A 461,373-nucleotide genomic window follows, 5' to 3' on the forward strand; every position below is an offset into this window, starting at 1 on the left:
TAGAGCAGCCTACTGGGTTGATCACTGGACACCAACAAATACTAACGCGGCATATCCAAACCCATTCTTTAGAACAAATTTTGAAACAACAACTGATTTTTGGTTGGTAAGAGCAACAAGTTTCAACGTTACCAGCTTGAATTTAAGCTATAACATTCCAGCTAAATTTGCAAATAAGATAGGTATGGCTAGTGCAAGGATTTATACTGTTGCTACTAATCCAATTCAATTTATTAATCCGTTCCCTGGTCAATACAGAGATCTTCAAACAGCTTTATATGCTTATCCAACACTAAAAACTTGGTCGTTTGGTTTAAATATTGGCTTTTAATACGTATAAAAATGAAAAAGATATTCGTTATAACTGCACTTAGCTTAGCTGTATTATCGCTAACCAATTGCAAAAAAGTTTTAGAAAAATCGGATGTAGGAAATTTTACTGCTGAGCAGATCTTTAATGATTCTACAACTGTTAAATTAAATGTGGATTACATCTATAGTCAAAATCAGCCTGGCTGGTTTGGTACAACAGGTGGTTCAATTCACTCGGCAGGTACATATAACTTAACTGAAGAAAGTCAGGGCAGTAACGTATTTGTTTTGGGTACGGCAACAATAGAAAGCGTAACCGATTTAGGCGTTGCAAATGCTGCCAATAATAGCTATGGTAAAATCAGAATAATTAACACTTTCCTAAGAGATTTAAATGCTGGTACATTAGATATTGCTGTAAAACGTAGATTCGCTGCACAGGCTTATTTTTGGAGAGCCTATAGATATTTCGAATTAGCGAAATTATATGGTGGCGTACCATTAATCTTAGTACCACTTAATGCTGTTGGTGATGAAGCAAAGCAATTGGCTTTAACACCACGTGCTAAAACCAGCGAAGTTTTTGCTCAGGTAAAAAGAGATTTAGATTCCTGTGTGAAATATTTACCAGCAAAATGGCCTAAACAAGCTGATTATGGTCGGATTACCTCGGGAGCAGCAGCTGCATTTATGGGTAGAGTATTATTAACTTATGCAAGCCCTGAATTTAATCCTAGTAACGATATAGCAAGATGGCAAGCGGCTTACGATGCGAGCAAAACGGCAGTTACACTTTTATCTGCTAACGGTTTCGGACTTTATTCTAAGTTTGATTATACCATGTGGACAACTGAAGGTGGAACATCAACAGGTGCGCCTTTAAATCCAGAAGCTGTTTTAGTAACAGGTTACAACAATTCTACTGTTGATATTAATATGAATAACAATACTTTCGATAATGGAGCAAGACCAAGGTCGGTTTCTGGAAGTGGCTCATATACGCCGAGTTACGAAATGAGTTTAGCCTTCCCAATGTTAGATGGTAAACCTGCTACAGGTACAGGAGCATCAACAAAATATCCATATACATTGGCTACGTTTTACAAAAATAGAGATCCAAGATTTAATGCGACAATTGCCTATAATGGGGCAACTTGGGGCAGTGTTATGAATGGTTCTCGTGTATGGACTTATTATTACTATAGTGCATCAAGTGGTACAACCAATAAAACAACAGAAGCAACTGCGGCAAGTAACACAGGATTTTACTTACGTAAGGGCGTAGATGAAACAAAAGCATCTCCAAGTACCTTTATTGGAACCGATTGGATTGAAATTCGTTATGCGGAAGTACTTTTAAATTTAGCAGAAAGTGCCGCAGAGCTGAATAAATTAGGATTATCTGACGAGCCTTATGCAAATTTAATTGCAATAAGAAAAAGAGCTGGCATAGAAGCAGGTACAGATGGTTTATACGGCTTAACTGCAGGCATGTCGCGTGTAGATCTTGTTGCTGCAATTATGAAAGAAAGACAAATTGAATTTGCTTTCGAGGGTAAAAGATTTTTTGATCTACGCAGAAGAAAATTGTTAGAATCTACACTAAACGGTACTAAAAGAAATGCACTTGTAATTCAATTAAACAGAAGTGGAACTTTAGCAACTGATTATATTGCATCAACAAGAGAAGCCTCTGCAATAACATCCTTAGATGCGCTATATGCATCTAGTTTTACGCTAAGTTTAAAAGCTTTGGATACACAGAATATTAATTTCCAAGCCGGTAATTATTTCTATGGAATTCCGACAGCTGCAATAAACAACAACATTAATCTTCAGCAAAACAATACTTGGGGCGGTCCTTTCGATCCACTTCAATAGTATTAAAGAACTTAATTAAGGCATTAGCTCATTTGCCTTGTTAATTTTATATTTGGTTTTAGAGGAAGCGAGAAATCGCTTCCTTTTTTATTTAAGAATGTTACATTTATATATGAATTTTATTTCTATCTTGTAACGTGGCTGTGATAATGAATTTACAATGTTACAGCTTATTTTTTGAATTGATAATATTGTATAATAGGTAGAGAAAATTCTATAGTAAATAGCTTTTTTTAGCCATTAAATTTGAAAGATAATATACTTTCTAACCAAAATTAATAACCAGGAATATCAAAAGAAATGAGCCAAAATCTTTTATTTTTATATGTAGATTTATATCTGATAAAAATATTCGCTTAAAATCTTTGCCTTTCCCAACGAGCAAAACAAATGAAAAGAACTACATTAAATCTGTTGTTAACAACAGTGTTAGCATTCTCAGCAAATTATTCTTTTGCACAGTATCCAAATATTCCTGCAGATGTAAAAAAATCTTCTGATTCAATGATGAAAGAAGCTTACCATCAATCTGATATTGCATGGGAAAAAGCCAAGCCAATTATAAAAAGAGAAGCCGAACAGGGTAAGCCTTACATTCCATGGGCAGGTAGACCAAATGATTTGCCACAGTCTGAATTATTGGCGTTTCCCGGAGCTGAAGGCGGAGGCGCTTACAGTTTTGGTGGGCATGGCGGAAGAGTAATTGTAGTTAAAAATTTAAATGACAGTGGCCCGGGTTCTTTACGCGATGCTTGTGAGCAGGGCGGTGCAAGAATAGTGGTTTTTAACGTTTCTGGAATTATCAGATTAAAAACACCATTAATGATTCGTGCGCCATACATTACCATTGCCGGTCAGACGGCCCCTGGTGATGGTGTTTGTGTAGCTGGCGAATCTGTTTGGTTAAATACGCATGATGTGATTGTTCGTTTTATGCGTTTTAGAAGGGGAGAAACTTTTGTTGGCCGCCGTGATGATGCCATTGGTGGTAACCCGGTTGGAAACATCATGATAGATCACGTTTCTGCAAGTTGGGGTTTAGATGAAAACATGTCGATGTATCGCCACATGTATAATGATAGCACTGGCAAAACCGAAGAAAAATTGGGAACAGTGAATATTACCATTCAAAACTCAATTTTCTCTGAAGCGCTTGACTATTGGAATCATGCTTTTGGTTCTACACTGGGTGGCGAGAATTGTGCATTTGTTCGGAATCTTTGGGCAGATAATGGTGCTCGTAATCCATCAATAGGCTGGAACGGTATTTTCAATTTCGCAAATAACGTAGTATTCAACTGGAATAATCGTTCTACAGATGGTGGTGATTACACCGCTCAGTACAACATTATCAATAACTTCTATAAACCAGGTCCGGTTACCGATTTAAAAGATGCCATTTCCTTCCGTATTTTAAAACCAGAATCCGGTAGAAGTAAATTGCCTTATGTAGTTTTTGGAAGGGCTTATGTTGCCGGAAATATAATTGATGGTAATGAAAAAGTAACCAAAAACAATTGGGATGGTGGCGTTCAGGTAGAGGATAAAAAAGGCAACCTTATGTCTTACGAACAAGCGTCGCCTTACTTTGCTGCGATGAAGGCCAGCAAACCTTTCCCAATGCCCAAGCTTACTATAATTCCAACTTTACAGGCTAAAGATTTCGTTCTTGCAAACGCAGGTGCAACTTTACCAAAAAGAGATCCTGTAGATACTCGTATAGTAAAACAGGTAACTACTGGTAAAATAGAGGTTCACCCAGATGCAAAACCTTCAGCATTTCAATTTGAACACCGCAGATTACCGGGCGATTCTTATAAACAAGGAATCATTACAGAGGTTTCTCAAGTTGGTGGTTATCCAGTTTACAAAGGAACACCGTATAAGGATTCTGACGACGATGGCATGCCTGATGCATACGAATTGAAAAATGGTTTAAATCCAAAGGATGCATCCGATGCAATGAAAATTACCAAAAGTGGTTATTCAAACATCGAAGTGTATTTAAACAGCGTTGTTCCAGTATCAACAGTTAAGCCAAATTAAGATGAAAAAATATTTTTCTTTTGCACTACTCATGGCCATTTTGGGTACTGCAAACTTGGCTTTCTCTCAATACCCGGTGATTCCAGAGGCGATGGAAAAGAAAGCCGATTCGCTTTTAAAAAGTATTGAAGAGAAATCAGAACTTCAATTTTTAAAGGTAAAACCGATTGTTGATGAAGAAGCCAAGCATGGCAAACCCTATATTCCATGGGCTGCAAAACCGAGCGATTTACCACAGTCCAAAATGGTTGCCTTTCCTGGCGCCGAAGGTGGGGGAGCTTATTCTTTTGGTGGTCGTGGTGGTAAGGTTTATGTGGTTACCTGCTTGGAAGATTCAGGCAAAGGAACTTTACGTGAAGCTTGCGAACAAGGCGGAGCACGTATTATAGTTTTCAATGTTTCAGGGATTATTAAACTAAAAACCCCGCTGATTATTCGAGCGCCTTACATTACAATTGCAGGTCAAAGTGCGCCTGGTGATGGCGTTTGTGTAGCCGGCGAATCAGTATGGATTAATACGCATGATGTGGTGATTCGTTACATGCGTTTCCGTCGTGGCGCTACTGATGTTACCCGTAGGGATGATGCAATCGGCGGTAATCCTGTCGGAAATATAATGATTGACCACGTTTCAGCGAGTTGGGGTTTGGATGAAAATATGTCTATTTACCGGCATGTTTACGACCCGAAAGATGGCTCGAAACCTGAAAAATTGCCTACTGTAAATGTTACCATTCAAAATTCGATTTTTTCTGAAGCTTTGGATACCTATAATCACGCTTTTGGTAGTACAATTGGAGGATTAAACTCCACTTTCATGCGTAATCTGTGGGCATCAAATATCAGTCGTAACCCATCTGTAGGTATGTATGGCGATTTTGGTTTTGCCAATAATGTAATTTTCAACTGGTGGAACAGAAGTGCTGATGGTGGCGACAACGCATCGTTTTATAGTTTCATTAACAACTATTACAAACCAGGACCTATCACACCGGCTGGAGAACCGATTTCTTATAGAATATTGAAACCAGAATCTGGTCGAGATAAAAAATTTGCCAACGAATTTGGAAGAGCATACGTTACCGGAAATATTATTGAAGGAAATGAAAAAGTAACCAAAAATAATTGGGATGGAGGCGTTCAACCAGAAAGTAAACGCGATAAGCAAAAATTGCTAGATTCGATTCGTGTAGACAAACCTTTGCCAATGGCGAAAATTTCCATCATCGATACAAAAAAAGCTTACGATTATGTTTTGGCGAATGCCGGTGCAAGCTTACCCGTTCGCGATGCTGTTGACCAACGTATTGTTAAACAAGTTACAACGGGCAAAATAGAGCATGTTGAAGATGGAAAATTGCCCGCAAAGCAAAGTTACGTAAAGCGCCGTTTACCAGCTGATTCTTATAAACAGGGTATTATTTCTGATATCGCTCAAGTTGGCGGTTATCCGGAATACAAAGGAAAACCTTATTTGGATTCGGATAATGATGGAATTCCTGATGCTTGGGAAACAAAACATGGTTTAAATCCGAAGGATGGAAAAGATGCAAGTAAGATTTCGAAATCGGGATATTCCAATATCGAAGTTTATTTGAATAGCTTGGTAGATGTGAATAAAGTGAGGCCTTGAGAGAGAGTTGAAAGTTTAAAGGGAAAAGCTGAAAGACTAAAGCGAAATACTAAGCGCACCGCTTAGTCAGTTCGTCATTGCGAGGCACGAAGCAATCTTAAAGCGATAGTTTTAACCTGCAAATTGTAGTAAGATTGCTTCGTACCTCGCAATGACGGAGAGCATAAAAAGAAAAATTAATACCAATGCCAAAAACTAACCACATATATAAAACTAGCGTACTGCCTCTTTTGGCTTTACTTTTTCTGGTTACAAATTTTTCTTTCGCCCAAAAAACAAAGCCTGTTGAACCACCAAAACCTATTTTTAAAGGTAAGGACGGCAAAATGGCTTATACGCCTGATGAGCAGGGAAATCGTATTCCCGATTTTTCTTATGCAGGTTACATGGCGGGCGAAAAAGCAATTCCAAGTGCTTCAGTTAAAGTTGTTGTTCCCGTTTCAAAAGGTGATGCCACTTTAAGAATTCAGTCGGCCATTAACTACGTTTCAAAATTACCCGTTGGAAAAGATGGTTTGCGTGGTGCGGTTTTATTAGAAAAAGGAACATACGAAGTTGTAGGTACCTTAAAGTTATCAGCATCTGGTGTTGTACTCCGTGGAAGTGGCTTTGGTGAAAACGGAACTAAAATCTTTGCAACAGGTTTGGATAGAATCGGTGTAATCAGAATTTTAGGTAAAAAAAATAAAGTAGAAGAAACGCCAATTTCCATCACTGATAGTTACGTTCCCGTAAATTCAAATAAAGTAACGGTTTCAAATATCAAAGGCTTTAAAGTCGGCGATAAAATCATCATAAACCGTCCTTCAACAAAAGAGTGGATTGAGACTTTGAAAACGGTTGAATTTGGTGGTGGTGAAAGCGCTTTAGGTTGGAAACCCGGAACAAGAGATATTCGTTGGGATAGAAAAATCATCGCAATAAATGGTTCTGTAATCACTTTCGATGCGCCGATTACAACCGCTTTGGATTCTAAGTTCGGTGGAGGAACAGTTTCAAAATACCAATGGGACGGAAGAATAGCGCAATCGGGCGTTGAAAATTTAAAACTCGAATCAGATTATCACAAAGACAATATCAAAGATGAATACCATCGCTGGACAGCCATTTGTTTAGAAAATGTGGAAGATGCCTGGGTTCGTCAGGTAGTTTTTGAACATTTTGCAGGCTCTTCCGTAAATGTTCTGGAAACCGTAAAAAGAATTACGGTTGAAGATTGTAAATCGCTTGCACCAATTTCAGAGATTGGAGGCGAACGTCGCTACACTTTTTTAACCACGGGTCAGCAAACACTTTTTCAAAGGCTATATTCTGAATATGCTTACCACGACTTTGCAGTTGGTTTCTGTGCGCCAGGACCGAATGTTTTTGTTCAATGCCAGTCGTATCTGCCATTCAGTTTTAGTGGTGCAATTGATAGTTGGGCATCAGGTGTTTTGTTTGATATCGTAAATATCGATGGGCAAGCATTAAGTTATTTGAACCGAGGTCAGGATGGACAAGGCGCAGGCTGGAGCGCCGCCAATAGTGTTTTTTGGCAATGCAGTGCCGCAAGAGTAGATAATTTTCAACCGCCAACCGCTCAGAACTGGGCATTTGGAACTTGGTCTCAATTTGCTGGGAACGGCTATTGGGACATGTCGAACGAACAAATTCAGCCAAGAAGTCTGTATTATGCGCAATTAAAAGATAGGTTAGGAAATGAGGTTGATGCAAGAGCCTTTGTGCTTCCTATGGAAACCGAGGCATCCAGCAGTCCTCCTGTAGATGTAGCTCTAAAATTGACCAAACTAGCTTACAAACCAGCCTTAACGGTTTCAGAATATATAGATTCTGCATCAATAAGAAATAAAATTTCTATAGAAAGCAATCAAGCTAAAAGTATCGATAAAATTGGCGTTGATAAAATTGTTCAACCTGCACTTGCCCCGGTAATGAACATTAAAAATGGTTGGTTGGTTCGTGGTAATGAGGTTGTTGTTGGCAATCGTCAGGAAGTTCCTTGGTGGAACGGAAGCGCTCGTCCTTATGGGTTAAAAAACACCAAATTCCATGTTACGCGTTTTGTTCCTGGTCGTGAGGGTAATGGCTTAACCGATGATTTGGATGAAATTACCGATTCGATGAAAAATGGTTCAGTTAAAATTTTAGAACATAACTATGGTCTTTGGTACGATAGAAGGAGAGATGACCACGAGCGTATCCGTCGTATGGACGGAGAAGTTTGGCCACCTTTTTACGAATTGCCTTATGCCCGTAGCGGTCAAGATAAGGCGTGGGATGGTTTGAGCAAATACGACATTACAAAGTACAACCTTTGGTATTGGGACCGATTAAAAACTTTTGCCAACTTGGCCGACCAAAAAGGTTTGGTTTTAATCCACGAAAATTATTTTCAGCACAATATTATCGAGGCAGGAGCACATTATGCCGATTTCCCATGGCGTACTGCAAACAACATTAACAATACCGGCTTCCCTGAACCCGTGCCTTATGCGGGCGATAAACGTATTTTCATGGCCGAACAATATTATGATGTCACAAACGAACATCGCAGAGCGATACATAAAGCCTACATCAGAAAATGTTTAGAAAATTTTGACGGAAATTCAGGTGTAATTCAACTAATCGGCGCTGAATTTACAGGCCCTTTGCATTTCGTTCAGTTTTGGATTGATACCATTGAAGAATGGGAAAAGGAAACCGGCAAACACCCGATTATTGGTTTAAGTGTTACTAAAGATGTTCAGGATGCTATCTTAGCCGACCCGACTCGTGCAAATGTTGTCGATTTAATTGATATCAGATATTGGAATTATCAAGCCGATGGAACTGCTTATGCACCACAAGGTGGTTTAAGTTTGGCTCCACGTCAACATGCCCGTTTGCTAAAGCCAAAAAAGACATCTTTCGAAGAAGTTTATCACGCAGTATCAGAATACAAAACTAAGTTTCCTGAAAAAGCGGTGATTTATTCCGGAGACAGCTTTGATAGTTTCGGTTGGGCAATTCTAATGGCAGGTGGTTCACTATCAAATGTTGATGAGCTTGATGCATCAGTTTTAAATCTTGCATCAACCATGAAACCGTTTCTTCCGGCAGGTAAAACTGCAAAACAGTACGGATTGGAAAATGCAGGTAAAGCTTACATTTTATATAATGCATCTTCTGAAGCCATCAATCTCGACTTAAGTAAATCAACGGGAAAATTCAATGTAAAGGTATTGAATGCTAAAACAGGAAAATCAATTAAGGAAGAAAAAATCAACGGTGGTGCTATAGTTAAGCTTAATAAAGCAACATCGGGCGACGAAGTAATCATCATCAACAAAATTTAACATGAATATTAAATCTAAAATATTTCTACTCGTTGTAGTTTCTTTTTTTGCCTTTGGATGTAAAAAGAAGCCTCATTTCGGCGATAAAAGCCTTTTGGTTTCAGAGAATGGAAGATATTTAACAACTGGCGATGGCAAACCTTTCTTTTGGTTGGGTGATACTGGCTGGTTGTTGTTTGGAAGATTAAACAGGGAAGAGGCAAATACCTATCTGGAAGACCGTAAGCAAAAGGGTTTTAATGTAATTCAGGTAATGGTTTTGCATGATGTTCCCTCAAGAAATATCTATTTAGATTCTTCAGTAGTTCATGCTGATGTTTCAAAACCCATGATTACGCCAGGTAATAATCCGAAAGATTCTTTGGCTTACGATTATTGGGACCATGTAGATTATATTATCGACAAAGCATCTGAAAAAGGGCTTTATATGGCTTTAGTTCCAGTTTGGGGAACAAATGTAAAGGCAAAAAAGGTTAACAAAACGCAGGCAAAAGCTTATGCCGAATTTTTGGCAAAACGTTATAAAGATAAATGGAATATCATTTGGTTAAATGGCGGCGATATTAAAGGAAGCGATGGAATGGATGTTTGGAAAACGATTGGTGAAACTTTACGTGCCAACGACCCAAACCACCTCATTACTTTCCATCCGAGGGGAAGAACAGCTTCTTCGCAATGGTTTCAGAATGCAAGCTGGTGCGATTTTGATATGGTTCAATCCGGCCATCGCCGTTACGACCAAGATACATCTAAGAATGAAAAACTGCATTATGGCGAGGATAACTGGAAATATATCGAAGCCGATTACAAGTTAAAACCTACCAAACCAACCATTGACGGAGAACCATCTTACGAGGATATTCCGCAAGGTTTACACGATACTACACAGCCCCGCTGGACGGATGCAGATGTAAGAAGATATGGTTATTGGTCGGTTTTTGCAGGTGCTTTCGGGTATACTTATGGGCACAACTCAGTGATGCAGATGTATAAAAATACGGATTTGAAACCTGCATACGGCCCGAAAGACCAATGGATAACGGCTATAAATGCACCAGGTGCTAAACAGATGCAATACCTGAAAGATTTAATGTTACCACATTCTTATTTTGACCGTGTACCCGACCAAAGTTTGGTTGCCGGAAAGAACGGCGAAAAATACGAGCGTGTTATCGCAACCAGAGGTGAAGAATATGCACTTCTTTACACTTATACAGGGAAAAATTTCAGTGTTCAATTAGGTAAAACCGATGGTGATGATGTAAAAGCATCGTGGTTTGACCCAAGAACAGGAAAGGTTACAGCAATCGGAGAGTTTGAAAATAAAGGTATAAAGGAATTTAATCCGCCCGGTGAACCGGCAAATGGTAATGATTGGGTTTTAGTCTTGGAGAAGATATAATAAAAACACCCCGCCTTTCAGGCACCCCTCTGAAAGAGGGGAATTATGGGTGCATAAAAACCTTGAAGGCTAAAGCATTTTGAGGGGTTATAAAACAATGAGGGGAGATTCCCCTCTTTTAGAGGGGTGGCCATAGGCCGGGGTGTTACTTTTGGCAAAGTCAAGAAAAATAAAAAATGTTAAAAGCAAAGTTCATATCATCATTTCGTGTCGCCATAATTGGCCTGGCTTTGTGCGGATTAACATCTTGCTCAAAACAAGCCTATTTATTTACCTCTTTCCACGAACCTGCAACGGAGGGATTAAGATTTTTGTACAGTTACGATGCCTACCATTGGACGGATTTGAATAAAACATTTTTAAAACCTGAAGTTGGTACCCAGAAAGTTTTACGCGACCCGTCAATTGTTCAGGGACCTGACGGAACTTTTCACTTGGTATGGACATGCAGTTGGAAAGGTGATAAAGGTTTCGGTTATGCAAGCTCAAAAGATTTAATCACCTGGAGCGAGCAAAAATTTCTTCCCGTAATGGAAAGTGAGCCATCGACCGTAAATGTTTGGGCACCTGAAATTTTTTACGATGATGAGAAAAAGGAATTCGTAATTATTTGGGCTTCTACCATACCGTTTCGATTTACAAAAGGCATTGAAGACGAAGACAACAACCATCGCATGTACAGCATCACCACTAAAGATTTTGTAAGTTTTTCAAAACCTCAATTGTTTCTAGACCCTGGCTTTAGCGTTATCGATGCGGTAATTGTAAAACGAGCTACTAAAGATTATGTGTTGGTTTTAAAAGATAATACCCGCCCGAACAGGAATTTAAAAGTGGCTTTCGCAAAAGATGCTTTAGGTCCGTATGAGAATGTTTCGGAAACTTTTAGTCCGAAGTTAACAGAAGGACCAACGGTTGTAAAAGTTAAAAATGATTGGCTGATTTACTTCGATGCTTACGGACAGAAGATTTATTCAGCTTATAAAACTTCAGATTTTAAAACTTTTAAAGATGTAACATCAGAAGTTTCAATCCCGGAAGGGCATAAACACGGAACAATAATAAAAGTGAAAAGGAAAGTGATTGAGGGATTGAAAAGTAATTGATAAGTCGTCATTGCGAGGCATGAAGCAATCTTAATGCGAACGAAAGGCTAACCCATAGTTGTAGGATTGCTTCGTGCCTCGCAATGACGAAATGAATACATAACATGAAAATATTTAAAATACTTTTTTTAACCTTGCCATTTGCACTTGCGATACAAACCTCGCAGGCGCAAGATACGGTGCGTTATACAGGGAAAACTTTGGTTAATGCAGATTATCATCACGGGCAACTTTCGCCGGTGATGGGTGTCCACAATATTCAAACTTTCAGGGCAAACAGAGAGCACCCTGAATTGGCTGAAAACTTTGGGTGGACCTATAATCATGCTCCAATGTTGGCCTATTGGAACAACAAATTTTACATCGAATATTTGAGTGATAAAGTTGGAGAAAGTATCCCGCCGGGACAAACTTTAGTGCAATCATCACAAGATGGTTACAACTGGACAAAACCCGAAGTTGTTTTTCCGATTTACAGAATTCCCGATGGAACTACAAAAGAGGGTAGAACCGATGTTGCCAAAGATTTAGATGCAGTAATGCATCAGCGTATGGGTTTTTATGTTTCTACAAAAAACGTTTTTCTGGTTTTAGGTTTTTATGCCATCAGTTTTGATGCAAAAGACGACCCCAATGATGGGCATGGAATTGGCAGAGCCGTTCGCGAAATCCAGCCAGATGGAAAGTATGGTCCGATTTATTTCATTCATTACAATCCGGGTTATTCAGAAAAAAATACAAAATACCCATACTTCACAAAAAGCAAAAATAAAGCCTTTGTTGATGCTTGTAACGAGCTGTTGGCGAATAAGTTAATGACACAGCAATGGAATGAAGAAGCCGATAGAAAAGACCCTTTAATCACTTTACAGAAACAATACAAAGCGTTCAGTTACTATCATTTGCCCGATGGAAGAGTGGTTGGTTTGTGGAAAAATGCGCTAACCGCAATCAGTACCGATAACGGTAAAAGCTGGCCTGCAAGTGCATTTCGTGCACCGGGTTTTGTAAACAGCAATGCCAAAATCTGGGGTCAAAAAACTTCGGATGGCAATTATGCAACGGTTTACAATCCATCAGAATACCGTTGGCCGTTAGCGATTTCGACAAGTAAAAATGGTTTGGATTATACCAATTTACTGCTGATAAACGGTGAAATCACACCAATGCGCTACGGTGGAAATTACAAGTCTTACGGTCCGCAATATGTTCGTGGTATTGAAGAGGGAAATGGGAAACCAGCCGATGGTAAATTATGGGTAACCTATAGCATGAACAAAGAAGATATTTGGGTTTCTTCGGTTCCGGTTCCTGTAAATGATAAAGCCACTCAACATGTAAATGATGATTTTGAGAAATTGTCAAAAGGTAAAGAACTCGAAATGTGGAATATTTACAGTCCGCTTTGGGCGCCCGTAAAAGTAGAAAATGGTGCTTTGGTTTTAAGAGATAAAGACCCATTTGATTTCGCAAAGGCCGAAAGATTATTTCCGACATCGAAAAAGATAATTGCTTCGTTTTCAGTAACGCCAAAACAAAATAATTTCGGATTATTAGAAATTGAATTGCAGGATGCTAAAGGAATGGCAAGCGTTCGTTTGACTTTTGATACTGCCGGAAATTTAAGCGGAAAAGCCGGTGCCCGCTACAAAAACTTCATGAAATACGAAGCCGGGAAAAGCTATGATATTAAACTGAAATTAGACGCTCACACCAGGTTTTATTCACTCACGGTTAACGGAAAAGAAATGTCATTAAGTTTGGCTTTTCAACCGGTGGCCGATGTTTCGAGGATTGTTTTCCGCACCGGAGATGTTCGTCGTTTCCCTGATGTAGATACCCCTGCCGACCAAACTTACGATTTGAAAAACGCAGGAGAATCAGAGAAAAAGGAAGCTGTTTATTCGATTAAATATTTAAAAACGGAGGGATTTTAAGATGGGAAAGAAGTTTAAACACATCGTCATTGCGAGGCACGAAGCAATCTCATTCGAGAAGTCAGATTGCTTCAGCTCGCACAAGCCCCGCTTCGCAATGACGACCGCCTTGTCTGTTTTGCACACAATCTCGCCGTCATTGCGAGGAGGCACGACGAAGCAATCTTTCATGCTGTTACTCTTTTTCTTTCTCTCATTCTCAGCCAATGCAAAAATCCTCTTGCCTCAAATCCTATCAAGCGATATGGTTTTGCAAAGAGATAAACCCATTAACGTTTGGGGTTTTGCATCACCTGATGAAAAAATTGAAGTTACTTTTGCCGGACAGAAAAAACAGACCATTACCGATAAAAAAGGAAATTGGTTGGTGGTTTTAGCGTCGTTAAAAACGTCGGCTAAACCACAAACCATGACTATTTTAGGCTCCAACAAAATCGAACTCACCAATATTTTAGTTGGCGAAGTTTGGGTATGTTCCGGTCAATCGAACATGGAATATCAAATGCGTAAATTGGCTAAAATTCCGAAACCTAAAAATGAAAAGTTAGGTTTCCCGGCTGATGAAGTAGAGAAAGCGAAAAATACACAAATCCGGATTTTTCTTGTAAATCGTAAGCAATTGGCAAAACCCGATTCAATTCATAAGAGTTGGGCGGTTGCGCAAGATTCAGCTTTACGTGCTTTTTCGGCAGTAGGGTATTTCTTTGCTAAAGAAGTTCAGGAAAAATTGGGTATTCCGGTTGGCATGATTTCTTCATCAGTTTCGGGTAGTGCAATAGAGCCTTGGGTTGCTCCTGAAGCTTTTGCTCAAGAGTCCTTTTTCAAAAACCAAAAAGTAAGCAACGACCCCGGTAAGTTTTATACAACCATGATTGAACCACTTTCGAAATTTAAAATTCGTGGTTTTTTGTGGTATCAGGGCGAAACAAATTGCTTTTTAAATGAGACGATAAGCTACTCATACAAATTAAAAACTTTGGTAAATCTTTGGCGTAAAGCTTGGGGTGAGCAGTTACCATTTTATTACGTTCAAATTGCGCCTTATGATTATAGTAAGCAAAAGAGCGATAAAGTTGTGCTAACTGCAGATACAGAACCAAATTTTTGGGAGGCACAACAACAGATTTTACGCTTGCCGAATACAGGAATGATTGCAACTTCCGATTTAAACGACAACGGAGGAGATTTGCACCCGACATATAAATGGGAAGTGGGCAGAAGATTGGCACTTTTGGCTTTGGGGAAAACCTACGACCAAAAAATAGATTTTTCAGGGCCGATTTTTAAATCTGTTTCTTTCAAAAAAAATGAAGCTATTCTTGATTTTGATTATTTGAAACCAATTAATTCAACTTCAATTACAGGCTTTACAATTGCCGGAAAAGACGGAAAATTTGTAAACGCTGATGCTTTCTTAAAAGATGGAAAAATAATTGTTTCATCTAAAGAAATTGCAGACCCAACCGCCGTTCGTTATAACTGGACGGAAAGTCCAACCGGAAATCTTTATAGTAACGGATTGCCTGCATTGCCTTTCCGTACCGATAATCCTCTAACTAATCAATTTAAAACCAATTAATGAAAATCAGATTTATACTTTTCTTTTGTTCAATGATGATGTTTGGCGCTGTAAAAGCACAACAAACAGAGAAATTATATCTATCGGGAACTGGAAATGATGATACCGTTAATTGGGATTTCTTTTGTACCGAGGGAATGAATTCAGGTAAATGGACAACCATTCCGATACCCTCGAATTGGGAATTACAAGGTTTTGGAAAATATAACTACGGTTTCAATAAAGAAGAAAATAAAGGCAAAGAACAAGGACTTTATAAGTTTAATTTCAAAGTTCCCGCCGATTGGAAAAATCGAAAAATAAATATTGTTTTCGAAGGTTCGATGACCGATACCGAGGTTAAAATCAATGGGAAATTAGCAGGGGAAATTCATCAGGGCTCTTTTTATGTCTTCAGATATGATATTTCTAAGCTGATAAAGTTAGGAGATGATAACTTGTTGGAAGTTAAGGTTTCGAAACATTCGGCCAATCAATCGGTTAATGAGGCAGAACGCAAAGCCGATTTCTGGATTTTCGGAGGAATTTTCAGACCTGTTTATCTGGAATCATTACCGCAAACACATATCGATAGAGTTCAGGTTGACGCCAAAGCTGACGGGAATTTCAATGCTGAATTGGCTTACACAGGCGATGCCGATAAATTGGTGGTTGAACTTTTCGGCAAAGATGAAAATCGATTTGGCGAGAAGTTTACCGTTCCGATTAAAAAGGGAATACAAAAATTGATGTTAAACCATCAGTTTTCTAAACCCGAATTGTGGTCTTCAGAGTTTCCAAATCTTTACAAGGCGACTTTTACTTTAATCAAAAACGGAAAGGAAATTCATCAGGTTTCAAAGAAAATAGGTTTCAGAACTATTGAAGTAAAAGAGCGTGACGGGGTTTATGTAAATGGTGTTAAAATAAAATTCAAAGGTGTAAATCGTCATTCTTTTTATCCGACTTCGGGCAGAACAACAAGTAAAAAAATCAGCATTGCTGATGTAGAGTTGATGAAAGAGATGAACATGAATGCTGTTCGCATGTCGCATTACCCGCCCGATGGCCATTTTTTGGATGTTTGCGATTCGCTCGGATTATATGTGATGGATGAATTGGCCGGTTGGCATGGAACTTACAACACACCGACGGGAACAAAGTTGATGAAAGAAATGATGCTGAATGATGAAAACCATCCGTCGATTATTTTTTGGGCCAATGGAAACGAGGGCGGACACAACCGCGAACTAGACCATCTATTCGCTGAAGAAGATATTCAAAAACGCCCTTTAATTCATCCATGGGAAAACTTTAATGGATTTGAAACCACGCATTATCGTGAGTTTAATTACGGAATCGGAAATTATGACCACGGGCACAATATTTTAATGCCTACTGAATTTTTGCATGGTATGTGGGATGGCGGGCACGGTGCAGGTATTGAAGATTATTGGAATGCAATGTGGCACAATCCGCAATCTGCAGGCGGTTTTCTATGGGATTTTGCCGACCAGGCTGTAGTCCGTACCGATAAAAACGGCGAATTGGATACCGATGGAAATCATGGCCCGGATGGAATTGTTGGTCCTTACCACGAAAAAGAAGGCAGTTTCTTTACCATCAAAGAAGTTTGGAGTCCTGTTTTTGTGGAGAAAAGAGAAATGACAGCCGGTTTCGATGGCTCGTTTTTGCTGGAAAATCGTTATGCTTTTACCAACCTCAATCAATGCACATTCGAATGGAAATTGAAGAAATTAAAAGCCGGTGATGATGCAGAATTTAAAGCAGGGAAAGCCGATGCACCGGATATTAAACCTTTCGAAAAAGGTAAGTTACAAATCAATCTTCCGGCAGATTGGAGAACTTTCGATGCACTTTATTTAACGATTAAGGATGTTTATGGCAAAGAATTATTTACCTGGAGTTTCCCGATTGCTTTGCCAAAGGATGATGCAGAGAAAATTGTGGTTAAAACCGGTTCATCTAAAGTAACTTTTAAGCAAGATGCTAAAGTTTATCAGGTTTCGGCAAACGGAATTGATTTAACTTTCGATAAAAATAGCGGGTTATTACAACAAGCCAAAAATGCTAAAGGCGTGATTCCGTTTTCAAATGGTCCGATTTTACAGGAAGGTGTAAATAATTTCAAAAATTTCACCATGAAAATGGATGGCGATAATCTGGTAATTTCATCTAAATTCGATAAAAAACAGAGTTGGAATACTTTGGAATGGACAATTTATCCATCGGGTTGGTTAAAAATGGAAGTAAAATATTTTCCATCCGAATACTTCACCACGTTCGTGGGATTGAACTTTTCTTATCCCGAAACGGAAATCAAAAGTGTAGAATACAAAGGCAATGGACCATATCGTGTTTGGAAAAATAGAATGAAAGGCCAACAGTTCGGTATCTGGAAAAAGGATTGTAATGACTCCGCAACGGGCGAACCGGCTTGGCAATATCCGGAGTTTAAAGGTTATTATTCGAACATGTATTGGTGCGAATTTATAGGTAAGCAACAATCTTTTAAAGTGGTAACCGATAGAGAAGATGTTTTCTTGAGACTATTCACGCCCAAAAAATCGAAAGATACAGAGTATGATAACATGAGTCCGACTTTCCCTAACGGCGACATTTCTTTTATGAATGGAATTTCGGCAATTGGAACTAAAACGCAGAAGCCGGAAACAACAGGACCAATGGGAATGAAGAATATATATTATGATTTTGATAAAGACCCAAGCAGGGCATTGAATATGACTTTGTATTTTGATTTTTCATTGCGGTAGTCCGTCATTGCGAGGAGGCACGACGAAGCAATCTAATTAGTAGGATTTATAAAAAAAGAATTGCCCGCGGATAACACGGATTTACGCAGATTAAAAATTACAGTTCTGCGAAAATCTCCGAAATCTGCGGGAGAGAAATAAAAAAAATTATATGAGATAACTTTACGCATTTCGTCATTGCGAGGGGGCACAACGAAGCAATCTAATTCGGAAGTCAGATTGCTTCAGCTCGCTTACACCTTGCTTCGCAATGATGACCGCCTTAAGTGAAAAATTGAATAATAATAAAACTAAATGAACATTAAAATCTACATATCGATTATCAGCATTTGGTTCATACCATTCACAAAAGTGGTAGCACAGGTTTCGTTGCAAAAAACCACTTGCGAGATGCTCGTAAATCCGTTGGGGATTGATGTTCAGAAACCCCGTTTGGCCTGGCATATTATTTCGAACGAAAGAAACGTGATGCAAACCGCTTATCAGGTTTTGGTTGCTTCCTCATTAGAGCAATTAAACGCAAACAATGGTGATTATTGGGATTCAGGAAAAGTGAATTCTGCTGAATCCATCCACATAATTTACAATGGAAAAGCGTTGACAAGTCGTACTAAAGTTTACTGGAAAGTTAAAGTCTGGACCACAGTCGGCCAAAGCGAATGGTCGGGCAACAATTACTTTTCGATTGGTTTATTGTATTACAAAGACTGGCCGAAAGGCTGGATAGGTTTCGACAGAGCTTTTCCGTGGGATAACATCAAAACCGATTCACGCTTATCTGCAAGGTATTTCAGAAAAGAATTTCAAAGTTCAAAAACTGTAAAATCAGCTACGGCCTCTATCATTGGATTGGGTTTATACGAGCTTTTTATCAACGGAAAAAAAGTTGGAGAAGATGTTTTGTCGCCATCGCCAACTGATTACACCAAAAATGTAAAATACAATACTTTCGATGTAACCGACTACATTCAAAACGGAAAGAATGCTGTGGGTACAATCTTAGGTAACGGTCGGTTCTTTGCCATGCGACAAAATGAAAAACCTTATAAAATCAAAACGTTCGGTTTCCCGAAAATGCTGATGAACATCAATATCGTTTACACCGACGGCACAACGGCGAATATTGATACCGATGACAGCTGGAAAGGAACAGCCGACGGACCCATCAGAACCAACAACGAGTATGATGGTGAAGAGTATGATGCAACTAAAGATTTTTCAGGTTGGAATAAAATTGGTTTTGATGATAGCAAATGGGCAAAAGCAGAATTTGTTCAGGAACCTTCAGGTGTAATCGAGGCGCAAATGAATGAAAATATGCGGGTGATGAAGACGCTTAAGCCCGTTTCAATCAAAAAACTTTCTAACGACCGATACATCCTTGACATGGGGCAAAATATGGTGGGTTGGTTGCAAATCAAAGTAAAAGGTTTAAAAGGAAAGCAAATTAAAATGCGTTTTGCCGAATCACTTCAGGATAACGGTGAACTCTTTACTGCTAATCTTCGCAATGCGAAATGCACCGATTTATATACTTTAAAAGGCGGTGAAACCGAAACTTGGGAGCCTACTTTTGCCTATCGAGGCTTTAGATATGTAGAACTTTCGGGTTACACTTATCAGCCATCGGTAAACGATTTTGTGGGTAAAATGATTTACGATAACATTAAAACGGTCGGCACTTTCGAAACTTCTGATGCTTTAACCAATCAAATTTTTAAAAACGCCTGGTGGGGAATTGCAGGAAGTTATAAAGGCATTCCTGTCGATTGTCCGCAGAGAAACGAGCGTATGCCTTGGCTTGGCGACAGGGGTGCAGTTGCTTACGGAGAAAGTTTCGTTTTTGATAATGGCAGGTTTTATACCAAATGGTTGCAGGATATCAGAAATTCGCAAAAAGAAGATGGTGCGATTCCTGATGTTGCCCCTGCTTTTTGGAGGTATTATAGCGATAACATGACCTGGCCTGGGGCAATGCTTTTGGTTACAGAAATGGTTTACAAACAAAACGGCGATGTTTCTGCTGTTCGTGATAACTATCCCGCAATGAAAAAATGGCTTGCGTATATGCAGGACAGATACATGAAAGATTATATTTTAACCAAAGATAGTTACGGTGATTGGTGTATGCCGCCAATAACCATCGAGTTCGGTCGTGGAAAAAGTGCCGATAAAAAATATCCGTCAGAACTCATTTCAACGGCTTATTACTATCATTTCACGCAATTGATGATTCAATTCGGACAAGCCATTGGTAACGAAGAGGATGTGAAAAATTATGAAGCGTTAGGAGATAAAATTGCAGACGCTTTCAACAAAAAATATTATAATGAAAAAGGATATTACGCCTCAAATGCTTTAACGGATAACATCATTCCACTTTATTTTGGCATGGTTCCGAAAGATAAGGTGGAAGAAGTTTTCAAAAATATTGTTTACACTGTTGAGGTAACGAATAAAGGTCATTTGAGTAACGGGTTGGTTGGTATTCAGTGGTTAATGCGCTGTTTGAACGATTACGGCAGACCTGATTTGGCATACACCGTTGCCACTCAGAAAACCTATCCAAGTTGGGGTTACATGGTCGATAATGGCGCAACTACAATTTGGGAACTTTGGAACGGCAACACCGCCGACCCGAAAATGAATTCGCAAAACCATGTAATGATGCTTGGTGATTTGTTAATCTGGTATTACGAAAATCTGGCAGGAATTAAATCCGAAAGCTCGGCTTTTAAAAAGATTATCATGAAACCTGAAATGATAAATAGCTTGAATACGGTAAATGCAAGCTACAATTCTGCATATGGTTTAATAAAAAGCAGTTATACTAAAACTGGAAAAACTTTTAATTGGAACGTAACCATACCACCAAATACAACAGCTGTTGTTTACATTCCTGCAAACAATAAAAACGAGGTTTCTGAAAAATTGAAATCAATTAAAGATTTAAAATTTATAAAAATGGAGAATGACAGAACGATTTATGAGGTTGGCTCGGGCGATTACTCATTTGTGGTGGAGAAATAAATGGTTCGTGAGGACACGAACCATGGCGGGTGGGAAGTAAGAAAAAAATCGTCATTTAGAGTAGAGCGACAGAGAAAAAAGATATATACATTTTGTTTCGCCTCATCGTCATTGCGAGGCACGAAGCAATCTTACAACGATAGCATTAGGATTGCTTCGTGCCTCGCAATGACGACCGTTTATGTAAAGTGGTTAATAAATTGATAACCAATAAAATACAATTATGAGAAAGATTTTAAAAACATTAGTACTGATTACCTTACTACTAACCACAGTAAACGTATACAGTCAAACAAAAGATGTTGTTGTACCCGAAGAAATTCTAACCAAAGCAAAAGAATTTGTTTCTTCACTAAATTTAACAGATGCAAAGAAAAAGTCTGAGGTAGAAAATGTTATAGCTGTTCACTTAACAACCGTAAGAGATTGGCATAACGAACATCCTGCATCAACCGTTCCTGATGGAATTAATCCTGTTACGGGAAGTAAATTGAGTAGTTTAGCTAAACAAATCATTGCCGATTCCGCTATGCCATTTAGTGTTCATCAAGCTTTAATGGATGGGTTAAATAAAAACTTATCTCCTAAACAAGTAGAAATAATTTTAGATAAATACACTATTGGGAAAGTTGAATTTACCATGAAAGGGTATAAAGCTATTGTTCTTGATTTAACAGATGATGAAGCAACGAAGATTTTATTCTTTCTAGAGATTGCTAGGGAGCAAGCTGTAGATTATAAAAATATGGAAGAGATTTCCGCAATTTTTGAGATTTATAAAACGAAATCAGAGCAAATGCTGAATAACAATGGTCGCAATTGGAGAGCGCTTTATAGTGCTTACACGAAAAAGATAAAAGAAGAAAAGGCAAATAAGGCAAAGCAGTAATTATTTCGCTTAACCTTATCGTCATTGCGAGGCACGAAGCAATCCTAAAGCGGTCGCTACAACTATAGTAGTAATATTGCCTCGTTCCTCGCAATGACGACCGTTCACAGATAGTTGGTTAAAACAAACATTATGTTAAAAAGAAAAATATACATCACATTAGGACTTGCTTTTACACTTGCTTTAAGTGCCAATGCTCAAGTAGAAAAATGGCAAACAGGAGTTGTGAAGCAAGAATTTCTTTACGATAAAGCGCCCTTTCCATCTTGTCATTCTGCAACAATTGCAGAAACGCCAACAGGTTTGGTTGCCTCTTTTTTTGGCGGTACGAAAGAACGAAATCCGGATGTTGAGATTTACATCAGTCGATTTGTTGATGGCAAATGGTTAGCGCCGGTTTCCGTGGCAAACGGCATTCAGCCTGATGGTAAAAGATTACCGACATGGAACCCTGTTTTATATCAGGTTCCCGGCGGAGATTTATTATTGTTCTATAAAATCGGACCAAAACCATCTGAATGGTGGGGTTTGATGAAGACTTCAAAAGACGGCGGAATTACCTGGTCTGAGGCTACGAAATTGCCTGATGGTTACATTGGTCCCGTTAAAAACAAACCCGTTTTATTGAGTAATGGAAACCTTTTTGCGCCATCAAGCCGAGAGGGTGACGGCTGGAAAATTCACTTTGAAGTAACAAAAGATAACGGCAAAACCTGGAGAACTGTAGGGCCATTGCCTGAAAATGGAATCAAGGCTATTCAGCCAAGTATTCTTCAACACGGAAACGGGAAACTTCAAATTTTAGCCAGAACAGCAAACAGAGCAATTGTAGAATCATGGTCGGATGATAATGGCGAAACCTGGTCGGCTTTAACCAAAACTTCATTACCGAACAACAATTCCGGCACTGATGCGGTAACGATGAAAGATGGTCGCCATGTTTTAGTTTATAACCATGTTTTGCCTCCCGGCGATTTAGCCAAAGGACCAAGAACACCATTGAATGTTTCTATTTCTAAAGACGGTAAAAATTGGTCTGCCGCACTAATTTTAGAAGATTCGCCGATTAGCCAATATTCATATCCTGCTGTTATTCAAACTTCTGATGGCATGTTGCACTTCATTTATACATGGAGAAGAGAAAAAATTAAACACGTAGTCGTCGACCCGTCGAAGTTGAAATTGAAGAAAATAAAAAATGGTGTTTGGCCAAAACTGAATGGTTATACGGCACCTGTAATTACGGAAACTAAAAGCGAAGAGCCATGAAATTAGATAATTCTTCTGTTTTCCAAATCGTCATTTCGACCGCAGTGGAGAAATCTTTTAAATTAGTTTCAAAGATTTCTCGGCTATCGCTCGAAATGACGGTTAAAGAATTTAAAAATCTACGTCTTCATCATTCTACGCTTTGCTATCCCCCTTTGGAGGGGGCAGGGGGAGGATTTTTAAAAAGTTTTTTCCTTATTATCATTTCTTTAACTTTTTGTGTAAGTGGCTTCGCCCAAACGCAAAACACCGATAACCTCTATAAAAAACCACTTGTAGATGTCTTAAAAGAAATTCAAACCCGATTTAAAGTTCAGATTAAATATTCCGAACCGCAGGTTAAAGACAAATGGGTAAACTATGCAGATTGGCGTTTTCGTGCCGATGTCGATGAAACACTTTCAAATGTGCTTACGCCTTTGGATATGAAAGTAAACAAGGAAAAGCCTGGTGTTTACAAATTAAAGGAATATGAATATTACCGTTGGGAAGTTAAGGATGGGTGGGCCTATTTGGATACTTTAGCCACAAAGTATCATGATAAGGCCAGTTGGGAAAAGCGAAAAGCAGAAATCAAACCCGAACTATACCAAGCATTGATGTTATCGCCATTGCCCGCAAAGCCAAACTCAAAACCAATTATCACAGCGAAAAGAGTTTTTGATGGCTATTCCGTTGAAAACATCGCCTTGGAAATCCTCCCGGGCGTTTGGATTAATGGCTCATTATATAAGCCATTAAATGTAAAAGGTAAAATCCCTGTGGTTTTAAGCCCCGACGGGCATTGGGAAAAACAGCGTTACAGACCTGATTGCCAGATTCGTTGCGCAACAATTGCTCGTATGGGAGCCATGGCTTTCAGCTACGATTTATTTGCCTGGGGCGAATCGATGCTTCAATTTAAATACGAAGACCATCGCCGAAGTTTAGCACAGACCGTTCAAACACTGGGTGGAATTAGAATTTTGGATTATTTCTCATCGTTAAAAGAAACCGATACAAACAGAATTGGAATCAGCGGTGGTTCAGGTGCCGGAAGTCATTCTATTTTGATGACTGCAATGGATGACAGAATTAAACTAAGTGCTCCTGTGGTTGCCATGTCTTCATACTTCTATGGCGGTTGCCCATGCGAAAGTGGCATGCCCATCCATCAATGCGGAGGTGGTACTGATAATGTAGAATTGGCCGCAATGGCAGCACCCCGACCACAATTATTGGTTTCAGATGGTAGCGATTGGACAGCTCATACACCTGAACATGATTTTCCATATCTGCAAAAAATGTATGGTTATTACGGAGTTAGCAACAAAGTTGAAAACGTTCATCTTCCTGAAGAAAAGCACGATTTCGGTGTCAACAAACGCATTGCATTGTACGATTTCTTAATCAAAAACTTCAAGCTAAATGGTAATGCCGTTAAAGATAAATCAGGAAAATATGATGAAACCAAAGTAACTATTGAGAAAGAAAATGCGATGTATGTTTTCGGAGATAAGGGGGAAAAATTACCTAAAAATGCGGTAATGGGATTTGAAAATTTAGAAAAATTGTTTCCATTAAATGTAACAAAATAATGTTTTAGTCTCGCCGTCAATCCCACGCAGGTGGGAATCTTAAAGCATAAGCAAATCCTTATCATTAGGATTCTCAGTCAAGCTGAGAATGACGACCGGTTATGGTTAGTGTTTTAATCCACTGACAAAAAAATATTAAAACAATAAATTAAATATGCACCATCAAAACAGAAGAACTTTTATTGCCAATACTGCTTTGCTTGCAGGCGCTTTTATGATTCCGAATCAGTTGCTTTTTGCATTTGAGAAAAAGAACAATTACAAAATTGCTGTAATTGATTTAATGATTTTGAAACGTCAGAAAATTAGTGCGTTGCCGTTGGCTAAAGAAATCGGTGCAGATGGTTTGGAAATTGACATGGGTGGTTTGGGTGATAGAGAAACTTTTGATAATAAATTGGCAGACCCGAAAGTGCGTCAGGAGTATTTAGATAAAGCAAAGGAATTAAATCTCGAAATCTGCTCGCTGGCAATGACAGGTTTCTATGCGCAATCTTTCGCAAAGCGACCGACATATCAAAAGATGATTCAGGATTGTTTGGATACGGCAAAGGCGATGAATGTAAAAGTGGTTTTTCTTCCATTGGGTGTTCAGGGCGATTTGGTTAAAAACCCCGAACTGCGTGAGCCAATTGTAGAAAGGCTAAAAGTTGCGGGTAAAATGGCTTCGAAAGCTGGTGTTATCATCGGCATTGAAACGGCCTTGGATGCAAAAGGAGAGCTTCAATTGCTAAAAGATGTTGGTTGTAAGCATGTGAAAAGTTATTTCAATTTCTCCAATGCCATTAAAAACGGAAGAGACTTACAAAGTGAATTAAGGATTTTAGGTCGAAAAAACATTATTCAAATTCATGCGACTAATGAAGATGGTGTCTGGTTGCAAAATGACCCGAAAATCGATTTAAAAAAAGTAAAAGAGACGCTCGACGATATGGGTTGGAAAGGTTGGTTAGTGGTAGAAAGAAGCAGAGATGCAAGCCAACCAACAAACGTAAAATATAATTTCAGTGCAAATACAAATTATCTGAAATCGATTTTTCAAGTGAAATAATTTATGAAAAAGATTAGCATAACCTTTTTATTGATATGCAGTTTACTGTACTTCAAAGCAAGTGCAGTGGATATTTATGTCGCGAAAAATGGTAATGATACTAATTTGGGTACCAAAGAAAAGCCTTTGGCAACGCTCAATTTCGCAATTAGAAAAGCCCGTGAATTAAGGCGCTTAAAGGATTCCTCAATAAAAGGTGGAATTAGAATTATCGTTGGCAAAGGTATTTATCAGCTTCACGAACCCATAGTTATTCGCCCTGAAGATTCAGGAACAAAAGATAGTCCCACGGAAATTATAGCCACTGAAAAAGTAGTTTTAAGCGGGGGCATTAAAATTAATGGCTGGAAAAAATTTAATGGTACATTACCTGGATTACCTAAAAATGCGATTGGAAAAGTTTGGGTTGCCGATGTACCTAATTTCGATGGAAATGGTTTGTTATTCCGTCAGCTTTGGGTGAATGGAAACAAAGCGGTAAGAGCTAAAAACTACAATGGCGATGCAATGGGCAGGATTTTATCATGGAATACCAAAAATCAAACATGTAAAATTCCCTTACAAAAAGACATTAATTTAGCAAATATCAAAGGCATGGAAATGCTTATCCATCAATGGTGGGCAATTGCAAATCTTCGGGTTAAGTCGGTAAAAATTAGAGGTAATTCCGCTGAACTTTCATTTATGCAACCTGAAAGCAGAATTCAATCAGAGCACCCTTGGCCTGCGCCATGGATATCTGAAAAAACTGGAAATTCAGCTTTCTATCTTTCAAATGCTATCCAATTCTTAAACGAAGCGGGAGAATGGTACCAAGATTTCAAAAATCACAAACTTTATTATTGGCCCAAAGCTTCGGAAAATATGCTTAAAGCTGACGTTACTGTTCCCGCATTAGAAAACCTCGTAAAAATTGAGGGAACAATTGATAATCAGGTTTCCTTTGTGAATTTTAAAGGTATTTCTTTTGAGCATTCTACATGGTTGCGACCATCGAAACAAGGCCATGTTCCGCATCAGGCAGGTATGTACATGCTCGATGCTTATAAATTGGAGAAAGCAGGCACGCCTGATAAACCGACTTTAGAAAATCAGGCTTGGGTCGGCCGACCTGCATCGGCTGTCGAAGTAACTTATGCCAACAATACTTCGTTTGAATCTTGCAGTTTTGAGCATCTTGCATCAACGGGTTTAGACTACAGGAAAGGTACTTCGAATAATGAAATCAAAGGAAATTTATTTAAAGATATTGGCGGCTCTGCCATTTTAATCGGAACATTTTCTGATGAGGCCACTGAAGTTCATCTGCCCTATAATCCATCTGATAAAAGAGAAATTTCGACAAATGATAAAATTGAAAACAACTTAATTGCCGATGTAACCAACGAGGATTGGGGTGCAGTGGGTATTGGAGCAGGTTATGTTCGCGGAATTAAAATTCTGCATAACGAAATCAGCGATGTCTCGTATTCGGGCATCAGCATGGGTTGGGGTTGGACAAAAACTCAAAATGCGATGAAGAATAATACCATCAGCGCAAATAAAATTCATCATTACGGAAAGCATATGTATGATGTGGCGGGAATTTATACTTTATCGGCACAGCCTGAATCTTTTATCACGGAAAACGTTGTCGACAGTATTTACAAAGCACCTTTTGCGCATCTTCCTGAACATTGGTTTTATCTTTATACTGATGAGGGTTCTTCGTATTTTACCATAAAAAACAATTGGACACCTGCTGAAAAATATCTCCAAAATGCTAATGGACCTAATAATTTATGGGAAAGCAACGGGCCAAAAGTTGCGGAGAACATCAAACAAAATGCAGGTTTAGAGAAGCCTTATCAATATCTGCTTAGAGAAAAATCAATTTATTCCAATCGTGGAATTAATCGGGCTGAAGATAAATCGGTAGTTTTTGAGTTGATTTTTAAAAATGATAATCTGCCATCAAATAAAGTCCTGGAGGGTTTTGCAAAAGAAAATAACCTGCTTTCAAGGTCAATTTACAAGTGGAATAATCGATTGGTTATTTATACTTCAAGCCTAAAAGTCGAGAGTTTGCAACAGACTTTGAAACGTTTAAATGCATTAGAAATTAAGCTTTATGATAATCTTTTTTACGATTTTAACAGAGCGAAAAATTGTGGCGACGAACCTGTAGCAGAATGGGATAACATCATTTTGTCTGCCAATTTGGTCAAGGATGAAAAGAGGCAAAAAGAATATTTGGATTACCATAAGACACAATTTGAGAAATGGCCCGAGGTATCAAAAGGGTTTTGCAATGCAGAGTTTCAGCGATTGGCTATTTTTAAAAAGGACAGACAATTGATGTTGATAATCAGCATTCCGAAGGGAAAAAAATTAGATGATTTGAATCCGAAAACGTCTTCAAATAATCCGAAAGTGGATGAATGGAATGCAATAATGAAGAAATATCAGGAAGGAATTGAGGGGACAAAACCCGATGAAACTTGGGTGTTTTTTAAACCGATAGAGTAAAGTTAAATCACTCGTCATTGCAATTGTTTGTCATTCTGAGGAACGAAGAATCTGCAAGCGATGGAAACCTACCGCAAACAAACCACTATAAAACATTTGTGCGTTAGGTTTGAGCAGTGATAATTGGTTGGGGGATTCTTCGTTGTACTCAGAATGACATAAAAAAAAATAACGCATAGAAAAATAAAATCATGTTAAGATTAGGAATCCTAGGTTTAGGAGAGGGCAGAAGTACAATTTCTGCATCATTGGCGAGCAAAAAATTTAAGCTCATTCAAATTTGCGATGCCAACAAAAAGCTTTGCGAAGAACGTGCTTTGGAATTCGATTTCCAAAACTGGACGACCAATTACGAGGATATGTTAACCAGTGATAAAATCGATATGATTGCGATTTATACGCCCGACCATTTGCATTTTGAGCACATTAAACTGGCACTCGAACATGGAAAACATGTGGTTTGTACAAAACCTTTTATTGATGATTTATCGCAAGCCAACGAGCTTCTGGAGCTGGCTAAAAAATCCAGAAAGAAGATTTTTGTTGGTCAAAGTTCTCGCTTTTTTGAGCCTGCAATGCGCCAAAAAAAGGATTTTGATAAAGGTTTGATAGGTGAGTTAATTACCATCGAAAGTCATTACCATGCAGACCATCGTTGGTTTTTGGAAAAAGGCTGGTCGCTAAAACAATCTTTTAAATGGCTATACGGCGGTTTAAGTCACCCTGTTGATTTTATTCGTTGGTATATGCCCGATATTGAAGAAGTGATGGGTTACGGAATGTTGAGTAGCAATGGTTTAAAAGCCGGAATAAAAAACGTAGATACCATGCACTTTATTTTTAAAGCAAAAGATGGCCGAATTGCTAGGGTAAGTGGCGCTTACACCGGTCCAACGCAACCTGCAAGTCGAGATAGTGGCATGAGTTGCATTCTACGTGGAACGGAAGGCGCAAGTCAGGCCGATTACCATGAATTACGCTATTCAGTTACGACTAAAACAGGCGAAGAAAAAATTATTACCTGGGGCGATGCTACTTTGAAACACTATTTCCGTTTTGAAGGCCAAAGCCACCACGCCGGTGAGTATCAAAATTATCTTGATTATTTTGCAGACAGCATCAACAACAAATTTACCGCTTACCCTGATTTAAAAGAGGGAATTGGAACTGTTGCGCTTTTGCAGGCTATGGATAAATCAATGGAAATCGGATTGCCGGTAAAAATAGATGATATTTTGAAAGAGAACAATATAACAAGAGAATCGATAGGAATGTAATTTGTTGCCACGCAAACATACAACAGTCGTCATTGCGAGGTACGAAGCAATCCTAAAGCGGTCGATATTTTACTCATAGTAGTAGGATTGCTTCGTGCCTCGCAATGACGAAAGCCTAACTAAAAAAATAGCTCCATGAATTTTGTGATTCCTTGGCAAAAAAACCAAAAATAACTAACCAAATAAATCAATGGGAAACATTGTAGAACGATTAACCAGCTTAGACTACCTCATCGTAGTTGTTTACCTCATAGTTTTGATAATTATCGGGTATCGAGCAAGTTTTTCAAAAAAGAAAAGCGAAGATGAAACCTTGTTTCTCGCAAATAAATCACTAAACTGGTCGAGCATTGGCTTCAACATGTGGGGCACCAATGTCGGTCCGTCTATGTTGCTGGCTTTTGCCAGTATTGGTTATAGCACCGGCATTGTTGCAGTAAATTTCGATTGGTATGCATTTATCTTTTTGTTCTTACTTGCCATTGTTTTTGCCCCAAAATACCTCGCCGCTAAAGTAAGTACCATGCCCGAGTTTATGGGTAATCGCTATGGAGACTCTACTCAAAACATACTTGCCTGGTATGCTTTAGTGAAAATTTTAATCTCCTGGTTATCTCTAGGTTTATTTGCCGGAGGCTTTTTAGTCCGACAGATTTTAGGAATCCCGATGTGGCAATCGGTAACGGTTTTAGTAGCTTTCGCAGGCTTATTTACATTTTTTGGTGGTTTAAAAGCAATTGCAAAAGTGAATGTTTTCCAAATGATTTTGCTGATTGCTGTCTCGCTTTCTTTAATGCTTTTAGGTTTAAATAAAGTTGGAGGAATTTTAGCTTTGTACGCCAAAACCCCGCATCGTTTCTGGAATTTAATTCAACCGGCTAGCGACCCGAAATACCCGTGGTATGCAATTTTGTTAGGTTACCCGGTCGCCGCAGTTGCATTTTTCTGTACCGACCAATCTATGGTTCAGTCTGTTTTAGGTGCTAAAAATTTAAAGCAAGGACAGTTGGGTGTTAGTTTTATTGGCTGGTTAAAAATACTTTCCCTGCCATTATTTATCGGAACAGGAATTATATGTTATGTTCTCTTTCCAAACCTGAAAGACCCAAACGAGGCCTATATGACAATGGTTACAAATCTATTTCCTCCAGGTATGAATGGCTTAGTTATCGTCGTATTAATTGCCGTTTTAGTAGGGACAATTGGTTCATCATTAAATTCGTTAAGCACGGTTTTCACCATGGATATTTATGTTAAGAAAATCAATCCCGAGGCAAGCAACAAACAAATAATCCGAATAGGTAGATGGACAGTTGTAGCAGGTTGCATCATTGCTGTTATAGTGGTTTTAGCTATCGATAGCATCAAAGGTTTAAATCTGTTCGATGTATTTCAATCTGTTTTAGGTTTTATTGCGCCACCTCTTTCTGTTGTATTTCTGCTAACCGTTTTCTGGAAAAGAACCACCAGAAAAGCAGTTAATTTTACATTGTCAATTGGTTCTATCATGAGTTTAGGAACTGGCGTAACCTATCTTTGGATTCTTCCGCCAAGTGAATATACCTTTTGGCCTCATTACCTATTGCTTTCCTTTTTCATTTTTGCTGGGCTATTGATTATCGCGATTTTGATTTCCTTAATGGATAGGTCGCCGAGTATTTATACAATTAACGAGGAACACCAATCGAATATTGAGAAACCTCATAAGGCTGTTTGGATTTCGTGGATAGCACTTGCAGTTGTTATGGTTGCACTTTATATTTTCTTCAACGGACATTAAAATTTACGTCATTGCGAGGTACGAAGCAATCTCTTTTCGCAGTACTTTTAATTAGATATTATGAAAAACTTAAAAAAAATACTTTTATTATCGATTTTGGCTTGTTTAGCACTTCCAACTTTCGCTCAGAAAGCTTCATGGATTTGGTATCCGGGCGATTTCGATATTTACATGAGTAATGTAATGCAAAACCGAAGAACAGAACGTGGCTCTTTTTTTCCTGTATTCTGGAAAATGGATAGCCACTATGTTTTGGTCGATTTTCATAAGGAATTTAATTTATCTCAACCTGAAGAAGTTAAGCTTTTTGTAGAGGGAACTTATAATGTTAAAATTAATGGTCAGGCAATTTCAGGTTTTCCAAAAACCATTCAAATTCCTGCGGGAAAGCATAAACTAAGTTTAAAAGTCTACAATCAGGCACATGTTCCGGCAGTTTTTGTTCAAGGGAAAACTGTTATTTCTGATGAAACCTGGCTCACGACTTTTGAAGATAAGGAATGGATTGATGCCAGCGGAAAAACCTCCGATAAATCGGGGACAACATTCGTTTCAGCGGGTTCGTGGAATTTAAGTGACCCGACAAAACTACCATCACAATATAAGTTACCAACCGTTGCACAATCAGCAGTAAAAACGGAAAAAGCCGGCACTGGTTATGTCGCCGATTTCGGTAAGGAAACTTTTGGTTTTATAAAAGTTCATGGTTTAAAAGGCAAAGGGCGATTAAGTCTTTATTACGGAGAATCGAAAGAAGAGGCTTTATCGACCGATAAATGCGAAACTTTAGATTATCTGGACCTTGATATAGCGCAGAAAAAAGATTCGGTAATGCCACTTTCCAAGGCGTTTCGATATGTAAATTTTCAACCTGAAAATGGTGTTTCTGCCGATTCGATTTCCATGCTTTATGAATACTCACCAGTAACAGAACGTGGAAGTTTTAAATCATCAGATGCTGAACTCAATAAAATCTACGATGTGGCGAAATACACTTTTCACTTAAATACCCGCGAGTTTTTTATCGATGGCATAAAACGCGACCGTTGGGTTTGGAGTGGTGATGCTTATCAAAGTTATTTGATGAATTATTATTCGTTTTTTGATGCACCAACTGTGAAGAGAACTTTGTTGGCACAACGTGGTAAAGACCCTGTTACCGCTCACATCAATACCATTATGGATTATTCATTTTATTGGTTTCTAGGAATTTACGATTACTACAAATTTACAGGCGACCAGAAATTTGTGCAAGATGTTTATCCTAGAATGCAATCATTAATGACTTATATTGATGGCAGAAAAAACAAAAATGGCTTGTTGGAATGGATGCCGGGCGATTGGATTTTTATCGATTGGGCAGATAAGTTAAGCAAAGACGGAGAAGTAAGTTTCGAGCAGTTATTGTATGCCAGAAGTTTAGAAACCATGGCTTTGTGCGCTAAACTTGCTAACGATGCTGATGGGGCTGACAAATATGATAAACAAGCAAAAGCGCTAAAAGCGAAGATTTTTGAATTGTACTGGAATCAAAATAAAAGCGCCTTGGTACACAGTAGAATTGATGATAAGCAGACAGATAACGTAACGCGTTATGCAAACATGTTCGGTATTTTCTTTGATTATTTCACGCCCGAACAAAAGTTGGCAGTAAAAAAGAATGTGCTTTTAAACAACGATGTCGCTAAAATTACAACGCCATACATGCGTTTTTACGAATTGGAGGCATTATGTGCCATGGGCGAACAATCTTATGTTTTAAAGGAAATGAAAAATTACTGGGGCGGAATGTTAAAACTCGGCGCTACATCTTTTTGGGAAGAATACAATCCTGACAAAAAAGGAACAGAACATTTGGCCATGTATGGTCGCCCGTTCGGGAAAAGCCTTTGCCATGCCTGGGGCGCCAGTCCGATTTATTTATTGGGCAAATATTATTTAGGTGTAGAGCCAACTGCGCCTGGTTACGAAACCTATACCATTACACCAAATTTAGGTGGTTTAGAATGGATGGAAGGTAAGGTACCTACTGCCAACGGCGATATCTCTGTTTATTGCAGTAAAAAGGAGATTAAGGTTTCTTCTGCAACCGGAACAGGCAAACTAAAAATAACGAGCAAAACCAAACCTGTGGTTAAAGGCTCAGAAGTTAAAGAAGTTTCTAAAGGTGTTTATGAAGTGACGATAGAGAAAGGCAAACAATATAGCATAAAGTACAACCCCCCCAGCCCCCTAAAGGGGGAGCTGAAAAGCAATACGGAATAGCAATTGTATTAAATATTTGAATCTTAAATGAACGATAGAATTAAGTTCCCCTTTAGCAGGCGTAGGGTTTAGAAGGTCAAAAGCCCCCTTTAGGGGGTTGGGGGTTTAAACCCCAATTCTCTGTTCTATTTTTTTAACACATTTATTGGCTTCAGCCAAAATCACATCATTTTCCATAGGTTTATTCGCATTTAAAGCGCTCAACATCGAAATGGTTAAACAAGCTATAATTCCATTATTGCTATCGATGCCGATTGGTACAGATATATCCGTAACTCCAGAAACTGAATCGCTATTTTTTAAATAAGCACCAGTTTGTTGAATGTTAATTAACGAACTCAAAAACTCATCTTGCTGTGGTTTAGAATATTTTTTGAAAATCGCATTGCCTCTTAATGTTGCGGTTCTTTCGCTTTCTGGCATATAGGCAAGCAAAACTTTGCCCGATGCAGTTAATGGAAGTGGAAACAGATTTCCTTCTTCAATAGAAAGCGCAATTGGACCGGGGCTTTTGGCATGAATAATTACCATAACCTGGTTCATATACAAAATACTAAGGTGGCACGATTGTCGAATTGTATTTGCCAGCTCCTCTAAAGGAAATTGTGCCGCTTTACGCAACTCATCAATAGGAGAGTGCCTGTGCGAAAGATAAAAGAGCTTAAGTGATAGCCTATATTTTCCAGAAACTTCGTCTCTTAAAATGTATCCACGGCTTTCTAAGCTCATTAACATCCTGTAAATTTCGTTCGGACTTTTATCAATTCCGATGGCAATTTCAGTTTGAGAAAGGGGAATAGATTGTGCAGATAAATATTCTAATATATCTAAACCTTTATCTAAAGCAGGGGCCTGATACTTTAATTCTTTTTCTTTCATTTGGTTAGTTGGGCTGTATCCTTTTTTTTACAAATTCAAACATACAAAATGCTTTCCTATTTACGATTTGGAAGCAGTTGTAAATATTTATACAATATTATAGTTTTCATATTTAAAAAAAACATTTATATTTGAATTAGTGCTTTTTTGCTTTATCTTGGCTTTGCTAAGAAAGCTTAATTTAGAAATAAAATACATTTGTTTCTAATTTTAGTGCTGATAACCAAGTATAAATTTAACCTAATCGCAAAGCGGTCGCAATTAGCCCTAGGCTATGTATAAAATGAGCAAACTTGTAATCTTCTTTTGGCTTTTCCTTTTGAGCATTCCTGTTTCTGCGCAACAGTTAAAAATTGTGGATTTGACATGCGATTACAGAACAAATCCGTTAGGAATAGATAATGTTTCTCCAAGATTATGCTGGAAACTTCGATCAAACCAGAAAAATGTTGTTCAAATTGCCTATCGAATTTTAGTTTCAGACCATATAGAAAGCCTTAAAAAGGGTTTGGGCAATGTTTGGGATTCTAAAAAAATAAAATCAGATCAATCTATACAGATTAAATATTCAGGGTTAAAATTATCATCAGCTCAAAAATATTACTGGAGAGTAGAAATCTGGAATAATTATGGTCTGGTTGAAAAAAGCGAAATCGCATCCTGGCAAATGGGTTTGCTTAACGAAGCGGCATGGAAGGGCGCAAAATGGATTGCTTATGATAAAATTGCCGATTCGAATATAAACGTACTTCCAATTGATGGCAAAAAGGATAATTATAAGGGCAATAACATTTTGCCAATTTTGCGCAAAAGCTTTAGGGTTACAAAGCAGGTTAAATCTGCTACAATGTACATTTCTGGCTTAGGCCAATTTGAGCTAAGCTTTAACGGACAAAAAGTTGGTGACCATTTTTTAGATCCAGGATGGACAAAATACGATAAAGAAGCTTTATATGTTGCGTTCGATTTAACCAGCAAAGTAAAAATTGGCGAAAATGCCATTGGCGTAATGCTAGGAAACGGATTTTACAATATCCCTCCAATAAGTGGAAGATATAGAAAATTAAAAACAGCTTTTGGCTATCCAAAAATGATCTGCCGTTTGGCTATTGAATATTCAGATGGAACTTCCTCAAACATCATTAGTAATCCGAGTTGGAAAACAGCGCCATCGCCAATTACATTCTCAAGTATTTATGGTGGTGAAGATTATAATGCCAAGCTGGAGCAAAATGGTTGGAATTTAGCTGGTTTTGAGGATAAAAAATGGAAAAGTGCCATTATTGTAAATGGGCCAAAGTTAAACGCCCAACAAGCTGAGCCTGTTAAAATCTTCGATAATTTTTCGGCAAAATCGGTTCATAAAGTTAGCAATGGAGATTGGGTATATGATTTCGGACAGAATGCTTCAGCCCTTGTAGAATTAAAGATAAGGGGTAAACATGGTGACACCATCCGCATTACACCTGCCGAATTGCTTAAAGAAGATGGCAGTGTTACACAAAAAAATATAGGTGGCCCATCTTACTTCACTTATATTTTAAAAGGAGATGGCGTAGAAACTTGGCGTCCGCGGTTTATGTACACCGGCTTTAGGTATTTGCAGGTTAAGGGCGGTATCCCTTTGGGTAAAGAAAACCCATCAAATAATGCCCTTGTCGAAGATTTAAAAAGTCTGCACATTCGTAATGCAGCCAAACAAGCTGGTACTTTTTCGAGTTCAAATGAGCTTTTTAATAAAACTTTTGATTTGATCAATTGGGCTATTAAAAGCAATATGGTTAGTGTTTTTACCGATTGTCCGCACCGCGAAAAATTGGGCTGGTTGGAAGAGTTGCATTTAATGGGCAGTTCGGTTCGTTATAATTTTGATGTTGCACCATTGTTTAAAAAAGCTTTGGAGGATATGAAAAATTCGCAAACAGCTGAAGGTTTAATCCCTGAAATTGCTCCTGAATATGTGAAATTTGAATGGGGCGGTGATATGTTTCGCGACTCGCCAGAATGGGGCAGCAGCAGTATCTTAATGTCTTGGTATTTGTATCAATGGTATGGCGATAAAGAAGCGATGGCAACTTACTATCCGATGATGAAAGGCTACATTAATTATTTAAAGACCAAAGCAAAAAACAATATTCTATCTCAAGGTTTGGGAGATTGGTACGATTTAGGGCCGAATGCTCCTGGTGTTTCGCAGTTAACGCCAATGGGTGTTACATGTACTGCTATTTATTATTATGATTTGAAAATTCTGGAGAAGATCGCCACGCAATTGGGAAGAAAGGTCGATGCTTTGGCGTATTCCAAATTAGCGATAGAAGTACGTAAATCATTTAACGAAAAGTTTTTTAATCCGAAAACAAAGCAATACGCAACAGGTAGCCAAGCTGCCAACGCCATGGCTGTTTATATGGGTTTGGTAAGTGAGGGAGATAAAATGGCAGTAATTGATAATTTGGTTAAGGATATAAAAAATAAAAACAACAGTTTAACCGCTGGTGATATTGGCTATCGCTACGTACTCCGTGTTTTAGAAGATGCAGGTCAATCTGATGTGATTTTTGATATGAACAGCCGTTCTGATGTTCCTGGTTATGGCATGCAATTGGCCAAAGGTGCAACTGCATTAACGGAAAGTTGGGCAGCTTTGCCAACGGTTTCAAACAACCATTTTATGCTCGGCCATTTAATGGAATGGTTTTACAGTGGGGTTGGTGGAATTCAGCAGGAAGAAAATTCAGTAGCATTTAAAGAAATTATTATTAAGCCAGAAGTTGTTGGCGATTTAACTTCGGCAAATACAAGTTATAATTCTCCATATGGTGAAATTTCTACCAAATGGAAAAAAACAGCTGGTAATTTTGTGTTGGAAGCAAATGTTCCAGCCAATACAAAGGCTTCGGTTTATCTGCCAGGTTTTCCGAATGCAACAGTTAAGGAAGAAAATAATGCATCCTTTACAAATGCAGGATTGGAAAACGGAAAAACCAAAATTAAAATCGGTTCTGGTTACTACAAATTTAATGTTCAATATAAATGAAAAAGTTAATAAACTATTTAAAAGTGGCTTATTGGCTTTACGGATCTGTGGTACGTGAGCATACGAACCACGGCCGAGTTTTTTCGTTTCTATCCTCACAAACCAAACCATTTAGCAAATTTCCAATCTCAATGCCTTGGTTCGAGCCATCTCAAGCCAAAAGTTTATTAAATCCAATGTCTTGGTTCGTGTCTCCACAAAACAAAAAACGCTATAAATTTTTAAGCCTGTTCTTTTTCTTAATCTCTTGTTCAATATACTTAAAGGCTCAACAATCTAATGCGGTTTCGAAAACTGAAATGGAGCAGATTTATCAGGAAATAAAAACGCCGTTTAAATATGGATTGGTTATGGTTCCGAATGATATTGATCACAAAATGGATTGCCCCACCATTTTTAGGAAAGGCAAATTTTGGTACATGACCTATTTGATTTACAGCGGCAGAGGTTATGAAACCTGGTTAGCCAAAAGCAAAGATTTATTAAACTGGGAAAACCAAGGAAAGCTGATGTCGTTTGGCGATGCTGGAAACTGGGATGATAACCAAAAGGCAGGTTACAACGCATTGCAAAATATAGAATGGGGCGGGAGCTACAAGCTAGGCAAATTCGATGGTAAATATTGGATGTCGTATTTTGGTGGTAAAGAAAAAGGTTACGAAACCGAACCGCTTTCGATAGGGATGGCTTATGCCTTAAAAGATCCATCAACCGTGCAAGAATGGACAAGACTTCCAAAACCCGTTTTAACTTCTGCAGATGCAGATGTACGCTGGTGGGAAAATAGAAATAAGCTATTTAAAAGTACTGTAATAGAGGATAAGCAAAGGTTTACAGGACATCCGTTTGTAATGTATTACAATGCAGTAGGCGATTCTTTGGCGAACAATAAAAAAACGCGTTGGTACGAAAGGATCGGTATGGCGGTTTCTGATGATATGGTTCATTGGCAACGCTTTCAAAGAGATCCAGTAGTTCATCATCCTGTCGGGATTACCGGCGATGGGGTGATTCAAAAAATTGGGCGCAACTATGTGATGTTCTATTTCGGTGCTTTTTGGCAAGATAGAAAAGGTGCTTTTAATCGCTTTGCAGTTTCTAAAGATCTAATAAATTGGACGGATTGGACTGGTGATAATTTGATTGAATCATCCGAAAAATACGATGCGCTTTATGCGCATAAATCTTTCGTGTTAAAATATAAAGGTGTGGTTTATCACTTCTACTGTGCCGTTAATAAACAAGATCAGCGTGGAATTGCAGTAGCAACATCAAAAGATGTAGGGAAAAGTAAAATGGAATTTGTTAAGTAACTAGAAATGAAATTAAACCAAGCATCATACAAAATTTTCATTTTAACGCTTTTGACGTTTTTTGCATCTCGTCATTGCGAGGCACGAAGCAATCTCATTCGAAAAGACAGATTGCTTCAGGTCGCTCAAGGCCAGCTTCGCAATGACGACGCAAGGAGCAGAACCAACTTCAACAAAAACTGGAAATTCTTCTTGGGCGATGAACCTAAGGCAAAAAATGTGAATTTTAATGATGCCAAATGGCGTAAATTAACTTTACCCCATGATTGGAGTATTGAGGGGAGATTCGACGAAAAAAATCCAGCTAAACCTGAAGGTGGTGGTTTGCCAACCGGAATTGGATGGTATAGAAAAGAATTTATCGCCCCAGCTAATTTTAAAAACAGATTAATCAACATTGAGTTCGATGGTGTTTATAAAAACAGCGAAGTTTGGGTTAATGGGCAGTATTTAGGCAAGCGACCTTATGGTTATATTTCTTTTGCTTATGAGATCAGTAAATTTTTAAAAGAAGGTAAAAATATCATTGCGGTAAAGGTCGATAATTCTGCTCAACCCGATTCACGCTGGTATTCGGGATCAGGGATTTATAGAAATGTTTGGTTAACCTCAACAGCTAAAATTGCCATCGAGCATTGGGGTACAAATGTAGAATCGACCGTTGTAGACATAGAAAAAGCAACGGGCACTGCCATGTTATCAATCCATAATAGATTAAAAAATGCAAGTGGCCTTCCACAGGCTGTAAATATTGTAAATACAATTTTAGATCCTGAAGGAAAATTAGTTGTAAAAAAAGAGTCGCCACAAGTCAACATAGATACAATTGGTAGAAGCATACTTGCTGATGTCCATATCAGTAAAGCAATGCTTTGGTCGGTAGATGAGCCTAAGCAATATAAATTGATTACAGAAATTGTTCAAAACAAGGTTGTAATTGACAAAAAAGAAACGCTATTTGGAATTCGAGATGCCCGCTTCGATGCTAAATATGGTTTTTACTTAAATGATCAACACCTCAAAATTCAAGGGGTGTGCCTGCACCACGATTTAGGCGCCTTAGGTGCTGCAGTTAATGTTCGTGCTATGGAACGCCAGCTCGAAATTATGAAGGCAATGGGTGTTAATGCCATTCGTACGGCGCACAATCCGCCAGCACCAGAGTTTTTAGATTTATGCGATAAAATGGGTTTCTTGGTCATGGATGAGGCTTTTGATATGTGGGCGAAGAAGAAAACCAAAAACGATTATCACTTAAATTTCCCCGAATGGCATAAAAGAGATTTGGAAGATATGATTAAACGCGATCGCAATCATCCTTCCATTATTTTATGGAGTATAGGTAATGAAATCCGCGAGCAATTTGACAGTACTGGGATTGCGATTACTAAAGAATTGGTAGGCATTGTTAAAAATCTGGATAAAAGTCGTCCTGTAATTTCGGCTTTAACAGAAACAGATGCAAAGAAAAACTTTATTTATCAAGCTAACGCCTTAGATATTTACGGATTAAATTACAATCATAAACTCTATAAAGATTTCCCTAAGAACTATCCGGGTGTTAAATTTTTGGCAACGGAAACCACTTCAGCCTTAGAAACCAGGGGTTTTTATGATACAGCCGATAGCATCCGCCGTTGGCCACGTGATGGAAAAACAAAGTTTACCGAAGGCAACAAAGAATGGTCGGCATCTGCTTATGATAATGTTTCAGCTTATTGGGGTTCAACGCATGAAGAAACATTAAAAGAAGTTAAAAAATACAATTATGTTTCTGGAATTTTCGTTTGGACAGGTTTTGACTATTTGGGCGAACCTCTGCCTTACCCTTGGCCAGCACGAAGTTCCTATTTTGGTATTGTAGATTTAGCAGGTTTCCCTAAAGATTCCTATTACCTATATCAAAGCGAATGGACCAATAAACCTGTCTTACATCTTTTGCCACATTGGAATTGGACGAAAGGAAAATCAGTAGAAGTTTGGGCATATTATAACCATGCCGATGAAGTTGAGCTTTACTTAAACGGAAAATCACTCGGCAAAAAGAGCAAACAAGGGGATGATTTGCATGTACAATGGAATGTAAATTATGAATCTGGAACATTAAAAGCAGTTTCTCGAAAAAATGGGAAAGAGATTTTAATAAGTGAAGTAAAAACTGCAGGTGCGCCTGCTAAAATAGAATTGTTTGCCGATCGAAAAAACATCAAAGCTGATGGTACGGATTTATCCTATGTTACGGTTCGCGTCTTGGATAAGGATGGGAATTTAGTACCTAATGCTGATAATTTAGTCAATTTTAAAATTGAAGGGAATGGCGTTATTGCAGGCGTTGATAATGGTTTTCAAGCCAGTTTAGAACCTTTTAAAGCCAATTACCGAAAAGCTTTTCATGGACTTTGCCTGGCCATTCTGCAATCAACAGAAAAAGCAGGTACAGTAAAGTTAACGGCAACTTCAAATGGTTTAGTTACTTCATCGATAACAATTAATACTGGGAAATGATGAGGAATTTTAAGGGTTTAACCACAATGACACAAAGAACACAAAGCTTTTTTGAAGTCGCTCAAAAATCAGATTGCTTCAGCTCGCACAAATCCAGCTTTGCAATGACGTCCAGATTATCGTTATTGCGTTTTGGCATACCGTCATTGCGAGGAGGAACGACGAAGCAATCTTTTTCTGCAATAACATTACCTCTTTCTTTGTGGCTTTTGTGTCTTTGTGGTTTATTCTTATCCACAACAGCTTCAGCACAACTCGTTGATAAAACCCCAACAGCCATTCAAAAAGTGCCAGAAATTTACAACCGAGAACCTTGGGAAGATCCATTGGTGAATGGCATAAATCGCGATGCATCTCGTGCAACGTCATATTCTTTCACCAGCATAGCCGATGCTATGAAAGGTGACCGGACAAAATCAACAAGGATGATTTCACTTAACGGCGATTGGGATTTTTCATTTGCCATAAAACCAGCTGATGCACCTAAAGATTTCTACAAATCTCGCGTTAGCGGATGGAAAAAAATTGAAGTTCCATCAAACTGGGAAATGAAAGGTTACGATAAACCGATTTATAAAAGTGCAGTTTATCCTTTCCGCCCAGTAAATCCTCCAAACCCGCCAATGGATTACAATGGTGTTGGAAGTTATCAGCGAACTTTTACCATACCAGAAAACTGGAAAAACATGAACATTAGTCTACATTTTGGTGGCGTAAGTTCAGGCTATAAAGTTTGGTTAAATGGTAAATTTTTAGGCTACGCTGAAGATAGTTTCCTTTCATCAGAATTTAATGTTACGCCGTATTTACAAGCTGGCGAAAATATTTTGTCGGTTCAGGTAATGCGTTGGACGGATGGAAGTTTTCTAGAAGATCAGGATCACTGGCGTTTAAGCGGAATCCACAGAGAAGTGATGTTGCTTGCAGAACCAAAATTGCGCATTGCAGATTTCTTTGTACAAACCAAGTTAGATGCAGATTATAAAGATGCATTATTGAGCATTCGCCCGCGGATTGAAAATCTCACTGGAAAAGAAGTGAAAGGTTATAAAATCAAAGCTTCTTTATTTGATAAAGCCGGAAAAGATATTTTAGAAAAGCCATTAGAAAGAACTGCCGAAAGCATCATCAATGAAATTTACCCACGTTTGGATAATGTGAAGTTCGGTTTGTTGGAAGCAAAAATCAAAAATCCCGCTAAGTGGAGTGATGAACTTCCGAATCTATATACACTTACTTTATCATTAGAAGACAGCACCGGCAAAATTTTGGAAGTTAAAAGTTGTAAAGTTGGTTTCCGGAGCATCGAATTTTCCAAAACGAACGGAAAACTATTAATCAATGGGAAAGAAACTTATCTGTATGGAATCAATCGTCCAGATCATCATCCAACTAGAGGAAAAGCATTAAGCCGTGAAGATATTTTACAAGATGTTTTAACCATTAAACGGTTCAATTTCAACTGTATCCGTACAAGTCATTACCCAATGGATCCTTATTTATACGATTTGTGTGATGAATTTGGAATTTTAGTAATCGATGAAGCAAACTTAGAAACGCATGGTTTAGGTGGTAAATTAAGTAATGATCCAACTTGGACTTCAGCTTATTTAGAGCGCAGTAGTAGAATGGTGATGCGTGATAAAAACCACCCAAGCATTATCATCTGGAGTTTGGGCAATGAAAGTGGAAGAGGGCCTAATCACGCGGCCATGTCGGCTTGGATACATGATTTTGATATTACCCGTCCTGTTCATTACGAACCAGCAATGGGCAATCCACGGTTAGATGGCTATATGGACCCAAGCAATCCTGCTTATTTAAAACCTAACGACCATTCGCACCGTTTGCAAAACCCACAAGATGAACCCTATGTAGATATTGTGAGCCGGATGTACCCAAGCAACTACACGCCAAAAATGTTGGCTGAGCAAGATAATGGCGATCATCGACCGATATTCTTTGTAGAATATGCACATGCTATGGGTAATTCTGTTGGAAATATGAAAGATTTTTGGGATATTTTTCGTTCTACACCACGAATTATTGGTGGTGCAATTTGGGAATTTAAAGATCAGGGCATTTTAAAAACCGACAGCGTCGGTGTGCCTTTTTATGCTTATGGAGGAGATTTTGGCGAAAAATATTTCGATAATTTCACAATTAAAGGCGTAGTTAATTCTGATGGAAAACCAAAATCGGCGATGTATGAATGCAAACGTGTTTATCAAGGTGCTGAAACAGAGCTGGCTGATGCAAAAAAAGGCATTATTAAAATTATCAATCGATTTGCCGTTAAAAACCTAAACAGTTACGATGTTTATTTGGTTGTGCGAAAAGATGGAATAGAAATCAGCAAAAAATCCCTTCCAAAAATTAATCTTACTGCAGGAAAAGATACTTTATTTAATATTTCTGCTTACGTACCTAAAATGGAAAAAGGTGCTGAATACTTGGCCAATATTCATTTCGTTTTGCCAAATGATGAACTTTGGGCTTCAAAAGGTTTTGAAGTGGCATCCAATCAATTTGCATTAACAGGTTTGGTAAAGACTAAATCCATAGATAAAATTTCTCCGCCAAAATATACATCTACTTCAGATTTGGAAGTTTTCTCCGGACAAAATTTCGAAGTTAACATCAGCAAAAAAAATGGCGCATTAACATCTTACAAATGGAAAGGCGTAGAACAAGTTTTCGCTCCATTATTGCCACATTTTACCCGTCCGTTAACGGATAATGATAAAAGGGGCTGGAAATCAAACAAAAAGTTGAAGCAATGGTATCAGAACGATTTGAAGTTCATTGGTTCAACAATAGGCAAATTTGATGGAGCCTCCGGATCAGGGTTGATCATCACCAGCAATTACAGTTTAATTAATGATAGTGCAATGGTTAAAGTGAGTTATAGCTTATCCAACACAGGAACCATAAAGGTTGATTATGCTTTAACAGTTAAATCAGGCTTGCCAAACATCCCTAAAGTGGGTATGCAAATGGGAATTCTTCGTAATTACGATAATCTTACTTGGTATGGGAAAGGGCCTATGGAAAATTATATCGATAAAAATTACGGTTTCGATGTTGCCATTTATAACGAACCAATTAATGACTTTATGGAGAATTATGCTGTTCCGCAAGAAAATGGAAATCGTACCGATGTACGTTGGATGTATTTTTCAAATCCGGTAAAAAAACAAGGTCTCGTTTTCGTTGCAGATAGCTTATTAAGCATGAGCGCTTGGCCTTATACCGAAGAAAACATTCAATCTGCCAAGCACACGAATAAGCTTAAGGATGCTGGTTATTTAACGGTAAACGTAGATTTAATTCAGATGGGCGTTGGTGGAAATGATAGTTGGAGCGATGTTGCTGCACCCTTGCCACAGTACCAAATCCCGTCAAAAGATTATAAATACAGTTTTTATCTGTTGCCTTTAGGAGGAAAAAAACAAGACATAATAAATAAAATAAAAAGAGTGAAATTTTAGTGTTTTCATTCTCAGGAACAAACAATTCATTGCCGTTGACTTCAGTCAACGGAAAGAGATTGAAAAATAAAAGAGTAAATATAGTGAAGAAGACAATTAACTTAAAAGGAATAACTTGGAATCACAGTCGTGGGTTTTTGCCCATGGTAGCTACTGCGCAACGGTTTTCCGAACTTCATCCTCATGTACAAATTACGTGGGAAAAAAGAAGTTTACAGGCATTTGCAGATTTTTCGATTCAAGAGTTGGCAGAGCGATTTGATCTTTTGGTGATCGATCATCCTTGGGCAGGTTTTGCTTCAAAAACGAATTCAATAATTCCATTAGATAAATATTTACCAGTTGAATATTTAAAAGATCAAGAAGAAAACTCAGTCGGTGCATCTTACGAAAGCTATAATTTTAATAACCATCAATGGGCTTTACCAATAGATGCGGCAACACCTGTTGCATCCAGCCGACCAGATTTATTAGCTGAAAAAGGAATATCCTTACCAAAATCTTTTGAAGATTTACTGGCATTGGCAGATCGAGGTTTGGTGGCTTTTGCAGGTATCCCGATAGATGTTCTCATGAATTTTTATACACTATGCTGCTCGCTGGGTGAAGATCCTTGCCAAACTAATGATACAGTAATTTCCAATGAGATTGGAGTAAAGGCATTGCAGATGTATCGCAAATTGGCCACAAAGATGGATGAAGCGAATTTTAATAGAAATCCCATTCAGGTTTATGAAGCAATGACATTAACAGATGAAATTGCTTATTGTCCTTTTGCATACGGTTATTCAAATTATTCTAGAAACGGCTATTCTCGCAAGCCTTTACATTTTCATGATATGATTTCGTTGGATGGGAAAACAAATTTAAAGAGCACTTTAGGCGGAACCGGATTGGCCATTTCCTCTAAATGCGAAGCGCTGGAGACTGCAGTGGAATATGCAAAATATGTGGGTTCTGCGTCGTGTCAGCAAAGTTTATTCTTTGAAAGCGGAGGTCAGCCCGGGCATTTATCAGCATGGAAAAATGCTGAAGTAAACAGACAAAGTCAAAATTATTTCTTAAACACCTTACCTGCATTACAAAGGGCTTTTCTTCGTCCACGTTACCACGGAAGCATGTTTTTTCAAGATCATGCTGGTGATGTTGTAAGAAACTATTTGATGAATGGCGGTGATGAGACACAAGTTTTAACAGACTTAAATAAACTATTTCAAGAATCTAAAACACTAACCCTAGCATGAACAAACCATTAGAAGGCATCTTGGTTTTAGAGTTTTGCCAGTTTTTGGCGGGACCTTCTGCTGGATTAAAATTGGCAGATTTAGGTGCAAGAGTAATCAAAATCGAACGACCAAATGGAGGTGATGCTTGTAGGCAGTTATCCATTAAAAATCTTTTTGTTGGGGATGATAGTTTACTTTTTCATACCATTAACAGAAATAAAGATAGTTATGCGGCAGATTTAAAAAACCCTGAGGACTTGGCACAGTTAAAAAAGCTGATCTCTAAGGCAGATATCATGACACATAATTTTCGACCAGGCGTAATGGAAAAAATCGGGTTGGATTATGCAAATGTTCAACAGCTTAACAATAAAATTATTTACGGTATGGTTACGGGCTACGGCAGTGAAGGGCCATGGAAAAACAAACCAGGACAAGATTTATTGGTTCAGTCGGTTTCTGGCCTGGCTTATTTATCAGGTAGCGACATAGATGGCCCGGTTCCCTTTGGATTATCAGTTTCTGATATTATGTGCGGTAACCATTTAGCCCAAGGTTTAATGGCTGGATTAATCAAAAGAGCAAAAACCAATAAAAGCGTTTTGGTTGAAGTTAGTCTGCTTGAATCAATACTAGATGTACAGTTTGAAGTGCTTACAACACACTTAAATGATGGTGGAAAATTACCGGAACGCAGTTTGGTAAAAGGAAGTGCACATGCTTATTTAAGTGCGCCTTACGGAATGTACGAAACACTAAATGGTTATTTGGCAATGGCAATGGGCAATCTGGAAAATATCAGCGCCTTAATTAACTGCGATATTTCCGATTTGTATTTCCATCCAAATGATGCATTCGAAAACCGTGACCAGTTAATTTTAAGATTGGCCGAAACCTTTAAAACGCACGATACGCAATACTGGTTAAATCTTCTGGAAAGTAATGGAATCTGGTGTGCCGAAGTTTTGGATTATCAAAAAGCAACCACTTTAAACGCCTATAAAAGTTTGGATATAGAACAAAATCTCGATTTAGGTAAAGGAAAAAATATAAAAACAACGGTAAGTCCAATTAAGTTAGATGGTTCAAAGCTGAAATCAGCCAAACCAGCACCAAAATTGGGTTTTAACAACAGAGAGATTAATCAGGAGTTTGGAATAAACTAATACAAGAATCTGTCGTCAACCAAATTTATTTCAGGGTCTTTAAAAAAGATAATGATCTGAATCGGCATGACGAATAATAACAATAAAACTATGCGACCGCTTGAAGATTATTTAGTTATCGATTTTAGCCAGTTCCTGTCAGGTCCTTCGGCAAGTTTGCGCTTAGCCGATTTGGGTGCTAGGGTAATTAAAATTGAACGTCAGGGTGTGGGAGATATTTGTCGCACTTTATACACGTCTAACTTAGTTATGAATGGCGAATCTTCAGTTTTTCATGCCATAAACCGCAATAAAGAAAGCTTTGAAGTAGATTTAAAGAAGGAAGAAGATTGTGAAATGGTTCGCGAATTACTGAAGAAAGCAGATGTAATGATTCATAATTTTCGCCCGGGAGTAATGGATAGATTAGGTTTTGATTACCAATCTGTATCAGCCTTAAATCCAACCATCATTTATGGAGAAATTTCTGGTTACGGAAACGAAGGCGAATGGAAGAACAAGCCCGGTCAGGATTTACTTTTGCAATCGGTAACCGGGTTAACCTCATTAACCGGCAATGCCGATAGTGGCCCAGTTGCCATGGGATTATCCATTGTAGATATGTTGGCTGGAGCACATTTAGCTCAAGGACTTTTAGCCTGTTTATATCGCAAAGCAATAAAAAACGAAGGCGGTTTAGTTCAAGTAAGTATGATGGAATCTGCCTACGATTTTCAATTTGAAACCATTACTTCTTTTATGAATGATGGTGGCGTCTTGCCAGAACGCTCATTAAAAAATAATGCAAATGCTTATTTGGGCGCCCCATATGGTATTTATCAAACTGCCAATGGTCACATTGCTTTAGCAATGGGTTCAATACCGGCGCTCGGAAGTCTCTTAGCTTGCGAAGCTTTGCTCAAGTATACCGATATCAAGGAAGCATTTGATAAACGCGATGAAATCAAGGCAATCTTGGCCGATCATCTTATATCTTCTGATACAGAAAAATGGCTTTCTATATTGGAACCAGCCGATATTTGGTGTGCAGATGTTTTAAACTGGCAGAAATTAATAGAACACGACGGGTTCAAAGTTTTAAATATGATCCAAAAAGTAGAAATGCTTGATGGTTATACTTACGAAACTACACGTTGCCCGATTCGGATTGATGGAGAATTATTAACTTCATCAAAAGGATCTCCTAAATTAGGTCAGGATAACCAAAATATTATTAAAGAATTTATTACCTTAAAAGCTGTTACAAATGCCTAACCAAAATACATTCAAAATTGCGGTAAGAAAATTTGCCCCATTCGAAACTGCCATGCAGAAATTTTGGGATAAATTTTGCGCAGTTTCTGGCTGTGATTTGAAATTGGAAATGGTAGTAATGGATTTACATGAACTTTATGATCATACCATAACAAAAAAGGGGTTGGCCAATGGCGATTTTGACATTGCTCACATCAATACCGATTGGATTTATGAAGGATATTTAAACAAAGATTTCGAAGTCTTAAATCCTTACATCAACAAACACAAACCAGATGATTTTCCCCGGGGATGGAGTAAATCTCTTTTAGCCTTACAGCGCTTTGGGTGGGAAGTAGTTGGCCTGCCGTTTCATGATGGGCCAGAATGTTTTATCTATAGAAAGGATTTATTTGAAAATGAAACCGAAAAGGCAAATTACTTGGCCCAATATGGCAAGGCTTTAACCGTACCAAAAACTTGGGAAGATTTTCATCAGATAGCGCTGTTTTTTAATCGACCTTCAGAAAATCTTTACGGAAGTATTTTTGCCTGCTATCCCGATGGTCACAATACAGTTTTCGATTTCTGTCTTCAATTGTGGACCAGAGGCGGAAGTTTGGTCGATAAAAATGGTTTCATACAAATCAATACACAGCCGGCAACTGATGGTTTGAATTTTTATCGAACAATTGTAAATGATTCAAAAGCCATCCACCCGAAATCCGCGGAATTTGAATCTGTAGCGGCGGGTGTAGCTTTTTCTCAAGGAGAGGCAGCGATGATGATAAACTGGTTTGGTTTTGCCGCAATGTGCGAAGTTGATGAAAACTCTAAAGTAAAAGGTAAAATTGATGTTGAATTACTGCCTTCAAATGACGATGGAATTTCAGCATCTTTAAACGTTTATTGGCTTTACACGATTGCAAAAGGTAGTAAACACAAGGCAATTGCCTATAATTTTTTGCGCTTCGCATTAGCTGAAGAACAAGATAAGCAACTCACTTTAGAAGGTGGAATTGGCTGTAGAATTTCGACCTGGCAAGATGAAGAAATCAATAAAATTATTCCTTATTACCATAAGCTAGAACAACTGCATGAGGTGGCTAATATGTTGCCCCAAAAGCAAAATTGGACGGCAATTGCAACCATAATTGATCAAATGGTTTTACAAGCAATTAATACAAATACACCAACCGAGACACTTATTGAACAGGCTCAGATCCAAATTAATGAAATTGATAAATGAGTATTGAAATAAAATATAAACCAGAATTGCCAAAAACCGAACAGCCGATTATTATTATTGGTGCCGGCGGAATAGTTGCAGATGCACATTTACCAGCTTATAAATTGGCAGGTTTTAAGGTTCATGGCATAGTAAACAGAACAAAAGAAAGAGCGCAGAAACTGGCAGATCAGTTTGGAATTGCAAATGTTTATGATTCGGTTGATGAAGCGGTTAAACTGGCACCCGAAAATGTAGTGTATGATTTAACCATCATGCCCGAGCAATACATAGAAAACTTAAAAAAATTGCCAAATGGAAGTGCTGTCTTAATTCAGAAGCCAATGGGCGATAATTTTGAGCAGGCCAAAGAAATTTTGGCTTTGTGTAAAGAGCGGAATTTTAAAGCTGCCATTAATTTTCAGTTGCGTTTTGCACCATTTGTAAGCGCTGCAAAATATTTGATTGACGCAGGTTTAATCGGAGAACTTTATGATATGGAAGTTCGGGTGACCATTAAAACACCTTGGGAAATTTTTCCACATGTAATCGTTCATCCTAGACTGGAAATCCAGTACCATAGCATTCATTATGTAGATTTGATCCGTTCTTTTTTGGGTAATCCGAACAGCGTATTGGCTAAAACATTAAAACACCCGGCCAAAAATTTATCATCGTCTCGTTCTACCATCCTGTTCGATTATGGAGATACCGTGCATGCAGTAATCAATACCAATCACGATCATGATTTTGGGCCCAACCATCAAGAAAGTTATATCAAATGGGAGGGAACAAAAGGCGCAATTGTTGCAAAGATTGGTTTGCTCATGGATTATCCTCATGGCGTTCCTGATGTTTTTGAATATTGTATTTTAGAGGATGGAAAATCACCAGAATGGCAAACAGTTCAATTGGAAGGCTCTTGGTTTCCAGAAGCATTTATTGGGACCATGTCTAATTTGATGCGTTTTAAAGAAGGATCTGATGATATTTTGCATACCAGTGTTGAAGATGTTATCAGTACAATGGCAGTTGTAGAAAGTGCTTATCAATCGAGTGATATTGGAGGGGTAAAGCCTCTCCCTGTGTAAGGAAGTGAGATAGGCTGGGTCGGTAAATCCCTCTCCAAAAGAGAGGGAAACAAAGGCAGTAAGTAAAACCCATTGCAAAATCAGTGATCAATTGGGGTTAAGTAAATAAAAAACTGGGTTAGAAGTAGCCACTTTGTAATCCTCTCCTTTGGAGAGGAAGTGCAGAAAAGCTGTTTTACCAAAAACATTTAATAAGGAGAGGCTTATGTATTTTAAATCAACATTTTTTGAGGATTACCAATTACAGGAAAAACGTGTAACCTTGGGCAGAACCATAACAGAAACAGATTTTGTCGTTCATGCTGGCCATACAGGAGATTTTTTTCCGCATCATATGGATGCAGAATGGTGTGCCACGCAACCTTTCAAACAGCGTATTGCCCACGGAACAATGATTTTTAGCATAGGAATTGGTCTGACGGCATCCGAAATCAATCCAGAAGCGATGTCAAAAGGCTACGATAAACTGCGTTTTGTAAAACCAGTTTTTATTGGCGACACCATTCACTCCGAAATTTCGATTTCTGAAAAAGGTGATAGCAAAAGACCTGAATACGGAACCGTAACCGAACACGTAGAAATTATCAATCAACATGGCGAAGTCGTTTTAGTATGCGACCATCTGTTGGTTGTAAAGAAAAAAATTCATTAGTCAGGGCTTCTAATGAGCCATTGAACACCTGAACTAATAACTATAGAACCACTGAATAAAAAACCAAATATATGAACCACAATCAACCAGAAATTATTACCGCTGATGAAAAACCATCAGGTAAAAGCTATCTTTTGCCTTTCATATTGGTTATAAGTCTATTTTTCCTTTGGGGAATGGCGCATAACTTAGATTCAATTTTAATTCCACACTTAAAAAAGGCTTGTAATTTAAATAACAGACAATCTACATTAATTGATACTTCTGTATTTTTCGCCTATTTTTTAATGGCAATTCCTGCCGGAATGATTTTAAAACGTTTTGGTTACAAAGCAAGTATGATTACAGGCTTATTGGTTTTCGCTAGTGGAGCATTTTTGTTTGTTCCTGCCGCTAATTCGCTTTCCTATATTACCTTTTTAATCGCTTTATTTATCATTGGCTGTGGATTAACAATTTTGGAAACATCAGCAAATCCATACGCAGCAGTTTTGGGCGATCCAGCCAAGGCAACTAGCAGATTAAATTTGGCAGCATCTTTTAACGGTTTAGCTGCAATGATTGCACCGTTAGTGGGATCATTATTCATTCTGTCGGGAAAATCGCATACTAAAGAGCAATTAACCGCAATGACTGAAACGACTAGATCAGCATATTTCTTAGAAGAGGCTTCATCCGTAAAAATGCCATATATCATTTTAGGCTTAGTTCTAGTCACAATAGCAGTTATATTCTATTTTAGTCGTTTGCCTGAAATAAAAACCCAAAGCATAGATGGAGAAGCAAAAGGCAGTTTTTTCGGAGCTTTGCGTCACAAACATTTACGCTGGGCAGTAGTTGCACAGTTTTTTTATGTTGGTGCTCAAGTTTGTGTAACAAGCTTTTTTATTAGAATGGCTCAGCAAGGCGGTGGATTTGATGAGAAAACTGCAGCGTATTACTTAGCCATTTATGGGTTTTTATTTACTGCGGGCCGTTTTGCGGGCACAGCGCTGATGCAGTTTATTTGCTCTCACAAACTATTGGCTATTTATGCCGCTATCTCGGTATTGCTATGCTGTGTTGCTATTTTTGGTCAAGGTTCGTATGTGGTATATGCATTAGGTGCAATTGGTTTTTTTATGTCAATTATGTTTCCTACAATCTTTGGACTTGGTATAGAAGGAATTGGTGACGATACCAAACCAGGTTCTTCTTGGTTAATTATGTCAATTGTAGGGGGCGCTATTTTACCATATGGCATGGGAACTTTAATAGATATGTATGGTGATAACATTCAAATTGGCTACAGCATTCCATTGGTTTGTTTTTTAATCATACTATTTTTCGGGGTAAAAGGTTACAAGATCGCACATAAATAATTTAAACACCACAAAGAGCACTAAGAAAAATAATAGTTTATATGGTGCATAATCTTGGTGTCTTTGTGACTAAGTGGTAAAAGAATAAAAATGAACTCTAGGTTTAGAAAAATATTTACGTTGATTTTGTTGATGAACATTGCCTCTTCAACGGTTTTTGCGCAACAAAATGATAATGCTAAACCATGGGTTTTTTGGTATTGGGTTCAGGCTGGAGTTTCTAAAGCCGGAATTACCGCCGATTTAGAAGCGATGAAATCAAATGGCGTTGGTGGTGCTTATTTAATGACCATCAAAGGAAGTGATGCATCAAGTCCAGCTTTATATGCTAACCCTTCCGAACAACTTACACCACAATGGTGGGACATGGTAAAGTTTTCCATGCAGGAAGCCAAACGCTTAAACTTAAAAATGGGTATGCATGTCAGTGATGGCTTTGCACTCGCCGGAGGGCCGTGGATTACGCCCGAACTTTCTATGCAAAAAGTAGTTTCCTCTAAAACGTATATAAATGGTTCTACAAAGTCTAAGATTGTGTTGCCTAAACCACCATCAAGGGAAGGATTTTATAAAGATATCGCAGTTTATGCCTATCCATCGCCAGTTGGCACAGGTGTTTCAACCTCAACAAATGTTCCTAAAGTAACATCAAGCAACGGCACAGATGCTAGCGGTTTAGTTGTTGATGGTAATAAAAAGAATTTCGCTTCGAATGAACCTTGCTGGATTCAATACGAGTTTGAAAAAGCCTTTACCTGTCGTTCAATTTTAATTAAAACCTCTGGAAACAATTATCAAGCACAACGTCTGGCCATTGAAGTCAGTAACGATGGAAAAAACTTTCGTTCGGTGGGTAGATTGGAACCGCCAAGGCACGGCTGGCAAGATAATGATGTAGATGTAACGCACAGCATTGTACCTACAACTGCCAAATATTTTAGGTTTTTATACAATAAAGCGGGTTCTGAACCAGGGGCTGAAGATTTAGACAATGCCAAGTGGAAACCATCTTTAAAAATTGTAAATCTTCAATTATCTAGCGAAGCTGCAATAAACCAATTTGAAGGCAAAAACGGCTCTGTCTGGAGAATCAGTAAGAGAAGTACCGAGTTGCAATTGCCAAAAGATTTATGCATTCCATTGAATAAAATTGTTAATCTAACTTCAAAGTTGAAAGCTGATGGCAGTTTGGATTGGGTTGCGCCTGCCGGAAATTGGACCATCTTAAGAATTGGTCATACTTCAACAGGTCAGAAAAATGCAACAGGAGGTGCCGGAATGGGATTGGAGTGCGACAAATTCAATACTGAGGCCATTAAACTTCAATTTAAAAATTGGTATGGCAAAGCGATCGAGAAAATTGGTCCAGATTTAGCCAAAAATGTATTAACCACCTTTCATGTAGATAGTTGGGAATGTGGAAGTCAAAATTGGTCGGAAAACTTTAAAGCAGAGTTCTTAAAGCGCCGGGGATATGATTTAACGCCCTATTTACCAATCATGACGGGTTTACCTGTTCAAAGTGCCCAGGTTTCTGAAAGTTTCTTGTATGATGTTCGCAAAACGATCTCCGAGTTGGTTGTAGATCAATTTTACAAAACACTGGCAACTTTGGCTAAAGAAAAGGGTGTAACATTTACGGCAGAAAGTGTAGCGCCAACCATGATGAGCGATGGTTTAATGCATTATAAAACCGTAGACATTCCAATGGGAGAGTTTTGGTTGAATAGCCCAACTCATGATAAACCGAATGATATGCTGGATGCCATTTCTGGCGCACATATTTATGGGAAAAACATTGTTCAAGCTGAGGCTTTTACCACTGTTCGCATGGATTGGAACGAAAGTCCGGTAAATATGAAAACCTTGCAAGACAGAAACTATGCACTAGGAATAAACAAACTGGTTTATCATGTTTTTACGCATAATCCTTGGATGGATCGAAAACCGGGAATGACCTTAGATGGGGTTGGGTTATATTTTCAACGCGATCAAACTTGGTGGAAATTGGGCAAAGCATGGATCGACTATGCAGAAAGATGCCAAAATCTGTTGCAACAAGGTAAACCTGTTGTAGATATAGCTGTTTTTACTGGCGAAGAATTGCCTCGTCGTTCTGTATTGCCAGATCGATTGGTTTCCACTTTACCTGGACTTTTTGGTTCTGATGTTGTTGATGCTGAGAAGAAACGCTTAGCAAATGTAGGCGAGCCTTTAAGACAAATTCCTGCAGGTGTTACACATTCAGCCAACATGGCCGACCCAGAAAATTGGGTAAATCCGCTACATGGTTATGCTTACGATAGTTTTAATCCCGATGTTTTGAGCACTGCAAAGGTTAAAAATGGGGAAGTGGTATTTGCGAGTGGCGCAACGTATAAAGTACTGGTTATTCCGGGCGACATGAAAATGAACCCAAATTACCATTACATGAGCTATCAAACTGTTAAGAAATTATTGGAATTGGTTAAAGCTGGAGCTAATGTTATTGTTGGAGATAAGCCTTTATATCAAAATGGATTAAAGAAAGTAAATGCTGCTGAATTTTATTCAACCGTTAATGAGATTTGGTCTAATAATTTTTATAAACTTAATAATGATCATAATCCCGTTTTAATAAAAGTTGTAGATAAAGGCAATTTATTTAAAGCACCCTTTAACGGATCTAATCTAAAGCTAGCAGGAATTGAACCCGATTTTTACGCTGTAGAAAATGGTCAAATTTCTGAGCCGATCTTGTATGCTAAAAACGTTGCCTATACGCACAGAAAAACTAACGATAAAGATATTTACTTTATTTCTAACCAAATAGATAAAGAAAGAGATATTAGATTGTCTTTTAGAATGAAGGGTAAAGTCCCAGTGATGTATGATGCTGTAAGTGATCAAACCAGTGAATTAAAAGATTGGTCTTCATTTAATGGTCGAACTGTTTTCAATATAAATTTGAAACCGAATCAATCGTTATTTGTAATATTTGAAACGCCAACGAAAGAAACAAAATACAGTAAGGGCAAAAACTGGAAAACCTTTAAAAATGCGTACAATCTTTCTTTCGATTGGCAGGTGCAGTTTGATAAAGCTTATGGCGGACCAGAAAAACCGGTGGAGTTTAAAACCTTAACCGATTGGACTTTAAATGCCGATAGTACAATTAAATATTACTCTGGTGAAGCCGTTTATACCAAAAAATTCAATTTCATCAATTCCGGAGCAGAAAAGATTTGGATTGATTTGGGCAGTTTTTCAAACATCGCCGAAGTAAAAATTAATGGCAATTCTTGCGGTATTTTATGGACAGCACCTTATGAACTCGAAATTGGTAATTACTTAATCAATGGAGATAATTCCATCAGCATTACCGTTGCAAATACCTGGGCTAACCGTTTAATTGGTGATGGTAAATTGCCTGTAAATAAAAGAATTACAAATACAACAGCGCCATTTCGCTTAGAAGGAAAACCCTTAAATCAGGCAGGATTACTAGGTCCAATTTGGATTAAAATAGAAGATAAATAAACTAATCGTCATTGGCAAGAAAAATTACATAGCAAGCAATATGATTAACAAATTCGCATTCATAATTCTTTTAGCTGCACAATTTAGGGCGGTAAATTCTTACGCTCAGCAAAATGCCTTAACCAATAACGCTGGCAGTCCGTTTGCAAAATTGCACAGCATAAACATGACGGATGTAACTTGGACAAAAGGCTTTTGGGCTGACCGCTTTAAGGTTGCTACCGAAACGATGGTTCCAAATATGTGGGCTATTTATAACGATCCCAAAATCAGCCATGCATTTAAAAATTTTGAAATTGCAGCCGGATTAGATACCGGTTCTCATGCTGGGCCGTCCTTTCACGATGGCGATTTCTACAAAACTTTAGAAGCAATGGCCAGTCTGTACGCTTCTACAAAAGATCCAAAATTAAATGCAATGATGGACCGTGCGATTGTAGTTATCGCAAAATCGCAACGGGCAGATGGCTATATTTACACCAAGGCAGTGATAGAACAGCGAAAAACCGGATCTAACAATCAATTTCAGGATAGATTGAGTTTTGAAGCTTATAACATTGGTCATTTAATGACGGCCGCCTGTGTGCATTATCGAGCTACCGGCAAAACAACATTATTAAATGTTGCAAAAAAAGCAACCGAATATCTGTATAATTTCTATAAAACAGCATCGCCAACTTTGGCTAGAAATGCCATTTGTCCCTCGCATTATATGGGTGTAATAGAAATGTATCGCACCACAAAAGAACCCAGATATTTAGAGTTGGCCAAGCATTTAATTGCTATAAAAGGTAAAATTGATGATGGAACAGATGATAACCAAGATCGAATTCCTTTCTTGAAACAAACCAAAGCAACTGGGCATGCCGTTAGGGCAAGTTATTTATATGCCGGTGTAGCAGATTTATATTCAGAAACGGGGAACGATAGTTTGATGAATTCCCTAAACTTAATGTGGAATGATGTAAATGATCATAAAATGTACATTACAGGTGGTTTAGGATCTCTTTATGATGGCACCTCGCCGGATGGAACATCTTATAATCCGAATGATGTTCAGAAAATTCACCAAGCCTTTGGAAGAGATTACCAACTGCCAAATTTTACTGCACATAATGAAACCTGCGCAAATATTGGCAATGTACTTTGGAACTGGAGAATGTTACAAGTAACTGGCAACGCAAAATATGCCGATGTAATGGAATTGGCTCTGCACAATAGCGTGTTATCTGGCATTAGCCTTAATGGCAAAAACTTTTTATACACCAATCCTTTGGCACAGAGTAATAACTTACCTTTTAAACAGCGCTGGTCTAAAGATCGTGTGCCTTACATATCTCTGTCTAACTGCTGTCCTCCCAACGTTGTAAGAACCATTGCCGAGGTAAGCGACTATTTATACAGCATATCCGATAAAGGGCTTTGGTTTAATTTGTATGGGGGCAATAAAGTAAACACCAAACTGACCAATGGTACTAAAATTAGCCTGGAAGAAATAACTGATTATCCTTGGGATGGAAATATCAAGATCAATATAAATGAAAGTGCTAGTCAGGCTTATTCGATGTTTTTCAGAATCCCGGGATGGACTCATGATGCTCAAATTAAGGTTAATGGGAAAGCTGTTGATGCTGAAACCACCTCAGGAACTTACACTGAAGTAAACAGAATATGGAAAGCTGGCGATGTGATAGAATTAACATTGCCAATGGAAGCTCAGTTAATAGAATCTAATCCTTTGGTCGAAGAAAATAGAAATCAGGTCGCGGTAAAGAGAGGCCCAATTGTTTATTGTTTAGAATCTTCAGACTTGCCGGGAAAAAATATTTTCAATGCTTTTATCCCAACATCTACAAAATTTACAACAGAAAAAATAACAATTGATGGTGCAAATATGATGAGTTTGGTTGGCAATGCTAAAATGACCGACCCTACAGTTTGGGGAAATTCTCTTTATAGACAAGTAAATAACAGCAACGCAACTACACAGATAAAATTGATTCCTTATTTCGCTTGGGGCAATAGAGGGCATTCAGAAATGTCGGTTTGGTTGCCAGTGAGCAGGTAAAATTAAATTGTCATTGCGAGGCACGAAGCAATGACGACATAACGAGATAAAATGAAACTAAAACTTACAATACTTTTAAACCTGGCTTTTTGCTTCAGCGCACTAGCAACCGTTAAACCTGCATCTATTTTTACAGATCACATGGTGTTGCAACAACAAAGTAATGTGGCAATTTGGGGTTGGGCAAAACCATCTTCAAATGTTAAAATTATTACATCTTGGAATAAAGCAAATTATACCGCAAGGGTTGATGCGAGCGGAAAATTCAAAATTAAAGTTTCTACACCTACGGCTGGTGGGCCGTATGATATTTCGTTTAATGATGGTGAGCAATTTACCTTAACAGATATCCTGATTGGTGAAGTTTGGTTTTGTGGTGGTCAATCCAATATGGAAATGCCCATGAAAGGTTTTAAAAGTCAGCCGGTATTGGACTCGAATGAAGCAATTTTAAAATCAACGAACAAAAACTTAAGACTTTACATTGTTCCACGGTCATCGATTACCGATAGACAGGATAATAGTAAACCATCAGCATGGAAGCTTGCCAGTCCTGAAAGTGTAGCCAATTTTAGTGCTACAGCCTATTATTTCGGATCGCTATTAAGCGAAATGCTCAATGTTCCTGTCGGATTAATTAACGATAGCTATGGTGGTTCCACAATCGAGGCTTGGATGTCGCCAGAGGATTTAAAACCTTTTCCTGAAATTAAAATTCCGGCAAAAACAGATACAATTAAAGAGGTAAGTAGAACGCCCACCACTTTGTACAATGGAATGTTGTACCCCATTATCGGATTTACAATAAAAGGTGCTATCTGGTATCAGGGCGAATCAAATTATGATCGTTCAGATCGTTACGAAGATCTTTTTCCGGCTATGGTATCCAATTGGCGTAAAGCATGGGGCATTGGAGAATTTCCGTTCTATTACGCACAGATTGCACCATATAATTATGCTCAGTTACCACCCTACAACGTTGGCGGAAAATACAATTCAGCCTTTTTAAGAGATGCGCAACGAAAATCGCTGGCTAAAATCCCCAATAGTGGAATGGCTGTTTTAATGGATCTCGGCGAGGAAAAATCGATACATCCGGCTAACAAAAAACCTGGAGGAACCAGATTAGCTTATTTGGCTCTGGCACAAACGTATGGCATAAAAGGATTCGGTTTCGCAAGTCCGAATTACGACTCTATAACCATCGATAAAGATAAGGCTGTAATTAAATTTCAAAATGTACCTAATGGCTTAACTTCATTTGGAAAAGAATTATCTTTATTTGAAGCAGCAGGCGCTGATCAAAAATTTTATCCGGCAAAGGCAAGCATTACGGGAAGCAGTATAACGGTAACTTCTGCCGATGTTAAAGCACCTGTGGCCGTTCGATACGCGTTTAAAGATTTTGTAATAGGCGATTTATTTGGTAATGATGGTTTGCCTGTTTCATCATTTAGAACGGATAATTGGTAAATTTGATTTAACCACTAGTATACAAGATCACCAAGTATTAGATAAAAACATTGTAATTAGCGACACCCTGAATCTATTTCAGGGTTTTAATTACTAAAATAACACTAACCAAAAAATAATAATAATCGAACTCGATTTTTAGGATAATAATATAAATGAATTTAACCACGAAGGCACAAAGGACACTGAGTATTTTGGGTAGGAAAGAACCTAAGCGTTTTACATGGTCAAAATTTTTATGCAAAGCATTAAATTTACCCATATCTCTATCGTGGGCAAACTTATGTAGAAACTTTATCTTGGTGTTCTTCGTGTCTTTGTGGTTCTTCCCGAAAGCCAAATCACAGAACATCGTCTGGAATACCCAAAGCAAAAATTCAAGCGAATCCATGCCTGTCGGTGGCGGAGATATTGGCTTAAATCTTTGGGTAGAAAAAGGTGAAGTTTACTTCTACCTATCAAAAAGTGGAGCATTTGATGAGAATAACACCTTATTGAAATTAGGCAGGATAAAATTAAAATTAAGTCCGAATCCATTCGCTGGAAAAACCTTTAAACAGGAGTTGATTTTAAAAGATGGTTATGCCCAAATTACAGGCGCTAACGGTGGTTTAAATGCTCAAGTAAATATTTGGGTAGATGTATTTAAACCCATTGTAAATATTGAAGTTAAGTCAAATAGAAACATCAGTACAGAGGTTGGTTATGAAAGTTGGAGATTTGAAGATAGGATAACTAAAGGAAAAGAAAATAATCAAAATTCTTACAAGTGGGCACCCCAGGGAATTGTGAAAACCTTTAAAGATAATGTAAGTTTTCAGGGAAATAAAATTGAATTTTTTCATCAAAATAAGCCAGAAACGGTTTTTGACGTGGCTGTAAAACAGCAAGGATTGGAAAACTACAAAACCGAGCTTGTTAACCCCCTAAAAAACCTAATTTTTGGAGGTTCAATACAAGGCGAGCATATGAGCGTAGATAAAAAATATGCTGGTAAATATTTGAATACCGCTTTTCAAGGCTGGAGCTTAAAGAGTGAAAAACCTTCCAACATAAATAGAATTACAATTTCGCTTTACAGTGCAAATACTTTGGTAGATGAATGGAAAAGGGGGCTGCTGGCCTTAGAAGAAAAGGGAAAGATTGATCGGGATATTTCCTTAAAGGCAAGCCAGAATTGGTGGAACGAATATTGGAACAGAAGTTTTATTTACATTAATTCTAATGATTCCCTAGCCAATCAAGCAGGTAAAAATTATCAATTGTTTCGATATATGTTGGGCTGCAATGCCTTTGGTACATCGCCAACAAAGTTTAATGGTGGACTATTTACTTTCGATCCGGTAATTACAGATACAACACTTAAATACACGCCAGATTTTAGAAATTGGGGCGGTGGAACACATACAGCCCAAAATCAACGCCTTGTTTATTGGCCAATGCTTAAGAGTGGCGATTTCGAGATGATGAAACCTCAATTCGATTTTTATCTTATGATTTTAAAAACTGCTGAACTCCGTACGAAAAATGCATGGGGCCATAATGGAGCGAGTTTTACAGAGCAGTTAGAAAATTTTGGCTTGCCAAATCCTGCAGAATACAATTGGAAAAGACCATTAGATTTTGATAAGGGCATGGAATATAATGCCTGGCTAGAATATGAGTGGGATACTGTTCTGGAATTTTGCATGATGATTTTGGAAACCGAACGGTACAATGGAAATAACATTCAGCAATATATGCCATTGATTGAAAGTTCGTTAACATTTTTCAAAGAACATTATTCGTATTTGGCCAAACAGAGGGGAGCTAAAGCCTTAGATGCAAACGGTCACTTGGTTTTATATCCGGGCTCAGGTGCAGAAACCTATAAAATGGCCTACAATTCTACCTCAACCATTGCCGGTTTAAAATCAGTTTTGCAAAGATTACTTGAATTAAAATCAGCTTCTGATGTACAAAAAAAGAACTGGCAAGAAATGTTAAATACCATTCCGCCAATCAGTTTTAGAGAATTTTCTGGTAAAACAACCATTGCTCCAGCCAAATCTTGGGAGCGAATAAACAATACCGAAAGCCCACAACTTTATCCTGTGTATCCCTGGGGGATTTATGGAATCGGAAAACCAGGTTTGGATACGGCAATCAATACCTTTAAATACGATACAGATGTATTGAAATTTAGAAGTTATGTAGGTTGGAAACAGGATAATATTTTTGCAGCTCGATTAGGTTTAACCAAAGAAGCAGCCGATTTAACCAAAGCAAAGCTGAAAGATTCTGGAAGAAGATTCTCTGCCTTTTGGGGCCCGGGATTTGATTGGGTTCCTGATCACAATTGGGGCGGATCTGGAATGATTGGTCTTCAGGAAATGCTAATGCAGTGCGATGGGAAAGATATTTATCTTTTCCCAGCCTGGCCTAAAAACTGGGATGTTCATTTCAAACTCCACGCTCCTTATCAAACAACTGTAGAGGTTACATTAAAAAACGGAAAAATAGAAAATTTAAAAGTAACACCAGAATCGAGAGAAACGGATGTTATATATGTTTTGAAATAAGATTCGTCACTATTAATTTAACAACTGAACGACGATAAAAATAAAATATTAAGAATATGGATTTACAACTTAAAGACAAGGTAATCATCATCACCGGAGGTGCAAAAGGGATTGGAAAAGCAATCGCACAGGTTTTTGCCAACGAAAAAGCACTTGCGGTTATTGTAGGTAGAAAAGCAACTGATAATCAGGTTGTTGTAGATGAAATTATTAAGGATGGCGGGCAGGCCTTTCAATTTGTTGCTGAATTATCAAAACCCGAAGATTGCGAAAGTGTAGTTAAAGCCATTATTGCACAGTTTGGTAGAATTGATGGCCTTATAAATAATGCTGGAGTTAATGATGGTGTAGGACTTGAAAGCGGAAACTATACAGATTTTATGGCCTCGCTACATAAAAATGTAGTGCATTATTACTTAATGGCTCATTTCGCGTTACCAGAACTGATTAAGAGTAAAGGTGCAATTGTAAATATTACATCCAAAACTGGAGAAACGGGACAGGGAAATACCTCTGCTTATGCAGCTGCAAATGGTGGTAGAAATGCATTAACTAGGGAATGGGCGGTTGAACTTTTAAAATATGGGATTCGAGTTAATGCCATTATGGTGGCTGAATGTTGGACACCAGCTTACGAAACATGGATTGAAACCTTGCCAGATGCACAGGAAAAATTAAAAGAAATCACTTCAAAAATCCCACTGGAAAATAGAATGACAACGGCTGAAGAAATTGCCAACATGGCGGCATTTTTAATGTCGAATAAATCCAGCCATACAACTGGACAAATTATTCATGTAGATGGTGGTTATGTTCACTTAGACAGGGCTTTAGCAAACGCGTAATTAAAATTATTGAATGAAGGCTTGAGAGGATGATTGAATGGTTATTCATCTCATTCTTAAAAATTCAATCATTCATACTTCACTAATTTAATTGAATGAGGGATGATAGAATGGTTATTTATTGCGTTATAGAACTCAATCATTTAAAACTAATGCATTCAAAATTCACTCATTCAATCATTCAAAACTCACTCATTCATTTATTTGAAAATTCTATTAAAAATGAAAACCCTAACCTGCATAACTCCCGGAACATTTGAATACTCAGAAACACAAAAACCTAAATTACAGAAAGACCACGCAATTATTAAGATTAAACGAATTGGAATCTGTGGTACTGATCTTCACGCATACGAAGGAACACAGCCATTTTTCAATTACCCTAGGGTTTTGGGTCATGAGCTTTCTGGCGAATTGGCTGAAGCCGACGGCGCTGTAAACTTTAAAATAGGAGAGGCCGTAACATTTATTCCATATTTTAATTGTGGTGAATGTATTGCGTGTAGAATGAATAAGCCAAATTGCTGTGTGAAGATGCAAGTTTGCGGTGTGCACGTAGATGGTGGTATGCATGAATATTTACAAGTTCCATCAAAAACACTTTTACATGGCGAAGGATTAAGTTATGATGAACTCGCACTTGTAGAACCTTTGGCAATTGGCGCACATGGCGTTCGCAGGGCAACCGTACAGGCAGGTGAATTTGTTTTGGTAATTGGTGCAGGTCCTATAGGTTTGGGTACCATGGAATTTGCCAGAATAGCAGGAGCGAAGGTAATAGCGCTGGATATTAATGATTCCAGATTAACTTTTTGCAAAGAAAGACTGGGTGTTTCACATGTAATAAATGCTTTATCAGCTGATGTTACCGAGCAGTTAAGCGAAATTACAAATGGCGATATGCCTACCGTTGTTATTGATGCTACAGGCAATCAAAAAGCCATTAATAATGCAATAAATTATATGGCACATGGTGCTCGCTTTGTATTAATTGGCTTGCAAAAAGGCGATTTAATCTTCAATCACCCCGAATTTCACAAGCGAGAATCTACTTTAATGAGCAGTAGAAATGCAACAATAGAAGATTTTGAACATGTCATTTCATCAATGCAAAAGGGATTGGTTAAGCCTACAAATTACATTACGCATCAAGTTAATTTCGATGAAGTTAAAGATGAATTTGAAAGTTGGTTAGATCCAAAAAATGGCGTAATTAAGGCGATGGTTAAAATGGAAGAGTAAGAACTTCAAGTCCTGCTGAATGTTTTTTAGTTTCTATTTTACTTATAAATTTATCATGCCCGAAAACGGCAATCTTAAAACATCAGATGGTATCAACAAAAAAATGCCGATAGTTTCTATCGGCATTTATAATTGAGAGCGGACAATTTGCACACTATTTATAAAAAACTTCATTCCAATGAAGCTCATTTCTAAATTGATTAATCCTGGTTTCAGCACCAATATTTACGTATTCCAAACCTGCAATATTTGCAAAATCCAATAAGTGTTCGGTAGTTAAATTCTGGCTGTAAGCTGTATGATGCGCACCTCCGGCATAAATCCATGCTGCACAGCCCGTTTTCATATCAGGAAGAGGTTTCCATAAGACTCGGGCAACAGGAAGATTCGGTAAATCGTGCTCCGCCTCAACAGCCTTAACCTCATTCACCAATAACCGGAAGCGGTTGCCCATGTCAATTAGAGAAGCATTTAATGCATCTCCACCACCAACATTAAAAACCAGGCGAGCAGGATCTGCTTTGCCACCAATTCCTAAAGGGTGTACCTCCAAACTGGCTTTACCCTTAGCCAAAGAAACGTCAACTTCTAGCATATGCGAACCCAAAACCATCGAATTTGACGGATCAAAATGATAGGTATAATCTTCCATAAAGGCATTTCCACCAGGCAAGCCTGCACCCATTACTTTACAGGCACGTACCAAAGCAGCTGTTTTCCAGTCGCCTTCTCCGGCAAAACCATAACCATCGGCCATTAAACGCTGTGCCGCAATTCCTGGTAATTGAATCATCCCATGTAGATCTTCAAAAGTATCAGAGAAACCTTTAAAATTCCCATCTACTAAAAACTTCCGTAAACCTAATTCTATTTTGGCTGCATCGTAAACAGATTGATATTTGGCACCGCCAGCTTTTAAATCAGCAGCCATTTCATAAGTTGCCTCATATTCAGCCGTTAATTTTTTTACATCTTCATCGGCAATATTATTAATTATTGCAACCAAGTCGCCAATTCCGTAAGTATTTACCGAGAAACCGAACTTCATTTCAGCCTCAACTTTATCGCCATCAGTTACCGCTACATACCTCATATTATCTCCAAAGCGAGCAAATTTTGCACCTTGCCAATCATTCCAACCCGCTGCAGCTCTACACCAGGTATCCACCTGAGCAATAACTTCCTCATCTTGCCAATGCCCTACCACAACTTTCCTGTCTTTTCGCATTCTCGATACCATAAAACCAAATTCCCTATCGCCATGCGCACTTTGATTTAAGTTCATAAAATCCATATCAATGGTATTCCATGGAATATCTCTGTTAAACTGCGTATGTAAATGAAGAAGTGGTTTCTGCAAAACATTTAAACCCCTAATCCACATTTTGGCCGGAGAGAAGGTATGCATCCAAGTCACTACACCAATACAGTTTTTATCCATATTGGCTTGTTGCAAAGTTTCGTAAATCTCCTCAGTTGTTTTAACTATGGGTTTATAAACAACCGAAACAGAAATCCCTTTATTCAGATTTAACGAATTTGCAACTTCTTGTGCATGTTCCGCAACTTGTTTTAAGGTTTCTTCGCCATACAAATGCTGTGTTCCGGTAACAAACCAAACTTGTAATTTTTTTAAATCAATCATTATTGCTCTTATTAATTTATAATTTATTTTTTGTAAAGCAGGTTCCTGTTCTCCTCCGAACCGATAGTCCTGCTTTCCGTTTTATTCGGCTAATGAAAAATTAGCCTTCATGTTCACTCCAATCAGGTTTATTTTACCTTGGTAAACCATCATATTCACCAGCGTCCGGTTGGTGAGGACATTGACCGATAGACTGATTTTTTACACCGTAAATCAATTAACTATTCCTGTCCGTAGTAAGCGCAAGCACCATGTTTACGCTCATAATGTTTTTCAACCAGCGAATCTTTTAATTTCGGGGCCAGCGGATTAATCTGTCTTGTTAATAAAGCCATTTGTGCTACAGCTTCTAAAACTGCACTATTATAAACGGCTTTATCGGCCGTTTTGCCCCAGGTAAAAGGAGCATGGTTGCCTACTAAAATCATTTCTACCTCCTTATGGCTTAAGCCCAAACTTTCGAAATGGTTGATAATTTGAAACCCCGTTTCATATTCGTAGTTGCCTTTAATCATTTCATCTGCCATTGGCGGTGCGCACGGAATATCAACCGTTAAATGATCAGCATGCGTGGTTCCAAAAACAGGAATGGCAGTTTGCGCCTGCGCCCAAGCAGTGGCATAAGTAGAATGCGTATGCACAATACCACTAATATCCTCCCAGTTTTTATACAGTACCGCATGGGTTTGCGTATCAGATGAAGGACGTAAATCTCCTTCAACGGTTTGGCCTTCAAAATTAACAATTACCATTTTTTCAACAGTGAGCTCATCATAAGGCACTCCACTTGGTTTAATGGCAAAAACTCTTTTTTCACGGTCGGCAGCACTTACGTTTCCAAAAGTAAACAGCACCAGATTTAACTTTGGTAGTTGCATATTTGCGTGGTAAGCCTGCTCTTTTATGTCTTGATAGATGCTCATGATAGATAAGGTTTTACATCTTTTTTATTATATTTTTCCAAATACCTGCCCAAACCCAGATACTGCTGGTAATGCATTCTGTACATTTTCTGCTTTTTAATGTTGGGTTGATATTCTTTTTCAAAGCCAGTGCCCATAGCCACCATCGCAGCTTCTACATTCGGATAAATGCCTGCTACAACGGCTGCAAACATGGCAGCGCCTAATGCACAGGTATGCTCAAAACGGTGAATACGGATTGGCATTTCCAAAACATCGGCCATCATTTGCATAATGTAAGGCGATTTTTTTGCTACGCCGCCAATCCCGATAATCCCCTTTACCTGAACACCTTGATCTTTGAATCGATCTACAATACTTTTTGCTCCAAAACAAGTTGCAGCTGCCAAGGCACGGAAGAATCTAGGTGCATCTGTACCCAAACCAAGTCCGGTGATGGCACCCTTAAGTTCTTGATTTGCATCTGGCGTTCTTCTTCCATTTAACCAGTCAACCGCTAATTCTGCATAATCACCATCACCCAAAGCCTCGGCTTGTTTGCTCAGGTTTGCAATAATTTTCGATTCAAGTTCATCTTTTAAAGCAATAGCTGTAGCTTCGCTAATTAATTCAGATTCAGTTAATAAATGGCTTAATGGCCAGCTGATTAGGTTTTTAAACCAGGCATACACATCACCAAAGGCAGATTGTCCGGCTTCTAAACCAGCCATGCCCGGAATCACCGATCCATTAACCTGTCCGCAGATTCCGTTAACCAATTTACCTTCAAGTTCTTGGCTGGGTGCAACTAAAATATCGCATGTACTGGTGCCCATCACTTTACTTAAATAATAGGGCTCTATCTGACCGCCAACCGCACCCATATGTGCATCAAAAGCACCAACACCAATAACAACCTCTGTTGTTAAACCCAGTTTTTCTGCCCATTCTGAACTTAATTTTCCAGCTTGAACATCAGAAGTGTAAGTATCGACAAATAGCTTTTCTCTAAAACCCGTAAGAATCGGATCTAAGCTGTTAAAAAATTCTTCAGGAGGTAAACCATTAAACTCTTCGGCCCACAAAGCTTTATGGCCTGCAGCGCAACGGCTTCGCTTCATTTGTTTAATATCGGTTTCTCCGCACAATAAAAACGGAATCCAATCGCAATGTTCTACCCAAGAACTGGCTTTATTTTTAACAGATTGATCTACTCTTAAAATATGCAGAAGTTTAGCCCAAAACCATTCTGAAGAATAAATTCCACCAACGTATTTCAAATAATTGGTTTTGAATTTGGTGGCATGCTCATTTATTTCAGAAGCTTCCTTAACCGATGTATGATCTTTCCAAAGTACAAACATGGCATTTGGATTTTCCTCAAAACCTGCTGTTAAAGCCAGAGGTTTGCCGGTAGCATCTACCGCCACCGGACTAGAGCCTGTAGTGTCTACAGAAATTCCTTTAACAAGATGAGCTATCGAAGATCCACCAGCTTTTGCCAAACAATCTTTTATAGTGTGCTCTAAGCCTTCAATATAATCTAATGGATGTTGCCTGAACTGGTTTTGCGAAGGAATACAGTATAATCCTTTTTGCCATCTGGGATAGAGAAAAACAGATGATGAAATTTCTTTACCATTGGCGGTATCTACTAAAACTGACCGAACAGAATCTGTCCCGTAATCTACGCCAATTACATAGTTTGCTGTGCTCATAACAATAAATAAATGTCTAATTAACGTTTATTTTTTTGAAATCGGAAATTTTTATTTTAATTAAATCATTAGGTGCTTTTATAGTTTGTTTAAGTAGCGTTTGTAACAGCTTTGATATTATTATATATGTATTTGTTATTGCTGACTTTATATTATATAATTGCCTATCATCGCCTATTTTATTTATTGAATATTAAATTTATTATAAAGAGATAATTCTTTATAATTTCTGATAAGGATATTGAAATGTAGGGCGATCGAACTGATGTAGAAGTTTATTGGCGCCTATTTGAAAAATTTATCCTTATCTCTATTCTTAATTTTCTGTTTATTATCGGCTAAGGCTCAATTCATTTTTGAGCCAAATCAATTGCCAGATGAAATCTCTATTCTTAAATATTCTGCAATAGCAAATGTAGGTCTGCACGATTATTCCATTCAGCAGATAAAAGACAATGAAGTAAATTTAAGGTTTGTTCCGATGAAGGGTAAGTTCGGAAACTTAGGCTTCACACATTATACGTATTGGTTAAAATTCCAATTAAAAAATAATTTAAAAGTACCGTTGCTCTATTATGCTCAAACAGCCGAGCCGATAACAGATAATGTAAATTTATATTTGGTTAATGCTACAGGGAATATAGAAACCCAGCAAAGTGGCGATAATTTAGAGTTTGCTAAACGGAGTGTTGCTTTAAGGAAGACCATGTTTGCGATAGAACTTGCTCCAGGAGAAACTAAACAGGCCTTTATTGAAATTAAAAACGATGGCGAAAAAAATACCCTTCCCCTGGTTTTAATTAGTCAGCAACGGTTGCTCGATATTACTTATCATGATCAGTTGATCATGGGAATTTTTTATGGAATATTAATTATTATCGCAATTACCTATTTCTTTTTTTACTTCGCCCTTAAAGAACTATCGTTTTTATATTACTCGGTTTATGTATTATTGGTAGGGCTTTGCCAATTCGCATTAGATGGTTTTTACCATCAATATATAAATACCAGCAATTCATGGTTTAGTCTCCATGGTGTTATTATTTCTGCCATATTTAGCTGTTACTTTTTCGGAAAATACAGTGAAATGATTTTGGAAATAAAAGATAAAAATCCGGTTATCCATAAACTTTTTAGGCCACTTTATATTTTGTTGGGAATAGTTTTGCTGGGGATAGTGTTCGTGCCTTCATTTTTAAAGTATTCTTATCCGCTTATTAATTTGCTCACTCTAGTTGGAATACTTTTAATTTTTGTAACCATCGCAACCATGTTTGTTCGTAAGCAGAAGATAGATCGCTTTTATTCTTACGGCATATTTATTCTTTTCCTTTGTATCATACTGGCCATTTTAAGAAACTTCGGACTTATTCCAGAAAGCTTCTCAACAGATAATATAACCAAACCTGGAATTGGATTGGAGATTATTGCCTTATCGCTTTCTATGGCGAATCGCATCAGATTACTGAAGACCGAGCAGGAAGAATTGCAGGCGCTTGCGCTCCAAAAATCGGAAGAGATGAACGATGTCAAGTCTTATTTTTTATCGAACATGAGCCATGAGTTAAGAACGCCCTTAAACGCGATTTTAGGTTTGGCAAGTATGATGGAAAATGAATCTAACGATCCAAAGATAAGAGCCAATTGTGAAGTTATTCGTTATGCATCTCATGGCCTGATTTCTTCGGTGAACGATATTTTAGATTTCTCCAAGATAGAAAAGGGCGAATTAGAGCTTGAGCATTCTGAATTTAAACCAACTGATGTTTTCGAAAAGTTAAAATCGAGCTTGAGCAAACAAATTGAAGATAAGGGGTTGGCATTCGAATATTATAATTCAATTAGTCCAAATACAATAGTAATTGGCGATCCAATTAGATTAGAGCAGTTGATTTACAATATTTTAGGTAATGCAATTAAATTTACATCGAAAGGGATAATTAGTTTCGAAACCAAATCCAGGTATGAAAATGATATGCTCAGTTTAAGCATTTTAATTGCCGATACTGGTGTAGGAATTCCAAAGCAAAAATTAGATTCTGTATTCGAACTTTTCAGTCAGACTACTTTAGATAATAAACGAAAGTTTGGCGGTTTTGGGATTGGTTTAAGCATTGTAAAAGCATTGGTCGATCTTCATCATGGAAAAATTAAGTTAAAGAGTGTAGTGAGCGAAGGAACCACTTGTGAGATTGTTTTGGATTATCCCATTGTACCAGATTTACCAGCTATCACTCCGTTACCAAACCATCAAAACAGTTTGGCTGGCAAGCACATTTTAATTGTAGAAGATAATCCGATGAACCAAATGGTAATCGAAATGATGCTCAATGATTGGGAAAATACGACAGTTAGTGTTGCAAATGATGGTGCCGAATGTTTGGAAATGATGAAAAAAACTTCGGTAGATTTAGTACTTATGGATTTACAAATGCCTGTAATGGATGGTTATGAAGCAATTTCTGCCATTAGAACAGGAGCAATTGGCGATGTTTATAACGAAGTTCCGATTATTGTTGTTACGGCAGACATTACCAAATCTACAAAGGATCGGATTTTTATGTTAGGCGCAAACGATTACATGAATAAACCCGTAGATCAGGAAATGCTTTACAGTAAAATCAAGTCCATTTTTGGATAGCACTAAGCCACAGCTGTTTGGAAATATAAAATCATTTCGGTAATATTGAATAATTGGCAAAGAAACCCAATATCCAATGAAGAGAATTCTAGTTATTGATGATGACGCACAGGTTCATACATTAATACCCTTAATTTTTGAACAATGTAATTACCACATAAAGAGTACATTGCATATCGGGAATTTAGAAGATCTGATCAATGAATATAAGCCAGACCTAATTATTTTAGACATCATGCTGGGCGATGTTGACGGAAGATACATCTGCACTTATCTAAAAAGCAAACCTTTATTCGAAGCCATTCCAATCATTTTAGTGTCGGGTATTATTACCGAAGTAGATTTACAGGGATGTAAACCAGATGCTTTTATTACGAAACCTTTTAATATAGATGAGTTAATTCAACAGGTTGATGATCTGGTGTATGTTTAATCTTTAAGCCACATTAACATCTAAATTTTTTAAATCCAAATTCTTTAAAGTAATACCAGCCAATTTAATAACTTTTACACTGAAGGCATTTATGGTAACGATTGTGATATTTTCTTTTCTGATTTAGCGTAATTTATATATTTGTGTACACACTAAATCGATTTACAAGAATCATGAGAAACCTAACCAAACTCATTTTTAATTTTGTATGGATTATACTTCTTTCTAGCACTGTAGGTAAAAGTCAAACAAAAACCAACCTCACTAAATATGTTAACACTTTTGTAGGCACAGCGCCCTTAACAGATCCTAAAATTTTAGGCTATGAACTTCCAAATGGCTGGAGATCGTGGGCAGGATTAACCTTTCCAGGCAGTTCCTTGCCAAATGCAATGGTACAACTAAGTCCAATCACAGAATTTGGTTCAGGTGCTGGCTACGAATATGAAGACGATACTATTTACGGTTTTGCGCATACCAATAAGGGGCATTGGAACCTTTGCAACATTCCAATTTTACCCCTTTCAAACCCGAAAGAAAAATTCGGCTCTAAATTTTCCCATAAAAATGAAAGCTCGTCACCGGGATTTTATCAGGTTTATTTAGATGATTACAATGTAAACGTAAGCCTAACTTCTACCTTAAGATGTGGCTACCACAAATATGAATTCAAGAACAATACCGATAAGCAGATCCTGTTAGATCTAGGCAAAGCCAACAGCAGAGTTTCAACCTGGAATATTGAGCAGGTAGGTAACTCGGCAGTTCAAGGCTTCCAGGGAGGTGAAAATATTTATTTCTATGCAACAGTAAATGGAAGCATCGAAAAGCTAGATCAGGTTGAACAAGGAAAACGCACCGGCTATGCCATTATACACCTGGCCAATGGAACTACAGGTCCAGTAGAACTGAAAATTGGCTTATCCTTTGTAAGCGTAGAAAATGCAAAGGAAAATTTAGAAAAGGAAATTGGCAATAAAACCTTTGCTGAGATTAGAAACGAAGCCACTACAAAATGGGAAAACCTGCTTTCAGCCATTCAAGTAAAAGGTGGTACCGAGAAACAAAAAGTGATGCTGTATTCTTGCCTTTATCGATCATTTCTATGGCCGGCCTTACGCAGTGATGTAAATGGCGAATTTAAGGATGCTAAACATAATGTAGTTAAAGCCGATTTTAATTATTATACAGAACCATCTTTATGGGATACCTACCGCAACAAAGATGTGCTTTTAGGCTTAGTTACGCCAAAGGTTACATTAGATGTGATCAAATCGATGAAAGATGTTGGCGAAAAAACAGGTTTTATTCCAACCTTTTTCCATGGAGATCATGGTGCTTCGTCCATCGCTGGCGCATATTTAAGAGGGATTGATAATTTTGATATTAAAGCAACCTATGAAATTCTGCTTCGCAATGCAAATGTATCCGGTGGAGCCCGTCCGTTTATCTCAGAATACATTGCCAAAGGTTATATTTCTGATCCTGATGTACAAAATCCTCATGTAGAAACCAAGGCCAAAGCAGGGGTATCCAAAACGCTGGAATATGCTTATGATGACTATTCTATTGCACAGATTGCCAAAAAATTGGGCGATACGGCAAATTATAGGATCTTAATGGCCAGATCGAAAAACTATAAAAACATGTTCGATCCATCTACACGGTTTATGCGTGGCCGATTGGAAAACGGCGATTGGATAAAACCTTTCAATCCACAATATCCCTATTACGAATACATGTACCGCGAAGCCAATGCATGGCAGGTATCTTTCTATGCACCGCATGATATGAAGGGATTGATTGAATTATATGGCGGAGCAAAGGGTTTCGAATCGAAATTGGATTCTTTATTTACTGTTCCGTGGAATCCAAAATATATTGCCAGAAATGTAGAAACCATGATTGGTCAATACTGTCAGGGCAATCAGCCAGATCATGAAGCGCCTTTCGCCTACACCTTTATTGGTAAGCCAGAAAAATCGCAAAAAATATTAGATTATATTTTAAACAATTTATACGGAATTGGTAAAGAAGGCTTGGCTTTATCCGGAATGGATGATGCTGGCGAAATGTCTTCCTGGTATGTATTCAGTGCATTAGGTTTGTATCCATTTTCGGCAACCGACCCTGAGTATTTAGTTACGGCGCCACTTTTTGATGAAGTGAAATGGAGAACAAGTTCAGGTAAACTGATAACCATTGCAAAACCTGGTAAGGGTAGAGGAATTACCGCAATAAAAGTAGATGGAAAAATAAATTCAGGTTATTTCGTACCTAACGATCTGTTTATTAACGGTGGGAAAATAGAGATTTTAACAAAATAATTCAATAATTAATATAAAAACCTTCAAGCAATGCTTTGAGGTTTTTTGGCTCAACATTTCAAAGTCTAGTTGATCCTGTTTAGTATTCGTTATGCTATCTTCGTATAAATTAAGGTTTAATCATGAGTAATAACGAAAATATTATTTTAAAGGATGGCGATAGCTGTGAAGTAATTGGTGGTACGCACAAAGGAAAAGCTGGCTTAGTTAGGGACATTAACATCAGCAAAACTGGGCATATTTCCATCACCGTAGCACAAGCAAACGGGCATCGTTTTAAAACGCTGGGCAAAAATGTTGTAGTGGTTAATAACGTCAAAAAGTAAGCTTCAAAAATGTAAAATGTTTGAATTTTGTAAGCAATCCTTTGATTTGCGTAATAATTCACTAACAATTACCCATTATATTTGTTCTGGTATAATTAACTAAAATTTATAAAAATGATTGCAACAAAAGGATATGCGGCGCAAGACCCAGGAACAGATTTAGCACCCTGGAATTTTGAACGCCGTGAGGTTGGACCGCATGATGTTCAATTCGAAATCTTATTCTGTGGCGTTTGCCATTCAGATTTACACCAAATAAAAAACGATTGGTTTCCAGGCATTTTCCCAATGGTTCCAGGCCATGAAATTGTTGGTCGTGTTATAAAAGTGGGCGATCATGTTAAAAAATTTAAAGTAGGCGATTTAGCAGGTACAGGCTGCATGGTAGATTCTTGCCAGGTTTGCGAAAACTGTAAGCAAGATTTAGAACAGTATTGTTTAGAGGGTAATACGCAAACTTACAATGGTTTAGAAAGAGACGGAAAAACGCCAACTTATGGTGGTTACTCAGATTCTATAGTTGTAAGGGAAGAGTTTGTACTTCACGTTTCTGATAAATTAAATCTAGCAGCTGTAGCGCCACTATTATGTGCCGGAATTACAACCTACTCTCCATTAAGACATTGGAAAGTTGGAAAAGGACATAAACTTGCCGTTTTAGGACTTGGTGGTTTAGGCCACATGGCGGTTAAATTTGGTGTAGCTTTTGGTGCTGAAGTAACCGTATTAAGTACTTCACCAAAAAAAGAAGAAGATGCCAAAAAACTAGGTGCTCATCATTTTGTTGTGACTACTGATCCTGCACAAATTAAAGCAGCAAGAGGTACCTTTGATTTTATCTTGGATACGGTTTCTGCTGAACATGATTTTAACATGTACTTATCTTTATTAAGAACCAACGGAACACACATCTGTGTAGGCGTTCCACCTAAACCAGCAGAAATTGCTGCTTTCAGTTTATTGGGAGGTAGAAAAAGCCTTGCCGGTTCGGGTATTGGTGGTATTGCCGAAACTCAGGAAATGCTTGATTTCTGTGCTGAGAACAATATTGTTTCAGATATTGAAATGATCGATATAAAAGACATTCACAATGCTTACGAACGCATGGAAAAAGGTGATGTACGTTACCGATTTGTTATTGATATGGCAACTTTGTAAAAAGACCATCTAGGTGTAGAAAAAGCCAGTAAATTAATTTTTTACTGGCTTTTTTGGTTTGTATTATTTAATAAATAATTTGTTGTGTATTGAATAAAGATTCGGCCTAGGCCGGAAATACGGCATCTAATCTTAATAAAAAAAGTTTGTCCACAAAGGCAAGCCTTTAAAAATTAAATATGTGTGTTACGGTGTAAATTCTATTTTTTGTACTAAGTAGGCCTTTCCGAATTTCTGTGGATCATGAATAACCGTTGCTTTTATGGCCTTCCATTTAGGGCGTTGTCCGGTTTGCCAATTCGCACGTATTTCCTGGACATTTTTCCATATTTCCTCTAACTGGCTGCCAACCGTAGCATTTGCCAAAGTAAACTGAATTTTATCTGAAAAGTAATAATCGGTACCCTGTTTATTCAACCTAATTATTGGTCCACCAGGAATATAAGAAACAATAAGCTGAATATCAAAGGATTCAGTTCCTTTATATTGCTCTTTGCTAATAACATTCAAAAACTCGTAATAGTAAGAAGAGCCATCGGCTGGTGGATTCGCATCATAGTGAAAAACAGCCCTGATGCGATAAGTATATCCTGGTTCTCTTTGTTCGAAACCAGCTAAAGATGCACCTGCTTGTTCATTTTCTGGCAACTTTAATAAAATGTCCTTATCTGATCCTAAACGATGATCTATTAATAATTCAACTTGTTGGCCATCTTTTAGGTTAAGCGGACCATATGTGGCTTCTTTTTTACAAGAGATGAGGCAAATGGCTAATAAAAGTACAATGAGGTTTTTCATAAAAACGATTAGTGGGTTTTGTTTATGATAAAACGTAGCGATGGAATTAAACGCTACAGGACATAAATCTTTGTAGTTTGTTTTTTATGATTATTGATGTCTTAACTTTTATTCCATTACTAAAATTAACATAGTTTTTGTAGTTTCACGCAAAATAATCGCTCCAATGTTCCGAAAATCCATCCCTATTTTATTCGCCATTTTAAATGGCGTAGTTCTTCTCAGTTGCTCACAAAATAACATTAAGAAAGCTACTGCAAAAGAAGATATTTCGTTCATGGTTAGTGTTTTAAAAAGCAGTTTAACCCAGCAATATTTCGACAAGAAAAAAGCTACAGATCTTGTGCAAAAACTTACGGAAATGGAGCAACAAAAAATGTTTGAGGGTGTTTCAGATTCAGCCGCAACAGAGATGGTTACCAATATGCTCCGGAAAGAAACCAACGATAAACATTTCAATGTTATCGCTTATCCAAAGATTCCCAGTATACAAAACGACAAACCGCAACCAAAACTATCATCAGCTGGAATTAGCAGGTTTAAAATTTTGAAGAACAACATCGGCTACATAAAATGGGATTTATGCATTGCAAATGAAGATGCTTTTAAAGAAATCCGCAGGGTGTTGGATTCTCTATCGGGATGTGATAAGCTTATTTTCGATATATCTGAAAACCCCGGAGGTGATGGTGCTAGTAGTGCTTTTATAAACCAATTTTTATATCGCGACAAAAGCTACCAAACGCTTTTGAAAAAGAAATGTACGGGGGAGCAGGATTGGAAGCAAAGCGAAGTCATTTTTAATTACACCAACGGACCAACATTTTTTGATAATCCCATTTATATCATCACTTCTGACAAGACTTTTTCAGCTGCAGAATATTTTGCTTTTACCGCAAAAGAATTGAAAAGAGCAACCATTATTGGTAAAACCACTGCCGGTGCTGGCAACCCGGGCTCATCGGTAAGTGTTGCTTTGCCAAATTCAGATATGTTTTTCTGGATGTTTATTCCAAACTGCCAAATTGTTACTCGTGATGGCCATTCCATTAAAGGCATCGGTGTAAAACCAGATGTAACGTTAAAGGGCGTTAACTTGCTAAATGAAACATTAGAATATGTGCTGAAGTAGGAAAAGCAAACACAATAATATCCCATTGTTAATAAAATAATCCTAATAGTGGCAAAAGTAAGATGGCACGAATAAATAATCCATAAATATTTTCAAATTTGGCCTATTACGCACTACTGATAAAGATCAATAAATATTTTTAGTCATAAGTATTAATGCCTGCTAGATTTTTATTATCTTTCAAGCTTGTTAATCCCTAAATAAAACTAAACGCTCAATTACAATTCCTTTGTTTCTGAGAAGTTTGAAATTTATAATAAATGCCTAAAAGCATAAAAGAATTTCTTAAAAGATATATGCCAGATTTCTTTAAAAGGATGGCGTATCGTGTCAATTTATATCCTGGATATAAACCATCACACGGAAATATTTCATGGGGTGATTTTGATCGGACAGAACCATTCAGTAATGTTTTTGGTTTTGATAGAGGAGGCCCCGTAGACCGTTATTATATAGATAATTTTTTAGCTTCAGAAGCAGATTCCATATTCGGAAATGTTTTAGAGGTTGCAGATAATGCTTACACATTAAAATACGGTGGGAATAGGGTTATTAAAAGTGATGTTCTACACGTAAATAAAGATGCCCCAGGGGCAACATATATCGCCGATCTTAGCAAAGCGGATTCACTTCCTTCAGATTATTTTGATTGTATAATTCTTACCCAAACTCTACAATTTATATTCGATTATTCATCAGCGTTGAAGCACTGTTACAGAATGCTTAAGAAAGGTGGTTCGCTATTGGTAACTGTTCCAGGAATCAGTCCGATAGAACGGGGAGAATGGCATAAATCATGGTTGTGGTCATTTAATGAGGCATTGATAAATAAAATTTTCACAGAAATATGTTCAGAAAGTAGCCTTGAAATTAAAGGGTATGGTAATGTTTATGCAGCGGTTTCATTTTTACATGGGGTAGGGCTAGATGAAGTTGATAAAACTAAACTTGATATCCGAGACAATTCATTTGACGTGATTATTAGCATACGTTTAACTAAATAGTATGAAAGTACGCTCTCTTTTCTCGCTTTTTAAAAGAAAAAAATTATCAAGTGGCGCTGTATTAATGTACCATAGAATAGCTGATGCAGAATCAGATCCATGGGAACTTGCCGTAAGTCCAAAAAATTTCGAAGAACATCTTCAAATATTACAGCATTATAATATAATTACTTTAAATGATCTTCATAATATCATCGAGAAAAGAGCCAATCATCATCAAGGTGTTAGCATAACATTTGATGATGGTTATAAAGATAATTATCTCATTGCTAAGCCCTTACTGGAGAAATATAACCTACCGGCCAATTTTTTTATTACAACGAATACTCTTGGTTCAATTCAGGAATTTTGGTGGGATGCATTGGAACGGATCTGTCTTCAATCACCTTGTCTTCCTCAGCAGCTAGTTTTAAATAACCCTTATAATATTTCATTTCAGATTGGTAAAGCTGAAAATGAAATTAATCCAATACAATTATATTATAAGCTTTGTGATATTTTTAAGGGTTTGGCTATAGAAAAGCAAAAATCTTTAATTGATTACCTTGAAGATTGGGCAAATAATAGAAATCAAAGAACTCATTATTTTACAATGACGAAAACGGAGCTACTAGATTTACAATCCAATAAACTATTCACACTAGGTGCTCATACTGAAAACCATCCCTTTCTTGCTGATTTTGAGTATCCTGACCAAGAAAAAGAGATAATGGGTAGTATTGATTTTTTGAAGAATCTTACAACACAGGAGATACATTATTTTGCTTATCCTCATGGAGGACGCAACAATTTTAGTGTAGAAATATTAGAAAGAACTGGAATTCGATTAGCATTTACTACAGAGCCAAATTGTTTCCATGAGGATATTAATAGATATGAAATTCCGCGTTTCCAGGTAAAAAACTGGAATGGAAAAACATTTGAAGGCTATTTGAACCGTTGGCTAGGAAATTAAAAATACAATGGATACTGAAGAAAAAGAAGATATTAAGCTGAATTGGCAATGGGAAATAAGTCCTGCTAAAAGTTGGTTTAAAATGGGCTTGATCGATCTCTATGCTTATAGAGGATTGATTTTGCGCTTTGTAAGGAGAGATTTAATCGCAAGCTATCAGCAAACGATTATTGGTCCGATATGGATATTTCTTCAGCCACTTTTTACAACACTAATTTATCTAATTGTATTCGGAAATTTTGCAAAAGTATCAACAGACGATACGCCTAAAATATTATTTTATATGTCGGGAACAATTATCTGGACATTTTTTTTCGATAACATTTCGGGTACAATGTATACATTTATTACTAACGCACATATTTTTAACAAAGTTTATTTCCCTAGGTTAGTTGTTCCGGTAAGTAACATCATTACACAAAGTGTTAGACTTTCGATACAACTGGTTTTGTTTATTATCATCTTTTTATATTACTATATTTTTTTTGATAAATTTCAGCTATCAATTTCTTTATTCCTTATTCCATTTCTAATTTTATTAACTGCAACCTTTGCTTTAGGTTCGGGATTGTTAATTGCTGTTTTTACAGCTCGCTATCGTGATATTGATACGTTTTTTCAATATATTTTACGTTTAGGCATGTTCATTACCCCAGTGGTTTTTCCAAGCACAATTGTACCCCAAAAATACCAGTTTTTATTTTGGCTAAATCCATTAACCCCTATAATTGAGACTTTCAGATCTGTATTCTTTCATCAAAATGCCATACAGTATAATTATTTGTTAATTGCCACAGCAGAGGCTATTTTTTTATTAATCCTCGGATTGATTTTATTCAAAAGGCGAGAAGTTGAAGTAATGGATATAATTTAATTATGAATATGGATAATGTGATTTTAAAAGCGGAAAATATTTCGAAATATTACAAATTGGGTGTTATAGGCACGCGTTCATTCAAAGAAGATTTGCAAGGATTTTGGAAAAAAGCATTTCGCATTTCTGGTAACGAAAAAATTAATCCCAACAACACAAACAATTCCAGCAACGAATTATGGGCGCTTAAAGATATTAGCTTTGAAATTATGCAAGGCGATGTAGTTGGCTTTGTGGGCAAAAATGGAGCTGGAAAATCAACACTGTTAAAAATTTTGTCGCGTATCACTTTACCTACAACCGGAACCATTAAGGGGATGGGCAGAATTGCAAGTTTATTAGAAGTGGGAACAGGGTTTCATGCAGAATTAACGGGTAGGGAAAATATTTTTTTGAACGGCCAGATTCTGGGAATGCACAAAAAGGAAATCTTATTGAAATTTGATGAGATCGTAGCCTTTTCTGGAATAGAGCGTTTCCTTGATACACCAGTAAAACGCTATTCCAGTGGAATGTACGTTAGACTTGCTTTTGCGATAGCAGCACATTTAGATCCCGAAATTCTTATTATTGATGAAGTGCTTGCTGTTGGCGACTCGGATTTCCAGAAAAAATGCCTTGGTAAAATGAAACAAGTTTCTGCTGAGGAAGGTAAAACAGTACTATTTGTGAGCCATAATTCACAAGCTTTGAAAAATTTATGTAATAAAGCAATTCATCTAGAGAAGGGAAGATTAATTGATATCGGGAGCACACAAGATATCATCACTAATTATCTTAAAAATGAACAAGATCAACCATTAAAAAAGGTTTATAACGATCCGGATGAGGCACCTGGCAATAGTAATATTCGAATTAAAAAGCTAGAAGTAATTCCAAAATATGTAGACAACAGTAAAATTATTGATATTAGAACACCTTTAACCATTCAATTTGAGTTCTGGTATTTACCATCAGAAAACATAGACTTAGGGGTTAGCATGTCTCTAAATACTGTAATGGGAGATTGCATTTTCGATGTTGATTCTATTGCGCAGCCGTTTCAAAAAGGGCTAGTTAAAGGTCAGTGCACCATACCAGGCAATCTTTTAAATAATGGTTCGTATACAATTAGCTTAATTTTTATTAGAAATACCAGTTCTGCCATATTTGAATTAGAAGAATGTTTATCATTTGATGTTGAAGATTTTAGAGAAAACACCGCATGGTATGGAGACTGGCCAGGTGCGATTAGACCGAAATTTAAAGTTCTGCTTGAACAGGAAAACTTATAAATATGAAAAAATTTAAACCTTATTCTATACAGCATCTTCAGCTCAACGGATTAGATAGCTTTAAACCGTTAAAATCGAATTACTATTTAGTATTATGGTGGAAAAACTTTCCATTAGGACATATTTGGTTAACAGAAGAAGATTTTTTATCCGACAATATATCCCTCGATCAAAAAGTTATTGAAGCCATTCAGCCAACAATTGATTATTATTCAGCCATACCAATACATGCTGGAAATACATCTAACTGGCGGGACTATTTTTTAAATAGGGAAAAGTTAAAGCTCGAGCAATTATTTGATAAGATCATCCCGATAAAAGATGATAACTTCTTGTCAGACAAAAAACTATCGGTGGTTATATGTACTCGAAATCGGCCGCAGGCCATTGATGATTGTGTACAGGCATTATTGAATTCTAACGACAAGGATTTCGAATTAATTGTGATTGACAATGCACCTGACGATGATTCAACAGAAAAGGTTATTAAAAAATATCCCGAGATTAAATATTTTAAGGAACCGCGAAAAGGCTTAGATATTGCAAGAAATACTGGAGCTCGTCTCGCCTCAAATGAGATTGTTGCTTATACTGATGATGATGTTATTGTAGAACCCAACTGGACTAGTCAGTTAAAACTAAAGTTTAATGACCGGGCAACAATGGCTGTAACTGGCTTAGTTATTCCAATTTCACTAAATACTAAGGCACAATTTACTTTCGAAAAAGCATGGGGATTTAACAAAGGATACTTGCCCCAACTTTACGATGAACATTATTTTAATAAGCATGTTCATACAGGTGTACCAGTTTGGGATATCGGTGCTGGTGCCAATATGGCTTTTAGAAGAGAGATTTTTGATTTAATAGGCTGGTTTGATGAACGACTTGATGTTGGTGCTTCTGGCTGTAGCGGTGATTCAGAGTTTTGGTACCGTATATTAGCTGAGGGCTATCATTGTCGTTATTATCCCGAATTGTTTGTGTATCATAAACATAGAGAAGAATCGAGCTCTTTAAAGCATCAAATTTTTAGTTACATGCGTGGACAGGTTAGTTCTGTTCTCGTGCAATACGAAAATTATCATCATCAAGGAGAGCTATACCGACTTAAAAAAATTCTACCAAACTACTATAGCAAAAGAATCTTTGGAGATCTTCTCCATTTAAGACTAAATTCTCTGCTAGATACTTTTAATGAGATCCATGGATGCATCTCTGGCTGGCTATATTATCGAAAACATCGAAATGTACAACGTAAGGGGAATATTCTTTTTCTAAAATCACTATCGCGAGATGTGGTAATGGATGAGAATACGCTGGTTTCTATAATTATTCCCTGCTATAATCATTCAAAATACCTAACAAAAGCCATAAACAGTGTACTTAATCAATCTTACAAAAATGTGGAAATTGTTGTAGTAGACGATGGCTCAACCGATAATACAGTGGAAGTTTGTAAGGCCTATAACGTAAAATATATTAGAACCAACAGAGTTGGCTTATCTGCTGCACGTAATACCGGTTTTTGTTACTCTACTGGTCAATTTTTAGTTTTTTTGGATGCAGATGATTATTTGTTTCCAGATGCATTACAGATTAATATAAACTATTTTGCAAATAATAAATCGGTTGCCTTCGTTTCTGGTGCACACGATAAAGTTGATGATAATGGAGACATTTTAAGTTCGGCACCACAAATTGAAAAGTGGGCAGAAAATTATGAAGGACTTCTTCATGGAAATTATATTGCCATGGAGGGAACAGTTATGTATAGAAGAGACCTGTTTTATACATTCTTTTTCGATCCACAATTAAAAGCCTGCGAAGATTATGATATTAATTTAAATATTACAAGGCATTTCACATCGATAACCCACAGTGAAAAAATTGCGGCATATAGAATTCATGATTACAATATGTCTGCAGATAAAGGCTTGATGTTAAAGAATGCAATAAAAGTATTAGAACGCCAGAAAAGGAATCTAAGAAATGATAAGGAGCTGAATGCATTCAATAGTGGAATAGAAAGCTGGAAAGCTTACTATAAAAATTGATTTCATTTTAATAATACAATAGAGACCATGCTCGAACGTACCCCAAAATCACCACCACAAATAAAACCTTTAGGCTTCAATTCTGACCAGCCAAAATGGTCGGTTATGATTCCCAGCTATAACTGTATAAAGTATTTACGTCAAACGGTAGAAAGTGTATTGATACAAGCCAGAGACATGTCGGAAATGCAAATTGAAGTAATTGACGATTGTAGCACCGATGGAGATATTGAGGCGCTAATCGAAGAGATTGGAAAAGGCCGGGTTAATTTTTATAAACAAGAACAAAATGTTGGAAGCCTTAGAAATTTTGAGACTTGTATAAACAGGGCCAAAGGTAAGTTAGTTCATATTCTTCATGGTGATGATTTAATAAAACCTGGTTTTTATGAGGAAATTGCAACATTGTTTGATGCGCATCCTGAAGCTGGCGCTGCTTTTACCGGCTGTTCTGATATTGACGAAGAAAATAACTGGTTATGGGATAGTAAGCAGATTCTTGAAAGCAAAGGCATCATTAACGACTGGTTAATGCAAATTGCTGAAGGGCAACTATTACAAACACCATGTATAGTGGTAAAGCGTGAAGTATATGAAAGATTAGGAAGTTTTTTTGGGGTTCATTACGGAGAAGATTGGGAAATGTGGACTCGAATAGCATCCAATTATCCTACCGCATATAGTCCATTAAAACTCGCTTGCTATAGGGTACATTCTAGTAACATCACAAATAATTCTCTAAGAACAGGTCAAAATATCCGAGATATTTTAACTGTGATAAATATTATCCAGCAGTATTTACCCAAACAAAAACGAAAGGAATTAAAAAATAGAGCCAGAATGAATTATGCCATTTATGCCGGAATACTATCTGATAATATTTACCATAATCAGAAAAATCCTCAAGCTGCTTTTAGGCAGGTGTTCGAAGCATTTAAATTGTACCCAAGTAAACGGAGTTTATATAGGTTAATCAAGATTATCGGAAAAAGACTTATCCGTTATAAGATTAATTAATACTGACTACACTATCTAAATAATTTAAGACTTCATTATCTATATTATCATCGAACTTACGTGCATAAAACTTGCCGGACATTAACAAACTATCTACGTCATTTAACGTAAGAATCATCGGCCTAGTTGCGCCGGCTTCAAATTTTATAAACCTACGATAGTTATTTTCAATATTGTTTCTATATTCTGAGTTTAACAAAATCGTTTGGAAAACAAACTCATCAGCACCCCAGGTCATCGAAAAAAAACGTTCTACATTTTTATTTTCTTTCAAATAGTCAATTACATATTTGGCGTGCAAAGAAGTTATTGTAAACCATTGTGATAATCCAAATGGCTTTAAATTGGCGGGCATTTTTCTTTTAGGCAAGATTTTATTTATTAAGTATTGTACTCTATACTTGAGCGGGTAATTATGATTAGTTAAATGATAGTTGTGAAGACGAGGAAGGGCTTCTTTCCAATGGTCATTTATGGATAAGAATTTCATAAACGTTTTATCTGAATTTGCCAAAAAAAAGTCACATATTTCGTTTGGATTTTTAAGGGGATAATCCTGTCCACTCAATAAATTTATATGACTGTATTCCATCTTAGAAGCTAAGATTTGCTCCATACTTTTTAAAGTGGCCTGTACCATGCTGTAGGCCCCCCAGGTAACTCTAATTCTATTTTCGATAAAATAAACGTTTGGTCTTGTTTTTAAATAAATAAAGTCATCAATTTTACTCTTTTTATCTACGTGAATGTAAATGTGAGATTTTGCACAGACAAGCCTACCGATAAGCCTTTCAATCTGCTTAGGATTGGTGTGTGCAATTATAAGATGCGCAATCATCATTAATTTTTCGAGCTATTTAGATAGAAATGATTAGTTTTTAAATGTACGGCAATTTATTGTACATTCAAGATAGTGTATTCTAACAATTTTGATAAACTAGGCATAATATTGTATTCCAAATGTGATAAGCCAATGAAAATATTGAATAGAATTTTTGGCAAAAAGTTATCTAAAAGGTAAATAGAAAGATTTCCAGAAAATTCGCTAGGAGATTTTTATGTAGAGAATCAAGTGTGCATCACTTGTAGAGCACCTGAAGCGGAAGCACCTGACTTATTGACCATTCTAAAGAGGAGTATGGCCATTGCTATTTCAAAAAACAACCACAAACTCCTGATGAACTTGATAGGGCAATAAGTGCCATGCAGGTTTCATGTATTTCAGGACTTAGATACGGAGGGAAAGATGAAGATATACTTAGACGTCTCTACAAGGAAGGTTTAGCACATGCATGTGATCATAAACCTAATGGAAAATAAGAATAGATCCTTAATTGATTATTAAATTTCAATAATAAAGTCTTTTTCATATCCATTATATTTTTCGTCAAGATAACCATGCGGGTTAGAAATAATTTCTGTCTCACCAATATGATATCGTACTGGCGTATGTATATGTCCATGAATCCAATATAAGGGTTGATATTTTATAATAATATCTTCAAGATTAGAAGCATACGCAGATGATATCGGGTCAGTTTTATATAAATCTGGTATAGATTTTATACTTGGAGCATGATGAGTAATTACCACATTTTTTTTGCCGATTGATTCTTCAAGACTTTGTTGCAACCATGCCTTGGACTTTTGATGAATCTTATAAGTGTCAATTGTTCTTAGCTTAGAATAAGAAGGGTCCCTTCTTATTTGCTTGTAGTCATTCATTTGGCCTTGACATATAATTCCATATTCAACAGGACTTCCGAACAAGGAAAAGTCTGTCCATAAAGTTGCTCCATGAAATCGTATGTCTTCAAAATCAACACTGCTATTTTCAAGAACAGTTACATTAGAGTTAATTGATGCCTCTATAATTTTGTTGAGTGTCTTTGGATATGAACCTTTATAATACTCATGATTGCCTAATAGGTAGATTACAGGTTTATCCTTAATATTTGCTTTAGCCCATTCAATTCCTTTTGTATCGAGATTCGTATCGCCAGCCAGGATAACCAAATCAGCATTGTTAAAATCTAAATTAGAAATTCCGAATTCTTGATGTAGGTCTCTAACTATCTTTATTTTCATTTTTATTTAACTGTCAATAATCAAATATAATTTTTTCGAAAACAATTTCTCGATGGGAGCGCATAACATCAGGATAATCTTCTTATTCTTCACATTTAAAAAAGTCTTATCAATAGTATATTATAAAAATCACAAACATCTTATCTAATATTTTTTTCATAAATAACAATCTACCTTTCCAAACAAATAAGTAATTTTCGCGTTTCAAAGTATCGGGAACTGCTTTTATGAATGAAAATTCTCACAACTTAAATACGAATTCCGCAAACGAAGACCGTTTTAGGGCGCTATTAAAGGCGACATCAGATGTAGTTTATAGCCTAAATCCAGATTGGACTATTATGCATGAACTGGATGGTCGGGGATTTCTACTTGATGCCCATGAGCCTACAACCGAATGGAAATCAAGAAATGTATATCCCGATGATTTAGAAATGGTTAATGAAGCAATTGCAAATGCAATTGCCACAAAAAATATTTTTCAGCTCGAACACCGTGTAGTGCGTGCAGATGGAAGCATGGGCTGGACATTTTCACGAGCAGTGCCCATTTTGAACGACGAAGGGGAGATAAGAGAATGGTTTGGCGTTGCATCGGATATTACAGAACGCAAAATAGCGGAACAGAAGCTAACTGAAGCCAAGGATGTTCTTGAAAATCAGAAGCGAACTTATGAAACCATTACTGCCGGAACACCTGATTTAATGTATGTTTTCGATTTAGAATATCGCTTTTCTTATGTAAACCGAGCACTTTTAGAAATGTGGGGCAAAACTTGGGATGATGCCGTGGGAAAGGGGCTTTTGGAAAACGGATATGAACCTTGGCATGCAGAAATGCACGAGCGGGAAATCGATTTGATCAAGGCAACAGGAAAACCGGTTAGGGGAGAGGTTGCTTTTCCTCATGCCATTTTGGGAAGAAGGTTGTACGATTACATTCTCAATCCGGTTTTTAATGAAGTTGGAGAAGTTATAGCGGTATCAGGTACCACCAGAGATGTAACAGAAAGAGACCAATGGGAACAGCAAATTAAGCAAAGCGCAGAAGAACTTCAATCGATTAACGAAGAGTTTGAAGCTATAAATGAAGAACTCAGGGCATCTAACGAACAATTGCTCGTTACCAACGAGAAGCTTTCACAAATCAATCAAGAATTGCTTAAGGCAGAACAGAAGATAGAAGAAGGTAAAATTGCGCTCCGCTTAGCCGTTGATGCGGCTAATTTTGGGACTTGGTACATTAATTCCGTAACACGCGAATTTATTACAGATGCACGTTTGAAAGAGCTTTTCGGGTATTTACCCAATGAGGATTTATCTATAGAACAGGCAATTGCACAGATTACAGATGAATACCGAGAATTTGTTTCGAAAAAACTGGAAGATGCAATTTATAACAATGGCGATTATGATGTAACCTATCCTGTTGTAGGGCTGCATGATAACCGTTTGCGTTGGCTCAGAGCTATTGGCAATTTAAAGGCAGATCCATCTGGTACCTTTTCTACCTTCACTGGGGTTGTGATGGATATAACCGAACAGAAAACAGAAGAAATCCGTAAAAACGATTTTATCGGAATGGTAAGCCATGAACTCAAAACACCTTTAACATCGCTCTCTGCTTATCTTCAACTCTTGGAGATGCATGCACATAAAAATCCTGACGAACTTAATCAGCGTGCAATTAATCAATCTGTAAAGCAAACAAAACGAATGACGGATATGATCAATGGATTCTTGAATATTTCAAGACTTGAATCTGCCAAAGTTTTTATTGAAAAATCACAATTCGATGTTGCCGACCTGATTAATGAAGCGCAAGAAGAAACCAAAATGCTTTACAGCACACATCGGTTTTTCTTTGAACCCTGCAATAGCATTATGATTAGTGCTGATAAAGGTAAGATAGGGCAGGTTCTGGCAAATCTAATCGGTAACGCGGTTAAATACGCTCAGCCAGGTTCTGCCATCCGAGTTTCTTGCATAACCACTACCGATACCATTAAAATAAGTGTTCAAGACGAAGGTATTGGCATAAGGCAGGAAGAACTACCCAAACTTTTTGAACGTTTCTATCGTGTGGATAACAATAATTTAATCTCCGGCTTCGGAATTGGTCTTTATGTCTCAGCAGAAATTGTAAATCTTCATGGTGGCAAAATCTGGGCTGAAAGTACAGTTGGTAAAGGATCTGTTTTTAGTTTTACCTTGCCATTATCCTAATCTTGGCTTCCTATGCTCCATTTGGGATTTTTCGCTCCCGCAAACCCAAAAAAAGGCACGCTCAAGAAAAAGTTCAAATTCCTTGTAAAACAAAAAAGCCCTAAACTTTCGTTTAAGGCTTTCTGTGATCCCGCTGGTTTCTTAACCTAGTTAAAAATCAGCGTTTTAGCAATATTTTGAAGGTTTTGAAATCCGACTCCCCGAATTACTCACCTCGATTTAATCTGATTTATCTGCGAATGATTTAATCCTAAATTTACGCAAAAAGAATGACAAATACAAATGAATTTTTTTTTGGTTTTTTTTCGCATTTTTTTAAAGAATAATCAACCCCTGTTCTCTTCAAGTAAAGTGCTAAAAAAATCAAATTAGATTGACATGTAGTAGAGCATTTTCTGGATCAATAATTTATTATTTGCGTTCCCTTAACGACAATACCAATGATATTAGATTTAATTACCAAGACAGACCTAGATGATTTTAAAAAAGAACTTTTCGAGTTATTGAAACAGACTGGGGTTAATCAGAAAAATGCTGTAGAGAACAAAAAGTGGCTAAGAAGCGCAGAAGTCAGGCATTTGCTCAACATTTCACCTGGGACACTGCAGAACCTAAGGATTAATGGTACCCTACCTTTTAAGAAAATAGGAAGTATTCTCTATTACGCTTATTCTGACATAGTAGCGGTTATGAATAAAGGAGCAATGTAAACAGGAATGGTCACGAAGAATAAAATAAGCACTTTACTGAGCGTCAGAAGTTATATATTTAGTAAGGAAAAATATAATCTAATAACTGGAAAGCGTAAACCGAAGTTACACAACAAAACCATTAAAATTCTTTAGTTAAATTACATATTACTTTTCAATTTTACCAAAATTAGTACATTCGAAAAAAATGATACCCAATGAAACGCCTCATAACCTACCTTCCATTACTGACTATTTGCCTGATTTACTTTGGTTTCAATAATCTTTATGGCTATTACCATGAATTTGGCATTGAAATATATAATTATATCGGAAGTGCTGAGATTGTCATGTCTTTTCTCCCTACAATTGTTGTACTCGGCAGCTTTTTCTACTCGGCTGCTTATCAGAATTTAGTATTTATGAGCAAGAATGACTCGAAGTTCGCTCAGAGGCCGGATGTGTCATCTGAAATGGAGCAAGAAGTTACCCCGGTTCGTCGATCACGTTTTAAAGAATATTTTTATGCAATGCTTTATAATACGCTTTTCTGGTTCATCGTTATCAACATTTTACTTTCAATTTTAAGGTTCGTCGTTTTAAGGTACTATATTGATTGGGAACTGCAGTTTTTTGATCTCATTGTCGCGGCAATTCGAATAGGTTTATTAATTGGAATCTTATATATAAACCGAGACTTTGATTGGTTTTTAAAAAACTCAATATTGTTCTCATTAATTTGCATTTATTTTATTGGAAGCTCTATCAGCAACTTCCGAGCGGCGGATGCCAAGAAAGTTAAAGCAGGCTATCCGATTGCACAAATTTCTTTTTCAAGAAACGGAAGCACAGTCAGGACTGGAAAGAACCTACTTTATATTGGGCAAACGCAAACTCAGCTATTTCTTTATAACAGAAAAGATTCCTCAACAACGATTTACAAACAAAGCGATATCGACTCACTAAACTTTAGGTATTGACTACACATTTTGTAATGTCTTTCGCTTTTTGGATTATTTCTTCGCGTTTAACCTGATTTTATCTTTATTTTTCACCGGCGTTGTTGATGAGAGGAAAGTACCTTCTTTCAGATTTGCCGTTAATAGTTCAGCGAAACGTTTATGATAATCGGTTGTAATTAGTTCCGCATGACCGCGCGACTTCACTAAATTTGCATAGGGCTTGCCTAATGCTATGAGTATCTTCTTAATCTGGTCTTTGGTAGCGCCTGATAAATAACCATTTACAAATGTCATTTTTTCTCGTTCGATTGAAGATTTACTGATTACAGCGTATAACCCGCCCCAGGTTAAACCTTTAGGCTCGCGCATGAATAATCTCAATGCATCATTAGCTAAGCTTTCGGTTAATAGTTCAGGTTTTATATTTGTTAATATTAATATTTTTTCACTGTCCTGAAGCCGCGCGGAATCTAAAATAAGTCTATAGTCTTTAGTATCCAAAGGAAAATTCGCCATCATCTTTTTGAAAGTTCTCCTGAAATGCTCAATCAATAGAATTGTTTCATTTTTTTGCCGTGATTGAAGGAAACCGAAATTCTCTGGAGTCATCACCATCTTGCCAGAAGAAATAATTACTTCCACGTTCGCTACCGGTAAAGCTGAAATGTCAAGATTTTGAAACTTCAACGTGGCTGTTTTCAATATTTTTTTGAGTGATTCTGGAAGAACTTCTGGTGAGGTGATGATGTTTTCGAAGCACAAAACAAAGTCTGACGCGGAAGAATCCCACTTTCCAGTTAAATGGTTATAGATCTCTGCTTGATTCAAGTAATTTACGAGGTGTTCGTCTAGTCCGTATTGTACCCAATATTCCTGAACATTGCTTAAACTTGGTGTAATGGTAAGGGTATCTAATAATTTCGGATAAAGATCAGTGTCTATTTTCTTCAGGTCATCAACAAATTTAAACTTTTGCAAAGCAATGATTTCTTTTTTTTCGCTTATCGTCAGGTATTTTTCATCATTGAGAAGAAATAGTATAGTCTCCGAAGATTCTTCATGGTTATTGCTTAGGTTAAGAAAAACCTGATTGACATAAGTGTCTAGATTCTTGAGAATATAATCTTTAATTGGTTTGCAATCTGATTGTAGAATAGTCGTAAGATGCGCATTTTTTAACAGTTCATAGTTCTCATCCACCAGATACAGTTTCATTAAAAGCGCAATATTTGGAACATTAAGTTCATATAAATTGTGTTCATAAATCTGCCCGACCATATCAGTCATATTCATTTCGCAAACAATAGTTTTAAGCTTTACATCTAGATGCAAGATTAAGCCCATTGCCTCCTGAATGATATTGTCCTGAACTGTCCTTGGCATAAACTCGAGATCACAAATGATAAAATTTGTTACCGATTTTTGTTGATCGAATGAGGCAATTTCTTTTGTGGTAAGACTTTGAAGAAGAATGGTAAAATATTTGTTTTTTTTAGCTTGTTCCAAACCAGATCTAAGATCGATAATGTCCCAAAAAATTGAAAAAACAGCTGCAGATTCCAAAAGGAAGGCTTTTAGAGGCCGCCCCGATTCTAAGTAGGCTAACATAAAGTCTATAGCCTTGGGTTTTTCGCTGACCATTTGATTCATCAACAAGTCAAGTTGTTCTGCATTATTGTCTTTTGTCAAAAGCAGAAAATCCAGCAAGTCGAAGTTTAAAAGATAATTTCTCGCAAAGGCAAACTGGGGCAGGCTATCGATTAATTCCTGTAAATTTTGCAAGGGATGATTAAAAGGTTTCGATTGGCGGTGCTGTGCTGCCAGTAAAAAATCTTTATCATCGATTGTGAGTGTTCCCGGATGAAATAAGGTAATGTAGCTACTGTAATTTTCGTCTAAGTAACCATTTCTCACCAGGTAAGATAACACGGGCAGTTCTTTCAATGAGGGTACTGTGGCTTCCAAATCAATTATTTTTGCAATGCCTTTAATATCCATTTCGTTATGCGCGCTCAACTGGTCTCTAAGCTGATTTAGTTCTTTTCTTATCGAATCCTGGGATTGCCGTTCTCTTATCGCTACCAATTCTTTCCTGTTTTCATAAGTTTCATCTCCCTTTTTGAGACTCTGAGGAGTGAATTTAATATTTGCAAAGGTCATGTTATAGGCGTATTGGTACTGATACTTGATGTTTTCGAGTGCCATCGTTCGTTCAAAGATCTCTTCACTCTCGACTAAATCCTTCAAAGTATAGAGGGTATCATCCACCTCAATAGAACCCGTAAAAGCACGTGTGGATTCATGAGTACCCTTTGTGTTGACAAAATCAAATAACCTGAAAGCAAATACCTCTCTCAACTCCCTTAAGGCACCAATGCGTTCCTCCGAGGCCTTCGCGAGCTTATTGTTTAGTACTGTTTCCTCATGCTTCAATTTGTCGACAAGGTGCGCGAGGTAAGTTGTCTTATTTTGAACGATTTCATGAAGTTTCCCAGCATTCTCATGTAGCTCTGAAAAATCATCAGGATAGAGATTTTTATAAACAATCATGCCCAGCAGTTTATCAATTTCAAGGCCGGAATTTTTGAATAAGATATGTTTATATAGTAATAATTCATTGATGATATTTAGCAGCATGCGCATATCATCGATATAATAAGAGATGAATGAAACAAATGCTCCAGGGATGTTCTCGAATAATCCGGCCTTTTTTAATTTACGGGTAAGCATGTCTTTCGCATTATTCGAATTGATTACAGGTATTACCGGAATGATAAAATCAAAGAACTTTGTACGCTTCTCATCTTTAAAAAGTTCATCTTTTAAGGCATAAATAAAAACCACGTTGCGTTTCACTCGATTTGCATTGTTGATCAACAGGTTTATCTCGCGAAGCTTGGTAAATATTTCAACAGGATTTGTAAACCTATCAAGGTCCTCAATAAAAACAACATTATACTTTGAGGACTCAAAAAAATACAGAATCTCATCCAGATGTTCATTTAAGACGGACTTATCCTTCTTTCCAAGTTCCATTTCCGCGCTGGCAATATTCAGCTTGCCAACCTTAAAGCTATGATACCCTTTAAAAGCCCAAAAGATTATACTGAACAACCCTGTAATGACAATCAGCCAGGCAGTGTAAATTAGCATTTGATTCCCTTGAAGACTTTTAATGTCAGGGAAAGATTCAAAATATTTGGCTTTTGTCAGAAATGCAATTGAGACGGCTAGTAAGACTATCCCGAGTACTCTAATAAATATTTTACCCATTGAAGGGATTTCAATTCTTCCAAACCTAGATTGTTCAATGTTTGATGGTTTTGCGTAATAGAATATCTGATAAAGGATATTAAGCTCTAGGACTTTAGGATTTGGATCACTGTCTTTGAAGGAGGCTAAAGAGATATTTAGGTATTCATATTTTTTATTGTTTTTTTGAAACGTTTTAATAATGCTACTTTTTCCAGAGCCGTATGGCCCGGTAAGTGCGATGTTACGCACATTAGGATTATCAAGCGCCCATTTCATTGCACTTTGATAGACTAAATCGGGATCCGCAGATTCGTTTGGACTCAAATCTTCATAAAGAATCTTCTGATCAGCCTTTTGGGCAATCAAGGATCCAGAAATGCTTAGCAAAAAGTTGCCATGTCTCTTGATTATACAAGATAGTTTGAATTTGAGATAGGTCAAAGCATTTTTGATTTGCTTGAAAATTTTCAAACACAATATGAACAACCGCTTTTTAAGATACTTGGCGAAGATTAGCAGTAGAACTATAACTACAACGGTTCCAAAAAAAATGAGAAGTAGACTTAATTTAGATAAATACATAAGCTATTTTTAGCTTCCTTAACCCAAATTCGCTGAATTAGCTAGCTTACTTGCTTTTTGGCAACTATTCAATCTAATGCTTATTGCACCTTTGAGAGCAATCTTAGTTTGGCCATTACTCGATTAACGTTTGGGATTTCGGAGCATTTTTTAAGCATGTAAAATAGTAAAAAGTATAGCCTTTTCAAACTCAATCAATGACCTTGTATGATTATCTTGATTTATAACGATGCTCAAGGTATTGAACAAACGTTCGAGTAACTAACGACTATCGCCATAAGATAGCTCCAGTAGCCTTGCAAACCGGCAATCTTTCTGCGTTTAAATCTTCTCCGGCCAATTAGATACCGGATCAGTAAGCCTAATGTTATAATTATAATCGAATTTAAATCCATTTTTTTTATTGAAATTAAAAAGGGGATAGGCAATCCCCTTTAGTTTTTAATGGAATAACACCTGCACCAGTAACTTGAATCTTTCACTGGTATTTTCCCGGTCAGCATATTTGACAATACAGTCTGAAACAAAAAGTGAGGTGTAAGTAAAATACAATTGTTCGCTAAACACCTTGCTGTTCTTAATCATGTCGAGCTTATATCTGCTGATCAATTTTGCTGTTTCATCAGCCAAGGCTAGCCAATAGTTAAAGGAAATCAAACCATTCTTCCAATCTCTTCTATAGCTTTCTGCGTGCTGGCTAAAATGTGCGCAATATTCCTCGATATAAGTAATTAAACCCTCTATTTCTTCAGGAAGCAATTCATGCAAAAGCCTGGCCTTTGCCGAACCCGTCAATTCATTTAATGCTTTCATGACTCGATACCAATAAATCCCTGCTGCAAAATATTGCCCATCCAGATCTGCGCAAAACTGATATGCTGACGATGCATTATCGGTAAATAGATACTGGTCCGACCACTCATAAAAGAGATACTTTCTTCGTAAATACCCAGGCTTGCGTTTTGATAGCTGCATGGCACGATGATCAGTTTTTCAAATTCGCTTAACGATTTCCGGTTATCCACCACCAGAAAACACATTTCCGGATCCTGCATCAGATCACCCTGCTGCTCATAGTAATGACATAAACTATAAAACAGCCCATCCCCCCACATGGTAGGGAAGTGTCCGCCCATATTTTCAATTGTCAACGGCATTAGTGATTCCCTTATGAATTTATGGTGAGACCTGCCGTTCATACCGGCCATTAATGCGCTAAATATTTTTGTGCTGTTTAAATCTAAATTTTTCATAATAAAAGCGCGCTTTGAACGGTTGCGCCTCCGCTTAAAATTAACCCCTGATAAACTGTCCTCTCTTTACGTTACGCGCTGATACCACCTCAATGCCATATTTCGCCCGGATTTCATCCAGGCTTTTACGGCCGCCTTTACGAACCTTGAATTCACCCGTACGGAAATACCAGGCCAGCTTCTTGGAAGCGAAATAATATCCGGCACCTTTCAACTCACATCGATACACCTTGGTATTACCCGTCACCCAGATCCAGTTGCCCACCACTTCTATGATGAGCCCTTTTAGATGGATGATGCTTTCAATCGCCTCGCGGTAGTCTTGCGAATAACGGATCTCATTCTCGGTCTCCTCATCCGACAATCCACCACTTTTGATCACCCTGGCCGAGGCAAAGGCATATTCGGTGTTAATTTCCTGCATATCGGACGTACATCCACCAAAATCAGGATGGTGAGCCTTCGCCAATTTTTTATACAGCGCTTTGACCTCGTCAAGCGTTTTCCAGTCTTTAAACCATTTCATAATCCATCTCTTTTTTAAAGGTTTTCAGCAATCAGCTTTTCCAACTCCGCTAGTTTTTTTCCACACAGCAGCATAATGTTCTTTGCCACCGCATCCACCAAAAAAGGATTCTTGGTAGCGAAGCGTTCGCCCCGGTCATCCATGATGGCGATTTCGCAGCGCTGGAACTGGTTTACCGTTAATTCTTCCAAGAGGTCCTGTTGACGCACTTCAAAAGCAGCCAGTTGGTCTATGGTGACAATCAACCTGTCCCGTTGGTGGGATAGACGACTTAAGTACCTGATCTTTCTCAATGTCTCCTCTAAACTGGGCTTGCCTTCATCAATCGGCAACTCGAACCGGATTTCCTTGTTACCCTCATCTGAACTTCCCTGGCCCGTCTGACCAGTTTCAACTCCTGAAGTTTTTTCCTGCGCATTTTCTTTTCCTTTTGTTTCCATAATCATTTTTGCTTTATCCCACCGGAACCATTTCAGGCGGTAGCCGCACATCGGCTTTTTGTTAAGCACACCCACCTGATTCGGGAATGGATGAAGGACAAGACTTTGCCGAAAAAAATACCTCGGCACGGCAAGGCCGGCCAGGGAAGATTTTTTTCGAGCAAACCCCTTGGGGCCCGGTCTTTTCCACCGGACAGCCGAATCAGAAATTTCGGCTCAAAAAGTCCAAAAAACATTTATTCGCGATAGCGATCGCAAAAGCAAGGGCAATGAAAAAGAGAAGCAGGTTCACTTGCTTATAGCGCCACTTTTAGTTGAGCATTCACCACGCCGAACAGACGCCTGCCCAGTTCTACAGCTGCCAGGATCGAACTGGCCTTGGCAAGCCCCATCCCCTTAAATCGGCACAGTGATGGAAAACTGCTACTCGAAAGACCCGAAAGTGAGCCTTCAGAGCCATCCAAAATCCGCTGCGCCAATGATATCGCCGTCTCGCCGGGCGAGCCTGAGCCCAGCAGGATTGCCAGCAGTTCCTTATTGTTCAATGCAGCCGCGCCATGTGCATATAATTTCTCGCGCGGGCGCAATTCTTCAGGCATGGCCTTGATGCCCCTGGACACGCGGCATTCCTGGGCGATGTCCATCACGGTCTGATAACCGCGCCCCTGATAAGCCGCCGAATGAAAGAGATCGGAAAAAGCCTGGATGAATTCCTCCAGATGGTCTTCAAACACAATCAGTGAAGTGCGCACGTATGCGCCGTCCTCCTGTAATTCACTACGCGAGAGCCTGTATGTATTTGCTCTTGTTTTCCGCCTGTTTAAAATCGAGAAAATAATGTCTTTTAGGACTCGCCGTAAAAGACTCGCTTGCTAAGATTTGATTTCTTTTCATGACCTGTACGTATTGATGTAGAGGCAAATCTCAGGAGCGTCGGAACTGTAAGTGGGTATAAAAGCAACTTACCCGATAGGGCAAGGGCTTATCCGATTTCGAAAACAAATACCCGATAAAATCGTTTGTTCTTTAGTTAGTTAACCGTTTAGCTATGATGGAAAACCAAACCCAAACAACTAATCATTGCGCTTATTGCGAGAAGCCGTTACATGGCAGGAGTGACATGAAATTTTGCAACGACCATTGTCGAAACACCTTTAACCGATACAAACGTATGGCGGAAAAGATAGCCGAACATGAAAATACCCCAGAGATTTTTCGCATTATCAAAAGGAACTATGAAATCCTCAAAAAAGCCTATCCCAATCCCATGAAGGATAATGAAAACGGCATGATTGATTCCCCATTGTTGAAACAAAAGGGATTCAACCCGAAATTCTTCACTAGTGTTTTGATTGATGCCGGTGGTCAGCCGTGGCACTGTGTATTTGAAATGGGCTTCATCACGGGCGATAAGTCGACATTGGTAAAGGACTTTCCCCAACAGGCTCAACCTTAATCAGAGCCAGGACAGAGTATTGACAAGCATGAAAAACGCGAGTGATACATGCTTAGAATAAGATGTGTCTGGTTATTAACCGATCAAGATATTCAAAATATCAAATAAATAACTCAACTAAAAAAAATGCGCCATTGGCGCATTCGTGTTATGGTATGGATGTGAATAGCACAATCATAAAGGAAGAGTAGTAGTGAGTTCATCAAGATAAGAATATAATTTGGTTGATGGGCGTAATTTTAGACTAATCGTCCAAAGCTCTCACCGTCCATGGCAATTCGATAAAATGCCAGGATATTCATCGGCTAAAACAAGCAAGCCATGAAACGTCTGGGCGAGATCAAACATGCCGGAGAAACCTATATCATCTATGCTGCCAAGGCAGATCTATCCACAGAAGCCTACCGTAGCAACCCTTGTCTTTGGCGCCACTTCTGTCAGCTGGTCGAAAACCACTACCTGTCCACTAGGCGCATTACCTTCTACGCAAATAAATTACACCTGACCATATCCAAACTCGAAAGGCTCTGCAAACAACAATCAGGACTCAGTCCGTCAAACTTTCTGCTCAGGCGAACGCTTATGGAAGCCGAGCACCTTTTGCAAGACACCGGCATGCCACTCAAGGAAATCAGCTACCACCTCGGTTTCGCCCAGCAGTCCCACTTTACTCAGTATTTTCGCCATTACAAAGGCATCAGTCCCGGCGAGTTTCGAAAGCACATGGCAACTGTCATACATCAGGATCACCATCAATAAAACAGCAGAGAAATACTTGGCACAGCATTATCTAAAATTGAAAACCTAGCCTTCAGCAATAAATGGAAAAACTCCTCATCAAGTGCCTCTTGCAGGGCATGAGCCAGAAAGAAATAGCAGAGAAATTCCAGGAGCTCGAGATTTCGCCCTGCAGTCTAAGCGCTGTCGAAAAAGCCATCAAATGCATCAAAGCAAAATACGGCGCAAAGACCATGTTCCACCTAGGCGTTAAGATTGCCAGGCGCAAAAAATAAATCCCAATCAGCCAGTTATACACCATTGGTTGAATAAAAAATTAAACTTTCAGCAACGCTATCATCAATAGCTATTGAAAAACGACCAAAACCTCAAACCAACGCGGCCGCTATATTCAGTCCATAATCAAAAAAAGACAGATTATCAAATCATGGGCTCGCCCAAACCTCAAAGCTTAGCTATGCCAAGCCCCAGGCTTTTGCCGGCGAAAGAATTTTGTCAATATTTGTCTTTCTGACACTTAACACCAATACGATCGACCTTGTATAGACCAGGTCATTATTTGCCATGGACGAACTTTTAAATGCAAAGACAATTGCCCCGGTTTCGGCAGAATCCTTTGAAACCTTCATCGCAGCGATGGAACACTTTAGCCCTTTGAGCGGCCCACTAAAGACAAAACTTCGAGCGGTACTCCACGAAACCACTTATCAAAAAGGAAGATACATCCTTAATGCAGGAGCCAAACAGAAGCTGCTTTGGTTTAACCTAGATGGCTTACTCCGTGAAATTAGTGTGGACCGCCATACCTTCGACGCCCGGACCAGCTGGTACTGGTTTGATGCGAGCTTCGTTTATGCTTCACCTGGTTTTTTCGACCAACAGCCCGCGCAAATCTCGATCGAAGTCATCAAAGACGCAAAGGTTCTTCTTTTGACCTTTGAGCAATGGAAAAGCCTCAAGTCAAACTTGCCTGAGGCCGAAGCCCTGATCGAAAAAATACGCACCCAGCAGGAAACCCGTCGCAAAGATCACCTACGCGAAATACATGAGCTCAGTACTGCTGCACGTTACCGTATACACCAAAGACAAATCAACCAGCTTCTTCCCGCGGTTAAACTTCGGTACATTGCCGAATATCTGGGCATGTCCACCGATACGCTCGGCAAACTCCGTCGGAAATTCATCCGCTATAGACAACCGGTTGATTAGCGTTTTCTTTTCAGTCCGCGGACTGGTTTTTTTAAGACCATATACTGATTTTTTTGCCTTTTGGTTCAAGAAATTTGCAGGCATCACATTAAACATAAAGTAAGTGCAATCACCAAAAATACTGAAAACCGATTGCCCAACGATTAACCCTAACCATTTATGAATGGCCAACATTACCATCAGTATGAACAAGATCAGGCAAATATTAAGAATGTATGACCAGGGTGTAGGAAGACAAAAGATTGCCGACTATGTCGGAACCTCCCGCACCACCGTCAATAAATACATCAGTGCATTTGACAACTGCGGTTTTCCCATTAAAGACGTGGATGGCCTGGAAGACAATGAACTTAACGAATTGTTCAGCGATATCTACATGACCCCCAGGAGAAACAAGCCCCGCATGGATGAACTCCTGCGGTGCTTCCCGCTAATGGAAAAAGCCTTGAAACGTACCGGGGTGACCCGCCAGCACCTTTGGCGGGAATACAAAAGGGAATTTCCCAGCGGTTACCACTATACCCAGTTCTGTGCTTATTTTAAACATTGGCAGCAGCGGCTCAATCCCACCATGCACCGCATTCACAAGGTAGGAGACAAGCTCTTCGTGGACTTTGCCGGAAAGAAACTCAGTTATGTGGATAAAGAGACCGGTGAGATCGTTGAAGTCGAAGTATTCGTCGCCATACTCGGCGCTAGCCAGCTCACCTACATTGAAGCCGTCGCCAGCCAGCAGAAGGAGGACTTTATCAAGGCTTGTGAAAACGCGCTCTATTATATCGGCGGCGTACCTTCGGCCATCGTGCCGGATAACCTCAAGGCCGCGGTCATCAAAAGCCATCGCTTTGAACCCACACTCAACCAGACCTTTGAATCCTTTGCCAACCATTATAACACCTGCGTGCTGCCGGCAAGGGCCTATAAACCCCGCGATAAAGCATTGGTTGAAGGTGCGGTGAAAATCATGTACACCCGCATTTACCTACCTGTTCGGCAAAAGACCTATTATTCCCTTGCTGAGCTCAATGCCGCGATCTGGGAGAACCTCGAGCGGCATAACAACCAGCAGTTGCAGGGGCGCAGTTACAGCCGTCGCACCCAGTTCGAGGAAATTGAGCGAAAGGCACTTTTGGATCTGCCCATCACCCGATTTGAAATGCAGGAGCAGTGTTGGTCAAGGGTAAAGAGCGACAGCCATGTCTTCTTAGGACCTGACAAACATTACTACAGCGTTCCTATCCGTTACCTTAATACCAAAGTGAAGATCCTATACTCCGCATCAACGGTGGAGATTTTCAACAAAACCGAGCGCATCGCCCTGCACCCCAGGGACCGGGCCAAACACGCCTATACCACCAATTCAAGTCATCTCAGTCATCGGCACCGTTATTCGGTTGAGCGCACGACCACGAGTTATCTACAGCGCGCGGCTGAGATGCATAATGACATCCGCATGGTCATAGAGGCCATCGTCACTCAAAATGATCGGCATGAAGACCAGATCATCCGGTCCTGCGAGGGCGTGTTCAGCCTGGCCAAAAAATATGGTGAGGACCGATTGGCCGGCGCCTGCCGGCGCGCCATGGACTTTGGCGTACACACCAAATTCAAATCCATCCAGTCTATTCTGGAAAAGAACCTGGACAGCCACCGAGAAAACCTATTTGCCCATGAGCGCTCTATGCCTCAGCACGATAACATACGCGGGGAGAAATACTATAAATAAATAGCAACAAATTAAACCATGAATAACTCTGATACCCTAGATAAACTGAGATCGCTAAAACTGTTTGGCATGTTCCATGCCTTTAAAACTAATCTGGAAACGGGAAAATTCAGCGACCTCACTGCTGACCAGCTGCTGGCAGAACTGGTCGAGGCCGAGCATGAAGACCGCATGAACCGAAAGATCAGCCGGCTGACCGAAGCGGCTAAGTTCCGCTATAAAGCCTCCATCGAGCAAATCAACTTCCACAAGGACCGCAACATCGAGCGAACCCAGATCATGCGCCTGGCAGAATGTGGCTTCGTGGACAAACACGAGAATGTACTCATTACCGGCCCAACCGGCATCGGAAAGAGTTATATTGCCTCCGCCCTTGGTCACCAGGCCTGTGCCCTGGAATACCGCGTGCTTTATTACAGCGCGCCAAAGCTCTTCACCAAGCTTAAGCAGGCCAAGGCCGACAACAGCTTCGTCAAGGAAATGATGAAGATCGAACGCTGCGAAATGCTTATCCTGGATGATTTCGGTCTACATCCACTCGACGCGCAATCTCGAGCCATGCTTATGGAAATCGTCGAGGATCGCCACGAAAAGAATTCACTAGTCATCACCTCACAGCTTCCGGTAAGCGCCTGGTTCGATATGATCGGGGACAAGACCATTGCCGATGCCGTACTGGACCGCATCGTGCACAATGCCCATCGAATAGAAGCCGTTGGTGAATCCATGCGTAAAACACGTCAAAAAAGAGAGGAGGAGAACATTTATGCTTAGTTCAAAAAACACCGAATTCACGATAAAAAAGCCCAAAAAATGTCCATTTTTTGAGTATGGACATTTCGGCGAAAGTGACAACTTATTCCGTGTTTATGCTGACAGCTGATTTCGCTTCAAGCTGACAGACTTTTTCGGAACAAACTGGTCAATTTTAGCCGAAGGCTGAAATTTCTCCTTCCGTCGCTCGAGCAGATCACTACCTGAAAAACTCAAATAAGCGCTTCCAGGATGATTTTGCATTCTCGGGACATAGCAGATTCAAAAAGCCCTATTCAAGCCAACCAAGGCCTTTTCTTTGCGAAATTTGAAAGTAGATTTTAATTTGATCAAGAAGCAAAACTGGATTTCAAAGAGAATCTAAGTCGAAACCAAACCAAGCGAGCATGGAGTTAAAGGAGAAAAGATGGACTGCGGACCCCACCAGTTGTCGAGAGGGAAAGAGACACTAGTGAAAAAATCCGGTCAAGAAATCTTTGACCAGTTTGGACCGAAATGGATGGTACAGTTTCGTCGGAATATGCAACCCACACCAACCACCCGCCAGAGTAATACTTATGAGAAATAGGTTGTAAAATAAGGATTAGATATTTTAAACCTGAACTTTGAATCAAATGTGATAACATTTATATTAGCTACAAAAACTAAAATAAAAGTTATTCATCATTAGAAATGAATTTTTTAGCAACATTCTAATTGAACTAGATATTTCCTCTCATTTTTTTATATTTTAAGTTGAACGCTCTAATGGAAAATGAAATAATTGGATTGAAGGATTTTAAAATATTCTTACAAGGTGTAATCAACTCCTCTCCATCAACAAGTCAATATCGGACGCTCAATATAGAGCATATCATAACCTGTCTTTATGAAAATCTGACTTATAGAAGTATAGGGGAACTATTGAATGTAACTAAATTAGATACGAATAATTTACAAAAAGTAGTCATATTAAAGGGGATTTTCTGCTATCGGATTTTCTCGATTTTTAATCAATCAAAAACTTTACATATTAAGCCACATTACAGAATTATGCTTTGGGATTTGCTGTATGAATCGTTTGCATTAGATGAGGATTCGAATATGTTTCATGGTGCTCAGGGCTTTTATACGATCCCAATTTTTCATAAAAAGAATACTAAAGGATTTACGGCATTAAGACTTCATATTTGGAAGGAAGGTTCAGAGGAAAATCATGATGATCGTTTCAAAATCCATTCTCATCTTTGTTATGCCAAAAGCCTAGTATTGTATGGCAAGATTTTGAATACTGAATATAAAACAGAGGTTACTGTGAATCGTAATGCTGAATCATCCTTGTTTTTCGTTAAATGGCAGACACCTGCTTCAAAAAATATAAATCAACAAACTTCAATTTTGCAAAATACAGGAATAAATATTTTATATTATCAATCGAGGCAAGATGAGATATCTGAAGGTAGCATATACGAAATTAAGGAAGGCGACTATCATAGCAGTGTAAGTGTCATGGATTCGAATGTGAAAATTAATGCTACCATTTTTATGTTTAATTCAGAAAAGGGTTGGACTGAAAATGGATATGTAATTGGACCTTCGGAAATCTCGCAAACTCAGACCGTTAGAAATCCTGTTGAAAGTGCTAAGATGATCATCGATGAATTAAATTGCGCAATGAAAAACTAATAATATGATTAACGAATCTCAACGACGACTAGTAGTGGAGTGGACGAAAAAGGTCCATATTTTGGAATATGCCCATCGATTTGAATCTAAACGGCAAGAGAGAAAAAATATTTATTATGGCGTTCCTCCAATAATTATTGGAGCTTTAATTACTATTCAAGTGGTAAACAATTTTTCCATTCCGTTTGCAAGTATTGGAGGTTGCATTATAGCCATTTTAACAGGACTTCAAACCTTCTTAAAACCTACAGAGTTAGCGGAAAAACATAGAAGGATATCAGAAACGTATGAGAAGTTACGAAATCGATTCGAATATTTGTTGATATACGAAATTAATGAAGCGTCTTTTAATGAAAAACTTAACAGAATAAAAAGTGACTGGGATAATTTAGAAACCTTAAATGTTCCTGTTAAGATATATCTAGAGGCAAAATCACAAGTAAAAAAGAATGAAACCTATCCTGAGCCTCCTTCATTTATAATTAATTCAAAGACGATTTTAGACAATCCACAATGATATTTGAATATTTAGTGGTTTTTTTTGCCATAAGTTTAGCAATCATAGCTTCTATTTTAGCTTTTTGGCTATGGAAATCTTTGATGAAATATAAGTACTATGATTCTTTAACAGGATTAAAAAACGGGTTAAAATTCAAATTAAACATAAAAAAGTATATTCGAGTTGCTCAGCGACTTAATCAACCACTTTCAATTTTAATAATCGATATAAATGATTTCGGGTGTATAAATAGTGATATTGGTTACAATTTGGCTGATGAAATTTTACGCGATATTTCGAGTACAATGCAATCATTGATGGGAAGAAATGAAGAACTATATAGGCAATACATTCATGGAGATGAATTCCTGATAATATGTAGAAGTATGCCAATTACCGGGGCAGTTCAGTTGGCAAAATCTATGAGTGCGGCAATTGCAACTAAAAATTACCTTTTTTACGATAAGAAATTAAAGGTGTCTTATGGGGCATCGGAATTGCAAGATGGAGAAACGTTAGAGGATCTAGTTGGTAGATTATTTGATGAATTAAAAAAATCAAAGGTAAAAAGATGAAGTTTTACCGGTGAGCATAGCAACCACTTCAAAAATTGATATTCGGGTCACCTTATGCCTCTTCATCCTTTGGTCTGTTAATTTTGGAGGCCATCGGCACAATGTGTGCATTATTTTTGCCCATAGGAGCCGGGAATACAATTTTTAACCAACGGACATTCGAATAGTCTTGGGGTAAACTAATATCAATGCACCGCTACTAATTATTTAACTTATTAGATTTGACTTAATTAATTTATGTTATCTTAGTGACAAGATAAATTAACCAACTCAAAATCATGAAGGGAAAGCCAGATCCATTTGATAACTACACCTTGCCAATACACAACTCATTCACCGAAAGCAAATCGGATGATGAATGCAGTAACACAAACTTTTCTTCCAAACTCGTAAAGCTCACTGCAGCTTTCGATCGTGTCAAATTACAGGAGTCGCTGAATATTGAACTACAAGGAACCTCGGTTCTGATAGCCAAGAATTCCAGAAATGAACCTTGTGGCAATCTGGTTTCCGTTTACAACGGCAAAATTATTTCCTGCATTGGCAAGGGTAAAAAATTTAAGGCTATCGTAGTCGATTTGGATGGAATGGTAACGGTTAGATGCGTATAGTTTATGCTGAATATTGTTGGTGGTTGCTACATCGAAAATTGTAGGGAGCCATATTTTCACGAGCTTTATGGTTCGGGTCTTCGAGCAGTTTTTGCATTAAGTGAACTGGTAAAGGGCATGCATTTCTTAACCTGTTGCGGAGCGGATTACCAGCCATCCCTGCAGTCAATATGTGAAACCCTAAACTTGACTTCCCAGGTGCATCAGATTAATGAAACAATTGCATTTAATTATGATCACCCGCTTTCAAGGCCTTTTGCATATCCTGATCTTGAGATGAGCATGCAGGTGTATCTGGTCAAAGAGAAAGGAAATTTTTTATACTATGGCATGAACGAAGCAACGTTCCAAGTCCATGGAGACTACATTGTTTATGATCCACAGAACTGGAAAAATTTTGCTGGCACGGGTTCCACGGCAAATCATCTGGCAATCATCTTAAATAAGAAAGAAGCATCCTACTTTTCCGAAGAAGCCCATACGGATGACTTACTCGAAATGGGGAAGTTGCTGCTTAATAAGGAAAATGCGGAAGTTATCGTCATTAAAAATGGTTCAAACGGGGCGCTCGTGGTCGAACATGGAAAGGCCACCAATATTCCAGTCTATGAAACTTCATCCGTTTGGCCGATTGGCTCCGGAGATATCTTTTCTGCCGTCTTTGCCTGGAGATGGGCGGTTGAAAAGGATTCACCAGCCGCCGCCGCAGACTGGGCCTCGCGATATACCGCCTTTTATTGCCAAACTAAAAGCAGCATTTTATCTAAACAAATTCCTGATCTAAATCCACTTGAGCATCATGGAACAAAAAAGATTTATCTCGCTGGCCCTTTCTTTTCGATAGGCGAACGCTGGGTGGTCAATGAGGTTCGACGACTCCTATTGGATTTCGGAAATGACGTGTTTTCACCCCTACATGATGTAGGCTTGGGGATAGATAAATCCATGGTAGAGCAGGATATCGAAGGAATAAAACAGGCCGATGTTTTATTTGCCATTGTACATGGGCTAGATGCGGGGACATTTTTTGAAATTGGCTATGCAAAATCACTTGGAAAAAAAGTGGTCGTGTTTGCGGAAAGCGTTTCAATGGAAGATATGGCGATGTTAAGTGGAACGGATTGCGAGATCACAACCGATTTATCGACTGCAATCTATAAAGCTTCCTGGTGAGATGATGAAGCGAACCAGGGCAAGTATCGTTCTCGGACTGGGTTTTGGAGACGAGGGAAAGGGATTGTGTACGGATTTTTTATGCCAAGATGCAGAAAATACCTTGGTGATTCGTTTTAATGGCGGACAGCAGGCGGGACACAATGTGGTACTTAGCAATGGAAAGCGCCACGTTTTCTCCAACTTTGGATCCGGAACCATGCGTGGCGTTCCAACCTACTGGTCTTCTTTTTGCAGTTTTAGTCCTGCGTATTTCTGGGAGGAGTATCAAAGCCTAGATTGCTCGGTTAAATTCTTCCTGGACCGAAATTCCCCAGTGACCACACACTATGAAGTACTCTATAACCGGGCAATCGAAACCAGCAGGGGTGAGAAGCGACATGGATCCTGTGGCGCTGGATTTGGCGCAACCATCGATAGACAAACCCATACCGACCTTCAATTCTTCACTTTTGAGCTCTTTGATCAGCATCTGCTAACCTCAAAATTGGCTTTGATCCGAGCTTTTTACAAATCGAAGATCAATCTGGAAACCCAGTTTGATTTCGATGACTTTGATCATGAGCGCGAAGATGAGCGCTTTCACGAATATGTTTTAAATATCAAGACCTTGATTGATCAAGGAACCGTGATGCTTACCACCGAAGAGCATGTCCATCGCACCCATAAATGGGACCATCTGATTTTTGAGGGGGCGCAGGGAATAATGCTCGATCAACAATTCGGATTTAAACCACACATTACCAAAAGCAATACCACCTCACAAAATGCAATGGAGATCATCCGAAGAAATTTTGATGACAACTTGGTCGAGATAGAAATTTTTTACGTGACCAGAGCTTACCATACCCGTCACGGTGCCGGGCCCTTTATCCAGTCAAATTCAACCTTATCGCTGATCAATAATCAAGAGGAGACCAACTTCTTTAACGACTATCAAAGAGAATTTAAAATCAGTCACCTCGATATTGACCTGGTTAACTATGCGCTGAGTTGTGACTTACTCTTTTCCAAAGACATCGCCAAAAATCTTCTCGTCACCTGCCTCGACCAGTTCAGAAGTGAGTCTATCGGGATAATCGAAAGCGGTGAATTAAGGTTTGAGAATTATCAAAAACTAAAGAATTTACTGCATACTCCCTTAAAAAAATGCTACTATAGCTTTGGCAATACTGCCCAAACCATCCTAATGGATATCAACATTAACGCTTAAATATGAATTGGAACTCTTTTTTAAATCCAGAGCGCCTTCGGGCCTCTACTCGTCCGGTCGATTTCAGGAATGAATTTGAAAGTGATTATGGCAGGGTATTGTTTAGCCCTGCACTCAGGAGAATGCACGACAAAACGCAAGTCTTTCCCTTGACTGCCGACGACAACATCCATTCCAGGCTAACCCATTCGATGGAAGTAATGGCCATAGGCTACTCTCTGGGAATGAATATCCTGAAAGATGACAGTTTTATATCCTCAACCGGCTTTGAAAAGCCCGTTCTGGAAAGGATCATACCTATTATCCTTCAAAGTTCCTGCCTCGTACACGATATCGGAAACCCGCCTTTCGGTCACTTTGGTGAAACGGTCATTAAAAGCTATTTTAAAAAATTCTTCAAACAAAGCGGAACGTTTGGACTGAGCAAAGCGGAGCAGGAAGACTTTGAATATTTTGATGGCAACGCACAGGGTTTGCGTATTCTGACCAAACTTCAGGTGTTGCATGACCCGTACGGACTAAACCTCACGTACGCCACCTTGGCATCCTACATAAAATACCCCAATGATGGCGAACCCAATAAAAGCAAATTAAAAAATCATAAACGGGGCGTGTTTCAATCCGAGAAGAACTACTTTGAAAAAATTGCTGCAGCGTGCAAATTAGTTAAGGGAGGTGAATTTTTGAGACACCCACTTGCTTTTCTGATGGAAGCAGCAGACTCCATTTGCTATTTGATAATGGATATTGAAGATGGGTTCAATAAAGGCTGGTACAAATTCCGCGACATAAAAGACTACTTTCAACAGGTCGACTGCATCAGGGAATTTGTACTTGAGCTTGATGACAAATATCCTGGCGCCGAATTCGAAATCACCAAGATGGTCAACTTTAGGATAAAGATCATCTCCATACTGGTGAACATAGCAACGGATAATTTTCTCCGACACCAGCAGGAAATCTATCAGGGAAGCTATAATGATGAACTGATCTTCGAAAAGGGAAACGATTTGGCGGCAAAATTGAAACAATTCTTCATTGATAACATTGTGTCAAACAGAGAAATTATTTCCCTCGAAATTACGGGAAATTCCGTCCTGAGCGGTTTGCTTGACCATTATATCACTTACCTATTCCACGATGAAGAGAAATACCGCGTCAAGGCACAGGGCATGATTTCCCATAGTATTATACGAGCCTGTTTGCTAGAAAACGAAGTAGCTAGTTTCGATGAGCTCACAAATTATTTTAAGTTTAGGGTAATTGTTGACTATATTAGTGGGATGACGGACCAATTCGCGCTCGATCATTATCAAAAAATCAGTGGACAAAAAATTATCTAAAATAGCTGCAATCGTTGAGGCCTGTTCGGCGGATTTTTTTACATACCTGGATGAAGTATTGAGTAATGAAATCAAGGTAGCACTAGAAATCATCCAGGAACAGACCAAGGTATATCTATTCAGTGGATTGATTCGGAATTATTTTTTGGCCAGCCTGGAATATAGAGATGTAGATGTGGTCTTGGCTGATGAAATCGATGTCTACAAGAGCTTTCCAACCAAAACAGTTACACAGAATAGTTTTGGTGGGTACAAAATCCAATTTGATTCCGGGCCACTTGACCTGTGGTTCATGAAAGATACCTGGGCTTTTCGGCAAAGAAAGCAGAAAGAACTGGACTTTCAATTGGAGAAAACAATTCCCGCTACGGTTTTTTTTAATTTTTCTGCGGTGTTATTTTGCATCAATGAAAAAGCTTTCTACTTCACTTCACCTTTTTTGGAATTTTTAGCGTCAAGAGAACTTGACTACGTCGATAAAAATAATGCGAATTACGGATTGTGCGTTGTAAATAGCTTTTACTATGCTCAGAAATACAAACTATCGATATCCAAAAGACTCTTGAATTATCTCAAGGCCCTTGATTCAGCAGTCGAATACGATTATGAGGCAATTCAACAGAAACACTTCAAAAAAATAATTTTTTCAAATAATCTGCTCAAGCAGAAACTTCAAAAAAATATAAAATAATCTGCAGTTTACCGCGGTTAAAGAAGTAGCGAGAATGGCAGTGCACTTTGCATTGCCATTTTTTATTCCAGAATGCTGCAAATGCCAAATTAAATTGGCAAAGCCCCCTAAAATAGAACCAAGTTCCAAAATATGAAAATACCACCTTTCTTGAAGCCCATTTTCTAATTTGAATCCGAAAGGAGCCCACTGCTATTCGGCAATTCGTTTCAGGTGAAATTAAACAAAAATGATTTTAGCCAAAATATCATTGTCAGATGCATAAGCGGTTCCAAGATAATGCGCGATTTTCGCCGAATACTCTTTCAGTGATTTATATTCTTTGTTCCTCACCATTTCCGTACCATTGGAACTAACTAATTTATGCACAAAAATCCTGCTTCGACTCAAATATTTATCTCCATCTAATAAGGTGTATTGAAGCAGGTTTTCCTTTAATTCAATGTGGTAGGTGATTACCTCGCCAGTATCCTGCTTGGTATCCACAAATTTAATCATAGTTTGCCCAGACCCAAGCTCTTTCAGCACGGTGAGTTCAAGGATTTTCAAAGATGGGATTGTCTTTAAAACTCTTTGAAGCTCCTCTCGGTAGACTGGGGTATCAAGATTATTATGAGATAACGGGTTCAACAGCGTGTCTTTATACACAAAAAGATCATTAATGGCGGCCACATCGACACCAAATACTTTATGAAGTGTTTTCAGGCCTTCGAGCAGATCATTAAACTGTTTGGGTACGGTAATTTCCTCGCCCTTACGCTCTTTGGTCAACCTTAAATAGTTAGGCAATGATTCGAAGACCAAATTCTCCAATCCCTGACGCAAGGCATTCGCAGAGGCTGGGTAATCAAAGGCCTTCATATGTTTTTCCGCCCTTTGAAAATAATCAGTCCCGTTATCGATATAAGGTCTGTGCGGTGTCTTGTCCGTGTCGAGGTATATTTCCTTGAAATGCCAATCCTGCTCATTGAGGTTTAAACGGATCCGTTGTTTACAGAGGTTATAAAAGGCCTTATCATGGGTGAAGATCAGTTTCTGAAATTTATCAAAAAATTCAAGTTCAGGCTTTCTACCGGTATTTAAGAATGTCTGGATGACCTTGTCCCGGTTACCCATATCCAGACTGATCAACATATCATCTAGACAAAGTACCTGGTAATCGGTGTTTTGAAGCCTGGTCTGCAAGGCTCCAATCCGAACGGCAATGGCTACACGCGTCAGCTGGGCCTCATTTAGAAAGGAGTGGGGCCTTTTAACCTGCTTCCAGGTACCACTGATTTCATCCTTAAGCTCCAGCAAGAGACCGATTTGATAACCATCAGTTTTTTTATTCCGTATTGTATCATAATCAATTTTGACAGTATAAATCAACTGCAGTCTCATCGCATCAGTTCCGTCATAAAAATGATTTCTCAAAAACTGATTTGCATTTTGTTCAATTTGACTTAAGAAAATCTGTATCTCATTGTTTAATACGGTTATCTTATCGTTAAATTCAACCTGCGGCCGCGATCCAATGGACGATATCCTATTTCCACTTGCTCTGGGTACATCGGCAGTGATTTCGGCGATGCGTTCCGCATAATATTTTTCCGCTTCATTATTTCTGAATAACGGAAAAATGTCACGCAGGAACACCTGCCATAAATTGATTTCCTGTTTATGGGTAACATTGTAAAAGTTATGCAGCAACTTATAATTGATAAAATCGCTAGACGCATTGGCCTTTGAGATCAATAGATTATTTTTAGCCTTATCGGTAGAGGTGGCATGCGCATCTATCTTGTCAACCGTGATGCTTCCTGAAACGGTATCCTTCGTGGAGAGTTCGATATAAGCATCCTCAGCAGCAGTAGCGAAAATATTTTTCAGACTATCATAGCTAACCGGATTAGCATCGTCGAAATCAACAAAATACTTGAAAATATCTGGCTGTTCTTTCGTTGTACTTTGCAGGAAGGTATACAGACCCCAAAATATTGAGGATTTTCCGCTTCCATTTTCACCATAGACCAATAGGTTTTTGCCATCCAGCTGAATGGTCTGTTCCTGATAAAACGCCTTAAAATTCTTGAATTTGATGCTGTTAATCTTCTTCACTCGGATTTAGGATTTTGCCCGCGGTATCCGGGCACATTAGACTTATGATTTTCAATCGGTTTCTGACCTCGCTCTCCGGCATGCTCCAGAGATTAAAGACCTTACCGATGTTCTCGCCAGAAACAGGACCTTCGAAACTGCCAAGGTCTTTGGTTACATATTTCAATATATTAACATTTTGGCTGGTCATTTCCGAACCATAGATTAATTCGACTATACTAGCATCAATAACTTGCTGAAGGTAATGGGCCACAGCTTTGTTATCGGTGCTCATAGAGACCTGGTCACTTTCAGGATTATTTAGAAACATAAGGTAATCACATAGTATGTTAAAGATTTTTTGCTCATCAAGCGTTATTTTTGGAATGTACAATTTTCGCACATTCTGAGGTTTCACTTGAGCAAATACCCGACCTTCTTCCTGAGTGAGATTTTTATAGACCAAATGATTTAATTTACTATTAAGCATTAGCAGCGCATATCTGTAGGATACCTCTGCCCGTGGCTCAATTTTAAAAACAAGGATACTATCCAAACAATAAAAACCAGAATTATCTATTGTAGCCCTGATACTGTCAGAGGTTTGGCGCATAATAATTTTGGTCTCTTCGAACAGCAAAGGATAACGTTGTCTATTTAAACTGAACCATGGCATTACGCCACTACGTGCCTCACTTCTGTTTTCAAGTTTATCTTTAAATTCTGTAAGATATTGCTTTATGTTGGGATAATTATCAATCTTCGTGTCACGAGCTGTATAGATGACTTGGTATTGGGTATCTTTGATCGAGTATTTATCGATTTCCGCCCCAACCAGCACGGGACGCAGTAATTCATGTTCTAAATTTTCTGATAGCATAAAACTTTCACTAATCCGGAAGATTTTATCTCCACCAGTGCTTATTCCGCTGGCAACTTCTAAAGCTATATCATCGATTTTAAAGCTTTTTTCGTCAATATCCTTTATGATTTTGATTTGTGATCCACCAATGCCTATTACTAAATCTGGAATCATATTGACCTCAAAGGAGGAAATTTCCTTTTGCGTATCAAAAAAATCGATCCTATGTATATTCTCTTTTCTGTTGTCGCTATAGCTGATCTGGTAATCCTTGCCGTCAGTGCGGGTGGCTACGAAAATACATGTGGGTACATCCGCACTCTCAAAAGTATTGTCCCCTAAATTGATGACCCTTCTAAGCTGGTTTTTATTAATCAACAAATCCCTCGTCTTGCTGTTCTCTCCCTGAAAAAGCAAATTATTGGGCACGATGAACGACAGCACCCCGCCATCCTTCAATAACCTAAAGGATTTAGAGATGAAATAATTAAAGGTATCTGGCGTGCGCATATGCACGTCACTGTACAAATCTTTAAAAAGTTTTTTATGGTCACTATCTAACTTCGCACCATATGGTGGATTGCCTATCACAATATCAAAGGAATTGTTCACCCCAAACATCCACCAGGGATCAAACCAGGAACAGCTATTATCGTCAAAAGGGTTAAACTCATAGAGTTTGGTGTAGATGTCATAGTTTTCACTCGTCGCCAGTTCGCGCAGACCGAGCAGTTCCGTTTGAATTTTCTTAAACTTTCTTTCCAGCTTCAGCTTTTCCTCACTACTGGTATTAAAGAACTCATTTCGCAGCGCCTCTAGGTCATTTCTCGCTTCTGCAGCACGCTCATCCATATCGAAACCAGTGATGTCGCCAAGCGGGATCAAACTGTTCGCGCACACGATTTTGAAGTTCAGGTTCGGTAAAGGTTGCGGACTTTCCTCATCCACGATCAGGCTCAGCCAAAACCTTAACCTGGAAATGTCGACCGCTCCAGCATCGATATCCACCCCGTAGATACTCTCTTCAATAATGTGTTTTTTCAATACTGCCGGGCTTTTTGCTTTAAATCCCTTATTGTCCTCAATTGGAATCTTTAAGTTATAAATCTCATGCAATAAACCCATTGGAAAGGCCCCCGAACCGATGGCGGGATCGCATATCTTCACGTCTTCCAAGGCCCGGTCAATATTCTTGATCTCCTCGTTGGAGAGCTTTTTCACATCATAGTCCTCGAAATACTGATTTAACTTCGCTTTAAACTGCTCATCGTTCTCCTTTTTGGCATAAGCATAGATATAATTGCTCAAACTCTCCCGGCACATATAGTGCACGATTTCCTTTGGCGTATAGAAAGCACCTTTGGCCTTGTTATCCTCCAGCAGGTTCTCAAAAATGTGACCAAGCATTTCCGGGTCAACCGCTACGGTATGTTCATCAGGAGCGTCCTCATAGATGGTAAAGTTAAATTCATTGAAGCGTTCGAACAATTTTTGGAAGATATGCTCCGGTAACTGTAATTTGTTGAACGCACTGTCCTGCGCCGGATCGAACAATCCACCGTTCAGGTAAGGATATCGCCTGTCTCTGGCCGGATTCTCCGAATCAGAATTATTTAATGAATTAAAAAACAGGGGCACCAGCTCCTGATAGTAAAAGTCGTCCTGGTGTTTTGAATGCTGAAATAAATTATACAAATAATCCGGATTTCCTTGTCCCCAGGTTTTGTCTTTGGGAACTGCCAACCAGCCTTTTTTCTGGACAAAGTATAGAAAAACTATTCGGCCCATCATGCGTTTACAGAAATCGCGAGCCTGTTTATCGTCCTGTTCAAAAAAATGCGTCAGCTGCCAGTTCGCTTCGCCCACGCGCTGCTCAACATACCTGTTCCCCTTTTTGGCATAACGCTTTCCGGTTAAAAACTCCACAAAGTCCTCATAAATCTCCTTGTAATATTTAAAGAAATCCTTGCTGAGTTTTTCCACCGAAAATGCCTCTTCAAAATCCCGAAGGTCCAGGAACTGGTAGAGATTGCCCTGTTGCTTTTGGATCAGCTTATCAAACCTTTGTGCCGCTGTCAGCGCCTTTTCACCTTTTCCAAAAAGATAGGTATACCGGCGCGCGTTGGTCTGTTTATCTTCTATTAGATTCGTAGCGGTGTTTAAAACTTTACGTTTACTGATGTAGCTAAAGCGCCATTTATCCTCCTGTACAAAGACAACCATCGCTCCGGCAACCTGCCTGGTGATCTGCTCCACGACATTTCGCAGCCCGACACGGTTTCGAGCCAGTTTGATATTGTCTTTAACCTGAACCTCGAAAATACCAATTTTGGTATAATCATCAATTTCATAATTACCCAGCGAATAGCATTTTTTGGCAATATTGTTCGTGCTCAGTTCAATTTCGTGCGCATCGCCGTACAACTTACCATTGGTAAAGTGCGTCTGCAGAAAAAACTTCCATTCCTTTTGATGATATGGACTTTCAAGGAGTTGTCGTATTTGGGTTATGGTCATTTTAAGTCCTTTATTTAAGCAAAAGTTTCTGAAATAATAATTTGAGGCTCCAGCGGCGAGGCATCGTTAAGTGCCGACCGCTTGATTTTTGTGGTATATTTTTTTGACAACTTGATGAGTTCGTCCTCAAGTTTTCTCACCTGGGCCTCGTTCCTAAGCTTATATACCTCATTGGTCAGGTTAGCATAGGTGCCGTTTTTCAATAACGGCAATAAATTAACGGCCGCCTGACGGGCATCCTCGCTCGTGAGCGTGTCCGAAAGCCAGTTACCCAGCCTCACGATTGCCGTTTGCGTTCTGACATCCATTTTTTCGTCTCGCCCGCCTACCATTTCAGGCGTGGTGATGTCCCTTTCAAACTGACTGATGATGTGATTAATCTGCTCATAATGAACCTCTGGAATAGGCAATATGCCCGGCTCCGATGGGGCAGCTTCGAAAATCTTTACCGCGGTCTCAAAAGGAACAGGGTAAGACTTATGACCTGCATGCAGATAAATATTTTTATAACCCCCGTTTTTCACAAAAGCGATACTTTGCTGGCTTTCCACACATGCCCTTACACATCGAACCTTTGATGGCATTTTCTTGATCGCCAGAAAACTGGCCTCATTTTGTTCCTTAAATTTTCTCAACCATTCCAGATGCTGCGTTCGGATGTCCAGATCTTCTTCCTTTTCTTCAAACATCTTGAACTGATCGATAATTTCGTCCAGTGTATAGATCTTATTATCCTCCCCGAAGGTGCTATGGCTACTCTGTAACTTTGCCAGTGATTTTTGCCGAAGATTTATCCGGTTATCACCCTGTTCAGAAGGGTAGAAGTTATAATTGTAAATCGACTGCGCCTTAGAGCCGATCCTGTTGATACGCCCAAGGCGCTGAATCAGCTTGGTTGGATTCCATGGCGTATCATAGTTGACAATAACATTCGCCCGATGTAGGTTGATTCCCTCGGCAAGAACGTCGGTGGTTAAAATGATGTCAAAGTCATTTTTAAATTTGCCCTCAAAATTCGCATCGAAATTCTCCCGTATGGTCTCAAAGTTCTTATTCCTGTTTTCAGAGGTAATGCTCAGTACTTTATAACTGGTTTCCTGCGTCAATCGCTGGGTTAAATAATGCAAGGTATCCGCGCTTTCGGTAAAGATAACCAGCTTGCCCAGCTCATTTTTACTACCGTCGAAATATTGACTGTGGAGCAAATCGATAAATACATTCCACTTGGGATCATCGTTCTGTGGGATCGATTGCCATTTTTGATTTAAGGCCAGTAGATTTTCATAATCGTTTCGAAGTCCAATGATAAAATCCGGATCAAAGTCTGATTGCTTAAATTTCCGGTTTTTGGGCTTCTGATCGTCGATTTTTAAAATTTCGATTTCGATTTCCTCATCGCTCATCCCTTCGTTCAAAAATTTGGAAATATCCAGGTCAGGAGCGATGAAGATCGCATCCCGATCATACATGTCAATCATTTGAGCGGTTGATTCGGTAATCTTGTTCAAAGATTTTTTAAAGGCATAAAAACTGCTTTCCAGTCTCTTGATCAACTGGGTTTGCATGATAAATGCAAGCGAACGGGAGATGGTTTCCGCATTTTGATAAGTTCCAGCATTCGCCTCATCGGTCAAGAATGCTATTGCCTGGTAGCGGAAAAACCCAATCCGTTCACTATCAATGATCGCGTTTGCGGTATCGATAAAAAGCTCCGCAAGTTCGTGGGACAGTTCATACACATTGGCATAGGGGTCTGCTACCTTGGGAAAGACAATGCCCTGTGCCTTTAGGTCAGCAGCATATCGCTCATTATTTTTCAAATCGGTACGCGTCCTGCGAATGGTAATATCCTTAATCACCTTGTCCCTGATGTCGTTGAAAATCTCCTGTATGGCGGCCAGATCCAATGGCGTCTGCTGAACCAGGGCTTTGTACCTTAAAATGTGTGGATAGAAATATTTCTGCAGATTGGGAATGCTCAAACCACTGTTTCTAACATTCTGGAACAGCGAAATCAGGTAATAAATATCCTCTGGCTTATTGTTCAGGGGCGTTGCGGAAATCAAAACGACCTTTTTCTCAAAGCTCTCTATATTTCCAATATGTTCCCTGCCGCTTTTACAGATAATCTGCAGGTTTTGGAACTGCTGGCTTCTGTGGTTGCGGAATTTGTGCGCCTCATCGACCAATATCAGATCGTAACGTTCTTTGTCACTATAATTATGGTCACCGTCGACGATTTTGCCTAAACTACCATTGGCGATGAAATGACATTTGTCATCAATCCTGAATTCCTTGAAAGTGCTCTTCCAGTTCTTTTCAAGCGTTGGCGGATAAACGATCAAAATTCTGGTCTTTGGACCATTGTTAATGATGAATTTTTTCGCCAGTAAAGCGGCCATCACCGTTTTACCTGTTCCAACTACGTCCGCTAAAAAGAACCCATTATATTTCAGCAACAGCTCATAGCCCTGATTGACTGCATCGACCTGGTAACTGAGCTTTCTAAACTTGCCCAATGGAATGTCACTGATGCTATCCGGATCGTACTCGATATTTTTGCCAAAGAATTCGATTAAAAATTTAACATATAGCTCAAAGGGCGTAGGATTGACCTCCAGATAGGTTTTCTTAATCAATGAGGGAGCATCCACCGGCAGGATAGTTGTGCTCTGATCCCATAAGATTTCGAACTGATCATCTGCGTATTTGATATTGGGATAATCGCCCAACTGGATGTTCATCTCATAATTATGCTGTACATCTTCCAGACCCAACCCTTGGGCGGATAGGTTGGATGAACCCATGATTACCGTACCGTTTGGATTGTGTTCATTGAAATTCGCAGAAAGAAAAATATAAAACTTGGAATGAAGTTTTTTCGACTTATGGGCCCTGATTTCAATCCGTCCAGAAGCGATATCCTCGATCAATTGTAGAATCCCGGCCTCGATAACCTTTGAATAGCCGGCCTTGGTAATATCCTGCTGTACACTCTGTGCGAAACTTTCCTTGATGTCCTTTGCATTCACATTAAACAACAGCCCCTGCTTTTGTGCAAGTGCGATAAAAGGGTCAACATTGATACCAGCAATGATTTTAACTTTTAAATCATCTGGAAAATACGGGCGGATGGCAAAATAGCCCGAAGCCCGGAAATAACCGATCACCGACTTGAAATATTCAATGTTTCTCATATGCGTGAACACACCTACAAATTTTCTGTAAAGGGTGTTCTCGTCCTGATTGGTAAAAAAGTTAGAGGCTGCCATTATTTAGTAGGGTTAATGAGATCGCGAACATCAATTTGCAAAAGCTGGGCAATAGCAACCAGACTGTCCATCGAAGGCTGGACTTCGTTGGTACACCACCTCGAAATGGTCGTTTCATTTTTACCCAGGGCCAATGCCAGCCATTTATTGGTTTTACCCTGTTCAGCCAGCACCGCTTTCAAACGGTTTATTGCTCTTTCACTCATATTAATCTGCACTAAATGTGGATAAATCTACATTTAAAGTTCCAAAGGAACAATCTTACAAAAACTTTTTTTTGCACATTCTAATCTGGCAATGATGCGCTGAAATGTCTTTCGACAACATAACCAGGTACTTAAGAAACGCAGTACGCGCAACTATAACAGGATACACTCCTTGCGATTCAAGAGTGTGATTTATTCTGCCTCATTATGGATTGAAGTGGTAAGTGGGTTTACCTGAAAAAGGTACTCACAAATTTCAAAGATTATCCTAAATTAGCATGGATATAAATTTCTGAATTAATGACTCAAAACTTCAAACAGGATATCCTTGAGCTGATCAAGATATCCAGGGAAACTTACGCGCTGATGCCCAGTAGAATTACCGCGGATTACGATAATGAAAAAGGATTAATCAGCGCTTACAATGGCAGACAAATCCTAGAACTTTTGCAAAACGCCGACGATGCTGGTGCAACGCAAGTAGAAATCAACCTTGATACCGATCTTCACCAAATCACCATCTCCAATACTGGTGAGGCCTTCAGTAAAGATGGCGTACAGTCACTGATGCTCGCAGGAGCGAGCAAAAAAACCAAAAAGAGCTTTATTGGCAATAAGGGTCTTGGGTTTCGCTCAATATTGAACTGGGCAAAGATGGTTGAGGTGATCACCAACGGATGTACCTTGCGTTTCTCACCCGAGATTGCAGCCCGGCACTACCATGAGCTACCCTTGACCACAGCGCAATGGACCGAACTCAGGACGGGTTGGAAGTACCGCGAGACGACCATTCCCTTTGCGATACTTGCCATTCCAGAAATCGCCGATTCCAGCGAATCGGAAGATAAATGGGCGACTTCCATTCGCATCACCTATGATGGAGCCTACCTGCAAGACATCAAAGAACAACTTGAAGTAATCCAATCGGAGTGCCTGCTGTTTTTAAACCACATTGAAAAGCTGCATATCAAAGGCTGCGAATCTGGCGAAAAGCTTTTTGTTAAGCAAAAACAGGAAGGTGAACGATTTGACCAAATTACCATTAATGAAAGAAGCTGGAATATCTATAAAGACGAAGGGAAATACGAGGACGAAAAACAGCAGGGCGATCAGAACGAGGACGAGTATTATTCGATCAAAGTCGCGGTAAACGAACAACTTTCTGATGATATCGGAATATTATTTTCATTCTTTCCCACACTGGTATCCTTTCCATTGCCATGCGTAGTCCATGCAACCTTCGAACTGGATCCCTCCAGAAACGCCATCGTCAAGAGCACCAAAAACACACTGTTACTGGACAAACTTAAAGATTTGCTAATATCCATTGCCGAGGACATGACCAGCGGCGTGCATAAATGGAACCCTTACCGCCTGCTCAGTCCGATGAATGAAAATTCAGATAATCCGGAGGTGAAAACGTTTTATCAGGCCTTGAAATCCGCCCGGGATCGCTCACGGATATTCCCGACCATCGATGGTAAGATGCGCCTGCTGAACCAAACGCGCTTTTATGGGAATCAATTTACCCAATTTATTCAGCGAATCGGCCTGGACCATTTCCCCGAACTGCTTTTACCCTTCGACGATAAGGTATCCTCCGCTCTTTTTTCAGCCCAGAAATATACAGACGCGGAATTTGCCAGGGGTATAAACGCGCTGGGAAAAAACCTGAACATCTCAGACCGGGCGACCTTGATCGGTATGTTATGCGCTTATGAGTTCAGTAACCACAAACAGCAGTACCGTTTACTGGTGGATTCGGACGGTACCCCGATTTCTACAGAACACACCTGTTATACGCCCATACTTGCTGATGGTGCGGTATTCGAGCTACCGGATTTCCTGGAAATCTACTTCATGGATACCCAGCTATATCACCTTTTGAGCGAACACTTTTCCAAACGTGGCCTGCCCGCTACCCCAAGGGAACTGCAGAATGAAGTTAAACAGGTAGTCAACCTCCAACCATATGACTCCAATCAGATCACCGAGCGCATTATCTCCAGGGCAAACAGCCTAATGCAATACCGTACCCGTGAAGAGAAAAAAGAGATCGTTTTGGAAATGGTCCGCGCACTTTGGTCGAATTTCAGCACCTCGCCCAAAAGTGGTAAGTATGGCCAACCGGTCCCTTTACTCAATAAGGCCCAGACCGTTACCGCTTCCAGTACGCTGCTGTTTTCTTCCGGCTATCCCAAGGGAACCCTTGTATGGGACGTTTATGCAGATCATCTCGCCGAGCATTATTACCTTGCCCCGCTATCAGACTATCAGCTAAAACCTTTTGGCGATGGCGAGCTGAACATTAACCTGGTACAGGACTTTTTCAGCTGGATGGGCGTGAACGATTTGAGTATCACAGAACCTATCGAAACCGAATTTTCGAGTGGAGATAACTATTACCGTCAGGTCGAGGCAAACAGGGATGACTTTCAGTCAGGTAGTAAACTCAAGATCAAAGACATCCAGATCAAAGGTTTCGATGCCTTGCAACGCAACCTGACCCTAGAGCAGCTGCTGCTATGGGCCATCAAATGCGATCGGGTACAGCAATCTCTCCGCTCAAGTGCGCAGGAGACAATAGCGACCAAGAACAATAAATCGGTATACCTCCAGGGATTAAGAAGCTACATACACAACCAATTTACCGAGTCCGGAAAGCTGAAGGACTATATCATTGAAACCTATGGCATTCCCAGCGTCAATCCAAACCCACTTGATTACAAGCACGCCTTATTTACCACTTATGGCTTAAGCAAGCCAGAAATCGATGCCACCTTGATCAAGCTTGGTGCCGTAGAGCGCTTCGAGGACCTTAAGGCAGAGAAGGTATTCCAGTTGCTAAGTTCATCAAAATCTAACGATAAGGAGGGTAAATACGCCCAGCGGTTATACAAACTTGCACTCAAGTGGTATGATGATTTCAAGGGCGAGCTGCCCGGAAGACCATACATTTCCTATTTTGCAAAAAAGGGCACCCAAGAAGGTTATGATCTGGGAAAGGTTTATTACTCAGACAACCAGGCACTGCCAAAGCACATCTTAAAGGATTTTGCAATTTTGGATCTGCCCAAAAGGTCAGGCGAAGATAAGGTTGCCAAAATGTTCAATATCAGTAATTTCAAAGATATTCCCTTATCCATTCTACCAGAAACCCTCGTCTACCATCCACTCGAGCAGCGCTTTCAGGTATACTGGCAACAAATCAGGGATATGATCCTGGCTTACCGAATCGAAAAACTCAATGCAACCAATGATAAAAAGACCGCAGCAGGCCTCATCAGGCAATTTAAGATCAACCTGATCTCCTCCGGGCGCTTTGATTTCAATGGCCAGGAAGTAGAACTGGAGACCAATAACATGATCAATATCGGGAACCAATTCTACCTCAAGACCGACGATAACCACTCGGAGCTCGCCCGGCTTAAACAAAACCCAGAATTTTGTGATGCCTTCGCCGAAAGCCTATGTATCCTTTTCAAGGTTACCGAGCAAAAAAATGAATTTCGCAGGCTCTTCAAAAACGACATTGCCGATTCTAGGCACCTCATCCATCAGGATCTGGGCAGCACGACCTGGGCAGAAGCGAAAAGCCTACTGGGTATTTCCGATTTCGAGCAGCAGTTCTGGCACAAGATATTCAGCTTGAAATCCATCGTGGTCGAGGAAAACCTGCTGGAGCTCGGCGTTAACAGCGAACTGCTCGCCACGCTATTTGAAGGTGAAGGTTTTGGCTATTTGCCAGGGATGCTCGATAACCTTGCGGACCAAAAAACCTATGAATTCTTGCAGTTTTTAGGCAGCAAACTCGATCTGAACATACAAGATATCCTCACCCAACTGGATTCGGGAACGGGATTCCGGAAACTCCATCTCGATCGGGTAGAAAATCAGCTTAAAGACTTACGCCATACCGTAGTCAAGGCCATCTGGCAGAAACTTTCCATCGCGAGCATGCAAGAAAAGATGCAATACAAAAATCTTATCCAGCGATACAATTCCCTCAAAGAATCACTCGTTCCGGCATTAGTTCAATACGACTATGCTTTCGATTTTCCCTTATCTCATTTGGTCGAAGAATTCATCCTACGTTTCTACACGATTGAAAACCTAAATGATATAGCAAGCTTAGAACCGGTAAACTTGTATCCTGAACTCTACGAGCAGTACGGACGGAATTTACCCGACGAAATCCATAGCCTGTTTTATTTCCCGGATATGGAAGAAAATATCCTGAAAATGGCTCCGCAGAAAGAGATAGTGGATGAGGATATACTCAAAGATGCCGATCCGCAGGAATATGACCTGGAAATTCTCCAAGGCTCTGATTTTTCCGCTGGCTCGTTTTATAATGGCAATGGTAGCCACCAAGGAGGCGGGCGAAGCTGGCTAGCCGACCCAAATAGCGATGCAGCGAAAAGAAATGCAGGCTTGCGCTCCGAACAGATCGTTTTCGACCACCTGGTCAAAAAATATGGAAAAGACTACGTACACTGGCGTTCAGGAAATTCCCATATCATCGACCGCGATGATTCGTTGCACTACGATATAGAATATCGAAATTCGGACAAGGAATGGAAAATGCTCGAAGTGAAAACCATGAGCGGCAATACTTTTATCATCAGCAGAAAAGAAGTGGAAAAAGGCTGCGCGAGCTGGCAAAAATATGAGCTGGCCCTCGTCGGTCAGGGCAGGATTACCCTGGTTGAAAACTTTTTCGAAAATGCAGATCCCCTGCATTTCATAGGCAGTGAAAACTATTCCGTTACCCCGAAAGATTATTATGTTTCCATCAACCGGAAACAGCAGGCTAGCACTTCGGAAGCCACATCAGCAAACGAGCAAATATAAATCAATTAACAAATGTCAAAGGGTTGCGATCCGCATTATAGATCGCAACCCTTGCTTTTCCCTGCTCAAAGATCAAGAAGTCTTTTGGATCATAGCGCCGTTCGCCATGGAATATTTACCACTCGTTTTTAACAGCTAAAACTAGACCGGAGTTGAAACTTATCCAAATTATGTTTCGCCTGCTACCTCTTTTTTAGACCAATTTCCCAAAAGCATCCTTTTGCTTTATCAAGCCTTCAAAGAATCCAACATTTGATAAAGGGATCTTTGCGAAACACCCTGACTCATTTTTCATAGGTATTAGTGATGCGTGCCGGGCGGATGTCCGGCATTCATGCTTTTCACCTCAAACAACGCTGCTCATGAAAAACAAACGAGAAAACATCGGTCATTGGCGCTCCACGCTATACCAGGAAAAAAACCACTACAAAATCAACCTGCATGGCGTCATTCCCACCACCAACCCTGGTGCCAATTGCCGGCTCATCTGCATGGAAGAATTCAGTGATCCCGATACCAGCCTTATTTACCGGCTGGAAGAGGCTCAGGCCATCAACGTCGAATCCGAGGCGCAAACTTACCTGGTCTCCAGCCGCACCATTACCGGGCAATGCCCATACAAAAAAATAGCCATCATTGGCTTCAGACCAGGCGAAAGGCATTCCTTTCTGATCGCGATTGTCAAAATAGAAGAGGGGATAGGTGAACTTTAAAACTTAGCCCGGATAAAGGGTCGGCAGGTTCAACCCAAGAAAGCATAAAAAAGAAACGGACCGGCAGCTGACCGGTCCGGAACACAAACTAATTATTTCTAGAAAAGGTCTTCTACATACCTTTTAAAAAAAATGGGGCATGACATCCACCATACCTTGCGAGATGATCCAACGCGGATTTCAGGAAAGAAACACCGGGTCAGCTTTTGCAGAGATTTACCGTGCCTTTCTCCCTCATCCGCGGCGCAAAGATGAAGGCTGCTACTAACAAAACAAATGATCGCTATCATTTCAGGAAATCCGACCAAAACTACGCGTCAAAACCGAATTAAATTCTGAAACAAACAAAAAACAACTCAAAAACTACCCAAAAATTTTAAGATCTGAAAAACAAATTAATATCTTTACCTCAATCTCTATAACATCTAGTACACAAAAATTAAAACGCTAAACAGTTGTTATGGAAGACTATTGCCTGGACGAGTTGGATTACGCCATCCTCAAGATCCTACAAACCGATTCCCGCATCACCTACGATGACTTGGGAAAAAAGCTGCATCGCAGCAAAACCCCCATATTTGAGCGCGTCAAGCGTTTGGAGCGCCTGGGCTACATCGATTCCTACGTTACCTTAATCAATTATACCAAACTCCGCGAATGCCTGATGAGCTATATCAGCGTCAAGCTCACAGACCATTCCATCGAAGCTTTGCAGGACTTTGCCACAAATGCCTGCGCATTGCCCGAGGTCATGGAATGCGCCCACCTTACCGGCGGTACCGACTTCCTATTGAAAGTGGTTACCAAAAACATGGAGCATTATAACGAATTCCTCTTCCGTAAACTTGGTAAACTGCCCAACATCGCCAACCTCAACAGTTCAATCGTCATCGGCCAGAACAAGAGCAGTCCGGTAATCCCTTTTTGAAGCCGTCAAAACAACAGGCAATGTCAAGCAAAATATAATTTTATCAAACCCTGCAAAAACGGACCTTTTTCCCAAAGCACAATTTTTTCTAGGCACTAAACCCACCAAGTTGCACCTTTGAAGAAATCCAAATAAGCGGGCAACCGCTGAATTAAGTAGGTAAGGCCGGCCCGATCGAGAGGGGTCGGCCATTGCCAAAACTAAACCAAACGATGAACAACCTGAAAAGAATCTTTTATCAGCTCTTCGAGCAAAACCCATATATCTTGCAAATACCTGGCTGGAGTTTGCTTAGCCCCGAAGGACTGGTACACGTGCTGGGCAGTGAACCAGAAGATAAAATATACCTGGCGATTTCTGCAAGAACAGATTCGCAGTTTCAGTTTTACAATGATGCTTACCAAAGCCATTACAGCGCCATGGTCAATGAAAAACGGGAAAAAGGCCGCTGGTATTCGCCCATGGAAGAAACTGCGCAACAATTCCTAAAAAACGGTTATCCCGTTCAAGGTTTCAACCTATATTTAAGCGCCTGCGGACAGCGTAAACATGGTAAGACCTACGAACTGCTGATGAGGACGGCGATGGCAAAAGCACTGAGCGAAATTTACAATCTTGAGTTGAAAAAACATCAGCTCATCTCCCTGATCTGTCGGACCAATAACGGTTCGGTACTCGACGGCTTGTTTTTAAACCAGATGTACCACCACACGCGGCCCATTGACAGCCTGGAAGCCACTTCAATACATAACAGATAAAACGCAAAACGTCCATAATATTAGTTTAGTTAGGTTCAAAAGGAGTGGATACTCCGGATGAGGTTTATTTTCATCGGCAGGTTTGGTAGTTCTTCCTGCCGTTATCTTCAAACCCAACAAAAAAGAATTATCTATTCTTAGCGGATAGGTTAGTTTAATAGTTAATGATTAGTAAAGCATGCGCCGCGAGGGCCCATGCTTTTTTTAATTCCAATCACATGAAAATCGAAAAATTATTTTCTATACGCATTTATGACGGCAAGAAATTCCTACTCAAAGCACTGACAAAAACCCTGAGGGAATTAAGGAATCACACCGATTGGCCTACTAAGATCCTTTGGGATGAAAAAGCCATCCTGCAAAAGCTCACCAGCGGAACGCTATTTATGATCATGCTGGAGGACGAAGTCTGTGGTTTTCTGGATTACCATGTTCAGCCCCTGCCATACCAAAATAGCAGCCTTCCGAACCTGCACGATAAACAGACCATCTGGATTAGCGATTTTGCCATCCGTCCAAGCTATGAACACCTGGGTCTTGCGCGAATGCTGATGAATGTGGCGGTAAATTATTCCTGTTACCTTGACAAAAGACAAATTCGAATTTTCAAATCCAGCGATGAAAAACTCAACGGCTTTATGGAACATTATGGCTTTAAGCTCCAGTCGGCTGAGCCAAAAAACACAGCTATCTATGAAATAAAACTAAGTCGGAGCCCACGCTTGGTTAAAGCTAGTAAGCAGGCAAAGGTAATCCTCAAACCCAATGTAGCTGTTTTGCCAAATCAGTAAGCAAAGTTAATAACGCTAACTATCCAATTCTGAAGGAATCAAACCCTTTACTAATTTAAAACAAACTGTCTTCAGGATCTTCTGCATTGAGATTCTGATCACCAACAAATTTATGGTGTCTATCCAACTTCTCTATAGGAACATCAAATTTTTCTGCCAAACGTTTGTGTCGTTCCAACGTCCGGTAAAATCCCTTGAAATTCTCGAAATGACTATTATAAGAAGCAATTAAATCGCTACCTGTATTAATCACAAAATAACCGTCCTTGTTTGATCCGATTCTATTGGTTTGCTTCAAAGGATCAATCAACCAACTTTGAATATTATTGTCAGTCAATTGTTCAGGTTTCACCCCCATGTCTCTTATTTCTTTGACAATGAGCTCCTTCTTAATTGCCTTTGCGCTGTTATCAGCGATCGACTCTAGAAAATTATAAAGCATATTTCTCAAAGCGGTGAGATCCCTGAAATAACCCGTTGCAAAATCCTTTTTATTTCCTTTACCGGCAACACCAACGAGCTTACGGGCAATTTCATTGCTATCTTTATCACTGATTTTGAGTCCGAGGTCTTTTAAATGATCGACATCATCAGAAAAAGTATAGATCAGCCTGTTATCCAAAAGTATATCTGTAGCCTCTGTCCATGGATTGCGGTATCGATTACTGGCAGAAAAATATTCAAACTTCAAACCTAATAAAGTATTTTGAATAGTCATGTCCAGCATTTTGTCAATCCAGCTTCTATCCCCATTTCGGTAAAATTTACCCAGGCTCGAAATTAACTTTGAATACAGTTTGTCCTCCAAATCATCAAGTTTGCCTAAAACCTCACTATCAGTTACATCATCTAAATTTTCCAATATCGAGGCTTCACACTGCCAGTAAATGGCATCTGTGAAAGTAAATTTCTTATCTTTTGCAATTGATGCCTTATTAATTTCAGAAGTAGTCTCAATCAAAAAATCCACATGGCTATTGAAATTTTTCACATAGTTTTTGACCCTATAGTCCGTGGAAAGCTCGAAGTTATCAAGCGCATTACTCACTGATGCAATATTTTCCATGTTATGCTTTTTTAATGTGAATCAGTTGGTTAGGTACAGCCGTGTCTGAAAGATTTGACCTGTAAAATGTATGGTTCTGCCTATATGGATGATTTGCATCAACGACTTGCAACTCAAACTCGAAATCATAATCAAGGTCATTTTCTTCTTTTAACTTCCCATAATACCTTTGAAGATTGCTAAACTTACTCCAGACATTAGTAGAGCTTCCAAGCACGATAACCGTGCCATTATCGGCCAACAAATCGTGTACCTTTTCTAAAAAATACTTCGTCTCAAACTTACCCCTGAAGCCTATCATTATTGGATTACAAAAAATAACATTATCAAAAGTTCGACCGTTGGTTTGAACGGTAAGGTAATCACAGCGTTCATCTAAGTAATGACAGTCCTGCAATTCATAATCAGCAGGGTGCTGCATAAAATGATCAACTTGCGGAATTGTGATGTCTGTTAAAAAACAGTTAGGAAACTCCCGTTTACCAAAAAAAGCTTTACCGGCAGCGAACTCGATGTTTCTGACTTGCGGGTTTACAGGGAAATCGGAATGATGTGCGAAATCATTTCCGTTAATATCTTTGCGAGGCATTAATTTAAGGTTATTATATTTAAATTTGTTTCGCACAATATACTAAAACTCGAAAATGAATCAAAACATTCCAATAGGTATTTCAGTTTTTGAGGCACGGGGAGGGTTTTATGAAAATCTTTTTTCTAAAACGAAAAGTGAAGTGGAATGGGATTGCCGCATCCGGTCCAGGAAGACGGCGTCCTTTGGAATGCCCTACGATTATTCCGGATTAGCCTACAGTACCTTGGATTTTCCCAGTTTTATCGATAAAGTAATAGAAGATATTTTGCCAATAGTTGGCTATAGACCCAACAATTGCCTTATTAATTTCTATGATTCCGGCGCATCAGCGATGGGGTTCCATTCAGACCGGACCGATATCTTAGCACCACTTACCGGGATAACCATCCTATCCTTAGGTGATTCAAGAACCATGCGCTTTAAAAATAAGAACACCGGAGAAATCATAGATTTTATCATGAAACCAAACTCCTTTCTGCATATGTCAGCAGAGCTGCAGCATGATTGGTTACATGCAATTTTAGCAGATCCTAAAAATACCAACCAGCGGATTAGCATAACCTTTAGGCGGCTGATTGCCCATTCATAGTTACTCCTAGAAACGACTGAGCATTAAGCCAAGAGGCAAACCATCAGCTGCGAGGTTCTGAACCTTAAATTTTGCAAATTTCATAATCCGACCGAGCCCAGTTAAAAACCGGACTCGGTCGGGTCAATACTTACTTTCCCTCGTTCTTTGCCGCCTGCACTTCCGCGCGGCCTTCGCTCGCCAGGTTTTTGATCTCCTGATAGGCTTTCCTCAGTCGCGTCCCCGCGGCCTTGTTTCCTTTAGCATAGAAATTTTCGGCATCCTTTTCCGTTGCAGCAATTACTTCCTTGATTTTTTTCAGTGCATTCATCATTTAATATTTAGGTATTTAAAATAGGTATTATCCCAATTAAACGCCTAAAACATGAAAAACAATACAAAGCACCAAGAACACCAATGACAACGCTACATGTTCAGCCCGTTGTCCTGCTGCTGCGATTTTCCCTTATTCTTTCCTTTCTCTTCCATCAGCGATTGCGACTGGCCCTGATCTTTCTGCAGCTCCTCACGCTTCAGCGGCTTTCCACCCAGCTCAAAGAAATTCAGGTTGGTATACCTAGGAACCGCTTCCACACGCAACTTCAGCTCTTCGCCTGAAACCGGCGACACTAAAGTCACCACTGGCTTATTTCCGTTCTGCATTTCGCTCACCAATTTCTCCAGCGATTCCTTTTTATCCAGCTCTTTAATTGGATAGGCCGAGAGCTCTTTCTTCAAATCAAATCCATAACCCTCCCCATACTGCTTCATCGTATAATTCCCATAACGGTCCTTCGGCTGGTCAAACTGATACTGGCTCCAGGCCTTATACTCTTCCCCGGCCCGGCTCACCATATTCTCCCTAAACACCGCGCGGCCCTGCAGCATATTGGCCGCCTGCTCTACGGAAAACCCTTTACCGCGATCCACATAATGCGCATTTCGAATCACCGGTGAATAAAAGGTCGTGCGAAATTCCTTTTGTACATAATCTATTTTACCATCCTTCATCGTCGCCAGCACATCCCGGAACGCGATATCCTTATCCGAAAACTTACCCGTAGCGAGTTCAAAATCCGTCTTCTGTGCCTTAAAGAAATCCATCGCCTGTATAGCGCTATCAAAACGCTTGGTCTTCAGCTCGCCATTTTCATCGGGCCCAGAGACCAAATACTGGTGTCCTTCCTTTTCCAGCGGCCTGGCGTTGCTCTTAGCCAACTCAAAACGGTTCAGGTAATAATACTCGGACTGACCCGACTTTTTCATAAGCACCGTCAGGTCCAGCTTACCGCGATCAGCCTCCAGCTGTCCAAAAAGCTCAATCTTATCAACCCCTTTTTCCATCAGGCCTTCAGCAGCCTTAATCATGCCTTCAGGAATCTTCAGCGCCTTGGCCTCGATCCTAAAATTTTCCAAAGAATTTTTATTCATGATGTATTCGTTTTTATATTGATTTAATTCCATCGGCTCACCCTGAGCCTTACGCGCCTGATCCAGTTCCTTTAGTAAACTGTCCAGTAACGACGACCGGTCCACGCACTCCGAAAAACTCACCCTGCCACTGAAAGCCGCCATACCCGCATAATCCTTTCCCAGCCCGCTCAAACCCAGCCCTGCAAAATTGCTATTGGACAGTTGCACATGCATTTCCTTAAAAGCCATCCCACGACCCGTAATCGAAAAGTCCATCTGTACCTTTAGCTGCTGGCCGCGTTCGAGCACCTTGCCACCGAGACTAAAGCTTTCGGTTTCGCGCTGGATTTCGAGTATCAATTCCTGGCTCACCCAGTCCGAGGGGTAACCTTTGTTCTCCAAAGCCCCCCTTAGCGCATCAAAGTTCCCGACCTTCAAGGTTTCCCTTTTCTTAAATTATCCCGAAGCAATAGGGGATAGCCCGCCACCAAAGTCTGGCGAAGCCTGGACACCTTTTTATTCAGCAGCGACCTGGCCGCATCAATCCCAGCCCCAGCTAGTTGGCTCCCCAGATCAAAGCGCGATATGCCGATCCCCGAGACACCCGAAGAGATCCCACCGGATACCGCATCCCTGACCAAAGCCTCCGGCGCATTAATTCCCACCATACCATCCCTGCGGTCAAACACCGTCAGATTCACCGGTACGATCGAAGTCCCTAAGCGGATATTTTTAATTTCCAGTGAAATCCTTTGATTGGAAAAGGCCGCCAACCCATATACCAAGTGTCCCGCCGGAATCACCTGCCCGGAAATCAGCAAAGAATCCAGCAATCGCAGCTCCACCACCGTGCCCTGCTTCACCTTTTGCTTCCCGACAACCTCGGCTGGCACCGCCCTGAACACGCTGTCCGGCAAAACAGAAACCGCCTCCTTTTTAAGCATCCTGCCCGCCAATTCCGGGTTTTGCAATACCAATAGCTTATCCATCATTGCACCCAGCTGCTCCAGCTCCGGATCAGATTCCTTAGCCGAAGACATGCCCTTCATCAATAGTTCCAACCGGTCCACATCTTTGGATAAGGGCGCATTATTGGATACCGGATATTTCGGCAAATTCACGCCAGCACCAACGGCCTGAACCGGCGACGGTGCGGCAATCGCCTGGTTAATCGCTAGCAACTTTTCATTGATTTTGCGCTCCTGCAACTCAGCATTACTGCCACCAGCACCCGAACTACCAAAGCCAAGTTTCTCCGCTGCAAAGGCAAGCTTTGAAGTGTCAGCTTTCAGTGAATCCCGTTTGGCCTGCTCATAGTAAGCCATTTTATCCAGCGGATCTTTCTGCTCCAGTTTCGCATCTGGCAAAACCGTATTGAGCCCCGACTTAGGTGAAGTTTTCGAAGTCTTTAATCCCTTCCAGTAATACCAGCCATAGCCCAGAAGCCCAACCAATACCAAAATGGCAGCTCCCAATAAAACCTGCTGTTTCCAGCTCAGCGCAATGCGCAAGCGCTTTTTCCTTTCTTCATTCATTTTTATTCCTCCTTAATTTTAATTCCTAAAAAATTAGCTAAATGCCCCTACCAGGAGCCAGATCAGGTAAGCCCCAAACAGGCCAATGAAACTGGTCAACGCTATCTTCCAAGTCAGCGTCGACCAATTTGCTGTCCGAGCATTCAGGTAATCCGCAAACCGCCGCTGGCGATGCAGCAACCACATACTCATCCGAACCGCCCATCTTTCCTGCGCTTCATTTAGCACCACATTTTTCTTCCTGAAAATCATGGCAAAGCCCCTTTCCCCACGTCGGTATTCACCAGCGTTTCCCAGCCTTCAATCAAAAAGCCATGCGGATTGTGATCGGTTTGCGAATCCAGTACCCGCACGCGGCCGCGCGTCACCAGTTTCCGCAGTACCGTCGAAGAAGAGCGGATGAGTTTCTGCGTGGCATAACAGGTAAAAGGGTAGGGCGCTTCATTGCCCATTTGAATCGAATCCACTTCAATTTTCTGCGAGATATTTGCCGAAATCAAATTGTTATAATATCCGGCTTCCCGCAAATTATCATAAGCCGATTTAGCCGAACCGTCGGCCAGATACAAAGCCTTTCCAACGGTAGCCGCAATCGCCTTTTCATCCGGGTCCAGCGTAAAAAACAGGCTATGAAAAGTGCGAATATGGTCGCGCAATTCCACTGGCATATTCATCCGGCGCTGCGCGCCAAAAGCTTCCAGCATTTTTCCGTTATAGAGGATATATACCCGGCCCTGGCTTTCTTTCACCATGGTGAAGCTCCAGTAGACCACACTTACCGTACCCAACGTGCAAACCAAAAGAAACGCCACACTAAAGAGCTTAATGTGCTGAAAGGCACGGTCGATATTTTTTAACTGCGAAAACATCAGCTGCCTGCCTTTCCGGATAACTTATCCTTTAAGTAATCATTCTCTGATCCCCCGGCCTTATCGGTCTGCACCTGACGGTAGCGATCACCCAGCGCATCACTGGCCATCCCGCCAGCCGCCATTCCAGCAGACTTCACCATTGAAGCGCCACCTACGGTCAGCGCCGTTACTTTTTGCAGCATCGCATTCCCGCCTCCAGCATGTACCACATAATTAGCAATGCCCGGTACGGTGAAATAACCCACAATGCCAATGCACATGAACACTAGATACCCCGCATCGGTTGGCGAAAAGAAGGTATCCCCAGCCGCATCAATCTGCGAGATGTCGATTTTTAACATGTTTTGCTGGATCTTCCCCAGTATCGCCCCAAAGATGTTCGCAATCGGCAGCCATAAAAACACGTTCACGTACCGAGCCAGCCAAACGGTGAGCGTATGCTGAAAGCCATCAAAGACAGCAAAGCCGAAGACCAGTGGCCCCATGATCGCCAGCACAATCAAGTAAAACGTCCGGATGGTATTGATGCACAGCGCCGCTGCGGCGAAAAGCACTTGCAAAACCTCCGACATCCACTGCTTGATGTTGTTTCTAAAATTGTAGCTCATCCTATCCATCTGGAACTTGATGTCGTTCCCCAATCCCTCGAACATGCCTTCTTCCGAACGGTCGGGATCTTTGGGATGGGTATATTTATACCATTTGAGATCATCGCCATTGCCTGATTCCCCGACATACATCTGCCACTGCTTAGAGTTTTTAACCGCGGCCTCCTTTTGCTTGAGTAGCGCCGCTATCGCCAGATCAGAATTTTTTACCATACCGCCTGTCGCCGAAACAATAGGAGATAGCACCCCATTCATCACCCCAATGACCATTGGAAATAACATAATCGCCAGACCCAAACCGAATGGTCGCAGCAGCGGATAAAAATCCACCGGTTCCGCGTTCGCCAGATGCCGCCAGACACGGGAAGCGATATACCACAGCGCCCCAAATCCCGCGAGTCCGCGCGCCACACCAATGAGCTGGGAGCAGAGCGGCAACATCTCCGCATACACCTGTTCCAGCACCGGCTGCAATCCCGTAATACTGCCCGCCACGCGCTGGCCGTAAGAAAAAATAGGCAACAATCCACCCATAACGGCCAGCAAAGCCGCACGTTTAAAACGAAATCCCATATTAATAGATTTTAAAATAAGCGCCTAAACCCTTCAATTCCTGCTGTTCGCGTAAGCGCTGCACCTGCAGGATACTGTTCTTCCGGTTAAAACTCCGCAGGAAAGTGAGCCTTTCCTGCATCGCTGCAAACACCCGGTCAATCCCTGCCAGCCGCTCGTGGTCACTCATGCGAAGTTTACTATCGGTCACGATCATCAACAGTTCCTCCAGTCCGTCCAGGCTTTCAGAGACCAGCTTACCGTAGACCGCACCAAAATACTCCAATTCTGATACCGAAAAACTCCCACTTGATGAAAAGCGGGAAAAGGCCGATTTATATTCCCGGACAAGATCTGATTCCATCGAAACAATTTCCGCGATCTTGTAATACTTCCGCACCTCGGGACTCACCAGCCAAAGCCCGTCTAAAAACACCTCATGCAAAGAGAAATTTCCCCGGGCGATATTGCGAACCGAGTTATAGCCCGTGGATAACACCTCGTATCCTTTTTTCATATCCGAAAGGATGTTTTTGAGCTGCGAGAGCTTTTCTACGTTTAGCAGCAACTGCTGCGCTTCTGTACTCTGGCCAAACCCAGGAAAATATAACCCAAAGCTCAGCCCAAAAACCAACATAATACACCTAATCAATTTCATAATACTTCCTCAACTTTTTGATGGCATCCTGTTCCATTTGCTCCTGACGAAGGACCGAGCGCACCTGCGCATCGAACTCCCGCACAAAGCCCAAACGCTCCTGCATCCGCTGATAAATACTATCGAGCCTAGATAAACGCACATCATCGCTAAGCGATACTCGACCCGAACTGACCACCATTACGAGTTCCTCCAGATCCGACAGACAATCCGCCTTCACCAAAGCAGATACCGAAGACACGTAAGCCGAGAGCCCCTCACCAGACGCCGCCGAGCGCAAACCCTGCAGTACTTTTAGCATATCCACCTCCAGCACCAGCATTTCACTCACCCGGCTATCTGCCTTAATCACCGGATTCACCAATTTCAGCCCCTTAAAAAATGCATCATGCAAATTCATTTCACCCGAGCTGAGCTCATGCACGAATCCCCAGCCTTCAGTGGCTATTCGGTAACCCTTTTTTGCATAGCCCAAATACACTTCCAGCGCGGCAATCTGCTCCAGCAGATATTTCTGCTGTGTTTTCTTTTGGCGAAACCATTCCGAAAACATCTGCGCCGAGGCGGCTGTCACGCTACCAGATCCTAAAGCCATCAGCAAGACCAAAACCCTAAACCTTTTAATTGATCTCATAAACCTCCTTTAATTGTTTGGTTTCCAGTATTGATTTTGACCGCTGTATAGTCAAAATGATATTGCGGTCATTAAAAGCCTTCAGGTCCGAAAAATTCCCTTCGATCTTTTCCGCGACGCCATTAATCAGCTCCAGACGCGCGCCATCGGTCATCTGTGTTTTAAAGGCATTCACCACCATAAAAAGCTCATCCAGATTTTGCAGGCTTTCCTTTAAAATCCCTTCATACACTTCTTCCATGTGCGCTAGCTCTGAAGCAGAAAAATGCTTATCCTTTTTGAACAGCCCCGAAGCCCATTTATATTCCTGCACGATCGCGCCCTGCGTCCCTACCAAATCCCGCACACGCTTATAGGTCGAGATCAGCGATTTCACCTTAACCAGCTCTGAATAATAACCCGAATACAAATCCCGTTGCCGCTGGGTCCAGTCCGAAATCTCTTCCAGCTTTAATTTACTTAAGGTATTCTCCAGCACCTTCTGCGCATTTTGCAGCCAGATCGTTTCATTCTGCAGGCGCTGCACTTTCAGATCCACCGCCTTGATCAACTTTTTTACTCCGGCCTTGATCACTTCGGCTATCGCCAGTTGCGCTGAGGCCTCTGTGGGCATTGCCGTCAACAGTAGCGCCCCGGACAGGGGCAGTACCACCATGTACGCCCTTAGTCCAGCCTTAATCTTTTTTTTCATCACCATCATCAGCCTCATTTATCACTCACCCTTTCATATTTTCGCTTGCCCACCACCATCAGTCCCCGCTCCAGGTCAAAAGTGATCAGCTTCCCGTTTCGCTTTTCGGTCAATACCCCAGAAGCCGCATCAAACACACCTGACCATTCTTCCTTTTCATATTGCCAGGGCCCGGGCTTTCCCGTGGCAATCAGCCTAAAGCCCGTCCTGCGGTGGATCAGGTATTGCTGGTCATGAGCCAGTTCGACCACCAGCGTATCCCGCGCAATACTCATCTCGCTGCCCGCGTGATTCACGTACATCCCTGAAATCGCGGGCTGCAGCTTCCCGCATCCCATAAAGGCGCAGAGCAACACTACGATGCTCCAGCCAATAAAATTCAGCCGCCCATGGCAAGCCCTCCAGTAAAAAAACAATGCATTCATGTTCAAAAATTAATAGGTAAAACAATCGGTTAATTAATTCAATTTCTTCCCCGAGCGGATATCCGAAACCAGCATCGATAGACCCCTTGCAACCGAGCCATACCTTGCCGCATATTCCGCCACCAGTAGCTTCTCTTTTTCTTCAGTGGTATAGGCGTAATACTCCATCAGCGAAACCTCTGTCCGGTAAACCTTTGCATGGCCGCCAAGCGAGATAAAAACTTCCTTATATTTCAAAAGCGGATCATTCGCCCGGTTCATCGAAAGCACCAGCGATTTATCATGATCCGACAACCCGAGCAGTTCCTGCACCTGGTCAAACTTATTCTGGTACTTCGCCTGATCGAGCAGAACCTTACAGTCCGAGTTATTGATAATCGCCTGCTTAACAATGGGAGAGGAGATGATGTCTTCGATTTCCTGCGTCACGACAATCGGCTCCCCAAAGAATTTTCTAAAGGTCTTATAAGCATACTGAATGTATTCCGCCATTCCGGATTTCGAGATACTTTTCCAGACCTCTTCCAGTAGCAACACCTTTCGCACCCCAGTCAGCTTTCGAAGCTTTCCCAGAAACATCTCCATAATGATCAGCGTCACCACCGGGAAAAGTACCGGGTGGGACTTAATCGTGTCAATCTCAAAAACAATAAAGCGCTCCTGCAGCAAATCCAGATTCTCGCGTGCATTGAGCAGAAAATCAAATTCCCCGCCCTTGTAATAGGGATTCAATACATACAGGAAATTTTCGATGTTAAATTCCGCCGGGCTGACTTTCCCATCACGCAAGACCACCACATATTCCGATAGCAAAAACTCATAAAAAGAATCAAAGCCCGCAAAGACGTGCGGCCGGGCGGCCAAATGCTCATAATATAGCCCCAGCGCTTTACTCACCGCCACATATTCCGCCCTCGAGTAGCCCTCGCCCTCATTTTTCCATAGCGCCAGCAGCAAGGTTTTGATGCTTTCCTTCTTCTCGGTATCCAGCACCTCTCCCTCACCCAAATAAAAAGGGTTAAAACAAATCGGCGAATCCGCGGAATAGGTAAAATAATAGCCATCCACCAGTTTGCAAAGCCCCTTATAAGAATGCCCGATATCCACCACCACAATATGCGCTCCCAGCTCATAATAACTTCGTAACAGGTGATTGGTAAAAAAGCTTTTCCCCGATCCCGATGGCCCGATGATAAACTTATTCCGGTTGGTCGTCCAGCCACGTTTCATCGGCTCATCAGAAATATCCACATGTAGCGGTACCCCAGACATCCGGTCTCCCAGTCGGATCCCGAAAGGAGACAAAGAAGAGAGGTAGGCCGTCTCCATATTCAAAAAGCAGCAGGCCTGCTCCACAAAAGTGTCAAAACACTCATTCATCGGAAAATCACCCTCATTGCCCGGCATGCCTGCAAACCAGATCTGCGCCGCCCCATCGGTTTCCTGCTTACTCGCCGCATCCATCTTCGCCATCGCCGAAGACACCCGGTTGCGCATTTCGCCGAGCTCATCAGCATTTTCACTCCAGCACAGCACATTAAAATGCGCCTTTACCGGCAGCCTTTGACCCGATACCGCCTCATTCAAATAATCATTCACCGCATCCCTCGCCACGGCATTTTCGCGTGAATAAGCCGATAGCGACTGTAGGCGTAGCTTTTTCGCTTCCAGCTCCTTGATCCGCAAAGCCGGATCACCGGTAAAAATATACTGGTTATAAATGTGGTTGCAACTGAGCTCCAGGCCCAGCGGGGAAGCAAAACCCACCGAATACTTCGTCCTGTCGGTCGAATATTTTTCCGAATCGATCCGCGTCCCGCAAAAGGGCGGGAGCGAGCCCGCATCCGCCAGGGTATACAGCTGGCAATGCTTATCCCCAACCCGGATCTCCTCCTTCAAATGCACATCGCGTAACATATTGCCTTCGCCCGGCCCCAATAAAAACAGGTAACGCTCCAGTATCCCCGGCACGTTGGCAGAGCCCGACAGCTGCTCACCACGCAAACGCGACAATCCAAATAACCCACTATCCAATAAAATCCGCTCGAAAGCCCCACACGCAGATAAAAATGCCCGCAATCGCCCAACATCGGATTTCCCCACCGGTGCAATCGATTTTCGCAGCACATTGCAATACACCGAAGAAGAGAGTTTCTTGCCTAAGGGCAGCAGCGTCAAGAACACAAAAGCCGAATGATCTAGATAAGCCCTTTCGTTAAAATGCTTTTCTGAGGCCATGGCTAGTACCGAATCCCGGGCAGCAACTTTTTCAAAATCTCCCTTTACCGAAGCCGAAAAAAAGTAATCCGCCTTATGAAAAACCAACCCAGCGGGCAATACCTTGACTGCCCTAACAAAGGCCTGCTGCGCAGCATCAAAGCCCGAGGAAGACAGCGTGCCCGTCTCCGGCAGTTCCAGCGAAAAACACAGCGTCACATCTCCCGCCATCGAAATCAGGCAATCCTCCTCAATTTTCCAGATCGGCATGATCTTTTCCATATCCATCAGTGCACCTGCCTTTCCTGATTACTTACCATCACCCGCAAATCCAGAAACAATCGGCGTGAAGAAAATCGCAAAAAGACTGGCACATTTTGCCTCGACAAAAACTTCCCCAGCCCATGTACCCCAAAGCGCTTGGACAACCTACCCAGCGCCCAAACCAGCAAAGTCCCCAGTCCCAGCACCATTGGCAACAGCACATAAAGCGAAACGCCCGAGATATACCCAACGGTAAAACCCAAAAGCAATAATACCAGTCCAATCGCCAGATAAGCAATATAGCTCCCCACCAATCCCTTAAAGCCAATGGGCCTTCCAATCCCCTTATTCACCTGATAAACTAATCCCATAAACCTTAAGATTAAATCCCAAAAAACGATTGCAGCACCGTTGCCACTACCACCAGAAAAATGCAGCTCCCAAACCAGGCCGCCGCCACCTTCGACGTATCCGGTTCCCCGGCATTCCACTTCTGGAATACCTTTACCGCGCCAATCACCCCTAATACCGCCCCAATCGCATACATTAGATTACAGCCCGCATCAAAGTAACTCTTCACCTTATTGGTGGCTTCATTGATCCCGGCTACACCATCTTGACCATGTGCCGTTGGCACATAAAAACAGCATAAAATCACCAGCATAAAACCAAGCCTCAGCGCCGAAAACACAGCCATGGCACGGCCCAAACGTGCCCGAAAACGGCACCCATTTAAATACTCAATACCCATAAAAAAACAGCTTTAGAAAAAAGAAAAAACAGTAAAAAATAAACCCAAATCGACAGCGTACCCGAAAACGCCCCAAAAACAAAAACTAATCCCAGAGCGATGCCAGTTCCGCCGAGGATAAAAAGAAAGGCACCTGCTCGCGGATAAAATGCTCGAGCGAAGCGCGCAGCGGATGCCCAGTCATCCTGGGATACTTTTCCCGGAGCGAAGCAAACATGATAAAGAAATCCTCCTTTTGCCCATCGCTGTCACTCAAGAACTGGCAAATCTCCCTAATCTCCTGCTGCGCGTCTGAAAGCAGCCCCAGTTGATCCGCGCTCACCTGATCGGAAAACCCGAAATCATCCGCCGAGACCACCGACACCCCGGGTTCGGGTTTCGCTTTACCCATCAGGTGGGTATAGCCATCCAGAACTTCTGCATCCAAGTCACGACCACCATCACCCAGAGCCCTTTTCCCTTTGACAAGTCCCGAACCATCAAAACCATCTTTCCTAAGCAGGTACCACACCAGCACCAGCAGCGCCAGTGATAGGCCCAAAACCAGCATCCAGCCATAAGGGCCGCTTAGCATTTTTAAAGCATCCATAAACCATTCATTTTTTTCAGCGCCGGCGGAATTGCCAGCGCTCATAGAGCAAAGTTTCTAAAGTCCAAAGGCCCAGAATCTCTACTACAGACCAATAAGGCAATCCACAAAAAAAAATCAACGAAAGCCACGCCTTTTAATCTTTTCTCCGTCCGCCACAAACACATCATCTTCATCCATGTATTCCAATAGCCGAGCCTGGCAGAGCTCCATGAAATGTGTCCGGCTAATGCGTTTACGTCTTCTGATTTCCCTAAACCGGTTCGCGGGGATTCCGATCTCCAGCCCAAAGCTCTGCTCCAGCCATCTAAAAATCTCCATCAATCCCGCTTTCCCGGAATCCAGTTGTCCCGATAACCAAAGCCCATAACCCAGTTCCACCAAATTAATCACTTCACCCGTCCAGGCAAAGCGCTTACCAGCGCCAGTAAAACCCCGAATACCAGAACCCTTAACCAAATCCACCACCGGAAGCAAAGCCAATTCCGATAAAATAAATTCCCGCATCCGACCAAAAGCCATGAACTTCGCAAACAGGTAATCCATACCCGTTGAATATTCACGGTCCGCATCCCATTCACCCGCCAGCATCGATTGCGGCAATTTCCCAGACCGCAAAAAATACACCCCGTCCAGCTCATCACCCTTTGTCTTAAAATACAAATACTGCATCCGGTAGCTCTCCAGGAACCGCTCCAGCACCGAGAGCTCTTCTTCCAGATAAAGCCTCACCACCGCATCCCGGCCAACCGGCCGGTTCAGCGCCAGCTGGTATCGCTCAAAGCGGTACATCCGTTCCGCATAAAACCTTGGCTTCACGGACTTAAAAAAAACAATTTCAAAAGCTTCATCGATCCCTTCCTGCCGCACAAACAATTCCTTTAACAACTTTAAATAATCCTGGCAAACTTCCATCGCCGATGGAAAGGACTCCAGCTCATCGATGAAATCACCATCCACCTTTGCCAGCGCAGCCCCAAAAGCCGCAAACAAATCCTCATAACTTTTTTGCATCATAGCACATCAAAATTTAGTTAGAAAAAATCCTGCTGTAGGATCAGACTATAGCCAAAAGCCCACAGCACAGGTCGCGTAAAAAAAAATCAATAGGCAACTCATCAAAATGAAAAAAATGAACATTATCCCTTCAGAGACGAAGGCAAAGATGGTCCGACATAACCGAAAAAGACTACATAAAAAGAACCATTCGACTACACAAAAAGAACCATTTTTATGGTTTTTCGCATCGAAAGGCCAGTAATAAAGTTAGACTGGTGTGAAATAGTTGTAAAGCGAAGGACTCGCTTACTTTTATTCAATATTAATTGAATCGATTGAGATATTATAACTCGTAGCGGTTACAACTAATTTAAAGATTTAATAATGTTTACTTGTCAACTTCCGGATCGGGGAAAACAGATCCATTGTCGAATGCAGCCGCTAGAAGTTGTTTAGGTAGAATATCTAAAGCATTACAAATCTTAATCAAGGTAGAAACCCGTAAATCAACCCTGCCTTTTTCGATATTAATTAATTGGTGATGCTCGATGTCTGCAAGCATGGCAAAAGGGCGCACTTTATGCCCCTGGGTTTTACGCATCTTGTGAATACATTCTCCCAGCTCAATTTTATAATTATCTAGTTCATTCGCTTGCACAGCGAAAGTTCATCATAGGAGAAAAAAAATCAGGTACAGTATTTGGTACTAAACAAATTATTTATAACTTTGTGTTACAAAAAAGATAATTAGCTTTGCGAAGGCTTAACAATATTTAGGCATTCGCACTTAGAGTCTCGTGACTGGAACGTAGGAAATTCAAAGACGACGAGAGGATAGGTAAAAGTGCCTGCGCAAAATGGCGTGGGCCTGCCTTTCCGTCGTCAAGGTCTCCTACGACCTCAGTTGCGGTAGGTGGGTTCCACGCCTTTTTGCTTCCCACCAAAAGACGATAACCAAGATTTTAGATTTGTTTTAGCGAAGATTTTCTCGCTTACGCTCAAGAAAAAGGCAGGTGATTCCCAAACCTCTCGATAATGTTCGATGGGTTTGGAAATTAATTCACCGGCGATTGATTTATATCTGATGATATAAATCATCACTTAAAGCCTTTAAAAGAAATTCTTTGGGCATTTACCCAATAGTGAATGAAATAAATCAAACATCAAAAACTGCACCCGTTGGTGAATTATCAAAATTCTGACTTTATTTTGCAGATATTTTTTAATTAAATTTAACTAACAATTAACAGCCCAGCCTCCTCATGATGACCTCCGGAAAAGAACTGCCTAATGAAATGGAATTGTTCCAGCGATTTGCGCAAGGGGATATGGTCGCGTTTAAAAAGATTTATGACCAGTACAATCCACCACTTTCCTCCTTTATCCAGAAAATGGTCAAGTCTTTGGATCTTACCCAGGAAGTGGTACAGTATGTCTGGGTAGTGGTATGGAATGATAGAACGAAGCTGGAAAACGTTGCCAATCCAGCAGGCTACCTTCATCGACTCGCGCGCTACAAGACCTACAATTACCTCAAAAAAATTGCCCTTGACCGTGATCTGATGCAAAAGATGGCCAGAGTTTCCACCGAACTTCACAACGAACTCGAAGAAATGTTCGATCTCAAGCACCAGGAAGCGCTGATCAAAGATGCCGTACAAGAACTTTCCCCACAAAGGAAAAAAATATGGGAGATGAGCCGCACCCAGCACCTCAGCCATGAGGAAATTGCTGAAGCCCTACAGATTTCCAAAAGCACCGTCAATAACCAGATTGTCGCCGCCAGTGCCCAGATCAAATCGTTCCTAGAAAACAATGGAACACTACTTTCCCTAGCCACGCTCTTTTCACTTTTCAAAGATTATTAGTTGGTTGCCCGACCAACACACTCATAATTTTCCACCAACCATTACCCCTTTTTGCCTAAAAAACACTCTTTAAGCAATAACAGCTAATAGAAATAATTCACTATAAACAGAAAATTATTCACTTAATTTTCAAGTACTTATAAAATATTTGTCAGAGTCAATAGTTATTGACCCCTTCGAAAAATGCCTATAGGATACATTCACCTAAATACACATTCTCGAATTGTAAATTATGTCAAACCAAACCGCACGTCTTCGAAGACTTATAGAAGTCCACCTGACCAGTCAAACACTTGGACAGGAGGGAAGGGAACTTTATGATCTCCTTAAAGGCAAAACATACGAAGCAGAGCTCACACAATTATTGGATGAAGCCTATGCCAATGCCCAAATACAACCCTATGATCGAAAGCTGTGGGATGAAGTGTTCAGGCGGATAGAGCACGAGATTGACAACCCATTCCAAAACCAACAAAAAGCAGATTCAGTAGCGCAGCCAAAAAAGTTTAGCATTGGGTTTGCCCTTGCTATCGCCGCAACCATTTCCATTATTATCCTTACCACCATCATCCTTTTTCAAAAAAGAAATAGCCCGGATATTACCGAAGCCATTGCAAAAGCCAACATCAAACCCGGAAAAAATGCTGCAACACTGACCCTCGGCAACGGCAAAAAAATCATACTCGATGAGCATGGTATTGGCGAACTAGCCAAAGAGCCTGGCATAAGCATCACCAAAAACGCCAATGGTGAAATCATCTATATCATTACCGATACTAATATTTCTGATAATCAAAAATACAATACTCTTTCCACCACCAATGGAGAAACCGCAACAGTTTTTCTGCAGGATGGAACCAAAGTCTGGCTAAACGCTGCCTCATCCATCTCTTACCCTTCCTCGTTTGCTGCAGCTCCGAGACGCGAGGTAAGTTTGAGCGGCGAAGCCTACTTTGAAGCTGCTCATGACAAAAAACACCCTTTCATCGTCAAAACCAGCAAGCAACAGGTCGAAGTCATCGGAACGCAGTTTGACATCAGTGCATATGAAGATGATCAGAAAACCTTCACAACGCTTTTACAAGGCAGTGTACAGGTCAGCAATGAAAAAAATGAAGCGATGCTAAATCCGGGTGAACAGTCCATTCTTACACAAACCGGAAACATCAGCACACGAAAAGTCAATGCAGAACAGATCGTCGACTGGAAAAACGGCTTCTTTAACCTCAACAACGAAACCCTCGAAACCATGATGGTCAAAGTCGGCCGTTGGTACAATATTAAAATACAATACAACGATCAGGAAATCAAAGACCTGCGCGTTTACGGCAGTCTCAGCCGCTTTGCGGATTTATCAAAACTGCTCAAAACCATCGAACGATCCGGTAGCGTCAAATTCAGCTTAACCGGAAGAACCCTGACAATCGATAAAATAGATTAACCCACACACAAATGGACTAACCACCCAATAAACAAACAACCAAAAACCAAAAAACATGAAGCACCCCATCAGAAAAATTCCCTGGTAAGACCAGAGCAAAAAAATAAGGACCCCGATCAGATCGACGTCCTTGTATCTGTTCCGAAACATTGATCGGAAATTCAAAAATTTCATGAATCAGGCAACGTGAGAGCTTCTGACACTTAACACCTTGCCTCCAACAAACAGACAAGCAAATGTATAAAATATATACCAAATTTTTATACGCCCCTCCGGCGTGTATACGCAAAATACTATTGATTATGAAGTTAACTTCATTCATATTGTTGCTTTCCTTAATGCAGGTAAGCGCTATCACTTTTGGACAAAAAATTACATTAACAAAAAAAAGAGCTTCGATTGAAAATATCTTCTATTATATAAAAAAACAAACCGGATACGGTGTTTTTGTCGCAATTAAGGAATTCGATATTAATAAGAAAATTGATGTTAAATTTATTGCAGCACCATTGGAACAAGTTTTTGAGGAGCTAATTGGAGATAACTTTTCGTTTACGATTGAGGACAAGATGGTAGTTATTAGAAAAAAACAAAAATCTCTTTTTGATAACATTCTTAATTATTTAAAAGCCATTGATGTGCGAGGAACTGTTGTCGATGAAAAGGGTCAACCAATCGCTGGAGCTATCGTAAAGTTAGTAGACGGAAGTAAAGCAACGATTACTGATGCTGCCGGAATATTCTCTATCACGAAGGTTGCGGAAGATCAAAAAATTATTGTCTCATTTCTTGGATACAAATCTAAAGAGGTGGTTGTATCTAAGGATTGGCAGAAGATATCGCTTGAGATTAGTAATTCAGTTTTAGACGAAGTCAAAATCATGGCTTACGGACAAACCTCCCAGCGTTTTGATTTAGGAAATATTATTTCAATAAAGTCAGAGAATATAGAACGCCAAAATGTTACCAATCCATTATTGGCTTTACAAGGGCAGGTTCCTGGACTTATAATCACTCAATCTACCGGTTTTGCAAATGGTGGGGTGACTGTTAGAATTCAAGGGCAGAATAGTATCAATCAAGGACAAGAGCCATTCTACGTAATTGACGGCGTGCCTTATTCCAACTTACAAACATTAACAAATTCCTCCTTAACTGGCGGCATGAGCCCCCTGGCATTTATTAATCCTAATGATATTGAAAGTATCTCGGTATTAAAGGATGCGAGTGCGACTGCAATATATGGCAGTCAAGCAGCTAACGGAGCGATCGTAATCACTACAAAGAAAGGTAAAAATGGTCCGGTACAGATACAATTTAATCTGAATCAAGGCGGAAATCTACCCTCAAAACAAATACCCATGTTAAACACTCAGCAGTATATTCAAATGCGGAGAGAAGCCTACATGCGTGGTGGGGCGGCGATACCTGGTGATGCCTATGACGTCAATGGATTTCTTGATACAGATAGAAATACTGACTGGCAAAGCAAATTAATCGGAAATGCCCAGAACTATACAAACGCAAACATAAGTATTTCCGGTGGTTCGGAGATAACACATTACAATATCAGCGGAACATTTATCCAAACTACTATTCCGACACCTTCAAGCAGTAGGTTCAATGATAATAAAGGCAATCTTCACTTTAATATTGGCTCGACTTCACTTAATAAGAAATTTAATGTATCACTAACAGGTGGCTATATGCAAGACGAAAATAGACTTCCAAATTGGAATCCTGCTGAAGCTGCTGTCAGACTTCCGCCGAATGCGCCATCATTATATAATGCTGATGGAAGTATCAATTGGGCTCCGCTTCCTACAGGAGCATCAGTTTGGAATTTCTTAGGAGTAACGGCCAACCCTGTCGGAAATCTATTAACAAAGTATAGCATCTCAACTCGAAATTTGTTGAGTGATTTACAATTAAGTTACGAAATTCAAAAAGGATTGGTTGCTAGCATACATGGCGGATACAATGAACTTTCAAATGAAGAGTATTCCTCAACCCCTCTAAGTTCAGTACCACAAGAAGAACGTGCCTTTCGTACTAACGGGGCATCTTGGGGAAATACAAGCAACTTTACTTGGATTTTAGAACCTTTGATGACTTATAGAAAATTATGGGGAAAGCATGATTTATTATTTACTGCCGGTGGTACGTTCAGGAAATCGGGTAATAGACAATCAAGTTACAGCGGAATAGATTTCCCATCCGATGAGGTGATGAACAATATTTTGCTGGCTAAGCAAAATTTCTTTGGCGCGCCACAAGAGTCTCTATATAAGTATGCAGCTATCTTCTCCAGATTTAACTATAGATATCGAGACGAAATATTAATTGAAGGAAGTTTAAGGCGTGACGGAAGTAGCCGCTTCGGAGATTATAATAAATTTCATTCTTTTTACGGTATTGGATTTGGCTGGATTTTCACAGAACGGCCAATATTTAAAAATCAATTAAATTGGTTGAGCTATGGTAAACTAAAAAGTAATTATGGGACTACGGGAAGCGACCAGCTTAATGATTATACGTACCTCAATCGCTACAGTGCTTACAGTGCAAATCTTCCATACGCAGGATTAAACGCATTATCATCCAGTGGTCTAAGCAATCCATATTTACAGTGGGAAGAAACCCGCAAGTTAAATATCGGCTTGGAGTTGGGGTTTTTAAATGACCGAATCTTATTTAATGGCAATTTTTATAGAAATCGATCTTCCAATCAGTTGCTTACAATGTTTCTACCATACGTGACTGGGTTTAATTCAATTCAGACTAATATTGATGCAGTGGTTCAGAATTCTGGTATCGAAATGATATTGAGTGCAAAGATATTAGATAAAGATAAATTTAAATGGAATGCCGGACTAAATTTCGGAATTAATAGAAACAAACTATTGAAATTTGAAAATATTCAAAATACACCATATAAAGGTTATACAGTCGGAAAATCATTATCATTCTTCAAATTATATGATTATCAAGGCGTGAACCCACAAACAGGGCTTTATCAGTTTCTTAAACTTGATGGTACTTTAACTTCACAACCAGTTTTTGAAGACGCTAATTTTTATAAGGAAGCTGGGCAGCGTTGGTCCGGAGGCATTTCTAATACTATATCATATAAAAACCTAAACTTGCATTTTCTGATGCAGGTCGCAAAGCAGTTAAATCCAGATTGGACTCGTGGATTATACACTCCCGGTGCAATGGTCATGAATCAACCAAATACCGTGTTATCACGTTGGCAAAATGTAGGAGATGTAAGCGATGTCCAGAGATTTGATATCAGTCCGGAGGCCAGAGATGCTTTTGATGCAATGCAGTATTCAACTGGCGGCTATATTGATGCAACATATTTGAGATTGAAGACACTGTCCTTATCTTGGGATATACCAACAAGAAAGGTTTTCAAAAGGATGCAGTTAAATGCGCAAGCCCAGAACTTATTTACAATTAGCGACTATTTAGGTGACCCTGAAACCGGCGATTGGGCAAAATTATCGGGTCTCAAAACATTTACAATCGGAATCAAAACGACTTTCTAAGTAAAAATGATGAAAAAAAAATACAACTTCCTAAACCTTTTGCTTCTTACAGCTTTAATTGTAAGCTCGTGTAAGAAGATGGTGCAAGTTCCCGAGCCATCGATCAGTGTAAATGCGGGAAATGTTTATAAGACGGATGCAACTGCGAAATTGGCTCTCAATCGAATTTACATCGGATGGAGTAGCCCTGGGCTTACCTCCGAAAGCGGTCCGTCCGCATTTATTACATATCGCTGTGGCTTGGAGTCGGATGATTTCAATTACCTTCAGTCCGCAGGGGGACGAGCACAAAATTATTATCAAAATTCTTTGACAAGTAGTATTAAGGGGTATTGGCAGGATGGGTTTGGATCGATTCAAACAATAAATGCCGTTATTGAAGGAGTGACCAATTCGAACAGCTTGACACCGTCGGTCAAAGAAAACCTAGTTGGACAGGCAAAATTTCTTCGTGCATTCGTATATTTCTATCTCGTGAATCTTTATGGTGATGTTCCAATTATATTAACTACAGATTACAAGCTGAATACGGAATCATCGAGGCAATCCACTAATTCCGTATATCAACGAATCATCCTAGATCTTATTGATGCGGAATCTCTTCTGCCCGACAGATTCGAGGATTATGATGGCAATTCGACATCAGAACGAAGTTTACCAACGAAATGGGCTGCAAAGGCATTATTAGCAAGAATTTACTTATATACAAAAGACTATGTAAACGCATTGAATAAGGCAACTGAAGTAATTGATCGGTCCGATTTATTTGAATTGGTTAGTTTAAATGATGTCTTCAAGAAAAATAGTAGGGAATCAATTTGGCAACTTCAGCCAGTAAATTCAGGTTGGAATACTGAAGATGGTAAGACTTTTATTATTCCTTCGACCGGCCCTGATCGTGATCACCCTATTTCATTAAGCGCGTCTTTAATGAACAGCTTTGAATTAGGAGATCAGAGGCCTAAAGTTTGGACAGCATCTTATACTAATGTGAATGTAACTCCAAATATTACATATAATTATTCTTACAAATACAAATCTGCAACACAAGGCAACGTAATAACGGAATACACAAATGTTTTTCGATTAAGTGAACTCTATATCATTCGTGCGGAATGTCGGGCCTTTGTAGAGTCTGGTGTAGGTTCCGCTATTTCTGATCTTAATATCATTCGAAATAGAGCTGGCCTGGCTAACTACAGTGGGGGTTCGGATCAGTTGAGTATTACTGGTGCGATTTTAAAAGAACGGAGAGTAGAGTTTTTTTGCGAATGGGGGCATCGGTGGCTCGATCTGAAGCGCGTAGGTAAAATCGATGAAGTAATGTCGGCGGCAACAGTAACCAAAGGTGGAACTTGGCAAAGCTATAAACAATTTTGGCCGTTACCCACAAATGACTTACTGTTTGGCCCCAATTTGAAACAAAATACTGGATATTAATTTATTCAATCCTTCTTCCAGTAAAAACTTTAATGGAAGATCATTTAAGTTGATTCTAACCTGTTGTTTTGCAATTATTGAATGTTGTTTTCGACTTGATTTTCCTTATGGAACTGAAGTATAGTAAATGACTTTTATCTTAGAAATTCTTACATGGTGATTTCAACACATTAATATCTGAAAATTATTTACGATGGCTTTCTTATCAAAAAAAAAATGAAACAATTTCTATTACTTGTTCTATTACTCTTGTTGTCCAATATTGCTTTCTGCCAAAAAAAAAATCTGGACACGACTATCATAAATGCCTGGACAACAGTTAAGAATGGAAGTATAAGTCCAAGCGGAAAATATATTGCATACTTGACCAATGCCTCTCTGATTAGAACCATTGACGAATCGACGAAAACTCAGATTACCATAAGACAATCAGATAATAAATGGAAGTATTGCACAGTCATTCCCCATATAGAAAGCAAGGTGCTTTTTAGTCCAGATGATCGATATGCGCTATTTGAATCTGGGAATATTGATGAACTTAAAATACTTAATTTAAGTTCAAAAAAGACAGAACTTTTGAAGAAGGTTTTCATGCCATCGCTGTATCTACATCGGAAATATTTGATTTACATAGATAGAGAACGCACTGCCCACTTTCGAAATTGGTCTGATGGTAATGAAAAAACGTTTCATAATGTAAAAGAATACAGCTATGGTGAAAGTGGGAATGACATGCTAATAACGTACGAAACTGGTAAGAATAATAATTCCATAGATTATATCGATCTTAAAACCTTAAAACAATTTTCTGTTTGTAAAAACAAAAATATAATTCAACAAAAAGTAGTGCGGTATGGACTTCAACGGGCAATTAAAATCGATTCTGCAGGAATTAATGAAATTTGGACATATTCGGGTGGAAAACAAAAAGCCGTCAAGTGTTTATCTGAAGGTGATAAATTTCTCAATACTGAGATGAAGTTAGGTCATTTACGACATTTTAGCTTTAGCGGAAGATTCATATATTTTACTCTAAAATCGGATTCAGTTAATCAAAGTGAACCGGAAAAAAATCCCAATCCCAATTTGCAATTGCTGAGTTATCTTAATAGGACAATTATACCAAATAAAATTAAAATATCACCTGCGTCTAGCCCGCAATACGAAAAGTTGGTAGTTTTTGATAGAACAACAAAAAAAATATCCTCGCTTGAAAATGATAGCAAAAATGTATTATTTCAAATAGAAGACTTCGTTTCTTATCGAAAATCTACGAGCTCTTTTTTTATTGAAAATAATAATGATAGAATAGAGAACTGGAGAACAGGGGAGGTAATAAATGGGAATTATTTCTCAATATCGCCAAGTGAAAAGTATATTTTCTACATGAAAAAAGACGGAAAAAGTTTTTGTCTTTATGACACACACAGCCACTCAGAGACAACAGTCTTAATCGTAAAGGATTCGACAGAATGGCAATCTTACTACGACTCCGATGAATCTCAGCGACCGCATCCTGTAGATCTTCATTGGATAGACAAAGAGCGAAAGTTGGTGCTGACAAGCAAGCATGATATATGGGTTTTAAATTTAAATAAGCCCAGTAACTTAATATGTGTAACAAGAGGTTATGGCAAGCGACATAAAATAATGTTTAGTACGCAATTTTTTGCAGAAAGAGAAACTTTTACAGGGAATACCTTGGTGCCTGCATTTGATCTTGAGAACAAGCGGAATGGATATTTTTCGATAAACTTAAGTGAGGTTAAAGACCCCAAGCCAGTGATATTTGATAATCACCTCTATGTAGCATTTGGTTCCAATCGCTTTCAATCAACTGGAGAAATTATAATTAAGGCAAAAAATAGTAATCGTTGGCTATTAATGAGACAATCTGCAAAAGAATCACCTAATTTTTTTCTGACTAATGACTTTAAAAAACTCACGCCCGTTAGTGACTTACATCCTGAGGATTCATGTTTTTGGTTATCGTCAGAACTTCATAGTTGGAAAGGGTATGATGGAAAAGAGATAAATGGAATTTTATATAAGCCAGAAAAATTCGATCCGACACACCGTTATCCCGTGATAATATATTATTATGAGAAATTGAGTATGAACTTGAACGCTTTTTTAGAGCCTGCGGCATCTTCTGGCCCGATCAATATTCCATGGTTTGTGAATAAAGGGTATTTGGTCTTTACACCTGACATTTGGTATAAAAAAGGTTTTTTGGGAGAAAGCGCATTAAATTGTGTTGAATCTGCAGGAAAATATTTGGCGACGTTGTCTTTTGTCAATGCAGATAAAATCGGGATACAAGGTCATAGTTTTGGTGGCATCGAAACTAATTATATTTTAACGCATTCGAACCTTTTTGCGGCAGCATGCTCTGCCTCAGGAGCAAGTGATTTCATTAGTGCTTTCGGTAGTTTAACCAAGGATGGCTTGGATCTTCAATCTCCTCTCGTCTTCGGCCAACCACGAATGGGCACTTCCCTATACGAACGTCCAGATCTTTATATAAAAAATTCGCCAGTATTTTCATTGCATAATGTCACCACGCCTCTTTTGCTGTATAGTGGTAAAAATGATAGTGGCTTAACCTCGCCAAGCCAATCTTTGGAGCTTTTCTTGGGCTTAAGAAGGTTAGGTAAACCTTCTTGGATGTTATTGTATAACGCCGGTCATGACCTACTCTACAGCCCCAAAGCAATTAGAAACGATTTCTCTGACCGTATGGATCAATTTTTTGACCATTACCTCATGGATAAGCCTTCTCCAATGTGGATGACTAGAGAGGGTACACAGGATAAAAATTACGATAATTCTTTAAGAACGCCAAATAAAAATGGGCTATTGACACCCTCGGAAAAAAATAAAGTCGATTCGCTCCTGCATAAAGAACTTCTCAAAATAACATTCTAAATCCTAAAATATGCAAAATATTATCATTTATCTGAAAACACTGGTACCAACAATTTTCCTGATCAGTACATTTAACAAACTTCCAGCTCAAGAAAATTTCATTAATTCTTTAAAAAGCCCCTATACAGTCAAAGAAATTGATTCAGTAAGAAAACTGCTTAGAACTGTTGATGATCGAGCATTTGTATTTTTTAGGAACAATGAAAATAAAATCATCAAGCTCAAAGGTAAAACCTATGTCTTGGAACTACTTTCGAACATTATTTATGAAAATAAGATAAAGCCTTACGTAATAAACAAAGATGCACGACCAGATTGGCTCTATATTGAAGCAGACCTGAAACAATACGGTAGGTTTGGGCGGCACGCATTTCTAGGACGTAAAGCAAAACAATTTAGAAGACAAAATGATTGGTCTAATGCCGTTCCCGCATACGATCAATTCTTTAAAGAATTCCCAGAGGATTTCAACTTCTACGGATGGAATATGCTGACATGGGAGGTTTTCGAAGGTACCTTGGACAAGAGCCTATTGAAAACAGCATTAGGCTGGGCAAAATATACTTGCAGACATTTTGAAAAAAACGGCTCACTAGACGATAAAGCCAGTGCAATTGATACCTATGCTAATTTGCTATACAAACTAGGACATAGACATAAAGCAATAACGGCACAAAATATGGCTGTATCCTTTATAAAACACTCGTTAGATAAAGAGCTTCTTTCTGATTTGGAGAAAAATCTTCGACTGATGAAAGAAGGCCAACCCACTTGGCCACTGCCGACAGATCAGGGAATAATTTTTGACAACAAACTCAGTTGGGAAGCACTAAAATCAAAAGCGAAAGCAGAAAATAAATATATATTTCTAGACTGTTTTGCTACATGGTGCGGTCCGTGCAAAGCAATGGATGCAGATGTCTTTCCTAGAAAAGTGGTTGGCGATGCTCTAAATAGAGGTTTTATCAACGTGAAGATACAATTTGACCAAACCTCAGCAGATAACAGCTACGTTAAATCATGGGCAAATGATGCACGGACGATTGAACAACAATATCAGATAACCGGCTTTCCGACATATCTTTTCTTTTCTCCTGACGGCGAGCTTGTTCAGCGGGAAACAGGCTATCTAAATGTTACCAGCTTCCTGGAGTTAATCAATAAAGCCAAAGGATCAAGCTAATAACAACACAGCATGTTGAAACAATTATTTATGTATTTATTTTTGGCTTCTAGCTGTTTGCATCTAAATGCAAAAAACTATCACGTAGCCAAAAGGGGACATGACCAAAATCCAGGCACATTTGATAAACCATTTCTCAAAATCTCAAGAGCCGCTCTGTTAGCGAAGCCTGGGGACCACATCATCGTCCATTCCGGTATATACCGCGAAGAAATTTCGCCATCTTGTAGCGGCTTATCCGGCAAGTCGATCGTGTACGTAGCCGCCGCAGGAGAAAAGGTAGAAATCAGAGGTTCGGAACCCGTTAAAAATTGGAAACCAATTTCTAACGATGTTTGGTCTGTTACGCTGACTGATGCTTTTTTTGAAGGATACAATCCATTCCGCACAGAAATTGAGGGAGATTGGTACTTCGGCGGAAACCTGAAACGTCATACTGGCGAAGTTTTTTTTAACGGGAAAGCTATGTATGAAGCAGATTCGCTGGAGCAGTTATTTCAGGAGATTCCCGCGCTCGCACCGTACAGTTTTGATCCCAGGAAAGTGCTTCCTGTTCAATTCACCTGGTATGCAGTTTCCAAATCGGGAACAACAACTATATATGGACATTTCCCAAAAAACAATCCTAATAACAATTTAACCGAGCTCAGTATTCGGAAGAGCGGTTTTTACCCTGAAAAAAGTGGTGTCAACTACATTACCATACTGGGTTTTGAAATTAGTCAAGTTGCCAATAATTGGGCTGCACCCACTGCGGAGCAGGTTGGGGCGGTTGGTACAAATTGGAGTAAGGGTTGGGTGATCGAGCAAAATGTTATCCATGACGTTAAGTGTAGCGCCATTACCCTTGGCAAAGATCGAGCTTCAGGACACAACCTCTCTAATCTCAATCCTGGCATAGATGGGGCAATTATCTATGACGAAATGGTCAAAACCGTGATTAATAATGGCTGGAATAAGACAACCGTTGGTTCCCACACCGTTCGAAATAACATCATTTATAATTGTCTTCAGGCAGGTATATGCGGTAGTTTCGGGGCAGCTTTCTCAACAATCGAACATAATCATATTTATGATATCTATACCCGGCGCGGATGGTGGGGTGCTGAAATGGCTGGCATAAAACTGCACGCGGCAGTTGATACCAAAATTACCCGTAATGTTATTCACAACTCGAATATTGGTATCTGGGTAGATTGGATGGCTCAGGGCACTTCGATAACCAATAATATTTGCTATGATAACGATTTTACCGATTTTTTCAGCGAAGTCAATCATGGACCCTATCTTGTTGCGGGCAATTGGTTGTTTTCGCCGATAGCGATAAAAAACTGGTCTGAAGGAGGCGCTTACTTCAATAATTACATCGGGGGCTTGAATATGAGGAAAGGGCAAAGCCGAAAAACGCCATACTTTTATCCCCATAGCACCCAATTGATTTCTTCAGTAGCTATTAAAGGAGGTGATGACTATTTTTATAATAACATATTTTATGGTAACGATGGCAAGCCATTTGTTAAAAGCTTGAATGCGGTAATGCCGATTAGTGGTATAGATGATTGGCGTGCTTATGGGTTGTCCATATATAATGATGCTTCTATATCCATAACAGCTGAGGGTAACTATTATTTGCCCGGAGCTGTTCCCCTGAATGGCGAGCCCATGGGGACAAAAAAATCGCAGCACTTTCGACCACAGGTGTTACAAATAAATAACTGCATATACCTATTGGTAGAGCGGAAGTTAGCATCTAAGGGCATTAAGATCCCTTCACAGATAATTTCTAAATTGACAAAACAGCAATGGCCTAAATACGTAGGAAGTCCAAATTCTGTAGGACCAAATTATTCACCAAGAGGAAAATATGGCATGAAAATTTTCTAGATTCCAACGTTCAATTCTTTTAAGCTAGTGCGTTACTTTCTTGCCAACTAGCTTTTACTTTAGTAAAATACCATCACATTATCAAGTCTCTTTCATTCAGAGAAAACCATGACTTCATTTCTAAATTCTATTCGTAAGTTTATAAGATACCTGCTGTATCTAGCGGTCTTTATTTGCATTTTACTCATTTGTTTTGCGAAGGTATTTGCAATTTCTTCAAGGAAGGTAAATTGTGGAGTATATCCTAGATTTTTCGCGAACGCAAAATGGATTGGTCAAGCAGACACTAATTTGGAGGTGATCCAGTTTGAGCGTGTGTTCAGTATCAACGCAAACAAAAAGATTAAGTCAGCTACACTTTACCTCTCCGCACTCGGCATTTATGAATCTTCAATCAATAACCATACTGTCGGCAACACATACTTTGCTCCAGGGTGGACCAGTTATCTTCACCGTGTGCAGTTCCAAAAATATGATATAACAGCGTTGCTATGTCAATCAAATAATAAATTGAAAATTATCCTTTCAGAAGGTTGGTACAGCGGACAATTCGGTAGTGAGATGAAAATAAATAACTATGGTTCATCGAATGCAATAGTTTGTTTACTCAAGATAATCTTTACTGATGGCAGTACCCAAGAAATTGTTTCTGACAAGCAATGGAAATACACCTCATCATTTATCAAACAAACCGACTTCTACAATGGCGAAATGCAGGATACCCGCACAGTCGCAGCAAAGAAATATACTCCGGTTAAGATACTGCCTCGACGCAAATCTTTGCTCATTCCGCAGGAAATTCCGTTCGTAAAAACACATGAAACTTTCCCCTGCAAAAAGTCTTGGCTTGATTCCGCCGGAAGCCGCATCCTCGACTTCGGTCAAAACCTCGCTGGCTTTGTTAGGCTTACCGTTAAAGGTCAAGCTGGCGACACCTTAAAAATCAGCCATGCGGAAATGCTCGATCAACATGGCAACCTCTACACAGAAAACCTGCGTCTCGCCAAAGCTACAGATACTTACATTCTTAACGGTAAAATGCAGACATTAGAACCGCACTTTACTTATCATGGCTTTCGATACGCGAAGATAACGACTAACGGAAAAACTGAAATCAACCTAAAAACTATTCGCTCGGTAGCATTGTACACCGATCTAAAATGGAACGGCAACTTTAGCTGCGACAACACTGAACTTAACAAACTTCAGCAGAACATTCTTTGGAGCATGAAAAGCAATTTCGTCGATATCCCAACCGATTGCCCACAAAGAAGTGAGCGCTATGGCTGGACTGGCGATGCTCAGGTTTTCACCAATACTGCCGCCTGGAATGCAGATGTCTATCAATTTTACAAAAAATACCTGCGAGACTTAAGCGCAGACCAGGGTACCAATGGAGCGGTACCGAACATCATTCCTGATTTCAGAAAACCCCATAAGTCAATCAAAACAGGCGTTTCTGGCTGGGGAGACGCCGCTGTATTGATCCCCTGGCGATTGTATCAGGTTTATGGAAAAACGGAAATACTCCAGAAGCAATACCAGAGCATGAAAACCTGGGTAGACTACATCGGCTCCCGGACCAAAAACGGAATCTGGATGGACGATGGTTACGGTGACTGGTACGCGCAAGGCGATTCGACTAGTCTACCACTCATTAACCAGTGTTATTATGTTAATTCCGCCAATTTATTATCCAGAACAGCCAGGATACTTGGAAAAAAAACTGATGCTGAGCATTATCGCCAACTTGCCGACAACGCTCGCCATAAATTTCTTTCTACTTTTGGAACTTTTGATAAGCCAGCGACTAGTACCCAAACAGCCTATTTACTTGCGCTCGAATTTGATTTATTACCTATCAAGCAAAGAAAATCTGTTGCTGATAAACTTGTCCAAAACATTAAACACAATGGCACAAGGCTGGCAACAGGTTTCCTTGGAACCCCATTTCTTCTACCCGTACTTTCCCGTTTCGGACATCAAAAAATCGCCTACGATCTATTGCTGAGTAAGCGAATGCCGTCCTGGCTTTACCCGGTGTCCAAAGGCGCCACCACCATTTGGGAAAAATGGGATGCTATAAAAGAGGATGGCAGTTTACAAGAATGCTCATTTAACCATTTTGCCTACGGAGCAGTCGGCGAGTGGTTCTATTCGGGCATTGCCGGGATATCCTTACCCGAACCCGGGAGTAACCTCATCCGCATTACGCCTATAGTCGATCGGCGATTAGGATCTGTGAACGCTGCCTACAAAAGTAGGTTTGGTACTATCCAAGTTAAGTGGAGAATTGTCCATAATCAGCTATCACTGTATATTAACCTCCCCACCGGTACAAAGGGAGAAGTGACCGTTCCTTATGTTTCGGGAGGAACGCCGAAAACCTATCAAGTCAAAAGCGGTCTAAACCACTTTATCACTCGTTAAGATTGTTGTAATACTTAACTGACACTGCGCTCGAAAGCGAAAGGGACTTAGATATCAACTGAGGCTCATTTGGAGAGAAATTTCCACAAATTCAGGTATTAGATTTTTAAAAGCTTATTTCTGGATTAGAAATAATGTTATAGCTTTACATAAAATTAACCTCTATGTATTTAACTAAACTTTTCAGTAAACCGGAACTACGGTTAACAGCATTCCCTTTCAATAAATTTCCGGTAATACTGCTATTGAATTCCTGATAACATCCCTGTTCGACTACAACAATCGCACACCATGGATGAAAACAAAGTAAAGGAGAAGATATCCGAAGCCTTTTTTAGCCTGCTCATGGCGAAAAACCGCTTTAAGATTTATAAGTCCGACAGCGGGGACGATGGCATCGATCTGAGAATCGGCGATCTGATCAAATATACAAGGGATAATCATGCAAATTCCTATATCGACGGACAGCATATTCTGGATATCCAGCTGAAATGTACTACCGAAAAGCAGATTAAGCGATTGACAGATGGTAATTTTTCCTACCAGTTAAAAGTGAAAAACTACGAGGACCTTATTATCAAGCGCGATGCTGGCGGGGCGATCAAGATGATCCTGGTACTGTTTATCCTGCCAGATGATGAAAGCGAGTGGATGAAAATCCTGGACGACGAGATCCGACTCAGCAAACATGCTTATTGGTTTTACCCAGGGCCTGAATATGATCTGGACCGGACGGCCCGTGTGCAAAATAAACACTCCTCAACCAAAATCGAATTCCAGAAAAGCAACCAGCTGATTTTAGATTTCAAGACACTATTTAATACCTTTTATGCGATTTCAAATCCTAACTAATATCTTGATATCCCTGCTGGAAAAAAGGGGATGGGTGATAACAAATGATGGAGCGGAAAAACCATTGAAGTTTGTCCGTGCCGGCATATTCAATGAACCCGTTCAGATCCTTTACCCGCAGGACACGAATTCTGCGGATTTCCCGTTCCTGCTATCCCTCAGCCTTAAAATTCTACTGGGACTTGAGCCTGCGCTGTCCAAGCACTATTGCTTAAGCGAACTGATTGCCTTATCAAAGAATATCAAACATAAATTTTCGAAACAAAAAAAGGACTGGATCCTTCGGGAACCGAAAGTCAAGTATGAAAACAATGAAATACCCGACATATATATTCCCATAAAATGATATCTTTGGGCTTGAGATCTTTCTTTAGCTCAAGTGGCCCGTGAGGGCTACGGGTAAGCGATTCGTTTACCTGAGGGGAACTTTCTTTCTAGCGATTTATACGATGAGAAAATAGACGCGGAGCTGCTGGGTGTTGATACGCTCGAGCCGCGGGGCTTTCCTTAACTCAACTACGCTTTGGCTCCGTTCGTTAAGGTTCGTTATTTTATTTTCGGATGATTTTGAAAGAGAAAAATATGAGTGTGTTTCGAAAGAATTGCATAATCTTGTAATGAAAGAATCTAACTATTCATGGAACGAATACAAGTTCCGTTTTGAGCAAAAGGCCATTGATTTCGGGCATCCCCTGTCTAAGATCGAAGGTCTTTTGCTTTATGCGCAAAAACTGTTCGCAGCCAACCTGCCAGTCATCTATGATCTGCGCCATTTGTCCTATCTCACCGGTTATCGTGAAGAGTACATGCTTAGGGCAACTTCACGTCCGGAAAATTTTTATCGTTATTTCAGGATTGCAAAAAAAAATGGACACTCAAGGGAAATCAGCGAGCCCCTGCCTGGACTCAAGGAAATACAATACTGGCTACTGGATAATGTCATCAAAAAACTTCCGCCCAACAAATTGAACAACGCCTATCTGGAAGGACGATCGATCATCAGCAACGCGAAATTTCATACCAAACAGCAAAAACTGCTTAATATAGATATTGAAAAGTACTTCAATAATATCACCAAAAAGCAGGTTGAAGGATTTTTCTCCAGCCTGGGCTACAACTTGGAGGTAAGTTCTCTGATCGCTGGATTGCTCACGATGAAAGATGGCTTACCCCAAGGCAGTCCGAGCAGTCCTTACTTATCATCGATCATGACGGTACAGATCGATGTCACCCTCTTGGCTGAATGCCGGGCGCTTGGCCTCCGATACTCGAGATATGCGGATGACATCTCTATATCGGGTGAATTCAATACCGAAGAGGTTGTCAAAAAAGTAAATGCAGTACTCTTAGCGAACGGCTTTAAGGCAAATTCGCGCAAAACTACAGTCAAAAAATCCCATCAAAGACAAATGGTGACCGGTGTGGTTGTCAACAAGAAATTATCGGTAAAGAAGAAAGTTATCAAAGAACTGAGGCAAGAGTTGTATTATATCCATAAATATGGATTGGAGCAGCATCTCCGACGAAAAGAAATACAGCGTAGAAATTACCTAAACGTGCTTGAGGGAAAGTTGAATTATTTTTGCTCTGTCAAAAGAAATAACGCAGAACTCAGTTACATCAGGAGAATGCTGAGCGAAATTAAGATCAGGGAGTCCGCCGAACAATTGCGATCAGCCTTCGAATAAATCACTGTCAGGGCAACCAATCAATAAGTCTGATGCGAAGGCCTGGTTTGCGGTACCCACACAATTGTAAAAAGCGAATTAGGATAGATTATAAGACAGGTTTCGTTACCGACGGCCATAACCCCTTGATCTCCTCGCAGTTTTTCTCCACCAATTCTGAAATTCCGTTACCTATCCTGGCAGCATTATAGATCTTGCCAGAAAACACATCCACAAATAAGCAACGTTTTGGGTCCAGATTAAGTTGTTTTACATTTTTGAAAAATGTCCTCAAGACATGTAGCGACACTTGCGCTTCATTTTCCTTTAACTTAGTCTTGGTAAAATTGAATTTCAGTAAGCCAATTTGATTGTCGGCTGCATCAAACAAGAGTATGTCCGACATCGCGCCAATTCTGACCTCCTTCACATAGATGTTGTCCCGGTTATGGCCCAAGTTACTTCTAAGCACATACCGCTCCAAGATGGGCATTAGCAAAGTTTTCATGGCAACAAACTTTTCCAAACCCTCGCCGGAGCAATGCCTATTTTTATAGTCATCTGTCTTTGGGTCAAAAGGCAAAGCCTCTTTTTTCAATTTGGCCGCGCGGCGCTCGAATTCAGAAAAATAAATGTCATGGTCATCAATATAATTCGCAGCGAAAGTATCAACAATGATTTTTCTCGCTTCCTCATAAAACCTTGGAATGTATCCTCCCGGGTATTTGCATTTCATCAAAATAGTTTGCTTCGCCTTCGCTGTCGAATCAGGATATCGCGCAAACTGCTTAAGCGACAACTTTGGATCTTCTACAACCGTCTGCTTCTTTACTTTAATTTCAGTGGAAATCATCTTATCTAATTTAATTATTGCCTGATTATCAGTTGAAAAACACTTCAAATGAAACTTAAAATTAACGAATACTAAAAAAACTAGTAATCCATGTTATTAACACTTTCGCTATGAAACGAAATGTTTCAGGACAATAAGAACGATTTCGTAAGGCTGGATGGGATTAGGAGCTGTTTATCAGTTTTTTATGTCGCTGTGGGGCTGTTAATAACTTTAGCAATAAATATAGATTTTGTAGTATTAGATCTACTTATCAGAACATAAATAGTTTGCTGTCAGGACCATATCCTTTGCATGAAAGCGGCGGATAGATTTACCATCTAGCATTGAATTGCTGGAGAAATCTAAAAAAATATTCACCCCTAATAGTTATTACCCACCTCGAGAATTGCCATAGGTATAAATGGGCGAAACTGAGTTCACCCTGAAGAGAATTAATAATGATTTTTCAATATTTATCATGACAGATTCGGGGTAAAAATTTAAAAATATTCTTGAAGGTGCTGAAAATCCGACGTTTTCAGCCTTTTATCCGTTCGCTTACCTCGGGGTTTAGCGTACGGATTTTCGTATTTGCTCTTTTTGGAGCGAAGCAGAATTGCTATGCATTCAGCCAACCTAAATCCCGAAAATTTATTCGTTTGACTATCAGTGTTTTATGAAATATTTTCAAAAATATTCACATATCGGGGTTTATTCACCCGAGCGTATATTTTTCGCATTTAGCTTAGCCACAGCCAATTAAGGCAAACGCTTATTATTCAAAAATCATGCGAAACATCGACTTTAACCATGCCACCTTTAAGGATTTTGAAAATCCCGAAGGCATGAGCGCTTATGAACGCGCTGCTTACTTCAATGAATACCTCGACTTCCAGCAGGAACGCGGACAACTTAACTACCGGCTGATGGGACTTACGCCCAGCGGGCCCACCATCGACATGGACATCCCTGGTTATGGCGGAAGAAAACCCTACGTCTGCCTGGTCTCCAATGACTACATGAATTTCTCTCAGCACCCACTCGTGAAAAAGGCTGCCATGGATGCCATTCGGCGATGGGGAACCGGTTCGGGCGCCTCGCCGGCCATTGGCGGGCACTATGAATACCACCAGGAACTCGAAGACAAAATCGCGCGCTTTTTTTTCCGCGATGCTGCCATGCTGCTCACCACCGGTTACACGGCCAATTCCGCCACCATGCTTTCGCTGCTGCAGGAAAAAGACCTTGCCATCATCGATATGGCCGTTCATGCCAGTATGCACGAGGGCGTAAGGGCGAAGAACAGCGTCACCTTTATGCACAACAACATCGAACACCTGGAAAAACGCCTGAAAGAATCTTATGGCAAGTTCCAGACCGTGTTTGTAATTGTGGATGGCGTCTACTCCCAGGATGGGGACATTGCCAAGCTCGACCAGATCGCTGCACTTGCCCATGCTTACGGCGCTTATGTGGTGATGGACGATGCGCACGGTACCGGCGTCATTGGCGACACCGGCAGGGGCGTAGTCGAACTGTACAACCTTTATGATAAAATCGATATCATGACCGGAACCCTAAGCAAAACCTTTGGGCACCTGGGCGGTTATGTGGTCGCCTCACCCGAATTGATCCGTTTCTTGAAATTCCAGAGCCGCCAGCACCTGTTCTCGGTCACCTCATCACCCGCCGTGGTGGCCGCTTCCAAGGCCATTGACCTGATCGATGAAGAGCCCGATATGCGGGAAGCGCTCTGGGAAAACATCCGCTACTTTAAATCAGGCCTAATCTCTATGGGACTCGATGTCGGTACTACTGAATCCGCCATTATCCCCGTGAAAGTGCGCAACCTGGCCAAGACCCATGAGATCAATAGCATGTTGCTGCATGCCGGTATTTATGCTACACCCAGCATGTACCCTGCGGTATCCAAAAAAGATTCCCGAATCCGCATGTCGCTCATGGCGACCCATACCCGGCCACACTTGGATAAAGTGCTCAATGCCTTTGATGATATCCGGACCAAAATCGATATCAGTCAAAAAGAAAGTGAGCGGCAGGAATAACACCACGCATCATCCTTAAACATCAAATATTAACCTATCAAAAAACAACCAATGAAAAAGAGAGGAAGGGGAAGACCAAGAAAACAGGATGCCATGGAATCACGCGAGCTGCTGCTCCGGGCCGTGGGCGCCATCATGCGTGAGGAAGGTTATACCGGTCTAGGCGTGACCAAAGTGAGCGCAAGGGCAGGGGTAGACAAAAAAATGATATACTGGTATTACCAGAACTTCGAGAACCTGGTGAAAACCTATATCAAAGAGAAAGATTTCTGGACCCCGGTATTCAAAAAAGTCGGCAAACTCCGCTCACCGGAAAAGGAGGTGATCTGCGAATTTCTGATGAAGGTCTTCAAGGAGCAGTTCCGCTATTTCCTGGCCGAGAAAGAAATGCAGGAATTCATCCACTGGCAGGTTTCCGAATCCAGCCAGATGCTGAAGGAAGTTTCCGAGGAACGGGAATTCCAGGGCGCGGCCATTGCCAAGCTCACCGATACTTTCTTTGAAGGGGTGGACGTCAACCTGCGCGCTGTACTCAGCATCGTTCTGGGCGGCATTTATTACGTCACCTGGCATGCGGATAAAAACGGTTCTTCGGTCTGCGGCATTGACATCAACAAGGCCCGGGACCGCGAGGCTTTCGAGCGCACCATCGGGCAGATCATTGGTTGGGCATTTGACAAGGCCGGATAAAATTAAAGGGCATTGCCGGTATTTGTTTTTTGCAAGGTGAATTCTTTTGAGTGTTTGCCCAGATTCCCGGTGCCCTTTAATTTTATGTTTTTCAATTTAATTTCAATTTAACTTCGGTAAGCGTTCAGGAAAATCAGAAAGCCGCTTGCTCAAAATCCTACGTTCATGAAATACATTACTTCTGCAGAAGAAAGACTAAAGGTCATCGTGACCTTAAGTCAGGCTTTTGCACAAAATAAAAGCGTGCTACAACTCACCGGTACCGGCGCAAATCAAAACCAAAGGCGGTTTTACCTAATGGATTATGCCATCAGTGAAGCGCTTGAATATGGAAAGGTTGTATCGGACGATTCTGGAAATGCCTACGCCATCATTATCTTCAAAGACCGGAAACGTTTTTCTTTTTCATCGCTGCTTAGAAACCTTAAATTCATCTTTCGCGTAATAGGTCTGCTTAAAGTTCCTGCTGTCTTGTATAAAGAAAAGTTCATCGCGGATACCCACAAAGCGCATTTCGGGATATCCGCGCTTTATTATGTCTGGTTCATTGGTGTGCTGGGAAACGCGCAGGGAAGGGACATGGCACGGTTCTCTTGCAGGAACTGATGCAGCATGCCGCCAGCCTAGACCGCACCTTGGTGCTCGAAACTTCCACCGAATCGAATCTGGCTTTTTACTGGAAAGCAGGTCTGGAGTGTTACGATATCCTTGATATCGGATTTCCCCTCTACTGCTTTAGTAGCGAACGTTAATATTTTCTATCTTTTTACTTCTTGTTATGCTCGTGTTCAACTCTGAAATGCACCTGCTGACCTTTATATTCATCGTAGTTGAATTTGGGATGCTCGTGTTTTACCAATTACCCCATTATCTGGCCCATACCAAAGATAAAAGCCGCCTTTACTACCTGATCTTGTTATCGCTGCTATTAGTCTACAACGTCACTGGCGGACTGTTTCCGGATCCTGCGATCCCCTTGCCCATAACCCTTCAGAACATCATTGCCTATGGCTCGGGATTTTTGATGGCATCCTATTTCCCTTATTTCTTTTACAAAACCCTTGCGCTGGAAAAGTTGCGCTTTCATGCGCTGTATGGCGTACCACTATTTTTGCTGCTGCCATATTTAGTATTCTTTGCCGGCTTTTATACCTTCACCGAAGATCTGGATGCAACTATCAAATGGGGGATGATTATACCATTTTTCTATTCGATATTCATCATGGCGGCCATACTTCGTGCCCTTCGCATCAAATTTAGACAGGAAGATCGGGCAGGGTACCCTGTGCACCAATGGGAGGCGCTTTCAATTTACTGCGCGGTTTTGCCATGGGTCTGTATGACCATTTTTTCTTACCTGCACATTTCGCAGTGGATCGAAGTGCTCTGCACCAACTTAGGTTTTATCTGCACTACCGCGGCCTTTATTTCCCATGCCGTTCGAAAAGAAAAGATCAACCGGAGAAGGCTAGAAGAACTATCGGTTGCCAGGCCCAGTGATGAAGAGTTTGAACAAAACCTGAACCGTTACAATTTTAGTAACCGGGAAATTGAGATCATCCGATTGCTCCGGATGGGGAATTCCAAACAGGAAATCAGCGAAAAACTTTTCATTGCTACCGCAACGGTCTCGCGGCATGTCCAGAATATCCACTACAAGGCGGAAGTTGGTAATCGGATCGAGTTAATGCGTAGACTGGAGTCAAGCTACCCCGATAAATGACGGATATTAATATCTATCAAACTCAAACCCGTAAATGTTTCATTAAGTTGGACGAAGTCAACAGGCCGGAAGGAGCTGGGGATTCACTGTCACAAAAAATGATCGCTTTTCGATCCCTTTAGAATAAATTCGAATGTAGTACTATCGTAATTGGCTACTAAACGCTATGCGATTGTTGATAAAAGTTGGGATAGGTAAACATCTCATTAGCATTGAGAATCGATATCTTTATTTCACGTATTAGCACTGCTGAAAAAGCTTGGCACTTCAACACTGGTAAGGCAAATGCAGGTTGATAGCTATTTATAATATTTTCATTTACCAACATTAGTATGGCGGAGAAAAAAGACTTTGTACTCAAAGACAGTGAGGATGCTAAAACCCTGACTAGAAACAACCATTATGTACCACAATGGTATCAAAAGGGATTTCTGGGACAGGCAACGAAATTGCAGTATCTCAATCTTTCACCCGATACCATTACACTCGAAGATGGTAGGAGCTTCACCCACAATGCGCTAAAGATCTGGGAACCGGTAAGATGCTTTTTCGAATATGATCTTTACACCACTATGTTTGGCCCCTTTATTAGCGATCTGATCGAGCGAAAGTTATTCGGCGATATCGATGCCACGGGCTCCGCAGCAGTCAAGGCCTTTATAGACGGCGACTTTGCCGCTCATCATGATCATTTTTTGAATTTTTTCAAATATATCGATGCTCAAAAAACAAGGACTCCAAAAGGGCTTACTTGGTTAAAAGAACGATATGATGACTTAGATCAGGTGGCATTAATGAGAGAGCTGCAAGCCATCCAACAAATGAACGTAACCATGTGGTTAGAAGGTACTCGGGAGATTGTTTCTGCAAAAGATTCACCTGTCAAATTTATAATTTCCGATCATCCGGTAACCGTCTATAATTATGCCTGTCCACCAAGCGCAGCAGAATGCGCTTATCCAAATGATCCCTCGACAGCTTTGAAAGCCTCTCAAACTGTTTTCCCGCTAGACAGAGACCATTGTCTGATTCTAACCAACTACGAGTTCGCTAATGATCCAGAGATTAAAGATCCAAAGGCAAAGCGGACAAACGCCAGAAATTTTGGCCAAACCATGACAAGGACCAACGCCCTTTTGCGAGACAGACATTTATCCGAAAAACAGGTTCTGGAAATTAATTATTTAATTAAACAACGTGCCGCACGGTACATTGCTGCTGAAAAAAAAGAATGGCTTTATCCTGAAAGTCAGCTTACTATTGATTGGTCAGACCTCAAAAAGACATTGCTTCCCCCTAAGAATAAAGTGTATGAATTTGGCGGGGAGATGTTCTGGGGAACACGAGATGGAAAAACGTATTCTCAGGACGCGTTTGGAAGAACGGCAGGAGATACCAGTTATTTAAATAAACCATTGCCGAAAGGGAAAATAAAAGCAAATCAGCCTTGTCCATGCGGTCAGGGACGGAAATATAATAACTGTTGTCAGAGCCAACCAATTTCCAAACGCCCAGCTTGGAACGTTTATAGTATCCGGGAACGAAATTTGCTGCTCGTAGAACAGATCATGCAAATACTTGGATTCAATAGTGGCAAGGATTGGGAAGACTTTCGTAGAGCAATTACTGAGGACCAGGTACGAGATATCTATCAAGCAGTTGCCGATTTATGGCCTGTAGATACTGATATTCTGGGGCTATTACCCAAATCGGATGGTAAAATCAGGGCTGTGTACTCCGGAATGATCGATTACCGGACCATACCACAATTTTTGATCAGCTCCACGCTATATTTTGATGAAGTGATCATTGCCCATCCCTTTACCAATCCGAATGGGATGAACCCTGAATACAGCCCAATAGAGAATCCTGGTGAGTTTAAAGAGCAAATAATTAAGCTAGTAGCGTTAGTTTTTTCTTTACGCCCCTTTATTGCCACAGGTAAAATAAATATGATTCCCGATCCCGGTAATTTTAATCAGCATTTACGTTTCCAATCTATCGATAGTGCCAAAAACAGGGTTGCTGGATTGAATATTAATGAAGAAGAATGGGAATCGCTGAGTGAGCTGAGGAAAGAAGACCAGGAGCGTATGCTCTACAATTTACCCCGAGAACAAAAACGTATACAACTGAAGAATTCTTTCCCGACAGCCAATGATGGGTTCATCGACCGTATGATCGAATACATGAACAAGAAGAGGCTGGCAGACCCGATGTGTATTTTACAGGATGATCTTTATGTTGACGGAGGGCAAATGAACATTAGCACCATGGGGCCAACCTTTGAGATATCGATGTTCCTAGCGCAGATCACAGGTGGATTTCTGCTAACGGATAGTCCGACCCGCTGGCAAGAATTTTTAAATGGAAAGTCTCATTCGCAAACAAAGGTCTCTGGAGATTTCGAGCAATTGACAACAGCTATTGAAAACATTGGAATGCCCTTTAATTACCTGCCTGATGTGGTCATCGAACTTTGGCGAGGAGGGAAGTTCGAAGAGGTACGAAAAATTTGGCAAAGGATCTACGAAACCGTTTCGAATGCCTCCAAAGCTCTTGACAGCCAGCTCGAACGGGAGCTGGAAGATGAATTGATGAAAGCGAACGAGCAGGCCCGAAAAGATATTTCGGCACTACCAATCACCGACCCGGAATTAAATCCTAAGAAATATGCTTTTGAAGCGAAATTTACAGTTGTCATCCCCAAAGATGGTTTTTCTGACAGAAATGTTTTGCGGTTCTTGCTAACTTCCGGTCTTGATGACTATGCCAAGCGCATACCGATGGCGATTTTCATGGAAAGAATGTCTTGACAGTAAAACATACTAGCACTTTGTTTTTTCATATTAATTTTTTCTATTTTCAACCAGGGAATCGATCATGAATATCAAAAAAAAGAGATACTACAAGTCCAAACAAAACAATGGACAAAATGCTAAATACGGGAAGAAAACCGCGAGGAAAATAGGAAAATATCAAGTGATAGAAGAGCTTGGAAAAGGAGGGAATGGGGTCGTATATCAAGTCAGAATAGGCAAGCTTAGTTACGCAATGAAAACATTAAAAGATTTTTCGAAGTCATTTCGCTATGCAAGGTTTCGTGATGAAGTGAAGGCCCTGAACGATTTGGGTCCGATAGACAATGTTGTCAGCTTGATTGATTATAACCTTCCTATTGAACCAGAAACAAATGATGTTCCCTATTATACCATGCCCATTGGCGTTCCTTATCTTAAACATATCCAGGGTAAAGACCACGAGTTACTCTTTAAAGATTTTTTAAAAATTGTGAAAGCAGTCGCCACCCTTCACGATAAGGAATACACTCACCGTGATATCAAACCGGACAACCTGTTGTGGATCGATGGCAAACCAACTTTATCCGATTTTGGTTTGGTTAGTTTTCCGGATAAAAGTGCCAAATCTCCACAGAATGAAAAAATTGGTCCCCAATGGACCATAGCACCCGAGATGCAGCGCACATCCTCCACCGCTGAATTTAAAAAAGCTGACGTTTATTCACTGGCAAAAACCCTGTGGATTCTCATCACCGGTAGCAAATTTGGTTTTGAAGGACAGTATATTCCAAATAGCAATATCTCAATAGACAATTATGTCGAGGTGATGATTAATAAACCAACTGTTGCAGGACAATGGTACTATCACTCAACAGTAATCTTAGATAAACTCCTTTCAGAAGCTACCGATAATGATCCTACAAAAAGACCGACAGCGGAAGAATTCTATAAAATTTTAGAGTTCTGGCTCCAGACCAATGCTAAGTTCGAACAGCGCAATCCCTATGAATGGGAGGAAGCAATTGATACCATATTTCCGTATGGCATGCCTACTACTTGTGAATGGACGAACAAGGAACAGATTTTTAGTGTTTTAAAACGTTTGGTTGCCTATGATAACCTAAATTATTTTTTTTATCCCGATACAGGAGGAGATATGATGGGGACGCTGGAATTAGCGCCCGATCAGCAGACATTCATCATCAATGGAAATAGACTCATCTTACCAGAGAAGCTAATCTTTCGAAGTGATAGCGTAAAACGTATCAGCTATTTCAGACTTGTCGTTCAAAATATCGGCGCTGTAACCAATGTTCCTCAAGGGAGTACCCATGAAGAATATTTAGCGGACGAACAATATCAATATGTTGCACCTTTGTATCAAGAAGGGGTCAACGGACGCCGAGTAAGAAAGTACCTAAACGGAACCTTTGTTTTTGTAAACAAGCGCTCCAGGATCAATGATCTACGCGGACCATACCGGCACGGCCTTTATATGGATGGACACACCGGTATCCACGATCAAATTCCTGCTGAGGAATACCATCAAATGCTGTGTGACAACTGTTAGGAGCTAATATATAAGATAAAAACATGGGAGCCTACATCGATGGTGTCCGCTTATCTTTTTTAAAAACTTGTTTTCCATTCTTCACCTCCTTTTTCCGGTCTTTCTTCCCCTTGCCCTTCGCCTTGTCCGCTTCATCCTTTTTAGGCAACTTCTCCAACTCACTCTTCACCAATTCCCGTACTTCCTTTTTAATCCTTAAATAATTCACTTCCACATCTTCCGCGCTTACCTGCCTAATCTCCGGCAAATTCACATAATCAGCCTCTTCTCTTGCAATCCCCTCATGATCGTTTTGCAACTCCGCATGGAACATCTTCTGCGGAATTTTGACTCCAGGACTATCCGCCACCAGACCCACAAATTCCCCGGATGATAAAGTCGCAATCTTCGACGCCGGAATCGCATAGTCCATCTGAGTGGACCTAGAAACCGAAGTATCCGAACTGTTAATACTCAAAGACTGCCTATCCTGCAGAATCTTGCCAAAAGTTTCAGACAACTTTTTCGCACTGTCCCCGCTCACTTGCCCGCAGAGCATATTCGCGCAAATGCCAGCAATGATCTCTGCCTGTTCAGCCCCATATTCTTTTTTCACCTGCTCAATACTCTGAATCCCCAGTGTACAAGAAATCAAATTACTCCGGCCTGTAGAAATCGTGGTAATCAAATTCGCCACTAGTGTCGGGTACTCATCAAAGATCAAACTGCATTTGAGCTTATCCTTTTTATTAATCAGCTTCAGCATCCGGTTTACATACAGCGAAAGCACCGCACCATAGGTGTCAATCTTTTGTGGATTATTGCCCATACAAACCAACTTAGGTTTTTCAGGATTATTGATATCCAGCGAAAAATCATTGCCCGAGAGCACGTAATACAATTGAGGCGAAGCCAGCCTGGCCAGCGCAATCTTGGCCGAGGCGATCTGTCCCTCCAGCTGCGCTTGCGCATTATTGCGAAGCGCCGACACAAATGGATTAATCAGCACTTTGACTTCTTCCACGGTTTCCATCACGGTAAACAGTTCCCAATACCCAATCTGCATGAGCTCAATCGCATGCGGCAAGGTACAATACTTCCCATCCTCATATTTCCGTAAAAACCAGATTACCGCGGTTAAAAAATTAATCGGCGATTCAACAAAGAAATCCCCTTGCTTTTTCAGCCAGTCCTTATTCAATCCCATCATAATCGTTCGGCTGGCCTCAGTCGCATCGGTAATGTCCTCCATACCCTCTGGCGCTAAGGGATTACAGCGATGCGTCCGCGATAAATCCTCGAAATTGATCACATAAAAAGCCGGTTGAACCGCATAATGGCCATGGTAAGCCAGTAATTTATTATAAGCCATCCGCGTCAAATCATCAAACTTAAAATCATATAGAAACATGCTATAGCCCTTTTTGATCTGCTGATCGATAATGTGGCGGATCACAAAATAGGTTTTCCCAGCGCCACCGCTTCCGGCAACCAAAATCGACCGAAAAGGATTGATGATGTTAATCCAGCCCGGTCGCGTTGTGTTTTTTAGCTGGTAACGGGTTGGTAAATTGATGGAATATTCATTCTCCAGCAACCGCTCTTCCTGCGGGAAGGTCTCGTTTTCTGAGTTGAATACATCTGTTGACATCTGGTCTCTGATTAACCTTGATAACCTCGCACCACCTGTCAGTAGCAATAAATATCCGATTAAAGCCAACAGGATATAAACACCGGTAACCAGCGAAATATCCGTTTTCAGGTAAAAGGCTAGGTAAGAAAAAACATAACTAATTAAACCCGAAGTCAAATAAACCTTAATACTGTCCTGCCTGGCTTTTTCATCCTTTCGGCCTTTCACGCCGAGTAAAGAAACCGCTAAAAACAGGAGCGAAGCGAGTTTTGGTTTCAATATACCCTGCATCCAACTCAGTCTAGCCAGGTTCGCTATCATCCGATCGGTAATCCCAGTCTTTAATCCCCATGCTTCAAAAGCTGAATAACAGCTAAGATAAAAATGCAAAACCAAAATGAAAAGGCTAATCAGCCTGCTAAAGTCTGCGATCTTGCGCAGTCCCTGAGTATCTTCTCCAGTGTTCATAAATGATAATTTATCTGATAATTTCGTTTGACTGACTTCTGCTTTTACGGCGTTTTTTCCTTCTGAGATTATTTAGTGGCTCGTTGTCCGCTTTGGTCAATAGTTCCAGTAAGGGTAAGCTAGTGGGCGAAATGGACCGCTCCAATTCAGCAATCTCTAGCTTGATTTTCTCCGGCTTACGCAATACCCGGGTAGGTTCATGTCCAAAACGCGCGGTAATGGCCTTTGCACTATAGGCCTTTCCCAATTCACTGCCATTCATCACAACTTTAAGTTCATGGTCAATATAGGTCAATCCATAAACCGTTCCCTGATCACTTTTTCGCCAGAGCGGCGAGATGTACTTTTCTCCCAATAAACTTGGAAATCTGGGTTCATCGAAGGATGGTTGTCTAACCAGCAGTTCATCCAGCTTTCTTTTTAATGCAGGTTTATGTTCCTGTTTTTTAGCGACATTTTTCAAATACCGTTTCTCCAGGTTATTCATCGTTGGCCTTGCATAAATGCTGCTCGCTTTCACCGGTACGCCTCTTGGTAGTCCCATGGCATCCATGGCAAAATACTGCAATCCCCTTTTCTCAAACATCTCACTCCCCGGCACCCCGCGCTCGGCATGCACCCCGAAATGGGAAAGGACCGCCTTATATTCCGCAAAGGATCCAAAAGCGTATTCCCGGCTCACCCTGGAGACAATGTTGCTAATGGCCCGCCTGGTCGGCCGCTCCCCATACACCAGCGGCTTAAGCGCTTCTCTTAAACTGTTTTCCCTTCCTTCGGCCTTCACCAGATCATATTTAATTTCCAAGGCCTTCCTGGTGGGTTCAGAAAGATTTTTTCCAATGTCATGCAGGCTTATCCTGTTGCCATCCCGCTGAATGTTGGTCGAGATGATATGTACGTGCGGATGAGCGCTGTCGTTATGCCGATAAACCAAAAATGGCTGGTCTCCAAAACCGATGCCTTCCATGTATCCCGACGCTAGCAACCGAAGTTTATCATTACTTAAGCTATCATCCGCATGAAAGTTTAAACTGATGTGCAGCGTATTGGTTTTTGCCCGGGCATTCAAATCCGTTAAGTGCCTGAAGCGGCCAAGTTTCTGTTGAACATTCATCCGATCTATTTCCCCTGCAAAACCACTGGCCAGGATCAGCTGCGCATCACCCTTGTCTACTTTGTTCTCATTATATAGCAAGGCACCGCGAATGGATTTACCCGTTATTATTTTTGCAACCATTTTTGCGCGAGTTGGTCCACGATTTTCAGTAGCAGCGTAACCCTATTATCGACCTCCAGGTAAAGCCCTTCGGTTTTTTTGGTGAAAAAAGCCCGCTCGGCTACGCGCTGCGAGCGGTGAAAGTAATGGGTCTGCTGGTTGATGTTGACCCCGATCGCCTTTAATTCCTTTCGGATCAACGCCAATTCTTCCATCACGCCATTCATGCTGATATCTTTATGCAGCAGGGTAATCCGTTCTTTAGAAAGGATCCGTCGCGCCAGCTCACAAATGCTTCGGCAATCGGTCTGTTTTTGCAAACTCATCAACCGCTCATAAACCCGGTCATTCACCCGAACGCGGATTAGCTTTCGGAGCTGGTCTTTTTCTGAAAGTTTTGGTCTACTCATTTTATCCATCTTTTAAGGCCTGACGAGTTCCGAGTGAGGCCCAAAACTTAAGTTTTGCAAGATGTTTTTGTCTACAAAAGTACATCTTGCTGCACGCCGTACGCGGGCCTTAACAAGCCGAACTGAAAGCGCTAATGCGTCCCTGCTAAGGTTAAATAAAAGCCCTCGGTAACTATTAAAAAATTAGGATGTGGACATCGGTTAATCGCATCCTGGCAACCTTGGCTTTACGCAACAAATCTGCATTCGGTGGTATTCCCGTTCACCCTACTAAGGTTATTTATTTTTCAAGTTCATTAAAAGATCATTGACGATCAGTGCTAAAAACAATATGGCATTTCCGTAAAGTTTTACAGCCCCTGTACGTTTAAAAAATTAGAAACATGCTGATCAAATCCATTGAAAAAGTGAAAAACACCAAAAAAATACTAAATTTTAGGTATTGATTTTTGCTAAAGAATTGATTACTTTGGTTTTACCAATTTCAAGCGCTCGACTCTCCATTAGAACTTGCTGTTCCAAGCTGGCTATAATCACCAGCATCTAATAATTAACCTCTATTTCAATGAATTCAAAAAAATTAAATATCCTCTCCCTTGATGGGGGCGGCATAAGGGGCATCATTCCATGCCGAATCATGCAATTTATAGAAGAACAAACCGGAAAACCCATTTCCAAATTCTTTAATGTCGTTGCCGGAACCTCCACCGGAGGCATCATTACCCTTGGACTGACTGCAGAAAACGATGAAGGGGAAAATGTCTTTTCTGCAGCGGACATGAAATCATTATACCTAGAACATGGGAGCGAAATTTTCTCCGGCAGAAAGGGCGGGATATTGAGCAAGATTTCACCCACCTTATTCAACCGGCCTTACGATAACAGCAAAATAGAAGCAATTCTGGAGGAAAGATTTGGCAAACAAATGCTCAGCAATGCCAAGACGAATGTCATCATCACCACTTACGATATCCAGCGTGGACGACCTTTTTATTTTTCATCCAGGCTTGCCCAAAATAATCCCTCAGAAGATTTTGCGATTAAAGACGTCGCCAGATCGACCTCAGCAGCACCAACATTTTTTAAACCTTCTGTACTGGAAACAGAAGCAAATGGCGAAGTTTCTTTCATTGATGGCGGCGTATTTGCCAATAATCCAGCGATACTCGCTTACAATGAAGCTAAAGAACTATGGAAACTCCAAAGACAAGCCTTAACCCCGGCGACCTTCGCTTCGGGGACTAAAGGCTTTGATCCGGTCGTGAGCGCAGATGATGATGATTTTCCTTTTTTCATGCTCTCCATTGGAACCGGTTATACCAAAAGCAGCATCGAAGGTACCCAGGCAAGTAAATGGCGGAACAAAGACTGGTTTGAACCATTAATGACCGACATCTTTATGCGTGGTGTTGCCGAAAATACGCACTTTAACATGCAACACCTTCTGCCGGATTATCGAAGCGGAGCAAAACGCTACATCCGGCTAGATATGGAACTTCCAGAGCAGGCCGCGGCAATGGATAATGGGAAAGCTGAAAACGTAAAAAACTTGGAAAAAATCGCCGAAAAGTTCATCGAGGATAACCACGAGCTTTTGATATCGATCTGCAACAGACTCACCACAAATTAACATGGATTTAATTGTTGAAAAAAGCTACGCAGCATTATTCGGCGTAGGACAGCGTGCCGGTGATAGTGAAGGTATGGCCGTCACGAAAAACGATGCGAAGCAGCTCAGCAAAGCCCTGGTCTCCGCCTGTGACTTTCCGCGAGAAAACATCGCTTTGCTTTCAGACACTAATGCAAGCAAGGTTGGCATTCTTGGTAAACTGGATGAGCTGATCGAAAAAACTATCCAAGAAGAGGCTGATCTGACCATTATTTTCTTTTCTGGACATGGGGTGATCATCGGGAACGAAGGCTACCTGATTGCCAATGATAGCCTAAATGAAAACATCACCGCTACGGCGATCAGCAAAACTGAATTTTCGCTGAAACTTAAAGCGATTAAAACCAGAAAGATGGTCGTTTTTTTGGACTGCTGTCATGCCGGGATTTTCGCAAAGAGCCACACGCCACTTCGCTCAGCCGATATCGATGTAAGGGGCAGCAACCGGGTGATTATTTGCGCATCACACCATGCGCAGTTATCACTCTTGAGCATCCCGGTTAGCCTGTTTAGTTTTGCAATAATCGAAGGGCTTTCCGGAAAGTATCTAAAAGAAAACGATCAGGACATCGAGCTCTTTTCGCTTGCGATGTACATAAGGGAACGGGTGGCAACTTTATCAGATGCAAAGCAGCAGCCCGAAATCGATCTCATCGATGGCGGATCAACGAGTAACTTTATCCTGGCCACCCATCCGAGTGGATACAACAGACGTTTTTTTGATGAAGACTTTCAGCTTTGGGAGGCGCATAAAAACCTACTTGATTTGGATGCACCAGTCAGGATTGATGAAGCTTACCGCAATAACTTTAATATCAATAATGGGCTTTTCATAAAAAAGCAAGTCGCCAACGTAATTAACAACTACAGTGGCAGTCAGAACATGACAAATGATGTGCTTTCTATTGCAAATATAACCTCCATTGGCGATACGCATATTAGTTTAAATATCGGTGGAGAGGATGTAAAGATTCAAAATTCGCTCCAATCGCTGCAAAGTGAATTAGGCAAGCGCAAAGTTGAGCAGCTGCAAACCGCCAACATCATATACAACATTGGCGCAATCAACCATACCAGTTTTGATATGATTCAGGGACGAAAGGTGTTTAATTTTGAGCTTATTAAAGCAATTATAAATACCCTTTCCGCTCACAATCAAGACATAAAAACCTTCAGGGGAGCTGCTGAGAAACATTCTTTGGACTGGGAGCGTGCAGACCAAATCCGAAGAGTCGCACTAGGCCATATCGAGAACAGTTTTATCGGAATTATTCGTGTACAGCTCCGAAAATTATTTGCCATTGGCTTTGAACCGATGAGTGAGGTGAAGTTGGAAAAATACATAAACCAGTGCAATCAGCTCGTCAACGCGATCATTCGACTGTTTAACTTCATACTTATTAAAACTTTATGCGAAGCTGTGCAAAAAAATGCTACCAAGCTTACGCAGGAGGAAATGGCTATTTTAGAGCCATTTTATAATGCTTTTTTTGAGCGATCTGCCGAAGAAAATTATCTTACATTTAAAGGATTGATCAATATCTGCAGATTACATCAAATCCAACCGGCGATGGATGAATTGATGCGTTTTGCGAATGGCAATACCGATAAAGCATTTCATAACCTGGAGCTGCTCAAGCAGAAGGGAGTCCATTCGGACGGCAATGATGCGCTTTACAAGTTTACTGACTGCGCCAGCGCAGAAGCTTCCATAATTAAGGTATTTGATGGCCTTGGCTTTTTGATTAACTATAAAATGGTTGTGATTAATGGTGTCGCTTATGAGGAAGCTTACAGACAGCAACAATTTTATGTGCACAAATATTCGGTGCTTGAAACCGATACTTTGCAGAAAGCGAATAAAATAAGCTATGAATCAAAGCCTATTCCTTCTAATGCAATAATTATCTATAAAGGAACATATCAGCTTGGAATCAATCTTTTTCCATTTGTTATTGACCTGAATTCTCTAACAGAGGAGGAATATCCCAAGCTGTATGTTTTTGTTCACATGGGTGAAGTACAAGATATGTTAACCTACAAGTTTATCGAAGGGGAGCAACTTTATCAAATTTCTGGGAGCAAAAGGCAGCGAACGATAAAAGAATTGAATGAAGAAATGACCGATGCGGATAAACGCAAGCTTTACAAACACGACCGGATTTTTGAAATTTTTTCCGACGATAAATCAACATTAATCTAGATGGAAACAACAAAAACTTATCCTTTCAAGTTTCTGGATGCCTATACCCGTGAAGATGAGGCTATATTTCATGGACGTAAAGAGGAGATCGATCAACTCTATGAAATGGTATTCGTCAGCAATCTGGTCTTAGTTTATGGCGCTTCGGGAACTGGGAAAACAAGCCTCATTCAATGCGGTCTTGCGAGTCGTTTTGAATCCCATGATTGGCTGGATTTGACTGTTCGGTGGAATAAAAATATTTTGTATTCCTTACGTCAGATAATTAATCAAGCAATGGTGCAACAAGAGATCAGTTCAGACTTTCGCAAGGATTCGCCAACAACAGTCGCTAAAGCAAGTAACAAACCAAAATCGTTCGTAGAAGAGGATTTGAAAGCATTGTTTTTAGGATGTTTCAAACCTATTTATCTAATATTCGACCAGTTTGAAGAGCTTTTTATACTTGGAAATACTGAAGAACAAGAAAAATTCAGTGAAGAGTTGATTAAGCTACTAGAACTCGACATTCCTTTAAAGATGATATTTTGTATTCGTGAAGAATATTTAGGGCATCTAGCGCCAATCGAAAAACAGATACCCCATTTCATGTCTAAAAAACTCAGGTTGGAACCGATTGGTATAGCTAAAACCCACGATATCCTCACAAAGGCCACGGCAGCAGACAGCTCAAACATCTCCATCCCTAAAGAAAAGGCTAAAGAAATATGTCAGTCAATATTTGATAAAGTCAAAGGAAAAGAAAATTCACTATATATTCAGCTTCCTTATTTGCAGGTATACTTAAACGAACTCTTCGAGCGGATTCAGTCAAATTCACCAAATGATAAGACCTATGTTTTTTCCCTAGACGAGATTCAAAAATCTGGGAATATTGAAGATGTTTTGCGCGAATTCCTGGAGGATGAAGTGGCCAGTCTGCGAGCCAAAGTAGAACTTGATCAGGAGCAATTATGGTCAATCTTATCCTATTTTGTATCCCTGGAAGGGACTAAAGAACCCATTAGTAAGGAAAAGCTCAACGAAGCCTTTGAAGAGTTGGGTGATAAAGTGCACCAGGTAATCAGTTCCCTTATCAGCAAAAAAATCTTACGCGAAATTGAAGACGGCACTAGCCTGGAACTTTCACACGACTCCCTGGCCCAAAAGATCGCCGAAAAAAGGAGCGAAGAAGATATTGCCCAACTTGAAATCCGCAGTATGCTCAAAGGACAAGTAGCGATGTCTAAGAAGATACGCGAGTTGTTTAGCGAAGAAAAACTAGTGTTTATGCAGCAATTTTTACCCACACTGCAAAAAAGGCAACTGATCGATAAAGCGAGTCAGGCCTTAATTGATGACAGTTGGAAAAAAATTAGCGAAGAAAAGGAAAAAAAAGAAGCTGCTGAGCGACAAGCTTTTGCTGATGAGCAGAAAGCGCTCGCTGATGAAAAAGCAAAAAACCAAATATTAGAAAACGCGCTCATGAAAAACAAACTACTTTCCAAACTCGTGTCTGTTGTTGCGGTACTGGCGATAATATGCGCGGTATTTACGCTCTATTTTTACCGGGAAAACCAGCGGAAAATTGATGCTATTGAGCGATCGGATAGAATGAATACCGCCAAAAAGCTTAAAGAATCTGGTGATGGATATAAAGACGTCGAAAGTTTTGCAGATGCCAAAGACAGCTACCAAAAAGCGCTCGATACCATCGCTAATTATCCCAATGAACCATTATACAAAGAACTTGAAAAATTAGTCAAAGAATGAAAAAGGTTTTAATCTTACTCGGTTTACTTTCTATAGGCATAGTAGCTGTTGCCCAAGATTGTCCAAAGTACACCAAGGCAATCAAAGCGGGCTCCGATTCTCTAGCCATCCAAAATTTTAAAGGGGCGATGAGACAATTCCAGATTGCACAAATCGCCTCCAGGGAGTGTAATATAAAGAGTGAAGAACTTGCTGGTAAATTCAAGCAATTATTCGAAAGTCTGATTGCATTGCAAAGAAAGGCGCAAGCAGACCAGCAGAAGGCAGAAGCCGCTACACGCGAGATTTCCCAGGCCCTGCAACGCGAAAATGCGGAAAAAAGAAAGGCTGAAATATTAAAAGATTTTGCCCGTTCACAAACATTCGCCAACGCCGCCTATGCTTTTTGTGAAAAAGATCCAACCATGGCAGTAGCATTCGCACTCAATTCGTTATCTATTCATGCCAATAACATGGCATCGAGATCTTTATTAAAAGCTTTTAACCTAAATTCCTGGTTCTACTCTCACCGGTATGATCGCATCAATTACGCGGACCTCTCCAAAGATGGCAAGCAACTCGCTATCTCCTCAAAATCTGGCACCAGATTGATTGATCTAGCCACTGATCAAGAACAATTATTGCCCTATTCAGACTGTGAAATCAAGTATTTAGATAACGGGAATATTGTGCTTTATCAGCCTTACCCATACCTTGAACGAAACAAACCCTTGATATTGTTAAGTAAGCATGGTAAAGAGATTTTAAGGATTGACCAAAAATACGTCAACCTCAGTATTGCGGCAAACCATATAATCCTACGCGAAGGAAGCGATAAAAACGAACTGCTGAATATCGATGGCAGCTCCGGACAAATTAAAAGGGAGACGATACCTGAGGCGTTCAAGGGGTACACGATATCGGTAAAAACATTTGGCAAAATCAGTGTCGTTTATGGGTATAAATCCGGAACGGTATATCTTACTGATCGCGCTAGTTTTAAAAAGACATTAAAAATAGATACGAATTATGCCATCAACAGCGTTGATTGTCGGAATAACGACTTGCTATTCTCTTTCATCGCATCAGGCGGGAGTAAACTCGCAGGCGGCTACAGCATCTACAGCATTGACCAAAGAAATCCCCATCCATCGGATTCATTGGTATTCGTTCCCGTAGACGCTGACTTTTTCTACAACAGAGCCCGTTTCATTACCAATAATCTGCTCATTTTTACAACAGGTAAGGGGTTAGCAAAAATAATGGACCGTTCAACTGGTCGAATGATCCAAATTTCAGCCCAAAGTGCCATCGATAACATCACCAATCTCGAGCAGGATTCGCTATTCGCGATTGCCAGACGGTCTGGAGATGTTGGGATATATAATCATAAAGGGCAATTGATTTCAAATCTTATTGGCTCAGGAGGCGTTAATGAATTCAACAATACCTTTGTTAAAATGGCGACAAGTGAGGCTAATGACAGGATATTTACCCTTAGTCGGGATGGTGTTATCATTTGGGAAAAACCGAACTATAACTTGATGGCAAGCGCGCAGGATAAAAACGCTTTAGAAAAATTAAAAAAACTGAATCAAAAGCATGCCTTGAACAATGATGAAATACCATTGCTCAAGAGTCCGAAATTGGTAACGCGTAGTACAAGCTCCTTTTTTGCTAACAGTCTTGAAGAATTCTCGCTCAAGTTTAGTCTGGGTGCATTTAACGATGAGCTTAAAACCGGATTATTAAAAGACATTAATATACTTTATCCAGAAGAAGAAATCGAAGAAGATCTTTTTATGTTGCCTAATAAATCTGTAAGTCAAGAATATTACTCGAGGTTTTTTCTTTTAAATCCAAATGTGCTTTACCAAATCATTGCAGGTGAAATGCAGAAAAACCGGATCCGAAAACTTGACGAGGGAACGATGGCGCAATGGATTACGACCCCTGAATTTAAAGGAAAAATGAATGGCAAACTAAATCCAGTTGCCATAAGGTAGCAAAACTATGAGTCTCCAAAGCTTGGAGCAGCGATGATAAATCCAGCCATGTGTGCTTATCTTTTTTTTGCTGAGCTTATGCTAAAATGGCATCTCATAGTCGCTTGCAGAAGGGGGCTGCTCGGTGCGTTCAAGGATCCTCACCGGAAATTCCTGCATTTTAAAGTCCACCGAACGGAGGTGGTAAACTGCTAAACTTTGCTGATTTAACTTTAGGGTAATTCGCCTTTTGTCTGAAATGTAACCTCTTGGAAAGCGTTTATCTATGGTTTTAGTTTTGATGATTTGGTAATCCGGGTAATAACCATCTTCGTCCCGAGCGATTACTTCTGCCTCTATTTCCAGATTTGAACGCTCTTCGGCATCAACCCTGGCTGCTTTATGAAAGAGCATGATATTTTTCGACTCATTGCTAGATTGAACGCTCGGATAAATGATGCCATCAATACTAACTGGCGATTTCGAGGCTAGAAAATCTGCAATGGCCTGGGTAACCAAATAAGCGCTAGCCTGGTCGTCGGGTAATACGGGTTGCGCCATTTGTGATGCTAAAGTTTGCAAAAACTTCGATTTTCTTTTCTGATCATTGAAAACCTCATCAAAATAGCTACCGCAAACTTTGATAACCGGGATTGCCGTTAGATCCAGTACATTGATCTTTCTGTCCAGGACGAAATCGCCAATCAACACCTGCGCGCCGATAGGTGGCCTGACCTCAGCAATTGCACCTTCGATGCTGTCGGCTCCATAAAATACCGAAATACCGGCCGCGTTCATTCGACCGGCAACGGCAAACTCGCTCGGAGGAGGTCCGAGTTGAGAGGTAACCTCTTCCATCGCCTTTTTAAGCTTCGAGGGAGACTGAAACACCCTCGCCCTGGATAGGCTTGTCAAGTCTGTCCCTGGTCCAATTGTCCGAAGAACCGCTAATCCATCGGCTGATTTAAATTCTTCAATCCTATCGAAAACCGAGTTCAATAAGTTAAGTCCGGTACTGTTAAAAAATCGTGCCTCTGTTTTTAATGTTTTTTCAAACTCCCTCCACTCAATTTCCAAATCCCGGACATCCGGATCTCTTGGTAGGTAATAAACATCATCGGAATATTCTCCCAGGATTCCGGCAGCTGCATCATCGAAATTATAATATATTTCCTCAAGCTTATCTTTAATTGCCTTTGCTGGCACTTCATCTATCCCGGCAATGTCCATGATAATAGCTACCGTACCGGAACCCGGATTTTCACCTTGCTCATCTTCGAAAGACAGCTCAAAATGCTGCGTAAATGCCTCATCGATACGACCAGTTAGCTCATCGAGGCCTATGCAATAGCTAGACAATCCACAAAAATCGCAAACACCCTGCTCATCAAGCCTTGCGATCGTTTCGCGCAGGTAGCGCTCCTGGATGCAATTGTCGCATATGATTTTTTCACTCATGAAAAGTAATTTGTTCTTTGGGTTCAGTAATTGATTATGGCACAAGTGTCAGATAAGCATCCATGATTTCGTTAAATTCTTTTTCATTGAGCTGCTCAGTATATTTCAATGCGCTAAAAATCACAGGATCGACAGTGCGCCTGATTTCCCGGAGAGTTTCTACGAAAGAATACTTACTTACGACGTTTAACTTGTCAATCACTGCCTGCTGACGCTGTTGCCGGTAGGCAATCATTAGAAAATAGGCAACCAGCTGATCAAAATACAGAGAAAAACCTCGATAGCGGACATGGAAAATGCCAAAAGAAAGGATTTGGGCTTTTAAACCGATAATAATTCCAGCCTCTTCAGGCAGAAAAAGTGGGCCTCTTGTTGCCCGTTCCCATCTGGAATGGTGCTCTTCTGCCAGTTCCAGGTAAATCGAAATAAACGCATAGTCTTTTTTAAAAAAACTATAGACCATTGCAGCAAAAATCCCTTGCTTGATGAGGTTCTTTTTATAACTGTCCAGTAAAGCAAAGTCAATTCGGCCTACCAGTCCCATTGGCATGTACCCTGGAATTAGATCATCAATTTCCTGAAAGGTAGTTTTAATTTCATCAAACCGGTAAATGTTTTTTCCCAGAAGATCCTCCCGGTAGAAAAAAACATCACCAAGATCTGGATCCAAGAGTATAGACCTTAGGCTCGACCGACCCACGTTAATCAATGGATGAAGTTCCCTTAAATGTGTCATGAGTATTCTGAAAGTTCCTACTCTTTGATAATCAATAAGGTCTCTCAAAAGATAAACGTAGTCGTGCAAAATCGTTTGCGCCGTCTGTGCATCTACCTCCTCAAGTGGGTATAAGTATTCGAAAGGCCGGAAAGCAGTCTGCTCAAACCAGGTATAATCAACTGTATTCAGGTTTTTAGCATTAGCAATGAGCCTGTTTCCGAAATTCTGGAATGGACGAAGTAGATTTTTGACGCCCTTTGCATTTCTGTCCTTGATCAACGCTTCAAGCAAATAAAGGTAATAGCGTCTCACCACCGTGTAGGCCGGCCAATGCTCACTAGCGATCAAGCCATTCATGAGTTCAAAAATTTTGCTTTCCAGAAACCCGTAATAATCATCGCGAATGCTTAACCTGTAAAATATGCCTCCAACGCTTTCTTCCGCGCTTTGGAAATCATATTTTCCCTTTTTGAAACAGGTATACACCGTCTCGAAAAAATCTTTAATGTACTTTTCAGCATTTGAATATTGCTTGCGCTCGAGTGATCGCTCGATGATTACTGTCAAGGTGTCGATTGAAGACATGAAAATTGCATCATTGCTCATAAGCGCTCCAGATAATTCTCAATCCGACTTTGTACTTTCTGGTAAACTATTTCCTCGGCATTGGAAGAGTACTCATAAATCCGGTAAGACAACCTGGTAAATGCCAGCATGAAACCGCAGAAGAATAATAGCGTTAAGATTAAAAATACCCACTGAAAAAATACGAGCCCCTGATTTGGGCTGATTTTTGGATCCAGTACAGGAAAAACATCAAAGACCAGCGGAACCAGGAAAATAACCAGGCAACCGAAAGAGGCGTATAGATTGCCTAAAAAACTCTCTTCTTCGATGAGGATCTTATGGCTATCGCGGTTCAACAAATCCTTAAGGCTACTGGACACGATTTGATAACTTACCGGAATCAAGATGGAGTTCAGCGCAACTATGGTCCCGATGAAAAGAATGTAGAGATCGTTAAGCGAGTCGTTCATATTAAATTTTATACGCTCAAAATACAAATTCAATTTGGATTTTGAGTATTCCTGTAACCATAATTTTCACGGGCCCAAACACCAGAAAATTAATCAAGTATCGTTGGACGCTAGCGCTTATTATCAGAACATAAAAATCGAAAATACACCAGCTACTTTGCCAGGCCATGCGCCGAGTTTCTGCATAAACACCGCCATAATTGTGCACAAAAAAAAGCTGAATGATAACCATATATATAGCCAACTAAAAATATTTTCAGCATCAATAGTTATTCAAGCCAGCAGAATTGCCATATCAAGTGTTTAGCGCCGAAATCTGCTACTAAAAACTAGTGAAATTCAATTAAACCTACTAGTGAGATCCATCGGTGGTTAAAGGCAATTTACCTATTCACAAACACAATAAAATTTATCATATATCAGCAACTCAAATGAGATTTTTAAAAGTAAGCCTATGTGCCGTACTCTTCGGCAGTACATTAACCCTTCATGCCCAGCAGCCAGGCTGGCACCTAAAAGACCTGAGACAAGACAACATCTTTGGCATCAGTCTAAACCAAGCATATCAATTCCTGAAAGGAAAAAAGTTTAAAACGCTAACCGTTGCTATCCTGGATTCAGGAATAGATACTCTTCATGCAGACCTGCAAAGTGTGCTATGGATCAATAAAAAAGAGCATCAGTCTAACTTGAAAGATGATGATAAAAACGGCTATGTCGATGATAAATACGGATGGGGATTTATCGGCGGACCCTCAACGAACGTTGGTAAAGATAACCTCGAACTTACCCGGCTGATTAGAAGGGGAGATGGTCTAAACAATCCCAGTTTACTCAAAATCTTCAATAAAGCAAAACAGGAGGCTGAGGAGAATTACAATCGAATTTCAAATCTAAAGCTGACCATCGATACAATTGTTAGGGCTTTAGGTGTTCCATCACCCAGCTGGGCTGATATCAAAAAATACGAGCCAAAATCGATTGGCCAAACTCAAGTTAAAAACCTGTTAATCCAGCAATTAAAGACTACCGAACTGCAGGATTTCCTCCGGGATCACATTAACGGCGGACTAGCCTACTACAAAGACCAACTTGACTATAATTACAATTTAAACTTTGACCCAAGGGGTCTAATTGGAGATGATTACAATAATTCCTACCAGCGTTATTACGGCAATAAAGACGTTATGGGCGTTGATGCCCACCATGGAACCCATGTTGCTGGAATCATCGGCGCTAACCGGGAAAATAATCTCGGGCTTCAGGGCGTAGCTGACCATGTCAAACTTATGGCCCTGCGGGTGGTGCCAGATGGTGATGAACGTGATAAAGACGTGGCTAATGGAATCCGTTATGCGGTAGATAACGGTGCAAAGGTGATCAACATGAGTTTTGGTAAAGGCTACAGTTCAGATAAAGCCGCTGTTGATGCGGCGATGAGATACGCCGCCTCCAAAGATGTGCTTTTAGTTCAGGCAGCTGGAAACAGCGCAGAAAATATTGATCTGGTCCCCAATTTTCCTAACCGTCAGCTTCTGGATGGGCACACATTAGAAAACTGGCTAGTCGTTGGCGCTTCGGGCCCAAACAATGATGCAAACCTAGCCGCCGGGTTCTCAAATTACGGCAAAACGTGCGTCGACCTCTATGCGCCAGGCGTAGGCATTTATTCCAGCGTGCCCGGCTCGAAATACAAAAAATATGATGGCACCAGTATGGCAGCGCCAGTGGTTGCAGGCATTGCCGCGTTAATCCGGTCTTATTATCCAAAGCTCTCTGCCCAGCAGGTCAAAGAAATCTTGATAAAGTCCGTTACTAAAGTTGATCACCCTGTACAACTGGTCAGAAATGGAAAAAAAGAAGTCGTTGATTTTTCAGACCTATGCCTGAGTGGCGGTATTGTGAATGCCGCAGAGGCAGTCAGGCTCGCGGAAAGTTATCGCCATTAAAATTCAGTAGCTTCTGCCTCATTGCCACACCTAGCAATGGAGCAGATTTGCATTCTTGGTGGCTATGAACATTAGTTCATACAATTACGTTAAAAAACCACTGCGGAAAGCAAAGCTGATCAAAGCCGCAGTATTGCTGCAACGATGCCGGATTTGCATATTCTGGCGATGCTTTCTAACCGTTAAGGTACTCAAATATAAAACCTCGCCAATCTGCTTACTATCCAATCCTTCAGCCAATAATCTTAAAATTTCCAGTTCACGGCTTGAAAAAATTTTAACACGCCTAAGCTCAGCAGGCATTTTTGTATAAAGGGCGCTTTTTATTTTAGGTTCATTCATCATCGGGCCGCACAAAACTCCACAATTACAAATCTAAAACGAACCATTTAGCACTATTTAGAAAAATTTACCAATTCCCCCTACGCTTTACAAATAAAATTTGGTTATTGGTACTACGCAATTTTTCTACGCGCCAAATTTAGGCACCACCCGGTAATCCAAACGCTGACGCTCCATAGTCGTCAAAGACACCGTAAGCTCAAAGATCAACTTAAACAAATCAACGAAAGCGATGCTCATATGAGGTCCCTGTCCGTCGTTGAGTGAATGCAAGGTTTCATACCAGCTTTTGAAATCTTCATCGATATGCCCACCGACCTTGTTTCTGACTTTCTTCAGATTTTCAAGCTTATATGCTTTGCTAAAAGCTTTCTCCTGCATGTTGATTTCTTTTAACTGCACTTCCAGCGCCGGGTAATTATCCTTAACTAAACCCCGAAGAAACACCTTCTGAGCATTATAGGTCCGATAAGCCTCATAGGTCGATAAGTACAATTGCCGCACGTAAAAAAGATGCTGGAATCTATTCTTGCAATTATGCATTTGACTGGTAATGATGCTGCCATCGGTTATGATGATCAGAAACAAAGCCTGAAGCCCATACAAAGTTTTAAGCGAAGCGAGCTCACCCATATTCTGATTGCCATCATTGGATTTTTCATACCGGTCGATATCCGATAAACAACGGTAGATAAAATCCAGCTCCAACTCATGCCGTCTGCAAGTTTCCAGGCATAGCTCGTGAATAAGCTTTCCAAATTCATCGGTTTTGATTTGAATAATACTCATCCAATAACTTTAGGCGTCAACAGTTGCAAATGCAACAACAGTCCTCGAGCAGGGGAGTGCCTTCTGGGTACGTACTTTTTAAAATTGAGCGTCTCAAAATCATCTAGCTCCTGGTACGCACGGTAAACTGCTTTCAAATCCATCACCCAAGGTGCGTCTGATTTTGCATCCAAACGCAGAAAGCTCATCTGATGATTTACAATATCCAATACCTGGTATGCTCTACCAGTAGAACTTTTAAAATTTTTTACCTGAGCGGCCTCGGTTAAAAAATCTTCGAGTGAGCTGTTCGCTCTTTTTTTAACAAATTGCATCAGCTAATATAATCAATTTCAGTATGGAAAGGTGGCAAAAAACTTCACGATTCCTTCGTGCCTTCACTTAAAGGAGCCAAGGGCATGCTTAGTTTTCTAAAAATTGAATTCCTCTCCCAACATTCCAATTTTACGCCTTTGTATTTCGCCTTAAGGTATATCCTTAAAGTATTAATTATTTCTAAGCAGGTACATGATGAACCTGGTCAACTTTCAATGCGATTTTTTTGGTAAAGATATGCTCAAAAGGTGGAAGGCTAATAAAGGAAAAAAATAGTGAGCGAAAATCCACCTTGCATACTTGAGCCGACAGTCGATGTCATAATTATCTACAGCACTGAAGCCGCTTTTTATAAGATGCAATAATGTTTATGCCTCAAATTGTTAACAACTTGTTACAAGTTATCAAAATACCATTCTGCGTTCTTCGTAAATTAGCATTATTAATCAACCGGTATGATGAGAAACACTACACTTAAGGGAGACAAGTTCGAAGATCAATGTCATCAGGTCATTTCAAAGGCTGCCCTCGCTGGACAATTTGGCTTTCAAGCTGAATCCTGCAGGATATTCAGAAAGAAAAAATACTATTCTGTCACAAGGGAAAAGGATATTATTTTTGATCTTTCCATTGAACTCTGGCTTCCTGGCGCGAGTGATTATTCATTACTGGTCATCATGGAATGTAAGGATCTAGGCCGTCCCGTCAGTGTAGACGACGTTGAGGAATTCGACAGCAAAGTTCGCCAGGTAAGCGGGTTAAATGTGAAGGCGGTGTTCATGTCCAAAACCAGGTTGCAATCTGGCGCGGAGACCTACTTGAAAAACCGCAAAATCATGTGGATCCAGGTGGATCAATCAGGTGTGGGTAAAATAAAATTGAACATGCCCAGGCGCAGGAAGGACAAATCCTATGACGCACCTGTGGCTGAAATACAACAGGACATCCAGCAAATCAAGCAAATTCAATCCTTCATTTCCAGTAGCGCGCAAGCATCGACAGTGGACCTGGATGCACTGATGACACTTTTTCTAAAAGATGTTTTTTGCAATAATTTGCCAGCAAGCTATGATGATGGAGTATTTGGGTTGGAAAGACTGTCTGCAAACTTAATTGAATCACTAACTCGAAAAATCCTTTTCGACTTTGATCCCATATTGCTTAGTCGCTATCAAGCTTTTCCGATAAAGGCATTTCGGCGCTATTTAAAAGATCGATTTGGTGTTGCTGTAATAGAAGAATTATCATTAAAGCTGGAAAACGGGCAGGATAGGTCCGGCTATTACGATCCAGCTACAAAAACCATTTATATCGACCGCGAGCTAGTGGGGAGCGAGCGATATGCCTTTGTTTTCGCGCATGAGGCTGGACATTTTTTTCTGCACGATAAACTCAAAATGAGCCAGACCGTATACGATGAAACTGAAGACTCTCCCTATAATCCATCAACTGGTAAACATGATCTGCTGAATGAAAAGCACTGGATAGAGTGGCAGGCCAATAAATTTGCAGCTTGTATTTTAATGCCTCAAGAAAGCGTGATGTACAAACTCCTGAGTTATCAATATGAGCATGGCATTAGAAACAAAGGCAAAATCATCTATGACAACCAGAGCTGCAACATTCGGGATTTTCAGGTCTATCTGCTCATTCTCTCCGAATATTTTGGCGTGAGTTACCTGCAAATGGAATATAGACTATCTGATCTAAATATCCTTATTTATGCCAGAGGTCATTCGGGCAACGCATACCGCTATTCTGGAAAATCCCGTCGGGTGAGAACCGTAGGGGAAATTTTTACAAGACTCAACTTTTTTCTTTACCCAAATCCGAAAGGGACCAGATAAAAATGCCCATAGCCATTCTAAAAAAAGAAATTGAACGTTTCCTTCGCGGAAATGAACCCGAGGTAATCTGCATTAAGGGTAAGTGGGGTGTAGGGAAGACCTACAGCTGGAATCGGTTTATTTCCGATGTGGCAGGTAAAAATGCACTGGGCTTAAAACGTTATGCTTATGTTTCCTTATTTGGACTCAACAGCTTAAAGGAAGTTAAATATGCAATATTTGAGTCAACTTTAGCTAGTGCCAATTTAGCAGTTGGACCCGATGAGAACTCGTTAAAAAGCAATTATAAATCTGCAAGAAAATACTTACCTAAAATAGGAGGAGCACTTTCCAAGCTGCCCATTGTCGAATCTTATCTCGGTTCATCAGAATCTGCGCTGTTTTTCGCTGTCCGCAATCAGCTCATCTGCATTGATGACTTGGAAAGGGCTGGTAGCAGCCTTTCCGTTCAGGATGTACTTGGCTTGGTCACCATGCTAAAAGAACAGCGACAATGCAAGGTTGCAATACTGCTAAACGAAGCTGAACTCAACGAGAAAGATCGCGTAGATTTCAATAGACAACTCGAAAAAGTAGCGGATGTCGCGTTCGAATTTTCTCCAACAGCCCAGGAAACCGCCGACATCTGTTTTCCGGATAAAATAGGGGTCCAGAAAAACCTGCATTACAATTGTACCGCATTGGAAATCGTAAACATCCGGATCATCAAAAAAATTGAATATTTTACCAACAGGCTCTCCGAGATCATTGCTAAAGAGTATCCCCACATGGTACCGGTTGCCGCGCACGCGGTTACCTTGATGTGTTGGTCGGTTTTTCAGCCGGTAGAGGCAGCGCCAGCTGCTTACTTAAAGGTTTATAACGGTGCAAGTTATCGGCTGGGCGATCAAAAGCCCACAGCCCAGCAACTCAAGTGGAACTACTTTTTATTTGCCTACAGATTCGAACGGTTTGACGCTTTTTATGAACAAATCTTGAACGGGGTGAAGGTTGGATATTTTGATGTCGAAGAGATAACAAAGGCGACCGCTCAAAAGGCTGCCGAGATTTCCGCAAGAGCAGGGGATAAATTCTTCAATCAGGCTTGGGAGATGTATCATGACTCTTTTGATGATAACAGCGAAGTGCTCATCGAGATGCTTTTCAAAGGTGCGATGGATGCAATAACGACTATTCATATTGTCAACATGGACAGCACGGTATCTCTGCTAAAAGACTTGGGCGCCGAGACGCAGGCGAGCCAGCTTATTGAACATTACCTCAAGTTCAATCCAGAAGCACTCAAACAACATAATGAGCAAAGCCGGTTTTTCGGTGATTTAAAAGACCCAGATCTCCTTGCCGCTTTTAAGACTAAAACAAAAATTAAAAAAGAGGAAATTTCCATAAAAGATGTCCTGCTCGATATTAAAACGCAGAAATTTATCGTTCCCAAATACCGCGAGCTGCTTTATAGAACTAGTATAGAAGAATATTATCAACTTTTTAAAAGCGCCAGGGGTGATGAAAAAAAGGATCTATTGAAAGCTGTTAACGTCTTGCAGATTCACCCCTCGTCAGGTAAACAGGAACTCGTCATTACCAACCGACTGCTAAATGCACTAAAACGAATCGCGGCTGAGAATCCATTGAATGATCGAAGAGTAAAACAGTTCATACATATTCCAGACGACCTCTTAGAAGACAAGTAAAATTTATTAAAATTAACGCTCCAACCATGAATATTAATGATTACCTACGTCCAGACGAAAGATGGGCAATTTTTGGAATGCCTGACGGCCAGTCTTACCTCAAGACGATGATGCTTAGCGATGAGTTCCTGGCAGAAGTTCCCCAGGACATCAAGAAATCATTTATCACCCTGCAACACATGATCGCCCATGCTTACTTTCATTATGAATTATATGATGAGGCCTACAAGAAACTACTTGGCCTATATGAAATGGCAATAAAATATAGTTACATTTCGCTCATCAGCCTACCCAAGACGCAACAAAATCAGGAGATTCCAAACCTCCACAAGATGATCAACCATATCGCCAGGCAAAAACACCTCAGGAGCTTCAAAATGCGCCTGCACGAGGTCAGGCAAAAACGCAATATCGCAGCCCATCCCAAAGATTATGGTTTCTCAGGTATCGTCCTAAAATCTTCAATGTTTGGCGTGCTCAATATGATCAATATTATTTTCGCTTCCCGGCAAAGCGTTGAGGACTGGCATGAAAGCGCTCAAAGGCTATCCAAAAGATTTAAACCATTTCGCCATGGTCCTTACCTTTTAAAGCTAGGAGAGTACCAGCACCTCATCGATAGCTTCAACATGGAAACCATGCTTTCGATTGATAAAGCAGAAATCGCCTTATGTCACTGCAAAGTGATCGGGCCAGATAGCACAGAAAACTTAAAGCATTCAATTCACGAAAATCCAGTTATCCTACTCGCAGAAAAGCTTATCTTCACCGGCAACCGTCTTACGGGCATTCATAAATCCTCCGGGGAACCTTTCAGCATAGAAAAAGTAACAGCCAGTTTAGAGCTCAAACGATGGAAAGCCTATCAACAGGAATTATTGGCGTGCGGCGGCTTGAAGCAGCAAATGAACCAGGCTGCTGATGCCTCTTATCTGACGAATCAGGTGGAGGCCTTTATTCATCGCTATGGAAAATCAGCATTTAAAAGTAAATCGTCCTCGTCGGTAAGCCAAAACCCCATATCCTAAATTTGATGCCTGGTGTGATAAATTACAGCAGCTATAAAGCATATCACTTATACCGCTCAGGCTGAGTGGATCTGATAATCACAGAACATTGAATGTCAAATGCACCTGGCAATGCGCTAAGATCTCCAATACCCACCCAGCTCAAGGATTTCTGGGTGTCAAACTTATACTGGCAATGCGCAAATAAAGTTCGATCAAGGGTAGACTTGTCCGGGCCGCACATATAAGTGAGGCCCAGCTCATTTCCACCGACAATCATCGAACAATCATGCAGTTTTCCATCCCTGGCAAATTCGGTTTTGCAGTGATGGATAAAATTCAGGAATTTGGCAATTGCGTCCGTGCCGCATTCGAGCATCTCGAGGGCAAGTTCCGTTCGATGCGGAATATTGGCCTTCGCAACGGCATCAAGTAATTTTAAATAGCTAGGGTTTAGAAAATAAACCGGCTTAGCCGTCAATTTGGTTTTCTTTCCAAACTTGAACATGTAATAATCATTAATCGCATCCGAATTGTTATCAAAACTCATCCAACTCACGCCCTTCTGCCTGGCATCTTCCAGGGTATGTTGGATATACAGTCCATTGTCTAAAAAGTAAGCCAGAATGTCAATCTCATCATAAATCGAGATATCCTGCTCAGAGAGAAACTGGCGTCTGCGCTTAAGGTAATGGAGTAGCAAAATTGGATGATCAATCATATCAGCGATGACAATCAAATCATATAAACTCACTATCCAGGGAAAAGCATCCTGGAAATAATTCAAATCATTTCCCACTTTCATTAGCGGGATCAAATGTCCCATTGGTTCCAGGGTAAGGCTGACAATAATGTAATCATCATAATCATTCGGACAGATTTCAACGAGCTTTCCTGTTTGGGTTTTAAAAACGGCGGTATCCTGATGGCTCAGGATAAAATTCTTGACCCTAACGCCCTGCGCCGTGGAATCCCGAATAATCTGCTCTAAATGATTCTCTGTGCGCAGGTAATGTCCATCCTTAGCTTTCTGGGTTAAGCGGTGCCCTTTCGCCTCAATGATAAAAAGCGTTCTGTCGTAAGCAATCAGCCCATCCACTTCATTGACCTTGGAAGCGCTCTGCTGATAATATAAATTTGCAGGATACAGCCTTGCTTCAGGCAACATCCTGGAAAACTCTTCGAGCCCTTTACTGAGCAGAAAATCATGTTTAATGTCTTTATAACGCTGGGCGAGCTTAGCATTGGAATTGATATATTTTTCAAATGCCGGCTCAACGCACCAGCTCAGCAGCGGAAAAGAAGGTATGATGTAGCGGCCGTCGGCGTAAATTATCGGTTTACTTTTTAAAATGATGTCACTTTTAATCACTTCTTCATCCCTTGCAACCGAAGTAAACCTCGTGGAAAAACAGTCCAAAAACTTAGCTACCAGCTCAGCAGATAATCCGCAGAAATCTGCAAGCTCCTTGGCCGTAAAAGCATAGACCTGATCAAGGCTCAAGAATATCTCGCTGTAACAGTACATTTCCACTTCCTTTTTCATTAGCTTAGATTTCAGGGCCGCGAAATATTGAATCTGCTCGGGGGATATGATACTTTCTTCTTTCCGTTTCCCTGTATTTCTAAAGGTGATGATCTCCCCGATAAGCGGCAATGCATTGACCTTAGCTTCTTTTAGCTTCAATTGAAACCGGTGATTAACCAGCTCGATAAATTTCCGCCTGATCAAAATACTGTCTCCAATGCCGAAGCCAAAATGTTTTCTAAGTTCGATATCCATTCCGGCAAAAAGTGCTGCTGAAATCTGCTCGTGGTGTTCGGGCAGGCCTGGATTTCTCACCATTAGCTCATCTTCCATCAGCTTATTGGTTACCTTCACCAAGGTAGAATCATCGAGCTTATTGTTTGCCTGCATGATCATTGCCCGCTTAAGCATCAGAAAGCCCACCGCTGCATCCTGAACATGCCTAAGTGCGCTTAACAGCGTCATACCTGAATCAAAATCATGCTTAGCCTGAAAAGGAAATTTTAGGCAGATCATCCCTACCACTTCTGCTGCGACGAACATACGGTCTTCACGGTAATCAGTATACTCATCTGCCCGGTGTGCATGGTTATAATGAATAATGTTAGCCAGCAGCTGAAAACTGCTGAACTTAGGGAGCCATTCCAACAGGGTATCATAATGTTCGCTAGCCATAGTGGGCCAGGAGGCGATTATGCGGTCCATTTCCTGCTGCCCTTCTAAAAAACTATCTTCAGATTCCATTTACCTTGAATTATCTTCCACAAGATAACAGCTTTTTTATCCTAATGGAGCGATGAGTTTTACACAGTTTTCTTTTAATGATTTTTGCCCTTCGCTATAAAATACAACTTAGCAAGCTTAACTAAAATACTAAATATTAGGTATTTATATTCTTCGAATCTCTTTGTAGCTTTATTGGACAAACAAACAAGAATCTAAAGCATAATTACCTGAGGAAACGTTTTCTTTCAATCAGGCTTGCCGTTTATTGTATCCCGACACGAAGGCAAAGATACCATTGACACGAGCCCAATTTCTCCAGTTTTTTTCTTGAGGTTCTACAAAAAACGCTCTATCATGATAACACTCCTTGATGTCCCAAATCCTGCTGGTTTAGCCGAGAACCCGCTGGATGCACTTATCGTGGCAGTAATCCTGCTCTTTATACTCAGCACCATCACCGAAAAGTTTACTGAACTGCTGCGGATGTACCCTTACCAATCAAAAATGCTGGGCTTGCTACTTTGCATCACGCTTTATATCCTAATTTTTCGAACCAGATCCCTCCAGGTAGATTTTCCCCCAAAAGCTTTTTTTGGCTTATTGCTATGCAACCTGCTATTGACCGTTATTCTGGTGGTCAATATTTTCTTCATCCCAAAGCACAAAGCAGGAACAAGTGCACCAGAAAATGGTTTCACCAGGCTTTTTTCTGTATTGAACAATGTAGCGAAAGGTAAAGTGACAACTGAGGATGAAAAAATAAAAGAGGTAACTTTCCTGAGCTATATGGTCGGTTTAGTGGTTACTTTTTTATTCAATGCAAGTTTGTTCAGCTTCTTCGACACTTCAAATGCGGCAAAGCTGCAACCCATATCACCCTTTGCGAGTAATCAGGATTTCGCATTAGACCCAAAATTTTTCAACTTCACTTTTATCTCGCTGATTGGCTATTTGCTCACCGCTTTTTTTCTCTCTTTCGGCGCCAGGTTCTTTCACGACCTATTGGACAATTTATTGCAGGTCAAAAACCTGAAACGCAAACTCAATGAAAAAGCAGATTACGATTTTGACAAGATCGAAGATTTTGATAACTACCTCAAAGCCCAGGAGAGACCACTTTTCGAGGCTTTCCTGCGCAAAAACCTAGAGGGACCAGGCATATTTTTTGAAAGCAAATTTCCCGAAATGGAAGTCATCGTACATCGTAGTGATGACAGCGTCAAGGTCCAGGACAACCTTTTTTATCAATCCCTGGTCGGAAAAAGACGAACCGTTAAAGTCAGCGTCAAATCCAGTCCAGAAATACAAACGCTATCAATCCCCTTATTTGCCTCCTCAAATATTGCCAACCAGTCCCCCTTTAACAACCTCCACGGAACTTTGGCTTATCAGGTCTTCTCGCAGGCAGATAATAAATCTTTCTTTTTAACCTGCTATCACGTGGTGTGGAACGGACATGACTGGGATAATTTTAATCCCGCACAAAATTCACTCATCGTGCATCCAATAGGTGGAGTAAACATTGGAACGGCAGTCAAAGCCATTAAAAATCGCTTGATCGACGCCGCACTAATTGAACCCTCCCCAGATGTAGATTTTCAAGGCCTGATCAGCGGAATAGGGCAAGTGAATAATAGCCGGGTACTAGATCCGGAGAATGATTTAAATATTGGCGTGAAAATGAACGGTAGCAGTTCCGGAAAAAAACTTGGCCGTATAGCAGAATTTAACAAAAGTGCACAAATCCGCTACCCCGACGGCCAGCTTCGCTATCTGGACAACTTAATTTTAATCAAACCCATTGAGGGGGCCTTTTTTTCAAAGGGTGGAGATTCCGGAGCTTTGATCCTAGACAGCTTTGATGTCGCCATCGCCATGCTGGTGGCGGGAGATGAAGCGGATATCTCGCTCGCCATTCCTTTCTCCACTTTAAGAGATCAGTTAAACATCAAAATTTAAATATATGAAATCCAAATTAACCCTCATGCTCACCCTTTTCATCAGCTTTTCGCTCAAAGCGCAAAATAACATTGAGCTCAGCTATGATGCGGCCAGCAAAACACTTACTAAAACAACCACTAACGCGATTGTTTCGGCCTTTAATCCACTGACCGCTATCAACATCAAAGTGGCTAATCTGGGTACTGAAATCCTTGTGGTACGTGCTACCTATAATACCGAAGTCACTATAGCACAATCTAGGTCGGGAAATGAGATCAATATTGTACCCTTAAGCGCAGACCAGGTCAAGGAATACAGAACTTACGATATCAGCATTCAGGTTGGAAGTGCTCAGGCGGTTAACTATACTTATGTTGCCAAAAAAAACGATACCCCGACGGTAAATAATTTACCTTCAAATTCCATCGCCGAGGAAATTAGGTTTTTATTCCCTCGGTTTAACATTAATGACTATGGCATAAAGGTGATAGCGGCGCGTGATGCGAGCTATCAATACACAGGCGATGATTATACCCACATCTTTTTGGATCAGTTCGGAAATGTTTTACTCGGAGTGATGCCCCAGGGTGTAGCCAACCGCCAGTATATTGTGCACGTGGTTTACCTAACCGAGAAAGAAAACCCGAACCGCATCAGCTATTCCATCAACCAAACCAAAGGCGCTTTTAGCGCTACACTGGTTTTTAATAATGCCGGGCAAATGGGCAGTAACCTGGGTGCCCAGGCCGGGGGAAGTACTGATAAAACCGTGAGCTACGTCTGGAAACACCAGGAATTCCCCCTGCGCATTTCAACCGATAACATTGAATTTGAGCTTTATCGAAATAACATCACCTATGCCAGTACACCCGTTTTGGAGAGTACGCTAATCGCAAAAAAGACCATTGAAATGACCAAACTCTACCATGGCTCTTTCGATGTAGGGGTGCTCAATACCCGCCTGGCTAACCCGAGTTATGAACTCTTGCCATCCAACTCAGCTCCTGATCAGAAAGTGGTCAAAGAATCCAATCAAGGAGACCGGATAGTGCTCACCGCGATGGCCACCTTTTATGTCTCCCCAATTGTCCTGCTCGAATCATTAACGGGAAAAGACATTCCAAAATACAAACTATACGGCCGGAACTTTTTTGATGATCATAAGTTTTATGAGCGAATTTTTCCAAGCATAGGCGTTGCCGTGTCGGAAAAAGCCTTAAAAAACATATTCTTCGGTTTTAATTGGGAACTTGTTCGTGGCGCTTCGGTATTTGGCGGGGTGCATTATGGCGAGGTGAATACGTTCAGCCATGATGATAATTTTAAATTCCAGCAAACAGCGGTCAGCGAGGCGGACTTTAACTTGCGGACCAATAAACACTGGAAAAGGGGCCTCTCCTTCGGTGCCAATCTGGATGTACTGGTGATTACCAACTTACTGAAAGCCAAATAGTTTTTCCTACAAAAGCATCCCACATTTAATAATCATACAGACCCTGGCAAATTTCGCCAGGGTTTTTTCATCTTAAAGCAGCTATGCGCCACGAAGATGACCAGTCCGCCGAGCAGAAGTCCTGCGGGATTCTTTTAGCAAAAGCTTGGAATGAGGACGCGGATAAGGTAGATTATCTCAATGCTAAATTAGCTGAGAAAATCCTGAAGGCCATTTTCAAATAGTTCTTTAAGGCTACATGCCCGGCATTTTAAAAAATTCACTATTATTGACTCATAATTCACCAGATAACCACCTCGCTAAATGGCCATTCAACCCCTTGCCAACGAAAAAGCTTTGCTTGCCGATGTCGCAAAGGGGGAGGAACGCGCTTTTAGTGAACTATTCAAAGGTTACGGACGGCCACTGGGCGCTTTTGTGCTGAAAATTACCCAATCCCCGGAACTAACCGAAGAAATCGTTCAGGATGCCTTCGTAAAAATCTGGATGCAGCGCGAGCGCTTAGCTGAAATCGAGAACTTCAGTGCCTACCTGTTCATCCTTTGCCGCAACCACACCTTTGCCGCGCTGAAAAAACTCGCCAGCGAAAGGTTGAAAGCGATTGAAATCGAATCTGGCCTGCTGGAAGAAATGGATATGGAAGGCCTCGATAACCCCGCAGAAGCGCTGCGTGAACGTATCGAACAGGCCGTGAGCAGATTGCCCGAACAGCAGCAACGCGTTTACCGGATGAGCCGATATCAGCGAATGAAACACGAGGAAATCGCTGCCGAACTAGGTATTTCCCAGCAAACCGTTAAGAAACACATACAGCTTGCCCTGCAATTCATCCGCCGGGAAGCAGGTGATAAAGGCAACATTGGCGCAGTAGTCATACTGACCACCTCGTTAATGCTGCGTTAAGCTTTAATTATTTTTTGATTTCCATTACCCCTTTAATAGGGCGTTTTTACTCTTTAGCATAAAGGGGCATTATTGGCTCTAAGAAAAATGCTTATGGCGCAACCAATCAATCATTTATTTCAGCGGTGCCTAGAGGGCCAAGCTACCCGCTCAGAGCAGCAGGAACTTTACGCACTGATCAGTGATGAGCGCAACGATGAGGCCCTGATGAGAGAGATCGAGACGGCTTATGAGCGCTTTGTCTATCAGAAAAACCCCTTTAGCCCACAGGTCGAAGCGCGTATGTTAAGCTTGATCACCAGCAAAGACCTGCCGAAAAGAAAACCTGTGAAAATGACGGCCATTAAACGCTGGCGATGGGTGGCTGTGGCTGCCGCCGCGGCCATTGTCATTTGCATTTTTGGCATCCATCTATACCGGGTCCAGCAGCTTGAATCCGCCACGGATAACGCCGTGATCCTGGCGCAAAAAATCAGCCCGGGCAACCAGGGCGCCACACTGACACTTTCCGATGGCCGCAAGATCGCGCTAAACGATCAAGCTAGCGGTACCCTGGCGCAGGAAGCTGGGACTAGAATTATCAAAACCGTCAATGGTGGCATTCAGTATCAGCCCGGTGATGGCGCTGGCAGCCTAAACTATAATAGCCTTGGAACGGGGAAGGGACAAATCTACAGCCTGAACCTGCCCGATGGAACAGTGGTTTGGCTGAACGCGGCCTCTTTCATCCGTTATCCGAGCAATTTTGCAGCTAAAGGCAACAGGAGCGTAGAACTCAAGGGTGAGGCGTACTTTGAAGTGGCCAAAGATAAATCAAGGCCATTTGTCGTGACCTCCGGAAGTCAGACCGTAGAAGTACTGGGGACACACTTCAATGTCAACGCCTATGAGGATGAACCAAATCAAAAAACAACCCTAATCGAAGGAAGCATCAAAGTGGCTGTTCCCGGAGTTCAAAAACTGATCAACCCCGGAGAGCAGGCCAGCTTTACCAAGGGGCTACTACAAGTAGCCACTGCCAATACAGCAGATGCCATTGCCTGGAAAGAGGGAAAATTCCGTTTCAACGAAACGCCCATGGAAGAGCTCCTGCGACAGCTTGGACGCTGGTATGATTTGCAGCTGGAATTTCCAACTGGAGTGCCCCAAAGGCAATTCTCTGGCGGGATCAATCGGAACGTACCACTATCATCGGTATTGCAACTGCTAAAAGATGCGAAAATCAATTTTCGCTTAAACGGACGAAAACTCATCGTATATAACTAACATCAATTATTACCAATTACAGATCAACCAACCAAACCAAAAAATGAAGAAAAAAATACCCTCCGGATAAGGAAACAGACCAGCTAGGTGGACGAAAAAAAACCGGAAAGTGTTCTCAGCACAATCCGGCAATATTATCGGGCCAACCTTCCGTTATGGCCGGGCCATAGACGGTAAATGATTTACAAGGATTTCTCCAATCAACCCAACAAAACAAATGTATGAAATTTAATATGTTTCACCTCAGGCTGCGCCAATATTGGCCGCCGGCAAAAGTTTTACGAATTATGAAGCTAACCACTTTCATAATGATCCTGGCCTTAAGTCAGCTCAGTGCCAAAACCCTCGCGCAGAAAATCAACCTGCAGTTTTCCAACACGCCGGTCGAAAAAGTCCTGCAACAGATTACCCGCCAGACCGGGACGGAATTTCTGTACGATTCGGGCGAACTCAAAAATAAGAAGATCAGCGTTAACCTCAGCGGCGCGAGCCTGGATGAAGCCTTGGGCACTATGTTGACCCCTTTAGGCCTGGAGTATAAAATCCGCGATAAAAATGTCGTTATTTCCCGCACCGAGGTGTCTATACTTGATAAAATCAAAAACTTTTTTTCTGATATCGATGTCCGGGGACGCATTGTAGACGAAGCTGGCAGACCTTTGGCAGGCGTAACGATAAAAATGAAAACGAATAGTCGGGGAACAATCAGTAATGCAAATGGCGAATTTTCGTTAAAAAATGTTGGTGAAAATACATTATTAGTTTTCAGCTTTCTGGGACGTGAGACTATTGAGATGCAAGCAAAAGAAGACGTTGGGCAGATAAGTATGATTCTTAGTGATTCAAGACTTGACGAAGTAGAGGTGACCGCATACGGAAAAACTACCCAGCGTTTAACAACTGGGAACCAAATCACCATCGGTTCCAAAGATTTAGAAAAGAATCCCGTTACCAATGTATTAATGGCATTACAAGGTAGGGTTCCAGGATTGAACATTGCACAACAGTCAGGTTTTGTTAACGCTGGTGTTCGGTATCAAGTCCAGGGGAGTAATAGTATTCTAAATGGAAATGATCCCTATGTATTGGTGGACGGGGTGCCATATTTTTCAACGCTTCAAGGAAATCTGCTCGATGTGGGTAGTTCAGGTACGAGAGCTAATCAGGCTAATGGAAGTCCGCTTAGTTTTCTAAATCCCTCAGATATAGAGAGTGTTACTGTTCTTAAAGATGCAGATGCGACGGCTATATATGGTTCAAAAGCTGCCAATGGAGCAATCTTGATTACAACAAAAAAAGGAGCCAGCGGGCCTTTGAAAGTTGATTTTCAATTTCAGCATGGCCGGAGTGCGCCTGCACGCCATCTGGATTTGATGAACACCGCCCAATATCTAGAGATGAGGCGAGAAGCGCTAAAAAATGATGGACTTAGTTTGCGACCTGTAGATTACGATATCAATGGAGTATGGGACAATACTCGCTATACTGATTGGCAAAAGGAACTCATAAATAATTCTGCAAGCTTTACACAAGCAAATGTAACTCTCTCGGGCGGAACCAATAACGTAACTTATCTGATTGGAACGAGTTTCAATCGGCAAACCCCATCAATCAAAGGTGATTTTAATGACAAAAAAGCTTCAATGCATTTTAATCTGAACGGGACTTCAAAAAATCAGAAGTTTAAATTCCAGTTTACCGGAAGTTATATGGATGATGTCAATCGCTTGCCGGTCACCGATCCTACAGCGGTAGCATTGAGACTTGCTCCGACAGCTCCACCACTTTACAATCAGGACGGAAGCCTCAATTGGATGCCGAACACCTCAGGGGCAACAACCTTTAACAATCCTGTAGCAGCATTGGAAAATACCGTAAAGGATCAGACCCAGTCTTTAACAACAAATGTACTGATGGGCTATGAACTATTAAAAGCTTTTAATTTAACGCTTAACGCGGGATACAACCGTTTAACTACTTATCAGCTCAGCAAGTTGCCAGTTGAAGCAAATACACCGGAAAACATTGAGAATGGCGTGCTTGCCAGCGCTGGATACCTCAATAATCGTCAGATTGGTTGGAATATCGAACCCCAATTAACCTATAAAAGACAGACTTCATTTGGAAATTTAAATTTCCTACTGGGTTTGACTGCTCAGCAGTCAGATATGCAGAGTCAGGGCTTTAGCGGTGAAGGATATGTCAATACCGCTGCTATGGATGACCCCGGTCAGGCTAGCCAGATTTTTAAGAGCTATGGCGCGATGCCGCAGCTTTATAAATCTCATGCGTTGTTTGCTCAGGCTGGCTATAATTATGATATGAGATTTCTACTGAACCTTACTGCCAGACGAGATGGAAGTAGTAGGTTTGGTGCTAATAATAGGTTTCATAACTTCGGTGCAATTGGTTTAGGCTGGCTGTTTTCAAATGAAAAATGGTTAAAAGACAATAGCTTTTTTTCTTATGGTAAAATGAAATTTAGTTACGGAATTACAGGAAACGACCAAATCGCCAATTATCGATATTTAGCCCTCTACAGTAGCAATAGCGGTGACCTCACCTATGGTGGTGCCAGTAGTCTGGGGCTTTCACCAGTATACGCAATCGGTAACAATGATATTCAATGGGAGGAAACTCGTAAGTTAAACATCGGACTCGATCTTGGTTTTTTCAAAGACAGGGTATTACTTAGCGCGAATTACTACCTCAATCGAAGCAGTAACCAGCTTTTGGAGCGGGATATCAGCTCCACGGCAGGCGCGACTAAAATTACCGCAAACCTTCCGGCAACCGTCCAGAATACAGGCCTGGAACTTACCCTGAATACCACAAATTTACAGACAAAATCCATAAACTGGAACACCAGCTTTAACCTGACTGTACCAAGAAACAAGCTCGTTGCTTATGAGAACCTCAACCAGTCCAGTTTGGCCAGTCAATACATAGTGGGTGAATCCCTAGATGTTAGACAACTCTACCCATACGCCGGCGTTGATCCACAAACAGGTGTTTATACCTTTATTGATCATAATGGAAACCGTACAAGTAATCCGGATTATTTCAACGACAGGACTGTCAGAGTAAATGTTGGTCAACGCTTTTACGGAGGAATTGAAAATTCACTTTCCTACAAGGGTTTCGGTATTAGCTTTCTTATAACCTTTGTAAGACAAATTGCATCGTTAAATTACCAAGCTTATAATCCTGGTAGGCTGAATATCAATGTTCCAGTTAGCTTTCTCGATCGTTGGCAAAAGCCTGGCGATGTAGCAACCTTTCAACGTTATAATTCAAACAACAGTCTGGCAACTTCTCGAAGCAACTTAAATGAAAGTGAGGGTAATTATGGTGATGCCTCATACATCAGACTCAAAAATCTGTCTTTGTCATATACGCTGCCAGAAAAATTCAGGAATAGTCTACTGCTGAAAAACACAAGGATTTTTGTGCAGGGCAATAACCTGTTGACCTTTACGAAATATCAAGGTATCGATCCGGAGACCTTAATTATTTCTATGCCACCTATGCGCCTCATTACTTTCGGAGCACAAGTTTCATTTTAAATCCCATATGATCATGATATCAGCTAAAAAAACAACAATAACCAAAGATAGCTTTTGCAGCCTGTTTATGAGCTGTGCCATGGCACTGTTCATTTTGTTTTCAGGATGTAAAAAACTTGTTGAAGTACCTTCACCTAGCAGCACAGTAGATATTGAAAATGTCTACAATGATGATGTAACAGCTGCAGCAGTACTTAATGGGATGTACACGGAACTATCATTGAGACCAGGCTTAGAAGTTACCTCATCGGCATTTCTGAGTGTAGCGCCAGGTCTTTCGGCAGATGAACTAACACTTTTCGCTAACAACGACAGCTACATCGATTACTATCGTAACAGTCTCAACGCAAATTCGGTGAATAATGTCCTCTACTGGTCTGCAGGGTATCATCGGTGTTATGCTTCCACAGTTGCAATAGAAGGTCTTACCAAGGCTGATAAGCTAACACCGGATTTACGCAGACAGTTGCTTGGTCAGGCATATTTCTTAAGAGCATTCCAGTTTTTTTATCTTACCAGTCTTTATGGAGATGTTCCCTTGCCATTAACCTCAAATTACAAAGTAAACGAATTGTTGCCTCGCGCTCCTTCAGAAGAGGTCATGAACCAAGTTATTGCAGACCTCAGAACAGCAGAAACATTGGTAAGTGAAAATTATATTGATGTTAAAGGTAAAAAAGAAACTTCCACTCGTATTACACCCAATAAGGCCGCAGTGCAAGCGATGCTGGCCAGAGCTTACCTGTTCAAAAGCGACTATCAAAATGCTGAAAAATGTGCCACAGCCGTTATCAATCAAACTTCTCGCTACAAACTGGTGCCGCTCGATGAAGTTTTTCTCGCGAACTCCTCAGAAGCCATCTGGCAATTACAACCCGTGATCAATGGTGCAAATACTCAAGATGGATTGATTTTTATTTTGCCTTCAAGTGGGCCTGGAGATTCTTATCCATTTCTACTTGATAATCAACTTGCTGTTTCATTTTCCGTTAACGATCTTCGCAAGAAAAAATGGGTTGGAACCTGGACAGATGGCACTCAAACAGTCAACTATCCTTTTAAATACAAAATCGGCAACCTTGGCGAACCGGTGACGGAATTTAAGATGGTTTTGAGATTAGCCGAAGTTTACCTTATTCGTGCAGAAGCACTTGCAAGACTTGGCAGAATTGAGGAATCTAAAACAGATCTGAATGCAATCAGGAGCCGTGCTGGTGTTGCTTCAGTCACAGCCACAAATCAGCAAGCAGTGATAGACGATATCATAAATGAGCGTCGCCTGGAACTGTTTACAGAGTGGGGTGATCGTTGGTTCACCCTCAAGCGTACCGGAATTATTGACCAGGTAATGCCAGGAGTCTCAGTTCGCAAAGCAAGCAGCTGGAACAGTAACTGGCAACGTTATCCCATCCCGAAACGGGATCGAGACCTCAATCCAAATCTGAGCCAGAACGCAGGATATTAAAACGGAATATCATCAGGCGCCGGATGAAACCGGCGCTTCAATATTTTTTATACGGTTTCCATCGTGTATAAACTTCGCCTTTGCTCACCTATTTCAAAATCTTAACAAAAATGAAACAAACGGTTTTAAAAATCCTATTGATATTATTAGGCTTTTTTTTCTTTACCCATTATAACCTCAGGGCCCAGGTTATGCCATCTAACAGCGATGTGGCTGAAGGGCACAGCGCCAAAAATTCAAACAGTATGCTAATGCTGCCAATACTCGGATATTCTGCTGCCCAGCAAGATAGTCTTGATGTTACCGCAATCGCTTCGGAGTACTTAAAAAAACTCAAAGATCCATCAAGTGAGGTAAAACTCGCTCTCCTCTCGACTTATCTAATAAATTCAAATGATACTCTTGTTATGAGAGCGGCATTGAGGTGGTTAAAGAAAATCATCAAAAAAAAACAACTTTCTGTTAATGTCAGGCTTGGTTTAATTGATCTGCAGTCCGCCATCTTGCTTAAAACCGGGCAGGGGACGAAAGCCTTAGTGAACCAACAACTACTTCTATGTCTTGCTAAGAAAAATAATATATCAAACATTCAATGGGAAAGAAATATTGAAAACATAAAAACACATCTTAGGAGTAGTTACGAAAAAGACCTCCAAATGAAAAGCTGGAACGCGTTTGTGCAAAAATTTCATTCTTATCTGATCCTGACAGATTATGAAGTCCTTCCGGAATTCGTAAATAATAATGCCTGGGATGTTTTCTTGAACGTGAGTGACCCACGCTTACTTAAGATTGCGCTCACTTGGATGAACCGACTCCTTTCAATCCATTCTAACGCAACATTTACCGATACCAAGGCGAATTTGCTGTATAAAATCGGAAAGCGAAACAAGGCAATAGAACTTCAACGGAGAGTCATTGAAATGGCAAGGGTGAGCGGAGAGCCACTTACAGAATTCGAAACGACTTTGCAGAAAATGATTCAAGGTCGCTAAACAAAAAACTATGAACAAGTTCGTTATTTTCTTGCTTAACATATACTTGAGCGCCATGTATTCCGTAGCATCTGCCCAACTACCGATGAGGGCGACGCGCTGGATGAAGCTAAATGTAACGGAAGGAACCCGAATGAATGTTGATGTTTCTCCAGATGGCAAGACACTGGTTTTCGATTTACTTGGAGAAATTTTTATGCTACCAGAGCAAGGAGGACAAGCAAGACAACTTAGCCGGGGACTAGCTTTAAATTTTCGACCCCGTTTTTCTCCAGCCGGCAACAGTATTACATTTATCAGCGATGCTTCAGGAAAACTGTCACTGCACATTCGTCGATTCGATACCGGGCAGAGGCGATGCCTTGACCTAGATAACATCAATACGAATACGGAATACTATTTCAACACTCTGGGCGACACAATATTTTTAGCCGGTCAGCGAGTAGATATCCGGTCCGGACACCGTATAAAAGAAACTGAATCGCTTGCTGAATGGAAACGGATTAATTCCGATTATGCATATCAGTACCAACCTTTTGGCAATAAATCAATTCTGGTATTGAAAAACCTTAAAAATGGCTTAACGAGACACTTTCTGAACTCACTTCATACGGCCTCAAATTTGTTGATTTCCCATAGTGGACAATACGTTGTATACACAGAAAACAATCGGGCGCTAATAATTGCTGACGAGACTGGAAAGCTTGATACCTTGGTCTCAAGGTTAAATCTGAACAAGGATCATTATAATCCGCAACCAATGATGAGTTTCAGTGCAAATGACCGATATTTATATTGTGCTTATCAAGGTAAAATCCATAAGATAGATCTTAAAACCCGAGAAAACAAAATCATTCCCTTCTCCATTAAGGCAAACTTCGCACTTGCAAAGCTGAAACACTTTAGTCAGATAATTACCCAAAATCGTTTTCGAGCGAGATACCTCCGAGGTATTCAGCGGCGAATAGATGGTAAGCAATTTCTTTTCTCCACCATGAACAGAGTTTACACCCAAAACCTGCCTCATGGCAAACCAAAACCAATCTATGACAGGGGACCAGCTCAATATCAGGGTGTGTATTCGACAGATGGCAAGTGGATAGCATATGTCTGCTGGGACGAGTTCACAGGAGGATCTGTGTGGAAAATTTCTTCCGATGGGCAAAACAAGCCTGTGCTTCTTGCAGCAAGCGACAATCAATATCAGCGGCCCTGCTGGTCAATAGACAATACCAAGATTAGTTGGATTTGCGGGAAGTCTACAAAAGATCGAGATGATCCTGGAATCGGAAAACTGCAGCTTCTTGATCTGATGAGCAAAAAAGTTTTCATTTTAAAAGACACTATAAATCTCTGGAACAAGCTTAGTTTTTCAAAGGATGATCAATCCATTTACTTCCAACCTTATGTGGGACCATATGAAGAAAATCTGCAGCCAGTTCCCGCGCTTGAATGCATAAACTTGGAATCAAGAGAAATACATCCTTTAGCATATAGTGCATTCACGACTTATGATTTCGGAAAGTACTATAAAACCGGGCGTTGTATCTCTCCAGACCGAAAGTTCATAGCATTTTCTGCGGGCGAAGATATTTATTTGCAAACGGTAAAGCCGGACAGCACACTACTTTTTGATCCATCTCATTTTGCTTATGGAGAAAAGCTAGGTAGTGGCGTCGATCCTTACTGGGAGAAAGAAAATATTCTGTGTTGGACTTTTGCGAATCATTTTTACCGAATTGATGTAAGAAAATTTCAAGCTGACTTCAAAATAAAACCAACTTTTACAATTGAGCTGAAAATACCGTACGCTAAAAACGCTCATCGTTTTGCTTTGACCAATGCAAGGCTGTTGACTATGAACAAGGGCCGTATTATTGAGAAAGGGACCGTGCTCATCGAAAATGGCAAAATCATCGCTGTGGGGGGAAGTAACCGAGTCAGCATTCCCCAACGGACCGTAAAAATTAATCTGATGGGGAAAACTGTAATACCAGGGCTGATTGATGTCCACGCACATGTTCGTGTAATACCTGATATTTTCCCGAGCCAGTTCTGGAAATTCCAGGCTAACCTGGCTTATGGCGTGACAACGATTCACGATCCCTCATTAAGCTATGATGGCTACGGTTATTCGGAACTTCTTAATTCTGGAAAGATGACAGGCCCCCGCTTATTCCACGTAGGAAAAGCGGTAAGGGCGCAAAACGTTTCTCATTGCAATACCTTGCAAGAAGCACTGGAAGTGGTTAAAAAGCGAAAAGATATGGGTGGATTAACGGTAAAACAATACATGCTAAAACACCGCATTAATCGCCAGTATCTGGGTATGGCTAGTGGGATTTATAAGCTCAATATGACCAATGAGGGGTATTGGGACCTTCCTGATCAACTTGGAATGCTTAAAGATGGCAGTTCAGGTATCGAACACAATCCGGTATGGGGTGACCTCTACGATGACGTTGTTCAATTTTATGCCAGAAGCGGAACGGTCTTGACCGGTGCTTTGCAACATGCCTATGGGATGTTAGGTGCTAAATATTATTTAAACAGCACTTACTGGAATTTCACTGAAGAGAAACTGAGAAAGTTTTGGCCCAAAGAGGCGATCGCCTCTCTTGTGGAGCCGAGCTATGAACAAATGAGTACCCAACTTGAATTTATTTCATCCGCCAGTATTGATGCGCGTATATATAAAGCTGGAGGCAAACTTGCGCTCGGTAGCCACGGCGAAAACCAGGGGATCGGTGTCCACAATGAACTGTGGGCTATACAGATGGGTGGGCTCAGTAACCTGGAGGCCCTGGAAGTCGCCACCATTCGCGGTGCCGAAGCATTGGGGCTGCAAAAATACCTCGGATCGATCAGCCGAGGCAAATTTGCAGACCTGGTTATACTAGAACAAAATCCGCTCAAAGATATCCACAACAGTAAAAAAATCAGTTTTGTCATCAAGGACGGGGTGATCTATGATGGCAATACCTTAAAGATCATTAGCCCAGAGCAGCTAAAAAAAACAAAAAAATAAGATTAGCAAATAGTTATTCAAGCCTTTTCAATTGCCATAAGCAAAAGGATTGGCGGCACCGCGTGTTCCGTCAGCCACTAACCAAACACATATCGAAACATGAAAAAAATACTTTTTCTAGCCTTACTCGTTCCCTTGATGACCAAGGGGCAATACCAGCGACAACCCATTTCAATAGAGACCCGCTGGGCCAAAAATGTCAGCGCGCAAAATGCCCTACCTGAATACCCGCGTCCACAAATGGAACGCAAGTCATGGACCAACCTTAATGGCCTCTGGGATTATGCCATTACTAAAAAAGACGAGAAGCCAGCTGGCTTCCAGGGCCAGATCCTGGTGCCATACCCCATAGAATCCTCACTTTCGGGCGTTAAAAAGGCCTTACAGCCCGATCAGTCCCTTTGGTACAAACGCAAATTTACCGCTGGCGCATCTGGTAAAAAGACCCTGCTTCATTTCGGCGCGGTGGATTACCTGGCTACCGTTTATGTAAACGGCGAACTTGCCGGTACCCACGAGGGCGGCTACACCGCCTTTACCATCGACATCACCCACCTTATCCGCAAAGGGGAGAACGAACTGCTCCTTAAGGTCTGGGACCCAAGCGACCGTGGCTATGGCCCGCATGGAAAGCAGGTACTCAATCCGGCTAGTATCTATTATACGCCAAGCTCCGGCATCTGGCAAACGGTCTGGATAGAAGCAGTGGATCCGCAATACATCAACAAGCTTTCCATCACCCCGGACATCGACCAAAACCTGGTGAACATCACCGTGCATTCCAACGCCGATAGTCCGGTTACGCTGACCCTGGAAGGCAAGAGCGTTAAAGGTTCCGCTAACACCCCGATAAGCATTAAGATCAACCAGCCCAAACTCTGGTCGCCGGGAAATCCTTATCTCTACAACTTCACGGCCAGACTGGGCAGTGATGAGGTCAAAAGTTATTTCGGGATGCGAAAAGTCGCGGTGCAACAGGATGAAAAAGGGCAGGAGCGCATCTTTTTGAATAACAAACCCTATTATAACCTGGGCACGCTCGATCAGGGCTTCTGGCCAGATGGACTTTATACCGCCCCGAGCGATGAAGCACTGGCCTTCGACATCAAAGCAATAAAGGCGATGGGTTTTAACACCATTCGTAAACACATCAAGGTTGAGCCTGCACGCTGGTATTACCATGCTGACCGCCTAGGCATGCTCATCTGGCAGGACATGATCAACCCCAATCAGCGATTGCCACAGGGCAGCAAAGAAGCCTTCGAAGCCCAATCCAAGGAAATCGTAGCTCAGCTCCACAACTCTCCGGCGGTGACCACCTATGTGCTGTTCAATGAAAAATGGGGACAATACGACCAAGCCCGCCTGACCACCTGGTTAAAGCAGGCCGATCCATCAAGGCTAGTTAACGGACATTCAGGAGAATACCTCTATGTGAATAACCAGCTGCGTTCTCCTTCACCAAATGCCTACATCAATGCAGATATCACCGATGTACACGCTTACCCCGCTCCGATGAATTCCTTAAAGATGGCAGGCAAGGCTCAGGTATGCGGCGAATTCGGCGGTATCGGGGTATTCATCCCCGATCACCAGTGGAACACCGATGAAGCTTGGGGCTACGTGCAGGAAAAACCAGCTGATCTGGACAATAAATATACCGCCATGGTCGCCCAGCTTGAAAAATTCAAGGTAGAGGGCATGAGCGGCTCTATTTATACCCAACCATTTGACGTCGAGGGGGAGCAGAACGGGCTGATGACTTATGATCGTGAAATCGTTAAGGTTCCTTTTGCCAAATTGCGTGAAATTCACCTGAAGCTTAATCCCGATGCCGGTAAAAATATACCAACCGTTAGCGCGCAAAATGCCGACCTGACGGATCCCGAAGTATTAGCTGCAAAAGCCCGTGCTGCTTTTGCAGCCGGAGCACGAGATCAGTCCACGATCAAAACCATTGCCCGAAACCCGGGGACCATCAACGGGGAAAGCTTTAAGCTGATGGTTAAACATCAACCAGACTTCAGAAAAGCGATGGGTAACATTAAATATTCCGAGCTGATGACCGGGCTAATCTTCTCAGGGGCTATTCAGCCTATGTTCGCTGAAGAGAAATCCTGGGAAGAAATCGGTGAAAGCCTAACCAAAAGCTATGGCGAAATCGGTGAAGAAAGTTATTTAAAGATTAAATGCATAGGTACCGCAGGCGGACAGGAATGGGACAAGTTCGTTCCGGCAGCGAAATTGTATCTGGAAAAATATGGGGAAAATTTAAAACAGCAGGATAAAGCGCAATTAGAGCAGTTACTTTCAGAACACTAAAGCCATGAGAAAATCAAAATTAATCGCGCTGATTGGATTGCTACTGCTCCTCGCCTCATCAACCCATGCACAAAAGCTGATTTGGCAGGTCAAATGGATCCAAACAAGTTTAAAAGAGGATAGCCTGCGCGCAGCTCAATATTTCTCCAAAGCTTTTATCACCAAATCTGCCGTTAAAAGCGCCACCCTATATATCACCGCGCGCGGGATGTACGAGGCCAATATCAATGGCAAAAGGGTGGGCGATGCTTACCTGTCTCCAGGTTGGACGAGTTACGATAAACGCATTGCCTATCAAAGCTATAACGTATCAGACCTACTTAAAAAAGGCGAGAATAAATTGAACGTCATCCTTGGCGACGGCTGGTATCGTGGCGCTATCGGGTTTGAAGAGCGCAGGGACTATTACGGTAAAACACTTGCTTTGCTTTGCCAGCTCGAAGTGAAGTATAAAAATGGCAAAAAGGAAATTATTGGATCGGACGAAAGCTGGCGATGTGGGGAAGGACCGATCCGCTTTTCGGAGATCAATAATGGCGAAACAATAGATGCCCGCGTAGCAGTCAAGACCGAAATGCCGGTTGTTATCGCTAATTTCAACTATCAAGGACTTTTTCCATCCGAAAATGAACCCATCCGAAAACATGAGCTTTTCAAGCCAAAATTGCTCATCACACCAAAAGGAGAAAAAGTACTGGACTTTGGTCAGAACTTAACCGGCTGGATCGCGGTGAAAGCCAAAGGTCCCGCTGGAACCACCATCAGTTTGGAGCATGGGGAAGTGCTCGACAATAAAGGAAATTTTTATATGGGCAATATGCGTAAGGCGAGGGTGAAAGCTACCTATATTCTTGCGGGAAATGGAGCAGAATATTACGAGCCCCACTTTACCTATTTTGGCTTTCGCTACGCGCGGGTTACCGGTTACCCTGGAGAAATTTCCCCAGATGATTTCGAAGGCATCAGCCTATATTCTGACGTTCAATCGACCGGAAGCTTTACTTGCAGTAACCCACTTATCAATCAGTTGCAAAGTAATATAACTTGGAGTCAGCGCGGAAATTTTCTCGACGTACCCACCGACTGTCCACAGCGAGATGAACGCCTGGGCTGGACGGGCGATGCCCAGGTATTTTTCCGCACGGCGGCATTCAATTACCGTGTCGATAAGTTTTTCAATAAATGGCTCGAAGACATGGCGCTGGACCAGGGTGCTAGTGGCATCATTCCATCGGTCATTCCTAATATGTACTTTGGCGCAGATGGATCTGCCGGCTGGGCGGATGCGGCAACCATCATTCCATGGCAACATTATCTGGTTTATGGCGATAAAGCCTCGCTTGCCAGACACTACCCAATGATGAAAAAATGGGTGGATTACGTGAAAGGGCAATCACAAAATGACCTGTGGCGTTCTGGATGGCAATTCGGCGACTGGCTTTCTTACCGTCCCATGGATGACAACGGAACCGAGGCGGTGACCGATAAATTCCAGATTGCTCAATGCTTCTGGGCCCATTCGACCCAGAATCTAATTAATGCCGCTAAAGCCTTAGGTAGAACTGAAGATGTGGTCTTTTATTCAGCTCTATTAGAACGCATTAAAATCGCTTTTCTAAAAGAATACTTTACCCCAAATGGCCGGCTGATGAGCAATACCCAGACCGCTTATGTACTGGCTTTGCACTTTGATATGCTGCCCGAAAATGCGCGCACTAAGGCCGCGGCGTATTTGGTTGAAAATATACGCGCCTACGAGGATCACCTGACCACTGGCTTTCTAGGTACCCCGTACCTATGTGAAGTGCTGACCAGGTTTGGCTACCCGGATGTTGCCTATCAGCTGCTAAACCAAAAGACCTACCCAAGCTGGCTGTTTTCCGTGACCAAAGGCGCCACCACGATTTGGGAACGCTGGAATGCGGTGCTGCCAACTGGCGAATTTTACAATCCCCATATGAACAGTTTTAACCATTACGCCTATGGCGCGATCGGAGACTGGCTGTACCGTACCGTGGCTGGTATCAATACCGATACAGCTGGTGTAGGGTATAAAAAAATCATCATCAAACCCATTCCGGGCGGTGGGTTGACCTGGGTCAAGGCCAATTATCTTTCCAAATACGGAAAAATAACTGCTAACTGGAAAATTACCGGTGGGCGCCTAAGCCTGGATGTTGAAATCCCGGAAGGCACAACTGCCGAAATCTTAGTGCCAAGTGTGGATGGTAAAGATTTCCAGCTGCACCAGGTGATTGCAGGGAAATACCATTATGAGCGGTAATGAGATTTTAAGAAAAGACTGCAAGAAATAGATAAATAAATGGTTATAGAGAGGCCATAGGTCCTGCCGGATGGCAGGGCCGTTTTTTGTTACCCATTTCCCTATTTTGATAAACATAACAATTTGCAGTTTCGGCAATGAGTTGTAATCTACAATATTACTTAATGCATAAATGAATTAATGCAAGTGACTGGCAATAGTGTTGTGATTTTATTAACTGACATAGTCTTTTTTAAAATATAGAATTACGGATGTTGAAATAATCGCAGTAATTTTTTAAGTTTGGTAAACGCTCCGATATGACTACAATAATCCATAAGAAGGCCACTATCATTTCCTACGATCGTAACCGGCCGATAATTTTCTATATAGGCAATCGTGTAGTGTTTAATTAACTAATTTCAAGGTGCTAGAAGAAAACATCATCCATTTAGATTCTCCGGATCAGAAGCGATTTACGTCATACCGATTTTATAGTGAGCTGTTAAGTGATTTGAATGAATATTATCGTTCTGATTATAAGGGGGCAGCACCAGTGATTTCTTTGGATCGATCGCTGCGAATTGATCCAAGCGTTTTACCTCTTCTAATGGCTCTTGGGGCTTTCCTTAAGGAGTTTCATAAGCAGAGCATATCGCTAGAAATGGACAACGACTTGAGTTCGAATGGAATCATAAGGTTTCTGCAGCAGAGTGATTTTTTACATATTGTTGGCGATCATGATAACCCAAACTGGCCTAATGCTAAAAGAATTTTCAAGTTCAATAGAGAGGCAATTGGACAGTTTAGTCAAAGAGGAGAGTTGAGATTTGACCATAAAATACACCTTTACAGTAGAAATGACCCTGGTCTTAGGTTAATCAATTTGATCGATGATGGCGAAAAACGCAGGGATGCATTGATAGAGCATTTTTCTTTCCTTGCCACTTCACATTTCGAAAACCTCGTGAATGATATTGGGACAGACAATTTTATTAAAACTCAATTTGTTCAGATCATATCCGAACTCATCACCAACGGTATTTTCCATTCCGGCTCAGATGTTTACATGATGATGTTCAGTAACCGGTTTAAAACCAGTTGTTCAATAGCTGATATAGGAGTGGGCTTATTTGATACTATCATGGCGAAAGAGAAGACGGCCTATTACAATCCTGGCGGGCTCATGGGAATACTAAGCCAGAAGATCACCGTTAGTATGGCACCTGTAACCCAGAAATGTGCTTTTTCAATTTTTGAGACTTTCTACTATTCGATGTTGAAGGATCGTCAGGGAATGTTTGATTTGATGCTCAAGGTGGTAATCAGATGTCAGGGATATTTCAGACTACATTACGATAACGTTCAAATTATTGTTTCGTCTAGAATGTTAAATGAACTGTCTATGCTCCAGGAAATTCGAACCGGGATATGGCGCTGTCATTCATGGTTTCTTTTAAATCCTGAATTATCAGATGAATACCATCAACAAATGCTCTCTTTATCCGATCAGGGGCAAAAAGCAATTATCTCGCTTGCTGAAGGCATATTTAGAAACTATACCCAGGACGTTCAATTTTCTGCAATACGGATTTTCCAGGTAAGGTTTAAAGGAGTGCATGTTGAAGCTGAAATACCAACAAACGTCAATTAGGCATGGTGATATCAAAAATTATATATCAGGATTGCGTGTATTTCAATCTACATGCTGAACAGTCATTCACAGGCAGTTTTCTTGCTGATAAGGGAGATTCTGGCATTAATATATGTGAGGGAATTTTTGGCACTGAATTAACGCTGGAAACCCTTAGTAATATTGAGACTTCGCTCGCTGATAGCGCTGATTACCGAGCACTTTTAGACTTTAGGGGCATTCGGGATGTGCAGGCTAATCTATTTAAAGTAGTGATCGAGCTTACTAAGCTGGTTAAACGATTGGCATTCATAAATGTCACCGATAAGATTATTGAAAAGCTAAATCTTGGTTTTTTTACCAAGGGAAATGTGCTTATCGAGGGGGGATACCAGCTATTTGTTTTAACCACCGAGGTTGAGACTTTTGAAATGGTTGATCCATTTTCTTTATTCAAGCATAAATTCACCGATCTATTGGTGTCAAATACCCTTGACAATAAAGGAGATAGTGCTTTCCGGCACAATAGTCCAGTTTATATACCGAAATTTATTGATGTGAAGGGAATAATCATCGCTGACCCTTCCTTTTTTACTTATGTCATTTACTATATGGCGATCAATATCAATCAACATGACAGCTGGAATGTTGTCGGAGATAATCCTATCTTATTTTGTCAGAATTTAAACGGTTCTTATATCTGTTCGATACTTTCGAGATTTCTTAAGTGGGATATGCTTTCTATGGATCACATCGGGCCTGCGAACAAGGTCTATAGCAGCATTGGGAATAAAATTCGCTCAGAGGCACGCTACTTAGTAATTTCTGATGTGATCTGTCTAGGTACGGAAATTAAAATCTGCCAAAACATCATCAATTATTCTGGAGGTAGATATTTGGGGAATGCCTGTGTGGTTAAAATCGAAACACTTCTTGCCGAACATCAGGACAAAAATTCGGTGAGTGTTTTTAGTATAACCGAAAGCAATAATCCGATAGACTTTAAAATTTTAACTGCATTATCTCCACAAGCTTAGCGATGGCCGATCGAATCATCATACACCTCTCAGATTTGCACGTAACTTATCACTTCGATAATAATGGCGTGCCGTTAAAAAAAGTTGGCTCAAATCTTTCCACAGACCTAGCCCTCACAGATAATAGCAGATACGCCGAACAGTTCTGCAAGCTCATAGAAACAGAATACCCCAACGCTAGGAAATACCTGGTAATTACTGGAGATATTGCAGAACAAGGGATGCTGGAAGAATATGAAGCTGCTTCATTGTTTTTGGAAACTTTAATAACAAGGTTGAAGTTGGAGCGGTCTGATCTACTCCTCATTCCTGGAGACCATGACATCAACAGATTAAATTTGCAGATTGCCCATTCAAAAAGTGATAAAAGTAGACATGCTTTTGAAATGAATGAGGCAAAGTTCGATGATTTCTCAAAATTCTATTTTGAGGTACTGAAAATTCCATTTGCCTTTGATAATATGGTTTGCAACCATCTGGTATTGGAACCAGAAAAGCTATTACTAGTTGGATTGAATTCAAACGCCAAGATCGGTGCCCATAATGGCTTGGGATATATCCATATAGATAAACTCTCGATAGAATTAGCTGAGCTAGAGAAAAAATTTGCCGATTATTCCAAAGTAGCATTTGTTCATCATAACCTGGATGGTCAATATGAAGATAAAAAAAGTGGACAATGGGATGCTGCCAATAAAGTTGATTTAATTCAAATTTTCGGCCAATACAAATTTAATGCTGTTTTTTACGGTAATGAGCATACACCGGCATCGAACCGCGAAAATGACTTGGTATATATCTCCACAGGATCCTTTGCTAAAAATGATGCACCAAACGGTTTCAGGGTTTATCAAGTAAATACTCAAAATGGAGGCCTCAGCCTAATTAACAAGCGCTACTCGCTAATCAACGACAACGCTAAGACCGCTCCGCAGTGGGGTAGCTGGTCTATACTTAACATTCGCGGTGCTAATGAAAATTTGCCTGAGATTGAACTCCGTAAGCCTTTGCCTGTCGCTGCTGCAGCTCCACCGGAAGATATATTCGGCAACACGGAAATCGTCAAAGAGGCCGGCGAGGAGTTTGAGGAAGTATCCACAATCGAGGAATCAGAAGCAAATCTCCAAAATGAAAAGGAAGCTGCGATAGTTTTGAGGACTCCTGAACTAAATTTTGAAAACTCGTATTCCGATAAGATATTCCGCATCATCAAAGAAAAAAAATTGTTCCTATCAGGTCACTTTCATTGGAGCGATAGTTCCAAAGCGCATAATTGGATAAATGTCCCCGTGTTTTTATCAGACATGGATCATCTCCAACTTGCCCAGAAAGCCGTTTTTGAGGTTGTTACAGAAAATGATTTGAAATACGATTTTGTCTTGGGACTTGGAATTGAAGGCAATATTCTGGCAACTTATACAGCACTCCGATCGGGAACCACTTATTCTTATTTGCCTTATTCTTACCGTTACCAAGATCACGCGGTGTATGAAAAAAATATTCATATCGAGAATAATGGTAAATATCAAAATATATTGGTGATAACCGATGTAATTAATAATGGGAAAACCGTAGAGAGATTGATTGACAAGGAAACTGAATTTTTTAAAGATGTAAAATCCATTAATGTTGTAAGTCTATTTTATACCGGCGATCCACAAGCAAATCCTCTAAATTATGATCAAAATACCAACGTAAAAAATTTCTATGTGACCCACATGAAGGTGGAGAAGTGTCCGTACGATGAAAATTTTAGGAAAACCTGTATGATCTACAGAGAAAAAATGGATTGTGTTCATGAATTTTACGATGCAAATCAGGGTAGCAATTGATAACTTGCCAATACTGTGTATTAAGCGAACAAACTCAGCTGTACCTGTTTTATTTTGAAGGCTTTAATACTCTTTAAGGTTGCCAGAATGATTTTCTGATTATAATTAACGGTGTCGCTGTCGCCAGCATGTAGCTCCATTTTGTTCTTTAATTTCATCAGCGCCTCATTAAGGGCGCTTTCCCTGGAACTAAACCGCTCGTCATGAACACAAATACCGCAAGAAGATCCTGCAGTGCCATAATTGATACTCATGCCATAGGCCCACATACCATTTGGACCATGGCCCAACGTAATTGTGGAATATGTTCCATAGCGATCCATTTCAACGATACCGAGTTTTAATTCTTCCTGGTCTAGAAACACCGGCTTTCTCAGCCAACCGTATCGATCAAAATCTATCAACTCAAAGCCAAACTCCAATCCTTTGCGGTAAGCATGGACATTCAACAAAATCTGATACATCCTGTCTCCAAATAAAGTGAACCATTTTAATTTTTCCAGATCATTGGCATTGGAGGCCTCAACAATTTCATTGAAGGTATGAACTTCATGTTGACATAGGTTATATTCATTTCTGAAAGCATTAAGATTTTCTCTTCTAAAAAGTTTAGGTACCATAATAAATTAGATTAGTTTCAAATGCTATCATAACATAGCTGGACGTTCAAACCAGCAAGGGCGGAGCGAAGCGGAGTTTATAAACCCTTGATGGTTTAGGACGGCTCAGCTGTAGATTTGCAGTTGAAAAACTATCTAATAAAATTATGGCTATTAACAACGTTTGGATTCTCATTCAGTATGTGTCAACGCTGTATATTTCTTTCTGAGCCCTGCCATATCCCTGCCCACTTTATCATCCAGAATCTTCGCATAAAGCTGGGTTGTACGGATATTGGTATGTCCAAGCATTTTAGATACACTCTCGATGGGAACATCGTTCATTAACGTAACCGTTGTCCCAAAAGTTCTTTTTGCAATACGGTTGCCAAGTATTTTGTTAATCCCGGCCAGTTTAGCTACGTCGACCAAATATTCATTAATTTTTTGATTGCTGGTTAATGGTAAAGCTCGGCCTTCATTGACACAAGCCGGATGATCTGCATATTTCGAAAGGATCTGCTCCGCTATCGGAAGCAAGGGAACAGCAACACGTATATCGGTTTTTTCACGGTGTATAAAAATCCATTTCTCCCCATCAACACCCAGTGCAATATCCGTAAGTTTTAAATGCTTGACATCTATATAAGAAAGCCCAGTAAAACAGCTGAAAAGAAAGAAATCCAGGACTTTCGAAAGATATTCCTGTGTGATTTTCAGTGTCACCATTCTATCCAGCTCATCTGGGGTGAGGTAATCTCTATGTACAGGCGCAGTCTTTAACTTGTAGCCCCTAAAAGGATCATGTTGTATCCATTTCCAATTCAGGCACAACCGTATGATTTTACCGAAATTTTTAAGATGTTTGGACGCAGTATTATTGCCATTATCCTTAACTGTCCGCAAATAGAAATCAAAACCTTCTAGAAACTGGTAATCGATTTTTTTAACTTTAAAATCGCTTTCACCATAGCTACTTTCCAGGTATGCGATCAAATGTCTTCGCAACACTTCAAACCTCTTCATCGTTCCTATGGCATATTCACCCTTTGCAACCAGGGCGCGCATCCGCGAATTATGAATGTCCAATGCATCAAGTATGGTATATTGCTTTCCTTCCTTGCCTAAGAACAGGTTTTTTAAGCTTTCCGCTGTGATTTCCTTTTCCTCCAAAGTAAGTTTGGTGTATAGGGCATTCACTTCGGCCTTTACCTTTTCCAGATAACTATTGAGAATCTTATCATCTTGCCTGCTGCCAGTGACTTTACCTGCTTTCGAGTTCCATCTTTCCAGATTGCAGGTCCGGTTGGTTGCCATTTCAGCCCGCTTTCCATCGACGGTGATACGCAAATAAATAAAACAAGCGATTCCGGGTTCAAATTTTTTCGGCTTTTTTAAAAAGTAAAGCACACTAAGATTGGTTTTCATCATCAAAAACGTTTAGGTAAAACAAAATTAGCATTGCAGAAAAACCAATGATATCTACTAGATATCAACAGCTTAAAGCGAAAAAGGGGAGTCGGTATGAGTGAAAAAAGACGCGCCGAATGACGCACTTTTTATATGAAAAACCCTGAACATTTTCGGATTTTGCATAAAAAACAAAACCCTGCAATCATTTGATTTGCAGGGTTTTAGGTCGTTTTGATATTGCTATCTCGTGATCCCGCTGGGATTCGAACCCAGGACCACTACATTAAAAGTGTAATGCTCTACCAGCTGAGCTACGGAATCGACTTTAATAAAACGTTATGCGTTTTCTTTAAAGTGGTGCAAATATAGGGTTCTGATGCATTTCCTGCAAATAAAAATTTTTAAAATAAGCTACTATATTGATTTATAGGCAAATTAATTATTGTTGGCTGTTTTTCTGAAGATAATTAATAATTTTAGCCTATTGATTTATGCTAATTTTTCAATTGAATCCCGATTATGACCAAATGCCTGAGCTTCCTTTATATTTTTCTAACCCTATTTATTTTTGCCTGTTCCTCAACTTCAAATAAAGAAGATGCTGAAGCACAACATAAAAAAGATTCTTTAGCCTCTTGCGAAATGAATTTACCAAGTCGCTATGGCTCAGGTTTAGACACATCTAGTTTTAAGAGTAATAAAGTGAGTCATGATGGAATGGTTTATCTTAAAGCGGGTGAATTTGGAATGGGCGCTTCAGACAAGGAAGGTCGAGAAGACGAATATCCGCTACATAAAGTAAAAATCTCATCTTTTTGGATAGATGTAACTGAAGTTACGAATGCAAGTTTTAAGAAATTTGTAAAAGAAACAGGCTACATAACCACTGCAGAGCGTAAGCCAGATTGGGAAGAAATGAAAAAACAACTTCCGGCGGGAACACCAAAACCTGCAGATAGTGTTTTCGTAGCCGCATCTTTGGTTTTTTATCAACCCAAAAGCATTACCAGTTTAAATGATGCATCGCAGTGGTGGCGTTGGGTTAAAGGAGCAGATTGGAAACATCCCCAAGGAACAAGAAGTAACATCAATGGAAAGGATAATTATCCTGTAGTACACGTTTCTTGGGATGATGCAATGGCTTATTGCAAATGGGCAGGCAAAAGACTACCAACTGAAGCAGAATGGGAATATGCCGCCCGCGGTGGTTTAAATAATGCCTTGTACCCTTGGGGAAATGAGGATATAGAAAAAGGGAAACCGAAATCGAATACCTGGCAGGGGAGTTTCCCGCTTAAAAATACAGATTGGGATGGTTTTAATGGCTTGGCAGCAGTAAAACAATTTAAGCCCAATGGTTTTGGCTTGTACGATATGGCAGGCAATGTTTGGGAATGGTGCAATGATTGGTATCGCCCAGATTACTATGCCTCTTTGAGTGGTGTTAGCAATAATCCACAAGGCCCTGGCGACAGCTATGATCCAATGGAGCCCACCATTCCAAAAAAAGTGGTTCGAGGCGGTTCTTTTATGTGCAACGCATCTTACTGCAAGGGTTATCGAGTTACGTCTAGAATGAAAACCTCTACCGATACCGGTTTGGAACATACGGGTTTTAGATGTGTAAGCTCCAATTGAAACCGTGTGTGCAAGGGATTTAATTAAAAATCACGCAAACGTTTGAGTAAAAATAATCTGAAATATTTGTTTAGTTTGGTGCTGTCAATTTAAATAAAACCACCTAAACCAACATTTCATGCCGAATACTTTAACTCAAGGGCAAACTCAGGGCCCTAAGCCACTCGTTATTATTTGCGGATTATTTTTCATTTTTGGCTTTGTAACCTGGGCCAACGGAACGCTGATTCCATTCTTTAAGTTATCTTTTGGATTGTCGGATATTCAAGCTTTTCTGGTCACCTTTGCATCATACATTGTTTATTTCTTTTTATCACTACCTGCCTCATGGATCTTAAAAAAAACGGGCTTTAAAAATGGAATTATTCTGGGATTATTGATTTTGGGTGCAGGTTCGTTACTGTTTATTCCTGCAGCACAAACCAGAACTTTTGGTTTATTCTTAACTGGAATTTTTATTCAAGGCGCCGCTTTAGCTTTACTACAAACGGCATCTAATCCATACCTAACCATTATTGGTCCCATAGAAAGTGCGGCAAAAAGAATTAGCATAGCGGGCATCTGCAATAAATTTGCTGGTATTATCGTCCCATTTATTATGGGAACCCTATTCTTGAAAAATGCCTCAGCAATAGAGAAGAAAATTGAACTGGCTAAAGGTTTGATAAAAGAACAATTGCTGAATGATGTTTTAAGTCGAGTAAATACGCCCTATGTTGTTCTGGCTATTGTATTTTGTTTGTTTGCTTTAGTTATTAAGTATACAGATTTGCCTGAAGTTAATGTAGAGGAAGATGTACTAGATGAAACCGTTGGTGCAGTTGTTCGGCACAATAGTATTTTTCAGTTTCCACATTTGTTTCTAGGCGCCTTATGTATTTTTGTGTACGTAGCTGCAGAAGTAATGGCTGGAGATATTATTGGTGTTTACGGCAAGGCGCTGGGTATAAGTCCAGACATTAGCAAGTATTTCACAGCTCTAACACTCTCAAGTATGTTGATTGGTTATATCATCGGGATTATTACGATTCCAAAATATATTTCGCAACATTTTGCATTAAGAATTTGCGCCCTTCTGGGAATAATTTTTACCATCATTGCTTACTTAACTTCAGGTTATACCTCAGTAATTTTTATTGCATTATTGGGATTGGCCAATTCTTTAATGTGGCCTGCAATTTTTCCGTTGGGAATTAGTCATTTAGGCAAATTTACTAAAACCGGCTCTGCCATTATGATTATGGGAATAGCAGGTGGTGCAATTTGGCCTTTGCTTTATGCTTATGTTAAAGATCATCTTCATTTGAATTTTCAGCTTTCCTATTTCATAACCGTTATGCCCTGCTATTTATACATCCTATTCTTTGCAATTAGGGGGCATAAAGTTGGATTGCATTTGAATAAATAACCTTTTTTAGAGATGTAAAATTCGATTTTAAACTACCAATTGTGAGCTTTCTATGCCCATAAATTTTACCTATTTTTGGCACAATACAGATAAAATCTGATTCATCCGTTTAAAATTTACATTTATGAATAAAGCTATTTTCCTTGATCGTGATGGTGTTCTTAATCACGAAATTTACGATTACATCTGTCGAGTAGAAGATTTTAAAATTCTCGAATATCAAATTCCGGTTTTAAAGAAATTTTTTGACGATGGTTATTTATTAATCGTAATTACCAACCAGGGAGGTATTGCTTTAAAGAGATACACTGAAGAAGAACTGGCTACCATGCATCAAATGTTAAAAGCGGCATTTGTAGAAATGGGTGCAGATATAGCCTATTTTTATTACTGCCCACACCATCCAACTGTTGGTGGCGAATGTAAATGTCGTAAGCCTGCCTCGGGAATGCTTTTAGATGCGATTGAAAAATTTGATATTGATCCATCACAATCTATTATGATTGGTGATAAGCCCAGGGACGTAGAGGCGGCCAATGGGGCAGGAGTAAAAGGCATATTAATTGAGCCTGACGAACAGATTGATTACGATAAAATTAAGGAAGCGCTTTCAAAATAAAATCGACTTACGAAGTTTTAAAGTCCAGCGTGCAGGGAAACTTCGTCAGTCTTTAAGATTTAAGAAACGGACGGAATTTTGCCTTATGAAATAAAATCGACTTACGAAGTTTTAAAGACCAGCGTGCAGGGAAAACTTCGTCAGTCTAAGATTTAAGAAACTGACGAAATTTTGCCACGCTCAACCCTACGAAATTTCGCAAGTTGATTAAACAAAAAAAAAGCCCAAATCATTTGATTCGAGCTTTAATTATAATTTTTTTAAAGTTTTATTTTCCAGCAGCCTTCGCATGATCTGCCAAGAAAGTTGCTAAGCCACTATCTGTAAGTGGATGTTTTAATAAACCAACAATTGCAGCTAAAGGAGCCGTAATTACATCAGCACCTAATTTAGCGCAGTTTACAATGTGCAACGGACCACGGATCGATGCGGCTAAAATTTGAGTCTCGTAACCGTAGTTATCAAAAATAGTCCTGATATCCTCAATTAAAACCAAGCCATCGCTAGAAATATCATCCAAGCGACCTAAAAACGGAGATACATAAGTTGCTCCAGCTTTGGCCGCCAATAATGCCTGTCCGGCAGAGAAAATTAATGTACAGTTGGTTTTAATCCCTTTCGAAGAGAAATATTTAATGGCTTTAACACCATCTTTAATCATTGGAACTTTAACAACAATTTTCGGGTTTAATGCAGCTAAGGCTTCACCTTCTTTAACAATCTCATCAAATGTTGTCGCAATAACTTCAGCACTTACATTGTTATCAACAATATCGCAAATCGCTTTGTAGTGGTTAATTACATTTTGTTCGCCGGTAATACCTTCTTTAGCCATTAAGCTAGGGTTGGTGGTTACGCCATCTAAAATGCCAAGATCTTGTGCTTCTCTGATTTGATCAAGATTAGCTGTGTCAATGAAAAATTTCATGCTTATAAATTCTTAAAATGATAATTAGGTTCTTTGTTAGAACCCCTGAAGAATTTAATATTCCCCCTTCAGGGGATTAGGGGGTAAAAAAAAGGGCAAGCACCTTCTATCGCACCGCTACAACCTTCTACCCTTGCTGTGTTCCCACCCTGGGGGAGTTCAAAGGGAGCTGGTCGTAAAAGACTTGCCCGCCACAAAGGTAGCAAAACAAGTGGTTTTGCAAAATGCATTTTTTTAATTTTTTTAGTATATTGGCTATGTTGCTGATTAATAAAATAATAAAATTTAATTATTGCTTAAAAATCACATTCTGTAAGTGTTCTTGTAAAATTTTAAAGATTAGGCGGAAATCTCATGAACAGTCTTTTGTTTTTATTTATAAATGATAAATTTATAAGTAAATATATTTTATATATCTCTAACTGTAGTAATTGAGCAAAAACCAACTTTTTAAGGGTGTTTTTAATTTTATCGATTTTATATTTATATTAGGTTTTTGTTAACAATATTTTAAATTATAATTTAGTTGTTGCATTAAAACTAAAATTATTCTAAAAATTATATTAACTCTATAATTTGCGCTCCATTTTTTTTATCTTAGTGTTTCCTATACACTAACAACTAACGAGCAAAGAATGAAACCAAACAGTGGATTGTATGATGCGCAATTTGAACACGATGCCTGCGGTATTGGGTTTGTGGCGCATGTGAAAGGGCGAAAATCACACCAAATTATCTCCGATGCGCTTACTATTTTAGAGAATTTAGATCACAGGGGAGCTTGTGGTGCAGAACCAAATACAGGCGATGGTGCTGGTATTATGCTACAGATTCCTCACGAATTTTTTTACGATGAATGTTTAAAGGCCGGCTTTAGTCTACCAGAAACCAATAATTATGGTGTAGGTATGCTTTTTATGCCTAAAGATATTCGATCAAGAGAGGAATGCAGAGAATTAATTTATCGTGCAGCCGAAAAACTAGGACTAGAGATTCTAGGTTTTAGAAAGGTTGATGTGGATACCACTGATATTGGTAATATGGCGCTTTCAGTAGAGCCAGAAATTGAGCAGGTTTTTATTGCTCGTCCGTATGCAGTGGCACCCGGTGCCGATTTCGAACGCAAGCTTTACATCTTTAAAAATTACTTAATTAAGCTCATCGTAAATACAGTTCACGGTGGCAAAGATTTTTACATCGTTTCGCTTTCTGCACAAACAATCATATATAAAGGTCAGCTTACATCTTTACAAGTACGTACATACTTTACCGATTTAAGCGATAAACGAATGGTGTCGGCTTTAGGTTTGGTTCATTCTCGCTTTGCAACCAATACTTTCCCATCGTGGCGCTTGGCTCAACCGTTCCGCTTTATTGCACACAATGGCGAAATCAATACCTTACAGGGAAATTTAAACTGGTTTAGAGCCGGGGTTAAATCCTTTGCATCTGCATATTTTACTCCAGAAGAATTGGATATGTTACTTCCGGTTATTGATGAAACCAATTCAGATTCAGGTTGCTTAGATAATGTAATTGAATTATTGCTTCATGCAGGCCGAACACTTCCTCATGTTTTAATGATGTTGGTTCCTGAGGCTTGGGATGGAAACGAAGATATGGATCCAGTAAAAAGGGCATTTTATGAATTCCATGCTACCTTGATGGAGCCTTGGGATGGTCCAGCAGCAATTGCTTTTACTGATGGGAAATTAATTGGAGCTACCTTAGATCGTAATGGTTTACGCCCTTCTCGATATGCCATCACATCTGATGACCGCGTAATTATGGCCTCTGAAGCTGGTGCTTTGGCAATTGATCAAAGTACAATTATAGAAAAAGGTCGTTTAACGCCCGGCAAAATGTTTGTTGTAGACATGGAGCAAGGTAGAATAATCAGCGATAACGAAATAAAACAGCAAGTTTGTGGCAAAAGCCCTTACGCAGATTGGATTAATCAATATCAAATCCGATTGGAAGAATTGCCTGAGCCAAGAGTAATGTTTACGGGTTTATCTGAAGAGTCTATCTTTAAATACCAACAGGTTTTTGGTTACAGTAGAGAAGATATCGATCTTTTGCTAAAACCCATGGCTATCGAAGCCAAAGAGCCAATTGGTTCGATGGGCACAGATTCACCACTGGCAATTTTATCAAAACGTCCTCAACATTTATCCAACTATTTTAAACAGTTATTTGCTCAGGTAACCAACCCACCAATTGACCCAATTCGAGAGAAAGTGGTGATGAGTTTGGCGAGTTTTATGGGAAGCAATGGGAACTTATTGGAAGAAAATCCTTTGCAGTCGCACTGTGTGGCCATTAAGCATCCTATTTTAACCAATCAAGAATTAGAGAAATTAAGGAGTATAGATACCGGCGTTTTCCAAGCTAAGACCTTACAAACCTATTTTAGAGCAGATGGTAAACCAGGCGCTATGGCAAAGGCTTTGGATCGTTTGTGCCGTTATGCTGTAGATGCTGTTGAAGACGGTTTTCAGGTAATTGTATTAACAGATAGAGCAATTGATTCTGAACATGCTGCCATGCCATCTTTATTAGCTGTTTCAGCCGTTCATCACCATTTAATTCGTAAGGGATATCGTGGTGCTGTCGGAATTGTAATCGAAGGTGGAGACATCTGGGAAGTTCATCATTTTGCGACTCTACTGGGCTTTGGTGTTACGGCCATTAATCCTTATTTGGCTTTGGAAACCATTAATGGTTTTCAAGAAGAATCTGGCTTATCAAATGAGCAGTTAACTAAAAATTATATCTATGCGGTTAACAGTGGTTTGTTAAAAATCTTCTCTAAAATGGGTATTTCAACCCTACAATCTTATCAGGGAGCACAGATTTTTGAAATTTTAGGACTAAATAAACAAGTGGTTAATACCTATTTCACGGGTGCAGTTTCTCGTATCGGTGGATTGGGATTGGATGAAATTGCAAAAGAAACACTGATTAAACATCACCGCAGTTTCGGACCGGCAACCCAAACTGAAAATCTACTCCCAGCAGGTGGAACTTATAAATTCCGTCGTAGAGGTGAAGCACATTTATTCAATCCGCAAACCATCCACTTGTTGCAAAATGCAACCCGTAAAAACGATTACAATATCTTTAAACAATATTCTAAACTGGTTAATGAGCAAACTCAGCAAGCTTACACCATCCGTGGATTGTTTGAGTTTGATTACAGTCGTCCATCTGTACCATTAAACGAGGTTGAATCGACAGAGGCCATCCTAAAAAGATTTGCAACTGGAGCCATGTCGTTCGGTTCCATCTCTCATGAGGCACACTCTACTTTAGCTATCGCGATGAACCGCATTGGTGGAAAAAGCAATACTGGAGAGGGTGGTGAAGATGAAATGCGCTACACCAAGATGGAAAATGGTGATAGTATGCGTTCGGCCATTAAACAGGTTGCATCGGCACGTTTTGGTGTAACCAGTTATTATTTAACCAATGCGGATGAGTTGCAGATTAAAATGGCTCAAGGTGCTAAACCTGGTGAAGGCGGTCAATTGCCTGGCCACAAGGTGGATGACTGGATTGCAAAAGTTCGTCACTCTACACCTGGAGTGGGTTTAATTTCTCCTCCTCCACACCATGATATTTATTCGATTGAGGATTTGGCTCAACTCATTTATGATCTGAAGAATGCCAATCGTGCTGCCAGAATTAACGTTAAGTTGGTATCTAAAGCCGGTGTTGGAACCATTGCAGCAGGTGTTGCGAAGGCACATGCCGATGTGATCTTGGTTTCGGGCTTTGATGGCGGTACAGGTGCTTCACCATTAACTTCTATTCAACATGCTGGCCTTCCTTGGGAGCTTGGTTTGGCTGAAGCGCATCAAACCTTAGTTAAAAATAAACTGCGCAACCGTATCGTTTTACAAACCGATGGTCAATTAAAAACAGGAAGAGATATAGCTATTGCAGCTTTATTGGGTGCCGAAGAATGGGGTGTAGCAACAGCTGCTTTAGTAACTGCAGGCTGTATCATGATGCGTAAGTGTCATTTAAATACTTGTCCTGTTGGTGTAGCAACTCAAGATCCTGAATTAAGAAAATTGTTTAGTGGCGATGCAGATCACGTTGTAAATCTATTTCATTTCTTGGCAGAAGAATTACGTGAGATTATGGCTGAGCTTGGTTTCAGAACCATTCATGAAATGATCGGCCAGGCTGATATATTAAAAGTACGCGAGTTGCCTAGTGAAGACTGGAAATTGAAATATTTGGATTTATCAGCAATTCTTTTCAAAGCAGAAGATAATGGTTTGCCATTATTTAATACCGAAGGACAGGATCATGGTTTGGAACATGTTTTAGATCATCAATTAATCGCAGCTGCACAACCTGCAATTGCTAACAACGAGCCTGTTTTTGCAAGTTTCAATGTTAAAAATACAGATCGTTCTTTGGGTACAATGCTATCTAACGAGATTTCGAAAGTACATTTAGGTGCCGGTTTACCTCCAGATACCATAAACTTTAAGTTTGTGGGTTCTGCCGGACAAAGTTTTGGTGCATTCAATACGCGTGGTGTTACATTATCACTAGAAGGCGAAGCAAATGATTATGTTGGTAAAGGATTATCTGGTGCTCGTTTAGCAATTTATCCATTCTCAAATTCAACATTTATTCCAGAGCAAAATATTATTATAGGTAACGTAGCACTTTATGGAGCAACTTCTGGTGAGCTATTCGCTCGTGGTAAAGCTGGTGAACGTTTCGCTGTTCGTAATTCTGGTGCAACTGCTGTTGTAGAAGGCGTTGGCGATCACGGTTGTGAATATATGACTGGTGGTGAAGTACTTATTCTTGGAGATACGGGAAGTAACTTCGCAGCCGGCATGAGCGGTGGAGTGGCTTGGATTTATGATCCAAATAGAACTTTTGCCCGCAAATGCAATAAGGAAATGGTTGATCTTGATCCTCTACAAGCTGAAGATGAAGAACGCATTCTGGCTTTACTTAAAACTCATATTCGATTGACAGATAGTAAAGTAGCTGAATTTATCTTAAGCGATTGGAAAACTCAATCTAATCATTTCGTAAAAGTATTCCCTAAAGAATACAAAGCAGTTTTAGCCAAACGTAATCAACAAGTAAAAACGCACTAAGCCATGGGAAAAGTAACAGGATTTCAAGAATACGATAGAGTTGCGCCCACTAGAGAAGAGGCTACAACTCGAGTAAAACATTATGGGGAATTTTTAAATGAATTGCCTTCACAAGAATTAAACAGACAAGCTGCACGATGCATGGATTGTGGTGTTCCTTTCTGTCAATCGGGTTGCCCTTTAGGTAATGTGATTCCGGAATTTAACGATGCTGTGTACCAAGGCAAGTGGGAGCAGGCTGCTAATATTTTATTAAGTACAAATAATTTCCCTGAATTTACAGGAAGAATTTGTCCTGCTCCGTGCGAATCTGCATGTGTTTTGGGCATAAATCGTCCGCCGGTTTCTATTGAAGAAATTGAGAAACACATTATAGAAATTGCCTTTGAAAAAGGTTACATCAAAGCAAAAGCTCCACTTATTAGAACGGGTAAAAAAGTTGCCGTAATTGGTTCTGGACCTGCGGGTTTAGCGGCTGCAGCTCAATTGAATAAAGCTGGCCATGAGGTTACTGTATTTGAACGCGATGATGCACCTGGAGGTTTGTTAAGATATGGAATTCCAGATTTTAAACTTCAGAAAAATGTAATCGATCGTCGTATCGATTTAATGAAAGAAGAAGGAATCGTATTTAAATGCAATGCCAACGTTGGCGAGAACGTAGAAATCAGCACATTATTGAGAGATTTTAATGCACTGGTTTTGGCTGGTGGCTCAACAATTCCCCGCGATTTGCCAATCGAGGGTCGTTCGGCCAAAGGCGTTCATTTTGCAATGGATTTCTTAAAACAACAAAACAAACGTGTTGCCAATAGAGAAGTTGTGGTAGAAGATATTTTGGCTACAGGTAAAAATGTAATCGTAATCGGTGGTGGCGATACAGGTTCAGATTGTATTGGTACTTCTAACCGTCATGGTGCAAAATCGGTAACCCAGTTCGAAATTATGCCAATGCCACCGCAAACCAGAAGTTCAAATATGCCATGGCCAACTTATCCAATGCTATTGAAAAATACTTCTTCCCATGAAGAAGGTGCGCAAAGAGCCTGGTCGGTTAATACCAAAAACTTTATAGCTGATGAAAATGGAAATTTAAAAGCTTTAAAAGTTGTTGATGTAGAATGGGAAATTGATGCTAATGGCAGACCGGTAAAATTTACCGAAGTTGCTGGCACTGAGAGAGATTTACCATGCGAATTGGTTCTTTTAGCAATGGGTTTCTTACACCCGCAGAAAGAAGGCTTAATAGAAAAACTTGGTATTGAATTGGATAACCGTGGAAATGTGAATGCTTCAGAGCATACCTACCAAACCAATATTGCGAAGATTTTTGCTGCCGGCGATGCTCGTCGCGGACAATCTTTAGTGGTTTGGGCAATTTCAGAAGGTAGGGAAGCCGCCAGAAAGGTTGATGAATACCTAATGGGAACAACTAAATTGGCATCAAGGGATGCAGTAGCTTACGCTTAATTACAGGTTTAAATATTATATTTTTTAGGTCGTGGTGTATGCCACGACCTTTTTTGTTAAAACGGTCGAAATCAAGAAGCAATATTTTTTATCTGGCTGCATTAATCAATTGAGTTAATCATTATGGTTCGATTGGTGAGGATAGCACCCGAAAGTATAACGGTCCTCATGCTGAACTAAATTCAGGATTTATTCTATCTCAACGATTAAAACAACTTCAACTGTTCATCTTTTGGTGGCTTCTCTTTACCAAAAACTGTTCTGCCGCCGTACTTCCAGCTTTCAGCTCTTTCTTTTTCAATTAGGTTATCAAAATTCATATTAGGCAAAAAGTCTTTTTCGGCGTTTTTTGCGATTTGATGCAAAGATTTTATGGCCTGCTGTTTATCGTTGTTGCCAATTTTTGCTTTTTCCACAGCCTTTTGCAAAACACTAATCGTTTCATCGTAAACATTTATAGGTACGGGAAATGGATGCCCATCTTTACCACCATGCGCAAATGAATAGCGGGCAGGATCTGAAAACCTGGAGGGGGTACCATAGATAACCTCGCTAACCAATGCCATTGATTGCAAAGTTCGCGGTCCCATACCATCCAATAATAAAAGCGCTTCAAAATCTGATGGTTTTTTCTCCTGTGCCAGCCATAAAATACTACCTAAACGTTTAAGATCGACATCTTTGGCTTTTACTTCATGGTGATGTGGCATCACCAATTTTTGAATCTCTGCAAGCATTCTGGTTGGCGATTCTTCTGTAATGCCCAACATACTTGCTCTTGTTACTTTGGCATCATTAGAAGTAAGGTTTAAAATTTGTCCTTGATTGATGCCACAGATTCCGGTATGCGGTTCCTCAACAAAAGATTTTAAGTTTTCAGAGTGCCAATGGTAACGCCTTGCAGTAGAACTATTATTACTCATTCCTTGCTGCACTACGGCCCAATCGCCATCATTGCTTAAAATAAAACTGTGGAGATAAAGTTGAAATCCATCTTGAACAGCAGTGTTATCTACCTTTGCACTCAGTTTACTGGAGCGGACAAGTTCATTCCCGTTTAAGCCAGTTTTTTCTGCAATTTTTAGAAGCTCACTTGGCGTTTCGCGACTATATTTCCTTTGCCACCACAAATGTAAATACCGAGCTCTTTTGATAACGGATTGATTGATTTTTTTAGAGCACCCATAACAGAAGTTGTTATGCCTGATGAATGCCAATCCATGCCCATTACCGCACCTAAACTTTGGAACCAGAATGGATTACTGAGTCTTCGGATGACTTCGGCTTTGCCGTATTCTACCAGAATAGCCTCGGTTATGGCTAAACCCAATTTGGCCATACGCTGTGCAAGCCAAGGAGGAACATGGCCGTAATGCAAAGGTAAATCTGTGCTTCCCGATCGTTTCAATACTAACAAATTTAGTAATTATTTTTGAAATGGCAATGTTTAGGCAATTTGCGCACTACCTTAAATATTTCGAATGACCAATTTTTATCTAAACCCGGATGAAGCGATATCCCCCAATTCTTTTAATTGGGGATTTAGCGGAAAACGGGACTGTAAAAACAAAAGGATTACAGGTTTTGCTTTTCTAAATATTACATCGAAACAATCTTTTAAAACGATTACTGCCAATTTTTGTTATTTTGGCATTGCGCCTAAATTTTAAAGCTAAAGCCCTTAATGCGAAAATTATTACAACGTTGGTTAAGTAGTTGGATTATCAGGATGACCAACAAATATGGCTCAAGGCCCAATAAACGAAGAATTCATGATGCATTAAACAAGCTTTATAAAACAATTAATGCCGAACCTGGCAAACGTGGTTTAATTTTTAACCTTGCAGATCAAGATAAATACATTGTACTTTCTGACCAACATAAAGGGGCTCGAGATTATGCAGATGATTTTGCGCTAGCTGAAAAAAATTATTTGGTAGCACTAGAACATTATAATAAGGAAGATTTTAGATACATTAATTTAGGTGATAGCGAAGAGCTTTGGGAGAATCTGCTTGAATCGGTAATTAAACATAACAAAAATACCTTTGAGTGTGAAAAAGCCTTTATAATGAGGAATGCTTTTACTAAAATTTTTGGAAACCATGATTTATATTGGGATAACGATCCGCTGGCAGGATTTAATTTAAATCGGATATATGGACAGAAAATTCCAATTTTTGAAGGTGCTATTTTAAGAGCCACAATAGATAATCAAACTTTGGATATCTTTCTTACTCACGGTCATCAAGGTGATTTGCAAAGTGATGGAAATTGGTTTAGCAAATGGTTTGTAAGTACCATCTGGGCACCTTTTCAATCTTACCTGCAGATCAATCCGAATACTCCGGCCTACGATAATCAGTTAAAAACGGCACACAATACCATGATGTACAGTTGGGTGGCGAGTAAGAAAAACATGGCTTTGATTACCGGGCATACCCATCAACCTGTTTTTGCCTCACTAACACATCTAGAAAGAATCTACATTAAATTAAGGCAGGCTAAAAAAGATAATGATAAGGAACAGCTTTATTTTTTGAATGCAGAATTGCACAAAAGAATCAAAGAAGGGGATAAGGCACCGAGATTTAGAAAATATAAACCAGGCTATTTTAACAGTGGATGCTGTTGCTTTAGCGATGGTGATATAACCGGAATTGAAATTGAAGCTGGTATTATTCGGCTAATAAAATGGTCTTTTCTGCGTATTGGTGATTCAGAACGTATTGTTTTAGAAGAAATGAAACTTGCAGAACTTATTGATCCAATTATTTAATTGGCAGTTCTACATAAAAAGTACTGCCCAAATTCTGTCCTTCGCTTTCTGCCCAAACTTTTCCTTTATGCATATCAACGAGCATTTTTACGGTTGATAAACCCAAACCATGCGAATCTTCGAATGCAGTTGGGTTGGAAGTTAGGTTTGCAAATTTTACAAATAATCTTTCTAAATCGCTTGTCGATAATCCTCTTCCGTAATCTTTAATAGAAACCGTCACTAGGTTTTCATGTGAGGAAATAGAAATTTCAATATCTTTTCCAACATGCGAAAACTTGATGGAATTCTCTATGAGACTGCTAAAAACTTGCTTTAATTTATTTTCATCGCCATAAATTTCAATCGGTTCGTTTAAGTTGGCAACAATATTTTGATTCTTATTGGTAGCTGATGTATAAAAATCTTTTAAGACTTGGTCAATTATCATCTTTAAATCAACCTTAATTTTTTGCATCTTAAAGGTTTCTTTTTCTCTTCTGGCAGCGCTTAAAATAAAATTCAAATTATCTATCATCGTTTTAGATTGCTGATTTATCTTCCCAGCAATTAGATGAACTTTTTCATCTACGCCAGGAATTCTTCCAGCCAACTCAGATTGAAGCGAAATGGTTGTCATTGGATTTTTTAAATCATGTACCAACATATGTAATCGATCGTCGTGCGCCCTAAGCGATTTTCTTATGGCTAATCGGTTCTCCAGTTTATCCAAAACCATTTTAGATAATAATCGAAGCATATCCAATTGATGATCGGTAGGTGTTTTTGGAGCGATATCTGTTACACTAACAGTACCGATGGTATAGCCATCTGCTGTCACAATTGGCGAGCTCGCATAAAAACGAATTTCGCCACTTTTTACATAGGGGTTTTGCATAAAGCCAGATATGGCACTTGCATCTTCAAATACGGTAATGTTTTTCTTTAGAATGGCCAAAGTACAAAAGCTTTCACTTCTTTTAATTTCTCCCGATTCTTGATTTTTTGCATTTGCTTTTAAAAATACCCGTTCATCATCAATAAAGGCAACATATGCATTATCAGCATTAAAAATTCCCTTGGCCAATAGGGCAATATAATTAAAGCCATTTTCTGCCGGTGTATCTAGTATTTCATATTCATGAAGCTTTTTCAATCGAGCTTCTTCATTAGCTGGAATAATGTTTTTAGGTAAATTGAAATCAAGCATTCTGAAGTAAATTTTTTGGTATAAGATAAATTTAAAGGTAGAGATTTTAATCAACTTTGTTAAAGATGGATTATACGTTTTTTAAAAGGTTAAAACAGAAATTTGTAAACAATTATTACTTAAATTTCGTTACTTATACGAAATGAAATTTTTGATTAGTTATAAATCGTCCATAAACCAAAACAGCTTAAATAATGAGATTATATATAGAACGTAAACCCGTTAAAGTTAACCCAGATACCAAACGTGTAATAGCCAGGTTTTTTTTTAATGGCGAAGAAAGGGCATTAGAAGTAATTAAAAAAGTTCTGCAATTTTCAGATGAAAAGGTTTTTTCGCTAATCTCGCCAATCCTGCAGGAATATTCTAAGCGGCACAGAAACATCACCAAAATACTTACCAGGCATTGTAAAAAATTAAAAAAGCAATTTGCTGTCTTAGGAGTAGACTTTGAAGATATCGAGCCTTATACCAAACTTTTAATTGGTGCCTATTTTACCCACGAATATTCAATAGAATCAGCGGCATTTTTTAATCCAAGTATTGTTGATGATCCAGATCAAACGGATTTAGTTGAAGGTGAAAAAAGAGTAATTATTAGCTTTAGAGCTGTTGGTGAAGGTCATATTTCCTCAATTGTATTTAGGCGAGCGTTGATAGATGCCAAAAATAATATTCAGGTTTTACCGGTTGGAAATTATGTTGATGAAGCCGAAGTGGTAAAAAATGCCATTTATGTTAAAAAACTTTTTTTTAAAAAGGCTGCCTATGCACAAATAGATCCTTCAGTTTTAGAAGAAGTAGAATCTAAATTAGACGATAAGTTTGAATACACAAGTTTAAGTAACATCATAAAAGATTCTAAAACTTTACACAAAGAAAATCCGACACGCCTGGTTGAATATGATAAAGTACTTTGGCTATCAGATACATATCATACGATAAGCTTCTCAAAGGATACCGATATTTCTGACCGTGTAATTTTTCCAATTTCAGAATTTGAACGTAAGGGAATTGAAGATGCCCGATTTGTTAAGTTTATTAAGGAAGATGGAAAGGTTTTATATTACGCAACATATACGGCCTTCGATGGATCATTGATTATTCCAAAACTAGTACAAACGGATGATTTTTATGAATTTAAGGTTATTCCGCTTTATGGTGATGGTGCACAAAATAAAAATTTAGCATTATTCCCAAGAAAAATTAAAGGCAAATATGTAATGATGAGCCGAATTGATGGCTGGAATAATTACCTGATGTTCTCTGATAAAGTAAATGTTTGGGAAAACCCGATTTTGCTTAAGCAACCTAGATACGATTGGGAACTGGTACAAATAGGAAACTGTGGCTCGCCAATTGAAACTGATAAGGGCTGGATTGTAATTACGCATGGAGTAGGGCCTATGAGAAGATATTGCATAGGTGTGAGCTTGCTGGATTTAGAAGATCCCAGTAAGGAAATCGGTCATTTAAAAGAACCGCTAATTATTCCGAATAACGATGAACGTGAGGGTTATGTTCCTAATGTGGTTTATTCCTGCGGATCTATTATTAGCAATGGAGAACTGATTATTCCGTATGGATTATCAGATTACAGTTCATCTTTTGCAACCGTAAATCTAGAATTGCTATTAAATAAATTATTAGAAAACAAACCCGATTAAAAGATTTTAATTAATTTCTATTAAAGGATGATTTGGCGAAAGCTTTATCATCCTTTTTTTATTTACGTGCGATAACACGCGATTTTAAAAGTTTGAATCCATAAAAAAAGCATGATCCTTTTAGAATCATGCTTATATTTCCAAGACATTTTATTTTATGTACACTTATCAGCTTCTACCAAGGGAGAAGATAAAGTTTGAAATTCTATTTCTGCTACCTTAAGAACCGCTAAGTGAGAAATGAAATAAGCCAACGTACTTTCTGCGCCCTGATTTCTATTTACACTATTAAATTGCAAGCCATCGGCACAACCATGTGTTTCAAAATCGTATAATGGAATGTGTAAGCTGTTTTTACCTAAAAACCATTCATAGCTCATCTGCATCTGACTTAGGAATTGATCCTCTTTAGTAATTTCAAACGCTTTCGAATAGAGCAAAACCATAGCCATTGTTTCTATAGCCTGTTGATCGTATATTGGGTTTTTGCCATGTTTTTTCATCCAACCTGCATTACCCACCGGATTTAAATAACCATTTTCAAATGAGAATGTATTTAAAAACGCTACACTTTCCATTGCTATTTTATAAGATTCCTGATTTCCGGTGGCCTCGAAATGGTGCAGTAAGGCAAGCGGTAAAATGGCATTGTCATAGGTTAAAATATCTTCAAACCAATGCCAGTCGCCATCTTTATTTTTCTTATAAGAATCTTTTAGGGAATTTGCCAGTTGATTAATTTCTTTAACCAATACCTCGTCTCCAGGATGTGCACATAAGTAATAGGATAATCCGATTATTGTATTTGCCATTCCCCTTAAATATTTCAAATCTTTAAAATGAGATATAGAGTGAGAAAAAATCTCTCGACCAAATTCACGATAAGAATTATTTGGTGCACTATTAATCAAATACCCTAAAGACCAGATTGTACGACCGAATGAATCCTCAGAACCAACTTCGTCTAAATAATTTCTATTAAAACTTAAGAAATTTCTAAAGTTGCCATTATCGGTCTGCATGTATTGAATAAAACTTAAATAGATTGGCATCAGCTTAACCGCTTTAGGATTTTTATCCTGTTCGTAAGCCATTAATGCCATAATTAATGCCCTTGCATTATCATCAATACAATAACCTTCTTTTAAATTTGGAATTCCAAATCTCGCATGCTGAATAATCCCTGTATCATCTGTTAATAAACCTATATGGTTCAGGTTTAATGCAGGCATACTATCCACATCAATAATTGGTGGAACCGTTCTTTTAGGTTTTTCGCCATTGGCCAAAGCTTCTGCCAAAACATTTAAATAAACATTGCCAATAGCAGGCCATCTAAGGTTTAAACCGTAGTTATAGGCATTTTTCTTTAAAGCCAAATGTTTACTTTCATCACCAAGTAATGAATTAACAATGGTTGCCAATTGTTCGTCGTTCTTAAAGTCGAACAACTTTCCACGGTTATCGGCAAGTAATTCTTGTGCATGCCAATAAGGTGTAGAAACTACTGCGGCACCAGCACCAACAGCGTATGATAAAGTACCGCTGGTAATTTGTGCTTCGTTTAAGTATGGTGTTATATATAAATAGCAAGCCGTTAAATATTGGTGCAACTCTTCTTCAGAAACAAATTTATTCACGAAGGCAATGTTGTTTTCTACACCAAGATCTTTGGCCAAAGTTTTTAAACTATCGCGATACTCTTCACCATTATGTTTTACTACCCCAGGATGCGTGTTGCCTAAAATTACGTACAAAACATCAGGGTGTTGAGCTACGATAGATGGTAAAGCCTTAATAACAGTTTCCAACCCTTTATTTCTACTGATTAACCCGAAGGTAAAAAGTACTTTTCTACCTCTAAATAAATCACTTTGCGATACTTCATTATTTAATATCGGCTCTAAATCTGGGACCCCATGCTCAATTAATTTAATTTGCGAAGAAGGGATTTGATAAATACTATTTAAGAAAAGAACAGCCTTCTTGCTCATTACCACAATTTTTGAAGATTTTAATGCAATCTCCTTTATAATGGTTTGTTGCATAAAGCTTGGATCTTTCAAAACCGTATGCAATATTGTAACGAATGGCTTTTTTAGCCTGTTGATTAATGAAAGCAGAAAAACGCCACTATTACCGCCGTAAATTCCAAATTCATGTTCAATAATGCAGGTATCAATATCGCTGTTGTTTATAAAATCGGCAGCTTCTATGTAATCATTCTGGTTTTGTTGTCTAATTACAAACTTAACCTCGTTTGGATAGGCATGCTCATCTAAATTATCTGATTCGTTTAAAGCTACAATGAAACTTTTGCTTGCCTCGTAAGATGGATTTAAGCTTAAAGCATTAACCAGGTTTTGATTAAATGTAGCTAACCCGCATTCGCGTGGTGGATAGGTAGAAATATAGGCTATTTTCATATGTATTTCGGAAGATTAGATACTTAAATAACATACAATTACCTAAATAGTTTGGCATTTCCTCAATTTATGCTTTTTAATTGCGAAACAATATCATTTAATGACTTGTTAGTAACTAAATTTTATAAAAATAATATGAGATCTATTTGGAAAGGTTCGATTGGCTTTGGTTTGGTAAACATTCCCATCAAATTATTTTCTGGCGTACAGAACAGTAATTTAGATTTGGATATGCTTGATGAACGCGACCATGCTAAAATTAAATTTTTGCGTGTTAATGAAGATACCCACAAAGAAGTTCCTTACGAAAAAATTGTACGTGGCTATTTCTTGAAGGATAAGTATGTAATTTTAGATAAACACGATTTTGAAGAAGCATCACCAGAGAAAACCAAAATCATTGAGCTGGAAAACTTTGTTGATATCAAAGAAATTAATCCGATATATTACGAGACTTCCTATTATACTGAACCAGAAAAGCAAGGCAAGAAAGCTTACGCATTACTTTTAAAAGCACTAGAAAAATCTGGAAAGGCTGGTGTTGGACGGTTTGTGTTAAGGAATACTGAAAATCTTTGTGTCATTCATCCAATGGAAGATGTAATTATTATTACTAAAATTAGGTTCCAGCAAGAAATTAGAAGTCTTTCGGAAATCACAAAAGTAGACGATGTAACCATATCCAAGAAAGAAATGGATGTTGGTTTAGCCTTGATTAAACAATACAGTTCTAAATTTGATTTGAGTGCCTTTAAAGATGACTATAGTGATGAGCTTTTAAAAATAATTAAAGCTAAATCTAAAGGAAAACGTGCTACGGTTAAGAAAATGAAACCGCAAAAAGCCACAAGTGATGATCTATATGATCAATTAATGCAAAGCTTAGGATCAAAAAAAGGAGCATAGAAGATTATTTTACAACAAAAAATGCATCGCTATTTGGCGATGCATTTTTTGTTGAATCTCATTTAAAGAATTATTTATTAAACGCAGCCTTCAATTGTTCGGCTGCATAAGCTTGCGCCTGTTTTGCTTCTGGAACCACAATTGCCATTCCGAAGAATTCATGCGTTACACCTTCATAATTTCTACTGTTTACCTTTACGCCGGCAGCAGAAAGTTTATTCGCTAACATTACGCCATCGCTATTTAGTGGATCTATCTCTGCTGTAATAATTGTGGTTGGCGGTAATCCTTTTAGGTTAGCATTAACCAATGATATTTTTGGGTTTTGAGCTTCGATCATTGTATTTAAATATTTCTCTGTAAACCAAGCCATCATCGCTTTATTTAGAGGCTTAGCATTCGCGTACATTTTATAAGATTCTGTTTCCATATTGGCCTGAGCAATTGGATAAACCAAAACTTCATGTACAGGAATCATAATATGTTTGTCTCTTGCCATAATGGAAACATTCGCGGCTAGGTTTCCACCAGCACTTTCGCCCACAACGGCAATTTTAGCTGGGTCTGCCTTTAAGTTTGATGCATTTTTAACTGCCCATTCGTAAGCCGCAAAAGCATCGTTATGCGCCGTTGGAAATTTATTTTCTGGAGCCAATCTATATGCAACAGAAATAACTACAGCACCAACTTGTTCTGCCAAACCTTGTGCCGATGCATTATATACATCTAAATTTGCAATAACAAAGCCACCGCCATGGTAATAAACAATTAATGGAAATGGACCTTTGCCCGATTTTGGGGTATAAACGCGTAAGTGAATTTTACCGCCACTTACATCAATATCTTTTCCCATGGTATCAACCATAGCTTCTGGCATTGTTATATTATTTTCTTTCACCAGATCCATCACAGCATCAGTTGGTGTGTGATTTTTACGAGCATCAACAGCGCTCAGTGTTTCAATAGGTTTATCGCCATAACTTGCCAGCTTTTCAATTACAGCCTGCATTTCTGGTTTTATTGTTTTGCCCCATTCGGGTGCAGGGCCTGCAGGTTTTAAAGTTGCTGTTTTTGTTGTATCGGTAATTGTAGAATCAGTAGTGGTAGTTGTTTTAGTACTGCTGTTACAGGCCGAAATTGTGATCGCTAGAGCACAAACTGCTGTAGAAATTTTTAAGAAATTGGTTTTCATAGGGTTAATTTTTGTTTTAATGTTTTTCATGTAACAACACCATTAAAAAACTGTTTTATGCTAACGCACAACTTTCAAGAATTTTCCATTTTTCAAACATCTTATCTATTTACGTTGTTCTATCAAAAAAGTAAATGATATGTTAACAGAAATAACGGGATTACCGGAAAATATTTTCGGGGTTAGGGCAACCGGAGAAGTGGATAGCGACGATATAAAAAATGTGCTATTGCCAGGTTTAAAAAGAACTGCTGATCGATTTGGTGAGATTAGATATTTGTTGGTACTGGAAACTGATGTTAAAAATTTTACTGCTGGGGCATGGGTTCAGGATGCCAAAGCTGGATTACAAAATTTTACCAAGTGGAAGAAGATAGCTGTTGTAAGTCATGAAAAGGGTGTAGAATGGTTTACAGATATTTTTACAGTTGCTACGCCAGGCTGTTCGAAAGGTTTTAAACCCGAAGAGCTAGAGGAAGCAAAGGCTTGGTTAATTGAGGATTAATTAAAATAAAAAGATGAAAAATTCAAAAACATCGGCAGAAAGTAGCAAAGCTACTGCGCCCAAAGATACAAAGGCCAAAGGTGCTGATGAAAAAGTAACATCAGCAAAAGATGCAAAAAAAATTAGCGTAACAAAAGATAAACCCACAAAGCATAAAAAGCCCTAAGCATAAAGTATGAAAATTGATTCAGATAAGATTGATCACTTTTATGATAAAGCCTACGATTGGATTATAACAAGAGGTCCATCCATTTTGATTGGTTTGGCCATACTGCTAATTGGATTATGGTTAATTAAGCTTTTAGGGAAATGGTTGCAATCTGGCATGCACAAGAGAGATGTTAATCCATCTTTACGTCCGTTTTTAACAAGTCTTCTCGTTATTACTTTACGTATTTTGCTGGTGTTAACCGTTATGCCTATAATTGGCATACAGTTAACATTCTTAACCGTTTTAATTGGTGGTATGGGTGTTGCAGCCGGCTTGGCATTGTCTGGAACCTTACAGAACTTTGCAAGCGGTGTGCTTATTCTTTTGCTAAAGCCTTTTATTGTTGGCGATAATATTATTGCACAGGGACAGGAGGGAACTGTAACTTCTATTCAAATTTTTTATACCATTGTAACTACGTTTGATAACAGAACAGTTGTAATACCAAACAGCAAATTATCTAATGAGGTAATTATAAACATCAGTAGAGAAGGAAGCAGGCGCTTAGATATTGAAATGAAATTTAGTTATGGAATAACCTACGATAAAATTTTCGAAATTTTCAATAGAACTGCTGATGAATTTAAAGATTGTTTAAAAACACCAGAACGTAGAATTGGGGTTTCCAGTTTAGAGGATAGTGGGTTTAAGATAACCATGAACATTTGGGTGAAAGCACACGGATTTATGGACACCAAACTTGCCTTTCAGAAAGTGTTGATGGAAAATTTAAAATCTGGGGGAATAAAACTACCAGGGATGGAAGATTAGCTTTCTGATTTTTTTAATAAGGCATAAATCTTATCCATTAATTCATCAATGTTAAATGGCTTAGCCATAAAATCATCTGCCTCAACACCATCAAGCATGTAGTTTGTAGAATTATAACGGGCAGAAATCATTAAGGCAGGAATATGTTTGGTACTTTCATTTTCTTTAAGCTCTTTTAATAAAACGCGGCCATCAATATCAGGAAGCATAATATCCATGATTATAACATTAGGCTTAAACTCATGCACATGTTCAATAAAATCAGCACCTTTATTTAATCCGGCAACGTTAAAAGCTTCGCTTTCTAAAATAAGGGTAATTACATCTAAGATTGCATGGTTATCTTCTATAACCAAAATGTTTTTCTTTGCCAATGGGGAAGTTTAATTAATTTGGACAAATATATAATAAAAAATAAATCGAGAAACTGAATTTAATAAAATAGAACTATTCTAAAAATACTTCTAAAGTTTGCTAATTCAAAAATTCTAATATTTTTGTAACACCTATATTTTTTATGAATAATTTTTCCGTCGACTTAACCAATTGTGATAAAGAACCCATCCATATTCCAGGAAAAGTTCAGTCACATGGATTTTTAATTGCTGCAAATAAATCCAATTTAACTATTGCATATATAAGCGAAAATGTTGGTTTTTTTATAAAAGAAAACCCTAAAAATTTCTTAGATAAGCCGTTATCCATTTTAAATACCTTCGTAGATCAGGGTGTCCCTGAATTTAGAATAGAAGAATTAATAAAACTTGGTGTTCTAAAAAAAAGCTTTGATGCAATTAGTCCGCATTTGTTAGAAATTGGTGGCCGTTCCTTTTATTTAATCATCTCCCCATCTCACAACCATTGGTTGTTGGAATTTGAACCTGTTACCTTACAATACGATATTCAAAGTTCTATCGGTAGGTCTGCCTCTTTAATGTTAAAAGGCAAAAGTGTTTCCGCATTATTAAAAGGCGCTGCTATAGAAGTTAAAAAGCTTATAAATTACGATCGAATCATGATTTATAAGTTTTTAGATGATGGACATGGCGAAGTTGTGGCGGAAGAAAAAGAAGATAATTTAGAACCATTTTTCGGATTGCATTATCCGGCATCCGATATTCCAAAGCAAGCAAGAGATCTTTATAAATTAAATTTAACAAGATTAATAGCTGATGTAAATACCGAAGATTCTCCTATAATTACATTTCTGGAAGATCAGCCCCTAGATTTAACCAACGGAAGTTTAAGAGCAGTTTCACCCATACATATTCAATATTTAAAAAATATGGGTGTTTACTCCAGCTTTAGTATTTCCTTAATTTCTCATGGAGAATTATGGGGATTAATTGCTTGCCATAACTACAGTCCTAAATTTATAGATTACAAAGCTAGAGAGGGATCTAAGCTGATCGGGCAAATTTTATCTTCTGCATTAGAGTATCGCCAGGAAGAAGAAGATCTTGAGTTTGTAGAGAAGTTTAAAGATACTACGAATAAACTTACAGAATATCTTAACCGAGATAAAAATCTGATTGAGGCAATTACCGGGCATAAAGAAACCATTTTGGATGTTACCCAAGCTTCAGGCGCTGCTGTTATTTTTGAGAATAATCTTTATACAATTGGAACTACACCAAAACAGGAAGATATTTATGATTTGGCTAAATGGTTGAGAGAAACGAGTGATGAGACCATTTATTATACGCACAGATTATCTGAAATTTATCTGCCTGCAAAAAAATATAAAAACATCGCGTCGGGGATTTTGGCATGCACAATAAGTAAAGATCCCGATGAGGTTATCATTTGGTTTAAACCCGAGCAAATTTCAACGGTTAATTGGGCAGGAAACCCTGATAAAACCGCTACTTCATTAGAAAATGGCCTGCTAACGTTATCACCAAGAAAATCTTTTGAAACCTGGTCGCAGATTGTAAACAACACATCAGAGCGCTGGCTAGCCGAAGAGGTTTCTTCAGTGCTAAGAATCCGCGAAATAATTTTAGCTTATATAAATAAAAAGGCAAATGAGATTAGGCTCTTAAACGAGAAACTTCAAGCCGCTTACGAAGAATTAGATACGTTCAGCTATACCATTTCTCATGATTTAAGAACGCCTTTAACATCTATTAAAACCTATGCCGAATTAATGCTGAAAAATAAAAGCATTGATGAGCAGGGACGAAAAATGTTAGATCGGATTTTAAATGGTGCAGAGAAAATGAATTTTCTGATTAAGGAAATCTTAAACTTGGCCAGAGTAGGCCGATCAGAGATAAGCTTAGAATCGGTTGATATGGAAAGCCTTATAAAAGAGATTTGTACTGAAGTGTGGACGGCTTTTAAAGCAGACAAGGCTGAATTGATTTTAGGGCATTTGCCAAATTTAAAAGGCGATAGAACAATGATTGCTCAAGTATTTACAAATCTCATTAGTAATGGCGTTAAATACTCTTCTTTGGTAAAAAAACCAATAATTGAGGTTTCTGGATATGCAGATGGGGATGAAATAATTTACGCCATAAAAGATAACGGTATGGGAATTGATAACCGTTATTATGACAGAGTTTTTGAGCTTTTTAAGCGCATGGATAATGTTAAGGAAATCGAAGGAACAGGAGTAGGATTAGCAATAGTAAAAAGAGTGGTTGAAAAACACAATGGAAGAGTTTGGTTTGAAAGCCAACTAAATTCAGGTTCTACTTTTTACGTAGCTTTTAAAAATAAATAAATGAAAACGCCGGATATATTTTACGTGGAAGATGATATTGACTACGCATTTTTTATGCAGAGTGCAGTACAAGAAGTGAGGGATAGTTTAAATTTAACAATTGTAGAAGACGGGGCAGAAGCCTTACTAAAACTGCAGAATTTTGCTGAAAGTAAGACAAAGCCCAAATTAATTTTATTAGACCTAAATCTTCCTGGCATGTCAGGATTGGATCTTTTAAAATTTATTAGAGACATTCCTTATTTAAAATCTATTCCGGTAATTCTATTTTCTACTTCAGATAATCCTGACGATGTTAAAGCATCAATGGAGTTTGGGGCAAACGCATATTTAACCAAACCAGATGGTTATGATAATCTTGTTAAATGCGTTCATTCTGTACACGATTTCTGGTTTAATCAACATTTACGGTTAAATTAGTTAACACATATAAATAGAGATTCGAATTTAGTAAATTCGAATCTTTTCTTTTTAACCACCTTTTTTACATACTGAAATTAATTTATGATTGCCAATATATTAAGAGCCGAAACTGCCGAGAAGCACAAAGAACTAGAATCGTTAATGTTTGTTAACGAAATTATGAACAATTCGCTAAGTACCGAAGCATACAAAAAGCTTCTTACCATAAATTATATCATCCATCAAAAACTTGAAAATAAACTGGCAAATATGCTTGATGCTGATTTAGCCGAAAAACTTCAAATGAACGATCGCTTGAAACTTTCGTCGCTAGAAAAGGATTTGCAATATTGGGGAATTGATAATTTAACCTTACCCGCTTTAAATTTCGAATTATTTGTGCCAGAGAAAAACGTAGCTGCAGTTTTGGGTGCTTTATATGTGCTAGAAGGGGCTACACTGGGCGGAAACGTGATAAAAAAGCATATTCTTGCCAATCCCAATTTTCAAGGTGCTGAAGATGGATTGAACTATTATGGCGTTTATGGAGAAGAACTGGGTTCTAAATGGAAAACTTTTGTCTCCATATTAAATGAAAGCGTGCCCGAGGCAGATTACGAGGCTTGTGTAAATAGTGCAAACGAAACATTTGATAATTTAATAAAGCTATCAAAACAGCTCGGCTAAAAGCCTTTAATTGCATATGATTTTAGAGGCTTAATTTTAAAAAATACGATTAAAATAGTGCTAGGGCATTTTTTCGGCGTTAAAAATGTGCAAAACTTCTTTCAAATAAATATTTGCTTTCTGTTGTTAATTCAGTGTAAATATGTATTATTGAAAAAATAAATTTTTTAAACCTTAAAAACATCAATTAGCGATGGAAAAATTCTCAAAAGTTAAAGCTGCTGTTGCTGCGATTGAAGCAGATGTAGAAAAATTTTATAATGCTGGCAATGCAGCTGCTGGTACTCGTGTGCGTAAAGCAATGCAAGATCTTAAAGTTTTAGCACAAGAAATCCGTGCAGAAGTAACTGAAAAGAAAAATACTGGCAAATAATATTTCGCGAGTAAGAACAAAAAGGGTTTCGGTATGCCGAAACCCTTTTTGCATTTAAGAGATTTTCTATTCTGTGTAAATCTGTTCCAGCTATTTGAGATGACTGATTGTTGTTTGCTCCAATTTAATTAGTTGCTGGAATATTCAGCATTTAGATTGCGCCAGCTGAAGCGTTTATGTCTTTTCACTCGATAGGCATATTAAGAAACGCTGTGCTTCATTTCAATAACGTTTGTTGGCTTACGGCTAACCTTAGTAGTACACTCTAAAACTTTCTTTGATAACACAAAAACTATAAAATGATAAAGCCCTCCATCGCGGAGGGCATTTATCCAACTAACAAAACATATTATTTAAAATTTGAGGAGAGAAAATTTTTATCCTTTTTTAACCAATTTATATTCAAAAACAGGTTTGCCACGAGTTCCGGCATCACCAGCGCCCATAGAAACAAACTTTAGCTTATAATAATTTCCTGCGCCATCTTTAATTACATAGAATGAATCTGTTTTAACACCAGTAGCAGGAGAGGTGCTTCTCCATGTTGATCCAATAGCATCTCTATCGGTTTTAAATACTACAGAACTTAGATTCGCTTCTTTAAAATCCGCATAGCTTACAGTGCTTGTTAAAACCACACCTGCAGTCACACCATTTAAATAGTTCAAGAAAATTAAGTCCGAGAAATTATATGGAACTAAAACGCCACTAAATGAAGTTTGATATACCGAGTAGGTCCAGGTGATATCCCAATTTGCCTTTTCAGGTTCGGCACTAACAATGGCACCATTGGTAAGCGAAACAAATTTGAAGTTAAAGTTTCCATCTTTTGGAATGTCTACAGTGGTAAAATTTGTAGTTTCTTTGATTTTACCATATTGAAGTGTGTAACCACCAGAAGCATTTCTTGTTACTTTAAGTTTGATCCAAGAGCTAGCCGGTGTGCTGCCTCCAGTACCCCGATTTAAAATAATAATCTTATTATTTGCAGCAACCGATGATACTGCAGGAATTACCGTATTTGATAAATTACCGCTTATTGCATCAAAGTAAGCAAAATCTGTATTTGCAGGAGATGCTTGACTAACGGCTAAAGTTAAGCCTAAAGTATCTGCTTCGCCTACGGTAGCCAAACTCGCATTGGTCGTTGTAATAACTTTTGCGCCAGCTGCAGTTGTATTGTTTAAAATAACCCTGAAATCCGATCCACTGTAAAAACCTAAATCCCAAGATGCTCTTGCTACAGCAGTTTGCTTATCGGTACTAAAATCTACATAAATACTATTTCCGGCTGCACTTCCCAATTCGGAACCTGCCAATCCATTAAGTGTTAAAGTACTTCCATCCGATGGAGGAGCAACAATAATGGGTTCATCAGTTGTTTTTTTACAAGCTGTAAATGTAAACGCTACTAGAGCGATAGCAATCATTGAGTTAAATTTATTCATCTTTTGATTTTTATTGATTATGTTAATTTTTATTCCAGTTATAGGTTATGCCCAATGCGTAAGAGCGCCCGTAGCTATAAGGCACTGAAGCGCCTCCTGTACTATGTGCACCGCCAGATGCTGTAGAAGAATTGTTTAATTGAGTAATGTTAAAAATGTTTTTAACACCAGCGTTCAGTGTAATTGATTTATAAATGTTTTTGTTCAGCATAAAGTCTGCAAAGCTGAAACCGGCAATTTTAGTAAGTTTTACAGTCTGCGGATTGCTGGTATCCGTTTGATAACCCAGCTTCTCGCCAGTATATTTATAAAAAACGCTCACATTTAAGCCGATTTTTGAAAAAGTATAAGTGAAATTCGCTGTAACCTCTGGCGACCAAACAATTTGAGGTACATCTACCGAGTTATCATCTGAAAAATCATGATAAGTTCCGATATACGAAACGCCAATATTTGCCTGTATATTTTTATAAATAAATGTGTTGTCTAGTGTGCTTCCTATGGTTTTAAATTTATCTACATTCAGAAAAATGGTAATGCTATTATCCGTAGGATCAACTCCGAAATTGATTTTGTTTTTAAACTTATTGTAAAAACCAGCAAGGGTAGAACGGAACTGAATTTCCTTTGTCGAAATACCCGACCATGCCAATGAGCCATTAAAGCTGTTTGATTCTTCTGCCTTTAAATTTGGATTTCCATAAATGGTATGGCTAGCATCAACAAAGTTGTAGTATAATTCTCTAAGTGCCGGCGATCTAAAACCTCTGGCATATGCCAATCTCAGATCGAATTTTTCTGAAAGCTGAAACTTGGTATTGAGTGATGGGATTACTGGTGGAGCATCATAAACAGAGTTTTTGATAAACCTTAATCCCGGGCGAATGTTTATACCTTTTGTTGGTTTAATTTCTGATGAAATAAATAAGGCGTAATCATTAATTACAGGCGATCCGCTAATTCTTTGTCCAGAAGCAGCATCTCTGTTAAATTCGAATCCTGGCTGAAACGAAACCATTTCATTTAATTTATATAGAGCAGTTGATCTAAAAATTGATGAATTAAATTTTGCAACATCTTGCTCGCCAGCCTCAGTTGTTAATAACTCTGTATTATTGGTGAAATTATGCCGAACAGTGCGGGTCGCTCTCTGTAAATCTGTATAACCTGCAATCGCGGTTAACTGCCATTGCTCATTTATTTTCCATTCAGATTGAAGCTGTTGAGTATATCTGTTTGTGGTATAGGTAGCGAGCTTGCCCTCAAAAGTGTTTGGATTTATCCCAAAACGAGCATCAATATCCTCATTTAAACCATCCAGGCGATACCAAATATTAAATTTTTCATTTCTGTAACCCACCTTAGCATTTCCTAACCATTGTTCTTTCGGTTTCCATTGATTGGTTCTTGCATTAAATTCATCTAAAAATGCTGTTTTTGGCGCCATATTCCATCCACCAAATGCGTTATGAGAACCCCCAACTATTGCACTCCAGCCTTTCTTTTGCCAGGTAACACTTAAATTTTGATTATGTAAACCGGCATTCTGAAAGGCATTGTATTCATTTCCTGCAGTTTCTTCTTGAATTCTGGCATTTACGCTTAGCAAAGATTTGCCAGCATTTTTGGTAATAATATTAATTACACCCGCCAGCGCATCTGTACCATATACGACAGACATTGGCCCTTCAACAACTTCAATCCGGTCTACCGTATTAATATCAATTTGTCCTAAGCTTTCCCGAGCATCAGAACGATCGATCATCGGAACACCATCTAATAAGATTTTAACATTCCTGCCTGTCATTCCCATTAAAGAAACATCAGTTGTACCTAGGGTTAAATCATTGGAAAATCTAAAGCCCAGCTCGGTATTTAAAACCTGAAGAACGCTGGTTGCACTTCTCAATCTTATCTTTTCTGCACTTATCGTTTTCACATTATACACAGAATTCCGTAATGTTTGTGGCCCAAACTGGCCTGTTACAACTACCTCCTTAAGCACATTTGTTTTGGTGGTATCAACTTTAATTTCTTGAGCCACAGCAACAAATGCACATAGTGATAAGGCAGTTGATAAATATATCTTCATTTATTTAGACTAATTATAAATAATTATGCAAATTTGTATATAATCAGCCTAAGCAGATAACGCCAAACGGATAATTTATGCCGTTAAACGGATTAAAAATTATGAAAATTAAACTCTCTAAAAATGCCACAAAAAGAATTCTGTTTGAACATGTTTATCCCGAAAACTTTAACGGGGACAATGATATTGATGAACGCTCTACGCATTTAAATGAAGAAAACTGCCATATATATATTAAGGAAAAATGGTTTGATGGGATTTATATTAGTCATGCAAAGATTCAATGCGATGTTTCAACCGAATTTTTATTCGAATCAAGTCAAAACCATATCGGATTTTTATTTTGTGTGCAGGGGGAGGTTAATTACTTTGGTGAAGACAGAGAAAAACTGCTCTCTTTAAAAGAAAATCAGCAGTTCATAAGTGCAGGGAAGCTTAGCAAAGCTATGCTAAGGATTTTTGGAGAAGTTAGATATGTTTTTATTCAGCTTACCAAATCTTATTATTTCAAAATCACAAATAAGGAATTCGATTTAGGTCTACCATCCTTCAATGAAATTAATATTTCACCCGAAATTGCCTTGATTTTAAATGGCTTAATTAACCACCAGTACGAGGGCAGAATAAAGAGGCTGTTTATAGAATCCAAAATCTTTGAAATGATCATTCATTACATCGATAAAAAAGATCCTTCTACATTAAAATCTTTGAAAGCAGATGATGTGAAAAAGATTTTATTGGCAAAAAAATTAGTAGAACAAGATTTACAATATCCAAGTTCTTTAATTGAACTATCTCGCAAGGTTGGCATTAATGATTACAAACTTAAAAAAGGCTTTAAGGAGATAACAGGGAACACTGTTTTTGGTTACTTGTATAAACTAAGAATGGATAGGGCGCATCACTTATTATCTGTAGAAAAAAAGACAGTGAGCGAAGTTTCGTTTTTAGTAGGCTATAAAAATGCCCAACACTTTATAGCTGCATTTAAAAAACACTACAATATCTTACCAGGTAGTTTAAAAAGGAATTAAAAACTTTGCGCAAACGTTTGATGGAAAATTATTTTTCCTCGTTAATTACCAAATCAGATTCCACAATTGTATTATAGTAGGCTTGGTTTTCTGCTTTTGGTGCATTAATTAAATCGAGCAAAATATTGGCCGCTTTCTGACCTTGTAGATATGGATATTGCTCTACCGACGCAATGGGAGAGTTATCTATATAACTGATTATGGGCAGGTTTGCATAACTAACCAAATCGAAATCCTGAATTACATTTAATTTTTTTAAATATTTAATTAAAAAAAGTGCAACATAATCATTAAATGCTACAATAGCTGTTGGTTTTCTTTTATGATTTATAAATTGATTAGCAGCATCAATGGTTCCCTGTTCGGTTAAATCGCAATTGATAATTAAAGATGGATCGTATTTTAGGCGGTTAAAGGTAATGGCTTGCATATAGCCATCCTTACGCTCATTACTGGCGAATAATGTGGTTGGCCCATTAATCATGGCAATCGTTCTATGCCCTTTCTTTAAGAGAAAATTTACAGCTTTAATAGTTGCATTTTCTATACTACAAGCTACATAATGAACATTTTTAAACGGTGGGATTCGATCAAAAAATACAACAGGGATATTAAAAGAGCTCAATTTTTCAAAGTGATCAAATTTAGAGGTGTCTTTACTAATCGAAACCAATAGTCCATCAACACGTTGATTTTTCATTTTTTCTACTAATCTTACTTCCTGTTCGTAACTATCGTGAGATTGCGCAAAAATTACGGTATAATTCTTTTTCAGTAACTCATCTTCAATAGCAGAAATAGCCGTAGAGAAAAAATGTTCGGAGAGTTCCGGCAAAATTACCCCAATGGTATATGTTTTCCCTTTCTGAAAAAGAATTGCTGTATTATTTGGTTCATAGTTCAGCGATTTTGCCAATTGTTTAATTTTTTCTCGAGTTACGGCGCCAATACTTGGATGGTCATGTAATCCCCTAGAAACACTAGATGGAGAAATATTTAAAATTTTGGCGATTTCCTTTATCGTTGTGGGTTTCGATTGCATTTTAAGTCGTAAAGCAATATTAAAATTTTTAAGGGATAGTTTCTTGGTCTAATCAAACGTTTGCGTGGTTTTTTTAGCTTCTTTTCTCGACGCAATATATAAATATATATAGATTCGGTGAATAAAACGAGCATAATTTAGAAAAATCGAGCACGAAAACAAGATCCAAAATGATATCAAATCCATCGTCTTTTAATTAAAAGCGATTTCAAATTGAATTATGAATAACAAGCTAGAGCATGAATTCTTTCGACTGATAAAATCAGATAAGCACAAAGCCATTCAAATGGTTTTCGAAGCATATTGGAATCCATTATTCAAGCATGCAATAAAAAGCGTTCATTGTAAATGCCTGGCACAGGATCTGGTTCAAGATACTTTTATCTCCCTTTGGGATAATTTGGAAATTTTAAATTTTAACAAAAGTGTTCTGGCTTATTTATATGCTATACTTAAAAATAAAACACTAAAATTTTACGAAAAAGATGAGGTGCGCTCCCGCTACGCCATTAGTATGGCATCGTTCGGAATTGCTTCTGATTCGAACACCCAAAATATCATTATAGAAAAGGAACTAACACTGATTATTAACGCAGAGATTGAAAAGATGCCCAAAAGAATGAAAGAAATTTATATGCTTAAAAAGGAAGATGATTTATCGATTAAACAGATTGCATCAGGGCTTTCCCTTTCTGAACAAACCATCAAAAATCAACTTCAAATGGCATATCAAAGATTGCGAACAAAGATTGTTTAAACTAGTCTACTGAACCTATTGAGATATAAATTTTCTATAACCTTTAATTTCTCTTTATCGCATCATGCTCTACAAATCAAAAAGGATATTTATCAAACAATTAAATAAAGTTTGTATTCGTACATTGGCTTAAATTTTTAATAATGTTAGCAATTTATATCCTTGTAGCGCTAGTGGCTATATTTTTCATTGTAACCAACCTACCAGTTTTCGGAACCTTACCAAAAGGCGAGAGGCTAGATAAAATTAAACATCTTTCAAACTATCGTGATGGAGCCATTCAAAACCTATCAATAACTTTAATGCAACCCGAGGGTGTTGGTTTTTTTAAAATTTTAAAAGCTTTCTTTTTTGAAAAGCATCCCAATAGAAGCCCCAATAAGCCTTTAGAATTTGTGAAACCAGCAATAAACAACAAACAATCAGGTTCAGTTCCAGAGATAATTTGGTTCGGTCACTCTTCATATCTAATTAAAATTAACAATCAAAGGGTTTTGGTTGATCCGGTATTTAGTAAAACACCATCTCCCTTTTCTTTTATCGGCAGTAAGGCATTTCTTGGAACTGATGTGATAGAAGCCACCGATTTTAAAGATATCGATATTTTAGTCATCACGCATGACCATTACGATCATTTGGATTATCAGAGTATCCTTAAAATTGCGCCCCAAGCAAAACAAATTGTTACATCCTTAGGGGTGGGTTCGCACTTGGAAAAATGGGGAATACCGAAAATGAAAATTAATGAGCTTGCATGGCACCAATCTATTTCTATTTTAGATGGATTACATTTTACGGCTGTACCCGCTAGACATTTTACTGGAAGGAAATTTAAAAGAAATCAAACCGCCTGGTCTGCTTTTGTATTAAAAACGGATGCACATAAAATCTTTTTAGGTGGTGATTCTGGATATGATACACACTTTAAATCGATAGGCGAGGAATACGGGCCATTTGATTTAGCCCTTTTAGAATGTGGACAATACAATGCTTATTGGCCGTATATTCATATGTTTCCGGAAGAAGTTGTGGAAGCCGCAAAAGATTTAAAAGCTAAGGTTTTAATGCCTGTGCATTGGGGTAAATTCAGTTTGGCAATGCACCCTTGGGATGAATCTATTTCTAGAGTAGTTGCTGAGGCTGAAAAACAAAATTTTCCTATCATTACTCCCAAACTGGGCGAAACTGTGTTTATGGATAAAAATAATCCCGTTCGGAAATGGTGGCTCGATTAACAAAATTTAAACAATAATAGGCTTGTTGTGTTTAATTGCTATACACAAAAGCAATTATGAAAACAGACCTTGTAGAAATTTTTCAAACCATTAGAGCTGGATTACAACCCTATGCCACGCGAGGATATACGGTTCACGAAAATTCTGAAAGTGGTTATGATCTTTACAGCGAAAAAAATATCGAAGTTGATGGTAAAAAAACTACTGAACGTTTTTTCGCGGGAATTTACGTTAATGGTAATCGTGTAGAAGTTAAACTAAACTCCACAGAATTTAATGCGTCAAATCAAAATCTCGAAAATTTTGGGGATGATAAAGCAGGCCTTTCAGTTACAGAGCTTGATGATGAAAAACTCAAGGAAATTGAAGTTCTAATTGAGATTATCCATACTAACTTTAAAGAAAAAGAGTGGATTTAATATTCAGTTAATTAAATTTGCAATAGCTTAGATATTTCTCAAGCCGAAGCAATTTATTCTAATTGAACAAATCCATTTTAAAAAATACAAATCCATCCATCAATTGGTATCACGAGGTTTTATCTGCTCTAACCAATGATGGAACTGATTTCGTTCTTGAGATAGAGGATGATTATGTCTTCATCAAAAATGATGGCCTAATTATAAATCTTCTTGATTTAGGAAATAATTTTTTACCGGCAGATTTAATAAAACTTCAGGAACACTACTCCGTTAAAAACATTAAACTTATCCATCTGTGGGAAGATGTTTGGTTTAATAGAAAGGATCAAGTTCTTGCCCGATTGAAATCTATTTTTGGCTACAATTCAAAAATTCACGGTCGCCAAACTAAAATTGAAAAACTGAGCAAGCCAATTGCTGAAACCTTTTTAAACGTAAATCACCTTCAGGGTTATGTAAGTAGTCGATATAAACTGGGGTTGTTTTTTAAAGGCGAGCTGGTTGCGGTAGCTACATTTTCGGCATTGAGAAAAATGAACCACTCCGAAAATTATAAATCTGTCGAACTTATCCGTTTTGCCGTAAAAGCCGGATATTCAGTAATCGGTGGGTTAAGTAAATTAATTTCTTCTTTTCGCGATTTACAGAAGCCTAATGATATTATGACCTATGCAGACAGAGATTGGTCGACAGGTGAAGCCTACATTAAACTGGGCTTCGAATTTACCGCTGGTTTAGCGCCTCAGACTTTTAATTTAGATGAGAACTTTAACCGTAAATTGAGAAAGGAAAATGATGAGAAAAATGATCCTGTAGTTTACAATACCGGAAGCTTAAAGTATTTATTGAGGTTTTAATATGGCGGATCATAATCTAATCGTAATATTAGGTGCAACAGCATCTGGCAAAACCAAGTTGGCGGTTTCTGTAGCTGAGGAATTAGACGCTGAAATTATTAGCGGCGATAGTCGGCAAATTTTTAAACGAATGGATCTTGGCACCGGAAAGGATTTAGCCGAATATAAAATGGGAGATAAGACCATTCCCCACCATCTAATCGATATCCTTGAACCAGGAGAACGATATCATGTAGATGCATTTAAGAATGATTTTTTTGATGCTTTTGAGAAAATCACACAAAAGGGCAAGATTCCAATTCTATGTGGCGGTACTGGAATGTATATTCATAGTATATTACAAAACCAACCATTTACAGCTATACCGGTAAATGAAGAGCTTAGAAATGTTTTAGAGCATTTCCCTAAAGAGGAATTAGTAATTAAGCTACAGGCTAAAAGAACAAGTATCGAAATCGATAAATTCGATACTTCATCAAAAAAAAGGTTGGTTAGAGCAATTGAAGTTGTAGAGTATTTGAAACACAATACCCTTAAACATTTAGAAAGACCTGTAATTAAGCCGATAATCTTTGGCCTCAAAAATCAAACTGAGGTAACAAGGTCTAAAATACTAGATAGATTAGAGAAAAGATTTAAAAATGGAATGATTCAGGAAGTAGAAAATCTGTTGGCTGGAGGCGTATCTGCCGAAACACTGATTTTTTACGGATTAGAGTATAAGTTTATTGTGAACTATTTACATGGTAATCTGAGTTTTGACGAACTTAAGTTAAAATTAGGCATCGCAATATGCCAATATGCGAAAAGACAGAATACCTTTTTTAGAAAAATGGAAAAGGATGGGGTTATTATAAATTGGCTTGATGCATCAATTTCGAATAACCTTTTAAAACAAGAAATTCTCGAAAAGGTTTTAACATAAAATTTATAAATATTTATGAGCTTAATTTGATACACTGAAACGTTAAAAACAGCTTAAAAAGCCCTTTTGGCACAGGTTTTGTAATTGTGGGGATATATTAGTTTAACTCAAAAAATAATATTTTAAAATGAAAACAATTACCAAAATTCTTGCTACTTCAGCAGCTGTTGTAGCATTATTCTTTACTACAAATGCAAATGCACAATCTACTCAAAAATTAGGAATAGGACTAAACGTTGGTATTCCAACAGCTACAGGTTATGATTTTGCAATCGGAGGAGATCTTCGTTATCAATTCGACATTGACAAACAATTGTCTATTCCTGTTACTGCTGGCTATACTAATATTTCTGGAAGCTCAGATGTGTTAGGTACAACAGTGAAATATCATTACGGTTATATTCCTGTAAAAGCCGGTATTAAATATTTCTTCAATGATTCTGGTGCTGGTGTTTATGGTTTAGCTGAATTAGGTGCTGGTTTTGGTACAGCTGAAGGATCAGGAACTGCATTTGTTTACTCACCTGCACTAGGTTATGCTTGGAGTAATGGCTTAGATTTAGGACTTAAATATGAAGGCCTATCTCAAAATGGCGGTACCAACGGCTATTTCGGTCTTCGTTTAGCTTACGGTTTCAGTTTGTAAGCAACACTGTACAAATAAATATTCCAAATCCTCCGAATTTTTCGGGGGATTTTTTGTTTTTAAACATTCTGAAAAAAATGAAACTAAAATAAATCCATTTAAATGATTATGTCGTATGTATAGCTAAACCCTTAATAAATAACTTAAATCATCTAACATGAAAACAATTACTAAAATTTTTGCAACTTCTTTAACAGCGATTGCATTACTTACGACAACAAATTTAAAAGCACAAACTATGTCAACTTCAGATGCATCTATGACCAGTAGTGGCATGGCATTTAAAGTTGGTGCTGGTATTAATGGAGGCTTGTTTCCAAGTGGTTCGGAAATGGATTACGGATACGGTGCAGATATAAGATTACAATACGACTTAAGTAAAAATGTTTCCGTTACTGCCTCTGGTGGTTACACAAAACTTAAATGGAAAAACAGCCCACTAAACTTCGAATTTATTCCTTTAATGGGTGGTGTTAAAGCTTATGTAGCTGATGGATTTTATATTAATCCAGCCTTGGGAACAGGTTTGGCCATTAAAGATGGAGCGAACATGAATTTTATTTATTCTGGAGGCGTTGGATACGAGTGGAAAAGCGGACTGGATATTGGTGCTAAATATGAAGGCTATGTAAATAATAGTGCATCTGATTTATACTTTATGAAAACCGGCCAAATAAACTTAAGAATAGGTTATAACTTCAAACTATAATTTAATCATCATATATTTTGGAAGCCCTGCAATTTGTAGGGCTTTTTTTATTGTTTTAATATTTTAATTGCTATTTTGAGCACAAAACCAAATAGCATGAAAAGAATATTCGGAATTGCCATATTAGCTACTTTAATGGCCTGCAATCAAGCAGAGAAAAAATCAACTGAAACAAAAGATTCTTCAAGCAAGGATTCTACTGTTGTAAAGAATTTAGTAACCCTAAAGAACAAAAAGGCAGATGTAATTTTTGCGCAGTACCTTGATCTTAAAAATGCATTAGTAAAATCAGATTCAGCCCAAGTTCAAAAATCAGCAAGCTCTTTGCAAACAAGTTTGGCAGACTATAAAGGTTGCGAAATGACTGCAGATGTTGCCAAAAAGATCTCATCAGTTGCAGATTTAAAATCACAGAGAAAAGATTTTACGGTATTAAGTGCAGATTTAATTGCCTTATTCAAAAGTACAGATGTATCTGCCGGAACTATTTATGTTCAACATTGCCCAATGGCAAATAAGGGCGATGGAGGTGATTGGTTATCAGCCGACAAGGATATTAAGAATCCATATTATGGAAAAGATATGCTAGAGTGCGGTCGGGTAGTTGAGGAAATAAAAGCAAAATAGCTTAGAAAGCTGTTTTAATTAAGCATGATTGTTACGTCTATTTGACTAATATTTCACATTAATTTAACAGATTTGCTATGCATGTATACTAATTTTTATATAATTTAGAAAGCTATAAACACAATACAATAATATGTCAGATATTGCAGAGATTAAAGTTGATGGTAAGACGATTGAATTGCCAGTAATTACAGGAACAGAAGACGAAAAGGCCATTGATATTTCAAAATTAAGAGATTTAACAGGTTTTGTTACATTAGATACCGGTTTCAAAAATACTGGTTCTACAAAAAGCAAAATCACTTTCTTGGATGGAGAAAAAGGAATTCTAAAATATAGAGGTTATTCTATTGAACAACTTGCAGAAAAATCAAGCTTTTTAGAAGTTGCATATCTAATTGTATATGGAAATTTGCCGACTCAAGAAGAATTGGATGGTTTTCAGACAGAAATTAGTAAGCATACCCTAATTCATGAGGATATGAAGAAATTCTTCGATGGTTATCCGTCAAGATCTCATCCTATGGGTCAATTAGGTTCTTTAATCTTTTCTCTCTCTACGTTTTATCCTGAGTGTTTAAAACCAAATCAAACTGCAGAAGAGCAGGACTTAACCATTATTAAATTATTGGCTAAGCTTCCAACAATTGTTTCTTTCATTTATAAAAAATCTTTAGGTCATCCACTTATTTATCCAAAAAATAAATACGATTATGTTACCAACTTTCTTTGGATGACATTTGGCCAGCGTACCGAAGATTATGATGTAAACCCGATTGTGGTAAGCGCTATGAACAAATTACTTATTCTACATGCAGATCACGAACAAAACTGTTCGGCTTCTACCGTTAGAATTGTAGGTTCTTCTGATTGTAATCTTTATGCATCTATTTCTGCAGGCATTGCAGCACTTTGGGGACCACTTCATGGTGGGGCTAACCAAGCTGTTATTGATATGCTTGAATTAATTAAGGCAGATGGTGGAGATACTGAAAAATGGATTAACAAGGCAAAAGATAAAAACGATTCGTTTAGAATGATGGGCTTTGGACACAGAGTTTACAAAAACTTCGATCCTCGCGCTAAAATCATTAAAAAAGCTTGTGATGATATTTTAGAAAACTTGGGTATAGATGATCCAATTTTAGAAATTGCAAAGAAATTAGAAGAAGCTGCGCTAACAGATCAATATTTTATCGATCGTAAATTATATCCAAATGTAGATTTCTATTCAGGAATTATTTATCGTGCTTTAGGCTTCCCATCTGAAATGTTTACAGTATTGTTTGCCTTGGGGCGTTTACCGGGATGGATTGCACAATGGAAAGAAATGCATGAAAACAAGGAACCAATTGGTCGCCCTCGTCAAATTTACGTAGGTGAAACCGATAGAGAATTTGTTGAAATAAAAGACAGAAAGTAATAACATACTGAATAAAAAAACTCCCGATAGAAATATCGGGAGTTTTTTTATGATTGAATTTTATTAAACGGCTACGTAATAAATTATATTGATCATTACCATTTCGGTAATTACGACTGCCAAGGCATATAAAATGAAAATCATAATCATCTTACCAATTACTTTCTTTCTTTGATAAAATACTTTAAGGGCATTAAACATATACCAACAGATCCATACAATTACTGCCAGTTCAATAAGCCCTTTGATCAGGCTACTTCCGCCGAAAATATATTTTGTTAATGGTTTAGTAAATATTTCGACCACAAAGTAGGCTGTCATTCCATGTATGGTAAAAATTAAGTGGTCAAGATAATAAATATGATTTCTCCTGAAATTCCACATAATAAATAAGGCCAATAGGGGCATTAACAAAAAGTATTGCTTTGGTCTATTATGTTCTAAAGTTTCCTGGATGACTTCAGATTTTTCGCCAATGGTAATCGAACGTTTTTTAACCATGCGCTCAAACCAGTTATCCTTTTCAAAAAGTGGTAGTTTGCTCTGCCTCGATAAATAGGCCTCGTAGGTAGAATCATTTCTTTCATCATGAATAGAGCTAAATTTTTCGATGACCTTTTTTAAAGAATCTGATTTATGGATCTGATTTTCCTTTTTTAGATTTGCCAGAACTATGCTTTGTTCCTTAAAGCCTAAACTTTTAAATGTTCCCTTATCTAAATCTTCTTCAATGCCCTGTTTAACTTCGTTAACTATTCCCGGAGCTTTTGCCTTAATGCCTGCAGCTTGAAGTTTTTTATCAACGCTATCTAATGCTGCTTTTTGCTCGTTTCTTGTTTTTGTACTAACGTGAACTTCTTTATTGCTGTGTTCTGGAGAATAAGCAACTAAAAAATAAACAATTGATACAAAAATGTACATGCTTACTGGGTTGATGTATCTGGCACGCTTACCAGCTAAATAATCAAGTGTAACTTGTCCTGGTTTAGTTAAGAGTGGGGTTAGCGTTTGAAAAAATTTATTGTCAAAATGAAAGTAATGTGCAATACTATGACTTATAAAACCCCAGAAACTTTCTTTTAATTCTAGATTGGGTTGACCACAATTGCTACAATAATGCTTCTCTACGTGAGCTCCACAGTTTAAACAATTGTGTTCTTTTCTATACTTACCAGCTGACATAAGGGATTTCGAAATTATAATTAATGACTAATGGCTTCAATAGCTTCAACTTCTGCTCTAGTATGTTTATGTTTAAATAGGAGCGCAAAGAGTATGGTTATTACTAAAGCATATACGGTAAAAGAAAGCCAGATGCTATGCCAGTCTTTCATATGAATGGTTTTATCGAATGTCCCATTGTTTAAAATGCTTACACCCTGACTTTTTACGAAATTTAACAGATGGTTGTTGGTAGGTTCTGCGCCTACAAATTCTGAAGTTGCTTGAATGGTGCTAAAAGATTTTGTGAAATATCTATCGATCATCCAACCCGAAACCAAACTACCAAATACCGCTCCGAAACCATTAGTCATCATCATAAACATACCTTGTGCAGATGACCTTGTTTTTGCTGTTGTTGAAGTTTCTACAAAAAGTGAACCTGAAATATTAAAGAAATCGAATGCCATACCATAAACTACGCAAGAAAGGATAATCATCCATAAATTTCCTGCCGGATTACCAAATGCAAAGAGTCCAAATCTGAAAACCCAGGCTAGCATAGCGATAATCATTACCTTTTTAATTCCAAAACGCTTTAAAAAGAAGGGGATAGCCAAAATAAAAAGTGTTTCTGATACTTGGGATATAGACATTATAATAGTTGAAAACTTAACTACAAAAGAATCTGCATATTTCGGAAAGTTTTTAAATTCATCTAAGAAGACATCGCCATAGGCATTTGTAAGTTGCAACGCACCACCCAAAAACATAGAAAATATAAAGAACAATGCCATTTTATAATCTGCAAAAAGCTTAAATGCTTCTAAACCTAATGTTTGCATTAAAGAAGCTTTTTCAGAAATTAATTTACTTGGCTTGCATTTAGGTAAGGTAAACGCATATAAACCAAGCAAAAGTGCTCCAGATCCTGCAATATAAAATTGATAGGCACTTGCTTTATTTCCCGTTAAATTTGTAATCCACATGGCTGCTATAAAACCAACAGTTCCCCAAACCCGAATAGGGGGGAAATCTTTAACTACATCTAAATTGCCCGATTTTAGGGTTGTGTATGAAATTGAATTACTTAATGAGATGGTTGGCATGTAAAAACACATGGCCAATAAAATTGTCCAAAAAAATGCATTAGGACTTTCTACCTGTGGCAAATAAAAGAGTACGAAGGCATACAAAATATGAAGTATGCCATACAATACTTCTGCGTTTACCCATTTATCTGCAATTATACCAGTAAGCGTTGGCATAAATAAAGATGCAAAACCCATAGTAGCGAAAATAGCTCCGAATTGTGTACCATCCCATTGTTTTGTTCCAAACCAATAATTTGCAATTGTAATTAGCCAGGCGCCCCACACAAAAAATTGCATAAAGCTCATTATGGTTAAGCGAAACTTAACATTCATCATATAGTTTTGTTTGATTTTGAAAGTAAAAGCTGAATATAGAACTATTTTAAATCATAATTCAAAAATGAACCCAAATTATTTTAAACAATTTGGGTCATTTTAAATTTTAGATTTTTTTATGCTAAAATTGGTTTAAAAATCCCTTAGAATTAGAGATTTTTGCGATAAATATCAACTTACTAAGATGTTCCTCGCTTATTAAGTTCGTCTCTAAGTCTTGCGGCTTTTTCATAAGCTTCATCTGCAATGGCTTCCTGCAATTTTTGTTGTAATTCTTCCAATGTTAAATCTCCAAAACCCTGAGATTTGGTGGATGTTGGCAAGCTATCTGCATCAGGCTCTTTTGCTATACTATCCATGTTTTCTAAAAATAGAAAATCATTTCCTTCAATAACTATTCCTGCCGAAGCCAAAATAAACTCGTATGTATAAATTAGGGCATTAAATCTTACTGCAAGTGCAATTGCATCTGATGTTCTGGCATCAATTTCATGGGTGTTTTTCCCATCGGTACAAATTAATTTAGCATAAAAGACACCATCTACAAGGTTGTAAATAATAATTTCCTGAATGCTTAAGTTAAATGTATCTGCAAGCGATTTAAATAAATCGTGTGTCAATGGCCTGCTTGGGGTCATTTTTTCAATCTCAATAGCAATGGCCTGAGCTTCGAAGGCACCAATGATAATAGGCAGGCGTCTGCGCCCATTAACTTCTCCCAATACCAGTGCATAAGCGCCAGATTGAGTTTGGCTATAAGATAATCCTACAATGTCTAACTTAACTTTTTTCATATTCTCATATGCCATGTTGAGCTTGCTGAAACATTTCTAATTATCCAGCAAGATCAGGATGACAAAAATTATGCTTTGTGTGCTTTTAATGCTTCAATCAATTTTGGAACAACTTCAAATGCATCGCCAACAATCCCATAATCGGCAACCTTAAAGAATGGTGCTTCAGGATCTTTGTTAATAACTACGATAACCTTTGATGAACTTACTCCAGCTAAATGCTGAATTGCACCAGAAATACCAATTGCAATATATAAATTGGGACTAATCGAAATTCCTGTTTGGCCTACATGTTCTGAATGTGGTCTCCAGTCTGCATCACTTACCGGTTTTGAGCAAGCTGTTGCTGCACCTAGTAAATTAGCCAATTCTTCGATCATGCCCCAGTTTTCTGGCCCTTTCAATCCTCTACCTGCTGAAACAACCAATTCGGCATCAGGTAAAGAAACCTTATCAGTTGCTCTAACAATATCTTTAATAACAGTTCCTAAATCTGATTGTTTAACATCGGCAGTAAAGTTTTCAATGGTTGCATCCGTTGCGTTCTCTTTTACACCAAATGCATTAGGGTTTAAAGCAATAACCTTATTTGCAGAAGTTAATTCTGTAATGGCAAAAGCTTTACCAGAGAATGCGGTTTTTTTGACTGCAAATTTGCCATCAGTTGTTGGCAATTCTACTGCACCATCTGCTAAACCGGCTTTAAGTTTTACTGCAATTCGCGGTGCTAAACCTTTCCCAGAGAAAGAGTTAGATAAAACAACTACATCAGCCGATTCCTTTTCAGCAGCATTGGCAATTACACTCGCATAGGCTTGATTAACAAAGGTTTTTAACTGCTCTGTACTTACATTTAAAACTTTTGATGCGCCATATTTGCCCAACTCCTTTAATTCATCTTCAGCAACGTTTCCAATGGAAATTGCTGTTAAATTAGTTGATTGTTGATCTGCAATTGCTTTGGCATAAGAAACAGCTTCGTAAACAGATTTCTTAAATTTACCTTCAGCTTGTTCTACATATACTAATACTGACATATATTTATTTCTAGATCCTTAGAAAAGGATTTGTGTAAACTATTTGAATTATTTTAATTATTCCTCTAAGTATGGTTAAATAACTTTCGCTTCGGAATGTAACAAGCTAATTAATTGCTCGGTTTGATCTGCTGGAACTAATTTTACCTGTCCACGAGGTGCTGGGGTTTCATATTTGGTAACCTTGGTCACTTCTTCTATAGAAACAGCTTCAACAACATTTAATGGTTTAGTTCTAGCACTCATAATTCCACGCATGTTCGGAATTTTTGGTTCGGCCACACCTTCAGCACAGCTTGCAACAAATTTGCCTGAAACAGTTACTACTTCCTTACCACCTTCAATTTCTCTTTCCAAGGTTGCAGAATCGCCATCTACATCCAATTTTTTAATAATCGAAATAGAAGGAATATCTAAAAACTCACCAACCATAGCGGCAACTTGATTGCCGTTGTAATCAATTGATTCGCGACCGGTTAAAATAATATTGAAATCTTTATCTTTTGCATATTCTGCAATTTGCTTTGCTACAAAATAAGCATCGCGAGGCACAGCGTTAACTCTAACTGCATCATCAGCGCCAATTGCAAGTGCTTTTCTTATTGTTGGATCGTTGCTCGCTTCTCCAACATTAATTACAGTTACCGTACCTTTACCTCCCTCAGTTAACTCTATAGCCTTCGATAATGCAATTTCATCATAAGGATTAACAATATATTGTACACCTGCAGTATTGAATTCGGTATTATCGTTAGTAAAAGTTATTTTTGTCGTTGTGTCTGGCACGTTACTGATACAAACTAATATTTTCATATGTATTATGTTTAATATATAAGGTCTTTCTGCAAATTTAATTAAAAAAGCAAGGAATTAAAATGTCATCTACCCGATTAAGTAAGTTATTGGAGTTTTTAGAAAGTGATCCCAATGATCCATTCATACTATATGCCTTAGCCACAGAGTATAACGCACAAAATGATAAAGAAAAAGCATATTCTTTTTACCTTCAATTAACTGATAAACATCCTGATTATGTTGGAACTTATTATCATTTGGGAAAATTATACGAAAAAGATGATCAGAAGGATAGCGCCATTAAGATTTATGCTAAGGGGATGGAAGTAGCTAGAAATAAAAGAGATATGCATGCATTTTCAGAATTGCAGGGTGCTTTTAACACGGCCTCTGGCTTGGATTACGAAGATGATTAACACAAACCTTAAACGGATTCTAGCATAAATATAAATGCAGGCAAAACCTATAGCATCTAAAAAACAGTGGCTCTTTATTAGAAATGTTGTTTTTTTTACTTTTACGTCCTTTGGAGGAGCTCAAGCGCATTTGGCCTTGCTCTTAAAATATTTTGTTCACAGTACCAAATTTATATCAGAAGAGGAATTGCTCGAGTTAAATGCTTTAGCTCAGGTATTACCAGGTCCGGCATCTACGCAAACCCTTGTTGGTATTGCCTGGAAAGTGGGAAAACTGAAACTTGCCATCATAACATTCTTAATTTGGATTTTGCCTACAGCAGCAATTATGACTTTTGCTGCAATTAGTTATGCACTGCTGGATCAAAAACAAAAATTCAATGATATTCTGGAGTACATTCAACCAATAGCTTTAGGTATTGTTGGCTATGGGGCCTACAAGCTCGGCACCAAAGTTTTAAAAACCCAGGTATCTGTTTTTTTGGCTGTTGGATCTGTTATAGCAACCTTTGTACTCAGAAATGCTTATGTTTTTCCAATTGCTATTTTAGTTGGTGGGATGATTTCTTCGGCAATTGAAACCCCAAGGGATGAAGCTGACCTTCGGGTAAAATTATTTTCCAATATAAATCCGCGGAAACTGATTTACTTTATTGGGGCATTATTGTTATTTGCACTCGTTGGGGCAATTATTAATCGAACATCGCCATTTAGTTTACCTATACGTTTACTGGAAAATTTTTACCGTAACGGGATCCTGGTTTTTGGTGGGGGACAGGTACTTGTTCCACTGATGTTTACAGAGTTTGTACAGATGAAGCATTACTTACAAGCATCTGGATTTCTATCAGGCTACGCACTTCAGCAGGCATTGCCCGGACCTACATTTTCTTTTACAAGTTATCTTGGTGCACTGAGCATGAAAAACTTCGGTTATGGAATGTGGGGGCAAATACTGGGCGGATTAATAGGGGTAATTGGCATTAATTTACCTGGTCTCATTTTAGTTTTATTTATTGTTCCCTTTTGGGATGATTTAAAGAAAATATCTAGAATTCGCCACAGTTTGTCTGGAATTAATGCCGTAAGCGTTGGTTTTATAATCGCTGCATTTGTTCTTCTTCTTATTCCAATGGGATTTAACTGGCTCTTTTTAGGTATAATGCTTGCCACTTTTCTTGTGCTAAATTTCACCAAAATAAGTCCTCCAATTATTGTTTTAATTGGAATTTTTATTGGTTATCTTTTCTAAATAAATACAGTCACAAAAAAAGGGAAACGTAATTACATTTCCCTTACAAGTATTTTGTTTTAAACCTTAAAATGGTGGTTCCTCATCGCTATAATCATCCATTTTTGAAGGGCGAATAATCACGTTGCTCTGTTTTTCAAAATCTTGAGATGGATACATTCCAGACGAAGGATTATCAGCAGCGAAAGATGTTGGCGCACTGAAATCTTCTTCTAAGTCAATAAACTTAACAAATTTACCAACAAATCTTAATGGCACAATCCCAGTTTCACCATTACGGTGTTTTGCGATGATAACCTCGCCAATTCCGGCTTGAGACCTACCTTGTTCATCTTCGGTAATTCCGTAATATTCAGGACGGTATAAAAACAGTACCATATCTGCATCCTGCTCAATAGATCCAGATTCACGCAAATCGGATAACATTGGTCTTTTACCCTGTAAACCAGGTCTACTCTCTACAGCACGACTTAACTGTGATAACGCTAAAACAGGTACATCTAATTCCTTTGCTACAGATTTTAAAGCTCTTGATATACTACCAATTTCCTGTTCACGGTTACCGCCACCTTTACCTTCGCCTTTACCATGCATCAACTGCAAGTAATCGACAATTACCAGTTGAATATCGTACTGAGATTTTAACCGTCTACATTTTGCCCTGAATTCGAAAATGTTTAGTGCGGGAGTATCATCAATTAGGAGTGGAGCTTCTGTTAAACGGCCAATTTTGCTGTGCAACTGTTGCCATTCCCATTCCTGTAAGTTTCCTTTCCTGATTTTTTCCTGTTCAATTTCTGCCTCCCCAGAAATCAAACGATTAACCAACTGAACAGAAGACATCTCTAAAGAGAAAACAACTGTTGGTTTTTGAAAATCGACAGTGGCGTTTCTGGCGCAGGTAAGCACGAAAGCTGTTTTACCCATTGCCGGACGAGCTGCGATAATAACTAAATCCTGTTTTTGCCAGCCTCCAGTAATTCTATCTAAACCTGTAAAACCAGTTGGTACACCGGTTAAACCATCTGTTTTGGTTCTAAGTTCTTCTAAGGTGGCTAATGACTGTTTAATAATATCATCCATTTTTTGCGTATCTCTACGCAAGTTATTTTGAGCAATATCAAACAATCCTTTTTCCGCATGATCCAATAAGTCGAATATATCCGTCGTATCTTCGTATGCATTGGTGATAATATCTGTAGAAATTCGAATCAGTTCCCGTTGAATATATTTTTGAGAAATAATACGAGCGTGGTATTCAATATTTGCTGCCGAGGCAACGCGATTGGTAAGATTGGTAATGTAATAAGCACCGCCAACCATTTCTAAAGTTCCAAGCTGTCTTAACTGAGCTGTAACCGTTAAAATATCAACAGGTTTCGATTTTTCAAACAATAAATGAATGGCCTCAAAAATCTTTTGGTGTGCTTCCTGATAAAAAATCTCAGGTTTCAAAATATCGATTACAGCAGATAAGGCATCTTTTTCAAGCATCAAAGCACCTAAAACCGCTTCCTCCAAATCTAATGCCTGGGGAGGTAATTTTCCCATAGAACTTACCGTATTGCCTAGTCTTGCTTTTCGGGATGTAATGCTATTCTTTCCGCCCTGTTCGTTATCGTTACTCATAGAACAAAAGTAGTTAAATTTTACTCCGATTGTTTTAACAAGTTCTTAGCTGTTTGTTAACAAATTGAAGTATAATCAGATTATTTTTTTTGAGATTTAGGATTACAAAGAAAATTTTAAACATTTAAATGTTGATAAGAACGAAGATAGATTAGGGGCAAAGCATTTATTTGAATACTTTTGCCTAACAATTTAGAAACATGGATAATTTTAGAAGACCGCAACGCGTAAAAGAAAATAACGAATTTGTATTTGGCATTAGAGCTGTGATAGAAGCAGTGAAAGCGGGTAGAGATATCGAAACAATTTATTTACAGCGTGGTTTGGCAGGTGAATTATTTCTAGAATTGAAGGCTCTTTTAGTGGGCACTTTAATTCCCCTAAATTCTGTACCGGTTGAGAAATTGAACCGAATGTCTCAAAAAAACCATCAAGGTGTTATAGCGGTGATTTCGCCAATTACCTATCAAAATATCGAAGACATTGTTCCCGCTATTTTTGAAAAAGGAGAGGTACCCTTAATTTTGGTTTTAGATAGTGTTACTGATGTTCGTAACATGGGGGCTATTGCAAGAACTGCCGCATGTGTGGGCGTACATGCCATTGTTGTTCCTTTAAAAAATGCAGCTCAAATTAATGCTGATGCCATAAAAACCTCGGCTGGTGCTTTGTTTAGCATTCCGATTTGCCGACATTCCAATCTCCATAAAACCTGTTTGTTTTTACAAGAAAGCGGATTGCAAATTGTAGCCTGTACAGAAAAAACCAACGATTTAATTTATGCTCCCGATTTTACTTTGCCAACTGTAATTGTTATGGGCTCAGAAGATGAGGGGATTTCCAATGAGCTTTTGCGTGTTGCAGATCGTTTGGCTAAAATTCCCATGGCCGGAAAAATCGAATCGTTAAATGTTTCTGTATCTGCCGGAGTAATTTTATATGAGGCTGTAAGACAAAGAACCATCTAATAATTCTTTAACTCAATTTCTTAACAAAAGCTATATTTATATATTTTTATTAGAAATTGAAAATTATGCTCCCTGCAAAAACCATTGCTGAAGTAATTGCTAGACTTGATGAAATCATCAATGAAAGTATAGCCAAAAAATCTCGTTTGGGTTATTTTGCATGCTTGTATCGAAAAATGACTATTGCAGTGCAAAAAGGAATTAACGATGGTATGTTCACTGATGGGGCAAGGATGGAAAAACTGGATGTCATTTTTGCCAATCGATATCTTAACGCCTATTATTGTAAATCACAAAATACCGCTACAACGTCCTCTTGGAAAATAGCGTTTGATGCTACTTCTCAGCCATATACGGTTATTCAACATCTACTTTTAGGAATGAATGCTCATATTAACCTCGATCTTGGTGTAGCTGCTGCAGAAACTTCTAAGGGTCTGGACATTCAATTAATGAAAAAAGATTTTGATCTGATAAATGATGTAATTGGAAGCTTGATTAATATTGTTCAGAAAGATTTGGAAGAAATTTGTTTGCCGATGAAGATGTTGGCCTATATAGATAACAAGAGCAAAGAATCAGTAATAAATTTTAGCATTACAACAGCTAGAAATACAGCCTGGGCTAATGCAGTTGGTCTTTCTACAGTATTACCTACCATGTACGATCCATACGTTAAAACTTTAGATTCAAAGATTGCTATTGTGGCAAATAATATAAAAAACCCTAATTTTTCTCAAAGTTTTTTGTTGAGAACAATTAGGGCGTTTGAGCCAACTGATGTTGGCGAAATTATTAAGTTTTTAAAAGATTAAATAAATTTATTGCCAAATCGAGATTTTACCTCGGCAACAAACTCCTTAACTTTTTGTTCTTCATTTCTCGGACAGATCATCAACATATTGTTGTTTTCTACTACAATATAATCGTGTAAGCCATTCAAAATCACCAGTTTATCTTTTGGCACGTTAACCATGCAATTAGATGAATCGAACATAATTACCTGTTCGGCTGGAATAACTGCGTTGCCAACATAATCTTTGTCGGCCATCTCATAAATTGATGCCCATGTACCTAAATCTGACCAGCCAAAATCTGAAGGAAGAACATATACATTGTCCGCTTTTTCCATTATTCCAAAATCAATTGAGATATTGGTACATTGAAAATAAGCATTATTGATAAAAGCTTTTTCACCACTGCCATTTAATTCTGCACGTCCAACATTAAAGATTTCGTACATATCAGGCAAGTGCTTTTCAAATGCATTTAAAATCGATTTTGCCGACCAGATAAAGATTCCGGCATTCCAGAGAAAGTCTCCACTTGATAGAAAAGATTTTGCAAGTTCAAGATTTGGCTTTTCTGTAAAAGTTTTAACCTTATGAAGGTCTGAATCTGTATTCAAAACATAATCCGTATGTTGAATATAGCCATAACCTGTATCAGGACGATTTGGTTTAATGCCCAAGGTAATTAAACAATCATTTTTTGAGGCTGCGTTGAGAGATTGTTCTATCGATTTAACAAAGCCATCCAAATCAGCAATTGTATGATCAGAGGGTGCAACTACAATAGTTGCATTGGGGTTTAGTTCATATATTTTTAAACTTCCATATGCTACACAAGGTGCAGTATTGCGCATTAATGGTTCAGCCAAAATCTGATTATCGCTTAATTGCGGAAGTTGTTCCTTAATTAAATCTGAATAAATTTCATTGGTTACGATAAAGATATTTTCAGGCGGACAGATTTCTAAAAATCTATCATAAGTACTTTGGATTAACGTTTTGCCAACTCCAAAAAAATCAATAAACTGTTTGGGGTATTCAGTTCTGCTCACTGGCCAAAAGCGACTTCCGACGCCACCGGCCATAATTAAGGCATAAAAATCTTTATTCATTATATAAGTTAAAATTACACAATTCCTTCGTTCAAAAGATCGTGCAAATGGATGATGCCAAAGTAAGTATTTTGTTCTAGAACTAACAACTGTGTAATGTTATTTTCTTTGATTAAATTAAGTGCATCTACCGCAAGTGCATCAAACTGAATACTTTTAGGGTTTTTGCCCATAATGTCTTCCGCTTTTAAATGCTCGATATTTGAATAATTTTCAAGCATTCTTCTAATATCACCGTCTGTAATTACACCAATAACTCTGTTTTCAGCATCAATAACAGCAACTGCACCCAAACGGTTTTTGCTAATTTCAATTAAAGCTTCCTTAACCGATGCTTTAGGACTAATGGAAGGTTTTTCGTTAGAAAGTGCTAAGTCTTTCGCCTTTAAATATAATTTTTTTCCCAATGATCCACCGGGATGATATTTCGCAAAATCAGATTCGTTAAATTCTCTGCATTCCAATAAGCAAACTGCAAGTGCATCGCCCATAGCCAATTGTGCTGTTGTGCTTGTGGTTGGAGCCAAATTATGTGGACAAGCTTCTTTTTCCACTGAAGTATTTAAAACCAAATCTGCCTGGTCGGCTAAAAAAGATTTAAGTTCTCCAACCATGCCAATCAATTTATTGCCAGATGTTTTTAAAAGTGGGGTGAGCACTTTAATCTCTGGCGTATTGCCACTCTTAGATAAGCATATTACAACATCGTTTTTTTGGATCATACCCAAATCTCCGTGTATGGCATCCGCTGCATGCATAAAAATTGCAGGTGTTCCGGTAGAATTAAATGTAGCTACAATTTTTTGTGCAATAATGGCGCTTTTACCTATTCCGGTTACAATTACACGACCATTACACTGTAAAATGGTTGATACCACTTTTTCAAAATCATCGTTAATATTTTTCGCAACATTTAAAATTGCGGCTGCTTCGAGCTCTAACGTGCTTACAGCGGATTGGATAATTGATTTTTTACTTTTCAAAGAGAAAAAAATTGTCTGTTAATACTTGAAATTCTTGTAAAATTATGTTATTTTGGATACAAAAATAGCATCGCATATTTTATTACACAAAATGGACGTGAAAAAGTCGTTATTTGATAACCTACAAAATTTCTTTGGGTTTGATAATTTCAAAGGTGATCAGGAGTCGATCATAACAAATATTTTAGAAGGCAACAATACTTTTGTTATAATGCCAACGGGCGGAGGGAAGTCTATATGCTATCAATTGCCTGCTTTAATAAGCGAAGGAACTGCAATAGTAATTTCGCCCTTAATTGCTTTAATGAAAAACCAGGTAGACCAGTTGCGGGCTTTTGGTGGAAATGATAGTATTGCTCATTTTCTTAATTCATCTTTAAACAAATCCGAAATTACCCAAGTTAAGTCTGATCTGTTAAGTGGTCAAACTAAGTTATTATATGTTGCGCCAGAATCTTTGGCCAAACAAGAAAACATAGAGTTTTTAAACCTCATTAAAATTTCTTTCGTCGCCGTTGATGAAGCACACTGTATCTCAGAATGGGGACATGATTTTAGGCCAGAATACAGGAAGATAAGGCAGGTTATTAGTGGCTTGGGCGATAATATTCCAATTATTGCCCTAACGGCTACAGCAACGCCAAAAGTTCAGCAGGATATTGTTAAAAATCTTGGAATGACAGAGGCAACTTTGTTTAAATCATCTTTTAACAGGCCAAACTTATTTTATGAAATCCGTCCGAAAAGAGACATTACAAAAGAAATTATCAAGTACATTAAATCCAATCCTGGTAAATCTGGAATCATCTACTGCTTAAGTCGTAAAAAGGTAGAAGAAGTTGCTGAAGCCTTAAATTTAAATGGAATTAGTGCTTTGCCGTACCACGCAGGATTAGATCCAAAAGTTAGAGCAGATACTCAAGATCGGTTTTTAATGGAAGATGCCGAAGTAATTGTTGCTACAATTGCTTTCGGAATGGGAATTGATAAACCCGATGTTCGTTTTGTAATCCACCATGATGTGCCTAAAAGCATGGAAGGTTACTATCAGGAAACGGGTAGAGCAGGTCGTGATGGTGGTGAAGGTGTTTGCATTGCTTTCTACGCACAAAAAGATGTAGATAAGCTGGCTAAATTTATGAAAGACAAACCGGTTTCCGAACGTGAGATTGGTACTCAGATATTAAAGGAGGTTATTGATTATGCAGAATCTGGCGTTTGTCGCCGGAAGCAAATTCTACACTATTTCGGCGAAAACTTTAACGAAACAGGTTGTAATTGCATGTGCGATAATTGCAAAAAACCTAAAAAACAGTTTGATGCCGAACAGCATTTATCAACTTTGTTAAAGTTTATCGAAACTTCGGGCGAAAAGTTTGATGACGTTCATTTATTAAATGTTTTCCTTGGATTAGAAACTGCACAAACCATTGCCTACGAACACAGCAAAGTACCCGAATTTGGTATTGGAAAAGAAGATGGGGAATTGATGTGGAAATCGATTGTTCGTCAGGCTGTATTAAATAATTATCTATATAAGGATATTGATAATTATGGTTTGCTAAAATTAACCAAACAGGGAAAAGATTTCATCATTAATCCTTACAGCCTTAAATTTTTGTTGAATGAACCCATTGAAAGCGGTGCAGATGATGATGAAGATGAGGTTAAACATGGCTCTGGTACACTAGATAATCAACTATTGCTGTTGCTTAAAGATCTTCGCAAGAAAATTGCTAAGCAAAAGAATGTTCCACCGTTTGTTGTTTTCCAAGATCCATCTTTAGAGGAAATGTGTACGCACTATCCAATTACAATGGAAGAGCTTCGTCAGATTTCTGGCGTTGGATCTGGAAAGGCAATGAAGTTCGGAACTCCGTTTATTGAGCTGATTAAAAAATATGTGGATGATAACGATATTGAGCGACCAATTGATTTGATTATAAAAACTCAAGCCAATAAATCGCAAATGAAAGTTTCGATCATCCAAAATATAGATAGACAAATAGGACTTGAAGATATTGCTGATTCGAAAGGAATTACTTATGAGGAAATTTTGAAAGAAGTAGAATCGATAGTAAATTCTGGTACGAAGCTTAATCTAAATTATTTTATTGATGAGGTTATTGATGATGATAGGCAGGATGAGGTGTTTGATTACTTTAGAGCCGCCGATAGTGATTCGATTGACGAAGCTTTAAATGAATTGGGTGAAACGGATTACACCCGTGAAGAAATTCAATTAATGAGAATCAAATTCATGTCAGAACTAGGAAACTAGCGTTGATGTGAGATGGTAAATGTAAAATGGATAATGGAGTTTCAAAACTTAAATTATTCTTTATCATTTGCCATCATCTATTTTACATAATACATTTTACATGCTTAATTATTTAGATAAAATAAAAAATACGGAATCGGGTAATTTCTTTCTAATGGCTGGGCCATGTGCAATTGAAGGCGAAGATATCGCCATGCGAATTGCAGAAAAAATTATTTCTATCACCGACAAACTCCAAATTCCATACATCTTTAAAGGCTCTTATCGCAAAGCAAATAGAAGTAAAGGAAGTTCTTTTACAGGAATTGGTGACGAAAAGGCCCTTAGGATTTTAGAAAGAATTGGTCGCGAGTTTAATGTGCCAACTGTGACAGATATTCACGAAAGTGGCGAAGCTGCTATGGCCGCTGCCTATGTGGATGTGTTGCAAATCCCAGCTTTCCTTTGTCGCCAAACAGATTTATTAATTGCCGCGGCAGAAACGGGAAAAGTTGTTAATGTGAAAAAGGGTCAGTTTCTTTCTGCAGGTTCAATGAAATTTGTTGTTGAAAAAGTTAAAGAAGCAGGAAATAACAAAGTAATTTTAACAGATAGAGGTAATACATTTGGCTATCAGGATTTGATTGTTGATTACAGAGGCTTACCTGAAATGCAGAGTTTTGGTGTACCTGTAGTAATGGATTGTACGCATTCTTTGCAACAACCCAATCAAGCCAGTGGTGTAACGGGCGGTAAACCCGAATTAATTTTAACCATTGCCAAAGCGGCGATTGCGGTAGGTGCTGATGGCTTGTTTATTGAAACACATCCAGATCCTGCAAATGCAAAATCTGACGGTGCAAATATGTTGCATTTGGATTTACTGGAAGAAACTTTGACAAAGTTAATACGCATCAGACAAGCAATTTTATAATCTTGGCAACTCCAAAAGTATTTCTCACTGCCGAATGGCGAAAACTTGCTCTGGCCCAATATCAAGTTGATGCAGAAATACTTTTGAAATATTTGCCACCCCACACCGAGCTCGACGACTGGAAGGGAAAGTACTATGTAAGTTTGGTAGGTTTTATGTTTATCGATGTAAAGCTTCGCGGATTAAACATACCATATCATACCACCTTTGAAGAAGTAAATCTTCGTTTTTATGTTAAATATAAAGATGGTGAAGAATGGAAACGCGGCGTTGTTTTTGTAAAGGAAATTGTACCATTGCCAGCCATAACCTTTGTAGCAAATACAATTTACAAAGAAAACTATCAAACTCTGCCAATGAAGCATATTTGGATAGAGCAAGAACATCAGATTGAAGTAAACTATCTTTGGAAAAATAAAACCTGGAATAAATTTTCTATTAAGGCTGATTCAAAAAGCAATAAAATTGAAATCGGGAGTGAAGAAGAATTTATTACCGAGCATTATTGGGGTTACACAAAAATTGGCAACAATAAAACTTCAGAATATGGAGTTGAACATCCAAGATGGGAAGTATATCCTGTCAGTGATTATGCTATTGAGGTTGATTTTGGCACAAACTATGGAAGCGATTTTTCTTTTTTAAATAACGCTCATCCAGATTCAGTAATGCTGGCTGAAGGATCAGAAATAAGCGTTATGAAAGGTAAGAAGTTTTAAATATCTCTTAGTAGAGAACTGTCAGCCTGAGTTTATCGAAGGCCTTTAAAGAAAGTGCTTCGACCGGCTTCCTGCTAATATAATGACTATATTTTATGATAATCTCCACGCCAGTTTTTAATCTCCTTTTTAATTTCATCTGGAGATAAATTATTTGAGACTGCTTTATCAACCAAACTGACAAACTCATCATCGCTGGCAAACCTAAGTGCAATAACCTGTCCCATTCTTAATTCGGTTGGCAATGCTTTATTCGTTAAAATGAAATAACGAAGTTTTTCTTCCGCTCTTACAGCTCTATCTTGAGCCTTAAGCGCAAACATTCTTGCCATCAATGCAACAAGCAAAATCAAAATAAATGCAAGTGCAATTAAGCCTGTAACAATATTTGGAATTGATATAACGGTATAAACGGCCAATCCTAAACCAATTACGGTTAATGGAATAGTGGTAAAATGAAATAATGGATAAAATCTTTTATGGTTACTATAATTTTGGGACATGCTAAATTTTCGTGATAATGAATGATGTTCTTCGGTTATTTTTTCTACCAAGTTCTGTTTTGTTATCTGCAATGGGCTTTGTTTCTCCGAAGCCTTTAAAAGTAAGTCTTTTTGAATCTATATTATTTTTGATTAAATACTCGTAAACCGCACTTGCTCTATTTAATGATAACTTTTCATTCAATTTATCATCACCTACATTATCCGTATGCCCTTGAATTTCGATATTTACCTTCTCATTTTCGTTTAAGAAATTGATTAAAATTTCCAGTTCTTTTATTGAGGCTGGCAAGAGATTGTATTTGTTGGTATCGAAAAAGATGTTTCTTAAAGTTACATTCGCACCAGCCTTTATTCTCTCAATACTTACCTCAATTTGATAAGGTTTATTTATATCGCCACTCTTCAGTTCAAAATTTTCGGAATAAAACATATAACCTTCAGCACTTACATTAAACATGTAATTGCTGCCCACAGGCATAACAGCTAAAAACTGACCGGTTTCTGCATCTGTATAATCATCAAAAACGGTTTTATTGGTTTTTAAATCCACCACCTGAACATTGCTTTCTATCGTTTTTTGACTATCCTTATCTTTAACGATTCCCTTAACGTAAGTGATTTTTAAAGGTTTAGCCTGCTCTGGGATGCCAAAACTATAAATATCCTGTCCACCAAATCCATCTTTTAAATTAGAAGAGAATAACCCCAAATTTCCATCTGCACTTACAACCAAACCACTTTCATCTTCAAATGAATTAATTGGATAACCAATATTTATAGGCTTTTGCCATTTGCCCTCATCAGTCATTCTACTATAATAAATGTCTTTATTTCCGAAACCTGGCCAACCATCCGACGAAAAGTAAAGTGTTTTACCATCTGCATGCAAGAATGGAGTATTTTCATCATACGCTGTATTTATTTCGGGCCCAAGATTTATTGCTGGTCCCCACTTTGCGTCATCGGTAATGGTACTTTTCCAAATATCGTAACCTCCAGAACCGCCAGGCCGATTGCTTATAAAATAGAGTGTTCTTCCATCAGGACTTATTGCCGGCTGCGATTCCCAGTATTCTGAATTTACTGGTGTACCAACATTATAAGGTTCCCCCCAATCCTTACCTTCGCGGTGTGAAACATAAATATCGCATCTTCCTAAACCATCAGGGCGATTGCATCCTGTAAAAAAGAGGTATTTTCCATCTGGTGAAATCGTTTGGGCACCTTCATTATATTTGGCTGTATTGATTTTACTTGAAAGTGGTTTAGCCAAATTCCATGAGTTATTTTTTAATTGAGATGTCCAAAAATCTTCGTTACCATTAATCTGCCGAGTAAAAATCAGCGTTTCACCATCTGCGGTTAATGCGGGAAAATATTCGGCATCAGTCGTATTTACATTTTGGCCTAAATTGTTTGGTGCGTATTTTACTGGTTTTTTTATGGCCTCAGAAGCAAAATCGCAGTCTAAGAGATATTTTCTTGCCTTTCTATTTTTATCGGAAGATTTGTCGACTGCTAAAAACTCCAAGAAATGCTGCTTGGCTTTAGTGTAATCTGCCGTGGCAAATTCAGATTCTGCTAATCCAAAAATAACTTCGGGCTTAACGTTTTTATTAATGGCAATTGCCTTTTGATAAGAGGATTTTGATTCAGCATATTTCTTTTGAATTCTATATACATCACCTAAAACCAAAAATGCAGTTTGAAACTGAGGATCTGCCTGGACTGCACTTTCTAAAAATTGAATGGCTTCTGTATAATTTTGCTTTTGTAGAGCGGGATTGGCTTTCTCGAAAAAGTTTTGCGCTTTTTTGTTTGGAGAATTTTGACCAAAGCAATAAATGCTTAGTACGCTAAAAAAAAGAAATAAGCGAAGTTTCATTACATTAACATTTGGTTAAAGCTAATGTAAACTATTTATGGAATATTTAAAAATTTGTGTGTTTGTAAAGAAATCTCCCATTTTGGGTTGGCCATTACATACTCAATAATTAAAGGTGTAATTGCTTTCGATTTTGACCATTCAGGCTGTAAATATAACTTGCAGGTGGGAGATACCATTGCCGCATATTCTTCGGCCCATTTGAAATCGCTTTTATTAAAAACAATCACTTTTAGCTCATGCGCAAAGGGCGTAATATCTGGTCGCGGTGCCTTAAATTTCTTCGGAGATAAACAAATCCAATCCCAATTTCCCGATAATGGGTAAGCCCCAGATGTTTCGATGAAAGTTAAAATTCCTTTATCTTTTAATTTATTGGTTAGATAATCGAGATTGTAAATTAATGGTTCTCCACCAGTTATAACTACAGCTTTGCCAGGAAATTTATCAGCATTTTCTACAATTACATCGGCAGGTGTGAGCGGGTGCATTTCTGCATCCCAGCTTTCTTTAACATCGCACCAATGGCAACCCACATCGCAACCACCTAAACGGATGAAATAAGCCGCTTTGCCAGTATTAAATCCCTCGCCTTGTATTGTATAGAACTCTTCCATTAAAGGAAGTAATGTGCCGTCTTCTGGTATGTCTTGTTTCATTTTTGAGGATGCAAATATCCTAAAAAAATATGGTCCAGTGGTTCCACTTTCAAAAATTAATGTAAAGATGAAATAACACTGATATTTAAATGCTTATTTTAGCTTAATGAAGTGGTTTAAGGCGCTTAATAAAATTCAAATCCCTAATTCTGATTCAATTAAAACGGTTGAAGTGAATGGGAAACAACTTTGTATCATCAATAATGATAATAAAATTACAGCCACTCAATCTTATTGTCCGCATGCAGGAGGGCATTTCAGTGGGGGATGGTGCAAAAATGGCAATCTGATTTGTCCGATTCATCGTTGGGAATATAGTTTAACTACCGGTAGAGGAGCAGAGGGGCAGGGAGATTACATTAATATTTACCCGACTGAATTACGTGAAGATGGATTATATGTTGGCTTTGAGGAAAGCTGGTGGAACAAGCTTTGGAGCTGAAAAAAGGAGCAACGAACAAGGATAAAAGATCTAAGATTTGGCCACTATATCTTTATTCTTTGTTCCTTTATTCTTGTTCGTTAACGCAAGTACTGTTTAAAAAACTCCTGACAGTTTAAAACTTCGATATTCGAGAAATAAAAATCTTCAATATCTTCGGTAATTATGCATTTGCAATCTTTTTGGTAAGCAGCATAATATTCTAGGCCATCTTCAAAATCATGAATTTTCTTATTCGATAATGTATCTGAAACGCCCTTAGAAGAATTCTCAGCAATCTTTATATGTTGGCAAAGCAAATCCATCTTTTGTTTTGCAAGTACAGAACCGTGCTTCTTTTCCGCAAAGTAAAATGCAATGGCCAAACAAAGTGGCGAGGTATAAACTTCAAAATTTGGATGTGATGCCAAACTCAAAATCCTCGAAGAATAGGTGAAAAGGGGATACTCTTTATTCAGAACGGAAACCAGCACATTGGCATCTAAAAATATGCGCAACATGGATTACTTTTTAGAATTAAAAAACTCATCCTTAGAAGATTTACGAGTTTGTTTTGATGTTTTTTTGTATTCTACTTCACCTTCTGCAACCATACTTACCCAATCACTGATGGGGTAATCCTCTAGCGATTTATAATTGCTAGCAGTGACCTGGATTAACAAATGCTCAATTAAACGAGATAAGCTAATGTTATTATCAGCAGCGTATTTTTTTGCTTTTGTAACCACATCTTGGTTAAAGCTTAGCGTAAGTTTCGAATCCATAACATTGTATTTACGAACAAATATAATTATTATACGTATAATAAAAAATATCTACACGTAAAAAAAAAGCAACTCAAACATTCGAGTTGCTTTTGAATATTTTATAGACTAAGTTCTTGCTTTAGGCTTTGAGCTTAAGAGTAAATTTCTTTCCTCGCCGACGCCAAAGTATTCTTAAGTAAACCAACAATAGTCATTAAACCAACACCGCCGGGAACAGGTGTGATGTATGATGAAATAGGTGCTACGTTTTCGAAATCAACATCACCATAAAGTTTAAAACCAGATTTAGTTTCTGTAGATGTTTCTCGGTTTATACCAACATCGATTACAATTGCACCAGGTTTAACCATATCAGCAGTAATAAAGTTCTTTTTACCAATTGCAGCGATGATGATGTCTGCTTGCAGCACTTGTTCCTTTAAATCTTTTGTACGGGAGTGGGTAAGTGTTACCGTGCAGTTTCCTGGATTTGCATTACGAGCCATCAAAATACTCATTGGGCTACCTACAATATTACTACGCCCAACCACAACACAATGCATTCCTGTCGTATCGATATTGTATTCTTGCAACATCAATAAAATGCCATATGGCGTAGCGGGAATAAAACATAGTAGGTTACGCATCATTCTGCCCAAATTAACGGGGTGGAAACCATCTACGTCTTTACGGTAATCTATGGTTTCGGTAACTTTTTCTGGGTCAATATGCTTTGGTAAAGGCAATTGAACAATCAATCCATCAACATCAGCATCTTGATTAATTTCTTCGATTTTAGCCAATAACTCAGCTTCGGTAACAGAATTATCGTACCTATGGAGTGAGGATTTAAAACCTACCTTTTCGCAGTTCTTCATTTTGCTGGCTACGTAAGTTTCGCTGCCACCATCATTACCTACTAAAATGGCAACCAAATGTGGTTTTCTGCCAGTATTATTTAGAAATTCAGCAGCCTCTTCGGCAATTTGAACTTTAACTTTTTCCGATACGTATTTACCGTCTAATAATTTCATTCTTAAGAGATGTGAGACATCAGATATTAGATTTGAGATTGGACGGTTATCATCTCAAATCTCAAATCTAATATCTCAAATCTATTTTAATCCAATTTTAAAACCGCCATAAATGCACTTTGCGGAATTTCTACGTTTCCAACCTGGCGCATACGTTTTTTACCTTTTTTCTGTTTCTCCAATAACTTACGTTTACGAGAAATATCACCACCATAACATTTAGCTGTTACATCCTTGCGCAAAGCACTCAACGTTTCGCGGGCAATAACTTTTGCACCAATAGAGGCCTGTATTTTAATCTCAAATTGCTGACGAGGGATTAACTCTCTCAATTTCTCGCAAATTTTCTTTCCGAAATCATATGCATTACTTCTATGAATTAATGAAGATAAAGCATCTACGGGCTCATCATTCAGTAACATATCCAAGCGTACCAAATCTGATTTTCGATACCCAATTTGATGATAATCGAAAGATGCATAACCTTTGGAAATCGTTTTCAGTTTATCATAAAAATCGAATACAATTTCGCCCATTGGCATTTCAAAAATCAATTCAACCCGATCAGAAGTTAAATAAGATTGATTTACGATAATTCCGCGTTTTTGAATACATAGCGACATTACTGGTCCAACAAATTCGGCTTTAGTAATAATATTTGCTTTTATAAACGGTTCTTCAACCGAATCCAATTTACTTGGATCTGGTAAGTCAGAAGGGTTATTAACGGTAACTTCCTCTCCTTTAGTTGTATGGGCAATGTACGATACGTTGGGAACAGTTGTGATAACCGTCATGTCAAATTCACGCTCCAAACGTTCTTGAATGATCTCCATGTGCAACATTCCGAGAAATCCGCAACGGAAACCAAAACCTAAAGCAGCAGAGCTTTCTGGTTCAAAAACGATAGATGCATCATTTAACTGCAACTTATGCATCGCTTCACGAAGCTCTTCGAACTCATCAGTATCAACCGGGTAAATCCCAGCAAAAACCATTGGCTTAACCTCTTCAAAACCTTGGATTGAATCTAATGAAGGTCTATCAACGGTTGTAATCGTATCACCAACTTTTACCTCGCGAGCTTCTTTAATTCCTGAAATAATGTAACCAACATCGCCGGTTTTAACCACATTTCTTGGCGACATATCCAGTTTTAAAATACCAACTTCATCAGCCAAGTATTGTTTACCTGTATTAATAAATTTTACTTTATCACCTTTTTTTATTTCGCCGTTAACCACTTTATAGTAGGCAATAATACCTCTAAACGAGTTAAAAACCGAATCGAAAATCAAAGCCTGTAACGGTGCTTCAGGATCTCCAACCGGAGCAGGAACACGATCTACAATGGCTTGGATAATATCTGGAATTCCAAGTCCGGTTTTACCAGATGCTGGAATAATGTCTTCTCTTTTACATCCGATTAAATCGATAATCTGATCTTTAACCTCCTCAGGCATTGCTCCAGGCAAATCCATCTTATTTAAAATCGGAATGATTTCAAGATCGTGCTCCAAAGCTAAATATAAATTCGAAATGGTCTGTGCCTGAATACCTTGCGATGCATCAACAATAAGCAAAGCGCCCTCACAGGCCGCAATAGAACGCGAAACTTCGTAAGAAAAATCTACGTGTCCAGGTGTATCAATTAAGTTGAAATTGTACTCAATATCTCCAACTTTGTAGTTCATTTGTATGGCATGACTTTTTATCGTAATGCCTCTCTCACGCTCCAAATCCATGTTATCGAGCAATTGCGCCTGCGCCTCACGCTTGGAAATCGTCTCGGTATATTCTAATAACCTATCGGCCAGAGTACTCTTTCCGTGGTCAATATGTGCAATAATGCAAAAATTACGTATATGCTTCATCTTTGCGCAAAGATATAGTTTTTAATGGAAAATTTAAGGTGTTTGAGCGAAGCGAAATCCCGATTTTTTTGGGAGAAAATTAATTCGACAAAAACGATGATTTGAAAAGCTCAGCCTGTAGTTTTTCGGTTCTTGCAGCCTTGCTTTCCACTTTATCTTTTTTGTGGATGCCGTCAGAAATTCGAGATTCTGCGCCAAAAAAGTATGCCGTTTCAATCAAGTTTATGTATTTTAATGTAGTAATTCTTTTGAATGTTACCTTTCTTCTACCCACACCATACTTTTAAAGTAACAAAATAATATTTCGGTTATCTAAACATCAGAATAAACTATCATTAACTTGTTAAGCTTAACGAACATCAACAAAAAGTACGGCAGCCACGAAGTATTAAATTTTCGCGAATGGAAAATCGATAATGGCATCCATTGGCTAAAAGGTGGCAACGGAACGGGTAAATCTACGCTGTTCCGAATCATTTCAGGTCAGACACCTTTTAAGGGTGAAGTGGAATTGAACGGTATTAATCTGAAAAAAGAGCCAAGTAATTTTCGGTCTAAAATTAGCTTCGCCGAGGCGGAGCCCCAATATCCCTTATTTATTACAGGAAATGAACTGATAGATTTTTACACAGAAACACGAAACGCTCAACGAAAACAGGCAGATGAACTTGCTGATTACTTTGAAATGTCTGCGTTTATTAATAATAAGATTGGCAGTTATTCAAGCGGGATGCTGAAAAAACTTTCCTTGATTTGTGCTTTCATCGGAAACCCTGATTTATACATTTTAGATGAACCTTTAATTACAATTGATGTGGCTTCTGCAGATAAACTTTATCACTTAATTAACGAAAAAGCGACTCAAGGAAAATCATTTCTTTTATCATCACATCAGGAAGTTAGCAATGATAAACTGAAATTAGATGCCTTATTCCAAATTATTGAAAAACAAATTGTTAAACTTTAAATGCTGAAGTTATTAATCAATAGTTTAGCGAAAGAATTTTATCAGCAACATGCCGGTTTTTTTCTGGTTGGGATTTATATTTTATTCGGTATAGTAGAACCATCACAGTTAATCGGCTACCAAAAAGCTTTGCTTTTGGCCGGCATTTCTTCGCCGGTTGGGCTGGCTATCGTGTTTGCATCATGGTTTTTATATTCACTAAAAGCACATTTCTTTATCAAACAAAGGCTTGTACAAGCTCAATATAATTTCGTAGGTGAAACAACAGCTCTACTTAAGAATACTCAATTGAAGTTATGGCTGAGATTATATTTAGTCATACTTGCACCAATTTTAATCTATGTTTTTCTATTAATAGGGTTAAGTTTCGGCTATCAGCTTTATTTAAGTGTTGTAAGTATTTTAATTGTTTTTTCAGCTTTGGTTTTTGGTTTATCATGGCTAACCTATCAGTCGTTGACTTTTGGTTTTCTTAAACAGGAAAGGCAAATCACACATTTTGGTTTTAAAGTTAAGAAGCCTTTCTTCTCCTGGCCATTATTTCATTTGTTTAACGAGCAACCTTTAATGTTGCTGATGTGCAAATTATTATCGCTCGTTTTCTTTAAAGGAATGTTGTGGATGTTTATCGACGTAGGCAATGATATTCGGGTTTTATTGGTTGCAATGTTAGCATCAATTTTATGCCACGCAACATTGGTTTTCACTTTGTTAAAATTCGAAACAGAATATCTTAACTTCAGTAAAAGTCTAGAAATATCAGTTTATAAGAGACTTCAAAATTGGCTGTTGGTTTTTACAATCATTTTAATTCCTGAATGGATATTTTTAATATCGGCATCTCATTTTGAATTATATTCAATTGTAAATGGTTTTGTGTTCGGCCTTGCCGGATTAATATTTCTCCTAACCTTATTATACATTGTAAAGTTGAACATGGATAATTACCTGAAATGGCTATTGTTCTTTTTCTTTATTTCTATGTGGTTAATTCTTGGGCATTATTACCTTTTATTCAGCTTGGCTTTATTGGTTACCTGCACAATATATTATGTGATGATGTTTAACAAAACTGATTTAAAAGGGATAGAATAATAAATTTTTAACCACAGATAAACACGGATTTTTTGCCATGGAAAAATGAATCCGCGGAAGTTTGACTTTTCATAATGCCGAGTTATCTGTGTTCATCCTGCTTATCTGTGGTTAATTATCTATATGGAATCATAGGAAATTAATAGTATGTTAATCTGTTTGCTGTGGCTGATTTATCCGTGGTTAAATTTATTTAAACCATCGTTTTCTTCCATTTACCTTTTTTAAATAAGATAAATGCTGCAACGGCAATACCGGCTTCGGCAGTTGGAATTGCAATAAAAACACCTGTTGGCCCCATGTCTAAATATTTAGCCAGGAAGTAAGCCAATGGAATTTGGAACAGCCAGAACGCAAAAACATTAATTTTAGTTGGTGTCCAGGTATCTCCAGCACCATTGAAAGCACTGCTAAAAACCATCGCCGAGCCATAAATAACAAAACCGATACTTAAAATTTTCAGCGCACGACTTGCAATCTCAATTACCTTCGCATCGGAAGTAAAAAATGATGCAAATAAATGTCCGCAGGTTAAAAATACAACGCTTACCACAGCCATAAAAATGATAATGTATTTTAAGGTTTGAAAAACAGATTGTTCAGCTCTATCGATATGGCCAGCGCCCAAATTTTGACCGACCAATGTTGCTGCCGCATTGCTCAATCCCCATGCGGGTAATAAGAAGAACATCATTAATCGAAGTGCCGTTTGATAACCTGCCGAACCCTCATCGCCGCCTGTTGTAGCTACGAGTTCTGCCAAAAAGACCCAACTACAACTTGCGATTATAAACTGGAAAATAGCGGGAGCCGCAATTTTTACAATGGCTTTGATTTGCTCAAAATCTGGAATAAATTGACTAATCCGATTTTTTAATGCGTTTTTCCCATTGAATAAATTATACACCTGATAAGTTACACCCAGGCCTCGACCAATTGTTGTAGCAATTGCGGCACCGGTTAAGCCAAATGCAGGAATGGGTCCTAAACCATTAATGAAAATAGGGCAAAGGATAATGTTGGCAATGTTGGCTATCCATAAGCTACGCATGGCAATTGCCGCATTTCCTGCACCTCGAAAAATACCATTTATTAAAAATAGCAAAACAATAATGATACTTCCGCCCATCATAATCCGAACGAAAGTGGTTCCATGCGCTGCAGTTTCTGTTGATGCACCCATTAATAAAAGAATATCTCTGGCATAAATTAATCCAGCAATGCTGATTAAAATGTTAATCGCTACTGCAATTACGATGGTTTGCATTCCTGCTTTTGCGGCTGCTTCAGGGTTTTTCTCACCAATTCTTCTGGCTACAACCGCAGTAGCTGCCATGCTCAATCCAACGGCTAAGGAATATATAATGGTTAAGACTGATTCGGTTAAACCTACGGTTTGTATGGCATGGCTGCTGTTTTCTAAGTGACCCACGAAATATAAATCGACTAATGCAAAAACTGATTCCATTGCCATTTCCAGCATCATCGGAATGGCCAATAAAATAATTGCCCGTTTAATGCTAATTGAAGTTAAATCAACTTCATTGCCTTTTAAGGATTGTACAAGTACTTCAAAAAAAGATGATAGTTTGCCCTGTGTCTTCACTGACTGTGACATATAATATAAATAAGATGTTATGAATAAACCAAAAGATAGGCAATTAAATGCACATATCTAATACTGAAATGGGAGGGAATCCTCGGTTATTTAAAACCTAAAACGGATTGCAGATACTATCATGGTTCTGTTCTTTTTGATCCGACAAAGATAAATAAATTTTTCAATTGTCAAATTTTTATGACTGATTTTTAAGGTGTTGATTAAATTATCCCCCACGGAAACACGGAAATCACGGAATCAAATCTTTGAGTTGATGATGTTGCAAGTTATATTTCAGTTCGTGGGGACACAAACCGAGGTACTGGGGTCAGGATGTATTCTCAAATACAATATCTTCGGACCTCCGACTTTCTAACTAAATACTATATGCTTTAATCATCTCTTCAGTAACCTTTGTGCCACGGCTTGTGTTTAAATCAATTAATACATAATCAAAAATTCCATCCGAAGCTACTTTGCCAGTTTTTTTATTGATGATTTCGAACTGAACCGAACATCCTTTATCATTCATGTTTAAAATGCCCGTTCTAATCAACATTAAATCGTTCATTAAAAGGGGGCGTTTAAAATTAATATCGACATGACTTACCACCCAGCCTAAACCTTGTTTTGTAAAATGTTCCCAGGGCATCCCATAGAATTTTTCCATCTGCTCGTAACGGGCGGCCAATACATAATCCAAGTATTTGCTGTTATGTACATGGTTGAACATGTCTATATCGTCAGGGCGTACACGTAACTCGCTTTCGAAAATGCTAAATTGATTCTTTTCCAAGGGTAAAATGTTTTGTACAAAAGTATGATAAGGTTTTGATATCTTGTTGTAAAGATATTTTATGTATTTTTGATTAGAAATGGGAAAGCTTACACTATATGATATTTCAATTCCACGCGAAACACTTATCGAGGAGCGTGAAAATGTATACTTGAGCCGTACTCCAGAGCAACGATTTTTTGGTGTTTTGCAACTCAACCACATTTCAGTAACCATGAATGGTGGTAAACCATTAAAATCTCCTCAAGGAAAAGGTATTGTTATTCGTAAGCCAAGCCTTTAATTTTTCAGTATGTCCTTTGATAAAGAGAATCCAGAAATGCTTTTGTTATTGGAAACATTCCAGCAATTCGATTTGCGATATCTTATTGTTGGTGGCTTTGCAGTTAACCGTTATGGATATAATAGGACTACAGGAGATTTAGATATCTATTTAAAGGACACAAAAGAAAACAGGCAGAATTTGATTTACGCTTTAGATGAAATGGGCTACGGTAAATACGATATGCTTCTGGATGTTCCGATTATTGCCGGATATTGTGAAGTTCTAATGGATGATGGAATGTATGCTGATTTAATGACTGATATTCCTGGATTGGATAAGCAGAAATTTGATGAGTATTTCCAAATGGCTACTGTTGATGAAATAAATGGCATTAAGGCTCGGTTTCTACATTATAACCATCTTCTTGATAATAAACGTGCAACTAATAGACCAAAAGACCAGTTAGATGTTTTGGAATTAGAGCGTATCAATAATAAAAAATAGGTTTCTTGAACAATCTTATTTCTCTAAACCCGACTTAGCGGAAATCCTTTTTGTAGCACTTTCTGAATGAGATTGCTTTCCCGAATATTCGGGACAGGCTGTCGTTCCTCCTCGCAAAGACGATAATGGAAGTAATAACACAAAAAGATTGAAGCGGGGACGGGGCTGAAGTTACCTATAAAAACCGAACCGTGCTTTTCAAAATGAGACTACCAAGATTCAATTTTACAACTGAGCAATTAAACAATAAACCATACTTTGTTAATAAGTTAAAAATATCTTATCTTTGCGCCACAATTAATTAATTTTTATCACTTTAATATTATTCAAGAATGTATTTAAGTCCAGAAAAGAAAGCCGAAATCTTTAAACAACACGGCGAAGTAGAAACCAACACAGGTTCTGCAGAAGGTCAAGTAGCGTTATTTACATACCGTATTGCGCACTTAACAGAACACTTAAAGAAAAATCGTAAAGATTTCTCTACTCAGTTGTCACTTCAAAAATTGGTAGGTAAACGCCGCGGTATTTTGGCATACTTATACAAAAAAGATATTGAGCGCTATCGTGCTATCATCAAAGCTTTATCGCTTCGTGATATCATTAAACAAAAATAAGCGTAATTTTATCAACAAGAGCCATTCTTTAGGGAATGGCTTTTTAATTTTCATTAGCTTTACAACAAGTTATTGAAATTGCGGTAAATCTAAAGTTTACCTTGGTTTGCAAAAACAAAAACATATATAAACAACGGTGTGTAGAAAGAGGAAAACACACCATAATTCTATTTAAATGAATGTAATAAAAAAATCGTTCGATTTGGGCGATGGCAGAATTGTAGAAATCGAAACTGGTAAATTGGCTAAACAAGCTGATGGTTCGGTTGTAGTAAAAATGGGCGATACGATGTTGTTAGCAACAGTTGTATCTACTGTTGGTGCTAAACCAGGTACTGATTTTTTACCTTTATCGGTTGATTATCAAGAAAAATATGCGGCAACCGGCCGTATTCCAGGAGGCTTTTTACGTCGTGAAGCAAGATTATCTGACTATGAGGTTTTAATCTCTCGTTTGGTTGATAGAGCTTTACGCCCAATGTTCCCAAGTGATTATCACTCTGATACGCAGGTGATGATTTCTTTAATCTCTGCTGATAAAGATATTATGCCGGATTGTTTGGCAGGTTTAGCCGCATCTGCTGCATTATCAGTTTCTGATATTCCTTTCAACGGTCCTATTTCTGAAGTGCGTGTTGCAAAAATTGATGGTAAATTGGTAATTAATCCATTAGCTAGCGATTTAGAGCGTGCAACTTTAGAGTTTATGGTTGCTGGTTCGGCTAACGATATCGGTATGGTTGAGGGTGAGTGCGACGAAATTCAAGAAGATGAAATGGTTGAAGCTTTAAAATTTGCGCATGATGCAATTAAAGTTCAATGTGCTGTTCAGGTTGAATTGACTGAAGCTACTGGCAAAACTATAAAACGTGAATATAACCACGAAGACCATGATGCTGATTTAAAAGCAAAGGTTTATGCTGATACTTACGATAAAGTTTATGCTGTAGCGAAAGCTGGTGGCAATAAAGATGTTCGTAAAGAAGGTTTCACGGCTATTATCAATGAGTTTTTCGAGGCTATGCCAGAAGATACTGCAGATTTAACTAAAGCAATGGCTAAACATTATTACCATGATGTTCAGTACGATGCAATTAGAAATCTGTTATTAGATGAAGGCATTCGTTTAGATGGTCGTAAGACTACGGAAATTCGCCCTATCTGGAGCGAAGTTGGTTATTTACCTGCTGCTCACGGTTCGGCAGTATTTACGCGTGGCGAAACTCAATCGTTAACATCGGTTACTTTAGGTAGCAAAGATGATGAGCAAATGATTGATGGTGCTTTCTTCAACGGTTACAACAAATTCTTATTACACTATAATTTCCCTGGTTTCTCAACCGGAGAGGTTAGACCGAACAGAGGTGCAGGTCGTCGTGAAATTGGTCACGGTGCTTTAGCGCAACGTTCATTGAAAAAAGTATTGCCACAAGGTGAGGCAAATCCTTATACCATTCGTATCGTTTCTGATATCTTAGAATCTAACGGTTCGTCATCAATGGCAACTGTTTGTGCGGGTACATTAGCATTGATGGATGCAGGTATTAAAATCAAATCGCCAGTATCTGGTATTGCAATGGGTTTAATTACAGATGAGAAAACTGGTAAATTTGCAATCCTTTCTGATATTTTAGGTGATGAAGACCACTTAGGTGATATGGACTTTAAAGTAACTGGTACTGAACACGGTATTGTTGCTTGTCAAATGGACTTAAAAATCAATGGTTTATCATACGAAGTTTTAACAAAAGCTTTATTACAGGCTAAAGAAGGTCGTTTACACATCTTAAACGAGATGAAGAAAACGATCAGCCGGCCGAATGAAGATTATAAACCACATGCTCCACGTATTGTTTCTTTAACTATTGAGAAAGAATTTATTGGTGCAATTATCGGCCCAGGAGGTAAAATTATCCAGGAAATGCAACGCGAAACTGGTGCTTCAATCTCTATCGAAGAAGTTGATGGTAAAGGTATCGTAGAAGTTTTTGCTGATAATAAAGCAGCTATTGACGCTGCAGTTACCCGAATCCGTAACATCGTAGCTAAACCAGAAATTGGTGAAGTTTACCAAGGTAAAGTAAAATCAATTATGCCATTTGGAGCATTTGTTGAGGTTATGCCGGGTAAAGATGGTTTATTGCATATCTCTGAAATTTCATGGGAACGTTTAGAAACTATGGATGGTGTTTTGAAAGAAGGTGATAAAATCGAGGTTAAATTATTAGACATCGATAAACAAGGTAAAATGAAGCTTTCTCGTAAAGTTTTATTACCAAGACCTGAAAAACCAGCTGCGCCACAAGCTTAATTCAATTAGCTAATTCACTAATGTGCTAATTAGCTAATTAAAAACCCTTTCAGTTTTTATACTGAAAGGGTTTTTTGTTATGGAACTACTTTATTTTAACGCCATTTTTATAAACTTCTTCACTGACAACTTTACCCTTTTCATCTTTACAGATTCTGGTTCCTTCTTTGTTGCCATTTACATAAGTAGATTCACATTTCGGTTTTCCACTTTCGAAAAAGCTCTTCCAATTCCCTTCTTGTTTATCGTTTCGATAGGTACCTTGTTGTGATATGCCTCCGTTGTCGAAGTATAATGTGTAGTTTCCCTCTAACTTATCATCTACATAAAAGCAGTTTTCATTCAGCTTGCCGTTTTTAAAAAACTTTTTAAAATTGCCCTCTTTTAATTCTGCAAAATCACGATAAACATAAAATTCATCAGCCTCTAAAATTCCGTTTTCATAAAAGTATTTCCATTCGCCGTTTCTTTTATCTTTAGTAAAATTGCCTGTTGCCTTTAATTGCCCGTTTTCGTAATAATAATTGGCAATACCCTCTCTTTTACCCTTTTTCCAATTTTCAATTAAGCTGGGTTTACCATTGCTGTAAAATTGCTTGCAAGTTCCCTCTTGTAATCCATCTTTCATGCCACAGGGTTTTTCCTTTTGCGAGTAAGCAATGGTATAAATGAAAATAAGCAATACTGTGCAGATATAATTTTTCATTATGTTGTTTTTTATTCCCAAATAGTTTAATTATGTAATGATATAAATACAATTTCAAAAATCAAATTTTAATCCGGCTTATGAAAAAATTACAAATTCTTATTCTATCCCTAATCATTACATCCACAATTTTGAAAGCAAATGCACAAAAGGCAGCTTACTATCCACAGGTTCCTTTTGATTCACTCCAAGCCAAAAGCATGCTGGCGTTAGGGACATCGAGTATTGAAGGCGTAGCTTTTACAAAGCCTAAATCATCTTTCGGTTACAAGGCACCATTGGCACCTAAAATTTTGGCAACTAATGTTACCGTAACCCTATTTCCTGTTACCACGTATTTTGAAGAATGGTATCGGTTAAGAAAGAAAGAAGAAAATAAGAAAACGAGTGTTTACATGTCCCAAGAGGCTTTTAGATGGAGAATTACCGTTCAAACAGATGAATATGGAAGATTTAAATTTAATAAGATGAAACCCGGTAAATATTTTATCCAGTCTTTTGCGAGTTACTCACGGTCGGGTACAACACCGGTTTACCGTGGTACAGGATATAATAATTATGGCGGACAAACTGATTATTATGAATATCAGAGTTACACCAATAACTACACAGATAGGATTGAAGAGTTTGTAGAAATTACGAGAGATGGGCAAGCACTCGAAATTAAATTAAGATAAAGTCAAAACCCTTTCAACTTTTACTGAGAGGGTTTTTTGTTGAGATATAATTAAGTTTGAAATGATTTTGTAACTTGCATTGTTGGTAAAATTATATAAACACATCGTCATTGCGAGGATCGAAGTAATCTCCTTTATGATTCGCCAAAGCATTAAGATTGCTTCGTTTCTCGCAATGACAAAAACCATAAATTAAAATGAAATACATCATTGCCCCATCCATACTTTCGGCCGATTTCGGCAATTTACAACGCGATATCGAAATGATTAATCAAAGTGATGCCGATTGGTTTCATGTTGATGTAATGGATGGTGTTTTTGTGCCGAATATTTCTTTTGGTTTTCCTATATTATCCGCAGTTAAAAAACACGCTACCAAACCATTAGATGTTCATTTAATGATTGTGGAACCCGATAAATTTATTCCTGAATTTGCAAAGGCAGGAGCCGATAGAATTACGGTTCATTACGAAGCCTGTACTCATCTACATAGAACCATTCAGTTAATTAAAGCATCCGGATGTAAAGCTGGGGTCGCTTTAAATCCGCACACCCCAGTTGCTTTTTTGAATGATATTATTGAAGATTTGGATTTAGTATTGATTATGTCTGTTAATCCAGGTTTTGGTGGACAACAGTTTATTCATAATACCTATAAGAAAATTCAGGATTTAAAAAGGTTGATTCAAGGTAAAAATGAAGATTTAATTATAGAGGTTGACGGTGGTGTAGGTTTACAAAATATTGGTACATTAGTATCAGCAGGTGCTAATGCCTTCGTAGCCGGAAATGCAATTTTTGTATCCGATAATCCTACAGAAACCATTTCTAAAATGAAAAGCTTATTTAGCAGTAGCTTAAATGTTTAACTGTAGAATCGGTTATTTGGGGCGGGCTGCTAATAGCTAAAAGCCTTGATACTTAATCTTCATTTTGATACTAACCAATGCTCAAATTAAGGCTAATCCTTTTTCTGTTAATTGCTGGTTGCAGTCTAGCTGTAGCGCAACCTCTAGTTAGGGTATCGGGAATTGTTTATAATGAAGAAAAATTACCCTTAGCTCAAGTAACGGTTATTGTTTTGGGTCAGGCGCAATCTACCGTAACAGATGAATTTGGCGTTTATACAATTTACTCAAAGACCAAAAACTTTAACATAAAATATTCCTTACTGGGATATCAGCACCAAACTTTGAAGTTTAGTGAGCGTTCTGGTGCTAGAATAAATCAACCGGTTACTTTAATTGCAAATATTAATGAACTTGAGCAAGTCAATATTACCGATAAACAAAACCAGCTTAGTAATACAACAACCTTAAATATTGCTGATGTTCCATCTATGCCCTTGGTTTCTGGGAACTTTGAAACCATGCTTAAAACTTTACCTGGGGTTTCTACCAACAACGAATTAAGTGCTCAGTACAGCGTTAGAGGGGGAAATTTTGATGAAAATCTCATTTATATCAACGATGTCGAAATTAATCGTCCAATATTAATTCGGAATGGCCAGCAGGAGGGCCTAAGTTATATAAATAGCGATTTAATTAGCAAGGCCAAGTTTTCTGCAGGAGGCTTCGAGGCAAGATATGGTGATAAGCTGTCATCTGTTTTGGATATCAAATACGATAAACCCGATAGCAATCAAACAATTTTAAGCACCAGTTTTTTAAATACCTCTTTATCAACAAAGAGATTATTTAAAAATAGTTTTCTTTTGGTGGGATTAAGATATAAAAACAATTCAAGCGTACTCATAAAGCAAGATGAAAAGGGAAGTTACAATCCTGATTTTGCCGATGCGCAAATCATGTATCAGTATAATTTTTCTCCTAAATTTAATTTAAGCTTTTTGGGAAATCTAAACTTAGGGCAATTTAAATTGGTTCCGGAAAATCGGGAAACAAAATTTGGCACCTTAAGTACAACTTTAAGGCTTAATGTAGATTATGAAGGGCAGGAAATAGACGATTACCAAACAACCGGGTCTGCTATAACCGCAACATTTTTACCTGAGCCAAATCTGGTTATAAAGTTTATAAATAGTTATTTCAGTACCATAGAACGCGAGCGTTTTGATATTGATGGAAGTTACATATTCGATGAAGTAGATAACACCTTTTCAGGCGAAAACTTTGGAGTAGTTAACAAAAACAGAGGTGTAGGAAGTTATTACAACTACGGTAGAAACAGTTTAAACACTCAAATTTTGGCTTCTGAAATCAAAGTGGATCAGAATTTTAACAATCATGTTTTCTCTTGGGGGCTAAAATTTGATAAATCAAAATATAATGATCATTTAAACGAATACAATTATACTGATTCTGCAGGCTTCATATTGCCAAATAATTCAAAGAACATTTCTCTACAGAATGTAATCAACGTGGAGAATAATATCGATATTAAAAATTATAGCGCATATATTCAAGATAGTTATTCACTTTCAAATTATGCCGAACTACAGTTGGGCGCCCGTGCAACATACAGTTCTTTAAGCGAGCAATTGTTAATTAGCCCGAGAATGTTAATTGCTTACCGGCCGAATTCAAATAACAAAATTTTAAGATTTACCGCAGGTGTTTATAAGCAACCTCCATCATATAGAACAATTCGCGATTTTTCTGGCATTTTGAATATAAAACAAAAAGCGCAAAGTTCTTACAACACATCCCTTGGTTACGATTACGCTTTTGATGCTTTTGGAACCCGTTTAAAGTTCACTTCGGAAGCTTATTTTAAATATTCTGATCGGTTAATACCTTACAAAATTGATAATCTGAGAATTAAATACTTAGCTAATGAAGTTTCAAGAGGGTATGCCTATGGTGCTGATTTTAGTATAGGGGGGGAGTTTGTAAAAGATATGGTTTCATATTTTAGACTGTCGGTGATGCACGCTAATGAAGATATTATTAATGATAGCTATATTCAAAATGGCACAACTATTTATCCTGGATACCTAAAACGACCAACCGATCAGCGTGTAAATTTTTCTATTTTCTTTCAAGATAGATTGCTAAATAGTCCCACCTATAAAGTGCACCTTAATGCACTTTACGGTTCTAGATTGCCCATTGGTCCCTCGCAAACAGCAAGATATTTAGATAAGTTTTTTATCCCATCTTATAAACGTGTTGATATTGGTTTCTCTAAAGATTTTCTTGATGACGCCGCATTACACAAGCCTAAATTTTTGGATAAAAATTTCAGCTCGGTAATTCTCTTTTTTGAGGTATTTAATATGCTGAATATTGATAACACCGTTTCTTATTTATGGCTGAAAGATGTGGATAACGTTCAGTATGCAATTCCAAATTATTTAACAGGAAGACAATTTAATTTGAAGTTAATTGTTAAGTTGAAAAATTAACCAGGATTAACTTAGGATTTAGATGCTTTAATATCCGTTGGTTGAAACCAACGGTAATGAATAGGAATCTCGCTAAACCATTGTTGGCTACTACTAGCGGTAGAAACCAACGGCAATGAATATTCATCTGGCTTGTGAATTAGGCTATTCATTGCAGTCTGCTTTAGCTGACTGTTTCTTTAATTGCCGATTAAGGCTTTAGCCAAATTATAAAACTTGTATGGAAAGCCATCCTAAGAATTACAAACCCAGAGTAATCTAAACCCGACAAAAGCGAAAATACTTTTGATTAAACCTATAAGGTTTTCAAAAACCTTATAGGTTTGAAAAAGATTGAAGCGTATGGCGGGACCACTGTAACCAAAAGACCACTGTTTTTGCTTTTCTACTAAATTAAATGCTCAAAATTAGGTTAAACGTTTTAATTACAAAAACTGCAATAAAACCACTGATTTCGGTTAGATTTTTAACGAAATTTAATTTTTTATGATACGATTTTGTAGGCAGAACTGCTTTAAAAATTTTACATTTACCGCCATAAAACATTAAATAATAACATGAAGCATAATTTTGGCGCAGGCCCTTGTATTTTACCTCAAGAAGTGTTTAAACAAGCTGCACAGGCAGTTTTAGATTTTAACGATGGATTATCGATTTTAGAAATTTCGCACAGAACAACCGAGTTTGAGGCCGTTGTTGCTGAAGCGGATAAGTTGGTAAAAGAATTATTAAATGTGCCATCGGGTTATTCCGTTTTATTTTTACAGGGCGGTGCGAGTTTGCAATTTGCAATGGTTCCGATGAATTTATTAGGCGATGGACAAACTGCAAGTTATTTAGATTCTGGCGTTTGGGCGACCAAAGCTTTAAAGGAAGCTAAATTTGTGGGCAATGTTAATGTTGTAGCATCATCAAAAGATTCGAACTATACCTTTATTCCAAAAGATTTCGAAATCCCTGCGGATAGTGCTTATTTCCACTATACTTCGAACAATACCATTTACGGAACAGAGCTTTTTGATGTTCCTGAGACGAGCGTTCCTATAGTTTGCGATATGTCATCGGATATTATGAGCCGTGTAATTGATGTTTCGAAATTCGATTTAATTTACGCGGGAGCACAGAAAAATATCGGTCCGGCGGGATTAACAATTGTGATCGTAAAAAATGATGCACTTGGCAAAATCGACCGTAAAAATCCGTCTATGTTGAACTATCAATCTCACATTGATAACGATTCAATGTACAACACGCCACCAGTTTTCTCTATTTATGTGGCTTTATTAAACCTTCGTTGGTTAAAATCGAAAGGTGGTGTTGCTGAAATCGAAAAAGAAAACAAGCAAAAAGCTGAAGCACTTTACAGAGAAATTGACCGAAATTCTTTGTTTAAAGGTACTTGTGCTGTTGAAGATCGTTCTAAAATGAACATTTGTTTCGTAATGGAGAATGCAGAGCTGGAAAAACCTTTCCTAAAATTTGCCGAAGAGCAAGGTATAGTGGGTATTAAAGGACACAGAAGTGTTGGCGGTTTCCGTGCCTCGATGTATAATGCCCTGCCAATTACGAGCGTTCATGCATTAATCGACGCCATGCAGTCATTTGAAGAGCAACAGGCAAAAGCAAATTAATTTAAATTTTAACCGATAATTGATTCGCATTTAAATCTGTGTAATCAATTTAATCAGTGAAATCATACATATGATTAAAATATTAGCAAACGATGGGATAGACCCAATCGGTAAAGAATTATTAGAAAAAGCAGGTTTTCAGGTTGATACGGAAACCATTCCGCAAGACCAATTGGCGGAAGCTTTAAAAAACTATGACGCCATCACGGTTCGCAGTGCAACAAAAGTTAGAAAAGAATTGATTGATACCGTTCCAAACATTAAATTAATTGGTAGAGGTGGAGTTGGCATGGATAACATTGATGTTGAATATGCTCGCAGTCAGGGTGTTGCAGTTGTAAATACACCAGCCGCATCTTCATTATCAGTTGCTGAATTGGTTTTTTCTCATTTATTTACAGGCATTAGATTTTTGCAAGATGCTAACCGTAAAATGCCTGTAGACGGTGCAACTCAATTCAACAACCTTAAAAAAGCTTATGCAAAAGGAACTGAATTAAGTGGTAAAACAATTGGTATTATAGGTTTCGGCCGTATCGGTCGTGCTACTGCAAAAGTAGCTTTGGGCTTAGGAATGAACGTTTTGGCTTACGATTTATATCCATCGGAATCTGAAATCACTTTAGAATTTCAAGGTGGACAATCAGTGAGTATTCCTATTAAAACAGTTTCATTAGATGAAGTAATTGCCGGTAGTGATTTCTTCAGTTTACATACTCCATTTGCCGATAAGCCAATTTTGGGTGCAGAAGAGTTTGGTAAAATGAAAAATGGAGTGGGTATAGTAAACTGTTCCCGTGGCGGAACCATAGATGAACCAGCCTTAATTGAAGCATTAAATTCTGGTAAAGTTGCTTTTGCAGGTTTAGATGTTTTTGATAATGAGCCTACACCTCTAGCAGCAATTTTAACACATCCAAAAATTTCTTTAACACCACACATTGGTGCTTCAACTAACGAAGCACAGGAACGTATTGGTACAGAACTGGCAACTTTGATTATTGAGCATTTTAAGAAATAATTATTATCCAAACCTCGTAGGTTTTAAAAACCTACGAGGTTTATATTTCTAATCCAAAGCTTTCGTTAAAACCCAATAGCGATAACCCAGTATTGCTTTTTGAAGTGTGGTAAGCTTACTAGGGTCTTTTTTATATAAGCTTGGCAATATCAGTTTATTAATCTTTGCCAAAGCCTTAAACAATCCTTTTTTCATATTGCTTTATTCTTTTATTGAAAAAATAAAATCCTCCAGCCATTAACAGAACCAAAAAAATGATGATGTAATTGGATATGTTTCTATTACCAGTCTTGGCCTCGTCCTTTAACTGTGCGTTTTGCTCCTGTAGCTTTTTAATGGTTCGCATATAATTTTCAATGCGTTCTTGCGAGTCATCGGCCACAGCCACTTTTTGTTGATTTTGAAGATCCTTATAATCCATCAATACTTTTAGCTCCTTGAAAATATTATTATCGGTTAATACAACCTGGCGTAGAATTTCATTGGAATTTTTAATATCGCGTTTGGTTTGCCAACCAAATATTCCGGTGCGTTGATTTAAACTTTCATCGTATTGCCCAAATTTGGCGCTACGCTCTGCCAATAATGTATTTACTTTAACACGTTGAGCAGAATATGCCATTGTATCTTGCTGCGCAAAAGCTTGAAAACTGAGGAATATGATGCAGAGCGAATAAAAATATTTCTTCATGACGTATAAACATACAAAGCGTAGAAGTTGTTTGCAATCTGGTTCATTGCTTGATTGTTACCAGCTAGTTTGCAAGGCATTTTGATGTTACCACCCGTAATCCATTTTATATTTGCTTAAATTAGGCTTGTGCGCTTTATTTCTTTTTAGCTCAACATCATAGATGGTCCGACCCAAATTTTTCATAAAAGGGAAACAAACCGTATCGTACTCATATTTATTATCATTAAAAATTCCATCCTCATTACTTTGAATAACTGCCGTTAAAAAATATTCAATCCCGTTTTTAAAATCAACAAAGTAAGAATTGTCTATAATGTAACCGTAGCTGTCTCCATATTTATTAAAAATTCTAATGTTCGGGTCTAATGCCGCATCCTTTTCTCTACCATAATATAACATCTTGGCATATGTTGCCCAAAACTCCTTAGGATCATATTTTGGGTACGCACTTTCAGTTGGAAATTTGCTCATATAAGTATAAATCAACTTGTAATCGCTAGGCGTTAAATTAAATCTATCTTTTGCTGGAAATGCTTCCGGAAAGATTAATTTTTGCATTAATTTTTGTTGATCATTTATGGCGAAAGCATTCTTATTGGCTAAGCTAAAGGGTTTTGCAACCAATTTATCTGCACTATCCAAATATCCCTTGCCCATAACCAAATTGGTTAAATCTAAATCATATTCGTTTGCATCATATTGGGCTTCTTGGTTATAAACCAATTGATCTCCATTATAAAATTTTATTGGATTTGTATGTTTTGCCGATTCTCCAGCGTCGCCAATTGCCAAACGATTTAAGATTCTACTATTATTTAAACCATTTTTTTTAAGCTTAGCATTTATTTCTGCACGGCCTATAAATTCAAATAATCTATTAAATGCATCATTATCGCTGGTTAATAGAATCTTTTTAATGTAGTGCGCTATTGAAGGTAATTTGCTTTTCGCACTTGTGTCCGCTAAAACTTTAGTCTGACCTTTGTAAGTACTATCAGTAATCATTGTGCTTTTAGCGGTTAAGCCTGTAGATTTTAATCGATTTACTTTCTCTAAAGCAAAGATTACTGCAGCAAGTTTAACCGTACTGGCCGGATAGAAATAATGTTTGGGGTTCAGGTTGTAGCTAAAGGTTTTAAAATGAAGCACATTTTTAGAATCGCGATCTACTTGGGTGTATAAAATTTGGATTTGATTTTTATCAGGATGGTTTAATACCGATTGAAAAAGTTCCGGTTTAGATTCCATTAATTTTTGCAAGAAAACCGTATCTGTTTTTTGTGCCATGGCCGATAAACTAACGAAAGAAAATAGAAAGAAAACTAGTTTGTTCATGATTTAGGATTGATTTTTAAAGTTAAAGTTTTGATAGAATAAAGTTATAATTCAACATCCATTTTACAGTTTCCTTTATTTTACTACTTTTGCAGCGCTTTTGGTTCCCGACTTTACAATCGGGATTAAAAGGGAATGCAGTGTAATTCTGCAACTGTCCCGCAGCTGTAAGCTCTTTAACGGTTTTTCAATCTAAATGCCACTGTTTAACCAACGGGAAGGTAGAAAAAATCGGGAGCAAGTCAGAAGACCTGCCTTAGCGTATAATTTCATAGCTTTCGGGGATTGAAGCTAGGATTGAGGTACATAACGTTTACGTATTTTCATTTCCTTTTCTAATCTGTTGGCTGTGGGTAAAACTCACAATCAAATGAACAAAAAAAGAATTTTAATTGTAGCTGGCCTAGGGTTTGCGCAGTTAACCATTAGTCAATTGGCTAGTGCTCAAGACACTTTAAAACTTAAAGATGTTGTAATTTCTGCAACAAAAAACGATCAGAAACAATCTCAAACAGGTAAGGTTGTATCCATTATCAGTAGAGAAACCTTAGATCGCAGTCATGGTAAATCTCTTCCAGAATTAATTAGCGAGCAGGCAGGAATCATCGTTGCAGGCGCAAGCAGCAATCCAGGTCAAAACAAATCTGTATTTTTTAGAGGTGCAGGAAGTGCCTACGCAGTAGTTTTAATTGATGGAATTGTTCAGAATGATCCATCAGGAAACGGCGGTTCTTTCGATTTGCGTTTGTTTTCAATCGATCAGATTGATCACATAGAGATCTTAAGAGGCGGACAGTCCACTATTTACGGTTCGGATGCCATTGGTGGGGTAATCAACATTGTTACTAAAAAAGGTGGACCAAAGGGAAATACCGTTTATGGTGTTGCAAGCGCTGGTAGCTACGAAACGTATAAAGGTACAATTGGTTTAAATGGCGCAGTTGAAGGTTTTTCATACAATATAAACTATACGCACAACAAAACCGACGGAATTTCGGAAGCTGCAAACCCAGTTGGAAATACCACAGTTTTTGATAAAGATGGGTTTAAAAGTGATGGAGTAAATGCCAATTTTGGAATCCAGTTGGATAAGCACTTCTCAATCAATCCATTTGTGCGTTATTTTCATGGCAACTATAATTTTGATGGTGGTTCTTTTGCTGATGCAAACAACTTTTCTATTTTAAAAAATGTTGCTGCCGGAACAAATGCTAAATACGAATTTAACACAGGTAAAGTTACGTTAAACTACAGCTATGAAAGTACTTTGAATGATTCTCATACCTCGTTTCCTAGTATTGGTCAAGGTAAAATCTCTTTAATCGATTTATTTTATAACCAAAAGCTGGGAAGCAAATTAGATTTATTAGTGGGAATTGATAATCGTGTAATGAAACTTACATCTGGAACAAACAAACCAGAAACCAATATTTTTGCTGCTTACGGATCGTTATTTCTACATGATTTAAGTGTGTTCAATTTAGAAGTTGGTGGTCGTTACAATAAACACGAGCAATATGGAGAAAACTATACTTACACCATCACTCCAAGTATCAACATCATTAAAGAAGTTAAGCTTTTTGGAACGGTATCAACTGCATTCAAAATTCCAACCTTAAGCATGCTTTTTGGCCAGTTCGGTGCAAACTTGAATCTTAAGCCAGAAAAATCTCAAAATTACGAGGCTGGCGTAAACTTTAATTTTGCCGACGAGAAATTTACTTTAAGAGTAGCTGGTTTTAAACGAGATTTAACAGATGCCATTATTTATGCTTATCCTGCAGGTTACATTAACCAGATTAACCAAAAAACCAAAGGTTTCGAGGTAGAGCCAGCAGTTAAAATTGGCATTTTTAATATTAATGGGTACTATTCTTATGTAGAAGGAAACGAATTTAACTTTGTAGATAACGCAATTGCAGATTATCTATTTCGTAGACCAAAGCATACTTTCGGTTTAACAGCAGGTGTTCAAGCTACTGAAAATTTATTTGTAAGTGCTAATTACAGATATTTTGGAAACCGCACCGATGGTAACTTTAGCACCTATCAAGTAGAAACTTTGCCTGCTTATAAATTGTTAAATGCTTATGCCGAATACACTTTGGCTAAAAAGAGCGTTAAGATTTTCTTCGATGCTAAAAACGTTTTAAATGAAAAGTATAACGAAATTATTGGTTACAACAGTTTAGGTTTTAACTTTAATGCTGGTGTTAGTTTTAATATCCACTAGAAAACAATAACTTTGTATTCGATTTTAATATAAATTCAAGTCTAGATACTTGATCATAAATACTTAAAACTAACATGTCACACTTAAAATTTAATCCACGTACAGCGATATTATTATTGATGATATTGGTTTTAACGGCTTTCCGTTTACTGGTTACCTTTAATTCTGATGCTTTACAATTCGCTAATTTTTCTTCAATAGGTGCTGTAGCATTATTTGGTGGCGCATATTTTAAAGATAATTTTAAAGCATTTGCTTTTCCACTATTAAGTCTTTTCTTAAGCGATTTTATCTTAGCTACAACAATTTTTAGCAAGTACAGCAATGGCTTTTTATACGAAGGCTGGTACTGGGTTTATGGTGCATTTGCGTTAATGGTTTTAGTAGGCAGAATTTTGCTTAAAAATATTAATGCAGTTACACTATTATCATCAACATTGGTAATTGTTTTTATCCATTGGATTGTAACTGATTTTCCGGTATGGTTTAAAAACCCAGCTTACACTCAGGATTTTGCTGGTTTTTGGTTATGCTTAGAAAAAGCGATTCCATTTGAGATTAGATTTTTAGAAGGAACAGTAATTTATGGAGCCATTCTTTTTGGAGCTTTCGAAATCTTAAAGGCCAAGTATCCGGTATTAAAACTTCAGACACAAAAACTGTAATTTACAGTTTAATAAATTTATAAATCCTCTTTTGCTTATCCAAAAGGGGATTTTTTTTAACTTTATAATTAAATCAGTTTAATCTCGTTCCTACATGAAAGTTGTATCCTTTTTACCTGCCGCTACTAAGATGATTTACGATATGGGTTTACAGGACCACTTATATGGTGTTACTTTCGAGTGCCCAAAAGAAGCTCATGCGCTTCCTAAAATTGTGAGATGTATTTTGGAAGGAAAAAATTACACAAGTATAGAAATCGATAGGATATTTTCAGCATCAAAGGCACAGGGTAAAAGCCTGTATTGGGTTGATGATGAATTGTTGGAGAGCATTTCTCCCGATATCGTATTTACGCAGGATATATGCGAGGTCTGTAACATCGATACCGTATGTACGGAAACTGCAGTTATGAAACTTAGCAAACAACCTAAGCTTGTCCCATTATCGCCAAATAATTTGCAAGATGTATTTGAGTGTGCAATAACCATTGCAAAGGCTTTGGGAAAAGAAGAGGTGGCTTTAAATTATTTGGCTGGCTTACAAAAGAAAACCGACGATATTCTAGATAAATTAAGAGCAAACAGAGCACCCTTAAAGCGTGTAATGTTAATGGAGTGGATTGATCCGATTTATAATTGTGGACATTGGATTCCCTTCCAAATTGCGGTCGCAGGTGGTGTAGATATGCTTTCTAACCCAGCTGGCGATTCTATTGTTAATCAATGGGAAAAGATTTTAAAATACAATCCTCAGGTTTTAGTTGTTGCCCCATGCGGTTTCGATGTCTCTAGAAGTATGGAGGAGATGGAAATTCTCATTCAAAAACCAGGATGGAATGATTTGGAAGCAGTTAAAAATAATCAAGTATACGTTGCCGATTTTGATATGTTTACCCAACCCAGTGTTGGTACTTTGGTAGAAGGTATAGAGGCTTTGTCTTGCATGTTTCATCCAGACATTTTTAAAGCAGATGAGCGGATTGGAAGGAAGTTTTTGAATTATTCAGAATATAAAAGCCAGAAAGTTTTGGCGAATAAATAAGCACCCGATTAAAAATGAAACTAGTTGTTTTAACAGGAGCAGGGATTAGTGCTGAAAGTGGATTAAAAACTTTTCGTGATTCTGATGGGCTTTGGGAAGGTTATAATGTATATGATGTTGCAACACCCGAGGCTTGGGAGCGGAATCCAGAACTGGTGCAGGAATTTTACAACGAGCGAAGAAGGCAGGTAATCCAAGCCAAGCCAAATCGGGCACACGAAATTTTGGCAGAACTGGAAAATGACTATGATGTTGAAATTATTACCCAAAATATAGATAATTTGCACGAAAGGGCAGGCTCTACCCGAGTTACCCATTTGCATGGTATCATTACAAAATCTCAGTCCGATCGAAAATCGAGCCTTACCTATCCAATTGATGGTTCAGAATTAAAAATGGGCGAACTCTGTGAATTCGGTTCTCAACTTAGACCGCACATTGTATGGTTCGGAGAATCCGTTCCAATGATAGAAGTAGCTGCCAAAATTTGCCAGCAAGCCGATTTATTTGTTCTTATCGGTACATCACTGGCCGTTTACCCTGCCGCTGGTTTAATTGATTTTATTCCTTCCTCAGTACCCAAGTATATTATCGATCCGGTTATACCTGATGTTAGGCGATATAAAAATGTTTTCAAAATTGAGAAGAAGGCCGTAGAAGGTGCAGATTTATTAAAAGAGCTTCTTTTAAATGAACACTAAAAAACAATGTATTTTTAATTGGAGTGGAGGAAAAGACAGCACCCTAGCGCTTCATTATGCACTTCAGGATCCTGAACTTGAGATCAGGTATTTGATCACAACCATAACGGAAAAGTATAATCGTGTTTCGATGCACGGCGTTCGCGAATCTCTGTTGATAAAACAAGCAGAAAGCATTGGAATTCCTTTAATTCAGATCAGATTACCCGACATGCCTGATATGGAAACCTATGATAGGATAATGCATCAACGTTTATCTATTTTAAAAGAAGAGGGAATTACACATTCCATTTTTGGCGATATCTTTTTAGAAGACCTGAGAAAGTATCGAGAAGATAAACTTTCAGAAATAGGTATGAAAGCTATTTTTCCCTTATGGGGCAGAAACACCAAGTTACTGATTGATGAATTCTTAAAACTGCACTATATAACCATCATAGTTTGCGCACAACAAAACCTAAAAAATGTTTGTGGAAAGATAATTACCAAAGAATTAATACAATCTTTGCCCCTTAATATTGATCCATGCGGAGAAAATGGAGAGTTCCATACTTTTGCTTTCGAAGGGCCGATTTTTAAAAATAAAATTGCTTTTCAACTCGGGGAGATGGTATTCAGAACTTATAACACTCCTAATCAGAACATCGATTCGGATCTTAATAATGAGGAAGTTAGCAGTAAAATAGGTTTTTGGTACTCCGATTTGATCTGAAAAATTAAATATTTTAAAACTTTTTGGCATCATTTTTTCTTTAGTATGTGTATTAACTAAAAAACACATCCATGAAACCTGTTTGGCTAGGTTAGGAGATCAAAGCTAAGCAAGAATCATAAATAAAAATTAGAGTTATGAAAAAGATATTAGTAGTAATCGCATTAAGTTCTGTTATGTTTGCTTGTAACAATAAGGCAAAAGAAGAAGCCGCATTAAAACAACAAGAGGCAGAAAAACAATTAGCTGTTAAAGCAGTAAAAGATAGCTTACGTTTAGATAGCTTCAAAAAAGTGGAGGTTCTTAAACAACAACAAGCTGAGCAGGCTAAACAGGAAGCCGCTTTGGCAGCCGCTAGAAGATCTGGTGCAAGATCAGCATCTTATGTCAGTTCAGGCTCTGGAAGCTCATCAGGTACCTACGGTGGTACACAAGCTACGGCTAAGAAAAAAGGCTGGAGTGACGCCGCTAAAGGTTCAGTAATCGGTGGTGTAGCCGGAGCAGTTGGTGGTGCATTAATAGATAAGAAAAAAGGTAGAGGCGCCGTAATTGGTGGTTTAGTTGGAGCTGGAGGCGGTTATTTAATCGGTAGAGGTGAAGACAGAAAATCTGGTCGTGTGCAACCTAAAAATTAATAGGATTTTATCCTTTATTAAAGCGGTTATGATTTCATAACCGCTTTTTTTGTGCCCAATAAAAATGGTTTTATATATTTAAAATAATTTAAATTAATTATGAAAACAGAAACAACCAAAAAAGGACGGATTCAGCATTTTGTAATGTTCTGGCTAAAACCTCAACTTTCCAAAACAGAAGTATCTGATTTCGCCAATTTCTTCGAAGCCCTTAAGAAGATAAAGTACATAAAAACATTAAGTTATGGCTTGGCGGCCAACACGCCTGTTCGGCCAGTAACCGATAATTCGTTTACTTATTCGCTAACCTTAACATTCGATTCGATTGAAGAACACAATACATATCAAGAGGATAAAATCCACCTTGATGCTGTAGAAAAGTTTTCCAACAACTGGTATAGGGTAGTTGTACATGATACTCTAATTTCTCAATAAACCGAATATAGCCAAAACCTTCAAATCATAAAAGTCAACTTCAATCTATATAATTAGATGGATTAAGGTTGACTTTTCAATTTCTTCAAAACTTTGGTTTTTAGCCAAATCCTTATAATATTTGGCACTTTTAGCATTCAGAATTTAATTTTGTTAATTTATATATTTAATTATTTATCAGATTGTTATATAAATTCACATAAAGCAAATTTATACTTGATTAAGTTATTTTAAATAGAAACCAGAGTAAAAAGCCAAATATAATTCTGAATAATAAATATAAGCTCTGTATATCAATTAGTTATAAATATTATTTGATTAAAATTGATGTCTTTTATACGCTTGGGTAAAGTCGGTTCTCATTAACTTAAATCTTTCGATAACCGTAGCTATAAACGCTTCATCTAATATTTCAAATACATCATTTACCCCTCCTCCGCTCAAATCCAATTCTGCCAGTTTATAGCTCTGTTCAAAAGTTCCCTGTTCAAATTTTACAATATACTTTTGGTTCATGGAGAAAATTGTAATCTTACATTCTGGATGCGGAAGCTCTGCTATTACTCTCATTTATATTTTTTTTTAAATTGTCTTGTTAATTAGGGTCTACGGATTTGCCGTTTAAGGTTCCCCAGGAATCTATGATTTCAAAACGTGCAAATAGTTCTTCGGTATACCATTTTCGCTCACGGGTTAACTTAATCACATCTGAGTGATCAACAGATTTATAAGCGTAGTTTTTCATGCTATCCAGATCCTTCCAAATTGAAAATGTTGCTTGATCAAAATATGGGTTTTCGCCCATTCCAGCTGAAAGAATAAAACCTGGAGCCTCTCTCATCGAATCTGCTGCTCTTTTAATATTTTTCCGAAACTCTTTTACTTTGTTAAATTTAATGGCTGCCCTAGTAATTACAGCAACCTTCCCAGCTAATTTATTATTAGTAGTCTCTATCTTAAAGGGTTGTCTACCTGACCATAATCCATGAGAAGCTAAAGGATTAAGTAATATTGTAAATTCCTCGATTCCAAAAAACCTAAACCATCTCATCACAAAAGATTGATCATTAAATATTTCATAATCAGATCTGGTTTCCCAAGTGGTTAGGACTGCCCAGTGTTTAAAGTCAGGCGGTAGATCTACCTGAGCATCCTTTCCGCTTCCCATTAATTTCCAGAATAAGCATTTTTTGTTTAACCATAGGGGCAAACGCAAAATGGCCATCCCTAAAAATGCAAATGGGATTGTTATTAGGCGGTACTTCGTTATAGTTAAAGCTACAATCATGCTCAATAGGATTAATTTGGTCAAAACTAATGAATTTGATAAGATTTGAACAATGGAAAGTTGGAATGTTAAAAAAATGAATTTAGGTTTTATTTGTAATGTTAAAGCAAATTTTCAACTGAATGATTGCCATGAAACATCAAATCGACCAAGGATGATTAACTTTACTGCATTCATTAATAATTGCAAACCAATGGCAGAAGATTTAGTAATCAACAAAACGGCTACCAAGCCTCAGCAATACGAATCATTAATTCCTCAAATAGAAGGTTTATTATTAGGAGAAACCGACTTTATAGCCAATCTAGCTAACGTTTGTGCCGCCCTTAAAGAGCAGTTCAATTGGTTTTGGGTTGGATTCTATTTGGTTAGAGACGGAGAATTGGTTCTTGCGCCGTTTCAAGGACCAGTGGCCTGTACTAGGATAAAAAAGGGTAAAGGCGTTTGTGGTTCTTCGTGGGCGGAAGCTAAAACATTAATTGTACCAGATGTTGATGCCTTTCCAGGGCATATTGCCTGTGCTACAGCTTCCAAATCCGAAATTGTTCTTCCTTTAATAAAGAATGGTGAGGTGATTGGTGTTTTAGATGTGGATAGTGAGTTTTTAAATCATTTTGATATAACAGATCAATTTTATTTAGAGCAGGTTATAAAACTCGTATTAAATAATTAGTTTAAATAAGACCTTGAAATTAAATCCAGAATATTACTTAAATCAGGATGCTGTTTTTTTAGCAAAAGATCTACTTGGAAAGGTTTTGTACACCAAAATCAATGATCAGATTACAGCAGGCATTATTGTAGAAACTGAAGCTTATTTTGGTGTAAAGGATAAAGCTTCTCATGCTTACGGTGGCCGAAGGACAAATCGCACTGAAACTATGTATGGCAAAGGGGGGATTGCTTATGTTTACCTTTGTTATGGGATGCATAATCTTTTCAATGTAGTTAGTTCTGTTAAGGATGAACCTCATGCGATACTTATCCGAGCAATTGAACCGCTTGTAGGCAAAGATATTATGGAAGAGCGCAGGAATATGCCTTTTACCAAAGGCGCAATTTCATCTGGGCCGGGTTCTGCTGCCAAAGCTTTAGGGATAGATCGGTCATTTAATGCAAAGGATTTAAACGGCACTGAAATTTGGATTGAAGATCAATCTATAAATTATACTGAAAATGAAATTTCCATTTCGCCCAGAGTAGGTATTGCCTATGCGCAAGAACACGCTTTATTGCCCTGGCGATTCTTTGTTAAAGGAAATAAATATGTGAGTAAGCCCAATAAGGTTTGAGTTTAATTCAAACATTTTTCGCTTCAACCTGTTTTTCATTCAAATACCTTATAAAATGAAAAACGAGAAAAATATATCAATTTTAAAAGAGATGGCAGAAAGTGTTAGAACTTGTATGTTTACTACATTTTCGGATAGTGATGAGTTTGGAAGCAGGCCAATGGGAACTGCTAAAATAGAAGATGATGGAAGTCTTTGGTTTTACACCAACGAATATTCTCCAAAATCAAAAGAAATTTCGAAAGAAAACAATGTCCTTCTTGCTTACAGTGATCCTTCAAAAAACACTTATTTAACAGTTAAGGGCAAGGCTGAACTTGTAGATGATAAGGTAAGAAAAGAAGCTTATTTTTCTCCTTTCATTAAAGCCTGGTTCCCTGATGGGATTGAAGACCCTAGGCTAATCTTGGTAAAAGTTACACCTGAGGAAGCCGAATATTGGGATGCATCATCATCAAAAATTGTGGTTTTATTTAGTACGCTAAAAGCACTTGTAACTGGAGATACGCCAGATTTAGGAAAGCATGATACAATGAAATTTTAAATAAATATTATTTGTTTTGGAAGCAGGATTGGCAACAATACCTGCTTTTTTTGTAATATTGAGACAATGAATTTCGAAAATAATTTAGCCTTTGCAAAGGCGCAGGATAATAGCGATTCCTTAAGGAAATTTAGGGCACAGTTTTTATTTCCAAAATCAAAAGGAAAAGACTTTATCTATCTGTGCGGTAATTCTTTAGGCCTTCAACCTAAAGTAGCACAGGATGTTTTAAAGTTGCAATTAGACAATTGGGCAAACTACGCTGTAGAAGGATGGTTCGAAGGAGAAGAGCCTTGGATGTTTTACCATAAGGAACTCAAAAAATTGATGGCGCCTCTTGTTGGTGCATCAGAAGCAGAGGTTTGTCCGATGAATACACTAACCGTCAATCTGCATTTGTTAATGGTAAGCTTTTATCAGCCAAAAGAAAAACGATTTAAGATTATAATGGAAGGCGGTGCATTTCCATCCGATCAATATGCAATAGAAAGTCAGGTAAGGTTTCATGGTTACGACCCAAAAGAAGCGATTATAGAGGTTTTTCCTAGAGCAGGCGAAAGTATTCTTCGAACAGAAGATATATTAGCTCAAATCAAAGAAAATGGAGAAGAAATTGCTTTAGTGCTTTTTGGTGGAATTAATTATTATACGGGCCAATGGTACGATATGAAATCGATTACCAGAGCTGGTCATGAAATAGGAGCCGTTGTTGGTTTTGATTTGGCTCATGCAGCCGGAAATGTACCGGTTAAACTTCACGATTGGGGTGTCGATTTTGCCTGCTGGTGTTCGTACAAATATCAAAATTCTGGTCCGGGTGGAATTAGCGGGATTTTCGTTCATGAGAAACATTTTAATACAGATCTAAATCGTTTTGCAGGCTGGTGGGGATATCAGGAAAACAAACGATTTAAAATGGAAAAGGGTTTTATACCAGAAGCAGGAGCGGATGGCTGGCAAGTGAGCTGTACGCAGGTTATGCCTATGGCACTGTATCACGCATCTTTGCAAATATTCCAGTCAGCAGGCTCTATTGTACCATTGAGAAATAAAAGTATTACTTTGACTGCATATCTAGAATTTATTATAAATCAAGTAAATATAGAATTAGGAATCGAACAATACAAGATTATAACCCCACAGAATTCGGCCGATCGAGGTGCTCAGCTCTCCATCATTGCCAAAGAAAAAGGAAAAGAAATTTTTGATGGCTTGGTAGCAAATCATATACTTGGCGATTGGAGAGAGCCAGATGTTATCCGTTTAAGCCCAATTCCGCTTTACAACTCTTTCGAAGATATTTACCTAACCGGAAAAGCATTGTTAGAGGTAAGCAAACAGGTTCTTGAGCTTTAAGCTTATTACGTAATTTAATTATACCTTATTATGATCAATTACAATCCTAAAGATTGGTTTACATTTATATTTCATATCCATAAGGCAGATACCTTTAGGAAATTATGGCCGTTAATGCTCAGTGTAGCTATTTTTTCGGGCATAGTTGCTTTTCTAGAGCTCAATGTTTTTCAACTTTCCAAAAGCAGTTACGTCAGTAATATTGGGATGATGCATAGCCTGCTTGGCTTTGTAATCTCAATGCTATTGGTTTTCAGAACCAACACATCCTACGATAGATGGTGGGACGGACGAAAGCTGCTTGGATCGTTAACCAATGTAAGCCGTAATTTTGCAATGAAAATAAAGGCCTTAAAGCTTCCAGAAGAAGATGTTAGGTTTTTCGAATATGGAATTCCAAAGTATGCCTTTGCATTAAAAGAACATCTTAGAGAGAAAAAATACTTTGGTAAAAATAGTTTTTTAATCGAAGTTGAAGACGGAAAACATATTCCGAATCAAATTGCAAGCAGTATGATTAGCCGATTGTACGAACTGTTGGAAAGGGGCTTAGTATCTCAAGAACAATTGATTGTATTAACAAATGATGTAAATCAGTTTACCGATATCTGCGGCGGTTGCGAACGGATTAAAAATACGCCGATTCCATTTTCGTATAGCGCCTTTATTAAGAAATTTATATTTGTTTATGTGCTAACTATACCTATTGGATGGGTGTTTAGTCTGGGATATTTTTTAGTACTTATCGTTCCCTTTATTCTCTATGTATTAGCAAGTTTGGAGTTGATAGCTGAAGAAATAGAAGATCCATTTGGAAACGATGCAAACGACTTACCCGTTGATACAATTTGTAACAATATTGAAAAGCACGTGGAGGAGATTTTGAATTAATGATTAAGATTGCCTGGCATCCTATTTATGCTCATCCGTTGCCAGAAGGCCACAGATTCCCAATGCTCAAATATGAACTCATTCCGGAGCAATTACTTCACGAAGGAACGATTGAGCAAGAGAATTTATTTAGTCCTTTGCCAGTGAGTGAGGAAAACATTTTGCTTACACACGACAAAGGTTATTGGGAACAGTTGAAAAATTTGACTTTGCCACTTAAGGAGCAAAGAAGAATAGGTTTCCCTTTAAATGCGCAGCTTATTGAACGTGAATTAAGAATTACCCAGGGCACAATTGACGGAACAAGATTTGCTCAACAGAATGGAATCGCCTTTAATGCTGCAGGAGGAACGCATCATGCCGGAAGCAATTGGGGAGAAGGTTTTTGCTTATTAAATGATCAAGCCATTTCTGCTAATTATTTGTTAAATAATAGATTAGCGTATCGAATCTTAATTATCGATTTAGATGTACATCAAGGGAATGGAACGGCAGAAATCTTTAAAAACGAAGACCGTGTATTTACTTTCTCCATGCATGGCGATAAAAACTTTCCGTTTAGAAAAGAAATTTCAAACTTAGATGTGCCGTTGGATGATAATCTACAAGATGAAGAATATCTGAATCTTCTTGAAATCAATCTTAAAAAAGCTTTCGAGAAATCGCAACCAGATTTTATTTTTTACTTATCTGGAGTTGACGTGCTGGCTACAGACAAACTGGGAAAGCTTGGTTTAACTAAACAAGGCTGCAAGGAAAGAGATAGAATGGTACTTCAAACCTGTAAAACCAAAAATATTCCAGTACAGGTAAGTATGGGCGGTGGATATTCAACTGAAATAAAAGATATTGTTGATGCACACTGCAATACCTATAGACTTGCATTCGATTTATTTAATTAGCAATCGTCTAGATATTTAAAACAGCAGTGTAAAGATTTGCAATATTGCTATCTTCGCCGATTATGTTGGAGATAATTTATCAGGATGAATATTTGGTCGCTATTAATAAACCACATGGTTTGTTGGTTCACCAAACATCTATTGCGAGAGATGCAACAGAGTTTGCTTTACAAATGCTCAGAGATCAAATCGGGAAGCATGTCAGTCCTGTTCATCGGTTGGATAGGAAGACGAGCGGAATATTACTCTTTGCTTTTGATAAGACCTCAGAAACACTTATGCAACAGCAATTTATGAATGCTGAAACCGAAAAAAAATATCTCGCGATTTTAAGGGGTTTTGCTCCAGATTTTATGGAAATAGATTATCCGCTTGCAAAAGAAAATGGAACAATGCAGGAGGCCTTTACCTCTTTTAAAACACTTCAAAAAGCAGAAGTAGATGTTGCATTTGGAAAACATCAAACATCCAGATATTCTTTAATAGAAGCTACGCCCAAAACTGGTAGAATGCATCAATTAAGAAAACACTTTAGTCATATTCTTCATCCAATTATTGGAGATCGTACTCATGGATGCAACAAACAGAATAAATTCTTTTTAGAACAGTGGAACATGACAACAATGCTTCTTCACGCATCCGAATTAAGTTTTACACACCCAATTACTTCCGAGAAAATACATTTGAAAGCAAACCTTCACGATGAATTTAAGCGAATAATGAAAATTATGAATATGGAACTTTAGCACAATTTTTGTCTCTAAAATGTGTTTATATACAATCTATGAATAAATCCCTACGGTTAGCTTTCCCAGTTTTAGCGCTTTTTATAAGCAGTTGTTCTTCAGTTTATATGCCAAATGTACCCAATACACCAATGTTGAGCAAGCAGGGCGAATTTAGTGGCGGTGGCCACATTTCCTTAAAAGGTAATGCCAGCCTCAATGGCGCTTATGCTGTTTCAGATCATATTGGTGTGCTATTTAGTGGTTCTACGATGAATAGCGAAAGAAAGGCTAAAGACTTTAATCATAAACTTATTGAAATTGGTGGTGGCTATTTCGATACTTTTGGCCCCGATAACAATAGAATCATCGAAATTTATGCTGGCGTGGGTAAAGGCTGGAGCGATATTACTTTTAGAGATTTCAAAAATGATGTGTTGATAAGTAGTCAATTGCAAGAGGTCGATTATAGAAAATCTTTTCTACAGGTTAATTACAGCTCTAAAAAGAAAAATAATTTAAAGCTTTTCGGTACCAACTTCCCTATAAACTACGGGACAGCTTTAAGGATAAGCCACGTAAAAATGGATCGATTTTTTTTAAATGGTGTTGTTCAGCCTAAAGAAGATAATATTTTCTTTGAGCCCATATTTTTTACGCGAATGCAGTTGAGCAAAATTATCCAGCTGCAGTATACCACAAGCAGTAACATCGGATTGAAGAATCGCGATTATATGTCTGCAGGAAATTCTATTTTCACCATTGGGCTTATTTTTAATGTTGGGGGCAAATAATAACGGTGTTCGTTTATAACCCCTGCTGTTCTTCATAGTAAAACAGTTTATCTTTTAAAGGATTGGGAAAGTAATTCCAGCAATTATTTTAATGTCCGTCCTTCTATCACTGCAAGTCCTCGCCCAAAAAGGCTGTGGGCTTTCCGTTCTATAAGGTTTCTATATTTCTGTCTGCTTAAGAAATCATGGCTACACTGATAATTAATGATCCATCTGTTCCCAAAATTTAATGATTATTCAAGGCCCTCGTTTTATTTTGAAACCTTAAAAACAATAGGATAGAGGCCGTTAGCAATCCAAAGGTTAAACCATACCAAATTCCGTTTACGCCAAGCCCAAACTTAAATCCGAGTAAATAACCTATCGGGATTCCAACCACCCAATAAGCCAGAAATGTAATAAATGTCGGAACATTTACATCGCCGAGGCCACGCAATACACCCAATCCGACAACCTGCGTACCATCAAAAAGCTGAAAAAAGCCTGCTATAATTAACAATTGAGCCGCGATAGGAACAACAGCTAAATCTTCGGTGTATATAAATGGCATTATATTGTGTGCTAAAACAAAAATAATCGCCGTAATGCTCATAAAAACGATTATAACATGGTAGCTCGCAATAGCCGATCTACGTAAATCAACGAAATTCTTTTTACCAAAGTTGTTGCCGGTTTTAATCGTTGCAGCCGATGCTACACCGCTCGCAATCATATATGTCATGGCTGCCAAACTTATTGCAATTTGATGCGCAGCTTGTTCTACAGCGCCAATAGTCCCAATCAAAACGGCTGCACCACTAAAGGCACTTATTTCAAAAGAATACTGCATGGCTACAGGCATCCCAATCTTGATAATTTTTATGGCGCTAACTTTATCAATAAGAGTTGCTTTAAAACTGATTAGATATTTTTTGAAGTTTTGCGAACGTAAAACATAAATGCTCATGGCAAATGCCATTAAAATCCGATCAATTAAAGTGCTTAGCCCAACGCCGCTGACACCCATAGATTTTATACCGAACATTCCTTTAACAAAAATTATCCCTAAAATAATATTAATTAGGTTACCCCAAAGCGAAACAAACATGGCTTGCTTGGTAAAGCCCAATCCTTCGGCAAATTGTTTAAAGGTTTGAAAAATTAATAAGGGAATAATAGAAATCGAAAGTAAGCCCAAATATGGTTTTGCATATTTTACTACTGCAGGTGTTTGATCTAAATGATCTATAACCAATAAAACGCCAAAATGAACCAATGCATAAAGAAAAATACCAACTAGAATATTTATGATTAAGCTGTTGGATAACAATTTGCCGCATTCTTCAAAGTTTTGCTTGCCGTTTTCTTGGGCGATTAGTGGTGTTAAACCGTAAGAAATACCTAAACCGATTACCAAAATCAAAATAAATATGCTGTTTACCAAAGAAACGGCAGCAAGTTGGGTCGTATCGGTAAAGTGTCCAACAATTACACTATCAGCCATCTGAACCAATGTATGACCAATTTGAGAGCCAACAATGGGCAAAGCCAAATGAAGATTTTCTTTATAATAAGGTTTATATCGGGCGTAAATTGTAGTTTGCATAAGTTTGCAAAGGTCGCGTTTTTACCTTCAAAAAAGATAATTAACCAAAAGTTAATTCATTTAAGCCTATCCATTGGCCATTATTCCGAATTTCACTTTATCTAACGGCTGTAAAATATTCTTCCTTTTCAGAAGTATGCGTTTTGATTACATTTGTTAAAATTAAGCTAACCAACACCTTTTGAGCTTTTCTGTACGAGCTCCTGAGCAACTTGCTAAACTCTTTTAAAGTAATTCTCTCGTTTCTCTCCAAATACTCCAAAAGCTTTTTTTCATTTTCAGAGTAGGAGATCAGCACCCCATTGTTTTTATAATCTTGCTTTAAAACCTCAACAATAATTCGACTTGCAAGAACACTTTTATCATCAATGCGAATGTATGCCCACCACTTTTTATTTTCATCCAAGGCATAATGAGGTTTGGTATCGCTTTCTGGAATATTTACAACAAGTACTAATTTATCATCCACATAAATTTCCTCGAAGGTTGGTTCTATTGCGGGTTTGCAAAACTGATGCGCCGAGGTAAGAATCATATATTTTTCTTCCTCTTCTGATTTAACACCTTTTATAGTGCCATCATCGGCAACCCCAATTAACAATTTGCCTCCTTTATTATTGGCAAATGCAACCAAGCTTTTTGCAATTTTCTCTGTGTTGGTTATGGTTTTTTTAAAATCCAACCGAACACCTTCACCCTGCAAAATTAAACTCTTTATACTCGCCATATCTTTAAATTAATAAGCTACTCGAGGCGTTTCGCCTTGATGCAGGTTTCTTACATAAACTTCGTTCATTACTGTGGCGCAAAGCTCACCTTGTTTATTGGTTATTTCCATTGGATAGGCCTTAACAAACTTTCCGCCGTTCTTTAAGGCATTTTCTGCGTCCGCTAACATTTCATCGGTAATGGTAATGGTAAAATATAGCGTAGATCGGCCAGGTTTTAGATATTGTATCGATGCACTTTTTAACCAAACCCTAACTTTAAAGCCCTGTCGCTGTAACAACTGATCAAACAATAATGCATAAAATGGATCCGTAGCAGCATAAATAGTTCCGCCAAAAATAGAGCCATTGTAGTTCTTATTTAAAAAGCTTTTACTCAATTTTACGGTGCAACTCCTGAAACCATTTTCAAATTTCTGAACCCAAATGCGCTGAAAAAACAAAGGAGGATAGAAGCGCATTACCCATTTAAGGGTGTTTTGAGATATGATCATAATTACTAATATCAGAAACATTTGCCATGTTTTAAAGTTTTATGGATGATGTTTAAGTAATATTTTAGTAAATTAGGATCATGCATGTTTACGATACCGTTACAGCCGCTTTGGCTGATTTAGATAGCCGAGGCTATAATTTGGATTTTAATTTAACGCCTGAGGCTTTAGAATGTAAGGAGATTGATTTGCTCCTGATGCCAGAAGAATTTGAAATAGATGAAGTATATAGATTTGAAGGGTTGACCGACCCTGCGGATAGTTCCGTAGTTTATGCCATTTCATCAGCAGTTGGCAATTTGAAGGGTGTTTTGGTTGATGGTTATGGCGTTTATGCGGAAAATGTTTCCCCAGAACTTCTAAACAAATTAAAAATTCACCATGAATAGTATTCTTGCTTAACGAATGGTATAATTTATTTATCATCAAAAAAAAATTAAAACCAAATGATAACAAGGTTGTTAAGTTTATAAATAACAATAAAAAAACTATGAAAAAAATAATCTTAAGTCTTGCTTTCGCTGGCTCTCTGATGATAGCCACCTCAGCATGCAATTCGTCTAAAAACATGGCCGGTTCAACGGATAGTACTAAAACGGATTCTACAACAACAGCTCCTGCGGATACAACAAAAACAAGTACTCCGCCTGATACCACTACAAAAATGCCACCTGATACAACAAAGAAAATGCCTCCAATGTAGGCCAATAAAAAGCTCCTGACTAAATCAGGAGCTTTTTATTTAACAACTATTTTTTTTATTTGTGGTTATTTGTACTTTCAGCAATTAAACCAGATAGAAAAAAATGAATCCCCAATCAACAAACAATCGTAATTATTTTCTTGGTAATTGTAGCTGCCTTGGGCTACTTTGTAGATATTTACGATCTTGTTTTATTCTCTGTAGTTCGTGTTAAAAGCCTTACCGAAATTGGCGTTTCTGCCACCGACTTAAAAGCAGACGGAATCTTTATTATTAATGTACAGATGTTTGGCTTATTGCTTGGTGGATTGCTTTGGGGAATTCTGGGCGATAAATTGGGAAGAATCAAAGTTTTGTTCGGATCTATATTATTATATTCTTTGGCCAATATTGCCAATGGATTTGCCACAACTGTAAATAGTTATGCCTTAATTCGGTTTATTGCAGGAGTAGGGCTAGCAGGAGAACTTGGAGCAGGAATAACTTTAGTTACCGAAACCATGGATAAAGAAAAGCGTGGTTACGGAACGATGATTGTTGCCGGAATAGGATTATTGGGTGCCGCTGCTGCAGCTACCATTTCCGAAAACTTTACCTGGCAAACCTCTTACTTTGTTGGTGGCGGAATGGGCTTATTATTGCTTCTGTTAAGAGTTGGAACATTCGAATCAGGTTTGTTCAAACATGCTGCAAATCAAAAACAAGTAGTTAAAGGAAACTTTTTTATGCTTTTTAGCAATAAAGAAAGATTACTTAAATATCTGTACTGCATTTTAATTGGAATTCCCTTGTGGTTTGTTGTAGGCATCTTGGTAACCTTATGTCGTGAATTTGGTCAAGAACTACATGCTACCGAAACACTTGATGCTGGGAAAGGAATCATGTTTACTTACTTTGGTATTGCCATTGGTGATGTAGTAACTGGTTTTCTGGCTCAAATTCTAAAATCAAGAAGAAAAACGGTCTTCATTTTTCATTGTCTTTCCGTGGTAAGCGTTATTGTTTATTTAACAAGTTATGGCTTATCGGGGGCTAGCTTCATATGGATTTGTTTGTTTATGGGCTTTTCCGTTGGTTATTGGGCAACTTTTGTGACGATTGCCGCAGAGCAGTTTGGGACAAATATTCGTGCAACCGTAACAACTACCGTTCCCAACTTTGTTCGCGGTGCACTTATTCCCATTAATTTGCTTTTCGGTTATTTAGCCACTAAATACAGTAATGTTACTGCTGGGTTTATTGTAATGGGCGTGTTAACGCTTATTGCAATTTTTGCCCTGAGCCAACTTAAAGAAAGCTTTAATAAAGATTTAGATTACTTGGAAGAATAATACTCCAATGCATTTTATTATACAACTTTCTAAAACACAATCAAAGCTGTTGAAAGTTGAAGATCTAAATTTTATTAATTAATTTTCTCAGTCATATCCTTGCCAACTGTCAATAAAATGTACTATATAAATTTAAATCAGCTTTACTGTACGAATAGCTTTAAATTTGTATAGTTTAAATAATCAATGGCCATGTTCAAAGAAGAAGTAGCGGAGAAGTATCAGCAAATCCAGGATGAGATTTGTAAGGGATTAGAGATTGCTGATGGAAAGGGAAAATTTGAAGAGGAAATTTGGGATAGAGAAGGTGGGGGCGGAGGCCGTACCCGGATTATGCAAAACGGAAATATTATTGAAAAGGGGGGCGTAAATTTCTCTGCTGTTTATGGAAAACTTCCTGAGGCCATTAAAAAAGCTTTTAATGTTACTGAAGAAGATTTTTTTGCTACCGGCGTTTCAATTGTTATCCATCCAAATCATCCTTTGGTTCCAATTATCCACATGAATATTCGTTATTTCGAACTTAATGAAGACACTCGATGGTTCGGTGGTGGAATTGATTTAACGCCACATTATGTTTTCGAAAACGATGCCCGATTTTTTCATCATAAGTTAAAATTGGCCTGTAACGAACATAACGAAAGTTTTTATCCAAAATTCAAAGCGCATGCTGATGATTACTTTTTCATCAAACATCGTAATGAAACTCGCGGAATTGGTGGAATATTTTACGATCGGTTGAAACCTGAAAATACTGATTTATCCTGGCAACAGATTTTAGACTTTTCTCTAACTATTGGACAAAGCTTCCTTCCAATTTATACAGAATTAATCGATAGAAACAGAGATAAAGAATTTACAGAACTACAGAAGCAATGGCAATATCAACGCCGTAGCCGTTATGTAGAGTTTAATTTGGTTTACGATTCTGGCACAAAATTCGGATTGGAAACCAATGGAAGAATAGAATCTATACTGATGAGCTTGCCACCTCAGGCAAACTGGGGTTATAACGTTCAGCCCGAAATAGATTCTGAAGAATACAAAACCATACAATTACTTAAAAAAGGAATAAACTGGATTTAAATGGCCGAATTGAAAGAAAAAGAATTATTGCTGTTAAATGCATTGATTGATGGCAATATAGAGAAGTTTGGCTTTTTAAAATCGCATCTAGATTTTATTACTGTAGAATCTAGAAAGACTACTGGAATAGGTTTATATGTTACTTTTGGTTATCTGAAAGAATTTGATGAAGAAGAATTTGTGAATGCGCTGATCAGTGCTGAACAGAAACTTATCACTCCAAGCTTAAAGAATGAATTAACGTATTGTTTAGACATTACCAACGGAAAAATAGATTTTCTTGAAATCGCTACGAACGGAAATGAAATTTGGGATGGAAATTTAGAAAACTGTACCTTAGTTTCAGAATAAGGTTAAGGGTTGATTAACCTCATGATAGCCTATTTTTAGCTTTCCAAGTCTAAATGCATTCACAGTTTCATGAGCAATTCTGGTAGGCTCAGGAATTCTGTAATTTCCGATACAATTTTTCATGATTTCTAAACTTTGAGCTTGAGTAGTCAAGTGCCCGGCAGAAACATAAACAGGTTTACATTTTTCCTTTGTCCTTAAGGCAAAACCTAAAAGATCACTACTGCTCGTAATCTCAGCGGTAGCGTATTTATAATTGGCAGGGAGATGATTATCTCCATAAAGAATTTTCTTTGCACAGCCAATTGTTGGTTGATTGGAAAGAATGCAAAAATGAGAGGCGACACCCATTCTTCGGGGGTGAAGAATTCCATTTACATCCAGAACTACAACATCAGGCTTATCTGGAATCAAATCCCAAACTTTTAGTAAGGCAGAAACTTCTTTGAAACCTAAAAATCCAGGTTCATAAGGAAAGTTTGTTTCGTAAGTAGCCAGTGCATAAGATTTCAATACCATCTCAGGATAACTCAAAATTACAATTCCAGCATACATTGTTGAACTATTTTTATTGAATGAAATATCAGCACCGCCAATAGTTGTAATTTTTTCTACAGGCTGAAATTTGAGTTGTTTTGAAAGTTCAACTTGTAGCGCAGTAGCCTGCTGAATACTATAGTGATCGTACATCTAAAATTCAACAAGAAAAATACTGATATGTTTTAATAGATAATTTTTTGACAAAATAATACTTAATAAAGCTGTTTTTATTAACATTTATATAAAAAAGTACGCAGTAATAGAGTAAAAAAATCTATGTAGCGCCAAGTTGTTGACTTAAGTCAAAAAGTTACCAAAATGAAAGAATTTTTGTAGTATTAATAAGATTTATTTTATGTTTGTGTATGGAAAAGTTAGAAAAAATCCAAATGCTTAGCTCGTTTTTAGCCAAGGTTAAACATCTTCGAGGATATGGTGATATGAATTCCTATAACTTAGTCAAAGAATTTAAAACCTTAGGTAATTTATCAGAAAATCCATTGCCATCAGATCAAGTAGACGAAATTATTAATGATTTATCATCACCAAGAACTTGGAACAACGGAAAGAATAATTTCATCCAAAACATTGAAACATTTATTGATGATATTAAAGGAAAATAATTTAAGATAATAAATCTTGTAGAGCGTAAACAATGTTTACGTTTTTTTTGTAGATGAAAATTTTTATATATTAATTCAAGGTGGTGATATATTAATTATAGTTTGTCTTATAATTAATATTATGTTAAGTTGGATTTTATACAGTTAACCCTATCCACTAGATTAATTGCTAATCCCTTAAAATTCCTGAAGTTTTCTTTTAAGCTCCTGAACTTTATCCTGAGCATTTTTACGGGTGTAAATATCGATAAGCAACTGAGCCGTCTTCTTATCATTTGGATTAATCTCATTTGCTCTTTGTAAAGCAAATTGTGCTCTATTAATTAAGGCGCTATATTTAGAAGTCTTGTCAGCTTCATTTTTCCTTAAAGTTTCATTTGCGGTATTAATATAGGCCAAACTTAGCTGGTACAGTGCATCAAAATAATTTTGATCTGTGGCCAAGGCTTTATCATAAGCTAAAATAGCTGTAGAATTATTTCCATTAACTTGCTGTAAGTAACCATATAGAAAATATAATAGCTTACTTCCTTTTTCTACTTTTAAATTATTCTCTATAAGTCCTGTGGCTTTTCCATAATTTTCAGTATCAAGCAAAAGATTTATATAATCATTGGTTAAGGCATGATGGTAAGGATTTAAAACCAAGCCGTCTTCCAGCACTTTAATTGCAGTTTCATTATCAAGTTTGGAAACATACATTTGAGAAAGCTTTTGGTAAACAGATGGATTTCTGATTCCAAATTCCTGTGCCCTTCTAAAATATTTAACCGCTTCATCATACGATTGGATATTAAGTGCACAAATGGCCGTATTTAAAGCCAATGAAGTATCTGCCGGAAAGCTATCGCTAACTTCTCTTAGGTCTTCATATGCTTCCTTAAAATCATTATTAAAATAAGCAGATGTACCCTTATCTTGCTTTTTGATCAAGATATTATGGTTTGAAGCCTTTATTAATCCAGAATTGTCTTCATACTTATCTAAGCTTTTCGCTTTTTTAACGGCCTCTAAAGCAGTATTATAATATTTATCAGCATTGTTGGGATCTGTATCGATTATAGAAGCGAAAGATGTTAGGTAAGCTTTGATAGACCAGGTTTCTGACCAGTTTTTTGTTTTTCTGTCGTTTTCTGCCGATTCAATTGATTTTAAACCTTCTGTGATGATGTTTAATTGTTTTTTTTCATCTTCTTTATTGGCAATAGAAGCTTGCAACTTCCCTACCGAATTACGAGCTACCAATATTTGACTTTTTTGTGCAACTGCAGAAAAAGAAATGAAAGCTAAAATTATAAATGAAAGTTTGAAACGATTTTGCATAGGATAAATTTGAAATCTATTAGGATTAAAACTTACTGATACGGTAAAAATAAACATAAAAAAAAGACCCCCGAAATTTCAGAGGTCTTTTTTTACGATTGGCAATTACTGTTTTGGTGATTCCTTCGGTAATGCATCTAAACGTTTTTTAACATCTTCGTAGTTTTTAGTATCATTTCTGAAAGCATAAATCGTTTTCAGTGTTTCTAAAGCACCTTGATTTTTAGGGTCAATCTCAATTGCTTTTTTATAATATGGAAGAGATTTATCTAGCAGACCATTCATTTTAGTGGTTACTTCATTAAACTCTTTAACCTTTTTAGCATCTATTTTATTACGATCTCCTTGCAATTTCAAGGCTTGGGTAAAGTAAATGTTCCCCAATAAAACCTGGTAATTTGGATTGGTAGGCTCTTTAACCGCAAGTGCATTTAACATTTGTTCCGATTTAGCCGCATCTCCCCTGTTGATGTAGATTTGAGTTTCAGACTTGATGAAATCTGCATTCTCAGGATATTTTGCAATTGCTTCTTTTAAAATTTCCAATCCAGCAGTTGTATCTTTTTGCTTTGCTAAAGTAATATCGATTAATTCAGCATATAACTCTTTAGATTGTGGTGAATTCAAAGAAATCACTTTTTTAAACTGAGTAATGGTGTTTGGATAATCGTTTAAATTTCTAGCTGCAATACCTGCATTCAAATACATTGCCGTATCTTGAGGGTTAAGCACTGTAGATTGAACAAATTTAGCGTAGGCTGCTTTGTAATCTTTTTTATTATAGGCAATTACACCACCGTTTCTTACCGCATTCGCGATGTTTGTTTCAGAAGTTGCGATATTTTCTTTTTCTGAACCTTTTACATCAAGTTTTTTCGCTTCAACAAGTGCATCTTGAGCAATCTTAATGTTTGCATCAGCGTTTTCAAAACTTACTGTATCTAAAACAGCAATTGATGAGGCCATTAATGCACGGTAAGACCAAGCATCAGGCAAAACTTTCGATTTTTCATCAGCAATGGCTTTGTCTGTGTGCGCAAGGCCACCTTTTAAAGCCTCTAATTTTTTAGCCAAAGTTGTTGATGGGTTTGAGTTGGAAAATTGAAAAAGTCCCCAAGACTTTTTTGCCTCCGCAATCTCACTTTTCTGAGCAAATGCAAAGCTAACTACACCTGCTAAAATTATACTTAGAACTACTCTTTTCATAAAATTATTATTCTATTCTTATTTATTGGATTAATTTTCGTCTTCCGTTTCGTTATCTGATTCCCCTTCTTCTTCATCAGTTTCGTCTGCTTCTGCAGTTGGATCGGCTTCTACTTCTTCTCCATCAACAACTAATACTTCAGCCAAATCAACTGTTTCTTCTTCATCCTCTTCGTGATCAATTTTAGTTACCGATGCAATCTCATCATCCCCTTTAAGTGATATTAAACGAACGCCTTGAGTGGCACGTCCCATAACTCTTAATGCAGAAACAGGGATTCTGATTACAATACCCGATCTGTTGATGATCATTAAATCTTCGCTATCAGTAACGTCTTTAATCGAAACTAATTGTCCGGTTTTTTCTGTAACGTTAATTGTTTTTACACCCTTACCACCACGGTTTGTTACACGGTAATCTTCAATATCCGTACGTTTTCCGTATCCTTTTTCTGATACAACCAACACCGTAACTTCTGGATTGTTTACAGCAATCATGCCAACTACTTCATCCTTATCGTGTGCCAATCTAACACCACGTACACCTGTGGCTGTTCTACCCATTGGGCGAACGGTACTTTCATTGAAACGAATTGCTCTTCCAGAACGTAAAGCCATTACAATTTCGCTCTGTCCGTTAGTTAAACAAGCTTCCAACAATACATCGCCATCATTGATGTTGATTGCGTTAATACCATTAACACGCGGACGAGAATAAGCCTCGAGAGAAGTTTTCTTAATGGTACCTTTTTTAGTACACATAATGATGAAATTGTTCTCTAAATACTCTTGATCTTTAAGGTTTTTAACTTTAATGTAAGCCTTAATTTTCTCGTCTTTCGGAATATTAATAATATTTTGAATCGCTCTTCCTTTACTGGTTCTAGAACCCTCCGGAATTTCGTATACCCTTAACCAGAAACATCTTCCAGCTTCGGTAAAGAATAACATATAATTGTGGTTAGTGGCCACAAGCATGTGTTCAATAAAATCTTCATTTCTTGAGGTGCTGCCTTTTGATCCTTTTCCACCTCTACCCTGCGCTCTAAATTCGGTTGCCGGTGTACGTTTAACGTAACCTTCATGAGAGATCGTTATCACCACTTCTTCATCATCGATGAAATCTTCCATGCTCATATCTTCAGCAGAGTGAACAATGGTTGTTTTACGTTCATCGCCAAATTTCTGCTTCACTTCTTCTAATTCATCTTTGATGATCTGCATACGCAAACCTTCATCGTCTAAAATAGATTTCAAATATTCGATGGTTTTCATCAATTCAGCATACTCTTCTTTAATTTTATCACGCTCTAGTCCTGTTAAACGACGCAATGTCATATCCAGGATTGCACGAGCTTGAATGTCGCTCAATCCGAATTTTTCCATTAAGCCAACACGAGCTTCTTCAGGCGTTTCTGATGCACGGATTAATTTAATTACTTCATCTAAATGATCTAGCGCAATTAAATATCCTTCTAAAATATGAGCACGTTTTTCAGCCTCAGCCAATTCATATTTAGTTCGGCGAATAACAACATCATGACGGTGATCTACGAAATGCACAATTAAATCTTTCAGATTTAACATTTGCGGACGTCCTTTAACCAACGCAATGTTATTTACACTGAAAGAAGTTTGTAGAGCGGTATACTTATATAGGTTATTTAAAACGATAGATGCATTTGCATCGCGTTTAATTTCGTAAACGATGCGAATACCATCTTTATTTGATTCATCTTTAATGTTCGAAATGCCTTCCAGTTTTTTCTCGCCAACCAATTCAGCAGTACGCTCAATCATTTGCGCTTTGTTAACCTGGTAAGGGATTTCGGTAACGATGATTACTTCACGATCTTTAAGGTTTTCGATTTCTGCTTTAGCACGCATCACTATACGTCCACGACCAGTTTCGAAAGCCTCTTTAACGCCAGTATAACCATAAATAATACCACCCGTTGGAAAATCTGGAGCTTTGACAAACTTCATTAATTCCTCGATAGTGATATCGCGGTTATCAATGTAATTTACAATACCGTCAATACATTCCGTTAAGTTATGTGGCGCCATATTAGTTGCCATACCTACCGCAATACCACTAGATCCATTAACTAAAAGGTTAGGGATTTTTGCTGGTAAAACCGTTGGCTCTTGTAGGGTATCATCAAAGTTTAACTGAAAATCTACGGTATCTTTGTTGATGTCGGCAAGCATTTCTTCAGCAATTTTCGAAAAACGTGCTTCGGTATAACGCATTGCTGCAGGTGAATCACCATCAATGTGACCAAAGTTTCCCTGGCCGTCTACCATCGGGTAACGTAAGCTCCAATCCTGAGCCATACGAACCATAGTAAAATATACTGATGCATCACCATGTGGGTGATATTTACCCAAAACCTCACCCACAATACGGGCAGATTTTTTATGTGGTTTATTACTTGTTACACCAAGATCGAGCATCCCATATAAAACACGGCGGTGAACTGGTTTTAATCCATCGCGTACATCAGGCAAAGCCCTTGATACGATTACCGACATTGAATAGTCAATGTAGGCCGATTTCATCTGCTCCTCTATATTAATTTGGATGATTTTGTCGTTTTGTTGATTTTCTAAATCTTCTGCCATAAATTATTATTCTCGTTATCAAAAACGATGTTTCAAAAAGGTATTGTTATAACCTTGCGAATTTAACAAAAATATGCCGAAATAAGGCATTGTGGAAAAGTTTTGGACATTAGTAAAGCTTTTGAGATGACACATTTTTTTTATGTTCTTAAACAGCCATTTAAATGATTTTTATTTGGAAAGCACGCTAAGGAATATCTATCGGCCAACTTTAACATCATTAAATAAATATTCTATTTTTGTTGTATAACCCAATTATATAAATGGCAAAGCAAAAACAATCTGCGATGATCTTTATCATGATCACCCTTTTAATTGATTGTACCGGATTCGGAATCATTATCCCAGTTTTACCCAATCTAATTAAGGAATTTACAGGTGGAAGCACCAGTGTGGCGGCCGATTATGGTGGTTACCTGATGGTTGCATTTGCCTTACCTCAATTTATTTTTTCGCCAATATTGGGTGGATTGAGCGATAAATATGGCCGCAGACCAATATTGCTGTTTTCGTTGTTTGGCTTGGGGATGGATTATCTCTTTCTTTCTTTTGCTCCATCAATTTTTTGGTTCTTTATCGGACGAATTATAGCTGGTATTACTGGGGCAAGTTTTACTACGGGAATGGCATACATAGCTGATATATCTACACCTGAGAAAAAAGCTCAGAATTTCGGCATGGTTGGCGCAGCATTCGGCTTAGGTTTTATATTAGGTTCAGTTGGCGGTGGGTTATTGAGCCATTTTGGATTACGTGTACCATTTATGGTTGCGGCCGGTTTATCCCTGGTAAATTGGCTATATGGTTATTTCATTCTGCCCGAATCTTTATCGAAAGAAAAGCGAAGGGATTTTTCTTGGAAAAGAGCCAATCCAGTTGGGTCTTTTATAAATGCTTCTAAATACCCTGCTATTTTGGGATTATTGGCGACACTGCTGTTATTGTACATTGCAAGCCATTCTGTACAATCCAATTGGTCTTATTACGTAATTGAGAAATTTCAATGGACGCCCACTATGATCGGATATTCTTTGGCCGTAGTGGGCATTATGGTTGCCTTAGTTCAAGGCGGCTTGATTCGTTTTATTATTCCGAAAATAGGAAATCGGAAAGCAATTTATTTTGGATTAACACTTTATGTAATTGGTTTTGTGTGTTTTGCATTTGCTGCTAATGGTTTAATGATGATGTTGTTTATCATTCCATATTGTTTGGCTGGGATTGGCGGTCCTGCAATGCAGAGTATTATTTCCAATCAGGTTCCGGAAAATGCTCAGGGCGAAATTCAGGGTATTACCACAAGCTTACAAAGTTTGGCGGCCATCATCGGCCCCTTTCTGGCAAGCCATATTTTCGTTTATTTTATTCAGAACGGAACACCATTATATTTTCCGGGTGCGCCATTTATTTTAAGTGCATTTTTAACATTAATTGGGCTTTTTATCGCCATTAGAGCATTAAGAAAATATCACTAAGCTTTTATTATTTTATATTCATTGTAGGCCATAACAGTATTGTAAACTAACAGTACGATCCCTTCGTAATTAATTAAATCCTTTATTTTAAGATTGAGAGCAGTTGTGGTGATAAAGACCAATAAAATTAATCCTATTGAGATAAAAAAGGATGTTTTGAATGATCTATAAAGCATCGACAGCCTAAAAATGGTTTGTTTTTTAAACAGCTCAGGATCTTTAATCAATTTTATTACACAGCCGAAAATATAGATAACGGTTAGCGCAATATACACATCAGAGACTACGCCTTGATTCAAATCTGGAATAACTAGATATTTTTCGTGTATAAATATCCAAATCACAATTAAGCAAAGGAATAACTTTACCAGTTGCCAGTTTTTACCTATTAAAAACCAATTAAGCCAATCGTTTTGTCCGTTAAGCTTGGCCTGTTCGATTTTCATAATGTGCTCTTCAGAAATTGGTAAAAAAGGGTTTATGTAACTGATAATCAGAATTAATATACAGATATAAAACTGAAAAAATCCATCGTTCATTAACACATGAATTTTTGTTCTGGTTAAAAAAATTGGGCTAAAACAAGAAAAAATTAGCAGTGCAATTATGGTTAGGTGAAAAACCAAAGGGTAATAATTGGTAATGGAGTTGCCAGAAACTTCAACTGGTTTAATATCCTTGGCAACATGCTTGCCAGCAAACCTGATTAATATTACAAAAATAATTAATGATATACCCAAGCTACCTTATTGGTTAGTGAGGTGCGAATTTAATAAATTACAATAATTCATTAGCCAAGTTGGCAAGTTCGCTCCGCTCCCCTTTATGCAAAGTAATGTGCGCATAGAGCGGATGGTTTTTGGCATTCTCTATCAAATAGGATAAACCATTACTTTCTGAATCCAAATATGGTGTATCGATCTGGTAAATATCGCCCGTAAAAACCACTTTTGTATGTTCACCAGCCCGGGAGATTATGGTTTTCACCTCATGAGGAGTTAAATTTTGAGCTTCATCTATAATAAAGAAAATTTTGGTTAGGGTTCTTCCCCTAATAAAAGCTAAAGGAGCAATCGCTATTTTTTCGGTCGAGATTAATTCATCAATTTTTGCAGACATTTTTTCATCACCAATAAACTGTTCTTTTATAAAGCGAAGATTATCCCAAATGGGCGCCATAAAGGGATCGGTTTTAGATTTGGCATCGCCAGGTAAAAAGCCAATATCCTTGTTGCTGAGTGAAACTATTGGCCGGGTTACATAAATCTGTCGGAAGTTTTTGCGCTGTTCTAGCGCACTGGCAAGTGCCAATAATGTTTTACCTGTTCCGGCATTTCCCTGAATACTCACCAGCTTGATTTCGGGATCTAAAAGCGCATTAATGGCAAAGGCTTGTTCGATATTTTTGGGCTTAATTTTAAAAATGGCATCTGTAGAAACCGAGGAAAGTGTTTTTAAATTATGATTGTAAAATACATTTGCCGTTTTTCGTTTATTTTTCAGGATATAAAAATGGTTTCCTGTTTTTGCAGGCAATTCAACTTCTGCCGAACTGATGGATCGATTCTTTTTAATGTCATCAATAACTGATTCAGAGAAATTGCCAATTTCGGTTTTACCCGCATAAAGCTCATCTACATTCTTGATTTTACCTGTTTCGTAGTCTTCTGCGTTGAGGTCTAATGCCTTTGCCTTTAATCTTAAACATATATCTTTTGATACAAGAACAACCCTTTTATCTGGGTTTTCTTCCTTCAAACTTAATGCGGCATTTAAAATCTTATGGTCGGTTTTTCCTTTTCCATATACCTCTTCTGCATCAATTTTTAAAGGTTTCTCATTTAAAACCACTTTAAATTTCCCGCTGTTCGAACCTTTTAGGGCTATCCAATCACTAATTAGTTTTTGCTTTGATGTTTCGTCAATTAAACGAATAAAGCTTCTAGCTTCAAAATTTCGGGTATCATTGCCACTCTTAAAGTTATCCAACTCTTCCAAAACCTGAATCGGAATAGCGACATCATGTTCATGAAAATTATTTATTGCATCGTGATCGTATAAAATAACTGAAGTATCTAGAACGAATATTTTTTTTGATGAAATAGCAACTGATTTACCTTTTTTGGCCATAAGGTAAATTTAAGATTTCTTTGATTAATACCTTAAAGAATTTTAGACATAAAAAAAACGGGGTTCTTCTTCTTGCGATTCAGTTCCCCGTTTTAACTTTAAAAACAACCATAGTTGCATTTTAAAGCATCTAATCTCTGTAGCTTTGATTTTTCCGTTATCGTTAGGTTTTGCAACTTTTGCGATTCGTGAAAATTTATTTCCAACTGCTTCCTTCCGTAAAATTCTTCAGTATTCAATAATTTCTGTTAGGTCTTGCAATTTTCACATTTTCCATCTTGCGATATCCAATGTATATTCTTACTCGGTTTAACCCTTTCTGAAATTAATCGTTTTCCTTGTTAAGTATATCCGAAATATTTTACCTTTCGGTTCTTTATCTCTTTTGGATTGTCTTGTCAGAATTCAAAGTACTTCGTATTTGATATAATCTAATTTAGCACTAAATGGCTTTCCTGTCAAGAGAAAAGTTATTGTTTTTATAAACAATGTTATCCACCTAAAAATCAGTGTTGTTAACATTTGAAAAGCACTAAATTCTCATAATTTTTATCAATAGTGTCACTTTCTTAAACTTTATCAACAAATCCGTTTTGGGTTCTTATTAACAAAGACATCCGTTTCAGGAATTTTTATATTGTTCCATTTCTGCTTAAAAGGCGAAAAACTTTAAAAAGTTAATTTAAAATCTCAACAAAAAGCATGGCTAATATGTTATTTTTGTACCATGCAGATTAGGCAACCCATTAGAAACATTCAAGATTTTTTATTGAGTACGTATTTTGCCGATGGCTTGCGCATAACAATTGGTGTTCTCCTTCCGTCTTTAATTTTAGCCCAATTCGGAATGCTGAAATATGGGATGACGCTTTCGCTCGGTGCCCTGTGTGTAAGTGTTGTAGATAGCCCAGGACCAATGGTTCATAGGCGCAATGCAATGCTGATTACTACAGTTTTAATCTTCGTATTTTCTATTCTTACGGGTTTAACCAACAAGAACCACTACTTTATTGGCTTTTTACTGGCAGTATCAAGTTTCATATTCTCCATGTTTTACATATATGGAATAAGGGCAGCAGCAATTGGTACCGCCGTTTTACTTATTATTGTTTTAAGTATTGATGATATTCGCCCTTGGCAGGATGTTCTAACTCATGGTCTAATGGTATTAGCCGGAAGTCTTTGGTATACCGGATTAAGTTATTTTGTTTATAGACTTCGCCCCTTTAGGTTGGTTCAACAATCGCTTAGCGATTCTATTTTAGAAGTTGCAGAATTTTTAAGAGAGAAAGCAAAATTTTATCATCATAATAATAACTACGAAAAAACCTATGCAGATTTATTACAGTTGCAGGTTTCTGTACATGAAAAGCAAGATGCCGTTAGGGAATTGCTATTTAGGACCAGAGAAATTGTAAGAGATTCTACCCCAGAAGGTAGATTTTTATTGTTGGTATTTGTGGATATGGTCGATCTGTTTGAACAGGTTATGTCTACCTATTATAACTATCAGCAACTGCATGATCAATTTGATAAATCAGGGATTCTGCCAGATTATGAAATGGCGATTAAAAGAATTTCTTATGCGTTAGATGACATTGCTTTTGCATTAAAAAGCGGCGGAAAGCCTGTTATTTCAAAGAGATTGTTAATTGAGGTTGAAAGACTTAAGGTTAAAATAAATGATTTAGAAAAAAACAATACCAATCAAGAATATAATACCATTGGTATAATCGCCCTAAAAAATATTGAGGTTAATATCGAAAATATTTTAGCCCGGGTTAAAACCATTTATAGTTATTTTAAAATTAGAACAAGCAAGGATATTCGTCAGGCTGAGGTGGATACCGAGAAATTTATTACCAGACAAAAATTCGATTTTAGTTTATTTACCGAAAATCTAACTTATAGTTCATCTACTTTTAGGCATTCGTTAAGGGTAACCGTTGTAATGCTTTTGGGTTTTGTGGTTTCGCAATTATTAAATTTTTCTCATAGTTACTGGATTTTACTAACCATTCTGGTGATTTCAAAACCTGGCTTTAGTTTAACCAAAGAAAGAAATTATCAGAGGTTGATTGGCACAACCGTAGGTGCTTTTATTGGTATGGCCGTAGTCACTTACATTCATGATAAGAATTCTCTGTTTGTTATATTGCTGATTTGCATGATTGGCTGTTACAGTTTTCAAAGAAAAAATTATGTTGTGAGTGTATTATTTATGACACCCTATATTCTAATTCTTTTTGACTTTTTGGGAATGGGATCTATAGCATTGGCCCGCGAAAGAATTTACGACACCTTTATCGGTTCAGGAATTGCACTTTTAGCCAGCTATTCGCTTTTCCCAACTTGGGAGCATGAAAAGGTAAAAGAAGCCATGCTGAATATCCTCAAAGCAAATAAGGCATACTATGATCAAGTTGTAAAATTATATTTCGAAAAAAACTATAACCGAACGGAATATAAACTCGCACGCAAAGAAGTTTATGTAAGTACAGCAAATCTGGCCTCACTTTTTCAAAGAATGTTTTCCGAGCCAAAAAGCAAACAATTGTTTATTAAGGAGATTCATCAGTTTACAGCACTGAGCCATCTTTTGTCTTCCTATATTGCAACGTTATCACTCTATAATAAGGAGCACGAATTTACTTTCGAGAGTTTCGAGGCATTAAAACCCATGTCAAATAATACCACTTATTTATTGGATGTATCCATCGAAAATCTTTTGCAAGGAAAAGATACGGTTGATAATGTGCCGTTAATAAGATTGAATGATAGTGGAATATCCATTAAAAAAGGAGAAGATTTGGTGCCAGAACAATTTGATCTAATTCAGAAAGTGGCTTATGATATTTATAAGTTATCCGTAAAAATTAAACTTTAGTTTTTTGCAATAAAATCCTTTATACTACAGGCATTAAACGGCAATGAGAATTGAGTTCCATTATCCATTTTAAAAATTATGATGGCTTCGCATGGGATTTTTTTATCCATTAGGTCTTTTTTACTAATACTGATGGGATAAAACTTTTGCTCTGGATTATCAGAATGAACAACGTCTGCCCTATCCTTAAACTTCAGCTTAAATTCCAATGCTCCGGATATTATAGAGATTTTATCTATTTTGCTAAAATTTGTATTTGAGGTGAAATTGATCAGTAACTGATTGTCTTCTAGATTTTTAATATCCTTAAACAATTCAAAAGCATAATAACTTTTATCATCTCGATAATACTGATAATCGATGCTTTGCTTTAATTGGCCATAAGATATTTTGCCTAAAGCGAGTAAGAAAAAAATAATTATGGATGTTTTCATAGGATTAAAATTTAGGGCACGGCACTTTAAAACCCTTAAAATTATTGTGTCTATAAATTAAGGAAAGCTCATAGGTTCTGGGCGTTGCGCTCAACAACTTATTTCCGTAAACGGTGTAGTTCATACCGGCGGTGACATGGCCTAAACTTAGGCCTAGATATGGGTAATAGGACGATTCGTTAAATTTATACCAAAGGCCAAAATTTAATTTTATGCTGGTTTGATCGTTTGGTTTAAAGCCTATTACAGTTCCGAATAAAGTGTCCTTGTTGTTTTTTTGTTGGTTATAAATGCTTGTGAAATTTAAATCTACAAAGTCATTAAGTAAGTACAACATACCAAAGTTTACAGTTTTTCTGAACGGAACAATCTCGTTGCTATTGTTTAATAAACTTTCTGATGGTTTTGTTAAATGATATTGGGCGTAACCTAAGGCAAAACTCACTCGATCAAAGGTAGCAGAGAAATTAGCACCTAAATTTAAATCGAAATAGGATGTCTTGTCATTTCTTAAATCTAAAAAGTTTGGCATAGAAGTATCAAACCCATTCCCATTAAATTGCGATGCAAATGTGAGTTTATCATAATCTAAAAATTTTGAAACATAAGACAGCTGCGGTGCTAGACCAAACTTAAATTTATGTTCAACATCCAAATATTGGTAATACGAAAAACTGGCGCTGATGTATTGGGATTTTAATGCCTTGTTAAATGATTCATCAAAGAGACCACTTAAACCGATACTGAAAATACTATTGCTAAAATTTTCATCGGCATTTAGTTTTAAATCTCCAGAAATGCTATAGGTATTATAAGGATCGCCAAGATTTCCCCACTGTTGCCTCGTGTTAAGGGCAATACGATAATCACCATCAAAAAAACCTGTATAAGCTGGGTTTAATGTTAAGGGAGATGCAAAGTATTGAGAAAACTTTGGATCTTGTGCCATACCTTTAAGTGTAATGAGGCACAAAATGAAACTGATGATCGTTTTATACATTACAAAATTAATATAGTTTTACCCTGTGATTGATATTTTCCACCCAATAAATCGATTCCATCGGCAAACCAGGAAAATGTTTCTAATGGTTGCAATTTGGTTTTAAGTTGTCCATCCCAACCGCTTGTAGCCATGTCATCAGTTTGGAAAACTAAAATTCCCCACTTATTGTAAACCTTAAAACTCAACAGTTTTTGAATGCTTACAAAAAATGGATATAATCTGTTATTGTTATTTTTTTGTGGTGTAAATGCAGTTGGTACCATAATTTTTGGTGACGGAAGAATATTTAATTCTATAGCACCTGCAATAGAACAGCCCTTGTCGTTTTCTAATGCGATGTAATAAACCCCAGCTTTGTTCACCTTTGTTGGATCAGCAATTGGTTTCCTCAATAATGCATCTTCAAAATAACTTGCTTTTACATAGCCTTTACTGCCCCTTACAATTTCAGCCGAGGTTAGGTCTATAAAATCGTAATCGAAAATTGGTTTAGGCTTATTCAATACAATAATTGGGAGTGGATTTACGACTACAGTTACTTTTCCCGAAACAAAACACCCGCTCGAGTTGGTGATTTTTACATAGTAGTTTCCACTTTCGGAAACCTGTTTTGGGTTTGTAACTTTTGTGGTTAATGCCTGATCAGTGAAATATGAATAAGTAACGCCAGCCGTTGTTCCGTTATAAAGTGAAGGATTTGTGATATCTACTTTTTCCGGAAAGCAAACTGGAAGGGGATTCGTCATGACCAAAACAGGTAGTTCATTTACTACTACATCAATTTTATCTGATACAATGCATCCTTTGTTATTAATTGCTTTAATATAATAAGTGCCAGATTGATTGATATTTTTTGGATCTGTAACGGCCTTGGTTAAATTAACATCGCTATAATAACTAAGGATAAGATCTTGATCACTGCCCAAAAAATTATTTCCACTACTCAAATCTATTTTGCCTGGAAAACAAACTGCACTTGGGTTTGTAATTTTCAACAATGGCTTCGGATTGATTACAACATCAACAGGAAGTATTTTAGAGCAATTAAAAGTATTAACCAATTTTACGAAATACCTTCCCGAAGTATTTATTTTGGAAGGATTTGCCAGTACTTTGCTTGCATTAGCATCAGTATAATAACTTCTGGATACGTCGGTTAAATTACCCTCGTAAATTTCATCCTTCGTTAAATCTACAGTTTCCGTATAACAAACCGGTTCTGGGTTTTTAACAATAATGTTGGCAATATCAAAAACAGAAATATCTATTGAGGCTACACTTTCGCATCCTTTATAATTTGTTGCCAAAACATAATACGTAGCATTTTCATGCACCTTAGTTGTGCCAGTAATTAACTGGGTTAAATCCTTATCGGCATAAACGAGGTAAGTAAAATCTGGAGATTTGTTTAGTATATAATCTGTTGAGGTTAAATCAATTTCCGCATCCTGACAAATTGTAGTTTTAGATAATAATTGAAGTTCGTAATCTACGCTATGAACCACTGCACTAACCGTACTTGGGCAACCATACCCATCGTAAGGGATTAAATCCAAAAATATTTTAGTTCCTTCTGGCGGAGTAGGCTTAATAGTTAATGCCTGTCCGGAGCCATATTGTACACTTCTGTCTTCATTAAACCAATTGTAATCTTTAAATCCGCTCGGGCCAGAAACCCTCAATTGATCTGAGCTTTTACAATAGGTATTTCCTGCGATTAGATCGCCACAAAGATTGTTTACATCTACATAGGCATATCCAAAATGCCCGCCCAAGGTACAATCGGCACTAATAAACTCGATTAAAAGCTGTTTACCCTGATATCCAGATAAATTGATCGTTACAGGACTCCAATCTTTATAAATAACGGTACTGCTTACCGTTGATTTTTTAAATCCGGGAAGCGTTGATGTAGCAATGTATTCGAAAGAAGCGCAAGGTATGTACTGATTTTTTTCTACGTCTTTAACTCTAGCAATAAACCTTGGCTGTTCTGCTGGCTGATGATTTGGATCTTCTAAAACAATTGCATATTGGTAGGTCAAGGTAAATTCTGGTCGGTTGGCTGGAACATTTATTAAATACGAAATTCCTTCAGCCTGGTTTCCTGTACCGCTGTTGCCGAGTTTGACAGAATAATTTCCCCCATTTTTTGGGATAACAGGAAAATTACCATAAGGATCTAATAGTATTTTATTGTTTAAGATTGTATGTCTGCCTACTGATGCTACAGGAATTTCTGATAAAGTAACCTGATTCTTTGAATTGATAATAGAGGTAACCCCAGTATACATTTTCCAGTTTTGAAAATTTCCATTTTCAAAACCAATATTTTCTGGACATGCTTGTGCGAATAACTTAGATGCTGAGATTAAGAATATCATCAACATCAATAACAAAATTCTATTTATCAACTTGGGAGCGATTAATTACGATTCGTAAAAATATCGATTTAGTATCTCCTTAATCAAAGCTTACATTCTCAAGCCCTGTTTTTTACACCAAACCATTTTGTCCGAAATCAGCAAAAAACAAATGAATAAACATTTTGTATGATTAGATATACATAAAATATAATTTGAATCTACACATTTATTGAAAAACTAGCTTCATTACGTTTAAAGGAAGTTTTTTGAATTTTAAGCAAGTGTAATTAGCTAAAAATTATTTTTTTACACGAAATATTGTGATGTTGATGACCAGTTTGACATCAATGAATAAAAAAACAAAGACTACCAAAAAATTGTTATTCCTACCAATTAAGAAATACATTATGGAAAAGCTATATACAGCCGAAGTAACGGCAAAAGGTGGAAGAGATGGCCATGTAAAATCGAGTGATGGGATAATTGATTTGGAACTTCGTAAGCCAAAGGAACTTGGCGGTCAAGGTGGAGCTACCAATCCCGAACAGTTATTTGCTTCAGCCTGGGGCGCTTGCTACTTGGGTGCTTTAGGTTCGGTTGCCGAACGTGAGGGTGTAGATGTTAGCGAGGCATCGGTTAATGTTTTGGTATCTTTTAATAAGGATGGAAATTCATTTGTCTTATCTGCAGATTTAGATGTTCATATTCCAGGCATTTCTCATGAAGAAGCACAATCTATATCAGAAAAAGCGCACAGAGCTTGTCCCTATTCCAAAGCAACAAAGGGAAATATTGAAGTTAGAATTACCGCCGTATAATTGCAAAAGTTTATAAACAAAAAAAGCGATCATTGGATCGCTTTTTTTGTTTAAAATTATTTTATTAAGCAATTTCTTCTGCTATTTGTGTATTCACTGGGCGACCATTTTTAAACGCATCACGGGTTTTCAAGCCCAACAGTTCAAACATGGCCATATCATCAACAAATGCCGGATTTGGTGTTGTTAATAATTTATCTCCAGCAAAAATAGAGCTTGCCCCTGCCATAAAACAAAAAGCTTGTTCTAATGTACTCATTTCATTTCTTCCTGCTGACAAACGAACAACTGAATTTGGCATTACAATCCGGGCTGTAGCAATCATTCGCACCATATCCCAAATTGGAACACGAGGCTGGTTTTCTAATGGTGTTCCTTTTACAGGAACCAAAGCATTAACAGGTACAGATTCTGGATGTTTTTCCATATTGGATAAGGTTTGCAACATAGAAATACGATCTTCTACAGTTTCGCCTAAGCCAATAATCCCCCCGCTGCAAACGGTAAGTTTTGCCTTACGTACATTTTTAATAGTATTTAAACGATCATCATAAGTCCGCGTAGAAATGATGCGTTTATAATCATCTTCAGAGGTATCGATGTTATGGTTATATGCGTATAAACCAGCATCGGCCAAGCGTTGCGCCTGGTTTTCGGTAAGCATACCTAAAGTACAGCATACTTCCATATCCATATCATTCACGGCCTTTACCATTTCGATAACACGATCAAAATCTCGGTTATCTCTAACTTCTCTCCATGCTGCACCCATGCATAAACGAGATGCACCACCTTCTTTGGCTTTAACTGCTGCGCTAACAACTTGGCTAACCTGCATTAAAGGCTGAACTTCTAATTCGGTATGATAACGTGCTGCTTGTGGGCAATAAGAACAGTCTTCGGCACAGCCTCCTGTTTTAATCGAGATTAAGGAACTTACCTGAACTTCGTTGTAATCTTTATTTTCTCTATGGATGGATGCGGCTTCATAAACCAAATCTAAAAATGGTCTATTGTAAATTTCTGATATCTCTTCTTTGGTCCAGTTGTGTCTTGTAGCTTGCATATTGGATCAGTATTTTTTGTAATTAAGGAATAATATGATCAAAGTTTATAATAATAGTTTACTGGCTAAACCTAAAATCAAAAGAAAGCCAAAAACGTCGGTAAAAGTAGTAATAATAATAGATGATGCAATGGCTGGATCGATACCAACACGTTTAAGAATTAATGGTATCCCTGCTCCTGTTATACCTGCAATAACCAAATTACCGGTCATTGCCAAGAAGATAACCAGTCCAAGCATCGGATTTCCATCAAAAAAGAAGGCAAAAATAAATACAATTAATCCGTTTGAAGCCCCGTTGATTAGGCCCACCGTAAATTCTTTTAATACTGTCCTATAAGCTTGGTTGTCGGTTAAATTGTAAAGCGAGATACGCCTAACCGTTACCGCTAATGCTTGTGTTGCTGCATTTCCGCCCATACCGGCAATAATGGTCATGTATGCGGCTAGAGATGGAATAAGTTTAATTGTAGGATCGAAGTAGCGCACAACTGATGAGGCCAAAAAAGCCGTACCCAAATTAATAATTAACCAAGGCAAACGAGATTTAACCGCCTCTACCCAGTTACCGCTCAATTCCTCATCTTCAGATACACCCGATATTTTTAAGATGTCTTCGGTACTTTCTGCTTCCATTACATCAATAACATCATCAAATGTTACCCTGCCTAATAACTTATGTTGATCATCAACTACTGGAATACTCGTTAAATTATACTGTGAAATTAAGTTGGCTACTTCTTCCTGATCGGTATTTGGACGAACGTAAACGGCGTCCATTTTAACCAGTTCGGTAATTTGGGCGTTATGTTTGGCCTTAATAATATCCTTTAAAGAAACTATTCCCTGAAAAACATCTTCATCATCTACAACGTAAATGGTGTAGAATTCTTCCATTTCTTCGCTTTGCCGTATAATTTCATCAATTGCATCTTTTTTGGTTAGGTTAATGTTTACACAGATTAAATCTGTGTTCATTAAACCACCTGCTGTTTTCTCGTCGTACGTTAATAAATTACGAATGTTGGATGCATCTTCCTCATTTAAATCTTCTAGAATTTCTTTCTGTTCGTGATCTTCAAGTTGGGAGATAATATCTGTTGCATCATCGTAGTCCAGTTCCTCAACAATTTCGGTACGCTTATCTGGATGAAGCTTAAAAAGTAAATCTTCCGGGTGGGATTCCTCGTCCATCTCAGAAATAATTTCTGAGGCAATTTCTGAAGGAAGTAAATTTATGATGTGTTGTTGCTCAGATTTATCCAAGCGTTCGAAAAGAATGGCAATTTCTGATGCATGATAATCTGCTAAAACCTCTTTGAGTGTTTCATCACCAGCTAATATTGCACTTTTAACTTTGAGTACGTCGCTTTTATCTATTTCGAATGACTGCATCTTTAACTAACCAAAAAACTTTTTAAAGCTACTAATAATTGAATATAGTTTTAAACCATTTGTAGCTGTTTTAAATTATTTAAACCAGCCTCTCCGCCAAAAATAAATTACCTGAATAATTGCGATCACAACCATCACCACCCAAACATAAATGTATCCATGTGGCTGGTATAATTCTGGCATATTTTCGGTCATTACTTTTCCTGTAACTGGGTCTTCCCTACTAAAGTTCATTCCATAAATACCGGCAATAAAAGTTAAGGGAATAAATATGGATGAAATTATGGTAAGCACCTTCATAATCTCATTCATCCTGTTGGAGATTATGGATAAGTTCATATCAATGTTGGCCGAGGCAATTTCTTTTAACGACTCTATAAAATCGATAATCTGAATGCAATGGTCGTAAGCATCTTTAATATATGTTTTGGTAACGTCAGAAATTAATTCGCTATCACTTCTTAAAATATCATTAAGTTTATCTCTTTCTGGCCAGGCTACCTTCCGAATCATAATTAGCGAACGCTTAATTCCCTGTGTATCATACATAATTCGCTTGTCTGGATTGTCAAATAAACGATCTTCGATTGCATCTAGTTCCTCGCCCCAATAGTTTAACAACGTGAAATAATTATCGACAATAACATCCATTATGGCATACATTAAATAACTGCTTCCACCTATTCGGATATTTCCTTTTCCAACCTCTAAGCGTTTTCTAACTGGATCAAAACAATCTTCATAGTTCTCTTGAAAAGTTATCAGGCACTTTGCGGTAAGTATAAAAGAAATCTGCTCGTTGCATAGATCATTTTCATCGCTTAAATATAAATGTCTACTTACGGCGAAAACATATTTATCGTTATCGTATTCGTCTAACTTAGGCCTTTGGTAAGAGCTCGTGATATCTTCTAAAACTAACCTGCTGATGTTTAATTTAGAATATAGCGTTTCGAAAATACTTGGATCTGCTAAGCCCTTAATATCAAACCAATAATAAAAATCCTTATTTTCGGTTAGCTTATCAATATCGTTAATGTTTTTAAGTTCCTCTTTCTTATACGTTTTATCGTTGTAAGTATGCAAGGTAATTATAGGTTTTAAAGCATTTTCATCAATTGCATATAAACCCGGACTTGTTCCCGGCTCGGGTACCTTATAATGTTTGTGTCTGCTGCGAGGCTTGTTTTTAGCCATAACTTATAAATATAATTTGGCCTGTGGACCTTGATTAAATAGTAAATCAACTATGCTTAAATTAGGCAAAAATTGATGTCTATCTTCAAAAACCTGAAAGTATTGCTTATTGTTTACAATATCTTCTGTTTTCTTTGGATTCATAATTCCACGGAAATCAAAGTTTGGATCAACATCATCTAAATATTCTGAAGTTGTCTTTATATCGATATTCAGCTTTAGTTTTTTTAACAACCACTCTAAGAGCTGAGTGTTGTAATCAAATAAAAACTCAAATTTCTGATTATAAAACGGAGCAAGTTCATCTTCGTAAAATTCAAAATAGGCTGAACTTCTGTAGCAACTTTCTAAGCTTAGCCAATGTAAACGTTGCCAATTAAAATCATAACTAATCCGAATGTCCTTCATCACCGTATGTGTTTTAGCGCCCTTTACCAAGGGTACAGTAATGTCTAACTTACCGTTTGGAGAATAAATACTTGCTCTATTGCGATAAGTTTGCTTTACTAAATGCTCATATTTTTCGATTAAAATATCGGGACTTAGCTTTTGCAATAGACTAAAATATCCAACCGGTGGAAGATAAAATAAAGGAAGTATAGCTGTATTTTGCATTTGAAAATTTATGTTTGTAACTCAAACGTTTTAAAAATAATGATTAAAAGAGGGATTGCGCACGTTGGTGTATTTTTTTTGTACCTATTATCGTTGCTTCCTCTGTCCATTCTGTTTTTTTTTGCAAGATTACTATATTATCTGCTGTATTACCTAATTGGCTATAGAAAAAAAGTTGTCCGCCAGAATTTGGTTAATTCTTTTCCGGAAAAATCATTAACCGAAATCGTTGCTATAGAAAAGAAATATTTTAAATACTTAGCAGAACTTATTTTCGAGATTATTAAGCAAACCACAATATCTGAGAAAGAAACCTTAAAACGGGTTAAATTTAAAGGATTGGAACAATTAGAAAGCCATTTCAAAGCTGGGGAAAGCATTTTAGCCTGTACCGGGCATTATTGCAATTGGGAACTCGGAACTCTTGCATTAGGCTTGCATATTTCTGCCAAAACAATGGTCATTTTCAAGCCTATCAAAAATAAGATATTTGAAGCTTGGTTTGATGGCTTGAGAACAAAATATGGAAACATTTTCATTGCGATGAGGCAAACTTTAAGAGGCATGGCGGCTTACAAAAATGAGCCAACGCTTTTATGTTTTGCAAGCGATCAATCTCCAACCAGAGAGGAAACCAAATATTTTGTAGATTTCCTGCATCAGCCAACTCCTGCCCTTCTTGGGGTAGAAAAAATTGCTAAATCAACCAATCGGCCAATTTATTATTTTAAGGTGAGTCGCCCTAAACAAGGCTTTTACGAGGTAGAAGTTTTGCCAATGTGCCTAGATCCATCAAAAACGGACGATTTTGAAATTACCAATCTGCACTTCAAATTTTTAGAAGATATAATAAACGAACAGCCACAATATTGGCTCTGGAGCCATAAGCGCTGGAAATTTAAACCCGAATAAAATCAATGAATCCATCAGTAGCTATAGTAATTTTAAACTGGAACGGTAAAGCTTTTTTACAACAATTTTTACCAGGGATTTTACTTTCAGAATATGATAATTTACAGGTAATTGTTGGTGATAATGCATCAACGGATGATTCTGTAGCTTTTATCAATGAAAAATTCCCTTCAGTTAAAATTATTCAAAACACTTTAAATTATGGCTTTGCCGGCGGTTACAACAAAGTTTTAGAACAGGTTGATGCTGATTATTTTGTTTTGTTAAACTCTGATGTTGAGGTAACACCAAATTGGATAAAGCCAGTAATTGATTTAATGGAAAGCGATGTAGAAATTGCTGCGGCACAACCAAAAATTAAATGGCAACTCAATAAAAATCAGTTCGAATATGCTGGTGCTGCAGGTGGTTATTTAGATATTTATGGTTATCCTTTTTGCAGAGGACGCTTATTTAATGTTTACGAATTTGATAACGGACAGTACAACGAAACGAAAGAAGTTTTTTGGGCAAGTGGTGCGGCTTTCTTTATCCGTAGTAAATGCTGGAGAGAAGTTGGTGGATTAGATGCTGATTTGTTTGCGCATATGGAAGAAATCGACTTATGCTGGCGACTTAAAAATTTAAATTATAAAATTTTATACTGCCCTGATGCAGAAGTTTACCATGTTGGTGGTGGTACTTTACAAACGGAAAATCCTTTTAAGACTTACCTTAATTTTAGGAACAACTTAATTATTATGCAAAAGAACCTGCCAGCAGGCGATGCTGTTTTCCGCATAACATTAAGAATGTGGATAGATTTTATTGCTTGGTGGCATTTTTTACTTACAGGAAAACCAAAATTTACTTTAGCAGTAAGTAAAGCGCATATTCATTTTATAAAATCTATTTTTAAAACCGGAAAAAAGAGAAAAGAATTCCAAAAACCCTACATTAAACATATAGGAGTGTATAATAACAGCATTGTTTGGGCTTTCTTTATCAAGAACATTAAATACTTTTCTAAACTTAATTAGGTGCTATAGATTCATCAATAGTTTTTTTAACCCAATAGCTGGTGCTTGGTGCCGAGCCTACAGCACTAAATTTTACCTGGTTATTTTTGTCGATAACTGTTATTGTTGGAAACAGTTTAACATTATATTTTTTCGAAAGATCCCGAGCATCATCTACGATATTGAAATCGAATGGATTGTTTTGGAGAAAGGCCTTGATTTTATATTTATCATCGTTGCAAACCGCCAATAGGATAACATTTTTATTTTCCTTGTATTCTTTTGCCAATTCATTTAATTGTGGGATTAAAATGTTGGTAGATTTACCATCTATAAACCAAAAGTAAAGTACCAAAACTTTACCCTGCAAGTTTCTTAAATCATATTTAACACCATTTATATCGGTAATTTTAGTGCCTTCGAAAGTTTGATCCATTACAAAAGCATCGCTAGGTCGCGGTTTTGCGCCACCTTCAAAGTAGCTTGCCTTTTGCTTTTCGTTAAGCTCGTATATTAAATATTCTGGTTTTCCGCTTTCCGTTGTAGTTTGCCTATTTTTAAGTCCGTATTTGCCGGTGGCCATTAATTTTTTCCAGGCATTATATGGATAAACCATTCCATCTTCTCCACGAACCACCGATTGATCGTTTAGTGTTTGTCTTTTTGAAACGTTTTCTTGAGCATTAACATAAAAAGAAATGACCAATAAGGCCAATGAGAGCATTTTCTTAAGCATAACTTTAAGAATTAATCAATAAACTTTCAATAGCCAAACGATATCCTTTCATCCCAAAGCCTGTTAAAACACCTACACAGTTTTTGCCAGTTAACGATACGTGACGATACTCTTCACGAGCATAAATATTCGAAATATGAACTTCAACAACAGGGCTTTTTATTGCTGCGATAGCATCAGCAATTGCTACAGATGTATGGGTATAACCTCCGGCGTTTAATACAATTCCATCATAGGAAAACCCAACTTCATGAAGTTTATTAATTAACTCTCCCTCTACATTGCTTTGATAATAATCTATTTCTATGATTGAGTAGATTGTTTTAAGCTCTTTAATATATTCTTCTATGCTCGTATTTCCATAAATTGATGGCTCCCTAACCCCTAAAAGATTTAAATTTGGACCATTAATAATTTGTATTTTCATAAATGTTGTAACGTTAAATGTTGTAACGTTGCAATGTTATAAAAAATCTGAAATAAAAACATGTTTTGGTCATCATATATTAAAGGATTCAAGTCTTATCTGCAGTTGGAGCGATCGTTATCTAGCAATTCTGTAGATGCCTATTTGAGTGATATCGATAAGCTAGAGCAATACTATTTATCTTTAAACAGAGAACCAAAAATTACCGAAGTTAATACCGCAGATTTAAAATCCTTTATTTCATGGCTTAACGATTTAGGCATGCAAGCCAGTACACAGGCCAGGGTAATTTCTGGATTAAAGGCCTTTTTTGGTTATTTAATGATTGAGGATGTTGTTCAAAATAATCCTTCAGCATTAATTGAAGCACCTAAACTAAGCAGAAAATTACCAGACACCTTAAATATTTATGAAATAAACCGTTTAATTGATGCTATTGATGCATCAAGGCCCGAAGGCATGCGAGACAAAGCAATGATTGAAGTTATGTATGGTTGCGGATTAAGGGTTACCGAGTTAACAGAACTCAAAATTTCGAATCTTTATCCGCAAATCGAGTTTATAAAAGTGATTGGTAAAGGGAATAAAGAAAGATTGGTTCCAATTGGTGGAGTCGCCCTAAAGTTTATCGATCTCTATTTAAAAGAAATTCGGATTCATATGAACATAAAAAAGGGAAACGAAGATTATATTTTTTTAAACAGATTTGGGGCAAAGCTTTCCCGAATTTCAGTCTTTAATTTAATTAAAAGCTTGGCCTTTTCAACTGGATTAAAAAAGACAATCAGCCCGCATACTTTACGCCACTCTTTTGCCACGCATTTAATTGAAGGGGGCGCAGATTTACGTGCAGTGCAGGAAATGTTGGGGCATTCTAGCATTACCACTACCGAAATTTATACACATATTGATCGAGATTATCTGAGAGACGTAATCACTCAGTTTCACCCAAGATCTTAATTGGTTTTAGAATAAGCTTGCCTTTACCATTCTATCTTTGCCCTGCATATCTTTTCTTAACTCCATATTATTAAAACCTTTATCCCTCAACATATCAAGTGTTTCCACACCTAGATATTCGTTAATTTCAAAATACAAAAAGCCGTTTTCATTTAAATTTGAAATTGCAAAATCAGCGATCTTACTGTAAAAAATCAGAGGTTCCTCATCGCTAACAAATAAAGCAATATGTGGCTCAAATGATAATACATTTTGATGCATTGCTTCTTTCTCTAAAGCTCTTATATAAGGTGGATTGCTTACTATTATATCGTATTTTAAATCGGTTTTATACGTTAGAATATCCGCTTCGATAAACTTAACTTCAGTACCAATCGTCTTGGCATTTTCTTGTGCCGTAACGATTGCTCGGTTGGAAATGTCTATTGTAGAGACTTTTATCTGAGGCAGGTATTTTTTTATGGTAATGGGTATACAACCAGATCCGGTGCCAATATCCAAAAGATTCAGGTTTTCTTCTCCTTCCAAATCGTGAATAATCCAATCTACCAGTTCCTCGGTTTCAGGTCTGGGGATTAAAACATGTTCATTCACCTTAAAAATAGAACCATAAAAGTGTGCTTCGCCTAAAATATGCTGAATCGGTTTGCCGATTTTCAAATCATTTAAAATGCTGAGAAGCTTTTGAAAATCGATAAACGTTAAAGATGTATCCTTAACCATTCTTAATTTACTAGGCGATAATTTTAAAACATGTTCAGCGGCAAGGCTAAACAATGCCCTGGCTTCGTCACCATCGTAAATCTCATCAAGTTCCAGTAGGAAATGTTCTTCTAGTTCAACTATTCTCATTGATGTAAAATTACTGATTTGTGATGAGATCAAATCTATTTTAAACAATCCATCTTCCATTTTTTACTACTTTTGCTTCCAATGAACCACGAATTTTATATTAAACGTTGTTTAGAGCTGGCCCAGTTAGGAATTGGAAATGTAAGTCCGAATCCAATGGTAGGTTGCGTTATAGTAGTTAACGATAAAATTATTGGCGAAGGATACCATCGAAAATATGGTGAAGCCCACGCAGAACCAAATGCTGTTAAAAATGTATTTGATCGTTATGGTAACGATGCAGAAAGTCTTCTTCAACAAGCAACTGCCTACGTTAATTTAGAACCTTGTGCGCATTTTGGGAAAACACCCCCATGTGCCGATTTATTTGTTAAGCATAAATTAAAAAAGGTAGTTATTGGCAATAGAGACCCATTTTCTGGCGTTGATGGTAAAGGAATAGAAAAGTTAAAAAATGCAGGAATTGAGGTTGAAAGTGGAATTCTGGATGATGAATGCAAATATTTCAACCGTAGATTTTTTACAAGAATCCAAAAGCAAAGACCGTTTATAATTTTAAAATGGGCAGAAACCGCAAACGGCTATTTTGCCACAACAGATGGGCATCAAAAGTGGATTAGCGGTGCCTTGGCAAAACGTTTAGCGCACCAATGGCGCACTGAAGAAGATGCGATTCTGATTGGAAAGCAAACTGCCATTATGGATAATCCACAGTTAACAAGCAGAGAATGGCCAGGCAAAAACCCTGTTCGGTTAGTTATTGATAAAAACTTACAGGTTCCACAGGGTAACCATATTTTTAATACTGAGGCAAAAACCATAATTTTTAATGAAGTTAAAACAGATGTAATCGGGAATATTCATTACATACAAATGGAAGATATGCATTTCTATCTGGCACAGAAAATTGCCTTCCAACTTTATTTAATGGATATTCAATCTGTTATTATAGAAGGTGGAGCAAACATTTTAAACCAGTTTTTAGATGGTAATCTTTGGGATGAAGCCCGTGTTTTTACAGCTTCAAACAGTTGGGAAAGTGGCCTTCGTTCACCCATTATAAATGGTCATTTACAAGAACATATTCAAGTCGGATCTGATAAGTTCTCTATTTATATAAACCATACAAATTAATGATATACATCATATTAAGTGTTTTTTGTAGCGTAACGGTAGCGGTATTACTTAAGCTTGCAAAGAGGTATCAAATCAGCATTATACAAGCAGTTACAGTAAATTACCTAACGGCAATACTACTATGTTTAATTTTTTTTAAACCAGATATTGGCCCAGTTACCTCTACTGCTCCCTGGCCAATTTACATAGGTTTAGCTGTTTTGCTCCCATCAATTTTTTTAATTTTAGCGGTATCTGTTAAAAATTTAGGTATTGTTAAAACAGACATTGCTCAGCGCTTGTCTTTATTCATCCCAATAATTGCTGCCTACTTCATTTTTAAGGAGAATTTCAATAGCTATAAATTAATTGGTTTGGGAATAGGGTTTCTAGCTATATTTTTTACCTTCTTCAAAAAGAGTAAAGAGAAATCAAAGTCAGATAACTGGATTTACCCAATTACTGTTTTTATAGGTTTTGGAGTAATAGATGTGCTTTTTAAACAAATTGCCCTTTTTAAAACATTGCCTTACACAACATCACTTTTTACAGTATTTTGCCTTTCTTTTTTGATATCGCTTCTTATAGTAATCATAATGGTTTTAACAAAAAAGACCAAGTTACAACTGGTCAATCTGGCTTGCGGTTTAATTTTAGGATTATTCAATTTTGGAAACATACTTTTCTATTTAAAGGCACATCAGGCTTTGGCTCAAAATCCTTCAACGGTGTTTGCTGCCATGAATTTGGGTGTAATTGTAGCGGGTAGTTTAATTGGAATTATTGTTTTCAAGGAAAAATTAAGCAAGTTAAATTATGCTGGGATAGTTTTCGCCTTAGTGGCCATTATATTTATTACCTTATCGCAATTGCATGTTGTTCGATGATTCTTACAAAACTGTAAGCCATAATGCTGAAGGGATTTTTAGAGATAAAGGCAGTAAATTTATGGCATACCTATATCCTATTCGTTCGGAAGATGAAGTCAAGCCAATTATTACGAGTCTAAGATCAGAACATTCTAAAGCACGCCATTTTTGTTATGCTTACCGATTAACACCTAATCGTGCTGTTTTCAGAATTAATGATGATGGCGAGCCTTCTGGCACTGCTGGCCGACCGATTTTAAACTGCCTTTTATCAGAAGATATCACAAATATTCTAATAGTTGTAGTTCGGTATTTTGGCGGAACACTGTTGGGCGTTCCAGGTCTAATCAACGCATACAAAACCGCTAGTATTGAAGCAATTAAATCAGCTAACATCATTACAAAAACCGTAAATGATATTTATGAAGTTCATTTTGAATACCTGCAAATGAATGATGTGATGAAATTGGTTAAGGAAGAAAATTTAGATGTATTATCTCAAAACTTCGATACCAATTGTACTTTAAAATTTGAAGTTAGAAAAGCGCAATTAAACCAAGTTTTAAGTAAGTTTGATAAAATAGATGATGTGAAACTGAAATATCTAAGCACCATCTAATATTTAACAATCAAATAGTAAACCTATGAAAATAGCCGAAAGCGATTTAATCATCAATCCTGATGGAAGCATTTATCATTTAAATCTTTTACCTGGCGATGTTGCCGATACTGTAATTACGGTTGGCGATCCTGACCGGGTTGGCGAAGTGAGTAAATATTTCGATCGGATTGAATTTAAAAAAGGAAAACGAGAATTTATAACTCATACGGGTTTTGTTGGCAATAAAAGAGTTACCGTACTTTCTACAGGTATTGGAACTGATAATATTGATATTGTTTTTAATGAGTTAGATGCGCTTGTAAACATCGATTTTGAAACCCGGGAAATTAAAAGTGAATTAACTTCTTTAAATATAATCCGCGTCGGGACATCTGGTGCCGTTCAGCCTGATGTGCCAATGGGTACAATTTTGGCTTCAAGTTTTGGATTGGGAATGGATGCACTTATGAATTATTACATCCACGAATTATCTGGCGATGAGCGAAGCCTTCTTGATGATATTAAAACACATTTTGCCCACTTAAAAAACATTAATCCTTATTTAACTTCTGCCAGTGATGTTTTGTTAAGCACAGTTGGAAAAGATATGGAAAAAGGAATTACTGTTACAGCCCCAGGTTTTTATGCACCTCAGGGCCGACAGGTTAGAGCAAAAAACGCAGTGCCCGATTTTATTGGTTCGATAAATAGCTTTAAGAGCAACCAGAACAGAATAACAAATTTAGAAATGGAAACCGCTGGGATTTATGCCTTAGCAAAAGTGTTGGGCCATAAAGCTTTATCCGTAAATGCGATTTTGGCGAGTCGGGTTAAGTTAGAGTTTAGCAAAGAGCCCAATAAAATTGTAGAGCAGGCAATTAAAATGGTGCTTGAAAGGATTTAAAAGTAATAATTACACAATTGAATTTCTATCCCTTTCACTCCAGCGCTACATTTTTTTAAAAAAAATATCATACTGAGGTACGAAGTATCTATTTCTTAGGTTGTAGATGCTTCGTACCTCATCATGACAGAATATTTATGACTCTAAACGCCTGGAATCTCTTCCTTAACCAACTCATTTCCTTCCGCATCCAAATAAGTACAGGTCATTTCTTCTAGATCAATTACCCATTTCTCCACTCCCGCATCTGCAGATTGCTTACAAAAGGTAAAGTAATCGGTTTCTCCCCTTTGATGAATACTCAATGCATGTTTCAGTTTTTCTGCTGAAGATTCTTCATTAATGACCAAATTTGGATATTCTTCAGGGCTTGCCTGTTCAGAATGGTCATCATGATCAAAGTAGACAGATAAACCATTTGAAACATAAACATCATTTCGTATTACGCCCATTGCTTTAATATCTGCAATAAACTGAGGAAAATCAGCTCCTGTTTTTATTTTCGATTCTGCTTTTTTAATCTCTTCTATGCTGAACATAATTATTTGTTTATTGATACTTTGTAAATAGTAGTTTGTGTATATAAATCTTCCGGGCGTAAAATTGTAGTCGGAAATTCTGCCACATTAACTGCATTTGGATGGTGCTGTGTTTCTATACAAAACGCGTCAAAACCATTATAATGCTTACCACCCTTTCCGTTTTTAACCCTCAAATATTTGGCTGTATATAAATGTGCTACAGGCTCAGTTGTATAAACGCTTAAGGTTAAACCGCTCTCTGCATCATTTGTTTTGCTCGCTAAGGATAAGTCTCCATAAATTTTATCCAAAACAAAAGTTTGATCGTATCCAAAATCTGGATTCCAATCCTTATCAATTTCCTTTGGCTGCGTAAAATCGAGCGGAGTGTCTTCTACAGGAATAAGTTTACCCGTAACGCAATAATTTTCATCTTGTTCTAGATAATTTGAGGCAAAAATCTGTTGCTTGTGCTTGCCAATAAATCCACCATTTGGGGCTAAATTAAAATAACCATGGTGGGTTAGGTTTACTGCTGTAGCCTGGTCTGTTTCGGCTTCGTAGCTCAAAATTAATTCGTCATTTTCCGTAAGTTCAAAGGTAAGGTCAATAACCAAATTGCCGGGAAAGTTCTCCTCGCCATCAATACTTTCGTATTCCAAAGTAACTAAAGATTGGTCATCATCCACATCAACTATATCCCATACTTTTTTATCAAAACCAACCAATCCACCGTGTAGACAATCTGTACCCGTATTTTTAGACAGCTGATAGGATTCCCCATCAATAGTAAAGTGGCCATCTTTGATTCTGTTTGCATAACGACCAATAATAGCACCTAGATAAGCGCCATTTTTAAGGTATTCCTCATCCAGATATTGCTCAAAATGATCAAATCCAAGAACGATATCCTGCATTTCTCCTTTTGCATTTTTAACAATAAATTTATTGATTATCGCTCCGTAATTAAATATTTTAACACAAGTGCCTCTGCTATTGGTTAGTTCAATTGCGATTACTTCTTCGCCATCAATAAATTTTCCTGTGGTTGTTTGCTGAACGCTCATAAATTGTAACTTAGGGCTTTGTTTCCTAAACAAACATACTATTATTGTTCGCTTTAATAAATATTTTTAATCACATCGATAAATTTTATTTGCTTAAAGCTTTTTAATATAGCCGTTATATACTCCATATGTTGGGTAATTTTATCATAATGGTTTGGCAATTAATTATAAATGAGAAAACTAAAATTAGACGAGTTAAATCGTCCGGATATAGAAGAGTTTAAATCGCAGGAAAAATTACCAGTGGTAGCAGTTTTGGATAATGTCCGAAGCATGCATAATATCGGTTCAATATTTCGAACGGCTGATGGTTTTGCTTTAGAGAAAATAATCTTATGTGGTATAACAGCCCAGCCCCCGCATCGGGAAATAGAAAAAACGGCGTTGGGTGCAACACAATCTGTAGATTGGATTCACTATACAAATACAGTTGATGCTGTTGATGCACTTAGAGCTTTGGGTTATGAAATTGTAGCGATTGAGCAAGCAGAACACAGCACTATGCTGAATACGTTTAGCCCAAATCCAACTAAAAAATACGCGTTGATTTTTGGTAATGAGGTTGATGGCGTAAGCGATGAAGTTATGGCCAAAATTGATGAATGTATCGAAATTCCGCAATTTGGAACCAAGCATTCTTTTAACATTGTAATTTCTGCTGGCATTGTTTTTTGGGATTTCTTTGCTAAATTAAAGCTATAATTTTTTTAGATCAGATGGAAAATCCTTTGTTAAAAAAGCTTCAAATTAAACCTGATTTTGTGGTCAAAGTAGAGGATGCACCTGAAAACGCTACAGCGATTTTTGGAGAAGTTCCCCATGACATTTTCATTCGATATAATAATCCCATAGATTTTAATGCTTTAATTACTTTTTCTACCAACAAGGATCAACTGAATGCACAGATTGAAAGAAATCTGAGCCAGATTACTGCTAAATCTGTTTTCTGGGTATTCACGCCAAAGAAAAATTCGAAGATTAAATCAGATTTAGATTTAATGAAAACATGGAAAGAACTCGAAATTTATGGCCTATCGCCATGTGCTTCTGCTTCTGTTAATGAAACATGGACGGCATTAAGATTAAAACTTATTTCTGAAATTAAGCCTTCTGGTATGAGGAACGACCATATAAAGACCAATGAATTTGGTGAATATGTGGATCCTGAAAATAAAATCGTAAAACTACCGGAAGATCTGGCCGAAGTTTTAAGTCCATTTCCAAAGGCATTAAATTATTTCAATCAGCTGGCTTACTCCCACAAAAAGGAATATGTATTGTGGATTTTATCTGCTAAACAAGAGAAAACTCGAAAAACCAGAATAGAAAAAGCTCTGGAGATGCTTTTAAACGAGAAGAAAAATCCATCCGTTAAATAAATCCTCAACACCAAATTTCCCAGCATTAATCTAATTATGTACAGTAAACTATACAAATTGGATGTATTCAATGCCCATTAAGTAACATTTTTGTGAAATAATTTCAAGTAGCTAATCTTCTGATAACATGGTATTTGTGTTATAAATTTCCATCTTGGCAAGATTTTTTCATGTGCGGATCAAAACAGTATGACATAAAAGCTGTTGTATGACTATTATTTACAAAAAATAAAAACATGAATACGAAAATTACAAAATCAACAATGTTGGTTGCTTTATTAGGTTTATCATCACAATTGTTTGCACAAGAAACACCAACAACGGCAGGTCGTTTCTCTCCTACCCAATTCCGCACATGGTCTGTTGGTGTACATGGAGGTGTTTTAAGCCCGAACACAATATTTAACGGAAAAGATCGCGATTTCCAAACAGCAAAAGAAAACATAGGTTACGGTGGTTACATCAAAAAACAAATTTTACCAGCTTTAGGTATTCAGGCAGATTTCTTAGCCGGTAAAGTTGAAGGCTTAAGAGGCGTTAATGGATTGGATGCAAATGGTAATTACACTTATGCTAACGGATCTGAGTTTAAAACAAACATCCAATGGTCTGGTGCTTTATCAGCAGTTTGGAATGTGGCAAACATTAGCATTAATAAAGAAGATGGCGTTTTAATTCCTTATTTAAAAGGTGGTGCAGGTTACATGTCATCTGGCGCAACTACTACAGGAACTCCAACGGCTTTAACAGATCAAGGCGTTTATCGTGAAGGTTGGTTCATCCCAGTTGGAGCTGGTTTTAAATTAGCTGTTGCAAAGGGAATTAATTTAGATTTTGGTTACGATGTTAACTTTGTTAAATCTGATAAATTTGATGGTTACAACATTGGCGGTTATGACAGATTCTCTTATGGACATGCTGGTTTAGAGTTTGCACTAGGAGATAAATCAAAACCTCAATTACAAAACTACAGCTCATTGGCTAACTTGAACAAACAAACAGCTGCAGAAAGTTCAGAATTAAGAAGAGCCTTATCTACTGCTGAGCAAAATGCACAAAGAGATAGAGATCAATATGCTAAAGATTTAGCTGATGATGATAACGATGGTGTTGCAAATAAATTTGATAAATGCCCAGGAACTCCTTCAGGTACTGTCGTAGATGGTTCTGGATGTCCTTTAGCAGCACCAACAACCAAAGTAATTAAAGAAACGACTGTGATTACAGAAGCAGATCGTAAAGTGGTTAGAGATGCGATTTCAAACCTAGAATTTGATTTAGGTAAATCTACTATCCGTTCTAAATCTTATGCTACTTTAAACAGAGTTGCTAATTTATTGGTAGAGAAAAACTTTAGCTTAAAATTAGCTGGCCATACAGATAATACTGGTGGTAGAGAATTAAATTTACGTTTATCTAAAGATAGAGCTGAATCGGTTAAAGCTTACTTAGTTTCTCAAGGTGCAAATGCATCAAGAATCGAGGCTACGGGTTACGGACCTGATCAACCAATTGCAACCAATAAAACTGCAGCTGGTCGTCAACAAAACCGTCGTGTAGAATTTACCTTATATTAATCGTAAATAAACACCAAAAAAAAACTCCCGATGAAAATCGGGAGTTTTTTTTATGTAAAAATTTTCTTGTTTATTATGGGTACTTTATGCCAGCTGTTGCAGAATTTAAAATAAGGCTTTTGAAAAGCTAGACTGGCAACCCTAAAGCCGATTTATTTATTAAGACAAGCCTTTTTTATTCTTGTAAGTCATTTTTGCTTTAGTACCAGCACTGTAATTGTAGTTTTTTAAATTACTAGCCTTTTTTTCATGAAACGCTGCTCCACGCTCTGATGAATCTTCCTCTTCCTCCCCTTTTTTCTTTTTAGGTTTTGCTCCGGCATCCACAATTTTCAAATCCTCTGGCAATTCCATAACATCCATTTTTTGCCCAATAGCCTGCTCAATTTTTTTAACTTCAATTAATTCAATATCAGTAGAAAATGTAATGGCAACAACATCCTCATCTGCACGCTTAACAATGCGTTGAATAAGAATTTCTTTTTGCTCGGGCAATTCTAAATGAATTATAAATGGAATATCCTCAATATTTAAATCAGTTAAATTCTCATTTGCAACGATTAGAATTCTCGATTTAGGGTTTTCTTTAAAATCCTCGATGTTATCGTAACCGGCGTCATCAAAAAACAAAGGTTTGTAAATTGTAATTTCAGTTTCGTTAACATGATTAAAGTTTTTGTAAACCGTTTGAGCCGTTAATCTTGTATTTACAAAAATCAAAACCTTATCAAAAACCTCTTTATCGTTTAACAATAAGGTTAAAAGATTTAGTTTGGTTCTAAAATTTGGAACATGATACAACATTTGCTGATAGACCTCTGCCTTTTGCGCTCCAATTTCATCAACCTCTATTGTTGTTGCAGAATCTTTCATAAAGGGCTTAATCATATGATTTAATTTTTCATGAACAACCTCTGTAAAAACAACATGCTGAGATTTATAAGCACTGTTAGCAAGTTCTACAACTGGTAATTGCAGGCCTTTCTTAACAATCAGTTCAGCATTATCAATTATAAATAATTGAATCTTATTGGTATTTAGCGCCAGTTTTAAATAAAGCGCTCTTGCCCGATCCGGCACAGCAACTATGATATCAACACCGTCCGTAATTTCATTCATTTGGGTGTCAACTGCACCTCGGCTATCAATCCCAATAATTCTGAATGTATTGTTTCGGTTCAGTAACTTAAATTGTTCCAAAACATGATCGACATGCTCAGCATCTGGAACCAAAATTAATGCTCTTGGGGCTTCCTCAAAAGCATATTTTAATTTCATCAGCGTAGCTAAAACATATGTTGTTGTTTTCCCAGAACCTTCCGGGCCTACAGCTATAACATCTTGCCCACCTAAAATGCGTGACATTGTTCTGGCTTGAATTTCCTTTGGTGCTAAAAATCCCGCATCAGTCATCGCAGCAACCAATGGCTTACTGAGTTTTAATTTATCTAAAGACACAATTGTTGTTTTAATATTTGAAAATGCAAATATCCTCAAAATAATTAGCTTTAAAGAAATTGAATTAAAAGCATGGAATGAACGTCGTCAGTTTATAGGTTCTTTAATCCCGACACACACCAACCTGATAAGGAATAAGAATCATTTCAATCGGATTTATTGAACAAAATCTACTTTTTCCTATACATTTATAGGAGGTATAAAAAATTAAATAACTGTAGATCAATAGAATATAAATAAATACTACTAAATCTATAGATTTAATATAATTAATTTTATATTTGCTGAACGTTAATCATTCAACAAGGTTTTGTGTTGACAATTAAGATTTAAAATTATGTCAATTTACTTTCAGTTTCCGGCAATAGATGATTATCCAAATCTTAATTATTCGACTAAAAACGACGTTGAAAATGAACAAAATTTAAAAGACGAAGATATATTATCAGTTGATCAAATCATAGAACTGAAAAATTATCTAACGTTTAAGCAATTATAACAACAGGCCAGTTGACCGATTGGAAGGTTAAGGTTTCATAAACCCTCACACAATGGTTCGAATCCATTACTAGGCCGCTAAGTGTACTCATAGCACTTAAATACCTGATTTCTGCTCAAATCAGGTAAAATTTGGTTATCTTATATTTGTTTTGTTGTTAGCAAGGCTATCCGCGATGGGTAGCCTTTACTATTTACAGATTTTTTTTAAAATAAATAAAACATTATTTTTTCTTATTGGTTATTTAGTTAATTCACATTATACTAATCTTTTACAGATTAATTTGTTTGGTTTAAAAAAGGGATTTATGGATATAAATCCCTTTTTCTATTTAAGCCAAAAGCAATAAATCTTATATTCGCTTTTATCACATCTCATTTAATAAAAATGAATAGAAAATACTTCCTTTCTTCATTTCTTGTTGCAACAACAGCCATCCCCGTGCTTAATACTTTGGCAAAAGCGGTAGAGCCAGAAAATCTAGCTTCCTTTAAAATCCCTCCGTATTTAAGGCAAGGTGATGTTATTGGAATTACGAGTCCCGCAGGATACATTACCTTAGAACAAATTCAGCCATCGGTTTTACAGATGCAAAGCTGGGGATTTAATTTAAAAATTGGGGCAACTATAGGCAAGCGTGATTTTACTTATGGCGGCACGGATGAAGAAAGAAGGGCAGATTTTCAGCAGATGCTGGATGATTCTAACATTAAGGCTATAATGTGCGCTCGTGGTGGTTATGGTTTTGTTAGAATAATAGATAAGCTAGATTTTTCAACTTTTAAAAGAAATCCAAAGTGGATTATCGGTTTTAGCGATGTTACCGTTTTACACTGTCACTTAGCAAAGAATTATGGCGTTGCCTCTATCCATTCTAAAATGTGCAACAGTTTTCCCGATGATTGGAACAAAGCCGAACCGATTCAAATTGAAACAATTTTATCGATTAAAAATGCACTTATTGGCGAGCGTATGACTTACTCCGCTCCGATTAGTCAAAATAACCGGTTGGGGAAAGCTGAAGGAATTTTAGTTGGCGGAAATTTAAGTATTATTGAAACACTGGCGGGAAGTGACTCGGATTTAAATACAAATAACAAAATTCTCTTTGTTGAGGATACCGGTGAATATTTATATAGTATAGACAGGATGTTCTGGAATTTAAAACGGAGCGGAAAACTAAAAAATCTTAAAGGATTAATTGTAGGCGGTTTTAAAGTTAAACCTGATGACGCTGGTGAAGAATTTGGCAAAACCATTTACGATATCGTTTTAGAGAAAGTAGCCGAATACAATTATCCTATTGCTTTCGATTTTCCCGTTGGCCATCAAAGAAACAATTTCGCTTTAAAATGTGGCATGAAGCATTTTTTTGAGGTAAGTGAATCGGGTTCGATCTTACAGACTAATTAATTTTACTGATTCATCCCATAAAACCTGCAATAAACATTAGATTGGTATGCACCTGTATGCCTTATTCGTTAAGAATTTTCTGCAAAAAACTACATCGATAAGATTTAGGTTTTCTTGGGTTATCTCAAAGTTTTAGGCTTTTGTCTCATCATTTTTGCCATTCGTCTCATTTACCAAAAACTGGGCTTTATCGGATATATTTTTGTGTTCAATAGTTAGAAAAAGACACAAAATTTATTCGCTATGCGCAGTTATCTTCAATATATAATCTTATTCATTTTCTTAACCTCTGGATTAAGATTGAGCGCCCAGGATGTACCTAAAGTTTGGGATTTAAAGACCGCCATTGATTATGCCAAAGAAAAAAACATTAGCATAAATACTCTAAAGTTAAATACCCAGACCGCAGAACAAGATCTAATTGCTTCTAAATCAGCTGTGTTACCGAATTTGACAGGCAATGTTTCTCAAGCATTAACCAATTATAAATCGGGCTTACAGAATACAAGCGGATTTGGACTAAGCTCAGACTTAACTTTGTATAATGGAAGTTATTTAAGAAACGACATTAAATCTAAGGAACTTAATGTTCAAACAGCAAACCTTTCGGTAGAGGCTGCAAAAAACGACATTACCATTTCTATTACCCAAGCCTACTTAAACATTCTTTTAGCCAGAGAAAACATAACCTATGTAAAAGATTTATTAGTGACTAGTGAAGCGCAGGTAAAACAATCAGAACAGCAGTTTAAATTTGGTACCATCGCGAAAAAAGATCTGTTGCAACTTCAGGCCACCTATGCTAACGATAAATACACTTTAGTTACAGCTCAAAATACCTTACAACAAAATATTTTAACGCTTAAACAGCTTCTTCAACTGCCAACCGATAGCCCTTTTGAGGTACGTACAACAGATACAGTACAAACATCTCCAGCTCTGGATAATCTGGCCTCAGCCCAAGATAAAGCATTAAAAACTAGACCGGAAGTTAAGAGCGGTGAATTGAATATTCAACTTCAAGGCGTAGAACTTGCAAAAGCTAAAGCCACATTAAGGCCAACTTTAAGCTTAGGGGGTTCACTAAATACGGGATATAGCAATAATAATCTGGGAAGTTATTCTTATCAGCTAAACAATAGCTTTTATCAAAATTTAGGCTTAACCCTTTCCATTCCGATTTTTGACAGAAGAGTAACTAAAACTAATGTTGCAAAAGCGAATATCAGTATAGAACAGGCACGATTATCCTTATTGGATACCAAAACTACACTAACCCAAAATGTGGAGCGAGCATACATTAACGTACAAAACGCAAATAGCCAATACGCTGCGGCCCAAGAACAGTTCACTTATACCAGTGAAGCACTAAGAATTTCTAACGCAGCATTAAAGGAAGGAACAAACAATATTGTAGAAAACTTGCAGCAAAAGAATTTATATGTGCAGGCTTTGCAGGCCTTTGTTCAGGCAAAATATACTGCAAGTCTTTATACTAAAATCTATAATTTTTACACAGGTGTTCCTATAACTAATTAATATACATGGTATGGGCTAAGTCCAAATCAATTTAATATTCAAGTCATGAAGAAGAAAACCATATTTATCATCCTCGGCACAGCAATAGCAGTATTTGCAGTTTGGTATTTCGCCTTGCGCAAAAAAGAGCAGGTTATTGTACTCGAAACCGAAAAGCCGACTACAGGTTACATCTCAGAAAATGTAACGGCAACAGGCAAAGTTCAACCGGTTGATACCGTTGCCGTAGGTACACAGGTATCAGGAACGATTAAAACTTTGTATGCAGATTTCAACTCTAAGGTAAAGAAAGGTCAATTGTTAGCCGAACTCGATAAAACTTTGTTTGAGGCATCCGTAAACCAATATCAAGCGAATTTGGTAAGTGCACAAAGCGCCTTGATTTATCAGCAGGGTAACTTTAGTCGCCAAAGCAATTTATACAAAGTTGGTGCGGTTAGTAAAGCTGATTACGATAATGCGCTTTACACTTATAATGCATCAAAAGCATCTGTAAGCAGCATTAAAGCACAATTGGCATCGGCACAAAAGAATCTATCATTGGCAAGTATTTATTCTCCAATTGATGGAACGGTATTATCCAGAAGCGTGAGTGAGGGAACAACGGTTGCGGCCAGTTTCAGTACGCCAACAATCTTCAGTATTGCGAAAGATTTAACTAAAATGCAGGTGGAGGCATCAGTAGATGAGGCAGATGTTGGTAACATTACCAAAAATGAACGTGCAACCTTTACAGTTGATGCATATCTGGATGATACCTTTAAAGGAACCATTCAGGAAATCAGGCTGAGTCCTTCAATTTCATCAAACGTTGTAACTTATAAAACCATCATCAAAACAGCGAATGATGATAATAAGTTGAAACCTGGAATGACTGCGAACATTACCATCTTTACAAAAGAGGTTAACAATGCGTTGTTGGTTCCGGCGAAAGCAATAAAATATAGCCCTGATTCTACATTAAGTGCTAAGTACAAAATGACTTGGGTAAATGCTGATAAGAAACCAGCTGGTGCCAACGAAGCCTATGTTTGGGTTCAAAAAAGTGCGAATGAATTGGTTCAGAAAAAGATTAAAACCGGTATCAACGACAATACGCATGTTGAGGTTTTAGATGGTTTAGCAAAAACTGATGTAGTGGTTACAGGTTCACAAGTTATGGGCAAAGCAGAGGCGAAAAGTCAAGGTCAATCCAGTCCCTTTATGCCAAAACGCCCAGGCAGAAATAACAAGAAATAATGGAACAGAAAATATTAGACATACACGATTTAAAACGTGAGTTTGTAATGGGCGACCAAACTGTTCGGGCATTGAAAGGAATTACTTTCGATATCAAAGCAGGCGAGTTTGTAACCATTATGGGCAGTAGTGGTTCGGGTAAAACAACCTTACTGAATATTTTAGGTTGCTTAGACAAACCAACTGACGGTAGTTATCATCTTGATGGAGTTGATGTTAAAAGTTTGAATAGGGATGAACTTGCGGGTTTGAGAAACACAAAAATCGGGTTTGTATTTCAGGCTTACAATCTTTTGCCAAGAACATCGGCTTTAGAAAATGTAGAGTTGCCATTATTTTACAACAAAACAATTTCTGCAGATGAAAGAAAAGAAAGAGCCATAAAATCATTAGAATCCGTTAAGCTGGCAGAACGTTTCGACCATACACCTAGTCAACTTTCCGGTGGTCAACAACAACGTGTAGCCATTGCAAGGGCTTTGGTTAATCACCCTGTGATGATTTTAGCCGATGAAGCTACAGGAAACCTGGATACCCGAACATCTTATGAGATTATGGCGCTGATGCAGGAATTGAATGCCGAGGGAAAAACGATTGTTTTCGTAACCCATGAGCCTGATATCGCAGCTTTTAGCACCCGAACCATCATGTTAAGGGATGGAAAAATCCAAAAGGATAGTATTAACACCAATCAACGTTCGGCAAAAGAGGCATTGGCCAGTTTGCCCGAGTCAGATGATTATTAATTGAGGAAATCATGGCCATTACAAATTTATTAAGGATTGCATTTTTAGCCTTACAACGAAATAAATTACGTGCTTTTTTAACCATGTTGGGCATTATTATCGGGGTTGCAGCTGTAATTGCGATGATGGCAATTGGTGAAGGTTCAAAACAAAGTATTCGTTCCTCTTTATCTGGAATGGGCTCAAATATGATCACCATTCAGCCTCAGAGCAATGAACCCGGTGGCGTTCGTTTGCAGGGAAGTAGTATCCAAACCTTAAAAATGGAAGATATTACAGCCATTGAAAAACTGCAATCAAAGAATATAAATGGCTTATCGCCCGTGGTTTCTACCAGCGGACAAGCCATAAAAGGTGCATACAACTGGCCAACAACCATTACAGGTGTTAGTCCTGATTATTTGAATATTCGCCAGTTGAAACTAAAAGATGGCATTCTCTTCTCGGAAAAAGATGTAAAAAGTTTTGCCAAGGTTTGTATTTTGGGTCAAACCGTTATCGATAATTTATTTCCAGACGGCAGTAATCCAATCGGGCAAATTATCCGCTTTAAAAGCATTCCATTTCAAGTTATCGGCGTTTTGGAACCTAAAGGACAAAGTAATTTTGGGCAAGACCAAGATGATATTGTTTTGGCACCTTACACAACTGTTCAAAAAAGAATTACTGCGACCAATTATTTGCAAAGCATTTATGCATCGGCTACAACGGAGGCAACTAGCGATGCCGCTACTACTGAAATTTCTGATGCGATTAGAGAAAGTCATCGTTTAACTTCCGCAGAAAGTGATGATTTTCAGGTGCGTACACAAGCAGAGTTAATCAGTACCATCAGCTCGACAAGTAGCATGTTAACTGTTTTATTAACAGTCATTGCAGGCATTTCACTTTTTATTGGAGGCATTGGAATCATGAATATTATGTACGTTTCGGTTACTGAGCGAACTAGGGAAATCGGTTTGCGCATGTCAATCGGTGCCCTTGGGCAGGATGTTTTAATGCAGTTTTTAATAGAGGCGATTTTAATCAGCATCACAGGCGGTATTATCGGGGTAATTTTGGGCGTAAGTTCTGCTTACCTCATCTCCTACTTCCTAAACTGGCCAATTTTAATCTCAGAATCCTCAATCGTTATCTCCTTCATTGTATGTGCCGTTACGGGTGTTTTCTTTGGCTATTATCCTGCTAAGAAAGCATCAAATTTAGATCCGATAGATGCATTAAGATATGAGTAGCAACTAAGCATCGGGGCTTGTAAGTTGAGAGATTACTCGTCCCGATACGCTGCTCAAATTAATGGTCGTCATGCTGAATTTAATTCAGCATCTTAATACAGGTACTGCTTAGGATTGACTTGATGAAATGAAAATGGCTAAAAATCATTATAAGAATTGTTTAAATAAATTCAGCATAACTACATATTGTTAAAAACATAATAAATAATAACTTAGCGATGCAAAGCGCCAAACAGAAAATAATGACGATTAACTTTTCTAAAAAGTGGATAAATATCACGTTCCATATATTGGTTTGGGTTATTTTAATTACGTTACCTTATATTATTAATGCAAATAGAAGTCGCCCTCCCCGCTCGCTTACAGATTTTGAAGAAACTCAATTTTTAAGGTTAAACTTTATTAGTTATTTTTATTGGATAGCCATTTTTTACTTCAACAGTCAGGTTTTAATTCCATCATTTTTGTATAAAAAGAAGTACCTGCTTTACAGCTTCTTTTTCTTTGTAAGTTTGCTTGCGGCAATAACCATTCATTCGCTGTTATTTCATGCTTTATTGCCTAATTTAGATTTTAATTTAGGCAGAACCCTTTGGTTCAATACACCAACTTTTCTTCTTACAATTGCTGCAAGTACAGCTTTTACAATGATTTCGGACAGAATAAGCGAAGAGAAAAGGGTATTGCAGCGTGAGCAGGAAAACATGAAAACAGAACTTTCATTTCTTCGTTCACAAATTAGTCCGCATTTTATTTTTAATGTTTTGAATAATATTGTTGCCTTAGTTCGATTGAAAAGCAATGAACTGGAGCCAACGGTAATGAAACTATCGGGTTTGATGCAATACATGCTTTATGAAACTGATGAAGAAAAAGTGTCTATCAAAACCGAAACCGAGTATCTTCAGGCTTACATCGATTTACAAAAACAGCGTTTTGGAAAAAAAGTAGCTATTCAAACAAATATCGATATAGAAAGTGAGTTTGACGAAATTGAACCAATGTTGTTGATTCCCTTTATCGAAAATGCGTTTAAACATGGCGTTGGAATGATTGAAAACCCACAGATATTTGTGGATTTGAAAACCGAAGATGAAAAATTAACTTTCATTGTTAAAAATAAATTCAATCCTGATGAAAACGAAGTTAAAGATGCAGCATCGGGAATTGGTTTAGCGAACGTAAGCAGAAGATTAAATCTACTTTATGGCGATAATCATCAATTAATTATCGATAAAAACGATGGTTGGTTTAATGTAAGCTTAACTCTAAAATTAACCGCATGATAAAATGCTTAGCCATTGATGATGAGTCTTTAGCCTTACAATTATTGGCTGATAACATTAGTCGGATTCCATTTCTGGAGTTGGTAGCCAGTTGTGACGACGCTTTTGTAGCGAACAAAATTATGCAGGAGCAATCGATAGATTTAATCTTTATCGATATACAAATGCCGGGAATTACTGGCTTACAGTTTATCCAAAGCTTGGTAAAAAAACCAATGGTTATTATCGTTACAGCTTATAAACAATATGCGTTAGATGGTTTTGCCTTGGATGTGGTTGATTACTTAATGAAACCTGTATCATTGGACCGTTTTATGAAAGCCTGCAACAAGGCTAAAGATTTATACGAGTTGAAATTATCTGCAGAGCGAGGCACTTTACCAAAACAAGACTACATGTTTGTTAATGTTGGTTACAGTTTAATGAAAATCCAATTTAACGACATCACATATATAGAAGGTTTAAAGGATTATATTCAGATTCATTTGTCAACAAGCCCTAAGGCTGCGGTTGTTAGAATGAGTTTAAAAGGCATTGAAGAAGAGTTACCGCAGAACTTCGAGCGTATCCACAAATCGTTTATTGTAAATACTGAAAAAATCACTTCAATCCGTAAAAATGCTGTTTTTGTTGATGATAAGGAATTGCCTGTGAGCGAAAGCTATAAAGATGTGATTGAGAAGTTGATTAAATAATTAAGTATTTCTGTGTAAATTAGAGTCATGACCATAATCGCACATCCCAAAAATAAAAAAGAAGAAGCAGCCATTGAGGCTGTGTTGTAGGTCATTATGGTGATAAATAAATTTAAACCGTCTTTACTTCATCCTCGCTATAATCCTTAATATCAGTTATATATCCATTAATTAAAAGAAAATCGAATAATGGTTTTGCTTCAGGAGTAACCGGCATATTTGCTGTTGTAATCACTTCATTTGTCTTTTTATCCAAAAACGGATACGCAAACAGACGAACGTTTTTGCTAAACATATCGTTTACATAACTTAACAACTGACCAGAATAGTTTTCTCCAAAATTCGTTGAGTTAAATACAAACTTTAAGTTGTTAATGTTAGTTGCCAAGCCAACACTTTTTGGTTTGCAACGGTCTAAATATTTAGCTAAGCGATTGTGTCTGGTAAAGTTAGATACAATAACCGTATTTCCAGTATCGCACATTTCCTGAGTTCTTTTGGCAACTGATTCCAAGTCAACATCATCAGGAGTTTCCTGAGCATCGGTTAATACATTAGTAAGCAATACCTCAATCATAACGGCTAAATTTCCTTCGGCAACTTTATTAGTGCGCTTAAACTGATCGGTAGCCTTGTTAAACAAATTAAAATTGGGCAACGATTTCTGACCATATTTGGTTCTCAGAATCATAATATCCTTTTTGTACAAGAGGTCTTTTGCCTGGCGTGGATGCCCGTCAGAATCAAAAATTGCTGCAGCAGAAAAATCTTTCATAATCATGTACAGATTAAGCAAGATGTTATTTGTATTGGGAAAAGCCGGCCCTTTAACAGAAATTAAATCAATTTCTACTGAATCAATCGTTAAGTTATCGGCTAAAGATTCGACCATTAATTGCGGATTTTCATGGTGATAAAAGGCCGCATATAATAAATTCACACCAATAATCCCTAAAACACGCTGCTGCATGTTAACATCAGTGTCTAAAAGTCTAACATGAAAAAAGATTTCATTTGGCAAACCTCCTGGCTCACTTTGGAAACGGATCCCAACCCAACCATGAGGTTCATTTGTTCGTTTATAATTTAGAGTAGTTACAGTATCTGCGAAAGCAAAGAATGTTCGGCTTTCATATTTTTCTCCAGATAGGCGTTCGTTTAATAAGCTGAATTCATGATCGAGCATTTGCAACAATCTGTTCTGACTCACGTATCGACCAGAAGCTTCAGCGCCATAGATAGCATCACTAAAGGTCATATCATAAGCAGACATGGTTTTAGCAACTGTTCCTGATGCAGCACCAGCATTAAAAAAGTTTCTTGAAACCTCCTGTCCCGCTCCTATTTCGGCAAATGTGCCATAAATGCGGGGATCAAGATTTATTTTTAATGCCTTTCGCTTTGTATCCAGAATTTCTCTTTCCATGCCGCAAAAGTACAAAAATGGTTCATTAGTTCAATTGTAAATTGGTTTCAAAGTGTATTTTACTCTTATATAATTAAGTGAGAAAAAATGTACCGTTAACAAAAAATAGGGTTAATGCCATCCAGCATTAACCCTATAAAACCTAAATCTAAACTATTATGAAAAATCCTCTCTCGAGAAAACCTTTATTACGATACTACAATTTCTTTGTGCTGTAATTTAGCATCGTCTTTTTTGCTAATATTGATGTTTAGGATTCCATCTTTATATTCAGCACTAATTTTATCTCCATCTGCAGTATCTGGTAAATTGAAAGATCTTGCAAATGAGCTGTAATCAAACTCTTTACGTGTAAAATCTTTTACTACTTCTGTATCTTCTTTTTTCACTTCCGCCCAAACAGATAGTGTATCTTTTTTTAAATTAATTTGAAAATCTTCTTTCTTTAAACCCGGAGCGGCAATATCAATAACGAAAGCAGTTTCAGTTTCGCTGATGTTAACATTTGGCGATTTATCAACCATTTTGTTTTTAGTGATGGCGTCGCTAAACAATGAATCGAAAACATTGTTAAAGTAAGGAGCTGTGTTACGGGTTCTGTTGTTAAAATTTACAAGTGTCATATCTCTAATTTTTTATTTTTTAATTGATATTAACCTCTATTCAACTTACATACCAAACCAAATAATTATGATTTTTAAGACATTATGGCAAAATATATCAAAATCAAAAGACAAATTGACAGATATCAGAAGTTTTTCGGACAAATTCAACTATAAAACCAATATTCACTTAAGGTTTATAGATTTTGATATGATGGGGCATGTAAACAATTCCGTTTACTTTACCTATCTCGAAATTGCCAGAACAAAGTATTGGGAAGAAATTGTCAAATGGGATTGGAAAAAAACAGGAATTGTAATTGCTCATGCAGAATTAGATTATATTTTACCTATCGTGATGAATGACAAGATTGTCGTTCATGTAAAAACCTCCCGAATAGGAAATACAAGCTTTGATTTAGAATACCAGATTGTTAAAGTAAAAGGAGCCGAAGAAATTATTTGTAGTAAGGGGAAAACCGTGTGTATTGCGGTAGATTATACCACAAGCAGACCTACAACAATACCAGAGGCCGAAAAGCAGAAGATGCTGGGGTTTGAGCAGTTAACCCCATAGCCCCCAAAGAGGAAACTAGAAGAGAGATGAAAAAACGAATCACCATTTAAAATATTTCTTAAATTCCCTATGGCATTTTCATAAACCTAATATAAAAAAAAGCAACTTCACCTTTAGTGGGTCTACGGGCAAGCCGAATTCTATCTTTTTCCAAACGTTTCATGAAAGAAAGACAACTCCCCCTTTAGGGAGTTGGGGGATTCGGCATTATTTTTCCAGGATTTAAGATTCCTTTCGGATCGAAGACATTTTTAATACCACGCATTAGGTTTAAATGAATTTCAGAATATTTAATCGGCATAAATTCTTTTTGAACCAGACCAATACCATGTTCTCCAGATAACGTTCCACCTAAAGCAGTTGTAAGCTCAAATATTTCGGTTATTCCAAACTTGAGTTTATTTTTCCAGTCTTCATCGCTCATTCCGGCTTTAATAATATTCACATGAAGATTCCCGTCACCGGCATGACCATAGCAAACACTTTCAAAGCCGTATTTTGAGCCGATTTCTTTAATTCCATTAATTAATTTTGGTAAAGCGGCACGAGGAACAACCGTATCTTCTTCTTTATAAACAGAATTTGATTTTACCGATTCGGCCATTGTTCTCCGCATGCGCCATAATTCTTCTTTTTGTTGAGCTGTATCAGCAAACAGCACTTCAGTACATTTATGTTCTTCTAAAACAGTGTTGGTTTTTTCACAATTCTTAAAAATATCATCCAAATCATCACCATCAAATTCAATCATTAACAATGCCTTTACATCATCCTTTAAATCAAATTTAATATCATCAAACTTAATTACCCATTCCACTCCTTTTCTTTCCATAAATTCTAACGCTGATGGTGTTACTCCGGCTCTAAAAATAGCTGAGACAGCTGCACAGGCATCTTCATTCGTACTAAACGAACCCATCATTAAAACAGACTGGCTCGGCTTTGGCAACAGCTTAGTAACAATTTTGGTTACTACCCCTAATGTTCCTTCAGAGCCAATCATCAATTGTGTTAAATTATATCCTGATGCATATTTCAGGGTATTAGCACCTGTCCAAATCACATCGCCATTAGGCAAAACCACTTCGAGATTTAAAATATATTCGCGAATGGTACCATATTTTACTACCCTTGGTCCGCCAGAACCATGCGCCACATTTCCGCCAATAAAACAAGAGCCCTTACTACTTGGATCGACAGGATAAAGCAAACCTTTTTCAGCAACAGCGTTGATAAATTCCTCGGTGATTACGCCAGGCTCAACCGTGGCCTGCAGGTTTTCGGTATCAATATCAATAATGGATTTGAATTTTTCCATAGATAACGAAACTCCTCCAAAAATTGGCAATGCAGCTCCACTTAAACCCGTGCCTCCTCCTCGAGGCGTTACTGGAACGTTATGCTCATTGCAAATTTTAAGCAATGCGGATACCTCTTGAGTCGTTGTAGGTTTAACCACTACTTCTGGCTGAAAACGGAGATCTTCCGTTTCGTCATGGCTATAATTTTCTAGGCTTTCAGAATCAGTAAAAACCTTTTCTTCGCCTATGGCATTTTTTATTTCTTGTAAAATTTCAGGATTTAGCTTAGTAAAATTCATCTCTAATCAGCTGATGTATAGGTTAATTTAACAAAAGAATGGCCAATTTGACCAGGCATTGGTGGATTGAGTTTTTTAATGCTCACGTTAATCGTTTCTACAAAAGGATATAGATTAAGAACTTTAGAAATCATATTATTTAAAACGGTTTCCAAAAGTTTCTGTGTGTTCTTCATTTCGGATAAAATGATGGTATTTAAATCCTCATAGTTAACGGTTTGATTGAGATCATCATCAAATCCTTTCGGACTAAATTCTGTTACTAAATCCACAATAAAATGATTTCCAATTAATTGCTCCTCTGGATAGTATCCATGGAGCGCAAAACACTTCACATCTTTTAAAGCTACAGTTTGTTTTAATTGGCCCATCTATTTATTTGTATCGCACAAAATTAATTTTTCTTATCGAATATAATGCCCATTGAGGTAAATTGTTACCTTTGAAATGAACGCGATTTCTAAACCAGATAATTATTTACAAATGAGCATATCACTAAAAAAAGACCTATACGAAGCACCAGACTACTATTTATTAGATGAATTATTGACTGATGAACACAAATTAATTCGCTCTACAGCCAGAGAATGGGTTAAAAAAGAGGTAAGTCCGATAATAGAAGATTATGCCCAAAAAGCAGAATTTCCGAAGCATTTAATAAAAGGACTGGCAGATATTGGTGCATTTGGCCCTACCATTCCTGTAGAATATGGTGGCGCAGGTTTAGATTATACGGCGTATGGAATTTTAATGCAGGAAATAGAACGTGGTGATTCTGGAATTCGTTCTACGGCATCCGTTCAGGGTTCGCTGGTTATGTACCCTATTTATGCTTACGGAACGGAAGAACAAAGAAAAAAATATTTGCCCAAATTGGCCAGTGGCGAAATGATGGGCTGTTTTGGCTTAACTGAACCAGATCATGGCTCTAATCCGGGTGGTATGGTCACCAATATTAAAGATGCTGGCAGTCATTATATTTTAAACGGCGCCAAAATGTGGATCAGCAACGCACCATTTGCTGATATTGCAGTAGTTTGGGCTAAAGATGAATCAGGAAAAATTAGGGGAATGGTTGTAGAACGTGGCATGGAAGGTTTTTCTACCCCAGAAACACACAATAAATGGAGTTTGAGAGCATCTGCAACAGGTGAATTGGTTTTTGATCATGTAAAAGTTCCCAAGGAAAATGTTTTCCCTGAAATTAGCGGATTAAAAGGGCCATTAGGTTGCTTAAATCAAGCCCGTTATGGAATTGCATGGGGTGCTTTAGGCGCAGCTATGGATTGCTACGATACTGCGCTTCGTTATGCTAAGGAAAGAGTTCAATTTGGAAAACCGATTGGCGGGTTTCAGTTGCAACAAAAAAAATTGGCTGAAATGGTTACGGAAATCACTAAAGGTCAGCTTTTAGTATGGCGATTAGGTGTTCTTAAAAGCGAAGGCAGAGCATCGGCAGAACAAATTTCAATGGCAAAAAGAAATAGTGTAGAAATTGCTTTGGATATTGCCAGAAACGCCCGTCAAATGCTTGGTGGAATGGGGATTACTGGCGAATATTCTATCATGCGCCACATGATGAATTTAGAATCTGTTGTAACTTACGAAGGAACACATGATATTCATTTATTAATTACAGGAATGGATGTTACTGGATTGAATGCTTTTAAATAAAGAGCAGGATTTTTGATCAGGATTTGAAAGATTTACTTGATTTTTAGGATCAAAGAGACCCGTTTGCTTAAAGCTAATTAATTACTCCCTATTGTTTAGCACTTCTCAATATTTATAGTAAAATGGATATTGAAGATTTAACATATAAAATAAATGGATGCGCAATGAAGGTGCATAACATTTTAGGAAATGGTTTTCAAGAGGTAATTTATCAGAGGTGCTTAGCGATTGAATTAGATAAAGCTGGAATAAGATTTAAAAGAGAAGTTGAGCAGGAAATTTTTTATGATGGAGTAATTGTAGGGAAACGGAGAGCTGATTTTGTTGTTGAAGGATTACTTACTGTGGAGCTTAAAGCCTGTATAAATCTGGAGAACAATCATTTAGCACAAGCTAAAAATTATGTTATCGCTTATAATTTTAATGTTGGATTATTGATTAATTTTGGAGCAACAAGTTTGCAATTCAAAAAGATATATAATCCAACAATAAACAAATATAAAATTGGATTGAACAAGCTTTAAGGATTTACAAAATTTTACTTGCTAACTTTTAACTAAAAAATAATTGGATTTAATTTTCCTGCACTTTGATCTCGAAAATCCTTAAATCCTAAAAATCTTGATCCAGAATGGACTATAAAAAATACACATACATACCCGCTCCGCCCGAGGAAGTTTATTTGGCCCTTACAAAAGAAACAAGTTTAAAACTTTGGACAGGTGCCGAGGTTGAATTTGAGGAAGCACCAGATACTGAATTTTCGCTTTGGGATGGTGACATTGCTGGAAAAAACTTGGAATTCGAATTCGGGAAAAAAATTGTTCAGCAATGGTATTTTGGAGAGGAAAACGAACCATCTATCGTTACCATTAAACTTCATGAAGATAAACGCGGAACTTCGTTAGAGTTTAGACAAACAAACATTCCTGATGAAGATTATAAAGATTTTACCGAGGGAATTGACGAATATTTCCTTGGCGGATTAGTTGATTTCTTTGACGAGTAAAACATAAATCTTTTCCTGCTGTTTAAATTTTAATCAATATTTAAATTATGAACAAAACCGTAGGACTCGTACTTATAATTGTTGGAATAGCCATGTTAGTATGGACTGGTTTCTCTTACACCAAAAGAGAAAAAGTTGTAGATGCCGGACCAATTCAAATATCGGCAGATAAAGAAAAATCTGTTAATTGGCCACCCTATGCAGGAGGAATAATTTTGGTAGCTGGCGTAATCGTATTCGTAACTTCTAAGAAAAAATAAGATTTGTCATTATGAGCCTGTCGAAGAACTATCAAGCGTTTCGACAGGTTCAATGTGACAATTAAATTTACATTTCGTTGCTATAAACAAATCTTATAGCATCTCTTAAGTTGTACTTCGATGCCATAACTTCTCCGTAGGCACCTGCGCTACGAATGGCAAATATATCACCTCTAAAAGATTCTGGCTGTTCTACCTCCTTGCCAAAACAATCTGTACTTTCGCAAATTGGTCCAACAATATCGTATTTTATAATTTCGGATTTGGAATCTGCGATTTTAGATTGAGTTAAGTTTTCGATTTTATGATATGCTTGGTACAGCGCAGGGCGCATTAATTCTGTCATACCAGCATCCAAAACCACAAAGTTTTTCTTTTTGCCGTTTTTGATGTATAAAGCTCTGGTAATTAGCGATGCCGATTGACCAACTAAAGCCCTGCCCAGTTCGAAATGAACTTCTTGATTCGCTTTTACTTCTAAAAATTCATTAAAAATTTTAAAATACGATTCAAAGTCGGGTATTTGATGATCTGGATTATGATAATCGATACCTAAACCGCCACCAACGTTTAAAACCTGAATGGTAAATCCCTTATCTTCAAACCACTTTGCAAATTCATTTACACGAACGCAGAGGTTTTTGTAAACATCCAAATTGGTGATCTGTGAACCGATATGAAAATGGATTCCAATAAATTTAAGATTCGGAGAGGCTTTTAACATTTCAGCGCACTCAGATAAATCCCAAGAATTTACGCCGAATTTATTTTCATCTAAACCTGTTGTAATATTATGATGTGTATGTGCATCAACATTTGGATTAATGCGAATAGCGACTTGAGCAATTTTTCCCTTTTTGGCAGCCAACGCATTCAAAACCTCCAATTCTTGAACAGATTCTACATTGAAGCAGAAAATATCCAAATCTAGCGCTTCGTTTATTTCCTTATCGGATTTACCAACGCCCGCAAAAACAATTTTCTTGTGATCAAAGCCAACCTCAACGGCTCTTCTAACCTCACCAGCGCTCACGCAATCTGCACCAAAACCAATTTCCTTAATCTGATTAAGAAGAACCTCATTAAAGTTTGCCTTTAAAGCATAGTGGATGTGAAACTGAAATGGAGCAGCTGCTTTTGCACAAGTTTGCAAGGTTTTCTGCAACAAATCGGTATCATAGTAGTAAAATGGCGTTTCTATATTGTTAAACTTTGATATATCTTTATCGGCGAACATGTTCAAATTCCTTATTATAATTTTAATTTTATTCTTTGGGCTGATTTACTGGGGCAATTACCTCGATTTAAAGCAGGGAAGAATTACCCGTAAACAATACAATGGAAAAATTCGATTCTTTATCGTTTTGCTTCTAATTGTTCTGTTTCTTTTTTTTATTCGGAAATGAGACCATTTTGGTCAAGTACTTATTAATCAAAAACCAATATTATCTCATTGTCATTTAAAACACTTAATTCAAATGAAAATTGCAGCAGCCATATTTGTCGTTTTAATTATTTCAGGAGGATTGTTTAATTCCTACAAGAAATATAAAAACGGATTATTACCATCAAGCTTTTTGGCTTTTCATTTCCTTATCGGATTGATGGTAATAATCGGCGCCTTTTATCTTCTATTCGAATAATCTATTGTGAAGACTTCTTAAGGCCTCAGTTTTATACTCACTTAAAATTAGAAGCGATACATTGTAATTACTTCCTCCATAAGAAATCATACGAATTGGAATGTGTTTCAATCCCTCTAAAACCCTGCTTGCAAAACCGTGTTTTTCTGATCCAAAATCGCCAACCACACAAACAATGCTGTGATCTGTATCTACCTCTACAGTTCCAAAACTCTCCAGCTCTTCGATAATTTTTGGCAAATGAGCCGTTTCATCAATGGTTAGGGATACCGCAACTTCAGAAGTTGTAATCATATCAATCGGTGTTTTGTAACGTTCAAAAACCTCAAAAACACGACGTAAGAAACCGTAAGCCAAAAGCATTCTGCTCGACTGAATCCGAATCGCGGTAATTCCATCTTTAGCAGCGATGGATTTTATTTTGCCCCGCTCGCTATCATGCGTAATTAAAGTACCTGCAGCACTTGGCTCCATTGTATTTAACAAACGAACAGGAATTTTATATTTCTGCGCAGGAAAAACCGATTGTGGATGCAAAATCTTCGCTCCGAAATAGGCCAATTCAGCAGCTTCATCAAAAGATAACTGAGCAATTGGTTTGGTTCCTTTTACAATCCGTGGATCATTGTTGTGCATTCCGTCAATATCCGTCCATATTTGAACTTCTTCGGCCATAATTGCAGCACCCAATAAAGATGCGGTATAATCACTTCCGCCTCTGCGTAAATTATCTACTTCCCCAAAACTATTGCGACAGATAAATCCTTGAGTAATAAAAAGTTTATTGCCTTTATGTTCAGCCAAAATCGGCATCAAGTGTTTTGTTGTAAAAGGAATATCGGGTTCGTTATCTTCATCTGTTTTCATAAAATCTAAAGCAGGAAGCAGAACAGATTCTACACCGATAGATTTTAGATAAGTATGATATAATGTTGTAGATAACAATTCGCCCTGCGCCAAAACAACTTTTTCCTCTATCGAAGTAAAGATATCGTTTGTTAAAACGGCTAAAAAACTGAAATGATAATCAATAACCTCATTTCCCATTTCCTGAAAATCAGAAGCTGGTAAAAGTTCAACTACAAAGTCCTTATATTTTTGATATAAATTTTCAATCGCAACGCTACCCTTCTTCTTATCTCCAGTTAAAAAATAATTTGAAATTTCTACCAAACTGTTGGTTGTACCAGACACGGCTGATAAAACGACAATCTGCTCTTCGTTTGGATTAATGATATCCAACAACTTCGTCATACGCTCGGGACTACCGACTGAAGTACCCCCAAATTTTAATATTTTCATTTAGTTCTTTATTGGTTTTTATCGGTAATAAAGCTCATATCGTTTTTATCAAAGAAAAAAATTATAATAGCTTCATTTTATACTGGAATATGTAATTTTCTTTATTATTGTATCGGGGCGTGAAATTAAGCAAAACCATGTTAAAAGCAACATCCTCAACAAAATAAAATTTGGAAGAAGTTAAATTAAATCGATTTCAACCAAACATCAACACTTTAAATTTGTTCAACACCAGATATTAAATTAAAAATAAGCTCAATGCAAGCAATTGATCAATCAACTCAAGCCACAATTAATCAGTGGTTAAACGGAAATTATGATGAAAATACAAAGGCAGAAATCCAGGCCCTTGTAGATAAAGATGCAACTACAGAACTTACTGACGCTTTTTACAAGAGTTTAGAGTTTGGTACAGGTGGTTTGCGTGGAATAATGGGCGCAGGTTCTAATCGGGTAAACAAATACACCATTGGTACTGCAACTCAAGGCTTGGCCAATTATTTGAACAATAAATATCCTGGTGAAAAAATTAGTGTTGCCATTGCTCATGATAGCAGAAACAATTCTGATTTCTTTGCAAAAACTACTGCTGATGTTTTCTCGGCAAATGGAATCCATGTTTATTTCTTTTCGGCATTAAGACCAACTCCTGAACTTTCTTTCGCTGTGCGCCATTTTGGTTGCAAAAGCGGTGTAATGTTAACAGCATCACACAATCCAAAAGAATATAACGGTTACAAGGCGTATGGTGCTGATGGTGGTCAGTTTACATCGCCCGATGATAAATTGGTTATTGATGAAGTAAACAAAATCAAAAGCATTGATGAGGTTAAATTTGACCGCGTTGAGGCAAACATTGAATTAATTGGTGAAGATGTTGACAAGCTTTACTTAGATGGAATTACTGCCCTTTCAATTTCTCCGGATGCGATAAAAAGACAGCACGATTTAAAAATTGTGTACTCTCCTATCCACGGAACTGGAATTACTTTGGTACCAAAAGCTTTGGAGCAATTTGGGTTTACCAATGTTACTTTGGTTGAAGAACAAAGCAAACCAGATGGAAATTTCCCAACGGTAGTTTATCCAAATCCAGAAGAAAAAGAAGCTTTAACCTTGGCAATGAATAAAGCAAAGGAAATTGATGCTGATTTGGTTTTAGCAACCGATCCAGATGCCGACCGTGTGGGGATTGCAGTAAAAGATAACGATGGTGAATGGGTATTGCTTAATGGTAACCAAACCGGAAGTTTATTAATCAATTACATATTGTCGGCTTGGCAAGAAAACGGCAAATTAACTGGTAATGAATTTGTTGTTTCAACAATTGTAACTACGAGCTTAATTAAAGCCATATGCGATGCTAAAAACGTAGAATATTTCAATACACTTACTGGCTTTAAGTGGATTGGTCAGATTATTACACAATTACAAGGCAAGAAAACTTTTATTGCTGGTGGCGAAGAAAGTTATGGATACTTAATCGGCGATTTAGTTCGCGATAAGGATGCTGTAGTTTCTGCAGCATTTATTGCCGAAATGACGGCTTATTATAAAGATAAAGGCAACAGTTTATATGATGCTTTGTTAGATACCTATGTTGAATATGGTTTATATAAAGAAGATTTAGTTTCGCTTACAAAAAAAGGAAAAACTGGAGCCGAGGAAATTAAAGCCATGATGGAGAAATTTAGAAATAATCCGCCTGCATCATTGGGTGGCTCTAAAGTTTCTGTGTTAAAGGATTATGAATTAAGTCAGGAAACTGATTTATCAACTGGAAAAGTGACCAAGCTAGATTATCCAACTTCAGACGTTCTTCAATTTATTACCGAAGATGGAAGTATTGTTTCTGCTCGCCCAAGTGGTACCGAACCTAAAATTAAATTCTACTGCAGTGTTAATGCGCCACTTGCAGATCGCAAGGACTTCAAAGCAGTGAATGAGAAATTAGGCGATAAAATTAAAGCTGTTATGACTGATTTGCAGGCTTAGCCGCAGATTAGCAGATTAAATAATTTATCAATCCAGATGCATAAACTGCATCTGGATTTTTTATATCCGTCAGTTAAAACTGACGGCAATGAAAAGCACTTTGCCTAGCCTTTCTATTGGCAATTGAGAAATTCTGCACTTGAATTTCATTATGCCTTGTCTTCATTGCTGATTTTTATATCCGTCAGTTAAAACTGACGGCAACGAAAAGCACTTTGCCCAGCCTTTCTATTGGCAATTGAAAAATTCTACACTTGAATTTCCATCATACCTTGTATTCATTGCCGATTTTTATATCCGTCAGTTAAAACTGACGGCAATGAAAAGCACTTTGCCCAGCCTTTCTATTGGCAATTGAAAAATTCTGCACTTGAATTTCCATCATGCCATGCATTCATTGCCGTTGATTTCAATCAACGGTTTAAAAAAATGGCTTTCTTTATTTGCCACTCTCAATTTCGTTTGTACATTTGCACCGAATTACAAATGTTAAAAAGAGCCCTTATATTTTTTTTGGTAATCTGTACAATTTCGAATTGCTACATGCAATTAATCGTGTATTCTGGTTATCAAATGAATAAAGAATATGTTACATCTGTATTTTGCATCAACAAAGCGCATCCAGAGTTGCATTGCGATGGACAATGTTTCCTAGCCAAAAAGCTAAAAGACCTGGATGGAAAAAATAAGCAGATTCAAGATAATTTAAAAAGAGTTATTGAGGCTGAACCAGAATTTAAGGTCATGGCCATCAATCACCATATTCCTTATTTCATTATTAAATCCGAAAGTGGTTATCTAGAAAAACCGATTAAAGATCTTTCGATTTCTATTTTTCACCCCCCGAAATTGGCTTAAGTATTTTTTTCTAAGGTCATCCGTTGAACTTACAGATGCAAATCGGTAGGTAATAAATCGGTATTTTTACATGAGCGGTCGTCACTCTGAACTTGATTCAGAGTTCTAATAGCAAAGCGACTAACATGAAAGATGCTGAATTAAATTCAGCATGATGACCCATCAATAATTCTCTAAATCTAGTGCATTGGTTTATGTCCTATCGAACCAGAACACTTGATTAAAGAGATCATAAATTCACTTATCCAATTTTATTAAAATGAAATTATCAAAATGCATATTGGCATTACTGTGCCTTGTTACCCTTTTCTCATCATGCAAAAAAAGCGATGACGAAATTACTGCTGATACCAAATCGACCTTTATTATGGAGTTCGAAAACCAGGTTAATGGCAGTCCATTGGTTTTAAATACAAACACTTACAAAAATGCCAAAGGAGAAGATTTTAAAATCAATATTTTTAAATACTACGTAAGCAACATCAAATTAAGCAAGGCAGATGGAACTGTTTTTTTAATTCCAGAAAGCTATTTTTTAATTGATGCATCCAAAAGTGAATCTACAATTATAACCTTAAAAGATGTTCCAACAGGTGATTATACAAAAATTGAATATACCATTGGTGTAGATTATGCCCGCAATTTTGCTGGGGCGCAAACTGGTGCTTTGGACCCAATGAACGGAATGTTTTGGACCTGGAACAGCGGTTACATTTTTGTGAAATTCGAAGGAACTTCGCCTCAATCTACAGCAACCAACAATACATTAACCTTCCATATTGGTGGGGTCTTAGATCCAAACAACACCATTAGAACTTTTTCTACAGATATTAATGTAGCAAATCCATTAAGAATAAGAACCGATAAAAAACCGGACATGCACTTTATCGTAAATGCTGGTGCATTATTTACGGGTAAAACAGATATCAGTTTCGCAAAACTAAACTTTACCATGGGTGGCGAAAACTCCGTAATTGTAGCCGATAACTATGCGAATGGTTTGTTCCGCTTAGATCACATTCACAATTAGTATGTATAGGAAATCAATCGTATTTGCAATGCTTTTTTTAAGCATTGCATTGATGTATGCCTGTAGTAAAAATGAAGATGAAATTACACCTGAAGAAACGAAAATTGTTTTCTTGGTTCCATCCAATTTCCCTGCTCCAACATACAATTTCGAAGATAATAAATTAACAAATGCAGGTTTTGCACTTGGCAAGAAACTGTTTTACGAAGCTCGTTTATCAGCTGATAAAAGTGTTTCATGCGGAAGCTGTCATCAGCAATTTGCAGGGTTTACGCAACTCGATCATCGCGTTAGCCACGGCGTTAACAATTGCCAGGGAAAAAGGAATACTCCTCCCCTTGTAAATTTGGCTTGGCAAAAGGCATTTTTTTGGGATGGTGGTGTGAAAAACATCGAAACCTCACCATTGAATGCAATTACCGATGTCTGTGAAATGGGAACTGATCTCGAAACAATTGTTGCTTTATTGAAAAATACAACTCCATATCCAGATCTATTTAAGAAAGCATTTGGGTCGCCAGAAATCAACTCTCAACGTGTGCTCAAATCCATTACTCAATTTACAGCTGTACTCGTTTCGTGTAATTCTAAATACGATAAAGTGATGCGCAAAGAAAATGGAACAACCTTTTCATCCACAGAATTGGCTGGTTATAACTTATTTAGAGAAAAATGCAGTTCTTGCCATGCAGAGCCTTTCTTTACAGATTTTTCTTACCGAAGCAATGGTTTAGACATTACCAGTGCAGATGAAGGAAGATCGCACATTACAGGAGTAAACACCGATTTTGGAAAGTTTCGGGTTCCAACACTGCGCAACATCGAATATACAAGTCCATACATGCACGATGGCCGTTTTTACAGTTTGGATGAAGTTTTAGAACATTATAATTCGGGCATTAAAGCCTCTTCCAATTTAGATCCCCAACTTAAAAATGGTATAGCCTTAAGTACGGGCGAACGCGAACAAATAAAAGCATTTTTAAAAACATTAACAGACAATGAATTTATCAAAAACACATTATACAGTGAAACGTAAACTGATCATTTTAGTTTTCATATTTATGAGTACGCAAGCTTTGGCCTGCGATATTTGTGGTTGTTTTATGGGGATTACACCATATTTAAATAGAAATAACATTAGCTTGCTGTACAGATATCGATCTTTTAACGGTTATAACGGACAGCCACATTCCTTATTTCCAAATGGTGGTAGTTTCTTTATTCCGGGGAACAGCCAAAATGCTCCCATTACAAATCATGATGGGAATCCCGAAGATTATGAACTTTACAGATCATTAGAAATTCGAGGAAAGTATTTCATAACCAATAGATTGGAAGTTAATGCCATTTTGCCTTATGTTTCTAACAGCGAGCGTTATAATGGGTACACGTCATCCATTTCTGGAGTTGGAGATGTAAACTTTTATGCTGGATATCATTTGGTACAAAAAGAAGAAAGCAACTTTAAGCAACAGCTTATTGCAGGTGCTGGAATAAAATTACCTACTGGAAAAAATGATTTTAAAAATAATGAGGGCATTCGCTATTCTTCATTAATGCAAGCTGGAACTGGAAGCACCGATGGATTTATTTATTTAAATTATTTGGTGGGACTTGGAAAGTTCGGAGCAAGCTTAAACACATCTTATAAAGTAAATGGCAAAAACAACGAAGATGAAGGCATTGCAAATAGTACAACCAGTTTCCTCAATATTTTTTATACCCAAAGAATTGGCAAGGAAGTTCAGGTAATGCCATCTGCACAGTTTTTTTATGAATATTCCGGCGGAGAGAAATACAAAGGGATAAAAACAGGTGAACATGTGATGAATAATTTAATGGGAGGTCTTGGCGCAGATGTTTTTTACAAAAATCTAGCATTAAATGCTGGCATTCAAAAGAACATTTTGGAGGGTGAAACCGACCACCCTATGAGTTCCGGAAAGGTTTATGTTGGGATTTCTTACAATTTTTAAAATAAAATAATATGAAAAAGATAATAGGATTTTGCTTAATGGTTTTTCTTTTTAGCGCTTGCAAAACAGAGCCAGATGCACAGGCTGTAAAAAAAGAAGTACTTAACATCCACGATAAACTGATGATGGATGGAGAAAAAGTAGTAAAAAATAAAATGAAGTTGGATTCAGTTTTGAAATCTGATAAGATAAAATTAACAGACGATTCTTTGAAAGTCGCTGATTTAATTGCAAGATTAAACAAGGCTGATGAAGGCATGATGGATTGGATGCATTTCTTTAAAGAGGATTTTAAAGGCAAAAATAAGCAGGAAGATTTGGAGTATTATAAATCGCAAATGGTAAAGGTTAGACAGGTTGAAGATAGCTACATCAAGGTGACCAGAGAATCAGATTCGGTTTTAAAAGTTTACAATGTTTTGCCAGCAAATCAAATGCATATGGAACATCATAAGCATTAGACATCCATTCTTTAAATCTATGGTCTAATGAATTTGGATTGTTCATTTCTTAAAATTGAACCACTGCAATTAAATAAATTAACTAATTCATAATAAATAGCTTAAGGTTTTTCCCGCTGATTTCACAGATTTTCGCTGAAACTATTTTCGAATCTGCACTTATCTTCTTAATCAGCGGGAATTCGAACAAAGTAACAAAACTACAATTAATTCCCTCCTACAAAACTGAGGTTGTATATTTACACTTTATTAAAATATCATGAATAAAATTATTTCTTCGATAGCGATCTGTATGCTATCCATTACTATACTTTCATCCTGTCAGCAAGATAAAAAACTTCCATTTTATGGCGAACGCCATGCGGAAACAAAAAGAGATACCGCCGGAATAGAAAAGATAGATACCGTTTATCAAACCATTCCGAATTGGTCTTTTTTAAATCAAGACAGCGTAGTAACTACGAATAAATCAACTGATGGAAAGGTTTACGTCGCCGATTTTTTCTTCACTTCTTGTACCACGATTTGCCCAACCATGCATCGCAATTTAATGACGGTTTACAATGAGTTTAAAACCAATCCAGATGTGATGTTTGTATCGCATACTATTGATTTTAAATACGATAGACCCTACGTGTTAAAAAAATATGCTCAAAAATTAGGGGTAGATGGGCCAAAATGGCAATTCCTTTATGGCAGCAAAGACAGTGTTTACACTTTGGCCGAAAAGAATTACTTGGTAGCTGTTGGCGAAGATAGTACAGCCAAAGATGGTTACATCCACCAGGGTTATTTGGTTTTAATTGATAAAGACAGACGAATTCGTGGCGCTTATGATGGCACAAAAGAAGATCAGGTAGAACAATTGAAAAAAGATATTCCAGTTTTATTGGCTGAATATAAAAAATAGATAGAACATCGTCATTTCGACCAAAGTGGAGAAATTTTTTAAATTAATTATAAAGATTTCTAAGCTGTATTTACTCCGCTCGAAATGACGATTTCTTTAACACAAAAATCCATGCGCAAATACATCATCCATTCTATATTTCTATTTTCAGTTATCGCTATAATTGTTTCTTGCCAAAATCAGGAAACCATCGATTTACAGAATTACATGTCTAATGGAAAAGATATCTACAAAGCCAAATGTCAAAATTGCCATGGCGAAAATGGCGAGGGTTTGGGTCAGTTGGCGCCGCCCCTAACCGATTCTGTGTTTTTGATAGCCAATAAAAATCGCTTAGCCTGTATTATAAAAAATGGAGTTAATGAAACATTGGTTATTCATGGTAAAGAATACCGTGAAAAAATGCCTGCATTCCCCGAATTGGCAGATATTGATGTAGCACAAGTAATGGTTTACGTTACCAATTCATTCGGAAACAAACAGGGCTTTGTTCCTTACAATCAAGTTTCTACTCAATTGCAGAATTGCAAATAATTACAAATCTTAATTTATTTGGGTAAAAAAGCCCATCTTTGCGCAAAATGCAGGTTGTTCTATCGCTGTTTCGAATAAAATCGAGAGAGAGGAAAGTCCGGGCAACGCAGGGCATCTCGCTTTCTAACGGAAAGGGATTCAAGAATGAAAACTTGAGTTACGGATTAGTGCAACAGAAAATATACCGTTCTGGCTTTAAGTCGGAATAAGGGTGAAAACGTGCGGTAAGAGCGCACGAGCATTGCAGGCGACTGTAATTGTTTGTAAACCCCGAGAGTTGAAAGACCAAATAGGCTAACGCATGTAGGGCTGCCCGTCCGATGTTAGTGGGTAGGTCGTTAGAGATAAACGGCAACGTTTATAGTGGATTAATGATAGAAATTCTGAGTAATCAGGAACAGAACCCGGCTTATAGACCTGCATTTTTTTTTATTTTTTAGAAAAGCCATTCCAGTAAATCTTGGGCGATTTCTGTCCCGAAATACTATGTATCTTTAAAAAAACTGTCATTTTGAGGAACGAAGAATCCATTTGATAGGTTACAGATTCTTCGTTCCTCAGAATGACAAAATACTAAGCATTAAATCATTCAAAACCTTTTTCAATATTTACCGTTTATAGCCTAAATTATTGTATAAAAAACTATACGTTAATTAAAAAATAATATATTCGCATCTAGAATAGAATAAAAATATCCATAATGGCTAAACTACTAATAATTGATGATGAGCGGGCGATAAGAAGTACCTTACGCGAAATTCTTGAGTACGAAAATTACGATGTAGAAGACATTGATAATGGCATTGATGGCCTAGAAATGATTAAGAAAGGTAATTTTGATCTTGTGCTTTGCGATATCAAGATGAATAAAATGGATGGTATGGAAGTGTTAGAACAGGCACAGATTATCAAACCTGATTTACCTTTCATCATGATTTCTGGTCACGGAACAGTTGAAACTGCTATCGAGGCCAGTAAAAAAGGAGCATTCGATTTCATTTCGAAACCACCGGATTTAAATCGTCTTTTAATTACAGTTCGCAATGGTTTAGATCGTGGTACTTTAGTAACAGAGACTAAAGTTTTAAAGCGGAAAGCCAGTAAAACCCGCGAAATTCTTGGTGCTTCAGATAGTATTTCAAAAATTAAAGAGACTATCGAGCGTGTTGCCCCTACCGAAGCCCGCGTTTTAATAACCGGAGCAAATGGTAGTGGTAAAGAGTTGGTAGCCCGTTGGTTACACGAAAAATCCAACCGTGCCGATAGTCCATTAATTGAAGTAAACTGCGCTGCAATTCCATCAGAACTAATTGAAAGTGAATTGTTTGGCCACGAAAAAGGCTCATTCACTTCAGCGGTGAAACAACGTATTGGTAAGTTTGAATTGGCCAACGGCGGAACCTTATTTTTGGACGAAATTGGCGATATGAGTCTTTCGGCTCAGGCAAAAGTTCTTCGTGCTTTGCAAGAACACAAGATCACACGTGTTGGTGGCGAAAAAGAAATAGAAGTAAATGTTCGTGTTTTAGCGGCAACAAATAAAGATCTGTTAAAGGAAATTGAAGATGGTAATTTCCGTATGGATTTGTACCACCGATTAAATGTGATTAATATACACGTTCCTCATTTAACAGAAAGAATTGATGACATTCCTGTAATTGCTCAGAATTTTCTTGAACGCATTTGTGATGATTATGGAATGCCCGTTAAAAAGATTAATGATGGTGGAATGGCTGCATTACAGGCTTTGCCTTGGACTGGTAACGTTCGGGAATTACATAATATGATCGAGCGTTTAATTATTTTAAGTGATAAGGTAATTACCGAAAATGATGTTCGAGCTTTTGCTAACCCTGGTGGAGGAACGAATATTGGCGCTGCTACAAGTGCCCAAATTGCAGGATCAGCTGGTTCTAATCTTGCTTCTGCATTTGATAGTTTTAATAATTTTCAGGATTATAAAGATCACGCAGAGCGAGAATTTATTAAATTTAAACTAGAAAAAAACAATTGGAATGTATCAAAAACCGCTGATGAAATCGATATTCAGCGCAGCCATTTGTATAGTAAAATAGAAAAATTCGGTTTGAAAAGAGCTGAGTAAATCTTCATTTGGAAATAATGTCACATTGAGCTTGTCGAAATGCTTATAAATAAAGTTCTTCGACAAGCTCAGAATGACAGCATCTTAAAGAGTTTATCCCATATAATCGTTCTGCCTCATTAATAAAGCCCTGTATTTATTAAAAATAGCAGTTTTAGATACAAAACCAATATATCGATTAGCCTCATCTACAACTGGCAATATCCATACATTATCCTGTTCCATTTTTTGCAGAACAGATTTTAAGTCGTCATTTTCATGAATTAAATCGGGTGCCGATCGAACTAGATGCGAAGCGGTTATTGAATCTTTCTCGCCATTACTCATCATCTCGTTAAACAGTTCCTCTACATAAATGATTCCTTTAAAATCACCAGCTTCATCTGTTACTGCACAAATATTTTTATGCGATTGCAGCATCTCATTCATTCTGAGAGATAGTGTATCATTCATATTGAAGTGCGGATAATTTTTCTCAATCAGGTATTTTAATTTCATCTGATTTAAAACAGTCGTGTCCTTATCCTCATGTGATAGAAGTTCGCCTTTATCCGCTAAAGCTTTGGTGTAAATGGAGTGCTTTTGCGAACTCCGATTAATGGCATACGAAATAGCAGTTGTAATCATTAATGGAACCATTAAGATATATCCACCGGTGATTTCGGCAATCAAAAAAATTCCTGTTAAGGGTGCGTGCATAATTGATCCCAAAGCGGCAGCCATACCAGCTACAATAAAATTGGAAACATTTAAATGCGCAAGACCTGAGAGATTTACAATGTATGCAAAAATAAAACCAATTAAACCACCCATAATTAAACTAGGGGCAAATGTTCCGCCATTGCCACCAGCACCCAAAGTAACAAGCGTGGCAATTGATTTCATAAAAATAGTTACAACCGTAAATAAAATTACCAGGGCAGGAATATTATTGTATGCTGAAAAGATACTGTTGTTAATTACCGAAAGATAATCTCCTTTTAAAAGTGCTTTTATTGTAATATAACCTTCGCCATACAGAGTAGGGAAAAGAAAAACCATTGCACCCAATAGAAGTCCACCAATTATTACTTTGGCGTAAGGATGTTTAATCTTATAGAAAAATCCTTTTATCGCATAGTTTGCTTTTGTAAAGTAGATTGAAAATAATCCGATAAAGCCAGCAAGCAAAACATAATAAAACAAAGCATTAACCTGCCAGCCTTCTGTTACCAGGAAAAACAACTGTTGGGTGTAAAATAATCTGGCGACCACAGCAGCGGTTGCCGCAGAAAGTAAAAGCGGAATAAAAGCTGGAATCGTAAATTCTGGTAGAAGAATTTCAATGGCAAAAACTATTCCCGCAACTGGACTATTAAAGGCTCCTGCTATTCCTGCAGCTGCACCGCAAGCCACAAGCATGGTAATTTCTCTGTAGGATAAACCTAAAAACCGCCCAAGATTAGACCCAATTGCAGACCCACTGGTTACGATGGGTGCTTCCAAACCTGTAGATCCACCAAAGCCGACCGTAATTGCAGCTGTGATGATTTGCGAATAAATATTATGAGGTTCTACCCTACTGGATTTTTTAGAAATGGCATAGAGCAAAGGTGTTAAACCCGTTTCGAACTTACTTTTTCTTATAAAATATTTGATATAAAGAACGGTTAGAAAAATCCCAATCATCGGAAAAATAAAGAATAGGTAATATTTATACTTCCAGTGCCAGTCAGACTGTAAAAATTCTTCTATATGATGGGTTAAACTTTTTAAAACAGCAGCTGCCAAGCCAGCTAAAACGCCTACAATTACGGCAAGAACAATCAGAAAATTACGGTTTGATATTTTTGATTTTCTGTACTGATTAATCGTATCAAGGTAATTTACAAAACGGATATACATTTCTATTGTACTTTAATAGAGAGCGATTGTTCCAAATGTGGCAAAAGTGGTTTATAGAGCCAGTTTTATTGACTCTAATTAGGCGTCAAATTTATCGAGCAACTTAATTAAAGTGGCAAAATCTTTTGGATATGGTGCATCAATTACAATATCCTGATCATTTAATCCTTTAAAAACCAAGTGCCTGGCGTGTAATGCAAAGCGCTTCATAACGGGTTGTTCTTCCTCGCCCTTGGTTAATTTGTAACCACGTTTAATTGAGGATAAATAAACAGGTTTTCCACGATACATTTCATCACCAACAATTGCCGCTCTTTGGGTAGCTAAGTGAATGCGGATTTGGTGCATCCTACCCGTAATCGGTTTGCACTCTACCAAGGTATAATGCTTGTAATATTTTAAGGAATCAAAAATGGTTTCAGCTCTTTTTCCTTCAGCCCTGTCTATGGTTACATTTTTATTGCCATCGTTTAGAATGGGCAAATCAACCATTAATTTATCAAAAATAACGTGTCCATCTACAACAGCATGATAGGTTTTATTAACCTTTCTTCTTTCAAACTGCATAGAAGCATGACGATAACCCTCTGGATTTTTAGCAATAATTAAAGCGCCTGAAGTTTCTTTATCCAATCGGTGACAAACCTGTGCATCATCACTATATTGCTTAGCCAAACGTAAAACGTTGGTTTCTCCAGAACCTCCACGTTCATCTAATGATGCCAAGAATGGCGGTTTATTTATAACAATGAAATCGTTGTCTTCGAAAAGAATAAGGTCTTTAAAATTCGGATACTTCAAACTGTGGATATTATTAATGAAGCACAAAAATACGGATTTATTTTTATTGGTTTAGAAATTAACCTCAACTTGTCTGTATTTCAATATAGATAAAACCAATCTCAATCCAATTGAAGTAATCACAACATTCATTATTGGTTAGATATCGATTTATTGAGAGATTACAGTTAAACCCTCATGTGTTAATTCAAGAGTTTCAAGTGCTATCTCACTATCATCAGAAATCAACACTGGTCCAATGTACTTAACCGGGAATGCGTTTTTTACCTGCCATGTAAATATCGGGCTATGGCTTTCATCTAGTAAATTGATGACTATATTTCTTCTTTCAATATTGCCGGCAGATTTTGTATTGATCCAGTTGAAAAACTCGATGTCTCCTTTAATTATGCCACGCTTCAAAATAATATTGGAAAATTTGCGTAAGCCTGGTATTTTTCTTCCGCTATCAACAGGGCTTGAACCGTCTCTTACAGAAACTGCTTCTATTTCTATGTCTAATCCCGATACTTCCGCAAATCCAACTCTAGTTCCACCCCAGTCTACTATAAAATGATAACGGTTGATTGAATTTTCTGCCATGGGATTATTATTTAATGATCTAGAACACAATATAATAACTAATATAAGAAAAACAAAAAAGCCACAGGTTTTCTGAATAAACAGAAAGCTTGTGGCCTATATTTTTTTTAAAAATTAATTTTACGAAAGTTCGAATTTATATCCAACACCTTTAACGGTAGACACATAAGTCTCACCTAATTTTTCGCGGAGTTTGCGAATGTGAACATCAATGGTTCTGTTTGTAACCACTACCGAATCTTCCCAAATATTTTTAAGGATGGATTCGCGTGTATATACTTTGCCAGGTTTTGAAGCTAATAGATAAAGCAATTCAAATTCTTTCTTAGCAAGCACAACCTTATTGCCTCCTTGAAAAACTAAGTATGCTTCTCTATCAATAACCAAATCGCCTATCTCTAATTTATTTTCTGATACTTCCTCAGTGCCTGAATTCCGTCTCAAAATGGCATTAATTCTGCTCACCAAAGCTCGGGGTTTAATCGGCTTTGCGATATAATCATCAGCACCAACATTAAAACCAGCTATTTCAGAATATTCCTCACTCCTTGCCGTCAAAAAAACCATGAAGGTGTTTTTGAATTCAGGAATGGCTCGCATTAATCTGCAAGCCTCTATCCCATCCATTTTAGGCATCATGATATCTAAAATAATCAAATCAGGATGAACCTTTTTTGCAACTGTAATGCCTTCTTGTCCGTTTGAGGCTAAGAAAACCTGATATCCTTCTTTCTTTAAATTGTATTCAATCAATTCCAGGATATCTGGTTCATCATCAACAATTAATATTTTCTGACCGGGATTGTTCATAAATTAAATATTTGTTACGAAAGTAGTATCTCTGATGCAATATACAGTTAAGTCTAAGTTAAGAAATTGTTAACCACTTAAATTACTTTAACATTGAGTTTCTTTTAACGTAACGTTTTTGCTAAAAAAGCATCCAGTTCATCTCCACGTAGGTTTTTAGCTGCGATCTTTCCACTCGGATCAATTAAGAAAGATGATGGTATGGCCTGAACCTGATATTTCCTAACGGTACTACCGTTAAAATCTTTCAATTCACTTACGTGTGTCCAAGCTAAGCCATCAGCTTTAACTGCACCTAGCCAAGCGGCCTTATCGGTATCCAAAGAAATTCCTAAAATATCAAAACTTCTATCTTTATACTTATTGTAAACCTTTACAACATTTGGATTTTCTTGGCGACAAGGTTGGCACCAAGAGGCCCAAAAATCTAGCAATACATATTTACCTTTATAATCTGATAAACTTACGGCTTTACCATCAGCAGCATTAATAGTAAAAGTGGGTGCTGGCTGACCTACCTGTACTGTTTTAAGCATTGCCATTTGTTTTACAAAGGTATCTACAGTAGCATTTCCCTTAATCTCTTCCTTAATCTCATCGCTAAATTTCACCAATTCGGCTTCGTAATCCTGCGGGCTTAGAGTATTCATAGCATAAAAACTGGCTAGCGTACCTTTATTATCTGCAGCAAATTTTAAAATTGAAGCGTTTAATTGCTTAATGTAAGATTCGTATTGAGGTTTTAGCTGCTCTAAAATAGCGCTTCTGTTTTGAGGCTGTGAAGCTACTTTGTTTTCAAGTTCGGCCTGTAAACTTTCTGCCTGTTTGGCAAAGTTATTTCTGATTGCATTTAGCTCGGATAATTTATCAACCTCATGTGCTCCAGAAATTTTATAGGCTAATGTTTTATCGGCTAAATCTGCTTCTAACTTAATTTCATCACCATTTTGGGCAATTAGCATAAATTCATGATTGCCTACAGAAACTCTGAAAAAATCTACCGATGGTGTTTTGCGAATAAATTTAAATTCTCCTTTTTCAGATAGATTTGTAGAATCCATTGCAACCATTGTGCTACCCTGCATTCCAAATAAAAATACTTTTTTCTCTGTACCAGGATTTTTAAATGCGCCATCAATTACAAAGCTATCTTTTGGTTTACATGCTGTAAATCCAATTGCAATTAATATAATTAGGCTGATTTGTTTTAAGTTCATCTGTGATTATTATTATGGATAAGATGTTTCTATTTTAGTTTTTCAAGTATTAATTCATTTAGTTTTTTGGCATCTGCCTTTCCCTTTGCCAACTTCATTACGTCGCCAACAAACAAGCCCAAAACGCCTTTTTTCCCTTTTTTGTATGCATCTACCTGTTGAGGGTACTTATTTAACACTTCATCAATAAATCCACCCAACTCATCTCCATTCTCAGAAATTAAAAGATTTAAGGAATGCGCCAAGCCAGAAACATCATGGGTTTCTTCCTTTTCTAATGCTGGCAATAATTGTTGAATGGCAATTTGTTGGGTTATCTTTTTGTCGTCAACTAAATTTACGGCTTCAGCCAATTGTTCAGCTTTAACCTTGTAACCAGCAATTGAAACTTCCCTGTCGTTCAACATTGCTCTAATTGGCCCAATTAACCAATTAATTAAACTTTTTTTATTTTTTACAATTGATAAAGCTTCGTTAAAGTAACTTAATAAATCTAAATCTTCAGCAAATAACGCAGCATCAGCTTTGCTTATTCCAAACTCTCCAATCATCTGTTTAGAAATTTCATTCGGTAAAGCAGGCATTGCTAATTTAATTTCTGCCAGCCAATTATCAGAAATTACAACAGGCTGTAAATCAGGATCGGCAAAATATCTATAATCGTTGGCCTCTTCTTTCGTTCGCATAGGCGAAGTTGTGCCTTTATCAGCATCAAAGTTTAAAGTACTCTGAATAATTTTTCCGCCGTTCGAAATTACTTCAACCTGACGCCCAAATTCAAAATCCATTGCTCTACGTACGTTACGCATTGAGTTTAGGTTTTTTACCTCGCAACGGGTTCCGTATTCGGTTGTGCCTTTTTCGCGAATGGAAATGTTTGCATCACAACGCAAACTTCCTTCTTCCATATTACCATCGCTTACATTTAAATGGCGAACCAATTTTCTAATTTCTGTTAATAAAGCCGAAGCTTCTTCAGCACTGCGGATATCTGGTTCGGTTACAATTTCAATTAAAGGTACACCAGCACGGTTTAAATCAACCAAAGAATAGTTGTCATCCTGATCGTGAATGCTCTTCCCGGCATCTTCTTCCAAATGGATTCTATTAATTCCGATTTTCTTCATTGAACCATCTGAAAGCTCAACTTCCAAAAATCCGTTAATACAGATAGGCTGACTATCTTGTGTAATTTGATAACCTTTGGGCAGATCGGCATAGAAATAATTCTTTCTATCGAAATGATTGGTTTGATTAATGGTACAGTTTAAAGCCAAGCCAATTCTGATCGCCTTTTCGATAACTTCCTTATTCAATTTGGGTAAAGCACCAGGCAATGCCAGCGATACTGTAGAGATATTTTGATTGGGCAAAGCACCGAAAGAAGCACTATCAGAAGAGTAAATCTTTGTATTTGTATTTAACTGAACATGAATTTCCAGTCCTGAAACGAGTTCGAAATTGTTTTGGTTTGTACTTAAACCCATATAAAATGATGCCTTTATAATGTAATGTGAAGCAAATATAGTTATTATTTAATCTTTCGTTAGAATAGACTTGATGGAGAAATTCTCAAAAATTCTTGCCATGGAAATCCCCCAGCGCCAACCATAAGCACTTTATCTGGCCTGTACATTTTGCTAAAAGCCCCCATTCCCGAAGTTGCAGTTGTTAATCCGGCGCTTTTAACTTCAATGCCTATTATCTTTCCTCTTTTTTCTAAAATAAAATCTACCTCATCGTTTCTGTGGCGCCAATAAAACACTTTAAAACCTTCTATAAGAGAGGAATTTAACAAATGTGCTCCGATAGACGATTCAACCATTCGGCCCCATTCTGTAGGTTGTTTTATTATTTCTTCAAAAAACTCATTTCTTTGAGCACTAACCAAAGCATTATTATGTACCTGAAATTTAGGACTTGAAGAGCGTTTTCGAATTACATCTGCAGCAAATTTTTCTATTCCACCCAATAACCCAGCCGTATCCAATAATTGCAAATAGTGCGATAATGTGGTTGTATTTCCTGCATCAGAAAGCTGGCCTAAAATTTTGGTAAATGAAAGTATCTGCCCAGTATATAAGCAACCCAATTCAAACAACCTTTTCATAAGTGCTGGTTTATCAACTCGGGTAAGCATTAATATATCTTTCGAAATACTGGTTTCAATTAATGCATTTGAAACGTAATTTTTCCAACGTTCTTCGTCATTAATTAGGGTTGCAGATCCTGGATATCCACCAAACCAAACATATTGTTCTGCTGTAAAGCCAAATGCCTTCTCCATCTCTGCAAAACTCCAATGGCCTAAATAAGTTAATTCAAAACGTCCTGCTAAAGATTCCGTTAAGCCTTGCTGGATTAGCAATCTAGAAGAACCTAATAAAATTACTTTAATATTTGTTCCGTTTCTCATATCCTCATCCCATAAGCGTTTCACAATTTCGCTCCAATTATCAATTTTCTGAATCTCATCTATTACCAGAAGATATTCGCTTGAATTATATTCCTGTATGGATTGCCTTGTATTATTCCAGATTTTTTCAATCCATGTTTTATCAGATGCAGCAACTGCATCTGCAGATTCGAATAAGTAAGGAACAGTAATTTTTTGAACCAATTGATTAATCAAGGTCGTTTTACCTATCTGTCTTGGCCCAACTAATACTTGAATAAACCTATTTGGCTCATTCAAAACCTTTATAACTCTTTGTAATTCAATACGTTCATACATGATATACAATTTACTCAATATAATGAGTAAAATTACTCAATAAGTTGAGTAACAAAAATTTTTAGTTAAAGAATGTTAAAACCGGTTGATCTGAATTAAACTACTCAATAAACCACGCGTCTATTAAAACAAACACACAAGAAAACTTTAATTTAAAAAGTTATGAAAAAGTTATTTTTATTTGCTGCAGTTCTGATGGTTTCATTATTCAGCATAAATAATGCGAAAGCACAAGTTAGTTTAAATATAAATATCGGTCAACAACCCGTTTGGGGTCCAACTGGTTACGATCATGTAGATTATTATTATTTCCCGGATATTGATGCGTACTATTATGTCCCATCTGGTCAGTATATTATTTCTAATGGTGGTCATTGGGTTTGGGTAAACAGTTTGCCTGCACAATATGCAAATTTCGATTTATACAGATCGTACAAGGTTGTTGTTAATAAACCAAGACCGTATTTACAAAATAATTATTATGTAACAAACTACAGCAGGTACAAAAACTACGGTGGTCGTCAAACCGTAATAAGAGATAGTCGTGATGCAAAATATTATGTTGTAAAAGGACATCCTAACTATAACGGAAACAAAACTGTTATAGTAAATAACAACAGACCTGTTCGTAATCAAAAAACCGTTGTAAGGGTTAATCAAAATTCAAGGCCGCTACAGAACAATGGTCGTGGAAATGATAATAGAGGTGTCAATAACCGCCCTGAACGAGGTGGGGAAAAAGGCAATGGCCGTCATTAAGAAAATAATTTAGTTGTGGTAAAAGGAGGTTCGAAAGGAGCTCCTTTTACATTTGTGGCACGCCTTTTGGGAATATCCCATCGTAAACACAAATTAAATCGAATATGAAAAGATTATTTTTAGTTGTTGCAGTGATGATGATTTCATACTTCAGCATGCCAGCGAAAGCTCAGTTAAATGTAAATGTTAACATTGGTTCACAACCACTTTGGGGACCAACAGGTTACGACCATGTAGATTATTATTATCTGCCCGATGTAGAAAGCTATTATTATGTTCCAAAAAAGCAATTTGTTTATTTAAATGGTAACGATTGGGTTTTTGCAAATAGTTTACCACCTAGATATGGAAATTATGATTTATACAACGGATATAAAGTTGTAATTAATTCCCCAAAACCATACTTAAATTTCAATAATGATAAAATAAAATATGCCAAATATAAAGGGAATAAAGGGCAATTGGTTATTAGAGATAGCCGAGATAGTAAATATTATATTGTGAAAGGTCATCCGCATGGAATGCCTCCGGGCCAGGCAAAAAAAATCTACGGAAAAGGTAGTAAGGGAAATGGCAATAATGGTAAAGGTCATGGAAATGGTAAAGGCAAACATTAATTTCAATTAAATATTTTAGAAGGGAATTTCGAAAGAAGTTCCCTTTTTTTATATCTCTGTTACAATAGAAATTTTGGCACAGCGTTTGAATTATTGTTCATACACACAAAAAAAAAGATTATGAAAAAGTTATTAATCATCTCCGCGATTGTAGGTATCGTGGCTTTAACATCTAATCAATCTAACGCTCAAATTAGTTTAAATGTTAACATTGGTGCACAACCCACCTGGGTTCCTGCCGGCTACGAAAGTGTTAATTATTATTATTTACCAGAAGTTCAATCGTATTATTATGTTCCGCAAAGGCAATTCGTTTATTTAAGCGGAAACCACTGGACACGATCGAGATATCTTCCTACTCGATACAGAGGTTACGATTTACATCGTGGCAGAAAAGTAGTTGTTTATGGAAATAGTCCGTATCGCAGTTACAACACGCATAGAGTTAGATATGCCAATCATGTTAATTATTATCGATCATCATATGGTGGTGGAAATCGAGTTAGATATAGTGCCCCAAGAAATAATTACAGGCCACAACGTGTAGATTATAGACATCACGACAATAGAGTGAATAGCAGTTTATTCTCTAGAGGACACAGAGAAAAACATGGTAGACATTAAAATAAAAAAGAGGCTTTAGGGCCTCTTTTTTTATGCTGAATCACCTACTTTGCTATAAATCCCTCGGCTTTCTCTAAAACCGTTTTTAATCCTGCAGGATTTTTACCTCCGGCAGTTGCGTAAAACGGCTGACCACCTCCGCCACCTTGAATTTCTTTACCCAATTCTCGAACAATGTTTGATGCATTCATGCCTTTTTTTACTAAAGTATCAGATAGCATAACCGTTATCCCTGGCTTGCCATCTATTTCTGTAGTGAAAACCAAGAAAAGATTATCAACCAAATCTTTAACTGCAAAAGCTAGGTTTTTTATTGCATCAGCACTATGTAAATCAATATGCGTTGCAATTAAGTTTACATCATTGATGGTTTTCATGTGATGAACAACTTCATGCTTAAGATCATTTACACGTTCTAAGGTAGATTTCTCAATCTCTTTTTTAAGTTTCGCATTTTCATCTAGCAAAGCTTGAACAGAAGCCGATAAATCTTTTGAGCCTTTTAATAGAGCTTTTAAATGTCCTAATTCTTTGCGCTGGTCTAAGAAATATTGTTCAGCTTTATCTGCGGTAATGGCCTCAATTCTACGAACACCCGCTGCAACCGCACTTTCAGAAATAATTTTGAAAGAACCGATTTGTCCTGTTGCTTTTACGTGAGTTCCACCACAAAGCTCTTTTGAGAAATGGTCATCAAAAGTTATCATACGAACAAAATCACCATATTTTTCGCCGAATAGAGCTGTAACGCCACTTTCAATTGCATCCTGATATGGAACATTTCTTTGTTCTTTTAATTTAATGTTTTGTCTGATTTTCTGATTCACAATTACCTCAATTTGAGCCAATTCTTCATCTGTTACTTTTGCAAAGTGAGAAAAATCGAAACGTAAATAGTCAGCATTTACCAACGAACCTTTTTGATTTACATGTTTACCTAAAACTTGTTTTAAAGCAGCATGTAATAAGTGCGTGGCTGAGTGATTGTCTTCCGTTAAAACACGTTTATCTTCATCAACAACGGCCCAAAATTTCCCCTCCAAATTATCAGGAAGTAAATCTGCGAAGTGAACCGTTAAACCATTTTCCTTTTTAGTATCTGTAATATCAACCCAAAACTGGCGACTGTGGTCTTCTAAACGACCAGTATCTCCAACCTGACCACCACTTTCTGCATAGAAAGGTGTTTGGCGCAAAACGATTTGATATTGCTCTTTACCTTTTGCTTTGACCTTGCGGTACTTTAAAATCTCGGTTTCAATTTCTAAATCATCGTAACCTACAAACTCACTTTGGTCATCAGCGTTAACGATAATCCAATCACCTGTATCGATGGCAGTTGCAGCACGGCTATCATCTTTTTGTTTTTTAAGAGCTTGTTCATATCCAGCTAAATCAACACTCCAACCCTTTTCTCTAGACATTAATTCAGTTAAATCGATTGGAAAGCCAAAAGTATCAGACAATTCGAAAGCAAAATTTCCCTCCACTAAATCATTAGTAGCTTGATATTTTTCAAAACGCTGAATACCAGTAGATAACGTTCTTAAAAATGATACTTCCTCTTCTAAAACTACTTTTTGAACAAAATCCTGCTGAGAAATTAATTCATCAAAAACACCATTAAATTGTTCGGCCAATAATGGCACCAATTGATTTAAAAACGGTTCTTTGAAGTTTAAGAAAGTATAGGCATAACGTACAGCACGACGTAAAATCCTTCGGATAACGTAACCAGCTTTGTTATTTGATGGCAATTGACCATCGGAAATTACAAAGGAAATGGCCCGAATATGGTCGGCCATAACACGCATCGCAATATCAGTTTTTTCATCAGCACCATAATTAATTCCAGATTTTTCAGCAATAAACTGAATCATCGGCTGAAAAACATCGGTATCGTAGTTGGAAGATTTTTCTTGTAAAACCCGTACCAAACGCTCAAAACCCATCCCAGTATCAACGTGTTTTGCTGGTAAGCTTTGCAACGAACCATCTTTTAAACGGTTAAACTGCATAAATACATTGTTCCAGATTTCGATAACCTGAGGATGATCGGCATTTACCAAAGTAGCACCATCAACCAAGGCCTTTTCTTCATCCGTACGGCAATCAACATGGATTTCAGAGCAAGGACCGCAAGGACCTGTATCGCCCATTTCCCAGAAATTATCTTTTTTATTTCCTGGCAGAATGTGGCTTTCGTCAACATATTGTTTCCAAAGATCGTAAGCTTCCTGATCTTTTTCTAAGCCCTCTTTTTCATCACCTTCAAAATAGGTAACGTATAATTTATCTTTTGGAATTTTATAAACTTCTGTTAAAAGTTCCCAGCTCCAATCTATTGCATCTTTCTTAAAATAATCGCCAAAACTCCAGTTGCCTAGCATTTCGAACATGGTGTGGTGATAGGTATCAATTCCTACCTCTTCCAAATCGTTGTGCTTTCCAGATACACGTAAACAACGCTGTGTATCTGCAACACGAGGATATTTAATTGTGGCTTCTCCTAAAAACAAATCTTTAAATTGATTCATCCCCGCGTTGGTAAACATTAACGTTGGATCGTTTTTTACTACAATTGGTGCAGATGGAACAATATGATGCTGTTTCTCTTTAAAAAATTCTAGGAATGCCTGTCTTATCTCTTGTGCTGTCATTAGTATATTATTGGAGGAACAAAATTAAAATTTTATTGCGTTAATCAGGAAAAATCGAGCTACATTTGAACACTTTAATTAATCGTTGTAAAACCCTAATAATCAAGCACAAGTTATGCCGTATAAAGAAAGAGACATTAATAAAATGTATTATACCATGGGCGAAGTGACTGAAATGTTTAATGTAAACGCGTCGCAAATCCGTTTTTACGAAAAGGAATTTGACATTCTTCAACCTAAAAAAAACAAGAAAGGCAATCGCCTTTTTACGCCTGAAGATATAGAAAACTTAAAAATTATTTTCAATCTGGTTGATGAAAAGGGCTTCACTTTAAAAGGTGCAAAGGATTACTTAAAGAACAATAAATCAGGCGTTAAAGAAAATCAAAAGATTATCGATTCGTTAGAAAAGCTAAAAGGATTTTTGGTTAATCTGGCTCAAGAATTATAATTTGTATTTTTTATTTGATATTAATCCATATTATTAGCTACATTTAAAACCAACAAATCACTCTATATTTTTTACGTCCCGGTTAACGCCTGCTCATGAAAATATTAAGTTTTTTGTTGATTCTTTTATCAACCTCTACCCTTTTTGCGCAAAATAATTTAGGTCCTAGGCTTACTGCCATGGGTAATAATGGTTCTGCAGTATCAGATGTTTGGTCGCTACAAGCCAACCCGGCAGGAATTACCGAGATAATACAACCTACTGTTTCTCTCAATTACATTAAGCACCTTTTTAGTGATGAGATTAGTACACAAGCACTTGTAGCTGTAGTTCCATTTAAGAATAATTTTGTAGGATTAAGCTTTCAGCGTTATGGGTTTTCTGCATACAGTGAAAACAAAATCGGTTTCGCATATGCCAAAAAGTTTGGCGATAAACTATCTACATCGATAAATTTAAATTATCACCAGATAAAAATCACAAACTATGGCACTACAACCGGATTTTCAATAGATGCTGGTGTGCTTTATTATTTCGATAAACAGTTTACTTTCGGAGCATTTGTAAGTAATCCGTCTAAGCAAAAATTCAATAATAATGAGGTTGCCACGCAAATTCCTACCTCCTTTAATTTGGGCATTGGTTATTTTGCATCAGATAAAGTTTTAATTGCAACCACCGTAAGCAAAACATTAAATAAACCTATTGATGTAAGCCTCGGAATCGATTATAGCATAGTTGATCTACTTAGTCTGCGAGGCGGTTTAAGTGCCAAGCCTTTTAAACAATATGCAGGCTTTGGTTTAAATTATAGAAAATTCCTGTTGGATATGGCAACTACTTACGATGCCAATCTTGGTTACGCACCTCAAATTGCTGTAGGATATGCGTTTTAGACTAATGACAATCTTCTTTGTAATGATTGCTTTCATTGCAAACGCACAAGTTACTGAACCAGAAACAGATATAAAAGATATTTTAGAAAGCGTTGCCGAAAATCTTCCGGATGATTACGATATGACAGAGCTTATTGACGTCTTAAGTAGATTAAGGAAACATCAGATTAATTTAAACAAAACATCGCCAGAAGAATTGAAGACCTTGGTTTTCCTTTCTCCACTGCAAATCAGTAATTTTTTCAGCTACATAAGGGAAAATGGAAATTTTGTTGATGTTTTGGAACTTCAAACCATTGATGCATTTGATGTTAGAACTGTTCAAAACTTAATTCCGTTTGTAACTTTAACTGCCACTACTGAATATGAAAAACTAACAGTTCATAACCTGTTAAATTTGGGCGAAAATGATGTGGTGATGCGCTACGCCCAAACTTTGCAAAAGCAGAAAGGTTTTAGCGATTTGCCAGGAAATCGATATTTAGGTTCGCCAGAAAGATTTCAAACGCGTTATCGATATCATTATGGAACAATCGTTTCTGCAGCAATAACCTTTGATAAAGATGCTGGCGAGAAATTTATTGGAAGGCCATTTGATTTCTTTTCTGGTAACATTGCGTTATTTAAACTCGGCAGAATTAAAAAGGCCGTTGTTGGAGATTATACGCTCCAGTTTGGGCAAGGAATAACTTTATGGTCGGGGTTTTCTTTTGGTAAAGGACCTGATGTAACGAGCGTTGCCAAGAAAGACTTAGGCTTAAGAGCTTACACATCTGCAAACGAATATTCATTTTTAAGAGGTGCATCAGCCACGATTAATCTTTATAAAAATTTTGACATTACTCCTTTTGTTTCATTTAGAAATTTAGATGCAAGTCAAGAAATAGATTTTGACGGGAATTTAGTTCAGTCGACTATTAATCAAACAGGATTACATAGAACGCCATCGGAAATCGAAAATAAAAATTCTTTAAGTCAAAGAATGTTTGGAGCTGTAATCCAATATAATAAAAATGAGCTCAGCATCGGTGGCATTGCGTATCAAAGTAAATATGGAAATAGTTTCATTAAGCAATCTGCTCTTTACGATCGATTTAGTTTTGTTGGAAATTCTTTAACAAATGTTGGGCTTTATTATAATTATACTTATAAAAACATATATTTCTTTGGCGAAGCGGGCAAAAGTTTAAATAGTGGTTTAGCTTATGTAAATGGTGCATTAATTAGTTTGTCACCAACAGTTTCTGCTACAATAACTTATCGCAACTACAACAAAAACTATCATAATTTCTTTAATCAAGCATTAGCTGAATCTAGTGATGCAGTAAACGAAAAAGGACTTTATGCGGGTTTAAATGTTATACCGAATAAACGTTGGTCGTTTTCTATTTATGCCGATGACTTTGAATTTCCCTGGTTAAAATATCGAGTAGATGCTCCTTCGAAAGGTTTTGAAATACTGAGCCAAGCGGTTTATACCCCAAGTAAAACATTTAAAGTTTTGGCAAGATTCAAAACTGAAAACAAACAGCAAAATACAGATTTAGAGGTTCCAATTCATTTTTTAGATGATGTTAAAAAAGAAGATTATCGTATTGAGGTAAGTTGGCAGTTAAATAAAAAATGGAGTTTTCAGAACAGAGCTGAGGTTTCTCAGTATAAAAAGGGAGAAGCAAATCGTGAGTTTGGATATTTGGTTTATCAGGATGTAGATTATTCGCCAATGTTTTCGAAAATTACCGGAAATTTAAGAATAGCTTATTTCAATACACCAAGTTACAACAGTAGAATTTACGCTTATGAAGATGATGTTTTGTACAGTTTTGCCTTTGGAATGTATAGCGGCAAAGGATTTCGAACCTATTTGAATTTGAAATATAATCTGGCTAAAAAATTAAATATTTGGGCCAGATATGCCATGTTTATTTATAAAAATGTAGAAACAGTAGGTTCGTATTTAGATGAAATTCAAGGCAATAAGAAATCGGAGATTAAAATACAGTTGAGGTATCAATTTTAAAGTATGTTTAAGACTGAATATATCTTCGCTCGGATCTTGCTTCCAATGACTATTGGAATTTTAGTGTTTTATTTTTTTCCAAACACAGCATGCCTACTCTTATTGAAGATTGTAACCTTAATAATTTTGGTAATTATTCTAGCAATCAATTTAACCTATAAAAAGCTCAATGCACATCGACTTAAAGGGATTACGGGTATTCTCATATTTGCTTTCTTCTTTGTATTTGGTAGCTTGCTTTGTTTGTTAAATAACGAAACGCTTAACGAACATTACTTTGCGAAAAAGAGCTATCCTTATTTAAAAGTATGGGTAAATGATGAACCTGAACAAACTAACGATATCCTTCGATTTAAGGCCAGAGTAGTTTCGGGTTATGAAAATCGGGAACAGGTTAAGCTAAATGGGCAACTTCTTGTGGCTTTAAAGTTAGATAGCATAAATCCTGTTAGACTAAAATATGGTGATGAATTGATTATTTCGGCCAAATATTTAGAGGTAGAACCGCCATATAATCCGGCAGAATTCGATTTTAAAAGCTGGTTGGCTGGGCAAAACATTTACGAGCAAACTTTTATCAATCAAAATCATCTGCTTAAAACACAAAGAAATATTGGAAACCCCATAATAAAATTTGCCTTAGATTTAAGGGAGAAACAGGTAGCCAAATATCGAAAATTGATTAAAAACGATGAGGCTTTTGCAGTCGCATCAACCTTAATCTTAGGCTACCGGGCAGATTTAAGTAAGGACACTTTAGCGGCGTATTCCAAAACAGGAACAATCCATGCGCTATCTGTTTCGGGAAGCCATGTCGCGATAATTTTCTTGGTGTTGGATTTTTTTCTAATCTTTCTGAATAAAAAACGAGCATTAAGAATTTTTAAATTCGTTTTAATTTGCAGTTTGATCTGGACTTATGCACTGATAACAGGCTTATCACCATCCGTTGTGAGATCAGCCATTATGATTACAATTTTCATTGCATCAAAAACCTTTGCTCGAAACAAGAATAGCTATAATATATTGGCATTTGCAGCATTTTGTCAGCTCGTTTACAATCCTTTTCTAATTTGGGATGTTGGATTCCAACTCTCCTACATTTCAGTATTTGGCTTAATTTATCTCCAGCCTAAAATTTATAAATGGGTTTACATTAAAAATAAATGGCTTGATCGAATTTGGCAATTGATTGCACTTTCTTTATCTGCTCAGCTGGTAACTTTTCCACTCTGTATTTATTATTTCCATCAATTCCCTGTTTACTTTTTGCTTGGAAATTTATTCATCTCTATTCCTTTATTTATCATTATGATTTTGGGAATAGCCATCCTAATTCCATTTATAGATCGGCTTGCACCAATTTTTGAGTGGATTATTATTACAACAAATACGGTTTTGAAATGGATTGCCGATTTACCCTACTCTACTTTTTCAGCCGTTTGGATCAATCTACCAGAATTACTTTTATTATGCCTTGCGCTTGGTCTCTTTGTTTATTCCCTGTCCAGATTCAACAAAAAAATCTTATTTACTTCCTTATCTGTTTTTATTGCCTACCAATCGATGGTTTTCTACTATGACTACATCGCCGGCAAGCAGAAAAAAATTATATTTTTTAGTCTCCGAAAAAATTATTCTACTGCTTTTATCGATGCACATAATGCAATTTTAGTAACTGACTTAGAGCCTGAAAACAAGAATTACCAGTTTTTTGTTAAGCCCGCTTTGGATGAAATGCAGATTCGAAATATAAGATTCATCAATTTAAAACAGGATACAGTTTTGGGCACATTTATAAAAAGAAACCGGCAAGTTATATTTGATCAGTATAAAATTTTATTGATCGACGAATCCCTCAATTACAAAAATATAAAACTATCTGGCGAATTTTCGAGTTTATGGTTGCATAACAACACCAGGTACAAACTCAATAATCTTCCTAAAGAAGTGCATTATAAATCGATAATTATTGATGCCAGCAATAAGGATTATAAGATTGAGGAATTTAAAGTTTTTGCCGAAAATATGAAGAAGGGTGCAAACATTTTAAAGAAAAATAAAGCATATTTGATCGACTTAAGTCAATAAAATGGATAACATAGTTTTATATCAAGTTTCGGATAGAATCGCTACGATTACAATAAATCGCCCGGAAAAACGGAATGCCTTAAACCCGCAACTTATTTCTGAGCTAACAGAAGCCTTTATTGTTGCTTCAGAAGATGATTTGGTAAAGGTAATTATCCTAAAAGCCAATGGAGATGCCTTTAGTGCTGGAGCCGATTTGGAGTACCTTCAACAACTCCAAAATAATAGTTTTGAAGAAAATGTTGCGGACTCAAACAATTTAAAAAAGCTTTTTACAACCATTTATTATTTACCAAAGGTAGTTGTGGCACAGGTAGAAGGTCATGCTATTGCTGGTGGATGTGGTTTAGCCAATGTTTGCGACATTATTTTTGCTACTCCGGAAAGTAGTTTTGGTTATACAGAAGTTAAAATTGGCTTCGTTCCAGCTATTGTTTCATGCTTTTTAATGCGAAAGGTTAGCGAAACCGTTGCTAAGGAAATCTTATTGACCGGAAAAATTTTTAACGCTGAACAGGCATTAGCATATAAATTGATAAATTTTGTAACAAATTCATCAGAAATTCATCAGAAAGTAAAAGAATTTGCTTTAAGTTTGTGTAACGAGAGTTCTGGCAATTCATTGAGTATAACAAAACAATTAATTACGCAGACCACAAATCCCTTTTTAGAAAAAAGTTTAGAAACGGCTGTTCAAATCAATGCTCGAGTAAGAGAGAGTGACGATTTTAAAAAAGGAATTGCATCTTTCCTAAACAAAGAAAAAATTAACTGGTAAAACAATAAAACTAAAAATAACAACATGTTTAAATCAATCAAAACGAGCGTTGTAGCGCTTATCTTAGTTAGTGCTGCAATTATTGCACACGCACAGAAAAAATTCACTGAAGGAACGCTTACTTATGGTTTAGAATATAAACTAACTGATGAGCAAAAAGCTGCAATGGGCGGTCAGGAACCACCTGCAGAGGTTAAAGTTAAATTCAATAATGGTTTAACCAAAATTGAAATGGAACAAGGTCCTGCATTAATTAGCATTATTTCTGATAACAATGAAAAAACTGGTTTAATCTTAGTTGATGTGCCTATCGCTCAAAAACAATATGCGGTTAAACAAACCAAAGCTGATGTAGAAACTGCTTTAGCCGGAATGGGTAAATACACAGATTTTAAAGCAACTGGCGAGAAACAAACAATTGCTGGTTATAATGCAGAGAAATATACCTACAAAGATGATAAAGGTGGCACTCACGAATTATGGGCTACCAAAGATTTAGATCTACCAAATGTTGGTGCTCAATCTTATTTCCCAGGTTTAGGTGCCTTCCCTGTAAAATATACAATTACACAAAGAGGAATTGAGACTACAAACACTTTAAAATCAATTTCTGATGCTAAAGTTGGTGCGATTTCAATCGCTGTTCCAACAGGTTACGAAGAAACTACCATGCAGGCTTTAATGTCTATGGGTGGTGGCGAATAATTAATAAATCACCTTTTCAAAGGCTTTTTAACTGCCGGCTTTTTATTAAATTAGCCGAAAGTTAAAAAGCTTTTTTTATGACTGAAATTAAATAATTCAGCCTATCATTACTACAATTCCATAAATAACTATTTAATGAAAAACCTATTACTCAAACTATCAATTACCTGCATAGCAATATGTTGTTTGGTTGATGCAAAAGCTCAAGGTATTAATTGGGCAAAGGATGGCAACTCTTACTATCAAATATCCAGTGGCGAAATCGTTTCAGTTTCTTTGCCTAAAAATGAAAGAAAAGTAGTCATATCTAGGGCATTACTTACCCCATCTGGAACGGGTAATTCTATTGCCGTTAGAAGCTTTCAGTTATCGGCAGATGGAAATAAAGCCTTAATATATACCAATAGTAAAAAAGTTTGGCGTTACGATACCCGTGGTGATTATTGGCTTGCCGATTTAACTACAAATAAGTTAACACAGATTGGTAAAGACAAACCAGCATCATCGTTAATGTTTGCCAAAATTTCTCCTGATGGCAGCAAGGTTGCTTATGTAAGCAAACACAATTTATATGTAGAAAATGTTGACGGAACAGGATCGAAAGCCTTAACAACAGACGGAACAGATCGTTTAATTAACGGTACTTTCGATTGGGTTTACGAAGAGGAATTTGATTGTAGAGATGGTTTTAGATGGAGCCCTGATAGTAAAACGATTGCTTATTGGCAAATTGATGCAACAAAGATTAAAAACTTTTTAATGATCAATAATACAGATTCAATTTATCCATATACCATTCCGGTTGAGTATCCAAAAGTTGGCGAAAATCCTTCGGTTTGTAAAGTTGGCGTTGTAGATGTTGCATCGGCAAAAACAAATTGGTTAAACGTTCCTGGCGATAATATACAGCATTACATTCCCCGAATGCAATGGATTCCGAATAGCAATGAAGTAATTTTGCAACAACTTAACCGTGAACAAAATGAAAATAAAATATTTGTTTGCGATGCCGTAACTGGTAATGCCAAAATACTTTATTCGGAAAAAGCCAAAGCATGGATTGACGCTGAAGATGAATGGAAATGGCTAAACGATAATAAAGAATTCACTATTTTATCTGAAAAGGATGGATGGAATCATCTTTATAGAATCAGTAGAGATGGCAAAAAGGAAACATTGGTAACTAAAGGAAACTATGATGTAATTGATATTAAGTTAATTGATGAAAAGAACAATTTGGTTTACTTTATGGCTTCGCCTACAAATGCTACTCAAAAATATTTGTACAAAACCAAGTTAGATGGAAAAGGCAAACTCGAAATGGTAACACCTTCTATTCTACCGGGTACACATAGTTATGATATTTCTCCAAATGCGGCATTTGCTCGCCATACTTATAATAGTTCTGTAGTTAGACCGATTACTGAGTGGATGAACTTTACAACCGGCAATCCATTTACAATGGATGGAAGCATCACTACACAATTATCTAAACAAGAAGCTCCTAAAAATAAAGTAGAATTTTTTAAAGTTACTACCGAAGATGGTATTGAAATGGATGGTTGGATGAAAAAACCAGATAACTTTAATCCAGATAAAAAGTATCCGGTTGTATTTTATGTCTATGGCGAGCCTGCATCGCAAACAGCGGGCGATACTTATGGAGCCGGCCGTAATTTCCTATACGCTGGCGATATGGCTAAAGATGGGTATATTTATATCTCTATGGATAATAGAGGTGCCCCTGTTCCTAAAGGAAGCACTTGGCGTAAGAGTATTTACAAAAATATTGGTGTAATCAATATTCGCGATCAGGCAATGGCAGCTAAAAAATTATTGGCCACCAACGCCTTTATGGATAAGGATCGTGTTGCAGTTTGGGGCTGGAGCGGTGGAGGCTCTTCTACGCTTAACTTAATGTTTCAATACCCAGAGATTTATAAAACAGGTATTGCCATTGCAGCGGTTGGAAATCAGTTAACCTATGATAATATTTATCAGGAACGTTATATGGGCACTCCTTTTCCTAGTAAAGAGGCCTACGTTAAAGGCTCTCCTATTACTTATGCTAAAAATTTAAAGGGCAATTTGCTTTACATACACGGAACTGGCGATGATAATGTTCACTATCAAAATGCAGAAATGCTGATTAATGAATTAATTAAAAACAGAAAAGTTTTTCAATTGATGAGTTACCCAAATCGTACACACAGCATTTCTGAAGGCGATGGTACGAGCGAACATCTTTCGCTAACGTATACTAAGTTTCTGAAAGATAATTGTCCTCCGGGCGCAAAATAAAATCTATTTAAGAGCAACCTTCGGGTTGCTTTTTTTATGAAATATACTGTAAGGTTAACATGGCTATAGCGATTGCAATGCCAAAACTCAGCAGTGTTCCAATAAGCACATATTCTGTTAATTTAATATCGTGTGCTTCTTTTAAGTCTCCGAATCTGAAAATAGATTTCGCTGCCAACAAAAAACCAACAGCTTCAAAATGATTGGTTAATACAAATAGAAAAATAAGAACACGTTCTAAAATTCCAATATATTTCCCTGCATTTTGTAAAGATTGTGGGCTATTAGGCTGGTTTTCAGGAATCCATTTTGCAATAATTACTCGCATCACAATGGAGGTTGGCATCGATAAAAACAATGCTCCAGCAATAACAATCCAGGTTTTTGTATTATTTAGAAAGCTGATATCAAGATTTCCCTTGTAAAATAAATGCCAGATTAAAACTATAGATGAGAAGTGTAAAATCTGATCTACAAAAAACAATATTCTAGCATTTTTTTTGGTTTGAAATAAAGCTTTGCAAGCATCTATAATAAAATGAAGTACTCCAATTGAAAAAGCAATTTTCCATACATTAAAGCTTAGAAAAAAAACAAATATTAAAACAATATGAACGGCTACATGAAGATAAAGCTTGCCGGATTTTAACTTTTTTCTTTCTTTATCCTTTACCCAAGAATCTGGTTGCAAGAAAAAATCTCCGATTAAATGCGCCAGTATTAATTTGATTAAATAGATGTCCATTATTTCGAAATCTTTTGATTTAATTTTTTACGATAAAGCTTATCCATTTCCATTATTTCAGAATAATGCGCTCTTTTTAAGGCTTCACTCACAGATGATTGTGTTCTCCCTGAAATATTGGCCAACTCACTTTGAACTAAATTTTCATTTTCTAAAGCAAGTTTTACCATTTCTGCAGCTACTAAACCCCAACTATCCATTGTAATTAAAGCAAGTTTTATAAGCACGTTTATTTCCTCATCAAAATCTTGAAAATCGGTTTTAATTGCCAGATTAACCTTTGCCTGTTTTAAACTGTCAAACGCAAATCCTGAGTTAATAAATGCATCTCCACTTGATTCGGAGAGCTTTTTGCGCTTATTTTTAACCTCACCAATTCCAATACCCATTCTAACATCGGCAGGTTTATTTACCCTAATACAAGCTTTTAAATAAGCAGCTGTTTTAATTGCATTTTCGGGTTCTACTTCAACCTGAAAACTGTCTCCACGATAAATCTCCCATTTATTATTTTGCTCTGAAACCACTTTTAAAGCGTTTTTTAAGCTTAATAACCAGCTATCTTTTATCTTTCGTGAACCAACAATATCGCCTGTTATAATACCAATCATAACACTAATATAATGCTTAAAATCTGATTTCACAAAAAATTATCGGCTAATTACCCGATATTTCAAATTATCGGCTAATTACCCGATATTTTAAATTATCGGCTTTTTACCCGATATTATTATAAAACTTAAATACACATTCATTGTTTATTAAGCATGGCATTAATCGAATTTACCAAAAGAGGCATTTATTGTAAGCAGGGCGATTTTTATGTAGATCCATGGTGGCCTGTAGATTACGCTGTAACTACACATGGCCATAGCGATCATGTTCGGTTTGGAAACAAATATTATCTCTGCCATACACTTACAAAACCCATAATTAAAAGGCGCATTAGCGAAGATTTAAATGTAGAAACTTTAAATTATGGCGAAAGCATTGTTCGAAATGGTGTAAATATTTCTTTTTACCCGGCAGGGCACATTATTGGTTCGGCACAGGTTCGGTTGGAATACAAAGGCGAAATCTGCGTAATTTCTGGCGATTACAAAATAGAAGATGATGGAATTAGTGATGTTTTCGAGCCTGTTAAATGCCATAGCTTCGTTTCAGAAAGTACTTTTGGTCTTCCGGTTTACAAATGGCAAAAACAGGATATCGTTTTTAACAATATAAAAAACTGGGTAAATGATAATGTTCATCAGCAAAAAACAAGTGTACTTATTGCGTACAGTTTGGGGAAAGCACAACGATTAATTAAGAATTTAGCTGGAGATGTACCAATTTACGTTCATAACAGCATTGCCAACCTAAATGAAGTAATTATAAAAGCTGGCGTAAACTTACCCGAAACGATTAGAATTACGCCCGAAACAACAAAAGATGAGCTACAAAAAGGAATTGTAATCGTACCGCCTGCAATGAGAGATAGCCGTTGGATTAAAAACTTAAGCCACCCAGTTACCGGAATCTGTTCTGGATGGATGCAGGTTCGGGCGCACCGCCGTTGGCAAAGTGCTGATGCAGGATTTGCGTTGAGCGATCATGCAGACTGGCCCGGATTAATGGAAGCTATTACAGCTACTGGTGCAGAGAAAGTTTATGTAACACATGGATTTACAGCAACATTTAGTCGGTTTTTAAACGATAATGGTATCGAGTCTGCAGAAGTGATGACTAAATTTGGGCAAGAAGACGATGAAGAAAATAAGGTTGATTTAGCAGATGTCGAAACTCATAACCCAAAAACAATATGAAACGTTTCGCAAGACTGATACAAAAGCTTGAGCAAAGTAATAAAACCAATGATAAAATTACTGCATTGGTAGATTATTTTAATTATGCCGATGATAAGGATAAAGTTTGGGTTATTGCATTATTTACCGGTAAGAAACCCAAAAGACCAATTAAATCGGCACTCTTAAAATACTGGGCAATAGAAATTACCGAAACGCCAGAATGGTTGTTTTCTGAAAGTTACTCCAACGTAGGCGATTTAAGTGAAACAATTGCTCTTCTCCTTCCTCCTGCCGAAAATACTTCTGATTACCAACTTCACAAATGGATAGAGGATCTGCACGATTTAGAGGGTAAGGATGATGAAACCAAAAAGAATTTTATCTTAAATGCCTGGAACACTCTAGAAAACCAAGAGCGTTTCATTTTTAATAAATTAATTTCAGGAAATTTCAGAATTGGAGTTTCAAATAAAATGTTGGTTAATGCTTTAGCTAAACAAAGCAGTTTAGATAGTGCGCAGATTATGCACAGCATTATGGGTAAATGGGATCCGTATGAAATTACTTTTACCGAGTTAATTAACGGAATCCACGTTAATACCGATAATTCATGGCCGTATCCTTTTTGTTTAGCTTATGCACTGGAAAGTGAGCCTTCTACCCTGGGCGATATCAAAGAATGGCAAGCAGAGTGGAAATGGGACGGCATCCGTGGTCAAATTGTAAAACGAAATGGCGAACTGTTTATTTGGAGCCGTGGCGAAGAACTGGTTACAGAGCAATTTCCAGAATTACATTTTTTAATCGATATTTTGCCCGATGGCGTGGTTTTGGATGGAGAAATCTTAGCGGTTCAAGATAAAAATGTACTTTCTTTCAGCACTTTGCAACAGCGTTTAAATCGAAAAACAATTAATAAAAAACAGCTGGAAGATGCCCCAATAGGTTTCTTTGTTTATGATATTCTGGAATATGAAGCTAATGATTTTCGTGAGCAACCACTAAATCAGCGGAGGAAAATATTAGAGCAACTTATTGGCGGCTTAGATGAAAGCCCTGTTGTGCTATCTCCGGTTATCAATTGTAATAATTGGGAAGAACTTGCAGAACTTAGACAAACTTCTCGCTCGATAAACAGTGAAGGCATAATGCTCAAAAAACTGAGCTCGCATTACCACAGTGGTAGAAAAAGAGGTGATTGGTGGAAATGGAAAATCAATCCATATACGGTTGATGCTGTTATGATTTACGCCCAAAAAGGAAGTGGACGAAGAGCAAATTTCTTTACCGATTATACTTTTGCCGTTCGCGATGGAGAAAATCTGGTTACCATTGCAAAGGCATATTCAGGGTTAACAGATAAGGAAATTAAAGAAGTAAATTCATTTGTAACCAAAAATGCGATTGAAAAATTTGGTCCGGTACGCACCGTAAAACCAGAATTAGTTTTCGAAATTGCATTTGAAGGCATCGCCGAAAGCAAACGTCATAAGGCAGGTTTGGCTCTGCGTTTCCCCCGTATTTTACGTTGGCGAAAAGATAAAAAAGCTGATGAGATTAACACATTGGAAGATTTGCGACAGTTGCTCGCCTCAACAATGTGAGGCTCACGACAATTTTTGAAAGTTTTATTTTACTTAGGTTTACCTTACTATTTTAAACCCGACAGAAGCGAAAATACTTTTTGTTGCGATACCAGTCATCCGATGAATATCTGCAGTAATGCCAATATTCATCGGATGACACTAAATATTGCTCAAAAAGATTGTAGCAAATGGCGTGACTAATTTAACCGAAGAATTACTGAAATTGCTTTTCAAATTTAAAATATAGAAATTACAATTATACATGGACCAAACAAAAACCAAAGGCTACAAAAAAATTAAGCAATGGCTTAAAGCCAATGGTCGCAAGCCTTTTAAATTTCAGGAAGATGCTTGGCAATACTATTTAAACGGTTATAGTGGTTTGGTTAATGCACCTACAGGATTTGGAAAAACGTTTTCATTATTTTTAGCCGTAGCTATCGAGGCTTTGAATGCTTCAGAAGCGAGCAACAAAAAAGCAAAAGATCGATTGCAATTAATTTGGATAACCCCACTCCGCTCCTTAGCAAAAGACATTGCAAGAGCCATGCGAGAAACCTTATTAGAATTGGAACTCGACTGGCATGTAGGCGTTAGAAATGGCGATACGTCGCAGGCAGAAAAAGTACAGCAAAAAAAATCGATGCCAGAGATTTTGCTGATCACACCAGAAAGCCTACACTTATTATTGGCGCAAAAAGGCTCATCAACACTGTTTAAAAACTTAAAATGTATTGTTGCTGATGAATGGCATGAGCTTTTAGGCAGTAAACGAGGAGTGTTGGTGGAACTTGCTGTATCAAGGATTAAAGGTTTACAGAAACTGGAGAAAAATCAGTTTTTAAGGATTTGGGGGATTTCTGCAACCATTGGCAATATAGATGAGGCTTTAAATGTTCTGGAACCAGACGAATCAGCCAAAAGGATCATTGTTAAAGCCGATCTGGAAAAGAAAATTATAATTAAATCCATTTTGCCAGATGATATCGAAACTCTTCCTTGGGCTGGGCATTTGGGTCTAAAATTAGCTTACAAGCTATTGCCAATTATAGAAAAAAGCAAAACCACTTTAATCTTTATCAATACCCGTGGCCAATCGGAAATGTGGTATCAGCATTTGTTAAATATAGAGCCAGAGCTGGCAGGAAGAATTGCCATCCACCATGGGTCTATAGATTTCGAATTGAGAAATTGGATTGAGGATGCTTTGCATACCGGACAATTAAAGGCTGTTATTGCTACCTCATCGTTAGATTTGGGTGTCGATTTTAAACCGGTAGATACGGTAGTACAGGTAGGTTCGCCAAAAGGTGTAGCCCGGTTTTTGCAACGTGCTGGTCGCTCAGGGCATTCGCCTCACGAAACTTCTAAAATATATTTTTTACCTACCCATGCTTTAGAGTTGGTTGAAGCTGCAGCGATAAAAGAAGCAGCCAAAACAAATAACATCGAAAGCCGTGAACCATTTATTATGGTTTTCGACACATTGGTTCAATATCTTGTTACGCTGGCCATAGGCGATGGTTTTGATGATAAAATCATTTATGAAGAAATAAAAAACACCCATGCCTTTAAATTAATCTTACCAGAAGAATGGAATTGGGTAATGCAGTTTATTACATCCGGTGGCGATAGTTTAAGCGCTTATAACGAGTTTAAAAAGGTAACCAAAGATGAAGATGGACTTTGGAAGGTTAAAAGCAGACAGCTGGCTATGCGCCATCGTTTGCACATTGGTACAATTGTAAGCGATGCCATGCTTAAAGTCAAGTTTATTTCTGGAGGTTATATTGGAATGGTAGAAGAATACTTTGTAACCCGTTTAAAAGCTGGCGACAATTTCCGATTGGCGGGTAGAGTTTTAGAATTTATCCAAGTAAAGGACATGACTGTGGTTGTGCGAGTGAGCAAACAGAAAAATGCAATTTCCCCGAGTTGGAATGGTGGTCGTCTGCCCTTATCTTCAAACTTGGGTTCTGTGCTGCGTAAAAAGTATAACGAGGCTTTGGATAAAACACATCAGGATGAGGAATTAGATTCTGTTTATCCTCTATTTCTGTTGCAAGAAAAACGATCTCATGTGCCCAGAAACGATGAATTATTAATTGAGCTGATTAACAATAAAGAAGGTTTTCATCTTTTTGCTTACCCATTTGAAGGACGTTTGGTGCACGAGGTTTTAGCTGCGTTGGTGGCTTATCGATTGAGTAAACTCCTGCCAATTAGTTTCTCCATCGCCATGAACGATTATGGTTTTGAGCTGTTGAGTGATATTGAAATCCCAATGGACGAATCAATCGCTTACGAAGTTTTTTCTCCTAAAAATCTTACGGAAGACATTACTTTGAGTATTAATTCGACAGAAATGGCACGAAGAAAATTTAGGGATATTGCCTGTATTTCGGGTCTGGTTTTTCAGGGTTATCCTGGTAAATATGTTGCCAACAAACATCTCCAGTCATCAGCAGGTTTATTTTTTAATGTTTTTAGCGATTATGACAAACATAATTTACTTTTGCGGCAAGCGTACGATGAAGTTTTTTATCAGCAATTGGAAGAACCAAGATTAGCTGCTGCTTTGGAAAGAATTCAAAATGGCGCAATTATAATTACCAATCCAAAAAGCTTTACTCCATTATCCTTCCCAATTAAGGTTGATAGTTTAAGGGAAAATATGAGTTCGGAAGAATTGGAACAACGGATTGCAAGAATGAAAGCGGAATCGGAGAAGTTTAAGTAACAATTTTCTACCATATAAGACATTTAAGAAAACAGAAGTTATGAGCAATACACTTCCATGACCTTACATTTCTTATATGGTAAATTTTATAGATAAGAATTAATGACCATTACAAGCCACGGAGAGGAACTGATTTTAGATAAAGAGCGGGCTTTATACTTACCTCAACATAAACTTTTAGCCATTAGCGATTTGCATTTGGGTAAATCGGCGCATTTTCGGCAAGCTGGTGTACAAGTACCCTCTACTATTGCGCAAAGCGATTTACAACGTTTAACGCTCCTAATTGAGAAGCATAATCCAAGTACTTTACTGATCAATGGAGATATGTTTCATCACGGTTTAAATACTGATATTGATGAATTTGCATCGTGGAGAAAAAATTATAAAGAATTAAATTTCTTATTGGTTAAGGGCAATCATGATAAATTGGCTCATGCGGATTATAATTCGATGAATATTGAAATTTATGAACCTAGTTTTTGCTTGGGGCCATTTTGCTTTATCCATGACGCTCCTCAATGTACCGAAGAGGAATTATATCCCATAAGCGGGCACATTCATCCAGGAGTATCCATTGTTGGCAAGGCAAAACAACGACTAAAATTTCCGTGCTTTTATTTTGGCAACGCTTATGCGGTATTGCCAGCTTTCAGTTTATTTACAGGACTTTACAACATCTACCCTAAGAATAATGAGCGGATTTTTGCTGTAACCCCAAAAAATGTTGTAGAAGTTTAAGCTAAGAATGAGAATCTATTACCTGCTTTAATTGAGAAACTTGTAAAACACCACTTTGTCTCCAAACCTGTTTTCCTTGCTTAAATAACATTAAAGTTGGTACACTCTGAACACTAAATGAGGATGCGGCTGCTTGATTTTTATCGATATCAATTTTAATTATGGAAACCGAATCTCCAACCTGGGATTTCAATTGTTCTAAAATTGGTTTCATCATTTTGCAAGGGCCACACCACTCGGCAAAAAAGTCTACTAAAACAGGCTTATCGCCATTTATTAAATCTGAAAACTTCGACATGATTTTTTATTTATTAAAAAACAAAGTTAGGCTGGTTTGGTTTGTCAGGATTAAAAATCCTTAATTCAAAAGATGGGAATACAAATCCCGACTAACCCGGTCAAATCCCGACTGACTTAGAGATAAAAAATCCTTTTATAAATGGAATTACAGCTAATAGAAATTATGCACTAATGGGCAATTCTGCATTCAATGCCCCTACCCAGTTATCAAACAAAGTTTTTTCTATTTTGATTACTTCTGTAGCATGATTTTCCCAATCATCAGAAAAATGAACCAATTGATTCATCATTTCCTCCAAATGACCTTCTTCTTCTAAAATAATAGACTTTACATTTACTTTACTTTTTGCTTCATCCAAAACCGTTTGATAAATTGGGTAAAGTTCATCAGCACGAACTTCGATAGCATAGGTAACGAAAAGATATGCAGCAAATTTCAAATCGTAACCCGTCAAACCAAATTCTGCTTTCAAATAACGGCATACCGCAATATCTAAGGCATGTAGATAGTATTTTGTATTATTTGGAGAAAGCAGTTCTGCATTTGTATAGGTTTTGCAAAGCGTTTCGTCTATTTTAGAGATTTGTTTTTTTAAATAATAAGCATGACGGTGTTCTTCTGCCGCATGCTTAAGAATGATCAGGTTAACATTTTCTTTATGTTCAGAAGCAGAGATCTTTTTAGCCCCTGCATTTTCCATGTAAGATAATGTGTTTAACCATTTGGCATGTAGTACATTATCTGCAACTATCGATTTTAAAATTGAATCTAACATTCTTAACTATTAATTGGAAACTGATTAAATTTCTCTATTAAAATCCCAATTCTCTAAATAATCCGCTACCCTGCGCACAAACATTCCGCCTAACGAACCGTCAACTACCCTATGATCATAAGATAGCGAAAGGAACATCATATGTCGAATTGCAATAACATCACCATGTTCAGTTTCTAAAACCGCAGGTTTCTTTTTAATTGCGCCTACGGCCAAAATTGCTACCTGTGGCTGGTTTATAATTGGAGTACCCATTACATTACCAAACGAACCTACATTGGTTAAAGTGAAGGTTCCACCCTGCGTTTCATCAGGTTTCAGTTTAGAAATCCTTGCTCTATTTGCCAAATCGTTTACGGCTTTGGTTAAGCCAACTAAATTAAGCTGGTCGGCATTTCTAATTACTGGAACAATCAGGTTTCCGCTAGGTAAAGCAGCGGCCATACCAATATTAATATCTCGTTTTTTAATAATTTGCGTTCCATTTACTGAAACGTTAATCATCGGAAAATCCTTAATTGCTTTTGCTACAGCTTCAACAAAGATTGGTGTAAAAGTTATCTTCTCGTTTTCACGTTTTTCGAAGCTATTTTTCACTTTATTGCGCCACAAAACCATATTGGTAACATCTGCTTCAACAAAAGAAGTAACGTGCGGAGAAGTTGTTTTACTCATCACCATATGATCGGCAATAAGCTTACGCATTCTATCCATTTCAATGATTTCGTCTCCACCGCTAACACTTGTAGTAGATGTTTTGTTCGGTGAAGCGGCCTGAACGGAAGGAACAGGTTTATTTTCTAAAGCCTCACTGAGAGGTGTTGGCGGTGTGATGATTACTTCTTTTGTAGACACCGCTCCACCATTTTTATTGGCGATATAATTTAATAAATCGTCTTTATTTAATCTGCCATCCGCACCAGATCCTTTAATTGAATCCAATTCCTGAATTGAAATATTTTCTTGGGTGGCAATACTTTTAACCAATGGTGAGTAGAAACGGTCAGAAGCATCAGAAAGAATTGGATCAACTTTTGTTTCTACCGGCAGTTGTTCTATTCCAGGAATTGGCTCGGGTTTATCTTCTGTAGTTGAGGGAACAATTGGTTCCTCGGCCTTAAGATCATTTCCACCTTCTGTTTCAATTATTGCAATAACATCTCCAACCTGTGCCACTTCATCTGTAGCAAAAAGTTGCTTTATCAATTTTCCAGCAACAGGTGATGGTACTTCAGAATCTACTTTATCAGTAGCAATTTCCAAAATAGTGTCATCCAGATCAATAGAATCGCCAGGTTGTTTTACCCATTTAATTACAGTTGCTTCAGCAACACTCTCACCCATTTTTGGTAACAATAATTCGTATTGAGCCATATTAAATTACAGTATATTATATTGGTAGTGCAGCAAAAATACAGTTTTTATTCTTTCCGCTATGCTTCTTTAAGTAGATTTAATAGCATTGTTAATGCGGAAGCTGCAGAGCGTTCAATGTTCTGGATGCGTTTGTTGCTGAAATTAAACACTTTAGCTACGGTTTTATTTTTGCTGGAAATAGCAATCCAAACTGTGCCTACAGGTTTATCTTCTGTTCCGCCATCTGGGCCGGCAATTCCACTAACAGCAATGGAATAATCCGTTTTAAAGTTTTTAACGGCACCCTCGGCCATTTCGGTAACGGTTTGTTCGCTTACGGCACCAAATGTTGTCAACGTGCTTTCTTTTACGCCAAGAATAGATTCTTTTAATTCGTAAGCATAAGCTACTGCACCGCCCCAGTAAACAGAAGAGCAACCCGGATGTTGGGTAATCAAGTGTGCAATATATCCGCCGGTACAACTTTCTGCAGTTGAAAGCGTTAAGCCTTTTTCCTTCATAATATTGAGGATTGCCTTCTCCAAAGGAATATCTTCATCAATAACAACGAATTTTTTTACCTTCTCGATAATCTGCCTTGCAAAAACTTCAACCTCCTCCTTTAAAGTAGATTCATTTTCACCCTTGGCTGACAAGCGTAAACGAACCTGACCTAATTTAGGCAGATAAGCCAATTTAATATGTGCAGGTAAACCATTTTCAATCTCTTCTATTTCTTTTGCTAAAAAGGATTCGCCAATATTTGCAGTTAAAATGGTTTTGTGAACAATTGATGGAAGTTTGAAACGACTCGTAATTCGCGGAAGAATTTCATCATCCATCAAATACATCATCTCGTAAGGAACACCCGGCATAGAAACAAAAATCTTTTCGTTTTGCTCAAACCACATGCATGGCGCTGTTCCGTTTTTGTTTACTATTACTTCGCAACCATCAGGTACATCTGCTTGTTGCATATTGATATCAAGCAAAGGGCGCTTGTATTTTTCGAAGATTTGACGAACCATTTCTAAGGCGGCTTCATCTCTCCTAAAACCCATTTGGAAATATTTAGCTAAAGTTTTCTTAGTTATATCATCTTTTGTTGGCCCCAATCCTCCTGTTATTAAAATTAAATCGGCCCGTTTTTCTGCCTCGCCTAAAGCTTCGATAATATGTTGCTCATCATCAGAAACAGAAGTAATCTGTTTTACTGAAACGCCTATTGAATTAAGCTGTTTAGCCATCCAGGCTGAATTTGTATCAACGATCTGGCCAATGAGAATCTCATCGCCAATGGTTATAATTTCGGCTAACATATTGTTATTGGTATGTGTTGTAAAAACCCTGACGCTTGCTCAGTTTTAAATCCTGTAAAATCGAAGCCTTAACTTTAATGGTTACGGAATAACTTCTATAAGCACCGTAAGGAACCCAGTTAATGCTCATATCCCAACAATGCAAATCGCGATAAATACCAATGTTCATTGGCGTTAATCCATTGTTTTCAAAATCGTAACCAGAGTTAAAGGTTACTTTCCATTTAGGTGTAAGGTTAACATCACCGTTAAAGTTCAAGGTATTGCTCACTCTGCTTATTCCTAAATCGTTGGTGTATTGGAAGCTATAAGAAAATGAAAAGTTCCATGGAATATTAAAATCTACAAATGCGTTCGGGTCACGACTGATTGCAGCCAATTGCTCTGATTGAATATCGGTAAGGCCTTTCTTTTTTGAAGCTGCATCTAATTTATCATTTGCTTCGTTCTTTCTTTTTAAAGCTTCAGGATTTAAACTGTAATCGAACGAAAACCCAATAGAGGTTAAACGCGGAAGTCTGCCGCCTCTTCTCCAGGTAAAGGTATTGCTTCTGATATAAGTTCTTACTCCTGAAGCTGTATCCAATTGAGAATCTAATGCATAAGGATCCAATGTTCCACTATAGTTAATCCCAAGTTTATCTGTAAACTGAGAACGGCCACTAAAGCCAAGTGTAGAAAGTTTATTTCTTTGAGCCAAGAAATTGTACGATCCGCTGATACTTAACCCTTGAATAATTGGAATTTTACGTTCCCCCGTTCCTGTGGTATCTTTGCTTGATTTTACTTTTAATTCTACCGTGTTATCTAACCCAAATCCAATGGATGCAGACTTACCGGAGAATGAACCCGGAAAAGCGCTGTTTTCCAATATTGAATATTTTAAATCTTGCCCGTAGCTATCTAAAATAGGTCTTCCGTTTTGATCAATTGCAGCTAGATATGGCCCACTTCCTGCTTTTGTAAAATCTGGCGAATAACTAAATGAAACATTAGGTGTCATTACATGCCTTAATGCCTTGATATTACCTAAGTTTTTAAATTCTTTTTTACCGTATATTTTGGTCGACATACTGGTAGAAAGATTATAACTTCCTGCTCTTTTAAAACCACTAATTGTATCGGTTCTATACGTATATGTCCCATCGGCGAAAGAGGTATATCTATTTCTGGTAGTTTGAAAATTCCAAACTTCATTATATGTTCCGCCTAAACTAAAGTTTAAATATTTTAAGGCCGTAAAAGACATGCTTACAGGAATGGTATGGGAGAAACCAGACTTTAAACGTTTTAATCCATCATTCTGAAACAACAGACTATCTTTTGTGCTGATGCTATTGTTTCCCTGTAAACCATAACCAATGGTTATTTTCTGATACCACTTTTGCTCGCCTACTCTATTTTTAGAATCAAAGGGGCTAAAGGTTGGAACGTTAAAAGTTGCCTGTGGTAAACGCACCGAAATATCTTTTGTGCTTAAGGTTTGATCACTTCCTAAACTTAATGAATAATTCATTCCGTTTGGATAAGCTTTTGCATAACTAATACTACTGCTCATGGTATTGTTCGCAATAGCACGTTGATCGTAACTGGCATTAGCTGCAGTTGCTGTATAATAAGTACTCGAACCTAAGTTTACACTAGCACTGAAAGTAGTACCGGGTTTTGCGTTGGCATTTTGACTGTGTGACCAAGTTAAGTGAAATACTTTAGCCGGATTTCTAAATGCTTCAGTACCTTCTAATCCATTTTTTGTGCTCGAATAGTTGAAATTTACGTTTCCGCTGTACTTGTAACGTTTAATATAATTGCTTAACAAACTCGTTTCGTAAGAGCCGTTTGTATAAATGGTTCCCAAAAACTTGGCATCCCAATAATCGTTTAAACCCAAATAGTAGCCTGCATTTTGCAAGAAAAAACCGCGGGTTGCGTCCTCTCCAGGGGTTGGTAAAATTAAGCCCGAAGTACGTTTATTTGGTTTCGGAAAAAATGCAAAAGGAAGCGCAAAAGGTGTAGGAACATCTTCAATAACCATATAAACAGGCCCCGTAACAATCTGCTTTTCTGTAACTACGCCTTTAGAAATCATTAAACCAAAGTGGGGATGTGGTAAATTACACGTACTGTACATTACATTTTTTACATGCAACTCATCATCAATTTGTTTTTTGCTTTGGCCACCCGAAAAGTAACCACCCTCCTGTTCGGAGAAAACTCCAAATACTTTAGCTCTTGTAGTTTCGGAATTATAGTATAACGAATCTGCAATTGCCGTACCTTCTACCCCAGATTTAAAAATCGGCTTTCCGATGTAGCGTTTTGTTTTTGGATCTGTAGTACCTCTTGCAAAAATGGTATTGTTTTTTTTATCGTATTTTATGTAAGCAGCATCTAACTCAAAGTCACCATAAACCACCCTAGCATTACCGTACAAGTAAACAATACTTTTATCCTTGCTCAAACGAACGGAATCTTCCGCTTTATATTCAACTTTTTGATCGAGATCGCTATTGTTTTTGCCGATTTTTTTAGTTGTATCCTTTTTAGAAGTGTCTTGCTGAATAATTTGTTGCAATGAAAAATGCGAAAATGCGTTAGCTTTACCAACACCATGTGTTAATAAAATGACAGAAATTAGTAAAATAGAGCTCTTAAGAAGTTTCAAATTCGTATTTGAATGTTATTTTTGCACAAATGTTTAATCAAAAACGTTCAAAATTAGTGAAAAATATACCATTGATGTATCTTAAAACCATTTTAACATTTATTATTTGCTTTGTATTAGTCAATACAATTGATAATCAAGCCTTTGCACAAGAATATAAAATTAAAACAATTGTAATTGATGCTGGTCACGGCGGTAAAGATGGCGCTACTCATGGGGTTTATTCCAAAGAAAAAGACGTTGCTTTAAAAACAGCGCTCAACTTAGGAAAAGCATTACAAGACAGTATCAAAGACATTAAAATAATTTATACCAGACAAACAGATGTTTTCATTCCCTTGTATGAACGGATAAATATTGCAAATAATGCTAAGGCAGATTTATTTATTTCGATTCACTTAAATGATATGCCTGTTCATGTTTCTAGAGTGGTAGATTATTACAAAAAAGTTAAAGGAAGAAAAGTTCCGGTATACCGTACAACAACATCTAAAAGTACTTCAACTCGAGGTACGGAAACCTTCGTTTCCGGTACTGGCCGTTTAGGGGAGCAAGATGAAGTAATTAAGCGTGAAAATGCGTCGATGTTTTTGGAAGACAATTATCAAAAAAACTACGAGGGTTTTATTGCAAATACACCAGAAAACGATATCATGCTCTCTTTAATGAAACAAACCAACCGAGAACGAAGTTTGAAATTTGCTTCAATGCTTCAACAGGAATATGTTAACGCTGGGCGTATAAATCGCGGAGTACAGGAAAAAAGCCTAGCGGTTTTGGCTAGAGCAGCCATGCCAGCCGTATTAACCGAAATTGGTTTCGTTAGTAATCCAGAGGATGAAGACTATATGAACTCTGTAGAAGGTCAAACAGAAATTGTAAACGGAATTATTAAAGCCATTAAAAATTATAAGCGAATAGCAGAAACATCTTTCTAAACATCCCTAAATGAAGATTAAAAATCTATTAACTATTTTATCGTTAGCACTAATATGTTCTGCAACACCTTCGTTTGCCCAAGGATATAAGATTAAAACAATAGTAATAGATGCTGGCCATGGAGGTAGAAAACCTGGCGCATCGGGAAGTTTCAGTACGGAAAAAAATATTTCTTTAAAAGTTGCACTTAAACTGGGTGCAAAACTTAAGGAAGAAATGCCCGATATTAAGATCATTTACACAAGAACCAAGGATGTTGATGTGGATTTGTATAGAAGAGCAGAAATTGCGAACGAAGCAAATGCAGATTTATTTATTTCAATTCACTGCAATTCGATGCCTCCAGGCAATAAAGGCATAAAGGGTGTTGAAACTTTAGTTGCTGGATCCAACCGATTAAAGGAACAAGACGCTGCGATTCGTGAAAATGCCGATATTAAATTAGAGAAGAATTATAAAAGCAAATACGATGGTTACGATCCATCAAACCCAAGTACTTTTATTCTTTTATCATTATTAAAAAACACGTTTCGAGATAAAAGCATTAAATTCGCAAAATTAATACAGAATAGCTATATAGAAAGAGACAAGAGATTAAGCCGGGGGGTTAAGGAACAAGGTGTTTTGGTTTTACAAAGATGTGGAATGCCGGCAGTTTTAACTGAAGTTGGATTTATATCGAACACGGAAGAAGAAAAATACATTAACTCCGAAAAAGGACAAGACGAAATTGTTGACTCGATATTCGCTGCAATAAAAGCCTATAGGAAAAACATAGAAGTTAAATAATTGGCATTATAAATGTTGAACGATTTAACTCATAAACAACAAAACATTTAACCCAAAACAAACAATTGATGTAGCTTTTTGTAATTACAATTACATATTTATACATCGGTAACAACAATAACGCTCTGGCAAGCAATAAAGAACTAAATTTACTGCTTGAGCCATTAAATAAAAACACTCATGAAAATTAAGAACGAAACTAAAGTAGGGATATTAGCCGCATTTGCCATTGCTTTATTAATTATTGGATATAACTTTTTAAAGGGAAATTCAATTTTTTCTAGCGAAACAAACTTACTAGCAAGATATACAAGAGTTGACGGTTTAACAGTTTCTAAACCTATATTAATAAATGGTTACCAGATAGGCAGAGTTGCTAAATTGCAATTAGAACCTGGGGGAACAATTTTAGCAACGCTGAGCATCAATAGTAAATATGAAATTCCTGAAAATAGTATTGCCCGTTTAGAGGGTACCGATCTTTTGGGCAGTAAAGCAATTGTAATGTCATTGGGTAATTCTAAAAAAATGGCAGAAGATGGCTTTATGCTAAACGCCAACGTAGAGAAAGGCTTGATGGAGCAAGTTCAACCCGTACAGAAAAAAGCAGAATTAATTATCGGTAAAATGGATTCTATCTTAAGTAGTGTCAATTCGATTTTAAATCCAAATTTTCAGAAAAATGTTGATAAAAGCTTTAGCAGTATTGCTGGAACTTTAGCGTCATTAGAAACCACTTCTAAAAAGGTTGATGGTTTGGTTGGTTCTGAAAGCGCCCGTATAGAGGCGATATTTAAAAATGTAGAGGGCATTACTGCGAACTTAAACAACAACAATAAAAAAATTAGCGATATTTTAACAAACATCAATACAGTGACGGATAAGTTTGCCGCAGCAAACTTTAAACAAACTTTAGATAATGCCAATAATGCCATTGCCGATTTACAAAGTGTTATTTCTGGAATTAAAGACGGTAAGGGCAGTTTAGGACTTTTACTTAACGATACTAAAATGTACGATAACCTAAACAGTGCATCTAAAAATCTTGATGCCTTGATGATTGATTTAAAAGCCAATCCAAAACGTTATGTTCATTTCTCTGTATTTGGCGGAGGAAATAAAACGGATAAATAACAATTAATCCATATAAACTAAAAGGCTTTCAAAAATAATTTGAAAGCCTTTTTTTATAGCTAAATATTTTTTTTACATTTCATTTAAAGCTGAAATGTTTTTCCCTCAATAGCCAGTTCGGTGTTTTCGAAAACGGATTGTGTTTCTTCTAAAAGCATTTGAAGCGTTTTGTAACGAGATGAAAAATGACCGATAATTAATTTCTTTACATGATTAATTTTGGCCACCTCTCCTGCCTGCAACGCAGTGGTATGATGAGTTTCATTCGCTCTATCCAAAAGTTCGTGCATAAAAGTTGCTTCGTGGTATAACGTATCGCAATTTTTAATTATTGGAAAATACCTTTCATCAAACAGCGTATCAGAACAATAGGCATAACTTCTCGGTGGGTCTGCTGGTGTTGTATAATCCTCACTTAACAAAATTTCACCATTGGGCAACTCCACATTCAATCCCTTTTTCAAAACAGTGTAATAAGCCATTGGCACTTCATCTGCCTTGTCTTTTATCAATCTGCGTTGTCTTTGCTTCTGCTCGAAAATAAAACCAGTACATGGAATGCGATGATTTAAAACAATTGTTTTAACAATCAAATCACTATTTTCGAAGATTTGAGTTGATTCTGTTGCATCAATGGGAAAAAACTCAAGCGGATATCTTAAAGTGGTATCTGAATATTTAAACTGAATCTCCAAAATTTCCAGTAATGCAGCAGGACCAAAAATCTGCATGGGCTTGATTCTGCCGTTTAAATGCAAACTCGACAGTAATCCGATTAAACCGAAGTAATGATCACCATGTAAATGACTGATGAAAATATAATCTATCCGGGCAGATTTTAAATTGAACCGAATCAGTTGCTGCTGGGTGCCTTCTCCACAATCTATTAAATAAAATTTCTCATTACAATTTAATAGCTGTGCCGTTGGGTTGCGGTTAAAAACCGGTGTTGCAGAACTACTTCCTAAAATTGTAACCTCAAACTTCATTTTTCTAAGATATAAAAAGCCTCGTAGATTTTTAAAAACTACGAGGCTCATCGTTAATATTTAAATGTAATTATTTTGCGCCTCTAAATTCCTTTTCCAGTTCATCCATAAAGATGAAATCTGTAGCTTCCGCTAATGTATTTACAAACGTTACAGATTGAAATATGTTTGAAAGTTCTATAATTGGGGCCAGCTGATCATTAATGCCCGTTACAATAAACAAACCGTTAGCACTTTTGCAAAGTCGGTCTCCTACCAATAAACAGCTTAAATCTTGCGCATCCGTACATTCCTTTACATGGCTTAAATCAACAATTATATTTTTAAATCCTTCTGCATTAAGTAAATACAATTCAGATTTTAGTCCAGGGGAATTATCATTAGTAAACTTTGGCTCTTTAAGCTTTAGGGTTACATATTTATCGTGTTTATCTACCGAGAATTTCATCGCTCTAATTTCTTTATTGTACTAATGTATAAATTTTTTCGAATTAAAGTTTTTCAATAGCAGTTAAAACGTTGTTTTCAATTCTGCTCGAAATAGAATCTGCATCTGCCTTTACGAACTTTTCTCCCACAATTTGCTCATATAATTCTATATAACGTTCTGAAATTGAATGAATAATCTCTTCGGTCATTTCTGGAATTGTTTGCCCATCTTTTCCTTGAAAACCATTTTCAATAAGCCATTTCCTTACAAATTCTTTGGAAAGCTGTTTTTGAGGCTCATTGTTATTTTGGCGTTCCTGATAACCTTCTGCATAAAAATACCGAGAAGAGTCAGGTGTGTGGATTTCGTCAATCAGATAGATTACTCCATCTGCTTTTCCAAACTCATATTTTGTATCAACTAAAATTAATCCAGACTTTGCGGCAATTTCAGTACCTCTTTGATACACAGCAAAAGTATATTCTTCTAATTTTTCATAATCTGCCAAAGAAACAATTCCTTTAGCTAAAATATCTTCTTTAGAAATATCTTCATCGTGCCCAACCGATGCTTTGGTAGTTGGCGTAATGATTGGTTTTGGCAACTTATCATTTTCTTTTAAACCATCTGGTAAAGAAACACCACAAACCGTACGTTTACCAGCGCTATATTCTCGCCACGCATGCCCAGCCAAATATCCTCTAATTACCATTTCTACTTTAAACGGTTCACAAATCCGACCAATAGTGACCATTGGATCAGGAATATCTAAAACCCAATTGGGTACAATGTCTTCTGTAGCAGATAAAAATTTAGCAGCAATTTGATTTAGAACCTGTCCCTTAAAAGGAATGGCCTCTGGTAAAACTACATCGAATGCCGAGATCCGATCAGATACAATCATTACCATAAGTTTATCAGCAATGGTATATACATCGCGAACCTTACCTTTGTAATAATTGCTTTGATTTGGAAAATTAAAATGGGTTTCTTTTAGTGCTTTCATAAAGGGGTAAAAATAAATAAAAAAGTCGGAAAGTACGAGGTCAGGCGACAGAAGTAGGGAGTTAAAATACACAAATTAAAAACCTCGTAGTTTTATCGGCTACGAGGTTTAAATCATTACAATTTATTTAAAGCCTGTTTAAAATCTCCAACGGAAATTAAGCCGATAAGTTCATTTTTTACCTGTATATTAATCTTATCACCTGATTTATATAACTGAAGTCTACCTTTAAAAAGATGCTCTTTATCCATTTCAGCAAAAGAAAATAATTTTTTAAGCTTTTCCTTTCTACAAACCCATTCTTCATCGTTCTCAGAAATAACCAATCTGATTGTATGAGGTAGTTTTTCAAAAGAGAACTTCAAATTATTATCTAATGAAATACTTTCCATATAATTATTTCTAATATTTAAATTTCATTTAATAAAATGAAACAGATAAGTCTTGGTACCTCAACATAAAGCCAAATTTATTTCTAACCGCTTACTTATTGTATATCTCCGTAGGCTTTCAAAATATCTTTAACCAATTTATGGCGAACAACATCCTCTCCGCTTAAATAAATGATATCTATACCTTTTATTCCCTCTAAAATGCGTAAACCATTGTGTAAGCCAGACATTTGTTTTTTGGGTAAATCAATTTGGGTTACATCACCCGTTACAATAAACTTAGCTGTTGGTCCCATCCTTGTTAAAAACATTTTTAACTGCATATCAGTAGCATTTTGTGCTTCATCCAATATTACAAAGCAGTTATCTAGCGTACGCCCACGCATAAACGCTAGCGGTGCAATTTCAATCGTACGGTTTTCAATGTAGAACTTTAGCTTTTCTGCAGGAATCATATCATCCAAGGCATCGTATAGCGGGCGTAAATAGGGATCTATTTTTTCTTTTAAATCACCCGGTAAAAAGCCTAGATTTTCTCCTGCTTCTACCGCCGGACGCGTTAAAATAATTCTTTTTATTTCTTTATTTTTTAATGCCCTAACAGCCAAAGCAACGGCAGTATAAGTTTTTCCCGTTCCCGCTGGGCCTATAGCGAACAATATATCGTTTTTACCAATGCTGGTTACCATTTTGCGCTGATTGGCCGTTCTGGCTTTAACCAATAATCCATTTGTACCAAAAACGATAACTTCGCCACCACCTGCTCCGGCTTCACCAGTAACTTTCTTCTCTACTCCTGTTGCCTTTGCGCCAAGAATAGATTCTACATCGTTACCATTAAGGGCGCTGTATTTTTCCATGTGGGCAACAAGTTCGTTAAACTTCTCCTCAAACGACTTAAGTTCCTGTTCATCACCGAGAACTGTTACACCACTACCTCTCGCTACAATTTTCAACTTTGCGAAAGCACCTTTAATCATTTCGTAATTCTCGTTATTTGGCCCCCAAAAGTGAGCAGGATTTACGGTATCCAGAGTTAATTTTAATTCGTTCAAACTGTAGTATTTTAAAAAGTTATCGGGGTATATTAATTAAAATTTGAATATTTGCAGACGCTTAGGCCTGTACACAAGAATAAGCAATAATAATGAATTTTTAATGGGGATAATTACTTTAACAACAGATTTAGGTTCAAAAGATTTTTACCAGAGTGCCCTTAAGGGTAGCCTGTTGAGTCTAATGCCTACTGTTACCTTAGTTGATATCACACATGAAGTTCCTTCTTTCAATATTTCTTACGCGGCTTTCGTTCTAAAAAACGCTTTTCCTTATTTTCCAAAGAATACAGTACACTTAATTGGGATTGATTCTGTTTACAGTGAAAACACAAAATATATTGCGATAAAGCACAAAGATCATTTTTTTGTAGGCGCAGATAATGGCATCTTTTCCCTGCTTTTTGATGATGTTCCCGAAGATGTAGTAGAGCTTAACATTATGCAGGATTTAAAATATCTCCATTTCCCATTGGTAGATATTTTTGTTAAAGCGGCCACACATTTAGCCAAAGGTGGTAAACTTAAAGATATTGGTTTACCTGTAGCGGAGATTGAACAAAAAATGCTTTTACACCCTGTTATTGAGCGAGATATTATTAGGGGAAGTGTGGTTTATATTGATACTTTTTGTAATGTAATTACTAACATAACCAAAGAGCTTTTCACTAAAATCCAAAAAAACAGGGATTTTACGCTATACTTTAGAAAAAGTGAAACCATTACTCAACTCAGCTGGCATTACAACGAAGTTCAGGAAGGTGAAAAACTTTGCCTTTTCGGAATTAGCAATCATTTGGAAATTGCAATTAATAAAGGTAAAGCAAGCGGTTTACTGGGTTTGCATTTAGGTGATATTGTTAGAGTTGAATTTCATCCTTAAAAAAATATACAACGAAGATTCATTAATTTCTACTCCGCCAATAGCGCCATTTTAGTTTCGCTTAATTTCCCCTGTTCTTCCTCGCCCAAAACAGGAAATTTTAGATTTAAACTTTTCATTTTATCTTCTATAATCTCGCTAATTGCTAAACGGGCAAACCATTTTTTATCTGCAGGAATGATATGCCAAGGCGCATCTTTAGTACTGGTTTCATTTATGGCATCCTCGTAAGCTTTCATATAATCATCCCACAAGGCCCGTTCCTTAATATCTCCTGAAGAGAACTTCCAGTTTTTAGTTGGATCTTCTATCCTTTCTAAAAAACGTTCCTTCTGTTCTGCCCTACTTACGTTTAAAAAGAACTTTATAATAACCGTTCCGTTAGCGGTTAAATGTTCTTCAAAATTGCGAATGCTTTGATAACGCTGTTTCCAAAAATCCTTATTTATCTTTTTCACATCGGCAAAGCCAGGAATATTTTCACTTAAAATGTATTCTGGATGAACCTTGCAAACCAAAACATTTTCATAATGAGAACGGTTATGGATTCCGATTCTTCCCCTTTCCGGTAGCGCTTTATAATGTCTCCACAAAAAATCGTGCTCGTATTCTTCTGACGTTGGAACCTTAAAACTAAAAACCTGACAGCCTTGTGGGTTTAAACCGCTCATTACATGCTCTATAGCACTGTCTTTACCTGCTGCATCCATCGCTTGGAAAAGGATCAGAACCGATTGTGTACCAGAAGCATATAATTTTTCCTGAAGATGATTAATCTCGATTTTAGAATTAATCAATGCATCTTTCGCTTTCTCTTTGGAATACCCTCCAGTATAATCGGTTTTAACGTTTTTTAAAGAAAATTTTTTATCTCCCTGTACAATTAGGCTCTTAAATTCGTTTTTCATACTTATGTGTTAAATTTAGATAAGTTAGTCCATCAATTATTTAAATATAGAACTAAAAAATAAGTAAATTAAATACGTTAATTTGCATTTGGAGTTTTTTATATTTAACCCCAAAGCATTTACCCATACAACATCTTGACCAATATGTTTAAAGAGATAAAAAACAAGTACTTACGTTATTCGGCAATCGGTATTTTTTTTATAATAATTTTCTTCTCCGCACTTCAACTTAACTTTTTATGGCTTTTTGGGTACTCACCAAGCTATCGCGATATTAAAGCACCAACTTTAAGAGTTGGCTCTGAACTTTATACTTCTGATGGTAAATTGATTGGAAGATATTTTAAAGAGAACAGAACACCCGTTAATTATAATGAAATTTCGCCTAGTGTAATAAACGCTTTGGTTGCAACCGAGGATGTTCGTTTTTACAAACACTGGGGTATTGATGCTCAAGCGGTAGCCAGAGCGGTAGTTGGAATGGGTAAAGATGGAGGCGCAAGTACCATTACGCAACAATTGGCCAAAAATTTATATAGAACTCGGTATAATAAATCTTCGGGGTTGCTATCTAAAATTCCATTGGTTAGAAAGCTGATACCTAAATTAAAAGAATGGATGACGGCTGTTAAATTGGAATCCAACTATTCTAAAAACGATATCATCACCATGTATTTAAATACAGTTTCGTTTGGCAACAATACCTACGGAATTAAAACGGCAAGTCGTATTTATTTTGATAAGGAAACAAAGGATTTATCTGTTAACGAATCGGCAATGCTGGTTGGAATGTTAAAGGGAACATCGTTTTATAATCCAACAAAAAATCCAGACAGGGCTTTGGTTAGACGAAATACTGTATTGGGCCAAATGAATAAATACAAATATTTAAGCAAAGATAGTTTAGCCTTATTAAGTCAACAGCCAATTAAACTTAAGGAAGGAAAAATGGAAGATGGTAGTGATGGTGATTCTTATTTGCGTGCAGCCGTTGCAAAATACCTGGAAAAATGGTGTACCGATAATGGATACGATTTATACGAAGACGGACTGAAAATTTACACCACAATAGATTCTAAGCTTCAAAATTATGCTGAAGAGGCTGTTGCTGAGCAAATGAAGACTTTGCAAAGAAGGTTTTATAGCGTTTGGGGAAATGAAGATCCATGGTACGATTCCGAAAAGCAAAAAGTAGATTATCCTGATCGAGCAATGAAAAACTTGCCGATTTATAGTCTTTTGCAGAAAAAATTCCCAAACAATCCAGATTCTGTTTTGGCCTACTTCAATAAAAAGAAACGGATGCAGATTTTCACTTACAAAGGTGATCGCGATACATTGTTTTCAACTTTAGATTCCATTCGTTATTATGGCAAAATTCTAAATACCGGAATGATGACTATGGAACCCTCTACGGGAAAAATCAAAGTTTGGGTTGGTGGTATCGATCATAAATTCTTTAAATACGATCACGTTAACCAATCAAAACGTCAAGCTGGTTCTACTTTTAAGCCATTTGCGTATTTAACCGCTTTGGAACAAGGAATGAACCCATGCGATAAATTTACAGATAAACCTGTTAAAATTGCTTATCAAGATAAGGGTGAAACCAAATATTGGGAACCTAAAAATGCCGATTATAGTGTCTCTTATCGTGAAATGAGTCTTCGTTGGGCAATGGCAAAATCAGTTAATACCATTACGGCACAGGTTACTGAAAAAGTTGGCTGGGATAATGTTGTAAAGTATGCCCACGAATGTGGAATTGATAGTCATTTAGAATCTGTTCCTTCTGTAAGCTTAGGCTCAAACGATGTTACCGTTTATGAAATGGTTAAGGCTTATAGCACTTTCATGAATAAAGGTGTAAAAACCGACCCAATTTTAGTAGAGAAAATTACTGATTTGGATGGCAATTTAATCGACGAATTTAAGCCGAAAACAAAAAGAGTTTTAACAGAAGAAATTGCTTGGTTAATGACGTACATGTTCCGTGGGGGCATGGAAGAACCTGGAGGAACATCTCAGGCGTTATGGGAATGGCCAAACTTATTTAAAAAGAACAATCAAATTGGTGGTAAAACAGGTACATCTTCTGATTATGTAGATGCCTGGTATATGGGTTTAACAAAAGATTTGGTAACGGGTGTTTGGGTAGGTTGCGATGAAAGAACAGCGCATTTTAAAAACGGCGAACAAGGCGAAGGCTCTAGAACAGCATTGCCAATATTTGCTAAGTTTATGGAAAAGGTTTATTTAGATCCATCAACAGGTTATACCTACGGTCCTTTCCCTAAATCTACGGTTCCAATTACTAGAATTATAAATTGCCCAAGTCCACAAATTGTAGCCGATACAAGTTCTACTGATAGTGTACTTGTCGATTCAACAGAATTTACGGTACCAGAAGATCCTGCCAACACCACACCTGCTGCAACTGTACAACCTGAGGTTAAAAAGGAAGAAACTAAAACAGAGCCTGTCCAAAATCAGCCGGCTACAACTGTTCCGCTTACTAAAAAAGAAGAACGTGAGTTGAAAAGAAAACAGCGACAAGAAGAAAGAGAGAAGAAAAAAGTAGATAACTAATTCTCCAAAAAGCATACAATTTCCTTAAAATCATGTTATAAATACTCGATTTTAAGGAAATTCCTCTTTAAAAAATGTTAAAATTTAAATAGTAGTTTAAACAATTGCTATTTTTATTTTCAGAATCCTATACTACCGTATTTCCGTACATGATTATACATTTTACTAAAACCAAACATATGAAAATAGGCTTTACTTTAATGAAACGATACATCCCGATTTTGCTCTTGCTTATTCTTTCTTTCTCTGTTAAAGCACAGTATTTCGGACAAAACAAAGTGAGGTATAAAAAGCTTGATTTCAAAGTTTTACAAACGCCCCACTTTGAAATTTACTATTATATTAAAAATGAAAATTTATTAAAAAGATTTTCTCAGGATGCCGAAACTTGGTATAAAATGCACCAAGAGGTTTTTAGAGATACCTTCTTAAAAAAGAATCCAATTATTCTTTACAATAATCATCCAGATTTCCAACAAACCACAGCACTTCAGGGCGAAATTGGTATCGGTACTGGCGGTGTAACTGAAGCGCTTAAAAACAGGGTTATCATGCCTGTTATGGAGCTTAATAGTCAAACCAGACACGTTTTGGGTCATGAACTGGTACACGCATTTCAATACCATCTTTTACTCGAAAAGGATTCAATCAGTTTAGAAAATGTTGGCAATACGCCTCTTTGGATGGTAGAAGGTATGGCAGAATACCTATCAATCGGTAAAAAAGATGCTTTTACTTCAATGTGGATGCGCGATGCCATGCTGAATCGGGATATTCCCTCTTTGAAGGATTTAACCAATTCAAACAAATATTTCCCTTATCGCTACGGACAAGCCTTTTGGACTTACATTGGTTCTCAATATGGCGATACTACAATTGTGCCTTTATTTAAAAATACGGCCAAATATGGATATGAAAATGCAATAAGATATACCTTCGGATATGATGATAAAACGTTATCAGGCTTGTGGAAAAATGCGATAGATGAACATTATAAACCAATGCTCAAAGCCGATAGTTCTCAGATTAAAATTACCGGAACAAAAATTATCGATAATAAGAATGCAGGAAATATGAACGTTGCCCCTGCCCTTAGTCCTGATGGCAAATATCTGGCTTTCATGTCTGAAAAGGATTTATTCGGAATCGACCTGTTTTTGGCTGATGCTAAAACGGGAAGAATTATCAGAAAACTGAGCAGTCAGATTTCCAATGGCCATATTGATGATTTTAATTTTATAGAATCTGCAGGTGCATGGTCGCCAGATAGCAAGCAATTTGCATTCAGTATTTTTAGTCACGGTAAAAATCAGATGATGATAATTGATGTTGCCAATGGTAGCACAGTTTCGCAAACAGCTATGCAACAAGTACAGCAGTTTGGAAATTTAACCTGGGCACCTAATGGAAAAGATGTAGCTTTTTCTGGAATGGTTGAGGGTCAGAGTGATATTTTCTCGTATAATCTAGATACTAAAACCATTACCCAAATTACAAATGATGTGTATTCTGATTATGCACCAAGTTATTCTCCTGATGGAAAAAAATTAGTTTTCTCATCGGATAGAGCTGCCATTCAGGGGAAAAATGTAAATGCGGTTAATCCGATCAATTTGGCTGTTTATGATATCGCTACAAAATCAGTAAGCAATTTAGATGTATTTCCGGGGGCGAATAATTTAAATGCACAGTTCTCTTCAAATAGTCAGAATATTTATTTCTTATCAAATAGAGATGGATTTAGAAATTTATACAAATACAACTTTGCAGATAATACTGTTGATCAATTAACCGACTATTTTACCGGGATTAGTGGGATTACGGAATTTTCTCCTGCAATTTCTGTATCTACCACGGATGATATTGTTTATAGTTATTATCGCTATCAGCGCTATACTTTGTATAATGCAAAATTAAGCAGCTTTAAAGCAAAGCGTGTTGGAAATCGAGAAGAGAATTTCGATGCAGCCATTCTTCCACCTATGGAAAATGTTGGTGTAAACATCATCAATTCGAATTTGAATAATTACGATCGTTTTGAGAAAGTAGTTGCCGATTCTTTAAGAACAGTTCCTTACACACCAAAATTCAGATTGGATTATTTGGCAAATAGTGGTGTTGGTGTATCCAGTAGCCGATTTGGGACTGGTGTTTCTGGTGGAATTGTTGGCATGTTCAGCGATATTTTAGGAACCAACCAGATTATTGCAAATTTATCAGTCAATGGAGAAATTTATGATTTTGGTGGTTTAGTAGGTTATATTAACCAAAAAAGTAGAATTAATTGGGGAGCTGCAGTTTCTCATATCCCCTACGTTTCGGGATTTAGCTCTTATGGTTTTGAACAATTGCCAACCTCAAACAACCAGACAACAGATGCCATAAACTATAGAACAGATATTATCAGAACTTTTGAAGATCAGGTTCAGGTTTTTGGAGCCTATCCTTTTAGTAAGATACACCGATTTGAATTGGGTGGGGCGTTCTCTCATTACAGCTATAGAATTGATCGTTACAGTAATTATTATAGTCCTGATGGCTATTACTTAGGTTCTGATCGAAGTAAAATTTCAAATGATCAGGCATCTTTAGATTATGGAGTTCCTTTTAACTCTTTTACACTTTATCAATTAAATGCTGGCTTTGTGGGCGATAATTCAATATTTGGATTAACCGGCCCGTTAGACGGTTTTAGATACCGTGTAAGTGGAGAAAAATATTTCGGAACTTATAACTTCGCAGGTGTTACTGCCGATTTAAGAAAATACTGGAGATTAAAACCTGTTACCATTGCCGCAAGATCTTACAATACACTTCGAATTGGTAAAGATGCAGATCGTCTTTATCCAATGTATGTAGGCTATCCTTACTTAATTAGAGGCTATGAATCCAATTCGATTTATAAAACAACCTCACAAAGATCAGATCAGTCCTTTGATATAAACCAATTAAGCGGAAGTAAAATAGCGGTATTCAACTTCGAATTGCGCTTACCATTTACCGGTCCGAAGAAATTAGCAGCAATTCCATCTAAATTTTTATTTACGGATTTAAACCTATTTTTTGATGCAGGTTTAGCTTGGACGAATGATACAAAGGTTGCTTTTAAAAGCGAACCAACCTATACAGATGTACCAGTTAAAGACGAAAATGGAGTTGTAATTGGTTCATATCAAACTACAAACGAACGTGTGCCAGCCATGAGTGTCGGAATTTCACTGCGGGTAAATGTTTTTGGTTATTTTGTTTTAGAGCCATATTATGCAATTCCTTTTCAGCGTAAGGATGTTAAGGCAGGTGTATTCGGTTTAACTTTTGCACCGGGTTGGTAAAATACTTTAATATAGAATTAGGTATTAAATACCCAGTTATTGTTAAAATGATAAAAAAATGTTTCTATTTTTGGAAACATTTTTTTTATCTTTGTTAAAAGTAGATGCAATATTTTCAGACTAGATTTTTAGAAGAAGCCGATAAGTTTATCGCTGAACTTGATATAAAATCTGCAAGAAAAGTACTCTACAATATCGATCTGGCCGAACAAACAAATGACCCAAAACTTTTCAAGAAATTACAAAACGACATTTGGGAGTTTCGGACAAAGTATGCAGGACTTCAAATTCGACTTCTTGCGTTTTGGGATAAAACAGATGGTAAGGAAACGTTGGTTCTTGCCACTCATGGTTTCATCAAAAAAGTGGACAAGGTTCCCAAGAATGAAATTGAACGTGCAGTAAAAATTAGGGTAAAGTATTTTGAAAATAAGTTAAAAGGTAAACGATGAAAGCGACAGAAATTAAATCATATTCACTTGCCGAAATGAAAGATAAATATATCGGACAAGTTGGTACGGCAGAAAGAGACAACTATGAATATGAACTGCGTATGGATGTTTTGGGACGAATGATAAAAACAGCACGACAAGAACGTAATTTGACACAAGAGCAGTTAGGACAACTTATTGGTGTTCAAAAATCTCAAATTTCGAAATTGGAAAGCGGCACAAATAGTGCGACAATTGATACTATTCTGAAAGTTTTTAAAGCGTTAAAGGCAGATATACATTTTAACGTAACACTTGAAAACCAATATGTTCAACTCGTGTAAGAAAGTGAACATAATTATAAAATTCAAGACTAAAAAAGCGATCAAAACTAATTTGATCGCTTTTTTAGTGTGAGAGCATTTGTTATTCCTATTAACTAAGATAAACTCGTAAAAGCAAGTTTAACCTGATTCGTCATATTTCTATGCAAAAGGATATTTTCAAAATCTAAACCGATCGTTAAATCAATCCAGTCAGGGTTACAAGATCTTACCAGGCGTTCTTTCTGCATTCTGGTAAAACGACTAATTACTTTAAAACGACCTAAAGCTTGTGCTTCTGTTTTAAATTCCTCAAAATAAACCAAGCGGGTTAATTGTTTTCCATTATCGAAAAATAAGTTTGGCATCTGCTTGTAAAAATCCAATGTCTTAATCAAATCAGAACTCATACCTACGTGCATAGTTGTGCGATTTCTGTCAGTAACGATGTAAACAAACTTTTTCATAATAACGTGTTTAAAAATTAAAACTAAACTATTTAGTATACCCTCTTGCAAATCAAAATAATATTACTAACTTTATGAGCATAAAATTACTAACTATTTTAGTAATTCCAAATTTATTTTAAAATTTATTTTTATGTCAAATATTTCAAATAATTTAAAGTACCTCAGGAAGAAAAAAGGCCATACACAGCAAAATTTCGCTGATATTATGGAAATCAAGAGATCGCTAATCGGCGCTTATGAAGAAGACCGAGCTGAACCGAAATATGATTTACTAAAAAAAATAGCTGAATATTTCGACTTAACCATCGATGAATTCATAAACGAAAAGATTTCGGATAGCTGGAAACCCAAACCGAAAAGCACAGGTTCTAACTTAAGAGTACTCAGTATATCTGTTGATCAAAACGACAGAGAGAACATTGAACTCGTTCCGGTTAAGGCAAGCGCTGGTTATTTAAATGGTTTTTCCGATCCACAATATATAAGTGATCTGCCCAAATTTCAATTGCCATTGGCAGCACTTCGTCAGGGTACTTTCCGTGCTTTCGAAATTATGGGCGATAGTATGTTGCCTGTTCAGCCTGGCAGTGTAATTATTGGAGAATATTTAGATAACTGGAACGAAGTAAAAACCGGTGAAACTTATATTGTAATTAGCAAAAATGAAGGTGTAGTTTATAAAAGAGCGGGTAATCGATTCAGGGAGAATAAAGATTTAAAATTAATATCCGACAATAAAGTATACGACGCCTATACAATTGCGGCTGATGACATTTTAGAAATTTGGAGAGCTAAAGCCTACATTTCTACATCGTTACCAGAACCAGCTCCAGATCCAACAATGGAAACATTAACACAAATGATGGCCCAAATGCAGAAATCTATTTCTCAACTCAATAAGAATTAACATCTTTTAACAGTAACCGATTAAACCGTTTGCCTTTTTTCACATCTATCTATTACAAACACATAAAAAGATATAAACATGAAAAAAGCAATTTTAACAATAGCAATCGCGGTAATGGGTTTTACTGCTGTATTTGCTCAAGACACAACCAGAAAGGCAAGAAGAGAAATGCCTAAATTAACAGCAGAGCAGAGAGCTGAAAAAGCTACTGCCGGCATGGAAAAGAGATTAGGTTTAACCGCTGATCAAAAAACTAAGGTTTATCAGATTGAGTTAGATAGAGCAAAAAAAATGGATGCCATGAGAACCGGAAATCCGGCGGATATGAAAGCTAAAAGAGGCGAAATGAAAGCTTCTATGGATAAAACCAAAGCCGATTTGGACAACATTTTAACGCCTGAGCAAAAAACAAAAATGGAAGCATTAAGAAGCGAGGCCAAAGAGAAAATGAAAGATAGAAAACCAGGTATGGGAAGAGGCAAAAAAGATAAAGAACCTGTAGTATCTAATCCGCCAACTCAGGGATAATTTTAAAATTGGCTTGATAAATTTTAAAATAGTACAATTTTTTCGAAAGCGTTCCGATAAACGGAACGCTTTCTTTATTTTTGGCCAATGAGTAATATCGAGCAATTTCTTAATTTAAAATTAAAAGAAAGAGAAGATAATCTTTCCATAAGAAATTTATCGAGCAACTTCCCGCCCATTGATTTTTGTTCGAACGATTATCTGGGCTTTGCAAAATCAGAAAAGTTAACAAACTTAATTTCCGAAACTCTTTCTAACCTCCCCAATTATAAAAATGGTTCGGGTGGATCGAGATTGTTGAGTGGTAATTCTGCCTACATTGAAGAAACTGAACAATTTATCGCAGATTTTCATCAGGCCGAATGTGGGCTAATATTTAACTCTGGTTACGATGCAAACCTGGGCTTGCTTTCTAGTATCCCACAACGTGGCGATACGATAATTACCGATGAGTTAATTCATGCAAGCATTATTGATGGTTGCAGGTTAAGCCATGCTACCCGTTATAAATTTGACCATAACAATATGATTGAGCTGGAAGCAAAACTTAAAATTGCCAAAGGAAATACTTTTGTGGTGGTCGAAAGTGTATATTCTATGGATGGAGATTTAGCTCCACTATCGGAAATAGCATTACTCTGCGAAAAATATAATGCCAACCTAATTGTTGATGAAGCGCACGCTACCGGAATTTTTGGCGATTTAGGAAAGGGTTTAGTTAACGAATATAACCTTCAAAATAAAGTTTTTGCCAAAATTGTAACCTTTGGAAAGGCAATTGGCGTACACGGCGCAATTGTACTGGGAAGTAAAAGTCTACGCCATTTCTTAATCAACTTCGCCAGATCATTTATTTACACAACAGCTGCCCCCGTTCATAATATTGTAGCGGTTAGAGTAGCGTACCAACAGCTTGCAAAATCAGAACATAAAAAAATCCATAAAAAGATTGAGCTTTTCAGAAAACTGATTGAGGAGAATGAAATCCAATCTTTAAATAGTTTAAGCACCATCCAAGGAATAATATTTTCTACTAATGAAGCAACTAAAAATGCTTCAAGGATATTGCAGGATAAAGGATTTGATGTTCGTGCGATATTAAGCCCAACGGTGGCAGTTGGAAAGGAAAGACTTAGAATTTGTCTTCATACATTTAATACCGATGAGGAAATAACTTTATTGGTTAATCATTTAAAAGAAATCCAGCTAAATGGCTAAATATTTTATTACCGGGATAGGAACAGGAATTGGCAAAACTTTAATCAGCGCAATTTTAACAGAAAAACTTAAGGCAGATTATTGGAAACCTATTCAATCTGGAGATTTGGAAACAAGCGATAGCAAAACAATTGCCAGCTTAATTAGTAATGAGAAAACTATAATCCATCAGGAAAGCTATCGATTGACACAACCCCTGTCTCCACATTTATCCGCGAAATTAGATGGCATAACCATCGATCTGAATCAAATTGTTATTCCAGAAACAGAGAACAACCTTATTATTGAGGGTGCTGGTGGTTTGATGGTGCCCTTAAATGAAAATGAACTGATGGTTGATTTAATTCAAAAATTAGATGCTGAAGTGATTTTGGTTTCTCAGAATTATCTGGGAAGCATTAACCATACACTCTTATCAATCAACTTATTAAATCAGCACAACATTAAGATTAAGGGAATAATTTTTAATGGCGATGAAAACTTAGAAACTGAAAGATTTATTTTGAAATACGCCAAAATAGAAAAGCTAGGATACGTTCCTAGCTTGGTAAAAATTGATAAACAACAAGTTCTTTTGGCTGGGGAAGATATATTACTTTAGATAATTACCTTTTTTTAGCAATTCTGCCCAAACTTTATATCCTTCTGGAATAAGGTGCAAACCATCTTTTGTAAGTTCGGCTCTTAAATGCTGATCCTTATCTGTAAAGTTTGGATATAAATCGATGATGGTTACATTTTTTGCCGAAAGCTTTCTAATTTCATCATTTAGCCAAAGAATGTGCTCATCTTTTCCGTAATGGTTTTTAAATTTTTCAAAAGCACTGTTAACGGGTAAAAGCGTGTTAAAATAGATTTTGGTTTTCTTGGAGCCCTTTCTAATTCTGGTAATCATTTTTTTATAGTTGCTTAGGATTACACTATCGGGAATATTTCTTGAAATATCATTTATACCGATTAGGATAAATATTTTCGAAGGCTTTCCATCAATCACATCCTGAAGACGCTCCAAAACACCAAAACTAATATCACCAGAGATCCCTCTATTTTTAGCTTGAGGCAAGTCCAACAACTTTGCCCAATCTGTTCCAGCCGTAATGCTGTTTCCTAGAAAGATAATATCGGTTTTGGATTTTGGCTCTGCTTTAAAGTCAGCAACTTTTTTAGGAAATATTGCCGGTCTGTAAGTACTATCCCACTTTGCGGTTTGTGCTTGTACCGAATTAAAATTAATCGCAATTACTAAACCCAATAAAATGAATGTTTTATAAAAAAATGTTCTCATAGCTTTTATTAATTTAATGTTCTATTTCGTTTGGACCAATACATCAGGATAATCAGAAATGATTCCATCCACATTCAAATCTTTAAGTCTTTTGATTTCTTCCGCCGTATTTGCAGTCCATGGAATGATTTTAACACCATCTTCATGCGCTTTTTTGACCAATTCCGTATTTACCATTTGAGATACTGGGCTTAAAATAAATGGTTTAAAACCTAAATCTGCAATGTTTTCTTCGTAAGTTTTTTTATTGGCAACCAAAAACGAGGTTCTTACTTTAGGATATTTCTTATTGATGATCTGGATGGTTCTCTTATCAAAGGATTGGATAACTACATAATCTAAAATCTTTTTCTTTTTAAGTACGTCCATTAATAAGCTAACAAAGGTTTCGGGATCCGGGTTTGTAACGCCATCGCCTTTTACATCACATTTTGTTTCAATATTATAGAAATAAGGTTTTCTTTTATTCGTCTTGATATCCTTTTGCACAGCATCAATTAAATCTTCCAACAAAGGAATTTGAGTTTTAATTTTCTGCTGTCTAGGAAAACCGGCTAATTCCTTTGAACCCAAATCAAATTGTTTTAATTCTGAATAATTCATTCCAAAAATAGGATACTTCTTTGCGTCAGTAACTGGAATATCCTGCCCGTCAGGTGTACGCATAAAGCCAGGGCTTAAATAATCATCGTGTGTAACCACAACCTTTCCATCTTTGGTAATGTGGGTATCCATTTCCAAAGTTGTAATGCCCTCAATTTTCATTGCATTTAACATGGCAAGGATTGTGTTTTCTGGCATCAAACCTCTTCCACCGCGATGTGCTTCTGCGCTAAAAGCAGGAAATTGTGCCTGACTAAAAGATCTCGCTGAATACAAACTGGCTACAAGTAATACAAAAACGGTTGCTCTTAATTTCATAATTTTAGATTTGATTTGGCTGATTTAGTTTTGAAATAGGTTTGGATAATCGGTCATAATTCCATCGATTTTTAAAGCTCTTAATTTTTCAATTTCCTCTTTTGTATTAACGGTAGCCGTTAAAACTTTTACACCGTCTGCATGAGCTTTTTTAATAATATCTGGATTAAAGCCTTTATACGACGATCCAATAATAAAGGGCTTAAAACCTAAGTCTGCAATATGTTCTTCGTAAGTTTTATCGTTATTGGCCAAGTAGGAAATTTTAACTGAAGGGTATTTTTTATGTACAAATTGAAGCGCTCTTTTATCAAAAGATTGTATAACGGTAAAGGGCAAAATTCCCTTTTTCTGTATGACTGAAAGTAATAATTCGGCAAACTTTTCAGGTTTAGGATGAAAGATATCATCTCCTTTTTCAGATGATTTTATCTCAATGTCGTAAAAGCATTGTTTCCTTCCGGTACTTTTTATAGCATATTGAATGGAATCAATTAAATCTGCCAAACGAGGAATATAAGTTTTTACTTTTTGTTGTTGTGGAAATGCTCGGTAATGCTTTGATCCGATTATAAACTGTTTGAGGGATTTATAATCCATCTGATAGATCACATATTTCTTTGCTTCGGTTTTATCAATTTCAGATCCATCAGGCCTGAGCATAAATTCACTGCTTAAATAATCATCATGTGTTACCACAACTTCTCCATCTTTAGTAATGTGGGTATCCATTTCTAAAGTGCTTATATCGGTATTCTTTAAGGCTGAAAGCATTGCAGGAATGGTGTTTTCTGGCATTAATCCTCTCCCACCACGGTGTGCTTCTGCACTAAATGCAGGGTATTCCAGATTCCTTTTACGCTCGCTCTTATTAAGCGTTAAAGTAAAAAAAATCAGACTAACAATCCATCCTGTAAGTTTCATTTGCATTAGCCATTAAATTCTGCTTCGAATTTTTCTCCAAAACGATCTGTAGCTACAACCTTTACCTTCTTAACTGATGGAGCAAAATGTGCAACAAATAAATGTTCAGTTGAATGCGGTTCTGGAAAAGTTCTGCCCGCAGGCAAAGTATCACCTTTATAAAGCTTTACGGTTTCTGGATCGTAACCTTTCTGATTTTCCATCTCGCCCATTGCCTTTCCATCCAAGAAGTATTCTACTTTCCATTTTGGGTCCCAGTTCCAAACATTTGCAATTAGCCTTTTTTGGTTGGTTAATTCATCAACATAAATATGAACCTGCTCTTTTCTGCTTAAACCCGTTGGCTGATAATACCACTTTAATTCAGTTCCATTAACCTCGTAAACGCCGTAACCTCTAGGTGTTCCGTCTTCGCAAACTGGGCCTGTCCACCAAGCACCACAAACGGCGCCATGATTGTGCTCAAAAATACCATCCGTAATCACATTTCGATTGTAATGCGTATGGCCAGACATAATGTGAACATTGGTAAAACCTTTTAAAACGGCATATAAATCTTTGTTATTTTTTACCGAGTTGTGCACCGGAATATGAAGATTAACTATGATGAGCGCATCCTTGGCAACATATTTTAAATCTTTGGCCAACCAATCTAACTGGGCTTGAGTGATAAAACCATCATAAGTTCTTTCTACGCCCAAATAACGAACATCATCCATTACAACATAGTGTGCCCTACCTCTATTGAAGGAATAATAGGTTGGCCCATAATGCTCTCGGAAAGTTTTATCAGAGGTTTCATCGCCACCCATTCTATAATCCATATCATGGTTGCCTAAGCATTGAAAGAATGGAATGCCCATTTCAACTACAGCTTTATTATAATCTTCAAAAAGATCATGATTATCCCAAACGATATCACCTACGGTAATTCCGTGAACCGGAATTTTTCCCATCGAATTAATCACTTTTTTGGTATCGGGAACGGATGTTGCCATCATTTTTTCTACATCCTTTTTGTTCTTAACCTGCGGATCAGCCCAGATAATGAAGTTGTGTTTGTGGTCATCAACTTTCATAGCCTTTAGTTCAAAATTCAGCGTCGTTTTACTAGCCAACTGCTCGTAATGTTTCGCTAAGAAACTATCTGTAGTAAATTCATAACCAGATGGTGTACTAATCCAAATAAACTTAGCAAGCGCATTAACCTCAATTGTGTAATTGCCATTTTTATCCGTCTGAACCACATTAAAACCATCAGAAACTACAACATTGGCAATACCTTTTCCTTTGCTGGTTACCTGACCATTAATTTTGTTATCACTATCGAGCAGTGAGAATGCAGAGAAAGATTTTAAGCTAACAAATAAGGTTGTTGTTAGCAATCCTGTTTTTTGAATGAAGGATCTTCTATTCATGTATAGAAAAATATTAGGACGATTTTACTTTTAAAAAAATCAAGGAAGCCTTTACGACTTCCTTGATTAACAATTCAAACTTAATTATTTGAGCGTAGTAGATGGAACTCCATCTGGATTATCTGCCGTTGGAGCTGGGAACACCCCTTCAATTTCATTTAATTGTGACGTTTTGGTTAACAAGAAATTGGTAGATGTTCTGGCTTTAACCCATTTACCCAAGGTAACACTGTATATACCACCAAGTTTGTAGTAGTAGCCTTGATCTGCAACTGCATTTGGATGATATGCAAAGAATAAGGTGTTTGTTCCTTGTCTGTAAAAAGGTTGACTTGCCAAAGTAATTGGATCAATCACGTCATATAAATCGGTGTTGCCAATTCTATAACCTACAGCAGGTGGGCCAGCAGAGAATAAACTTCCGCCACTTGAAACAAATACCACATCAATTGGTCTTGTAGAAGCATCAACAGTTGTACCTGCAAAGGCCGCAATACCATATGCGTTACCGCTATTTGCAAGTAAGTTGGTTGTTTTAGTTCCAAAGCCGTCACCATTTGTGGTAGAATAGTTAAATGATCTAATCCATTTTGATGATGCAATACTTGTTGAACCTGTACTATTAATTAATTTATTGGCACCGCCAACATAAAAGAACTGACCTTTTGCTACTGTTCCTGTAGTTAAATTGAATTTATAAGTTCTGATATCTCCCGTTGCCCAACCGTTTGTAGGATTTCCAACCGGTGTTGAAGCACCCGCATTATTGGTTGTTACAACAGAGAATGGCGTTACTGCAAAGTTGATATCCTTTGTTGCCAAAAACTGAATGTATTCATTGTTTGCATCAGTACCCATTGGATCGGCAATAAAACCAGAAATCACGAATGCAGGTATTTCCACTACCGAACTTAAGGTTACAATATCAGAGGCGGTACGCAATCTATGTTGAGGTACAACTTTACCATCCGTACCTACTTTATTAACAATAATACCTAAATAATTTCCAGAAATTGGAGGTATTGTATTTGCAAAAGTTGCAGTTGCTTCAGTATGAAGTGTTATATCATCGAAACCGTCATTCAAGGCTTTGTCTCCAGATAATACATCTGTTGGAGCAAGCTGAGGATTGTAGGTTCCTTTTACGATTGACAAAAGGGTACTTTCGTATTTATCTGGATTTGCCAAAATTGCAGAACTAGGCACTCTATTTGGAATAATTTTTACATTAGAGGCTACTTTTTTAATTGCACTAGCAGAAACATTTGTAATTTGAAGGTTTCCATTAACTCGTTTTAAAACTGCACCCTCAACATTAATCATTACAGAATCGCCAGTAACATAATTTGATGCTTCTGCTAAAGGAATCTGTATACCACGAAGTTCATTTAATCTGCGTCTATCTTGAACAAACAAAATGCCTGCGGGTAAATTTTTTCCAGAGTGATCAGAAATCACAACTGCACTGATGCTGGTAGAACCAAACATATTGTCGGTACTTAAGGTTACATCAGAGCCTTTGTAGAGATTTCGTAAATCGAAAAGGCCAATGTTTGGACTTATCGTTCCGCCTGGATAATTTGATTTTTTACAGCCTGACCAAATAAATGGTACCGAAAACAGAAGAATGCTGTATAATATTATCTTTTTCATTTTAATAATTTTAAGCGTTATTAATTATGGTTTTTGCCACCAAACATTTGTAGATATTACATCGGGTCCTTGTGCGGCGACAGCAGTTTGATAATTGGTTGGATTTGCAGACTGAACATATACTGGATAAGCCATTCTAGCAGGCATTACACCACCGTTTCTCAATCCTGCACCCTTAGGCAAAATCGGATGGCCAGTTCTACGATATTCGAACCATTGCTCCATATCTACCAAGAATAATGCATAATATTTCTGTAAATGAATTTGTTCCATCTTTCCATCGAGCGGTAAAGTGTTGTCCCAATCAATATCAGCATTGGTTATGTAATCTTTAACCACTTGTGATGATATTGAAGTAGGGAAAGTTGGAACCCAATAATTAATAGCAGCCGCGATACCTGTGTTATAATAAGTTTCTGCCGACCCACTGATCCAGCCTTTTGCAGCTGCCTCGGATAGAATAAACTGTACTTCAGCATAATTCATTAAAATACCTGTTAATGGCGATTGTTGTAAAGATCGCACACCAAGAGTACCCGTACTGGTTTGATCGTAAGAATAAAAATAGGCTTCTTTTACAACACCTGCACCCACTGCATAACCACTTGGAACACCTTTAAAACCACCTGTAGCTCCCTGCGAAATTCCAAGACGATTAACGCCTGAAACCGCATAGCCATTAGCTACAGAAATATCTATACGTGGATCGCCCCAGTTACTTAAGTGATCAATAAAGAAACTTCCAATTGCAGGAGATCTAAAATCCTGAGCACGAACACCGTTTACATAAGGCGAAACGTAAGCATCAGTACCAATTGTACCACTCCATTTTAAAGTTGCACAATCCGCATTATTTGTCATGATTGGATATGTAGTACTTTTAGTATCAACAATCTCCTTAATTTTAGCAATAACCTGAGCGGAAACTTCAGATTTTCCAGAAACCCTTAGCAATAACCTCAAATATAAAGAGTTACAGAATTTACGCCATTTTGTAATGTCTCCATTAAAAACCGGATCGCTTGATGGAACAATTGTTGTTCCAGCGCTTAATAAAGTATTTGCCTCTTCAAGTTTATTAAACATATCAAGGTAAATGTCTTTTTGCTTATCAAAGGGTGCTTCTAAAACACCACTGTTACCAAGATTAGATTTTGAATATGGAATGTCTCCATAAGTATCGGTAAGCATCGAATAAATCCACGATTGACAAACCAAAGAAATACCTTGATAAGATTTGTTCAGCATTTCTGGTTTTCCGGCTAAAGAATAAACATCCTTAAAGTTTGTTAGCTGTATATACCATGCATTCCATAAATAATCAGAGAATGTACTTCTGTATTCATATCTAAAAACTGCTCCATCGCCATCACTTATGGCAACGGTAACCTGCATTAACTCGTTGTTAAAGTTACGGTTACGCATCATAGCTGGACCTAAAGTATTTACCAAAGCCGGCGCTAATAATTTTTCTGGTTTGGTAGAGATAATGTTAATCGGGTCGACATTGATTTCTTGAAAACCCTTATCGCATGAGGAAAGTGTTGTGACTGACACTAAAACCGCACCGATAATTTTATATAGATTCTTTTTCATTTTTTAAAAGATTATATGCCAATTGATAAATTGAAGCCGTATGTTCTGGTTGATGGAAATTGTCCAACTTCAAATCCAGTTACAATATCGGAACCTGCAAGTGTTCCAAACTCTGGATCGAACATTGGCCAAGGTGACCAGATGAAAAGGTTACGGCCATAAACCCCGAATGATGCCGATGATAATCCTAATTTTTTAAGGAACTTTGGATTGAATCTGTAATTGAATGAAGCCTCTCTAAATTTAATAAAATCTGTTCTAAAAGTACTTCCTTCTGCATTATCTGCACCCATGTGGGAGCGATAATATTCATCAATATCGTATGCAACAGTTGTGTTTGGAACATAAGTTCCATCTGCTTTTTGTACTACACCGTTACCAATTATACCATTGTAGCGACCAGGAAGTGTTACAGCCAATTTACCTTGCTCTACCAATTTATAGTTTAATAAAGAGTGTGCTACCCCACCAAGTTGAGCGTCAAAAAGTACGTTTAAGCTAAAATTTCTGTAACTGAAATTATTGCCAATACTTCCTTTGTACTTAGGCATGGTATTACCTAAATAAACAACATCGGTTGTAATTTTCGCAAAACCTGTTGTGGCATCATAAACAACATTTCCATCAGGATCACGAACATAACCTCTACCGTACAAATCGCCCATGCTGCCACCAACTTTGGCAACAATTTGCCCACCGGCTACAGGGCCCGTTCTAAGAATAATAGAGCTATCTGTTAAGGCTTTAATTTTATTCTGGTTGGATGCAAAGGTTAAATTTACGGTCCATTTAAATCCGTTCTTAATCGTAATCGGTGTTCCATTTACAGCAACCTCAACGCCTAGGTTATTTACCTGTCCGGCATTTATTAATGCTTGGTTGTAACCAGATGAACGATCTACAACTCTTGTTAAAATTTGGTTTTTAGTGTTACCAGCATAAACAGCAACATCAAAACCTAATCTGTTTTTGAACAAACTAACCTCTGTACCAACTTCATAAGTTGTTGTTTTTAGTGGCTTTAAGTTTTCGTTTGGTAAAATTGTTGGGTTTTGCAATGCACTATCAGGATAAATTCCATTAGATGCTAAAGAATAAGTATAAGCTGTTCTGTATGGTGTTGTACCTCCGCTACCAACTTGCGATACCGAAGCTCTTATCTTCGCAAAACTAATCGCCTTTGGCAATTTCCAGAATTCAGATAATACAAAACTTCCACTAATTGAAGGATAGAAAAACCCAACATTATCAGTTCTGGTTACCGTAGCCAAAACACTACTCCAATCTTTACGAGCGGTAACATCAACATATAAATAGTTTTTATAACTGGTCGATAATATACCATATAAGCTGTTGATTCTATATCTGCTTGTATCAGGAATAGAAACCAGTGGGTACAAATTATTGGTTAATTCATATATGTTAGGCACTTTTAATCCATCAGCACGCAGATCAGATTTATTGTATTTATTTCTGAGTTGACTTCCACCCGCAGATAGGTTAAAATTAAAGTCTTTGCCAACTTTTTTATCGTATCTAATTAAGAAATCGCTATTGGTTTCTTGAGAATAAATATTCTGTTTACGAACAGAACCCTGAATTAGTTTACTTCCTGCATCGTAAGGGCGTTCTTGTGCACGCTTCTCTTCTGCCAAATCGATACTCGAACGCAACTGGATACTTAGGTTCTTTAAGATTTGATAACTTACCTGAGCGTTTGCCGTTAGGTTATTTCTACCTGTTTTATTGATAAATTCATTAACAACCGCGTAAGGGTTTTCTGGGAATGAGCTAAAAGGATATTTGATTTGTCTGTTTTCTTGACCATTTACCCAGTAGTTTTTGATCCAATCTAAACTTGCGTTTGGTTGCCAAAAAATATACCAATACATTAAAGATTGATTTCCATAACCAGCACCTGGTAAGTTATCGCTATAACGGTTACCATAATTAATTTTGGTAGAAAACTTTAATTTTTTAGTAATGTCGGTTGTGGTAGATAACGACGCTGTTGTACGCTCAATTCCTGTTTTAGGCACAATCCAGGTATTATTCTGGTTGGTTATCGAAACGCGAGCTGTAGTTGTTCCTATCTTTCCATCAAGACTTAATGAATTTGTTAGGTTTTCTCCCGTACTAAAAAAGTCTCTAATTTCATTTGTATAAGGTACCCAAGGCGTTCTTGTCTTACCTGTGGTTTGCGTTACAGGATCGTATTGAAAGAACATCTGTCCATCAAAGCGAGGTCCGTAGGCAGAACTTGTACCACTTGTACTTGCACCATCTGCTGAGGCACCATAAGAATAGTATGAAGCTCCATCTAAACCTTGGCCATATTCGTATTGTAAATCTGGCCAGCGGTTAACTTCTTCAAAAGATCCGTTAGATGTGAATTTGATTCCGACTTTCTTTCTTTTAGAATTTCCAGATTTTGTGGTGATCAAAATTGCACCATTAGCACCTCTTTGACCGTACAATGCAGCAGCACCCGGGCCTTTCAAAACGGTTACACTTTCAATATCTTCTGGATTAATGTCATTTGTTGTGCTTCCATAATCCGCAGGCATGTTGTCGCTACCTGTTCCATAAACAGCATCCGATCCGTTTGCAGTACGTCTACCTCCACTATTATTAATTACTACTCCATCAACCACAATCAAAGCTTCGTTATCGCCGGTTAGGTTGTTTTCTCCACGTAAAATAATCTTAATTGATCCGGCAGGACCACTATTCGATCGAACTAAATTTAAACCGGCAACCTTTCCCGATAGTGCGTCGGTCCAGTTGGTAGAAACCGCATCTGTTAATTGTGTGCTATCAATTTTTGTTACTGCATAACCAAGTGCCTTTTCTTCTCTCTTAATGCCCAAAGCCGTAACAACTACCTCGTTTAATTGGCTATTAGAAGATCTAAGTCTGATGGTAACACCATTCTGATTTGCTGAAAATGCTCTTGTTACTGGTGTATAACCAACCATGTTAAAAGATATTGTTCCACCTTTTGCAATAGAAACCGAGAAATCTCCATTTTCATTTGTAACACCTAATACACGTTTTGTATTATCACTAATCGTAGTTCCGATTAATGGTAATCCATCTTCATCATCAAGTATTTTTCCCTTGATTATTACATTTTGTGCAGCAGGTTGCTGAGCCAAAACATCAGCAGCTAAATTTACCTGTAAGAAAATGCTAAGTATGAAGATTTTGAAATAAAATGAAAGGGATGGCATCGTTAAAAACGATCTCTTCTCATCTTCCTGAGGATGCTTCGGGAGAGCATACCCAATGTTTGTTCCATGCCGAAGCACAGAAACTGTTTGAGTAAAAAGTTTGTTCATATTATATCCGGTTATTAGGTTTAAATAATTAGTAATTTTCGTTTATTTCGTCTTTCGGATTAGTGGCAAAGTAATGGGGTCAACATTAAATTTATATTAAGCCACTGTTAAAAAAGCGGAATGAACGCTCATAAAATTACGAATTGTTTGATTTACCATTTTTAATGGTTTCGTTAATTAAAATTAGTAAAACAAATCGAAACTAAAAACAAATTACGGATTTCAAAAAAAATATTTTCTATTTCACAATTGCCAAAAATTATTTAATAGAATTCAACCTATACTAGATGTAAGTATTAAAATACAGAACAGGATTAAAAACCATCATTAAAGATATTTAAATGAAGATTTAAAAATTATGGAAAAAGAGAATCAAGTTTCAAAACAGATAGTAACATTTTTATTACTAAAAATATAATTAAACAAAATTTAAGTTTTTTAAACAAAATTAAACTTCACTCTGTAACATTTTTGTGTATTGAAATATCGAAAGATAAAGAAACATGGTTACCTTGTTTTTACTTGATATACCACATATTTCATGTAAATTTTACTTAAAGAAATTGTTCTCTCTAGAATAATTAGGCAGATAATCGGTATAATAGATAATTCTGTGTGATCAAATTTAAAAAAAACGAAAGCTAAAACTAAGATCAATCTAAAACATTCCAGGTAATAAATCCACCTCCTTTGCTCGAGTAAGGCACCAATATTAATAAGCGTTAGCAACGCAAAGCCAAGTATAAAAATACCATCGATAAGCTTAAAATAATTAAAGAAGAGTGTGGTTGTGGTTAGTAAGACTACGAGTAAAATTAGCTGCGTATTGGCATAGGTTTTAAATTTAAACTTAGCCGATTTTCTTTGCTCATTCTGAAAATAACGTTTCTCTAAAACGGGTCTAATGTTTTGATCCATCAATGCCGGACTACCAAATACTGCATTCCACTTACCCTTAAAGCCATTTGCTTTTTTATAAGCCTCAGCTATCTCCAAGTAATAATGAAAATGTTGCCACAAGAAACTGTAACTTTTAATTGGATGCGTTAAACCATACTTAGGCGGTTCTTCTTCAGTTTGAAATGTACCAAAAATCTTATCCCAAAAAACAAAAACATCGCCATAATTTTTATCTAAATATTTATCATCTGATGCATGATGAACACCATGAAGTGATGGTGTAATAAAAATATTCTCCAACCAGCCTAGCTTGCCTATTAATTGTGTATGGGTAAAAAATGAGTAAGCACCGTGAACCAGAAGAATAGTAATGATCATATTTGGATGAAAACCTATTAAGGGAAGCAAACACCAGAACACATTTCTGAAAACTGCTTGAATAGTTGTTATTCTTGCGGCTGCAGATAAATTAAACTCCTCACTTTGATGGTGCACAATATGCGCAGCCCATAAGAAATTAATTTCGTGCCCAAGCCGATGATACCAGTACCAAACCAAATCTGTGGCCAGTAGCAACAAGATCCATATATACCACCTATTCGGTATATCGAAAATGGAATAATTTTTATAAATCCAATTATAGAGTTGATAAAAACTTCCTGCGATAAACAGGTTTAGCAACCGCTCTGCTATGCCGATGCTAAAATTTGCTACAGTACTTTCGTACTTAAAAACAGAAGCTTTTCTTTTTTGTTGAGCAATTTTAAACTCTATAAACACAAAAAGAAAAAAAGCTGGAATGGCAAAAGCAAGATAGTTTACGCTCGACATAAATAATATATTTCAAGTTTCAGAAACCACAAACATAAGAATAAACTACTAAATACATAGATTTAATAGTTTATTATTTTAAATTAGTTCATTTTCTATTCGTTTAATCTTTTTTGTTTTGATTAATTTGTAAAAATCAGTTTGACAAAAAAACAAAGCAATGGCTACAAAAAAAAAAGCTACCAATTCCAACATTCTATCAATCGATATAGGCGGTACGAGCATTAAAACAGTTCTTTTAGATGAAAATGGAAATATGCTTACCGAATATCTAAAAAGCAAAACTCCTGCAGAAGCTACTCCAAAAGATATACTAACAGGCATAGTTGACCTAATTAAACCCTTTCCGCTTACTTACGATCGTGTTTCAATTGGCTTTCCTGGCTATGTAAAAAATGGAATTGTTAAAACCGCTCCCAATTTGGCTAAAAATAAATGGGAAGATGTTGATTTGGCACAGCGTGTTGCAAATGCTTTAAATAAATCGGTACGCTTGGTTAACGATGCAGATCAACAAGGGCTAGGCGTTGTTGAAGGCAAAGGCTTTGAAATCGTTTTTACTGTTGGCACCGGCTTCGGAACGGCTTTGCTTTTTGATGGAGAACTTCTTCCACATTTGGAATTGGCGCATTTTCCTATAAACAAGGAAGAGGATTACGATGATTACATTGGGAACAAAGCCTTTGAGAAAATTGGTACTGAAAGATGGAATAAGCGATTGAGAAAAGTTATCGAGATTTATAAAACGGTTTTTAATTACGATACATTATATATAGGCGGAGGCAATTCGAAACAAATCGATTTTAAACTCGACGATAATATAAAGCTTGTTACCAATAGAGATGGAATTAAGGGAGGCGCCAAGCTTTGGAAACTTGCTGACAAGTATAATATTTTTACGGTTGAGCCTAAATCGTAAAACACTTTTTATTACAATCATTTAACATCATAATCTGCAATATTAATTTGTAAACCCTAATTTTGGGTGCATAATAAAAAATAAAAAATGGCAAATAGCGATTCAAAACAATATAAATTGGGAATGATTGGTTTAGGTACAATGGGCCGAAACCTATTACTAAATATGGCTGATAAGGGCTTTTCTGTAACTGGCTACGATAAAGACCATAAGATGATTGCCAAACTTGAAGAAGAAGGTAAAGATCATCAGCTAGAAGGCTTTGATGATATTCAAAACTTTATCAATCATTTATCTACTCCACGTACATTGATTTTATTAGTTCCAGCCGGTCCCATTGTTGATAGCGTTATTGCAGAATTAAAACCTCTTTTAAGTAAGGGCGATATTATAATTGATAGCGGTAATTCACATTTTACAGATACAAACCGCCGTGTAGATGAACTGGAAAAAGATGGACTACATTTCTTCGGAATGGGTATTTCTGGTGGCGAAGAAGGTGCCCGTTTTGGTCCTAGCATGATGCCGGGTGGTGATAAACAAGCTTATAATGTTGTAAAAGATATTTTTGAAGCCGTTTCTGCAAAGGTTGGTACCGATCCTTGTGTAACGTATATTGGCCCTGGCGCATCTGGCCACTTTGTTAAAATGGTGCATAATGGCATCGAATACGCTATTATGGAATTGATTGCCGAGGTTTATGGCATTCTTAAAAATGGCCTTGGCTATAGCAATGAAGAAATATACCAGGTATTTAAAAAATGGAACGAAGGTAGACTTCAATCTTTCCTTTTAGAAATTACGGCCGAAATATTTTTGTTTAAAGATACAGAAACCAAAAACGATCTGCTTGATCAGATTAAAGATGAAGCACGCTCTAAAGGAACTGGAAAATGGACTTCAGAAGTTTCTATGGAACTTCAGTTGCCTATCCCAACCATTAATGAAGCCGTTTCAAACAGAGATCTATCTAAATTTAAAGCTTTAAGGGTATCGTTAGAAAATGCTTTTGGCAAAAAAGATACAAAAATTGATGTAAGCATTGATGAGTTGGAAAATGCATTCTATTTTTCTATGATCAGTGCGTATGCTCAAGGCATGCATTTATTGGTGCAGGCTTCAAAAGAATATGAATATAATTTACAATTGCAGGAAATCGCGAAAATTTGGCGAGGTGGCTGTATTATTAGAGCTAAGTTTTTAGAAGACATTTATCAGGCTTATGATAAAAATAATTCTTTAGAGCACTTATTTGGTGATGCAGGTATTCAGGAAATTATTAAAGGTACACTAACCGGCACACGTAAAACAGTTTCAGCTTGCGTAAATGCGGGTGTTGGAATTCCGGCTTTTGCTTCTACCCTTACCTATTTCGATACAATTACAACAGGTAGAATGCCTTCAAACTTAATTCAGGCGCAAAGAGATTTCTTTGGTGCACATACTTTCGAACGCATTGATCAAGATGGCGTTTTCCATGCAGATTGGAACAAACTATCTTAAAAAATTTGACACACGAATCCAAAATAAAATGAAAACCAAAACCGCGTTAAACCCCACAATATTTGTAATATTTGGTGGTACAGGTGATTTAAACAAAAGAAAATTAGCTCCTGCATTGTACAATCTTTTTATTGAAGGTTATATGCCAGATAATTTTGCAATTATTGGTACAGGCAGAACAGAATTTACAGACGACAGTTATAATAAAGCATTAGAAGATGCTGTTAATGAGTTTTCTCGTACAGGAAAAGTGAAGAAAGATAAATGGGATAAATTTGGAAGCACCATTAGCTATTGCCCAACAGATTTTGCTCAACCTAAAACTTTTGAAAACTTAAAGGCAAGCGTTGAAAAATATCAGAAGGAATATGGTCCAGAAACTCAGGTTATTTTCTATTTGGCTGTAGCACCAAACTTTTTCCCGATTATAGCAGAATGTCTGCAAAAATATAAGCTTACTCAAGATGAAGATAACAGCAGAATTGTAATCGAAAAACCTTTTGGTCATGATTTAGATTCGGCTAAAGAATTAAATAAATTATTAAGCAACATATTTACCGAAAAACAGATCTACCGAATCGATCATTATTTAGGTAAGGAAACGGTGCAGAATATGATGGCCTTCCGTTTTGCAAATGCACTTTTTGAACCGTTATGGAATAGGTCTTACATTGATCATGTTCAGATTTCGGTTACAGAACAATTGGGTGTTGCAGATCGTGGCGGCTATTACGAAGGTGCCGGAGCTTTAAGAGATATGATCCAGAATCACCTTTTGCAATTGCTTTGTTTAATCGGAATGGAAGCTCCAATTAATTTCGATGCAGATGAGATTAGAAACCGTAAGGTTGAGGTTTTAAAAGCAATGCGTCCTTTTTCTGCAGAAGATATTCGTTTCCATACCGTTCGTGGCCAATATAGTAAAGGCTGGGTGGAAGGAAAAGAAGTTCCAGGCTACCGTCAGGAAAAAGGTGTAGATCCACATTCTAATACAGAAACTTTTGCAGCCGTTAAATTCCATATTGATAACTGGAGATGGCAGGGAATTCCGTTCTATCTAAGAACAGGAAAACGTTTAAACCAAACTTCATCTTTAATTACGATTCAGTTTAGAGATGTTCCGCATCAAATTTTCTCATCTGGTGTAACCGAAAACTGGCAACAAAACAGATTGGTAATCAGCATCCAGCCGGAAATGAGCATTCGCATGCAGGTTCAGGCCAAAAGACCTGGGTTAGATATGGTTTTAAATCCGGTTGATATGGTTTTTGACTATAAAGGAACTTACGACAGCGATACCCCTGAAGCTTACGAAACCTTATTGCTTGATGCGATGATGGGCGATCAGACCTTGTTTATGCGTGGCGATCAGGTTGAAGCAGCCTGGGAATTGGTTATGCCAATTTTAAATACTTGGGAAAGCAAAAAATCAATTAATTTCCCTAATTATCCTGCTGATAGCTGGGGACCTGAGGAGGCCGAGGCATTAATTGCAAGAGATGGCTTCCATTGGTTTAATTTACCTTTGAAGAATAAAGAATAATACTTAACTCGTCATTGCGAGGCAGGAAGCAATCTTTAATGCGTTATATAAATAGCGGCTGTTGTAAGGTTGCTTTGTACCTCGCAATGGCGTTACCCATAAAAAATGAATCTACTCATATACAAAACACCAGAAGAATTAAACCAGGATTTAGCAGACTATATTATTAAGATTGCTGAAGTTTCTATAGAGGAAAATGATCGATTCAATTTCGTTCTTACTGGAGGCAGTTCTCCAAAAGCACTTTACAAATTACTTTCTACCGAGTGCAAGCATAGAATTGATTGGGAAAAAGTGTATTTCTTTTTCGGCGATGAACGCAATGTTCCAGCTGATGATGAAAATTATAACGGTTTAATGGCGAAAAAAACGCTTTTCGATGAACTTGGAACTGCTGCAGATCATATTTTTTATATTAATACGACCCTAGCCCCAGAAAAAGCGGCAATAGAATATAAAAAAGCATTAGATAAACACTTCAACGGAAGTGATATCGTTTTTGATTTTATCCTTTTGGGTATGGGCGATGATGCACACACAGCTTCAATTTTCCCTCACACTACTTTAGTAAAAGATGAAGAAGCAACGGTTTCATCTGTATTTGTTGAAAAATTGAATACTTACCGAATTAGTTTAACTGCTCCGTTAATTAATAAAGCAGAAAATGTGGCTTTTTTAGTTTTTGGTGATAACAAAGCTGAAGCCATTAAACATGTAATCGGCGATGAGGTAAAAGATTTCGACACCTACCCTTCGCAGTTGATTGATCCAATTGATGGAAAATTGACTTGGTTTGTTGATGAAGCCGCAACCAAATTATTGGAAGCATAATTTCTAACAATCAATTATGATAATCAATTAATATCATGAATGATAAAAGATTAAAAGATTTTTTAGATGGAAAAACGGAATATACCTTAGGTTTATTCCGTTTTTTTGTTAATGCGCTGGAGCAGTTCGGGACAGTAAATCTCATTCCATTAAAATCGATGATTGCAGTAGAGGGAAAACATAAATTCGCATACCTTACACAATTAGGCAAGAATTTTATCCATATAGTTATTCCATTTTCAAAGCCTTTCACCGATAATTTATGTTTCACCAAGATTGCTCAAGTTCCCGGAACATCGCAGTACAATCACCATTTACGAATTTATCAGGAAGACGATTTTAATGATGAGGTTAAATCTTTTTTAAGAATGGCACATGATGGAGAGGATGTTGATTAGGTGATTTTCCGATTCGTGGACACATGAACCAAGGCTTACATTTTGGATAGTTATCGCAAAAAGAACACCCCGCCTTGCAGGCACCCCTCTAAAAGAGGGGAATTTTCCCTCAAAGTTTTTTAGGCAATTTGTAATTCCCATCTCCCAGAGGGGTGGTCGTAGACCGGGGTGTTATTTGAATTACATTAATTAAAAAAACCAACGCCATGATACGTGTCTCCACGGATCATCAATTTTAATCCAGTTTCTCTTCTATTAACAATTTAATTATACCATCAGCCATTCCAACCTTAGGTACAAAAATCTGTTTAATTCCTGTCCACTTCATTAAGGTTAAATAAATCTCGCAAGCCGGAATAATAACATCAGCACGGTCTGGATTTAATCCCAAACTGTGAATTCTTTCTTTCAATGAGTAACTCGTCAACTTGTTATACATCGAATTTAGTTTTTGCAAAGATAAAGGTGCATTATCCTTCTCATCAGACATTCGGAAGAGTTTATTAATATTTCCACCAGTCCCAATTCCGGCCAAATTTTTATAATTTTTGGTATTGTCCTTTACCCAGGTCTTCATTTCTTCCCAGGTTTCTTCCTTATCCTGGTTATCCAGCATCCTGATAGTACCGATATTAAATGACCTCGAAGCTTCGGGAGTACCCTTTACAAAAACCGAAAGTTCTGTACTTCCACCACCAACATCAATATACAAATAGGTTTTATTTTCGTCTAGCTCCTCTTCAATATGATTGGCGTAAATGATGTTTGCTTCACGCTGTCCTTCAATAATTTCAAGATCAAGATCTGTTTCTGCTTTGATTAATTTTACAATTTCACTGCCGTTTTTAGCCTCACGCATGGCCGAAGTTGCACAGGCCAAATATTCGGTAACATGATACACATCCATTAAATTCTTGAAGGCAGTCATTGTTTTCACCAAATCTCCAGCTTTCTTAGCCGAAATATGTTGATCTAAAAAGGCATCATCGCCCAAACGAAGCGGAACACGAATAAGTGTATTTTTTTTGTATCTGTATTTTCCGTCTTGTTTACTAATATCTGCAATAAGCAATCTAACCGCGTTTGATCCGATATCTATAGCTGCGTATCTTAACATTCTATTGGTGCTTGGTTTTTAAATAGTTATAAATATCGATTTGTGCCCGTATCTTTTTACTTAATCTATTTTTATGGTATTTGTTGTTGTTTAATGCGTTTATCTGTCTGGATTTTGTATTATCCTGTAGTTGAAGATCGATAATATCTTGAATTTCCTGCTTAACATCTGGGTCTAGAACAGGAAAACCAACTTCTACCCG

At 37.9% G+C, this 461,373-nt stretch carries 379 protein-coding genes, 1 tRNA gene, 2 other RNA genes, 1 pseudogene and 1 riboswitch (2 of these 384 running past the window's edge); of the genes and pseudogenes, 240 read left to right on the forward strand and 143 right to left on the reverse strand.

Annotated features, from left to right (window positions below):
- The 19 genes from DF947_RS01015 to DF947_RS01105 form a co-directional block, all read left to right on the forward strand.
- Positions 1 to 331: the final stretch of a SusC/RagA family TonB-linked outer membrane protein gene (locus tag DF947_RS01015; RefSeq protein WP_109927831.1), read on the forward strand. It extends 2,939 nt beyond the left edge of the window; the window shows 331 of its 3,270 coding nt (coding positions 2,940-3,270); the start codon falls outside the window, past its left edge; its stop codon occupies positions 329 to 331.
- Positions 332 to 342: 11 nt separating this feature from the next.
- A complete protein-coding gene (locus DF947_RS01020; RefSeq protein ID WP_109927832.1) occupies positions 343 to 2,193 on the forward strand; it encodes a RagB/SusD family nutrient uptake outer membrane protein in 1,851 nt (616 codons plus the stop codon).
- A 390-nt stretch (positions 2,194 to 2,583) separates the two neighbouring features.
- A complete protein-coding gene (locus tag DF947_RS01025) occupies positions 2,584 to 4,239 on the forward strand; it encodes a pectate lyase family protein (protein ID WP_109927833.1) in 1,656 nt (551 codons plus the stop codon).
- A gap of 1 nt (position 4,240) precedes the next feature.
- The gene (locus tag DF947_RS01030; RefSeq protein WP_109927834.1) at positions 4,241 to 5,872 is read left to right on the forward strand and encodes a polysaccharide lyase; all 1,632 of its coding nucleotides are present in this window, start codon (positions 4,241 to 4,243) and stop codon (positions 5,870 to 5,872) included.
- A gap of 185 nt (positions 5,873 to 6,057) precedes the next feature.
- A complete protein-coding gene (locus DF947_RS01035; protein ID WP_109927835.1) occupies positions 6,058 to 9,210 on the forward strand; it encodes a DUF6298 domain-containing protein in 3,153 nt (1,050 codons plus the stop codon).
- A gap of 1 nt (position 9,211) precedes the next feature.
- Positions 9,212 to 10,612 carry a glycoside hydrolase family 140 protein gene (locus DF947_RS01040; protein WP_109927836.1) on the forward strand — a complete coding sequence of 467 codons (1,401 nt, stop codon included), beginning with the start codon at positions 9,212 to 9,214 and terminating at the stop codon, positions 10,610 to 10,612.
- Positions 10,613 to 10,788: 176 nt separating this feature from the next.
- Positions 10,789 to 11,718: a glycoside hydrolase family 43 protein gene (locus DF947_RS01045; RefSeq protein WP_205940720.1), complete on the forward strand. Its 930-nt coding sequence runs from the start codon at positions 10,789 to 10,791 to the stop codon at positions 11,716 to 11,718.
- Between the two features lie 104 nt (positions 11,719 to 11,822).
- A complete protein-coding gene (locus DF947_RS01050) occupies positions 11,823 to 13,655 on the forward strand; it encodes a sialidase/neuraminidase family protein (protein WP_109927837.1) in 1,833 nt (610 codons plus the stop codon).
- Positions 13,656 to 13,824: 169 nt separating this feature from the next.
- Positions 13,825 to 15,234, forward strand: a complete 1,410-nt coding sequence (locus DF947_RS01055) for a sialate O-acetylesterase (RefSeq protein WP_240615292.1) — start codon at positions 13,825 to 13,827, stop codon at positions 15,232 to 15,234.
- A complete protein-coding gene (locus DF947_RS01060; RefSeq protein ID WP_109927838.1) occupies positions 15,234 to 18,008 on the forward strand; it encodes a glycoside hydrolase family 2 protein in 2,775 nt (924 codons plus the stop codon). Before DF947_RS01055 ends, DF947_RS01060 begins: the two co-directional genes overlap by 1 nt.
- 294 nt (positions 18,009 to 18,302) lie before the next feature.
- A complete protein-coding gene (locus DF947_RS01065) occupies positions 18,303 to 21,038 on the forward strand; it encodes an alpha-L-rhamnosidase (protein WP_240615293.1) in 2,736 nt (911 codons plus the stop codon).
- A gap of 223 nt (positions 21,039 to 21,261) precedes the next feature.
- On the forward strand, positions 21,262 to 21,927 hold the full coding sequence (locus DF947_RS01070; protein WP_109927839.1) for a DUF3826 domain-containing protein: 666 nt from the start codon (positions 21,262 to 21,264) through the stop codon (positions 21,925 to 21,927).
- Between the two features lie 132 nt (positions 21,928 to 22,059).
- Positions 22,060 to 23,196, forward strand: coding sequence for a sialidase family protein (locus DF947_RS01075; protein ID WP_109928475.1), 1,137 nt, complete (start codon positions 22,060 to 22,062; stop codon positions 23,194 to 23,196).
- Positions 23,193 to 24,773: an acetylxylan esterase gene (locus DF947_RS01080; RefSeq protein ID WP_240615294.1), complete on the forward strand. Its 1,581-nt coding sequence runs from the start codon at positions 23,193 to 23,195 to the stop codon at positions 24,771 to 24,773. Before DF947_RS01075 ends, DF947_RS01080 begins: the two co-directional genes overlap by 4 nt.
- 154 nt (positions 24,774 to 24,927) lie before the next feature.
- Complete coding sequence (locus DF947_RS01085) at positions 24,928 to 25,824, forward strand: sugar phosphate isomerase/epimerase family protein (protein ID WP_109927840.1); 897 nt, start codon at positions 24,928 to 24,930, stop codon at positions 25,822 to 25,824.
- 3 nt (positions 25,825 to 25,827) lie between these two features.
- Positions 25,828 to 28,332, forward strand: coding sequence for an L-rhamnose mutarotase (locus tag DF947_RS01090; RefSeq protein ID WP_109927841.1), 2,505 nt, complete (start codon positions 25,828 to 25,830; stop codon positions 28,330 to 28,332).
- A gap of 191 nt (positions 28,333 to 28,523) precedes the next feature.
- Positions 28,524 to 29,609, forward strand: a complete 1,086-nt coding sequence (locus DF947_RS01095; protein WP_109927842.1) for a Gfo/Idh/MocA family protein — start codon at positions 28,524 to 28,526, stop codon at positions 29,607 to 29,609.
- A gap of 190 nt (positions 29,610 to 29,799) precedes the next feature.
- Complete coding sequence (locus tag DF947_RS01100; protein ID WP_109927843.1) at positions 29,800 to 31,389, forward strand: sodium:solute symporter family transporter; 1,590 nt, start codon at positions 29,800 to 29,802, stop codon at positions 31,387 to 31,389.
- Positions 31,390 to 31,449: 60 nt separating this feature from the next.
- The gene (locus tag DF947_RS01105; RefSeq protein WP_109927844.1) at positions 31,450 to 33,654 is read left to right on the forward strand and encodes an alpha-L-rhamnosidase-related protein; all 2,205 of its coding nucleotides are present in this window, start codon (positions 31,450 to 31,452) and stop codon (positions 33,652 to 33,654) included.
- A 105-nt stretch (positions 33,655 to 33,759) separates the two neighbouring features.
- Here DF947_RS01105 and DF947_RS01110 read toward each other — a convergent pair whose 3' ends face one another.
- Positions 33,760 to 34,533, reverse strand: a complete 774-nt coding sequence (locus DF947_RS01110; RefSeq protein WP_109927845.1) for an IclR family transcriptional regulator — start codon at positions 34,531 to 34,533, stop codon at positions 33,760 to 33,762.
- A 283-nt stretch (positions 34,534 to 34,816) separates the two neighbouring features.
- On the opposite strand from DF947_RS01110, the gene DF947_RS01115 reads away from it, so the two are divergent.
- The 17 genes from DF947_RS01115 (at position 34,817) to DF947_RS01195 (ending at position 64,547) form a co-directional block, all read left to right on the forward strand.
- Entirely contained in the window at positions 34,817 to 37,573 is a 2,757-nt protein-coding gene (locus DF947_RS01115) for a family 78 glycoside hydrolase catalytic domain (RefSeq protein WP_109928477.1), read from the forward strand.
- The gene (locus DF947_RS01120; protein WP_240615295.1) at positions 37,570 to 38,886 is read left to right on the forward strand and encodes a glycoside hydrolase family protein; all 1,317 of its coding nucleotides are present in this window, start codon (positions 37,570 to 37,572) and stop codon (positions 38,884 to 38,886) included. The genes DF947_RS01115 and DF947_RS01120 overlap by 4 nt, the downstream gene beginning before the upstream one ends.
- A 6-nt stretch (positions 38,887 to 38,892) precedes the next feature.
- Positions 38,893 to 41,391, forward strand: a complete 2,499-nt coding sequence (locus DF947_RS01125) for a glycoside hydrolase family 2 TIM barrel-domain containing protein (protein ID WP_109927846.1) — start codon at positions 38,893 to 38,895, stop codon at positions 41,389 to 41,391.
- Between the two features lie 26 nt (positions 41,392 to 41,417).
- Complete coding sequence (locus tag DF947_RS01130; RefSeq protein WP_240615296.1) at positions 41,418 to 44,882, forward strand: glycoside hydrolase family 2 TIM barrel-domain containing protein; 3,465 nt, start codon at positions 41,418 to 41,420, stop codon at positions 44,880 to 44,882.
- 83 nt (positions 44,883 to 44,965) lie between these two features.
- Complete coding sequence (locus DF947_RS01135) at positions 44,966 to 46,126, forward strand: ABC transporter substrate-binding protein (protein ID WP_109928480.1); 1,161 nt, start codon at positions 44,966 to 44,968, stop codon at positions 46,124 to 46,126.
- Entirely contained in the window at positions 46,123 to 47,274 is a 1,152-nt protein-coding gene (locus DF947_RS01140; protein WP_109927847.1) for a CaiB/BaiF CoA transferase family protein, read from the forward strand. Before DF947_RS01135 ends, DF947_RS01140 begins: the two co-directional genes overlap by 4 nt.
- 90 nt (positions 47,275 to 47,364) lie before the next feature.
- Positions 47,365 to 48,528: a CaiB/BaiF CoA transferase family protein gene (locus tag DF947_RS01145; protein WP_109928481.1), complete on the forward strand. Its 1,164-nt coding sequence runs from the start codon at positions 47,365 to 47,367 to the stop codon at positions 48,526 to 48,528.
- Positions 48,521 to 49,756: an extracellular solute-binding protein gene (locus tag DF947_RS01150; protein ID WP_109927848.1), complete on the forward strand. Its 1,236-nt coding sequence runs from the start codon at positions 48,521 to 48,523 to the stop codon at positions 49,754 to 49,756. Before DF947_RS01145 ends, DF947_RS01150 begins: the two co-directional genes overlap by 8 nt.
- Positions 49,753 to 50,826, forward strand: coding sequence for a Gfo/Idh/MocA family protein (locus tag DF947_RS01155; RefSeq protein ID WP_109927849.1), 1,074 nt, complete (start codon positions 49,753 to 49,755; stop codon positions 50,824 to 50,826). The genes DF947_RS01150 and DF947_RS01155 overlap by 4 nt, the downstream gene beginning before the upstream one ends.
- A gap of 205 nt (positions 50,827 to 51,031) precedes the next feature.
- Positions 51,032 to 51,478 (forward strand): MaoC/PaaZ C-terminal domain-containing protein, encoded by a 447-nt coding sequence (locus DF947_RS01160; protein ID WP_109927850.1) that lies wholly within the window; start codon positions 51,032 to 51,034, stop codon positions 51,476 to 51,478.
- Positions 51,479 to 51,549: 71 nt separating this feature from the next.
- A complete protein-coding gene (gene fucP / locus DF947_RS01165) occupies positions 51,550 to 52,839 on the forward strand; it encodes an L-fucose:H+ symporter permease (protein ID WP_109927851.1) in 1,290 nt (429 codons plus the stop codon).
- Positions 52,840 to 52,929: 90 nt separating this feature from the next.
- A complete protein-coding gene (locus tag DF947_RS01170; protein WP_109927852.1) occupies positions 52,930 to 56,358 on the forward strand; it encodes a glycosyl hydrolase in 3,429 nt (1,142 codons plus the stop codon).
- Between the two features lie 40 nt (positions 56,359 to 56,398).
- Positions 56,399 to 58,426, forward strand: a complete 2,028-nt coding sequence (locus DF947_RS01175; RefSeq protein ID WP_109927853.1) for an aceric acid hydrolase — start codon at positions 56,399 to 56,401, stop codon at positions 58,424 to 58,426.
- A gap of 51 nt (positions 58,427 to 58,477) precedes the next feature.
- On the forward strand, positions 58,478 to 59,899 hold the full coding sequence (locus tag DF947_RS01180) for a sialate O-acetylesterase (RefSeq protein WP_109927854.1): 1,422 nt from the start codon (positions 58,478 to 58,480) through the stop codon (positions 59,897 to 59,899).
- A gap of 155 nt (positions 59,900 to 60,054) precedes the next feature.
- On the forward strand, positions 60,055 to 62,460 hold the full coding sequence (locus tag DF947_RS01185) for a DUF5703 domain-containing protein (RefSeq protein ID WP_240615297.1): 2,406 nt from the start codon (positions 60,055 to 60,057) through the stop codon (positions 62,458 to 62,460).
- Between the two features lie 56 nt (positions 62,461 to 62,516).
- A complete protein-coding gene (locus tag DF947_RS01190; RefSeq protein WP_109927855.1) occupies positions 62,517 to 63,305 on the forward strand; it encodes an L-fucose dehydrogenase in 789 nt (262 codons plus the stop codon).
- Positions 63,306 to 63,527: 222 nt separating this feature from the next.
- On the forward strand, positions 63,528 to 64,547 hold the full coding sequence (locus DF947_RS01195; protein WP_109927856.1) for a zinc-binding alcohol dehydrogenase family protein: 1,020 nt from the start codon (positions 63,528 to 63,530) through the stop codon (positions 64,545 to 64,547).
- 154 nt (positions 64,548 to 64,701) lie between these two features.
- On the opposite strand, the gene araA is transcribed toward DF947_RS01195, so the two are convergent.
- From araA to DF947_RS01210, 3 genes are all read right to left on the reverse strand, one after another.
- Positions 64,702 to 66,192 (reverse strand): L-arabinose isomerase, encoded by a 1,491-nt coding sequence (araA, locus tag DF947_RS01200; RefSeq protein ID WP_109927857.1) that lies wholly within the window; start codon positions 66,190 to 66,192, stop codon positions 64,702 to 64,704.
- A 221-nt stretch (positions 66,193 to 66,413) separates the two neighbouring features.
- Complete coding sequence (gene araD / locus DF947_RS01205) at positions 66,414 to 67,115, reverse strand: L-ribulose-5-phosphate 4-epimerase AraD (RefSeq protein ID WP_109927858.1); 702 nt, start codon at positions 67,113 to 67,115, stop codon at positions 66,414 to 66,416.
- Positions 67,112 to 68,812, reverse strand: a complete 1,701-nt coding sequence (locus DF947_RS01210; protein WP_109927859.1) for a ribulokinase — start codon at positions 68,810 to 68,812, stop codon at positions 67,112 to 67,114. Before DF947_RS01210 ends, araD begins: the two co-directional genes overlap by 4 nt.
- A gap of 289 nt (positions 68,813 to 69,101) precedes the next feature.
- Here DF947_RS01210 and DF947_RS01215 point away from each other — a divergent pair, with 289 nt between their 5' ends.
- The 5 genes from DF947_RS01215 (at position 69,102) to DF947_RS01235 (ending at position 75,697) form a co-directional block, all read left to right on the forward strand.
- Entirely contained in the window at positions 69,102 to 71,453 is a 2,352-nt protein-coding gene (locus DF947_RS01215; protein WP_109927860.1) for a hybrid sensor histidine kinase/response regulator, read from the forward strand.
- Positions 71,454 to 71,529: 76 nt separating this feature from the next.
- On the forward strand, positions 71,530 to 71,886 hold the full coding sequence (locus DF947_RS01220; protein ID WP_109927861.1) for a response regulator: 357 nt from the start codon (positions 71,530 to 71,532) through the stop codon (positions 71,884 to 71,886).
- 173 nt (positions 71,887 to 72,059) lie between these two features.
- Positions 72,060 to 74,213, forward strand: coding sequence for a GH92 family glycosyl hydrolase (locus DF947_RS01225; protein ID WP_109927862.1), 2,154 nt, complete (start codon positions 72,060 to 72,062; stop codon positions 74,211 to 74,213).
- Positions 74,214 to 74,335: 122 nt separating this feature from the next.
- Complete coding sequence (locus DF947_RS01230; protein WP_109927863.1) at positions 74,336 to 74,539, forward strand: RNA-binding protein; 204 nt, start codon at positions 74,336 to 74,338, stop codon at positions 74,537 to 74,539.
- 114 nt (positions 74,540 to 74,653) lie between these two features.
- Positions 74,654 to 75,697 (forward strand): NAD(P)-dependent alcohol dehydrogenase, encoded by a 1,044-nt coding sequence (locus tag DF947_RS01235; protein WP_109927864.1) that lies wholly within the window; start codon positions 74,654 to 74,656, stop codon positions 75,695 to 75,697.
- Between the two features lie 186 nt (positions 75,698 to 75,883).
- Here the strand turns inward: DF947_RS01235 and DF947_RS01240 are convergent, their stop codons facing one another.
- Entirely contained in the window at positions 75,884 to 76,495 is a 612-nt protein-coding gene (locus DF947_RS01240; RefSeq protein ID WP_109927865.1) for a hypothetical protein, read from the reverse strand.
- A 166-nt stretch (positions 76,496 to 76,661) separates the two neighbouring features.
- Here DF947_RS01240 and DF947_RS01245 point away from each other — a divergent pair, with 166 nt between their 5' ends.
- From DF947_RS01245 to DF947_RS01275, 7 genes are all read left to right on the forward strand, one after another.
- A complete protein-coding gene (locus tag DF947_RS01245) occupies positions 76,662 to 77,627 on the forward strand; it encodes a S41 family peptidase (RefSeq protein ID WP_109927866.1) in 966 nt (321 codons plus the stop codon).
- Between the two features lie 260 nt (positions 77,628 to 77,887).
- Positions 77,888 to 78,631, forward strand: coding sequence for a class I SAM-dependent methyltransferase (locus DF947_RS01250; protein ID WP_109927867.1), 744 nt, complete (start codon positions 77,888 to 77,890; stop codon positions 78,629 to 78,631).
- A 1-nt stretch (position 78,632) separates the two neighbouring features.
- Complete coding sequence (locus DF947_RS01255; protein WP_109927868.1) at positions 78,633 to 79,586, forward strand: polysaccharide deacetylase family protein; 954 nt, start codon at positions 78,633 to 78,635, stop codon at positions 79,584 to 79,586.
- Positions 79,587 to 79,593: 7 nt separating this feature from the next.
- Positions 79,594 to 80,460, forward strand: a complete 867-nt coding sequence (locus DF947_RS01260; RefSeq protein ID WP_109927869.1) for an ABC transporter permease — start codon at positions 79,594 to 79,596, stop codon at positions 80,458 to 80,460.
- Between the two features lie 2 nt (positions 80,461 to 80,462).
- On the forward strand, positions 80,463 to 81,734 hold the full coding sequence (locus tag DF947_RS01265; protein ID WP_240615298.1) for an ABC transporter ATP-binding protein: 1,272 nt from the start codon (positions 80,463 to 80,465) through the stop codon (positions 81,732 to 81,734).
- 2 nt (positions 81,735 to 81,736) lie between these two features.
- Positions 81,737 to 83,791 carry a glycosyltransferase family 2 protein gene (locus DF947_RS01270; RefSeq protein WP_109927870.1) on the forward strand — a complete coding sequence of 685 codons (2,055 nt, stop codon included), beginning with the start codon at positions 81,737 to 81,739 and terminating at the stop codon, positions 83,789 to 83,791.
- Between the two features lie 27 nt (positions 83,792 to 83,818).
- Positions 83,819 to 84,808: a glycosyltransferase family 2 protein gene (locus DF947_RS01275; RefSeq protein WP_109927871.1), complete on the forward strand. Its 990-nt coding sequence runs from the start codon at positions 83,819 to 83,821 to the stop codon at positions 84,806 to 84,808.
- Here the strand turns inward: DF947_RS01275 and DF947_RS01280 are convergent.
- Positions 84,801 to 85,649: a beta-1,6-N-acetylglucosaminyltransferase gene (locus DF947_RS01280; protein WP_109927872.1), complete on the reverse strand. Its 849-nt coding sequence runs from the start codon at positions 85,647 to 85,649 to the stop codon at positions 84,801 to 84,803. The genes DF947_RS01275 and DF947_RS01280 overlap by 8 nt on opposite strands.
- Positions 85,650 to 86,149: 500 nt before the next feature.
- Positions 86,150 to 86,896: a metallophosphoesterase gene (locus tag DF947_RS01285; RefSeq protein WP_109927873.1), complete on the reverse strand. Its 747-nt coding sequence runs from the start codon at positions 86,894 to 86,896 to the stop codon at positions 86,150 to 86,152.
- 227 nt (positions 86,897 to 87,123) lie between these two features.
- Between DF947_RS01285 and DF947_RS01290 the strand changes: the two genes are divergently transcribed.
- From DF947_RS01290 to DF947_RS01300, 3 genes are all read left to right on the forward strand, one after another.
- Entirely contained in the window at positions 87,124 to 89,121 is a 1,998-nt protein-coding gene (locus DF947_RS01290) for an ATP-binding protein (RefSeq protein ID WP_109927874.1), read from the forward strand.
- Between the two features lie 440 nt (positions 89,122 to 89,561).
- Positions 89,562 to 89,831 carry a helix-turn-helix domain-containing protein gene (locus DF947_RS01295; RefSeq protein ID WP_109927875.1) on the forward strand — a complete coding sequence of 90 codons (270 nt, stop codon included), beginning with the start codon at positions 89,562 to 89,564 and terminating at the stop codon, positions 89,829 to 89,831.
- Positions 89,832 to 90,028: 197 nt separating this feature from the next.
- Complete coding sequence (locus DF947_RS01300; protein WP_109927876.1) at positions 90,029 to 90,790, forward strand: hypothetical protein; 762 nt, start codon at positions 90,029 to 90,031, stop codon at positions 90,788 to 90,790.
- A 33-nt stretch (positions 90,791 to 90,823) separates the two neighbouring features.
- Here the strand turns inward: DF947_RS01300 and DF947_RS01305 are convergent, their stop codons facing one another.
- The 6 genes from DF947_RS01305 to DF947_RS01335 form a co-directional block, all read right to left on the reverse strand.
- Positions 90,824 to 94,498 (reverse strand): YobI family P-loop NTPase, encoded by a 3,675-nt coding sequence (locus DF947_RS01305; protein WP_158526203.1) that lies wholly within the window; start codon positions 94,496 to 94,498, stop codon positions 90,824 to 90,826.
- Positions 94,499 to 95,050: 552 nt separating this feature from the next.
- On the reverse strand, positions 95,051 to 95,422 hold the full coding sequence (locus DF947_RS01310; protein WP_109927878.1) for a hypothetical protein: 372 nt from the start codon (positions 95,420 to 95,422) through the stop codon (positions 95,051 to 95,053).
- A complete protein-coding gene (locus DF947_RS01315) occupies positions 95,419 to 95,862 on the reverse strand; it encodes a DUF6908 domain-containing protein (RefSeq protein WP_109927879.1) in 444 nt (147 codons plus the stop codon). Before DF947_RS01315 ends, DF947_RS01310 begins: the two co-directional genes overlap by 4 nt.
- Positions 95,863 to 95,902: 40 nt before the next feature.
- Entirely contained in the window at positions 95,903 to 96,388 is a 486-nt protein-coding gene (locus tag DF947_RS01320) for a molecular chaperone DnaJ (RefSeq protein ID WP_109927880.1), read from the reverse strand.
- Positions 96,389 to 96,402: 14 nt separating this feature from the next.
- Entirely contained in the window at positions 96,403 to 96,879 is a 477-nt protein-coding gene (locus tag DF947_RS01325; protein WP_146202858.1) for a hypothetical protein, read from the reverse strand.
- Positions 96,880 to 97,124: 245 nt separating this feature from the next.
- A complete protein-coding gene (locus DF947_RS01335; RefSeq protein WP_146202859.1) occupies positions 97,125 to 97,580 on the reverse strand; it encodes a UPF0758 domain-containing protein in 456 nt (151 codons plus the stop codon).
- Between the two features lie 419 nt (positions 97,581 to 97,999).
- On the opposite strand from DF947_RS01335, the gene DF947_RS01340 reads away from it, so the two are divergent.
- The 14 genes from DF947_RS01340 (at position 98,000) to DF947_RS01405 (ending at position 110,501) form a co-directional block, all read left to right on the forward strand.
- Positions 98,000 to 98,284 carry a hypothetical protein gene (locus tag DF947_RS01340; protein WP_146202860.1) on the forward strand — a complete coding sequence of 95 codons (285 nt, stop codon included), beginning with the start codon at positions 98,000 to 98,002 and terminating at the stop codon, positions 98,282 to 98,284.
- A 321-nt stretch (positions 98,285 to 98,605) separates the two neighbouring features.
- Entirely contained in the window at positions 98,606 to 99,043 is a 438-nt protein-coding gene (locus DF947_RS01345; RefSeq protein WP_109927885.1) for a helix-turn-helix domain-containing protein, read from the forward strand.
- Positions 99,044 to 99,105: 62 nt separating this feature from the next.
- A complete protein-coding gene (locus tag DF947_RS01350) occupies positions 99,106 to 99,297 on the forward strand; it encodes a helix-turn-helix transcriptional regulator (protein ID WP_109927886.1) in 192 nt (63 codons plus the stop codon).
- A gap of 289 nt (positions 99,298 to 99,586) precedes the next feature.
- Positions 99,587 to 100,231 (forward strand): Crp/Fnr family transcriptional regulator, encoded by a 645-nt coding sequence (locus tag DF947_RS01355; RefSeq protein ID WP_109927887.1) that lies wholly within the window; start codon positions 99,587 to 99,589, stop codon positions 100,229 to 100,231.
- A gap of 163 nt (positions 100,232 to 100,394) precedes the next feature.
- Entirely contained in the window at positions 100,395 to 101,957 is a 1,563-nt protein-coding gene (gene istA / locus DF947_RS01360) for an IS21 family transposase (RefSeq protein ID WP_109927888.1), read from the forward strand.
- An 18-nt stretch (positions 101,958 to 101,975) separates the two neighbouring features.
- Positions 101,976 to 102,731 carry an IS21-like element helper ATPase IstB gene (gene istB, locus DF947_RS01365; RefSeq protein WP_109927889.1) on the forward strand — a complete coding sequence of 252 codons (756 nt, stop codon included), beginning with the start codon at positions 101,976 to 101,978 and terminating at the stop codon, positions 102,729 to 102,731.
- 747 nt (positions 102,732 to 103,478) lie between these two features.
- Complete coding sequence (locus DF947_RS01370; RefSeq protein WP_146202861.1) at positions 103,479 to 104,396, forward strand: hypothetical protein; 918 nt, start codon at positions 103,479 to 103,481, stop codon at positions 104,394 to 104,396.
- A 4-nt stretch (positions 104,397 to 104,400) separates the two neighbouring features.
- Positions 104,401 to 104,913 (forward strand): SLATT domain-containing protein, encoded by a 513-nt coding sequence (locus tag DF947_RS01375; protein WP_109927891.1) that lies wholly within the window; start codon positions 104,401 to 104,403, stop codon positions 104,911 to 104,913.
- Positions 104,910 to 105,470 carry a GGDEF domain-containing protein gene (locus DF947_RS01380; protein WP_109927892.1) on the forward strand — a complete coding sequence of 187 codons (561 nt, stop codon included), beginning with the start codon at positions 104,910 to 104,912 and terminating at the stop codon, positions 105,468 to 105,470. Before DF947_RS01375 ends, DF947_RS01380 begins: the two co-directional genes overlap by 4 nt.
- A 278-nt stretch (positions 105,471 to 105,748) precedes the next feature.
- A complete protein-coding gene (locus tag DF947_RS01385; protein WP_109927893.1) occupies positions 105,749 to 106,081 on the forward strand; it encodes a hypothetical protein in 333 nt (110 codons plus the stop codon).
- Between the two features lie 3 nt (positions 106,082 to 106,084).
- Positions 106,085 to 107,254: a PfkB family carbohydrate kinase gene (locus DF947_RS01390; protein ID WP_109927894.1), complete on the forward strand. Its 1,170-nt coding sequence runs from the start codon at positions 106,085 to 106,087 to the stop codon at positions 107,252 to 107,254.
- Position 107,255: 1 nt separating this feature from the next.
- The gene (locus DF947_RS01395) at positions 107,256 to 108,467 is read left to right on the forward strand and encodes an adenylosuccinate synthetase (RefSeq protein ID WP_109927895.1); all 1,212 of its coding nucleotides are present in this window, start codon (positions 107,256 to 107,258) and stop codon (positions 108,465 to 108,467) included.
- Positions 108,468 to 108,469: 2 nt separating this feature from the next.
- Positions 108,470 to 109,810, forward strand: coding sequence for a dGTP triphosphohydrolase (dgt, locus tag DF947_RS01400; RefSeq protein WP_109927896.1), 1,341 nt, complete (start codon positions 108,470 to 108,472; stop codon positions 109,808 to 109,810).
- Positions 109,791 to 110,501, forward strand: a complete 711-nt coding sequence (locus tag DF947_RS01405) for a hypothetical protein (protein WP_109927897.1) — start codon at positions 109,791 to 109,793, stop codon at positions 110,499 to 110,501. The genes dgt and DF947_RS01405 overlap by 20 nt, the downstream gene beginning before the upstream one ends.
- 219 nt (positions 110,502 to 110,720) lie before the next feature.
- Here the strand turns inward: DF947_RS01405 and DF947_RS01410 are convergent, their stop codons facing one another.
- The 4 genes from DF947_RS01410 to DF947_RS01425 form a co-directional block, all read right to left on the reverse strand.
- On the reverse strand, positions 110,721 to 112,601 hold the full coding sequence (locus DF947_RS01410) for an AAA family ATPase (protein WP_158526204.1): 1,881 nt from the start codon (positions 112,599 to 112,601) through the stop codon (positions 110,721 to 110,723).
- Complete coding sequence (locus tag DF947_RS01415; protein WP_158526205.1) at positions 112,588 to 115,866, reverse strand: Eco57I restriction-modification methylase domain-containing protein; 3,279 nt, start codon at positions 115,864 to 115,866, stop codon at positions 112,588 to 112,590. Before DF947_RS01415 ends, DF947_RS01410 begins: the two co-directional genes overlap by 14 nt.
- Before the next feature lie 107 nt (positions 115,867 to 115,973).
- The gene (locus DF947_RS01420; RefSeq protein WP_109927900.1) at positions 115,974 to 119,231 is read right to left on the reverse strand and encodes a helicase-related protein; all 3,258 of its coding nucleotides are present in this window, start codon (positions 119,229 to 119,231) and stop codon (positions 115,974 to 115,976) included.
- The gene (locus tag DF947_RS01425; RefSeq protein WP_109927901.1) at positions 119,231 to 119,437 is read right to left on the reverse strand and encodes a helix-turn-helix transcriptional regulator; all 207 of its coding nucleotides are present in this window, start codon (positions 119,435 to 119,437) and stop codon (positions 119,231 to 119,233) included. Before DF947_RS01425 ends, DF947_RS01420 begins: the two co-directional genes overlap by 1 nt.
- A 300-nt stretch (positions 119,438 to 119,737) precedes the next feature.
- Here DF947_RS01425 and DF947_RS01430 point away from each other — a divergent pair, with 300 nt between their 5' ends.
- From DF947_RS01430 to DF947_RS01450, 5 genes are all read left to right on the forward strand, one after another.
- A complete protein-coding gene (locus DF947_RS01430; protein WP_109927902.1) occupies positions 119,738 to 124,291 on the forward strand; it encodes a sacsin N-terminal ATP-binding-like domain-containing protein in 4,554 nt (1,517 codons plus the stop codon).
- A 362-nt stretch (positions 124,292 to 124,653) separates the two neighbouring features.
- Complete coding sequence (locus DF947_RS22100; protein WP_146202862.1) at positions 124,654 to 125,004, forward strand: hypothetical protein; 351 nt, start codon at positions 124,654 to 124,656, stop codon at positions 125,002 to 125,004.
- Between the two features lie 460 nt (positions 125,005 to 125,464).
- Complete coding sequence (locus tag DF947_RS01440) at positions 125,465 to 125,932, forward strand: Lrp/AsnC family transcriptional regulator (protein WP_109927904.1); 468 nt, start codon at positions 125,465 to 125,467, stop codon at positions 125,930 to 125,932.
- A 212-nt stretch (positions 125,933 to 126,144) separates the two neighbouring features.
- On the forward strand, positions 126,145 to 126,690 hold the full coding sequence (locus tag DF947_RS01445; protein WP_109927905.1) for a galactokinase: 546 nt from the start codon (positions 126,145 to 126,147) through the stop codon (positions 126,688 to 126,690).
- A gap of 218 nt (positions 126,691 to 126,908) precedes the next feature.
- On the forward strand, positions 126,909 to 127,481 hold the full coding sequence (locus tag DF947_RS01450; protein WP_158526206.1) for a GNAT family N-acetyltransferase: 573 nt from the start codon (positions 126,909 to 126,911) through the stop codon (positions 127,479 to 127,481).
- Positions 127,482 to 127,536: 55 nt separating this feature from the next.
- On the opposite strand, the gene DF947_RS01455 is transcribed toward DF947_RS01450, so the two are convergent.
- Positions 127,537 to 128,547 carry a hypothetical protein gene (locus DF947_RS01455; protein ID WP_109927907.1) on the reverse strand — a complete coding sequence of 337 codons (1,011 nt, stop codon included), beginning with the start codon at positions 128,545 to 128,547 and terminating at the stop codon, positions 127,537 to 127,539.
- A gap of 1 nt (position 128,548) precedes the next feature.
- Entirely contained in the window at positions 128,549 to 129,136 is a 588-nt protein-coding gene (locus DF947_RS01460) for a hypothetical protein (protein ID WP_109927908.1), read from the reverse strand.
- Positions 129,137 to 129,191: 55 nt separating this feature from the next.
- On the opposite strand from DF947_RS01460, the gene DF947_RS01465 reads away from it, so the two are divergent.
- A complete protein-coding gene (locus tag DF947_RS01465) occupies positions 129,192 to 129,728 on the forward strand; it encodes an alpha-ketoglutarate-dependent dioxygenase AlkB (protein WP_109927909.1) in 537 nt (178 codons plus the stop codon).
- A gap of 130 nt (positions 129,729 to 129,858) precedes the next feature.
- Here the strand turns inward: DF947_RS01465 and DF947_RS01470 are convergent, their stop codons facing one another.
- From DF947_RS01470 to DF947_RS01545, 15 genes are all read right to left on the reverse strand, one after another.
- The gene (locus tag DF947_RS01470; protein WP_109927910.1) at positions 129,859 to 130,038 is read right to left on the reverse strand and encodes a histone H1; all 180 of its coding nucleotides are present in this window, start codon (positions 130,036 to 130,038) and stop codon (positions 129,859 to 129,861) included.
- Between the two features lie 95 nt (positions 130,039 to 130,133).
- On the reverse strand, positions 130,134 to 131,522 hold the full coding sequence (locus tag DF947_RS01475; protein ID WP_240615299.1) for a hypothetical protein: 1,389 nt from the start codon (positions 131,520 to 131,522) through the stop codon (positions 130,134 to 130,136).
- A 32-nt stretch (positions 131,523 to 131,554) separates the two neighbouring features.
- On the reverse strand, positions 131,555 to 132,655 hold the full coding sequence (gene traM, locus DF947_RS01480; protein WP_109927911.1) for a conjugative transposon protein TraM: 1,101 nt from the start codon (positions 132,653 to 132,655) through the stop codon (positions 131,555 to 131,557).
- Between the two features lie 248 nt (positions 132,656 to 132,903).
- Positions 132,904 to 133,524 (reverse strand): conjugative transposon protein TraK, encoded by a 621-nt coding sequence (gene traK, locus DF947_RS01490; protein ID WP_109927913.1) that lies wholly within the window; start codon positions 133,522 to 133,524, stop codon positions 132,904 to 132,906.
- Positions 133,524 to 134,708, reverse strand: a complete 1,185-nt coding sequence (gene traJ, locus DF947_RS01495) for a conjugative transposon protein TraJ (protein WP_109927914.1) — start codon at positions 134,706 to 134,708, stop codon at positions 133,524 to 133,526. The genes traK and traJ overlap by 1 nt, the downstream gene beginning before the upstream one ends.
- 1 nt (position 134,709) lies before the next feature.
- Entirely contained in the window at positions 134,710 to 135,345 is a 636-nt protein-coding gene (locus DF947_RS01500) for a hypothetical protein (RefSeq protein WP_109927915.1), read from the reverse strand.
- On the reverse strand, positions 135,332 to 135,979 hold the full coding sequence (locus DF947_RS01505) for a hypothetical protein (RefSeq protein ID WP_109927916.1): 648 nt from the start codon (positions 135,977 to 135,979) through the stop codon (positions 135,332 to 135,334). Before DF947_RS01505 ends, DF947_RS01500 begins: the two co-directional genes overlap by 14 nt.
- Entirely contained in the window at positions 135,966 to 136,679 is a 714-nt protein-coding gene (locus DF947_RS01510; RefSeq protein ID WP_240615300.1) for a conjugal transfer protein TraI, read from the reverse strand. Before DF947_RS01510 ends, DF947_RS01505 begins: the two co-directional genes overlap by 14 nt.
- A gap of 5 nt (positions 136,680 to 136,684) precedes the next feature.
- On the reverse strand, positions 136,685 to 137,095 hold the full coding sequence (locus tag DF947_RS01515) for a hypothetical protein (protein ID WP_109927918.1): 411 nt from the start codon (positions 137,093 to 137,095) through the stop codon (positions 136,685 to 136,687).
- Between the two features lie 33 nt (positions 137,096 to 137,128).
- On the reverse strand, positions 137,129 to 139,600 hold the full coding sequence (locus DF947_RS01520) for a TraG family conjugative transposon ATPase (protein WP_109927919.1): 2,472 nt from the start codon (positions 139,598 to 139,600) through the stop codon (positions 137,129 to 137,131).
- Positions 139,600 to 139,947 (reverse strand): DUF4133 domain-containing protein, encoded by a 348-nt coding sequence (locus tag DF947_RS01525; protein ID WP_109927920.1) that lies wholly within the window; start codon positions 139,945 to 139,947, stop codon positions 139,600 to 139,602. Before DF947_RS01525 ends, DF947_RS01520 begins: the two co-directional genes overlap by 1 nt.
- Before the next feature lie 11 nt (positions 139,948 to 139,958).
- Positions 139,959 to 140,240 (reverse strand): DUF4134 domain-containing protein, encoded by a 282-nt coding sequence (locus DF947_RS01530; protein WP_240615318.1) that lies wholly within the window; start codon positions 140,238 to 140,240, stop codon positions 139,959 to 139,961.
- Positions 140,241 to 140,412: 172 nt separating this feature from the next.
- Positions 140,413 to 140,961, reverse strand: coding sequence for a hypothetical protein (locus DF947_RS01535; RefSeq protein WP_109927921.1), 549 nt, complete (start codon positions 140,959 to 140,961; stop codon positions 140,413 to 140,415).
- Between the two features lie 72 nt (positions 140,962 to 141,033).
- Positions 141,034 to 141,933: an RteC domain-containing protein gene (locus tag DF947_RS01540; RefSeq protein WP_109927922.1), complete on the reverse strand. Its 900-nt coding sequence runs from the start codon at positions 141,931 to 141,933 to the stop codon at positions 141,034 to 141,036.
- A 370-nt stretch (positions 141,934 to 142,303) separates the two neighbouring features.
- The gene (locus DF947_RS01545) at positions 142,304 to 142,573 is read right to left on the reverse strand and encodes a helix-turn-helix domain-containing protein (protein ID WP_109927923.1); all 270 of its coding nucleotides are present in this window, start codon (positions 142,571 to 142,573) and stop codon (positions 142,304 to 142,306) included.
- A gap of 604 nt (positions 142,574 to 143,177) precedes the next feature.
- Between DF947_RS01545 and DF947_RS01555 the strand changes: the two genes are divergently transcribed.
- The 10 genes from DF947_RS01555 to DF947_RS01605 all read left to right on the forward strand — a co-directional run bounded on the left by DF947_RS01555 (position 143,178) and on the right by DF947_RS01605 (position 161,183).
- On the forward strand, positions 143,178 to 143,783 hold the full coding sequence (locus DF947_RS01555; RefSeq protein ID WP_109927925.1) for a sigma-70 family RNA polymerase sigma factor: 606 nt from the start codon (positions 143,178 to 143,180) through the stop codon (positions 143,781 to 143,783).
- Positions 143,784 to 144,015: 232 nt separating this feature from the next.
- Entirely contained in the window at positions 144,016 to 145,224 is a 1,209-nt protein-coding gene (locus tag DF947_RS01560) for a FecR family protein (RefSeq protein ID WP_109927926.1), read from the forward strand.
- A 302-nt stretch (positions 145,225 to 145,526) separates the two neighbouring features.
- Positions 145,527 to 148,778, forward strand: a complete 3,252-nt coding sequence (locus DF947_RS01565; RefSeq protein ID WP_158526208.1) for a SusC/RagA family TonB-linked outer membrane protein — start codon at positions 145,527 to 145,529, stop codon at positions 148,776 to 148,778.
- A gap of 6 nt (positions 148,779 to 148,784) precedes the next feature.
- Positions 148,785 to 150,218: a RagB/SusD family nutrient uptake outer membrane protein gene (locus tag DF947_RS01570; RefSeq protein WP_109927928.1), complete on the forward strand. Its 1,434-nt coding sequence runs from the start codon at positions 148,785 to 148,787 to the stop codon at positions 150,216 to 150,218.
- A gap of 216 nt (positions 150,219 to 150,434) precedes the next feature.
- Entirely contained in the window at positions 150,435 to 153,146 is a 2,712-nt protein-coding gene (locus DF947_RS01575; protein ID WP_109927929.1) for an alpha/beta hydrolase family protein, read from the forward strand.
- 10 nt (positions 153,147 to 153,156) lie between these two features.
- The gene (locus DF947_RS01580; RefSeq protein ID WP_109927930.1) at positions 153,157 to 154,329 is read left to right on the forward strand and encodes a thioredoxin family protein; all 1,173 of its coding nucleotides are present in this window, start codon (positions 153,157 to 153,159) and stop codon (positions 154,327 to 154,329) included.
- Between the two features lie 12 nt (positions 154,330 to 154,341).
- Positions 154,342 to 156,213 (forward strand): right-handed parallel beta-helix repeat-containing protein, encoded by a 1,872-nt coding sequence (locus DF947_RS01585; protein WP_109927931.1) that lies wholly within the window; start codon positions 154,342 to 154,344, stop codon positions 156,211 to 156,213.
- Between the two features lie 108 nt (positions 156,214 to 156,321).
- Complete coding sequence (locus DF947_RS01590; RefSeq protein ID WP_109927932.1) at positions 156,322 to 158,643, forward strand: alpha-L-rhamnosidase; 2,322 nt, start codon at positions 156,322 to 156,324, stop codon at positions 158,641 to 158,643.
- Between the two features lie 291 nt (positions 158,644 to 158,934).
- Positions 158,935 to 159,495 (forward strand): DUF4365 domain-containing protein, encoded by a 561-nt coding sequence (locus tag DF947_RS01595; RefSeq protein ID WP_109927933.1) that lies wholly within the window; start codon positions 158,935 to 158,937, stop codon positions 159,493 to 159,495.
- A 617-nt stretch (positions 159,496 to 160,112) separates the two neighbouring features.
- A complete protein-coding gene (locus tag DF947_RS01605; RefSeq protein WP_109927935.1) occupies positions 160,113 to 161,183 on the forward strand; it encodes a reverse transcriptase family protein in 1,071 nt (356 codons plus the stop codon).
- Positions 161,184 to 161,271: 88 nt separating this feature from the next.
- Here the strand turns inward: DF947_RS01605 and DF947_RS01610 are convergent, their stop codons facing one another.
- Positions 161,272 to 162,015, reverse strand: coding sequence for a hypothetical protein (locus tag DF947_RS01610; RefSeq protein ID WP_109927936.1), 744 nt, complete (start codon positions 162,013 to 162,015; stop codon positions 161,272 to 161,274).
- Between the two features lie 770 nt (positions 162,016 to 162,785).
- On the opposite strand from DF947_RS01610, the gene DF947_RS01615 reads away from it, so the two are divergent.
- The 6 genes from DF947_RS01615 to DF947_RS01640 all read left to right on the forward strand — a co-directional run bounded on the left by DF947_RS01615 (position 162,786) and on the right by DF947_RS01640 (position 170,847).
- Positions 162,786 to 164,063, forward strand: a complete 1,278-nt coding sequence (locus DF947_RS01615; protein ID WP_109927937.1) for an aminotransferase class I/II-fold pyridoxal phosphate-dependent enzyme — start codon at positions 162,786 to 162,788, stop codon at positions 164,061 to 164,063.
- A 51-nt stretch (positions 164,064 to 164,114) separates the two neighbouring features.
- A complete protein-coding gene (locus DF947_RS01620; protein ID WP_109927938.1) occupies positions 164,115 to 164,753 on the forward strand; it encodes a TetR/AcrR family transcriptional regulator in 639 nt (212 codons plus the stop codon).
- A gap of 165 nt (positions 164,754 to 164,918) precedes the next feature.
- Positions 164,919 to 165,359 carry a hypothetical protein gene (locus DF947_RS01625; protein WP_109927939.1) on the forward strand — a complete coding sequence of 147 codons (441 nt, stop codon included), beginning with the start codon at positions 164,919 to 164,921 and terminating at the stop codon, positions 165,357 to 165,359.
- A 172-nt stretch (positions 165,360 to 165,531) separates the two neighbouring features.
- Complete coding sequence (locus tag DF947_RS01630) at positions 165,532 to 166,476, forward strand: response regulator transcription factor (RefSeq protein ID WP_109927940.1); 945 nt, start codon at positions 165,532 to 165,534, stop codon at positions 166,474 to 166,476.
- 332 nt (positions 166,477 to 166,808) lie between these two features.
- Positions 166,809 to 169,292 (forward strand): DUF4238 domain-containing protein, encoded by a 2,484-nt coding sequence (locus DF947_RS01635; RefSeq protein WP_109927941.1) that lies wholly within the window; start codon positions 166,809 to 166,811, stop codon positions 169,290 to 169,292.
- 67 nt (positions 169,293 to 169,359) lie between these two features.
- The gene (locus tag DF947_RS01640; RefSeq protein ID WP_109927942.1) at positions 169,360 to 170,847 is read left to right on the forward strand and encodes a serine/threonine protein kinase; all 1,488 of its coding nucleotides are present in this window, start codon (positions 169,360 to 169,362) and stop codon (positions 170,845 to 170,847) included.
- 31 nt (positions 170,848 to 170,878) lie between these two features.
- Here DF947_RS01640 and mobC read toward each other — a convergent pair whose 3' ends face one another.
- From mobC to DF947_RS01655, 3 genes are read right to left on the reverse strand one after another with little or no spacing between them, the layout of a single operon-like run.
- Entirely contained in the window at positions 170,879 to 172,927 is a 2,049-nt protein-coding gene (mobC, locus tag DF947_RS01645) for a conjugal transfer protein MobC (protein ID WP_109927943.1), read from the reverse strand.
- Between the two features lie 10 nt (positions 172,928 to 172,937).
- Positions 172,938 to 174,164: a relaxase/mobilization nuclease domain-containing protein gene (locus DF947_RS01650; RefSeq protein ID WP_109927944.1), complete on the reverse strand. Its 1,227-nt coding sequence runs from the start codon at positions 174,162 to 174,164 to the stop codon at positions 172,938 to 172,940.
- Positions 174,149 to 174,553, reverse strand: a complete 405-nt coding sequence (locus tag DF947_RS01655) for a mobilization protein (RefSeq protein ID WP_109928486.1) — start codon at positions 174,551 to 174,553, stop codon at positions 174,149 to 174,151. The genes DF947_RS01650 and DF947_RS01655 overlap by 16 nt, the downstream gene beginning before the upstream one ends.
- Before the next feature lie 565 nt (positions 174,554 to 175,118).
- On the opposite strand from DF947_RS01655, the gene DF947_RS01660 reads away from it, so the two are divergent.
- Genes DF947_RS01660 through DF947_RS01675 form a run of 4 tightly spaced genes read left to right on the forward strand, consistent with a single transcriptional unit; the run spans position 175,119 to position 182,162 of the window.
- Positions 175,119 to 176,183, forward strand: a complete 1,065-nt coding sequence (locus DF947_RS01660; RefSeq protein ID WP_109927945.1) for a patatin-like phospholipase family protein — start codon at positions 175,119 to 175,121, stop codon at positions 176,181 to 176,183.
- A 1-nt stretch (position 176,184) separates the two neighbouring features.
- Positions 176,185 to 178,425, forward strand: a complete 2,241-nt coding sequence (locus tag DF947_RS01665; protein ID WP_109927946.1) for a caspase family protein — start codon at positions 176,185 to 176,187, stop codon at positions 178,423 to 178,425.
- Positions 178,426 to 180,177 (forward strand): nSTAND1 domain-containing NTPase, encoded by a 1,752-nt coding sequence (locus DF947_RS01670; RefSeq protein ID WP_109927947.1) that lies wholly within the window; start codon positions 178,426 to 178,428, stop codon positions 180,175 to 180,177.
- Positions 180,174 to 182,162, forward strand: a complete 1,989-nt coding sequence (locus DF947_RS01675) for a hypothetical protein (protein WP_109927948.1) — start codon at positions 180,174 to 180,176, stop codon at positions 182,160 to 182,162. Before DF947_RS01670 ends, DF947_RS01675 begins: the two co-directional genes overlap by 4 nt.
- Positions 182,163 to 182,243: 81 nt before the next feature.
- Here DF947_RS01675 and DF947_RS01680 read toward each other — a convergent pair whose 3' ends face one another.
- The 3 genes from DF947_RS01680 to DF947_RS01690 are packed head-to-tail and all read right to left on the reverse strand — an operon-like array spanning position 182,244 to position 185,354.
- Positions 182,244 to 183,599 carry an RES domain-containing protein gene (locus DF947_RS01680; RefSeq protein WP_109927949.1) on the reverse strand — a complete coding sequence of 452 codons (1,356 nt, stop codon included), beginning with the start codon at positions 183,597 to 183,599 and terminating at the stop codon, positions 182,244 to 182,246.
- 34 nt (positions 183,600 to 183,633) lie between these two features.
- Entirely contained in the window at positions 183,634 to 184,923 is a 1,290-nt protein-coding gene (locus DF947_RS01685; RefSeq protein WP_109927950.1) for a hypothetical protein, read from the reverse strand.
- Positions 184,920 to 185,354, reverse strand: a complete 435-nt coding sequence (locus DF947_RS01690; protein WP_109927951.1) for a hypothetical protein — start codon at positions 185,352 to 185,354, stop codon at positions 184,920 to 184,922. The genes DF947_RS01685 and DF947_RS01690 overlap by 4 nt, the downstream gene beginning before the upstream one ends.
- A 431-nt stretch (positions 185,355 to 185,785) precedes the next feature.
- On the opposite strand from DF947_RS01690, the gene DF947_RS01700 reads away from it, so the two are divergent.
- Positions 185,786 to 187,303, forward strand: a complete 1,518-nt coding sequence (locus DF947_RS01700; RefSeq protein ID WP_109927953.1) for a S8 family peptidase — start codon at positions 185,786 to 185,788, stop codon at positions 187,301 to 187,303.
- 84 nt (positions 187,304 to 187,387) lie between these two features.
- Here the strand turns inward: DF947_RS01700 and DF947_RS01705 are convergent, their stop codons facing one another.
- From DF947_RS01705 to DF947_RS01715, 3 genes are all read right to left on the reverse strand, one after another.
- On the reverse strand, positions 187,388 to 187,606 hold the full coding sequence (locus DF947_RS01705) for a response regulator transcription factor (protein ID WP_158526209.1): 219 nt from the start codon (positions 187,604 to 187,606) through the stop codon (positions 187,388 to 187,390).
- Between the two features lie 165 nt (positions 187,607 to 187,771).
- Positions 187,772 to 188,434: a hypothetical protein gene (locus DF947_RS01710; protein ID WP_109927955.1), complete on the reverse strand. Its 663-nt coding sequence runs from the start codon at positions 188,432 to 188,434 to the stop codon at positions 187,772 to 187,774.
- On the reverse strand, positions 188,431 to 188,748 hold the full coding sequence (locus DF947_RS01715; protein WP_109927956.1) for a hypothetical protein: 318 nt from the start codon (positions 188,746 to 188,748) through the stop codon (positions 188,431 to 188,433). Before DF947_RS01715 ends, DF947_RS01710 begins: the two co-directional genes overlap by 4 nt.
- Positions 188,749 to 189,204: 456 nt before the next feature.
- Here DF947_RS01715 and DF947_RS01720 point away from each other — a divergent pair, with 456 nt between their 5' ends.
- Genes DF947_RS01720 through DF947_RS01730 form a run of 3 tightly spaced genes read left to right on the forward strand, consistent with a single transcriptional unit; the run spans position 189,205 to position 193,315 of the window.
- Positions 189,205 to 190,596 carry an ImmA/IrrE family metallo-endopeptidase gene (locus DF947_RS01720; RefSeq protein ID WP_109927957.1) on the forward strand — a complete coding sequence of 464 codons (1,392 nt, stop codon included), beginning with the start codon at positions 189,205 to 189,207 and terminating at the stop codon, positions 190,594 to 190,596.
- Between the two features lie 2 nt (positions 190,597 to 190,598).
- Positions 190,599 to 192,287 carry a hypothetical protein gene (locus tag DF947_RS01725; protein ID WP_109927958.1) on the forward strand — a complete coding sequence of 563 codons (1,689 nt, stop codon included), beginning with the start codon at positions 190,599 to 190,601 and terminating at the stop codon, positions 192,285 to 192,287.
- 26 nt (positions 192,288 to 192,313) lie between these two features.
- The gene (locus tag DF947_RS01730) at positions 192,314 to 193,315 is read left to right on the forward strand and encodes a hypothetical protein (RefSeq protein WP_109927959.1); all 1,002 of its coding nucleotides are present in this window, start codon (positions 192,314 to 192,316) and stop codon (positions 193,313 to 193,315) included.
- Between the two features lie 43 nt (positions 193,316 to 193,358).
- Here the strand turns inward: DF947_RS01730 and DF947_RS01735 are convergent, their stop codons facing one another.
- Positions 193,359 to 195,566: a hypothetical protein gene (locus DF947_RS01735; protein WP_109927960.1), complete on the reverse strand. Its 2,208-nt coding sequence runs from the start codon at positions 195,564 to 195,566 to the stop codon at positions 193,359 to 193,361.
- Between the two features lie 336 nt (positions 195,567 to 195,902).
- Here DF947_RS01735 and DF947_RS01740 point away from each other — a divergent pair, with 336 nt between their 5' ends.
- The 14 genes from DF947_RS01740 (at position 195,903) to DF947_RS01800 (ending at position 219,252) form a co-directional block, all read left to right on the forward strand.
- Positions 195,903 to 197,507, forward strand: a complete 1,605-nt coding sequence (locus tag DF947_RS01740) for a hypothetical protein (RefSeq protein ID WP_109927961.1) — start codon at positions 195,903 to 195,905, stop codon at positions 197,505 to 197,507.
- 25 nt (positions 197,508 to 197,532) lie between these two features.
- The gene (locus DF947_RS01745) at positions 197,533 to 198,942 is read left to right on the forward strand and encodes a hypothetical protein (protein WP_146202863.1); all 1,410 of its coding nucleotides are present in this window, start codon (positions 197,533 to 197,535) and stop codon (positions 198,940 to 198,942) included.
- 83 nt (positions 198,943 to 199,025) lie between these two features.
- A complete protein-coding gene (locus tag DF947_RS22150) occupies positions 199,026 to 199,166 on the forward strand; it encodes a hypothetical protein (RefSeq protein WP_158526210.1) in 141 nt (46 codons plus the stop codon).
- Positions 199,167 to 199,245: 79 nt separating this feature from the next.
- Positions 199,246 to 199,845, forward strand: a complete 600-nt coding sequence (locus DF947_RS01750) for an RNA polymerase sigma-70 factor (protein ID WP_109927963.1) — start codon at positions 199,246 to 199,248, stop codon at positions 199,843 to 199,845.
- Positions 199,846 to 199,938: 93 nt separating this feature from the next.
- A complete protein-coding gene (locus tag DF947_RS01755) occupies positions 199,939 to 201,111 on the forward strand; it encodes a FecR family protein (protein WP_158526211.1) in 1,173 nt (390 codons plus the stop codon).
- Between the two features lie 221 nt (positions 201,112 to 201,332).
- Positions 201,333 to 204,677, forward strand: a complete 3,345-nt coding sequence (locus tag DF947_RS01760; RefSeq protein WP_109927965.1) for a SusC/RagA family TonB-linked outer membrane protein — start codon at positions 201,333 to 201,335, stop codon at positions 204,675 to 204,677.
- Between the two features lie 13 nt (positions 204,678 to 204,690).
- On the forward strand, positions 204,691 to 206,142 hold the full coding sequence (locus tag DF947_RS01765) for a RagB/SusD family nutrient uptake outer membrane protein (protein WP_158526212.1): 1,452 nt from the start codon (positions 204,691 to 204,693) through the stop codon (positions 206,140 to 206,142).
- A 110-nt stretch (positions 206,143 to 206,252) separates the two neighbouring features.
- A complete protein-coding gene (locus tag DF947_RS01770; protein ID WP_109927967.1) occupies positions 206,253 to 207,137 on the forward strand; it encodes a hypothetical protein in 885 nt (294 codons plus the stop codon).
- A gap of 10 nt (positions 207,138 to 207,147) precedes the next feature.
- Complete coding sequence (locus DF947_RS01775) at positions 207,148 to 210,165, forward strand: amidohydrolase family protein (RefSeq protein WP_109927968.1); 3,018 nt, start codon at positions 207,148 to 207,150, stop codon at positions 210,163 to 210,165.
- A 99-nt stretch (positions 210,166 to 210,264) separates the two neighbouring features.
- Complete coding sequence (locus DF947_RS01780; protein ID WP_109927969.1) at positions 210,265 to 212,487, forward strand: glycoside hydrolase family 2 protein; 2,223 nt, start codon at positions 210,265 to 210,267, stop codon at positions 212,485 to 212,487.
- 4 nt (positions 212,488 to 212,491) lie between these two features.
- Complete coding sequence (locus tag DF947_RS01785; RefSeq protein ID WP_109927970.1) at positions 212,492 to 214,771, forward strand: glycoside hydrolase family 78 protein; 2,280 nt, start codon at positions 212,492 to 212,494, stop codon at positions 214,769 to 214,771.
- 406 nt (positions 214,772 to 215,177) lie between these two features.
- On the forward strand, positions 215,178 to 216,404 hold the full coding sequence (locus DF947_RS01790; protein WP_146202865.1) for a hypothetical protein: 1,227 nt from the start codon (positions 215,178 to 215,180) through the stop codon (positions 216,402 to 216,404).
- 2 nt (positions 216,405 to 216,406) lie between these two features.
- Positions 216,407 to 217,420 (forward strand): hypothetical protein, encoded by a 1,014-nt coding sequence (locus DF947_RS01795; protein WP_109927972.1) that lies wholly within the window; start codon positions 216,407 to 216,409, stop codon positions 217,418 to 217,420.
- A 2-nt stretch (positions 217,421 to 217,422) separates the two neighbouring features.
- Positions 217,423 to 219,252 (forward strand): metallophosphoesterase, encoded by a 1,830-nt coding sequence (locus DF947_RS01800; protein ID WP_109927973.1) that lies wholly within the window; start codon positions 217,423 to 217,425, stop codon positions 219,250 to 219,252.
- A 20-nt stretch (positions 219,253 to 219,272) separates the two neighbouring features.
- Here the strand turns inward: DF947_RS01800 and DF947_RS01805 are convergent, their stop codons facing one another.
- The 3 genes from DF947_RS01805 to DF947_RS01815 all read right to left on the reverse strand — a co-directional run bounded on the left by DF947_RS01805 (position 219,273) and on the right by DF947_RS01815 (position 221,585).
- Positions 219,273 to 219,872: a hypothetical protein gene (locus DF947_RS01805; RefSeq protein WP_109927974.1), complete on the reverse strand. Its 600-nt coding sequence runs from the start codon at positions 219,870 to 219,872 to the stop codon at positions 219,273 to 219,275.
- 171 nt (positions 219,873 to 220,043) lie between these two features.
- Complete coding sequence (locus DF947_RS01810) at positions 220,044 to 221,282, reverse strand: site-specific integrase (RefSeq protein ID WP_240615301.1); 1,239 nt, start codon at positions 221,280 to 221,282, stop codon at positions 220,044 to 220,046.
- Positions 221,283 to 221,512: 230 nt separating this feature from the next.
- Positions 221,513 to 221,585, reverse strand: a tRNA-Lys gene (locus DF947_RS01815).
- Between the two features lie 321 nt (positions 221,586 to 221,906).
- On the opposite strand from DF947_RS01815, the gene DF947_RS01820 reads away from it, so the two are divergent.
- The 3 genes from DF947_RS01820 (at position 221,907) to DF947_RS01830 (ending at position 224,929) form a co-directional block, all read left to right on the forward strand.
- A complete protein-coding gene (locus tag DF947_RS01820; RefSeq protein ID WP_240615302.1) occupies positions 221,907 to 222,902 on the forward strand; it encodes a formylglycine-generating enzyme family protein in 996 nt (331 codons plus the stop codon).
- Positions 222,903 to 223,020: 118 nt separating this feature from the next.
- Positions 223,021 to 224,310, forward strand: coding sequence for a sugar MFS transporter (locus tag DF947_RS01825; protein WP_109927977.1), 1,290 nt, complete (start codon positions 223,021 to 223,023; stop codon positions 224,308 to 224,310).
- Positions 224,311 to 224,434: 124 nt separating this feature from the next.
- Complete coding sequence (locus DF947_RS01830; protein WP_109927978.1) at positions 224,435 to 224,929, forward strand: D-glycero-alpha-D-manno-heptose-1,7-bisphosphate 7-phosphatase; 495 nt, start codon at positions 224,435 to 224,437, stop codon at positions 224,927 to 224,929.
- Between the two features lie 268 nt (positions 224,930 to 225,197).
- Here the strand turns inward: DF947_RS01830 and fsa are convergent, their stop codons facing one another.
- Positions 225,198 to 225,857: a fructose-6-phosphate aldolase gene (gene fsa / locus DF947_RS01835; protein WP_109927979.1), complete on the reverse strand. Its 660-nt coding sequence runs from the start codon at positions 225,855 to 225,857 to the stop codon at positions 225,198 to 225,200.
- Positions 225,858 to 225,947: 90 nt separating this feature from the next.
- An RNA gene (ffs, locus tag DF947_RS01840) (signal recognition particle sRNA small type) lies at positions 225,948 to 226,047 on the reverse strand.
- A gap of 445 nt (positions 226,048 to 226,492) precedes the next feature.
- Here ffs and gltB point away from each other — a divergent pair.
- Positions 226,493 to 230,992, forward strand: coding sequence for a glutamate synthase large subunit (gene gltB / locus DF947_RS01845; protein WP_109927980.1), 4,500 nt, complete (start codon positions 226,493 to 226,495; stop codon positions 230,990 to 230,992).
- Positions 230,993 to 230,995: 3 nt separating this feature from the next.
- Positions 230,996 to 232,462 (forward strand): glutamate synthase subunit beta, encoded by a 1,467-nt coding sequence (locus tag DF947_RS01850; RefSeq protein ID WP_109927981.1) that lies wholly within the window; start codon positions 230,996 to 230,998, stop codon positions 232,460 to 232,462.
- A gap of 206 nt (positions 232,463 to 232,668) precedes the next feature.
- Here DF947_RS01850 and DF947_RS01855 read toward each other — a convergent pair.
- A pseudogene (locus DF947_RS01855) lies at positions 232,669 to 233,801 on the reverse strand (DUF763 domain-containing protein).
- 345 nt (positions 233,802 to 234,146) lie between these two features.
- On the opposite strand from DF947_RS01855, the gene DF947_RS01865 reads away from it, so the two are divergent.
- A complete protein-coding gene (locus DF947_RS01865; RefSeq protein ID WP_109927983.1) occupies positions 234,147 to 235,241 on the forward strand; it encodes a metallophosphoesterase in 1,095 nt (364 codons plus the stop codon).
- Here DF947_RS01865 and DF947_RS01870 read toward each other — a convergent pair.
- Complete coding sequence (locus tag DF947_RS01870; RefSeq protein WP_109927984.1) at positions 235,234 to 236,430, reverse strand: GAF domain-containing sensor histidine kinase; 1,197 nt, start codon at positions 236,428 to 236,430, stop codon at positions 235,234 to 235,236. The two genes, DF947_RS01865 and DF947_RS01870, sit on opposite strands and share 8 nt — an antisense overlap.
- A gap of 194 nt (positions 236,431 to 236,624) precedes the next feature.
- On the opposite strand from DF947_RS01870, the gene DF947_RS01875 reads away from it, so the two are divergent.
- A complete protein-coding gene (locus DF947_RS01875; RefSeq protein WP_109927985.1) occupies positions 236,625 to 238,097 on the forward strand; it encodes a glycoside hydrolase family 130 protein in 1,473 nt (490 codons plus the stop codon).
- Positions 238,098 to 238,252: 155 nt separating this feature from the next.
- On the opposite strand, the gene DF947_RS01880 is transcribed toward DF947_RS01875, so the two are convergent.
- The gene (locus DF947_RS01880; protein WP_109927986.1) at positions 238,253 to 240,523 is read right to left on the reverse strand and encodes a glycosyltransferase family 4 protein; all 2,271 of its coding nucleotides are present in this window, start codon (positions 240,521 to 240,523) and stop codon (positions 238,253 to 238,255) included.
- Between the two features lie 135 nt (positions 240,524 to 240,658).
- On the opposite strand from DF947_RS01880, the gene ku reads away from it, so the two are divergent.
- Positions 240,659 to 241,429, forward strand: coding sequence for a non-homologous end joining protein Ku (gene ku / locus DF947_RS01885; protein WP_109928487.1), 771 nt, complete (start codon positions 240,659 to 240,661; stop codon positions 241,427 to 241,429).
- A gap of 70 nt (positions 241,430 to 241,499) precedes the next feature.
- Here the strand turns inward: ku and DF947_RS01890 are convergent, their stop codons facing one another.
- A complete protein-coding gene (locus DF947_RS01890) occupies positions 241,500 to 242,621 on the reverse strand; it encodes an alpha/beta hydrolase (RefSeq protein WP_109928488.1) in 1,122 nt (373 codons plus the stop codon).
- Positions 242,622 to 242,760: 139 nt separating this feature from the next.
- Between DF947_RS01890 and DF947_RS01895 the strand changes: the two genes are divergently transcribed.
- Genes DF947_RS01895 through DF947_RS01900 form a run of 3 tightly spaced genes read left to right on the forward strand, consistent with a single transcriptional unit; the run spans position 242,761 to position 244,108 of the window.
- Positions 242,761 to 243,126, forward strand: a complete 366-nt coding sequence (locus DF947_RS01895) for a SpoIIAA family protein (protein WP_109927987.1) — start codon at positions 242,761 to 242,763, stop codon at positions 243,124 to 243,126.
- Between the two features lie 13 nt (positions 243,127 to 243,139).
- On the forward strand, positions 243,140 to 243,292 hold the full coding sequence (locus DF947_RS22155; RefSeq protein ID WP_158526213.1) for a hypothetical protein: 153 nt from the start codon (positions 243,140 to 243,142) through the stop codon (positions 243,290 to 243,292).
- 9 nt (positions 243,293 to 243,301) lie between these two features.
- Positions 243,302 to 244,108 carry a mechanosensitive ion channel family protein gene (locus DF947_RS01900; RefSeq protein ID WP_109927988.1) on the forward strand — a complete coding sequence of 269 codons (807 nt, stop codon included), beginning with the start codon at positions 243,302 to 243,304 and terminating at the stop codon, positions 244,106 to 244,108.
- On the opposite strand, the gene DF947_RS01905 is transcribed toward DF947_RS01900, so the two are convergent.
- Positions 244,105 to 244,482 carry a response regulator transcription factor gene (locus DF947_RS01905; RefSeq protein WP_109927989.1) on the reverse strand — a complete coding sequence of 126 codons (378 nt, stop codon included), beginning with the start codon at positions 244,480 to 244,482 and terminating at the stop codon, positions 244,105 to 244,107. The two genes, DF947_RS01900 and DF947_RS01905, sit on opposite strands and share 4 nt — an antisense overlap.
- Positions 244,483 to 244,625: 143 nt before the next feature.
- Between DF947_RS01905 and DF947_RS01910 the strand changes: the two genes are divergently transcribed.
- The 4 genes from DF947_RS01910 to DF947_RS01925 all read left to right on the forward strand — a co-directional run bounded on the left by DF947_RS01910 (position 244,626) and on the right by DF947_RS01925 (position 248,301).
- Positions 244,626 to 246,839, forward strand: a complete 2,214-nt coding sequence (locus DF947_RS01910) for an ATP-binding protein (protein ID WP_109927990.1) — start codon at positions 244,626 to 244,628, stop codon at positions 246,837 to 246,839.
- On the forward strand, positions 246,840 to 247,259 hold the full coding sequence (locus tag DF947_RS01915; protein ID WP_109927991.1) for a response regulator: 420 nt from the start codon (positions 246,840 to 246,842) through the stop codon (positions 247,257 to 247,259).
- A gap of 84 nt (positions 247,260 to 247,343) precedes the next feature.
- Complete coding sequence (locus tag DF947_RS01920) at positions 247,344 to 247,928, forward strand: biliverdin-producing heme oxygenase (RefSeq protein ID WP_109927992.1); 585 nt, start codon at positions 247,344 to 247,346, stop codon at positions 247,926 to 247,928.
- A gap of 193 nt (positions 247,929 to 248,121) precedes the next feature.
- On the forward strand, positions 248,122 to 248,301 hold the full coding sequence (locus DF947_RS01925; protein ID WP_109924324.1) for a histone H1: 180 nt from the start codon (positions 248,122 to 248,124) through the stop codon (positions 248,299 to 248,301).
- Between the two features lie 377 nt (positions 248,302 to 248,678).
- Here DF947_RS01925 and DF947_RS01930 read toward each other — a convergent pair whose 3' ends face one another.
- Positions 248,679 to 249,749 carry an HmuY family protein gene (locus DF947_RS01930; RefSeq protein WP_109927993.1) on the reverse strand — a complete coding sequence of 357 codons (1,071 nt, stop codon included), beginning with the start codon at positions 249,747 to 249,749 and terminating at the stop codon, positions 248,679 to 248,681.
- 22 nt (positions 249,750 to 249,771) lie between these two features.
- Complete coding sequence (locus DF947_RS01935) at positions 249,772 to 251,841, reverse strand: TonB-dependent receptor plug domain-containing protein (protein ID WP_109927994.1); 2,070 nt, start codon at positions 251,839 to 251,841, stop codon at positions 249,772 to 249,774.
- A gap of 101 nt (positions 251,842 to 251,942) precedes the next feature.
- Here DF947_RS01935 and DF947_RS01940 point away from each other — a divergent pair, with 101 nt between their 5' ends.
- Complete coding sequence (locus tag DF947_RS01940) at positions 251,943 to 252,875, forward strand: helix-turn-helix domain-containing protein (RefSeq protein WP_158526214.1); 933 nt, start codon at positions 251,943 to 251,945, stop codon at positions 252,873 to 252,875.
- A gap of 28 nt (positions 252,876 to 252,903) precedes the next feature.
- On the opposite strand, the gene DF947_RS01945 is transcribed toward DF947_RS01940, so the two are convergent.
- Complete coding sequence (locus DF947_RS01945; RefSeq protein WP_109927996.1) at positions 252,904 to 253,917, reverse strand: LacI family DNA-binding transcriptional regulator; 1,014 nt, start codon at positions 253,915 to 253,917, stop codon at positions 252,904 to 252,906.
- A 220-nt stretch (positions 253,918 to 254,137) separates the two neighbouring features.
- On the opposite strand from DF947_RS01945, the gene DF947_RS01950 reads away from it, so the two are divergent.
- From DF947_RS01950 to DF947_RS01990, 9 genes are all read left to right on the forward strand, one after another.
- Positions 254,138 to 254,674 (forward strand): sigma-70 family RNA polymerase sigma factor, encoded by a 537-nt coding sequence (locus DF947_RS01950; protein WP_109927997.1) that lies wholly within the window; start codon positions 254,138 to 254,140, stop codon positions 254,672 to 254,674.
- 143 nt (positions 254,675 to 254,817) lie between these two features.
- The gene (locus DF947_RS01955) at positions 254,818 to 255,909 is read left to right on the forward strand and encodes an MBL fold metallo-hydrolase (RefSeq protein WP_109927998.1); all 1,092 of its coding nucleotides are present in this window, start codon (positions 254,818 to 254,820) and stop codon (positions 255,907 to 255,909) included.
- A gap of 56 nt (positions 255,910 to 255,965) precedes the next feature.
- Positions 255,966 to 256,328, forward strand: coding sequence for a hypothetical protein (locus DF947_RS01960; protein ID WP_109927999.1), 363 nt, complete (start codon positions 255,966 to 255,968; stop codon positions 256,326 to 256,328).
- Between the two features lie 62 nt (positions 256,329 to 256,390).
- Positions 256,391 to 257,188: a hypothetical protein gene (locus DF947_RS01965; protein WP_109928000.1), complete on the forward strand. Its 798-nt coding sequence runs from the start codon at positions 256,391 to 256,393 to the stop codon at positions 257,186 to 257,188.
- A gap of 1 nt (position 257,189) precedes the next feature.
- Entirely contained in the window at positions 257,190 to 258,113 is a 924-nt protein-coding gene (gene miaA, locus DF947_RS01970; protein ID WP_109928001.1) for a tRNA (adenosine(37)-N6)-dimethylallyltransferase MiaA, read from the forward strand.
- 127 nt (positions 258,114 to 258,240) lie between these two features.
- The gene (locus tag DF947_RS01975; RefSeq protein WP_109928002.1) at positions 258,241 to 258,759 is read left to right on the forward strand and encodes an outer membrane beta-barrel protein; all 519 of its coding nucleotides are present in this window, start codon (positions 258,241 to 258,243) and stop codon (positions 258,757 to 258,759) included.
- Between the two features lie 157 nt (positions 258,760 to 258,916).
- Positions 258,917 to 259,468: a hypothetical protein gene (locus DF947_RS01980; RefSeq protein ID WP_109928003.1), complete on the forward strand. Its 552-nt coding sequence runs from the start codon at positions 258,917 to 258,919 to the stop codon at positions 259,466 to 259,468.
- 96 nt (positions 259,469 to 259,564) lie between these two features.
- Positions 259,565 to 260,095 carry a DUF3347 domain-containing protein gene (locus tag DF947_RS01985; protein ID WP_109928004.1) on the forward strand — a complete coding sequence of 177 codons (531 nt, stop codon included), beginning with the start codon at positions 259,565 to 259,567 and terminating at the stop codon, positions 260,093 to 260,095.
- Positions 260,096 to 260,228: 133 nt separating this feature from the next.
- Positions 260,229 to 261,518 (forward strand): citrate synthase, encoded by a 1,290-nt coding sequence (locus DF947_RS01990; protein WP_109928005.1) that lies wholly within the window; start codon positions 260,229 to 260,231, stop codon positions 261,516 to 261,518.
- Positions 261,519 to 261,581: 63 nt separating this feature from the next.
- Here DF947_RS01990 and DF947_RS01995 read toward each other — a convergent pair whose 3' ends face one another.
- The 5 genes from DF947_RS01995 to DF947_RS02015 all read right to left on the reverse strand — a co-directional run bounded on the left by DF947_RS01995 (position 261,582) and on the right by DF947_RS02015 (position 266,753).
- Entirely contained in the window at positions 261,582 to 262,700 is a 1,119-nt protein-coding gene (locus DF947_RS01995; RefSeq protein WP_109928006.1) for a DUF3667 domain-containing protein, read from the reverse strand.
- 20 nt (positions 262,701 to 262,720) lie between these two features.
- Positions 262,721 to 264,106 carry a nucleoside permease gene (locus DF947_RS02000; protein WP_109928007.1) on the reverse strand — a complete coding sequence of 462 codons (1,386 nt, stop codon included), beginning with the start codon at positions 264,104 to 264,106 and terminating at the stop codon, positions 262,721 to 262,723.
- A 182-nt stretch (positions 264,107 to 264,288) separates the two neighbouring features.
- Positions 264,289 to 264,903 carry a bifunctional nuclease family protein gene (locus DF947_RS02005; RefSeq protein WP_109928489.1) on the reverse strand — a complete coding sequence of 205 codons (615 nt, stop codon included), beginning with the start codon at positions 264,901 to 264,903 and terminating at the stop codon, positions 264,289 to 264,291.
- 68 nt (positions 264,904 to 264,971) lie between these two features.
- Positions 264,972 to 265,940 carry an electron transfer flavoprotein subunit alpha/FixB family protein gene (locus DF947_RS02010; RefSeq protein WP_109928008.1) on the reverse strand — a complete coding sequence of 323 codons (969 nt, stop codon included), beginning with the start codon at positions 265,938 to 265,940 and terminating at the stop codon, positions 264,972 to 264,974.
- Between the two features lie 75 nt (positions 265,941 to 266,015).
- Positions 266,016 to 266,753, reverse strand: coding sequence for an electron transfer flavoprotein subunit beta/FixA family protein (locus DF947_RS02015; protein ID WP_109928009.1), 738 nt, complete (start codon positions 266,751 to 266,753; stop codon positions 266,016 to 266,018).
- Between the two features lie 62 nt (positions 266,754 to 266,815).
- Here DF947_RS02015 and DF947_RS02020 point away from each other — a divergent pair, with 62 nt between their 5' ends.
- Together DF947_RS02020 and chrA are read left to right on the forward strand one after the other, a co-directional pair.
- A complete protein-coding gene (locus tag DF947_RS02020; RefSeq protein ID WP_109928010.1) occupies positions 266,816 to 267,151 on the forward strand; it encodes a tetratricopeptide repeat protein in 336 nt (111 codons plus the stop codon).
- A gap of 34 nt (positions 267,152 to 267,185) precedes the next feature.
- Positions 267,186 to 268,403 (forward strand): chromate efflux transporter, encoded by a 1,218-nt coding sequence (gene chrA, locus DF947_RS02025; RefSeq protein ID WP_109928011.1) that lies wholly within the window; start codon positions 267,186 to 267,188, stop codon positions 268,401 to 268,403.
- Between the two features lie 66 nt (positions 268,404 to 268,469).
- Here chrA and dnaB read toward each other — a convergent pair whose 3' ends face one another.
- On the reverse strand, positions 268,470 to 270,032 hold the full coding sequence (dnaB, locus tag DF947_RS02030; RefSeq protein ID WP_109928012.1) for a replicative DNA helicase: 1,563 nt from the start codon (positions 270,030 to 270,032) through the stop codon (positions 268,470 to 268,472).
- A 200-nt stretch (positions 270,033 to 270,232) separates the two neighbouring features.
- On the opposite strand from dnaB, the gene rlmB reads away from it, so the two are divergent.
- Both rlmB and DF947_RS02040 read left to right on the forward strand, forming a co-directional pair.
- The gene (gene rlmB, locus DF947_RS02035; protein ID WP_109928013.1) at positions 270,233 to 271,000 is read left to right on the forward strand and encodes a 23S rRNA (guanosine(2251)-2'-O)-methyltransferase RlmB; all 768 of its coding nucleotides are present in this window, start codon (positions 270,233 to 270,235) and stop codon (positions 270,998 to 271,000) included.
- 65 nt (positions 271,001 to 271,065) lie between these two features.
- Positions 271,066 to 271,815: a DUF5995 family protein gene (locus DF947_RS02040; protein WP_109928014.1), complete on the forward strand. Its 750-nt coding sequence runs from the start codon at positions 271,066 to 271,068 to the stop codon at positions 271,813 to 271,815.
- Here DF947_RS02040 and DF947_RS02045 read toward each other — a convergent pair.
- Together DF947_RS02045 and DF947_RS02050 are read right to left on the reverse strand one after the other, a co-directional pair.
- The gene (locus DF947_RS02045; protein WP_109928015.1) at positions 271,812 to 272,903 is read right to left on the reverse strand and encodes a mannose-1-phosphate guanylyltransferase; all 1,092 of its coding nucleotides are present in this window, start codon (positions 272,901 to 272,903) and stop codon (positions 271,812 to 271,814) included. The two genes, DF947_RS02040 and DF947_RS02045, sit on opposite strands and share 4 nt — an antisense overlap.
- Before the next feature lie 14 nt (positions 272,904 to 272,917).
- A complete protein-coding gene (locus DF947_RS02050) occupies positions 272,918 to 273,886 on the reverse strand; it encodes a KpsF/GutQ family sugar-phosphate isomerase (protein WP_109928016.1) in 969 nt (322 codons plus the stop codon).
- Between the two features lie 91 nt (positions 273,887 to 273,977).
- On the opposite strand from DF947_RS02050, the gene recQ reads away from it, so the two are divergent.
- The 3 genes from recQ to DF947_RS02065 all read left to right on the forward strand — a co-directional run bounded on the left by recQ (position 273,978) and on the right by DF947_RS02065 (position 277,799).
- Positions 273,978 to 276,167, forward strand: coding sequence for a DNA helicase RecQ (recQ, locus tag DF947_RS02055; protein ID WP_109928017.1), 2,190 nt, complete (start codon positions 273,978 to 273,980; stop codon positions 276,165 to 276,167).
- 100 nt (positions 276,168 to 276,267) lie between these two features.
- Complete coding sequence (gene kdsA, locus DF947_RS02060) at positions 276,268 to 277,080, forward strand: 3-deoxy-8-phosphooctulonate synthase (protein WP_109928018.1); 813 nt, start codon at positions 276,268 to 276,270, stop codon at positions 277,078 to 277,080.
- A gap of 2 nt (positions 277,081 to 277,082) precedes the next feature.
- Entirely contained in the window at positions 277,083 to 277,799 is a 717-nt protein-coding gene (locus DF947_RS02065; protein WP_109928019.1) for a YqjF family protein, read from the forward strand.
- A gap of 86 nt (positions 277,800 to 277,885) precedes the next feature.
- Here DF947_RS02065 and DF947_RS02070 read toward each other — a convergent pair whose 3' ends face one another.
- The 3 genes from DF947_RS02070 to DF947_RS02080 are packed head-to-tail and all read right to left on the reverse strand — an operon-like array spanning position 277,886 to position 280,849.
- A complete protein-coding gene (locus DF947_RS02070; RefSeq protein WP_109928020.1) occupies positions 277,886 to 278,302 on the reverse strand; it encodes a DUF6526 family protein in 417 nt (138 codons plus the stop codon).
- A gap of 1 nt (position 278,303) precedes the next feature.
- Positions 278,304 to 280,190, reverse strand: coding sequence for an OmpA family protein (locus tag DF947_RS02075; protein ID WP_109928021.1), 1,887 nt, complete (start codon positions 280,188 to 280,190; stop codon positions 278,304 to 278,306).
- 35 nt (positions 280,191 to 280,225) lie between these two features.
- Positions 280,226 to 280,849: a 7-carboxy-7-deazaguanine synthase QueE gene (locus tag DF947_RS02080; RefSeq protein ID WP_109928022.1), complete on the reverse strand. Its 624-nt coding sequence runs from the start codon at positions 280,847 to 280,849 to the stop codon at positions 280,226 to 280,228.
- Positions 280,850 to 280,955: 106 nt separating this feature from the next.
- On the opposite strand from DF947_RS02080, the gene DF947_RS02085 reads away from it, so the two are divergent.
- On the forward strand, positions 280,956 to 281,291 hold the full coding sequence (locus tag DF947_RS02085) for a Rieske (2Fe-2S) protein (RefSeq protein WP_109928023.1): 336 nt from the start codon (positions 280,956 to 280,958) through the stop codon (positions 281,289 to 281,291).
- Positions 281,292 to 281,371: 80 nt separating this feature from the next.
- On the opposite strand, the gene DF947_RS02090 is transcribed toward DF947_RS02085, so the two are convergent.
- From DF947_RS02090 to DF947_RS02110, 5 genes are all read right to left on the reverse strand, one after another.
- The gene (locus tag DF947_RS02090) at positions 281,372 to 281,791 is read right to left on the reverse strand and encodes a type II toxin-antitoxin system VapC family toxin (protein WP_240615305.1); all 420 of its coding nucleotides are present in this window, start codon (positions 281,789 to 281,791) and stop codon (positions 281,372 to 281,374) included.
- A 3-nt stretch (positions 281,792 to 281,794) separates the two neighbouring features.
- On the reverse strand, positions 281,795 to 282,055 hold the full coding sequence (locus DF947_RS02095; RefSeq protein ID WP_109928024.1) for a DUF6364 family protein: 261 nt from the start codon (positions 282,053 to 282,055) through the stop codon (positions 281,795 to 281,797).
- 134 nt (positions 282,056 to 282,189) lie between these two features.
- Positions 282,190 to 283,071: a bifunctional 5,10-methylenetetrahydrofolate dehydrogenase/5,10-methenyltetrahydrofolate cyclohydrolase gene (locus DF947_RS02100; RefSeq protein WP_109928025.1), complete on the reverse strand. Its 882-nt coding sequence runs from the start codon at positions 283,069 to 283,071 to the stop codon at positions 282,190 to 282,192.
- Between the two features lie 86 nt (positions 283,072 to 283,157).
- Positions 283,158 to 284,945: a translation elongation factor 4 gene (lepA, locus tag DF947_RS02105; RefSeq protein WP_109928026.1), complete on the reverse strand. Its 1,788-nt coding sequence runs from the start codon at positions 284,943 to 284,945 to the stop codon at positions 283,158 to 283,160.
- Between the two features lie 79 nt (positions 284,946 to 285,024).
- Positions 285,025 to 285,219, reverse strand: a complete 195-nt coding sequence (locus DF947_RS02110) for a hypothetical protein (RefSeq protein ID WP_109928027.1) — start codon at positions 285,217 to 285,219, stop codon at positions 285,025 to 285,027.
- A 66-nt stretch (positions 285,220 to 285,285) separates the two neighbouring features.
- Here DF947_RS02110 and DF947_RS02115 point away from each other — a divergent pair, with 66 nt between their 5' ends.
- Positions 285,286 to 285,912: an ATP-binding cassette domain-containing protein gene (locus tag DF947_RS02115; RefSeq protein WP_158526215.1), complete on the forward strand. Its 627-nt coding sequence runs from the start codon at positions 285,286 to 285,288 to the stop codon at positions 285,910 to 285,912.
- Positions 285,913 to 287,007 carry a hypothetical protein gene (locus DF947_RS02120; protein WP_109928029.1) on the forward strand — a complete coding sequence of 365 codons (1,095 nt, stop codon included), beginning with the start codon at positions 285,913 to 285,915 and terminating at the stop codon, positions 287,005 to 287,007.
- 193 nt (positions 287,008 to 287,200) lie between these two features.
- Here the strand turns inward: DF947_RS02120 and DF947_RS02125 are convergent, their stop codons facing one another.
- Positions 287,201 to 288,625 carry an MATE family efflux transporter gene (locus tag DF947_RS02125; RefSeq protein WP_109928030.1) on the reverse strand — a complete coding sequence of 475 codons (1,425 nt, stop codon included), beginning with the start codon at positions 288,623 to 288,625 and terminating at the stop codon, positions 287,201 to 287,203.
- Positions 288,626 to 288,983: 358 nt separating this feature from the next.
- Positions 288,984 to 289,403, reverse strand: a complete 420-nt coding sequence (locus tag DF947_RS02130) for an acyl-CoA thioesterase (protein WP_109928031.1) — start codon at positions 289,401 to 289,403, stop codon at positions 288,984 to 288,986.
- A gap of 79 nt (positions 289,404 to 289,482) precedes the next feature.
- Here DF947_RS02130 and DF947_RS02135 point away from each other — a divergent pair, with 79 nt between their 5' ends.
- From DF947_RS02135 to pnp, 4 genes are all read left to right on the forward strand, one after another.
- Entirely contained in the window at positions 289,483 to 289,686 is a 204-nt protein-coding gene (locus tag DF947_RS02135) for a hypothetical protein (protein ID WP_109928032.1), read from the forward strand.
- Positions 289,687 to 289,695: 9 nt separating this feature from the next.
- Positions 289,696 to 290,172: a hypothetical protein gene (locus tag DF947_RS02140; protein ID WP_109928033.1), complete on the forward strand. Its 477-nt coding sequence runs from the start codon at positions 289,696 to 289,698 to the stop codon at positions 290,170 to 290,172.
- A gap of 332 nt (positions 290,173 to 290,504) precedes the next feature.
- Positions 290,505 to 290,789 carry a 30S ribosomal protein S15 gene (rpsO, locus tag DF947_RS02145; RefSeq protein ID WP_025146265.1) on the forward strand — a complete coding sequence of 95 codons (285 nt, stop codon included), beginning with the start codon at positions 290,505 to 290,507 and terminating at the stop codon, positions 290,787 to 290,789.
- Positions 290,790 to 290,964: 175 nt separating this feature from the next.
- Positions 290,965 to 293,100: a polyribonucleotide nucleotidyltransferase gene (pnp, locus tag DF947_RS02150; RefSeq protein WP_109928034.1), complete on the forward strand. Its 2,136-nt coding sequence runs from the start codon at positions 290,965 to 290,967 to the stop codon at positions 293,098 to 293,100.
- Positions 293,101 to 293,185: 85 nt separating this feature from the next.
- Here the strand turns inward: pnp and DF947_RS02155 are convergent, their stop codons facing one another.
- Positions 293,186 to 293,806, reverse strand: coding sequence for a toxin-antitoxin system YwqK family antitoxin (locus DF947_RS02155; protein WP_109928035.1), 621 nt, complete (start codon positions 293,804 to 293,806; stop codon positions 293,186 to 293,188).
- A gap of 80 nt (positions 293,807 to 293,886) precedes the next feature.
- Here DF947_RS02155 and DF947_RS02160 point away from each other — a divergent pair, with 80 nt between their 5' ends.
- The 3 genes from DF947_RS02160 (at position 293,887) to DF947_RS02175 (ending at position 297,850) form a co-directional block, all read left to right on the forward strand.
- The gene (locus DF947_RS02160; protein WP_109928036.1) at positions 293,887 to 294,483 is read left to right on the forward strand and encodes a hypothetical protein; all 597 of its coding nucleotides are present in this window, start codon (positions 293,887 to 293,889) and stop codon (positions 294,481 to 294,483) included.
- A gap of 197 nt (positions 294,484 to 294,680) precedes the next feature.
- The gene (rpe, locus tag DF947_RS02170) at positions 294,681 to 295,352 is read left to right on the forward strand and encodes a ribulose-phosphate 3-epimerase (protein ID WP_109928038.1); all 672 of its coding nucleotides are present in this window, start codon (positions 294,681 to 294,683) and stop codon (positions 295,350 to 295,352) included.
- A 77-nt stretch (positions 295,353 to 295,429) separates the two neighbouring features.
- Positions 295,430 to 297,850 (forward strand): TonB-dependent receptor, encoded by a 2,421-nt coding sequence (locus tag DF947_RS02175; protein ID WP_109928039.1) that lies wholly within the window; start codon positions 295,430 to 295,432, stop codon positions 297,848 to 297,850.
- Positions 297,851 to 297,861: 11 nt separating this feature from the next.
- Here the strand turns inward: DF947_RS02175 and DF947_RS22160 are convergent, their stop codons facing one another.
- Positions 297,862 to 298,002: a hypothetical protein gene (locus DF947_RS22160; protein WP_158526216.1), complete on the reverse strand. Its 141-nt coding sequence runs from the start codon at positions 298,000 to 298,002 to the stop codon at positions 297,862 to 297,864.
- A gap of 405 nt (positions 298,003 to 298,407) precedes the next feature.
- On the opposite strand from DF947_RS22160, the gene serC reads away from it, so the two are divergent.
- Positions 298,408 to 299,481: a 3-phosphoserine/phosphohydroxythreonine transaminase gene (serC, locus tag DF947_RS02180; protein ID WP_109928040.1), complete on the forward strand. Its 1,074-nt coding sequence runs from the start codon at positions 298,408 to 298,410 to the stop codon at positions 299,479 to 299,481.
- A gap of 70 nt (positions 299,482 to 299,551) precedes the next feature.
- Positions 299,552 to 300,502 carry a D-2-hydroxyacid dehydrogenase gene (locus DF947_RS02185; RefSeq protein ID WP_205940721.1) on the forward strand — a complete coding sequence of 317 codons (951 nt, stop codon included), beginning with the start codon at positions 299,552 to 299,554 and terminating at the stop codon, positions 300,500 to 300,502.
- 48 nt (positions 300,503 to 300,550) lie between these two features.
- On the opposite strand, the gene DF947_RS22355 is transcribed toward DF947_RS02185, so the two are convergent.
- From DF947_RS22355 to DF947_RS02195, 3 genes are all read right to left on the reverse strand, one after another.
- A complete protein-coding gene (locus tag DF947_RS22355; protein WP_167397990.1) occupies positions 300,551 to 300,697 on the reverse strand; it encodes a hypothetical protein in 147 nt (48 codons plus the stop codon).
- Complete coding sequence (locus tag DF947_RS02190) at positions 300,678 to 301,193, reverse strand: hypothetical protein (RefSeq protein WP_109928041.1); 516 nt, start codon at positions 301,191 to 301,193, stop codon at positions 300,678 to 300,680. The genes DF947_RS22355 and DF947_RS02190 overlap by 20 nt, the downstream gene beginning before the upstream one ends.
- A gap of 87 nt (positions 301,194 to 301,280) precedes the next feature.
- Positions 301,281 to 302,531: a serine hydrolase gene (locus DF947_RS02195; protein WP_109928042.1), complete on the reverse strand. Its 1,251-nt coding sequence runs from the start codon at positions 302,529 to 302,531 to the stop codon at positions 301,281 to 301,283.
- A gap of 84 nt (positions 302,532 to 302,615) precedes the next feature.
- Positions 302,616 to 302,804, forward strand: a riboswitch (cobalamin riboswitch).
- Between the two features lie 97 nt (positions 302,805 to 302,901).
- Here DF947_RS02195 and DF947_RS02200 point away from each other — a divergent pair.
- From DF947_RS02200 to DF947_RS02230, 7 genes are all read left to right on the forward strand, one after another.
- Positions 302,902 to 304,764 (forward strand): TonB-dependent receptor plug domain-containing protein, encoded by a 1,863-nt coding sequence (locus DF947_RS02200; RefSeq protein WP_109928043.1) that lies wholly within the window; start codon positions 302,902 to 302,904, stop codon positions 304,762 to 304,764.
- Positions 304,765 to 304,838: 74 nt separating this feature from the next.
- Entirely contained in the window at positions 304,839 to 305,429 is a 591-nt protein-coding gene (locus tag DF947_RS02205; protein ID WP_109928044.1) for a DUF6580 family putative transport protein, read from the forward strand.
- Positions 305,430 to 305,523: 94 nt separating this feature from the next.
- Positions 305,524 to 306,471 (forward strand): ABC transporter substrate-binding protein, encoded by a 948-nt coding sequence (locus tag DF947_RS02210; RefSeq protein ID WP_109928045.1) that lies wholly within the window; start codon positions 305,524 to 305,526, stop codon positions 306,469 to 306,471.
- Positions 306,472 to 306,485: 14 nt separating this feature from the next.
- The gene (locus tag DF947_RS02215) at positions 306,486 to 307,172 is read left to right on the forward strand and encodes an SIR2 family NAD-dependent protein deacylase (protein WP_109928046.1); all 687 of its coding nucleotides are present in this window, start codon (positions 306,486 to 306,488) and stop codon (positions 307,170 to 307,172) included.
- Positions 307,162 to 307,884, forward strand: coding sequence for a Dph6-related ATP pyrophosphatase (locus DF947_RS02220; RefSeq protein WP_109928047.1), 723 nt, complete (start codon positions 307,162 to 307,164; stop codon positions 307,882 to 307,884). Before DF947_RS02215 ends, DF947_RS02220 begins: the two co-directional genes overlap by 11 nt.
- A gap of 137 nt (positions 307,885 to 308,021) precedes the next feature.
- Positions 308,022 to 308,519 (forward strand): YMGG-like glycine zipper-containing protein, encoded by a 498-nt coding sequence (locus DF947_RS02225; RefSeq protein ID WP_109928048.1) that lies wholly within the window; start codon positions 308,022 to 308,024, stop codon positions 308,517 to 308,519.
- 99 nt (positions 308,520 to 308,618) lie between these two features.
- Positions 308,619 to 308,954 (forward strand): Dabb family protein, encoded by a 336-nt coding sequence (locus DF947_RS02230; protein ID WP_109928049.1) that lies wholly within the window; start codon positions 308,619 to 308,621, stop codon positions 308,952 to 308,954.
- A 318-nt stretch (positions 308,955 to 309,272) separates the two neighbouring features.
- Here the strand turns inward: DF947_RS02230 and DF947_RS02235 are convergent, their stop codons facing one another.
- Both DF947_RS02235 and DF947_RS02240 read right to left on the reverse strand, forming a co-directional pair.
- On the reverse strand, positions 309,273 to 309,524 hold the full coding sequence (locus DF947_RS02235) for a hypothetical protein (RefSeq protein WP_109928050.1): 252 nt from the start codon (positions 309,522 to 309,524) through the stop codon (positions 309,273 to 309,275).
- A gap of 25 nt (positions 309,525 to 309,549) precedes the next feature.
- A complete protein-coding gene (locus DF947_RS02240; protein WP_109928051.1) occupies positions 309,550 to 310,242 on the reverse strand; it encodes a DUF3291 domain-containing protein in 693 nt (230 codons plus the stop codon).
- Between the two features lie 193 nt (positions 310,243 to 310,435).
- Here DF947_RS02240 and DF947_RS02245 point away from each other — a divergent pair, with 193 nt between their 5' ends.
- The 8 genes from DF947_RS02245 to DF947_RS02280 all read left to right on the forward strand — a co-directional run bounded on the left by DF947_RS02245 (position 310,436) and on the right by DF947_RS02280 (position 316,746).
- Positions 310,436 to 310,915, forward strand: a complete 480-nt coding sequence (locus tag DF947_RS02245) for a GAF domain-containing protein (RefSeq protein ID WP_109928492.1) — start codon at positions 310,436 to 310,438, stop codon at positions 310,913 to 310,915.
- A 13-nt stretch (positions 310,916 to 310,928) separates the two neighbouring features.
- Positions 310,929 to 311,534, forward strand: coding sequence for a DNA-3-methyladenine glycosylase (locus tag DF947_RS02250; protein ID WP_109928052.1), 606 nt, complete (start codon positions 310,929 to 310,931; stop codon positions 311,532 to 311,534).
- A gap of 55 nt (positions 311,535 to 311,589) precedes the next feature.
- Positions 311,590 to 312,078 carry a pyridoxamine 5'-phosphate oxidase family protein gene (locus DF947_RS02255; RefSeq protein WP_109928053.1) on the forward strand — a complete coding sequence of 163 codons (489 nt, stop codon included), beginning with the start codon at positions 311,590 to 311,592 and terminating at the stop codon, positions 312,076 to 312,078.
- A gap of 66 nt (positions 312,079 to 312,144) precedes the next feature.
- A complete protein-coding gene (gene kynU / locus DF947_RS02260) occupies positions 312,145 to 313,434 on the forward strand; it encodes a kynureninase (protein ID WP_109928054.1) in 1,290 nt (429 codons plus the stop codon).
- A 30-nt stretch (positions 313,435 to 313,464) separates the two neighbouring features.
- Positions 313,465 to 314,325, forward strand: a complete 861-nt coding sequence (locus tag DF947_RS02265; RefSeq protein WP_109928055.1) for a bestrophin family protein — start codon at positions 313,465 to 313,467, stop codon at positions 314,323 to 314,325.
- On the forward strand, positions 314,325 to 315,227 hold the full coding sequence (locus tag DF947_RS02270) for a histone deacetylase family protein (RefSeq protein WP_109928056.1): 903 nt from the start codon (positions 314,325 to 314,327) through the stop codon (positions 315,225 to 315,227). Before DF947_RS02265 ends, DF947_RS02270 begins: the two co-directional genes overlap by 1 nt.
- A gap of 62 nt (positions 315,228 to 315,289) precedes the next feature.
- A complete protein-coding gene (locus DF947_RS02275) occupies positions 315,290 to 315,973 on the forward strand; it encodes a pseudouridine synthase (RefSeq protein WP_109928057.1) in 684 nt (227 codons plus the stop codon).
- Between the two features lie 38 nt (positions 315,974 to 316,011).
- Positions 316,012 to 316,746, forward strand: coding sequence for a hypothetical protein (locus DF947_RS02280; protein WP_109928058.1), 735 nt, complete (start codon positions 316,012 to 316,014; stop codon positions 316,744 to 316,746).
- A gap of 226 nt (positions 316,747 to 316,972) precedes the next feature.
- Here the strand turns inward: DF947_RS02280 and DF947_RS02285 are convergent, their stop codons facing one another.
- The 3 genes from DF947_RS02285 to DF947_RS02295 all read right to left on the reverse strand — a co-directional run bounded on the left by DF947_RS02285 (position 316,973) and on the right by DF947_RS02295 (position 319,553).
- Complete coding sequence (locus tag DF947_RS02285; RefSeq protein ID WP_109928059.1) at positions 316,973 to 318,331, reverse strand: MATE family efflux transporter; 1,359 nt, start codon at positions 318,329 to 318,331, stop codon at positions 316,973 to 316,975.
- 97 nt (positions 318,332 to 318,428) lie between these two features.
- Complete coding sequence (locus DF947_RS02290) at positions 318,429 to 319,058, reverse strand: AlbA family DNA-binding domain-containing protein (RefSeq protein ID WP_109928060.1); 630 nt, start codon at positions 319,056 to 319,058, stop codon at positions 318,429 to 318,431.
- A gap of 9 nt (positions 319,059 to 319,067) precedes the next feature.
- Positions 319,068 to 319,553, reverse strand: a complete 486-nt coding sequence (locus tag DF947_RS02295; protein ID WP_109928061.1) for a DUF4442 domain-containing protein — start codon at positions 319,551 to 319,553, stop codon at positions 319,068 to 319,070.
- Between the two features lie 80 nt (positions 319,554 to 319,633).
- On the opposite strand from DF947_RS02295, the gene DF947_RS02300 reads away from it, so the two are divergent.
- From DF947_RS02300 to DF947_RS02320, 5 genes are all read left to right on the forward strand, one after another.
- Positions 319,634 to 319,942, forward strand: coding sequence for a phosphoribosylpyrophosphate synthetase (locus tag DF947_RS02300; protein WP_109928062.1), 309 nt, complete (start codon positions 319,634 to 319,636; stop codon positions 319,940 to 319,942).
- 179 nt (positions 319,943 to 320,121) lie between these two features.
- A complete protein-coding gene (locus DF947_RS22575; protein WP_262510066.1) occupies positions 320,122 to 320,256 on the forward strand; it encodes a hypothetical protein in 135 nt (44 codons plus the stop codon).
- Positions 320,257 to 320,396: 140 nt separating this feature from the next.
- Positions 320,397 to 321,587: an MFS transporter gene (locus DF947_RS02310; RefSeq protein ID WP_240615306.1), complete on the forward strand. Its 1,191-nt coding sequence runs from the start codon at positions 320,397 to 320,399 to the stop codon at positions 321,585 to 321,587.
- Between the two features lie 192 nt (positions 321,588 to 321,779).
- The gene (gene hemF, locus DF947_RS02315) at positions 321,780 to 322,673 is read left to right on the forward strand and encodes an oxygen-dependent coproporphyrinogen oxidase (protein WP_109928494.1); all 894 of its coding nucleotides are present in this window, start codon (positions 321,780 to 321,782) and stop codon (positions 322,671 to 322,673) included.
- Positions 322,674 to 323,024 carry a hypothetical protein gene (locus tag DF947_RS02320; RefSeq protein ID WP_109928064.1) on the forward strand — a complete coding sequence of 117 codons (351 nt, stop codon included), beginning with the start codon at positions 322,674 to 322,676 and terminating at the stop codon, positions 323,022 to 323,024. It abuts the gene before it with no gap.
- On the opposite strand, the gene DF947_RS02325 is transcribed toward DF947_RS02320, so the two are convergent.
- Positions 323,016 to 323,714, reverse strand: coding sequence for an endonuclease V (locus tag DF947_RS02325; RefSeq protein WP_109928065.1), 699 nt, complete (start codon positions 323,712 to 323,714; stop codon positions 323,016 to 323,018). The two genes, DF947_RS02320 and DF947_RS02325, sit on opposite strands and share 9 nt — an antisense overlap.
- A 215-nt stretch (positions 323,715 to 323,929) precedes the next feature.
- Between DF947_RS02325 and DF947_RS02330 the strand changes: the two genes are divergently transcribed.
- Entirely contained in the window at positions 323,930 to 324,187 is a 258-nt protein-coding gene (locus DF947_RS02330; protein WP_109928066.1) for a hypothetical protein, read from the forward strand.
- A gap of 177 nt (positions 324,188 to 324,364) precedes the next feature.
- Here the strand turns inward: DF947_RS02330 and DF947_RS02335 are convergent, their stop codons facing one another.
- From DF947_RS02335 to gyrA, 3 genes are all read right to left on the reverse strand, one after another.
- Positions 324,365 to 325,510, reverse strand: a complete 1,146-nt coding sequence (locus tag DF947_RS02335; protein WP_109928495.1) for a tetratricopeptide repeat protein — start codon at positions 325,508 to 325,510, stop codon at positions 324,365 to 324,367.
- A gap of 105 nt (positions 325,511 to 325,615) precedes the next feature.
- Positions 325,616 to 326,716: a tetratricopeptide repeat protein gene (locus DF947_RS02340; protein WP_109928067.1), complete on the reverse strand. Its 1,101-nt coding sequence runs from the start codon at positions 326,714 to 326,716 to the stop codon at positions 325,616 to 325,618.
- A 30-nt stretch (positions 326,717 to 326,746) separates the two neighbouring features.
- A complete protein-coding gene (gene gyrA, locus DF947_RS02345) occupies positions 326,747 to 329,341 on the reverse strand; it encodes a DNA gyrase subunit A (RefSeq protein WP_109928068.1) in 2,595 nt (864 codons plus the stop codon).
- 263 nt (positions 329,342 to 329,604) lie between these two features.
- Between gyrA and DF947_RS02350 the strand changes: the two genes are divergently transcribed.
- A complete protein-coding gene (locus tag DF947_RS02350) occupies positions 329,605 to 330,816 on the forward strand; it encodes a TCR/Tet family MFS transporter (protein ID WP_109928069.1) in 1,212 nt (403 codons plus the stop codon).
- Here DF947_RS02350 and DF947_RS22165 read toward each other — a convergent pair.
- Both DF947_RS22165 and DF947_RS02360 read right to left on the reverse strand, forming a co-directional pair.
- The gene (locus tag DF947_RS22165; RefSeq protein WP_158526217.1) at positions 330,813 to 331,262 is read right to left on the reverse strand and encodes a hypothetical protein; all 450 of its coding nucleotides are present in this window, start codon (positions 331,260 to 331,262) and stop codon (positions 330,813 to 330,815) included. The two genes, DF947_RS02350 and DF947_RS22165, sit on opposite strands and share 4 nt — an antisense overlap.
- Before the next feature lie 331 nt (positions 331,263 to 331,593).
- The gene (locus DF947_RS02360) at positions 331,594 to 332,946 is read right to left on the reverse strand and encodes a PhoH family protein (RefSeq protein WP_109928071.1); all 1,353 of its coding nucleotides are present in this window, start codon (positions 332,944 to 332,946) and stop codon (positions 331,594 to 331,596) included.
- Between the two features lie 727 nt (positions 332,947 to 333,673).
- Here DF947_RS02360 and DF947_RS02365 point away from each other — a divergent pair.
- The gene (locus DF947_RS02365; RefSeq protein ID WP_109928072.1) at positions 333,674 to 335,833 is read left to right on the forward strand and encodes an FUSC family protein; all 2,160 of its coding nucleotides are present in this window, start codon (positions 333,674 to 333,676) and stop codon (positions 335,831 to 335,833) included.
- Here the strand turns inward: DF947_RS02365 and DF947_RS02370 are convergent.
- From DF947_RS02370 to DF947_RS02380, 3 genes are read right to left on the reverse strand one after another with little or no spacing between them, the layout of a single operon-like run.
- A complete protein-coding gene (locus DF947_RS02370; protein WP_109928073.1) occupies positions 335,830 to 336,267 on the reverse strand; it encodes a hypothetical protein in 438 nt (145 codons plus the stop codon). The genes DF947_RS02365 and DF947_RS02370 overlap by 4 nt on opposite strands.
- Before the next feature lie 4 nt (positions 336,268 to 336,271).
- A complete protein-coding gene (locus DF947_RS02375) occupies positions 336,272 to 337,267 on the reverse strand; it encodes a PorP/SprF family type IX secretion system membrane protein (RefSeq protein ID WP_109928074.1) in 996 nt (331 codons plus the stop codon).
- The gene (locus DF947_RS02380; protein WP_109928075.1) at positions 337,267 to 339,660 is read right to left on the reverse strand and encodes a gliding motility-associated C-terminal domain-containing protein; all 2,394 of its coding nucleotides are present in this window, start codon (positions 339,658 to 339,660) and stop codon (positions 337,267 to 337,269) included. Before DF947_RS02380 ends, DF947_RS02375 begins: the two co-directional genes overlap by 1 nt.
- 383 nt (positions 339,661 to 340,043) lie before the next feature.
- On the opposite strand from DF947_RS02380, the gene DF947_RS02385 reads away from it, so the two are divergent.
- Positions 340,044 to 340,454 carry an organic hydroperoxide resistance protein gene (locus tag DF947_RS02385; RefSeq protein WP_109928496.1) on the forward strand — a complete coding sequence of 137 codons (411 nt, stop codon included), beginning with the start codon at positions 340,044 to 340,046 and terminating at the stop codon, positions 340,452 to 340,454.
- A gap of 64 nt (positions 340,455 to 340,518) precedes the next feature.
- Here the strand turns inward: DF947_RS02385 and bioB are convergent, their stop codons facing one another.
- The 4 genes from bioB to DF947_RS02405 form a co-directional block, all read right to left on the reverse strand.
- Positions 340,519 to 341,520, reverse strand: coding sequence for a biotin synthase BioB (gene bioB / locus DF947_RS02390; RefSeq protein WP_109928076.1), 1,002 nt, complete (start codon positions 341,518 to 341,520; stop codon positions 340,519 to 340,521).
- Between the two features lie 45 nt (positions 341,521 to 341,565).
- Entirely contained in the window at positions 341,566 to 342,915 is a 1,350-nt protein-coding gene (gene mgtE / locus DF947_RS02395) for a magnesium transporter (RefSeq protein ID WP_109928077.1), read from the reverse strand.
- A gap of 75 nt (positions 342,916 to 342,990) precedes the next feature.
- Positions 342,991 to 344,112 (reverse strand): magnesium/cobalt transporter CorA, encoded by a 1,122-nt coding sequence (gene corA / locus DF947_RS02400; RefSeq protein WP_167397991.1) that lies wholly within the window; start codon positions 344,110 to 344,112, stop codon positions 342,991 to 342,993.
- 3 nt (positions 344,113 to 344,115) lie between these two features.
- On the reverse strand, positions 344,116 to 344,727 hold the full coding sequence (locus DF947_RS02405; RefSeq protein WP_109928078.1) for a WbqC family protein: 612 nt from the start codon (positions 344,725 to 344,727) through the stop codon (positions 344,116 to 344,118).
- 39 nt (positions 344,728 to 344,766) lie between these two features.
- On the opposite strand from DF947_RS02405, the gene DF947_RS02410 reads away from it, so the two are divergent.
- Both DF947_RS02410 and DF947_RS02415 read left to right on the forward strand, forming a co-directional pair.
- The gene (locus DF947_RS02410) at positions 344,767 to 345,639 is read left to right on the forward strand and encodes a lysophospholipid acyltransferase family protein (protein ID WP_109928079.1); all 873 of its coding nucleotides are present in this window, start codon (positions 344,767 to 344,769) and stop codon (positions 345,637 to 345,639) included.
- 5 nt (positions 345,640 to 345,644) lie between these two features.
- Positions 345,645 to 346,658: a glycosyltransferase family 2 protein gene (locus tag DF947_RS02415; RefSeq protein ID WP_109928080.1), complete on the forward strand. Its 1,014-nt coding sequence runs from the start codon at positions 345,645 to 345,647 to the stop codon at positions 346,656 to 346,658.
- Here DF947_RS02415 and DF947_RS02420 read toward each other — a convergent pair.
- The gene (locus tag DF947_RS02420; RefSeq protein WP_109928081.1) at positions 346,651 to 347,373 is read right to left on the reverse strand and encodes a peroxiredoxin family protein; all 723 of its coding nucleotides are present in this window, start codon (positions 347,371 to 347,373) and stop codon (positions 346,651 to 346,653) included. The two genes, DF947_RS02415 and DF947_RS02420, sit on opposite strands and share 8 nt — an antisense overlap.
- Positions 347,374 to 347,377: 4 nt before the next feature.
- Complete coding sequence (gene aroQ, locus DF947_RS02425) at positions 347,378 to 347,800, reverse strand: type II 3-dehydroquinate dehydratase (protein WP_109928082.1); 423 nt, start codon at positions 347,798 to 347,800, stop codon at positions 347,378 to 347,380.
- Positions 347,801 to 347,860: 60 nt separating this feature from the next.
- Between aroQ and xerD the strand changes: the two genes are divergently transcribed.
- Positions 347,861 to 348,760 (forward strand): site-specific tyrosine recombinase XerD, encoded by a 900-nt coding sequence (xerD, locus tag DF947_RS02430; RefSeq protein ID WP_109928083.1) that lies wholly within the window; start codon positions 347,861 to 347,863, stop codon positions 348,758 to 348,760.
- 6 nt (positions 348,761 to 348,766) lie between these two features.
- Here xerD and prmC read toward each other — a convergent pair whose 3' ends face one another.
- A complete protein-coding gene (prmC, locus tag DF947_RS02435; RefSeq protein WP_240615307.1) occupies positions 348,767 to 349,612 on the reverse strand; it encodes a peptide chain release factor N(5)-glutamine methyltransferase in 846 nt (281 codons plus the stop codon).
- An 81-nt stretch (positions 349,613 to 349,693) separates the two neighbouring features.
- Here prmC and ribD point away from each other — a divergent pair, with 81 nt between their 5' ends.
- From ribD to DF947_RS02455, 4 genes are read left to right on the forward strand one after another with little or no spacing between them, the layout of a single operon-like run.
- Positions 349,694 to 350,746 carry a bifunctional diaminohydroxyphosphoribosylaminopyrimidine deaminase/5-amino-6-(5-phosphoribosylamino)uracil reductase RibD gene (gene ribD / locus DF947_RS02440; RefSeq protein ID WP_109928085.1) on the forward strand — a complete coding sequence of 351 codons (1,053 nt, stop codon included), beginning with the start codon at positions 349,694 to 349,696 and terminating at the stop codon, positions 350,744 to 350,746.
- Positions 350,746 to 351,615, forward strand: coding sequence for a DMT family transporter (locus DF947_RS02445; RefSeq protein ID WP_109928086.1), 870 nt, complete (start codon positions 350,746 to 350,748; stop codon positions 351,613 to 351,615). Before ribD ends, DF947_RS02445 begins: the two co-directional genes overlap by 1 nt.
- Entirely contained in the window at positions 351,602 to 352,216 is a 615-nt protein-coding gene (locus DF947_RS02450; RefSeq protein WP_109928087.1) for an IMPACT family protein, read from the forward strand. Before DF947_RS02445 ends, DF947_RS02450 begins: the two co-directional genes overlap by 14 nt.
- Before the next feature lie 25 nt (positions 352,217 to 352,241).
- The gene (locus DF947_RS02455; RefSeq protein WP_109928088.1) at positions 352,242 to 353,102 is read left to right on the forward strand and encodes a nucleoside phosphorylase; all 861 of its coding nucleotides are present in this window, start codon (positions 352,242 to 352,244) and stop codon (positions 353,100 to 353,102) included.
- A 143-nt stretch (positions 353,103 to 353,245) separates the two neighbouring features.
- Here DF947_RS02455 and DF947_RS02460 read toward each other — a convergent pair whose 3' ends face one another.
- On the reverse strand, positions 353,246 to 353,641 hold the full coding sequence (locus tag DF947_RS02460) for a DUF1398 domain-containing protein (protein ID WP_109928089.1): 396 nt from the start codon (positions 353,639 to 353,641) through the stop codon (positions 353,246 to 353,248).
- Positions 353,642 to 353,643: 2 nt separating this feature from the next.
- The gene (locus DF947_RS02465; protein ID WP_109928090.1) at positions 353,644 to 354,690 is read right to left on the reverse strand and encodes an aldose epimerase family protein; all 1,047 of its coding nucleotides are present in this window, start codon (positions 354,688 to 354,690) and stop codon (positions 353,644 to 353,646) included.
- 171 nt (positions 354,691 to 354,861) lie between these two features.
- On the opposite strand from DF947_RS02465, the gene DF947_RS02470 reads away from it, so the two are divergent.
- The 3 genes from DF947_RS02470 to DF947_RS02480 all read left to right on the forward strand — a co-directional run bounded on the left by DF947_RS02470 (position 354,862) and on the right by DF947_RS02480 (position 357,646).
- Positions 354,862 to 355,392, forward strand: coding sequence for an RNA methyltransferase (locus DF947_RS02470; RefSeq protein WP_109928091.1), 531 nt, complete (start codon positions 354,862 to 354,864; stop codon positions 355,390 to 355,392).
- Between the two features lie 14 nt (positions 355,393 to 355,406).
- A complete protein-coding gene (locus DF947_RS02475; protein WP_109928092.1) occupies positions 355,407 to 356,069 on the forward strand; it encodes a YdeI/OmpD-associated family protein in 663 nt (220 codons plus the stop codon).
- A gap of 236 nt (positions 356,070 to 356,305) precedes the next feature.
- A complete protein-coding gene (locus DF947_RS02480; RefSeq protein WP_109928093.1) occupies positions 356,306 to 357,646 on the forward strand; it encodes an OmpA family protein in 1,341 nt (446 codons plus the stop codon).
- A 159-nt stretch (positions 357,647 to 357,805) separates the two neighbouring features.
- On the opposite strand, the gene DF947_RS02485 is transcribed toward DF947_RS02480, so the two are convergent.
- Positions 357,806 to 359,104 (reverse strand): DEAD/DEAH box helicase, encoded by a 1,299-nt coding sequence (locus DF947_RS02485; RefSeq protein WP_109928094.1) that lies wholly within the window; start codon positions 359,102 to 359,104, stop codon positions 357,806 to 357,808.
- Between the two features lie 886 nt (positions 359,105 to 359,990).
- On the opposite strand from DF947_RS02485, the gene DF947_RS02490 reads away from it, so the two are divergent.
- The 7 genes from DF947_RS02490 to DF947_RS02520 all read left to right on the forward strand — a co-directional run bounded on the left by DF947_RS02490 (position 359,991) and on the right by DF947_RS02520 (position 367,756).
- Entirely contained in the window at positions 359,991 to 361,016 is a 1,026-nt protein-coding gene (locus tag DF947_RS02490; protein WP_109928095.1) for a S66 peptidase family protein, read from the forward strand.
- 243 nt (positions 361,017 to 361,259) lie between these two features.
- Positions 361,260 to 362,555, forward strand: coding sequence for a TolC family protein (locus DF947_RS02495; RefSeq protein ID WP_109928096.1), 1,296 nt, complete (start codon positions 361,260 to 361,262; stop codon positions 362,553 to 362,555).
- Positions 362,556 to 362,600: 45 nt separating this feature from the next.
- The gene (locus tag DF947_RS02500) at positions 362,601 to 363,794 is read left to right on the forward strand and encodes an efflux RND transporter periplasmic adaptor subunit (protein ID WP_109928097.1); all 1,194 of its coding nucleotides are present in this window, start codon (positions 362,601 to 362,603) and stop codon (positions 363,792 to 363,794) included.
- On the forward strand, positions 363,794 to 364,540 hold the full coding sequence (locus tag DF947_RS02505) for an ABC transporter ATP-binding protein (RefSeq protein WP_109928098.1): 747 nt from the start codon (positions 363,794 to 363,796) through the stop codon (positions 364,538 to 364,540). Before DF947_RS02500 ends, DF947_RS02505 begins: the two co-directional genes overlap by 1 nt.
- Before the next feature lie 11 nt (positions 364,541 to 364,551).
- The gene (locus DF947_RS02510) at positions 364,552 to 365,775 is read left to right on the forward strand and encodes an ABC transporter permease (protein WP_109928099.1); all 1,224 of its coding nucleotides are present in this window, start codon (positions 364,552 to 364,554) and stop codon (positions 365,773 to 365,775) included.
- 218 nt (positions 365,776 to 365,993) lie between these two features.
- Positions 365,994 to 367,061: a sensor histidine kinase gene (locus tag DF947_RS02515; RefSeq protein ID WP_109928100.1), complete on the forward strand. Its 1,068-nt coding sequence runs from the start codon at positions 365,994 to 365,996 to the stop codon at positions 367,059 to 367,061.
- The gene (locus DF947_RS02520) at positions 367,058 to 367,756 is read left to right on the forward strand and encodes a LytR/AlgR family response regulator transcription factor (protein ID WP_109928101.1); all 699 of its coding nucleotides are present in this window, start codon (positions 367,058 to 367,060) and stop codon (positions 367,754 to 367,756) included. Before DF947_RS02515 ends, DF947_RS02520 begins: the two co-directional genes overlap by 4 nt.
- A gap of 112 nt (positions 367,757 to 367,868) precedes the next feature.
- Here the strand turns inward: DF947_RS02520 and DF947_RS02525 are convergent, their stop codons facing one another.
- A complete protein-coding gene (locus tag DF947_RS02525; protein WP_109928102.1) occupies positions 367,869 to 369,182 on the reverse strand; it encodes a nicotinamide mononucleotide adenylyltransferase in 1,314 nt (437 codons plus the stop codon).
- Positions 369,183 to 369,370: 188 nt separating this feature from the next.
- Positions 369,371 to 369,805 (reverse strand): Hsp20/alpha crystallin family protein, encoded by a 435-nt coding sequence (locus tag DF947_RS02530; RefSeq protein ID WP_109928103.1) that lies wholly within the window; start codon positions 369,803 to 369,805, stop codon positions 369,371 to 369,373.
- Between the two features lie 67 nt (positions 369,806 to 369,872).
- On the opposite strand from DF947_RS02530, the gene DF947_RS02535 reads away from it, so the two are divergent.
- On the forward strand, positions 369,873 to 370,361 hold the full coding sequence (locus DF947_RS02535) for an acyl-CoA thioesterase (protein ID WP_109928104.1): 489 nt from the start codon (positions 369,873 to 369,875) through the stop codon (positions 370,359 to 370,361).
- Positions 370,362 to 370,545: 184 nt separating this feature from the next.
- On the opposite strand, the gene DF947_RS02540 is transcribed toward DF947_RS02535, so the two are convergent.
- Both DF947_RS02540 and DF947_RS02545 read right to left on the reverse strand, forming a co-directional pair.
- Positions 370,546 to 371,961 (reverse strand): FAD-binding oxidoreductase, encoded by a 1,416-nt coding sequence (locus DF947_RS02540; protein WP_109928105.1) that lies wholly within the window; start codon positions 371,959 to 371,961, stop codon positions 370,546 to 370,548.
- Between the two features lie 2 nt (positions 371,962 to 371,963).
- On the reverse strand, positions 371,964 to 372,332 hold the full coding sequence (locus tag DF947_RS02545) for a dihydroneopterin aldolase (protein ID WP_109928106.1): 369 nt from the start codon (positions 372,330 to 372,332) through the stop codon (positions 371,964 to 371,966).
- A 112-nt stretch (positions 372,333 to 372,444) separates the two neighbouring features.
- On the opposite strand from DF947_RS02545, the gene DF947_RS02550 reads away from it, so the two are divergent.
- From DF947_RS02550 to DF947_RS02565, 4 genes are all read left to right on the forward strand, one after another.
- Entirely contained in the window at positions 372,445 to 373,635 is a 1,191-nt protein-coding gene (locus DF947_RS02550) for an acyl-CoA dehydrogenase family protein (RefSeq protein WP_109928498.1), read from the forward strand.
- Between the two features lie 122 nt (positions 373,636 to 373,757).
- Positions 373,758 to 374,159, forward strand: coding sequence for a GxxExxY protein (locus tag DF947_RS02555; protein ID WP_109928107.1), 402 nt, complete (start codon positions 373,758 to 373,760; stop codon positions 374,157 to 374,159).
- A gap of 107 nt (positions 374,160 to 374,266) precedes the next feature.
- Positions 374,267 to 374,644: an SRPBCC domain-containing protein gene (locus DF947_RS02560; protein WP_109928108.1), complete on the forward strand. Its 378-nt coding sequence runs from the start codon at positions 374,267 to 374,269 to the stop codon at positions 374,642 to 374,644.
- Positions 374,645 to 374,691: 47 nt separating this feature from the next.
- Positions 374,692 to 374,904 (forward strand): hypothetical protein, encoded by a 213-nt coding sequence (locus DF947_RS02565; RefSeq protein ID WP_109928109.1) that lies wholly within the window; start codon positions 374,692 to 374,694, stop codon positions 374,902 to 374,904.
- Positions 374,905 to 374,971: 67 nt separating this feature from the next.
- Here the strand turns inward: DF947_RS02565 and lysA are convergent, their stop codons facing one another.
- Entirely contained in the window at positions 374,972 to 376,141 is a 1,170-nt protein-coding gene (gene lysA, locus DF947_RS02570; protein WP_109928110.1) for a diaminopimelate decarboxylase, read from the reverse strand.
- 394 nt (positions 376,142 to 376,535) lie between these two features.
- A complete protein-coding gene (locus tag DF947_RS02575; protein WP_109928111.1) occupies positions 376,536 to 377,849 on the reverse strand; it encodes an aspartate kinase in 1,314 nt (437 codons plus the stop codon).
- Between the two features lie 258 nt (positions 377,850 to 378,107).
- Between DF947_RS02575 and DF947_RS02580 the strand changes: the two genes are divergently transcribed.
- The 10 genes from DF947_RS02580 to DF947_RS02625 all read left to right on the forward strand — a co-directional run bounded on the left by DF947_RS02580 (position 378,108) and on the right by DF947_RS02625 (position 387,720).
- Positions 378,108 to 379,844, forward strand: coding sequence for a phospho-sugar mutase (locus DF947_RS02580; protein WP_109928112.1), 1,737 nt, complete (start codon positions 378,108 to 378,110; stop codon positions 379,842 to 379,844).
- A 543-nt stretch (positions 379,845 to 380,387) separates the two neighbouring features.
- A complete protein-coding gene (locus tag DF947_RS22105) occupies positions 380,388 to 380,702 on the forward strand; it encodes a hypothetical protein (RefSeq protein ID WP_158526218.1) in 315 nt (104 codons plus the stop codon).
- Between the two features lie 259 nt (positions 380,703 to 380,961).
- Complete coding sequence (locus DF947_RS02590) at positions 380,962 to 381,732, forward strand: MbnP family protein (RefSeq protein WP_109928114.1); 771 nt, start codon at positions 380,962 to 380,964, stop codon at positions 381,730 to 381,732.
- Position 381,733: 1 nt separating this feature from the next.
- A complete protein-coding gene (locus DF947_RS02595) occupies positions 381,734 to 382,771 on the forward strand; it encodes a cytochrome-c peroxidase (protein WP_240615308.1) in 1,038 nt (345 codons plus the stop codon).
- The gene (locus DF947_RS02600) at positions 382,734 to 383,711 is read left to right on the forward strand and encodes a transporter (RefSeq protein ID WP_109928115.1); all 978 of its coding nucleotides are present in this window, start codon (positions 382,734 to 382,736) and stop codon (positions 383,709 to 383,711) included. Before DF947_RS02595 ends, DF947_RS02600 begins: the two co-directional genes overlap by 38 nt.
- Before the next feature lie 11 nt (positions 383,712 to 383,722).
- The gene (locus DF947_RS02605) at positions 383,723 to 384,172 is read left to right on the forward strand and encodes a hypothetical protein (protein ID WP_146202867.1); all 450 of its coding nucleotides are present in this window, start codon (positions 383,723 to 383,725) and stop codon (positions 384,170 to 384,172) included.
- A gap of 259 nt (positions 384,173 to 384,431) precedes the next feature.
- Positions 384,432 to 385,082, forward strand: coding sequence for an SCO family protein (locus tag DF947_RS02610; protein WP_109928117.1), 651 nt, complete (start codon positions 384,432 to 384,434; stop codon positions 385,080 to 385,082).
- An 84-nt stretch (positions 385,083 to 385,166) separates the two neighbouring features.
- Entirely contained in the window at positions 385,167 to 385,616 is a 450-nt protein-coding gene (locus DF947_RS02615; RefSeq protein WP_240615309.1) for a c-type cytochrome, read from the forward strand.
- A 46-nt stretch (positions 385,617 to 385,662) separates the two neighbouring features.
- An RNA gene (rnpB, locus tag DF947_RS02620) (RNase P RNA component class A) lies at positions 385,663 to 386,044 on the forward strand.
- A gap of 272 nt (positions 386,045 to 386,316) precedes the next feature.
- Positions 386,317 to 387,720 carry a sigma-54-dependent transcriptional regulator gene (locus DF947_RS02625; protein ID WP_109928118.1) on the forward strand — a complete coding sequence of 468 codons (1,404 nt, stop codon included), beginning with the start codon at positions 386,317 to 386,319 and terminating at the stop codon, positions 387,718 to 387,720.
- 93 nt (positions 387,721 to 387,813) lie between these two features.
- Here the strand turns inward: DF947_RS02625 and DF947_RS02630 are convergent, their stop codons facing one another.
- From DF947_RS02630 to DF947_RS02660, 7 genes are all read right to left on the reverse strand, one after another.
- The gene (locus DF947_RS02630; protein ID WP_109928119.1) at positions 387,814 to 389,604 is read right to left on the reverse strand and encodes a chloride channel protein; all 1,791 of its coding nucleotides are present in this window, start codon (positions 389,602 to 389,604) and stop codon (positions 387,814 to 387,816) included.
- A gap of 78 nt (positions 389,605 to 389,682) precedes the next feature.
- The gene (locus DF947_RS02635) at positions 389,683 to 390,405 is read right to left on the reverse strand and encodes an RluA family pseudouridine synthase (RefSeq protein ID WP_109928120.1); all 723 of its coding nucleotides are present in this window, start codon (positions 390,403 to 390,405) and stop codon (positions 389,683 to 389,685) included.
- A 150-nt stretch (positions 390,406 to 390,555) separates the two neighbouring features.
- Positions 390,556 to 390,987 (reverse strand): phage tail protein, encoded by a 432-nt coding sequence (locus tag DF947_RS02640; RefSeq protein ID WP_109928121.1) that lies wholly within the window; start codon positions 390,985 to 390,987, stop codon positions 390,556 to 390,558.
- Positions 390,988 to 391,107: 120 nt separating this feature from the next.
- A complete protein-coding gene (locus DF947_RS02645) occupies positions 391,108 to 391,797 on the reverse strand; it encodes a response regulator transcription factor (protein ID WP_109924396.1) in 690 nt (229 codons plus the stop codon).
- A gap of 104 nt (positions 391,798 to 391,901) precedes the next feature.
- Positions 391,902 to 393,014 (reverse strand): TlpA family protein disulfide reductase, encoded by a 1,113-nt coding sequence (locus DF947_RS02650; protein ID WP_109928122.1) that lies wholly within the window; start codon positions 393,012 to 393,014, stop codon positions 391,902 to 391,904.
- Between the two features lie 29 nt (positions 393,015 to 393,043).
- A complete protein-coding gene (gatB, locus tag DF947_RS02655) occupies positions 393,044 to 394,501 on the reverse strand; it encodes an Asp-tRNA(Asn)/Glu-tRNA(Gln) amidotransferase subunit GatB (RefSeq protein ID WP_109928123.1) in 1,458 nt (485 codons plus the stop codon).
- A 59-nt stretch (positions 394,502 to 394,560) separates the two neighbouring features.
- Positions 394,561 to 395,748 (reverse strand): ATP-binding protein, encoded by a 1,188-nt coding sequence (locus DF947_RS02660; protein ID WP_109928124.1) that lies wholly within the window; start codon positions 395,746 to 395,748, stop codon positions 394,561 to 394,563.
- 162 nt (positions 395,749 to 395,910) lie between these two features.
- On the opposite strand from DF947_RS02660, the gene DF947_RS02665 reads away from it, so the two are divergent.
- The 3 genes from DF947_RS02665 to DF947_RS02675 all read left to right on the forward strand — a co-directional run bounded on the left by DF947_RS02665 (position 395,911) and on the right by DF947_RS02675 (position 397,748).
- On the forward strand, positions 395,911 to 396,507 hold the full coding sequence (locus DF947_RS02665) for a hypothetical protein (protein WP_109928125.1): 597 nt from the start codon (positions 395,911 to 395,913) through the stop codon (positions 396,505 to 396,507).
- Positions 396,508 to 396,611: 104 nt separating this feature from the next.
- Positions 396,612 to 397,124, forward strand: coding sequence for a hypothetical protein (locus DF947_RS02670; protein WP_109928126.1), 513 nt, complete (start codon positions 396,612 to 396,614; stop codon positions 397,122 to 397,124).
- 120 nt (positions 397,125 to 397,244) lie between these two features.
- Complete coding sequence (locus DF947_RS02675; protein ID WP_109928127.1) at positions 397,245 to 397,748, forward strand: hypothetical protein; 504 nt, start codon at positions 397,245 to 397,247, stop codon at positions 397,746 to 397,748.
- Positions 397,749 to 397,792: 44 nt separating this feature from the next.
- Here DF947_RS02675 and alaS read toward each other — a convergent pair whose 3' ends face one another.
- Positions 397,793 to 400,408 carry an alanine--tRNA ligase gene (alaS, locus tag DF947_RS02680; protein WP_109928128.1) on the reverse strand — a complete coding sequence of 872 codons (2,616 nt, stop codon included), beginning with the start codon at positions 400,406 to 400,408 and terminating at the stop codon, positions 397,793 to 397,795.
- A gap of 115 nt (positions 400,409 to 400,523) precedes the next feature.
- Between alaS and DF947_RS02685 the strand changes: the two genes are divergently transcribed.
- The 7 genes from DF947_RS02685 to DF947_RS02715 all read left to right on the forward strand — a co-directional run bounded on the left by DF947_RS02685 (position 400,524) and on the right by DF947_RS02715 (position 409,650).
- A complete protein-coding gene (locus tag DF947_RS02685) occupies positions 400,524 to 400,859 on the forward strand; it encodes a MerR family transcriptional regulator (protein WP_109928129.1) in 336 nt (111 codons plus the stop codon).
- Between the two features lie 95 nt (positions 400,860 to 400,954).
- Positions 400,955 to 401,755: a PorV/PorQ family protein gene (locus tag DF947_RS02690; RefSeq protein WP_109928130.1), complete on the forward strand. Its 801-nt coding sequence runs from the start codon at positions 400,955 to 400,957 to the stop codon at positions 401,753 to 401,755.
- Positions 401,745 to 403,775 (forward strand): helix-hairpin-helix domain-containing protein, encoded by a 2,031-nt coding sequence (locus DF947_RS02695; protein ID WP_109928131.1) that lies wholly within the window; start codon positions 401,745 to 401,747, stop codon positions 403,773 to 403,775. The genes DF947_RS02690 and DF947_RS02695 overlap by 11 nt, the downstream gene beginning before the upstream one ends.
- Before the next feature lie 45 nt (positions 403,776 to 403,820).
- On the forward strand, positions 403,821 to 405,866 hold the full coding sequence (locus tag DF947_RS02700; RefSeq protein WP_262510068.1) for a ComEC/Rec2 family competence protein: 2,046 nt from the start codon (positions 403,821 to 403,823) through the stop codon (positions 405,864 to 405,866).
- Between the two features lies 1 nt (position 405,867).
- Positions 405,868 to 406,644, forward strand: coding sequence for an enoyl-CoA hydratase/isomerase family protein (locus DF947_RS02705; protein WP_109928133.1), 777 nt, complete (start codon positions 405,868 to 405,870; stop codon positions 406,642 to 406,644).
- 24 nt (positions 406,645 to 406,668) lie between these two features.
- On the forward strand, positions 406,669 to 407,349 hold the full coding sequence (locus DF947_RS02710) for a DUF4412 domain-containing protein (RefSeq protein WP_109928134.1): 681 nt from the start codon (positions 406,669 to 406,671) through the stop codon (positions 407,347 to 407,349).
- A 135-nt stretch (positions 407,350 to 407,484) separates the two neighbouring features.
- The gene (locus tag DF947_RS02715) at positions 407,485 to 409,650 is read left to right on the forward strand and encodes a S9 family peptidase (protein WP_109928135.1); all 2,166 of its coding nucleotides are present in this window, start codon (positions 407,485 to 407,487) and stop codon (positions 409,648 to 409,650) included.
- Positions 409,651 to 409,684: 34 nt separating this feature from the next.
- On the opposite strand, the gene DF947_RS02720 is transcribed toward DF947_RS02715, so the two are convergent.
- Entirely contained in the window at positions 409,685 to 410,395 is a 711-nt protein-coding gene (locus DF947_RS02720; RefSeq protein WP_109928136.1) for a DUF3307 domain-containing protein, read from the reverse strand.
- The gene (locus tag DF947_RS02725; protein ID WP_109928137.1) at positions 410,395 to 411,006 is read right to left on the reverse strand and encodes a SatD family protein; all 612 of its coding nucleotides are present in this window, start codon (positions 411,004 to 411,006) and stop codon (positions 410,395 to 410,397) included. Before DF947_RS02725 ends, DF947_RS02720 begins: the two co-directional genes overlap by 1 nt.
- Before the next feature lie 156 nt (positions 411,007 to 411,162).
- Between DF947_RS02725 and DF947_RS02730 the strand changes: the two genes are divergently transcribed.
- From DF947_RS02730 to pdeM, 4 genes are all read left to right on the forward strand, one after another.
- Complete coding sequence (locus DF947_RS02730) at positions 411,163 to 412,203, forward strand: ligase-associated DNA damage response exonuclease (protein WP_109928138.1); 1,041 nt, start codon at positions 411,163 to 411,165, stop codon at positions 412,201 to 412,203.
- Positions 412,200 to 413,789, forward strand: a complete 1,590-nt coding sequence (locus DF947_RS02735) for an ATP-dependent DNA ligase (protein ID WP_109928139.1) — start codon at positions 412,200 to 412,202, stop codon at positions 413,787 to 413,789. Before DF947_RS02730 ends, DF947_RS02735 begins: the two co-directional genes overlap by 4 nt.
- A gap of 244 nt (positions 413,790 to 414,033) precedes the next feature.
- The gene (locus DF947_RS02740; RefSeq protein ID WP_109928140.1) at positions 414,034 to 416,511 is read left to right on the forward strand and encodes a ligase-associated DNA damage response DEXH box helicase; all 2,478 of its coding nucleotides are present in this window, start codon (positions 414,034 to 414,036) and stop codon (positions 416,509 to 416,511) included.
- A gap of 102 nt (positions 416,512 to 416,613) precedes the next feature.
- The gene (gene pdeM, locus DF947_RS02745) at positions 416,614 to 417,252 is read left to right on the forward strand and encodes a ligase-associated DNA damage response endonuclease PdeM (RefSeq protein ID WP_109928141.1); all 639 of its coding nucleotides are present in this window, start codon (positions 416,614 to 416,616) and stop codon (positions 417,250 to 417,252) included.
- Between the two features lies 1 nt (position 417,253).
- On the opposite strand, the gene trxA is transcribed toward pdeM, so the two are convergent.
- From trxA to DF947_RS02770, 5 genes are all read right to left on the reverse strand, one after another.
- On the reverse strand, positions 417,254 to 417,550 hold the full coding sequence (gene trxA / locus DF947_RS02750) for a thioredoxin (protein ID WP_109928142.1): 297 nt from the start codon (positions 417,548 to 417,550) through the stop codon (positions 417,254 to 417,256).
- A 163-nt stretch (positions 417,551 to 417,713) separates the two neighbouring features.
- A complete protein-coding gene (locus DF947_RS02755) occupies positions 417,714 to 418,328 on the reverse strand; it encodes a hypothetical protein (protein ID WP_109928143.1) in 615 nt (204 codons plus the stop codon).
- A 24-nt stretch (positions 418,329 to 418,352) separates the two neighbouring features.
- Positions 418,353 to 419,702 carry a dihydrolipoamide acetyltransferase family protein gene (locus DF947_RS02760; RefSeq protein WP_109928144.1) on the reverse strand — a complete coding sequence of 450 codons (1,350 nt, stop codon included), beginning with the start codon at positions 419,700 to 419,702 and terminating at the stop codon, positions 418,353 to 418,355.
- 59 nt (positions 419,703 to 419,761) lie between these two features.
- Positions 419,762 to 421,003 (reverse strand): competence/damage-inducible protein A, encoded by a 1,242-nt coding sequence (locus DF947_RS02765; protein WP_109928145.1) that lies wholly within the window; start codon positions 421,001 to 421,003, stop codon positions 419,762 to 419,764.
- A gap of 4 nt (positions 421,004 to 421,007) precedes the next feature.
- Complete coding sequence (locus tag DF947_RS02770) at positions 421,008 to 423,668, reverse strand: putative LPS assembly protein LptD (protein ID WP_109928146.1); 2,661 nt, start codon at positions 423,666 to 423,668, stop codon at positions 421,008 to 421,010.
- A 74-nt stretch (positions 423,669 to 423,742) separates the two neighbouring features.
- Here DF947_RS02770 and DF947_RS02775 point away from each other — a divergent pair, with 74 nt between their 5' ends.
- The 3 genes from DF947_RS02775 (at position 423,743) to DF947_RS02790 (ending at position 426,530) form a co-directional block, all read left to right on the forward strand.
- Complete coding sequence (locus DF947_RS02775; RefSeq protein WP_109928501.1) at positions 423,743 to 424,606, forward strand: N-acetylmuramoyl-L-alanine amidase family protein; 864 nt, start codon at positions 423,743 to 423,745, stop codon at positions 424,604 to 424,606.
- 10 nt (positions 424,607 to 424,616) lie between these two features.
- The gene (locus DF947_RS02780) at positions 424,617 to 425,396 is read left to right on the forward strand and encodes an N-acetylmuramoyl-L-alanine amidase family protein (protein WP_109928147.1); all 780 of its coding nucleotides are present in this window, start codon (positions 424,617 to 424,619) and stop codon (positions 425,394 to 425,396) included.
- 180 nt (positions 425,397 to 425,576) lie between these two features.
- Positions 425,577 to 426,530 carry an MlaD family protein gene (locus tag DF947_RS02790; RefSeq protein WP_109928149.1) on the forward strand — a complete coding sequence of 318 codons (954 nt, stop codon included), beginning with the start codon at positions 425,577 to 425,579 and terminating at the stop codon, positions 426,528 to 426,530.
- Positions 426,531 to 426,613: 83 nt separating this feature from the next.
- Here DF947_RS02790 and DF947_RS02795 read toward each other — a convergent pair whose 3' ends face one another.
- From DF947_RS02795 to DF947_RS02815, 5 genes are all read right to left on the reverse strand, one after another.
- Positions 426,614 to 427,519: a ribonuclease Z gene (locus DF947_RS02795; RefSeq protein ID WP_109928150.1), complete on the reverse strand. Its 906-nt coding sequence runs from the start codon at positions 427,517 to 427,519 to the stop codon at positions 426,614 to 426,616.
- 70 nt (positions 427,520 to 427,589) lie between these two features.
- Entirely contained in the window at positions 427,590 to 427,967 is a 378-nt protein-coding gene (locus DF947_RS02800; RefSeq protein ID WP_109928151.1) for an STAS domain-containing protein, read from the reverse strand.
- A 43-nt stretch (positions 427,968 to 428,010) separates the two neighbouring features.
- Positions 428,011 to 428,955: a phosphoribosylaminoimidazolesuccinocarboxamide synthase gene (locus DF947_RS02805; protein WP_109928152.1), complete on the reverse strand. Its 945-nt coding sequence runs from the start codon at positions 428,953 to 428,955 to the stop codon at positions 428,011 to 428,013.
- Positions 428,956 to 429,071: 116 nt separating this feature from the next.
- Positions 429,072 to 429,347: a hypothetical protein gene (locus DF947_RS02810; protein WP_109928153.1), complete on the reverse strand. Its 276-nt coding sequence runs from the start codon at positions 429,345 to 429,347 to the stop codon at positions 429,072 to 429,074.
- 95 nt (positions 429,348 to 429,442) lie between these two features.
- Positions 429,443 to 430,402 (reverse strand): PhoH family protein, encoded by a 960-nt coding sequence (locus DF947_RS02815; protein WP_109928154.1) that lies wholly within the window; start codon positions 430,400 to 430,402, stop codon positions 429,443 to 429,445.
- A gap of 103 nt (positions 430,403 to 430,505) precedes the next feature.
- On the opposite strand from DF947_RS02815, the gene DF947_RS02820 reads away from it, so the two are divergent.
- Entirely contained in the window at positions 430,506 to 431,285 is a 780-nt protein-coding gene (locus DF947_RS02820; protein WP_109928155.1) for an SAM hydrolase/SAM-dependent halogenase family protein, read from the forward strand.
- Between the two features lie 29 nt (positions 431,286 to 431,314).
- On the opposite strand, the gene DF947_RS02825 is transcribed toward DF947_RS02820, so the two are convergent.
- The gene (locus tag DF947_RS02825; protein ID WP_109928156.1) at positions 431,315 to 432,193 is read right to left on the reverse strand and encodes a polyphosphate kinase 2 family protein; all 879 of its coding nucleotides are present in this window, start codon (positions 432,191 to 432,193) and stop codon (positions 431,315 to 431,317) included.
- Positions 432,194 to 432,337: 144 nt separating this feature from the next.
- Here DF947_RS02825 and DF947_RS02830 point away from each other — a divergent pair, with 144 nt between their 5' ends.
- From DF947_RS02830 to DF947_RS02845, 4 genes are all read left to right on the forward strand, one after another.
- Entirely contained in the window at positions 432,338 to 434,782 is a 2,445-nt protein-coding gene (locus DF947_RS02830; protein WP_109928157.1) for a transglycosylase domain-containing protein, read from the forward strand.
- Between the two features lie 179 nt (positions 434,783 to 434,961).
- Complete coding sequence (locus DF947_RS02835) at positions 434,962 to 438,114, forward strand: peptidase MA family metallohydrolase (protein WP_109928502.1); 3,153 nt, start codon at positions 434,962 to 434,964, stop codon at positions 438,112 to 438,114.
- 104 nt (positions 438,115 to 438,218) lie between these two features.
- Positions 438,219 to 438,566: a type II toxin-antitoxin system RelE/ParE family toxin gene (locus DF947_RS02840; RefSeq protein ID WP_109928158.1), complete on the forward strand. Its 348-nt coding sequence runs from the start codon at positions 438,219 to 438,221 to the stop codon at positions 438,564 to 438,566.
- Positions 438,563 to 438,889 (forward strand): helix-turn-helix domain-containing protein, encoded by a 327-nt coding sequence (locus DF947_RS02845; protein ID WP_109928159.1) that lies wholly within the window; start codon positions 438,563 to 438,565, stop codon positions 438,887 to 438,889. Before DF947_RS02840 ends, DF947_RS02845 begins: the two co-directional genes overlap by 4 nt.
- A 95-nt stretch (positions 438,890 to 438,984) precedes the next feature.
- Here the strand turns inward: DF947_RS02845 and DF947_RS02850 are convergent, their stop codons facing one another.
- Positions 438,985 to 439,335, reverse strand: a complete 351-nt coding sequence (locus tag DF947_RS02850; protein ID WP_109928160.1) for a GIY-YIG nuclease family protein — start codon at positions 439,333 to 439,335, stop codon at positions 438,985 to 438,987.
- Between the two features lie 133 nt (positions 439,336 to 439,468).
- Between DF947_RS02850 and DF947_RS02855 the strand changes: the two genes are divergently transcribed.
- The 4 genes from DF947_RS02855 (at position 439,469) to bioD (ending at position 442,592) form a co-directional block, all read left to right on the forward strand.
- The gene (locus tag DF947_RS02855) at positions 439,469 to 440,245 is read left to right on the forward strand and encodes an XRE family transcriptional regulator (protein WP_109928161.1); all 777 of its coding nucleotides are present in this window, start codon (positions 439,469 to 439,471) and stop codon (positions 440,243 to 440,245) included.
- Between the two features lie 78 nt (positions 440,246 to 440,323).
- Complete coding sequence (locus DF947_RS02860) at positions 440,324 to 440,773, forward strand: hypothetical protein (protein ID WP_109928162.1); 450 nt, start codon at positions 440,324 to 440,326, stop codon at positions 440,771 to 440,773.
- An 87-nt stretch (positions 440,774 to 440,860) separates the two neighbouring features.
- Positions 440,861 to 441,991: an aminotransferase class I/II-fold pyridoxal phosphate-dependent enzyme gene (locus DF947_RS02865; RefSeq protein ID WP_109928163.1), complete on the forward strand. Its 1,131-nt coding sequence runs from the start codon at positions 440,861 to 440,863 to the stop codon at positions 441,989 to 441,991.
- On the forward strand, positions 441,984 to 442,592 hold the full coding sequence (gene bioD, locus DF947_RS02870) for a dethiobiotin synthase (RefSeq protein ID WP_109928164.1): 609 nt from the start codon (positions 441,984 to 441,986) through the stop codon (positions 442,590 to 442,592). The genes DF947_RS02865 and bioD overlap by 8 nt, the downstream gene beginning before the upstream one ends.
- Here bioD and DF947_RS02875 read toward each other — a convergent pair.
- The 8 genes from DF947_RS02875 to DF947_RS02910 form a co-directional block, all read right to left on the reverse strand.
- Positions 442,584 to 443,276 (reverse strand): GDSL-type esterase/lipase family protein, encoded by a 693-nt coding sequence (locus DF947_RS02875; RefSeq protein WP_109928165.1) that lies wholly within the window; start codon positions 443,274 to 443,276, stop codon positions 442,584 to 442,586. The two genes, bioD and DF947_RS02875, sit on opposite strands and share 9 nt — an antisense overlap.
- A gap of 21 nt (positions 443,277 to 443,297) precedes the next feature.
- Positions 443,298 to 444,197, reverse strand: coding sequence for a glycerophosphodiester phosphodiesterase family protein (locus DF947_RS02880; protein WP_109928166.1), 900 nt, complete (start codon positions 444,195 to 444,197; stop codon positions 443,298 to 443,300).
- Positions 444,198 to 444,221: 24 nt separating this feature from the next.
- Positions 444,222 to 445,121, reverse strand: a complete 900-nt coding sequence (locus DF947_RS02885) for a glycerophosphodiester phosphodiesterase family protein (protein ID WP_109928503.1) — start codon at positions 445,119 to 445,121, stop codon at positions 444,222 to 444,224.
- A gap of 5 nt (positions 445,122 to 445,126) precedes the next feature.
- Positions 445,127 to 446,539, reverse strand: a complete 1,413-nt coding sequence (locus tag DF947_RS02890) for a calcineurin-like phosphoesterase C-terminal domain-containing protein (RefSeq protein ID WP_109928167.1) — start codon at positions 446,537 to 446,539, stop codon at positions 445,127 to 445,129.
- A gap of 84 nt (positions 446,540 to 446,623) precedes the next feature.
- Positions 446,624 to 448,192 (reverse strand): DUF5689 domain-containing protein, encoded by a 1,569-nt coding sequence (locus DF947_RS02895; protein ID WP_109928168.1) that lies wholly within the window; start codon positions 448,190 to 448,192, stop codon positions 446,624 to 446,626.
- A gap of 24 nt (positions 448,193 to 448,216) precedes the next feature.
- Positions 448,217 to 449,788: a SusD/RagB family nutrient-binding outer membrane lipoprotein gene (locus DF947_RS02900; RefSeq protein ID WP_109928169.1), complete on the reverse strand. Its 1,572-nt coding sequence runs from the start codon at positions 449,786 to 449,788 to the stop codon at positions 448,217 to 448,219.
- An 11-nt stretch (positions 449,789 to 449,799) separates the two neighbouring features.
- Complete coding sequence (locus DF947_RS02905; RefSeq protein ID WP_240615310.1) at positions 449,800 to 453,129, reverse strand: SusC/RagA family TonB-linked outer membrane protein; 3,330 nt, start codon at positions 453,127 to 453,129, stop codon at positions 449,800 to 449,802.
- 507 nt (positions 453,130 to 453,636) lie between these two features.
- The gene (locus DF947_RS02910) at positions 453,637 to 454,860 is read right to left on the reverse strand and encodes a sterol desaturase family protein (protein ID WP_109928170.1); all 1,224 of its coding nucleotides are present in this window, start codon (positions 454,858 to 454,860) and stop codon (positions 453,637 to 453,639) included.
- A 160-nt stretch (positions 454,861 to 455,020) separates the two neighbouring features.
- Between DF947_RS02910 and DF947_RS02915 the strand changes: the two genes are divergently transcribed.
- The 5 genes from DF947_RS02915 (at position 455,021) to DF947_RS02935 (ending at position 460,054) form a co-directional block, all read left to right on the forward strand.
- Entirely contained in the window at positions 455,021 to 455,779 is a 759-nt protein-coding gene (locus DF947_RS02915; RefSeq protein WP_109928171.1) for an ROK family protein, read from the forward strand.
- A gap of 87 nt (positions 455,780 to 455,866) precedes the next feature.
- Positions 455,867 to 457,282 (forward strand): NADP-dependent phosphogluconate dehydrogenase, encoded by a 1,416-nt coding sequence (gene gndA / locus DF947_RS02920; RefSeq protein ID WP_109928172.1) that lies wholly within the window; start codon positions 455,867 to 455,869, stop codon positions 457,280 to 457,282.
- Between the two features lie 28 nt (positions 457,283 to 457,310).
- Positions 457,311 to 458,825 (forward strand): glucose-6-phosphate dehydrogenase, encoded by a 1,515-nt coding sequence (zwf, locus tag DF947_RS02925; protein WP_109928505.1) that lies wholly within the window; start codon positions 457,311 to 457,313, stop codon positions 458,823 to 458,825.
- 105 nt (positions 458,826 to 458,930) lie between these two features.
- Positions 458,931 to 459,656, forward strand: a complete 726-nt coding sequence (gene pgl, locus DF947_RS02930; protein ID WP_109928173.1) for a 6-phosphogluconolactonase — start codon at positions 458,931 to 458,933, stop codon at positions 459,654 to 459,656.
- 35 nt (positions 459,657 to 459,691) lie between these two features.
- The gene (locus tag DF947_RS02935; protein WP_109928174.1) at positions 459,692 to 460,054 is read left to right on the forward strand and encodes a DUF5655 domain-containing protein; all 363 of its coding nucleotides are present in this window, start codon (positions 459,692 to 459,694) and stop codon (positions 460,052 to 460,054) included.
- 235 nt (positions 460,055 to 460,289) lie between these two features.
- Here DF947_RS02935 and DF947_RS02940 read toward each other — a convergent pair whose 3' ends face one another.
- Positions 460,290 to 461,171 carry a Ppx/GppA phosphatase family protein gene (locus tag DF947_RS02940; RefSeq protein WP_109928175.1) on the reverse strand — a complete coding sequence of 294 codons (882 nt, stop codon included), beginning with the start codon at positions 461,169 to 461,171 and terminating at the stop codon, positions 460,290 to 460,292.
- 1 nt (position 461,172) lies between these two features.
- A protein-coding gene (ppk1, locus tag DF947_RS02945) for a polyphosphate kinase 1 (protein WP_109928176.1) crosses the window boundary here: on the reverse strand, positions 461,173 to 461,373 show its final stretch. 1,857 nt of this gene lie beyond the right edge of the window; only the last 201 of its 2,058 coding nucleotides appear in the window; its start codon lies beyond the right edge, outside the window — the gene reads right to left on this strand; it ends in the stop codon at positions 461,173 to 461,175.

Origin of the sequence: Pedobacter paludis (assembly GCF_003173575.1) — a bacterium.
GTDB classification, from domain to species: domain Bacteria; phylum Bacteroidota; class Bacteroidia; order Sphingobacteriales; family Sphingobacteriaceae; genus Pedobacter; species Pedobacter paludis.

Excerpts from the sequence above, each read along its gene's own strand:
- DF947_RS01020 (WP_109927832.1), top strand. The coding sequence starts at position 343 with ATGAAAAAGATATTCGTTATAACTGCACTTAGCTTAGCTGTATTATCG.
- DF947_RS01025 (WP_109927833.1), top strand. The coding sequence starts at position 2,584 with ATGAAAAGAACTACATTAAATCTGTTGTTAACAACAGTGTTAGCATTC.
- DF947_RS01030 (WP_109927834.1), top strand. The coding sequence starts at position 4,241 with ATGAAAAAATATTTTTCTTTTGCACTACTCATGGCCATTTTGGGTACT.
- DF947_RS01035 (WP_109927835.1), top strand. The coding sequence starts at position 6,058 with ATGCCAAAAACTAACCACATATATAAAACTAGCGTACTGCCTCTTTTG.
- DF947_RS01040 (WP_109927836.1), top strand. The coding sequence starts at position 9,212 with ATGAATATTAAATCTAAAATATTTCTACTCGTTGTAGTTTCTTTTTTT.
- DF947_RS01045 (WP_205940720.1), top strand. The coding sequence starts at position 10,789 with ATGTTAAAAGCAAAGTTCATATCATCATTTCGTGTCGCCATAATTGGC.
- DF947_RS01050 (WP_109927837.1), top strand. The coding sequence starts at position 11,823 with ATGAAAATATTTAAAATACTTTTTTTAACCTTGCCATTTGCACTTGCG.
- DF947_RS01055 (WP_240615292.1), top strand. The coding sequence starts at position 13,825 with ATGCTGTTACTCTTTTTCTTTCTCTCATTCTCAGCCAATGCAAAAATC.
- DF947_RS01060 (WP_109927838.1), top strand. The coding sequence starts at position 15,234 with ATGAAAATCAGATTTATACTTTTCTTTTGTTCAATGATGATGTTTGGC.
- DF947_RS01065 (WP_240615293.1), top strand. The coding sequence starts at position 18,303 with ATGAACATTAAAATCTACATATCGATTATCAGCATTTGGTTCATACCA.
- DF947_RS01070 (WP_109927839.1), top strand. The coding sequence starts at position 21,262 with ATGAGAAAGATTTTAAAAACATTAGTACTGATTACCTTACTACTAACC.
- DF947_RS01075 (WP_109928475.1), top strand. The coding sequence starts at position 22,060 with ATGTTAAAAAGAAAAATATACATCACATTAGGACTTGCTTTTACACTT.
- DF947_RS01080 (WP_240615294.1), top strand. The coding sequence starts at position 23,193 with ATGAAATTAGATAATTCTTCTGTTTTCCAAATCGTCATTTCGACCGCA.
- DF947_RS01085 (WP_109927840.1), top strand. The coding sequence starts at position 24,928 with ATGCACCATCAAAACAGAAGAACTTTTATTGCCAATACTGCTTTGCTT.
- DF947_RS01090 (WP_109927841.1), top strand. The coding sequence starts at position 25,828 with ATGAAAAAGATTAGCATAACCTTTTTATTGATATGCAGTTTACTGTAC.
- DF947_RS01095 (WP_109927842.1), top strand. The coding sequence starts at position 28,524 with ATGTTAAGATTAGGAATCCTAGGTTTAGGAGAGGGCAGAAGTACAATT.
- DF947_RS01100 (WP_109927843.1), top strand. The coding sequence starts at position 29,800 with ATGGGAAACATTGTAGAACGATTAACCAGCTTAGACTACCTCATCGTA.
- DF947_RS01105 (WP_109927844.1), top strand. The coding sequence starts at position 31,450 with ATGAAAAACTTAAAAAAAATACTTTTATTATCGATTTTGGCTTGTTTA.
- DF947_RS01110 (WP_109927845.1), bottom strand. The coding sequence starts at position 34,533 with ATGAAAGAAAAAGAATTAAAGTATCAGGCCCCTGCTTTAGATAAAGGT.
- DF947_RS01115 (WP_109928477.1), top strand. The coding sequence starts at position 34,817 with ATGAGCAAACTTGTAATCTTCTTTTGGCTTTTCCTTTTGAGCATTCCT.
- DF947_RS01120 (WP_240615295.1), top strand. The coding sequence starts at position 37,570 with ATGAAAAAGTTAATAAACTATTTAAAAGTGGCTTATTGGCTTTACGGA.
- DF947_RS01125 (WP_109927846.1), top strand. The coding sequence starts at position 38,893 with ATGAAATTAAACCAAGCATCATACAAAATTTTCATTTTAACGCTTTTG.
- DF947_RS01130 (WP_240615296.1), top strand. The coding sequence starts at position 41,418 with ATGACACAAAGAACACAAAGCTTTTTTGAAGTCGCTCAAAAATCAGAT.
- DF947_RS01140 (WP_109927847.1), top strand. The coding sequence starts at position 46,123 with ATGAACAAACCATTAGAAGGCATCTTGGTTTTAGAGTTTTGCCAGTTT.
- DF947_RS01145 (WP_109928481.1), top strand. The coding sequence starts at position 47,365 with ATGCGACCGCTTGAAGATTATTTAGTTATCGATTTTAGCCAGTTCCTG.
- DF947_RS01150 (WP_109927848.1), top strand. The coding sequence starts at position 48,521 with ATGCCTAACCAAAATACATTCAAAATTGCGGTAAGAAAATTTGCCCCA.
- DF947_RS01155 (WP_109927849.1), top strand. The coding sequence starts at position 49,753 with ATGAGTATTGAAATAAAATATAAACCAGAATTGCCAAAAACCGAACAG.
- DF947_RS01160 (WP_109927850.1), top strand. The coding sequence starts at position 51,032 with ATGTATTTTAAATCAACATTTTTTGAGGATTACCAATTACAGGAAAAA.
- fucP (WP_109927851.1), top strand. The coding sequence starts at position 51,550 with ATGAACCACAATCAACCAGAAATTATTACCGCTGATGAAAAACCATCA.
- DF947_RS01170 (WP_109927852.1), top strand. The coding sequence starts at position 52,930 with ATGAACTCTAGGTTTAGAAAAATATTTACGTTGATTTTGTTGATGAAC.
- DF947_RS01175 (WP_109927853.1), top strand. The coding sequence starts at position 56,399 with ATGATTAACAAATTCGCATTCATAATTCTTTTAGCTGCACAATTTAGG.
- DF947_RS01180 (WP_109927854.1), top strand. The coding sequence starts at position 58,478 with ATGAAACTAAAACTTACAATACTTTTAAACCTGGCTTTTTGCTTCAGC.
- DF947_RS01185 (WP_240615297.1), top strand. The coding sequence starts at position 60,055 with ATGAATTTAACCACGAAGGCACAAAGGACACTGAGTATTTTGGGTAGG.
- DF947_RS01190 (WP_109927855.1), top strand. The coding sequence starts at position 62,517 with ATGGATTTACAACTTAAAGACAAGGTAATCATCATCACCGGAGGTGCA.
- DF947_RS01195 (WP_109927856.1), top strand. The coding sequence starts at position 63,528 with ATGAAAACCCTAACCTGCATAACTCCCGGAACATTTGAATACTCAGAA.
- araA (WP_109927857.1), bottom strand. The coding sequence starts at position 66,192 with ATGATTGATTTAAAAAAATTACAAGTTTGGTTTGTTACCGGAACACAG.
- araD (WP_109927858.1), bottom strand. The coding sequence starts at position 67,115 with ATGAGCATCTATCAAGACATAAAAGAGCAGGCTTACCACGCAAATATG.
- DF947_RS01210 (WP_109927859.1), bottom strand. The coding sequence starts at position 68,812 with ATGAGCACAGCAAACTATGTAATTGGCGTAGATTACGGGACAGATTCT.
- DF947_RS01220 (WP_109927861.1), top strand. The coding sequence starts at position 71,530 with ATGAAGAGAATTCTAGTTATTGATGATGACGCACAGGTTCATACATTA.
- DF947_RS01225 (WP_109927862.1), top strand. The coding sequence starts at position 72,060 with ATGAGAAACCTAACCAAACTCATTTTTAATTTTGTATGGATTATACTT.
- DF947_RS01230 (WP_109927863.1), top strand. The coding sequence starts at position 74,336 with ATGAGTAATAACGAAAATATTATTTTAAAGGATGGCGATAGCTGTGAA.
- DF947_RS01235 (WP_109927864.1), top strand. The coding sequence starts at position 74,654 with ATGATTGCAACAAAAGGATATGCGGCGCAAGACCCAGGAACAGATTTA.
- DF947_RS01240 (WP_109927865.1), bottom strand. The coding sequence starts at position 76,495 with ATGAAAAACCTCATTGTACTTTTATTAGCCATTTGCCTCATCTCTTGT.
- DF947_RS01245 (WP_109927866.1), top strand. The coding sequence starts at position 76,662 with ATGTTCCGAAAATCCATCCCTATTTTATTCGCCATTTTAAATGGCGTA.
- DF947_RS01250 (WP_109927867.1), top strand. The coding sequence starts at position 77,888 with ATGCCTAAAAGCATAAAAGAATTTCTTAAAAGATATATGCCAGATTTC.
- DF947_RS01255 (WP_109927868.1), top strand. The coding sequence starts at position 78,633 with ATGAAAGTACGCTCTCTTTTCTCGCTTTTTAAAAGAAAAAAATTATCA.
- DF947_RS01260 (WP_109927869.1), top strand. The coding sequence starts at position 79,594 with ATGGATACTGAAGAAAAAGAAGATATTAAGCTGAATTGGCAATGGGAA.
- DF947_RS01265 (WP_240615298.1), top strand. The coding sequence starts at position 80,463 with ATGAATATGGATAATGTGATTTTAAAAGCGGAAAATATTTCGAAATAT.
- DF947_RS01270 (WP_109927870.1), top strand. The coding sequence starts at position 81,737 with ATGAAAAAATTTAAACCTTATTCTATACAGCATCTTCAGCTCAACGGA.
- DF947_RS01275 (WP_109927871.1), top strand. The coding sequence starts at position 83,819 with ATGCTCGAACGTACCCCAAAATCACCACCACAAATAAAACCTTTAGGC.
- DF947_RS01280 (WP_109927872.1), bottom strand. The coding sequence starts at position 85,649 with ATGATGATTGCGCATCTTATAATTGCACACACCAATCCTAAGCAGATT.
- DF947_RS01285 (WP_109927873.1), bottom strand. The coding sequence starts at position 86,896 with ATGAAAATAAAGATAGTTAGAGACCTACATCAAGAATTCGGAATTTCT.
- DF947_RS01290 (WP_109927874.1), top strand. The coding sequence starts at position 87,124 with ATGAATGAAAATTCTCACAACTTAAATACGAATTCCGCAAACGAAGAC.
- DF947_RS01295 (WP_109927875.1), top strand. The coding sequence starts at position 89,562 with ATGATATTAGATTTAATTACCAAGACAGACCTAGATGATTTTAAAAAA.
- DF947_RS01300 (WP_109927876.1), top strand. The coding sequence starts at position 90,029 with ATGAAACGCCTCATAACCTACCTTCCATTACTGACTATTTGCCTGATT.
- DF947_RS01310 (WP_109927878.1), bottom strand. The coding sequence starts at position 95,422 with ATGAAAGCATTAAATGAATTGACGGGTTCGGCAAAGGCCAGGCTTTTG.
- DF947_RS01315 (WP_109927879.1), bottom strand. The coding sequence starts at position 95,862 with ATGAAAAATTTAGATTTAAACAGCACAAAAATATTTAGCGCATTAATG.
- DF947_RS01320 (WP_109927880.1), bottom strand. The coding sequence starts at position 96,388 with ATGAAATGGTTTAAAGACTGGAAAACGCTTGACGAGGTCAAAGCGCTG.
- DF947_RS01325 (WP_146202858.1), bottom strand. The coding sequence starts at position 96,879 with ATGTGCGGCTACCGCCTGAAATGGTTCCGGTGGGATAAAGCAAAAATG.
- DF947_RS01340 (WP_146202860.1), top strand. The coding sequence starts at position 98,000 with ATGGCGGAAAAGATAGCCGAACATGAAAATACCCCAGAGATTTTTCGC.
- DF947_RS01345 (WP_109927885.1), top strand. The coding sequence starts at position 98,606 with ATGAAACGTCTGGGCGAGATCAAACATGCCGGAGAAACCTATATCATC.
- DF947_RS01350 (WP_109927886.1), top strand. The coding sequence starts at position 99,106 with ATGGAAAAACTCCTCATCAAGTGCCTCTTGCAGGGCATGAGCCAGAAA.
- DF947_RS01355 (WP_109927887.1), top strand. The coding sequence starts at position 99,587 with ATGGACGAACTTTTAAATGCAAAGACAATTGCCCCGGTTTCGGCAGAA.
- istA (WP_109927888.1), top strand. The coding sequence starts at position 100,395 with ATGGCCAACATTACCATCAGTATGAACAAGATCAGGCAAATATTAAGA.
- istB (WP_109927889.1), top strand. The coding sequence starts at position 101,976 with ATGAATAACTCTGATACCCTAGATAAACTGAGATCGCTAAAACTGTTT.
- DF947_RS01370 (WP_146202861.1), top strand. The coding sequence starts at position 103,479 with ATGGAAAATGAAATAATTGGATTGAAGGATTTTAAAATATTCTTACAA.
- DF947_RS01375 (WP_109927891.1), top strand. The coding sequence starts at position 104,401 with ATGATTAACGAATCTCAACGACGACTAGTAGTGGAGTGGACGAAAAAG.
- DF947_RS01380 (WP_109927892.1), top strand. The coding sequence starts at position 104,910 with ATGATATTTGAATATTTAGTGGTTTTTTTTGCCATAAGTTTAGCAATC.
- DF947_RS01385 (WP_109927893.1), top strand. The coding sequence starts at position 105,749 with ATGAAGGGAAAGCCAGATCCATTTGATAACTACACCTTGCCAATACAC.
- DF947_RS01390 (WP_109927894.1), top strand. The coding sequence starts at position 106,085 with ATGCTGAATATTGTTGGTGGTTGCTACATCGAAAATTGTAGGGAGCCA.
- DF947_RS01395 (WP_109927895.1), top strand. The coding sequence starts at position 107,256 with ATGATGAAGCGAACCAGGGCAAGTATCGTTCTCGGACTGGGTTTTGGA.
- dgt (WP_109927896.1), top strand. The coding sequence starts at position 108,470 with ATGAATTGGAACTCTTTTTTAAATCCAGAGCGCCTTCGGGCCTCTACT.
- DF947_RS01420 (WP_109927900.1), bottom strand. The coding sequence starts at position 119,231 with ATGGCAGCCTCTAACTTTTTTACCAATCAGGACGAGAACACCCTTTAC.
- DF947_RS01425 (WP_109927901.1), bottom strand. The coding sequence starts at position 119,437 with ATGAGTGAAAGAGCAATAAACCGTTTGAAAGCGGTGCTGGCTGAACAG.
- DF947_RS01430 (WP_109927902.1), top strand. The coding sequence starts at position 119,738 with ATGACTCAAAACTTCAAACAGGATATCCTTGAGCTGATCAAGATATCC.
- DF947_RS22100 (WP_146202862.1), top strand. The coding sequence starts at position 124,654 with ATGAAAAACAAACGAGAAAACATCGGTCATTGGCGCTCCACGCTATAC.
- DF947_RS01440 (WP_109927904.1), top strand. The coding sequence starts at position 125,465 with ATGGAAGACTATTGCCTGGACGAGTTGGATTACGCCATCCTCAAGATC.
- DF947_RS01445 (WP_109927905.1), top strand. The coding sequence starts at position 126,145 with ATGAACAACCTGAAAAGAATCTTTTATCAGCTCTTCGAGCAAAACCCA.
- DF947_RS01450 (WP_158526206.1), top strand. The coding sequence starts at position 126,909 with ATGAAAATCGAAAAATTATTTTCTATACGCATTTATGACGGCAAGAAA.
- DF947_RS01455 (WP_109927907.1), bottom strand. The coding sequence starts at position 128,547 with ATGGAAAATATTGCATCAGTGAGTAATGCGCTTGATAACTTCGAGCTT.
- DF947_RS01460 (WP_109927908.1), bottom strand. The coding sequence starts at position 129,136 with ATGCCTCGCAAAGATATTAACGGAAATGATTTCGCACATCATTCCGAT.
- DF947_RS01465 (WP_109927909.1), top strand. The coding sequence starts at position 129,192 with ATGAATCAAAACATTCCAATAGGTATTTCAGTTTTTGAGGCACGGGGA.
- DF947_RS01470 (WP_109927910.1), bottom strand. The coding sequence starts at position 130,038 with ATGAATGCACTGAAAAAAATCAAGGAAGTAATTGCTGCAACGGAAAAG.
- traM (WP_109927911.1), bottom strand. The coding sequence starts at position 132,655 with ATGAATGAAGAAAGGAAAAAGCGCTTGCGCATTGCGCTGAGCTGGAAA.
- traK (WP_109927913.1), bottom strand. The coding sequence starts at position 133,524 with ATGTTTTCGCAGTTAAAAAATATCGACCGTGCCTTTCAGCACATTAAG.
- traJ (WP_109927914.1), bottom strand. The coding sequence starts at position 134,708 with ATGGGATTTCGTTTTAAACGTGCGGCTTTGCTGGCCGTTATGGGTGGA.
- DF947_RS01500 (WP_109927915.1), bottom strand. The coding sequence starts at position 135,345 with ATGAAATTGATTAGGTGTATTATGTTGGTTTTTGGGCTGAGCTTTGGG.
- DF947_RS01505 (WP_109927916.1), bottom strand. The coding sequence starts at position 135,979 with ATGAGATCAATTAAAAGGTTTAGGGTTTTGGTCTTGCTGATGGCTTTA.
- DF947_RS01510 (WP_240615300.1), bottom strand. The coding sequence starts at position 136,679 with ATGATGGTGATGAAAAAAAAGATTAAGGCTGGACTAAGGGCGTACATG.
- DF947_RS01515 (WP_109927918.1), bottom strand. The coding sequence starts at position 137,095 with ATGAATGCATTGTTTTTTTACTGGAGGGCTTGCCATGGGCGGCTGAAT.
- DF947_RS01520 (WP_109927919.1), bottom strand. The coding sequence starts at position 139,600 with ATGGATATGGAAAAGATCATGCCGATCTGGAAAATTGAGGAGGATTGC.
- DF947_RS01525 (WP_109927920.1), bottom strand. The coding sequence starts at position 139,947 with ATGGGATTAGTTTATCAGGTGAATAAGGGGATTGGAAGGCCCATTGGC.
- DF947_RS01530 (WP_240615318.1), bottom strand. The coding sequence starts at position 140,240 with ATGCTGGTGATTTTATGCTGTTTTTATGTGCCAACGGCACATGGTCAA.
- DF947_RS01535 (WP_109927921.1), bottom strand. The coding sequence starts at position 140,961 with ATGAGCGCTGGCAATTCCGCCGGCGCTGAAAAAAATGAATGGTTTATG.
- DF947_RS01540 (WP_109927922.1), bottom strand. The coding sequence starts at position 141,933 with ATGATGCAAAAAAGTTATGAGGATTTGTTTGCGGCTTTTGGGGCTGCG.
- DF947_RS01555 (WP_109927925.1), top strand. The coding sequence starts at position 143,178 with ATGATGACCTCCGGAAAAGAACTGCCTAATGAAATGGAATTGTTCCAG.
- DF947_RS01560 (WP_109927926.1), top strand. The coding sequence starts at position 144,016 with ATGTCAAACCAAACCGCACGTCTTCGAAGACTTATAGAAGTCCACCTG.
- DF947_RS01565 (WP_158526208.1), top strand. The coding sequence starts at position 145,527 with ATGAAGTTAACTTCATTCATATTGTTGCTTTCCTTAATGCAGGTAAGC.
- DF947_RS01570 (WP_109927928.1), top strand. The coding sequence starts at position 148,785 with ATGATGAAAAAAAAATACAACTTCCTAAACCTTTTGCTTCTTACAGCT.
- DF947_RS01575 (WP_109927929.1), top strand. The coding sequence starts at position 150,435 with ATGAAACAATTTCTATTACTTGTTCTATTACTCTTGTTGTCCAATATT.
- DF947_RS01580 (WP_109927930.1), top strand. The coding sequence starts at position 153,157 with ATGCAAAATATTATCATTTATCTGAAAACACTGGTACCAACAATTTTC.
- DF947_RS01585 (WP_109927931.1), top strand. The coding sequence starts at position 154,342 with ATGTTGAAACAATTATTTATGTATTTATTTTTGGCTTCTAGCTGTTTG.
- DF947_RS01590 (WP_109927932.1), top strand. The coding sequence starts at position 156,322 with ATGACTTCATTTCTAAATTCTATTCGTAAGTTTATAAGATACCTGCTG.
- DF947_RS01595 (WP_109927933.1), top strand. The coding sequence starts at position 158,935 with ATGGATGAAAACAAAGTAAAGGAGAAGATATCCGAAGCCTTTTTTAGC.
- DF947_RS01605 (WP_109927935.1), top strand. The coding sequence starts at position 160,113 with ATGAAAGAATCTAACTATTCATGGAACGAATACAAGTTCCGTTTTGAG.
- DF947_RS01610 (WP_109927936.1), bottom strand. The coding sequence starts at position 162,015 with ATGATTTCCACTGAAATTAAAGTAAAGAAGCAGACGGTTGTAGAAGAT.
- DF947_RS01615 (WP_109927937.1), top strand. The coding sequence starts at position 162,786 with ATGCGAAACATCGACTTTAACCATGCCACCTTTAAGGATTTTGAAAAT.
- DF947_RS01620 (WP_109927938.1), top strand. The coding sequence starts at position 164,115 with ATGAAAAAGAGAGGAAGGGGAAGACCAAGAAAACAGGATGCCATGGAA.
- DF947_RS01625 (WP_109927939.1), top strand. The coding sequence starts at position 164,919 with ATGAAATACATTACTTCTGCAGAAGAAAGACTAAAGGTCATCGTGACC.
- DF947_RS01630 (WP_109927940.1), top strand. The coding sequence starts at position 165,532 with ATGCTCGTGTTCAACTCTGAAATGCACCTGCTGACCTTTATATTCATC.
- DF947_RS01635 (WP_109927941.1), top strand. The coding sequence starts at position 166,809 with ATGGCGGAGAAAAAAGACTTTGTACTCAAAGACAGTGAGGATGCTAAA.
- DF947_RS01640 (WP_109927942.1), top strand. The coding sequence starts at position 169,360 with ATGAATATCAAAAAAAAGAGATACTACAAGTCCAAACAAAACAATGGA.
- mobC (WP_109927943.1), bottom strand. The coding sequence starts at position 172,927 with ATGAACACTGGAGAAGATACTCAGGGACTGCGCAAGATCGCAGACTTT.
- DF947_RS01650 (WP_109927944.1), bottom strand. The coding sequence starts at position 174,164 with ATGGTTGCAAAAATAATAACGGGTAAATCCATTCGCGGTGCCTTGCTA.
- DF947_RS01655 (WP_109928486.1), bottom strand. The coding sequence starts at position 174,553 with ATGAGTAGACCAAAACTTTCAGAAAAAGACCAGCTCCGAAAGCTAATC.
- DF947_RS01660 (WP_109927945.1), top strand. The coding sequence starts at position 175,119 with ATGAATTCAAAAAAATTAAATATCCTCTCCCTTGATGGGGGCGGCATA.
- DF947_RS01665 (WP_109927946.1), top strand. The coding sequence starts at position 176,185 with ATGGATTTAATTGTTGAAAAAAGCTACGCAGCATTATTCGGCGTAGGA.
- DF947_RS01670 (WP_109927947.1), top strand. The coding sequence starts at position 178,426 with ATGGAAACAACAAAAACTTATCCTTTCAAGTTTCTGGATGCCTATACC.
- DF947_RS01675 (WP_109927948.1), top strand. The coding sequence starts at position 180,174 with ATGAAAAAGGTTTTAATCTTACTCGGTTTACTTTCTATAGGCATAGTA.
- DF947_RS01680 (WP_109927949.1), bottom strand. The coding sequence starts at position 183,599 with ATGAGTGAAAAAATCATATGCGACAATTGCATCCAGGAGCGCTACCTG.
- DF947_RS01685 (WP_109927950.1), bottom strand. The coding sequence starts at position 184,923 with ATGAGCAATGATGCAATTTTCATGTCTTCAATCGACACCTTGACAGTA.
- DF947_RS01690 (WP_109927951.1), bottom strand. The coding sequence starts at position 185,354 with ATGAACGACTCGCTTAACGATCTCTACATTCTTTTCATCGGGACCATA.
- DF947_RS01700 (WP_109927953.1), top strand. The coding sequence starts at position 185,786 with ATGAGATTTTTAAAAGTAAGCCTATGTGCCGTACTCTTCGGCAGTACA.
- DF947_RS01705 (WP_158526209.1), bottom strand. The coding sequence starts at position 187,606 with ATGCCTGCTGAGCTTAGGCGTGTTAAAATTTTTTCAAGCCGTGAACTG.
- DF947_RS01710 (WP_109927955.1), bottom strand. The coding sequence starts at position 188,434 with ATGAGTATTATTCAAATCAAAACCGATGAATTTGGAAAGCTTATTCAC.
- DF947_RS01715 (WP_109927956.1), bottom strand. The coding sequence starts at position 188,748 with ATGCAATTTGTTAAAAAAAGAGCGAACAGCTCACTCGAAGATTTTTTA.
- DF947_RS01720 (WP_109927957.1), top strand. The coding sequence starts at position 189,205 with ATGATGAGAAACACTACACTTAAGGGAGACAAGTTCGAAGATCAATGT.
- DF947_RS01725 (WP_109927958.1), top strand. The coding sequence starts at position 190,599 with ATGCCCATAGCCATTCTAAAAAAAGAAATTGAACGTTTCCTTCGCGGA.
- DF947_RS01730 (WP_109927959.1), top strand. The coding sequence starts at position 192,314 with ATGAATATTAATGATTACCTACGTCCAGACGAAAGATGGGCAATTTTT.
- DF947_RS01735 (WP_109927960.1), bottom strand. The coding sequence starts at position 195,566 with ATGGAATCTGAAGATAGTTTTTTAGAAGGGCAGCAGGAAATGGACCGC.
- DF947_RS01740 (WP_109927961.1), top strand. The coding sequence starts at position 195,903 with ATGATAACACTCCTTGATGTCCCAAATCCTGCTGGTTTAGCCGAGAAC.
- DF947_RS01745 (WP_146202863.1), top strand. The coding sequence starts at position 197,533 with ATGCTCACCCTTTTCATCAGCTTTTCGCTCAAAGCGCAAAATAACATT.
- DF947_RS22150 (WP_158526210.1), top strand. The coding sequence starts at position 199,026 with ATGCGCCACGAAGATGACCAGTCCGCCGAGCAGAAGTCCTGCGGGATT.
- DF947_RS01750 (WP_109927963.1), top strand. The coding sequence starts at position 199,246 with ATGGCCATTCAACCCCTTGCCAACGAAAAAGCTTTGCTTGCCGATGTC.
- DF947_RS01755 (WP_158526211.1), top strand. The coding sequence starts at position 199,939 with ATGGCGCAACCAATCAATCATTTATTTCAGCGGTGCCTAGAGGGCCAA.
- DF947_RS01760 (WP_109927965.1), top strand. The coding sequence starts at position 201,333 with ATGAAATTTAATATGTTTCACCTCAGGCTGCGCCAATATTGGCCGCCG.
- DF947_RS01765 (WP_158526212.1), top strand. The coding sequence starts at position 204,691 with ATGATATCAGCTAAAAAAACAACAATAACCAAAGATAGCTTTTGCAGC.
- DF947_RS01770 (WP_109927967.1), top strand. The coding sequence starts at position 206,253 with ATGAAACAAACGGTTTTAAAAATCCTATTGATATTATTAGGCTTTTTT.
- DF947_RS01775 (WP_109927968.1), top strand. The coding sequence starts at position 207,148 with ATGAACAAGTTCGTTATTTTCTTGCTTAACATATACTTGAGCGCCATG.
- DF947_RS01780 (WP_109927969.1), top strand. The coding sequence starts at position 210,265 with ATGAAAAAAATACTTTTTCTAGCCTTACTCGTTCCCTTGATGACCAAG.
- DF947_RS01785 (WP_109927970.1), top strand. The coding sequence starts at position 212,492 with ATGAGAAAATCAAAATTAATCGCGCTGATTGGATTGCTACTGCTCCTC.
- DF947_RS01795 (WP_109927972.1), top strand. The coding sequence starts at position 216,407 with ATGGTGATATCAAAAATTATATATCAGGATTGCGTGTATTTCAATCTA.
- DF947_RS01800 (WP_109927973.1), top strand. The coding sequence starts at position 217,423 with ATGGCCGATCGAATCATCATACACCTCTCAGATTTGCACGTAACTTAT.
- DF947_RS01805 (WP_109927974.1), bottom strand. The coding sequence starts at position 219,872 with ATGGTACCTAAACTTTTTAGAAGAGAAAATCTTAATGCTTTCAGAAAT.
- DF947_RS01810 (WP_240615301.1), bottom strand. The coding sequence starts at position 221,282 with ATGATGAAAACCAATCTTAGTGTGCTTTACTTTTTAAAAAAGCCGAAA.
- DF947_RS01820 (WP_240615302.1), top strand. The coding sequence starts at position 221,907 with ATGAATTTACCAAGTCGCTATGGCTCAGGTTTAGACACATCTAGTTTT.
- DF947_RS01825 (WP_109927977.1), top strand. The coding sequence starts at position 223,021 with ATGCCGAATACTTTAACTCAAGGGCAAACTCAGGGCCCTAAGCCACTC.
- DF947_RS01830 (WP_109927978.1), top strand. The coding sequence starts at position 224,435 with ATGAATAAAGCTATTTTCCTTGATCGTGATGGTGTTCTTAATCACGAA.
- fsa (WP_109927979.1), bottom strand. The coding sequence starts at position 225,857 with ATGAAATTTTTCATTGACACAGCTAATCTTGATCAAATCAGAGAAGCA.
- gltB (WP_109927980.1), top strand. The coding sequence starts at position 226,493 with ATGAAACCAAACAGTGGATTGTATGATGCGCAATTTGAACACGATGCC.
- DF947_RS01850 (WP_109927981.1), top strand. The coding sequence starts at position 230,996 with ATGGGAAAAGTAACAGGATTTCAAGAATACGATAGAGTTGCGCCCACT.
- DF947_RS01865 (WP_109927983.1), top strand. The coding sequence starts at position 234,147 with ATGCGAAAATTATTACAACGTTGGTTAAGTAGTTGGATTATCAGGATG.
- DF947_RS01870 (WP_109927984.1), bottom strand. The coding sequence starts at position 236,430 with ATGCTTGATTTCAATTTACCTAAAAACATTATTCCAGCTAATGAAGAA.
- DF947_RS01875 (WP_109927985.1), top strand. The coding sequence starts at position 236,625 with ATGAGATTATATATAGAACGTAAACCCGTTAAAGTTAACCCAGATACC.
- DF947_RS01880 (WP_109927986.1), bottom strand. The coding sequence starts at position 240,523 with ATGAAAATAGCCTATATTTCTACCTATCCACCACGCGAATGCGGGTTA.
- ku (WP_109928487.1), top strand. The coding sequence starts at position 240,659 with ATGAGATCTATTTGGAAAGGTTCGATTGGCTTTGGTTTGGTAAACATT.
- DF947_RS01890 (WP_109928488.1), bottom strand. The coding sequence starts at position 242,621 with ATGAAAACCAATTTCTTAAAAATTTCTACAGCAGTTTGTGCTCTAGCG.
- DF947_RS01895 (WP_109927987.1), top strand. The coding sequence starts at position 242,761 with ATGTTAACAGAAATAACGGGATTACCGGAAAATATTTTCGGGGTTAGG.
- DF947_RS22155 (WP_158526213.1), top strand. The coding sequence starts at position 243,140 with ATGAAAAATTCAAAAACATCGGCAGAAAGTAGCAAAGCTACTGCGCCC.
- DF947_RS01900 (WP_109927988.1), top strand. The coding sequence starts at position 243,302 with ATGAAAATTGATTCAGATAAGATTGATCACTTTTATGATAAAGCCTAC.
- DF947_RS01910 (WP_109927990.1), top strand. The coding sequence starts at position 244,626 with ATGAATAATTTTTCCGTCGACTTAACCAATTGTGATAAAGAACCCATC.
- DF947_RS01915 (WP_109927991.1), top strand. The coding sequence starts at position 246,840 with ATGAAAACGCCGGATATATTTTACGTGGAAGATGATATTGACTACGCA.
- DF947_RS01920 (WP_109927992.1), top strand. The coding sequence starts at position 247,344 with ATGATTGCCAATATATTAAGAGCCGAAACTGCCGAGAAGCACAAAGAA.
- DF947_RS01925 (WP_109924324.1), top strand. The coding sequence starts at position 248,122 with ATGGAAAAATTCTCAAAAGTTAAAGCTGCTGTTGCTGCGATTGAAGCA.
- DF947_RS01930 (WP_109927993.1), bottom strand. The coding sequence starts at position 249,749 with ATGAATAAATTTAACTCAATGATTGCTATCGCTCTAGTAGCGTTTACA.
- DF947_RS01935 (WP_109927994.1), bottom strand. The coding sequence starts at position 251,841 with ATGAAGATATATTTATCAACTGCCTTATCACTATGTGCATTTGTTGCT.
- DF947_RS01940 (WP_158526214.1), top strand. The coding sequence starts at position 251,943 with ATGAAAATTAAACTCTCTAAAAATGCCACAAAAAGAATTCTGTTTGAA.
- DF947_RS01945 (WP_109927996.1), bottom strand. The coding sequence starts at position 253,917 with ATGCAATCGAAACCCACAACGATAAAGGAAATCGCCAAAATTTTAAAT.
- DF947_RS01950 (WP_109927997.1), top strand. The coding sequence starts at position 254,138 with ATGAATAACAAGCTAGAGCATGAATTCTTTCGACTGATAAAATCAGAT.
- DF947_RS01955 (WP_109927998.1), top strand. The coding sequence starts at position 254,818 with ATGTTAGCAATTTATATCCTTGTAGCGCTAGTGGCTATATTTTTCATT.
- DF947_RS01960 (WP_109927999.1), top strand. The coding sequence starts at position 255,966 with ATGAAAACAGACCTTGTAGAAATTTTTCAAACCATTAGAGCTGGATTA.
- miaA (WP_109928001.1), top strand. The coding sequence starts at position 257,190 with ATGGCGGATCATAATCTAATCGTAATATTAGGTGCAACAGCATCTGGC.
- DF947_RS01975 (WP_109928002.1), top strand. The coding sequence starts at position 258,241 with ATGAAAACAATTACCAAAATTCTTGCTACTTCAGCAGCTGTTGTAGCA.
- DF947_RS01980 (WP_109928003.1), top strand. The coding sequence starts at position 258,917 with ATGAAAACAATTACTAAAATTTTTGCAACTTCTTTAACAGCGATTGCA.
- DF947_RS01985 (WP_109928004.1), top strand. The coding sequence starts at position 259,565 with ATGAAAAGAATATTCGGAATTGCCATATTAGCTACTTTAATGGCCTGC.
- DF947_RS01990 (WP_109928005.1), top strand. The coding sequence starts at position 260,229 with ATGTCAGATATTGCAGAGATTAAAGTTGATGGTAAGACGATTGAATTG.
- DF947_RS01995 (WP_109928006.1), bottom strand. The coding sequence starts at position 262,700 with ATGTCAGCTGGTAAGTATAGAAAAGAACACAATTGTTTAAACTGTGGA.
- DF947_RS02000 (WP_109928007.1), bottom strand. The coding sequence starts at position 264,106 with ATGAATGTTAAGTTTCGCTTAACCATAATGAGCTTTATGCAATTTTTT.
- DF947_RS02005 (WP_109928489.1), bottom strand. The coding sequence starts at position 264,903 with ATGAAAAAAGTTAAGTTAGACATTGTAGGATTATCTTATAGCCAAACT.
- DF947_RS02010 (WP_109928008.1), bottom strand. The coding sequence starts at position 265,940 with ATGTCAGTATTAGTATATGTAGAACAAGCTGAAGGTAAATTTAAGAAA.
- DF947_RS02015 (WP_109928009.1), bottom strand. The coding sequence starts at position 266,753 with ATGAAAATATTAGTTTGTATCAGTAACGTGCCAGACACAACGACAAAA.
- DF947_RS02020 (WP_109928010.1), top strand. The coding sequence starts at position 266,816 with ATGTCATCTACCCGATTAAGTAAGTTATTGGAGTTTTTAGAAAGTGAT.
- chrA (WP_109928011.1), top strand. The coding sequence starts at position 267,186 with ATGCAGGCAAAACCTATAGCATCTAAAAAACAGTGGCTCTTTATTAGA.
- dnaB (WP_109928012.1), bottom strand. The coding sequence starts at position 270,032 with ATGAGTAACGATAACGAACAGGGCGGAAAGAATAGCATTACATCCCGA.
- rlmB (WP_109928013.1), top strand. The coding sequence starts at position 270,233 with ATGGATAATTTTAGAAGACCGCAACGCGTAAAAGAAAATAACGAATTT.
- DF947_RS02040 (WP_109928014.1), top strand. The coding sequence starts at position 271,066 with ATGCTCCCTGCAAAAACCATTGCTGAAGTAATTGCTAGACTTGATGAA.
- DF947_RS02045 (WP_109928015.1), bottom strand. The coding sequence starts at position 272,903 with ATGAATAAAGATTTTTATGCCTTAATTATGGCCGGTGGCGTCGGAAGT.
- recQ (WP_109928017.1), top strand. The coding sequence starts at position 273,978 with ATGGACGTGAAAAAGTCGTTATTTGATAACCTACAAAATTTCTTTGGG.
- kdsA (WP_109928018.1), top strand. The coding sequence starts at position 276,268 with ATGCTTAATTATTTAGATAAAATAAAAAATACGGAATCGGGTAATTTC.
- DF947_RS02070 (WP_109928020.1), bottom strand. The coding sequence starts at position 278,302 with ATGTCCCAAAATTATAGTAACCATAAAAGATTTTATCCATTATTTCAT.
- DF947_RS02075 (WP_109928021.1), bottom strand. The coding sequence starts at position 280,190 with ATGAAACTTCGCTTATTTCTTTTTTTTAGCGTACTAAGCATTTATTGC.
- DF947_RS02080 (WP_109928022.1), bottom strand. The coding sequence starts at position 280,849 with ATGAAACAAGACATACCAGAAGACGGCACATTACTTCCTTTAATGGAA.
- DF947_RS02085 (WP_109928023.1), top strand. The coding sequence starts at position 280,956 with ATGAAGTGGTTTAAGGCGCTTAATAAAATTCAAATCCCTAATTCTGAT.
- DF947_RS02090 (WP_240615305.1), bottom strand. The coding sequence starts at position 281,791 with ATGTTGCGCATATTTTTAGATGCCAATGTGCTGGTTTCCGTTCTGAAT.
- DF947_RS02095 (WP_109928024.1), bottom strand. The coding sequence starts at position 282,055 with ATGGATTCGAAACTTACGCTAAGCTTTAACCAAGATGTGGTTACAAAA.
- DF947_RS02100 (WP_109928025.1), bottom strand. The coding sequence starts at position 283,071 with ATGAAATTATTAGACGGTAAATACGTATCGGAAAAAGTTAAAGTTCAA.
- lepA (WP_109928026.1), bottom strand. The coding sequence starts at position 284,945 with ATGAAGCATATACGTAATTTTTGCATTATTGCACATATTGACCACGGA.
- DF947_RS02120 (WP_109928029.1), top strand. The coding sequence starts at position 285,913 with ATGCTGAAGTTATTAATCAATAGTTTAGCGAAAGAATTTTATCAGCAA.
- DF947_RS02125 (WP_109928030.1), bottom strand. The coding sequence starts at position 288,625 with ATGTCACAGTCAGTGAAGACACAGGGCAAACTATCATCTTTTTTTGAA.
- DF947_RS02135 (WP_109928032.1), top strand. The coding sequence starts at position 289,483 with ATGGGAAAGCTTACACTATATGATATTTCAATTCCACGCGAAACACTT.
- DF947_RS02140 (WP_109928033.1), top strand. The coding sequence starts at position 289,696 with ATGTCCTTTGATAAAGAGAATCCAGAAATGCTTTTGTTATTGGAAACA.
- rpsO (WP_025146265.1), top strand. The coding sequence starts at position 290,505 with ATGTATTTAAGTCCAGAAAAGAAAGCCGAAATCTTTAAACAACACGGC.
- pnp (WP_109928034.1), top strand. The coding sequence starts at position 290,965 with ATGAATGTAATAAAAAAATCGTTCGATTTGGGCGATGGCAGAATTGTA.
- DF947_RS02155 (WP_109928035.1), bottom strand. The coding sequence starts at position 293,806 with ATGAAAAATTATATCTGCACAGTATTGCTTATTTTCATTTATACCATT.
- DF947_RS02160 (WP_109928036.1), top strand. The coding sequence starts at position 293,887 with ATGAAAAAATTACAAATTCTTATTCTATCCCTAATCATTACATCCACA.
- rpe (WP_109928038.1), top strand. The coding sequence starts at position 294,681 with ATGAAATACATCATTGCCCCATCCATACTTTCGGCCGATTTCGGCAAT.
- DF947_RS02175 (WP_109928039.1), top strand. The coding sequence starts at position 295,430 with ATGCTCAAATTAAGGCTAATCCTTTTTCTGTTAATTGCTGGTTGCAGT.
- DF947_RS22160 (WP_158526216.1), bottom strand. The coding sequence starts at position 298,002 with ATGAATAGCCTAATTCACAAGCCAGATGAATATTCATTGCCGTTGGTT.
- serC (WP_109928040.1), top strand. The coding sequence starts at position 298,408 with ATGAAGCATAATTTTGGCGCAGGCCCTTGTATTTTACCTCAAGAAGTG.
- DF947_RS02185 (WP_205940721.1), top strand. The coding sequence starts at position 299,552 with ATGATTAAAATATTAGCAAACGATGGGATAGACCCAATCGGTAAAGAA.
- DF947_RS22355 (WP_167397990.1), bottom strand. The coding sequence starts at position 300,697 with ATGAAAAAAGGATTGTTTAAGGCTTTGGCAAAGATTAATAAACTGATA.
- DF947_RS02190 (WP_109928041.1), bottom strand. The coding sequence starts at position 301,193 with ATGAAGAAATATTTTTATTCGCTCTGCATCATATTCCTCAGTTTTCAA.
- DF947_RS02195 (WP_109928042.1), bottom strand. The coding sequence starts at position 302,531 with ATGAACAAACTAGTTTTCTTTCTATTTTCTTTCGTTAGTTTATCGGCC.
- DF947_RS02200 (WP_109928043.1), top strand. The coding sequence starts at position 302,902 with ATGAACAAAAAAAGAATTTTAATTGTAGCTGGCCTAGGGTTTGCGCAG.
- DF947_RS02205 (WP_109928044.1), top strand. The coding sequence starts at position 304,839 with ATGTCACACTTAAAATTTAATCCACGTACAGCGATATTATTATTGATG.
- DF947_RS02210 (WP_109928045.1), top strand. The coding sequence starts at position 305,524 with ATGAAAGTTGTATCCTTTTTACCTGCCGCTACTAAGATGATTTACGAT.
- DF947_RS02215 (WP_109928046.1), top strand. The coding sequence starts at position 306,486 with ATGAAACTAGTTGTTTTAACAGGAGCAGGGATTAGTGCTGAAAGTGGA.
- DF947_RS02220 (WP_109928047.1), top strand. The coding sequence starts at position 307,162 with ATGAACACTAAAAAACAATGTATTTTTAATTGGAGTGGAGGAAAAGAC.
- DF947_RS02225 (WP_109928048.1), top strand. The coding sequence starts at position 308,022 with ATGAAAAAGATATTAGTAGTAATCGCATTAAGTTCTGTTATGTTTGCT.
- DF947_RS02230 (WP_109928049.1), top strand. The coding sequence starts at position 308,619 with ATGAAAACAGAAACAACCAAAAAAGGACGGATTCAGCATTTTGTAATG.
- DF947_RS02235 (WP_109928050.1), bottom strand. The coding sequence starts at position 309,524 with ATGAGAGTAATAGCAGAGCTTCCGCATCCAGAATGTAAGATTACAATT.
- DF947_RS02240 (WP_109928051.1), bottom strand. The coding sequence starts at position 310,242 with ATGATTGTAGCTTTAACTATAACGAAGTACCGCCTAATAACAATCCCA.
- DF947_RS02245 (WP_109928492.1), top strand. The coding sequence starts at position 310,436 with ATGGCAGAAGATTTAGTAATCAACAAAACGGCTACCAAGCCTCAGCAA.
- DF947_RS02255 (WP_109928053.1), top strand. The coding sequence starts at position 311,590 with ATGAAAAACGAGAAAAATATATCAATTTTAAAAGAGATGGCAGAAAGT.
- kynU (WP_109928054.1), top strand. The coding sequence starts at position 312,145 with ATGAATTTCGAAAATAATTTAGCCTTTGCAAAGGCGCAGGATAATAGC.
- DF947_RS02265 (WP_109928055.1), top strand. The coding sequence starts at position 313,465 with ATGATCAATTACAATCCTAAAGATTGGTTTACATTTATATTTCATATC.
- DF947_RS02270 (WP_109928056.1), top strand. The coding sequence starts at position 314,325 with ATGATTAAGATTGCCTGGCATCCTATTTATGCTCATCCGTTGCCAGAA.
- DF947_RS02275 (WP_109928057.1), top strand. The coding sequence starts at position 315,290 with ATGTTGGAGATAATTTATCAGGATGAATATTTGGTCGCTATTAATAAA.
- DF947_RS02280 (WP_109928058.1), top strand. The coding sequence starts at position 316,012 with ATGAATAAATCCCTACGGTTAGCTTTCCCAGTTTTAGCGCTTTTTATA.
- DF947_RS02285 (WP_109928059.1), bottom strand. The coding sequence starts at position 318,331 with ATGCAAACTACAATTTACGCCCGATATAAACCTTATTATAAAGAAAAT.
- DF947_RS02290 (WP_109928060.1), bottom strand. The coding sequence starts at position 319,058 with ATGGCGAGTATAAAGAGTTTAATTTTGCAGGGTGAAGGTGTTCGGTTG.
- DF947_RS02295 (WP_109928061.1), bottom strand. The coding sequence starts at position 319,553 with ATGATCATATCTCAAAACACCCTTAAATGGGTAATGCGCTTCTATCCT.
- DF947_RS02300 (WP_109928062.1), top strand. The coding sequence starts at position 319,634 with ATGCATGTTTACGATACCGTTACAGCCGCTTTGGCTGATTTAGATAGC.
- DF947_RS22575 (WP_262510066.1), top strand. The coding sequence starts at position 320,122 with ATGGCCGGTTCAACGGATAGTACTAAAACGGATTCTACAACAACAGCT.
- hemF (WP_109928494.1), top strand. The coding sequence starts at position 321,780 with ATGTTCAAAGAAGAAGTAGCGGAGAAGTATCAGCAAATCCAGGATGAG.
- DF947_RS02320 (WP_109928064.1), top strand. The coding sequence starts at position 322,674 with ATGGCCGAATTGAAAGAAAAAGAATTATTGCTGTTAAATGCATTGATT.
- DF947_RS02325 (WP_109928065.1), bottom strand. The coding sequence starts at position 323,714 with ATGTACGATCACTATAGTATTCAGCAGGCTACTGCGCTACAAGTTGAA.
- DF947_RS02330 (WP_109928066.1), top strand. The coding sequence starts at position 323,930 with ATGGAAAAGTTAGAAAAAATCCAAATGCTTAGCTCGTTTTTAGCCAAG.
- DF947_RS02335 (WP_109928495.1), bottom strand. The coding sequence starts at position 325,510 with ATGCAAAATCGTTTCAAACTTTCATTTATAATTTTAGCTTTCATTTCT.
- DF947_RS02340 (WP_109928067.1), bottom strand. The coding sequence starts at position 326,716 with ATGAAAAGAGTAGTTCTAAGTATAATTTTAGCAGGTGTAGTTAGCTTT.
- gyrA (WP_109928068.1), bottom strand. The coding sequence starts at position 329,341 with ATGGCAGAAGATTTAGAAAATCAACAAAACGACAAAATCATCCAAATT.
- DF947_RS02350 (WP_109928069.1), top strand. The coding sequence starts at position 329,605 with ATGGCAAAGCAAAAACAATCTGCGATGATCTTTATCATGATCACCCTT.
- DF947_RS22165 (WP_158526217.1), bottom strand. The coding sequence starts at position 331,262 with ATGAAAATCGAACAGGCCAAGCTTAACGGACAAAACGATTGGCTTAAT.
- DF947_RS02360 (WP_109928071.1), bottom strand. The coding sequence starts at position 332,946 with ATGGCCAAAAAAGGTAAATCAGTTGCTATTTCATCAAAAAAAATATTC.
- DF947_RS02365 (WP_109928072.1), top strand. The coding sequence starts at position 333,674 with ATGCAGATTAGGCAACCCATTAGAAACATTCAAGATTTTTTATTGAGT.
- DF947_RS02370 (WP_109928073.1), bottom strand. The coding sequence starts at position 336,267 with ATGAAAACATCCATAATTATTTTTTTCTTACTCGCTTTAGGCAAAATA.
- DF947_RS02375 (WP_109928074.1), bottom strand. The coding sequence starts at position 337,267 with ATGTATAAAACGATCATCAGTTTCATTTTGTGCCTCATTACACTTAAA.
- DF947_RS02380 (WP_109928075.1), bottom strand. The coding sequence starts at position 339,660 with ATGTTGATGATATTCTTAATCTCAGCATCTAAGTTATTCGCACAAGCA.
- DF947_RS02385 (WP_109928496.1), top strand. The coding sequence starts at position 340,044 with ATGGAAAAGCTATATACAGCCGAAGTAACGGCAAAAGGTGGAAGAGAT.
- bioB (WP_109928076.1), bottom strand. The coding sequence starts at position 341,520 with ATGCAAGCTACAAGACACAACTGGACCAAAGAAGAGATATCAGAAATT.
- mgtE (WP_109928077.1), bottom strand. The coding sequence starts at position 342,915 with ATGCAGTCATTCGAAATAGATAAAAGCGACGTACTCAAAGTTAAAAGT.
- corA (WP_167397991.1), bottom strand. The coding sequence starts at position 344,112 with ATGGCTAAAAACAAGCCTCGCAGCAGACACAAACATTATAAGGTACCC.
- DF947_RS02405 (WP_109928078.1), bottom strand. The coding sequence starts at position 344,727 with ATGCAAAATACAGCTATACTTCCTTTATTTTATCTTCCACCGGTTGGA.
- DF947_RS02410 (WP_109928079.1), top strand. The coding sequence starts at position 344,767 with ATGATTAAAAGAGGGATTGCGCACGTTGGTGTATTTTTTTTGTACCTA.
- DF947_RS02415 (WP_109928080.1), top strand. The coding sequence starts at position 345,645 with ATGAATCCATCAGTAGCTATAGTAATTTTAAACTGGAACGGTAAAGCT.
- DF947_RS02420 (WP_109928081.1), bottom strand. The coding sequence starts at position 347,373 with ATGCTTAAGAAAATGCTCTCATTGGCCTTATTGGTCATTTCTTTTTAT.
- aroQ (WP_109928082.1), bottom strand. The coding sequence starts at position 347,800 with ATGAAAATACAAATTATTAATGGTCCAAATTTAAATCTTTTAGGGGTT.
- xerD (WP_109928083.1), top strand. The coding sequence starts at position 347,861 with ATGTTTTGGTCATCATATATTAAAGGATTCAAGTCTTATCTGCAGTTG.
- prmC (WP_240615307.1), bottom strand. The coding sequence starts at position 349,612 with ATGAGAATAGTTGAACTAGAAGAACATTTCCTACTGGAACTTGATGAG.
- ribD (WP_109928085.1), top strand. The coding sequence starts at position 349,694 with ATGAACCACGAATTTTATATTAAACGTTGTTTAGAGCTGGCCCAGTTA.
- DF947_RS02445 (WP_109928086.1), top strand. The coding sequence starts at position 350,746 with ATGATATACATCATATTAAGTGTTTTTTGTAGCGTAACGGTAGCGGTA.
- DF947_RS02450 (WP_109928087.1), top strand. The coding sequence starts at position 351,602 with ATGTTGTTCGATGATTCTTACAAAACTGTAAGCCATAATGCTGAAGGG.
- DF947_RS02455 (WP_109928088.1), top strand. The coding sequence starts at position 352,242 with ATGAAAATAGCCGAAAGCGATTTAATCATCAATCCTGATGGAAGCATT.
- DF947_RS02460 (WP_109928089.1), bottom strand. The coding sequence starts at position 353,641 with ATGTTCAGCATAGAAGAGATTAAAAAAGCAGAATCGAAAATAAAAACA.
- DF947_RS02465 (WP_109928090.1), bottom strand. The coding sequence starts at position 354,690 with ATGAGCGTTCAGCAAACAACCACAGGAAAATTTATTGATGGCGAAGAA.
- DF947_RS02470 (WP_109928091.1), top strand. The coding sequence starts at position 354,862 with ATGAGAAAACTAAAATTAGACGAGTTAAATCGTCCGGATATAGAAGAG.
- DF947_RS02475 (WP_109928092.1), top strand. The coding sequence starts at position 355,407 with ATGGAAAATCCTTTGTTAAAAAAGCTTCAAATTAAACCTGATTTTGTG.
- DF947_RS02480 (WP_109928093.1), top strand. The coding sequence starts at position 356,306 with ATGAATACGAAAATTACAAAATCAACAATGTTGGTTGCTTTATTAGGT.
- DF947_RS02490 (WP_109928095.1), top strand. The coding sequence starts at position 359,991 with ATGAATAGAAAATACTTCCTTTCTTCATTTCTTGTTGCAACAACAGCC.
- DF947_RS02495 (WP_109928096.1), top strand. The coding sequence starts at position 361,260 with ATGCGCAGTTATCTTCAATATATAATCTTATTCATTTTCTTAACCTCT.
- DF947_RS02500 (WP_109928097.1), top strand. The coding sequence starts at position 362,601 with ATGAAGAAGAAAACCATATTTATCATCCTCGGCACAGCAATAGCAGTA.
- DF947_RS02505 (WP_109928098.1), top strand. The coding sequence starts at position 363,794 with ATGGAACAGAAAATATTAGACATACACGATTTAAAACGTGAGTTTGTA.
- DF947_RS02510 (WP_109928099.1), top strand. The coding sequence starts at position 364,552 with ATGGCCATTACAAATTTATTAAGGATTGCATTTTTAGCCTTACAACGA.
- DF947_RS02515 (WP_109928100.1), top strand. The coding sequence starts at position 365,994 with ATGCAAAGCGCCAAACAGAAAATAATGACGATTAACTTTTCTAAAAAG.
- DF947_RS02520 (WP_109928101.1), top strand. The coding sequence starts at position 367,058 with ATGATAAAATGCTTAGCCATTGATGATGAGTCTTTAGCCTTACAATTA.
- DF947_RS02525 (WP_109928102.1), bottom strand. The coding sequence starts at position 369,182 with ATGGAAAGAGAAATTCTGGATACAAAGCGAAAGGCATTAAAAATAAAT.
- DF947_RS02530 (WP_109928103.1), bottom strand. The coding sequence starts at position 369,805 with ATGACACTTGTAAATTTTAACAACAGAACCCGTAACACAGCTCCTTAC.
- DF947_RS02535 (WP_109928104.1), top strand. The coding sequence starts at position 369,873 with ATGATTTTTAAGACATTATGGCAAAATATATCAAAATCAAAAGACAAA.
- DF947_RS02540 (WP_109928105.1), bottom strand. The coding sequence starts at position 371,961 with ATGAATTTTACTAAGCTAAATCCTGAAATTTTACAAGAAATAAAAAAT.
- DF947_RS02545 (WP_109928106.1), bottom strand. The coding sequence starts at position 372,332 with ATGGGCCAATTAAAACAAACTGTAGCTTTAAAAGATGTGAAGTGTTTT.
- DF947_RS02550 (WP_109928498.1), top strand. The coding sequence starts at position 372,445 with ATGAGCATATCACTAAAAAAAGACCTATACGAAGCACCAGACTACTAT.
- DF947_RS02555 (WP_109928107.1), top strand. The coding sequence starts at position 373,758 with ATGGATATTGAAGATTTAACATATAAAATAAATGGATGCGCAATGAAG.
- DF947_RS02560 (WP_109928108.1), top strand. The coding sequence starts at position 374,267 with ATGGACTATAAAAAATACACATACATACCCGCTCCGCCCGAGGAAGTT.
- DF947_RS02565 (WP_109928109.1), top strand. The coding sequence starts at position 374,692 with ATGAACAAAACCGTAGGACTCGTACTTATAATTGTTGGAATAGCCATG.
- lysA (WP_109928110.1), bottom strand. The coding sequence starts at position 376,141 with ATGTTCGCCGATAAAGATATATCAAAGTTTAACAATATAGAAACGCCA.
- DF947_RS02575 (WP_109928111.1), bottom strand. The coding sequence starts at position 377,849 with ATGAAAATATTAAAATTTGGGGGTACTTCAGTCGGTAGTCCCGAGCGT.
- DF947_RS02580 (WP_109928112.1), top strand. The coding sequence starts at position 378,108 with ATGCAAGCAATTGATCAATCAACTCAAGCCACAATTAATCAGTGGTTA.
- DF947_RS22105 (WP_158526218.1), top strand. The coding sequence starts at position 380,388 with ATGCAATTAATCGTGTATTCTGGTTATCAAATGAATAAAGAATATGTT.
- DF947_RS02590 (WP_109928114.1), top strand. The coding sequence starts at position 380,962 with ATGAAATTATCAAAATGCATATTGGCATTACTGTGCCTTGTTACCCTT.
- DF947_RS02595 (WP_240615308.1), top strand. The coding sequence starts at position 381,734 with ATGTATAGGAAATCAATCGTATTTGCAATGCTTTTTTTAAGCATTGCA.
- DF947_RS02600 (WP_109928115.1), top strand. The coding sequence starts at position 382,734 with ATGAATTTATCAAAAACACATTATACAGTGAAACGTAAACTGATCATT.
- DF947_RS02605 (WP_146202867.1), top strand. The coding sequence starts at position 383,723 with ATGAAAAAGATAATAGGATTTTGCTTAATGGTTTTTCTTTTTAGCGCT.
- DF947_RS02610 (WP_109928117.1), top strand. The coding sequence starts at position 384,432 with ATGAATAAAATTATTTCTTCGATAGCGATCTGTATGCTATCCATTACT.
- DF947_RS02615 (WP_240615309.1), top strand. The coding sequence starts at position 385,167 with ATGACGATTTCTTTAACACAAAAATCCATGCGCAAATACATCATCCAT.
- DF947_RS02625 (WP_109928118.1), top strand. The coding sequence starts at position 386,317 with ATGGCTAAACTACTAATAATTGATGATGAGCGGGCGATAAGAAGTACC.
- DF947_RS02630 (WP_109928119.1), bottom strand. The coding sequence starts at position 389,604 with ATGTATATCCGTTTTGTAAATTACCTTGATACGATTAATCAGTACAGA.
- DF947_RS02640 (WP_109928121.1), bottom strand. The coding sequence starts at position 390,987 with ATGGCAGAAAATTCAATCAACCGTTATCATTTTATAGTAGACTGGGGT.
- DF947_RS02645 (WP_109924396.1), bottom strand. The coding sequence starts at position 391,797 with ATGAACAATCCCGGTCAGAAAATATTAATTGTTGATGATGAACCAGAT.
- DF947_RS02650 (WP_109928122.1), bottom strand. The coding sequence starts at position 393,014 with ATGAACTTAAAACAAATCAGCCTAATTATATTAATTGCAATTGGATTT.
- gatB (WP_109928123.1), bottom strand. The coding sequence starts at position 394,501 with ATGGGTTTAAGTACAAACCAAAACAATTTCGAACTCGTTTCAGGACTG.
- DF947_RS02660 (WP_109928124.1), bottom strand. The coding sequence starts at position 395,748 with ATGTATGAACGTATTGAATTACAAAGAGTTATAAAGGTTTTGAATGAG.
- DF947_RS02665 (WP_109928125.1), top strand. The coding sequence starts at position 395,911 with ATGAAAAAGTTATTTTTATTTGCTGCAGTTCTGATGGTTTCATTATTC.
- DF947_RS02670 (WP_109928126.1), top strand. The coding sequence starts at position 396,612 with ATGAAAAGATTATTTTTAGTTGTTGCAGTGATGATGATTTCATACTTC.
- DF947_RS02675 (WP_109928127.1), top strand. The coding sequence starts at position 397,245 with ATGAAAAAGTTATTAATCATCTCCGCGATTGTAGGTATCGTGGCTTTA.
- alaS (WP_109928128.1), bottom strand. The coding sequence starts at position 400,408 with ATGACAGCACAAGAGATAAGACAGGCATTCCTAGAATTTTTTAAAGAG.
- DF947_RS02685 (WP_109928129.1), top strand. The coding sequence starts at position 400,524 with ATGCCGTATAAAGAAAGAGACATTAATAAAATGTATTATACCATGGGC.
- DF947_RS02690 (WP_109928130.1), top strand. The coding sequence starts at position 400,955 with ATGAAAATATTAAGTTTTTTGTTGATTCTTTTATCAACCTCTACCCTT.
- DF947_RS02695 (WP_109928131.1), top strand. The coding sequence starts at position 401,745 with ATGCGTTTTAGACTAATGACAATCTTCTTTGTAATGATTGCTTTCATT.
- DF947_RS02700 (WP_262510068.1), top strand. The coding sequence starts at position 403,821 with ATGACTATTGGAATTTTAGTGTTTTATTTTTTTCCAAACACAGCATGC.
- DF947_RS02705 (WP_109928133.1), top strand. The coding sequence starts at position 405,868 with ATGGATAACATAGTTTTATATCAAGTTTCGGATAGAATCGCTACGATT.
- DF947_RS02710 (WP_109928134.1), top strand. The coding sequence starts at position 406,669 with ATGTTTAAATCAATCAAAACGAGCGTTGTAGCGCTTATCTTAGTTAGT.
- DF947_RS02715 (WP_109928135.1), top strand. The coding sequence starts at position 407,485 with ATGAAAAACCTATTACTCAAACTATCAATTACCTGCATAGCAATATGT.
- DF947_RS02720 (WP_109928136.1), bottom strand. The coding sequence starts at position 410,395 with ATGGACATCTATTTAATCAAATTAATACTGGCGCATTTAATCGGAGAT.
- DF947_RS02725 (WP_109928137.1), bottom strand. The coding sequence starts at position 411,006 with ATGATTGGTATTATAACAGGCGATATTGTTGGTTCACGAAAGATAAAA.
- DF947_RS02730 (WP_109928138.1), top strand. The coding sequence starts at position 411,163 with ATGGCATTAATCGAATTTACCAAAAGAGGCATTTATTGTAAGCAGGGC.
- DF947_RS02735 (WP_109928139.1), top strand. The coding sequence starts at position 412,200 with ATGAAACGTTTCGCAAGACTGATACAAAAGCTTGAGCAAAGTAATAAA.
- DF947_RS02740 (WP_109928140.1), top strand. The coding sequence starts at position 414,034 with ATGGACCAAACAAAAACCAAAGGCTACAAAAAAATTAAGCAATGGCTT.
- pdeM (WP_109928141.1), top strand. The coding sequence starts at position 416,614 with ATGACCATTACAAGCCACGGAGAGGAACTGATTTTAGATAAAGAGCGG.
- trxA (WP_109928142.1), bottom strand. The coding sequence starts at position 417,550 with ATGTCGAAGTTTTCAGATTTAATAAATGGCGATAAGCCTGTTTTAGTA.
- DF947_RS02755 (WP_109928143.1), bottom strand. The coding sequence starts at position 418,328 with ATGTTAGATTCAATTTTAAAATCGATAGTTGCAGATAATGTACTACAT.
- DF947_RS02760 (WP_109928144.1), bottom strand. The coding sequence starts at position 419,702 with ATGGCTCAATACGAATTATTGTTACCAAAAATGGGTGAGAGTGTTGCT.
- DF947_RS02765 (WP_109928145.1), bottom strand. The coding sequence starts at position 421,003 with ATGTTAGCCGAAATTATAACCATTGGCGATGAGATTCTCATTGGCCAG.
- DF947_RS02775 (WP_109928501.1), top strand. The coding sequence starts at position 423,743 with ATGTATCTTAAAACCATTTTAACATTTATTATTTGCTTTGTATTAGTC.
- DF947_RS02780 (WP_109928147.1), top strand. The coding sequence starts at position 424,617 with ATGAAGATTAAAAATCTATTAACTATTTTATCGTTAGCACTAATATGT.
- DF947_RS02790 (WP_109928149.1), top strand. The coding sequence starts at position 425,577 with ATGAAAATTAAGAACGAAACTAAAGTAGGGATATTAGCCGCATTTGCC.
- DF947_RS02795 (WP_109928150.1), bottom strand. The coding sequence starts at position 427,519 with ATGAAGTTTGAGGTTACAATTTTAGGAAGTAGTTCTGCAACACCGGTT.
- DF947_RS02800 (WP_109928151.1), bottom strand. The coding sequence starts at position 427,967 with ATGAAATTCTCGGTAGATAAACACGATAAATATGTAACCCTAAAGCTT.
- DF947_RS02805 (WP_109928152.1), bottom strand. The coding sequence starts at position 428,955 with ATGAAAGCACTAAAAGAAACCCATTTTAATTTTCCAAATCAAAGCAAT.
- DF947_RS02810 (WP_109928153.1), bottom strand. The coding sequence starts at position 429,347 with ATGGAAAGTATTTCATTAGATAATAATTTGAAGTTCTCTTTTGAAAAA.
- DF947_RS02820 (WP_109928155.1), top strand. The coding sequence starts at position 430,506 with ATGGGGATAATTACTTTAACAACAGATTTAGGTTCAAAAGATTTTTAC.
- DF947_RS02825 (WP_109928156.1), bottom strand. The coding sequence starts at position 432,193 with ATGAAAAACGAATTTAAGAGCCTAATTGTACAGGGAGATAAAAAATTT.
- DF947_RS02830 (WP_109928157.1), top strand. The coding sequence starts at position 432,338 with ATGTTTAAAGAGATAAAAAACAAGTACTTACGTTATTCGGCAATCGGT.
- DF947_RS02835 (WP_109928502.1), top strand. The coding sequence starts at position 434,962 with ATGAAAATAGGCTTTACTTTAATGAAACGATACATCCCGATTTTGCTC.
- DF947_RS02840 (WP_109928158.1), top strand. The coding sequence starts at position 438,219 with ATGCAATATTTTCAGACTAGATTTTTAGAAGAAGCCGATAAGTTTATC.
- DF947_RS02845 (WP_109928159.1), top strand. The coding sequence starts at position 438,563 with ATGAAAGCGACAGAAATTAAATCATATTCACTTGCCGAAATGAAAGAT.
- DF947_RS02850 (WP_109928160.1), bottom strand. The coding sequence starts at position 439,335 with ATGAAAAAGTTTGTTTACATCGTTACTGACAGAAATCGCACAACTATG.
- DF947_RS02855 (WP_109928161.1), top strand. The coding sequence starts at position 439,469 with ATGTCAAATATTTCAAATAATTTAAAGTACCTCAGGAAGAAAAAAGGC.
- DF947_RS02860 (WP_109928162.1), top strand. The coding sequence starts at position 440,324 with ATGAAAAAAGCAATTTTAACAATAGCAATCGCGGTAATGGGTTTTACT.
- DF947_RS02865 (WP_109928163.1), top strand. The coding sequence starts at position 440,861 with ATGAGTAATATCGAGCAATTTCTTAATTTAAAATTAAAAGAAAGAGAA.
- bioD (WP_109928164.1), top strand. The coding sequence starts at position 441,984 with ATGGCTAAATATTTTATTACCGGGATAGGAACAGGAATTGGCAAAACT.
- DF947_RS02875 (WP_109928165.1), bottom strand. The coding sequence starts at position 443,276 with ATGAGAACATTTTTTTATAAAACATTCATTTTATTGGGTTTAGTAATT.
- DF947_RS02880 (WP_109928166.1), bottom strand. The coding sequence starts at position 444,197 with ATGAAATTAAGAGCAACCGTTTTTGTATTACTTGTAGCCAGTTTGTAT.
- DF947_RS02885 (WP_109928503.1), bottom strand. The coding sequence starts at position 445,121 with ATGAAACTTACAGGATGGATTGTTAGTCTGATTTTTTTTACTTTAACG.
- DF947_RS02890 (WP_109928167.1), bottom strand. The coding sequence starts at position 446,539 with ATGAATAGAAGATCCTTCATTCAAAAAACAGGATTGCTAACAACAACC.
- DF947_RS02895 (WP_109928168.1), bottom strand. The coding sequence starts at position 448,192 with ATGAAAAAGATAATATTATACAGCATTCTTCTGTTTTCGGTACCATTT.
- DF947_RS02900 (WP_109928169.1), bottom strand. The coding sequence starts at position 449,788 with ATGAAAAAGAATCTATATAAAATTATCGGTGCGGTTTTAGTGTCAGTC.
- DF947_RS02905 (WP_240615310.1), bottom strand. The coding sequence starts at position 453,129 with ATGAACAAACTTTTTACTCAAACAGTTTCTGTGCTTCGGCATGGAACA.
- DF947_RS02910 (WP_109928170.1), bottom strand. The coding sequence starts at position 454,860 with ATGTCGAGCGTAAACTATCTTGCTTTTGCCATTCCAGCTTTTTTTCTT.
- DF947_RS02915 (WP_109928171.1), top strand. The coding sequence starts at position 455,021 with ATGGCTACAAAAAAAAAAGCTACCAATTCCAACATTCTATCAATCGAT.
- gndA (WP_109928172.1), top strand. The coding sequence starts at position 455,867 with ATGGCAAATAGCGATTCAAAACAATATAAATTGGGAATGATTGGTTTA.
- zwf (WP_109928505.1), top strand. The coding sequence starts at position 457,311 with ATGAAAACCAAAACCGCGTTAAACCCCACAATATTTGTAATATTTGGT.
- pgl (WP_109928173.1), top strand. The coding sequence starts at position 458,931 with ATGAATCTACTCATATACAAAACACCAGAAGAATTAAACCAGGATTTA.
- DF947_RS02935 (WP_109928174.1), top strand. The coding sequence starts at position 459,692 with ATGAATGATAAAAGATTAAAAGATTTTTTAGATGGAAAAACGGAATAT.
- DF947_RS02940 (WP_109928175.1), bottom strand. The coding sequence starts at position 461,171 with ATGTTAAGATACGCAGCTATAGATATCGGATCAAACGCGGTTAGATTG.